General features: G+C 62.8%; 392 protein-coding genes, 4 tRNA genes, 3 rRNA genes and 2 riboswitches (2 of these 401 only partly in view). Of the genes, 141 read left to right on the forward strand and 258 right to left on the reverse strand.

Annotated features, from left to right (window positions below; genetic code table 11):
* Together KTR60_RS15025 and KTR60_RS15030 are read right to left on the reverse strand one after the other, a co-directional pair.
* On the reverse strand, positions 1-67 hold the 5' end (the start) of the coding sequence (locus KTR60_RS15025; protein ID WP_047270527.1) for a bifunctional cobalt-precorrin-7 (C(5))-methyltransferase/cobalt-precorrin-6B (C(15))-methyltransferase. Its footprint begins 1,217 nt before the window's first position; the window shows 67 of its 1,284 coding nt (coding positions 1-67); the start codon lies at positions 65-67; its stop codon lies off the left edge, out of view.
* On the reverse strand, positions 64-825 hold the full coding sequence (locus KTR60_RS15030; protein ID WP_047270525.1) for an SDR family NAD(P)-dependent oxidoreductase: 762 nt from the start codon (positions 823-825) through the stop codon (positions 64-66). The genes KTR60_RS15025 and KTR60_RS15030 overlap by 4 nt, the downstream gene beginning before the upstream one ends.
* A 30-nt stretch (positions 826-855) precedes the next feature.
* Between KTR60_RS15030 and KTR60_RS15035 the strand changes: the two genes are divergently transcribed.
* Positions 856-1,281, forward strand: a complete 426-nt coding sequence (locus KTR60_RS15035) for a PPOX class F420-dependent oxidoreductase (protein WP_007729859.1) — start codon at positions 856-858, stop codon at positions 1,279-1,281.
* Here the strand turns inward: KTR60_RS15035 and KTR60_RS15040 are convergent, their stop codons facing one another.
* Positions 1,282-2,418 (reverse strand): M24 family metallopeptidase, encoded by a 1,137-nt coding sequence (locus tag KTR60_RS15040; RefSeq protein WP_047270523.1) that lies wholly within the window; start codon positions 2,416-2,418, stop codon positions 1,282-1,284. It abuts the gene before it with no gap.
* Positions 2,419-2,455: 37 nt separating this feature from the next.
* Between KTR60_RS15040 and KTR60_RS15045 the strand changes: the two genes are divergently transcribed.
* Entirely contained in the window at positions 2,456-3,421 is a 966-nt protein-coding gene (locus tag KTR60_RS15045) for a 5'-3' exonuclease (protein WP_003944862.1), read from the forward strand.
* A 4-nt stretch (positions 3,422-3,425) separates the two neighbouring features.
* Here the strand turns inward: KTR60_RS15045 and KTR60_RS15050 are convergent, their stop codons facing one another.
* The 7 genes from KTR60_RS15050 to pafA all read right to left on the reverse strand — a co-directional run bounded on the left by KTR60_RS15050 (position 3,426) and on the right by pafA (position 12,031).
* On the reverse strand, positions 3,426-4,250 hold the full coding sequence (locus KTR60_RS15050; RefSeq protein ID WP_003944884.1) for a DUF4333 domain-containing protein: 825 nt from the start codon (positions 4,248-4,250) through the stop codon (positions 3,426-3,428).
* Between the two features lie 52 nt (positions 4,251-4,302).
* Complete coding sequence (locus KTR60_RS15055; RefSeq protein WP_228400999.1) at positions 4,303-7,014, reverse strand: DEAD/DEAH box helicase; 2,712 nt, start codon at positions 7,012-7,014, stop codon at positions 4,303-4,305.
* Positions 7,015-7,062: 48 nt separating this feature from the next.
* Positions 7,063-8,091: a twin-arginine translocase subunit TatC gene (gene tatC, locus KTR60_RS15060; RefSeq protein ID WP_003945030.1), complete on the reverse strand. Its 1,029-nt coding sequence runs from the start codon at positions 8,089-8,091 to the stop codon at positions 7,063-7,065.
* 73 nt (positions 8,092-8,164) lie between these two features.
* A complete protein-coding gene (gene tatA, locus KTR60_RS15065; RefSeq protein ID WP_003944836.1) occupies positions 8,165-8,440 on the reverse strand; it encodes a Sec-independent protein translocase subunit TatA in 276 nt (91 codons plus the stop codon).
* A 134-nt stretch (positions 8,441-8,574) separates the two neighbouring features.
* The gene (locus KTR60_RS15070; RefSeq protein ID WP_030536343.1) at positions 8,575-9,552 is read right to left on the reverse strand and encodes a helix-turn-helix transcriptional regulator; all 978 of its coding nucleotides are present in this window, start codon (positions 9,550-9,552) and stop codon (positions 8,575-8,577) included.
* Positions 9,552-10,562, reverse strand: coding sequence for a helix-turn-helix transcriptional regulator (locus tag KTR60_RS15075; RefSeq protein WP_042919732.1), 1,011 nt, complete (start codon positions 10,560-10,562; stop codon positions 9,552-9,554). Before KTR60_RS15075 ends, KTR60_RS15070 begins: the two co-directional genes overlap by 1 nt.
* A 110-nt stretch (positions 10,563-10,672) precedes the next feature.
* A complete protein-coding gene (gene pafA, locus KTR60_RS15080) occupies positions 10,673-12,031 on the reverse strand; it encodes a Pup--protein ligase (protein ID WP_007729869.1) in 1,359 nt (452 codons plus the stop codon).
* A gap of 144 nt (positions 12,032-12,175) precedes the next feature.
* Between pafA and KTR60_RS15085 the strand changes: the two genes are divergently transcribed.
* On the forward strand, positions 12,176-13,594 hold the full coding sequence (locus KTR60_RS15085; RefSeq protein WP_007729871.1) for a bifunctional phosphatase PAP2/diacylglycerol kinase family protein: 1,419 nt from the start codon (positions 12,176-12,178) through the stop codon (positions 13,592-13,594).
* Positions 13,595-13,631: 37 nt separating this feature from the next.
* Here KTR60_RS15085 and prcA read toward each other — a convergent pair whose 3' ends face one another.
* The 4 genes from prcA to dop all read right to left on the reverse strand — a co-directional run bounded on the left by prcA (position 13,632) and on the right by dop (position 17,113).
* Complete coding sequence (prcA, locus tag KTR60_RS15090; protein ID WP_003945006.1) at positions 13,632-14,399, reverse strand: proteasome subunit alpha; 768 nt, start codon at positions 14,397-14,399, stop codon at positions 13,632-13,634.
* Positions 14,396-15,274, reverse strand: coding sequence for a proteasome subunit beta (gene prcB / locus KTR60_RS15095; protein ID WP_054187394.1), 879 nt, complete (start codon positions 15,272-15,274; stop codon positions 14,396-14,398). Before prcB ends, prcA begins: the two co-directional genes overlap by 4 nt.
* Positions 15,271-15,465 carry a ubiquitin-like protein Pup gene (locus tag KTR60_RS15100; protein WP_003944925.1) on the reverse strand — a complete coding sequence of 65 codons (195 nt, stop codon included), beginning with the start codon at positions 15,463-15,465 and terminating at the stop codon, positions 15,271-15,273. Before KTR60_RS15100 ends, prcB begins: the two co-directional genes overlap by 4 nt.
* A gap of 148 nt (positions 15,466-15,613) precedes the next feature.
* Entirely contained in the window at positions 15,614-17,113 is a 1,500-nt protein-coding gene (gene dop / locus KTR60_RS15105) for a depupylase/deamidase Dop (protein WP_003944852.1), read from the reverse strand.
* 58 nt (positions 17,114-17,171) lie between these two features.
* Here dop and KTR60_RS15110 point away from each other — a divergent pair, with 58 nt between their 5' ends.
* Entirely contained in the window at positions 17,172-17,729 is a 558-nt protein-coding gene (locus tag KTR60_RS15110; protein ID WP_210377140.1) for an NUDIX hydrolase, read from the forward strand.
* Positions 17,730-17,764: 35 nt separating this feature from the next.
* Here the strand turns inward: KTR60_RS15110 and KTR60_RS15115 are convergent, their stop codons facing one another.
* Together KTR60_RS15115 and arc are read right to left on the reverse strand one after the other, a co-directional pair.
* Positions 17,765-18,442, reverse strand: coding sequence for a TIGR00266 family protein (locus tag KTR60_RS15115; protein ID WP_003944961.1), 678 nt, complete (start codon positions 18,440-18,442; stop codon positions 17,765-17,767).
* 118 nt (positions 18,443-18,560) lie between these two features.
* Positions 18,561-20,336 carry a proteasome ATPase gene (gene arc / locus KTR60_RS15120; RefSeq protein WP_003944870.1) on the reverse strand — a complete coding sequence of 592 codons (1,776 nt, stop codon included), beginning with the start codon at positions 20,334-20,336 and terminating at the stop codon, positions 18,561-18,563.
* A 195-nt stretch (positions 20,337-20,531) separates the two neighbouring features.
* Between arc and KTR60_RS15125 the strand changes: the two genes are divergently transcribed.
* Positions 20,532-21,056, forward strand: coding sequence for a hypothetical protein (locus KTR60_RS15125; RefSeq protein WP_228401000.1), 525 nt, complete (start codon positions 20,532-20,534; stop codon positions 21,054-21,056).
* Positions 21,057-21,120: 64 nt separating this feature from the next.
* Here the strand turns inward: KTR60_RS15125 and KTR60_RS15130 are convergent, their stop codons facing one another.
* The gene (locus KTR60_RS15130) at positions 21,121-22,044 is read right to left on the reverse strand and encodes a tRNA (adenine-N1)-methyltransferase (RefSeq protein WP_007729892.1); all 924 of its coding nucleotides are present in this window, start codon (positions 22,042-22,044) and stop codon (positions 21,121-21,123) included.
* A 138-nt stretch (positions 22,045-22,182) separates the two neighbouring features.
* Here KTR60_RS15130 and KTR60_RS15135 point away from each other — a divergent pair, with 138 nt between their 5' ends.
* Both KTR60_RS15135 and KTR60_RS15140 read left to right on the forward strand, forming a co-directional pair.
* Positions 22,183-23,073, forward strand: coding sequence for a PD-(D/E)XK nuclease family protein (locus KTR60_RS15135; RefSeq protein WP_370852750.1), 891 nt, complete (start codon positions 22,183-22,185; stop codon positions 23,071-23,073).
* 1 nt (position 23,074) lies between these two features.
* The gene (locus KTR60_RS15140) at positions 23,075-23,884 is read left to right on the forward strand and encodes a thioesterase family protein (protein ID WP_228401001.1); all 810 of its coding nucleotides are present in this window, start codon (positions 23,075-23,077) and stop codon (positions 23,882-23,884) included.
* A gap of 46 nt (positions 23,885-23,930) precedes the next feature.
* On the opposite strand, the gene hisG is transcribed toward KTR60_RS15140, so the two are convergent.
* The 6 genes from hisG to metH all read right to left on the reverse strand — a co-directional run bounded on the left by hisG (position 23,931) and on the right by metH (position 31,254).
* Positions 23,931-24,782: an ATP phosphoribosyltransferase gene (gene hisG / locus KTR60_RS15145; protein ID WP_003944905.1), complete on the reverse strand. Its 852-nt coding sequence runs from the start codon at positions 24,780-24,782 to the stop codon at positions 23,931-23,933.
* Positions 24,783-24,879: 97 nt separating this feature from the next.
* Positions 24,880-25,143, reverse strand: a complete 264-nt coding sequence (locus tag KTR60_RS15150; RefSeq protein ID WP_003944933.1) for a phosphoribosyl-ATP diphosphatase — start codon at positions 25,141-25,143, stop codon at positions 24,880-24,882.
* Positions 25,144-25,202: 59 nt separating this feature from the next.
* Positions 25,203-26,063, reverse strand: a complete 861-nt coding sequence (locus KTR60_RS15155; protein WP_047270562.1) for a pseudouridine synthase — start codon at positions 26,061-26,063, stop codon at positions 25,203-25,205.
* Between the two features lie 57 nt (positions 26,064-26,120).
* On the reverse strand, positions 26,121-26,981 hold the full coding sequence (locus tag KTR60_RS15160; protein ID WP_042450983.1) for a rhodanese-related sulfurtransferase: 861 nt from the start codon (positions 26,979-26,981) through the stop codon (positions 26,121-26,123).
* Between the two features lie 12 nt (positions 26,982-26,993).
* Positions 26,994-27,692 carry an HAD family hydrolase gene (locus tag KTR60_RS15165; RefSeq protein WP_007729900.1) on the reverse strand — a complete coding sequence of 233 codons (699 nt, stop codon included), beginning with the start codon at positions 27,690-27,692 and terminating at the stop codon, positions 26,994-26,996.
* Entirely contained in the window at positions 27,685-31,254 is a 3,570-nt protein-coding gene (gene metH / locus KTR60_RS15170) for a methionine synthase (protein WP_047270513.1), read from the reverse strand. The genes KTR60_RS15165 and metH overlap by 8 nt, the downstream gene beginning before the upstream one ends.
* Positions 31,255-31,422: 168 nt before the next feature.
* On the opposite strand from metH, the gene KTR60_RS15175 reads away from it, so the two are divergent.
* The 6 genes from KTR60_RS15175 (at position 31,423) to KTR60_RS15200 (ending at position 41,816) form a co-directional block, all read left to right on the forward strand.
* Entirely contained in the window at positions 31,423-32,277 is an 855-nt protein-coding gene (locus KTR60_RS15175; protein WP_223257810.1) for a PAC2 family protein, read from the forward strand.
* Positions 32,274-33,434 carry an MFS transporter gene (locus KTR60_RS15180; RefSeq protein WP_416309244.1) on the forward strand — a complete coding sequence of 387 codons (1,161 nt, stop codon included), beginning with the start codon at positions 32,274-32,276 and terminating at the stop codon, positions 33,432-33,434. Before KTR60_RS15175 ends, KTR60_RS15180 begins: the two co-directional genes overlap by 4 nt.
* A gap of 146 nt (positions 33,435-33,580) precedes the next feature.
* Positions 33,581-34,666: a hypothetical protein gene (locus KTR60_RS15185; RefSeq protein ID WP_228401002.1), complete on the forward strand. Its 1,086-nt coding sequence runs from the start codon at positions 33,581-33,583 to the stop codon at positions 34,664-34,666.
* A gap of 33 nt (positions 34,667-34,699) precedes the next feature.
* Entirely contained in the window at positions 34,700-36,205 is a 1,506-nt protein-coding gene (locus KTR60_RS15190) for a TIGR02677 family protein (RefSeq protein WP_081557900.1), read from the forward strand.
* Positions 36,202-37,644, forward strand: a complete 1,443-nt coding sequence (locus KTR60_RS15195) for a TIGR02678 family protein (protein ID WP_063316380.1) — start codon at positions 36,202-36,204, stop codon at positions 37,642-37,644. The genes KTR60_RS15190 and KTR60_RS15195 overlap by 4 nt, the downstream gene beginning before the upstream one ends.
* Positions 37,641-41,816: a TIGR02680 family protein gene (locus tag KTR60_RS15200; protein WP_228401003.1), complete on the forward strand. Its 4,176-nt coding sequence runs from the start codon at positions 37,641-37,643 to the stop codon at positions 41,814-41,816. Before KTR60_RS15195 ends, KTR60_RS15200 begins: the two co-directional genes overlap by 4 nt.
* Positions 41,817-41,873: 57 nt before the next feature.
* Here KTR60_RS15200 and mshC read toward each other — a convergent pair whose 3' ends face one another.
* Positions 41,874-43,115 (reverse strand): cysteine--1-D-myo-inosityl 2-amino-2-deoxy-alpha-D-glucopyranoside ligase, encoded by a 1,242-nt coding sequence (mshC, locus tag KTR60_RS15205; protein ID WP_003946190.1) that lies wholly within the window; start codon positions 43,113-43,115, stop codon positions 41,874-41,876.
* 10 nt (positions 43,116-43,125) lie between these two features.
* On the reverse strand, positions 43,126-45,216 hold the full coding sequence (locus KTR60_RS15210) for an MMPL family transporter (RefSeq protein ID WP_225320402.1): 2,091 nt from the start codon (positions 45,214-45,216) through the stop codon (positions 43,126-43,128).
* A gap of 127 nt (positions 45,217-45,343) precedes the next feature.
* Here KTR60_RS15210 and KTR60_RS15215 point away from each other — a divergent pair, with 127 nt between their 5' ends.
* Complete coding sequence (locus KTR60_RS15215; protein ID WP_042450996.1) at positions 45,344-45,802, forward strand: MarR family winged helix-turn-helix transcriptional regulator; 459 nt, start codon at positions 45,344-45,346, stop codon at positions 45,800-45,802.
* Here KTR60_RS15215 and KTR60_RS15220 read toward each other — a convergent pair.
* The 4 genes from KTR60_RS15220 to KTR60_RS15235 are packed head-to-tail and all read right to left on the reverse strand — an operon-like array spanning position 45,799 to position 48,864.
* The gene (locus tag KTR60_RS15220; RefSeq protein ID WP_003946172.1) at positions 45,799-46,605 is read right to left on the reverse strand and encodes an SCO1664 family protein; all 807 of its coding nucleotides are present in this window, start codon (positions 46,603-46,605) and stop codon (positions 45,799-45,801) included. The genes KTR60_RS15215 and KTR60_RS15220 overlap by 4 nt on opposite strands.
* A gap of 4 nt (positions 46,606-46,609) precedes the next feature.
* Positions 46,610-47,209 (reverse strand): DUF3090 domain-containing protein, encoded by a 600-nt coding sequence (locus tag KTR60_RS15225; protein ID WP_003946200.1) that lies wholly within the window; start codon positions 47,207-47,209, stop codon positions 46,610-46,612.
* Between the two features lie 55 nt (positions 47,210-47,264).
* Entirely contained in the window at positions 47,265-47,960 is a 696-nt protein-coding gene (locus KTR60_RS15230) for a histidine phosphatase family protein (RefSeq protein ID WP_003946173.1), read from the reverse strand.
* A gap of 58 nt (positions 47,961-48,018) precedes the next feature.
* A complete protein-coding gene (locus KTR60_RS15235; protein WP_030537531.1) occupies positions 48,019-48,864 on the reverse strand; it encodes an undecaprenyl-diphosphate phosphatase in 846 nt (281 codons plus the stop codon).
* A 228-nt stretch (positions 48,865-49,092) separates the two neighbouring features.
* Between KTR60_RS15235 and KTR60_RS15240 the strand changes: the two genes are divergently transcribed.
* From KTR60_RS15240 to KTR60_RS15260, 5 genes are all read left to right on the forward strand, one after another.
* Positions 49,093-50,028 carry an aldo/keto reductase gene (locus KTR60_RS15240; RefSeq protein ID WP_003946175.1) on the forward strand — a complete coding sequence of 312 codons (936 nt, stop codon included), beginning with the start codon at positions 49,093-49,095 and terminating at the stop codon, positions 50,026-50,028.
* Positions 50,029-50,120: 92 nt separating this feature from the next.
* Positions 50,121-50,807, forward strand: coding sequence for a heme oxygenase (biliverdin-producing) (locus KTR60_RS15245; RefSeq protein WP_003946162.1), 687 nt, complete (start codon positions 50,121-50,123; stop codon positions 50,805-50,807).
* The gene (locus KTR60_RS15250; protein WP_042450998.1) at positions 50,804-51,811 is read left to right on the forward strand and encodes a heme/hemin ABC transporter substrate-binding protein; all 1,008 of its coding nucleotides are present in this window, start codon (positions 50,804-50,806) and stop codon (positions 51,809-51,811) included. Before KTR60_RS15245 ends, KTR60_RS15250 begins: the two co-directional genes overlap by 4 nt.
* Before the next feature lie 63 nt (positions 51,812-51,874).
* The gene (locus KTR60_RS15255) at positions 51,875-52,969 is read left to right on the forward strand and encodes a FecCD family ABC transporter permease (RefSeq protein ID WP_050655282.1); all 1,095 of its coding nucleotides are present in this window, start codon (positions 51,875-51,877) and stop codon (positions 52,967-52,969) included.
* Positions 52,966-53,829 carry a heme ABC transporter ATP-binding protein gene (locus KTR60_RS15260; RefSeq protein ID WP_007733386.1) on the forward strand — a complete coding sequence of 288 codons (864 nt, stop codon included), beginning with the start codon at positions 52,966-52,968 and terminating at the stop codon, positions 53,827-53,829. Before KTR60_RS15255 ends, KTR60_RS15260 begins: the two co-directional genes overlap by 4 nt.
* Here the strand turns inward: KTR60_RS15260 and KTR60_RS15265 are convergent.
* Complete coding sequence (locus tag KTR60_RS15265; RefSeq protein WP_228401004.1) at positions 53,810-54,226, reverse strand: hypothetical protein; 417 nt, start codon at positions 54,224-54,226, stop codon at positions 53,810-53,812. The genes KTR60_RS15260 and KTR60_RS15265 overlap by 20 nt on opposite strands.
* Positions 54,227-54,409: 183 nt before the next feature.
* On the opposite strand from KTR60_RS15265, the gene KTR60_RS15270 reads away from it, so the two are divergent.
* The 3 genes from KTR60_RS15270 to KTR60_RS15280 all read left to right on the forward strand — a co-directional run bounded on the left by KTR60_RS15270 (position 54,410) and on the right by KTR60_RS15280 (position 56,829).
* Positions 54,410-55,435, forward strand: coding sequence for a hypothetical protein (locus KTR60_RS15270; protein ID WP_064444622.1), 1,026 nt, complete (start codon positions 54,410-54,412; stop codon positions 55,433-55,435).
* Positions 55,435-55,683 (forward strand): DUF5703 family protein, encoded by a 249-nt coding sequence (locus KTR60_RS15275; protein ID WP_003946171.1) that lies wholly within the window; start codon positions 55,435-55,437, stop codon positions 55,681-55,683. Before KTR60_RS15270 ends, KTR60_RS15275 begins: the two co-directional genes overlap by 1 nt.
* A gap of 75 nt (positions 55,684-55,758) precedes the next feature.
* Positions 55,759-56,829, forward strand: coding sequence for a quinone-dependent dihydroorotate dehydrogenase (locus tag KTR60_RS15280; RefSeq protein WP_003946149.1), 1,071 nt, complete (start codon positions 55,759-55,761; stop codon positions 56,827-56,829).
* Positions 56,830-56,887: 58 nt separating this feature from the next.
* Here KTR60_RS15280 and KTR60_RS15285 read toward each other — a convergent pair whose 3' ends face one another.
* Together KTR60_RS15285 and KTR60_RS15290 are read right to left on the reverse strand one after the other, a co-directional pair.
* Positions 56,888-57,424 carry a YbhB/YbcL family Raf kinase inhibitor-like protein gene (locus tag KTR60_RS15285; protein WP_054827756.1) on the reverse strand — a complete coding sequence of 179 codons (537 nt, stop codon included), beginning with the start codon at positions 57,422-57,424 and terminating at the stop codon, positions 56,888-56,890.
* Positions 57,425-57,489: 65 nt separating this feature from the next.
* Entirely contained in the window at positions 57,490-58,842 is a 1,353-nt protein-coding gene (locus tag KTR60_RS15290) for a M20/M25/M40 family metallo-hydrolase (protein WP_003946170.1), read from the reverse strand.
* A gap of 118 nt (positions 58,843-58,960) precedes the next feature.
* Between KTR60_RS15290 and KTR60_RS15295 the strand changes: the two genes are divergently transcribed.
* The 8 genes from KTR60_RS15295 to KTR60_RS15330 all read left to right on the forward strand — a co-directional run bounded on the left by KTR60_RS15295 (position 58,961) and on the right by KTR60_RS15330 (position 68,165).
* Positions 58,961-59,046: transfer RNA gene (locus tag KTR60_RS15295), tRNA-Leu, on the forward strand.
* 162 nt (positions 59,047-59,208) lie between these two features.
* Positions 59,209-59,294: transfer RNA gene (locus KTR60_RS15300), tRNA-Leu, on the forward strand.
* Between the two features lie 108 nt (positions 59,295-59,402).
* Positions 59,403-60,944 carry an SDR family NAD(P)-dependent oxidoreductase gene (locus KTR60_RS15305; RefSeq protein ID WP_030537525.1) on the forward strand — a complete coding sequence of 514 codons (1,542 nt, stop codon included), beginning with the start codon at positions 59,403-59,405 and terminating at the stop codon, positions 60,942-60,944.
* Positions 60,945-61,100: 156 nt separating this feature from the next.
* On the forward strand, positions 61,101-61,532 hold the full coding sequence (locus tag KTR60_RS15310; protein ID WP_003946198.1) for a universal stress protein: 432 nt from the start codon (positions 61,101-61,103) through the stop codon (positions 61,530-61,532).
* A 44-nt stretch (positions 61,533-61,576) separates the two neighbouring features.
* Positions 61,577-62,827 carry a saccharopine dehydrogenase family protein gene (locus KTR60_RS15315; RefSeq protein ID WP_042924714.1) on the forward strand — a complete coding sequence of 417 codons (1,251 nt, stop codon included), beginning with the start codon at positions 61,577-61,579 and terminating at the stop codon, positions 62,825-62,827.
* Positions 62,828-62,979: 152 nt separating this feature from the next.
* On the forward strand, positions 62,980-65,163 hold the full coding sequence (locus KTR60_RS15320; RefSeq protein ID WP_065455769.1) for a malate synthase G: 2,184 nt from the start codon (positions 62,980-62,982) through the stop codon (positions 65,161-65,163).
* Positions 65,164-65,322: 159 nt separating this feature from the next.
* Entirely contained in the window at positions 65,323-67,017 is a 1,695-nt protein-coding gene (locus KTR60_RS15325) for a VWA domain-containing protein (RefSeq protein ID WP_228401005.1), read from the forward strand.
* The gene (locus tag KTR60_RS15330; protein ID WP_054187381.1) at positions 67,017-68,165 is read left to right on the forward strand and encodes a metallophosphoesterase; all 1,149 of its coding nucleotides are present in this window, start codon (positions 67,017-67,019) and stop codon (positions 68,163-68,165) included. The genes KTR60_RS15325 and KTR60_RS15330 overlap by 1 nt, the downstream gene beginning before the upstream one ends.
* Positions 68,166-68,187: 22 nt before the next feature.
* Here KTR60_RS15330 and gcvP read toward each other — a convergent pair whose 3' ends face one another.
* The 11 genes from gcvP to KTR60_RS15385 form a co-directional block, all read right to left on the reverse strand.
* Positions 68,188-71,046: an aminomethyl-transferring glycine dehydrogenase gene (gene gcvP / locus KTR60_RS15335; protein ID WP_042451011.1), complete on the reverse strand. Its 2,859-nt coding sequence runs from the start codon at positions 71,044-71,046 to the stop codon at positions 68,188-68,190.
* A 53-nt stretch (positions 71,047-71,099) separates the two neighbouring features.
* Positions 71,100-71,228, reverse strand: a riboswitch (glycine riboswitch).
* A gap of 220 nt (positions 71,229-71,448) precedes the next feature.
* Complete coding sequence (locus KTR60_RS15340; RefSeq protein WP_021344354.1) at positions 71,449-72,003, reverse strand: MerR family transcriptional regulator; 555 nt, start codon at positions 72,001-72,003, stop codon at positions 71,449-71,451.
* 332 nt (positions 72,004-72,335) lie between these two features.
* The gene (locus KTR60_RS15345) at positions 72,336-72,809 is read right to left on the reverse strand and encodes a bifunctional nuclease family protein (RefSeq protein ID WP_003946194.1); all 474 of its coding nucleotides are present in this window, start codon (positions 72,807-72,809) and stop codon (positions 72,336-72,338) included.
* Between the two features lie 93 nt (positions 72,810-72,902).
* The gene (locus tag KTR60_RS15350) at positions 72,903-73,640 is read right to left on the reverse strand and encodes a MerR family transcriptional regulator (RefSeq protein ID WP_003946161.1); all 738 of its coding nucleotides are present in this window, start codon (positions 73,638-73,640) and stop codon (positions 72,903-72,905) included.
* On the reverse strand, positions 73,640-74,134 hold the full coding sequence (gene garA, locus KTR60_RS15355; RefSeq protein ID WP_003946166.1) for a glycogen accumulation regulator GarA: 495 nt from the start codon (positions 74,132-74,134) through the stop codon (positions 73,640-73,642). The genes KTR60_RS15350 and garA overlap by 1 nt, the downstream gene beginning before the upstream one ends.
* A 211-nt stretch (positions 74,135-74,345) precedes the next feature.
* Positions 74,346-74,750 carry a glycine cleavage system protein GcvH gene (gene gcvH / locus KTR60_RS15360; protein ID WP_003946160.1) on the reverse strand — a complete coding sequence of 135 codons (405 nt, stop codon included), beginning with the start codon at positions 74,748-74,750 and terminating at the stop codon, positions 74,346-74,348.
* Between the two features lie 45 nt (positions 74,751-74,795).
* On the reverse strand, positions 74,796-75,578 hold the full coding sequence (locus KTR60_RS15365; RefSeq protein ID WP_047270499.1) for a DUF881 domain-containing protein: 783 nt from the start codon (positions 75,576-75,578) through the stop codon (positions 74,796-74,798).
* A 3-nt stretch (positions 75,579-75,581) separates the two neighbouring features.
* Entirely contained in the window at positions 75,582-75,932 is a 351-nt protein-coding gene (locus KTR60_RS15370) for a small basic family protein (RefSeq protein WP_003946178.1), read from the reverse strand.
* Positions 75,933-75,945: 13 nt separating this feature from the next.
* Complete coding sequence (locus KTR60_RS15375; protein WP_003946177.1) at positions 75,946-76,812, reverse strand: DUF881 domain-containing protein; 867 nt, start codon at positions 76,810-76,812, stop codon at positions 75,946-75,948.
* The gene (locus KTR60_RS15380) at positions 76,809-77,408 is read right to left on the reverse strand and encodes a CDP-alcohol phosphatidyltransferase family protein (RefSeq protein WP_030537518.1); all 600 of its coding nucleotides are present in this window, start codon (positions 77,406-77,408) and stop codon (positions 76,809-76,811) included. The genes KTR60_RS15375 and KTR60_RS15380 overlap by 4 nt, the downstream gene beginning before the upstream one ends.
* Positions 77,409-77,517: 109 nt before the next feature.
* On the reverse strand, positions 77,518-78,132 hold the full coding sequence (locus KTR60_RS15385) for an NUDIX hydrolase (protein WP_054781509.1): 615 nt from the start codon (positions 78,130-78,132) through the stop codon (positions 77,518-77,520).
* A gap of 139 nt (positions 78,133-78,271) precedes the next feature.
* Between KTR60_RS15385 and KTR60_RS15390 the strand changes: the two genes are divergently transcribed.
* Together KTR60_RS15390 and KTR60_RS15395 are read left to right on the forward strand one after the other, a co-directional pair.
* A complete protein-coding gene (locus KTR60_RS15390) occupies positions 78,272-80,407 on the forward strand; it encodes a bifunctional lysylphosphatidylglycerol flippase/synthetase MprF (protein ID WP_166502306.1) in 2,136 nt (711 codons plus the stop codon).
* A 4-nt stretch (positions 80,408-80,411) separates the two neighbouring features.
* Positions 80,412-82,679: a DUF2254 family protein gene (locus KTR60_RS15395; protein ID WP_081557909.1), complete on the forward strand. Its 2,268-nt coding sequence runs from the start codon at positions 80,412-80,414 to the stop codon at positions 82,677-82,679.
* On the opposite strand, the gene KTR60_RS15400 is transcribed toward KTR60_RS15395, so the two are convergent.
* From KTR60_RS15400 to KTR60_RS15420, 5 genes are all read right to left on the reverse strand, one after another.
* Positions 82,641-83,930, reverse strand: coding sequence for an alpha/beta hydrolase (locus KTR60_RS15400; RefSeq protein ID WP_042451019.1), 1,290 nt, complete (start codon positions 83,928-83,930; stop codon positions 82,641-82,643). The two genes, KTR60_RS15395 and KTR60_RS15400, sit on opposite strands and share 39 nt — an antisense overlap.
* A 65-nt stretch (positions 83,931-83,995) precedes the next feature.
* A complete protein-coding gene (gene pepN / locus KTR60_RS15405) occupies positions 83,996-86,479 on the reverse strand; it encodes an aminopeptidase N (protein ID WP_030537514.1) in 2,484 nt (827 codons plus the stop codon).
* Between the two features lie 48 nt (positions 86,480-86,527).
* Entirely contained in the window at positions 86,528-87,328 is an 801-nt protein-coding gene (thiD, locus tag KTR60_RS15410; RefSeq protein ID WP_003946192.1) for a bifunctional hydroxymethylpyrimidine kinase/phosphomethylpyrimidine kinase, read from the reverse strand.
* A 93-nt stretch (positions 87,329-87,421) separates the two neighbouring features.
* Positions 87,422-88,036, reverse strand: a complete 615-nt coding sequence (locus KTR60_RS15415; protein ID WP_228401006.1) for a class F sortase — start codon at positions 88,034-88,036, stop codon at positions 87,422-87,424.
* Positions 88,033-88,761 carry a hypothetical protein gene (locus KTR60_RS15420; protein ID WP_021333507.1) on the reverse strand — a complete coding sequence of 243 codons (729 nt, stop codon included), beginning with the start codon at positions 88,759-88,761 and terminating at the stop codon, positions 88,033-88,035. Before KTR60_RS15420 ends, KTR60_RS15415 begins: the two co-directional genes overlap by 4 nt.
* Before the next feature lie 344 nt (positions 88,762-89,105).
* Here KTR60_RS15420 and KTR60_RS15425 point away from each other — a divergent pair, with 344 nt between their 5' ends.
* On the forward strand, positions 89,106-89,549 hold the full coding sequence (locus KTR60_RS15425) for a hypothetical protein (RefSeq protein WP_030537512.1): 444 nt from the start codon (positions 89,106-89,108) through the stop codon (positions 89,547-89,549).
* A 21-nt stretch (positions 89,550-89,570) separates the two neighbouring features.
* Positions 89,571-90,392, forward strand: a complete 822-nt coding sequence (locus KTR60_RS15430) for a class II glutamine amidotransferase (RefSeq protein WP_031331541.1) — start codon at positions 89,571-89,573, stop codon at positions 90,390-90,392.
* Between the two features lie 85 nt (positions 90,393-90,477).
* Here the strand turns inward: KTR60_RS15430 and KTR60_RS15435 are convergent, their stop codons facing one another.
* Positions 90,478-91,035: a QsdR family transcriptional regulator gene (locus KTR60_RS15435; RefSeq protein WP_021333511.1), complete on the reverse strand. Its 558-nt coding sequence runs from the start codon at positions 91,033-91,035 to the stop codon at positions 90,478-90,480.
* A gap of 275 nt (positions 91,036-91,310) precedes the next feature.
* Here KTR60_RS15435 and KTR60_RS15440 point away from each other — a divergent pair, with 275 nt between their 5' ends.
* From KTR60_RS15440 to KTR60_RS15475, 8 genes are all read left to right on the forward strand, one after another.
* Positions 91,311-92,222, forward strand: coding sequence for an ABC transporter ATP-binding protein (locus tag KTR60_RS15440; protein WP_230587654.1), 912 nt, complete (start codon positions 91,311-91,313; stop codon positions 92,220-92,222).
* Entirely contained in the window at positions 92,222-93,196 is a 975-nt protein-coding gene (locus KTR60_RS15445) for an oligopeptide/dipeptide ABC transporter ATP-binding protein (RefSeq protein WP_007731960.1), read from the forward strand. Before KTR60_RS15440 ends, KTR60_RS15445 begins: the two co-directional genes overlap by 1 nt.
* A gap of 130 nt (positions 93,197-93,326) precedes the next feature.
* Complete coding sequence (locus KTR60_RS15450) at positions 93,327-94,859, forward strand: ABC transporter substrate-binding protein (protein ID WP_162114854.1); 1,533 nt, start codon at positions 93,327-93,329, stop codon at positions 94,857-94,859.
* Positions 94,860-94,939: 80 nt separating this feature from the next.
* On the forward strand, positions 94,940-95,902 hold the full coding sequence (locus KTR60_RS15455; protein WP_158510646.1) for an ABC transporter permease: 963 nt from the start codon (positions 94,940-94,942) through the stop codon (positions 95,900-95,902).
* A complete protein-coding gene (locus KTR60_RS15460) occupies positions 95,899-96,759 on the forward strand; it encodes an ABC transporter permease (protein WP_020969703.1) in 861 nt (286 codons plus the stop codon). Before KTR60_RS15455 ends, KTR60_RS15460 begins: the two co-directional genes overlap by 4 nt.
* 65 nt (positions 96,760-96,824) lie before the next feature.
* Positions 96,825-97,709 (forward strand): SCO6745 family protein, encoded by an 885-nt coding sequence (locus tag KTR60_RS15465; RefSeq protein WP_030537506.1) that lies wholly within the window; start codon positions 96,825-96,827, stop codon positions 97,707-97,709.
* Between the two features lie 175 nt (positions 97,710-97,884).
* Positions 97,885-98,565, forward strand: a complete 681-nt coding sequence (locus KTR60_RS15470; RefSeq protein ID WP_063316364.1) for a hypothetical protein — start codon at positions 97,885-97,887, stop codon at positions 98,563-98,565.
* 35 nt (positions 98,566-98,600) lie between these two features.
* Complete coding sequence (locus KTR60_RS15475; RefSeq protein WP_042451032.1) at positions 98,601-98,942, forward strand: hypothetical protein; 342 nt, start codon at positions 98,601-98,603, stop codon at positions 98,940-98,942.
* Here the strand turns inward: KTR60_RS15475 and KTR60_RS15480 are convergent, their stop codons facing one another.
* Positions 98,943-99,398: a hypothetical protein gene (locus KTR60_RS15480; protein WP_228401007.1), complete on the reverse strand. Its 456-nt coding sequence runs from the start codon at positions 99,396-99,398 to the stop codon at positions 98,943-98,945.
* Between the two features lie 467 nt (positions 99,399-99,865).
* Here KTR60_RS15480 and KTR60_RS15485 point away from each other — a divergent pair, with 467 nt between their 5' ends.
* Positions 99,866-100,291 carry a hypothetical protein gene (locus KTR60_RS15485; protein ID WP_064444631.1) on the forward strand — a complete coding sequence of 142 codons (426 nt, stop codon included), beginning with the start codon at positions 99,866-99,868 and terminating at the stop codon, positions 100,289-100,291.
* 267 nt (positions 100,292-100,558) lie between these two features.
* On the opposite strand, the gene KTR60_RS15490 is transcribed toward KTR60_RS15485, so the two are convergent.
* From KTR60_RS15490 to KTR60_RS15600, 23 genes are all read right to left on the reverse strand, one after another.
* Positions 100,559-100,632 (reverse strand) — tRNA-Pro (locus KTR60_RS15490).
* Between the two features lie 102 nt (positions 100,633-100,734).
* Complete coding sequence (gene der / locus KTR60_RS15495; protein ID WP_003946199.1) at positions 100,735-102,162, reverse strand: ribosome biogenesis GTPase Der; 1,428 nt, start codon at positions 102,160-102,162, stop codon at positions 100,735-100,737.
* Positions 102,159-102,839, reverse strand: a complete 681-nt coding sequence (gene cmk / locus KTR60_RS15500) for a (d)CMP kinase (protein WP_030537500.1) — start codon at positions 102,837-102,839, stop codon at positions 102,159-102,161. The genes der and cmk overlap by 4 nt, the downstream gene beginning before the upstream one ends.
* Before the next feature lie 11 nt (positions 102,840-102,850).
* Entirely contained in the window at positions 102,851-104,272 is a 1,422-nt protein-coding gene (locus KTR60_RS29325; RefSeq protein WP_019748584.1) for a pseudouridine synthase, read from the reverse strand.
* Between the two features lie 77 nt (positions 104,273-104,349).
* Positions 104,350-105,033, reverse strand: coding sequence for an SMC-Scp complex subunit ScpB (scpB, locus tag KTR60_RS15510; RefSeq protein WP_037127047.1), 684 nt, complete (start codon positions 105,031-105,033; stop codon positions 104,350-104,352).
* 41 nt (positions 105,034-105,074) lie between these two features.
* Positions 105,075-105,896 (reverse strand): segregation and condensation protein A, encoded by an 822-nt coding sequence (locus KTR60_RS15515; RefSeq protein ID WP_046379919.1) that lies wholly within the window; start codon positions 105,894-105,896, stop codon positions 105,075-105,077.
* 50 nt (positions 105,897-105,946) lie between these two features.
* Positions 105,947-106,960, reverse strand: a complete 1,014-nt coding sequence (locus KTR60_RS15520) for a ParA family protein (protein WP_228401008.1) — start codon at positions 106,958-106,960, stop codon at positions 105,947-105,949.
* Positions 106,961-107,103: 143 nt separating this feature from the next.
* Complete coding sequence (gene xerD / locus KTR60_RS15525; protein WP_007731892.1) at positions 107,104-108,027, reverse strand: site-specific tyrosine recombinase XerD; 924 nt, start codon at positions 108,025-108,027, stop codon at positions 107,104-107,106.
* A 1-nt stretch (position 108,028) separates the two neighbouring features.
* The gene (locus KTR60_RS15530) at positions 108,029-108,661 is read right to left on the reverse strand and encodes an NUDIX domain-containing protein (RefSeq protein ID WP_007731894.1); all 633 of its coding nucleotides are present in this window, start codon (positions 108,659-108,661) and stop codon (positions 108,029-108,031) included.
* A gap of 6 nt (positions 108,662-108,667) precedes the next feature.
* Positions 108,668-110,428 (reverse strand): CTP synthase, encoded by a 1,761-nt coding sequence (locus tag KTR60_RS15535; protein WP_003946139.1) that lies wholly within the window; start codon positions 110,426-110,428, stop codon positions 108,668-108,670.
* Positions 110,429-110,584: 156 nt separating this feature from the next.
* The gene (locus tag KTR60_RS15540; RefSeq protein WP_007731900.1) at positions 110,585-111,538 is read right to left on the reverse strand and encodes a copper transporter; all 954 of its coding nucleotides are present in this window, start codon (positions 111,536-111,538) and stop codon (positions 110,585-110,587) included.
* Positions 111,535-112,719 (reverse strand): putative cytokinetic ring protein SteA, encoded by a 1,185-nt coding sequence (gene steA / locus KTR60_RS15545; RefSeq protein WP_007731902.1) that lies wholly within the window; start codon positions 112,717-112,719, stop codon positions 111,535-111,537. Before steA ends, KTR60_RS15540 begins: the two co-directional genes overlap by 4 nt.
* An 86-nt stretch (positions 112,720-112,805) precedes the next feature.
* Positions 112,806-114,584: a DNA repair protein RecN gene (gene recN / locus KTR60_RS15550; RefSeq protein WP_228401009.1), complete on the reverse strand. Its 1,779-nt coding sequence runs from the start codon at positions 114,582-114,584 to the stop codon at positions 112,806-112,808.
* Between the two features lie 2 nt (positions 114,585-114,586).
* The gene (locus KTR60_RS15555) at positions 114,587-115,534 is read right to left on the reverse strand and encodes an NAD kinase (RefSeq protein ID WP_003946132.1); all 948 of its coding nucleotides are present in this window, start codon (positions 115,532-115,534) and stop codon (positions 114,587-114,589) included.
* Positions 115,531-116,370, reverse strand: coding sequence for a TlyA family RNA methyltransferase (locus KTR60_RS15560; RefSeq protein WP_003946142.1), 840 nt, complete (start codon positions 116,368-116,370; stop codon positions 115,531-115,533). The genes KTR60_RS15555 and KTR60_RS15560 overlap by 4 nt, the downstream gene beginning before the upstream one ends.
* A 1-nt stretch (position 116,371) precedes the next feature.
* Positions 116,372-116,614 (reverse strand): hypothetical protein, encoded by a 243-nt coding sequence (locus KTR60_RS15565; protein ID WP_003946140.1) that lies wholly within the window; start codon positions 116,612-116,614, stop codon positions 116,372-116,374.
* A 76-nt stretch (positions 116,615-116,690) separates the two neighbouring features.
* On the reverse strand, positions 116,691-117,674 hold the full coding sequence (locus tag KTR60_RS15570) for an HAD-IIA family hydrolase (protein ID WP_007731903.1): 984 nt from the start codon (positions 117,672-117,674) through the stop codon (positions 116,691-116,693).
* Complete coding sequence (locus tag KTR60_RS15575; RefSeq protein ID WP_228401010.1) at positions 117,671-118,612, reverse strand: hypothetical protein; 942 nt, start codon at positions 118,610-118,612, stop codon at positions 117,671-117,673. The genes KTR60_RS15570 and KTR60_RS15575 overlap by 4 nt, the downstream gene beginning before the upstream one ends.
* 61 nt (positions 118,613-118,673) lie before the next feature.
* Positions 118,674-118,790 (reverse strand): 5S ribosomal RNA (rrf, locus tag KTR60_RS15580).
* A gap of 153 nt (positions 118,791-118,943) precedes the next feature.
* Positions 118,944-122,079, reverse strand: a 23S ribosomal RNA gene (locus KTR60_RS15585).
* Positions 122,080-122,406: 327 nt separating this feature from the next.
* Positions 122,407-123,924 (reverse strand): 16S ribosomal RNA (locus KTR60_RS15590).
* Together the 16S, 23S and 5S rRNA genes form the textbook arrangement of a ribosomal RNA operon.
* A gap of 571 nt (positions 123,925-124,495) precedes the next feature.
* Positions 124,496-125,773 (reverse strand): tyrosine--tRNA ligase, encoded by a 1,278-nt coding sequence (tyrS, locus tag KTR60_RS15595; RefSeq protein ID WP_007736194.1) that lies wholly within the window; start codon positions 125,771-125,773, stop codon positions 124,496-124,498.
* A 19-nt stretch (positions 125,774-125,792) separates the two neighbouring features.
* Positions 125,793-126,401 carry a DNA-3-methyladenine glycosylase gene (locus KTR60_RS15600; protein WP_003944023.1) on the reverse strand — a complete coding sequence of 203 codons (609 nt, stop codon included), beginning with the start codon at positions 126,399-126,401 and terminating at the stop codon, positions 125,793-125,795.
* Positions 126,402-126,487: 86 nt separating this feature from the next.
* Here KTR60_RS15600 and KTR60_RS15605 point away from each other — a divergent pair, with 86 nt between their 5' ends.
* From KTR60_RS15605 to KTR60_RS15615, 3 genes are read left to right on the forward strand one after another with little or no spacing between them, the layout of a single operon-like run.
* The gene (locus KTR60_RS15605) at positions 126,488-127,222 is read left to right on the forward strand and encodes an ABC transporter ATP-binding protein (RefSeq protein WP_007736198.1); all 735 of its coding nucleotides are present in this window, start codon (positions 126,488-126,490) and stop codon (positions 127,220-127,222) included.
* Positions 127,219-127,974, forward strand: a complete 756-nt coding sequence (locus KTR60_RS15610) for an ABC transporter permease (protein WP_003944033.1) — start codon at positions 127,219-127,221, stop codon at positions 127,972-127,974. The genes KTR60_RS15605 and KTR60_RS15610 overlap by 4 nt, the downstream gene beginning before the upstream one ends.
* Positions 127,971-128,588, forward strand: coding sequence for a TetR family transcriptional regulator (locus tag KTR60_RS15615; protein ID WP_007736202.1), 618 nt, complete (start codon positions 127,971-127,973; stop codon positions 128,586-128,588). The genes KTR60_RS15610 and KTR60_RS15615 overlap by 4 nt, the downstream gene beginning before the upstream one ends.
* On the opposite strand, the gene KTR60_RS15620 is transcribed toward KTR60_RS15615, so the two are convergent.
* The 14 genes from KTR60_RS15620 to KTR60_RS15685 all read right to left on the reverse strand — a co-directional run bounded on the left by KTR60_RS15620 (position 128,585) and on the right by KTR60_RS15685 (position 144,321).
* Complete coding sequence (locus KTR60_RS15620; RefSeq protein WP_003944045.1) at positions 128,585-128,791, reverse strand: Trm112 family protein; 207 nt, start codon at positions 128,789-128,791, stop codon at positions 128,585-128,587. The two genes, KTR60_RS15615 and KTR60_RS15620, sit on opposite strands and share 4 nt — an antisense overlap.
* Before the next feature lie 39 nt (positions 128,792-128,830).
* Positions 128,831-131,812, reverse strand: coding sequence for an acyl-CoA synthetase (locus KTR60_RS15625; protein ID WP_007736206.1), 2,982 nt, complete (start codon positions 131,810-131,812; stop codon positions 128,831-128,833).
* A gap of 170 nt (positions 131,813-131,982) precedes the next feature.
* The gene (argH, locus tag KTR60_RS15630) at positions 131,983-133,425 is read right to left on the reverse strand and encodes an argininosuccinate lyase (protein WP_042450495.1); all 1,443 of its coding nucleotides are present in this window, start codon (positions 133,423-133,425) and stop codon (positions 131,983-131,985) included.
* 3 nt (positions 133,426-133,428) lie between these two features.
* Positions 133,429-134,628, reverse strand: coding sequence for an argininosuccinate synthase (locus tag KTR60_RS15635; protein ID WP_007736221.1), 1,200 nt, complete (start codon positions 134,626-134,628; stop codon positions 133,429-133,431).
* Positions 134,629-134,675: 47 nt separating this feature from the next.
* Entirely contained in the window at positions 134,676-135,155 is a 480-nt protein-coding gene (locus tag KTR60_RS15640; protein WP_007736224.1) for an arginine repressor, read from the reverse strand.
* Positions 135,152-136,102, reverse strand: coding sequence for an ornithine carbamoyltransferase (gene argF, locus KTR60_RS15645; RefSeq protein ID WP_021334039.1), 951 nt, complete (start codon positions 136,100-136,102; stop codon positions 135,152-135,154). The genes KTR60_RS15640 and argF overlap by 4 nt, the downstream gene beginning before the upstream one ends.
* A complete protein-coding gene (locus KTR60_RS15650) occupies positions 136,099-137,298 on the reverse strand; it encodes an acetylornithine transaminase (RefSeq protein WP_007736227.1) in 1,200 nt (399 codons plus the stop codon). The genes argF and KTR60_RS15650 overlap by 4 nt, the downstream gene beginning before the upstream one ends.
* The gene (argB, locus tag KTR60_RS15655; protein WP_125051139.1) at positions 137,295-138,218 is read right to left on the reverse strand and encodes an acetylglutamate kinase; all 924 of its coding nucleotides are present in this window, start codon (positions 138,216-138,218) and stop codon (positions 137,295-137,297) included. The genes KTR60_RS15650 and argB overlap by 4 nt, the downstream gene beginning before the upstream one ends.
* On the reverse strand, positions 138,215-139,453 hold the full coding sequence (argJ, locus tag KTR60_RS15660) for a bifunctional glutamate N-acetyltransferase/amino-acid acetyltransferase ArgJ (protein WP_050656537.1): 1,239 nt from the start codon (positions 139,451-139,453) through the stop codon (positions 138,215-138,217). Before argJ ends, argB begins: the two co-directional genes overlap by 4 nt.
* A 32-nt stretch (positions 139,454-139,485) precedes the next feature.
* On the reverse strand, positions 139,486-140,556 hold the full coding sequence (gene argC / locus KTR60_RS15665; RefSeq protein ID WP_063316068.1) for an N-acetyl-gamma-glutamyl-phosphate reductase: 1,071 nt from the start codon (positions 140,554-140,556) through the stop codon (positions 139,486-139,488).
* A 38-nt stretch (positions 140,557-140,594) separates the two neighbouring features.
* Positions 140,595-141,056 carry a hypothetical protein gene (locus tag KTR60_RS15670; protein WP_058037536.1) on the reverse strand — a complete coding sequence of 154 codons (462 nt, stop codon included), beginning with the start codon at positions 141,054-141,056 and terminating at the stop codon, positions 140,595-140,597.
* A 102-nt stretch (positions 141,057-141,158) separates the two neighbouring features.
* On the reverse strand, positions 141,159-142,094 hold the full coding sequence (locus KTR60_RS15675) for an SDR family oxidoreductase (protein WP_228401011.1): 936 nt from the start codon (positions 142,092-142,094) through the stop codon (positions 141,159-141,161).
* On the reverse strand, positions 142,091-143,002 hold the full coding sequence (locus KTR60_RS15680) for a bile acid:sodium symporter family protein (RefSeq protein ID WP_228401012.1): 912 nt from the start codon (positions 143,000-143,002) through the stop codon (positions 142,091-142,093). Before KTR60_RS15680 ends, KTR60_RS15675 begins: the two co-directional genes overlap by 4 nt.
* Positions 143,002-144,321 carry a flavin-containing monooxygenase gene (locus tag KTR60_RS15685; protein WP_003944004.1) on the reverse strand — a complete coding sequence of 440 codons (1,320 nt, stop codon included), beginning with the start codon at positions 144,319-144,321 and terminating at the stop codon, positions 143,002-143,004. The genes KTR60_RS15680 and KTR60_RS15685 overlap by 1 nt, the downstream gene beginning before the upstream one ends.
* A 56-nt stretch (positions 144,322-144,377) precedes the next feature.
* Here KTR60_RS15685 and KTR60_RS15690 point away from each other — a divergent pair, with 56 nt between their 5' ends.
* Positions 144,378-145,439 (forward strand): Lrp/AsnC family transcriptional regulator, encoded by a 1,062-nt coding sequence (locus tag KTR60_RS15690; protein ID WP_228401013.1) that lies wholly within the window; start codon positions 144,378-144,380, stop codon positions 145,437-145,439.
* A gap of 57 nt (positions 145,440-145,496) precedes the next feature.
* Here KTR60_RS15690 and pheT read toward each other — a convergent pair whose 3' ends face one another.
* The 6 genes from pheT to infC all read right to left on the reverse strand — a co-directional run bounded on the left by pheT (position 145,497) and on the right by infC (position 151,538).
* The gene (gene pheT / locus KTR60_RS15695) at positions 145,497-147,983 is read right to left on the reverse strand and encodes a phenylalanine--tRNA ligase subunit beta (protein ID WP_047270468.1); all 2,487 of its coding nucleotides are present in this window, start codon (positions 147,981-147,983) and stop codon (positions 145,497-145,499) included.
* A gap of 60 nt (positions 147,984-148,043) precedes the next feature.
* Positions 148,044-149,114 (reverse strand): phenylalanine--tRNA ligase subunit alpha, encoded by a 1,071-nt coding sequence (gene pheS / locus KTR60_RS15700; RefSeq protein WP_003944109.1) that lies wholly within the window; start codon positions 149,112-149,114, stop codon positions 148,044-148,046.
* Between the two features lie 186 nt (positions 149,115-149,300).
* Positions 149,301-150,131, reverse strand: coding sequence for a TrmH family RNA methyltransferase (locus tag KTR60_RS15705; protein ID WP_007736261.1), 831 nt, complete (start codon positions 150,129-150,131; stop codon positions 149,301-149,303).
* A gap of 23 nt (positions 150,132-150,154) precedes the next feature.
* A complete protein-coding gene (rplT, locus tag KTR60_RS15710) occupies positions 150,155-150,544 on the reverse strand; it encodes a 50S ribosomal protein L20 (RefSeq protein ID WP_228401014.1) in 390 nt (129 codons plus the stop codon).
* 63 nt (positions 150,545-150,607) lie between these two features.
* Entirely contained in the window at positions 150,608-150,802 is a 195-nt protein-coding gene (rpmI, locus tag KTR60_RS15715) for a 50S ribosomal protein L35 (protein ID WP_003944043.1), read from the reverse strand.
* Positions 150,803-150,845: 43 nt separating this feature from the next.
* Positions 150,846-151,538, reverse strand: coding sequence for a translation initiation factor IF-3 (infC, locus tag KTR60_RS15720; protein ID WP_003944008.1), 693 nt, complete (start codon positions 151,536-151,538; stop codon positions 150,846-150,848).
* A 369-nt stretch (positions 151,539-151,907) separates the two neighbouring features.
* On the opposite strand from infC, the gene KTR60_RS15725 reads away from it, so the two are divergent.
* From KTR60_RS15725 to KTR60_RS15735, 3 genes are all read left to right on the forward strand, one after another.
* On the forward strand, positions 151,908-152,276 hold the full coding sequence (locus KTR60_RS15725; RefSeq protein ID WP_007736262.1) for a DUF1844 domain-containing protein: 369 nt from the start codon (positions 151,908-151,910) through the stop codon (positions 152,274-152,276).
* A 1-nt stretch (position 152,277) separates the two neighbouring features.
* Complete coding sequence (locus KTR60_RS15730; protein WP_228401015.1) at positions 152,278-152,457, forward strand: hypothetical protein; 180 nt, start codon at positions 152,278-152,280, stop codon at positions 152,455-152,457.
* Positions 152,458-152,523: 66 nt separating this feature from the next.
* Complete coding sequence (locus KTR60_RS15735; RefSeq protein ID WP_225320037.1) at positions 152,524-152,694, forward strand: DUF1801 domain-containing protein; 171 nt, start codon at positions 152,524-152,526, stop codon at positions 152,692-152,694.
* 7 nt (positions 152,695-152,701) lie between these two features.
* On the opposite strand, the gene KTR60_RS15740 is transcribed toward KTR60_RS15735, so the two are convergent.
* Positions 152,702-153,412: a helix-turn-helix transcriptional regulator gene (locus KTR60_RS15740; RefSeq protein ID WP_054827277.1), complete on the reverse strand. Its 711-nt coding sequence runs from the start codon at positions 153,410-153,412 to the stop codon at positions 152,702-152,704.
* A gap of 80 nt (positions 153,413-153,492) precedes the next feature.
* On the opposite strand from KTR60_RS15740, the gene KTR60_RS15745 reads away from it, so the two are divergent.
* Positions 153,493-154,200 carry an alpha/beta fold hydrolase gene (locus KTR60_RS15745; RefSeq protein ID WP_030536734.1) on the forward strand — a complete coding sequence of 236 codons (708 nt, stop codon included), beginning with the start codon at positions 153,493-153,495 and terminating at the stop codon, positions 154,198-154,200.
* A 71-nt stretch (positions 154,201-154,271) separates the two neighbouring features.
* Here the strand turns inward: KTR60_RS15745 and uvrA are convergent, their stop codons facing one another.
* Positions 154,272-157,232, reverse strand: a complete 2,961-nt coding sequence (gene uvrA / locus KTR60_RS15750) for an excinuclease ABC subunit UvrA (RefSeq protein WP_228402282.1) — start codon at positions 157,230-157,232, stop codon at positions 154,272-154,274.
* Between the two features lie 174 nt (positions 157,233-157,406).
* Between uvrA and KTR60_RS15755 the strand changes: the two genes are divergently transcribed.
* The gene (locus KTR60_RS15755; RefSeq protein WP_161121467.1) at positions 157,407-158,093 is read left to right on the forward strand and encodes an MBL fold metallo-hydrolase; all 687 of its coding nucleotides are present in this window, start codon (positions 157,407-157,409) and stop codon (positions 158,091-158,093) included.
* 27 nt (positions 158,094-158,120) lie between these two features.
* Here the strand turns inward: KTR60_RS15755 and KTR60_RS15760 are convergent, their stop codons facing one another.
* Positions 158,121-158,513 carry a DUF2716 domain-containing protein gene (locus KTR60_RS15760; RefSeq protein WP_228401016.1) on the reverse strand — a complete coding sequence of 131 codons (393 nt, stop codon included), beginning with the start codon at positions 158,511-158,513 and terminating at the stop codon, positions 158,121-158,123.
* Between the two features lie 217 nt (positions 158,514-158,730).
* On the opposite strand from KTR60_RS15760, the gene KTR60_RS15765 reads away from it, so the two are divergent.
* From KTR60_RS15765 to KTR60_RS15775, 3 genes are all read left to right on the forward strand, one after another.
* Complete coding sequence (locus tag KTR60_RS15765) at positions 158,731-159,663, forward strand: DoxX family protein (RefSeq protein WP_003944048.1); 933 nt, start codon at positions 158,731-158,733, stop codon at positions 159,661-159,663.
* 132 nt (positions 159,664-159,795) lie between these two features.
* A complete protein-coding gene (locus tag KTR60_RS15770) occupies positions 159,796-162,078 on the forward strand; it encodes a HelD family protein (RefSeq protein WP_054187411.1) in 2,283 nt (760 codons plus the stop codon).
* A gap of 83 nt (positions 162,079-162,161) precedes the next feature.
* Positions 162,162-162,623 carry a DUF732 domain-containing protein gene (locus KTR60_RS15775; RefSeq protein WP_073513273.1) on the forward strand — a complete coding sequence of 154 codons (462 nt, stop codon included), beginning with the start codon at positions 162,162-162,164 and terminating at the stop codon, positions 162,621-162,623.
* Between the two features lies 1 nt (position 162,624).
* Here KTR60_RS15775 and KTR60_RS15780 read toward each other — a convergent pair whose 3' ends face one another.
* From KTR60_RS15780 to uvrB, 3 genes are all read right to left on the reverse strand, one after another.
* Entirely contained in the window at positions 162,625-163,077 is a 453-nt protein-coding gene (locus tag KTR60_RS15780; protein ID WP_003944055.1) for a universal stress protein, read from the reverse strand.
* Positions 163,078-163,265: 188 nt separating this feature from the next.
* Positions 163,266-164,141, reverse strand: coding sequence for an SCO6745 family protein (locus KTR60_RS15785; protein WP_007728746.1), 876 nt, complete (start codon positions 164,139-164,141; stop codon positions 163,266-163,268).
* Between the two features lie 45 nt (positions 164,142-164,186).
* On the reverse strand, positions 164,187-166,349 hold the full coding sequence (gene uvrB / locus KTR60_RS15790; RefSeq protein WP_007728743.1) for an excinuclease ABC subunit UvrB: 2,163 nt from the start codon (positions 166,347-166,349) through the stop codon (positions 164,187-164,189).
* A gap of 86 nt (positions 166,350-166,435) precedes the next feature.
* On the opposite strand from uvrB, the gene KTR60_RS15795 reads away from it, so the two are divergent.
* Complete coding sequence (locus KTR60_RS15795) at positions 166,436-166,954, forward strand: DUF402 domain-containing protein (protein WP_054187412.1); 519 nt, start codon at positions 166,436-166,438, stop codon at positions 166,952-166,954.
* Positions 166,955-166,958: 4 nt separating this feature from the next.
* Here KTR60_RS15795 and coaE read toward each other — a convergent pair whose 3' ends face one another.
* Positions 166,959-168,173 carry a dephospho-CoA kinase gene (gene coaE, locus KTR60_RS15800; RefSeq protein ID WP_030536741.1) on the reverse strand — a complete coding sequence of 405 codons (1,215 nt, stop codon included), beginning with the start codon at positions 168,171-168,173 and terminating at the stop codon, positions 166,959-166,961.
* Positions 168,174-168,332: 159 nt separating this feature from the next.
* Here coaE and KTR60_RS15805 point away from each other — a divergent pair, with 159 nt between their 5' ends.
* Positions 168,333-168,548 carry a hypothetical protein gene (locus KTR60_RS15805; protein ID WP_003944056.1) on the forward strand — a complete coding sequence of 72 codons (216 nt, stop codon included), beginning with the start codon at positions 168,333-168,335 and terminating at the stop codon, positions 168,546-168,548.
* A gap of 179 nt (positions 168,549-168,727) precedes the next feature.
* On the opposite strand, the gene rpsA is transcribed toward KTR60_RS15805, so the two are convergent.
* Positions 168,728-170,215 carry a 30S ribosomal protein S1 gene (gene rpsA, locus KTR60_RS15810; RefSeq protein WP_003944095.1) on the reverse strand — a complete coding sequence of 496 codons (1,488 nt, stop codon included), beginning with the start codon at positions 170,213-170,215 and terminating at the stop codon, positions 168,728-168,730.
* A gap of 337 nt (positions 170,216-170,552) precedes the next feature.
* Between rpsA and KTR60_RS15815 the strand changes: the two genes are divergently transcribed.
* Positions 170,553-171,398 carry a class I SAM-dependent methyltransferase gene (locus KTR60_RS15815; protein WP_064074472.1) on the forward strand — a complete coding sequence of 282 codons (846 nt, stop codon included), beginning with the start codon at positions 170,553-170,555 and terminating at the stop codon, positions 171,396-171,398.
* Between the two features lie 3 nt (positions 171,399-171,401).
* On the opposite strand, the gene KTR60_RS15820 is transcribed toward KTR60_RS15815, so the two are convergent.
* The 4 genes from KTR60_RS15820 to KTR60_RS15835 form a co-directional block, all read right to left on the reverse strand.
* On the reverse strand, positions 171,402-172,163 hold the full coding sequence (locus tag KTR60_RS15820) for an amino acid ABC transporter ATP-binding protein (protein ID WP_019748634.1): 762 nt from the start codon (positions 172,161-172,163) through the stop codon (positions 171,402-171,404).
* Positions 172,160-173,116 carry an amino acid ABC transporter permease gene (locus tag KTR60_RS15825; RefSeq protein ID WP_019748635.1) on the reverse strand — a complete coding sequence of 319 codons (957 nt, stop codon included), beginning with the start codon at positions 173,114-173,116 and terminating at the stop codon, positions 172,160-172,162. Before KTR60_RS15825 ends, KTR60_RS15820 begins: the two co-directional genes overlap by 4 nt.
* Positions 173,116-173,988 (reverse strand): ABC transporter substrate-binding protein, encoded by an 873-nt coding sequence (locus KTR60_RS15830; protein ID WP_024487476.1) that lies wholly within the window; start codon positions 173,986-173,988, stop codon positions 173,116-173,118. The genes KTR60_RS15825 and KTR60_RS15830 overlap by 1 nt, the downstream gene beginning before the upstream one ends.
* A 206-nt stretch (positions 173,989-174,194) precedes the next feature.
* The gene (locus tag KTR60_RS15835; protein WP_228401017.1) at positions 174,195-175,292 is read right to left on the reverse strand and encodes an isocitrate/isopropylmalate dehydrogenase family protein; all 1,098 of its coding nucleotides are present in this window, start codon (positions 175,290-175,292) and stop codon (positions 174,195-174,197) included.
* On the opposite strand from KTR60_RS15835, the gene KTR60_RS15840 reads away from it, so the two are divergent.
* On the forward strand, positions 175,258-175,833 hold the full coding sequence (locus KTR60_RS15840; protein ID WP_175280088.1) for a 2'-5' RNA ligase family protein: 576 nt from the start codon (positions 175,258-175,260) through the stop codon (positions 175,831-175,833). The genes KTR60_RS15835 and KTR60_RS15840 overlap by 35 nt on opposite strands.
* On the opposite strand, the gene KTR60_RS15845 is transcribed toward KTR60_RS15840, so the two are convergent.
* Entirely contained in the window at positions 175,778-176,707 is a 930-nt protein-coding gene (locus tag KTR60_RS15845) for a DMT family transporter (protein WP_228401018.1), read from the reverse strand. The two genes, KTR60_RS15840 and KTR60_RS15845, sit on opposite strands and share 56 nt — an antisense overlap.
* A 213-nt stretch (positions 176,708-176,920) precedes the next feature.
* On the opposite strand from KTR60_RS15845, the gene KTR60_RS15850 reads away from it, so the two are divergent.
* Together KTR60_RS15850 and trxA are read left to right on the forward strand one after the other, a co-directional pair.
* The gene (locus KTR60_RS15850; RefSeq protein WP_003944097.1) at positions 176,921-177,916 is read left to right on the forward strand and encodes a helix-turn-helix domain-containing protein; all 996 of its coding nucleotides are present in this window, start codon (positions 176,921-176,923) and stop codon (positions 177,914-177,916) included.
* Positions 177,917-177,990: 74 nt separating this feature from the next.
* Positions 177,991-178,362 (forward strand): thioredoxin, encoded by a 372-nt coding sequence (gene trxA, locus KTR60_RS15855; protein WP_228401019.1) that lies wholly within the window; start codon positions 177,991-177,993, stop codon positions 178,360-178,362.
* 58 nt (positions 178,363-178,420) lie between these two features.
* Here trxA and polA read toward each other — a convergent pair whose 3' ends face one another.
* On the reverse strand, positions 178,421-181,168 hold the full coding sequence (gene polA, locus KTR60_RS15860; protein WP_007728727.1) for a DNA polymerase I: 2,748 nt from the start codon (positions 181,166-181,168) through the stop codon (positions 178,421-178,423).
* 302 nt (positions 181,169-181,470) lie between these two features.
* On the opposite strand from polA, the gene KTR60_RS15865 reads away from it, so the two are divergent.
* The 4 genes from KTR60_RS15865 to KTR60_RS15880 are packed head-to-tail and all read left to right on the forward strand — an operon-like array spanning position 181,471 to position 185,600.
* On the forward strand, positions 181,471-182,781 hold the full coding sequence (locus KTR60_RS15865) for a branched-chain amino acid ABC transporter permease (protein ID WP_223304673.1): 1,311 nt from the start codon (positions 181,471-181,473) through the stop codon (positions 182,779-182,781).
* 5 nt (positions 182,782-182,786) lie between these two features.
* Positions 182,787-183,776 (forward strand): branched-chain amino acid ABC transporter permease, encoded by a 990-nt coding sequence (locus KTR60_RS15870; RefSeq protein ID WP_116056667.1) that lies wholly within the window; start codon positions 182,787-182,789, stop codon positions 183,774-183,776.
* Positions 183,769-184,797 carry an ABC transporter ATP-binding protein gene (locus KTR60_RS15875; RefSeq protein ID WP_029255470.1) on the forward strand — a complete coding sequence of 343 codons (1,029 nt, stop codon included), beginning with the start codon at positions 183,769-183,771 and terminating at the stop codon, positions 184,795-184,797. Before KTR60_RS15870 ends, KTR60_RS15875 begins: the two co-directional genes overlap by 8 nt.
* Positions 184,794-185,600, forward strand: coding sequence for an ABC transporter ATP-binding protein (locus tag KTR60_RS15880; protein WP_007728720.1), 807 nt, complete (start codon positions 184,794-184,796; stop codon positions 185,598-185,600). Before KTR60_RS15875 ends, KTR60_RS15880 begins: the two co-directional genes overlap by 4 nt.
* A gap of 56 nt (positions 185,601-185,656) precedes the next feature.
* Here KTR60_RS15880 and KTR60_RS15885 read toward each other — a convergent pair whose 3' ends face one another.
* Together KTR60_RS15885 and KTR60_RS15890 are read right to left on the reverse strand one after the other, a co-directional pair.
* The gene (locus KTR60_RS15885) at positions 185,657-186,988 is read right to left on the reverse strand and encodes an ABC transporter substrate-binding protein (RefSeq protein WP_003944031.1); all 1,332 of its coding nucleotides are present in this window, start codon (positions 186,986-186,988) and stop codon (positions 185,657-185,659) included.
* A gap of 208 nt (positions 186,989-187,196) precedes the next feature.
* Positions 187,197-187,814, reverse strand: coding sequence for an ANTAR domain-containing response regulator (locus KTR60_RS15890; protein WP_003944029.1), 618 nt, complete (start codon positions 187,812-187,814; stop codon positions 187,197-187,199).
* Positions 187,815-187,921: 107 nt separating this feature from the next.
* Between KTR60_RS15890 and KTR60_RS15895 the strand changes: the two genes are divergently transcribed.
* Positions 187,922-187,998, forward strand: a tRNA-Leu gene (locus KTR60_RS15895).
* A gap of 75 nt (positions 187,999-188,073) precedes the next feature.
* A complete protein-coding gene (locus tag KTR60_RS15900) occupies positions 188,074-188,706 on the forward strand; it encodes a hypothetical protein (protein ID WP_065454988.1) in 633 nt (210 codons plus the stop codon).
* Between the two features lie 111 nt (positions 188,707-188,817).
* Here the strand turns inward: KTR60_RS15900 and KTR60_RS15905 are convergent, their stop codons facing one another.
* The gene (locus KTR60_RS15905; RefSeq protein WP_042923090.1) at positions 188,818-189,789 is read right to left on the reverse strand and encodes a bifunctional 5,10-methylenetetrahydrofolate dehydrogenase/5,10-methenyltetrahydrofolate cyclohydrolase; all 972 of its coding nucleotides are present in this window, start codon (positions 189,787-189,789) and stop codon (positions 188,818-188,820) included.
* A gap of 278 nt (positions 189,790-190,067) precedes the next feature.
* Here KTR60_RS15905 and KTR60_RS15910 point away from each other — a divergent pair, with 278 nt between their 5' ends.
* Entirely contained in the window at positions 190,068-190,571 is a 504-nt protein-coding gene (locus KTR60_RS15910; protein ID WP_042923025.1) for an SRPBCC domain-containing protein, read from the forward strand.
* Between the two features lie 33 nt (positions 190,572-190,604).
* Here the strand turns inward: KTR60_RS15910 and KTR60_RS15915 are convergent, their stop codons facing one another.
* The 12 genes from KTR60_RS15915 to KTR60_RS15970 all read right to left on the reverse strand — a co-directional run bounded on the left by KTR60_RS15915 (position 190,605) and on the right by KTR60_RS15970 (position 207,038).
* A complete protein-coding gene (locus KTR60_RS15915) occupies positions 190,605-191,486 on the reverse strand; it encodes an acyl-CoA thioesterase (RefSeq protein WP_003944096.1) in 882 nt (293 codons plus the stop codon).
* The gene (pyk, locus tag KTR60_RS15920; protein ID WP_003944038.1) at positions 191,487-192,905 is read right to left on the reverse strand and encodes a pyruvate kinase; all 1,419 of its coding nucleotides are present in this window, start codon (positions 192,903-192,905) and stop codon (positions 191,487-191,489) included. It lies immediately after the preceding gene.
* Between the two features lie 82 nt (positions 192,906-192,987).
* Positions 192,988-194,490, reverse strand: coding sequence for a glutamate synthase subunit beta (locus tag KTR60_RS15925; protein WP_215515934.1), 1,503 nt, complete (start codon positions 194,488-194,490; stop codon positions 192,988-192,990).
* Positions 194,483-198,982 (reverse strand): glutamate synthase large subunit, encoded by a 4,500-nt coding sequence (gene gltB / locus KTR60_RS15930; protein ID WP_228401020.1) that lies wholly within the window; start codon positions 198,980-198,982, stop codon positions 194,483-194,485. Before gltB ends, KTR60_RS15925 begins: the two co-directional genes overlap by 8 nt.
* 133 nt (positions 198,983-199,115) lie before the next feature.
* Positions 199,116-199,988, reverse strand: a complete 873-nt coding sequence (locus tag KTR60_RS15935) for a TM2 domain-containing protein (RefSeq protein ID WP_228402283.1) — start codon at positions 199,986-199,988, stop codon at positions 199,116-199,118.
* A gap of 126 nt (positions 199,989-200,114) precedes the next feature.
* Complete coding sequence (locus tag KTR60_RS15940; RefSeq protein ID WP_030536756.1) at positions 200,115-200,540, reverse strand: TM2 domain-containing protein; 426 nt, start codon at positions 200,538-200,540, stop codon at positions 200,115-200,117.
* A complete protein-coding gene (gene lgt / locus KTR60_RS15945) occupies positions 200,537-201,595 on the reverse strand; it encodes a prolipoprotein diacylglyceryl transferase (protein WP_172403549.1) in 1,059 nt (352 codons plus the stop codon). Before lgt ends, KTR60_RS15940 begins: the two co-directional genes overlap by 4 nt.
* Complete coding sequence (gene trpA / locus KTR60_RS15950; RefSeq protein ID WP_003944010.1) at positions 201,592-202,395, reverse strand: tryptophan synthase subunit alpha; 804 nt, start codon at positions 202,393-202,395, stop codon at positions 201,592-201,594. The genes lgt and trpA overlap by 4 nt, the downstream gene beginning before the upstream one ends.
* Entirely contained in the window at positions 202,392-203,741 is a 1,350-nt protein-coding gene (trpB, locus tag KTR60_RS15955; protein ID WP_058037527.1) for a tryptophan synthase subunit beta, read from the reverse strand. The genes trpA and trpB overlap by 4 nt, the downstream gene beginning before the upstream one ends.
* A gap of 74 nt (positions 203,742-203,815) precedes the next feature.
* Entirely contained in the window at positions 203,816-204,625 is an 810-nt protein-coding gene (trpC, locus tag KTR60_RS15960; protein WP_003944016.1) for an indole-3-glycerol phosphate synthase TrpC, read from the reverse strand.
* Positions 204,626-204,750: 125 nt separating this feature from the next.
* Positions 204,751-205,455: a TIGR02234 family membrane protein gene (locus KTR60_RS15965; RefSeq protein ID WP_030536757.1), complete on the reverse strand. Its 705-nt coding sequence runs from the start codon at positions 205,453-205,455 to the stop codon at positions 204,751-204,753.
* A complete protein-coding gene (locus tag KTR60_RS15970; RefSeq protein ID WP_007728697.1) occupies positions 205,452-207,038 on the reverse strand; it encodes an anthranilate synthase component I in 1,587 nt (528 codons plus the stop codon). Before KTR60_RS15970 ends, KTR60_RS15965 begins: the two co-directional genes overlap by 4 nt.
* Positions 207,039-207,095: 57 nt before the next feature.
* Between KTR60_RS15970 and KTR60_RS15975 the strand changes: the two genes are divergently transcribed.
* Positions 207,096-207,554: a peroxiredoxin gene (locus tag KTR60_RS15975; protein WP_042450468.1), complete on the forward strand. Its 459-nt coding sequence runs from the start codon at positions 207,096-207,098 to the stop codon at positions 207,552-207,554.
* Between the two features lie 40 nt (positions 207,555-207,594).
* Here KTR60_RS15975 and KTR60_RS15980 read toward each other — a convergent pair whose 3' ends face one another.
* On the reverse strand, positions 207,595-208,377 hold the full coding sequence (locus KTR60_RS15980) for a dioxygenase (protein ID WP_003944012.1): 783 nt from the start codon (positions 208,375-208,377) through the stop codon (positions 207,595-207,597).
* A 174-nt stretch (positions 208,378-208,551) separates the two neighbouring features.
* On the opposite strand from KTR60_RS15980, the gene KTR60_RS15985 reads away from it, so the two are divergent.
* The gene (locus KTR60_RS15985) at positions 208,552-209,061 is read left to right on the forward strand and encodes a MarR family winged helix-turn-helix transcriptional regulator (RefSeq protein WP_030536759.1); all 510 of its coding nucleotides are present in this window, start codon (positions 208,552-208,554) and stop codon (positions 209,059-209,061) included.
* 28 nt (positions 209,062-209,089) lie between these two features.
* On the opposite strand, the gene KTR60_RS15990 is transcribed toward KTR60_RS15985, so the two are convergent.
* Positions 209,090-210,628, reverse strand: a complete 1,539-nt coding sequence (locus KTR60_RS15990) for an FAD-binding protein (RefSeq protein ID WP_228401021.1) — start codon at positions 210,626-210,628, stop codon at positions 209,090-209,092.
* A 197-nt stretch (positions 210,629-210,825) separates the two neighbouring features.
* Between KTR60_RS15990 and KTR60_RS15995 the strand changes: the two genes are divergently transcribed.
* Positions 210,826-211,416: a TetR/AcrR family transcriptional regulator gene (locus KTR60_RS15995; protein WP_003943994.1), complete on the forward strand. Its 591-nt coding sequence runs from the start codon at positions 210,826-210,828 to the stop codon at positions 211,414-211,416.
* Here the strand turns inward: KTR60_RS15995 and KTR60_RS16000 are convergent.
* From KTR60_RS16000 to KTR60_RS16095, 20 genes are all read right to left on the reverse strand, one after another.
* Positions 211,413-211,880 carry a hypothetical protein gene (locus KTR60_RS16000; protein ID WP_228401022.1) on the reverse strand — a complete coding sequence of 156 codons (468 nt, stop codon included), beginning with the start codon at positions 211,878-211,880 and terminating at the stop codon, positions 211,413-211,415. The genes KTR60_RS15995 and KTR60_RS16000 overlap by 4 nt on opposite strands.
* On the reverse strand, positions 211,877-212,413 hold the full coding sequence (locus KTR60_RS16005) for a hypothetical protein (RefSeq protein ID WP_228232694.1): 537 nt from the start codon (positions 212,411-212,413) through the stop codon (positions 211,877-211,879). The genes KTR60_RS16000 and KTR60_RS16005 overlap by 4 nt, the downstream gene beginning before the upstream one ends.
* A complete protein-coding gene (locus KTR60_RS16010) occupies positions 212,380-213,699 on the reverse strand; it encodes an MCE family protein (RefSeq protein WP_228401023.1) in 1,320 nt (439 codons plus the stop codon). Before KTR60_RS16010 ends, KTR60_RS16005 begins: the two co-directional genes overlap by 34 nt.
* A complete protein-coding gene (locus KTR60_RS16015; RefSeq protein WP_228401024.1) occupies positions 213,696-214,829 on the reverse strand; it encodes an MCE family protein in 1,134 nt (377 codons plus the stop codon). Before KTR60_RS16015 ends, KTR60_RS16010 begins: the two co-directional genes overlap by 4 nt.
* Positions 214,826-216,088, reverse strand: coding sequence for an MCE family protein (locus KTR60_RS16020; protein ID WP_228401025.1), 1,263 nt, complete (start codon positions 216,086-216,088; stop codon positions 214,826-214,828). The genes KTR60_RS16015 and KTR60_RS16020 overlap by 4 nt, the downstream gene beginning before the upstream one ends.
* Positions 216,088-217,110, reverse strand: coding sequence for an MCE family protein (locus tag KTR60_RS16025; RefSeq protein ID WP_228401026.1), 1,023 nt, complete (start codon positions 217,108-217,110; stop codon positions 216,088-216,090). Before KTR60_RS16025 ends, KTR60_RS16020 begins: the two co-directional genes overlap by 1 nt.
* Positions 217,107-218,129, reverse strand: a complete 1,023-nt coding sequence (locus tag KTR60_RS16030; RefSeq protein ID WP_063316095.1) for an MCE family protein — start codon at positions 218,127-218,129, stop codon at positions 217,107-217,109. The genes KTR60_RS16025 and KTR60_RS16030 overlap by 4 nt, the downstream gene beginning before the upstream one ends.
* Positions 218,126-219,295, reverse strand: a complete 1,170-nt coding sequence (locus tag KTR60_RS16035) for an MCE family protein (RefSeq protein ID WP_228401027.1) — start codon at positions 219,293-219,295, stop codon at positions 218,126-218,128. The genes KTR60_RS16030 and KTR60_RS16035 overlap by 4 nt, the downstream gene beginning before the upstream one ends.
* 9 nt (positions 219,296-219,304) lie before the next feature.
* Positions 219,305-220,177 (reverse strand): MlaE family ABC transporter permease, encoded by an 873-nt coding sequence (locus KTR60_RS16040; RefSeq protein WP_003944051.1) that lies wholly within the window; start codon positions 220,175-220,177, stop codon positions 219,305-219,307.
* Positions 220,174-220,914, reverse strand: coding sequence for an MlaE family ABC transporter permease (locus tag KTR60_RS16045; RefSeq protein WP_030536769.1), 741 nt, complete (start codon positions 220,912-220,914; stop codon positions 220,174-220,176). The genes KTR60_RS16040 and KTR60_RS16045 overlap by 4 nt, the downstream gene beginning before the upstream one ends.
* A gap of 34 nt (positions 220,915-220,948) precedes the next feature.
* Positions 220,949-222,202: a cytochrome P450 gene (locus tag KTR60_RS16050; protein ID WP_030536770.1), complete on the reverse strand. Its 1,254-nt coding sequence runs from the start codon at positions 222,200-222,202 to the stop codon at positions 220,949-220,951.
* A gap of 53 nt (positions 222,203-222,255) precedes the next feature.
* On the reverse strand, positions 222,256-223,893 hold the full coding sequence (locus KTR60_RS16055; protein WP_228401028.1) for an acyl-CoA synthetase: 1,638 nt from the start codon (positions 223,891-223,893) through the stop codon (positions 222,256-222,258).
* Between the two features lie 26 nt (positions 223,894-223,919).
* Positions 223,920-225,167 carry a hypothetical protein gene (locus tag KTR60_RS16060; protein WP_087503877.1) on the reverse strand — a complete coding sequence of 416 codons (1,248 nt, stop codon included), beginning with the start codon at positions 225,165-225,167 and terminating at the stop codon, positions 223,920-223,922.
* 5 nt (positions 225,168-225,172) lie between these two features.
* A complete protein-coding gene (locus KTR60_RS16065) occupies positions 225,173-225,724 on the reverse strand; it encodes a hypothetical protein (protein WP_007728648.1) in 552 nt (183 codons plus the stop codon).
* A gap of 37 nt (positions 225,725-225,761) precedes the next feature.
* Positions 225,762-225,953 (reverse strand): ferredoxin, encoded by a 192-nt coding sequence (locus tag KTR60_RS16070; protein ID WP_020907945.1) that lies wholly within the window; start codon positions 225,951-225,953, stop codon positions 225,762-225,764.
* A 2-nt stretch (positions 225,954-225,955) separates the two neighbouring features.
* The gene (locus tag KTR60_RS16075) at positions 225,956-227,350 is read right to left on the reverse strand and encodes a cytochrome P450 (protein WP_007728646.1); all 1,395 of its coding nucleotides are present in this window, start codon (positions 227,348-227,350) and stop codon (positions 225,956-225,958) included.
* Positions 227,347-228,153, reverse strand: coding sequence for an SDR family oxidoreductase (locus tag KTR60_RS16080; protein WP_003944110.1), 807 nt, complete (start codon positions 228,151-228,153; stop codon positions 227,347-227,349). The genes KTR60_RS16075 and KTR60_RS16080 overlap by 4 nt, the downstream gene beginning before the upstream one ends.
* The gene (locus KTR60_RS16085; protein ID WP_003944019.1) at positions 228,153-229,358 is read right to left on the reverse strand and encodes a cytochrome P450; all 1,206 of its coding nucleotides are present in this window, start codon (positions 229,356-229,358) and stop codon (positions 228,153-228,155) included. The genes KTR60_RS16080 and KTR60_RS16085 overlap by 1 nt, the downstream gene beginning before the upstream one ends.
* Entirely contained in the window at positions 229,355-229,921 is a 567-nt protein-coding gene (locus tag KTR60_RS16090; RefSeq protein ID WP_024487471.1) for a TetR/AcrR family transcriptional regulator, read from the reverse strand. The genes KTR60_RS16085 and KTR60_RS16090 overlap by 4 nt, the downstream gene beginning before the upstream one ends.
* A gap of 136 nt (positions 229,922-230,057) precedes the next feature.
* The gene (locus KTR60_RS16095; RefSeq protein WP_228401029.1) at positions 230,058-230,915 is read right to left on the reverse strand and encodes a mycofactocin-coupled SDR family oxidoreductase; all 858 of its coding nucleotides are present in this window, start codon (positions 230,913-230,915) and stop codon (positions 230,058-230,060) included.
* Positions 230,916-231,132: 217 nt separating this feature from the next.
* Here KTR60_RS16095 and KTR60_RS16100 point away from each other — a divergent pair, with 217 nt between their 5' ends.
* The 5 genes from KTR60_RS16100 (at position 231,133) to KTR60_RS16120 (ending at position 236,353) form a co-directional block, all read left to right on the forward strand.
* Positions 231,133-232,599, forward strand: coding sequence for an aldehyde dehydrogenase (locus KTR60_RS16100; protein WP_064689615.1), 1,467 nt, complete (start codon positions 231,133-231,135; stop codon positions 232,597-232,599).
* 60 nt (positions 232,600-232,659) lie between these two features.
* Positions 232,660-233,409 carry an SDR family oxidoreductase gene (locus tag KTR60_RS16105; protein WP_081557940.1) on the forward strand — a complete coding sequence of 250 codons (750 nt, stop codon included), beginning with the start codon at positions 232,660-232,662 and terminating at the stop codon, positions 233,407-233,409.
* On the forward strand, positions 233,406-234,341 hold the full coding sequence (locus KTR60_RS16110) for an NAD(P)-dependent oxidoreductase (RefSeq protein WP_228401030.1): 936 nt from the start codon (positions 233,406-233,408) through the stop codon (positions 234,339-234,341). The genes KTR60_RS16105 and KTR60_RS16110 overlap by 4 nt, the downstream gene beginning before the upstream one ends.
* On the forward strand, positions 234,338-234,799 hold the full coding sequence (locus KTR60_RS16115) for a carboxymuconolactone decarboxylase family protein (protein WP_003944075.1): 462 nt from the start codon (positions 234,338-234,340) through the stop codon (positions 234,797-234,799). Before KTR60_RS16110 ends, KTR60_RS16115 begins: the two co-directional genes overlap by 4 nt.
* A gap of 87 nt (positions 234,800-234,886) precedes the next feature.
* Entirely contained in the window at positions 234,887-236,353 is a 1,467-nt protein-coding gene (locus KTR60_RS16120; RefSeq protein WP_228401031.1) for an FAD-dependent oxidoreductase, read from the forward strand.
* Positions 236,354-236,363: 10 nt separating this feature from the next.
* Here KTR60_RS16120 and KTR60_RS16125 read toward each other — a convergent pair whose 3' ends face one another.
* The 3 genes from KTR60_RS16125 to KTR60_RS16135 all read right to left on the reverse strand — a co-directional run bounded on the left by KTR60_RS16125 (position 236,364) and on the right by KTR60_RS16135 (position 265,189).
* On the reverse strand, positions 236,364-237,185 hold the full coding sequence (locus KTR60_RS16125) for a helix-turn-helix domain-containing GNAT family N-acetyltransferase (protein ID WP_003944042.1): 822 nt from the start codon (positions 237,183-237,185) through the stop codon (positions 236,364-236,366).
* Between the two features lie 102 nt (positions 237,186-237,287).
* Positions 237,288-238,310: an alpha/beta hydrolase gene (locus KTR60_RS16130; RefSeq protein ID WP_003944025.1), complete on the reverse strand. Its 1,023-nt coding sequence runs from the start codon at positions 238,308-238,310 to the stop codon at positions 237,288-237,290.
* Positions 238,311-238,396: 86 nt separating this feature from the next.
* Complete coding sequence (locus KTR60_RS16135) at positions 238,397-265,189, reverse strand: non-ribosomal peptide synthase/polyketide synthase (RefSeq protein ID WP_228401032.1); 26,793 nt, start codon at positions 265,187-265,189, stop codon at positions 238,397-238,399.
* A gap of 260 nt (positions 265,190-265,449) precedes the next feature.
* Here KTR60_RS16135 and KTR60_RS16140 point away from each other — a divergent pair, with 260 nt between their 5' ends.
* The 3 genes from KTR60_RS16140 to KTR60_RS16150 are packed head-to-tail and all read left to right on the forward strand — an operon-like array spanning position 265,450 to position 269,932.
* Complete coding sequence (locus KTR60_RS16140) at positions 265,450-266,274, forward strand: FAD binding domain-containing protein (protein WP_228401033.1); 825 nt, start codon at positions 265,450-265,452, stop codon at positions 266,272-266,274.
* Positions 266,271-268,964, forward strand: coding sequence for a molybdopterin-dependent oxidoreductase (locus KTR60_RS16145; protein ID WP_054828039.1), 2,694 nt, complete (start codon positions 266,271-266,273; stop codon positions 268,962-268,964). Before KTR60_RS16140 ends, KTR60_RS16145 begins: the two co-directional genes overlap by 4 nt.
* Entirely contained in the window at positions 268,961-269,932 is a 972-nt protein-coding gene (locus KTR60_RS16150; RefSeq protein WP_021333615.1) for an antibiotic biosynthesis monooxygenase, read from the forward strand. The genes KTR60_RS16145 and KTR60_RS16150 overlap by 4 nt, the downstream gene beginning before the upstream one ends.
* An 85-nt stretch (positions 269,933-270,017) precedes the next feature.
* Here the strand turns inward: KTR60_RS16150 and KTR60_RS16155 are convergent, their stop codons facing one another.
* Both KTR60_RS16155 and KTR60_RS16160 read right to left on the reverse strand, forming a co-directional pair.
* Positions 270,018-271,256 (reverse strand): HNH endonuclease signature motif containing protein, encoded by a 1,239-nt coding sequence (locus KTR60_RS16155; protein WP_228401034.1) that lies wholly within the window; start codon positions 271,254-271,256, stop codon positions 270,018-270,020.
* Between the two features lie 117 nt (positions 271,257-271,373).
* A complete protein-coding gene (locus tag KTR60_RS16160; RefSeq protein WP_228401035.1) occupies positions 271,374-274,526 on the reverse strand; it encodes a multicopper oxidase family protein in 3,153 nt (1,050 codons plus the stop codon).
* Between the two features lie 269 nt (positions 274,527-274,795).
* On the opposite strand from KTR60_RS16160, the gene KTR60_RS16165 reads away from it, so the two are divergent.
* A complete protein-coding gene (locus KTR60_RS16165) occupies positions 274,796-275,407 on the forward strand; it encodes a glyoxalase (RefSeq protein WP_021333651.1) in 612 nt (203 codons plus the stop codon).
* Positions 275,408-275,441: 34 nt separating this feature from the next.
* Here KTR60_RS16165 and KTR60_RS16170 read toward each other — a convergent pair whose 3' ends face one another.
* Positions 275,442-276,455, reverse strand: coding sequence for a cation diffusion facilitator family transporter (locus tag KTR60_RS16170; RefSeq protein WP_058226988.1), 1,014 nt, complete (start codon positions 276,453-276,455; stop codon positions 275,442-275,444).
* On the reverse strand, positions 276,452-276,874 hold the full coding sequence (locus KTR60_RS16175; protein ID WP_003942406.1) for an ArsR/SmtB family transcription factor: 423 nt from the start codon (positions 276,872-276,874) through the stop codon (positions 276,452-276,454). Before KTR60_RS16175 ends, KTR60_RS16170 begins: the two co-directional genes overlap by 4 nt.
* A 109-nt stretch (positions 276,875-276,983) precedes the next feature.
* Here KTR60_RS16175 and KTR60_RS16180 point away from each other — a divergent pair, with 109 nt between their 5' ends.
* Positions 276,984-277,409, forward strand: coding sequence for a nitroreductase/quinone reductase family protein (locus KTR60_RS16180; RefSeq protein WP_029255500.1), 426 nt, complete (start codon positions 276,984-276,986; stop codon positions 277,407-277,409).
* 60 nt (positions 277,410-277,469) lie between these two features.
* On the opposite strand, the gene KTR60_RS16185 is transcribed toward KTR60_RS16180, so the two are convergent.
* The 4 genes from KTR60_RS16185 to hisI form a co-directional block, all read right to left on the reverse strand.
* Entirely contained in the window at positions 277,470-277,856 is a 387-nt protein-coding gene (locus KTR60_RS16185; protein ID WP_042449546.1) for a DUF2784 domain-containing protein, read from the reverse strand.
* A gap of 73 nt (positions 277,857-277,929) precedes the next feature.
* Positions 277,930-278,190: a hypothetical protein gene (locus KTR60_RS16190; RefSeq protein WP_228401036.1), complete on the reverse strand. Its 261-nt coding sequence runs from the start codon at positions 278,188-278,190 to the stop codon at positions 277,930-277,932.
* Positions 278,191-278,252: 62 nt separating this feature from the next.
* Positions 278,253-278,546: a DUF1905 domain-containing protein gene (locus KTR60_RS16195; protein WP_042449548.1), complete on the reverse strand. Its 294-nt coding sequence runs from the start codon at positions 278,544-278,546 to the stop codon at positions 278,253-278,255.
* A gap of 6 nt (positions 278,547-278,552) precedes the next feature.
* On the reverse strand, positions 278,553-278,900 hold the full coding sequence (hisI, locus tag KTR60_RS16200) for a phosphoribosyl-AMP cyclohydrolase (RefSeq protein ID WP_003942390.1): 348 nt from the start codon (positions 278,898-278,900) through the stop codon (positions 278,553-278,555).
* 103 nt (positions 278,901-279,003) lie between these two features.
* Between hisI and KTR60_RS16205 the strand changes: the two genes are divergently transcribed.
* Positions 279,004-279,525: a universal stress protein gene (locus KTR60_RS16205; protein WP_030537062.1), complete on the forward strand. Its 522-nt coding sequence runs from the start codon at positions 279,004-279,006 to the stop codon at positions 279,523-279,525.
* A 21-nt stretch (positions 279,526-279,546) separates the two neighbouring features.
* Here KTR60_RS16205 and KTR60_RS16210 read toward each other — a convergent pair whose 3' ends face one another.
* Positions 279,547-281,028: a flavin-containing monooxygenase gene (locus tag KTR60_RS16210; RefSeq protein ID WP_030537063.1), complete on the reverse strand. Its 1,482-nt coding sequence runs from the start codon at positions 281,026-281,028 to the stop codon at positions 279,547-279,549.
* A 104-nt stretch (positions 281,029-281,132) separates the two neighbouring features.
* Here KTR60_RS16210 and KTR60_RS16215 point away from each other — a divergent pair, with 104 nt between their 5' ends.
* On the forward strand, positions 281,133-281,750 hold the full coding sequence (locus KTR60_RS16215) for a TetR/AcrR family transcriptional regulator (RefSeq protein ID WP_030537064.1): 618 nt from the start codon (positions 281,133-281,135) through the stop codon (positions 281,748-281,750).
* Here KTR60_RS16215 and hisF read toward each other — a convergent pair.
* The 11 genes from hisF to KTR60_RS16270 all read right to left on the reverse strand — a co-directional run bounded on the left by hisF (position 281,747) and on the right by KTR60_RS16270 (position 290,075).
* On the reverse strand, positions 281,747-282,520 hold the full coding sequence (gene hisF / locus KTR60_RS16220) for an imidazole glycerol phosphate synthase subunit HisF (protein ID WP_003942380.1): 774 nt from the start codon (positions 282,518-282,520) through the stop codon (positions 281,747-281,749). The genes KTR60_RS16215 and hisF overlap by 4 nt on opposite strands.
* The gene (locus tag KTR60_RS16225) at positions 282,517-283,350 is read right to left on the reverse strand and encodes an inositol monophosphatase family protein (RefSeq protein WP_003942414.1); all 834 of its coding nucleotides are present in this window, start codon (positions 283,348-283,350) and stop codon (positions 282,517-282,519) included. The genes hisF and KTR60_RS16225 overlap by 4 nt, the downstream gene beginning before the upstream one ends.
* 9 nt (positions 283,351-283,359) lie before the next feature.
* Positions 283,360-284,094 (reverse strand): bifunctional 1-(5-phosphoribosyl)-5-((5-phosphoribosylamino)methylideneamino)imidazole-4-carboxamide isomerase/phosphoribosylanthranilate isomerase PriA, encoded by a 735-nt coding sequence (priA, locus tag KTR60_RS16230; protein ID WP_003942371.1) that lies wholly within the window; start codon positions 284,092-284,094, stop codon positions 283,360-283,362.
* A gap of 19 nt (positions 284,095-284,113) precedes the next feature.
* The gene (locus KTR60_RS16235; protein ID WP_042449550.1) at positions 284,114-284,365 is read right to left on the reverse strand and encodes a hypothetical protein; all 252 of its coding nucleotides are present in this window, start codon (positions 284,363-284,365) and stop codon (positions 284,114-284,116) included.
* Positions 284,362-284,997: an imidazole glycerol phosphate synthase subunit HisH gene (gene hisH, locus KTR60_RS16240; protein WP_003942389.1), complete on the reverse strand. Its 636-nt coding sequence runs from the start codon at positions 284,995-284,997 to the stop codon at positions 284,362-284,364. Before hisH ends, KTR60_RS16235 begins: the two co-directional genes overlap by 4 nt.
* 9 nt (positions 284,998-285,006) lie before the next feature.
* Positions 285,007-286,128 carry an MFS transporter gene (locus tag KTR60_RS16245; protein ID WP_042449554.1) on the reverse strand — a complete coding sequence of 374 codons (1,122 nt, stop codon included), beginning with the start codon at positions 286,126-286,128 and terminating at the stop codon, positions 285,007-285,009.
* 92 nt (positions 286,129-286,220) lie between these two features.
* Positions 286,221-286,370 (reverse strand): hypothetical protein, encoded by a 150-nt coding sequence (locus KTR60_RS16250; RefSeq protein WP_007732248.1) that lies wholly within the window; start codon positions 286,368-286,370, stop codon positions 286,221-286,223.
* Complete coding sequence (gene hisB, locus KTR60_RS16255; RefSeq protein WP_003942383.1) at positions 286,367-286,981, reverse strand: imidazoleglycerol-phosphate dehydratase HisB; 615 nt, start codon at positions 286,979-286,981, stop codon at positions 286,367-286,369. The genes KTR60_RS16250 and hisB overlap by 4 nt, the downstream gene beginning before the upstream one ends.
* A complete protein-coding gene (locus tag KTR60_RS16260) occupies positions 286,978-288,120 on the reverse strand; it encodes a histidinol-phosphate transaminase (protein ID WP_042449556.1) in 1,143 nt (380 codons plus the stop codon). Before KTR60_RS16260 ends, hisB begins: the two co-directional genes overlap by 4 nt.
* On the reverse strand, positions 288,117-289,439 hold the full coding sequence (gene hisD, locus KTR60_RS16265) for a histidinol dehydrogenase (protein ID WP_037130144.1): 1,323 nt from the start codon (positions 289,437-289,439) through the stop codon (positions 288,117-288,119). The genes KTR60_RS16260 and hisD overlap by 4 nt, the downstream gene beginning before the upstream one ends.
* 153 nt (positions 289,440-289,592) lie before the next feature.
* Positions 289,593-290,075: a hypothetical protein gene (locus tag KTR60_RS16270; protein ID WP_228401037.1), complete on the reverse strand. Its 483-nt coding sequence runs from the start codon at positions 290,073-290,075 to the stop codon at positions 289,593-289,595.
* A 133-nt stretch (positions 290,076-290,208) separates the two neighbouring features.
* On the opposite strand from KTR60_RS16270, the gene KTR60_RS16275 reads away from it, so the two are divergent.
* The 3 genes from KTR60_RS16275 to KTR60_RS16285 all read left to right on the forward strand — a co-directional run bounded on the left by KTR60_RS16275 (position 290,209) and on the right by KTR60_RS16285 (position 295,353).
* The gene (locus KTR60_RS16275) at positions 290,209-293,463 is read left to right on the forward strand and encodes an arabinosyltransferase domain-containing protein (protein ID WP_228402284.1); all 3,255 of its coding nucleotides are present in this window, start codon (positions 290,209-290,211) and stop codon (positions 293,461-293,463) included.
* Between the two features lie 140 nt (positions 293,464-293,603).
* On the forward strand, positions 293,604-294,857 hold the full coding sequence (locus KTR60_RS16280) for a glycoside hydrolase family 1 protein (RefSeq protein ID WP_082920640.1): 1,254 nt from the start codon (positions 293,604-293,606) through the stop codon (positions 294,855-294,857).
* A 46-nt stretch (positions 294,858-294,903) separates the two neighbouring features.
* Positions 294,904-295,353 carry a hypothetical protein gene (locus KTR60_RS16285; RefSeq protein ID WP_003942394.1) on the forward strand — a complete coding sequence of 150 codons (450 nt, stop codon included), beginning with the start codon at positions 294,904-294,906 and terminating at the stop codon, positions 295,351-295,353.
* Here the strand turns inward: KTR60_RS16285 and KTR60_RS16290 are convergent.
* Positions 295,331-296,134: an AraC family transcriptional regulator gene (locus KTR60_RS16290; RefSeq protein WP_228401038.1), complete on the reverse strand. Its 804-nt coding sequence runs from the start codon at positions 296,132-296,134 to the stop codon at positions 295,331-295,333. The genes KTR60_RS16285 and KTR60_RS16290 overlap by 23 nt on opposite strands.
* Before the next feature lie 92 nt (positions 296,135-296,226).
* On the opposite strand from KTR60_RS16290, the gene KTR60_RS16295 reads away from it, so the two are divergent.
* On the forward strand, positions 296,227-297,030 hold the full coding sequence (locus KTR60_RS16295; RefSeq protein WP_228401039.1) for a sulfite exporter TauE/SafE family protein: 804 nt from the start codon (positions 296,227-296,229) through the stop codon (positions 297,028-297,030).
* Here KTR60_RS16295 and KTR60_RS16300 read toward each other — a convergent pair.
* Entirely contained in the window at positions 297,027-297,632 is a 606-nt protein-coding gene (locus KTR60_RS16300) for a dihydrofolate reductase family protein (RefSeq protein ID WP_070161666.1), read from the reverse strand. The two genes, KTR60_RS16295 and KTR60_RS16300, sit on opposite strands and share 4 nt — an antisense overlap.
* Positions 297,626-298,282 carry a nitroreductase family protein gene (locus KTR60_RS16305; protein WP_003942413.1) on the reverse strand — a complete coding sequence of 219 codons (657 nt, stop codon included), beginning with the start codon at positions 298,280-298,282 and terminating at the stop codon, positions 297,626-297,628. The genes KTR60_RS16300 and KTR60_RS16305 overlap by 7 nt, the downstream gene beginning before the upstream one ends.
* A gap of 110 nt (positions 298,283-298,392) precedes the next feature.
* On the opposite strand from KTR60_RS16305, the gene KTR60_RS16310 reads away from it, so the two are divergent.
* Complete coding sequence (locus KTR60_RS16310) at positions 298,393-299,022, forward strand: LysE family transporter (protein ID WP_007732267.1); 630 nt, start codon at positions 298,393-298,395, stop codon at positions 299,020-299,022.
* 21 nt (positions 299,023-299,043) lie between these two features.
* Here KTR60_RS16310 and KTR60_RS16315 read toward each other — a convergent pair whose 3' ends face one another.
* From KTR60_RS16315 to KTR60_RS16335, 5 genes are all read right to left on the reverse strand, one after another.
* Entirely contained in the window at positions 299,044-299,715 is a 672-nt protein-coding gene (locus KTR60_RS16315) for a DUF1345 domain-containing protein (RefSeq protein WP_030537075.1), read from the reverse strand.
* Positions 299,716-299,768: 53 nt separating this feature from the next.
* A complete protein-coding gene (locus KTR60_RS16320; protein WP_228401040.1) occupies positions 299,769-301,088 on the reverse strand; it encodes an alpha/beta fold hydrolase in 1,320 nt (439 codons plus the stop codon).
* A 20-nt stretch (positions 301,089-301,108) separates the two neighbouring features.
* The gene (locus tag KTR60_RS16325; protein WP_063316114.1) at positions 301,109-302,440 is read right to left on the reverse strand and encodes an SAM-dependent methyltransferase; all 1,332 of its coding nucleotides are present in this window, start codon (positions 302,438-302,440) and stop codon (positions 301,109-301,111) included.
* 127 nt (positions 302,441-302,567) lie between these two features.
* Positions 302,568-304,124, reverse strand: coding sequence for a pyridoxal phosphate-dependent decarboxylase family protein (locus KTR60_RS16330; protein WP_228401041.1), 1,557 nt, complete (start codon positions 304,122-304,124; stop codon positions 302,568-302,570).
* A 3-nt stretch (positions 304,125-304,127) separates the two neighbouring features.
* Positions 304,128-305,519, reverse strand: coding sequence for an MFS transporter (locus KTR60_RS16335; protein ID WP_193595237.1), 1,392 nt, complete (start codon positions 305,517-305,519; stop codon positions 304,128-304,130).
* A gap of 124 nt (positions 305,520-305,643) precedes the next feature.
* Between KTR60_RS16335 and KTR60_RS16340 the strand changes: the two genes are divergently transcribed.
* A complete protein-coding gene (locus KTR60_RS16340; protein WP_180279627.1) occupies positions 305,644-306,297 on the forward strand; it encodes a GNAT family N-acetyltransferase in 654 nt (217 codons plus the stop codon).
* 95 nt (positions 306,298-306,392) lie between these two features.
* On the forward strand, positions 306,393-306,962 hold the full coding sequence (locus KTR60_RS16345; protein ID WP_054827764.1) for a DUF5655 domain-containing protein: 570 nt from the start codon (positions 306,393-306,395) through the stop codon (positions 306,960-306,962).
* Positions 306,963-307,310: 348 nt separating this feature from the next.
* On the opposite strand, the gene KTR60_RS16350 is transcribed toward KTR60_RS16345, so the two are convergent.
* Positions 307,311-323,522 (reverse strand): non-ribosomal peptide synthetase, encoded by a 16,212-nt coding sequence (locus KTR60_RS16350; RefSeq protein WP_228401042.1) that lies wholly within the window; start codon positions 323,520-323,522, stop codon positions 307,311-307,313.
* Between the two features lie 192 nt (positions 323,523-323,714).
* On the opposite strand from KTR60_RS16350, the gene KTR60_RS16355 reads away from it, so the two are divergent.
* Both KTR60_RS16355 and KTR60_RS16360 read left to right on the forward strand, forming a co-directional pair.
* The gene (locus KTR60_RS16355) at positions 323,715-325,574 is read left to right on the forward strand and encodes a DUF4012 domain-containing protein (RefSeq protein ID WP_042449572.1); all 1,860 of its coding nucleotides are present in this window, start codon (positions 323,715-323,717) and stop codon (positions 325,572-325,574) included.
* A 182-nt stretch (positions 325,575-325,756) separates the two neighbouring features.
* The gene (locus KTR60_RS16360; protein WP_065352559.1) at positions 325,757-326,788 is read left to right on the forward strand and encodes an iron-siderophore ABC transporter substrate-binding protein; all 1,032 of its coding nucleotides are present in this window, start codon (positions 325,757-325,759) and stop codon (positions 326,786-326,788) included.
* A gap of 36 nt (positions 326,789-326,824) precedes the next feature.
* Here the strand turns inward: KTR60_RS16360 and KTR60_RS16365 are convergent, their stop codons facing one another.
* From KTR60_RS16365 to KTR60_RS16390, 6 genes are all read right to left on the reverse strand, one after another.
* Positions 326,825-327,328: a GbsR/MarR family transcriptional regulator gene (locus tag KTR60_RS16365; RefSeq protein ID WP_065352560.1), complete on the reverse strand. Its 504-nt coding sequence runs from the start codon at positions 327,326-327,328 to the stop codon at positions 326,825-326,827.
* A 61-nt stretch (positions 327,329-327,389) separates the two neighbouring features.
* Positions 327,390-328,646, reverse strand: coding sequence for a hypothetical protein (locus tag KTR60_RS16370; RefSeq protein ID WP_065352561.1), 1,257 nt, complete (start codon positions 328,644-328,646; stop codon positions 327,390-327,392).
* Positions 328,647-328,680: 34 nt separating this feature from the next.
* Positions 328,681-330,672, reverse strand: coding sequence for a glycosyltransferase family 39 protein (locus KTR60_RS16375; RefSeq protein ID WP_228401043.1), 1,992 nt, complete (start codon positions 330,670-330,672; stop codon positions 328,681-328,683).
* Between the two features lie 93 nt (positions 330,673-330,765).
* Positions 330,766-331,272 (reverse strand): GNAT family N-acetyltransferase, encoded by a 507-nt coding sequence (locus KTR60_RS16380; protein WP_228401044.1) that lies wholly within the window; start codon positions 331,270-331,272, stop codon positions 330,766-330,768.
* A 124-nt stretch (positions 331,273-331,396) separates the two neighbouring features.
* The gene (locus KTR60_RS16385; protein ID WP_228401045.1) at positions 331,397-332,701 is read right to left on the reverse strand and encodes an HNH endonuclease signature motif containing protein; all 1,305 of its coding nucleotides are present in this window, start codon (positions 332,699-332,701) and stop codon (positions 331,397-331,399) included.
* Between the two features lie 48 nt (positions 332,702-332,749).
* On the reverse strand, positions 332,750-333,643 hold the full coding sequence (locus KTR60_RS16390; protein ID WP_065352564.1) for a dihydrodipicolinate synthase family protein: 894 nt from the start codon (positions 333,641-333,643) through the stop codon (positions 332,750-332,752).
* Positions 333,644-333,714: 71 nt separating this feature from the next.
* Here KTR60_RS16390 and KTR60_RS16395 point away from each other — a divergent pair, with 71 nt between their 5' ends.
* Positions 333,715-334,623, forward strand: coding sequence for a LysR substrate-binding domain-containing protein (locus KTR60_RS16395; RefSeq protein ID WP_065352565.1), 909 nt, complete (start codon positions 333,715-333,717; stop codon positions 334,621-334,623).
* Between the two features lie 6 nt (positions 334,624-334,629).
* Here KTR60_RS16395 and nadC read toward each other — a convergent pair whose 3' ends face one another.
* From nadC to nadA, 3 genes are read right to left on the reverse strand one after another with little or no spacing between them, the layout of a single operon-like run.
* Positions 334,630-335,502 (reverse strand): carboxylating nicotinate-nucleotide diphosphorylase, encoded by an 873-nt coding sequence (gene nadC, locus KTR60_RS16400; protein ID WP_003941805.1) that lies wholly within the window; start codon positions 335,500-335,502, stop codon positions 334,630-334,632.
* Positions 335,502-337,073, reverse strand: coding sequence for an L-aspartate oxidase (locus tag KTR60_RS16405; protein ID WP_003941771.1), 1,572 nt, complete (start codon positions 337,071-337,073; stop codon positions 335,502-335,504). Before KTR60_RS16405 ends, nadC begins: the two co-directional genes overlap by 1 nt.
* Complete coding sequence (gene nadA / locus KTR60_RS16410) at positions 337,070-338,107, reverse strand: quinolinate synthase NadA (RefSeq protein WP_228401046.1); 1,038 nt, start codon at positions 338,105-338,107, stop codon at positions 337,070-337,072. The genes KTR60_RS16405 and nadA overlap by 4 nt, the downstream gene beginning before the upstream one ends.
* A 102-nt stretch (positions 338,108-338,209) precedes the next feature.
* Between nadA and KTR60_RS16415 the strand changes: the two genes are divergently transcribed.
* On the forward strand, positions 338,210-338,938 hold the full coding sequence (locus tag KTR60_RS16415) for an NUDIX hydrolase (protein ID WP_007733069.1): 729 nt from the start codon (positions 338,210-338,212) through the stop codon (positions 338,936-338,938).
* Positions 338,939-338,952: 14 nt separating this feature from the next.
* On the opposite strand, the gene KTR60_RS16420 is transcribed toward KTR60_RS16415, so the two are convergent.
* A complete protein-coding gene (locus tag KTR60_RS16420) occupies positions 338,953-339,285 on the reverse strand; it encodes a hypothetical protein (RefSeq protein WP_003941794.1) in 333 nt (110 codons plus the stop codon).
* Positions 339,286-339,394: 109 nt separating this feature from the next.
* Positions 339,395-339,997 carry a TetR/AcrR family transcriptional regulator gene (locus KTR60_RS16425; protein ID WP_228401047.1) on the reverse strand — a complete coding sequence of 201 codons (603 nt, stop codon included), beginning with the start codon at positions 339,995-339,997 and terminating at the stop codon, positions 339,395-339,397.
* 83 nt (positions 339,998-340,080) lie between these two features.
* Between KTR60_RS16425 and KTR60_RS16430 the strand changes: the two genes are divergently transcribed.
* Positions 340,081-340,911, forward strand: a complete 831-nt coding sequence (locus KTR60_RS16430; RefSeq protein WP_065352566.1) for an SDR family NAD(P)-dependent oxidoreductase — start codon at positions 340,081-340,083, stop codon at positions 340,909-340,911.
* Positions 340,912-340,922: 11 nt separating this feature from the next.
* Here KTR60_RS16430 and KTR60_RS16435 read toward each other — a convergent pair whose 3' ends face one another.
* The 3 genes from KTR60_RS16435 to bioB are packed head-to-tail and all read right to left on the reverse strand — an operon-like array spanning position 340,923 to position 342,759.
* Positions 340,923-341,513, reverse strand: coding sequence for a DUF2567 domain-containing protein (locus KTR60_RS16435; protein WP_007733080.1), 591 nt, complete (start codon positions 341,511-341,513; stop codon positions 340,923-340,925).
* Between the two features lie 11 nt (positions 341,514-341,524).
* On the reverse strand, positions 341,525-341,749 hold the full coding sequence (locus tag KTR60_RS16440) for a hypothetical protein (RefSeq protein WP_030537095.1): 225 nt from the start codon (positions 341,747-341,749) through the stop codon (positions 341,525-341,527).
* Complete coding sequence (gene bioB / locus KTR60_RS16445) at positions 341,746-342,759, reverse strand: biotin synthase BioB (protein ID WP_024487821.1); 1,014 nt, start codon at positions 342,757-342,759, stop codon at positions 341,746-341,748. Before bioB ends, KTR60_RS16440 begins: the two co-directional genes overlap by 4 nt.
* Positions 342,760-342,923: 164 nt before the next feature.
* Between bioB and KTR60_RS16450 the strand changes: the two genes are divergently transcribed.
* Positions 342,924-343,580, forward strand: a complete 657-nt coding sequence (locus tag KTR60_RS16450; protein ID WP_007733086.1) for a TetR/AcrR family transcriptional regulator C-terminal domain-containing protein — start codon at positions 342,924-342,926, stop codon at positions 343,578-343,580.
* On the opposite strand, the gene KTR60_RS16455 is transcribed toward KTR60_RS16450, so the two are convergent.
* Positions 343,566-343,886, reverse strand: a complete 321-nt coding sequence (locus KTR60_RS16455; protein ID WP_228401048.1) for an AzlD domain-containing protein — start codon at positions 343,884-343,886, stop codon at positions 343,566-343,568. The two genes, KTR60_RS16450 and KTR60_RS16455, sit on opposite strands and share 15 nt — an antisense overlap.
* A complete protein-coding gene (locus tag KTR60_RS16460; protein WP_065352953.1) occupies positions 343,883-344,596 on the reverse strand; it encodes an AzlC family ABC transporter permease in 714 nt (237 codons plus the stop codon). The genes KTR60_RS16455 and KTR60_RS16460 overlap by 4 nt, the downstream gene beginning before the upstream one ends.
* A 64-nt stretch (positions 344,597-344,660) precedes the next feature.
* Between KTR60_RS16460 and KTR60_RS16465 the strand changes: the two genes are divergently transcribed.
* From KTR60_RS16465 to KTR60_RS16475, 3 genes are all read left to right on the forward strand, one after another.
* Entirely contained in the window at positions 344,661-345,233 is a 573-nt protein-coding gene (locus KTR60_RS16465) for a helix-turn-helix domain-containing protein (protein WP_047270126.1), read from the forward strand.
* Positions 345,234-345,334: 101 nt separating this feature from the next.
* On the forward strand, positions 345,335-345,748 hold the full coding sequence (locus KTR60_RS16470) for a VOC family protein (RefSeq protein WP_003941719.1): 414 nt from the start codon (positions 345,335-345,337) through the stop codon (positions 345,746-345,748).
* 29 nt (positions 345,749-345,777) lie between these two features.
* A complete protein-coding gene (locus KTR60_RS16475) occupies positions 345,778-346,152 on the forward strand; it encodes a VOC family protein (RefSeq protein WP_030537100.1) in 375 nt (124 codons plus the stop codon).
* A gap of 5 nt (positions 346,153-346,157) precedes the next feature.
* On the opposite strand, the gene KTR60_RS16480 is transcribed toward KTR60_RS16475, so the two are convergent.
* A complete protein-coding gene (locus KTR60_RS16480; RefSeq protein WP_003941708.1) occupies positions 346,158-346,322 on the reverse strand; it encodes a hypothetical protein in 165 nt (54 codons plus the stop codon).
* A 288-nt stretch (positions 346,323-346,610) separates the two neighbouring features.
* Here KTR60_RS16480 and KTR60_RS29205 point away from each other — a divergent pair, with 288 nt between their 5' ends.
* From KTR60_RS29205 to KTR60_RS16510, 7 genes are all read left to right on the forward strand, one after another.
* Entirely contained in the window at positions 346,611-346,739 is a 129-nt protein-coding gene (locus tag KTR60_RS29205) for a hypothetical protein (protein ID WP_003941742.1), read from the forward strand.
* Positions 346,723-347,238, forward strand: a complete 516-nt coding sequence (locus tag KTR60_RS16485; RefSeq protein ID WP_030537101.1) for a tail fiber domain-containing protein — start codon at positions 346,723-346,725, stop codon at positions 347,236-347,238. The genes KTR60_RS29205 and KTR60_RS16485 overlap by 17 nt, the downstream gene beginning before the upstream one ends.
* 10 nt (positions 347,239-347,248) lie before the next feature.
* Positions 347,249-349,222 (forward strand): helix-turn-helix domain-containing protein, encoded by a 1,974-nt coding sequence (locus KTR60_RS16490; protein WP_228401049.1) that lies wholly within the window; start codon positions 347,249-347,251, stop codon positions 349,220-349,222.
* A gap of 106 nt (positions 349,223-349,328) precedes the next feature.
* Complete coding sequence (locus KTR60_RS16495; protein WP_228401050.1) at positions 349,329-350,621, forward strand: hydroxymethylglutaryl-CoA reductase, degradative; 1,293 nt, start codon at positions 349,329-349,331, stop codon at positions 350,619-350,621.
* A gap of 5 nt (positions 350,622-350,626) precedes the next feature.
* Positions 350,627-351,595, forward strand: a complete 969-nt coding sequence (locus KTR60_RS16500; protein ID WP_080712772.1) for a hydroxymethylglutaryl-CoA lyase — start codon at positions 350,627-350,629, stop codon at positions 351,593-351,595.
* 76 nt (positions 351,596-351,671) lie between these two features.
* Complete coding sequence (locus tag KTR60_RS16505; RefSeq protein ID WP_003941716.1) at positions 351,672-352,163, forward strand: hypothetical protein; 492 nt, start codon at positions 351,672-351,674, stop codon at positions 352,161-352,163.
* A complete protein-coding gene (locus KTR60_RS16510; RefSeq protein WP_047270124.1) occupies positions 352,160-353,542 on the forward strand; it encodes a tripartite tricarboxylate transporter permease in 1,383 nt (460 codons plus the stop codon). The genes KTR60_RS16505 and KTR60_RS16510 overlap by 4 nt, the downstream gene beginning before the upstream one ends.
* Before the next feature lie 61 nt (positions 353,543-353,603).
* On the opposite strand, the gene KTR60_RS16515 is transcribed toward KTR60_RS16510, so the two are convergent.
* The 3 genes from KTR60_RS16515 to KTR60_RS16525 form a co-directional block, all read right to left on the reverse strand.
* Positions 353,604-355,016, reverse strand: coding sequence for a GGDEF domain-containing protein (locus KTR60_RS16515; protein ID WP_228401051.1), 1,413 nt, complete (start codon positions 355,014-355,016; stop codon positions 353,604-353,606).
* Positions 355,017-355,203: 187 nt separating this feature from the next.
* Entirely contained in the window at positions 355,204-355,887 is a 684-nt protein-coding gene (gene bioD / locus KTR60_RS16520) for a dethiobiotin synthase (protein ID WP_007733117.1), read from the reverse strand.
* Positions 355,884-357,029: an 8-amino-7-oxononanoate synthase gene (locus KTR60_RS16525; RefSeq protein ID WP_047270122.1), complete on the reverse strand. Its 1,146-nt coding sequence runs from the start codon at positions 357,027-357,029 to the stop codon at positions 355,884-355,886. Before KTR60_RS16525 ends, bioD begins: the two co-directional genes overlap by 4 nt.
* A 38-nt stretch (positions 357,030-357,067) precedes the next feature.
* Here KTR60_RS16525 and KTR60_RS16530 point away from each other — a divergent pair, with 38 nt between their 5' ends.
* From KTR60_RS16530 to KTR60_RS16550, 5 genes are all read left to right on the forward strand, one after another.
* The gene (locus tag KTR60_RS16530; protein WP_007733120.1) at positions 357,068-358,360 is read left to right on the forward strand and encodes an adenosylmethionine--8-amino-7-oxononanoate transaminase; all 1,293 of its coding nucleotides are present in this window, start codon (positions 357,068-357,070) and stop codon (positions 358,358-358,360) included.
* 57 nt (positions 358,361-358,417) lie between these two features.
* Positions 358,418-360,757, forward strand: coding sequence for a glycogen debranching protein GlgX (glgX, locus tag KTR60_RS16535; protein WP_083058773.1), 2,340 nt, complete (start codon positions 358,418-358,420; stop codon positions 360,755-360,757).
* A gap of 13 nt (positions 360,758-360,770) precedes the next feature.
* Positions 360,771-363,137, forward strand: coding sequence for a malto-oligosyltrehalose synthase (gene treY / locus KTR60_RS16540; RefSeq protein ID WP_065456575.1), 2,367 nt, complete (start codon positions 360,771-360,773; stop codon positions 363,135-363,137).
* Between the two features lie 94 nt (positions 363,138-363,231).
* The gene (locus tag KTR60_RS16545; protein WP_007733124.1) at positions 363,232-364,044 is read left to right on the forward strand and encodes a mycofactocin-coupled SDR family oxidoreductase; all 813 of its coding nucleotides are present in this window, start codon (positions 363,232-363,234) and stop codon (positions 364,042-364,044) included.
* A gap of 66 nt (positions 364,045-364,110) precedes the next feature.
* On the forward strand, positions 364,111-365,040 hold the full coding sequence (locus tag KTR60_RS16550; protein ID WP_228401052.1) for an NADP-dependent oxidoreductase: 930 nt from the start codon (positions 364,111-364,113) through the stop codon (positions 365,038-365,040).
* Here KTR60_RS16550 and KTR60_RS16555 read toward each other — a convergent pair.
* Positions 365,030-365,476 carry a PaaI family thioesterase gene (locus KTR60_RS16555; RefSeq protein WP_223304504.1) on the reverse strand — a complete coding sequence of 149 codons (447 nt, stop codon included), beginning with the start codon at positions 365,474-365,476 and terminating at the stop codon, positions 365,030-365,032. The genes KTR60_RS16550 and KTR60_RS16555 overlap by 11 nt on opposite strands.
* A 55-nt stretch (positions 365,477-365,531) precedes the next feature.
* On the opposite strand from KTR60_RS16555, the gene KTR60_RS16560 reads away from it, so the two are divergent.
* Positions 365,532-366,125 (forward strand): TetR/AcrR family transcriptional regulator, encoded by a 594-nt coding sequence (locus tag KTR60_RS16560; protein ID WP_003941729.1) that lies wholly within the window; start codon positions 365,532-365,534, stop codon positions 366,123-366,125.
* A 34-nt stretch (positions 366,126-366,159) separates the two neighbouring features.
* On the opposite strand, the gene KTR60_RS16565 is transcribed toward KTR60_RS16560, so the two are convergent.
* Entirely contained in the window at positions 366,160-367,056 is an 897-nt protein-coding gene (locus KTR60_RS16565; protein WP_042921816.1) for an EamA family transporter, read from the reverse strand.
* 83 nt (positions 367,057-367,139) lie between these two features.
* Between KTR60_RS16565 and KTR60_RS16570 the strand changes: the two genes are divergently transcribed.
* The gene (locus tag KTR60_RS16570) at positions 367,140-368,030 is read left to right on the forward strand and encodes a LysR family transcriptional regulator (protein ID WP_228401053.1); all 891 of its coding nucleotides are present in this window, start codon (positions 367,140-367,142) and stop codon (positions 368,028-368,030) included.
* 1 nt (position 368,031) lies between these two features.
* Here KTR60_RS16570 and KTR60_RS16575 read toward each other — a convergent pair whose 3' ends face one another.
* The 3 genes from KTR60_RS16575 to KTR60_RS16585 are packed head-to-tail and all read right to left on the reverse strand — an operon-like array spanning position 368,032 to position 369,321.
* Entirely contained in the window at positions 368,032-368,388 is a 357-nt protein-coding gene (locus KTR60_RS16575; protein ID WP_003941757.1) for a PLD nuclease N-terminal domain-containing protein, read from the reverse strand.
* Positions 368,389-368,445: 57 nt separating this feature from the next.
* A complete protein-coding gene (locus tag KTR60_RS16580) occupies positions 368,446-369,069 on the reverse strand; it encodes a TetR/AcrR family transcriptional regulator (RefSeq protein WP_228401054.1) in 624 nt (207 codons plus the stop codon).
* A 57-nt stretch (positions 369,070-369,126) separates the two neighbouring features.
* Complete coding sequence (locus KTR60_RS16585; protein ID WP_003941743.1) at positions 369,127-369,321, reverse strand: DUF1918 domain-containing protein; 195 nt, start codon at positions 369,319-369,321, stop codon at positions 369,127-369,129.
* A gap of 179 nt (positions 369,322-369,500) precedes the next feature.
* Here KTR60_RS16585 and KTR60_RS16590 point away from each other — a divergent pair, with 179 nt between their 5' ends.
* Genes KTR60_RS16590 through KTR60_RS29210 form a run of 3 tightly spaced genes read left to right on the forward strand, consistent with a single transcriptional unit; the run spans position 369,501 to position 372,290 of the window.
* Positions 369,501-371,513: an MFS transporter gene (locus tag KTR60_RS16590; protein ID WP_228401055.1), complete on the forward strand. Its 2,013-nt coding sequence runs from the start codon at positions 369,501-369,503 to the stop codon at positions 371,511-371,513.
* 58 nt (positions 371,514-371,571) lie between these two features.
* On the forward strand, positions 371,572-372,162 hold the full coding sequence (locus KTR60_RS16595; RefSeq protein ID WP_228401056.1) for a TetR/AcrR family transcriptional regulator: 591 nt from the start codon (positions 371,572-371,574) through the stop codon (positions 372,160-372,162).
* Positions 372,159-372,290, forward strand: a complete 132-nt coding sequence (locus KTR60_RS29210) for a hypothetical protein (RefSeq protein WP_007733137.1) — start codon at positions 372,159-372,161, stop codon at positions 372,288-372,290. Before KTR60_RS16595 ends, KTR60_RS29210 begins: the two co-directional genes overlap by 4 nt.
* A gap of 21 nt (positions 372,291-372,311) precedes the next feature.
* On the opposite strand, the gene KTR60_RS16600 is transcribed toward KTR60_RS29210, so the two are convergent.
* The 4 genes from KTR60_RS16600 to KTR60_RS16615 all read right to left on the reverse strand — a co-directional run bounded on the left by KTR60_RS16600 (position 372,312) and on the right by KTR60_RS16615 (position 375,157).
* Positions 372,312-372,725, reverse strand: coding sequence for an arsenate reductase ArsC (locus tag KTR60_RS16600; RefSeq protein ID WP_007733138.1), 414 nt, complete (start codon positions 372,723-372,725; stop codon positions 372,312-372,314).
* Positions 372,722-373,825, reverse strand: coding sequence for an ACR3 family arsenite efflux transporter (arsB, locus tag KTR60_RS16605; protein WP_003941673.1), 1,104 nt, complete (start codon positions 373,823-373,825; stop codon positions 372,722-372,724). Before arsB ends, KTR60_RS16600 begins: the two co-directional genes overlap by 4 nt.
* On the reverse strand, positions 373,822-374,208 hold the full coding sequence (locus tag KTR60_RS16610; protein WP_030537016.1) for an ArsR/SmtB family transcription factor: 387 nt from the start codon (positions 374,206-374,208) through the stop codon (positions 373,822-373,824). Before KTR60_RS16610 ends, arsB begins: the two co-directional genes overlap by 4 nt.
* Before the next feature lie 64 nt (positions 374,209-374,272).
* Positions 374,273-375,157, reverse strand: a complete 885-nt coding sequence (locus KTR60_RS16615) for a helix-turn-helix domain-containing GNAT family N-acetyltransferase (protein ID WP_042921823.1) — start codon at positions 375,155-375,157, stop codon at positions 374,273-374,275.
* A 96-nt stretch (positions 375,158-375,253) separates the two neighbouring features.
* Between KTR60_RS16615 and KTR60_RS16620 the strand changes: the two genes are divergently transcribed.
* Complete coding sequence (locus tag KTR60_RS16620; RefSeq protein WP_166502376.1) at positions 375,254-376,615, forward strand: NAD(P)-binding domain-containing protein; 1,362 nt, start codon at positions 375,254-375,256, stop codon at positions 376,613-376,615.
* Positions 376,616-376,684: 69 nt separating this feature from the next.
* Entirely contained in the window at positions 376,685-378,406 is a 1,722-nt protein-coding gene (treZ, locus tag KTR60_RS16625; RefSeq protein ID WP_228401057.1) for a malto-oligosyltrehalose trehalohydrolase, read from the forward strand.
* A 21-nt stretch (positions 378,407-378,427) separates the two neighbouring features.
* On the opposite strand, the gene KTR60_RS16630 is transcribed toward treZ, so the two are convergent.
* A complete protein-coding gene (locus KTR60_RS16630; protein ID WP_037129764.1) occupies positions 378,428-379,972 on the reverse strand; it encodes an MFS transporter in 1,545 nt (514 codons plus the stop codon).
* A gap of 128 nt (positions 379,973-380,100) precedes the next feature.
* Between KTR60_RS16630 and KTR60_RS16635 the strand changes: the two genes are divergently transcribed.
* Positions 380,101-380,622 (forward strand): TetR/AcrR family transcriptional regulator, encoded by a 522-nt coding sequence (locus tag KTR60_RS16635; protein ID WP_007733148.1) that lies wholly within the window; start codon positions 380,101-380,103, stop codon positions 380,620-380,622.
* 14 nt (positions 380,623-380,636) lie between these two features.
* On the opposite strand, the gene ilvA is transcribed toward KTR60_RS16635, so the two are convergent.
* From ilvA to KTR60_RS16650, 3 genes are all read right to left on the reverse strand, one after another.
* Complete coding sequence (ilvA, locus tag KTR60_RS16640; RefSeq protein ID WP_007733150.1) at positions 380,637-381,992, reverse strand: threonine ammonia-lyase IlvA; 1,356 nt, start codon at positions 381,990-381,992, stop codon at positions 380,637-380,639.
* A gap of 78 nt (positions 381,993-382,070) precedes the next feature.
* The gene (locus tag KTR60_RS16645; protein ID WP_020969844.1) at positions 382,071-383,846 is read right to left on the reverse strand and encodes a pyruvate dehydrogenase; all 1,776 of its coding nucleotides are present in this window, start codon (positions 383,844-383,846) and stop codon (positions 382,071-382,073) included.
* Between the two features lie 97 nt (positions 383,847-383,943).
* On the reverse strand, positions 383,944-384,378 hold the full coding sequence (locus KTR60_RS16650) for a nitroreductase family deazaflavin-dependent oxidoreductase (protein WP_003941666.1): 435 nt from the start codon (positions 384,376-384,378) through the stop codon (positions 383,944-383,946).
* A 186-nt stretch (positions 384,379-384,564) separates the two neighbouring features.
* Between KTR60_RS16650 and KTR60_RS16655 the strand changes: the two genes are divergently transcribed.
* Positions 384,565-384,798: a hypothetical protein gene (locus KTR60_RS16655; protein WP_003941759.1), complete on the forward strand. Its 234-nt coding sequence runs from the start codon at positions 384,565-384,567 to the stop codon at positions 384,796-384,798.
* 92 nt (positions 384,799-384,890) lie between these two features.
* Here KTR60_RS16655 and dnaE read toward each other — a convergent pair whose 3' ends face one another.
* The 5 genes from dnaE to lspA form a co-directional block, all read right to left on the reverse strand.
* Positions 384,891-388,427 carry a DNA polymerase III subunit alpha gene (gene dnaE / locus KTR60_RS16660; RefSeq protein ID WP_003941755.1) on the reverse strand — a complete coding sequence of 1,179 codons (3,537 nt, stop codon included), beginning with the start codon at positions 388,425-388,427 and terminating at the stop codon, positions 384,891-384,893.
* Between the two features lie 99 nt (positions 388,428-388,526).
* Complete coding sequence (gene rarD / locus KTR60_RS16665; RefSeq protein WP_267133036.1) at positions 388,527-389,387, reverse strand: EamA family transporter RarD; 861 nt, start codon at positions 389,385-389,387, stop codon at positions 388,527-388,529.
* 104 nt (positions 389,388-389,491) lie between these two features.
* On the reverse strand, positions 389,492-390,175 hold the full coding sequence (locus KTR60_RS16670; RefSeq protein WP_165638801.1) for a hypothetical protein: 684 nt from the start codon (positions 390,173-390,175) through the stop codon (positions 389,492-389,494).
* Positions 390,172-391,098: an RluA family pseudouridine synthase gene (locus KTR60_RS16675; protein ID WP_007733161.1), complete on the reverse strand. Its 927-nt coding sequence runs from the start codon at positions 391,096-391,098 to the stop codon at positions 390,172-390,174. Before KTR60_RS16675 ends, KTR60_RS16670 begins: the two co-directional genes overlap by 4 nt.
* Positions 391,095-391,781, reverse strand: a complete 687-nt coding sequence (gene lspA / locus KTR60_RS16680) for a signal peptidase II (RefSeq protein WP_003941684.1) — start codon at positions 391,779-391,781, stop codon at positions 391,095-391,097. The genes KTR60_RS16675 and lspA overlap by 4 nt, the downstream gene beginning before the upstream one ends.
* 68 nt (positions 391,782-391,849) lie before the next feature.
* Between lspA and KTR60_RS16685 the strand changes: the two genes are divergently transcribed.
* The 3 genes from KTR60_RS16685 to KTR60_RS16695 all read left to right on the forward strand — a co-directional run bounded on the left by KTR60_RS16685 (position 391,850) and on the right by KTR60_RS16695 (position 395,074).
* Positions 391,850-392,776 carry a hypothetical protein gene (locus tag KTR60_RS16685; protein WP_003941753.1) on the forward strand — a complete coding sequence of 309 codons (927 nt, stop codon included), beginning with the start codon at positions 391,850-391,852 and terminating at the stop codon, positions 392,774-392,776.
* Positions 392,773-393,540, forward strand: a complete 768-nt coding sequence (locus KTR60_RS16690; RefSeq protein ID WP_228401058.1) for a sensor domain-containing protein — start codon at positions 392,773-392,775, stop codon at positions 393,538-393,540. The genes KTR60_RS16685 and KTR60_RS16690 overlap by 4 nt, the downstream gene beginning before the upstream one ends.
* A gap of 142 nt (positions 393,541-393,682) precedes the next feature.
* The gene (locus KTR60_RS16695; protein ID WP_042921836.1) at positions 393,683-395,074 is read left to right on the forward strand and encodes a glutamate decarboxylase; all 1,392 of its coding nucleotides are present in this window, start codon (positions 393,683-393,685) and stop codon (positions 395,072-395,074) included.
* Positions 395,075-395,157: 83 nt separating this feature from the next.
* Here KTR60_RS16695 and KTR60_RS16700 read toward each other — a convergent pair whose 3' ends face one another.
* From KTR60_RS16700 to mraZ, 23 genes are all read right to left on the reverse strand, one after another.
* Complete coding sequence (locus KTR60_RS16700; RefSeq protein WP_228401059.1) at positions 395,158-395,652, reverse strand: hypothetical protein; 495 nt, start codon at positions 395,650-395,652, stop codon at positions 395,158-395,160.
* A gap of 131 nt (positions 395,653-395,783) precedes the next feature.
* Positions 395,784-397,148, reverse strand: coding sequence for a DNA polymerase IV (locus KTR60_RS16705; RefSeq protein WP_042452844.1), 1,365 nt, complete (start codon positions 397,146-397,148; stop codon positions 395,784-395,786).
* Between the two features lie 36 nt (positions 397,149-397,184).
* On the reverse strand, positions 397,185-397,523 hold the full coding sequence (locus KTR60_RS16710; protein ID WP_003941748.1) for a TfoX/Sxy family protein: 339 nt from the start codon (positions 397,521-397,523) through the stop codon (positions 397,185-397,187).
* 68 nt (positions 397,524-397,591) lie between these two features.
* Positions 397,592-400,705, reverse strand: a complete 3,114-nt coding sequence (gene ileS, locus KTR60_RS16715; protein ID WP_228401060.1) for an isoleucine--tRNA ligase — start codon at positions 400,703-400,705, stop codon at positions 397,592-397,594.
* A 281-nt stretch (positions 400,706-400,986) separates the two neighbouring features.
* Positions 400,987-401,301, reverse strand: coding sequence for a hypothetical protein (locus KTR60_RS16720; RefSeq protein WP_007733197.1), 315 nt, complete (start codon positions 401,299-401,301; stop codon positions 400,987-400,989).
* Positions 401,302-401,350: 49 nt separating this feature from the next.
* The gene (locus KTR60_RS16725; protein WP_003941722.1) at positions 401,351-402,178 is read right to left on the reverse strand and encodes a DivIVA domain-containing protein; all 828 of its coding nucleotides are present in this window, start codon (positions 402,176-402,178) and stop codon (positions 401,351-401,353) included.
* 126 nt (positions 402,179-402,304) lie between these two features.
* On the reverse strand, positions 402,305-402,583 hold the full coding sequence (locus KTR60_RS16730) for a YggT family protein (RefSeq protein WP_003941780.1): 279 nt from the start codon (positions 402,581-402,583) through the stop codon (positions 402,305-402,307).
* A 189-nt stretch (positions 402,584-402,772) separates the two neighbouring features.
* Positions 402,773-403,423 carry a cell division protein SepF gene (locus tag KTR60_RS16735; protein ID WP_003941752.1) on the reverse strand — a complete coding sequence of 217 codons (651 nt, stop codon included), beginning with the start codon at positions 403,421-403,423 and terminating at the stop codon, positions 402,773-402,775.
* Positions 403,424-403,508: 85 nt separating this feature from the next.
* A complete protein-coding gene (locus tag KTR60_RS16740) occupies positions 403,509-404,258 on the reverse strand; it encodes a YggS family pyridoxal phosphate-dependent enzyme (RefSeq protein ID WP_007733204.1) in 750 nt (249 codons plus the stop codon).
* 6 nt (positions 404,259-404,264) lie between these two features.
* Complete coding sequence (gene pgeF, locus KTR60_RS16745) at positions 404,265-405,032, reverse strand: peptidoglycan editing factor PgeF (RefSeq protein ID WP_228401061.1); 768 nt, start codon at positions 405,030-405,032, stop codon at positions 404,265-404,267.
* 108 nt (positions 405,033-405,140) lie between these two features.
* Positions 405,141-406,328 carry a cell division protein FtsZ gene (gene ftsZ, locus KTR60_RS16750; protein WP_003941788.1) on the reverse strand — a complete coding sequence of 396 codons (1,188 nt, stop codon included), beginning with the start codon at positions 406,326-406,328 and terminating at the stop codon, positions 405,141-405,143.
* A gap of 240 nt (positions 406,329-406,568) precedes the next feature.
* Positions 406,569-407,207: a cell division protein FtsQ/DivIB gene (locus KTR60_RS16755; RefSeq protein WP_007733212.1), complete on the reverse strand. Its 639-nt coding sequence runs from the start codon at positions 407,205-407,207 to the stop codon at positions 406,569-406,571.
* 164 nt (positions 407,208-407,371) lie between these two features.
* Positions 407,372-408,880, reverse strand: a complete 1,509-nt coding sequence (murC, locus tag KTR60_RS16760; protein WP_228401062.1) for a UDP-N-acetylmuramate--L-alanine ligase — start codon at positions 408,878-408,880, stop codon at positions 407,372-407,374.
* Positions 408,877-410,046: an undecaprenyldiphospho-muramoylpentapeptide beta-N-acetylglucosaminyltransferase gene (murG, locus tag KTR60_RS16765; protein ID WP_228401063.1), complete on the reverse strand. Its 1,170-nt coding sequence runs from the start codon at positions 410,044-410,046 to the stop codon at positions 408,877-408,879. The genes murC and murG overlap by 4 nt, the downstream gene beginning before the upstream one ends.
* Complete coding sequence (gene ftsW, locus KTR60_RS16770; protein ID WP_007730088.1) at positions 410,043-411,521, reverse strand: putative lipid II flippase FtsW; 1,479 nt, start codon at positions 411,519-411,521, stop codon at positions 410,043-410,045. Before ftsW ends, murG begins: the two co-directional genes overlap by 4 nt.
* Positions 411,518-413,041, reverse strand: a complete 1,524-nt coding sequence (gene murD / locus KTR60_RS16775) for a UDP-N-acetylmuramoyl-L-alanine--D-glutamate ligase (protein WP_228401064.1) — start codon at positions 413,039-413,041, stop codon at positions 411,518-411,520. Before murD ends, ftsW begins: the two co-directional genes overlap by 4 nt.
* A gap of 5 nt (positions 413,042-413,046) precedes the next feature.
* Entirely contained in the window at positions 413,047-414,129 is a 1,083-nt protein-coding gene (gene mraY / locus KTR60_RS16780; protein ID WP_003941699.1) for a phospho-N-acetylmuramoyl-pentapeptide-transferase, read from the reverse strand.
* Positions 414,126-415,685 carry a UDP-N-acetylmuramoyl-tripeptide--D-alanyl-D-alanine ligase gene (locus KTR60_RS16785; RefSeq protein ID WP_064444147.1) on the reverse strand — a complete coding sequence of 520 codons (1,560 nt, stop codon included), beginning with the start codon at positions 415,683-415,685 and terminating at the stop codon, positions 414,126-414,128. Before KTR60_RS16785 ends, mraY begins: the two co-directional genes overlap by 4 nt.
* Positions 415,682-417,316 (reverse strand): UDP-N-acetylmuramoyl-L-alanyl-D-glutamate--2,6-diaminopimelate ligase, encoded by a 1,635-nt coding sequence (locus KTR60_RS16790; protein ID WP_042921840.1) that lies wholly within the window; start codon positions 417,314-417,316, stop codon positions 415,682-415,684. Before KTR60_RS16790 ends, KTR60_RS16785 begins: the two co-directional genes overlap by 4 nt.
* A 183-nt stretch (positions 417,317-417,499) precedes the next feature.
* Positions 417,500-419,374, reverse strand: a complete 1,875-nt coding sequence (locus tag KTR60_RS16795; protein WP_003941764.1) for a peptidoglycan D,D-transpeptidase FtsI family protein — start codon at positions 419,372-419,374, stop codon at positions 417,500-417,502.
* Positions 419,371-420,015 carry a hypothetical protein gene (locus KTR60_RS16800; RefSeq protein ID WP_003941715.1) on the reverse strand — a complete coding sequence of 215 codons (645 nt, stop codon included), beginning with the start codon at positions 420,013-420,015 and terminating at the stop codon, positions 419,371-419,373. The genes KTR60_RS16795 and KTR60_RS16800 overlap by 4 nt, the downstream gene beginning before the upstream one ends.
* The gene (rsmH, locus tag KTR60_RS16805; RefSeq protein WP_007730079.1) at positions 420,012-421,025 is read right to left on the reverse strand and encodes a 16S rRNA (cytosine(1402)-N(4))-methyltransferase RsmH; all 1,014 of its coding nucleotides are present in this window, start codon (positions 421,023-421,025) and stop codon (positions 420,012-420,014) included. The genes KTR60_RS16800 and rsmH overlap by 4 nt, the downstream gene beginning before the upstream one ends.
* A gap of 190 nt (positions 421,026-421,215) precedes the next feature.
* A complete protein-coding gene (gene mraZ / locus KTR60_RS16810) occupies positions 421,216-421,647 on the reverse strand; it encodes a division/cell wall cluster transcriptional repressor MraZ (protein WP_003941779.1) in 432 nt (143 codons plus the stop codon).
* A 403-nt stretch (positions 421,648-422,050) separates the two neighbouring features.
* On the opposite strand from mraZ, the gene KTR60_RS16815 reads away from it, so the two are divergent.
* On the forward strand, positions 422,051-422,245 hold the full coding sequence (locus KTR60_RS16815) for a hypothetical protein (RefSeq protein WP_003941749.1): 195 nt from the start codon (positions 422,051-422,053) through the stop codon (positions 422,243-422,245).
* Here KTR60_RS16815 and KTR60_RS16820 read toward each other — a convergent pair.
* Both KTR60_RS16820 and KTR60_RS16825 read right to left on the reverse strand, forming a co-directional pair.
* Entirely contained in the window at positions 422,242-422,688 is a 447-nt protein-coding gene (locus KTR60_RS16820) for a DUF3040 domain-containing protein (RefSeq protein ID WP_003941660.1), read from the reverse strand. The genes KTR60_RS16815 and KTR60_RS16820 overlap by 4 nt on opposite strands.
* A gap of 237 nt (positions 422,689-422,925) precedes the next feature.
* Complete coding sequence (locus KTR60_RS16825) at positions 422,926-423,477, reverse strand: SAV_6107 family HEPN domain-containing protein (RefSeq protein ID WP_228401065.1); 552 nt, start codon at positions 423,475-423,477, stop codon at positions 422,926-422,928.
* 147 nt (positions 423,478-423,624) lie between these two features.
* Between KTR60_RS16825 and KTR60_RS16830 the strand changes: the two genes are divergently transcribed.
* From KTR60_RS16830 to KTR60_RS16840, 3 genes are all read left to right on the forward strand, one after another.
* Complete coding sequence (locus tag KTR60_RS16830) at positions 423,625-424,230, forward strand: GNAT family N-acetyltransferase (protein WP_003941672.1); 606 nt, start codon at positions 423,625-423,627, stop codon at positions 424,228-424,230.
* The gene (locus KTR60_RS16835; RefSeq protein ID WP_042452826.1) at positions 424,227-425,825 is read left to right on the forward strand and encodes a phytoene desaturase family protein; all 1,599 of its coding nucleotides are present in this window, start codon (positions 424,227-424,229) and stop codon (positions 425,823-425,825) included. The genes KTR60_RS16830 and KTR60_RS16835 overlap by 4 nt, the downstream gene beginning before the upstream one ends.
* Positions 425,826-425,895: 70 nt before the next feature.
* The gene (locus KTR60_RS16840) at positions 425,896-426,690 is read left to right on the forward strand and encodes an LppM family (lipo)protein (protein WP_063892119.1); all 795 of its coding nucleotides are present in this window, start codon (positions 425,896-425,898) and stop codon (positions 426,688-426,690) included.
* 62 nt (positions 426,691-426,752) lie between these two features.
* On the opposite strand, the gene KTR60_RS16845 is transcribed toward KTR60_RS16840, so the two are convergent.
* The gene (locus KTR60_RS16845) at positions 426,753-427,742 is read right to left on the reverse strand and encodes a methylenetetrahydrofolate reductase (protein WP_003941803.1); all 990 of its coding nucleotides are present in this window, start codon (positions 427,740-427,742) and stop codon (positions 426,753-426,755) included.
* Between the two features lie 170 nt (positions 427,743-427,912).
* Here KTR60_RS16845 and KTR60_RS16850 point away from each other — a divergent pair, with 170 nt between their 5' ends.
* The 4 genes from KTR60_RS16850 (at position 427,913) to KTR60_RS16865 (ending at position 433,278) form a co-directional block, all read left to right on the forward strand.
* The gene (locus KTR60_RS16850) at positions 427,913-429,052 is read left to right on the forward strand and encodes a polyprenyl synthetase family protein (RefSeq protein ID WP_080712766.1); all 1,140 of its coding nucleotides are present in this window, start codon (positions 427,913-427,915) and stop codon (positions 429,050-429,052) included.
* 2 nt (positions 429,053-429,054) lie between these two features.
* Positions 429,055-430,647: a phytoene desaturase family protein gene (crtI, locus tag KTR60_RS16855; protein ID WP_030537040.1), complete on the forward strand. Its 1,593-nt coding sequence runs from the start codon at positions 429,055-429,057 to the stop codon at positions 430,645-430,647.
* 98 nt (positions 430,648-430,745) lie between these two features.
* Positions 430,746-432,323 carry an alpha-(1->6)-mannopyranosyltransferase A gene (locus KTR60_RS16860; protein ID WP_003941737.1) on the forward strand — a complete coding sequence of 526 codons (1,578 nt, stop codon included), beginning with the start codon at positions 430,746-430,748 and terminating at the stop codon, positions 432,321-432,323.
* A gap of 10 nt (positions 432,324-432,333) precedes the next feature.
* Complete coding sequence (locus KTR60_RS16865; RefSeq protein ID WP_007730072.1) at positions 432,334-433,278, forward strand: phytoene/squalene synthase family protein; 945 nt, start codon at positions 432,334-432,336, stop codon at positions 433,276-433,278.
* A 20-nt stretch (positions 433,279-433,298) separates the two neighbouring features.
* Here the strand turns inward: KTR60_RS16865 and KTR60_RS16870 are convergent, their stop codons facing one another.
* Positions 433,299-433,667 carry an Rv2175c family DNA-binding protein gene (locus KTR60_RS16870; protein WP_003941747.1) on the reverse strand — a complete coding sequence of 123 codons (369 nt, stop codon included), beginning with the start codon at positions 433,665-433,667 and terminating at the stop codon, positions 433,299-433,301.
* Positions 433,668-433,970: 303 nt separating this feature from the next.
* Here KTR60_RS16870 and pknB point away from each other — a divergent pair, with 303 nt between their 5' ends.
* Positions 433,971-436,034 (forward strand): Stk1 family PASTA domain-containing Ser/Thr kinase, encoded by a 2,064-nt coding sequence (pknB, locus tag KTR60_RS16875; protein WP_082654851.1) that lies wholly within the window; start codon positions 433,971-433,973, stop codon positions 436,032-436,034.
* 27 nt (positions 436,035-436,061) lie between these two features.
* A complete protein-coding gene (locus KTR60_RS16880; protein ID WP_003941706.1) occupies positions 436,062-436,490 on the forward strand; it encodes a protein-tyrosine phosphatase family protein in 429 nt (142 codons plus the stop codon).
* Positions 436,491-436,574: 84 nt separating this feature from the next.
* Here KTR60_RS16880 and KTR60_RS16885 read toward each other — a convergent pair whose 3' ends face one another.
* The 8 genes from KTR60_RS16885 to KTR60_RS16920 form a co-directional block, all read right to left on the reverse strand.
* Positions 436,575-437,960, reverse strand: coding sequence for a class II 3-deoxy-7-phosphoheptulonate synthase (locus tag KTR60_RS16885; RefSeq protein WP_007730070.1), 1,386 nt, complete (start codon positions 437,958-437,960; stop codon positions 436,575-436,577).
* 90 nt (positions 437,961-438,050) lie between these two features.
* Positions 438,051-438,542, reverse strand: coding sequence for a polyadenylate-specific 3'-exoribonuclease AS (locus KTR60_RS16890; RefSeq protein WP_003941683.1), 492 nt, complete (start codon positions 438,540-438,542; stop codon positions 438,051-438,053).
* A 66-nt stretch (positions 438,543-438,608) separates the two neighbouring features.
* Positions 438,609-439,415, reverse strand: a complete 807-nt coding sequence (locus tag KTR60_RS16895; RefSeq protein ID WP_003941692.1) for a lysophospholipid acyltransferase family protein — start codon at positions 439,413-439,415, stop codon at positions 438,609-438,611.
* Between the two features lie 94 nt (positions 439,416-439,509).
* Complete coding sequence (locus tag KTR60_RS16900; protein WP_020969875.1) at positions 439,510-440,550, reverse strand: ROK family protein; 1,041 nt, start codon at positions 440,548-440,550, stop codon at positions 439,510-439,512.
* Between the two features lie 124 nt (positions 440,551-440,674).
* A complete protein-coding gene (locus KTR60_RS16905; RefSeq protein ID WP_042453569.1) occupies positions 440,675-441,070 on the reverse strand; it encodes a hypothetical protein in 396 nt (131 codons plus the stop codon).
* Complete coding sequence (locus KTR60_RS16910; RefSeq protein WP_228401066.1) at positions 441,067-442,317, reverse strand: ArsA family ATPase; 1,251 nt, start codon at positions 442,315-442,317, stop codon at positions 441,067-441,069. Before KTR60_RS16910 ends, KTR60_RS16905 begins: the two co-directional genes overlap by 4 nt.
* Positions 442,318-442,755, reverse strand: a complete 438-nt coding sequence (locus KTR60_RS16915) for an SRPBCC family protein (protein ID WP_228401067.1) — start codon at positions 442,753-442,755, stop codon at positions 442,318-442,320.
* A 63-nt stretch (positions 442,756-442,818) separates the two neighbouring features.
* Entirely contained in the window at positions 442,819-443,205 is a 387-nt protein-coding gene (locus KTR60_RS16920; protein WP_003941776.1) for a hypothetical protein, read from the reverse strand.
* Positions 443,206-443,364: 159 nt separating this feature from the next.
* Here KTR60_RS16920 and KTR60_RS16925 point away from each other — a divergent pair, with 159 nt between their 5' ends.
* A complete protein-coding gene (locus KTR60_RS16925) occupies positions 443,365-445,176 on the forward strand; it encodes an AMP-dependent synthetase/ligase (protein WP_047887999.1) in 1,812 nt (603 codons plus the stop codon).
* 96 nt (positions 445,177-445,272) lie between these two features.
* Here KTR60_RS16925 and KTR60_RS16930 read toward each other — a convergent pair whose 3' ends face one another.
* From KTR60_RS16930 to KTR60_RS16945, 4 genes are all read right to left on the reverse strand, one after another.
* Positions 445,273-446,400, reverse strand: coding sequence for a glycosyltransferase family 4 protein (locus KTR60_RS16930; RefSeq protein ID WP_003941734.1), 1,128 nt, complete (start codon positions 446,398-446,400; stop codon positions 445,273-445,275).
* A 78-nt stretch (positions 446,401-446,478) separates the two neighbouring features.
* The gene (locus KTR60_RS16935; protein WP_228401068.1) at positions 446,479-447,837 is read right to left on the reverse strand and encodes a peptidase MA family metallohydrolase; all 1,359 of its coding nucleotides are present in this window, start codon (positions 447,835-447,837) and stop codon (positions 446,479-446,481) included.
* A 74-nt stretch (positions 447,838-447,911) separates the two neighbouring features.
* Positions 447,912-448,964, reverse strand: a complete 1,053-nt coding sequence (locus tag KTR60_RS16940) for a C40 family peptidase (RefSeq protein WP_003941704.1) — start codon at positions 448,962-448,964, stop codon at positions 447,912-447,914.
* Positions 448,965-449,288: 324 nt separating this feature from the next.
* Positions 449,289-449,846 (reverse strand): C40 family peptidase, encoded by a 558-nt coding sequence (locus KTR60_RS16945; protein WP_003941754.1) that lies wholly within the window; start codon positions 449,844-449,846, stop codon positions 449,289-449,291.
* A 14-nt stretch (positions 449,847-449,860) separates the two neighbouring features.
* A riboswitch (cyclic di-AMP (ydaO/yuaA leader) is annotated at positions 449,861-450,039 on the reverse strand.
* A 521-nt stretch (positions 450,040-450,560) separates the two neighbouring features.
* Here KTR60_RS16945 and KTR60_RS16950 point away from each other — a divergent pair.
* A complete protein-coding gene (locus tag KTR60_RS16950; RefSeq protein WP_221742736.1) occupies positions 450,561-452,321 on the forward strand; it encodes a DEDD exonuclease domain-containing protein in 1,761 nt (586 codons plus the stop codon).
* Between the two features lie 78 nt (positions 452,322-452,399).
* Positions 452,400-452,675, forward strand: coding sequence for an Lrp/AsnC family transcriptional regulator (locus KTR60_RS16955; protein ID WP_003941677.1), 276 nt, complete (start codon positions 452,400-452,402; stop codon positions 452,673-452,675).
* A gap of 8 nt (positions 452,676-452,683) precedes the next feature.
* Here KTR60_RS16955 and trpD read toward each other — a convergent pair whose 3' ends face one another.
* A complete protein-coding gene (gene trpD, locus KTR60_RS16960; RefSeq protein WP_003941751.1) occupies positions 452,684-453,775 on the reverse strand; it encodes an anthranilate phosphoribosyltransferase in 1,092 nt (363 codons plus the stop codon).
* Positions 453,776-453,914: 139 nt separating this feature from the next.
* Entirely contained in the window at positions 453,915-454,403 is a 489-nt protein-coding gene (locus tag KTR60_RS16965) for a hypothetical protein (RefSeq protein ID WP_054826532.1), read from the reverse strand.
* A 127-nt stretch (positions 454,404-454,530) separates the two neighbouring features.
* On the opposite strand from KTR60_RS16965, the gene KTR60_RS16970 reads away from it, so the two are divergent.
* From KTR60_RS16970 to KTR60_RS16985, 4 genes are all read left to right on the forward strand, one after another.
* Positions 454,531-455,142, forward strand: a complete 612-nt coding sequence (locus KTR60_RS16970) for a cytochrome c oxidase subunit 3 (protein ID WP_007730060.1) — start codon at positions 454,531-454,533, stop codon at positions 455,140-455,142.
* 64 nt (positions 455,143-455,206) lie between these two features.
* Positions 455,207-456,058, forward strand: a complete 852-nt coding sequence (locus KTR60_RS16975; protein WP_003941682.1) for a cytochrome c — start codon at positions 455,207-455,209, stop codon at positions 456,056-456,058.
* A complete protein-coding gene (locus tag KTR60_RS16980; RefSeq protein ID WP_007730058.1) occupies positions 456,055-457,197 on the forward strand; it encodes a ubiquinol-cytochrome c reductase iron-sulfur subunit in 1,143 nt (380 codons plus the stop codon). Before KTR60_RS16975 ends, KTR60_RS16980 begins: the two co-directional genes overlap by 4 nt.
* A gap of 59 nt (positions 457,198-457,256) precedes the next feature.
* Positions 457,257-458,861, forward strand: coding sequence for a cytochrome b (locus tag KTR60_RS16985; RefSeq protein WP_007730057.1), 1,605 nt, complete (start codon positions 457,257-457,259; stop codon positions 458,859-458,861).
* 149 nt (positions 458,862-459,010) lie between these two features.
* On the opposite strand, the gene KTR60_RS16990 is transcribed toward KTR60_RS16985, so the two are convergent.
* Positions 459,011-459,307: an antibiotic biosynthesis monooxygenase family protein gene (locus tag KTR60_RS16990; protein ID WP_020908105.1), complete on the reverse strand. Its 297-nt coding sequence runs from the start codon at positions 459,305-459,307 to the stop codon at positions 459,011-459,013.
* Between the two features lie 66 nt (positions 459,308-459,373).
* Here KTR60_RS16990 and KTR60_RS16995 point away from each other — a divergent pair, with 66 nt between their 5' ends.
* Positions 459,374-459,763: a DUF3224 domain-containing protein gene (locus KTR60_RS16995; RefSeq protein WP_047270094.1), complete on the forward strand. Its 390-nt coding sequence runs from the start codon at positions 459,374-459,376 to the stop codon at positions 459,761-459,763.
* Positions 459,764-459,872: 109 nt separating this feature from the next.
* Here the strand turns inward: KTR60_RS16995 and KTR60_RS17000 are convergent, their stop codons facing one another.
* Together KTR60_RS17000 and KTR60_RS17005 are read right to left on the reverse strand one after the other, a co-directional pair.
* Positions 459,873-460,289: a cytochrome c oxidase subunit 4 gene (locus tag KTR60_RS17000; protein ID WP_003941723.1), complete on the reverse strand. Its 417-nt coding sequence runs from the start codon at positions 460,287-460,289 to the stop codon at positions 459,873-459,875.
* Between the two features lie 39 nt (positions 460,290-460,328).
* Positions 460,329-461,373 carry the 3' portion of a cytochrome c oxidase subunit II gene (locus tag KTR60_RS17005; protein ID WP_030537048.1) on the reverse strand. The gene runs 20 nt beyond the window's last position, so 1,045 of the gene's 1,065 nt are visible here — the last part of the coding sequence; its start codon lies beyond the right edge, outside the window — the gene reads right to left on this strand; its stop codon occupies positions 460,329-460,331.

Raw genomic sequence — 461,373 nt, forward strand, 5'->3', positions numbered from 1 at the left:
CGCTCTCGGACAGCCCATCCCAGCCGTCGGCGCCGATGCCGACGATCACCACCGGGTGTGTGGTCATCGCGGCATCCGGCGCCAGATCGTCTGAGGCAGAAGCCGCATGACGAAGAACACCGGCTGCAGAATTCGCGGTACCCACACACGCGTCGCCCCGGAGTTCAGTCCCCGCACGACGGCGTCCGCGACCTGCGACGGAGTGCTCGACATAGGGGCAGGCGACATTCCCTCGGTCATCTTGCCGATGACGAACCCGGGCCGTACCAGCATCAATTGGACGCCCGAACCGTGCAGCGCGTCGCCGAGGCCGCTGGCAAAACCGTCCAAGCCGGCCTTTGCGCTCCCGTAGACGTAGTTGGCGCGGCGAACCCGGACGCCGGCGACGGACGAGAACACCACGATCTTTCCGGTTCGCTGTCGGCGCATGATCTCCGCGAGATGCGTGAGGATGCTGACCTGAGCCACGTAGTCGGTGTGCACCACCGCGACCGCGTGCGCCGAGTCGGTTTCGGCACGCGCCTGATCGCCGAGCATTCCGAAGGCCAGCACTGCAATCGAAATCCGGCCGTGCTCGGCGACTACGGCGCCCAGGAGCTCTCCGTGCGTGTCGACGGCGTCGGCGTCGAACTCGACGGTGGAGACGTCGACAGCGCCGGCGTTTTTGAGCATCTGCTCCTGCTCCGACAGCTCTCCGCTGCGTCTGGCAGCCAGAACGATGTTGCGGCCCGGCGCGAGCCTGACCGCGATCTCGAGGCCGATCTCACTTCGTCCGCCGAGGAGCAGTACCGTCTCGATGTCATTCACGTTCGCACCCGCAGTCACCGCTCCAGTGTCCTGGATTACCGTCGTGGCATGACGCTCACCCCCTCCACCACGCCATCGTCACAGCAGACTCTCACTGAAGACGGGCTGAAGTTCGTCGGTGAATACCACCTCGCGACACTCACGACGTTGCGTCCGAACGGCACCCCACACGTCGTTGCCGTCGGGTTCACCTGGGACCAGGAAGCCGGAAAAGCGCGCGTGATCACCAGCGGTGGCTCACAGAAGGCGATCAACGCAGCGCGTGGCGGATACGCCGCCGTCAGTTCGGTCGACGGTGGCCGCTGGCTCACGCTCGAGGGGCCGGCACGCGTGCTCACCGACGCGGACTCCGTGGCCGACGCCGTTCGGCGCTATGCCGAGCGGTACCGCCAGCCACGGGTCAATCCCGCGCGCGTGGTCATCGAAATCGACGTCACACGCATACTCGGGTCCGCTGCGTTCAAGAAAAGCTGATCAGGCGAGGACAGTCAGGCCGTGCGGACGGTTGTTGAACGACTCGCAACCGTCGGCGGTCACGACGACGATGTCCTCGATACGGGCACCCCAACTGCCGCGGAAGTAGATTCCCGGTTCGATGCTGAAGGCCATACCTTCGACGAGTTCGATGGTGTTGCCCTCGACGATGTACGGCTCCTCGTGCACGGACAGCCCGATACCGTGACCGGTGCGGTGAACGAATACCTCTGCAAGCCCTTGTGCGGCAAGCACTTCGCGGGCTGCAACGTCCACGGATTCTGCGGAGACTCCTGGCCGCACCGAATCGACCGCAGCCTGCTGCGCCGCCTCGAGTACCGCGAACTGTGCGGCAACCTCCGCGGAAGGCTGCCCCATGCTGTACGTGCGAGTGGAGTCCGAGTTGTATCCGGGCTCGACCGGTCCGCCGATGTCGATGACCACGATATCGCCGCTCTCGATCACCCGGTCCGAAACCTCGTGATGAGGATCGGCGCCGTGCGGGCCCGAACCGACAATCACGAACGCGGCCTCGGTATGCCCCTCTTCGAGAATCGCCACCGAAATCGCTTCGCCTACTTCAGCTTCCGTACGTCCGACGACCAAGAACTCGGCCATGCGGGCGTGAACACGGTCGATGGCCGCACCGGCTCGCCGCAATGCCTCGATCTCGGCGCCGTCCTTGACCATCCGCAATTCGCGCAAGACGCCGGTGGCGAGAATCGGCAACGCGCCCAAGGTGTCTGCGAGCGGGATCAGATGCAGCGCAGGCATCGCATCCGTCACCGCAACCTTCGCGCCGGTCGGGAGTTGCGCCGCCACAATCGCATACGGGTCGACACCGTCGACCCAGTCGAGGACGGTCAACCCGAGATCGCCCACTGCCGATTCCTTCAGCGACGCCAACTCCAACCGAGGAAGTACGACGGACGCCTTCGCCGTGTCTGCGGCGATGACCAACGCGGTCAAGCGCTCGAACGAGTCAGCCCGAGAACCTGTCAGGTACCGAAGATCCGGACCTGGAGTCACCACCAGACCGTCGAGACCTGCTGATCGAGCCAACTCCGCGGCGCGAGCGATACGTGCGCCGTACACGGCGCTGGAGAATCGGGAATCCTGTTCGGCTGGAGACGTCATGGCTTACAGGTTAGTGCCGACTGGCAGGATGGTGACCATGAGTGGGCCATTGCTTCTCCTCGACGGTGCCAGCCTGTGGTTTCGTGCGTTCTACGCGCTGCCCGAGTCATTCGTCGACCCCGACGGAAGACCTGTCAACGCGGTGCGCGGTTTCACCGACATGGTTGCTTCCCTGATCACCAAACACCAGCCGAGTCGTCTCGCCGTGTGCCTGGACTTGGACTGGCGACCGCAGTTCCGCGTCGATGCAGTCCCGACGTACAAAGCGCATCGCGTCGAGGAAGGCTCTGACGGTGCGTCCGAAGAAGTTCCGGACACGTTGACGCCTCAGGTCGACATGATCATGGACGTGCTCGCTGCAGCGGGTATCGCGACGGCGGGTGCAGTCGGACTCGAAGCCGACGACGTACTGGGAACGCTTGCCGCCACCGAGCGCGAAGATCTCACCGTCGTCGTCAGTGGTGACCGAGACCTACTGCAGGTCGTCACCGACGAGTACGTGCCCGTCCGTGTCCTGTACGTGGGCCGTGGCCTGTCCAAGGCGGAACTCTTCGGACCGGTCGAGGTTGCGGAGAAATACGGAGTCCCCGGTGACCGTGCGGGCGAGGCTTACGCCGAACTCGCGGTACTGCGCGGAGACGCCTCCGACGGTCTACCCGGCATCAAGGGTGTCGGTGAGAAGACTGCGTCGACACTGATGCTCCGTTACGGCTCGTTGGCCGGACTTCGGGCGGCCGCAGCTGATCCTGAATCGGATATGGCCAAGGGGATTCGCGCAAAACTGACCTCACCTGAGGCAATGGCTTACCTTGATGCTGCGTTGCCGGTCGTACGAGTGGTTCGCGACGCGGACGTTCAGTTCTCGAAGGACGACCGACTCCCGGCGACCCCCGTCGATCCCGCACGCCTCGAGGAAGTGGCGGCCTCGCTGAACATCGAGCGCTCGGCCGGCCGGCTTGCCGCCGCGCTCGAGGCTGCGGCGGCAGGCCGTTCCGACCAATAGGGCGTCAGCTCGGGCGGCTGACCTCGTACGTGCCGTTGTCGTCGACAAACGTCACGGTCACGTTCGACTTCACACCCGCGATCGAAAGCGTGCAGGTGAACTTGTTGCCTGACTTGACTTCCTGGTCCGCGGGGCACTGAACGTTGCTCACGTTCTTCGCCCCGTAGGACTCGGTGACGATCTTCTCGACGCCGGCCTGAGCCGCGCTCTGATCGAGTGTGTTCTTGCCGAAGACTCCGAACACCAGGGCCACCACGACAGCGGCAAGAACGACGAGAACGCCGATCGCACCGAAGATCAGGGGCTTCTTCGACTTACCCGACTGGTTTCCGGGCGCACCGGGACTCGGGAACGGCTGAGCCTGGTTCCACTGGTTCTGCTGTCCCGGAGTCTGCCCGGGGGCCGTGGCGCCCCACGCCTGCTGCGGTGCGGCAGCCGGAGGCTGACCCCACGCCTGGGTTGCGTCAGGTGACTGCTGTTGCCCGGGCTGACCCCACGGCTGTGCGGGAGGTTGTTGCTGGGGTTGTCCCCACGGCTGTTGCTGGCCGGGTTGTCCTTGTCCAGGCTGCTGCGGCTGACCGTACGCAGGCTGACCACCCGGCTGGCCGTAGGCAGGTTGTCCCCACGGCTGTTGCTGGCCGGGCTGCTGACCGGGCTGCGGTGTTTGACCAGGCTGACCCCACGGCTGTTGCTGGCCGGGCTGCTGACCAGGCTGCTGTTGTCCGCCCGGCTGCTGAGGATTCTGCCCCCACTGCTGCTCGTTCGGCTGCTGCTGATCACCAGGACCCCATTGCCGATTCGGATCGTTCGGTCCGTAAGGCCCGCTCATGTTCGCCTCCCACTCGAAATACCAGTCTGCGAATCAAACCACATAGTTGCGGTCATGCTGCGTCGACAGCAACTACCCCGCGACGAATTGCAGCTACCGCCCGCGCCGCAGTCTTCGCGACGTCGGCGTCCGTCGAAGTCAGGCGGACCTGATCGAGGAGATCGATCACCTGACGACACCAACGTACAAAGTCACCCGCAGACAGCGCACGACCCTGCACTCCAGCCGCGATCAGTGCGTCGACAAGCGAGTTTTCGCTCGCCCAGTGATAAACGGCAGTGACGAATCCGAGATCCGGTTCCCGCGTCGGCGGCAGCTTGTGGCGAATCTCGTCCGACCGCAGTTCGCTCCACAATCGTTGAGTGTCGTTGAGGGCGTGACGAAGCGCCGCTGTCGGCACCCGATCGACGGTGTCCCCGTCCCGACGTGATTCGTAGACCACCGAGGACACGACGGCCGCCAACTCAGCCGGGCTGAGTCCTGTCCACGCCCCGGTCCGCAGGCATTCGGCGACCAGAAGGTCGCTTTCCGAGTAGATGCGGCTGAGTCGTCGTCCGGATTCGGTGACTTCGGGCGCTGCTTCGGCAGTCATGTACTCACGCTCTTTGAGTAGCGCAATGATGCGGTCGAACGTCCGCGCCAACGAGTTGGTGGTGGCCGCAGCCTTTTCCCTCATCGACTGCGTTTCCCTGGCCAGCCGGTTGCAGCGCTCACCGATCCGGCTCAGATGTTCACGATCGGGCCAGCTGTGGCACGGATGCGAGCGAATAGCACGTCGCAAAGTAGCGACCTCGGCATCTTCGGATGCGCCCGCCTTGTGGCGCTTCTTTCGCCGGGGGGCACTGATCCCGGTACTACGCAACGCCGAGGCCAGATCGCGCCGGATCCGGGCGGTGTGGTGATCGACATGCTTGGGCAGTCGCATCTTTCCCAGAACGTCGGCTGCTTCCGGGAAATCACCCGAGGAGAGTCGGCCGGCCCACTGATCGGCCGTCAGAACCAGCGGACGCGGGTCCTTCGGATCGTTGTCCGGGACGAGGACCACTGCCACCCCTGAATGACGACCGATGGGAATTGCGATCACGTCACCGCGGGCGAGTGCACGGAGGGACTCCACCGCATCTCCGCGTCGGTCTTCGCGGCCCTTACGTTCGAGCGCGCGCTCGCGCGCACTGAGCCGCTCACGCAACGACGCGTATTCGAAGTACTCACCGTCCGCACCGCCGAGTTTCTCCTGCAAACCCTTCAGTGCTTCTTCGTTCCGCTCGATGCCACGCACCAGGCCGACCACCGAGCGATCCGCTTGGAACTGCGCGAAGGAACGCTCGAGCAGCTTCCGTGAATCCGCCGCGCCCATGCGTTCGACGAGATTGATCGACATGTTGTACGAGGGGCGGAACGAACTGCGGAGCGGGAACGTCCGTGTCGACGCCAAGCCGGCGACATCCGTCGGCTCGACCCCGGGCTGCCACAGGACCACAGCGTGGCCTTCGACGTCGATGCCGCGTCGGCCGGCCCGACCCGTCAGCTGCGTGTACTCCCCCGGCGTCAGTTCGGCGTGCGATTCACCGTTGTACTTGACCAGACGTTCGAGCACCACCGTGCGTGCCGGCATGTTGATGCCGAGGGCCAGCGTCTCGGTCGCGAAGACCGCCCGCACGAGCCCCTTGACGAACAGTTCCTCGACTGTCTGGCGGAATGCCGGCAGCATGCCGGCATGGTGAGATGCCAGTCCGCGTCGTAGTGCCTTGCACCAGTCCCGATATCCGAGAACTTCGAGATCCTCTTCGGGTAGTTCCCCGGTGTGTTTCTCGATGATGGTGTCGATCTCGCGGACCTGCTCCGGCGAAGTGAGATCCAGTCTGGACCGCAGGCACTGTGCAAGAGCCGCATCACAACCGGCGCGGCTGAAGATGAAAGTGATGGCCGGGAGCAGTCCGGACTGATCGAGCTGAGCGATGACGTCAGGTCGTGGCAAGGGCCGGAAATCGTTGGAGCTCTGGTAGCTGCCGCGTCGTCCGCGGCCACGCGGCTGCCAGCTCTCGACGCGTTCGAGAGCCTGACGCTGCTTGACGTGGCGAACCAGATCCTGGTCGACGAGCACGGTCTTCGGCCCGGCAGCAGGATGACTACGACTGTCGAAGAGATCGAAGATTCGCCTACCGACCATGATGTGCTGCCACAGCGGGATCGGCCGAGTCTCGTCCACGACCACAGTGGTGTCGCCGCGGACGGTTTCCATCCAGGCACCGAATTCTTCGGCATTGCTCACGGTCGCCGACAAACTCACCAGGCGTACGTCCTCGGACAGGTGCAGGATCACTTCCTCCCACACCGCCCCGCGGAACCGGTCGGCAAGGTAATGCACTTCGTCCATGACGACGTGCGAAAGCCCGCGCAGTGCCTCGGAGTTGGCGTAGAGCATGTTCCGCAGGACTTCGGTGGTCATGACGACCACCGGTGCGTCGGAGTTGATACTCGAATCACCCGTCAGCAGACCGACTTCGCCGGGGCCGTACCGCTCGACGAGTTCGGCGTACTTCTGATTGCTCAACGCCTTGATCGGCGTCGTGTAGAAACACTTGCGGCCCGCCGCGAGAGCCAGGTGGACAGCGAACTCGCCGACCACGGTCTTGCCTGCACCGGTCGGCGCGCAGACAAGGACGCCGTGGCCCGCTTCGAGCGCAACGCATGCCTTCACCTGGAATGGATCGAGTTCGAACTTCAGGCTGGACGCGAACGTGCTCAGTTCACTCTTGTTCATAACCACCTCGTCAGGGTTTCACACGCCGCCGACGTGGTGGCACGGCGCTCAGAGAGTGTCAGTGAAATCCTGGCCGGGCGCGTTGTCGCCGGCGGTGTCGGATTTCTCCGCGACCGGAGCCTTGGACTTGGACTTACGTCCGAACAATCCACTCGATTCGGCCTTGGGTTTGGTCGGATTGTCGAAAGCCTCGTTCAGATCGGACGGAGCCGAGATGGAGGAAGCTTCCTCGTCGGACAGTGCGCCCCAGTCTTCACCGGCTCGCTTGGCCTTACGTTTGTCGTTGAGGCGAGCGATCTGGACCGCGACCTCGAAGAGAAGCGTCAGAGCCAGCGCGAGCGCCAACATCGAGAACGGATCCGACCCTGGCGTGGCAACTGCAGCGAATACGAAGAGCCCGAAGATCAATCCTCGACGCCAGGCCTTCAAACGCTCGTACGTCAGAATGCCGGCAAAGTTCAACACGACGACGAGCAGTGGGATTTCGAAGCTGACGCCGAAGATGAGCAGCAGATTGATGATGAAGCCGAAGTACTCCGAACCACTGAGCGCGGTGATCTGGACGTTGTCACCGATGGTCAGGAGGAAGTGCAAAGCCTTCGCCACGACGAGGTACGCCAGGATTGCGCCGAGAATGAAGAGAGCGGCACCTGCGGTGACGAATCCGACCGCGTAGCGACGCTCTTTGGCGTATAGGCCCGGGGTGATGAATGCCCACAATTGGTAAAGCCACACCGGGCAGGCAAGAACGATGCCGGCGGTGAGCGCCACTTTGAATCGCAGCATGAACTGTTCGAACGGCCCGGTCGCCAGCAATCGGCACGCGTCGTCGGTGCTGAGGTTGGCGCGACTCTCGGACGGAAGCTCACAGTACGGTCCGCGAAGCAGATCGCCCAGACTTTCGAGACCGAGTATCGAGTGTGAATACCAGAAGAAGCCGAACGCCGTGGTGATGATCACGCCGAGGAATGCGAACAACAAACGAGTCCGCAATTCGTACAGGTGGTCGACCAACGACATGGTGCCGTCTGGGTTGACCTTCCGCTTGCGGTTACGCGGGTCTAACGGAATACGCACTGTGCATCCTGGTCTTGGTCAGCAGACAACCGGGGTGAACGAATATTTCACCCCGGCTAGAACGCAGTGTGTACTAGAGCGGCTTGACTTCGGTCGGCTGCGCAACAGGTGCTGCTGCACCGTTTGCGACCACCGCGGTGTTGGCCGTCGGCAACTGTGCTGGAGCAGGCTGTGCGACCGGCGCGCTTGCGGGCGCCGCATCGTCGTTCTGCATTTCCTTGACTTCGCTCTTGAAGATGCGGAGGGAACGACCCAGACCGCGTGCTGCATCGGGAAGCTTCTTCGACCCGAACAGAATTACGACGACAACAGCGACAATCAGCCAATGCATCGGCTGCATTGCACCCATAACGACCTCCCATGATCAGATTCCTCGATGCTACCGGACACAACCGGCGCTCGGAGGTGCCAAAGCACTTACTTCAGCTACCTTTTACCTGTTTGTTTCCTGCGAACTCACTGAACGTGAAGTTTCCCGAAGTTTTACGAACCGATTACGTCATAGGCGTCGAGCGCCGCAACGGCTCGATCATGGACTTCGGAGACCAGTTCCGGCGGATGAAGGACCCGAACGCCCTCACCGAATCCCAACACCAGCCTTGCCATCCATTCAAGTGTTCCGAAACTCATCGTCGCCTCGACCGACCCGTCGTCGTTCACGTGCTCGACGTCCAACGGGTAGTAGTCGAGCATCCACACCCACTCTTTGGTGATGAACAACCGCGCTTCCGGAAGGGAACCGTCGCCGCTGAACAATTCGAGATTCGAATCCTCCTCGAGGGCCTGCGGCGGCGGGTCGGCGGGCTCGTCGAGTTGGACGGCGGCGTCGATCCGATCGAATCTGAACAACCGCACGCCCTCGGCTTGACGGCACCACGCCTGGAGGTAGCTGTAGTTGTCGACCAACACGATACGAACGGGGTCGACGATGCGCTCGGAGACCGCGTCACGCGAGGCCGAGTAATACGTCAATCGCAGGGCGGTCTTGTCTGCGAGCGCGGCTCTGACCGTCGCGGCTATCGGGTCTTCGGCGATGTCCGGCGCAGGCGATGTGTCCCGGTCCTGACCGATGGCTCGTGCCGCGGCCGAGCCTGCTGCGTCCTCGATCTTCGCGATGGCACGCTGCGCCGAGGACGGATCGACCATGCCCGGCATTTCCACCAAGGACCGCAGGGCGATCAGCAACGCCGTCGCCTCCGTCGAGGTGAGGCGCAACGGGCGATCGATCCCGGCCGAGAACGTGACCTCGATACTTTCCTCGGAGAAGGACAGGTCGATGAGATCACCGGGACCGTAACCGGGCAGTCCGCACACCCACAGTTGATTGAGGTCGGTCATCAGTTGAGTGGTGCTGACACCGAGCTCCTCGGCGGCCTCGGCGGGACTGATGCCAGGATTCGCGATGAAGTACGGCACGAGGTTGAGCAGCCGTGCCAACCGCGACGACAGTCGATTGCTCATCAGTGGTCCCCCTGTCCATGGCCGGTGATCGGGCTCGCCGCGGCGGCGCGCAGCTTCGCGACGACCTCAGCACGCAAATCCGGTGGGTCCAGCACCAATGCGTCCAACCCGTGACCGGCGATCAACCGAGCGGTCCATTCCCAGGATCGAACGGGGATGGCCAGCACGCTGCCGTCGCGATCGGTCAACCGCCGTTCGGACGACGACGTCGCAAGCCGCCGAAGCTCATGGGCGCGGCCGTCTGCGACCCATACCGTAGCCGTCCCGGTCACGACGCCCGAACCGGTCACGCGATCGACGACCTCGCGAAGGTCGACACCTTCAGGTTTGTGAACCGAACCGGCCGGGCCGAACTCCCTGACGTCGTCACCGATCCGTGAGAGCCGGAAGGTCCTCACCGCATCACGGTCGACGTCGTGCCCGACCAGGTACCACTTGCCGTTGTGCGTGACGACGCCCCACGGCTCGACGGTGCGCTCGGTGAACGGTTCGTTCAATGCGCCGCGGTGCTGAAAATGAACTGCTCGGCCGGCGTCGACCGCTGCAAGAAGCTTGCCGAGCGCGGGCTCCGAACCGCGGGTGCGCGCGGGAATCGCGGTGACCGGGGCGGCACTGACTTCTGAGTCGACCTGGACGCCGGCCGCTCGGAGTTTGAGTAGTGCACTCTGGGCTGCCGAAATCAGTTCCGGCGACTCCCACAACTGCACCGCGACGGCGACTGCAGCAGATTCCTCGCTGGTGAGGTCCACGTCCGGAAGCTCGTAGGCATTGCGATTGATCCGATACCCCTCGACGGTCGAGAACCGTCCTGCCAGACCGGTTTCCAACGGGACACCCAGGTCACGAAGTTCGTTCTTGTCGCGCTCGAACATGCGACTGAACGCTTCGTAGTTCGCGGAATCGTTGTACCCGGCCACACTGTCACGGATTTTCTCCGCCGTGAGGAACTGTCTGGTGGACAGCAATGCGATCACCAGGTTCATCAACCGCTCGATTTTTGATGTCGCCACGCCGAAATCCTAGTGGCTATCCGATAACCGAACGCGCGCCGGACACTTTCGTGCCCGGCGCGTCGCCGCAAATCAGACCTGCCGTCTTGTACATCTCGAAATTGAGTGACCTACATCGAAGCGATCAAACGCTCGACACGCTCGTCGACGGAGCGGAACGGGTCCTTGCACAGCACCGTTCTCTGCGCCTGATCGTTGAGCTTGAGGTGAACCCAGTCGACTGTGAAGTCCCGGCCTGCTGCCTGGGCTGCGGTGATGAAGTCGCCCCGCAATTTGGCGCGCGTGGTCTGCGGCGGATTCTCGACGGCGTCGTCGATCGTTTCGTCCTCGGTGACCCGCTTGACCAAGCCCTTGCGCTGGAGAACGTCGAAGACACCCCGGCCGCGTTTGATGTCGTGGTACGCCAAGTCGAGCTGCGCGATCTTGGGATCGGACAGATCGAAACCGTGACGGTCCTGGTAGCGCTGGAACAGCTTGCGCTTGATGACCCAGTCGATCTCCGTGTCGACCTTCGCAAAATCCTGAGCTTCGACGGCGTCGAGGGTGCGACCCCAGAGATCGACAACCTGCTCCACCTGCGGGTCCGGTTCGCGGTTACGAAGATGTTCGACCGCCTTGGCGTGGTACTCGCGCTGAATATCGAGAGCACTGGCCTGACGTCCACCAGCAAGGCGAACCGGCTTTTTACCGGTCACGTCGTGACTGACCTCGCGGATGGCACGAATCGGGTTGTCCAAAGCGAAATCGCGGAACGACACCCCGGCTTCGATCATCTCGAGCACCAGTGCGGCAGAACCGACCTTGAGCATCGTCGTCGTTTCGGCCATGTTCGAATCGCCGACGATCACGTGCAGGCGGCGGTACTTCTCGGCGTCGGCATGCGGTTCGTCGCGGGTGTTGATGATCGGACGCGAGCGAGTGGTAGCCGACGAGACGCCCTCCCAGATGTGTTCCGCGCGCTGCGAGAGGCAGAACGTCGCGGCCTTCGGAGTCTGCAGTACCTTTCCGGCGCCGCAGATCAACTGGCGCGTGACGAGGAACGGCAACAAGACATCCGAAATGCGGGAGAACTCACCGGCGCGCGCGACGAGAAAGTTCTCGTGGCAGCCGTACGAGTTTCCGGCCGAGTCGGTGTTGTTCTTGAAGAGATAGATGTCGCCACCAATACCCTCCTCGGCGAGTCTCGCCTCGGCGTCGATCAGCAGTTCTTCGAGCACACGCTCACCGGCACGGTCGTGATTGACCAGCTGGATGAGGCTGTCGCACTCGGCCGTCGCGTACTCCGGGTGCGAACCCACATCCAGGTACAAGCGAGCTCCGTTACGGAGGAAGACGTTGGAGCTGCGACCCCACGACACGACACGACGGAAGAGGTAACGAGCAACCTCGTCGGGGCTCAGTCTCCTGTGCCCGTGAAAGGTGCAGGTAACGCCGAATTCCGTCTCGATACCCATGATTCGTCTCTGCACACTTCGACAGTACAACCAGAATGCGAGGTTCACCCGTGTACTTCGATCGCGTCGTAAGTCACGACTCGACAACGTCGGGCGGCAGCATAGTGTGACGGTGTGAGCCTTATTCGCCGAAAAGTTGTCCGAAGCGACGTCAAAGTCATGGAAAGCACTGGAGCACTGCGCCCTTCCGTGCTCGACCCGACCATGCGGTTTCTCTCCAGAGCCGCCGATCACGGCGTTTTGTGGATGGTTGTCGCCGCCTTGCTCGCGATGATCGGCGGGCGGCCCCGTAGGGCAGCAGCACGCGGGCTGCTCGCACTGGCCGGTTCCAGCGCGCTGGCCAACGGCATACTCAAGCCCCTCTTTCCCCGCCGACGCCCACCGGCACGCGTCTGGCTGAGCCCGAAGCGAGGCGTCGACATTCCGACGTCGTCCTCGTTCCCCTCCGGACATTCGTCTTCGGCCGCGGCATTCACCGCGGCAGTGGCCATGGAGTCCCCGGTTGCTGGAGCTGCTCTGGCACCACTGGCCGCAGCAGTGGCGTACTCACGCGTTCACAACGGAGTCCACTGGCCGTCCGACGTCTTCGCAGGCCTCGCGGTCGGCGGTGCTATCGCTGCCGGCACACGTCGTTGGTGGGCGGTGCGGGACGAAGAGCCCGCCGAACTCGGACCCGAGTGCGTGGTTCCCGCGCTCCCGCGCGGAGAAGGCTTGTTGGTCTTCACCAATCCTGGTTCAGGCTCCGAGGACGACGGGATCGTGGAATCGATTCGAGAACTACTACCGGAAGCGATCGTCTACGAGTTCGACGCGGACATCGACTTCGACATGCAGATCGATGCCAAGATCCCCGAGCTCTCGCCGAAAGCGTTGGGTGTATGCGGCGGCGACGGAACAGTGGTCACGGTCGCGACCGCGGCGACAAAGCACGAGCTACCACTTGCGGTTTTTCCCGGCGGAACATTGAACCATTTCGCCCGCGACGTCGGGGCGGTGAATGTCGAGGAGACCGCACAGGCAGTCGAGTCCGGTCAGGCGGCATTCGTCGACCACGCGGTGGTGCGCACGGATTCCGGAGTGACTGCACGGTTTCTCAACACAGCCAGCCTCGGTGGATACCCGGATGCTGTGCGCCTGAGGGAAAAATGGGAACCGCGTTTCGGTAAGTGGCCGGCCGCAGGAGCCGCGATGATCCGGGTTCTCGCAGCGGCGGAGCCGATGACGGTGACCATCGACGGGAAGCGGACCACAATCTGGATGCTGTTCGTCGGAAACGGGCGATACTCCCCCGCCGATCAGGTGCCGATGTCGCGTCCGGAGATGAACCGTGGACTACTCGACGTCCGCTATCTGCGCGCGGACAAGAAATTCTCGCGCTCACGTCTGCTGTTTGCGGCTGCCACAGGAACATTGGGCAGCTCGCGGGTCTACGTTCGCGAACTCGTCTCGTCGATGTCGGTCCGAGTCGCCGATTCACCGGTAGCCATCGCCACCGACGGTGAAGTGGTGGCAGACGCGCGCCGGTTCGATTTCGACACCGAACCGGGCGCGGTGGCCGTCTACCGAGTCACTCAGTAACTCCAGACCTGCAGTAACTCCCATACCTACGGAGTATCTACGAGGGTGCGTCGCCGTTTGCCGGCGGCGCATCCTCGACTGCTGCCGGAGCTGGAAGCATCTCTTCCAAAACCGTTCCAGCGATCCGTTTGAACGCACGGCGTGGACGATTGCTGTCGAGTACGGCAACCTCGAGTGCACTCACATCGAGAGTTCGTGGTTCCGCCTCAGTGGTTCCGGCCGGTGCCGGGCCGCCCTTTTGGAGCGCCCCGACTGCAATCCGCACTGCGGATTCGAGGTCGAGGTCTCGCTGGTACGACTCGCGCATCGCCGTCACGATCGGTTCGGTCGTGCCGCCCATGACCACGAATTCCTGCTCGTCCGCGATGGATCCGTCGTACGTGATCCGGTAGAGCTGAGCCGGCGTACTGCTTCCGAAGCGACCGATCTCGGCAACACAGATCTCGACCTCGTACGGCTTGGGCTGCTCGGTGAAGATCGTTCCCAGGGTTTGTGCGTACGCATTGGCGAGCGAACGCCCGGTGACGTCCCGACGGTCGTACGAGTACCCACGCATGTCTGCGTGGACGATGCCCGCGCGGCGCAGATTCTCGAACTCGTTGTACTTGCCCACTGCCGCGAATCCGAGACGGTCGTACAGTTCGCTGACCTTGTGCAGAGCACGCGACGGGTTCTCGGCGACAAAGAGCACTCCGTCGCGGTAGGTGAGAACGACGACGCTGCGCCCGCGGGCAATTCCCTTGCGCGCCAATTCCGAACGATCGCGCATGATCTGTTCGGCGGATGCGTAGTACGGCATCGTCATAGCGCAGACTCCCCTTCCGGACTCGCGGTCGCCGTGCGAGCCGCGACGATCTCCCGGGCGATCTCGGCAGCCCTGGTGGGCGACAACTCCACAGCGCCGGCCGAGGTGATGGTGACCGCCGTCGGATAGATCCCTCGTGTCAGATCAGGACCACCGGTAGCCGAATCGTCATCTGCCGCGTCGTAGAGCGCCTCGACGGCGAACCGAAGCGCGGTGTCCTCGTCGATTCCCGGTGAATACAGCTTCTTGAGCGCCGATTTCGCGAACAGGGAGCCGGATCCGACTGCGTGATAGCCCGCGCGCTCCTCGTATCGCCCACCGACGACGTCGTAGGAGACGATGCGACCGGCGGTGGACGGATCGACCGCGTCCAGGTCGTAACCCACGAGCAGTGGCACAACCGCCAAACCTTGCATCGCTGCTCCGAGATTTCCTCGAACCATCGACGAAAGTCGATTGGCCTTGCCGTCGAACGTGAGTGGGACGCCTTCGATCTTCTCGTAATGTTCGAGCTCGACCGCGAAGAGCCGGACCAGTTCGATTGCGATCCCGGCCGTACCGGCAATACCCGCAGCCGAGTAGTCGTCCGTGACGTACACCTTCTGCACGTCACGGCTGGCGATGAGATTGCCCATCGTCGCTCGGCGATCACCCGCGAGCAGAACACCACCCGCATAGCTGATCGCGACGATGGTGGTGCCGTGCGGAGCTACGTCTCCCCCGCCCATGACAACACCTCCTGTGTCGGCGAAGCGGTTCTGCGGAAGATGCTCCGGTGCATGCACCCGAAGGTATTCCGAGAATGACGACAGATTCGAGCCGAAGCTCAACCGTGTGTCCCCGTCTGTGATCCGGGGCGCGCGATCCACCGTCACTGGCCGCCCTTCTGGACGTAGGCACGGACGAAGTCCTCGGCGTTCTCTTCCAACACGTCGTCGATCTCGTCGAGCAGGTCGTCGGTTTCTGCAGCGAGCTTCTCGCGACGTTCCTGGCCGGCACTGCCGTCGCCACCAGTGGTTTCGTCGTCTTCGCCGCCACCGGCACGCTGCGTCTGTTCTTGAGCCATCGCCGTCGACCTCCTTGTGTGAAGGGAGCTCTCGCGAGCATCCTGTTCGGCCCAGCAGAGTCGGTAACTGATCCCGCTCGGACCTTCACCCTACCGAGCGGCACCGTCAGGTGTGGAGAGACGCGACGGCGAGCCGCATCGGCTGATTTCAGTGAGTGAGCTGATCAACCAGTTCCGCGGCGCTGTCCACGGAGTCGAGCAACGCTCCGACGTGCGCTTTGGTACCTCGAAGCGGCTCGAGGGTGGGGATACGGATCAACGATTCACCGCCGAGATCGAAGATGACCGAATCCCAGCTCGCGGCCGCGATATCGGCCCCGAATCGGCGTAGGCACTCGCCCCGGAAGTATGCGCGAGTGTCGGTGGGAGGGTTCGTGACCGCGTCGAGAACCTGCTGTTCGGTGACAAGCCGCTCCATGGAGCCGCGAGCAACCAGGCGGTTGTACAGGCCCTTGTCGAGTCGCACGTCGGAGTACTGCAGATCCACCAGATGCAATCGCGGCGCCGACCACGCGAGTCCCTCACGATTGCGGAACCCTTCGAGCAGACGCAGTTTGGCCGGCCAGTCGAGGATGTTCGCGCACTCCATGGGATCGCGCTCGAGGAGATCGAGAACCATCGCCCACTTGGCGACGATATCGTCCGCTCGCGGATCACGATCGGTCTCACGGTCGAGGAACTTCGAGACACGTTCGAGGTAAATGCGTTGCAGCGCAAGCCCTGTCAGTTCACGTCCGTCGGCCAGCGCAACGGTCTTGCGCAGAGTGGGGTCGTGACTGATGTGGTGGACGGCCGTGACCGGACGCGCCAGTTGCAGATCGGTGAGGTCGACACCTGCCTCGATCAGGTCGAGTACCAGCGCCGTTGTTCCAACCTTGAGGTACGTCGACATCTCCGCGAGGTTCGCGTCACCGATGATGACGTGCAGGCGGCGATACTTGTCCGCATCCGCGTGCGGTTCGTCGCGGGTGTTGATGATTCCGCGCTTGAGAGTGGTCTCGAGGCCTACTTCGACCTCGATGTAGTCGGATCGCTGCGAAAGCTGGAATCCGGCCTCGTCGCCGGACTGACCGAGACCCACACGACCGGAACCGCAGATCACCTGCCGGGACGCGAAAAACGGCGTCAATCCGGTCACGATCGAGGCGAACGGGGTCTCACGTGAGCAGAGGTAGTTCTCGTGCGTGCCGTACGAGGCACCCTTGCCGTCGACGTTGTTCTTGTACAGCTGCAGCCGTGGCGCACCCGGCACGCTGGATGCGTGCCGCGCAGCCGCTTCCATGACGCGTTCGCCGGCCTTGTCCCAGATCACGGCGTCGAGCGGGTCGGCGACCTCGGGCGCCGAATACTCCGGATGGGCGTGATCGACGTACAACCGTGCCCCGTTGGTGAGAATCATGTTCGCGGCGCCGATCTCGTCCGCGTCGATCACCGGCGCGGGACCGCTCATTCGCCCCAGATCGAAGCCTCGGGCATCTCGCAGCGGAGATTCGACCTCGTAATCCCAGCGTGTGCGCTTGGCCCGTGGCACGCCCGCTGCGGCGGCGTAGGCAAGCACCGCCTGGGTTGAAGTGAGAATCGGATTCGCCGACGGCTCACTGGGTGAAGATATTCCGTATTCGACCTCGACACCGATGATCCGCTGCATGACACAAGAGCCTATGTGATTGCGGCGCGGCACCCACAGGCGTGGCACAGTTGGAGGAATGCACCAACCTCTCACCGCAGACCTGAATCCCGCGGACGAGGTAGTCGCCGTGTACGACCGGACGGGTAATCCGATCGGCCGAGCACCACGTTCGGTCGTCTACTCGGGTGGGCTCTGGCACGCGAGTGCGGGCGTCCTGGTTCGTACCGGGGACGGCTCCCGCATCTACGTCCATCGCCGAACCGACACGAAAGCGGTGTTCGGGGGCTATCACGACTGTCTTGCCGGAGGTGTCGTCGATCCAGGTGAGACGCCGCAGGAAACTGCGATCCGTGAAGTCGGTGAAGAACTCGGAATCTTCGGAACGGCAGACCAGCCACTCCGACTGACGGAGATCGCTCGAAAATCCTGGGACGGCGAGTGGAACAACTCTCCGTTGCACTGTCACCTGTTTGCGTTCGAACTCAGATACGACGGGCCGATGGCACATCAGCCCAGCGAGATCGCCGAAGGTTGGTGGTGGACGCCGAAAGAACTCGGCGCCCACCTGCAGGACCCGTCGTGGCCGTTCGTTCCGGACTCACGCGCGCTGCTGGCCGACTATTGCTGGAGCTGAACACCGCTGGGACTGAACACTGGTGGGACCTGTGATCAGCCCGGGGTGATCGCCGAGAGCCACGCAGCGAACGCGCTGGGGTTGCGGGTCTGCGCGAGAACGCGACCGGGTCCGGTGAAGTCGAAGACAAATCCTTCACCGGACTTCATCGACTGAATGGTGCGCCCCTGAACGGCGCGCCGCATGTTGAAATTCATGCCGAGGTCGTAGGCGACCACGTGACCGGTATCGATCGTGACTGTCTCGCCTGGCTGCAAGTCGATGACGTCGATCGCGCCGTAGACGGCCAGCACTACTTCACCGTCGCCACTTGCCCGCAGGCCGAAGCCTCCTTCACCGCCGAAGAGGTTGGACATGCCGCCCCACTTGGACTCGACCGTCACACCGTAGGAGTTGGCCAACCAGGTTCCACGGTTGAGGAAGAACGGGCGATCAGAGGTGATGGTCAGCGGGATCAGATCTCCGGGAAGCACACCAGTCACGTCGACCCAACCACCTTGCGGCGGAGCGGTATACGTCGTGACGAAAAATGATTCGCCGCTCAGCATCGACCGCTTGAGTCCCTGCAGGACGCCGCCCTGCGCCTTCGCTTCGAGAACTACGCCGGCAGAATGCGCGAGCATCGCCCCGCTCTCCACGCGCAGCGGTTCGCCGGGCGCGAGGTAGCAGCGAGCGACTGTGGACGACGGATTGTGTCGAAGATGTATCTGCACGGCGGGACTCTAAACCAGCGCGACCGACCGGTCCAATCGCAACGAAGTCAACGGCAGCGACGCAGAGATCGGGCCGACAACTCTCGCGGAGTGGCCGGCCCGATCGATGTTCGTTTCGTTACAGGTACTGGCCCGTGTTCGACTCCGTGTCGATCGCGCGGCTCGCACTGGCGTTCTTGCCCGTGACGAGAGTGCGGATGTAGACGATCCGCTCACCCTTCTTGCCCGAAATACGTGCCCAGTCATCAGGATTGGTGGTGTTGGGCAGATCCTCGTTCTCGGCGAACTCGTCGACGATGGAATCGAAGAGGTGCTGCACACGCAAGCCCGGAGCACCGGTGTCGAGCACAGACTTGATCGCGTACTTCTTGGCGCGGTCGACGATGTTCTGGATCATCGCCCCCGAGTTGAAGTCCTTGAAGAACAGAACTTCCTTGTCGCCGTTGGCGTACGTGACCTCGAGGAAACGATTCTCTTCGCTCTCCGCGTACATGCGATCGACGACGCGAACGATCATCGCCTTCAAGCATGCAGTGCGATCTCCACCGAACTCGGCGAGGTCGTCTGCATTGATCGGCAGACCGTCCACCAGGTACTTCGAGAAGATGTCCTGAGCGGATTCCGCGTCGGGGCGCTCGATCTTGATCTTCACGTCCAGTCGGCCGGGACGCAGGATTGCCGGGTCGATCATGTCCTCACGGTTGGAAGCGCCGATGACGATGACGTTCTCGAGCCCTTCCACACCGTCGATCTCGCTGAGCAGCTGCGGAACGACCGTTGTCTCCACGTCGGAGGAGACTCCCGAACCACGGGTACGGAAGATCGAGTCCATCTCGTCGAAGAAGACGATCACCGGAGTGCCCTCGGACGCCTTCTCACGAGCACGCTGGAAGATCATCCGGATGTGACGCTCGGTTTCGCCGACGAACTTGTTCAGAAGTTCCGGGCCCTTGATGTTCAGGAAGTAGGACTTGGCGTCCTTGCTGTCCTGACCGCGGGCTTCGGCGATCTTCTTGGCCAACGAGTTGGCGACGGCCTTGGCGATGAGCGTCTTGCCGCAACCAGGCGGACCGTAGAGCAGTACACCCTTCGGCGGCCTCAGTGAGTACTCGTGGAACAGATCCTTGTGGAGGAACGGGAGTTCGACGGCATCACGGATCTGTTCGATCTGACGCCCGAGACCACCGATGTCGTCGTAGTGAACGTCCGGAACTTCTTCGAGAACCAGATCTTCGACCTCGGCCTTCGGGATGCGCTCGAAGGCGTACCCGGCCTTGGTGTCGACGAGCAACGAGTCGCCCGGACGCAGTTTCCTGGTCGGAGAATCGGCGTCGTACGCGATGATGTCGGCTTCGGGGTCGGCGAAGACGGCTGCCAACGGCGCTGCGAGCCAGACGATGCGCTCTTCGTCGGCATGGCCGACCACCAGTGCGCGCAAGCCGTCGTCGAGTACCTCACGGAGCGTGCTGATCTCACCGACCTGCTCGTAGGTGCCGGCCTCGACGATGGTGAGTGCCTCGTTGAGGCGAACCGTCTGCCCGAGGGCGAGGGTGTCCGTGTCGATGTTCGGTGAGCACGTCAACCGCATCTTGCGACCCGACGTGAACACGTCGACGGTCTTGTCCTCGTGTACCGAGAGAAGGACTCCGTAACCGCTCGGCGGTTGACCGAGTCTGTCGACTTCTTCACGAAGCGCGATGAGCTGCTGACGGGCCTCTTTGAGGGTGTCCATCAACTTGCTGTTTCGGATGGACAACGAGTCCACCTTCGACTCCAGCTCACGCACCTGCTCCGGCGATTGTGCAAGTTGTCGGCGCAATACTTGTGCTTCCACTCGTAGCGCGTGGAGTTCTTCTGCTGCCGCAACCGAATCCGGGTTCTCTGTCGAGCTCATGTGCGTCTCCTCCCAGTGCGATCCATCAACGCTACCGGCATAAGGCCCCAACTGTCGCCAGACACGGTGCGCGAGTGCGAATTCACACCTGCGCGCGGACCGTGCCGACTGGTCTCGAGCCAGAATTTGGTCATGTTAGCCTTGCCTACAAGATGGAGACAGCGCCTGTCTCTCTTTACAACGAAAGGTAACGCTGTGATCATCCGCAAGACTCTCATCAGCGCTTGTGCTGTCGCTGCCGTCCTGACCATGGGTGCATGCAGCTCGGACGACAACAAGGATTCGACGGCTGCAAGTTCGACTTCCGCCGCCGCCTCGAGCACCACAGCCAAGGCCTCGGCTTCCGCCACGACGTCGGCTGCCGCTGCCGCAGCGGCTCCGACGGCCGAGGGGCTCAACGCTTCGCTCGTCGCTCTGATCGATCCGGCCAAGCCGATCGAGGAGAAGACCGCTCTGGTGGTCGACGGAACCAAGCGTCAGGCCAACATCGAGACGATGAGTGCTGCGCTGGGCGGTAACCCTGCCTACGCGATCACGTTCAACGTGGACAACGTCAAGGTCGACGGTCAGACCGCAACCGCAGACGTCGCCGTCGTCAGCCCGCACGGCGCCGCCCCGGCCACCCCGTGGACCTGGGAGCTCGAAGACGGCTCCTGGAAGCTGTCCGACACCTCGGCTTGCGTGCTCCTGGAAATGGGCCGCGCTTCCTGCACCGCATAACTTCCAGCTACGACAAGAGCGGCGATCCGGATACCGGATCGCCGCTCTTGTTGTTTTCGTGTGACTACTTGGCCGCGGTGTTCGAGCCCTTGCCCGCACGCCGCTGCGGCTTCGGGGTGACGGTTCCTTCGGCGAGACGACGAGCGCTCACGAGGAACGCGGTGTGGCCTTGCATCCGATGTTCGGGGCGCACCGCCAAACCGACGACGTGCCAACCGCGCACGATCGATTCCCACGAGCGGGGCTCGGTCCAGCATTCCTGCTCCCGCATCGCCTCGACGACCTTCGAGAGCTGAGTAACGGTCGCGACGTAGACGATCAACACGCCGCCCGGCACGAGTGCCTTCGAGACGGCGGGCAGGACGTCCCACGGGGCCAGCATGTCGAGTACGACGCGATCGACTTTGCCTCCGTGCGCTTCCGGATCGAACTCGGCGAGATCGGCGATGGTCAGTTCCCAGTTCGGCGGACGTTCCCCGAAGAAGGTCTCGACGTTGCGAACCGCATGTTCGGCATGATCGTCGCGGACCTCGTAGGAGATGACCTTGCCCTCGGGTCCGACGGCACGCAGCAGCGAACATGTCAGTGCGCCGGAGCCGGCTCCGGCCTCGAGCACGCGTGCTCCTGGGAACACGTCGCCTTCGTGGACGATCTGAGCTGCGTCCTTCGGGTAGATGACCTGGGCACCGCGCGGCATGGACAGCACGTAGTCCACCAGCAGGGGGCGCAGTGCGAGATAGGGCGTGCCGTTGACCGACTTGACGACGCTGCCCTCGTCGGCACCGATCAGATCGTTGTGAACGATTCCGCCCTTGTGGGTGTGGTATTCGCGGTTCGCCTCGAGAACGATCGTGTAGTGGCGTCCCTTGCCGTCGGTCAGCTGTACTCGGTCGCCGACGCGGAACGGACCTGACGGCCGCTTGCCCGGCGCAGTGAGATCAGCTTCTGGAAGCTCTTGTTCGGGAATCTCGGCGACAGCGGACTGCACAACCTCATCCACTTCGGTCGTGCCTTCTTCTGGTTGCAGCTCGTTCGCCATGCGCAGATGATCCCTGTTCGCTTGTTTCCGGTGTCCTCGCCACCGGCTCCGACGGAGTTGTCGGACCAACCGCATAGCCTGCCAGGTGTGAGCTCTGTCGAATTGCCAACCCCCACTCCAACGGGTGCAACATCACACGAGCGCCCGCGTAGTCGGCCGGCGCTCTCTCCGTCTCGGGCGGGTGACTACAAACAATGCCCCCTGCTCTATCGCTTCCGAGCAGTCGACAGAATTCCGGAAACGCCAACCAGAGCCCAGGTCAGAGGCACCGTCGTACACGCGGCACTGGAAGCACTGTTTGCACTCCCGACCGGTCACCGGGTTCCCGATCGCGCAGCCGAACTCGTCCGTCCCGCGTGGGAACGTGTCAGTGCCGAGTCTCCCGAGGCCGCTGACCTTGTTCCGGAGGGCGAGCTGGATTCGTTCCTCGACGAAGTCGGCAAGCTCGTCGCGACGTACTACACGCTCGAAGATCCCACTCGATTCGATGCCGAGGCGTGCGAGGTCTACGTCGAGACCGAATTGGAGAACGGCGTTCGACTCCGCGGCTTCGTCGACCGGATAGACGTTGCACCGACGGGTGAGGTGCGGGTGGTCGACTACAAGACCGGAAAAGCGCCTCGCGAGTTCACCGAATCCAAGGCGCTCTTCCAGATGAAGTTCTACGCGCTCGTACTGCTGCGCACTCGCGGAATCGTTCCCGCACAACTGCGCCTGATCTATCTGGCCTCCGGCTCGATTCTCACGTACGCCCCGGATCACGACGAGCTCATCCGATTCGAGCGAACCCTCTCCGCCATCTGGAAAGCGATCCTCGCAGCAGGTGCGACCGGAGACTTCAGACCCAAGCCTGGCAAACTGTGCGACTGGTGCGATCACAAGTCACTGTGCCCCTCGTTCGGCGGAACACCTCCGCCCTATCCAGGTTGGCCGGACCTGCTGAGCACCGAACCTGTTGCCGCAAAGGAGAATTCATAACATGACGGACAGTTCGTACTACCGCTACCTCGGAACGACGGAGGAAGGGCACGAGCGGTTCGCGAGCACGCAGGCAACTGTCAGCATCTGGGGCCCGACACTGCAGCACGGCGCTCCCCCGTCGGCGCTATTGGTTCGAGCCCTCGAGCGGTGCGGTGCGCGCGACGAAACCCGTCTGACGCGCGTCGTCGTCGAGATTCTCGGACCGATTCCGATTGCCGACCTCGAAGTCCGGTCCTGGATCGAACGACCCGGTCGCCGAATCGAATTGATCGTCGCCGAACTGTGGGCAACCACCGCCGACGGATCTGCACGCGCGGTTGCGCGCGGTACGGCGTGGCGGATGGAGACGGTGGATACCGGCGACGTCGTCCACGTAGTCGATCCCCCGCTCGAACCCCGCGACAGCGGCACCCCGGGCGTTCTCGAGGGTCTGTGGAGCGTCGGCTATCTCAAGACCCTCGACTGGTCCTGGATTGCTCCGATCGGGTGCGTGGGAACCGGGAAGGTATGGGCGCGCCCCAAGCCAGAGCTGGTCGAGGGTGAGAAGATGTCTGCTCTCGAGCGTTTGTTCGCGGTGGCCGACATCTCAAACGGGGTCGGCGCCAAGCTCGCCCCGGAGCACTGGACGTTCCTCAACACAGATCTCACGGTGCATATCTTCCGTGTGCCCGAGGGAGAGTGGGTCGGTGTCGCCGCCGAAACCACAACGGGTCCGGACGGCGTCGGCATGTGTGCGGGCGTGCTCTACGACGAGCAGGGTGCGGTGGGCCGTATCGCCCAGACTTTGCAGATTCGCGCCCGTTCCTGATTTCCAGGAACGGGCGCGAATGCGCGTAAATCTATTCAGGCAGTGATCAGAAAGCGCGTACCGAGCGGATGTTCGACGCGAGGATGGCCTTGGCACCGAGTTCGGCCAAGGCATCCATCACCTGGTTGTGTCCCTTGATCGGGACCATCGCGCGAACCGCGACCCAGTCGGGATCGGCCAACGGCGAGAGCGTCGGCGACTCCATACCCGGAGTCATCTTGATGGCGTCGTCGAGGATGGTGCGCGGGCAGTCGTAGTCGATCATCAGATTCTGCTGCGCGAAGACAATTCCGCGTACGCGTTCGATGAGCTGGTTGCGTGCGGGATCGTCCTGCGGAGCGCCGGTGCGCTCGATCAGGACACCTTCGGAATCGCAGAGCGATTCACCGAAAGCCACGAGGTTGTGTTGGCGGAGAGTACGGCCCGACCCGACCACGTCGGCGATCGCGTCGGCGACGCCGAGCTGAATCGAGATTTCCACTGCTCCGTCGAGACGGATGACGGTGGCGTCGAGTCCGCGATCTGTGAGGTCCTTACGGACCAGGTTCGGGTACGACGTTGCAATGCGCAGGCCGGACAGATCCTCGACGGCCCAGTCCTTGCCGGCCGGTGCTGCGTAACGGAACGACGAACGGCCGAAGCCCAGTGACAGACGCTCGGATACGGGAGCACCCGAGTCGCCGGCGAGATCACGACCGGTGATGCCGAGATCCAGCTCACCGGAGCCGACGTAGATCGCAATGTCCTTGGGGCGCAAGAAGAAAAACTCGACCTGATTGGCCGGATCGAGGACTGTCAGATCACGGGAATCGGTGCGTCGACGGTAACCGGCCTCGCTGAGAATCTCGGCGGCGGACTCGGACAGTGAGCCTTTGTTGGGAACTGCTACGCGCAGCATGGTGGATGTCCTTTCGGAAGGTGTGGGTGACGTGAGACGACATGAATCGGAAGCCCTGGACGAGCGAGACGGAGTACATCTCGCTGGTCAGCTCCGATCACAGATGTCGGTACACGTCCTCGAGGGTCAGTCCGCGACCGACCATCAACACCTGCGTCCAGTACAGCAGCTGGGAAATTTCCTCGGCTAGCTGCTCATCGCTCTGGTATTCCGCAGCGATCCACACTTCACCGGCTTCCTCGATGACCTTTTTGCCCTGAGCATGCACACCGGCGTCGAGGGCGGCGACAGTGCCGGACCCCTCGGGGCGAGTAGCAGCGCGCTCGGTCAATTCGGCGAACAAGGATTCGAAGGTCTTCACGGGTAGCTATTCTTTCACGAGGACGGAAGCGGTTTTCACACGCCCACGAACAGCGGTGTTCACAGGCCTGCGTCGAGGCTGCGCGAACTCACGAACCTGCGGGTCTGCCCGGTGATCGGATCCGGGTACTCCAACGCTCGCGCCAACAATCGCAACGGAGTCGAGAAGTCACCGGGCACTGCGGGCAGATACTCCGGATAGTAGTTGTCACCGACGATCGGGACGCCCAGCGAGTTGAGGTGCAGCCGAAGCTGATGGGTCCGGCCGGTCCGTGGGAGCAACCTGTATCGCCCGAGCGTCCGGCCGGCCGAGTCGGTGATCACCTCGATCAGTTCGATCGAGGTCTCACTGTTCGGCTCGCCCGCGATTTCGGTAGCCGTCATCTCGCCGTGAACTTTGTTGATGCGGCTGCGCACCGTGCGAGGGAAAGTCAGTTCCGGATCGAAGCCCGCAATCGCCTCGTACTCCTTGACGATCCGCTGCTCGGCAAAAAGTTCCTGGTACGGCCGTCGTAGGTCCGGTGTCACGGTGAACACGATGACACCCGCCGTCATCCGGTCGAGGCGGTGAACTGGCGCAAGATCCGGAAGGTCCAGGTCACGACGCAGGCGCACGACTGCGCTTTCGACGATGTGCGCTCCCCGTGGAATGGTCGCCAGGAAGTGCGGTTTGTCGATCACGAGAATCGAGTCGTCGCGGTACAAGATCTCGATCTCGTGCGGAACCGGAATCTCGGGGGCCGGCTCGCGGTAGAAGTACACGAACCGGGTCGGCTGATAGGGCGTTCGGCTCGTGATCTTCCGCCCGTGCTCGTCGACGACGTCCCCGGCGCTGACGAGGTCCGCCCACAGGTCCCGCTCCCCGGGATGCTCGCCGACCAGGTGCTCGAGGACGGTCCGCGCCGACGACTCCGCCGGCATCCGCAGCCGGTCAGGTCCGAGACCGTTTCGGATCGGCAACGGAGCCTTGGGCACAGCTCAGTCCTGCTCGAGGTCTGGTGAACAACTCTCGCAGAGCAATTCGAGGGTTCGGCCGTCGCCGTCGATCCGGTTGCGGTACCGCGGGGTCGGAGTACCACAATCGACACACACGCCGAGTGTCTTGGCTTCGGATGAGAACTCGATGTTCATCCGCTTGTCGAACACGTACAGGGAACCGTCCCAGAGGCCGCGGTCGCCGAAAGTCTCGCCGTAACGGACGATTCCGCCGTCCAACTGATAGACCTCGTCGAAGCCACGTGAGCGCATCAGCGAAGACAACACCTCACAGCGCACTCCGCCGGTGCAGTACGTGACCACGGCTTTGCCCTTGAGATGGTCGTATTTGCCACTGTCGAGTTCGTTGACGAAATCCCGAGTGGTGGCGACGTCCGGAACTATCGCATCTCGGAAACGGCCGATCTCGGCTTCGAAGGCATTGCGCCCGTCGAAGAACACGACGTCGTCACCGCGAGTGTCGACGAGTTCGTGTAGTTCCTTGGGCACCAGGTGAACTCCTCCGCCGACCACACCGTTCTCGTCGACTTTCAGCTCGTCGGGGGCACCGAACGTCACGATCTCCGAGCGTGCCTTGACACTCAGACGAGGGAAATCGTTCCCGAGGCCGTCCGACCACTTGATGTCAGCGGTACGGAAGGGTTCGTAACCACGCGTACCACGGACATATCGCTTGACATCCTCGATGTCTCCGCCGACCGTCGCGTTGATCCCGTGCGGCGAGACGATGATCCGGCCCGTCAGGTTGTTGGACTCGGCCAGGCTGTGCTGCCACAGCTTGATCGCTTCCGGGTCCGCCAACGGCGTGAACTGGTAGAAGAGAACAATTTTCGGAATAGCCACAGCAAATCCAGCCTAACGTGCCGCGCTCGAGTGAACGTCGTGAAGATCGTGAATGGACAAGTCCAACAGGGACTCTCGAAACACGCGTCCAGGGCCGGCGGGGACGTCGACCTCACACGGAACGACGAGCACCGCGCAACCCGCAGCGCTGGCCGACGCCGTGCCGGTCGGCGAGTCCTCGATCGCGAGGCACTGCGCCGGCTCGAGTCCGAGCAGATGCGCGCCGCGCAGGTACGGATCCGCTGCCGGTTTCCCGTTGGGGACCTCGTCGCCACACACCGAATGGTCGAAGAACTCACGGCCGAGCATGCCGAGTGCCCGATCGACCAGAACTCGCTCGGTGTTGGTGACCAGTGCAGAACGCAGACCACCGTCACGCACGGTCGACAGTGCGTCGCGAGCACCCGGCCGCCAGGTCACGCCGTCCTCGAACAGATCGCCGACGCGGGTGTACATCCAGTCCTTCGCCTCGGCGATGGCATCGGGATGCTTCTCCAGGCCGAGAGCGTCGAACACCGTCGCAAGGGCGAAGGGGCTCGACGCACCGATGACGGCAACGCGTGTCGCTTCCGTCATCGGTCCGCCCAGGCGTAGGGACAGCTCACGAAGCGCGATGTCCCACAGCTTCTCCGAATCGAGCAGGGTGCCGTCCATGTCCCACAGGACACCACCGAGCGTTGATTCGGATACTTCGGTCAACAACTCAGACATTGAAATACTTTGCTTCCGGGTGGTGCAGGACAAAAGCGTCCGTGGACTGCTCGGGATGCAGCTGCAGCTCCTCGGACAATTCGACGCCGATTCGTTCGGGTTCGAGCAACGCAACCAACTTGGCTCGATCCTCGAGATCCGGGCACGCGCCGTATCCGAACGAATAACGAGCGCCGCGGTACTCAAGATCGAAGTAACCGGCAACCTCGGTGGGATCCTGCTCCGCGACGGTGTGACCCTCGGGAAGCACTAGCTCTTCACGGACGCGTCGATGCCAGTACTCGGCCAGAGACTCCGTGAGCTGGACACCGATTCCGTGAACCTCGAGGTAATCGCGGTACGAGTTCGATGCGAACAACTCGTTGGCGAAGTCCGCGATCGGCTGACCCATCGTCACCAACTGGAACGGGAGTACGTCGACCTGCCCGGTGGCCTCGGCGTCCTTGCGCGAGCGAACGAAGTCCGCGATGCACAGGAAGCGGTCGCGGTGCTGGCGCGGGTAGGTGAACCGGAACCTTTCGGGTGCATCCGGTTTCGGCTCGGTGAGCACGATGACGTCGTCGCCCTCCGAGATCGCCGGGAAGTACCCGTACACGACCGCGGCATGCGCGAGGATGCCCTCGGACGTCAACCGATCGAGCCAGTACCGAAGTCGCGGACGGCCTTCCGACTCGACCAGTTCCTCGTACGTCGGACCGTCGCCCTTGCGCTGACCGCGAAGGCCCCACTGGCCGAGGAAAAGAGCGCGCTCGTCGAGCAGCCCCGAGTACTCGGACAGCGAGATTCCCTTGACGATGCGCGAGCCCCAGAAGGGAGGTGTCGGCACCGCGATGTCGGTTGCGACATCGGAACGCTCCGGCAGGACCACGGGAACCGCTGCAGCCTTACGCTTTTCGGCGATGCGCTTGGAACGCTCGTGACGTGCCTTACGCTCGGCAGCCTTCTCGCGAGCAGCGATGGCCTCCGGGCTGTCCGGCGCCGGGCCGCCACCACGCTTGGTCGTCATGATCTGGTCCATCAAGTTCAGACCCTCGAAGGCGTCGCGGGCATAGCTGACGTCGCCCTCGTACACCTCCTGCAGGTCGTTCTCGACGTAGGAGCGCGTGAGCGCCGCACCACCGAGCAGCACCGGGAACTTCTCGGCGACTCCACGTGCGTTGAGTTCCTGGAGGTTTTCCTTCATCACGACAGTGGACTTCACGAGCAGTCCGGACATGCCGATCACGTCGGCTTTCTTGTCCAACGCGACGTCGAGGATGGTCGCGATCGGCTGCTTGATACCGATGTTGACGACCTCGTAGCCGTTGTTGCTCAAGATGATGTCGACCAGGTTCTTGCCGATGTCGTGAACGTCGCCCTTGACGGTCGCGATCACGATGCGACCCTTGCCGTCCTCGTCGCTCGCTTCCATGTGCGGTTCGAGGAATGCCACGGCAGCCTTCATGACCTCGGCCGACTGCAACACGAACGGCAACTGCATCTGTCCGGAGCCGAACAGCTCGCCGACGGTCTTCATGCCCGAGAGCAAGGTCTCGTTGATGATGGCCAGCGGAGGCTTGATCGTCATCGCCTCGGTGAGGTCGTCGTCGAGGCCGTTGCGCTCACCGTCGACGATGCGGCGTTCGAGCCGGTCGAACAACGGAAGTCCCGCCAGTTCCTGCGCACGAGACTCACGCGCCGACGCTGCCGAAACGCCCTCGAACAGAGCCATCAGCTTCTGCAGCGGGTCGTACCCCTCGCTACGACGGTCGTAGACGAGGTCGAGTGCAGTTTCACGCTGCTCGTCCGGAATTCGGGCCATCGGCAGAATCTTGGACGCATGAACGATCGCCGTGTCCAGACCTGCCTCGGTGCACTCGTGCAGAAACACCGAGTTGAGGACCTGACGAGCTGCCGGGTTCAAACCGAACGAGATGTTCGAGATACCCAGGGTGAAGTGGAGTTCCGGGTACGCAGCCTTGAGCTGACGGATCGCTTCGATGGTCTCGATGCCGTCGCGTCGTACCTCTTCCTGACCGGTCGAGATGGGGAAGGTCAAGGCGTCGACGATGATGTCGGACTCGGCGAGTCCCCAGTTTCCCTTGATGTCCTCGATCAGACGCTTGGCGATGGCGACCTTCGTCTCGGCGGTGCGAGCCTGGCCCTCTTCGTCGATGGTCAGGGCGACGACCGCCGCGCCGTGCTCCTTGACCAGAGTCATGATCTTGTGGAAACGCGATTCGGGGCCGGCGCCGTCTTCGTAGTTGACGGAGTTGACGGCGCAGCGGCCACCGAGGTGCTCGAGGCCGGCCTGCAGCACGGCAGGCTCGGTGGAGTCGAGCATGATCGGCAGCGTCGAGGACGTCGCCAGGCGGCTGGCAAGTTCCGACATGTCGGCGGCACCGTCGCGGCCCACGTAGTCGACGTTGAGGTCGAGCATGTGTGCGCCGTCGCGGGTCTGGTCCTTGGCGATGTCCAGGCACTTCTGGTAGTCCGCGGAGAGCATCGCCTCGCGGAAAGCCTTGGAGCCGTTGGAGTTCGTGCGTTCGCCGATCATCAGGATGCTGGCGTCCTGCTCGAACGGCACCGCCGAGTACAGCGAAGAGGTGCTCGGCTCGTGGATCGGCGTGCGCTGGGCCTTCTCGACCTGACGGACCGCGTCGGCGACCGCGCTGATGTGCTCGGGCGTCGTACCGCAGCAGCCACCGACGAGGCCGAGTCCGAACTCGGAGACGAAACCACTGAGGGCTTCGGCCAATTCGTCGGCAGTCAGCGGATACTCGGCACCCTTGGGGCCGAGCTGCGGCAGGCCGGCATTGGGCATGACCGACACCGGCAGCGTGGAGTACTTGGACAGATGACGGAGATGTTCACTCATCTCGGCCGGCCCGGTGGCACAGTTCAGACCGATCATGTCGATACCGAGTGGCTCGAGTGCCGTCAGCGCCGCACCGATCTCACTGCCCAGGAGCATCGTTCCGGTTGTCTCGACCGTCACGTGCGTGATGATCGGCAACCGCAGTCCGAGTTGCTCCATCGCACGCTGGCTGCCGAGGATTGCAGCTTTCACCTGAAGCAGGTCCTGGCAGGTTTCGACGAGGATGGCGTCGGCGCCACCGTCGATCATGCCGAGCGCAGCTTCGGTGTACGCGTCACGCAGGACTGCGTACGGTGCGTGTCCCAGGCTGGGGAGCTTGGTTCCCGGTCCCATCGAGCCGAGTACGAATCGGGCCATGCCGTCGCGGCCTGGTCCCATCTCGTCCGCTACTTCACGGGCGAGAGCAGTGCCTTTTTCCGCGAGTTCGCGGATCCGGTGAGAGATGTCGTAGTCGGCGAGGTTGGGCAGGTTGCAACCGAAGGTGTTGGTCTCGACGGCATCGGCACCAGCGGCGAAGTACGCACGGTGGATGTCTTTGAGCACGTCGGGACGGGTGTCGTTGAGGATCTCATTGCACCCCTCGAGGCCGAGGAAGTCGTCCAGGGTGAGGTCCGCGGCCTGCAACATGGTGCCCATCGCTCCGTCGCCGATGACAACGCGCTGTTTCAGCGCATCAAGCAGGGCAGAGTTAAATGGGGCAGACATGCCGTCCAGAGTAGTGGGCGCACCGACAAGCTCTGGCCGTAGGCTGGGTGGGTGAGTCCAAGTGAGTTCCCCGTCACTCCCGACGGCCCGGTCGATTTCGATGATTCCGCGGCCTTCGAGAGCCCTGACGGCTTTGCCGTCGACAGCAGCGACCGCCTCGAGGGCGACATCCCTGTCCTACGTGATCCCATCCTCGTTGCAGCTTTCGAGGGCTGGAACGACGCCGGTGACGCAGCCAGCGGTGCGGTCGAACATCTCGAGCTGATCTGGGATGCCCAGCCGCTCGCCGAACTCGATTCAGAGGACTACTACGACTATCAGGTCAACCGCCCCACGGTCCGGCAGGTCGACGGTGTCACTCGCGAAATCGTTTGGCCGGCAACACGTTTGTCGGTCTGTTCGCCTCCTGGCAGCGAGAGCGACATCGTCCTGCTTCGCGGGATCGAACCCAACATGCGGTGGCGCAGTTTCTGCGAGGATCTGCTCGAGCTGATCGACCAACTGAACGTCAAGACGGTCGTCATCCTCGGCGCCCTGCTCGCCGATACTCCGCACACCCGACCGGTCCCGGTGACGGGCACGGCCTACAGCAGTGAATCCGCCGCCCGATTCAACCTGGAACAGACGCGGTACGAAGGCCCGACGGGCATCACCGGGGTTCTTCAAGACGAGTGCGTTCGTGCTGGTGTACCCGCTATTTCGTTCTGGGCGGCGGTTCCGCACTACGTCTCGCAGCCACCCAACCCGAAGGCAACAGTGGCCCTCCTTCAACGAGTCGAGGATGTTCTCGACATCGAGGTCCCACTCGGGGAGCTCCCGGCTCAGTCGGAGGATTGGGAGGAAGCGGTCAACGAAATGACCGCGGACGACGAGGAAATCGGCGAATACGTGCGCACCCTGGAAGAACGGGGAGACGCCGAAACCGACATCAGCGAAGCAATCTCCAAGATCGACGGCGATGCCATCGCCGCGGAATTCGAGCGCTACCTCAGACGGCGAGGCCCCGGCAGCTTCGGACTGTGAGCAAGAACACTCCAGAAGAAGGCGAAAGTACACAGCGCCCACTGCGCCTCCGGCTTCAGCTGATCGCGCTGTACGCCGGCGGGTTCCTCGGCCCGTTCGGCGGCGGCGTGGTTGCTTCGATCCTTCCCGAGATCGGTGACGATCTAGGGGTCGGTCCGTCGGCGGCCGCCTCTTCCCTCACCGCGTACCTGCTCCCCTTCGCCGCTCTGATGTTGGTGTCGGGGACACTCGGGACGCGGTGGGGCAAGGTTCGGACGGTGCGCATCGCTTACGGCGTCTACGTCCTCGCGTCGTTGGCATGCTTCCTCGCCCCGACACTCGAGATCTTCCTTGCCGCCCGGGTACTGCAGGGCTCCGCGAACGCATTCACCACGCCGCTACTGCTTGCCTCGTTGGCGGCCGCAACACCGCAGGCACGGCTGGGTCGAGCCCTCGGAGCCTTCGGCGCTTTCCAGGCCGCAGGGCAGTCGTCGGCTCCGTTGATCGGCGGACTGGCGGCCGAATTCGACTGGCGTCTGGCCTTTCTCGTCATCGCAGTGGTCGCGGGCATTCTGGGAGCCGTCGGACTTCCGAAGTCCGAAGCACCGGCAGCGACCACTCCCGCCCGTCTCCGCGATGCATTACGCCCCGAAGTGCTCCGCATCGGTATCGCTGCATTGCTCGGCTGGGGCGCCCTCGGTGGACTGAGCTTCCTGCTCGCCTTCCGCTTCGAAGACGAGTTCGGGCTGTCCCCCACCGTCCGCGGCCTACTGCTCACCGTCTTCGGCGTGGCCGGCATCCTCTCGGCCCGGCGCATCGGAATCCTCATCGATCGCATCGGCGCACGCTCCTCCGTGATGATCGGCGCCCTGGGCGGAGCAGTTCTGGTCTCCGTCGTCGGCCTTGCCGGCTTGGTGCCGGTGATCGCGATCGCATGGTTTGTCGCAGGCGTCGCGAGCCAGTTCGTGCTGGTCGGCGTCAACGCGGCGGTCCTCGGATCCGCGGGGCCGAACCGTGGCGGCGCCGTGTCCGTCGTCCAAGCGATGCGCTTCGGCGGCGCCGCTCTTGCTCCCCTGGCCCTGACACCGATTTACGACTCTTCGCCTGCCGCGAGCTTCCTGATCCCCGCACTACTGCTCGCCGTCGTCGCTCCCCTGATCATGCCGAAGCAACGCTGATCGATCTCGGCAATTTCGAATTTGAAGTTGTGTAGGTAGTGAGTTTCTCGGCGAAAGCGACCACCGTTGTCGCGAGGCTGTCAGGGCGAACATTATTCGGAAAATCTTGTGTTTCCGTCGTCGACAGATATTGATACCATTGGAACATGAGCGAATCTGAGTCGGAACCGGAACGGCCGATCGACATTTTTCGGCGATCGGTTGCCGTCATCGAAGAAAATTTGCCTCCTACCTGGTCTTTGTCGACGCAGCGCTCCCCCGACCTGTCCGAGGCGCCACTCCGACTCGACCTCCGCTCCCCTGACGGCTCGGTGGCCAAATTCGGCGTGTACGCCGCTCACGGTGTCCTGAGCAGCGACGTTCCCGGTATCGCCGATCGCTTCCCCACCGGTCAATCGGGCTTCGTGTGCGCAAAATATCTGTCCGAGCCGGTTCGCCGGCAGCTCGATTCCCACGCGATCTCGTACGCAGACGCCACGGGCAACGTGTCGTTGACCGCTGATCGACCCGCCGTCTGGGTGCGTGGACGCGGAGCCGACGCCGATCCGTGGCGTGGGCCCGGACGTCCTTCCGGACAGTTGACGGGCGATCCGTCAGCTCGCGTTGTGCGAGCGCTTGCCGATTTCGCGGCGCCACTGGCGATCACTGCCTTGGTGCGCCTGGCCGGTGCGTCGACGGGAGCAACCTATCGGGTGGTTCAGACACTGTCGGATCGTGAACTGGTGACCAGGCTCCCCCGCGGTGGGATCGGTGACGTCCGCTGGCCGAAGATGCTTCGTGAATGGGCGGCTGAGGCCGGGGCCAAAGCGCCGACGCCTCACGGCTTTCACGCGCCGGACGGGTTGGAAGCACTCTTCGATCAACTGCGTCAGCTCAGCGGTCACATCTACGCCGGTACCGCCTCGGTGGCCGCCGCACCCTATGCTCGGTACGCGCCCACTCGACGTGCCCACTTCCATGCCGACAACGTCGATCAGTTCGCCGACGCTCTCGGACTACGGCGTGTGGAATCCGGCGGTGACGTGTGGATCACCGCTCCCCTCTCACCGTCTGCCTTCGACCGATTGCTCACCCGCGACGGCATCCGCATCGTCGCCCCCAGCCAAGCGTTCGCCGATCTGCTGGTCGGCCCGGACTCCGACGAGGCGGCGGCCGAGCACCTGCTCACATGGATGATCGAGAACGAATCGCAGTGGCGACGCGCCGCATCCCCTGCTACGGATCGCCCGTAGGAAAAAGAGGGGGCGTCTCTCGCCTACCCTGTCATGGTGGAAGAAACGAGTGCGCCCGATTACGCCGCGTACGCCGACACCAATCGACTGAAGCTGTTTTCGTTCACGATCGCGGAAAAACGGGCCGAGTACCTCTGGGTACTTCGTGCCTTCGACCATGCTCGCGCCAACTACACCGTCCTGCTGCATGCCGGAGCCGTCGCGCACATCCTCGAGAAGATCGGTGGATCGGATCCGGCGGCCGATCTGTCGGCAGCAGAGGTCACTCCCCTGTTGGATCAGCTCCACGTGTGGGAGATCCTCGAGCGCAGCTACGACGGCACCCGCGCGGCCACGCTGGCCGAGTACCGCAATCGCCACTTCGTCTACCAGTTCGGTCAGGCCGGATACCAGGTCTATCGATCAGTCGAAGACGTTCTCGCCGCACGCCTGGACTCGGCGTCGCTCTCGCGTCTCGCTCTGCCGGACCTGCTCGCAGACATGTCCGAACTCGCCGAGGCCAACCGAAGCTCCGACGGCGATCTGATCTTCCGCAAGCTCAAGCGCCTCGACTCGACACTCTCCGACATGGCTGATCGAGCCGCGCACTTCTATCTGACCCTCGGGGACCTCGTACGGACCACGGAGATCACTCCGCAGGCTTTCCTCACGCACAAGGACGCTCTGCTCACGCACATGCGGGAGTTCAGCTCCGATCTGGCGCGCTACGCCCCCAAGCTCAAGGAAGCGATCGAGCACGTCGAATCCACCGGGGTCGATCGCATGATCCGCCTCGCCGCCGCCAGTGACGAACGGGTGTTCGTCCCGATCTCCGAACGCGAGGACGACTGGGCTGCGCGTTGGCGAGGATTGACCGCCTGGTTCGTCTCCGCGGAATCGGGGATCAGCGAGTCCGAGCGTCTACGTGAGGGCACGATGAGCGCGATCGCCGCGGTTCTGGCGCTCCTTCGCCGCGTCACGGAAACCCGTCGCGGCGGCGTCAGCCGTGAGAGCCAGCTCCGGCACCTCGCCGGCTGGTTCGCCGCCACGCCGTCCGAAGACGCAGCTCATGCTCTGTTCCAGGCAGTGTTCGACCTCGGCCGTCCACGCCACCTCTCGATGGTGCATCCGGACGCCGACATCATTTCTCACTCACGCTCGTGGTGGGAGGCACCGCCGGTCGAGATCGCGCGAACACTCGCCGAAACCGGCCGCCCGCCCTCACCAGGATTGCCGAGCAAGGTCGCCCGCAACGACGGCAGCATCCGCCGTCTGCGCGAAGAGCAATTGGCGGCGCAACGTACGCGCAGCGCCGCGGCGCAATCACTCGCGTCGAACGGTGTTTATCAGCGCGAACTCAACGAGCAGGAGACCGAAGTTTTGCTGAGTCTGCTCAATGCAGCACTGACCGCGCGCGTTCCGGTGGTGGGACGCGTCAAGAGCTCCACCGGTAGCGAGAACGGGGTGAAGCTGACACTCAGTCCCTCGGACGGTTCGACCACCATCAAGACTGCTCGCGGACGAATGCATCTCGACGGCATCGAGGTCAGTGTTCGATGAGAGCTCGCGAGATCACGCCCCTTGCCCTCGACTCGTATCAACGCGCGGCGCGAGTGATCCTGTCCAACCACCTGATCACCTCGACGTACCCGGATCGAATTGCGTTGCCGCTCTTGCGCCGTTGGGCCACCGAACTGCGTGACGACCTTCTCGAACTGTTCGGCTACCGCCTCGAGGTGACGGAGACCACCGCGCGCCTGTTCACGGTGTCGGATCGGCTCAACCCGTCGGCACCGGCCAGAACTGCCTCCGAGCGAACCTTCGATCGCACGCGCTACGCGTACCTGGCGTTGTGCCTGGCCGCATTGGGCCGCGCCGGAAACCAGATCACGTTGTCAGAGTTGGCCGATCACGTGGCGGCCGACGCCGCGCAGGTCGACGGCGTCGAACTCTCCACCGATCGTGCGTCCGACCGCGACGCCTTCGTCGACGCAGTGGGCTGGCTCGGAGTCAGAGGCGCCATCGCCCTCGCCGACGGTGACGCAAACGGCTGGGCGTCCAATCCCGAAGCGGGAGAAGCGCTCTACGACATCGATCGTTCCGTCGTCGTAGCGCTGTTCCGTCCACCGCGCGCCCTGCAGCACCTTCACTCCATCCGCGGACTCCTGGCCGCCGAGACCTCGAGCGCCTCCGAGGACGACGGAATTCCCGTGGACGCGAAAGAGATCGGACGCCGAGTACGTCGGGCACTCGTCGAGCGCCCGGTCGTACTGGCCGGTGAACTCGATCAGCACGAATTGATCGCGTTGGCGCAGCCCAAGACCGCGTCGGAAGTCGAACTACTGACGGGGTTGGTGGCCGAGCGTCGCGCCGAGGGAATCGCGATGATCGATCCCACCGGCCGACTCTCCGACGTCCGCTTCCCGAGCACCGGAACGATCGCTCAGGTGGCACTTCTCCTGGCCGGCGAGATTGCCGACCGCGTACTCGACGTCGACGCTCCCGAACTGCCGATACTTCCGATCCCGCACGTGTCGGACGATCACCTGATCGAACAACTCGATGCCGCCATCCCCGAGGCCGGGATCTTCGAGGACCTCGCCGACGAGGACGACGACTTCGTGCTGCCCGCCGGCGAACCGGCCGAGCCACCCCCACCCGTCACGTACCCGAAAATCGACGACGACTGGCTCGCTGACAAGGTCACCGAGTTGGTGGACCAGTTCGGGCGAACTTTCGCGGCGCAGTGGCAGGCCGATCACAACGGGCTGCGCAAGCAGGCGCTCGGGTTGCTGCAACGTCTACGCCTGACGCATGCGGTCGACGGCGGCGTACTGGTGTTGCCCGTCCTTGCCCGGTACCGCGACGTCGTGGTCTCCGTGCGCGAACGCGATCCTCAGATCGACTTCGCGGTGGACAACTCCGCACCGGATCCGGTCGACGAATTCGGCCCCGAACCTTCCCCCAACGGCGAACTATCAGAGGTAGAGAACGTATGAGCAACGCCCGCTTCCGACCTACTCGGGCTGGAATCATCAACCTCTGGGATTACCGAGACCAAGAGTTCTCGTTCGCCGACGGTCGACTGGTTCTGCGGGGACCCAACGGATCCGGCAAGACCAAGGCCCTCGAGGTCCTGTTCCCGTTCGTCTTCGACGGCCGCATCGAACCGCGGCGCCTCAACCCGTTCGCCGGTGAAGAGCGCACGATGAAGTCCAACCTGCTCTACCGGGGCCAGGACAGCGCGCACTCCTACGTGTGGATGGAGTTCTGCCGCGGCTCCCTCGAAGATCCCGAGTCGGTGACCGTGGGAATCGGAATGCGGGCAACCCGAACCAACGACAAGGTCACCCGCTGGTACTTCGTCGCCGACGGCCGCGTCGGAGTCGACTTCTCGCTGATCGGCAACGACGATCGTCCTCTCACCAAGAAGCAGTTGGCCGAACAACTCGGCAGCGATTCCATCACCGACCGTCCCCTCGACTACCGCACAGCCATCGACGCGCGAATGTTCGGTCTCGGAGTGCAGCGCTACGACCAGCTGATCAATCTCATTCTCACGCTTCGCCGTCCCCAGCTCGCGAAGAACCTCGACCCGAAGGGCCTTTCGCAGGCACTCACCGACGGTCTCCGTCCACTCGACGATCAGTTGGTCCTCGAAGCTGCGCGTTCGTTCAGCGACATGGAGGAAGTCGGCCGCGCGCTCGAGGGGCTCGCGGCCGCCGATCAGGCAGCCCAGAGTTTCATCGGGGTCTACACCAAGTACCTGCGTCAGCAGTCTCGCGGAGAGATCGAACAGGTCAGCACCCGCCTCGCAGCGGTCACCAGAGGTGTTGCCGCCATGGACGAGTCGTCGCTCGCCCAGACCCGCAGCCGTGAGGCGCGGGCAGCAGCCGAGGAGCGCTTCAACCAGGCCGAGCAGGCACTCGAGAACGCGCGCGCCAATGTCGAAGCACTGCAACGCTCGAGCGCGTACGAAGGCAAACAGCAACTCGACGACCTCGCCCAGGCCGTCGCGACGCTCAAGCTCTCGACCGAGCAGCAGGCAGACAAGTCCCGGAAAGCGCAGGCCGCACTCGCTCAACGCGGCGACGAAGCCGACAAGGCTGCATCGTCGGTCAAGCGTGCGGCCGAAGCACTCTCGCGCGCCGAGGACGAACTTCAGGCAGCAGCCGAGGACGCCGGCATCGTCTGGACTCCCCTGCCCGACGGCTCACGCAGTGACCAGATCACGGCAGCCGTCCGTGGCCATGCCGAGGAGCGTGACGGTGACGTACGCGTCGTCCGCACCGCACTGGCGACCGTCGAGAAGGCGGCGACCGAACGAACCCGGGCCGAAAACAGCTCTCGCCGTGGACAAGAGCTGCTCGAAGCGTCCAAGGCCGCGGTACTCGAGGGCGAAGCTGCCGTGGAACTCGCACGCAGTCAGTGCGCCAGCGGGCTGCGCGCGTGGTGGACCGATCACTCCTCCCTGTTTTCGGCTGTCGGCGCCGACACGTCGCTGTTCGAAGCTCTCGACGCGGCGCTCGCCGAGGTCGGCGACGAAGACGCTCCGGCGCTGTCCGCAGTTCTCGCCGAGCACACCGTGGCCGGCACCGAGACGCTGCGCGAGCGTCGACGTGAGGCCGAAGCTGAAATATCTGCATCACACGCCTCCATCGCGGCTCTCAAATCCGAGCGCAAGGCCGTCTCCGCGGAACACGACGACGCTCCGCCTGCCTTCCACGCACGCTCCGACAACCGCAGTGAACTGGGTGGTGCACCGCTATGGCAGTTGGTGCGCTTCGCCGATTCCGTCGAACCAGACGTGGCCACGGGAATCGAATCCGCACTCCAGGCGGCAAATCTGCTCGACGGCTGGGTCTGCCCGGACGAGAAGATTCCCGAGCACGTCAGCGAGCAGTTCCTGACGGCTCTGCCCGTCAAGCAGCGTCCGAAGGGACGAACGCTGGCCGACGTCCTCGAGGTCGAAGGCAATGCCGACGTACCCGACGCTCGGGTACAGGACATTCTCGCGTCGATCAGTCTCGTCGAGGCGCCGGGCGACTCCGACGCAAGCGTCGCGATCGGCGTCGACGGCCGCTTCTGGCAGGGCGTCGCGCGTGGCCGGCACGTCAAGGCCGACGCCGAGTACATCGGCACCACAGCACGGGCGCGTCGACGCGAGGCTCGGATCACCGAGATCGACGCGGCTCTGGAAGAACTTGCCGCGGCAGTCGATACGGCCATGGCACTGGTGGCGCAGACCAACGAGCAACTGAGCCGGATCAACTCTGCGGCAAAGGAATTGCCGAAGACAGGTTCGATCCTGCGCGCACTCAAGACGGTCACCGAATCCGCCGGCGCACTCCGTACTCGTTCGGAGGCCACGGAAACGGCACAACGAGAACTCGATGCGGCGATCGCTGATCTCGCGGCGAAGGAAAAGCAACTCCGAGCGACGGCGTCGCAGCACCGGACGCCGCATATCGGCCGTGAACTCGATTCCCTCGCGGCGGCGATCCGTCATTTCGAGAAGCAGGGCGAACTGGCGCTGCGCTGCCGACGGGAGCATGCCAAGGAAGTCGAACTCGAACGCGAGTCTCGCGACCGTCTCGACGAATCACGCGCCAATGCGGAGGAATTCGCCGAGGAAGCCGCCATCGCCGAGGAGAGTCTGCTCCAGCAGGTGCAGCGTCTCGAGACGCTGCGCGACACCCTCGGTGCCAGCGCCGAGCAGATCGACCTGGACCTGGCAAAAGCCCGCGCGAAGATCGAAGAATGCAAGGTCGAACAGCGTGCGGCGCGAAAGGCATACGACGCCGCCGTCCTCCAGATCGGCACGGCGGAGGGTGCGTACAACACCGCCGTGGAGACCTTGCGTCACACCCTGACCGAAACCCGCAGTGATGCAGAGCGACTCGCACCCTACGCGCGCCCGGACCTTCTCGAGTTGTTGGGCGTCAAGGAACATCTGAGCTGGCCGGCAAGTTCAGCGGCGTGGATGAGCCCCGATCAGTTGGTCTACCGCATCCAGAACGAAGATCGCAGCGAGGACGCAGCCCACCCGCCTGTCCTCCCCGAAGACGTCGACAAGTTGTACCGAGCGCTCGAGGCTGCGACCTCGGCAGTCCGAGTCACCGACGGCGCCCGAAAGGCAACCCGCACGGCACTGACCTCGGCGCTGCAGGACTTCGACGCGCAACTCGCAGCAGCCGGACAGGACTACCGTCTGCAGTGGGATGCACCGGATGGGCTGACCGTCGTACGAGTCCAGGACGATCAGGGCTATTCGTCGATCGGCGAGTTCGCAACGCGGATCCACGACGCTCGCGGCGATCAGGAGCAGTTGCTCACCGAATCCGAGCGTCGCATTCTCGAAGATGCCCTGTTGACCGGATTGGCTCAGCAGATCCACGAGCGCACGGTCGACGCACGCGAGTTGATCACACAGATGGGCACCGAGATGCGTGAGCGTCGGATGTCCTCAGGCAATACCATCGGCGTTCACTGGGTGCTCGCCGACAACCTCGACGACAGCTCGCGGGCAATCTCCAAGCTGCTGGATCGAGACGCGTCGGCCCTCGGCGTCGATGAACTAGCTACTCTGCGAGCACATTTCGCGACGCAGATCCGTACCGCCCGCGCGGCGCACCCCGAACGCTCGTACCCGGAGATTCTGTCCTCGGCGCTCGACTACCGTCAATGGCGCGTGTTCTCGTTCACCCTCATCAGCGGTGAGGGCAAGGAAGACCGTCTTACCGTCGCGCGGCACAGCGCGCTGTCCGGTGGCGAGCAGTCCGTCTCGCTGCACCTTCCTTTGTTCGCCGCGGCGCACGTCATGTTGGACTCGGCCGACCCGCACGCCCCGCGTCTGCTGGCACTCGACGAGGCCTTCGCCGGTGTCGACGACAACGGTCGCAGCGAGCTTCTCGGCTTGAGCGTTCAGTTCGACCTGGACCTCTTCATGACCGGCTACGACCTGTGGATCACGTACGCAGACGTCCCCGGCTGTGCGCACTACGACCTCGCGCACTCCACGGCCGAACAAGCGGTCAGCGCCGCGCTGCTGGTCTGGTCGAACGGTGAGCTGCTCGCCGAGCACGACGGAACGGATCTGGCGAGGGCATTGGGCTCGCCGCTACGGCGCCGGGTGCCGACACCCGCCGAAGGTGCGTTGGACTACGCCTAGAAACTGCTGTGCGCCTTTATTAACCGCCCGCGGTTAATAAAGGCGCACAGCAGGGGTTCAGCGAAGCGAAATACCCAGTAGGGCGTCGACGGCATCGGCGAACTCGCCGGGTGCCTGCGTGTCGGATCCGCCGCCCTCGATGGCGCGGCGGGCCCAACCGTCGAGCGCGTCGAGCGCCTTCGGGGTGTCGAGATCGTCGGCCAGGTGCTGACGCAAACGCGCAACAGTGTCGGTGGCAGACGGCGCAGAACCGAGAGCTGCTGCCTCGCGCCACACCTTCAGGCGCGACTGAGCATCCGCGAGGACCTGATCGGTCCACGCGCGATCCTGGCGGTAGTGGCCGGACAGCAGTCCGAGACGGATTGCCGCTGGGTCCACCCCCTCGCCGCGCAGCTTGGAGACGAAGACCAGGTTTCCCCGACTCTTCGACATCTTTTCGCCGTCGAGACCGATCATGCCGGTGTGCACATAGTGACGCGCGAATCGGCGATCACCCGTTGCCGATTCGGCATGCGCGGCCGAGAACTCGTGGTGCGGGAAGATCAGATCGCTGCCACCGCCCTGGACGTCGAAGCCGGAGCCGATGCGGTTGAGTGCAATGGCCGCGCATTCGATGTGCCAGCCGGGGCGCCCCGGCCCGAAGGGTGAGGGCCACGAGGGCTCGCCCGGACGCTCCGCACGCCAGACAAGTGCGTCGAGAGGATTGCGCTTTCCGACGCGATCGGGATCTCCGCCGCGTTCGGCAAAGAACTTCTCCATCGTCGCGCGGTCGTAGCCCGACTCGTAGCCGAACTGCTCGGTCGCGTCGGCACGGAAGTAGACGTCGGGGAACTCCGCGTCGTCGACGATGTACGCGGCGCCGGACGCCACGAACTTCTCCACCAACTCGACTACTTCGTTCACCGATTCGACGGCGCCGATGTAGTCCTTCGGCGGAAGCACACGCAGCGCTTCCATGTCCTCGCGGAAGAGAGCCGTCTCACGCATGCCGAGGACGATCCAGTCCTCGCCGTCGCGATTGGCTCGCTCGAACAGCGGGTCGTCCACGTCGGTCACGTTCTGGACGTAGTGGACATCGTGTCCGGCGTCGCGCCAGATGCGGTTCACGAGGTCGAACGTGAGGTACGTGGCCGCGTGGCCGAGGTGGGTGGCGTCGTACGGGGTGATGCCGCAGACGTACATCGTCGCCTTCTCGCCCGGGGTGACGGGGCGAACCTGACGGTCGGCTGTGTCGTACAGCCGCAACGGCGGCCCCTGACCGGGAACGGACGGGAGTGCGGTATCGGACCAAGACTGCATGCTGCCGAGCCTAGTGGAGACTGCTCTGAGGCTGGGAAGGTGCTGGCTGATCCTGCTCTGGTTCGGGCGTCGACGCGAGCTTGCTCGGCCACCAGATCTTCTGACCGATGTCGTAGGTCAAGGCCGGGACCAGCAAGGATCGGACGATCAGAGCGTCGAGCAGGACACCGAACGCCACGATGAACGCGATCTGGGCGAGGAACAACAGCGGGATCACCGCCAACGCCGAGAAGGTTGCTGCCAGAACAACTCCGGCAGATGTGATCACCCCGCCGGTCACCGTGAGTCCCCGCAGAGCGCCCGCCCTGGTGCCGATCTTCAGCGCTTCCTCACGCACCCTCGTCATGAGGAAGATGTTGTAGTCGATTCCCAGAGCCACGAGGAACACGAACGCAAAGAGCGGGACCACCGGATCCGCGCCGGGGAAACCGAAGATGTGGTCGAACACCAGCGACGAAATGCCCAGTGTCGCAGCAAACGAGAGCACAACGGTGCCCATGAGAAGCAGCGGTGCGAGAAGCGAACGCAGCAAGAGCGAGAGAATCACGAACACCACGATGATCACCACGGGAATGATGAGTGTCCGGTCCCGTGTCGAGGTGGTCTTCGTGTCGAGGTCGGTCGCAGTGACGCCACCGACCAATGCGTCGGCGCCCTCCACTGAGTGAACTGCATCACGCAGTCGCACGATGGTGTCTTCGGCCTCGAGCGAGTCGGCAGCGTCAGTCAACGTCGCCTGCAGGGAGACTCGCCCGTCGACAACCAGAGGCGCTCCCCCGTTCTGCACGACGCTTACGTCGCTGACACCCTCCACGCGACTGGCTGCCGCAACGGCATCCACTTGGTCTGCATTCGCGATGACCACGGCCGGTGAACCCGAACCCGCGTCGAAGTGCTCGCCGAGAATCTCCTGGCCTGCAACCGAATCGACATCGAGCAAGAAGATGTCGGACGACGAGACACCGCTGGCTTTGAACTGCGGCATCATCATCGCGAAGATCACCAGCACCAGCGTCGACGCCACCCAGAAGCGGCGCGGATGCCTACCGATTCGAGCAGCGAGCCCGGCCCAGAACCGGTGATCGTTCGCCTCGTCGTGGTGCTCGCGGTCGGCATCGAACTTCGGCTTGGTCGGCCAGTACGCCGTCCTCCCGAACAGAACCAGGACAGCAGGTAGGAAGGTCATCGATGCGAGGAAGGACGCGGCGATACCGATGGCGGCCACCGGACCGAGTCCGCGGTTCGAGTTCAGGTCGGAGAGCAACAGGCACAGAACGCCCGCGATGACCGTTCCTGCAGACGCTGCGACAGGTTCGAGCGTCGCGCGCCACGCAGTGCGCATTGCTGCGTACTTGTCCTTCTCGATCCGCAATTCTTCCCGGTAGCGAGAGACCAGCAGTAGCGCGTAGTCGGTGGCGGCACCGAACACGAGGATGAACAGGATGCCCTGGCTCTGACCGTTCAGTGCGATGACGTCCGCGTCCGCGAGCAGATACACGAGCAAGCTCGACAATCCGAGTGCGAAGATCGCCGAGAAGATCACCACGAACGGCAGGATCGGGCTTCGGTAGACGATGATCAGGATCACGATCACGACGGATCCGGCTACCAACAACAGCAATCCGTCGATACCGGCGAATGCTGCCGACAGATCCGCAACCTGCCCAGCGGGGCCGGTGACCTTGACTGTCAGTCCGTCAGGGCTCGACTCCAGCGCCGCGCGCAGCGCTTTCACGCTGTCCTTGACTTCGAGGGTGCTGTCGACCGGCAGGAACATCTGGAGTGCCTGGCCGTCGGCCGACGGGATCGGCGGCGATGAGGCGTCGCCGAATCCTTCGGTACCGACGAACGAATCGACGGTCTGGGAAAGGAAGGTGGAGTCGGCGGGCTCGAGGCCACCCGGTCGTTCCGCCACGATGATGGCCGGCACGAAGCGCGTGTCCGTGAAGCTCTCTTGAAGCTTTGCCACCTCGGTCGCTTCGGCCGACGCGGGCAGGAACGACGTGTTGTCGTTCTGCTGCACCGTGCTGAGCTTTCCGGCGAACGGACCGCCGAATCCTCCGATTGCCAGCCAGCCGATCACGAGGAGAGCTGGCACAATCCATCGAAGGCGACGAACAGGACGATTTTGTACTGGTGTGCTCACTGGGTCTCCAGGGATCGGCAGCAGAGGACTTGCCGACTATTTTGTTCAGCATGCTGAGTAATTGCAAACGGAAGGCAGAAAAATGAGCAGCGACGGCCTGGACGACTGGCCCACCGGCCGGCTGTTGTCCACCGCTGCACGCCTGGTGGAGCACTCGTGGGAGAAGGTCTTGCGGTCTCAGGACATGACGCACGCGGGCCTGATCGTGCTCCACTCGATCGCCGGTGGGGCGGCGTCTCAACGCGACATCGCGAAGAACGCCCGCGTCACCGATCAGACGATGAGCCGCACGATCGACCGTCTCGAACGAGCGGGTTACGTCACTCGTGACACCGATCCGAGGGACGAGCGTCGGCGCGTGATCGCGATAACCGACGCCGGAAGACTGACGTACGAGCGACTACTGACGCTCGAGAAGGAAGATGCGGCGTTGACCGTCGGCGTCGGGGATGTCGCCGCGCTGCGCGAACAACTACTGCGATTGGTTCGCTCACCCGGATTGACGGCAACTCGCGAACAGCAGGAAACGTCTCGCGACTAGAAGGCCGGCCAGGGAATCGTTCGATGGCCGTTCGGCTCAGGCATCACAGCGGACTCGGCGAACTGCATCGCCCGCACCGCCAAGGCCACGATTTCCTCTTCGGTGATCAGTTCGGACAACTCGTCGCCGAGATCCCCGTCGAGAGTTGTCGCGAATTCGGCGACGTCGGCGATCAAAGCACCGGGTACGGGCTGCCCGGCCCACCCCCACAACACGGTCCGCAGCTTGTTCTCCGAGTGAAGACAGATTCCGTGATCAACGCCGTACACCGAGCCGTCGACGCCTTCGAGGGCGTGACCACCTTTGCGGTCGGCGTTGTTGATGAGGACGTCCAGAACGGCCATTCGCTGCAGCCGTGGATCGTCCGCATGGATCAGGGAGACTGGTTCACCCTCCGAGTCGAAGGCCTGCAGGACCTCGAACCACCCCGGCGGAACGTTGCCGGGACTGCACAGGTCCACCATCTCGAGTCCGCCAGATCCATCCGCGCGGCGATCGACGGTGTCGATCCATCGCTGCACCATGCCTGGACCGAAGGGGCCGTCCCGCAACACTGTTCGCGGAATCACTCCCCAACCCAGCGCCTCGGACACGCGGTACGACGCGACCTCACGCCCCGCCAGAGTGCCGTCCGGGAAATCCCACAGTGGGCGTTCACCCCGCACCGGCTTGTAGACCACACGGGTGGACTGCTCCCCCAGAGTCGACTCACATACCAGCGTGGCGTTGCTCGCTGTGGTGATCTGACCGATCAGAGTCAGATCACCCTCGAGCAGCACGTCCGGCACACCAGGTTCGGACACGACGTCAGACCTCGTCGTCGTCTGCGTCGTCGATCGCGAAACCGAAGGACTCGCCGCGTCGGTACCCATTGGTGCGGATGCAGACGTGCCCCTCGGGCGCCAACGGTTCACCACACAGCGGGCACGGCGCGCGTCCCGCCGCGATGACGCGTTCGGACCGCAGCGAAAACTCGCGCGCTTGCTCCGGAGTCAGGAACACACGGACTGCGTCCGGACCGTCGTCAGCGTCGTCGAGGACCACCGATTCGTCGAACTCCGTCTCGCTGACGGCAAGCAGCTCCACGACGACCGCCCCGGCATCGGCGTCCCAACCGAGCCCCATCGTGCCGACCCGGAACTCCGCGTCGAGTGGTGTGACCAGCGGGCTGAGATCGGAGACGTCGTCGGCTTGGGGCGGAACCTCGGTTCCGAAGCGTCGGTGTACCTCTTCGAGGAGTAGGCCCATGCGATCGGCGAGGACCTGAACCTGCTGCTTCTCGAGCAGCACACTCACCACCCGTGATTCGTGCACGGCCTGGAGATAGAAAGACCTGTCACCGGGTTCGCCCACCGTTCCTGCGACAAATCGGTCAGGAGTGCGAAATACGTGAATCGCGCGCGACATTGCACCTCCTCGAGTTCGAGCAGAACATCACTGAATACCCATTATCCGTCACAGGTCACGCACCGACCTCTCCGCCGGGGACGGACTCCTGCGCGGGAGCCGAACCGTTGGTCGCGGCCTTCGCTGCACCGATCGCGGCGAGTACGTCTCCGGTGTCGTTGACGCGAAGAACGAACGGCAGTGTCGCCGTGTAGCGAATCACACTGACCGAGGCGGGCTCGGCGACGATGCGCTGGAACGAATCGAGGTGCATCGCAAACGCGTCGGCGAGAACCGATTTGATGACGTCACCGTGCGTGCACGCGATCCAGACGACGTCCTTGCCGTGTTCTTCGGCCAGTCGTGCGTCGTGCTCTCGGATCGCGGCAACGGCTCGCGCCTGTACCTGGGCCAGCCCTTCACCGCCGGGAAACACTGCACCGGAAGCGTGGCGCTGCACCACTTTCCAGAGCGGTTCTTCCAAGAGTTCCTTGAGCGGGCGACCCGTCCAGTCGCCGTAATCGACCTCGATGAGGCGATCCTCGACCACCGGCGTCAGACCACGGTCGACGGCAATGGGGCCGACCGTCTGCTCACACCGCAACAGCGGCGAGCGGACGATCTCCGCGATGTCCAGACCGACCAGCCGATCGACGACGCCTTCGGCCTGTTTCCGGCCGTGGTCGTCGAGTTCCACACCCGGCGTTCGACCGGCCAGGGTATGGGCAGTGTTGGACGTCGACCGCCCGTGCCGCAGTAGGACAACTGTCATTCCACAACCCTAATGGGGCGGTGGCCGCACGGACGGGTGGTCGACGTCGAAACGGGCCCTATGTCGCGGACACGACCCCTGTGGCCAGCAACGCAAGGACGACTACGCCGAGAGCGATTCTGTATCCGACGAACCAGTACATGGAGTGATCGACAACAAATCGAAGCAGCCAGGCGATCGCTGCGTAACCGACCGCGAAGGCGATGACGGTTGCCACCAGCAACTGCGGACCGCTCGCGTTCAGACCCTCACCAGCCGGCTCGAAGGCATCCGGGAGGCTGAACAAACCGGAGGCGAGAACTGCCGGAATCGCCAACAGGAACGAGTAACGGGCTGCGGCCTCACGGGTGAGCCCGAGGAAAAGGCCGGCACTGATCGTGCCACCCGAACGTGAGACACCCGGGATGAGCGCGAGCGCCTGAGCCGAACCCATGATGATGCCGTCGCGCGCTGTGAGCGATTCGATCGGGCGCGTCTTGCGTCCGTAGTACTCGGCAGCAGCGATGACGAGCGCGAACACGATCAGCATCGTGGCAATCAGCCACAGATTGCGTGCGCCGGTACGGATCTGGTCTTTGAAGAAGAACCCGAGGATGCCGACCGGGATGGTGCCGATGATGACATACCAGCCCATCCGGTAATCGAGATCACCCCGGTGCTCGGCATTGAACACACCTCGGAACCAGGCAGTGATGATCCTCACGATGTCGCGTGCGAAGTAGATCAGGACCGCCAACTCGGTGCCGAGCTGCGTCACCGCGGTGAACGACGCGCCGGCGTCACTGCCGAAGAATATCTCCGACACGATTCGCAAATGTCCGGAAGACGAGATGGGCAGGAACTCGGTCAAGCCCTGCACGAGGCCCAGGATCACGGCCTGGAGCCAGGTCATCGCTTCGCCCATCACTCACCGATCCCGGCTGATTCGAATGGGGTTACTGCACACAGGTTTCGTGTGTCGGGTTCACGTTTCACCGGCGCCACGCTACCGGGGCCCACGGCGCCGCGCCGCGCCCGGCACGTCCGTGTCCGAATACCCCGACTCGAGGCGAGCGCCTACTAGTCTGCACGTGGTGAGATCTCTCGGGTGCCGCACTTGCGCACACGAGTCGGGCGCGAGATGCAGGCGGTTATGAAGCACAGATCTGTCGGAACGAGCGGACTTCGGGTCTCGCGACTTGGGCTCGGCACACTGACATGGGGACGCGACACGGACGGCGACGAGGCTGCTGCGCAGCTACTCGCGTTCGCCGAGGCCGGCGGAACCCTGGTCGACACCTCGCCCGCCTACGGCGCCGGTGCGGCGCAACGAATCCTCGCCGAGTTGCTCGACGACGTCGTTCCACGTGACGAACTCATCATCAGCTCGAGCGCCGGCATCGACCCCACACCGATCGGCACCGACCGCGTCGACTGCTCGCGGCGCGGATTGCTCCGCCAGCTCGACGCGACTCTTCGTGAACTCGGAACCGACTTCCTCGACATGTGGCAGGTCGCAACCTGGGATCCGCTCACGCCCGTCGACGAGGTTGCAGCAACCCTCGACTACGCCGTCTCGAGCGGCAAGGTGCGGTACGTCGGAGTGCGCGGCTACCTCGGCTGGCAGCTCGCGACGGCCGTAGGAGCCGGTGGCGCAACAACACTCGCCGCGACGCAGGCCGAGTACTCGTTGCTCGCACGCGGCGTCGAGGAAGAATTGTTCGCAGCGGCGGCCCATCACGGCGTCGGAGTGTTCGCCGCAGTGCCCCTCGCGGGCGGTGTGCTGACCGGCAAGTACCGCGACGGCATTCCCGTCGATTCCCGCGGCGCCGACGAAGCACATTCGCAGGATGTGCAGAGCTATCTGACCGATTCCTCGATCCGGGTGGTCGACGCAGTCGTTACCGCTGCCGACGGTCTGGGTACTTCCCCACTGGCGGTGGCACTGGCCTGGGCGCGCGATCGCGCCGGGGTGGCCAGCGCCGTCGTCGGCACGCGTGATCTCGCCCAGTTGACAGGAGTACTGGCAACCGAAGAATTGGAACTTCCGAAAGCGATTGCCGCGGCTCTCGACGATGTGAGCGCTTGATCTGTCCCGCTGATCGAAATACCGGAGGTATCGCGTTGGCGAGGGCAGGCTAACCTAGTAGGCAACGCTTGACTACAGCCTCAGGAGAATCAATGACCACGCTCGACGTAGACAGCCTTTCCGCAGACGCAGGCCCAGCCTTCTCCGAACGAATCAAGACCGAGACGGACGCAGCACACCGCGAGACGGAGCAGTCGCGATTCGTAGGCGCACTACTCGGCGGTGAGCTGACCACGGCTGGCTACGCCGCACTTCTGGGACAGACGTACCTCGTCTACACGAGCCTCGAAGAGGCCGGCCGCACACACGCCGACAACGAGTTGGTCGCCCCGTTCCTGTCCGAGGATCTGTTGCGCGTGGCTTCACTCGAGGCCGATCTCGAGTTCCTCGGCGGACCGAACTGGCGCGACGAACTCGTGGCACTGCCGGCAACCGAGCGCTACATCGCCCGCCTGAAGGAGGTGGCGTTCGACTGGCCTGCCGGCTTCGTCGCACATCACTACCTTCGGTACATGGGCGATCTCTCGGGCGGACAGATCATCCGCCGGATGCTCGAACGCGCCTACGGATTCGAGACCGACGGACTTCGCTTCTACATCTTCGAAGGCATCCCCAAGCCGAAGCCTTTCAAGGACGACTACCGCTCGAATCTGGATGCACTGCAGATTCCTGCCGAGGAACAGCAGCGTTTCATCGACGAGGTGAATCTGGCATACCGCCTCAACGGCGACCTGTTCGCCGACCTCGAAGGCGACATCGAGAGCTACCTCGTCAAATGATGAAGCGCTTGGCCGCGGCGGCTCTGGTCGCAGCAGCCGGTTTCGGTCTGGTGGCTTGCGGGTCCAGCGACACTTCGACGACATCTCAGGGTGCCAGGACCGCGGTACTCGAAGATTCCAGCCCGGTTCCCGTGTCCGACAACCCGACCGCGACACTGCCCGTGACGGTGAAGAGCTTCGACGGCGTCGACGTGACCATCACCGACAACAGCCGGATCGTTGCGGCCGACCGCTACGGGACGCTCGCGACGACGACGGTGGCGCTCGGCCTCGGTGACAATCTCGTCGGCCGCGACACCGCCGCCAAGTTCCCCGCAGTCGCGGACGTGCCGGTTGTCACGGTCGGCGGCCAATCGCTCAACACCGAGGCAATTCTCGACCTCAATCCCACCGTTGTTCTCACCGACACCAGTATCGGGCCCAAGAGCGTCCAGGATCAGTTGCGCGCCGCCGGTGTTCCCGTCGTCTTCTTCGATCCGACCCGAACACTCGAGGGTGTGCCAGGACAACTCCAGGCCGTCGCCGACGCGCTCGGCGTCCCCGCCCAGGGCGCGGCGCTGGTCGATCGGACCGAATCGGAAATCGCTGGAGCTCGTGACCTGGTCCCCACCGAGGGCGATCCACTGAAAATCGCATTCCTCTACATGCGCGGATCGGCCATCACCATGATCGGCGGTGAAGGGTCCGGAGCAGATTCCTTGATCGAGGCACTCGGCGCCACCGATGCAGGAACCGCCTCGGGCATCACACAACAGTTCGTGCCCATCACCAGCGAAGCGCTCATCGCCGCAGCGCCTGACGCCCTGCTGATGATGACGGACGGATTGGCATCGATCGGCGGAATCGACGGCCTCGAAAAGGTCCCTGGCATCGCGCAGACGCCGGCTGGAAAGAACAAACGAGTAGTCGACATGGCGGACGGTGTACTGCTCAGCTTCGGGCCCAACACCGGACGCGTCATGGCGGCACTCGCCGAAGCGATCTACGAGCCCGGTGGATCGTGAGCAAAGATTCGTGAGTGCTGATTCGTGAGTACAGAGACAGGTAGTTCCGAAGCAGGTAAGACTGTGTCGGCCGAGGATTCACACGACGTCGGGGGCGCCGACAAGTCGGCGTCTGCCCCCGCGTCGCGGTCGCGGGTGAGTGCGGTTCTGGTCAGCTTGACTCTCGCCCTGGTGATCGTCGCGGTGCTGTCGGCGTGCATCGGTCAAGTTCCGACGTCGCCACTCGAGGTTTTGGGCAGCATCCTGCATCGCATCGGGCTCGACCTCGGTCCGATGCCCGCCCATCCCAGCGGTGAAGTGACTTTGTGGGAGGTTCGATTCCCCCGCGTCGTGCTCGCCATCTGTGTCGGCGCGGCGCTGGGATGTTCCGGTGCGCTCCTGCAGGGTGTGTTCTCCAATCCGCTCGCAGAACCCGGAGTGATCGGAGTGTCTGCGGGCGCGGCAGTTGGCGCGAGTGCTGTCATCGTCGTCGGGGGAACGTTCGTGGCCGGCTGGGCCGTTGCTGCGGCTGCGTTCGTCGCCGGGCTGGTCACCACCGCGGCGGTCTACCTGCTGGCTCGGCACGAAGGCCGAACGGAAGTAGTGACGTTGGTGCTGACGGGCGTCGCGATCAACGCGTTCGCCGGCGGGCTCATCGCGTTCTTCACCTTCGTCGCCAGCCCGTCCGCTCGCGATCAGATCGTGTTCTGGCAACTCGGCTCACTCAACGGCGCTTCCTGGAACGCAGTCCTGATCGTGGCGCCGATGACCGTCGTCGGGATCGCCGCGACCATGATGATCGCCCCACGTCTCGACCTGCTGGCGCTCGGTGAACACGCGGCCCGTCATCTGGGCGTCAACGTCGAACGGCTTCGCCAGTTCGCGGTACTGATCGTCGCTCTCCTGGTCTCGGCGAGTGTTGCCTTCACCGGCATCATCCTCTTCGTCGGTCTGGTCGTTCCGCACCTGATGCGCATTCTCGTCGGACCTGGCCACCGCGCGCTGATTCCGGCGAGCGCCCTCGCCGGCGCACTGGTTCTGCTTGTCGCAGATCTGGGCTCGCGGTCGCTGATCGACAACGCAGACCTGCCCCTCGGAATGCTGACCGCTCTGGTGGGCGGCCCCTTCTTCTTCTGGCTTCTCCGACGCACGCGCGCGCAACAGGGCGGGTGGGCATGAGCAGCCTCGTAAGAAACTGGCGCGAACTGTTCGGCCGCGTCACCCCCGAACCGAAGAGCCCAGCCGTCGGTGATGTCACCCTCGAGGCGCGCGACATCACAGTCGAACGCGGTGGTCGGCAGATTCTGGAAGGCGTGTCCATCGAAGTCCGGGCAGGCGAGCTAGTCGTTCTCGTCGGACCGAACGGCGCCGGTAAGTCGACTCTTCTTGCGGCGTTGGCCGGTGATCAGCCCGTCATCGCTGGGCGGGTGGACGTTGACGGCACCGACCTCACTCAGTGGTCGCCGATCGACATGGCGCGCCGACGCGCGGTGCTCCCCCAGAAACACACCATCGGATTTTCGTTCAGCGCTCGCCAGGTGGTTCGTATGGGACGTGCGCCATGGACCGGAACTCGCCGAGAAGACCGCGACGGCGCTGCTATCACCGCGGCGATGAAGACCTGCGATGTCGAGGGGTTCGCCAATCGGCCGTTCGCCGTGCTGTCCGGCGGCGAGCAAGCGCGGGTCGCGCTGGCCCGGGTACTGGCACAGGAAACGTCGACCATCCTGCTGGACGAGCCGACTGCAGCTCTCGACCTCGGACACCAGGAGGCGGTGATGTCCGTGGCGCGCGCTCGCGCTGCGGACGGCGATGCCGTCGTCGTCGTTTTGCACGACCTCGCGTTGGCAGCGGCGTACGCGGATCGGATCGTCGTGCTCGAAAACGGCCGCATCGCCGCTGACGGTCCCCCGGAATCGGTGTTGCACGAAGAGCTTCTGACCCGCGTCTACGGTTATCCGGTCGAGGTGTTCCCGCATCCGACAACCGGAGCAACGCTGGTCATCCCGCGCCGAGAATTCACCGAACAGAATCGATGATCGATCCCAGCCTGTTCAGGACGGCTCTCACCGTCGGCAGGCTGCGGCCGTCGCCCTCACGAACTCCGTCACCGGGCTGTGACCAATCAGCCTCCGTGGACAGAACTGCGTCGCGGACCACACCGGCGATGCTTCGCTCGTCGGTCAGATCGATGTCGGTCACCGATCGCTCCGCGGTGGCGACAACGTCTGCAGGGGTCGGCACACTGTGCTCGCAGTATTCGCCGTATACCTCGACGAACAGCATGCTCTTTCGTACGCGGAACGCGAAAGTTCGACCGTCGGACCTGCCGAAACCGTGTGCGTGAGCGCCGACGGTGAGGTCCTCGATCTCGAAGCCCGGCCGCGCCGGTTCGGGCGACTGCGCGCCGGAATCGGTGGGTTCTGTGGGAATCACAATGATCTCCTCGGTGATTGCAGCGTCAACCGCAACCGCTGTTCGTACGGTATCGCGTCAGGGGTGTGAGCGGAATGGTCGGTAGTTCCTCGACGCGATGAACGGCGCCCGACTGCGATCAGGGATGATCGATGACAGTCGCACTGCGTGAAGAACAGATGACAAGAAAAAGAGGAACTACACATGGCTCGCCTAGGGATCCGCACCACTGCAGCAGCAATGGGGGCGGCGGTTCTGCTGGTCACAGGATGTTCTTCCGGAGATGGCGGAGACGACCTCATCACGATCGATCCCGCAACGGCAGCGGTCTCACCGGCCACCACCAGTACCCCGGACGGCGTGGTTCACCCGTATTCAGGTCTGATCGATTCCATCACATTCGACCCGATCACGCGCAGGGCTGTAGTGGTTGCCAACGACCCCCGTTCGGTGCTGGTCGTTCCTTCGGACAGTTTGGCCGGCGCCGACCCCGCCTCTGCAGGTCGTCCAACAGCCCTGGATTCCGACGTACGCGACGTTTCGATCGGCTCTGACGGTAGCGCTCTTCTGTCGATGGATCGCCAGGTAGTGAAGCTGAATCTGACTTCGGGCGAACAGACGTCCATCCCGGTAGACGGGCAGGCGAATTCAGCGGTCGAACTCAACGACGGCCGCATCGCGATCGGCACGGACAATGGTTCAGTTCACATCGTCGACCCGAAGACCGATCAGTCACAGACGGTTTCGGGATTCGCATCCGTCGACGAACTCGCGGTCACCGGCGACAACCTGAGCGCCCTCGATCACCGTCAGACCTCGCTGACGGCGATCAACCTCGGAGACGGCAAACTCGGCGTCGCTCTCCGCGCCGGTGAGGGCGCAACTCATCTGGCCACCGATCGCTTCGGACGCATTCTGGTCACCGACACCACCGGCAACGAACTGCTCGTCTTCACTGCCGATCCGCTCCTGATGCACCAGCGCTACCCCGTCGGCGAGTCGCCGTACGCCGTTGCCTACGACGAGACCGCGGATCGGGTGTGGGTGACACTGACCGCGACCAATGAAGTGGTCGGCTTCGATCTGTCGTCCGGCATCCCCGTGGAGACCGGACGGTTCAAGACGGTGCGACAGCCGAATTCGTTGGCCGTAGACTCTTCCAACGGCAATCTGATCGTCGGATCGGCAACCGGTGACGGGCTGCAGGTCATCCCGTCACGGGAGAACTGATGGAAAAGCGTACGCGCGGGATCCCCGCGCAGTGGGAGACGTCGGACGACAAGTTCGACTATGTGCCCCTTCGACTACCGCCGAACGTTTCGCGGGTCACGGCGTCGATGCGTCTGGCGATCTCCGCCGAGTTCGGCGGATGGGAACTCTCCCGAGTCCGTCTCTACCCCGACGGCAGTCGTCGCGTGCTCCTCAAGCGAAAGAAGACACCGCTGCACGTGACCGATCCGGACGGCATTCAGCACTGATCGTCCAACAGACGACCAGGGCCCGCCGCTGTCGAAACCGCTGACAAAATCACACCATCGAAGAGCTGGAGAATCGTGTACCAACTGCTGCTGAGCCTGATGTTCCGGGTCCCACCGGAACGCATCCACCACATTGCCTTCACCGCGATGAAACTGGTGACACGGTTCGCTCCCCTTCGCTGGCTGGTCGCAAAAGTCCTTGTCGTCGACGACCCGGTTCTGCGGAGTCAGGCATTCGGTCTGACGTTCCCGGCACCTCTCGGCCTGGCCGCAGGATTCGACAAGGACGCCACCGGAGTCGACGCCTGGGGCCCGTTGGGATTCGGTTTCGCTGAGGTCGGAACAGTGACGGCCCAGGCTCAGCCCGGTAACCCCGCGCCGCGTCTCTTCCGTCTTCCGGCCGACCGCGCTCTGATCAACCGGATGGGCTTCAACAACCACGGCGCTGGTCACGCGGCGAATTTCCTGCGACAGCGCCGCGTCACGGTGCCGATCGGTGCCAACATCGGCAAGACCAAGATCGTCGAAGCCGCCGACGCCGCTGCCGACTACACCGCCAGCGCGCAGCTTCTGGGTCCGCTGGCCGACTTCATGGTCGTGAATGTCAGCTCGCCGAACACACCTGGACTCCGTGATCTGCAGGCCGTCGAATCACTGCGCCCGATCCTGCAGGCCGTGCTCGACACCGTCAGCGTGCCGGTACTGGTGAAGATCGCGCCCGACCTCTCGGACGAGGACGTCGACGCGGTCGCCGATCTGGCAATCGAACTCGGACTTGCCGGAATCGTCGCGACCAACACCACGATCCGTCGCGACGGTTTGAAGACCCCGGACGCCGAGGTAGCTGCACTCGGCGCAGGCGGGCTGTCCGGTGCACCGGTCGCCGAGCGCTCACTCGAAGTACTTCGGCGCCTGTACGCCCGAGTGGGCGACAAGATGACCATCATCTCGGTCGGCGGTATCGAGACGGCCGATCAGGCGTGGGAACGGATCCTCGCCGGCGCGACGCTGGTGCAGGGATACACCGGCTTCATCTACGGCGGACCGTTCTGGGCTCGCAGCATCCACAAGGGGATAGCCAAGCGGGTCCGCGCAGCGGGTTTCTCGTCGATCGCCCAGGCTGTGGGAGCTGAGAACCCTCGCTAGAGAGTGCTGTGCGCCTTTATTAACCGCCCGCGGTTAATAAAGGCGCACAGCATAGTGACTATTCGACCTCGAACGTCCCGGTCAGGGTTGCACGCGCAATCGCGTGATGGAACACGTTGAAACCGAGGAACGCCGGCGACGAATCAGGGGTGACTCCGTCGAGCGCCTCCACGTCGAGGGCATGCACCGCAACGATGTAGCGATGCGGACCGTGCCCGGGAGGCGGGCCTGCACCGATGAAACCGAACCCACCACCGTCGTGGCGGAGGGTGACGGTTCCGGCGGGCAGGACATCGCTGTCCGCCGCGCCGGCACCGGCGGGGAGCTCGGTGACGGAAGCGGGGATGTTCGCCACGGCCCAGTGCCAGAACCCCGACGCAGTCGGTGCGTCCGGATCGAACACCGTCACGACGAAGCTCTTCGTCTCGGCCGGAAAGCCGGACCACGAGAGCTGCGGTGAGATGTCTTCGCCACCGGGGACACCGAAGGCTCCACTGGCCTGAGCAAGCTTCAGCGGCTGGCCCGCAGTGATGTCGTCACTGGTCAGCTCGAAACTCGGCAACTTCGGCAATGGTTCGTACGGATCGTGCGCCATGCGAATCCTTTCTGTGACAAGAGAGCTCGATGTGCGTCGAGCTCACGGATCTATCTACGTGCTCGTCAGGAATTGAGCAGGAAATGTTCCAGAACACGTGTCCCGAACAGTAGTGCGTCCACCGGAACTCGCTCGTCGACGCCGTGGAACAGCGCGCTGAAATCCAGCTCGGGCGGCAACTGCAACGGCGCGAAGCCGAAGCAGCGAATGCCCAGTTTCGCGAATGCCTTCGCGTCGGTTCCGCCGGAGAGCATGTACGGAACTGTGCGAGCCTCCGGATCGTGGGCGAGGATCGCCTCGTTCATGGCGTCTACGAGGTGGCCGTCGAACGTTGTTTCGTACGAATCCAGCTTGGTGATCCACTCGCGGGTCACGTCGGGACCGATCAGTTGGTCCACCGTGCGCTCGAATTCGGCCTGCCGTCCCGGCAGCACGCGGCAGTCGAAGACCGCCTCGGCAGTCTGCGGAATGACGTTCGCCTTGTATCCGGCCTTGAGCATCGTCGGGTTCGCCGTGTCACGGAACGTCGCCCCGATGATGTTGGCGATCGTCCCCAACTTCGCGAGAGTCCCGTCGATGTCGGGTGATCCCGGATCGAAGTCCAATCCGGTCTCCTCGCCGACGGCGGTCAGGAACTCCGCGACCGAATCAGAGATCACGATCGGGAACTGGTGGGCAGCAAGCCTCGAGACCGCGCCGGCGAGTGTCGCGACCGCGTTGTCGTCGTGGAGGAAGGAGCCGTGCCCGGCGCGTCCCTTGGCAGTCAGACGCATCCAACCTAGGCCCTTTTCCGCAGTCTCCACGAGGTAGAGCCGGCGGTCGGTTCCGTCAGGCCGCGGAACCGTCAGCGAGAAACCGCCGACCTCACCCACGGCCTCGGTCACTCCCTCGAACAGATCCGGGCGGTGCTCGACCAGCCACTGGCATCCGTACTTTCCGCCAGCTTCCTCGTCCGCCACGAAGGCGAACACCAGATCACGCGGCGGTACGACGCCTTCCGCCTTGAACTGTCTGGCGAGGGCCAGGATCATCCCGACCATGTCCTTCATGTCCACGGCGCCGCGCCCCCAGACGTAACCGTCCTGGACGGTGCCGGCAAAGGGATGGACGCTCCAGTCGGCGGGCTCGGCCGGAACTACGTCGAGGTGACCGTGAAGCATCAACGCACCACGACCAGACTCGGCTCCCTTCAAACGAGCAAAGACATTTCCTCGGCCGGGTGCTCCGGACTCGACGTATTCCGTCTCGTAACCGACTTCTTGAAGCTGCGCGGCAACCCACTCCGCGCACGCACGCTCGCCTTTGGTGGTTTCGAGTTCTCCCGTGTTCGAGGTGTCGAAGCGGATGAGGGAACTGACCAGTTCGACTACTTCTGCTTCGGCTCTGCTCGGATTCGGATTATTCGGGGTTGTGGTCATTCCACTTTCCTACCATCGAATCAAACGACGCGGGCGACCGGAATGCCCCGCAACCTGGCGATTTGGGGCAGCTCACCTAATCGGATACTCTTTCCCAGCACCGAGAAATCGGGGCCGAGTCCGAGTGGCGGAATGGCAGACGCGCTAGCTTGAGGTGCTAGTGTCCTATTAACGGACGTGGGGGTTCAAGTCCCCCCTCGGACACTCGAATACAGCAAAAAGACCCCAGCCTGATCAGGCTGGGGTCTTTTTGCTGTGCGCCTTTATTAACCCCCGGCGGTTAATAAAGGCGCACAGTAGTGGGGCGATTTGGGACCTGGGGATGGCATCGGATACTCTTTCCCAGCACCGAGAAATCGGGGCCGAGTCCGAGTGGCGGAATGGCAGACGCGCTAGCTTGAGGTGCTAGTGTCCTATTAACGGACGTGGGGGTTCAAGTCCCCCCTCGGACACTCTGTGTTGAGACAGACAGGAAAAGCTCCGGTTCATCGAACCGGAGCTTTTCTCGTAATTGGCGAAGTTCCCGCACCAGGGAACAGTCCGCGCGAGCGGCGATCGAGATGGAACAGAAGTTCGAAGTGGATACAGACACCAAGAAGTCGGATGCACTGCAGGCAGATTCGCTGGAAACAGCCGATTCAGAATCTGCTCGAGCCGAACTCACCGGACTCGACCCCGCGGAACTCGAAATCTGCCTGAAGGTCCTTTCCGAAGCCGCCGAACTCGACGACGAGCATCCCGATTCGATCACCATGCAGCGCGCTGTCGGCCATCTGTTCAAGCGACTCAAGAAGAAGCGTCGCCTCGCCTCGCGCGCAGCCGTCAACGAAGCCGACCGCCGAGTGGTCGCTGCGACTGCCACCGGTTCACCCGATCGCATCGACGACGAGACCGCAGGCATTCCGATCAAGTCGAACACCGCGGGCGCTTCCGCCGGCACGCTCATCAAGGCGCGGCCGTGCTACATCTGCAAGCAGCGCTACACCGCAGTCGACGCCTTCTACCACCAACTGTGCCCCGATTGCGCTGCCACCAGCCGCAGCAAACGTGATGCCAGCACTGATCTCACCGGCCGACGCGCACTTCTGACCGGCGGCCGCGCGAAGATCGGCATGTACATCGCGTTGCGCCTGCTGCGTGACGGCGCACATCTGACCATCACGACGCGATTCCCCAACGACGCGATCCGCCGATTCAAAGCGATGGAAGACAGCAACGACTGGATTCACCGTCTGCGCATCGTCGGCATCGACCTCCGCGACCCCGCCCAGGTTGTTGCACTCGCGGATTCCGTTGCCGCACAGGGTCCACTCGACATCCTCATCAACAACGCCGCGCAAACCGTCCGACGCTCCCCCGGTGCCTACGGCGCTCTGGTCGACGCCGAGTCCGGTGCGCTTCCCGCCGGTGAACTGCCTGATGTCCTGACTTTCGGCAAGACGAGCGACGCCCACCCCGCGGCTCTGGCCGGATCGCTGTCGGACGTCGCAAGCATCACCTCCGGAAATCTGTCCGCCGACGCGGTCAGTTCACTCGCCCTCGTCGCCAAGTCGGCGTCACCCGATCGCATCGAGCAGGGCATCGCCATCGACGCGGGCGGGCTGCTGCCCGACCTCGCGCACACCAACAGCTGGGTTCAGACCGTCGAAGAGGTCGATCCGATCGAGCTTCTCGAAGTCCAGCTCTGCAACTCGGTCGCGCCCTTCATCCTCGTTTCGCGCTTGCGCCCGTCGATGGCTGCGTCCGCTGCGCGACGCAAGTACGTCGTGAACGTTTCCGCCATGGAAGGCCAGTTCAGCCGCGCGTACAAGGGCCCTGGCCACCCGCACACCAACATGGCCAAGGCAGCACTGAACATGCTGACCCGCACCAGCTCCAAGGAAATGCTCGACGACGGCATCCTCATGACCGCCGTCGACACCGGCTGGATCACCGACGAACGCCCACACTTCACCAAGATGCGGTTGGCCGACGAAGGTTTTCACGCACCACTCGACCTCGTCGACGGTGCCGCCCGCGTCTACGACCCCATCGTTCAGGGTGAACTGGGCGTCGACCTGCACGGCTGCTTCCTCAAGGACTACAAACCCTCGCCGTGGTGATCGGCAGCACGCCGCATTCGTGATGGGCAGCACCCAGCCGCCCCGATGTGGCGATCTCGTCACCCCCGAACCCCCGTGTCGAGTAGCTCATTTCAGGTAGAGCACAGCATTGCAGGCGATAATGGAGCCGACACTGCTCACCGACTCGGAGGAACCATGACGATCGCCGTCGTACACAAGGACAGCCCGGAAGGCCGTGCCGCAATCGTGGCCGCTGCACGGGAATCCGTGGGTCGAAGCGAGGAACTGCTGGTTCTGCACGTCCTGGACGACGTCAACATCGGAGGCACGGTCAACCTCGGAGACACCGAGGACGATCGGGCCGCTCTTCGCGGCGAGATCCAGTCAGCGCTCGACGCCGGTGGATTCTCGGAGACGAAGTGGGATCTGCGCACCACAGAGCACGACGGCGATCCGGTTACCGCGCTCGTCGACCTGGTCCACGACGCGGGTGTCGATCTCCTGATCGTCGGAACACGCCGGATGTCCCCCATCGGCAAGTTCCTCCTCGAACGCCCGCTGCAACGCCTGTTGCTCGAAGTCGAGGCTCCGATCCTCGTCGTCAAGGAGCCCCTCCCCGCCGAGTGACCGCGGTCACATCACTTTCGACTACTCGTTTGTAGGCTGGCTCCATGACTGGAACCTCGCCCGCCCGAGAACTCGACATCATCGTCTACGGAGCGAGCGGCTTCGTCGGTAAGCTTCTCGCCGACTACCTCGTCAAACATGCTCCCGAAGGCACGAAGATCGGCCTCGGTGGCCGCTCCCTCGAAAAGTTGGCAGCCACTCGCGCCGATCTGGGTACTGCCGCTGCCGATCTCCCCTTGATCATCGCCGACGCCGACGACGCAACCGCACTGAAGGCACTCGCCCAGCGAACCCGGGTCGTCGCCACCACGGTCGGCCCGTATGCCAAGTACGGCCACGCCCTTGTTCACGAATGCGCCTCCGCCGGAACTCATTACGTCGACCTGACCGGTGAGGTGCTGTTCCACCGCGAGAGCATCGACGACAACCATGAGCTGGCGGTCTCGACCGGTGCCAAGATCGTCCATTCCTGCGGATTCGATTCCATCCCTTCCGATCTCGGAGTTCACGTCCTGCACGAGAAGGTCGCCGCCGACGGCGCCGGCGAGCTCACCGACACCACCCTGGTGGTCACGGCCCTGCGCGGCGGCGTGAGCGGTGGCACCATCGATTCGCTTCGCAACCAAATCGACGTGTCGAAAGACGATGCGCGCCTGCGGAAACTTGCTGCCTCGCCGTACTCGCTGAGCCCCGATCGTGATCGGGAGCCCGAACTCGGACGCCAGAGCGACGTGAGCGTGGTCGACGGCAAGAAGATCGATCCGTCGTTGAAGGGGTGGAAAGCGCCGTTCGTGATGGCGTCGTACAACACACGAGTCGTCCGTCGCAGCAATGCGCTCCGAGAGTGGGCGTACGGCAAGAAGTTCAAGTACAGCGAGGTGATGAGCGTCGGCTCATCGGTGGTGTCACCGGTGATTGCGGGCGGCGTGGCGGTCGGCCTCGGCGCGCTGGTCGCCGGACTCGCTCTACCTCCGACACGTTTCCTTCTCGACAAGGTATTGCCGGCTCCCGGTGAAGGTCCGAGCGAGAGCACCCAGAAGAAGGGCCACTTCACGCTCGACGTGTTCACCACGACCACGACCGGCGCCCGATACACATCACGAGTGAAGGCGAAGGGCGACCCGGGATACAGCGCGACGGCGGTAATGCTCGGCGAATCTGCGTTGTCGTTGGCGAAGGACCAAAAGGCTCTTCCCCCGGCCACCGGCGTTTTGACTCCAGCGACAGCGCTCGGCGACGTCCTGGTCGAGCGTCTACGCGCGGCTGGTTTCGAGATTTCCGCGCGCAAACTCTAGACAGAACGAATTTCACTTGATCGTTTCAGCTCTTCGCGCCCGATTATCGCAGCTCAGGGCGCGGACAGCGGTGGGAATACTCCCAGGTAACATTGATGTTGGTTCATGGCATCCATATGTGATGCTCCGCTTTCGGAAAAGTGAGGCTATTCATGACTGAGCGCGTTCAGGTCGGCAGTCTTCAGGTTGCCAAGGTTCTCTACGACTTCGTGGTCGAGGAGGCTCTTCCCGGCACCGGTGTAGACGCCGAAACGTTCTGGGCCGGCGCCGACAAGGTCATCACCGAGCTCGCACCGAAGAACCGCGACTTGCTTGCCAAGCGTGACGATCTGCAGGCTCAGATCGATCAGTGGCATCGCGATCACGCCGGCGCTCCCATCGACGCCGCCGCGTACAAGGCGTTCCTGCAGGAAATCGGCTACCTCCTGCCGACGCCTGCCGAGTTCTCGGTCACCACCGCGAACGTCGACACCGAGATCACCTCGACGGCCGGCCCGCAGTTGGTCGTGCCGATCCTCAACGCGCGCTTCGCACTCAACGCGTCCAACGCCCGCTGGGGTTCGTTGTACGACGCGCTGTACGGCACCAACGCCATCTCCGAGGAGAACGGCGCCGAGAAGGGTTCCGGCTACAACAAGGTCCGCGGCGACAAGGTCATCGCCTGGGCGCGTGAATTCCTCGATGCGGCAGCACCTCTCGCGTCGGGATCGCATGCAGATTCAACCAAGTACGTTGTCGACGGCAGTGAACTGAAGATCACGTTGGCAGACGGTACTGTCACCACGCTCGCCCAGCCGGAGAAGTTCGTCGGCTACCTCGGCGAGAAGGACGCACCGACGAGCATCCTGCTGCTCAACAACGGATTGCACGCCGAGATCCAGATCGACGCCTCGTCCCCGATCGGCAGCACCGACGCCGCCGGCGTCAAGGACGTCGTTCTCGAATCCGCCGTCACCACGATCATGGACTTCGAGGACTCGGTCGCCGCTGTCGACGCCGACGACAAGGTTGTCGGCTACCGAAACTGGTTGGGTCTCAACCGTGGTGACCTGTCCGAGGAGATCAAGAAGGGCGCCAAGTCCTTCACCCGCACGCTCAACGGCGACCGTAAGTACACCGCAGTCGACGGCAGCGAACTCAGCCTGCACGGTCGTTCGCTCCTGTTCGTCCGCAACGTCGGCCACCTCATGACCAACCCCGCGATCCTCGACGCCGACGGCAACGAGGTCCCCGAGGGCATCCTCGACGCCTTGATCACCAGTGCCTGTGCAGTGCACGGCCTCTCGATCAGTGACGCCAACGGACCGCTCGACAACAGCCGCACCGGCTCGATCTACATCGTCAAGCCCAAGCAGCACGGTCCCGAGGAGGTTGCCTTCACCACCGAACTGTTCGGCCGTGTCGAGCAGGTCCTCGGGCTTCCGGAGAACACGCTCAAGGTCGGCATCATGGACGAGGAGCGTCGTACGACGGTCAACCTCGCCGCCTGCATCAAGGAAGCCAGCGACCGCGTCGTGTTCATCAACACCGGCTTCCTCGACCGCACCGGCGACGAGATCCACACCTCCATGGAAGCCGGCGCGATGGTGCGCAAGGCCGAGATGAAGAAGCAGAAGTGGATCGGCGCCTACGAGGACTGGAACGTCGACACCGGTCTGGCCTGCGGTCTGCAGGGCAAGGCCCAGATCGGCAAGGGCATGTGGGCCATGACCGAGTTGATGGCAGACATGCTCGAGCAGAAGATCGGTCACCCCAAGGCCGGCGCCAACACTGCATGGGTACCTTCGCCGACCGGCGCAACGCTGCACGCGACGCACTACCACCGCGTCGACGTATTCGCAGTTCAGGACAGCCTGAAGGGCAAGCCTCGCGCGAGCGTCGACGACATCCTGACCATCCCGCTCGCTCCCAGCACCGACTGGACGGACGCGGAGAAGAAGGAAGAGCTCGACAACAACTGCCAGTCCATCCTCGGCTACGTGGTCCGTTGGATCGACGCGGGCGTCGGCTGCTCCAAGGTTCCCGACATCCACGATGTCGCGCTCATGGAGGATCGCGCCACGCTGCGCATCTCGAGCCAGCTGCTCGCCAACTGGCTGCGTCACGGCATCGTCAGCGAGGGCGACGTTGTCAGTGCACTCGAGCGCATGGCCCCGGTTGTCGACCGTCAGAACGAGGGCGACGCCGAGTACCGCAACATGGCACCTGATTTCGATTCCAACATCGCGTTCCAGGCTGCCAAGGAACTCATCCTCGAAGGCGCGAAGCAGCCCAGCGGATACACGGAGCCGATCCTGCATCGCCGCCGCCGCGAGTACAAGGCCGCCAACGCCTGATTTCACCTTCTTCGAACTCGAAGCTGAACCCGAACAGCCTCGGCACCGCTCCCGGTGTCGAGGCTGTTCGCGTAGGCCCCGAAGTTTCGTCACTAGACTGGCCGAGGACACAGTCCGTTCAACAGACATTCTTCGAGTGACCAAGGTAGGGCAAGGTACGTGGGCGAACATCGCGGCGGGTCAGGCGCCAGAGGTATCAGTAAGGGGCCGATTCTCGTCGTCGTGCTGATCGTCTTGATCGTGGCAGGCTTCTTCGGATGGAAGGCCCTCAGCAACCGGATCGACGATCAGGGACAGCAGGCAGCCGGTACGTGCGTCGAGGGCAACAAGACACTCGACGTCACCGCGGATCCGTCCATAGCCCCACAGGTCGAGGAACTGGCGAAGCGGTACACCCAGACCTCGCCGGTGGTGCGTGATCACTGCATCGCCGTCGTGGTGCACGGTGCGCCGTCCGCGTCGGTCTCGACGGCACTCGAAGCCGGTCCGGCGGCCCCCTGGGATGACGCAGCATTGGGACCACGTCCCTCCCTGTGGATCCCGGCGAGTTCGTTCGAACTCGCGCCACTGTCGGGCAAGGCCGTGATCAACGGTGATCCTCGCTCGCTCGCGAGTTCCCCGATCGTTCTGGCAGCCGGTCCCGAGACCGCGGCAGCATTGGCCGGCGCAGCATCGAGTTGGAAGTCTTTGCCTTCCGATCTGACGGTCGCCCTGCCGGTCGGAAGTACCGAAACCTCGATGGCTGCACAGGCGATCGCTGCCGACGTCGCCGATGCGGGTGCCGGACCGGTCACGACGGATCAGGCGAAGTCCGCTCAGGTCAACGCTGCGCTCAGTGCACGGGCGTTGCAGTTCCAATCCTTGCCGACTCCCCCCTCGTCCACCGCCGAAGCCCTCGGAGCACTGAGCGCCGGAACACCGGATTCGGTGAAAGCCGTTCCGGCCACGGAACAGTCGATAGCGCAGAGCGCGAACGCGGCGATGACGACGTACTCCCCCGCCGGCGCAACGCCAGTCGCGGACTATCCGGCGGTCATCGTCTCGGGCAGCGGGATCGACGAAACCGCGTCGCGCGCAGCGGCACAGTTTGCCGATTTCATGCGTGAGCCGAATCAGTCACAGTTGTTCGTCGGCGCCGGTTTCCGGGTCGAGGGCCAAGACCTTCCCGATCTCGGGGCGGTGTCCCCGGCCAAGATCTCGTCCACGTTGAAACCGGCTTCGGCGGAGACCGCAGCGGCGCTCGGTGACATAGTCGCCAACCCGGTCTCGCCGCGTAGTGCCACCATCCTGATGGACACGTCGGCGTCGATGGGTACCGACGACGGTGGCACTACCCGCTTGGCGAACGTTGCCTCGGCGGTGAATACCCAATTGGGTCGCAGCCCTGACGCTTCGGACATCGGCCTTCGCGAGTTCAGCACGGGCACCGACGGAAAACCGTCCGAGCGCATCCTGGTTCCGGGCGGTTCACTGTCCGAGCCGAATCGGCGTGCCACGATCACCGATTTCCTCAACGGGCTTCGGGCCGGCGGAAAGACCTCCAAGTACCCGGCGCTTGCCAGCTCCTACAAAGCCGCCGTGGACGGTTTCGACGCGGGGCGAGTCAACTCGGTGCTGCTGATCACCTCGAGTACGCCTGACGAATCCGCCACGACGCGAGCCGAACTGCTCAGCGCGATCGCCGCTACGGGCAATCCGTCGCGTCCGGTACAGGTCGACGTGATCGTCGTCGGTGCGGGCGACGACGTCTCCACACTCCAAGACGTCTCGGATCGGACGGGCGGAACATTGGTTCGGGTCGATTCGACGTCCGACCCCGCTCTCGCGGCCGCAGTGACCAAGATGCTGTCCTGATGGGGCGCGTCGCGGTTTTTGCAGTCCTTCTCGCCCTTCTGACCTGGTTCCTGCATCGCCGACTCGTTCGCGCCACCGGCATCCCGAGGCGATGGGCTCGTCTCGCCGACACTGCGCTTGTCGTCTTGGCGGTCTCGACGCTCATCGGGGTCGGCAGCGGCGAAGTCTTTCCGACATCGTGGGCGCGACCGATCGGATTTGTCGGATGGGTCTGGCTGGCTTCGTGGCTGTATCTGATTCCCGGACTGCTCGTGATCGGCCTGTTCGCCGGGATCGGTCGACTACGTGCACGCCACACGGATACCACGACCGAAGTCGACCCAGCCAAGCGTCGTACGTTGCAGTTGGCTACGGCAGCAGTCACTCTCGCGGCGATCGGCACCGCCGGCTACGGCGTCTACGAGGCGTCGGGCCCCAAGATTTCCCGCGTCCGCGTGCCGCTCGCTCGCCTACCTGAGGGCTTCAACGGATACCGGATCGCCTTGATCACCGACCTGCACGTGGGACCGGCCCGCGGGGTCGACTTCACCCGCAAGGTGGTCGATATCGTGAACTCGCAGAATGTCGATCTGATCGCGATCGGCGGCGACCTCGTGGACGGAACCGTCGCGAAAGTTGCTCCCGATCTTGCTCCGCTCGCCGATCTTCGGGCGCCCGACGGAATCTTCGGAGTCAGCGGAAACCACGAGTTCTACGCCGACGACGGCGGCAAATGGCTCGACGTGTGGGAGACATTGGGGATCACCACACTTCGCAACAGCCGCACCTCGATCCAGCATGGCGGCGATACCATCGACATCGTGGGCATCCACGACTACACGTCGCCGGCCCCGTACGAGCCGAACCTGACTGCCGCGCTCGCAGGTCGCGATCCGAATACTTTCGCCTTGCTTCTCGCGCACGAACCGCGTCAAGCGATCGAGGCATCCGAGATGGGTATCGATCTGCAACTGTCCGGGCACACTCACGGCGGTCAGATGTGGCCGCTGCGGTATCTCGTTCCGCTGCAGCAGCCTTCGGTGCAAGGCTTGGACAGGGTCGGAAACACAGTGCTGTACACGACGCGTGGCGCCGGGGCTTGGGGTCCGCCGGTACGCGTCGGCGCCCCGCCGGAGATCACTGTTCTCGAACTCGTACACGAGAGGTGATGATCTCCGGCGGGCACACGCCTTAGTTGCCTGCGAACGCTTCGATCGGCGGGCAGGAGCAGACCAGGTTGCGGTCGCCATGTGCACCGTCGATACGACGCACGGACGGCCACACCTTCGGGCGGGCCTTGCCACGCGGGAAGACGGCGATCTCACGCGAGTACGGGTGATCCCACTGCGCTGCAATGCTTCCGGCAGTGTGGGGAGCACCGCGTAGCGGGTTGTCCTCCACCGTCCACTCGCCGGCGCCGACGCGATCGATTTCGCCGCGAATGGCGATCATCGCCTCGCAGAACTCGTCGATCTCTTCGAGGTTCTCGCTCTCGGTGGGCTCGACCATCAGTGTGCCGACCACGGGGAAGCTCATGGTCGGTGCATGGAAACCGTAGTCGGCCAGACGCTTTGCGACGTCGTCGACGGTGACGCCGGTGTCCTTGGTCAACCCACGGAGGTCGAGGATGCACTCGTGCGCGACCATGCCGTTCTCGCCGGTGTAGAGAACCGGGAAGTACTCGTCGAGTCGACGCGCGATGTAGTTGGCCGACGCGATGGCGGTCAGGCTGGCGCGGCGCAGGCCCGCAGCACCCATCATCCGGATGTAGGTCCAGGTGATGGGCAGAATGGACGCACTGCCGTACGGCGCTGCCGAGATCGTTCCTCCACCACCGAGTTCGGGGGCCATCGGGTGTCCGGGCAAAAACGGCGTCAAGTGTGAGCGCACACCGATCGGGCCGACGCCGGGTCCGCCGCCGCCGTGCGGGATGCAGAAGGTCTTGTGCAGATTCAGGTGGCTGACGTCGCCGCCGAATCGGCCCGGACGGGCAAGGCCGACAAGCGCATTGAGGTTGGCGCCGTCGACGTACACCTGGCCACCGGCGTCGTGTACCGCTGCGCAGATGTCGGCGATCTCGTGCTCGTAGACACCGTGCGTTGAAGGGTAGGTGATCATGATCGCGGCGAGACGCTCGGCGTGATCGGCGATCTTCGCGCGCAGATCGTCGACGTCGACGTCACCGTTGGGACGGCAGGCGACAACCTCGACGCGCATCCCGGCCATGACGGCAGAAGCCGCGTTGGTGCCGTGAGCACTCGACGGAATGAGGCAGGTGTCGCGGTGGTCGTCGCCCCGGCTGAGGTGGTAGTTGCGGATCGCGAGCAGGCCCGCGTATTCCCCCTGGCTGCCGGCGTTGGGTTGCAGGCTGACGTTGTCGTAGCCGGTGACCGCGACCAGCCAGTCTTCGAGATCCTTGATGATCTTCAGCAGACCGGGCGCATCCGATGTCGGCGCGAACGGATGGATCGCGTTGAACGCGGGCCAGGTGATGGATTCCATCTCGGCGGTCGCATTGAGCTTCATGGTGCACGAACCCAGCGGGATCATGCTGCGATCGAGGGCGATGTCCTTGTCGGACAGCGCGCGCAGGTAGCGAAGCATTGCCGTTTCCGTACGGTAACGGGTGAAGGCTTCGTGCTGCAGGTAGTCGGAGGTGCGCTCCTGAGCAGCCGGAACCGAATTGCCCTCGGCTTCGATGGCGACAACAGCATCCTCGATCCCGAACGCGTCGAGCACGGCAAGGACGTGGTCGGCGGTCGTGGCCTCGTCGCAGGAGATACCGACATGATCGGCATCGACCAGACGCAGGTTGATCCCGGATTCCTTGGCCGCAGCGACGACGTCGGCCGCCTTGCCCGGAACCTGAGCGAGCACGGTGTCGAAGAACGAATCGTGGACGACGGTCACGCCGCCTTCGCGCAGGCCGTTTGCCAACGCGTGTGCGCGGGCAGCGACTCGCAACGCAATCGCCTTGAGTCCCTCGGCGCCGTGGTAGCTCGCGTACATCGCAGCGAGGATGGCGAGGAGCACCTGAGCGGTACAGATGTTGGACGTCGCCTTCTCGCGGCGAATGTGCTGCTCACGTGTCTGCAGCGCCAGGCGGTACGCCTTGTCTCCGTCTGCGTCGATGGAGACGCCGACCAAGCGGCCGGGCAGCTGACGCGCATGCTTGGAGTGCACGGCCAGGTAACCGGCGTGCGGTCCGCCGTATCCCATGGGAACACCGAAACGCTGGGTGGTTCCGAAGCACGCATCCGCGCCGAGCTCACCGGGTGAGGTGATGAGCGTCATCGCGAGGAGGTCTGCGCCGACGGCAACCAGTGCGCCGCGCTCGTGAGCTTCCGCGATGATCGAGGTGTAATCGACGACTCGTCCCGAGGCACCTGGGATCTGGGCGATGACGCCGAAGAAGTCACCTTCCGGAAGACCAGCGGTGAGGTCCGCAGAGACGATCTCGATTCCGAGCGGCTCGGCGCGAGTCTCGATGACGGCGAGGGTCTGCGGGTAGAGATCGGCGTCGACGACAAATCGTGGGGACTTGCTGCGGTTCGCGCGGCGCAGGAGCGTCATGGCTTCGGCAGCGGCGGTGGCCTCGTCGAGCATCGACGAGTTTGCCAGTTCCATGCCGGAGAGATCGGCGACCATGGTCTGGAAGTTGAGGAGGGCTTCGAGACGGCCCTGGCTGATCTCCGGCTGATACGGGGTGTACGCGGTGTACCAGGCCGGGTTCTCGATGATGTTGCGCAACAACACCGGCGGCGTCAACGTGTCGAAGTAGCCGAGGCCGATCATCGACGTCGCGACGGTGTTCTGGGCTGCGAGTGCAGTCAGTTCGGCAAGTGCCTCGTGCTCTCCGACCGGAAGCGGCAGAGCGTCGAGTCCGGCAGCGATGCCGTTCGGGGCAGCGTCGAGGATGACGGAGGGAACGGCCTTGGTTGCCAGTTCGTCGAGTGAATCGACCCCGACGAGTTCGAGGATGCGCGCGAGTTCCGCGGCGTTCGGACCGACATGGCGGTCGGCAAATATACGGCTTGCAGCGTCGATCACGACAACTCCCAGACAGATCGGAGGATCAGGACACACACCGAACTGCGGTGTGTTCCTCCCCCTCTGTCGCATGCTCGATTCCCGAGCGCCTGAGAGATTCGGTAGTGATCCGCCGAAGGCGGAAGCCACAGCCTTTCCCCGTCGGCGGGTGGGTTGTCCCACCGCTTTCCAGAGGCGTCGGAGCCCGTACGGTCCTTGGTGCCTGAGAGATTGACGGGGAGGTATTGCTCCTTCGGCGCCCTGATCCCGCTCACGACTGACCTTTGAGACAAAGACTGAAACAAAGACAAGTTCGGTGAATCGGTATCCGAGGCTCTCCCGTACGCCGGCGACGCAGGCCCAGTCTAGTTGACCGAAACGCCTACCTGCACCGTGGCATCCTCCAAAGAGATGTGACGTACGTTATCCGGTTTTGCGGCTGGCGCGATTCTTGCGTCGCGAAGCCAACTCGTCTTCCGGGTTGGGATCACTTTCACCGCCGTCGGCCCGCTCGGCGGGGAAGTCGGCGATCGTTCCGGTGAGTTCACGCATCGCGCCACTGACTGCGATGCCGAATACGCCCTGCCCACCCTGGAGGAGGTCGACGACCTCTTCGGGGGACGTGCATTCGTACACGGTGGTGCCGTCGGAGAACAGAGTGATGTTGGCAAGATCGCGGACGCCACGCTTACGGAGGTGATCGACGGCAACGCGGATGTTCTGCAGTGAGATGCCGGTATCGAGCAGACGCTTCACGATCTTCAGAACGAGAATGTCCTTGAAGGAGTACAGACGTTGGCTTCCGGATCCGGCAGCGCCACGGATCGACGGAACAACCAACGACGTCCGTGCCCAGTAGTCGAGTTGGCGGTACGTGATCCCGGCGATCTGGCACGCACTGGGTACTCGATATCCGACGAGGTCGTCGGGGATGGAATCGTCCGGGAACAGGCCCGGCTGCAGCTCTTCGGAAGACATTTCTGCAGTCGCGGCACTACCGGCTATGACCGTCCCGCGCTCATTCGACTGTTCTTCCACTGCCGTCTCCCTCTCGCTTCGCCATCATGTAACCAACCTGTGCTATCAGCAGTCACGAGAATCCCGTGCCGACCGAACTTTCAGATGTGAATCCAAGGCAGGTAATTCCATGAGTGGACTTACCCAGAGTACGCCTCGATCGACAAGGCGAGAAGATCTCCACCGCACGCAACGGTAAGTCCAGGAGGGTGCATGGTCAACGCAACACGCCGACCGAGACTCAACCTCTACTTGAGAGTTGAAGACTAAAGTCCGCAACCAGTCAATTCAGGCTAACCATCAGTGGCTTTGAAATCGTCCGGCGAGATGGTGTCGAGGAATTCCTTGAACTTCTCGACCTCGTCTTCGCGCTCGTCGGGAATGACCAGACCGGCCTCGGCGAGAACAGCCTCCGACGCGAAGATCGGAACGCCGATGCGCAGGGCCAATGCAATCGAGTCCGACGGACGTGCCGAGACAGTGGTCTGCTCGTCGAAGACGAGATCCGCGTAGAAAGTGCCCTCTTGCAGGTCCACGATCCGAACTTCCTTGAGGCTCCGACCGAAAGATTCGATCAAGATCTTGATCAGGTCGTGAGTCAGCGGCCGCGCCGGCTCGACTCCCTGTTGTTCGAGAACAATCGCGGTAGCTTCGGTTTGCCCGATCCAGATCGGCAGGTACCGATCGCCGTCGGACTCTCGCAGCAACAGGACCGGCTGATTCTGAGGCTGCTCGACACGAACTCCGATCACACGCATTTCGCCCATCGAGCTTGCCTCCAACCTGACGTGATCCAGCCGACCGACTCCGATGCGGTCGTACTGAAATTCTATTCGAGTGTGCCCCGCTGATCGAGGAACTCAGCGATCGAGACTTCCCCGAACTGCCGATTTGACCAGACACGTGTGCAAAGTCAGTGACAGAGCGGCCAGCTCCCGCACCATTTCCTCGGCACGATCACGTGCTCCGGCGTCACGACCCTTGGCAACCGGTCCGGCGATCTGAGTCACCAGCCCCGCTTCGCGATCAGCAGCCAACTTGAACGCCCGCAGATGGCGAACCTCCAAGCCGTACTCGGACATCGCCTTAGCGGTGCGCGCCAACGTCACGGCATCCTCGTCGAAGAATCCCGCCGCGCCGGGAACGACCAAACCGGTGCGGATCAGATCGGTCAGAAACCGATCGTCGATGTCAGCGCGCGCGAGAAGATCCTGACGACCGACTCGAACTTCGCGATCGACCCGGAACGCCTCGGGTGAGACATCGCCCGTAGCGATCGACAGGACGCGAGCACGACGAGGCGCAGGAACTTCTGCACTCACCGTCGCTGCGCCACTGTCGATCGCTTCGAGTTGTTCTTTGATCACTTTGAGCGGCAGGTACTGATCGCGTTGAGCGGTCAGCACGAAGCGAAGACGCTCGCAGTCCTCGACAGAGAATCTGCGGTATCCCGACGGTGTCCGTTGCGGGCTGATCAAGCCCTCGGACTCGAGGAAACGGATCTTCGAAATCGTCACGTCGGGAAAATCTGGACGCAACCGATCCAGCACGGAACCAATCGACATTCCGGGCTGGCTCTGCTGCCGCACTGCCGTCATTAGCTACCCGCACCTGCTGACGACTCGCCGACCTGCGAACCGCCGGCACGAGGGCCGGTGAGGAACACCAGACGGAACTTGCCGATCTGAACCTCGTCACCATTCGCGAGAACTGCCGAATCGACAGGCTCACGGTTGACGTAGGTGCCGTTGAGGCTTCCGACGTCGACGACGTGGAAATCTGCATCTTCCTGACGGAACTCGGCGTGACGACGGCTGACGGTCACGTCGTCCAGGAAGATGTCGCTGTCCGGGTGCCGACCTGCCGACGTCGTCGGCTGATCGAGCAAGAAGCGGGATCCTGCATTCGGTCCCCGCTTGACCACCAGAAGTGCGGCTCCGGCGGGAAGGCCTTCCACGCCCGAAACCGGCTGCTCGGCGGCCGGTGCTGCAGAGGAGGTGTTGTCGAGCTCATTGAGGAAGTCCGCGCGGAAAACCGAAGTGGTCTCCGCCGGCGACTCCCCATAGCCCGCGTCGTTACCGTTCTCGCTCACTGTTTCTCCTCCTGGGTCAATCATCCAGATCATGAATCACTGGACTACGCAGTGCACTTTCTTCACGAGCATCTTTCACAGTCACGTTCGATACGGCCCTGCGCCCCGACTCGGCACATGCGTACCTAACGACCGTACCCTGCGCAGACCGCCGTGTGCAGCGAGACAGGCCGCGACACAACACGAGTTGGCCGGTCCACGCGCAGGTTTTCTACTCGGACGTGAGTCCCTTGTATGCCTCCGCGTCCAGAGTTGCCGCGAGTGCGGCGTCGAGTGTGGCCTCGTCGGCAACCTCGAGTTCGACCAACCAACCCGTGTCGTACGGGTCGGTGTTGACGAGGTCGGGCTGTCCGTCCAATTCACCGTTCGCTGCAAGAACTTTCGCAGTGAACGGAGCAAAGATGTCGGAGACGCTCTTGGTCGACTCGACCTCACCGAGCGATTCACCGGCGGTCACGTCTTCGTCGACAGCGGGAAGCTGGACGAACACGACGTCACCGAGCTGCGACTGAGCAAAGTCGGTGATACCGACTCGAACTGAGGTCGGGCCGGTTCGCTTCACCCACTCGTGCTCCGCGGTGTAGCGCAGATCGGTAGGTGTATCGAGCTCACTCACAGTGGCTTCCTTTCACAGGCCGTCCGAAAGTCGGACGCAAAAAGATCAATTTCCGGGTTGAGCGTATTGGCGCGGATTCAATTGTCGCAAGACGGAGATCGTGACCTGCTGCGATTGCTCGACGGACGACGTTCCGCCATTGCGTGCGACATTGTCGAAGACGCCTCCGGGAATGTTCAACGCTGCCGCCAATGTCGGCGGATCTCCGATCGCGGTCACAGTGTACGGCTGCTCGATCCGGGTTCCGTCCAATTCGATCTCGCCGCCGCGCCCACTCACCCACGAGTTCACGCCGATACGAATGGGTTCGCCGTTCGCACCTGCGATCGAGATGGCTTCGGCACCGGCAGCACGCAGTTCCTGGATGAGATCGAGAATCACTTCCGATCCGACGCCGCCCGCCGGATCTGTCAGGGTCATCGTCACACCCGGTCCAGTGGCCGGAGCGGTCCCCACTTGAATGGAGAGTGAGGTCAGCCGCGCCCGCGCCTCGTCCAGCGCTGCTCCCGTGTTGCCACCGGCTTCCAAAGTGGCAAGCGATTCCTGAAGATTCGCGACTTCCTGCCTCAGCGCGGCTTCGCGCCGATTCAAATTGTCGAGAACCACCAGGAGGTCGGCAGGGCGCGCGGCGTCGAGTGAATCTCCGGCCACTGTGCTGCGTACCTGTGTGGCAATCGCAACGCCGAGCACGCTCAACAGCACAGCAGCGAGGATTGCGAAGACGACGTTGGTGCGGTGTTTGGACGGTGAACGCAACTCGTGACGACCTTCACCCGCAGTGGTGACGGGAGGTTCTTCTTCCGGTTCGGTCGTGGAATGTTCCGCCATGACTCACGCTCCGAACAGTCGGCGTCGCAATGCCGCTGCGTTGCCGAAGATCCGGATACCCAACACGACGACGATCGCCGTCGAGAGTTGAGTACCGACACCCAACTGATCACCGAGCCAGACGATCAACGACGCGACGAGCACGTTGAAGACGAAGGAAACCACGAACACCTTCGCGTCGAAGATTTCGTCCAGATACGCGCGTAGTCCACCGAAGACGGCGTCGAGCGCCGCAACGACAGCGATCGGAAGATAGGGCTGGATCACGTCGGGCACCTGCGGGCTGAAAACTACGCCCAGGACGATGCCGACGACCAGTGCTGCGAGTCCGTACAGGGCGGAACCGGCCTTCATCGAACTCCTTCTGTCACTTGGGTTCTGTGGGTTCTGTTGCCACTCGGACGGCGCGAGGCGCCGCAGGCGGCAGAGTCAACGAATCGTCTTCGGCCACCGCGAAACCGACTCCGTACAGTTGCGAGACGCTAGACATTCTCACGTAGGCGTCGCTGACGACGAATTTCCGCTGCAGTGCTCGCGTGTCTCCGATCGCCTCGACGAGGTACGGGGAGAAAACAGGTTGGTTGTCGACGAGCATCGCGCCGCCCGCCTGACGGATGGTCACCGTCGGCCCGATTCGCACGCCGCCGACGGCGATCGCCTCCGCTCCCCCAGCCCACAGGGCGTTTACGACGGTCTGCAGATCGCGATCGAGGACAACTGTCTTACCGCCGACACTCCGTTGCGACGCATCCGAGAGGTTCGGGCGTCCGGCCGGGTCGGTCAACGTCACCACCAGTCCCTCCCCGTGAACAGCTTCGGCTCCTGCGCCGGATTCGACCGCTCGCAGTTGGTCGAGGACGGCGCTGCCGCGTGCATCGCCTTCGAGCGCCACGCCGCGCGCGGCGTCGACGGCGCCGCCGAGTGAATCGCGGGACGCGGCCAGTGAATCGATTCGATCCTCCGCATCACGGACCTTCGCCACCAACTCGCTTCGAACCTCTTCGGTGCCGGTCACCTGCTTCGTCGCCTGAACAGCCGAGACCGTGACGATGAACCCGATCAACAGTGCGCCGAGGGCCAGCCACGGCCCCGTCTTCGAGGATCTGTTCTTGGTGTGCTCGTGCTGGCGTTCGAATGCAGTTGCCTCGTAGCCCGGGTCGAGATGTTCGGTCATGAGTGAGCGAAGCAGCGACGGTACCGGGTTACGACGGACGTCCTCCCCGGTCGACTTCATCGGGGCACGACCTCGTGGGTTCGCGCAACGTCAACGGCCTTGAGCACGTAGATCGCGGCAGTCCACACGTACAGGACGGTTCCCCAGATCAGGAAAGCGAAACCGAAGGCATGGGTGAACGGTCCGATGGCCCAGTCTCCGTGCCCGGCAAGAATCAACGGCAGAGCGAACATCAGTAGGAAGGTCGCAGCCTTGCCGAGATAAACCACCTCGGGCGGTGGCAGGCCACGCCTGCGGTAGATCGGCAGCGTCAACGCAAGCAGAAGATCACGGCCGATGAGTATCGCTGCGACCCACCAGGGAATGAAATCGCGGGCGACGAAGGTGACCAGTGTCGTCACGACGTACAGACGATCGACCAGCGGGTCGAGAAGCGCTCCCAGACGCGAGGTCTGTCCGAGCACTCTGGCCAGCTTGCCGTCGAGCCAGTCGGTGAACCCGCTGAGCATCAGCAGCGCCAATGCCCAGCCGTCCGAGTGCGTGACGAGCAGCAGGTAGGCGAACAGTGGCAGAGCGAGTAGACGCACGATACTGAGCACGTTGGGAACAGTGAGAATCCGATCCGTGGGGATCGGTTCTTGTTCGCCAGAGTTCACTGCACACACCTCGCGTCGTTCGATTGCCGTGCGGCCAGCTTTCCACAGCACGACGGACTATTCGCCGAGGCGCCGTAGCCTGAACTGTCCCGAGCGTGTCGAGCTGCCCTTATCTCCAGGCGAACACCGGCTGCTCGAGCTTGTCGATGCGCGTGTGCCGTCCGTTCAGCACTTCGCGGAACTGATAGATGACGGCTCCGGTCGGCGCATGGATCAGGCTCGTTCGGAACGGCCATTGGATCACCGGGTTCGGTGACTCCGCGATGGTGACGAAGCGCGAGTCCACGTCGAGCTCCTCCGACGTGACGGCATACACCTGGGCCACCTCGTCGGGATTGGGTACCAGTCCCCCGATGTCCTCGCCCGACCACATGACGAACGGCCGGATCACGAATCCCGAACGAGTGACGTAGTCGTCGAGCCGGCCGATGATCTTCGACTCGGGAACGTCGACACCCAGCTCCTCGGAAAGTTCCCGAACCGCTGCCTGTTCGGACGACTCGCCCGGGTCGACGCTTCCGCCCGGCAACGCGAATTGACCGGGGTGGGCGCGCATCTTGCTCGGCCGCTTCGTCACCGGGAACACTGGTGTTCCGTCCGCTGTCCGCATGACGACGATGACCACCGACGCCGAGCGCCTTCCGTCCAATTCGACCGACCGAGGTTCGAAAGCGGCAAGTGAGGCGACCACGTGGTCCCGATTCAGTAAATCTCCGTTCACCATGGCTCGACAGTAGCGCCACGAGACTGAGACCCTCAGCCAGTCTGGTCCATTTTGGCCGCTTCGCCTGATTATCGGTCTGTATTCCTGTCATGCTGAACAGGCAGAATCCACCGTGCGGCATGGCGAGAAGAGAACCTCGATGGCTGAGCAGTCCCAGACCCCCACCCCGCAGACCGACCAGAGCGCGCCGGGCGCGTCGAATCGGGCCTCTCGCTTTGCCTCCGACACGCTGAGCGTCCTGCGGCGCGTGCCGTTCACTTCGATCGTCGTCCTCACCATCACCGTCGTCGGGATCGCGACCGGCGCCCTGTGGAATCACGTCCGTACCTACTCGTGGTTCAACGACATCGCCTACGGAGTTCCTGCCTTGCAGGAAGGCAAGTGGTGGACTCTCGTCACGGGGTGGTTCTTCGGATTGACGCCGGGTCAGTATGTTTCGATCATCGTCGTTTTTGCCTTCGCGGTCGGCTGGTGCGAATGGCGCCTGGGAACCAAGAACGCGGCCATCGTCACGATCAGCGGTCAGTTGGCGGGCGAACTCGGTGCATCGCTCCTCCTCTGGGCGGGCAGCCACACCGACTGGGATTGGGCTCGCAACCTCGCCACCCACCGCGACGTCGGCGTGACCACTGCAATCATCGCCGCACTCGCCGCGACCACAGCAACACTCCGCTCGCCCTGGCGAATGCGAGTCCGCGCCATTCTGTGTGCGTACATTGCGATCGCGTTCCTCTTCGAAGGCCGCCTCGCCGACGTGCAGCACCTCATCGCGGTCGCGATATTCCTGCCGGTGGGCGAGAAGTTCTTCGGCGACGGAGAGCGCGGGTTCATCCCCCGAACGCGACGCGAGATCCGCCTGCTCGGATTCATCGGCCTGCTCCTGATCGGCGTGGTCGAGATCGCCGTCTGGCTGTTCCCCGGAAGCGGACCGTTCGGGCCGACGGAAGCCGAAACCGGTTCGGGCTGGACGGCATTGATCGACGTGGTCATCGTTGCCCTCATCGCGGACCAGTTGCGACGAGGTCGCCGCTGGGCCTGGTGGGTTGCCGTGGTGTTCGGTTCACTGACGGTCTTGGCCACCGCCCTCGTCCTCGTTTCGGTCATCTTCTTCGACTACGAGAGCGCCGGCGCCGTCACGGTCGGTACCGCGCTGCTCTGGCTTCTCGAACTCATCTTGTTGATCAAGGGCCGCCACGCTTTCCACGTAGCGATGCGGCGCAAGATTCGAGGCGGGCCGTTGTCCGGGAACGATCCGCGCGCCGCCGCTCGGGAACTGCTCAAACGGCACGGCGGCGGAACCATGTCGTGGATGACGACGTGGGACGGCAACAGTTACTACTTCGGCGAGTCGGGTGAGAGCGTCGTTGCATTCCAACGGCATGTCGGTGTCGTCGTGGTCCTGGCCGATCCGATAGCGAGCCCCGACCGACTTGCCGCAGCGGTGGACGAATTCACGACGATGTCCGAAGCCAACGGCCTCACTCCCTGCTTGTTCTCCGTGGGGAAGGAGACAGCCGATGCCGCCGCCCGGCGTGGCTGGCGCACCGTTCAGGTCGCCGAAGACACGATCGTCGACCTACCAGAACTGCAGTTCACCGGTAAATCCTGGCAGGACATCCGCTCGGCGCTCAACAAGGCCAAGAAGGACGACATCACCTTCCGGATGACAACATTGGCCGACGAGCCGTTCTCCGTATTGGCTCAGGTGCGCGCCATCTCCGAGGAATGGGTGGGCGACAAGGGGCTGCCCGAGATGGGGTTCACCCTCGGAAGCGTCGAGGAGGCGCTCGATCGCGACGTCCGTGTCGGCTTGGCCGTCGACCCGACCGGAAGCATTCACGGCGTCACCTCGTGGTTGCCGGTGTACGGCGAAGGCGGCGTGGTTCAGGGTTGGACACTCGACGTCATGCGTCGACGTCCTGACGGGTTCCGTCCGGTGGTCGAGTTCCTCATCGCATCGTCGGCCCTCGAGTTCAAAGAACAAGGTGCCCAATTCGTCTCACTGTCCGGAGCACCGCTCGCCCGCAGCGACGACGGCGCCGACGCCGCATCGATGGACCGCCTACTGGACATGCTCGGTGCCGCGATGGAACCGCTCTACGGCTTCCGGTCTCTTCACGCGTTCAAGAAGAAGTTCAAGCCGAGGTACGAACCCGTTTTCCTGTGTTTCCGCGACGAGGCCGACCTGCCTCGGATCGGAATCGCACTGACGCGTGCCTACCTGCCCGACGCAACGGCTCCTCAGCTGATCAAGCTCGCCACCAGCAAGAGTTGACGCCGTGCGGTCCTGGTTCGAGCACACGGTCGTCGACACCGGCAGGCTCCCGCTGTTCTTCCTCCTACTCGCCTTTGTCCTGACGTTCCTGTTCATCCGCTTCAGCGTCCGGATGATCCGGGCCGAGGTCTCGTGGTGGCCAGGCAATGTCACGCCCGGTGGAATGCACATCCACCACATGGTTTTCGGTTTGATGATGATGCTCGTGTCCGGCTTCGCCTTCATCGCTCTGGCCGACTATCACACCCCGATCGCCAATTGTGTTCTCGCGTCGGTGTTCGGTATCGGCAGCGCGTTGGTCCTCGACGAGTACGCGCTCGTGTTGCATCTGCGCGATGTCTACTGGGCCGAGGAAGGTCGCTCGTCCATCGACGCGGTGTTCGTGGCCATCGCGATCTCGTTCCTTTTCCTTCTCGGGGTCCACCCGATCGGGTTCGCGGGAGAGTTCGACCCGTACGAGCAGGACCGGAGCCTGGCGACGTTGATCGGCGTTGTCGTCGCGATCGTGATCCAACTCGGACTAGCCGTGATCACGTTGATGAAGGGCAAACTCTGGACCGGCTTGATCGGGCTGTTCTTCACCCCACTTCTGTTGATCGGAGCAATTCGGTTGAGTCGCCCGGGTGCGCCGTGGGCGCGCTCGCGTTACCGCGACAAGCCGGCGAAGATGAGCCGGGCAGTGGCCCGTGAACAGCGTTATCGCGAGCCGATGATCCACGCGAAGATCTACGTGCAGGAAACGGTGTCGGGAAGTTTCGGTTCCGCTCCCCCGCCCCCACCACCGCTCCCCGTCGTCGACACCACAACCCCCACGTCGAAGGTCGGATTGTCGCGGCGGCTCTCGGACAGAATTCGCTGGCGTCGAACTCGCCGACGACTACGAACAGTCCCCGTCTGGCGTCTCCCCGTGATCCTCGTCGTCCTGTCCGTCGTCACCGCGAACATCCTCGTCGGGATCGACGGAGATCTCGTCAGCGACGGCGACGTCGGTACCATTTCCGAGGGCGTGGACGCCGGGGCCACCGCGACGCTGCTCAGCGTCATCGCCGGCGGGATGATCACTCTCACCGGTCTGGTGTTCACCGCCATCACCCTCGCAATGCAGTTCGGCGCATCGCAGATTTCGGTGCGGGTGGTCCCGATGCTTGCGCAACAGCGGGTGATGCGGTGGTCGATCGGCATGTTTCTGGCCACGTTCGTCTTCTCCTTGATCATTGCGCTGGATCTGGCGCTCGATTCGGAGAATTCCTCACCGACCATCTCCACGGCGATCGCACTGCTTCTGGCATTGGCCAGTGCGATCCTGTTCATCGCGTTGGTGGCGAAGGTCGGGTCGATTCTCAATTCCAGTCGGTTGCTGCGTTGGATAGCGGCCCAGGGCCGGAGCGCGACGATTCGTGCCTATCCGCTGTACGAGGACCTGCCCTCTGGCGCACCGAAACCCAGTCAGCCGCTCCCCCTACCCCAACCGCGCGAGTCCGAGAACTCCGAGAGCGCCGACGCACTGGTGATTCGCCTGCGCCACCTCTCACCCGACGGCCGGATTCTGCTGGCGATCGATCTCGCACGACTGCAGCGGTTGGCCGGCCGCTGGGACGTCTCGGTCGAAGTCGTCCCCAGCATCGGCGAGTTCGTCGCCCAGAACGCGCCCCTCTTCGAGGTACGCGGACCCTCGCTGAAGGTACGCCCGGACACCTTGATGTCGTGCTTGATCTTCGGTGACACGCACAGCCCGGTCGTCAGCCCCGGTGCAGCGCTTCAGTCGATCGTGGACATCGCGCTCAAGGCACTGTCACCCGCCATCAACGACCCGGGCCGAGCCGTCCAGGCTCTCGACCACATCGAAGATCTTCTGGTACTTCTCGCCCCGCGGGTCCGATTCGACACATCAACCTCGGATCTCACGCTGATCCGAGGGCAGCAACGCACCTGGACCGATTACGTGTCCGTCGCCACCGACGAGATCCGGCACTTCAGTACCAATTCCGCGCAGGTCCAGCGCCGTCTACGCGCGGTATTCGCGACCTTGCTCGAAGCCTGCCCGCCGGACCAGCACCCTCCGCTACTCGAGCGCGTCGACGCACTCGATGCGCAATTGAACCGAGAATGGACCGGCGCACTCGACCTTCGGCTCGCGAGTGTGGCGGATCCGCAGGGATTGGGCTCCGAAGCCGGGGCGACCGGAAGAATTCACCCGCTGATCATCGGGTCTTCGGAACTTCCGGACGATCGTTCATCCGGGCAGGCCGAGTCGCGTTCCCAGCCAACCTAATTGACTCGCCAATCCAGCCGACCACACTTGGAAGCTGTGTCCTCCGTCGACCTCGGCGTATTGGACGTCCATCCCTGCGGCTTTTGCGGCTTCGTAGAGCGTTTGAAGACCTGGGCGGTAGTCGTTGTCCTGTTTGCCGACCACGAACACCCCGGCGCTGTCGGGGAACTTCTTCTCCCGGAGCAGATCCTGCGGATTCACTGCCACGAACGCGGCTTCATTGCCGCCGAACGCTGCATCGACCGTCTGCTTGCGATCGCCGAGTGTGGGTTCGATCTGACCGGACAGATCCAGGAACGTCGGATAGACCGCGGGGAAGTTCGTTGCCATCTGGAACGCGCAGGTGCCGCCGTAGGAAAGTCCCCCGATCGCCCACTTCCTCGGGTCGGGATCCACCTGGAGGTTCCCGCGCACCCAGTCGGGAACATCGCGCGAAAGGTACGTCGCGACGTTCCCGAGTTGGGAATCGACGCAGAGCGGATTCGCCAGTTCCGACCCGGTCCCGTCAGCAACGACGACAACGGGAGCCAAGCCCGAATGCGCAGCGGCGTAGGTGTCCATGGTCTGGACGAGACGTCCGCCCTGTAGCCAGTCCTCGGGCGCGCCTGGTTGGCCGGCTAGCAGGACCAACACGGGCAACTCCGGTCGTGGGTTGGTGAAATACGCGGGCGGTAGGTAGATCTCGGCGTCGCGGGCGCTGAATCCGGAGACCGTCCCCGCAATCGTGACCGTGCTGACCTTGCCCGCCGACGGCATGTCCGTGGGAGCCTTCCATTGCGAAACCGGTACCGCGCCGTCCTTGCCGTCGTCCAGGTCTGCGAGTGAAACCTTCTCCGCGTCCGAGAGTCCCAGCGCTGTTCCCAACGTCGGATACGACTGGAACTGCAGATTCACGTGAGCCGCGCTCGACACGACCACCAGGAGCACGGAGACCACGGTGAGCACGCGGCCGTCGATCCGCGTCGCCGCAAATACCCGCGAAACGCCCAGCAGCACGCCGAGAATGCCCAACCCGATCCACACGTAGACCGGACGGGCAATCGGATCGGGGAACGGGTGCCACACCTTCTCGATCAGCCAGTACAGCACGAGAGTGATCGCGATTGCCGCGACGATGCAGACCGGAATCGAGATCAGGACGTGACGCCTCGATCTCGAGAAGATCAGCCACAGAAGTGCCAGAATTCCGAGCACCGTCACCACGGGCGGAACCGGGCCCGTGACCAGCGACAGATCCGTGATCGTGTGCACGTCGTCTCCCGTCGCAGCCCTGTTTAGACAATATCCAAGAACAGGACATTTCGGAGCTGATGGCGTCAGATCACTGCGTTCGACGCCTGGGCACGTAGGTCTCGGGCCAGGTGATCCCGACGCTCGAGAACAAGCCTCCGCAGCGACGCGGGCGCCTCCGCATTGGCCTGGATCCAGGAATCGACAGCAGAGGTGTCTTCAGCTGCCGGGAAGAGTCCGTTCACCAACCGTCGGGCGATCTCGATGCTGCGTTCGGACCACCACTTCCCCAGGGACGAGAAGTACTCTGCCGCATATCCCTCGATCAACGACGGGTCCGTGCCCGAACGGAATCCGGCGATCGTCGCATCCAGGCGGTCGTTCGAGAGTGAGCCGTCAGTGGTCGCCGACGCCCAGGCAGCCGCCTTGGTCTCGGCATCGGGAATCGACGCCGCGGCGCGGACGTACGCCGTTCGACCCGCTGACGTGCTGTCCTTGCTCAGCTCACCATCGAAGTCGCTCACACTCGCATGGCCGGTCGCCGACAGGGCGATCCACAATGCCCACCGCAGATCAGGATCGAGAGCCAGTCCGACCGGCCCCGGGCAGGTGCCGTCGAGTATCGACCGCACCTCGTCGGCGCGAGCATCGTTGACCGCTGCAGCGGCCGACAGAGCCCGTGCCCATGCCAGCTGCCTTCCGGACTCCGGTTCGGCTTCGAACACCGCCTTCCAGGTCGTTTCCAACCAGCCTGCACTTACATTGGGCCGCAAGCTTTTCGGAACGTAGTGAAGAACCGCGTATTGGGCATCGGTCAGGATCGAGCTGAGAATCGCAAGATCTGTCTCCGCGGGAGCGAATCGTTCCACCATGTCGAGGTACCGGAACACCGAGAGCTGCGCATCACGCACCGAGTTCCACAGCGACGACCAGATCACCCCGCGCGCAAGCGGATCGCTCACGCGGTCCAGGGATGCCTCGACAGTGGACAGAGATTCCGCGTCCAATCGCACCTTGGCGTAGGTGAGGTCTTCGTCGTTGAGCAGTGTGAGTGCTCCGGGCGGAAGGTCGACCGACGTGCGTGATTCGGTGATGTCGAGTTCGACGCGTTCGGTGCGAACAAGGTCTCCGGACTCGTTGTAGTCGTAGATTCCGACTGCGAGCCGATGCGGCCTCGGGTCCGTCTGGACCAGGTCTGTTCCGTCGAGCGACAGCGTGGACACTCCGGTGGTCTGCAACCAGATTCGGGCCCATTCGCGCACATCACGTCCGGAAGTCTCCGCGAGCACGTCGAGCAGATCAACCAGCGTGGTGTTCCCGAAGGCGTGGGCCTTGAAGTACCGTCGTGCCGCTTCGAAGAACGCGTCACGGCCGACGAACGCCACAAGTTGTTTGAGGACACTGGCGCCCTTGGCGTAGGTGATTCCGTCGAAGTTAAGCTTCGCAGCTTCGAGATCGACGATGTCGGCGACGATGGGATGAGTTGTCGGCAGCTGATCTTGGAGGTACGCCCACGCTTTTCGCTTGATGGCGAATGCCACCCAGGCATCGGTGAAGCGAGTGGCTTCGGCGCTGACCAGCGATCCCATGAAATCAGCAAAAGATTCTTTGAGCCACAGGTCGTCCCACCAGACCATGGTCACGAGATCGCCGAACCACATGTGCGCCATTTCGTGCAGGATCGTGTTGGCGCGGCGCTGATGCTGCTCGTCGGTTGCGGTGCCGCGGAACACGTATGCCTCGGTGAAGGTCACCAGTCCCGGGTTCTCCATGGCGCCGAGGTTGTACTCGGGGACAAAGATCTGGTCGTACTTGCCGAACGGATACGGATAGTCGAAGTACTCGGCGTAGAAGTCCAGCCCCTGACGGGTGATGTCGAAAACGTTGTCTGCATCAAGGTGTGGAGCCAACGACGCCCGGCACAGCGCACCCAACTCGACAGTGAGTTCGCCGCGACTCCACGACGACGCCACGCGGTGATACGGCCCGGCCGCGATCGCGGTGATGTAGGTCGAGATCGGCAGCGTCGGGGCGAAAGTGACGCGTTGTGCACCGTCCACGGAGAGAGTCTGGGTCGCGGGCTGATTCGACAGGACTTCCCAGCCGTCAGGTGCTGTCACCTCGAATGTGAAGGGCGCCTTGAGGTCCGGCTGCTCGAAGCAGGCGAAAACACGCCTGGCATCGGCAGGCTCGTATTGCGTGTACAGATACGTCTGATCGTCAGCGTCGTCGACAAATCGGTGCAGCCCTTCGCCCGAACGGCTGTAGTGGCCGTGAGCTGCCACCCGAACGACGTTCGATCCGCCGAGTCCGCGCAGCCCGATCCGGGATCCGTCGTACTCCACCGGAATCGACGCACCGTCGACGTCCACGGAATCGACTGCAGCACCGATGAAATCGAGCCACGTGGACTCCACCGAGGACGTCAGATCAATTGTCGTGACCGTCGAAAAGGTCTTCACGGCGGAGTCGACCGCCGATCGCAGATCCAACTCCACCCGGTAACCGGCGACGGAGATGGCTCGAGATCGTTCGGCGACTTCGCTTCGATTCAGGTTCGCAGTACTCACGCACTCGATCCTGCCAGGCCGCGCGCGGCGATGTGAGCCGCCGTGCGCCTATCCCTTGAACGCGCCCTGCCAGACGGTGTCGAACGGCGTGTGTGCCGAGACGCGGCCTTCGATGCCCGCCGTGACGAACTTCTTGGCCAGAGCGACGGCTTCTCCCACGTCGGCGCCCTTTGCCAGTTCGGCGGTCACTGCGGCGGCCAGCGTGCAACCGGCACCCGAGACGCGCTCTTCGCCGACCTTGGGGGCGGAGAGAACCGTCACGTCGGTCCCGTCGAACAACACGTCGACGGCGTCGCCACCGGCGAGTTCGACACCGCCCTTTGCGAGCACGTACTTGGGTCCGAGGTCATGGATACGACGTGCGGCCTCGATGAGGTCGTCGACGCTTTCGATGCTGTCCATTCCGGCGAGGGTGCGTGCCTCGAACAGGTTGGGTGTGACGACGGTGGCGAGCGGGAGGATCGAATCACGAAGTGCTGTATCGGTATCGAGAGCCGCGCCGGGCTCCTGGCCCTTGCAGATCAGGACCGGGTCGAGGACGACGTGGCGCCAGGACTGCCGACGCAGGCCCTCTGCCACAACCTCGATCGTGGCGGGAGTTCCCAACATTCCGATCTTGACGACGTCCAGATCGTGAGCTGCCGTGGCAGCCTCGATCTGATCAGCGATCACGTCAGGAGCGATCGGCACGAAGCGATGACCCCAATTGTTCTTGGGATCGAACGAGACGATACATGTGGTGGTCGCTACGCCGTAGACGTCCAATGCCTGGAACGTCTTCAGGTCGACCTGCAGGCCGGCACCGCCAGTCGCTTCGGACCCAGCGATGACATAGGCGAGGTCAACCACAGCACAATCTCCTTCTTCGGACTTTCGAAACGTGCGTGGATGGCCACGAACGCGGGACCCAGTTTATCAACCGTTCCGACGTCTGGTTTTCGGCTATGCGGGCACCGGAGTTCCCCACGCGACGTCGTTGTCCTCGTATCCGAACGGCGGACCGACGAACTCGCCGCCGCAGGTGATCAGCGCGAGGGTTTCGGGTCCGTCGAGGCTGTTCAATCGCTCGACCGGCAGCTCGCCGTCCTTGCCGTAGTGATCGACCGCATCGATACGGTAGTTCCAGGTCTGTCCCCCGGCGCCCGCCACGGTCACGACCGAGCCGATTTCCAGTGTCGAGAACTTCTTTCCGAAACCGTCACCCTGATAGATGTCGTTGACGTGTCCGGTGATCACCACAGTGCCCGCGCCGGAGCCGGGAAATGCCGAATCTGCCCACCATCCGATCTCACTGACATCCTCGGGCGGAATGAGCGAGCCGTCCGTCGTCGTCTTGATCGGCAGGATGTCAGCGGTGCTGTTGCCTGTGCGCAGCGTGGTCGGGACATCCGGACCGTCGACTGCGGCGCGAACTGCCGGCGGCAAATCTTGTTGGCCGGTCGCGAGGACGCGGGTCGGCGAGTCACCGTCGTCGGAACATCCGCCGATCAAGAGCATTGTCGCCACTACTGCAGCGGCCCACGTTCGGCTGGCCGTGGATCCAGGTGCCGCTGTCACGGACGAGAAGTCGGGCCGGACGGAATCTGGGCAATTGGTACTCGGTTTCCTACGTCACGACCGGGAAGTGCGTCACCGGAATCCCCACCGTTCCCACCGGAACCGTCACCACCGCTGCCGTTTCCGCCACCGCTTCCATTCCCCCCGCCGCCGGGGCCGGGGCCGGGGCACTCACCTCCCGGATCGGTGGTGTCGCCTGCCAAGACAATCTTGACTGCCGAGAGGTTGACCGTCTGGTTCTGCGCGACTTGTCCAGGAGTTGTGACGTCGAATGCGAGCTTGGCACGTACGGGGATGACCGAACCGTCGTCAGCGTCGGTGACCGTTGACCCTGACCGGCCGAGATCTTGGGTCAACGTCATTTTGGAGATCAAATCCTGATCTCCGGTCAAGCCGGCGCCGTCGATCCGAAGGGTCCCTCGGACGGGACTTCCGTGGGCTCTGATCGTCACCGATGCGCGAAACTCGAGGATGTCTCCCGGCACTGTCCGCCACGCCTCGATCGAGTTGATTTTCGTTCCAGGCGATCCAGTCGAGATGTCGTACCAACCGTCGATCACGGCCGGATCGAGTGACATCGAATTTTCGTTGATTTCCGAGTTGCACGCGCGGGTGAGCGAAACGGGGGCAGCCGATCCCACTGCGGGGAGTGCTGTCGACACAACGGTCGCCAAGACGAAGGCCGTCGCGGTGATGCCCGCGGTACGCCTGCCGAAGATCGTCATTCTCTCGCTACCTTTTTTCCGCGGACCGTAGCTTCCGGTCAATTCAGTCAAAATACCAGTACAGCTGGACAAATAGGTCGAATTCCGTGCCGAATTCCTCTTGTTTTCTGTGAACTTCGGTTACGAGCAATTTCTCCGCACACACGTTCCGGCAAGGGGTACATCGGATCAACAGGGGTCAGAAGTTACATTTCGCCCGCACATCGGAGCAGATCGCACTGATTTCTCACCGCATTGGACAGGTATTTCCGTTTCATAGCGGTCAGCCGGTGGAACAACGATCACTACAACGAGCGTGCCGGGCACGTGTCCGGTCGCCCCCCACCGAATCAAGGGAAACCGTCATGTCGGATACAACATCAGTCAAGCAGGGTTTCGCGGTAGGAACATCGATCGGGGCAGCCGTCATCTTGGTGACGGTCGGCATCGTGCAGTTCTTCCAAGGACTCGCTGCCGTCGCCGAAAACGAAGTGTTCGTAGTCGGGATCGACTACGTCTATCAGTTCGACCTGACGACGTGGGGTTGGATCCATCTCGTGCTGGGCGCGCTCGTCGCTCTCGTCGGGCTCGCACTGTTCACCGGAGCGGCCTGGGCGCGGGTGTCGGCAGTGGTGATCTGCGCGATCTCGATCATCGCGAACTTCTTGTGGCTGCCGTACTACCCCTGGTGGTCGACTCTCATCATCGCGCTGAACATCGTCGTGATCTGGGCTGTGTCGACATGGAAGCCCACCCAGACGACGCACGCCGCTGCGCATGCACCGTCAACGCCGACTCGATCTGCTTGAGTTGAAAGTATGTGTAGGTGGATGGCGTATTCCGGAGAGCCGATACTGGCCCATGACTTGCTGTTCAGGCCACAGCACTCGCTGATCGACCAGAGCCTGCATTCTCAACTCGGGGCCACGACGACAAATGGCGACGGCTTCGGAATCGGCTGGTACGGGGAAGGCCCCCAACCGGCAGTTTTCAAGAGCATCGAACCCGCGTGGAACGACTCGAACCTGCGCGAAGTCACCTCCCAATTGCGCACCCCTCTGCTGTTCGCTCACATCCGCGCCTCGACGGGAACTGCAGTGCAGCGCAGCAACTGTCACCCGTTCCGGCACCGGCAATGGTTGTGGATGCACAACGGTTCACTACACGGATTCCACGACATGAAACGGGAATTGGTGACTGCCATTGATCCGTCGCTCTTTCCGGATCTCGAAGGATCGACGGACTCGGAAACCTTGTTCTTCCTCGCGCTGACGTTCGGCCTGACCGACGATCCGTTCGAAGGTGTCGCGAGGGCCGTCGGATTCGTCGAGCACACGGCCCGCTCGCAGGGAATCGACAATCCGGTTCAGATGACCGTCGCCACGTCGGATGGCATCTCCACCTGGATCTTTCGCTATTCCAGCGAGCACCAGTCGAGGTCGTTGTTCTTCTCCACCGAGATTTCCACGTTGCGCAAGCTCCATCCTGAGGTGGATGCCCTGCACCATCTGAGTGAGGAGACCCGAATCGTCGTCTCCGAGCCTCTACGTGACCTTCCCGGCGCCTGGAACGAGGTTCCCGAATCCGCCGCAGGCGTCATCCGGCCCGGACGGGACGAGATGCGGAGCTTTGTGCCGATCCCACCAGCCTGATTGGGTCATACAACCAGGCATAGCTATGAAATAGCTTGCATTCGAAGCGCTTTCACGAAAACTGAGAAAACGGAAACTCGGCACACTAGTCACGCGAGAGGATGAGCCGGAACGCCAAGCGAGCCTTCTCCGTATCCGGAGTGCCACCAGTGAGCAAATCGTTGTAGATGAACGACTCACCCACGCGAACCAGCAGATATGCCATGTCCTCGACGGGCAGGTCTGGCCGAATCTGCTCCGGTATTTCAGCTTCGATCAGCCTTCGCACGGATTCGACCATCGTGCCCTGAATCGGCCCCAGTCCAGTTGTGAGTATGCACAACGCCTTTTGCGGTTCCCGAGTCAAATACGTCCGGAAGAATTCGGTCTCGATTGTCGCCCGTGCATGGTAAGTGAGGACGTCGACAACCCTTGACGCTCCGCTTCCACCGCACTCCTCGAGGCCCATTCGCCACGTTCGGCGCGCCAGCGAATCGAGCACGTCACCGGTAATTGTGTCGCGATTCCCTGCACGCCGGAACAAGGTGGTCCGATCCACCCCCAACTCGGTGGCCAAAGCGTTCACATCGAGCGGTTTTCCGGCTGCGAACTGTCGTCGGGCGGCACTCAACGCTTCCGCGCGGATGTCACGTGTCTCGGCCATGGAGTGAATGTATCGCTGACGACGTGCTGGTCGGTAGCCGGAGGCGATCAGACGGCGCCATCGCCGGCAATCGTTGCAACATTCATTGACTTTGTTGCAGGTGAGTGTTTATGGTTCCCCGGTACGTGATTCCAGTCACAACAGTTCAGTTGTTTACGGAGGAATGCGATGAACGATCACACGTGGACGACCCGACGATGAGCCCACTTCTGCAAGTACGAGACCTCACGGTTGACATTGGGACAGAATCGATTTCGAACAGACTCCTCGACCGAGTGAGCTTCGAGTTGGGGTCGGGCGAAATCACCGGCCTCGTAGGAGAGAGCGGGAGCGGAAAGACACTGACCGGACTCGCTCTGCTCGGTCTCTTGCCCCGTACGGCAACAACCAGCGGAAGCATCCGTTTGGAAGGACAGGAACTTGTGGGTCTGCCCGCCGCCGAGTTGAGGAAAATACGCGGTCGCGACGTCAGTATGGTCTTCCAGGACCCGAGTTCGGCTCTCAACCCCTCCGTCAGCATCGGTCGCCAGATCGTCGATGTGTTGAAGGCCCACCGCGACATCACGAAAGTCGATGCGGAGGACGTGGCTACAGATCTTCTCCACCAGGTCGGTCTGGCCGACCCGAGCAGAACCTTGAAGTCGTTCGGGTACGAGCTTTCCGGCGGGATGTGTCAGCGGGTGATGATCGCGATGGCCCTGGCATGCGGTCCGAAGTTGCTGATCGCGGACGAACCGACAACAGCGCTCGACGTCACCATCCAAGCTCAGATTGTCGATCTCCTTCGAGAACTGGCCGAACAGCGCGATCTTGCCGTGTTGTTGATCAGTCACGACCTCGCGGTTGTCGCCGAGGTCGCGGATCGAGTCATCACCATGTTTCGCGGCGAGATCGTCGACGTCGCGCCACGAGACGTGCTGCTTCGGCGGCCCGCGCATCCCTACACGTTCAGCCTTCTCGAGGCGGCACGCTCGACATTCGAAGAAGTCTCCCCCCAATCGCCCAAGTCGCGAGGCGATTTCACCACCAAAGCCCCTGCTGACGGCGTGGGTTGCCGATACGTCGCCCGGTGCAACTACTCCGAGGAGCTCTGCATATCCGATCATCCACTTCTGATCGGATCACCGGAATCGGCAACAAGATGTCACCGCAGCGACGAACTCGAGTTGCTCGGACTGGTGAGCTGATGAGCAACACCGACGTCATCGTCGACGTTAGGAATCTGGCAGTCGAGTACGGACGCGGACGCAAAGCTCTTCGCGCGGTCGACGACGTCAGCTTCTCCGTACAGAGGGGCGAAACCCTTGCGATAATCGGTGAATCAGGATCGGGAAAATCCTCGACGGCTCACGCTCTCGCGGGTCTGGTGGCTACGGCCGCAGGCTCCATCACTATGAATCTCGACGACCCGGCGTTCGGCAAGGGTGGATCTTCCCATCTCATTTTTCAAAACCCTACGTCGGCCTTGAACAATCGGATGGCCTCATGGGCTTGCGTAGCCGAGCCGATGGCGCCAGGGCGTCTGCGCATCCCACAGTCCTTGCGGCCGAAAGCCGTCGAGCTGTTGCGTCGGGTCGGTCTCGGCGCTGAGCTTGCCGACCGCCTCCCGACCCAGCTCTCCGGTGGCCAACGCCAACGCGTGACCATCGCTCGTGCACTTGCCTCCAAGGCGCCACTGATTCTCTGCGACGAACCTGTTGCCTCCCTGGATGTTTCGCTTCAGGAAGAGGTGTTGCAACTTCTTGCCGATCTCCGAGAAGAACATGACCTCACGTACATCTTCATTTCGCACGATTTGGGTTCGGTGGCACGGATCGCCGATCGCGTCGCGGTGATGTACCTCGGCCGAATCGTCGAGATCGGACCGGTTGCCACGGTCCTGAGGACTCCATCGCACCCCTACACGCAGGCACTTCTCGCCGCGGCCCCGCACATCGAACTCGAGCGGCGCAGTCGTCGGAAAGCATTGGTGCGGGGCGAGTTACCCGACCCACGGAATCCACCCTCGGGCTGTCGATTCCGCACCCGCTGCCCGTTTGCGATGGATCGCTGTGCGTCGGAAGCGCCGTCACTTCGCGCGGCCTCGAATTCCGCACACAGCTCCGCCTGCCATCTATCGTCCCCGGCCACATCGATCGGAATCTCCAACCCGCCGCAGTAAATGCGTGCCGCGTCAGTCTCCCCCTTCCGAGAAGACCAAAGCGAAAGTCCACCATATGAATCCGCGTCTGTCTTTGCGATCCCGATATCCGATCACACGCTTCCAGAATCATGGGAAAAGTGGCCCACGTGTGCTGGTAGCTGCGTTTGCACTTTCTGCTCTCGTGCTCAGCGGCTGTTCGAGCAGCGCCACCGGTACCGCCGGCGATACCGGACCTGCCGATCCGAACGCCGAACTCAAGGTCGCGACATCGCACGTGCCCGCCTCGCTCGACCCGTGTGCGGGAAACATCGGATACGACATCGACTACTTACAGTTGATGTATGCACCACTGATCGATGCGGAACCTGCCACCCAGAAGTTGCGGCCCGGAATCGCCAGCGAGTGGGGCTTCTCCGGACCGGACAACCTGACGTTCGAGATGACGTTGCAGAACGGCTTGACCTTCCACGACGGTACAGCTGTCGATGCAGCAGCCGTCAAGGCAAGCATGGAACACTGCTTGAGTCTCGGAATCGTTTCCGTCCCGACGATCAAGAGCATCGAAGCAACGTCCCCAGATCACGTCACGATCTCGTTGAGTTCACCTACCTCCGGTTTACCAGGCTGGCTCAACGGCAGATTGGGAATGGTGGTCTCCCCCACTGCGCTGGCAGCAGCAGGGGCAGACTTCGCCAACAAGCCTGTAGGCGCAGGGCCGTACACATTCACCAGCGCAGTCCCGAACAGTTCATACACATTCAGTCGATTCGACGATTACAAACCGGCAGGTCCACCCAGCCCCCAGCTCGCCAAGATCCAGATCCAGGTGATCTCCAATCCCACAGCGCTGACAAATGCCCTGACATCGAACGCTGCGGATTTTGCATACGGGCTCACACCGTCGAGTGCTCCGATCCTCGAACGGAATCCCAACCTGAACGTCAGTCACGACCCGAGACTCGGAGTTGCGCTCGTCGTGATCAACAACAAGAACCCTGTGGTTAACGACGTCCGGGTTCGTCTGGCGATGCAGTATGCGCTCGACCGCAAGGCAATTGCGCGAGCCGCGCTGGACAGCACGGAAGGAACTGCGGCGTTCGGTCAATATCCTCCCGGTTCGCAGTTCTACGACGAGGAAACCGAAGATGCATGGCCGTACGACCCGGAGAAGGCCAAATCGCTGCTAGCGGAGGCGGGGTATCCGAATGGGGTCACCGTGCGCGGACTAGCAGGCAACCTACCGCCGTACTCGACCAACGCTGTCCTTGTCGGAGAACAATGGGAGAAAGTCGGCATCAAGGTCGACTTCGTCGAAATGAGTGGACCTCAGGCGATTACGGAGTTCGTCGCACACAACAGCGCGGACGTCTTCAGCGTGGGATGGCCCACGCGAGCATCCGCACCGCTCAATTTCGAAGCCTCTCTGGGTTCGCGATCGTACTTCCGGCAGAATTCCGTCCCCAACGAGGAGTTGGAGAAGCTGATCGCACTGCTGAACAACACGTATGACGAAACCGCTCAGCTCGACATCGTCAAACAGATCAATCAAGTCGTGATCAAGTCCGCTGAGTACGTACCGTTGTACTTCACTCCCGACGTGGTCGCCTACACGAAGAACGTCCACGGGGCCGTTCCCGCACTGAACGGCTCCCCCAATCTGACGTACCTCTCGAAGTCATGACGACGACCGTTGTATCGCAAGAGAATTCGTTGGCCCCCGAGCCTGAGAGCGTTCCGACCCGAAACCCTCACCGATCGCCGGTGAATCCTTACATACGGATGATCGGCGTCCGGTTCGCACAGATAATTCCTACCGCGATTATCGCTAGTTTCATAACCTTTGCCCTTATCCGGATAATCCCCGGTGGACCAGCCGAGGCACTTCTCGGTCCGAACGGCAGCGATGAAGCGATCGCGGCACTCAACGAGCGCCTCGGATTGAATCAACCTCTGCTGGTCCAGTACTGGAACTGGGTGGTGTCGGCTCTGCACGGAGATCTGGGAACGTCGCTACAGAACAGCGCCCCCGTCGGCCCACAGATCCTTGCGCGCCTGCCGGCGAGCGCCGAGCTCGTTGTACTCGCACTGTTACTGTCCGCCGTCGTCGCCATACCGCTCGGTGTGTGGACCGCGACGCGGCAGGGACGACGCAGCGATGGTCTGACCCGCACGGTTTCGGGGATCGGACTCGCGGTACCGGACTTCTTCCTCGCTATCGTGCTGGTCGATGTCTTCGCCCTCGGTTTGGGAGTTCTACCGGTGCTCGGCTGGGTTCCTCTCGAGAACAGTGTGATCGACAACCTGAGCCATTTGGTCCTACCAGCAACGGCGCTCGCTGCCGGCGCAGCATCGATTGCGGTTCGGCAGACCAGGGCTGCGATGATCGAGACACTGTCAAGTGACTACGTACGAACTGCGCGTGCGATGGGTATCGACGAGCGGAAGATCGTGTGGCGCTACGCGCTACGAAACATCGTTCCCACGATTGTCACTGTCTATGGATTGCTCGCCGTGGCGATGCTGGGTGCGACGGTCATTCTCGAGCAGATCTTCGTGCTGCCGGGCCTCGGGAGCGCTCTCGTCATTGCGATCGACACGCGAGATTATCCGATGCTTCAAGGCATTGTGTTGCTGTTCGTCGTGATCGTGCTTCTCGTGAACATCCTGGTCGACGTCGTCAACAACATGATCAGCCCACAATTGAGGAAGGGAACGATCTCGTGAGCCAACTCGCGCTGACCACCGCAGGCGAGACCCGCTCCAAGTGGGCTCTCCCTCGACTGCACCCCGGATTATGGCTCAGCTACTGCTTTCTCGGAACGCTGATAGCGGCGTCCGTCTTGGCCTCGTTCGTGGCTCCGCACAGTCCGACCGATCAGAACCTGACCAACACGTTCGCCGGTCCGAGTGCACAGCACCTGCTTGGCACTGACGGCTTCGGTCGTGACGTGCTCAGTCGATTGATCTGGGGAGGACGCTCCGCCTTCTTCGGCGTCGCGATCGCTGTCGCTGTCAGTCTGCTGTTGGGAATTCCGTGGGGGTTGATCGCCGGATATTGGCCACGCTGGATCGGCGCGTCACTCCTCCGGGTGGCGGACGCATTGCTGGCATTCCCAGGTTTGGTTCTCGCAGTGGCTATTACCGGTGTTCTGGGGCCGAGCCTGATCACGTCGATGTCAGCGCTCGGAGTCGTCTATGCACCCACAATTGCAAGAATTCTGGCTGCCGGGGTCAGCGAAACGAGGAACCGAGACTTCGTTCTGAGCGCGCGACTCTCAGGATGCCCGCCGCACGTAGTGCTCCTGCGTCATCTTCTTCCGCACGCAATCGGGCCGGTTGTCGTTCAGGTGACCGTGCTCACCGGCCTGACTTTTCTCGCGCAGGCGGCACTCTCATTCCTGGGGTTGGGAATACAGCCCCCCACTCCGAGTTGGGGCGGTGACCTATCCGATGCGTACCTGCACATCTTGAGTGCACCACAACAGATTCTCCCCTCCGGCATTCTGATTTCATTGGTCGTCCTGGCCGTCTACCGAGTGGGTGATGCCGTCCGGGACCGCATGTATGTCAGAGGGAGATAGCCGGCGTAGAACAACCATCCGACTCGACTGTTCGAAGACCACACCACCAGCATGAAGGACTATCGATGACCTCGATCGCACCAGAAACCGCGCGCCGCGTCTTCCGTGGAGCCGAACCAATACACGGCATGATCTACTTCACCCCTTTCGGCGCGGAAGCATATGCCGCACTGGGCTTTACACACCCTCGAATGGGCTACTTCGCTTCGCGGTCTGCGCCCATGGGCGCAGTAGCGGCTGAAGTCACCATCGCTACGTTCTTCAACTTCAACCCCGAACTGGTACACGCGGTGCTGCCGGAAGCCTGGACAATCGCCACCCCCGAACAGATCCTCACCGCTCGACTCGACGCTGTCGACCGTTCGCTGCGCAAGGCCTGGGGAGAACATGTCGACGGCACCGAAGTTCGCGAAGCTGCCGAACTCGCACGTCGAGCCGCGGAACGCGCCTGCAACAGACCACAAGGGCGACCCCTGTTCGGTGGGCACGCATCATTGCCGTGGCCTGAGGAGCCTCATCTCGTGTTGTGGCATGCCCAATCCTTGCTCCGGGAGTTTCGCGGAGATTCTCATGTCGCACTTCTTCACGCCGAGGGACTCAACGGTGTCGAAGCGTTGGTAGTCCACGCCGCAACCGGTGATGTTCCTGCTGCTGCTCTGCAAATGAGCCGGGCATGGGACAACGATCAGTGGGCGGAAGGCGTCGAAAGTGTGCGGGCGCGTGGATGGCTCGAAGACGGCCCCGAGCTTCACCTGAACGAGGTGGGTCGCGATCGCCGAAAGCGGGTTGAGCATCAGACCGATGTGCTGGGGTCGTACCCGTACGAGGCGATCGGAGAGACCGGATGCAGTCGACTGATCGAAATCTCGGAACGTCTCTCCGGTGAAGTGATCGATGCAGATCTCGGATTTCCGGCAGCACTGGCAGCACGTCGCCGATTGCGTGCGTGACAGCAGGTCGTGAGTGTCGAACGTGGCTGGTGGTGATACGACGAGGGTGTCACCACCAGCCCCTTCACACAATTATCGCCGAAGTCGGCTGCGCCCCAATCTGCACAGTGAGAAGGCATCCGGATGAGACTGCCGTTGTGCCGAATTCTCCCGCGGGATGGGTCAAGATGGCTAGATGTGGAAACAGGCACTCGGGTTTGCTTTGTTCGGTGCGACCGTTGCCATCGTCACGGCGGCGCTGACACAGGGATCGGCACAGGCGTCCGCCACGATCACCCTCTTTTCGGGTGGCACCACAATCTCGGGCTTCGCGGGTGAATCGCAATGGACCTGGCCCATCGAGGCTGCGGTGATCGGCGCCCTTCTGGGCGCGCTGACCGGGTTCGTGCTCCGCCTCGCGGGCGTGCGAATCTCCGGAGGCCAGGACAATCGAATGGTTCCAACTGTGGTGGCAGGCCTCGCAGGCGTCACGCTTGGGTTGACGCCCCTGTTGGTCCTGATCGGCATGGCATTCACCGGGTCGGTTGATATCGGATGGTCCCCGCTCCTGGTCTATGCCGTCAGCGGTCTCCTGGCGTATGGCATTTCGGTCGCCGCCGTGTTCGGAGTCCTCCGCGCTGCCGGGGATCGACTTACCGTTCGCACGACGCGAGCGGTGGCGGCGATGCTTCCGGTCGGGGCGTTGGCGGCGACGACTGTAGGTGTCGGTACTGCGTGGAGGCTGGGCTTTTCCACCACCACTCCCACCTGGATCGCGGTCGTACTGCTGGTCGTTCTCGTATTGGCCATGACGTTCGTTGCGGCCCGGGCGTGGGCTCTACGGATTCAGCCTCGTGACTTACCAGAAGTCGCATAGGCAGTGGGACGATTGATTCGGACGGGTGCGTTGAGATGAGGGGCGAACGAATCTTCGCGGGACTCGTCGTCGGCCTCCTACTGGGACTGTTCGGCTACCTGCCATTGGTACTCCTGTGGCAACACTTCGCCGATGTCCCGCAGCCGCAGCTTTATCCGAACCGTTCGTTCACGTCGTTCGGCCCCAACCCGCCACCGCTCACCTACTGGATAAGTTGGGCGGCGCCTGCCGCCGTGTTCGTCATTCTCGGACTTATGACTATTCCCAGCCGCACCGGCAGGCAATTCGCGTTGCCATTGGTGCTCGCGTTCCTTTCTGTGGCAGCAATGGTGGCGTGGTTCTGGATCTCGATGGAACTGTTCTTCAGCCCCGACTGATCACTCACTCGGCTGCGTATCGCGAACCCAACTGCGCGCACGCGCAATGGCGCCCTTGTTGCGCAATGCGATCCCCTGATGCACCGCAGCAAGTACCAATGCCAGCACTGCAGCAGGGAGGCTCCCCACCATCGACAGCAGAGAAGGCATACCAGAGCTGAAAGCGGTAAAGAAACCCAGTACTGCAGCGCAAAGCATTGTCGCCGAGACGATCCAGGAAACTAATGGTCGTGGGATCACGGCTGGAATAACGCACAGAGCCACCGGCAACGCCAGCACCAAGAAGAGCTCCCGCCCGAAATAGTCGTGAATCGAGCGGTAACAATCGGCAGAACTGAGCGGGCCGAGGCCTATTTCGCAATCGGTGATCTCGTACAGCGGCCACTGTGCCGTCGCGGATCCCAGAATCCCGGTGGCGACCGCCAATACAACCCACGCGATCCGAATCCCAATCATACGAAGAGATCATGCCAGTAGGCGAAACTGCGCTCCGGAGAAGAAAGCAATTACGACTCGAACTGCGTGGAAGGTCGATACCGTCAACGCTAATCAAAGAATGGATCAAACTATGTTGATCGCATGGGGAGCACTGGCGCTTGCCACTGGTGCCCATATCTATGGCGCTCGCCTCGCAACTCACGGCGACTACGGGCGGAGATTACCTCTCTCGGTAGGACCGACCTCCTCGCGAGCGGCACAACATGTCCGACGTGCTCAACTCACGGGCTGGGTATCGAGCTTGATCGGAGCATCTGCCATCGTCGACAACTATTGGGAGACAGCACCTCTCTTGAGTGCGGGTATCGCAGTCGCTGTACTCGGAGTAGTTAACGGCTTACCGAGTTTGATTGTCACCCTGATGCACAATCGACGGCCGCAACAGGGTTGAAGTTTTCAACTATGTTTTGTGGAAGGGTGCTTGCATGGCAACACAACCGCATGGCCAGTCCATAACCCCGGCGTGGAAAGTATTCACGGCCATCGGTTTTGCAGGTGTTGTGGGCGCTGCCGTGACGTACTTCCGAGACGGGTGCACTTTGGCGATCATTGGCGGGATGGTCATCCTCGCGATTGGTCTGCCGCTTACTGTCTGGTCCATCCTGCGAATGCTGCGTGAGAATCGAGGACATCGCCTTCATTGGCGGAGAACACCGCCGGTCAATCCGAGGAACGTCGACCTGTCTCGTGCTGTCGGCATTCCCACTACAATTTTCGGTGCACTGACCATCTGGCTGAATACAGCAGGTTCGGCGCCGTGGTGGTTGGCAGCAATCTTTACCGCCATTCTGATCGCGCTCTTCGGAGTAACCGTTGCCGTTCACAATATTCGCCTCAGTCAGCGAACCTGAGCTAGCCTTCCGCGCATGCCGGTTTCCGCGAGTGTCCGTGCGCGCCTTCGCTCCCACTTGCATCCAGATGACGAGATCCGGTACGTATTTCCAGCAGACGTTCTGATGAGCGCGAAACCGACGAAGAATATGTTGCAGTAGTGAACGCTGCCGACGCGGAGATCACGTCACCGCAGGACTTCCCGCGCGATCCGTTGCCGAACCTCTGAAGGCACAAAAAAGGCAGTTTCTCATTTCTGAGAAACTGCCTTTTTGATCTAACTTCGGTCGGGCTGACAGGATTTGAACCTGCGACCACTTGACCCCCAGTCAAGTGCGCTACCAAGCTGCGCCACAGCCCGTCCCACGCCCTTGTTTCGGGCGCTTGGAAAGATTACATCAGGGACGGGCCGAAGTACCAATCGGCTGGTCAGAGCCGTTTCAGTACCGAATTGGACGCAGAATCAGCGGCCCTTACGATCACGCTTCTCGCGCACTCGGACGGATACGCGGATCGGGCTGCCGTCGAAGTTGAACTCTTCACGCAGACGCCGCTCGATGAAGCGGCGGTAGCCGGCCTCGAGGAAGCCCGTGGTGAAGAGAACGAATGTCGGCGGGCGTGTGCTTGCCTGCGTCGCGAACATGATGCGAGGAAGGCGACCACCACGCATCGGAGGCGGCGTTGCTGCCACAACTTCCTTGAGCCAGGTGTTCAGGCGACCCGTGGGGATGCGCTTGTCCCAGGACTCCAGAGCCGTGTCGAGAGCCGGCACGAGCTTCGCCACGGCGCGACCGGTGTGGGCGGAGATGTTGACTCGCTGAGCCCACGGAACGCGGACCAGATCGCGGTCCACTTCCTTGTCCAGCATGAGTCGACGGTCCTCGTCCACGAGATCCCACTTGTTGAATGCGATCACCAATGCACGACCCGTGTCGGCCACCATGCTCAGAACACGCAGGTCCTGCTCGGTGATCGGCTCGTGTGCGTCGATCAGCAGGATCGCAACCTCAGCGGCCTCGATCGCGCTCTTCGTACGCAGCGACGCATAGAACTCGGCACCGCTGGCATGGCTGACACGCTTGCGCAGACCAGCCGTGTCGACGAAACGCCAAGGGCGCCCGCCGAGTTCGACGATGGAGTCGACGGGGTCGACGGTGGTGCCGGCAACATTGTGCACGACGGACCGCTCGTCACCGGACAGCTTGTTGAGCAAGCTGGACTTTCCGACATTCGGCTTTCCGACGAGAGCAACACGACGCGGACCGCCGCCGGGGATACCTTCACGCGGGGTTTCCGGCAGCTTCTCGAGAACCTCGTCGAGCAGGTCGCCGGTGCCGCGGCCGTGGGTCGCACTCACGGAGTACGGCTGACCGAGGCCCAACGACCACAGCGCTGCAACCTCGGACTCGGTGCGTCCGTCGTCCACCTTGTTGGCAACGAGGATGACCGGAGTCTTCGAGCGGCGAAGCACGCGAGCCACAGCTTCGTCCGTCGCCGTAGCGCCGACAACAGCGTCGACGACCAGGAGAATGGCATCAGCCGTTCCCATGGCCAACTCGGCCTGCCGGGCAACGGCCTGCTGAAGACCCTTTGCGTCGGGCTCCCATCCGCCGGTGTCCTGGACGAGGAAGCGTCGTCCGGCCCAGTTCGCCTCGTAGGAGACGCGGTCACGGGTAACGCCGGGGATGTCCTCGACTACCGCTTCACGACGGCCGATGATGCGGTTGACGAGCGTCGACTTGCCGACGTTCGGTCGACCGACAACAGCCAAGGTCGGGACGGCAATGTGCGCTTCGCCTTCGCCGTCCGCTTCGAGATCGGCGTAATCCCACTCCGATTCCTCGGACCAAGTTCCGTCACCGGCATATTCGGTTACCAGATCGTCGCTCACTGCACTGCTCCAGTTCTGTCGCTGACCACCAACAGCAACTTGGCGATCACATCTTCAATTCCCAATTCGCTCGTATCCACCAGAATGGAGTCGTCGGCAGGGCGCAACGGCGACACTGCCCGAGTCGAATCGAGATGGTCACGGCGCTGCACATCAGCCAGCACCGCTTCGTAATTGTCTTCACGGCCTTGGCCGATGTTCTGCGTATTGCGCCGTGCCGCACGGGTTTCCGCCGATGCGGTCAAGAAGATCTTGACGTCTGCATCGGGGAGTACGACGGTTCCGATGTCGCGACCTTCCACGACGATCCGGTCCGCACCCGCCGCCAACTCACGCTGAGTGGCGACCAGCAGGTCGCGAACTTCGGGTACGGCCGACACCGCGGAGACAGCCTTGGTTACCGCGTCGCCGCGGATCTCCTCGCTGACGTCCGCGCCGTCGAGATGCACCTGCTCGCTGCTCGGATCGGTACCGATGGACCATGGCAACGCCGCAACGGCGGCCGTGATCGCGGCGGAATCCGCCAGATCGATTCCCTGACGCAGCACGTGCAGGGTCGCGATCCGGTAGGTGGCTCCGGTGTCGAGGTAGCGAGCGCCCAAACGCTGCGCCAACGCGCGAGAGACGCTGGACTTGCCGGTTCCGGACGGTCCGTCCATAGCGACTACCAGCGGCATGGACGAATCGGTCACAGGCCGACCGCCTCGTACAGTCCACCGACCTCGCTACGTCCGAGGACGCGCTGCGTTCCCGGACGCTGATCGCCGAGGGCGACAACTCCGACGTTGGTGCGAACCAGACGGACAACGGGGTGACCGACGGCATCGAGGAGGCGACGCACGATGTGCTTACGACCCTCGTGCAGAACCAGCTTGACGAGCGTCTTGCCCTCGTTGATCTCGAGCACGGTGAACGCGTCCACCTTGGCCGGACCGTCGTCGAGGGTGACACCGTCGCGCAACTGCTTGCCGGTGCTGCGCTCGACAACGCCGTGAACCGTGGCGAGGTACGTCTTCGGAACCTCGAACGACGGGTGCATCAGGCGGTGAGCCAGATCGCCGTCGTTGGTGAAGAGGAGCAAGCCTTCGGTGTCGGCGTCGAGGCGGCCGACGTGGAAGAGTCGCTGACCCGACTGAACGCGCTCGGAGACGATGTCGCCGACGCACGGACGACCGAGATCGTCGGACATGGTGCACTGCCAGCCACGCGGCTTGTTCATCGCGAGGTAGACGAGGTCCTTCTGCACGACGACGCGGACGCCGTCGACACGAACCACTGCGTTCTCGGGGTCGACACGCAGACCCTGTTCGACCACGATGCGGCCGTCGACCTCGACGCGACCCTGATCGATCAGTTCTTCAGCAGCGCGGCGTGATGCGACGCCGGCCTGAGCCAGCACCTTCTGCAAGCGGACGCCGTCGCCCTTCGGCGGGCCGTCGTGCTTGGTGATCTCGGCATGCTGATGACGCGCCGGCTTGGCGTTGGAGACCAACGGGTTCTGAGAGACGACGCGCTGCGGCTTCTCGGTCTTCGGCTTGCCACGCTTGTTGGTCGCCGGCGGTGTCGGGGCTGCCGGGCGCTTGCGCGGAGGTCCGTCGAACTTGGACCCACGAGGTGCGTTCGACCATGCGCCGCCGCGAGGAGCGTCGGGGCGTGCGCCGCGCTGATCGTCACTACGACGGTCAGCGCCGCCACGCGGTGCGCGACGGGCGTCGACGTGGGGGGTACGGCGGTCATCGCTGCGGGGTCCGCGGCGGTCGTCAGTGCGCGGTCCGCGACGGTCGTCGTTGTAGCCACCACGACGGTCGTCGGTACGTGCGGGGCGACGGTCATCGCTGCGCGGCGGGCGACGGTCATCACTGCGCGGCGGGCGACGGTCATCATTGAATCCACCGCGACGGTCGTCCGTGCGGGGACGGTCGGATCCGGCGTTGCGGTCGTATCCGGAGGTACTGCGGGAAGTGTTGCTGCGTCCACCACGGGGCGCTTCGCTACGTGCGCCGCGGGGGGCGTCGCTGCGACCACCACGGGGTGCATCGCTGCGTGCGCCGCGGTTGTCGCGGGAGTTGTTACGGTCCGGTGTGCCATCTCGGCGAGCGGGATTGTTCACTTTTTTCCTGTCAGTTTTCTACTGTTTCCCGAGCGTGGTCGGGTCTTTCTCGGTGCTGACGAGCGCCGGGATTCCGGTCAGTCGTCGACTTCGGTGTCCACTACGTCAGCGGGCACGTCTGCCTTGTTCATTCTCGCAAATCGCGGATCGGATTCCAGGCTTTCGCTGATGTCGTCGATGAGATCGACATCAGGCAAGAGCGGGGCCAACTCCGGGAGCTCGCTCAGCGAGGCCAGGCCGAGCCGTTCGAGGAACAGTTCGGTCGTGGAGTACCGTGTCGCGTTGGTGTCCGGGTCAGGCCCGGCTTCCGCGATCAGTCCGCGGGCAAGGAGGGTGCGTACCACCCCGTCCACGTTGACGCCTCGTACCGCACTGATCCGCGCACGAGTCAACGGTTGACGGTATGCGACTACGGCCAAAGTTTCCAATGCCGCCCTGGTCAATTTGGTGCGTGCGCCGTCCAATAGCAGCTTTTCCACGTACGGGGCAAACTCTTGTCGCGTGTACAGACGCCATCCGTCGCCCGCGTAGCGAAGGTCCATTCCGCTGCCGCGAGCGGTCAATGCGGCCGACATCGACGTCAGGCGTTCTTCGACTCGTTCCGGCGCGGTTCCGGTGACAGATGCGAGTTGGTTCACTTCGGCCGGCGAATCCACGACAAGCAGAAGCGACTCCAGCACTGCGTCGAGTTGATCGTCGTCGAGTTCGAAATCGGGGGCGGAATCTTCGGACTCCGAGGCGTGTTCGGTAGGCTCGATCATCTCGTCTAGCTGCGAAGATTCCGATTCCGTCGGCTCGGCGTTCATCCGTAGTCCTCCTCTGTGACCGGCGCGGCCGGGTCGTCTCCGGTCCAACTCACCATCAGCGGTCCGAGTGCTTCGGGTTGCTCGAACACAATGACCTGCCTGCGATACAACTCGAGCAACGCGAGAAATCTTGCGACTATCTCGACGGTGATCTCACACTCGGCAACGAGGTCCCCGAAGGGTGTCCACTCCCCTATGCCTCGCTCGCGCAGCAACTCGAGAATTCGCTCAGCCTGCTCGGGTATCGAGATATTGGACACATGGAGGTGATCGAGGCCCACCGTCGGCACCGGACGCGGTGTGAACACCGTCGCCGCGATCTCCGCAAAACGCTGAGGATCGACGCCCAACAACACCTCGGGCAGGAGTTCGGTGAACTGATCCTCGACGGCAACCGAGCGCGGATAGCGCCGCAGCGCTGCTTCCTCCAACTCACCGAACAGCGCCGCAACTTGTTTGTACGCCCGGTACTGCAGCAGTCGCGCGAAGAGAAGGTCGCGGGCTTCGAGAAGCGCCAGATCCTCCGCGTCCTCGACCTGCCCGGCGGGCAACAGCCTTGCCGCTTTCAGGTCCAGAAGAGTGGCTGCGACGACCAGAAACTCTGTTGTCTGATCGAGGCCCATCGCACTGCCGAGTTCCTTGGTGTATGCGATGAAATCGTCAGTGACGGTGTGCAGCGCGACTTCGGTGACATCGAGCTGTCGTTGATTGATCAGGTTCAACAGCAGATCGAACGGGCCTTCGAAGTTCCGGAGAGTGACTCGGAAACCGGCAGCCTTGGCTGCGGTCTGAGCGTCGGTCGGCACGTTCGGGTCGATCGAATCCGGCTCGACTTCGACCGAATCTTCTTGCGATGCAATCAGTTCCACTAACGACCAGACCGGTGAATGACCTCGCGGGCCAATGCTCTATATGCCTCGGCCCCAGCCGATTTCGGCGCCCACGTCGTGATCGGCTCACCGGCGACGCTGGTTTCGGGGAATCGAACGGTGCGGTTGATCACCGTGTCGTAGACGACGTCGCCGAACACCTCGACGACGCGTGCCATCACCTCACGGGCGTGCAGGGTCCGAGCGTCGAACATCGTGACGACGATGCCGGCCAACTCGAGCTTCGGATTGAGACGGTCGTGCACCTTTTCGACGGTGTCGTTGAGCAGTGCCAGGCCGCGCAGGCTGAAGTACTCGCATTCCATCGGAATGATGACCGAATCGGCGCAGGCCAACGCATTCACGGTGAGCAGGCCAAGCGACGGCTGGCAGTCGATGAGCACGTAGTCGTACCGATCGAGAACCGGGTGCAACACGCGTCCCAAGGTCTGCTCACGCCCGACCTCGGTGACCAATTGGATCTCGGCGGCCGAAAGGTCGATATTGCTGGGGAGCAGGTCGAGGCCGTCGACCCGGGTTCGCATCAGCACGTCGTCGATGGACACACGTGGTTCGACCAGAAGGTTATGGACGGTCAGTTCGAGGTCGTGATGCTGAACGCCCAGTCCGGCAGACAACGCGCCTTGCGGATCGAGATCCACCAGGAGCACTCGACGACCGTATTCAGCCAACGATGCACCCAGGTTGATGGTCGACGTCGTCTTGCCGACGCCGCCCTTCTGGTTGCACATCGCGATGATCATCGCGGGTCCGTGGTGCGCCAACGGTGTCGGTTGGGGTACCTCGCGGACCGGTCGACCTGTCGGGCCGAGTTCTTCCGCGGAAACGGTGAAGGTTTCCGCAGGTGGAGAGGCTACTGGCGTCGTATCTATTTCGAACATCGCCTCTGGTTCGGAGGGTACAGCTGGTGCTGATTCGTTCACGCGCTCGAAGAGTTGGGCATTGACATGCGGCGGCGCGGACTCCGCCGCTGGTGGCTGCGATGTCGACACGGTCCGATGCTCCCCTACTCTTTCGGCGGTTGCTCTCGGCGCCGGCAAACCCCCGAAACTGCGGTGGAGGCCGCTCGCGCTCCTTGAACGCTACCGCTTACATCACCGAATGGTCTCGCAGACACGCATGAGCCAACCAACCCCTAACGGGCACGCGGGTGTGCCTGAGCCCACACTTCGCGCAACGCGGTGACGGTGACCAGTGTGTAGATCTGCGTCGTGGTTACCGAAGCGTGACCGAGAAGTTCCTGCACGACGCGTACGTCCGCGCCGCCGTCGAGCAGGTGTGTGGCAAACGAGTGCCTGAGCGTATGGGGTGAGACGTCCGCCTTGATCCCGGCGGACGCCGCCGCGTCCTGAAGAATCTGCCATGCACTCTGACGCGAGAGGCGTCCACCGCGAGCGTTGAGAAAGAGGGCAGGAACACCGCGCGTCGCCAGGCTGGGGCGCCCGCGGACGAGATACGCGTCGACGGCGGCGATCGCCGGCCTGCCGACGGGGACGATCCGCTGCTTGCCGCCCTTGCCCTTGAGCAGCACGGAACGAGTTTCGGTATCGATGTCGTCGACGTCCAGATCGATCGCCTCGGTGATTCGCGCTCCGGTCGAGTACAGGAGCTCGAGCAGAGCGCGATCCCGCAGGTCGCGGGGCCCGTCACCGGCCGCACCGCCACCCGAAGCGTCGAGCAGGGCGATCACGTCGTCGAGAGGCAGGGCCTTGGGCAGCTTGCGTCCGGGCGTCGGCGGCTTGACCGTTCGGGCCACGTCGACGCTGACCAGACCTTCGGCGGCGGAAAACTTGTGGAATCCGCGAACCGCGATCAGGGTGCGTGCTGCCGAACTGGCCGCCAATGGTACGACGCCGGAATCTTTGTCACCCAGGCGCAGATGTGTCACGAATTCGGTGACGTCGTTCTCCGTCACGCCCGCGACGTCGTCGATGCCGCGTCCGTGCAGGTACTCCGCGTACCGATTCAGGTCGCGGCGATAGGAAAGTAGAGTATTGCGCGCAGATCCTCGCTCGACCGCTAGATGGTCGAGATACGAGTCCACCTGTCGGGCAAGCACTTCAGGCTCGCGACTTGCGTTCTCCGAATGCGCGAGGACGATCGGGCCACGGTGCGTCGGCGGGGCGTAGCGGCTTTCCCGTCGCGCGTGCGGTGGCGATCGCGAGAATGCCTGATACCGCTGTGGCATTGACGATGTCGCCGCGTAGCGCCATGTCGACGGCGTCGGCGAGCGGAACCCGCGAAATCTCGAGATCGGCTTCTTCGTGTTCGGGATCGTCGCGCTCCACCTCGTGCAGCCCCTCGGCGAGGAAGACGCGAACCGCCTCGTCCGTGAACCCGGGTGAGAGAGCGACATCGACCAGCACCGACCACCGATCGGCGCCGAGTCCGGTTTCTTCGCCCAGCTCGCGCGCTGCCGCCTCGACCGGGCTCTCCCCCGCAGCGTCGAGCAGACCGGCAGGAATTTCCCACAACCGGTGCCCGAGCGGGTGACGGTACTGGTGAATCAGCACCAGATTGTCGCGCTCGTCCAGTGCCACGACGGCAACGGCGCCGTGATGCTCGACGACTTCCCGATCGGCACGCTGACCACCAGGCATCGCAACGGTGTCGACGCGCAACGCGATGATCGCGCCGGTGTAGACCGTCTTGGAGCCGAGGGTGTCGAATTCGTGCCGACCGGGATCGCTCATCTGTGGCTAGACCTTTTCCACGTTCTCGACTGCAGCGTCGAGCGCCGTCTCGGTGGCAGCGGTGTCGATCTTCTCGTCACCGTGGACGTCGACGGGCAGGCGCTCTTCGAGCTTGTACGTCAACGCTGCTTCGACGAAGGCGGCGAACAGCGGGTGCGGGCGCGTCGGGCGGCTCTTGAGCTCCGGGTGTGCCTGGGTGGCAACGAAGAACGGATGCTGCTCACGCGGGTACTCGACGAACTCGACCAGGTGGCCGTCCGGTGAGGTTCCGCTGAACTGCAAGCCGGACTTGGCAATCCGGTCGCGGTAGGTGTTGTTGACTTCGTAGCGGTGACGGTGACGCTCGGAGACGTCCTCGGTTCCGTAGGCCTGAGCGACGACGGAACCCTTGGTCAGCACGGCCGGGTAAGCACCCAGACGCATGGTGCCACCGAGGTCGGCGTCACCGGCGATGACGTCTTCCTGATCAGCCATCGTGGAGATGACCGGATGCTTGGTGTCCGGCTCGAACTCGGCCGAGTTGGCATCGTCGAGGCCGACGCTACGAGCAGCTTCGATGACGACGCACTGCAGACCCAGGCACAGACCCAGCAGCGGCAGCTTGCGCGAACGTGCGAAACGGATCGCGCCGAGCTTGCCTTCGATGCCGCGGATGCCGAAGCCACCGGGGATCAGAACACCGTCGACGTCACCGAGAGCGGCCTGCGCTCCGGCTTCGGTCTCACAGGCGTCCGACGGGACCCAGGAGATCTCGACCTTGGACCGGTTCGCGAATCCACCGGCGCGCAGTGCCTCGGTGACGGAGAGGTATGCGTCGGGCAGGTCGACGTACTTGCCGACCAACGCGACCCGCACGGTCTCACGCGGCTGGTGAACACGATCGAGGAGGTTGCCCCACACGGTCCAGTCGACGTCGCGGAACGGGAGACCGAGCTGGCGAACGACGTAAGCGTCGAGGCCCTCACGGTGCAGAACCTTCGGGATGTCGTAGATCGAGGGAGCGTCGGGCGTCGAGATGCAGGCGTCGACGTCCACGTCGCACATCAGGGCGATCTTGTTCTTGAGGCCCTGCGGAACGTCACGATCGCAACGAAGGATCAGCGCGTCGGGCTGAATGCCGATGCTGCGCAACGACGCAACCGAGTGCTGCGTGGGCTTGGTCTTGAGTTCTCCGGAGGGGCCGAGGTACGGCACGAGGGAGACGTGCAGGAAGAAGACGTTGTCGCGGCCGACGTCGTGGCGGACCTGGCGAGCGGCTTCGAGGAAGGGCTGCGATTCGATGTCGCCGACGGTGCCACCGATTTCGGTGATCACGACGTCCGGGCGGTGTCCCTGCAGATCCGGACCGCTCATCTCCAGGATGCGACGCTTGATCTCGTCGGTGATGTGCGGGATGACCTGAACGGTGTCGCCGAGGTACTCGCCGCGGCGTTCCTTGGCGATGACCGTCGAGTAAACCTGGCCGGTGGTGACGTTCGCCTGGCCGGAGAGGTCACGGTCGAGGAACCGCTCGTAGTGTCCGACGTCGAGGTCGGTCTCGGCACCGTCTTCGGTAACGAAGACCTCGCCGTGCTGGAACGGGTTCATGGTGCCCGGATCCACATTGAGATAGGGATCGAGCTTCTGCATGGTCACGCGCATTCCCCGCGCGGTCAACAACTGTCCCAGGCTCGAGGCGGTCAAACCTTTGCCGAGCGAGGAAGCTACACCTCCGCTGACGAAGATGTGCTTGGTGGCGGTACGCGTGTTAGTGCGTGACTGTGGCAAAGGGGCTCCCGTGACGACTGTGCAGGGCTTGGTCTGATGAAGCATGCTGGGGCCTGCCGACCCACGGGATTTCACGGTAACACCTATCGGGGGTCGGTGCCTACAACGCGCCGACTTTCCGCCCCCGATGTGACCGGCGTATCAATACCGGGGTGTTCAGTTGGTGGGTGCGCCGACGGTGACCGCCGCCGCTCCCGGTCCCGTGCCGTAGCGGCCGGCGCCGCCGTTCAACTGTTCCTGCAGCGCCAACGGCGTGGTGATCTTGCCCGACTCCCGATCGATGTTGTCGATGGTCGTCAAGCCCGCTGAGAGCGCCGCGTCCGCACGAGCGACGGCAACCGGACCACTGCCCTCGGCCGAGCCAGGCCGGCCCGCGAGAATCGTTCCTGCGCCGCGTCCGTCGAGAGCACCGGCGAACCGGGCGATGACGGCGCCGCGGTTACCCGTGGCTGCGTCGGATTCACTCTTGTTGTCGCCGGTGAGAACCACGGCGAGTTGAGCCGGCTTGACCGCTCCGTCGTCGTAGCTGATGAAACCGGCGCTACGCAGCGAGTCGAGCGCGAGATTCATCTCGTCCGGAGTGCTCTGCGGTTCGCTGTTCTGCCCGTTGAGAAGCAGAACCGAACCGAGCAGATCACCCGCGAGACTGCCCTGATCGACCGCACCGGTCTTGAGGGTGATCCCCGCAGGGATGACATTGGTGACGACGGTCCGCAAGCGGTCACCACCGGTGGCGTCGACAAACGAATCGGTGAGCGAGACGCGTCCGGTCACGGCACCGCCGGCGGCAGTGACGAGTCGGTTGACACCGTCGAGATCACCGGGATCGGCGTCCGGTGCCGTGATGACGACGACGGTGCGACCAGCGAGACTGTCACGCACGACGCGACCGCCGACAGCGGCATCGAAGCCGTCCGCGGAATTGAGTTGCTGCTGAAGCTGATTGGACTGTTGATTGAGGTCTTCGATCTCGTTCTGCAGGTCCGCCTTGTCGTCGCGCAGACCCGAAAGCAATCCACTGGACAGCATTCCGGAACCGAGCACCACGCCGATCGCGAGTGCCAGGAAGATTGCCGCTATGGAAATTGCATGTTGACGCATCGAAATCACTTGAAGAGCCCCTGAACCCACAGCGCGAAGCTGTTCCACGTTGCGATTGCCCAGTCGAGAACTTCACTACCGGCATTGGACACGACCAGGGCGACGATCACTGCCACCAGGGCGGCGAGCACCAGGAGCGCGATCGCGCCGCCGGACACTCGACTTCGATACAGCGTTGCCACAGCCTTGGCGTCGACCAGTTTCGGCCCAACCTTGAGCCGTGTCATGAACGCCGACGGATTGCTTTCACGACGCCCACGGTCGAAGAACTCGTCCAAGGACACCACGTTGCCGACCGTCACGATCAGTGAAGCGCCGTGGTGATCGGCGAGCAGCAACGCAAGGTCGGTCGGTGAGCAGGTCGCCGGGAACGTCATCGCCCCGATGCCGAGATCCTGGATTCGGGAAAGCCCCGCCGCATGACCGTCCTGGTCTGCGGGCAGAACAACTTCCGCGCCGGACTTGAGGGTGGAACTGGTGATCTCTTCCGGGTCGCCCACGATCAGATCGGGGCGGTATCCGGCCTTGCTCAACACGTCCGCACCTGCGCCGACACCGATCAGGATCGGCGAATACTCCTTGATGAAGGGCTTGAGGTTCTTCAGATCGGCCTCGTGTTCGGGTCCGTCGGAGACGACCACGACGTGGCGATCCTTCAAGTCGATGTCGATGTCCGGAACACCGATTCCGTCGATCAGCAAAGGACTTTCGGTGCGGATGAACTCGATGGTGTTACCCGAGAACGCTTCCAGGTGATCGACCAGGCCGGTCTTGGCCTCGATCATCCGATCGGAGATCTCGGCCTCGGTCTGCTCTTCGCCCTTGACGAGGCTCTTCTCGCCGTTGAAGATCTCGCCCTCGTGCAGGCGGATCTTGCTGCCGTCCTTGACGTTCTTGAAGACGTCACCGTCGACGGCATCGATCAGAACGATGTCGTTGGCGACGATCACTTCCGGTCCGAGGTTGGGGTACCGCCCCGAAATCGACGGCGACGCGTTGACCACGGCCATGACTCCGGCTTTCACCAGAGCATCGGCGGTCCGGCGATCGATGTCGACTTCGTCGAGGATCACGATGTCTCCAGGACCGACGCGGCGTAGAAGCTTCGCCGTGTTCCGATCGGCCCTGGCGATGCCACTGATCCCAGGCAAGGATTCGGTGTTACGTGAGAGCAATCCGGGCATCTTCATGGCTTCGATGATGAACCTGAAACCGCGTTGACCGGTGGAGGCGCGCCGACAACTACCACATCAGTCACACCAACACCACAGAACCTTCAATCTGTGACGCGGGCCGCATTCGCGATCTCGAGCAGTTCTTCGGCGTGCGCACGACCGGTCTCGGTGTCGTCCAGCCCTGCCAACATACGGGCCAATTCGACCACCCGATCCGAATCCGACAAGGTCCGCACGCCACTGCTCACCACTCCGCCTTTGTCGTCGACCTTGTCCACCACGAGGTGGGTGTCGGCAAACGCAGCAACCTGCGGAAGGTGGGTGACGACGATAACCTGATGCGTACGAGCAAGTTTCGCCAATCGGCGGCCGATCTCGACAGCAGCGCGACCACCGACCCCCGCGTCCACTTCGTCGAAAACCATCGTCGCGCCGGTGTCGCTACCAGCGAGAACAACCTCGAGCGCCAGCATGACGCGTGACAGCTCGCCACCGGAAGCGCTCTTGCTGATCGGAAGTGACGGTGCCCCGCTGTGCGCAGACAGACGAAATTCCACCTCGTCGACGCCGGCAGACCCGGCATGAAGGTCTCCTCCCCCGACGCTGAGCGGCGCCGAGTCCTGCGGGCCGGCAGGCTGCGAACGCACAGTCACCTCGAGACCCGCACGCCCCATCGCCAGACCGGCGAGTTCCGCGCTGACGGCTTTGGCGAGCTTTGCCGCTGCCTTGACTCGCGCGGCGCTCAGCTTTGTGGCGGCTTCCGCGGTGAGGCCAGCCGTCTCCTCGACCTGCTTGGCCAACAGCGACAACGCATCCGAGGACACGTCGAGTTTGGACAGACGAGCGCGAGCGGTATCTGCCCATTCGAGAACACCGTCGACATCGGCGGCGTACTTGCGAGTCAGAGTCTTCAGTTCCGATTGCCGCGACAGCAGCGAGTCCAGAGCACCCGGGTCTGCGGGCAGCCCGGACAGATAGGTGTTCAGGTCACCGGCAACATCGGTGACGACGGCAATAGCGTCGGCCAACCGGGAACCGAGGCCGTCCAGATCTGCGTCGGTGACCGACTCGATACGCGCCCGCGCTTCGGACATCAGGTCTAGCGCCGGCATGACCCCGACGTCGCCGCTTGCCATGTCGTCACTACCGGCGAGCGCAGCGTGCGCCTCTTCCGCAGCCGAGCGGAGCGAATCGAGTTCACTGAGTCGTCGAACTTCGGCAACTATCGCCGTGTCCTCGCCTGGCTCGGGTGCCACGCCGTCGATTTCGTTGAGCGCGAAGGTCAACTGATCTGCTTCTTGCGCCAGTTCACGAGCCTTCGACGTGCGTTCGATCAACTCCGAACGAGCATCGAGCCATTCACGACGGTGTTTGCGGTACCTCGTCAGCAGCGTTCCGATTGCCTTGTCCCCGAAGCGGTCCAGCGCATTGCGTTGCTGGTCGGGACGAAGCAATCGCAGCTGATCGTTCTGTCCGTGGACAGTCAGAAGTGGGTCCGTGAATTCGGAGAGAACTCCCGCCGGCACGCTTCGTCCGCCGAGATGAGCCCGTGAGCGGCCGTCGCTGCCGACTGTCCGGACGGCGATGATGGTCCCGTCCTCGTCGCGCTCGGCGCCGGACGATTCCAGGATTCGGACGATCTCACGCTCGGTGGCCGGTGAGACGTCGTCGGCGATGAATCGTCCTTCGACGACGGCTCGCGACGCGCCCAACCGCACCCGACCGGCATCGGCTCGCGCTCCGCTGAGGAGGTGCAAGCTGGTGACGACCATCGTTTTACCTGCGCCGGTTTCACCGGTCAGGACGGTCAGGCCCTCGTGGAACTGGGCGCTGGCCTCGGAGATCACACCAAGACTGTCGATACGGATCTCTGCGAGCACGATTAAGGCTTCCTTCCTCGCCATCCGGTAACCGGAAGCTCGAACTTGCGAACCATCCGATCAGCGAAGGGCGCAGAGTCCAACCGGACCCACTTGACGGGAGTGGCGCCGCGAACGATCTCGACGCGAGCGCCGGCAGGCAGTTCCAACGTACGACGCCCGTCGCAGAAGACCAGGCCGTCGTGGCTACCGGCGACGGTCTCCACCGCGATGATCGAATTCGGGCTGGTGACCAACGGCCGCGCGAACAGCGCATGCGCGTTGCTGGGTACGACGAGCAAAGCTTCGAGTTCGGGCCACACGACAGGGCCGCCTGCGGAAAATGCGTAAGCGGTCGAGCCTGTAGGAGTGGACACGAGAACACCGTCGCAACCGAAGGCAGACACCGGTCGGCCGTCGACTTCGAGGACAACTTCGAGAACTCCCAGACGCGAACGATTCTCGATACTGGCCTCGTTGAGCGCCCACCCGCGATCGATGATCTCGTCGTCCACCCGAATCACAACGTCGAGTGTCATACGGGACTCGACGCGATATTCCTTGCGAACTACCTGTGCGAGCGCCTCGTCGAGATGCTCGGCCTCGGTCTCTGCCAGAAATCCGATCCGTCCGAGGTTGATGCCCAGTACCGGAATGGACGCTTCTTGAGCGAGTTCGGCGGCGCGCAGAAATGTGCCGTCACCACCGAGAACCAGAACTAACTCGCATCCGACGGCAGCATCAGGGCCGGGATGAACAACCGTGACGTCGAGACCCGGCGCAGAGAAGCCCGCGGGTTCCGTCATTGCTTCGATGCGCGAGCTGTCTGCTTCGTCGACGAGGACTCGCAGCCCGATTCCCGCCCGTTCGAAAATCTTCCCGACTCGTTTGGCGGTTTCCGTGATGTCACGTCGACCAGGGTGTGCGACAAGAAGGATCTCGCGCGACTCGCCGTTCGTGACCGCGTTCACTGGGGCCCTTCCTCTACAGCCTTGCGAATCATGTCCTCCACCGAAGGAATTCCCTCGGTGTCCGGCTCGTGATCACCGGGCGAACCTGTCTTTCGAAGCCACAGGAAATACTCGACATTTCCCGACGGACCGGGCAATGGGCTGGCCACAACACCTAACGTCCGCAGACCTACCTTTGCAGCAGCCTCCGACACGTCGAGCACAGCCGAGATTCGCAATTCCGGATCTCGTACGACGCCACCGGCACCGACGCGGTCCTTGCCCACCTCGAACTGAGGCTTGACCATCGGAACCAGGTCCGCGCCGTCAGCAGTACAGGCGACAAACGCCCCGAGTACAAGTTTGAGAGAAATGAACGACAAGTCCGCGACAACGAGATCGACAGTTCCGCCGATGGTCTCTGCATCAATTGCACGAACATTGGTTCGGTCGATGACGTGCACCCGGTCATCGGACTGCAGGCGCCACACCAGTTGTCCGTAGCCGACGTCGACTGCGACAACTTCCTTCGCACCACGCGTCAGCAGAACATCGGTGAACCCACCGGTGGATGCGCCGGCGTCGAGGCAACGGCGACCTTCGACCGTCAATCCTTCGGCACCGAAGGCGTCGAGTGCGCCGATCAGTTTGTGAGCACCTCGCGACGCCCACGAAACTTCCTGCTCCACCTCGACGACCCGAAGTGGCGTTCCGGCTTCGATCGCCGTCGCAGGCTTGGTCGCAACGGCTCCCGAGATGAGAACTCGCCCGGCGGAAATCAGTTCTTGCGCATGATCTCGTGACCGTGCGAGTCCGCGACGGACAAGTTCGGCGTCCACCCGTGCTCTACGTGCCACGTCAAGCCCTGTCTACAGAGGCGAGTGCCTGGACGAGCACCTCGTGTGCCTGTTCCAAAATATGTGCCTTCTGCGGAATCACACCTGCTCCGTGCTGATCGTTCGGATCCTGTTCGATGCCACCGAGGCGCGCCAGCAAACCGTCGACGTCAGAACGTATGCGTTCCGGATCGACGGAAGGGCGTGGCCCGGGCAACGGAGATCCGTTACTCGTGTTTCCGGGGTGCGGTGTCGGCGTGCTCATCGGGCACAACGTTAGTGCATGACTCTCGGTTACGCATACACCCGCACCCCCGCGAGTCGAACACATTTGCGAGAGATCAGACGAGCCAGGATGCAAACAGATCCGCCACGCCGGCATCCGACGCTTCCAGGGTCCGGAACGACGGATTAGCCCATGCGACAGGCGCAACCGCGCGTAGAAGCGACATCTCGTCCCCGACAACCGGGCCGTCGACAACCAGCGCCGACCCGTTCACGGAGACAGACCACTTGGAGTCCGCACCGACCAGCGATTCGACGGCCGGCTGATTGAGCGAATCCAGAGTTGCTGCAATGTAGGTGGGGCGCTGCTCAACCGGAGCCCGCAGTACGTCACCCGGCGTGCTCACACCGGTGAGAACCAACAACGAGTCGATCGAAACAGCTTGTGCGCCTTCGATATCGGTGTCCAAACGATCACCGACCACCAGTGGACGCGAGCACCCGCTGCGAGCGAGCGCGTCCTCCATCAGCGGTGCAGCAGGCTTACCTGCCACCAACGGTTCCTGCTTGGTCGCAGCGCGTAGAGCTGCCACCATCGAGCCGTTGCCCAGCACCAAACCCCGCTCCGACGGCAGTGTTGTGTCCAGGTTTGCCGCTACCCACAGCGCACCGGCCCGGATCGCCAAGCACGCCTCGGCAAGGATCGACCAGTTGGTCTCCGTCGAATGTCCTTGAACGACAGCAACCGGAGAATCCGCGAATTCGCGCACCGGAAGCAACCCGACGCGCGTCACCTCGTCGGCCAATGCGTCGGTACCGACGACGAGCACAGCGGCACCGGGTTCGAGACGCTCCGACAGCAGACGCACTGCCGTCTGAGAACTGGTGACGACACGATCGTCTTCGGAATCGAAACCGAGTTCGGTCAGATGCGCCGACACTGCCGAAGGCGAGCGACTCGCATTGTTGGTCACGTAGTACAAGGCCTGCGTGCCCTGACCGAGAGCGGCCTGGGTGCCGGGAATCGCATGAGCTCCGGCGTACAGAGTGCCATCGAGATCGAGCAAAAGTACGTCGTACTGAGTACGAAGCACGGTCACTGATCTTCTCCGGTCAACTCGGCCACCCGTTCTTCAGCATCCGTGTCACCCTCGAGGTCAGCAGCTGCAGCGTTGAGGAACCATTTCAGTCCGTCTTCGACACGACCAGCTGCAACGAGGGCATCGGCGTAGGCGTAGAACAGCCGAGCCGCAGCTTCACCGGTACGCGCTGCGTCCAGATCCTTGGTCTGCAGTGTGACAACTGCCTGGTCGAACTGACCGAGATCCATGCGGGCGCCCGCGACGACGATCCTCAACTCAGACGCCTCGTCGCCCGAAAGCAGGGCAGCCTCGTCGCTACGGCCGAGCTCGATCGCGCGTTCGGGTCGACCCAAACCGCGTTCGCAGTCGGCCATGACAGCGATCAGACCCGGTCCGCCAGCCATTCGACGGGCAGCACGAAGCTCGGAGAGAGCTTCAGCCCATTCACCGGCGTGGTACGCGGTGATTCCGGCAGCTTCACGAACGACCGCAATTCGGCCGGCGCGCTGACGGGCAGCGCGAGCGTGGAGCAGTGCGAGTTCCGGATCTTCGTCGACGAGCTTGCCCGCCATGACGAGGTGACGCGCAACCGTGTTGGCGTTGTCCTTGTCGAGGCTGAGCAGATCCCGACGAACGGCCGGGTCCAACTCCGTGGGCTCTACGCTGTCGGGCAAATCCGGTTCGTCAGGTCGTGCTTGCTGACGGTTGCGGTCGCCATCGCGTCCACGAGGGGTGAACCCACCCTCGCCGCCGCGACGCTGTCCGCCGTTGAATCCGCCGCCGCGGTTACTGTTTCCAGCACCGCCACGGTTGTTGTCTCCGGCACCACCGCGGCGGTCTCCGCCTGCAGCGCCGCGTGATCCACGCCCGTCGTTGTCACGACGGGGGCCACCTGATCGAGGCGCTCCTCCCCCACGGAAGGACCGACGCTCGTCGCCATTCTCCGACACAGTCATTCCTCTCATACAACGCACGAAAGGGGACCCAATATGTTGGGTCCCCTTTCGGTTAACGGGTGTTCGGCGGTGTCCTACTCTCCCACACCCTGTCGAGTGCAGTACCATCGGCGCTGAAGGGCTTAGCTTCCGGGTTCGGAATGGGACCGGGCGTTTCCCCTTCGCTATGACCGCCGTAACTCTATGAAACTGTCACAGTAACCTTCTTCTGATCACCTGGTTTCACCACCCGTCAACACCAGTTTCTGGTGTTGGGGGATGGAGAAAACAGGGTTTCTCATCAGTATCTGTGTGTTGTTTCAGATACCGCACAGTGGACGCGTAGCTTCTTTGTGGTAAGTCCTCGGCCTATTAGTACCAGTCACCTGCATGCATTACTGCACTTCCAGTTCTGGCCTATCAACCCGGTGGTCTGCCGGGGGCCTTACCCCCTCGAGGGGGTGAGAAACCTCATCTTGGAACAGGCTTCCCGCTTAGATGCTTTCAGCGGTTATCCCTTCCGAACGTAGCTAACCAGCGGTGCTCCTGGCGGAACAACTGGCACACCAGAGGTTCGTCCGTCCCGGTCCTCTCGTACTAGGGACAGCCTTCCTCAAGTTTCTAACGCGCGCGGCGGATAGAGACCGAACTGTCTCACGACGTTCTAAACCCAGCTCGCGTGCCGCTTTAATGGGCGAACAGCCCAACCCTTGGGACCTACTCCAGCCCCAGGATGCGACGAGCCGACATCGAGGTGCCAAACCATCCCGTCGATATGGACTCTTGGGGAAGATCAGCCTGTTATCCCCGGGGTACCTTTTATCCGTTGAGCGACACCGCTTCCACTTGCCGGTGCCGGATCACTAGTCCCGACTTTCGTCCCTGCTCGACCTGTCAGTCTCACAGTCAAGCTCCCTTGTGCACTTGCACTCGACACCTGATTGCCAACCAGGCTGAGGGAACCTTTGGGCGCCTCCGTTACATTTTGGGAGGCAACCGCCCCAGTTAAACTACCCACCAGGCACTGTCCCTGAACCAGATCATGGTCCGAGGTTAGAGGTCCAATTCGATCAGAGTGGTATTTCAACAACGACTCCACGATAACTGGCGTCACCGCTTCACAGTCTCCCACCTATCCTACACAAACCGAACCGAACACCAATACCAAGCTGTAGTGAAGGTCCCGGGGTCTTTTCGTCCTGCCGCGCGTAACGAGCATCTTTACTCGTAATGCAATTTCGCCGAGTCTACGGTTGAGACAGCTGAGAAGTCGTTACGCCATTCGTGCAGGTCGGAACTTACCCGACAAGGAATTTCGCTACCTTAGGATGGTTATAGTTACCACCGCCGTTTACTGGGGCTTAAATTCTCAGCTTCGCTCCCGAAGGAACTAACCGGTCCTCTTAACCTTCCAGCACCGGGCAGGCGTCAGTCCGTATACATCGTCTTACGACTTCGCACGGACCTGTGTTTTTAGTAAACAGTCGCTTCTCACTGGTCTCTGCGGCCCCACCCAGCTCAGACAGTAAATGTCGTCACCAGACAGGGCCCCCCTTCTCCCGAAGTTACGGGGGCATTTTGCCGAGTTCCTTAACCATAGTTATCTCGATCGCCTTAGTATTCTCTACCTGACCACCTGTGTCGGTTTGGGGTACGGGCCGTGTGAAAGCTCGCTAGAGGCTTTTCTCGGCAGCATAGGATCACTGAATTCGCCTCAATCGGCTACGCATCACGTCTCAGGCTTGTATGCGACCCGGATTTGCCTAGGTCACGCCCTACACGCTTACACCAGTATTACCACTGACTGGCTCAGCTACCTTCCTGCGTCACCCCATCGCTTGGCTACTACCAGATCAGGTCCCATGCATCCACCAACTCGAGACCCGAAGGTCTTCTCGTGGCTTCAGGATGGTTAGTATCACTGATTCACCATGGGCGCGTTCACACGGGTACGGGAATATCAACCCGTTGTCCATCGGCTACGCCTGTCGGCCTCGTCTTAGGTCCCGACTCACCCTGGGCGGATTAACCTGGCCCAGGAACCCTTGGTCATTCGGCGGACGAGTTTCTCACTCGTCTTTCGCTACTCATGCCTGCATTCTCACTCGTGTGGCCTCCACGGCTAGGTCACCCTGCCGCTTCCATGGCCACACGACGCTCCCCTACCCATCCACACACCTGCCAGAAAATCCTTGGATCAACTGGGGGCTATTGCGTGAATGCCGCAGCTTCGGTGGTGTACTTGAGCCCCGCTACATTGTCGGCGCAGGATCACTTGACCAGTGAGCTATTACGCACTCTTTCAAGGGTGGCTGCTTCTAAGCCAACCTCCTGGTTGTCTTCGCGACCCCACATCCTTTTCCACTTAGTACACGCTTAGGGACCTTAGCTGGCGATCTGGGCTGTTTCCCTCTCGACTACGAACCTTATCGCCCGCAGTCTCACTGCCGCGCTCTCACTCACCGGCATTCGGAGTTTGGCTGATTTCGGTAAGCTTGTGGGCCCCCTAGACCATCCAGTAGCTCTACCTCCGGTGAGAAACACGCGACGCTGCACCTAAATGCATTTCGGGGAGAACCAGCTATCACGGAGTTTGATTGGCCTTTCACCCCTACCCACAACTCATCCCCTCAGTTTTCAACCTAAGTGGGTTCGGTCCTCCACGACGTCTTACCGTCGCTTCAACCTGGCCATGGGTAGATCACTCCGCTTCGGGTCTAGAGCATGCCACTACGATCGCCCTATTCGGACTCGCTTTCGCTACGGCTACCCCACACGGGTTAACCTCGCGACATGCCACTAACTCGCAGGCTCATTCTTCAAAAGGCACGCCATCACCCCCAGCAGTAAACTGCTCGAAGGCTCTGACGGATTGTAAGCGCACGGTTTCAGGTACTATTTCACTCCCCTCCCGGGGTACTTTTCACCTTTCCCTCACGGTACTAGTCCGCTATCGGTCACCAGGGAGTATTCAGGCTTATCGGGTGGTCCCGACAGATTCACACCAGATTTCACGGGCCCGGTGCTACTTGGGTTTCCATTACAACAGTCACAAAGTTTTCGTGTACGGGATTCTCACCCTCTACGACAGGCCGTTCCAGACCACTTCCACTAACCCTGTGATTTCTTACTGTTGGCCAACACGGCAGTATTGACAAAATGAACCCCACAACCCCACGAATGCAACACCTGCCGGCTATCACACACCCATGGTTTAGCCTCTTCCGCTTTCGCTCGCCACTACTCACGGAATCACGGTTGTTTTCTCTTCCTGTGGGTACTGAGATGTTTCACTTCCCCACGTTCCCTCCACACGCCCTATATATTCAGGCGCGGGTAACACGACATCACTCGTGCTGGGTTTCCCCATTCGGACATCCTCGGATCACAGCTCGGTTGACAGCTCCCCGAGGCTTATCGCAGCCTCCTACGTCCTTCATCGGCTCCTGGTGCCAAGGCATCCACCGTACGCTCTTCATTACTTACAACAAAGATGCTCGCGTCCACTGTGCAGTTCTCAAACAACACACAAACAACCACACACACGTTGACACCAACACCCACCAAAGTGGACCGGTATGACAACTGCAGTCATTTGTCGTTACTTCCTTCGAGGAAACACTCGCGTGTTCTCTCAGGACCCAACAGTATGTCGATATATTGTTCGTCGGTTTCCCACAGAGGAGAAACCGTACGACGATCAAGTTTGTCAGCGATCCACCCATGAGCAACCGCCGGACAACATCGTGTCCGAAACGGTCTCTGCCAACCAGTAATTCACCTGTGTGAACCCTGACATTGGAGAAGCTCCTTAGAAAGGAGGTGATCCAGCCGCACCTTCCGGTACGGCTACCTTGTTACGACTTCGTCCCAATCGCCGATCCCACCTTCGACGGCTCCCTCCCACAAGGGGTTAAGCCACCGGCTTCGGGTGTTACCGACTTTCATGACGTGACGGGCGGTGTGTACAAGGCCCGGGAACGTATTCACCGCAGCGTTGCTGATCTGCGATTACTAGCGACTCCGACTTCACGGGGTCGAGTTGCAGACCCCGATCCGAACTGAGACCAGCTTTAAGGGATTCGCTCCACCTCACGGTCTCGCAGCCCTCTGTACTGGCCATTGTAGCATGTGTGAAGCCCTGGATATAAGGGGCATGATGACTTGACGTCGTCCCCACCTTCCTCCGAGTTGACCCCGGCAGTCTCTTACGAGTCCCCACCATAACGTGCTGGCAACATAAGATAGGGGTTGCGCTCGTTGCGGGACTTAACCCAACATCTCACGACACGAGCTGACGACAGCCATGCACCACCTGTATACCGACCACAAGGGGGGCCACATCTCTGCAGCTTTCCGGTATATGTCAAACCCAGGTAAGGTTCTTCGCGTTGCATCGAATTAATCCACATGCTCCGCCGCTTGTGCGGGCCCCCGTCAATTCCTTTGAGTTTTAGCCTTGCGGCCGTACTCCCCAGGCGGGGCGCTTAATGCGTTAGCTACGGCACGGATTCCGTGGAAGGAACCCACACCTAGCGCCCACCGTTTACGGCGTGGACTACCAGGGTATCTAATCCTGTTCGCTACCCACGCTTTCGTTCCTCAGCGTCAGTTACTGCCCAGAGACCCGCCTTCGCCACCGGTGTTCCTCCTGATATCTGCGCATTTCACCGCTACACCAGGAATTCCAGTCTCCCCTGCAGTACTCAAGTCTGCCCGTATCGCCTGCAAGCCAGCAGTTGAGCTGCTGGTTTTCACAAACGACGCGACAAACCGCCTACGAACTCTTTACGCCCAGTAATTCCGGACAACGCTTGCACCCTACGTATTACCGCGGCTGCTGGCACGTAGTTAGCCGGTGCTTCTTCTGCAGGTACCGTCACTTGCGCTTCGTCCCTGCTGAAAGAGGTTTACAACCCGAAGGCCGTCATCCCTCACGCGGCGTCGCTGCATCAGGCTTTCGCCCATTGTGCAATATTCCCCACTGCTGCCTCCCGTAGGAGTCTGGGCCGTGTCTCAGTCCCAGTGTGGCCGGTCACCCTCTCAGGTCGGCTACCCGTCGTCGCCTTGGTAGGCCATTACCCCACCAACAAGCTGATAGGCCGCGGGCCCATCCTGCACCGATAAATCTTTCCACCACCCACCATGCGATAGGAGGTCATATCCGGTATTAGACCCAGTTTCCCAGGCTTATCCCGAAGTGCAGGGCAGATCACCCACGTGTTACTCACCCGTTCGCCGCTCGTGTACCCCGAAAGGCCTTACCGCTCGACTTGCATGTGTTAAGCACGCCGCCAGCGTTCGTCCTGAGCCAGGATCAAACTCTCCGTTGAAGACTCTAGATATCACCAACCCGAAGGCCGGCTAATCAGTCATAGACAAAAAGAGTCAAATCACTAGCAAAAAAACTCAACTAGCAAAAAATGTGTCGGCAACCATTCAGACGGAAGAATGAACAATCACCGACGAAAAATACTCACACCACACACAAATCAACCAAACCCCAAGAGGCGGTTGATCATTCGCGGATGTGAAGTACCAAAAAAATTTTGGCACTGACATTCATCGACACACTGTTGAGTTCTCAAAGAACACGCACACACCATCACTTCAACCAGGTTGAAAGCTCCGGGGCAAGGGTTACAATCTTAGCTTGTTCGCTCCAGGGAAGCAAGTTCCCGCTGAGCGTGATTGTCTCCGACTTCGTCCAACCGCGTTCCCCGGCCTGTCGGTCGGGGTTGGTGTCCGTGTCGCTCTGACTTGGACAAAGTTACGCGAATGAAAACTGAGCGTCAAACGTGCAGGTCGCAGATGTTCGACAGGTTAAATCCGCTGGTAGCCCGCCCGGAGGCGGGCCACCAGCGGCCACAGGAGCCCCGCAAGACAACTGTGACCCCACACACGTCAGTTTGGAAGGATTCTCACGCCGGCGAAGTTGCGCTTTCCGCGCCGGACGACCAACCAGCTGCCGTGAAGCAGATCGGATGCGGTGGGCTCCCAGTCGTCGGCCGACACCTTCTGGTTGTTCACCGAAGCACCGCCCTCTTTCACGGCGCGTCGAGCGGCCCCCTTGCTCTCGCACAAGCCGCTCGTCACGAGCAGATCGATGATCGTGCGCGGCTCCCCCGGCGCCAATTCGCTGACCGATGCTTCTTTCAGCGCCGCGGCTAGCGTCGACTCGTCGAGTTCCGCCAGCTCCGCCTTGCCGAACAACGCCTGACTGGCGAGCTCGACAGCACGGGTGTTGTGTTCCCCGTGAACCAAGGTCGTCATCTCCGCGGCAAGTCGCTTCTGCGCTTCTCGCGCATGCGGCCGCTCTGCCGTTGCAGTCTCCAACTCTGCGAGTTCATCCGCAGTCAGGAAGGTGAACCAGCGCAGGTACTTGATCACGTCAGCGTCGCCGGTGTTCACGAAGTACTGGTACCAGGCGTACGGGCTGGTCATCTCGGGGTCGAGCCACAAACTTCCGCCACCGGTCGACTTTCCGAACTTTTTGCCATCGGCCGAGGTCACCAGCGGAACCGTCATTGCATGAACGCTCTCACCGTCGACACGACGGTTGAGTTCGACGCCGGCAATGATGTTGCCCCACTGATCGGACCCGCCGACCTGCAGAGTGCAGCCGAGGTCGCGTCGCAAGTGCAGGTAGTCGTTGGCCTGGAGCAGCATGTAGCTGAACTCGGTGTACGACATCCCGTCCGACTCGAGACGACGCTTCACGGTGTCACGCGCAAGCATGACGTTCACGGAGAAGTGTTTGCCGACATCACGCAGGAAGTCGATGGCCGACATCTTGCCGGTCCAGTTCATGTTGTTCTCGATGACCGCGCTCGTCGGCGAATCGTCGAAATCCACGAATCGTTCGAGCTGACCACGGATGCGACCTGCCCAGTCCGCGACGGTATCGGCGGAGTTCATCGTCCGTTCCCCGACGTCACGGGGGTCTCCGATCAGGCCCGTTGCACCGCCGGCAAGAACGATCGGGCGGTTGCCGGCGCGCTGAAACCGCTTGAGCGCGAGGAGCGGAACCAGGTGACCTGCGTGCAGGCTCGGTCCTGTCGGGTCGAAGCCCGCATACAACGTGACCGGTCCGGCCTCGAGATCTTTACGCAAAGCGTCGAGATCGGTTGATTGGGCGATCAGCCCGCGCCAGGTCAGTTCGTCGAGAATATTCTCAGTCACGGACTCGATCATCCCATCTTCACGAAATGACCGGCGCTCGCGGGCTTCGGCGATACGCGGACACCGCTCGCGAGTCCGGAATCCACAGGCGCCACGGAACCTCCGCCGCGGTACTGACCCCCACCCGCGGTCCACTGACCCATTCCTTCGACTCCCCCAATTCGAGCCGAATCCGCGAGGCAGGGTTGAACACGTCTGTTCCGTTGTCCGCCAACGTGATTGCGACAGAAGCACCGAGATTACCCGGCCCTCTGGCCCATTGGTGAGATGGTCGATCCGGCGATCTCCGAGCAGACACCACATCGTGACCGGCCTCGATTTCGGCCGCTCGGAGCAGAACACCACCCGCGACACCATCCGGGCCGTACGAGATGTTCATACAAAAGTGCATTCCATAGCTGCGGTAGACGTAGAGACGCCCCGCCCGCCCGAACATCACGCTGTTCCGCGGCGTTCTCCCCCGATACGAATGTGCTGCCGGATCCGGCCATGGCCCGTCCTTCTCCCCTCCGTACGCCTCGACCTCGACGATCCTCAGCGAGATGTCGTCGACGGTCAGGGTCGAGCCGAGAATTGTCAGGCCCGCTTCCAACGGGTTCTCCACATTTTCCAAGGTCTCGATGCTCACCCTTCGATTGTGCCCACGCCGTTGACTCATCGGTCGGCCGAGTCGCATAATTCAACAAGTGATGAATTATTGAAACGAGGCGAACCGTGACCACAACGCCGGCAATAGATATCCGCGGACTACGAGTCGTTCGCGGCAAGCACGAAGTTCTTCACTCGCTTGACCTGCAGGTATCAGCAGGATCGATCACCGGACTGCTCGGCCCGTCCGGCTGCGGCAAGACAACCCTGATGCGCGCGATTGTCGGAACACAGATCGTCGAAAGTGGTGAGGTCAGAGTGCTGGGCGATCTCGCCGGTTCCGTTGCTCTTCGCCACCGGGTCGGATATGTCACCCAATCCCCCAGCGTGTACGGCGACCTGACGGTCACTCGAAACGTCCAGTACTTCGGCGCTCTTTACGGCAAGTCCGGCGCCGACGTCGCAGCAGCGGTCGACGCCGTCGGATTGAGCCGATACGCCGACCAGACCGCCGCCGATCTGTCTGGTGGTCAACGCGGGCGAGTCTCGCTGGCTTGCGCGTTGGTGGCGTCACCTGATGTGTTGATCCTCGACGAACCGACCGTCGGCCTCGATCCGGTGCTTCGCGTCGAATTGTGGGAACGATTCGCTGACCTTGCTCGCAGCGGAACCACCCTGTTGGTCTCCAGCCACGTCATGGATGAGGCCGACCACTGCGCTGAGCTGATCCTGATGCGAGACGGGCACCTCCTCGCTCAACTCACACCCGATGAATTGCGCGCCAAAACCAGATGTGAACGGCTCGAGGACGCCTTTCTCGAGCTGATTCGGACTTCACCCGTCGGAGGCGAAATATCATGAGCATCAGGATCTTCGGTGCTACGACCGTACGCATTCTGCTTCAGCTCCGCCAAGATCACCGCACGGTGGCCATGATCTTGTTGGTCCCGTCGTTACTGATGATTCTGCTCTATTTCCTCTACCAAGACGTCCCGACGCCACCCGGCCAGGTTTCGCTCTTCCAACGAGTGGCGATCACGATGTTGGGAATCTTGCCGTTTGTCGTCATGTTCCTGGTCACGTCCATCGCGATGCAACGCGAACGCAGTTCAGGCACACTCGAACGCCTGCTCACCACACCGATGGGCAAACTCGACCTTCTCGCCGGATACGGGGCGGCATTTTCGCTCTCCGCCGCCGCTCAGGCAGCCCTCGCGTGCGCGGTTGCTTTCGGATTCCTCGGACTCACCATCGCCGGCAGTCTTGCCTGGGTCATCGTCATTGCAGTTCTCGGCGCAATACTGGGCGTTGCGCTAGGCCTGTTGGCCAGCGCATTCGCGAAGACCGAGTTCCAAGCGGTGCAATTCATGCCGGTAGTTGTGGTTCCACAGCTCTTCCTCTGCGGACTCCTGGTACCGCGCGACCAATTGCCGACCTGGCTCGAATGGATCAGCAACGTCCTCCCCTTGAGCTACGCCGTCGACGCACTTCAGCAAGTGTCGATGCATGCCGACGCGACGGGTCAGATGTGGCGTGATCTCGCCGTCATGGCGGGCTTCGCCGCCGCCGCACTCTCGCTGGCCGCGGCCACACTCGATCGCCGCACTCCATGACCGACAAGGACACGAGTCCTGCACCGATTCGTTCGGGGCGACGACCGGGCAAGTCGGAGACTCGCGCGCAGATCCTCGATTCGGCGCGACGGGCGTTCTCCCAGAACGGTTTTCGACGAACAACCGTTCGATCGATAGCTGCGGCCGCTGACGTCGATCCGGCTATGATTCATCACCATTTCGGGAGCAAGGAGCAGTTGTTCACCGCTGCGATCGCGCTACCGATCGATCCAGCAAAGGTACTGGGACCGGTTCACACCTCCCCGACCGAAAACCTCGGCGAAAGCCTTCTCCGGGCGGTGATCGGGCTATGGGATTCGGAACACCAGCCGGCGATTCTGGCGGCTTTTCGATCAGCCATTTCCGGCGACGGATCGCAGTTGATCCAGAGCTTTCTGCTCGATGTCGTATTGCGCGACATCATTCCGCGGGTGGACACACCACCTGGTACCGGCTTGATCAGAGCGGAATTGGTGGCCTCTCAGATGGCCGGACTGCTTGTCACGCGATATGTGCTCGGACTCGAACCACTCGCATCATTGAGCGTTGACGCCTTGGTACCGCTGGTGGCGCCGAACCTCCAGCGGTACCTGACCGGTGAATTACCGATCTAGCCTTCAGCCCGCGCGAGCAACTTCTCGTGTTCGTCGTCCGCTACATCGCGTGCCTCGTCGATCAACAGAACGGGAATGCCGTTCTCGATCGGGTAGGCACGCCGCAGGCGCGGGTTGTAGAGCAACTCGTCCCCGACCAGCAGCAGCGGGCCTTTGTCCTGGGGGCAGGCCAAAATGCTGAGCAACGTCGAATCAATAGCCACGTGTGTCCTCTCGAACCGATCAAACAGAATGTCCTCAGGCTACCGTGCTCCGGTGCTCACCCTCGTCGGCATCAACTGCGCGGCAATTGCCTTGGTCAGCCGCTTGTACGACTGCGACTCGGAATCGAGGAACCAGGTCCGTGGCCCCGGCGCCGGCAATCCGGCCGCAGCCAAAGCAGTGGAGCTCGGACGGTACGACGAACCCACCGGGATCTCGTCAACCACGTGCACGATATCCGGACGAGCGTCGAAAGCGATGCGCGAGAGGGCCTCTGCAAGCTCGGCAGAACGGAACTGCCGCCCCGGACGCCAAGTCACGGCAGCGACCGCCAGCTGATGCGGCGCGTCACCGACTCCGTATGCGACGGCAAGATCCACCCGCGCCACACTCGACAACGCGTCGACGATCGGCTGGGTGAACACGGGACCGCGGACCGTGGAAATGACCGTGTTCTTGTGGTCGATCAGCCAGTAGTCGCCGTCGGCGTCCCGGCGGAAGAGATTTTCGGTGGGAATCCACGAATCGCCGGCTTGGAAGAGACCTCGCATGGCTCCGCCCGAGAGATCGGCGGTGAATCCCGCGCGCCCGAGCAGCAATCCGACCTCGTCTTCGGCGCACTCACGGACAAATCCGTTTCCGTTCTCGAGGAGCCGACCACTCAGCGGGTCGTATGCCGCCAACCGCACCTGCGCGCTACCCGGCAGTGGGCGCCCCTTGGAACCAACTTTGGAGCCTGCAACATTGGCAAGAATCACGTCGCCTTCGGTCGACGCATAGAACTCGAGTACCTGCGCGGGGTCGAACGCCTCCGTTGTCCGCTTCCACAGACCATGGGGCATGCCCGAACCGATGAACAGGCGGACCGGATGACTACCGTCGATGAGAAGAAGATCCTCGTCGAGTATCTCGCGCATCATCGACCACGTGTAACTCACGACCGTCACGCCGTAGCGGTGGATTTCCTCGACGAACCTCGCGGGGTTCAGTCCACGTGAGAGCGCAATGCGTGAGCCACCGGCCATGGCACCACCGATGGTCGCGAGCAGACTCGACGAATGATGGAGTGGTGCAAGGCAGTACACGGTGTCACCGCGATCGAGATCTGCCGCCGTGGCCGTGCCGAAGGCCGACAGTGCCCACCGGTAGTTGGTGATCTGCTTGGCTTCGAGCACACCGCCGGATTCCGCAAAGATGATGAAGGCGAGTTCGCGGGCGACACCGGGATCCGGTCGGTACCACCCGGGCAGATTGACCTTCGTCGGATCGATTTGTTCGAGATCGATCACGTCGTGTGACGGATCCACCTCGAGGCCACGGGCATCGCCGCCGCCGAGCACCAGTACCGGCCGACCGGTAACCACTGCAGCATCGACGTTTTCCGGATCGGTGATGATCCGATCGACCGACCCCAGCTTGACCGCCGCCGTGATGTCGGAGCCTGGCGGAAGCATGACCGCGACGGCACCAAGTCGCGACAGGGCCGCGATGGCCGCGAGTGCGCTGGGGCGGGTCTCCATCAGGACACCGACATGCGCTGCCGGACGCACTCCCACGGAGATCAATCCACGCACGACATTGTCGATACGCGCGTTGACCGCTTCATAGGTGTGCACGCGATTGTCGAAGAGGAAGCACTCGCCGTTCGGCGCCTTTCGACGCTGCTCCGCCAGCAACTGGCTCAGCGAGATTTTGGTGTGCGGCTGAATCTGGTTGAGTCGAGCCAGACGTGGCAACGCTCGTGCCGCTTCTCCCGACAATTCGAAAGTGCCGCGCAACGCACCGGCGGCAAGGTCACTGATTCCCTTGGTGACTCCTGCACCTACTTCAGCGACCGAGGCGACGGTGTGGATGATCCGATTGCTGATCGACACACCGGTCTGGTCTTCGAGGTCGGCGCCGTAGACCATGTTCGCGATACGGTCCGGGAGGGGTCCACCCGTCTCGGTCCACTGTACGAATTCACCGGTGGTCGGCCAGGTGTGATTGGCCGCGGTGGAACCGACAACCAAACCGAAATGGCCTGCACGCAAGGTAGATTCGTAGACCTTCGCCCGCGGAGCGGCTTGACTGATGCCTCGAACCGCTTGCGGCTGGCCGATGTCGTCGACCTCACCGACGAATGCCAGGATGGGGCAGGTGATCTCGGCGAGCGAGACCAATTGATCCTTGATGACGAACCCACCTGTCATCATTCGGTTGTGCACGATGAACTGCTTGAGCAGTTCGGCTACCGCGGGCCCCGACCACGCGACCCAACCCTCGGTCGCGAGGAAGCGGCGTTGCTGCTCCCGCGGAAGCAACGCCTCACGGTCGTGCAGTTGAAGCAGAAAGTCGACGCGCATCTTCAGCGTCTTCACGGGATCGAGCAACTGGAACCCGGTACGGGCCATCCACCCGGTGACCGCCAGGCGATTGAAGACGTGATCGGCGAGGAAATCTGCACCCTTGGTTGCCAATCCCGCCGGGATGCCGAAGGGTAGCGCGGCGAGTGTGTCGACCGGACTGCCGAAGGTGATGACGCTGGCGATGTTTCGACTACGCCGATACGCGGCAGCCTGATAGGCGAACATGCCACCCTGCGAATAACCGGAGATGTGAACATCTTTTCCGGTGTGACGGTGGATGTGATCGACGATGTCGCTGAGAGCGATGATGTGATCGGCGAGGTTACGATCCCAACCGCCCTCTTCGGAGTCGGGCGAACCGAAATCGACGACCCAGGGATCAAGGCCCATCTCGTGCAGAATTCCCACAGCGCCCTGGTCACGGGTCACGTCGTACACGTTCGCCGACATCATCATCGGCGGGATCAGCAAGATCGGTGCGCCGACGGTTTCCGGGTCACTGTCCGGGAAGTAGCGCCGTAGCCGATACATCGCTGCGCGTTCGACGATCTCGAACGGCGACGTGGTCGCATCCGTTTCCAGCCCACCCAACCGGACGACCTCGAGGCCGTTTTGTGCTGTCGCAACCACCCGACGAATCGGGCCCAGCACAGACTTGGAATTCAATCCCACCATTTCACTCCCAAGTTACTCACCATGTGACGTCAGTCTCATTTTTCCCGCGCGCGACAAGCCTACTGACGGCGAATACGCGTACGCGGTCAGGGAGCAAATTCTGCTACCTGACCGCGTACGACCGAAGGACTACTGCCGAAAAGAGAGCGACAACACTCGTGACCGCGAGGTCACAGGGTCCATTCCCGCAGTGACTGCGCCACTGCTTTGACTCCGTCCAGCTGCTCGGCAACCCGCACCCCCGCAGTGCCGCCTCGCGCGTTGCGCGAAGCAATGGAACCCTCGACTGTCAGCACCTCACGAACAGCGGGTGTCAGCGCGCTGTCGACGCCGGCCAGTTCCTCGTCGGTGAGATCTTCGAGTCCGACCCCTCGTGCTTCGGCGACACGCACGCACGCTCCGGCAGCCTCGTGGGCAACCCGGAACGGCACGCCCTGACGCACCATCCACTCCGCGATGTCGGTGGCCAACGTGAACCCTGCCGGAGCTAGTTCCGCCATGCGTTCGGTGTGGAACTCGAGCGTCTGCACCAGACCGGTGATGGCCGGGAGCAGCATCTCGAGCTGCGCAACCGAGTCGAAAACCGGTTCCTTGTCCTCTTGCAGATCGCGGTTGTACGCCAGCGGCTGAGCCTTGAGCGTCGCCAACAATCCGGTCAGGTTGCCGATCAAACGACCCGACTTACCGCGCGTCAGTTCCGAGACATCCGGATTCTTCTTCTGCGGCATGATCGACGATCCCGTCGACCACGCGTCGGCAAGCGTGATGTAGCCGAATTCCGGTGTGCTCCAGATGATGATCTCTTCCGCCATGCGGGAGAGGTCGACACCGATCATCGCAAGCACGAACGCTGCCTCGGCCGCAAAATCACGCGAAGCGGTTGCGTCGATCGAGTTCTCGGCCGAGCTGTCGAACTTCAATTCCGCTGCAATGGCTTCGGGGTCGAGACCGAGCGAGGAACCGGCGAGTGCACCGGAACCGTACGGGGACACCGCAGCTCGCACGTCGAAGTCGCGAAGGCGCTGCACGTCGCGCAACAACGGATGTGCGTGAGCGAGCAGGTGATGCGCCAACAGGACCGGCTGAGCCGCCTGCAGGTGCGTCTTGCCCGGCATCACGGCATCCGGATGGGCCCCGGCCTGAGTCGCCAAAGCATCGACCACGTCGAGAACGCCGGTGGAGATGCGGCGGACCGCATCCCGAAGCCACATGCGGAACAGCGTGGCCACCTGGTCGTTGCGCGAACGTCCAGCACGCAGGCGCCCACCGACCTCAGGCCCGACACGCTCGATCAGACCGCGCTCGAGTGCGCCGTGTACGTCCTCGTCCGAATCACTGGGCCCGAAGGCGCCACTGGCGACATCTGCCGCCAGACGGTCGAGACCGTCGAGCATCGTCGCGAGGTCGGCTTCGCTGAGCAGACCGGCCTTGTTCAGCACACGCGCATGCGCCTGCGACGCCCGCACGTCGTACGGAGCGAGGACCCAGTCGAAGTGAGTCGACTTGCTCAGCGCCGCCATGGCAGCGGCCGGTCCGGACTCGAACCGCCCGCCCCACAGCGCACCTTCGTTGGTGCCGTGTTTTTGAGCGTCTCCGTCACCGCGAGCCGTCATGGCTCAGAGTCCCAGATCGCGCTTCGCGGCGACCTTCGACGACAGACCGTGGATCTCGACGAAGCCCTTCGATGCGGACTGGTCGAAGCTGTCGCCCTCGTCGTACGTCGCGAGGTTGAAGTCGTAGAGCGACTCCGGGCTGCGACGACCGTTGACGGTGATGGCTCCACCGTGCAGGAAGAGACGGATGTCGCCGGTAACGCGTTCCTGCGTCTTGTTGACGAACGTGTCCAGTGCGTCCTTGAGGGGCGAGAACCAGAGGCCGTCGTAGACCAGCTCGGACCAACGCTGCTCCATCTGACGCTTGTAGCGACCGAGTTCGCGTTCGAGGGTGACGTGTTCGAGTTCCTGGTGCGCGGTGATGAGAACCATGGCGCCGGGAGCTTCGTAGATCTCACGGCTCTTGATGCCCACGAGACGGTCCTCGACGACGTCGAGACGGCCGACGCCCTGTGCGCCTGCGCGCTTGTTCAGTTCCTGAATGGCTTCGAGAACCGACACCGGGCGGCCGTCGATGGCGACCGGGCGGCCCTTGTCGAAGCTGATGATGAGCTCGTCGGGTGCGTTCCAGTTGACCGTCGGGTCCTGGGTGTAGTCGTAGACGTCCTTCGTCGGCGCGTTCCACAGATCCTCGAGGAATCCGGTCTCGACGGCGCGGCCCCAGACGTTCTGGTCGATCGAGAACGGCGACTTCTTGGAGACGTTGATCGGGATGTTGTTCTCTTCGGCGAAGGCGATGGCCTTCTCGCGGGTCCAGGCGTAGTCGCGGACCGGTGCGATGACCTGAAGGTCGGGTGCGAGGGCGCCGAATCCGACCTCGAAGCGAACCTGGTCGTTGCCCTTACCGGTGCAACCGTGCGAGACGATGGTGCCGCCGTGCGAGCGTGCAGCTTCGACGATGTGCTTGACGATCAGCGGACGGCTGATGGCCGAGACGAGCGGGTAGCGGTCCATGTACAGGGCGTTGGCCGCGATGGTCGGCAGGCAGTATTCGTCCGCGAACTCGTCGCGGGCGTCGACGACAACGGATTCGACTGCGCCGCAGTCGATCGCGCGCTGACGCACGACCTCCATGTCCTCGCCACCCTGCCCCAGATCGATGGCGACGGCGACAACTTCAGCGCCCGTCTCCTTACCGATCCAACTGATGGCAACAGAAGTGTCCAGCCCGCCCGAGTAGGCGAGTACGACGCGATCGGCCATGGTTTTTGTGCTCCTTCGGTTGAAAATCTCTATCAAAGAATAAGGGGTCAGGCGAGCGATTCGATCATGGCCGCGAGTTCCGCTCCGGAAAGCGGTTCCCGGGCCACTACGAAGATGGTGTCATCTCCGGCGATCGTGCCCACGATGTCCGGCATCGAGGACCGATCCAGTGCGCTCGCGAGGTAGTGCGCGGCTCCCGGCGGTGTCCGGAGGATCGCCATGTTGCCGCTGAAATCGGTGGAGACCAACAACTCACCCAACAGCCGTGAGAGGCGGTCGGTGCCGCCGGCCACACCGCGTACCGGGTTCCCGTCCTCCGGCACCACGTAAACACCGGCGCCGCCGTCGGCGGCACGCAGTTTCACCGCTCCCAGCTCTTCGAGGTCACGCGAGAGCGTCGCCTGCGTTGCTTCGATGCCCTCGGCACCGAGCAAGGCCGCCAGCTCCGTCTGACTTCGGACAGGGTGAGCCGCCAGAAGCGCGATGATGCGCGACTGGCGACCAGCCCGAGTGGGAGCGACGCTCACGCCGGGTCCAGTTGGGTTCGCTGTTCCAGCAGCCACACGAGCAATGCCTTCTGGGCGTGCAGACGGTTCTCCGCCTCGTCCCAGACAACACTCTGCGGCCCGTCGAGAACCTCGTCGGTGACTTCTTCGCCGCGATGCGCGGGCAGGCAGTGCAGGACGACGGCCTTCGGATCTGCCTTTGCGAGCAGCTCCTTGTTGATCTGGAACGGACGGAAAGGTCCGACCCGATCGAGTCCGTCGTTCTCCTGACCCATCGAGGTCCAGGTGTCGGTGACCAACGCGTCGGCGCCGACGACGCCGGCCTGTGGGTCCTGCGTCAGGGTGATGGTCGCGCCGGTTTCCTCGGCGCGTTTGCGTGCTGCTGCCACGACCCAGTCCGCCGGTTCGAAGCCGGCGGGGCTTGCGATGGTGACGTCTATGCCTGCGGTCACTCCGCCGAGCATCAGCGAGTGAGCCATGTTGTTGGCGCCGTCGCCCAGGTAGGTCAGCTTCAGCCCCTTGAGCTCACCCTTCTGTTCGATCAGCGTTTGCAGATCGGCCAGAACCTGACAGGGATGAAATTCGTCGGACAATGCATTGACGATGGGAATCGTTGCACCCGTTGCCATTTGCTCCAAGCGCTTCTGGCCGAACGTGCGCCACACGACGGCGTCGACATAACGGGAGAGTACGCGTCCGGTGTCCGCCAACGTCTCTTCACGACCGAGTTGAGTGCTGCGCCCGTCTACGACGACAGCGTGGCCGCCCATCTGTGCGATGCCCATCTCGAACGAGAAACGTGTACGCGTCGAGTTCTTCTCGAAGATGACACCGACTCCGCGGGGACCCTCGAGCGGACGCCGAGCGAATGGGTCCTTCTTGAGAATCGCTGCGAGTTCGAGAACTTCGGCCTGCTGCGCAGGAGTCAGATCGTCGTCCCTGAGAAAGTGTTTCACCACGGTAGTCACTTCTCCCCCGGCTGGTCAGCCGATAGTGCGCTGTCGAAGATGGCAGGTAGTGCTGCCACGAAGGTTTCGGCCTGCTCGTCCGTGAGGATGAGCGGCGGCGCCAACCGGATCACTCCGGGTTGCGCTGCATTCACAAGGTACCCGGCTTCGCGCGCTGCGTTTTCCACTGCCGGCGCGACGTCCTCGGTCAGCACGACACCCAGCAACAGTCCTGATCCCCGTACGTAGTCGACCAACGGATGGCCCAGATCTTCGATGCCCGCCGAGATCGATTTACCCAAGCTGTCGGCGCGTGAGATCAGGTCTTCCGCTGCAATGGTTTTCAGCACGGCAAGTGCCGCCGCAGCACACACCGGATTGCCACCGAACGTCGTACCGTGCTTACCAGGTCCGAACAACTCGGCCGTTGCCCCGGTCGCGATGCAGGCGCCGATCGGCATTCCTCCACCGAGCCCCTTCGCGAGAGTGATGACGTCCGGGACGATGCCGACTGCCTGATGGGCGTAGAACCAGCCGGTCCGGCCGATGCCGGTCTGCACTTCGTCGAGCACGAGAAGTGCACCGCGCTCGGCGGTGATCCGCCGAGCCTCGACGAGGTATCCCTCGGGTGGCACCACGACGCCGCCCTCACCCATGATCGGTTCGAGGAACACAGCGGCGGTGTCGGAATCGACGGCCTGCTCGAGTGCCTCGACGTCGCCGTACGGCACGAACTCGACACCGGCGGGCATCGGTTCGAACGGCGCCCGCTTGGCCGGCTGACCCGTCAGAGCGAGTGCCCCCATCGTGCGACCGTGGAAGGAGCCTTCGGCTGCGATGATCTTCTTCCGGCCGGTGGCGCGAGCGAGCTTGAAGGCAGCCTCGTTCGCCTCGGTACCGGAGTTGCAGAAGAACGCGCGCCCGGTGACGTTGCCGAGATGAGCGAGCAGCTGCTCCGCCAACTCGACGACCGGCTCGCTGGCGTACAGGTTGGACACGTGGCCGAGTGTCGACAACTGAGTAGTCACGGCTTCGACGACGGCCGGATGTCCGTGTCCGAGGATGTTGACGGCGATTCCGGCCAGGAAGTCGACGTACTGCTTGCCGTCGGCGTCGGTGAGTACGGCGCCGTCACCGCGGACGAGAGCAACCCGGGGTACGCCGTAATTGTTCATCAGCGAAGCGGACCACCGCTGCTGCAGATCGATCGTGCTCATGAGATAGCTCCCTGCTGGGGACCGGCGACCGAGGAACCCGGCACGACCATCGTGCCGATTCCTTCACCGGTGAAAAGTTCGAGTAGGACTGAATGTTCGAGCCGACCGTCGATCACGTGCGCCGACGGCACACCTCCGCGCACCGCGCGAAGGCAGGCCTCCATCTTGGGCACCATGCCGGCATCGAGACTCGGCAACAACTGAGCAAGGGCGTCGGTGTCGATCTCGGTGGCCAGCGAGGATCGGTCCGGCCAATCGGTGTACAGGCCCTCGACGTCGGTGAGGACAACGAGCTTCTCGGCACCGATCGCCTCGGCCAGTGCTGCAGCAGCGGTATCGGCGTTGATGTTGTGGACGACGCCGTCGGCGTCGGGCGCGATGGTCGAGACCACCGGAATACGTCCTGCCGCAATGAGATCGAGTACCGCGTCTGGGTTCACGGTAGTGACGTCTCCGACCAGGCCGATGTCGGTCTGCTCCCCCTCGACCGCAACAGTGCGTCGAGTAGCGGTGAACAAGTGCGCATCCTCACCGGAGATACCGACCGCGTACGGACCGTGCGCGTTGATCAGCCCGACGAGTTCACGGCCCACCTGACCGAAGAGCACCATCCGGACGACGTCCATCACCTCGGGCGTCGTGACCCGGAAACCACCGCGGAACTCACCCTTCATGCCAAGGCGTGCCAGCATCGCGTTGATCTGCGGGCCACCGCCGTGCACGACGACGGGATGGATGCCGACAGTCCTCAGGAACGCCATGTCGGCGGCAAATGCCGTTTTGAGCGTCTCGTCGATCATGGCGTTTCCGCCGTACTTGACCACGACCACCTTGTCGCGGAATCGCTGCAGCCACGGCAGCGCGTCGGCAAGGACATGCGCTTTCTGATGCTCGCTGATCACGGGATACGTCTCGGTCATGACGAATACGCCGAGTTCTCTTCGACGTAAGCATGCGAGAGGTCCGTGGTGCGAATGCTCACGGACTCGTTGCCGATTCCCAGATCGATGTCGAGTTCGATGTCGATCCCACTCAGGTCCACCTCACGCGCCCCCGGAGCACCGACGCCGTCGATGCAGACGGGACTCCCGTTGAAGGACACACTGATTCGATCGGGATCGAGCTCGATGGGAGCGATACCCACTGCGGCGAGAACGCGACCCCAATTGGGATCGGAACCGAAAAGCGCTGTCTTGACCAGGCTGTCGCGGGCGATGGTCCGGGCGCCGATCAACGCATCGGACTCGGACGCCGCGCCGCGAACCGTCACCTTGACCCGCTTGGTGACACCCTCGGCGTCTGCCATCAACTGATCCGCGAGATCATCACACACGGCCAGCACTGCGGCGTTCAGTTCGTCCTGCGTCGGCGTGACACCGCTGGCGCCGGAGGCCAACAGGAGCACTGTGTCGTTGGTGGACGTGGCGCCGTCGACGTCGAGGCGATCGAAGCTCAGGTGGGTGGCGGCGCGCAGAGCGGTATCGAGCTGATCCGCCGTTGCGACAGCATCGGTCGTGACGACGCACAGCATGGTGGCCAGCGCAGGCGCGAGCATGCCTGCGCCCTTGGCCATTCCGCCGACGTTCCATTTGTTCGCGTGGTGCAGCGACGCCTGCTTCGGCACGGTATCGGTGGTCATGATCGCGTATGCCGCGTCGGTGCCGCCGGAGATTCCGCCGGCCAGTTCGTGCACCACCTCGGTGACACCGGGGATCAGCTTGTCCATGGGCAAGCGGTCACCGATAAGTCCGGTCGAACAGACAGCGACCTCGATCGCGCCCGTCTCGGTGCCCCAATTACTCAGTGCCGAAGCAACTTCCTCGGCAGTCTTGTGTGCATCCTGGAATCCACCCGCGCCCGTGCAGGCGTTCGCGCCGCCCGAGTTGAGCACCACCGCGCGCAGCTTGCCCGTCGTCAGGACCTGCTGAGACCAGAGCACCGGAGCTGCCTTGACCTTGTTCAGGGTGAAGACGCCGGCAGCGGCCAGATCGGGTCCCTCGTTGAGCACCAATGCGAGGTCCGACTTGCCACTCTTCTTGATACCGGCAGCAATTCCGGCACCGCGGAATCCGGCAGGTGCGGTGACGCCCTGCGTGCGGAGCAGACGTCCCCCGGCGACGTGAACCACGTCTGCAACGGTCGCGTCAGGCTCGATTGCGTTGTCGATCTGCTGCGGATTGTCGGTGCTCACGGAGCTACTCCCACGGTAGAGAGACCTGCGGTCTCGGGTAGGCCAAGGGCGAGATTCATCGATTGCACCGCGCCACCGGCGGTGCCCTTGGTGAGATTGTCGATTGCCGAGATGACAACGAGCTGACCGGCGTCGGCGTCAACGGTGACCCCGATCTGCACGGCATTGGATCCGATCACGGCACCGGTCTGCGGGAAGACTCCGGCAGGCAGTACGTGGATGAACGGCTCGTCGTTGTATGCCTTGTCGTAGATTTCGCGCGCTTGCTCTTCGGTGGCCGTGGTGGCTGCCGTGCAGGTCGCGAGGATGCCGCGCGGCATGGGCGCGAGGACTGGAGTGAAGGAGACACTGATGTCCTTGCCGCCTGCGGCCGAGAGATTCTGAATGATCTCAGGGGTGTGGCGATGGACGCCGCCGACGCCGTACGCACGGACGGAGCCCATGACCTCGGAACCCAGCAGATCAGCCTTCGGTGCCCGGCCGGCGCCCGAAGTGCCACTGACCGCAACCACGTTCACGTGTGAGTCCACGATCCCCGCGGCAACGGCGGGGGCCAGCGCGAGGCTCGCTGCCGTCGGGTAGCAGCCCGGAACGGCGATGCGGGTTGCGCCTACCAATTTCTCACGGGCACCGGGCAATTCAGGAAGACCGTAGGGCCAGGTGCCGGCATGAGCGCTCTTGTAGTACTTCTCCCAGGCTGCGGGATCCTGCAGCCGGAAGTCCGCGCCGCAGTCAATGATGACCGTCGACTCGGGCAGCAACTTGGCGTACTGAGCCGAATTTCCGTGTGGGAGACCGAGGAAGACGACGTCGTGACCCGAGAGGATCTCGACAGTGGTCTCTTCGAGTACCCGCGACGAGAGTGGAAGCAAGTGCGGATGATGCTCACCGAGCGTCGAACCGGCGTTGCCACCGGCGGTCAGCGAACCGATAACCAGGCTGCCGTCGACATAGGAGGGGTGCCCGAGAAGCAGACGCAGAACCTCACCACCGGCGTACCCACTGGCGCCGGCAACGGCGACTCTGATCGGCTTGCGTGCGTTCTCGGTCGTACCACCTTCAGTCATGTCACACAGTATGCATCATTGTGCATCGGAATGCATAATTACTTACCCATGGATCGCCGGATCTCCTCGAGCTTGGCCTTTGCGGCCTTCTGGCGCTCGTCCCACTGCTCGTCGACGGACTTTCCGACAGGACTCTCGTGCGCCAGTTCGGACGAACCTATTGAAGTACCGAAGCGCCCCTCTATCTTCTCCCGAACGCGGTCGAAAGTGGGCACTCCCCCTTCGGTGTAGTCGGGTTCGGGAATTCTCGGATCGGTCGCAAGTACCACCGGGACGTCGATGATCTCGTCGACCTCCACAACGGTGTCGGGCAGTTCGACTTCTTCGGCGTCGGTGATCTCGTTCTCGTCCTCGACGCGGTTCGGCTCGAGGCTCGCGGCAGCGGTGTCCACCACGGAAAGAAGGACCGACAAACTCGGACGACGCTCGACCACTGCGCGGACGACCGCGAGGAAGTCCTTGTCGTCGAGTGCACTGGCGGCCTCGACTACCTGGTGCACGGACCCATCATGTTCGGACCCATCATTTCGTGACACTGTCAGTCCCTTCTCGAAAACGCCGACGGACAATTCCGATCCTTCCACGACCGTCCGTCGAAGGGGTCAGCGTGACGCGAGATACGCGGCAAACGCTTCCTCGCTCGAATATTCGGGGACGTATCCGAACTGTTCCTTGAGCCGCCGATTGTCGAGAACCGGTCGGTACTGGAGAAATCCGACGCGCTCCGGACCGTGTTCCGTTACACCCAATCGCCGTCCGACGCGTAGAACGCCTCGCAACAACCATGCAGGAAGCGTCACCGTGCTCTTGCCCATCCGGGAAGCCAACTCGTCGACGGTCAGCACGCCGTCGCCCGCGACATTGAAGATGCCCACTTGGTTTCCGGTCACGGCCTCCGCAAAAGCGCCCGCGACATCGGTGTGCCAGACGAAGACGAAGGGGCTGTCGCTCCCGGCAACCTTGAGCAGCTTGCGGCGATCGAACAACGCGGTGATCTGATTGTCGACGCTCTCGCCCAAGATCGTGCCGATCCGGAAGACAACTTGTTCCAACTCCGGGTGTTCGACGCGATATTCGGCGAGCATCTCCTCGACCAGGCGTTTGTGGCGACTGTATGTGAATTCGTCGTTGCCTCGGACAGGTACGTCCTCGGTGATCCACGGTGGGTTGTCGGAGTGGTAGCCGTACGCCGCTCCGGACGAAGACACGACGACCCGTCCAACCCCGTGTTCGACGCAGGCCGCGAGCACGTTTCGTGTCCCGTCGACGTCGACGCGGTACTCCTGCTCTGCTGTCGTTTTCTTGCCGGGATTCACGATGGACGCAAGGTGGATCACGACGTTCGGTCGGTACTGACCGAACACCCGCCCCAATTCTGTGGGGTCGCAGACGTCCACCCTGACGCGGCGGATGCGATCGTCCGGCGTGTCCTTGACCGTGAGGTCGACACAGACGACGGTGATGCCCTGCGCGATCAGTGCGTCGATGACAGCGGTACCCAGGAACCCGTTTCCGCCCGTGACGAGTGCGACGGTCATGCCGGTACCGCCTTTCGGGCGCGTCGCTTGGACCAGATCGTCGCCAGAGCCAACCCGGCGATGATGTCCCAGATCCCCCACCAGCCGGCCACGATGGCCATGCCACCGAGCCCGTCGAAGAACGTGAACACCAGGCCAAGCCCCAGCCCGGCATTGCGGATGCCGACCTCGAAAGAGACGGCGCGACGGCTGTATTCGTTCAACCCGGTGACGGCGCCGCAGAAGTATCCCAGTGCGAGGGCAACCGTGTCGTGCAGGAAGACCGCGAGCAGTACCACCCCGATGTGGTCGACGAAGTACGACGCATTCCCCGACACACCCGCGACGATGAAGATCAACAACGCCACCAACGAACCGTTTTTCACCCAAGGCTGCGCTTTCGCGGCGATCTCCGGGAACTTTTGTGCCGCCCAGATGCCGAGAACGAACGGCACGCCGATGATCAGGGCGATTTGCGCGACCATCTCGAGCGCATTCAGGTTCACGGACTGCAACAGAGCGTCGGTCTCCGGGCGTCGGCTCCCCCAGAACGCGAGATTGAGCGGCATGAGGAAGATCGCGAGGACGTTCGACACCGCCGTCATGGACACCGAGAGTGCGACGTCGCCGCCCGCCCGGTGAGTCAGGACATTCGAGATATTGCCCGGCGGGCAGCACGCCACCAGGATCATGCCGAGCGCTACCGAGGGAGCGGGCGAGAGAATCAGCGTCAGCAGAAAAGTCACTGCCGGCAGCAGCAGGAACTGGGCAGCGATACCCACCGCCATCGCCTTGGGTTTGGTGAGCGCACGACGAAAGTCGTCGACCGAGGTGTCGAGGGCGATCCCCAGCATGATCGCGGCCAGCACCACGTTGAGGATCATCAACGATCCCGGGTTGAAGTTGAGCACCACGTCGTCGATCGGCATCACTGTCCTCCCTTCGTCAGAGCGGCATCAAGCAGTCCGATGTGTCGCTTGATCGCCGATCGGTAGGCGTCCTTGTTCACGTAGTAGGCCATTCGTCCCAACTTCAGGTACTTGTATCCCCCGGACAGATCGGGAGGAGGACCGGCCGCCGCCGCCGAGAATTCCCGCGCCGCGGCGGGGGCTTCGGTACGTGCGGTGATCAATTTGGCCACCAACTCGGCCTGCTCGAAACGGCCCTGCCATCCGAGACCGGATGCTTCGACCATGCCGAGAACAAAGAGATTGTCGTGGCGGCGACTCGCGACGTTGAGGAACAGGTCCGGGGCAGCGCCCGACCAGTCCAAGTCCTCGCGCGCGATGAAGGGATAGTCGAGGTGATACCCCGTGGCGCAGAGAACGAGGTCGTAGTCGGCAGACGATCCGTCGACAAACCGCACCGTCCTCCCCTCGAACCGGTCGACGTCGGCGCGCACGTGCACATCACCGTGCCCGATGTGGTGCAGGATCAACGAGTTCACGACCGGATGCGATTCGTAGATCTTGTAGTCCGGTGCCGGAAATCCGAACCGCACCGGATCACCCGTGAACTGCTTGAGTACCAAGGTGTCGACGCGTTGTTTGATCCACGGCGGCAACGGCTTTCCCTGATTCAAGGTGTCCGAGGGCCGGCCGAACAGATACTTGGGGACGAAGTAGTAGCCTCGCCGAACGCTCAGGTCGACGCACTCGGCCTGGTGGACGGCATCGACGGCGATGTCGCATCCACTGTTGCCCGCCCCGATGACCAGTACCTTCTTCCCGCGGAAGATCTCGGCGCTGCGGTACTGGCTCGTGTGCATCAACGTGCCGGTGAAGTCGCCCCGGAAAGTCGGCATGTTCGGCTTCGACAGCGTTCCGTTCGCGATGATCACGCCTCGATACCGCGCGACTGTTGTCTCACCGCTGCGACTGCGCGTGGTGACCTGCCACAGCGAATCGACCGGCGAAACGTCGGCGACGGTAGTGCCGAAGGCAAAGTGCCTGCGAAGATCGTGAGTATCGGCGTAGTCGCGGAAATAATCGGCAAGTTCGACGTGGCTCGGGTAGTCGGCCACCGAATCCGCCATCGGGAACTCCGCGAATGCGGTGGTGCCCTTCGAAGAGATGAGGTGCGCCGACTCGTAGACGGTGCTGTGCGGGTTGTCGATGTCCCAGAGCCCACCGACGTCGTCGTGGCTCTCGAAGCCGTCGAACGCTATCCCGGCCCGATCGAGGTTTCGCGCGCCGGCCAATCCAGACGGGCCCGCTCCGATCAGCGCGTACTTCTCCTCTGTGATCATCCGTCGAGCGTCGCAGATAGTCCGAATCTTGCAGAAATATGCCGGATAATGACGTTATGAGCGCACCAGATACCGGCAACGGTCGCGGGATAGATGAAATCGATCTGAGGATAATCAATGCGCTCCAGCTCGCACCGCGATCGAAGTGGCTTTCGTTGGCCGGACCACTCGAACTCGACGCCGCGACTCTCGCCCGTCGTTGGAATCGACTCTCCGAATCGTCGTTGGCCTGGGTCACGGTCACTCCAGGGCCACAGGTCCTGGGCAGCATCGTCACAGCGATCATCGAAATCGATTGCTCACCTGCTCTTCTCGACACCGTCGCGGCACGGCTGACTCGCTCGGCTCACGCCGTGACCATCGAAGCATCAACGGGCAGAGCAGATCTGCTCGTCACAGCCGGTACCGCGGACCTGGCGTCGATGTCGCGCTTCATCTCGGAAGACGTCGCAACGATCGACGGTGTACTGGCGACACGAACCTCGATCATCACACGCTGGTTCACCGAAGGTGGGCGATGGAGACTCAATGCGCTGGCACCGTCCGAGAAGGGTGTGCTGACCACCAGCGAAAACCGTACTGCCGTGCGCGCTCGGCCGACCGGGATATCCGAACAGGATCGCAAGGTTCTGACGAAGCTCGCTTACGACGGGCGCACTCCCATGAAGGAACTGGCCGACGCGATCGGTGTCAGTCCCGCTGCGTGCAAACGCCAGATCGACCGGCTCACGTCTTCGGGGTTGGTGGCGCTGCGGTGTGAATTCGCGCGGCCGCTGGCCGGGCTTCCCGTGCTCGCCACTTTGTGGTGCCGCGTCGAACCCGAGCTTCTCGATACGGCGGGACGAGTGCTGAGCCGAGCGCCGGAAGTCCGAAACTGTTTCGCGGTGGTGGGCGCCGACAACCTGGTGGTTCAGTTGTGGCTGCATTCTCCTGCAGAACTCGATGCATTCGAAACTCGTCTGCGCAAGGAGATTCCGGGTCTTTGCGTCACGGAACGATCCATCGTGCTGTATCTGCGCAAACTGCTCGGCCACGTGCTCGACCAGCAAGGGCGACGGACGGACACCGTTGCGCCAGATGTGTGGCTTTCCGATTCACCTCAGTCGAAAAGCCGATAACACGACAGAGCCCACGCCACCGGCAACGGTCGTGGGCTCTGTGATCAGTTGAGGAAATCAGCCACGCATCTGCGCACCGACAGCCTTGGAAGCCGCCTCCACTGCTGCATCGCGCGCGGCACTCGCCTCGTCCTCGGTCAGCGTCCGGTCGACACCACGGAATCGCAATGCGAACGCGAGCGACTTGCGGCCTTCACCGACCTGCTCGCCCTCGAAGACGTCGAAGAGGCGAATGTCTTCGAGAAGTTCGCCGCCGCCGGAACGCAGAGCTTCCTGGACCTTCGCCGCAGGAATATCGCGATCGACAACAACCGCCACGTCCTGGAGCACTGCGGGGAAGGGCGAAATGCGCGGCGCCGGCAGGTTCTCGACCAACGGCAAAGCGTCGAGGTCGATCTCCAGTGCACAAGTGCGCGCAGGCAATCCCGCACGCTCGAGAACAGCCGGATGCAGTTCGCCCGCATGACCGACTACGTTGCCGTCAACGACAACCTCGGCGCAACGGCCGGGATGCCACGGCAGGTACTGCGCCGCACGCAGTTCCACCTCGACGCCTGCTGCAGCTGCAATGACCCGCACTGCTGCAAAAGTGTCCGAAGCCTCGGCCTGACGGCCAGGACCCCAGGGGCCGCTCGGCTCACGCAAACCACTCAACACTGCAGCGATGTGCACGGGCTGAGCCGGCAACGACGCGATCAGGTTCGCGATCTGCTCGTCCGTCGGACGACGATCCACCGGCAATGCATCCACCGGCTTGGTGTCGGGGCCCGGCAGGACGACCTGCGCGATGCCGTACAGCGACAGATCACGCTGACCGCGAGAAGCGTTGCGAGCCAGGATCTCCAGCAGACCCGGGAGCAGCGTGGTCGCCAACTCCGGACGATCGGCTTCGAGCGGGTTGAGGACCTTGCTGGTGTTGCGGCGCGGATCATCCGCGTCGAGGCCCCAGACGTCGAAGACGTTCGTCGGCAGGAAGACCGGAGGAAGGACCTCGACGTAACCGGCGTGAGCCACGGCCTTCGAGACCGTGCGCTTTCGCCGCTGCGACGGAGTCAACCCACGTCCGGCCGGAGCGGCGGGAAGCACAGACGGGATCTGCTCGAGACCTTCGAGGCGAAGAACTTCCTCGACGAGGTCCGCAGGCTGCACCAGGTCCGGACGCCACGACGGCGGCGTCGCGACCAACTGGCCGTGTCCTTCTTCGCTGACGCCGACCTCGACGTTGCAGCCAACCTGGGTGAGGCGGCGAGCTGCGGTGCCGTTGGGGTACGTGACTCCGGCGACACGGTCGGGCAGGTCGATATCCATGCGAATGGCAGCGCGAGGGGCAACATCGCCCACGTCGGTCAGGACCGGTTCGATCCGTCCGCCGGCAATCTCGACCAGCAGAGCGGCTGCGCGGTCGACGGCCGCGAGCGGAATCGCCGGATCGACGACGCGCTCGAAACGCTTGCTCGCCTCACTCGGCAGCTTGTGCCGGCGCGCCGTCTTGAAGACTGCGAGCGGATCCCAGGTAGCTCCTTCGAGGAGGATGTCCGTCGTTGCCGTTCCCACCTCGGTGGTTGCGCCGCCCATGACGGCAGCCAGCGAGATGACTCCGGAATCGTCAGCGATGACAACGTCTTCGGGATCGAGCGTGCGTTCGACGTCGTCGAGCGTCGTCAGCTTCTCCCCCGCCTTGGCGCGACGGACCACCAGGTCGCCCTGCACCGAGGTCGCATCGAACGCGTGCAGAGGCTGACCGAGTTCGAGCATCACGTAGTTGGTGACGTCGACGGCCGGCGAGATCGGGCGAACACCCGAGAGCAGAAGTCGACGCTGCAGCCACCACGGGCTCACTGCCTGCGGATCGATACCCGTGATCTTCCGCATCACGAAACGCGAAGCCTTGGACTCCGGTTCGAGGCGCACCGGCCAGGCTTCACCCTCAGCCGGGTGCGCGGGAACCGAAGCGGGATCGGCATATTCGAGATCGAAGCCGCACGCGAGCTCTCGCGTGAGACCGCGGACCGAGAAGCAGTAGCCACGGTCCGGGGTGATGTTCAGTTCGATGATCGTGTCACCGAGACCGAGCAACTCGTTGCCGTCGGCGCCGGGTTCGGCGGTGCCGGGCTCGAGCACCAAGATGCCCGAATGGTCTTTGCCGATACCGAGTTCCGAGACGGAGCAGATCATGCCGTCGGACACCTGGCCGTACGTCTTGCGAGTGGCGATTTCGAATCCGCCGGGCAGCACCGCGCCGGGCAACGCAACGACGACGAGGTCACCCTCGTTGAAATTGCGCGCGCCACAGACGATGCCGCGAGGCTCGGGTTCGCCGACCTCGACCTGGCAGAAGCGGATCGGCTTCTTGAACTCGGTCAGTTCGGTGATGGAGACGACCTTGCCGACGACCAACGGGCCGTCGATCGCCTCGAGTGTGTCGAGTTCCTCGACTTCGAGTCCCACCCGGACGAACCCGGCGTCCAGCTCTTCCGGGGTCACCTCCCAGTTGGGAGTTGCCCGCTGCAGGATCTCGGTCAGCCAGGATTGCGCTACTCGCACGTCTGCTCAGCTCTCTCGTTTGTCGATAAGTCTTTGTGAAGGTTCCGCGGACCGGATCGGTCAGCCTGCGACACCGAAGGGCAGCGTGAAACGCACGTCACCTTCGACGATGTCGCGCATGTCCGGGATACCGTTGCGGAACTGCAGGGTCCGCTCGAGGCCCATGCCGAATGCGAAACCCGAGTACTCGTCGGGATCGATACCGCTGGCGCGCAGAACGTTCGGGTTGACCATGCCGCAGCCGCCCCACTCGACCCAGCCTGCGCCGCCCTTCTTGTTCGCGAACCAGACGTCGACCTCGGCCGACGGTTCCGTGAACGGGAAGTAATTGGGGCGCATACGGGTACGCGTCTCGGGGCCGAAAAGGGCACGAGCGAACGCGTCGAGAGTCCCGCGCAGGTTGGCCATGGTCAGGCCCTTGTCGACGGCCAGGCCCTCGACCTGCGAGAAGACAGGCGTGTGCGTCGCATCGAGTTCGTCGGTGCGGAACGTGCGGCCCGGGCACACCACGTAGATCGGTACCTCACGCGAGAGCATCGTGCGGACCTGCACCGGCGAGGTGTGGGTACGCAGCACCTGGCGAGAGTTCTCGGGTGCCAGGTGGAAGGTGTCCTGCATCGTGCGGGCAGGGTGATCCGGCAAGAAGTTGAGCGCGTCGAAGTTGAAGTGCTCGGTCTCCACCTCCGGACCCTCGGCAACTTCCCAACCCATCGCGACGAATACGTCGGCGACCTGCTCGGAAATCAGGCTGATCGGGTGACGCGCCCCGACGGGGTGGCGATCGGAGGGCAGAGTGACATCGATTGCCTCGGCAACCAACACCGCGGCGTCACGCTCGGCGAGGAGGACCTCACGACGAGCGTCGTACGCGTTGTTGATCCGAGTGCGGAAGATGTTGACGCGCTTACCGGCGTCCGCCTTTTCCTTGCCCGGAAGGCTGCCGAGACCCCGGCGCGCGAGGGCGATCGGGGACTTGTCCCCCAGGTGCTCCACCTTGACGTGCGCCAGCGCATCCAGGTCAGCGGCGTCCGCCAGCGCCTTCTCGGCGTTCTCAGCCGCAGCGGTCAACGCCTCTTCGGTGAGTACACTCGCGTCGACCTCCGGCGGTGTCGCGCCCTCATTTTTGGCCACGGCTGTGACGCTCCTGTCGCTTCTCGGTTTACTTCTCGTACTGCGTGCTTCTCGTACTGCGTGCTTCTTGTACTGCTTACTTCTTGTACTGCGAGCGAGCTTTCGAACTCGCTCGAGCATTGTCTCTGCTCTTGTATTGTCTCAGGCTTCCGCAAATGGGATTCCGTGAGGTCTTCGCGTGCGTTTTCAGCCGTGATCGGTGGCGCGATTTTGCACCCGCGCGCTTGCGTACAGGCAAATTGCCGCCGCTGTCGCGAGGTTCAAGCTTTCGGCGCGGCCATGGATCGGAATCCTGACCCGATGATCAGCCTGCGCGGCGATCGCCGGATCGAGACCGTGCGCTTCGTTACCGAACAGCCAGGCCGTCGGCTTGCTCAGCAACTCGTCGGCCTCGTCGAGATCGACCTCGCCGTCAGCTGCAGTCGCGAGAATCTGAATGCCAGCTGCGCGAATCTGCTCGATCACCGACACTGTGTCTCGATCGCGGACGACTGGCAGGTGAAACAGGCTGCCCGCCGACGAACGAACGACCTTGCCGTTATGCGGATCGACGCTGTCGCCGGCGAGGATTGCCGCATCGGCACCCACTGCGTCGGCGATGCGAATGACGGTGCCCGCGTTACCTGGTTCGTTGACCTCGACCGGCACTGCGAGCAGGCGGGTCTCCTGATGGACGGCTGCGCTCAGCGGTACATCCAGTAGATCGCTGACGGCAACGAGTCCGGGCGGCGTGACGGTATCGCTGAGAGCTTTGATGGCTCGATCGGTCACAAGAGCAACACGAACTCCAGCGGTCAGCGCCCGATCGATGACGTGCTGATAGCGCTCGGCTGCGTCCTCGGTGTAGAAGAGGTCGTGCACCGGGCGGGCCTCGCCATTCGAGAGTGCACCGTTCAACAGTTCGGTGACCGAGTTCTCGCCCTCGACGAGGAAACGTCCTGCTTTGCGTCGTTCTGCTGTGCGCAGGAGCTTGACAGCAGAAACGACCCGCGGAGTCCGCTCGGTGAGCGGGTCCACGGGCCGTTGCTGTGATGCGTGAATCAGGCTGCTTCTCCGGCAGGAGCGTTCACGTCAGCCGGCAGAGCGGCCTTCGCGAGTACGACCAGGCCGGCAAAGGCCTCGGCATCGGAGACAGCGAGCTCGGCCAGGATCTTGCGGTCGACGTCGACCTCTGCCAGACGCAGGCCCTGGATGAGGCGGTTGTACGTGATGTCGTTTGCACGAGCTGCAGCGTTGATACGCGTGATCCACAGCTTGCGGAACTCGCCCTTGCGCGCACGACGGTCGCGGTACGCGTAGGTGAGCGAGTGGAGCTGCTGCTCCTTGGCCTTGGTGTACAGACGCGAACGCTGTCCACGGTAGCCGCTGGATGCAGCAAGAATTGAACGACGCTTCTTCTGGGCGTTGACCGCCCTCTTTACGCGTGCCACTTGAAAAATCCTGTCAATCTAGGGGCTGAAAGTACGGCCCCGGGTGGTCAGTAAGGGGGCGACTCAGATGCCGAGCATGCGCTTGATGCGCGGAGCGTCGTCAGGGCTGACAACAGCGACACCGTCGAGACGACGGGTAACCCTGCTGGACTTGTGCTCGAGAAGGTGGCGACGGCCGGCCTTCTGGCGCATGAGCTTTCCGCTGCCGGACACCTTGAATCGCTTCGAGGCGCCGCTGTGGCTCTTCATCTTGGGCATGGAGTCCTCAGTTCTTGTTACGTGGTGGATCTTGGGAAATCGACTAGCTGGCCGGAGCCTCGGGAGCGGCATCGCCGGTCGCCGGTGCTTCCGGAGCTGCTTCACTGGAAGCCGGTGCGGCCGGAGCCGGACGCGGAGCAGCCTGAGCCACTGGCGCCTGAGCGCTCTCCTGCGCCTTGACACGAGTCTTGGCGCCCTTGTGCGGTGCCAGGACCATCGTCATGTTTCGGCCGTCCTGCTTTGCCGAGGTTTCGACGAATCCGAGATCTGCGACGTCTGCTCCCAGACGCTGCAGAAGGCGGTAGCCGAGTTCGGGGCGTGACTGCTCACGTCCGCGGAACATGATCGTGACCTTGACCTTGGAACCGGCTTCGAGGAAGCGAACGACGTTGCGCTTCTTGGTCTCGTAGTCGTGGTCGTCGATCTTGGGTCGGAGCTTCTGCTCCTTGATGACCGTCAGCTGCTGGTTCTTACGTGACTCACGTGCCTTCTGTGCAGCCTCGTACTTGAACTTGCCGTAGTCCATGATCTTGCAGACCGGTGGACGGGCGTCAGGAGCTACCTCGACCAGGTCGAGGTCGGCCTCAAGGGCCAAGCGGAGTGCATCTTCAACACGCACGATGCCTACCTGTTCGCCGCCAGGTCCGACCAAACGAACCTCGGGAACGCGGATACGATCGTTGATGCGGGTCTCAGTGCTGATGGGGCCTCCTAGGTTGAACGGTGCGGTCTTCATGACCGCACGCAGCCCGTACCGCCCGCACCCCAACAAAAAAGCCCCGCTGTGATGATTGCTCATCCGCGGGGCCCGATGTCGACCGATCACATAGGATCCAGCTCACGCCGAAACCTATCTCCTCGACTGAGCGAGGAACCTGACGAAGAATGGTCTCCGATAACAGGTGACCGGAACCACTGAACTGCAGTTTCACCTGCCGTGCAGAGGTGGGAGTCGGACTCCACTTGCTGCCCCCGAACAAGTCGGAGGCGGTCGTTGCAACAAGAGTAACAGGTCGCCACAGATGAAAGAAATCGGTGCCGCTCCCAGTGCTGCCGGGAGAGGCCCGATTCAACACCGTCACGGCCTGATGGAATCCTTACATCCATGAGTGAGAACTTCGAGGCAGAACAGAACACCGACGGCGCGAACCCCGACGTCCGCGAACTCTCCGAAGTTCCCGCGGTCGAGGTCATCAGCCGCGCTGCAGTGATGCTGATGAGTTCGGCTGCCGAAAAACTCGGCCTCTCCGACGCCGATCCGTCTTCCAGCCCCTACCTGGACCTCGACGAAGCGCGTCGCGTCATCACGGCACTTGCCGGACTCGTGACTGCGTCGGTCGAATACCTCGGCCCTCATGCCGGACCCATCCGTGAAGGCCTCCAAGCCCTGCAGCGCGCATTCCGTGAGGCGTCCTCGCACCCGGACGAGCCAGGAAAGGGACCGGGCGAGAAGTTCACCGGTCCGGTCTACTGAGTTGGCAACCGCCAACAAGACTCAACCGACGCCCGAGGACGTCGACGCATTCATTTCACGCGTCGACGACCGCAAACGCGCCGACGCCGTGGAGCTGATCTCCCTGCTGTCGGCCGCAACCGGCGAGCCTGCTGTCATGTGGGGCTCGAGCATCATCGGATTCGGGGCACGGCACTACTGATATGCGAGTGGCCACGAAGGTTCCACCCCACTGATCGGGTTCTCCCCCAGGGCCACCGCGCTCACGTTGTACTTGTCGCTGAACTTCGACGACTACACCGACACGCTCGCTCGCCTCGGCAAGCACAAAATCGGCAAGGGCTGCCTGTACGTCAAACGGCTGAGCGACGTCGATATGACGGCCCTGACCGAACTGATCACGGATTCCGTTGCCGCAGCCCGCAACATGATCGACTGAGTCACACTCACCTACGGGGAGAAACAGGCCGAGCGTCTTCGGGCGGTTGCCCGAAGACGGTCGAATCGCGTGGTGTGAAGTGATCGTTCGTCAGCGTGGCCCGACGCATTCGATCAAGTCGAAACCACCGCACGGCGTCGCGCTCGCGACACCAGCCGATGAGAAACCACTGACCACGGTCCTGCGCCAGAATGTGCGGCTCAACTGCCCGCACCGTCTCCGCACCGTCCCCATCCACGTAGTGCAACGACACGACGCGACTCTGCTCGAGACCCTGCTCGACGGCCTGCCGGTTCGCGCGCGAATCCGTCAGAGCCCCGCCGTCACCGCGAATCCACACGCGGCCACCGAGCTCCGCGACCTTGCGACGACTCTCCTCGTCCATCACATCGAGCAGTTTCGCCAGCGCTGCTCGCCCATCCGGCGCAAACGGAGCATCACCCATCGCCGTCAAGGCCAACGCGATCGAAACTGCTTGCGGAACAGTGAAATTCACCGGCGGTAGCGTAGCGCGACCTACGAGTCGGTAACCACCCCCGGGGCCTGAGCGCGCTTCGATCGCCGCACCCGACATCATCAGCGTCTCGATATCCCTCTTGATCGTCCGGGTGGTGACACCGAATTCCTCGGACAATCGGGAGCACGTAGTCCCTCGATCGCCCTGTCGCCGAAGTTCCTCGACGAGAGCATGCAATCTCGCAGCTCGATTCACGTTCACCAGTGTCTCAGATTCCGATACCAAACGGTGACATAATTGGTGACACTCTGTTGTCACCAACCCGGGTGCACTGTGAGTACATGAAAACTCACATCGTTCTTGTTCCCGGATTCTGGCTCGGTTCATGGGCTTGGGATGCAGTACTCCCACACCTCGAACGTTCCGACACCCGCGTGACCAGCCTGACACTGCCCGGGCTCGACGCAGTAGACACAGATCGATCAGCGGTCACCTTCGACGCTCACGTCCGTGCAGTCGTCGACGCCGTATCGGACTCCGACGAGCGCACGGTCTTGGTCGTACACAGCGGCGCCGGCCCGGTGGGGTACGCCGTCACCGATCGCATCCCGGATCGCGTCGCTCGGATCGTCTACGTCGACTCGGGCCCCATGCCCGACGGCGCTGCGCTGCGACCGGATCTGGCTTCCGATGTCATCGAGATTCCGCTCCCCACGTGGGCAGAGCTCGAAGCGGACGGCAGCAGCCTCGAAGGACTCGACGAGAAAGCTCTGGAGACGTTCCGCGCCAACGCGGTACCCGAACCGGCTGGGCCCGCGCGTGAGCCGATTGTCCTGACGAACGAAAAGCGCTACCAGGTGCCGTCAACCGTCGTTTGCAGCACGTTCCCCTCCGCGGTGATCGCCCAGATGGCCGACGGAGGTCATCCGATGGCCGCCGAACTGGCGAAACTCCCCGTGACGTACGTCGACCTCCCGACCGGCCATTGGCCGATGTGGTCGCGCCCCGAAGAGGTCGCCAACGTAATTCTCGAGACCAGCACTTCCTGATCGACAAAGCAGTGATGCCGGGTCGATTCCGACCCGGCATCACTGACCGATTTCTACTTGCTCACGTTCTACTAGCTCACGGAAGCGGCTTTCTTCCGTGGCGCGGCCTTCTTTGCGGCAACTGCCTTCGTCGCACGCTTCTTGGTGATCGGCTTGGCCTTGACCGGCGCGTGCTGTGCGGTGAGAACCTCACTGAGGAACTTGCCCGTGTAGCTCTCGGGGACCGCGGCAACGTCTTCCGGCGTACCTTGCGCCACAACGGTTCCGCCGCCGGATCCACCCTCGGGTCCCATGTCGACGACCCAGTCCGACGTCTTGATCACGTCGAGATTGTGCTCGATCACGATCACGCTGTTGCCCTTGTCCACCAGACCGTTGATCACGATCAGGAGCTTGCGGATGTCCTCGAAATGCAGACCCGTGGTGGGCTCGTCGAGGATGTACACCGTGCGACCGGTGGACCGCTTCTGCAATTCGGCGGCGAGCTTGACGCGCTGCGCTTCACCACCGGACAGAGTCGGAGCCGGCTGACCCAGTCGGACATAGCCCAGGCCGACGTCGACCAGCGTCTTGAGGTACCGGTGAATTGAGGTGACCGGCTGGAAGAACTCGGCTGCTTCCTCGATAGGCATGTCGAGTACCTCGGCGATCGACTTGCCCTTGTAGTGGACCTCGAGCGTTTCGCGGTTGTACCGGGCGCCGTGGCACACCTCGCAGGGCACGTACACATCCGGCAGGAAGTTCATCTCGATCTTCAGCGTTCCGTCGCCGGAGCACGCCTCGCAGCGTCCGCCCTTGACGTTGAACGAGAATCGGCCGGGCTGGTAACCGCGGACTTTCGCTTCCGTGGTGGCCGCGAACAGGGTTCGGATCTTGTCGAACACGCCGGTGTACGTCGCCGCGTTCGATCGTGGGGTCCGGCCGATCGGAGACTGATCGACCTGCACGAGCTTGTCCAGCTGATCGAGACCGTTGATTCGTGTGTGACGCCCAGGTACCTGGCGTGCACCGTTGAGTTTGTTCGCCATAACGGTCGCGAGAATGTCGTTGACCAACGTCGACTTGCCCGAACCGGAGACACCGGTGACAGCGGTGAGAACACCCAGCGGGAAACTCACGTCGATGCCGTCGAGATTGTGCTCGCGAGCTCCGACGACCGTGACCTGGCGTTTGCGGTCCACCGGTCGACGAATGGCCGGAACCTCGATGAAGCTACGACCTGACAGGTAGGCGCCGGTCAGAGATTCTTCACACGTCAGCAGTTCTTCGTATGGCCCGCTGTGGACGACCTTGCCGCCGTGCTCGCCGGCGTACGGTCCGATGTCGACCACCCAGTCGGATGTACGGATCGTGTCTTCGTCGTGTTCGACGACGATCAGCGTGTTGCCGAGGTCGCGCAGGCGCGTCAGGGTTTCGATCAGTCGCCGGTTGTCACGCTGGTGCAGCCCGATGGACGGCTCGTCGAGCACGTACAACACACCGACGAGTCCGGATCCGATCTGCGTTGCCAAGCGAATTCGCTGGGCCTCGCCACCGGACAACGTGCCCGCGGCTCGCGAGAGGGAAAGGTATTCCAGGCCGACGTCGAGCAGGAAGCCGAGGCGCGCCTGAACTTCCTTGAGGACCTGACCCGCGATGGCCTCTTCACGCGAACCGAGAGTGAGGCTGTTCAGGAAATCCGCGCAATCGGAGATCGACAGTTCACAGACCTCGGCGATGGACTTACTGCCGAAGTCTCCCGCCGCGATAGTTACCGACAGGATTTCGGGGCGCAGGCGAGCACCACCACACGCCGGGCACGGGGTGTCGCGCATGTACCCGTCGTAGCGTTCCTTCATCTGATCGGATTCGGTCTGTTCGAGCCGGCGGTGCAAGAACGGCATCACACCTTCGAACTCCGCGTAGTAGGAACGGGTACGGCCGTACCGATTCTTGTACCGGACGTGAACCTGCTCCTCACTGCCTTCGAGGATTGCTTTGCGGGCCTTCGCCGGCAACTTGTTCCACGGCGTCTTCATGTCGAATCCGAGAATGTCGCCGAGGCCGGACAGCAACCGTCCGAAGTACTCGGAACTCTGGCCCATCGACCACGGCGCGATTGCACCCTCTTCGAGACTCAGGTCGGGATCGGGAACCACCAGATCCGGGTCGACCTCCTTGCGGATACCGAGGCCGGTGCATTCCGGGCAGGCGCCGTAGGGCGAGTTGAAGGAGAACGAGCGCGGTTCGAGATCGTCGATCGCGAGTGCGTGGCCATTCGGGCAGGCCAGCTTCTCGGAGAAACGACGCTCACGATCAGGTGCATTTTCTTCACGGTCGACGAAGTCGAGGACCACGATGCCTTCAGCCAAGCGAAGTGCGGTCTCGACCGAGTCGGTCAGGCGCTGCTTCGAACTCGCCTTGACCTGCAATCGGTCGACCACTACTTCGATGTCGTGCTTTTCCTGCTTCTTGAGCTTCGGCGGATCCGCCAGCGAATGGACGACACCGTCGACGCGCACTCGCGAGTAGCCCTGGGTATTGAGCTGATCGAAAAGGTCGACGAACTCGCCCTTACGAGTACGGACTACCGGTGCGAGGACCTGGAACTTGATGCCCTCTTCCATCTCGAGCACCTGGTCGACGATCTGCTGGGGCGTCTGACGTGCGATCTTCTCACCACACACCGGGCAGTGCGCCGAACCTGCGCGGGCATAGAGAAGTCGGAGGTAGTCGTAGACCTCGGTAATGGTGCCCACCGTCGAACGGGGGTTGCGGTTGGTCGACTTCTGGTCGATCGACACCGCAGGAGACAATCCCTCGATGAAGTCCACATCCGGCTTGTCCATCTGACCGAGGAACTGACGCGCGTATGCCGAGAGCGACTCGACGTAGCGGCGCTGACCTTCGGCGAAGATCGTGTCGAACGCGAGGCTGGACTTGCCGGAGCCGGACAACCCGGTGAAGACGATCAGGCTGTCTCGCGGGAGGTCGAGATCGACTCCTCGCAGATTGTGCTCACGCGCACCCCGCACGATCAGGCGATCCGCCACACCAATTCCCTTCATTGTCAATCGTCCGGGGCCGTCCCCCCGGAGAAGTCTCGAGTGGCCTCGCAAACGCGAGTCCTCGAGCGATCGTCATCGTAGGCCGAGCCACCGACACGTTTTTCTCACCAGGCGAGCCCATCGCTCTACCTGCCCCTATTCGAAGGTAGCCTGCGTTTCATGACGAATCAGCCCATCGTGATCGACGACTCCTACACCGGTCAGGTCTCCCCCGATTCTGCCCCTCAGCGGCGCACAGTCGAAGGCGCCGTCATCACGAAGATGTCGGTCGGCCCCATGGACAACAACACTTACCTCGTCGTCTGTTCCACGACCGGGAAATCTCTCCTGATCGACGCGGCCAACGAAGCCGAGAAGATCATCGCGCTCATCGCACAGGAAGCACCTGTTTTCGATTCCATCGTCACCACCCACCAGCACGGCGATCACTGGTTGGCCCTCGAAGACGTTCACGCCGCAACCAAGGTGCCGACCGCCGCGCACCCCCTCGACGCAGAGGTCCTTCCCGTCACCCCGGACGTGCTCCTCGAAGACGGCGACAAGATGACCGTTGGCAACTTGAGCCTCGACGTCATTCACCTGTCCGGCCACACGCCCGGCTCCATCGCGCTGGCTCTCACCGAACCGAGCGGACAGGTTCACCTCTTCACCGGCGACTCACTCTTCCCCGGCGGAGTAGGCAAGACCGCCGACCCCGAGAAGTTCACTTCTCTGCTCGACGACGTGGAAAACAAGCTGTTCGGAAGGTACGACGACGCGACCGTCGTCTACCCCGGGCATGGCAAGGACACGACGCTCGGCGCCGAGCGCCCGCACCTGGCGGAGTGGCGCGAACGCGGTTGGTGACGTTTCACCTGTTCCGTACTGGACCCGCTAACCGACTTGGCTGTCGACCTGTTCACCGTTGACTCGAAGTCGCGGAAGCCAGGTCGACAGAGTCCCTTCCGTGAAGTCGTCACGACTGAATATGTAGTAGTCGCCGTTCGGATAGACCGGGACACGCCACTCCGCAAGCTCCTTCGCAGCAGCATGTGCCTCCGTGTCGAAGGTGTAGCCCGGATGCTGCCAATCCAGAACGACGAAGTTGGGATCGTCGTTCCATTCGGTGACAAAACAGCGCAGCGCTTCGGCGTGGATCGCATCCACGCGAGCGGCCCACGCCCCTGGAGTCGCAGCTGGCGCCGCACCCGAATCGAAGACCGCGGACGGCGTCGGCTCAGCGATATCTTCGTGGCAACCACTCCATGGTGGTTGATCGGTGTGCATTGTGTGACACCTTCGAACACGCCGTATGCGGATACGCGGTAACGGATACTTCAGAACGGTGTGTCCGGATCAGTGGAGAAGTCATCGTCGCAGTACAGCGCGTTTCGGCGACCAGGAATCCGTCAACCGGGTCAGGCGTGCCGGGATCGCCGAACCGGACCAATTCCTTGTGAGATCGCTAGGGTGGAAAACGAACCTACATCGGGAGGCTTGAAACATGCTGGTACGTCGAATTGCTCGTCCACTGCTTTCCACGATCTTCATCGCCGGGGGAATCGATGCTTTGCGCAACCCTGCTCAGCGAGCAGCCAAAGCGTCACCGCTGATCGACAAATCCGTCGAGACGCTGCCAGGAGCAGTGACGCAGAAGGTGCCTGCTGATCCGGAAACACTCGTCAAGATCAACGCCGCCGTCCAGATCGGCGGCGGTGCGCTGCTGGCCACCGGCAAGGCGCCGCGGCTCGCGTCGTTGGTGCTCGCGGGGAGCCTGGTACCGACCACGCTTGCCGGTCACGACTTCTGGAACGAAACCGATCCGTCACTGCGAGCGATGCAGCGCACAAACTTCATCAAGAACGTCAGTTTGCTCGGCGGACTGATGATCGCCTCCGTCGACACCGAGGGCAAGCCGTCGCTCGGCTGGCGCGGCCGTCGCGCCGCGAAGAAGGCCCAGGCGTCTATCGCCGCAGCACTTCCTTTGGTCGCATCGCAGACCGATCACACGAGCGATCGCGTCGAGCATGCTCTGTCGGTGGCGTCCGAACGCGGTTCCGAGCTTGCCGAAACCGCGAAGGCACACGGCACGGATTGGCTCGAACTTGCGAAGGAGCGCAGCTCCGAGTTCGCGGAGATCGCGAGCAAGCGAGCCGCGGAATTCGGAGAGGTCGCCAAGGAACGCGGCCCGGACATCCTCGAAGTCGCGCAGAAGCGCGGCTCCGAACTGGCCGAGACCGCACGCGAGCGCAGCGCCGAACTGGCAGAGCTGGCGAGCAAGCGCAGCTCGGAGTTCGCCGAACTCGCCCTCGAGAAGAGCAACGAGTGGGCCGAAACGGCGTCGGAGCAGACCGAGGTGCTGGGTAAGCGTGCTCGCAAGCGCGCAGAGAAGGCGCTCGAAAAGGCTCGCGCCAAGAAGGACGAATTGACGCACTGAGTGCACCGAAAGACACGGTCAGGCCACCTTCGGGTGGCCTGACCTGTATCTATGCGGCAGTTCATCTGGGGGAACTAGACTGTCTTGGCGCTTTTGCAGCGCGTGAATTTCTCATCAAGCCTAGGAGATCCTTTGCCCGACGCGGACCCGTCACTGAACGAGCAAGAGCTCGAGCAGCAGTACGTGACGATGTTGTACTCCCGTCTCGACGATCTTCGAAAGTATGCCCAAACTCGCTTGAGCACGGTCCTCCTCGAGACCGGCGGAACCCCGCAAGCACGCAGCGAACGCGAATCCTTCAACGCCATGTACACCGAGGATCTCGCCAAGTACGACGCAGCCGAGAACGGAATGTGTTTCGGACGCATCGACTTCGACGACGAGCGACGCTACGTCGGCCGACTGGGAATCCTGGACACCGACAACGACTACGAAACGCTGCTCCTCGACTGGCGAGCTCCGATGGCACGCCCGTTCTATCTGGCGACGCCCGCGGCACCCGAGGGCGTGAAGCGGCGACGCCATATTCGCAGTCGGAGCCGCACAGTCACCGGCATCAACGACGAATACCTGGACCTCGACGCGGCCCGCGCCGCAGGCGTGGTGACCGAAGCCGGCGGCGTCGCCGGTGAGAGCGCTCTCCTGGACGCTCTGAACGCAGCGCGTACGGGTCAGATGAACGACATCGTCGAGACCATTCAGAGTGAGCAGGATGCCATCATCCGCTCCGAGCACAAGAGCGTTTTGGTCGTCCAGGGCGGTCCGGGTACCGGCAAAACCGCAGTCGCCCTTCACCGTGCCGCCTTCTTGCTCTACACCTACCGCCAGCAACTGGCCAAGGCCGGTGTTCTCATCATCGGGCCGAACGCGACGTTCCTCGACTACATCAGCCAGGTCCTTCCTTCACTCGGTGAGACCGGAGTTCTACTCTCGACGATCGGGGACCTGTACCCCGGAGTGCGTGCGACTCGTACGGATTCCCTCGCCGCCGGTGAGATCAAGGGTTCCCTCGCGATCCTCGACGTGCTCAAGAACGCCGTCCGGGATCGGCAGGAAGTTCCGTCGAAGCCGATTACCCTTCGATTCGACACGTACGACTTGAAGCTGGATCGAAAGACTGTCACGAAGGCGCGCGGGCGTGCTCGGTCGTCGCGTCGCCCACACAACCTGGCGCGCCCGATCTTCGTGGCAGCAGTCATCGAGGCGTTGGCACTGCAGATGGCCGAACTCATCGGCGGAAACCTCGTCGACGGTGGGTCACTCCTCAGTCGGGACGACATCGCCGACATTCGCGACGAGATGCGTGAGGACCCGGACATCATGTCCGCCATCGGAAAGCTGTGGCCCGAATTGTCGCCGCAGCAAATCCTCGCGGAACTGTGGACGTCGCCGGCGAGGTTGGCCAAGGCAGCGCCGCAACTCGACGACGCCCAACGCGACGAGCTTCTGCAGAGCGTCGGACCGGGTTTCAGTGCGGCCGATGCTCCCCTGCTCGACGAACTGGCCGAGATTCTCGGCGTCGACGACGCCGCCGAACGCGAACGCGCACAACGTGAATGGCGCGCGCAGATCGCCGACGCCCAGGGCGCCCTCGACATCCTCACCGGGTCTGCACCACAGGATCTCGAAGACGAGATGGATCCCGAGATCTTGATGGCGTACGACTTGATCGACGCCAGCCAACTCGCCCAACGCCACGATCAGGGCCAGCGCCAGACCACGGCAGAACGCGCTGCCGGCGACCGAACCTGGACCTACGGTCACGTGATCGTCGACGAAGCCCAAGAGCTCTCCGAAATGGCGTGGCGAATGCTGATGCGGCGCATACCGAATCGCTGGATGACGTTGGTCGGCGATACAGCTCAGACCGGTGATCCCGCGGGAACTTCGTCCTGGCAGAAGATTCTCGAGCCTTACGTCGCCAAGCGCTGGAAGCTCACCGAACTGACCGTCAACTACCGAACTCCCTCGGAGATCATGGATGTCGCGCACCGTGTGCTCGAAGAGATCGACCCGGAGCAATCCGTGCCCCGGTCGGTACGCGACAGCGGATTCGCGCCGTGGGCGCTCAAGACCACGGCCGAAGAATTGGAATCGACCGTGCGCCGTTGCATCGAGTCCGAGTCGCATCCCGGTATCACCGCAGTGATCGCCGGTTCCGAGGTTGTTGCCGATCTGGCGGGCCTAGCGAGTGACACCGTAAGCGTCCTGTCCGTCAAGGACGTCAAGGGACTCGAGTTCGACACCGTGTTGATCGTCGAACCTGCCGACATTCTCGACGAGTCACCACGCGGAATGAACGACCTCTACGTCGCATTGACCCGCGCTACCCAGAGGCTCGGCATCATTCACGTCGAGTCGCTCCCCGCGGTTCTCGACGGCGTCGAAGCAGCAGAGTTGGCCTTCGATTCGTGAGCATCACGGAGTAGGTTCGTGCGTGACACCACGAATGGTGGTGTCACTCCAATTTGTGTCGACGACTGAAGGAATGACCCCTCGTGCTTGGCCTGCCCGCAAGTTCCGCCGCACCCATCCGCAAGATCGCTCGCGTGGTGATCGGCGTCGGGATGCTTGCGGCGGTGACAGCCGGTTGCTCAGAGGATGATTCGAGTTCGACGGCTGCTGCAGGCAGCGACGACATCGCTGCTGTTGCTGCCGCACCGACCGAAAAACCGGTAGACGTGGCAGAAAGGCTGCGGGCGGCGCTCGCGTCTACCGGGGTCACGCCCGCCTTTTCCGACGACATGTTGCAGGCGCTCGGTGACGGCGTCTGCCAGCAGCTCGCGGCCGGAACGGATCGAGCGATGATCATCGCGAATCTGCGGGCGGTATCGCTGAACGGAGCAAGCGAACCAATGGTCACCTCCGGAAACGGCTCGGCCGCATCGACAACACCCCCCAGCGCCGATCAGCTGGCTGAAGTGTTCGTCGATGCGGCCGAGGCCGAGTACTGCCGGTAGTTCAGCGAACGGTGTGCACGATCAGGACATCGGACGTCGCCTTGCGAGCGGCATCGGAAGGCACCGATCCGAGTAGACGCCCGGTCAACGTGTTCAATCCGCGATTTCCGACGACCAGCAAGTCGCCCTTCACCTCGTCGAGCAAAGCGAGAAGCGATTCGACGGGAGCGCCGACGACGGCGCGCTCGACAACATCCTTTGCCCCCTGGGCATGTGCGCGCTCACGAGCGGTGCGAAGGATCTCGTAGGTCGGAGCGGAACCGGTGACCTGGTAGGCCTCGTTACCCAACGCATCAGCGGCAGCGCTCACGTCCTTGGGATCAGCCGGGTAGTACGCACACGCGATGACGAGCTGAGCGTCCGAGCCACTGGCAATGGCGGCAGCTCTGTCGACTGCCTTCAGTGACGACTCGGAGCCATCGGTTCCTACGACAACGGTCCGGTAGGCACTCATTCATTCCTCCATGGTTACGGGACGGACGGTACGGCCGGCACCGGGCGCAACGCTGTTGCGCCCGCTCGACAACCGCTGCGCTGACATTAGCGGGATTGTGCCGCGGATAGTGTTATTTGCAGTACACGCCACAAGCCCACAGTGAATGTGATTCTTCGTCACAGACACATTTGTTCGGTGGTGACCACTCAGCGAAGTTTGCCAAAGCGGGGCCCGAACAGCGCCGCCGGAAATACTTCCTGCTCGACCAGGGCGGTACGCCACGGCGTCGCCAATTCCAGCAACCGCTTGGCACCCTCCTCACCCAGCGCATCCCACGGAGCCAAAGCGAGGTCGTCCGTCAGGTCTTCGACGACGTCACGCAAGTCCTGCCCGTCCTCGGTCAGCGCACCGGACGAACGATCCAGCAGTTCGCGGTCCTTCAAACTCTCGACGGCCTCGTCCCACTGTTCCTGCGACCATCCACGGCGAGTCTGCGCGAATTTGCGCTGAAACCCGATTCCCGTCGCGGTGTGCGTGATCAACGCGTCCAGGCCGTTCAATCCCGCGGTCTGAAGGGCCGCAATGTGGCCGTCACCGCGATACTCACGCAGCAGTGTCAGCGCGTGCCAGAAACGCAGGTGCGGCTCGGCCGGCCAGTCGAGCGACGCCCAACCCGCGTACAGAGGGCGGCCGTCCACTCCAGGAATGTTCTGGGCAGCGATCGACACGAGTTCGGCGGCCTCGGCCATGTCCGCCGATCCTGTCACGTCTGCACCGAACAGGCGGACGTACGCCGCGTCGATTGCCCGATACCGCGCGGCGACAACCTCTGTGGGCCTTGCCAATTCCCAGGCACGTGGGATGACACTGGCGATCAATTCAGGATTGAAGTTGAAGAAGGTGGCCGTGACGACAGTCGCGGGTGGAGCGCCGAGCGGAGCTGATCGCCCGGCAAAGTACACCATTCGGCCAGGCTCCAACCCGACGCCGACAAGTTCCTTCTCCGTCTCCGGGACGAAGTACGCCAAGGAATGGAGAAGTTCGAGAGTCCGCGCGGTCTTGCCTGCAGTCTGTGCATCCATACCTGAAACCGTAGCGGTCGAAAGCACGAACGCACGCGAGGCGACCTACTTGAGACCCGCGGCGTCCATTCCTCGAAGCTCCTTCTTCAAATCCGAGATTTCGTCTCGCAATCGCCCAGCCAACTCGAACTGAAGGTCGCGGGCAGCGTTCATCATCTGATCGGTGAGTTCCTTGACCAGATCTGCCAATTCGGCGCGAGGCATCGATTTGGTGTCGCGCCCCTCGTACACACCCGCACTGACCGCACGACCGGCCTCACCCTGCGCACGCCGACCACGCGTCGCATTGCGACCCGAACCACCGACGTCCACGGACGCCGCGGTGTCCTCTGCCTCCTCGTACACCTGATCGAGAATGTCCGCGATCTTCTTGCGTAGAGGTTGTGGGTCGACGCCCATCTTCTCGTTGTAGGCGACCTGCTTCTCGCGTCGTCGCTCGGTTTCCTCGATGGCCTGCGCCATGGAAGCGGTGATCTTGTCCGCATACATGTGCACTTGACCGGATACATTTCGAGCCGCTCGGCCGATCGTCTGAATGAGGCTGGTGGAGCTACGTAGGAAACCTTCTTTGTCGGCATCGAGAATCGCGACCAGCGACACCTCGGGAAGGTCGAGTCCCTCACGCAGGAGGTTGATGCCGACCAGCACGTCGTACTCCCCCAGGCGGAGCTGACGGAGCAACTCGACTCGCCGGAGCGTATCGATATCCGAGTGCAGGTAGCGGACGCGAATACCGAGTTCGAGCAGGTAATCGGTCAGATCTTCCGACATCTTCTTGGTCAACGTCGTGACCAGCACACGCTCGTCACGTTCCGCTCGCTCGCGGATTTCGTGAACGAGATCGTCGATCTGTCCCTTGGTGGGTTTGACGATGACCTCGGGATCGATCAATCCGGTCGGGCGGATCACCTGCTCGACGAACTCACCGCCGGACTGACCCAACTCGTACTTACCTGGTGTCGCCGACAAGTAGACGGTCTGACCGATCCGCTGACTGAATTCTTCCCAAGTCAGAGGGCGGTTGTCTGTTGCCGACGGTAGCCGGAATCCGAACTCGACCAGGTTTCGCTTGCGCGACATATCGCCCTCGTACATGGCGCCGATCTGAGGAACCGTCACGTGCGACTCGTCGATGACCAGAAGGAAATCTTCCGGGAAGTAGTCGATCAAGGTTGCGGGGGCAGTTCCAGGGCCACGGCCGTCGATGTGGCGCGAGTAGTTCTCGATGCCGGAGCAGAATCCGACCTGTTTGATCATCTCGAGGTCGTATTGCGTACGCATGCGCAGACGCTGAGCCTCGAGGAGCTTGCCCTTGCCTTCGAGTTCGGCGAGTCGCTCTTCGAGTTCCGCCTCGATGTCCTTGGCGGCACGCTCCATGCGTTCAGGGCCGGCGACGTAGTGCGTCGCCGGGAAGATACGAACCGTGTCGACCTGGCGAACGATGTCACCAGTCAGTGGATGGAGGTAGTACAGTGCCTCGATCTCGTCACCGAAGAATTCGATGCGGACCGCCAGCTCTTCGTACGACGGAATGATCTCGACCGTGTCGCCGCGCACGCGGAACGAACCTCGCGTGAACGCCATGTCGTTGCGGTTGTACTGAACGTCGACGAGCAGACGCAGGAACGCATCCCGCGGTACCTCCACACCGACGTCCAGCTGAATCGAGCGATCGAGGTACGACTGCGGTGTACCGAGGCCGTAGATGCACGACACCGAGGCCACCACGACCACGTCCCGTCGTGACAGAAGGCTGGACGTCGCCGAGTGGCGCAGCCGCTCGACATCGTCGTTGACGGACGAATCCTTCTCGATGTAGGTGTCCGTCTGGGCGATGTACGCCTCGGGTTGGTAGTAGTCGTAGTACGAGACGAAGTACTCGACCGCGTTGTTGGGTAGCATTTCCCGAAGCTCGTTCGCGAGCTGAGCCGCCAAAGTCTTGTTCGGAGCCATCACCAGAGCTGGGCGCTGCAGCTTCTCGATCAACCACGCAGTCGTGGCCGACTTACCGGTACCGGTCGCACCGAGGAGGACTACGTCCTTCTCCCCCTCGTTGATCCGTTTCTCCAGCTCGGCGATAGCTGCCGGCTGATCGCCTGCCGGTTCGTACGGGCTGACGACCTCGAAGCGCGCGTCTGAGCGCTCGATGTCACCAACCGGCCGAAACTCGGAATGCGCGACCACGGGATGTTCGGAAGCAAACGCCATGAAACCAGGGTAAGCGCACCTACCGACACAATGCCCGCTCGTCCGCGTTCAGCCGAAAATGCAGTTCGGCGGTAGGTTCTTCGACCATGAGCGAGGAACGTCCCCACATTCACCGGCCGAAGGTCGAAACCTTCGACATCGCAGCTCGCACCAACGTCGATCCCAAGGGCTTCGTTCGCCCGGTCGAGCACTACCGCGAAGAACCGTGGGGGCTGTACATGGCGCGCCACGCCGACCATCCCCGGTTTCACTACCTGGAGTCCTGGATCATTCCCGAACTCGGAATTCGGGCGTCGATCCTGCACTTCACCCCGGAACACATCCGAGACTGGGATTTCTATGTCGACATCGGCGACTTCATCCGCGGCGACCAGGTCTGGACGTCCGAGGACCACTACCTCGACCTGATCGTGCAGACCGGACGCAGCGTCGAATTGCTCGACGTCGACGAATTGCTCGAGGCGAACACCGCCGGGATTCTCGACCCGAAGACGTCAGAGCGTGCGATGCTGAACGCGGCCCGCGCTATCGACGGCATCGCCGCCCACGGTCACGATCTCGACGCCTGGCTCACCTCGGTGGGCATGCCGGTCACGTGGCGCTGAGTGGTTAGAGGGACCAGCCTGATTTCTCGGCCCACTCCCATGCCCGGTGGAAAGCGGCGTCGAACCACGGCGTCTTGACTCCCAGGTAGGCGTCGATCGCAGCGGCGTAGTCGTCGATGCCTGCGGCACTCTCGGCTGCCTTGACCTTGAGTTCGGCATATTCGGCACGCGCCGACGCATCGGCGCGAAGCCAGTCGCGGAACAGGATCGCGAACTGCTGACCTGGCCAACCGTCCACCCGAATGTGAATGTTCGCGCGGCGCCCTGGATCGGCACTCCCGTGGATCCGCTTCGCCCACACCGCCGGATCGGTCTCGCCACCGAGGTACGACGGTTTCGGGTCGTCGGCGACGATGTGCTCGATCCGGGGGAACCCGGCAGCGGCCAGATCTTCCGCGAGGTCGTCGGCAACGCCGAGGTGCTCGACAGTGATCTGAATGTCGATCACGTCCTTGGCATCGAGACCAGGCACTGCGGTCGATCCGATGTGATCGATACGGCGCGCGCGGTCACCGGACGCCAACGACAACCGGCCGATGATTCGTTCGGCCTGCGCCGGCCACGACGGGTCGGCTGGAGTCAGCTCGGGCAGTGCGCGCACTACCGTGCCCTCGCGGAGGTTCTTCTCGAAGGGAACAAGTCGATTCGCCCACAAGTCGCGGACCACGTCGTCGAGTGAACCCGGCTCTCCGCTGTTGTCGAGCCACACGTCGGCAACAGCACGACGCTGATCGTCATTTGCCTGCGCTGCGATGCGCGCACGAGCGTCGGATTCAGGCATGCCGCGCGAGCCCACCAAGCGTCGAACTCGTTCCTCCTCGTCGACGTAAACGATGACGACCAGATTGAATGCCGGCGCCATCGAACCCTCGACCAACAGCGGAATATCTTGAACGAGCACTGCATCCGACGGCGCAGACGAAATCTGCTCCATCGTCCGCGCACCGATCAGTGGGTGGAGGATGCCGTTGAGAGTTCCGCGTGACGTGTCGTCGGCAAACGCCAACGACGCCAGCGCGGGTCGGTTGAGGCTGCCGTCCTCGGACAGAATCCCGTCGCCGAATGCATCGACCAGAGCGGCAAGTCCCGGGGTACCGGGCTCGACCACTTCTCGGGCGATTAGGTCGGCGTCGACGATGACGGCTCCCAGTTCGCTGAGGATTTTCGACACTGTCGACTTACCGGCTCCGATGCCTCCAGTGAGGCCAACTCTCAACACACTCGACAGTCTCTCATCTCCGCGCCCGAGAGATTCAGACACGCCTACTGATCGAACACGCCGGGGCGTTCGAGGCTCAAATACCACAATTTCGGTGACCGTGCGGTTATGTTCTAGCGAACGCACCTGTACCTGCACCTTCTCGAGAAAGTGGACGCCATGCGAGCAGATCGCGACCATCACGGTCAGCACCGCCTCGGAATGCCGAACGGCGTGCACTGCATAGAGTTTCCCGAAGTTGCTTTTGCCCTGGCAGAGCACCGTCGTACGTGGTTCACGATGCTCGTGAGCCAAGGCCGACACAGCTTCGCGTCGATGCGTAAGCGCACAGCCGAAGCGACCGCCACCTACTGGGTGCCTGCTCCCGCAAACTGAGTTCTCTTCACGAAGTACAAAATGACCGGCAACCCCTCGGTGCCGGTCATTTTTGTGTTCACTCACTGAATTGATTCTTCGCTCGCAAGTGACACCTGGCAGAGAAAAGAACCCCGTCCCTGCACGTGCAGGGGCGGGGTTCTTCACAGATCTCGCCTGATCAGATCAAGCGGTAATCCTTATGCGTTGCCCGACAGCTTCTCGCGAAGTGCGGCGAGCTGTGCATCGCTGGCAAGCGATCCGCCAGCGGACTCGGCCGGAGCGGAGCCGGCAGCAGCCGGAGCCTCGGCGTCGTCTGCAGCAGCCGTCTCCGAGGAGTAGCCGGCAGCAGCGGTGGCAGCCTCAGCGGCCTCGTCTGCAGCGGTCTTCTCCATCTGAGCGGTGTGCATCTTGTGGCGACGCTCAGCCTCGGCGTAGCGGTTCTCCCACTCTTCACGCTGCTTGTCGAAGCCCTCGAGCCATTCGTTGGTCTCGGGATCGAAGCCCTCGGGGAAGATGTAGTTGCCCTGCTCGTCGTACGAGTCGGCCATGCCGTACTTGGACGGATCGAACTCGGCGTTGTAATCCTCGTTGGCCTGCTTCAGCGACAGCGAGATACGACGACGCTCGAGGTCGATGTCGATGACCTTGACGAGTGCATCGTCGCCGACGCCGACAACCTGGTCCGGAACCTCGACGTGGCGCTCAGCGAGCTCCGAGATGTGAACGAGGCCTTCGATTCCCTCTTCGACGCGCACGAATGCACCGAACGGAACCAGCTTCGTGACCTTGCCGGGCACGATCTGGCCGATGGCGTGCGTGCGGGCGAACTGACGCCACGGATCTTCCTGCGTTGCCTTGAGCGACAGGGAGACGCGCTCGCGGTCCAGGTCGACGTCGAGAACCTCGACGGTGACCTCGGTGCCGACCTCGACAACCTCGGACGGGTGATCGATGTGCTTCCAAGACAGCTCGGAAACGTGAACCAGACCGTCTACGCCGCCCAGGTCCACGAATGCACCGAAGTTGACGATGGAGGACACGACGCCCTTGCGGACCTGGCCCTTCTGGAGCTGGTGCAGGAATTCGCTGCGAACCTCGGACTGAGTCTGCTCGAGCCATGCGCGGCGCGACAGGACCACGTTGTTGCGGTTCTTGTCGAGCTCGATGATCTTGGCCTCGATCTCCTTGCCGACGTACGGCTGGAGGTCGCGGACGCGACGCATTTCGACGAGCGAAGCGGGGAGGAAGCCACGAAGACCGATGTCAAGGATGAGGCCGCCCTTGACGACCTCGATGACGGTGCCCTTGACGGCCTCGTCCTTCTCCTTGAGCTCCTCGATGGTGCCCCAGGCACGCTCGTACTGAGCGCGCTTCTTCGACAGGATCAGTCGACCTTCTTTGTCCTCCTTGGTGAGGACGAGAGCCTCGACCGCATCTCCCACGGAGACGACCTCATTGGGGTCGACGTCGTGCTTGATGGAGAGCTCACGAGAAGGGATGACGCCTTCGGTCTTGTAACCGATGTCGAGCAGAACCTCGTCGCGGTCGACCTTGACGATGGTTCCTTCGACGATGTCGCCATCGTTGAAGTACTTGATCGTGGCATCGATGGCGGCGAGGAAGTCCTCGGCGGAGCCAATGTCGTTAATGGCAACCTGCGGCGAGGTGACGGTTGTGGAGGGCATATGTTGAATTGCTCCGGACGAGTTGTGGTCGGTTGATGGATTTTGTCGGACGAGATGCGCAACTGTGGCCTACAAATGTTGGAAGTACTTTGTGAAGTACTAGATCGAAGTACCCAGCTGCATCAATAACGAACAACCGAATACCGGATCACATTCCACACCGCGGAAGCGCACCGCGAGCTCCCTCGGTCCGACTGATTCCGAGACCTTGGTAAAGATCTCGTATAGACAATCGGTCGGATGACAGACACTCGCGTGAGTAAGACTACGCGTCGGCTATCTTGCCGGGCAAACCCGGGTACCCTGCGCCCGCATCACCCGTTCTACTGTGTTGTTCATGTCTGACGAGCGCCATGCCGCTGCCAATTCCATTCTCGGTACCAGCGGCGTCGGCCGAGTCCGTGTCGATTCGAGTTCCAGCGACCGCGCCAGCCGTGCGTGGTGGGACGCCGACGCCGACGATTACCACCGAACCCACGGCGAGTTTCTGGGCGTGAACAGCGCGGAAGGTGAATTCGTCTGGTGCCCCGAAGGGCTGCACGAGGGCGATCACCACTTGCTCGGCGACATAGTCGACAAAGACATATTGGAAGTGGGTTGCGGCTCGGCGCCGTGTGCCCGATGGCTCGCCGGACATGGTGCTCGGGCCGTCGGTCTCGACATCTCGATGGGGATGCTCGCCCGCGGGCAGGACGCGATGAATGCCGGCGGACCGGCAGTCCCGTTGATTCAGGCAAGTGCGGAACTCCTGCCGTTTGCCGGCGGGAGTTTCGACATCGTCTGTTCCGCGTTCGGCGCCGTCCCGTTCGTTGCCGATTCGCAGCGAGTGATGAACGAAGTCGCCCGGGTTCTGCGTCCCGGCGGATCGTGGGTCTTTGCCGTCAACCATCCGATTCGATGGATCTTCCCCGACGATCCCGGGCCGAAGGGCTTGACCGCGACCCTCCCCTACTTCGACCGCACCCCGTACGTCGAGGTCGATGACAACGGAGTCCCCACCTACGTCGAGCATCACCGCACCATCGGCGACCGGGTTCGTGAGATCGTCGCCGCCGGACTTCAGGTGCGCGACATCATCGAGCCCGAATGGCCGGAGTGGTTGGACCGCGAATGGGGACAGTGGAGTCCCCTGCGCGGCCAACTCTTTCCGGGCACTGCAATTTTCAGCGCCGTCAAACCCTGACGGCTACAGCAGCTTCGACAGGAAAGCCTTGGTCCGGTCGTGCTGAGGATTGGCCAGGAGTTCCCGCGGCTCGCCTGCCTCGACCACAACTCCCCCGTCCATGAACACCAACTGGTCGGCGACCTCGCGGGCGAATCCCATCTCGTGGGTGACGACCACCATCGTCATGCCTTCTTTGGCCAACTGCTTCATCACGGTGAGAACTTCACCGACCAGTTCGGGGTCGAGCGCGGACGTCGGCTCATCGAACAGCATGAGCTTCGGGTCCATCGCGAGTGCGCGGGCGATGGCAACTCTTTGCTGCTGACCACCCGACAACTGGGCCGGGTAGGCGTTGGCTTTGGCGCTCAACCCGACCTGATCGAGGAGGTCCTTCGCTCGTTCGACAGCCTTCTTCTTACTGACGCGCTTCACCTGCGTCGGCGCTTCGATGATGTTCTCGAGAGCGGTGCGGTGCGGGAACAGATTGAAGTGCTGAAACACCATCCCGATGTCGCGGCGTTGTTTGGCCGCTGCTCGCGGGTGAAGTTCGTACAGTTTTCCGTTCTTCTCCGAGTAGCCCACCAGGTCGCCGTCGACGTACAGTCGGCCGGCGTTGACCTGCTCGAGGTGATTGATGCAGCGCAAGAACGTCGACTTGCCTGATCCGGACGGACCGACGAGACACAGGACCTGACCGGGGTCGATTTCGAGCGAAATCCCTTTCAGCACCTCCAATGCGCCGAAGTTCTTACAAACTCGGTCTGCTTTCACCATGGGTGTCATTTGCGTTCTCCTCCGGGGGTATCCGGAAGCGTTTCCACTACCGTAGCTTTTCCTTGCGCGTCGGCCAGTGCCTGAAGTTGGCGTGTGGTCAGTGCTCGGGTTGCGCCCTTCGAATAGTGACGCTCGACGTAGTACTGCCCGATCATGAGCAGACTCGTGATTGCGAGGTACCACGTCGCCGCCACCATCAACAGGGGAATCGGCTCGAAGTTGGCGCCCGAGATATCGCGCGCTCGACCGTACAACTCGAAGCTGTAAGGGACCGCCGTCACGAGCGAGGTGGTCTTGAGCATGCTGATGACCTCGTTACCGGTCGGCGGAATGATGACGCGCATCGCCTGCGGTAGAACGGTTCGTCGCATCGTCTGACTCCACGTCATACCCAATGCAACAGATGCTTCGGTCTGGCCCTCGTTGACCGAACTCACGCCGGCGCGGACGATCTCGGCCATGTAGGCGGCCTCGTTCAATGCCAAACCGATCACGGCAAACAGAAACGCTGCCTGCAAGTCCTGGAGATTGATGTGCGCAAACTGATGTACGAAGGGAATACCGAGATCGATGCTCTTGTAAATCGACGGGAACAGGCCCCAGAAGACCAACTGCACGTAGACAGGTGTTCCTCGAAAGATCCACAGATAGCCCCAAGCCGCGGCGCGAAGCACCGGGTTGGGAGAGAGTCGCATGACTGCCAGAATCACACCGAGGACGATCGCGATCACCATTGCCAGCACCGTCAGCTGGATCGTTGTCCACGCACCAGCGGAGATGCGTTTGTCGAACAGATACTGACCGTAAGTCCCCCATGCAAAGGCTTCGTTGGTCGCCGCGCCGTAAACGAACAGTCCGAAGAGGACCACGACGACGACCGCGGCAATCCAACGACCAGGTCTGCGTAGTGGAATCGCCTTGATCGGCACCGGATCGCCGGTCTCAGTTGTTGTCATGTTCATCAGCTTTCCGCGCCGTTGATCTTGGATACTTCGATGACGCCGGCCTCGACACTCCAGGTCTGCGCGATCTGTTGATAGACACCGTTGTCGATCAGGTACTGCATTGCCTGCTGCAGGGCGGGACCGAGGGCGGAGCCCTTGACGATCGGCCAGCCGTAAGGCGCCGAATCGAAGGGTTCTCCCGCAGCTTCCATCCGGCCCTTGCTCCGTTTGATCGCATAGCCGGTCACTGGTGAATCAGCGGACAGCGCGTCGACTCGACCGAGAATGAGCGCGTTGGCCGCGTCGTCCTGGCTGTCGTACTTGATCTTGTCGATCGGGGGTTTGCCCTCGGCCACGCAGGCCTCGCTCTTGGCCGGCACCTCGTCGATGTCCTCGGTGGTCGTGGTCTGCACCGCCACCCGAAGCCCGCACGCATTGTTCGGATCGACTGGCTTGTCCGGCCGCTGGGCCCACTGGATACCCGCGCTGTAGTACGTGACAAAGTCGACCGTCTTCTCGCGCTCCTTGGAGTCGGTGAACGAAGACATGCCGAGGTCGTAGCTTCCCGACTGAATAGCGGGGATGATCTTGTCGAAGTCGGCTTGGTTGAAGACAGCTTCGACCCCGAGCACGGCGGCAACGGCATTCATCAGGTCGACGTCGAAACCGACGATGTTGCCGTCCGCGTCCTTGAATTCGTTTGGCGCGTAAGGAATGTTGACCCCGACCTGCAGTTTGCCCGAATCCGTGACCTTGGACGGCAGAAGTGCGGCGATCTCGGGCACCTTCTGGACATCAAGTGGCGGCCCTTCCGGAACGAGACCCTCGTTGTTGGTGACACATCCGCCGCACAATGCGACGATCAAGCCCACCAACAGGACTCGCACCACGTTGGCGCGGATACGCCCGCCACTGCTCGAGCCATAACTCACGCCACGTGGCCTTGGTGCCCGTGCGTTTTCATCGACCACGACTCTGCTCTCCACTCGTCGATCGCCGCACTTGCAACGTCCATCCGAAATTCAGTCGAACGGTAGGTTACGGCAGGAGTTCCACCGTCGCCGACTTCGCAAGATTCCGGCCTGTCGTACAAGAATCAGCGACGCAGAGTGTGTGCGTACACGACTTCGGAAAATTCGCTGGTCGATGCCAAACCGCCGAGGTCGGCGGTCGCGATGCCCGACGCGATGGTCGTGCGAACGGCATCTGAAATCCGGCGTGCTGCCGCAGACAACAACCGATCGCCACGCGCATCACCGAGCCAGTCGAGCATCATTGCACTCGAGAGGAACAGTGCCGTCGGGTTCGCCCGATTCTTCCCGGCGATGTCGGGTGCGGCACCGTGCGCAGCCTGAGCCATGACCTGCGTCTCGGAAGCGTTGATCGACAGCGCGGTTCCGAGTGAACCGGACAGCTCGCCCGCCAGATCCGACAAGATGTCGCCGAACATGTTTTCGGTCACCACGACATCGAAGTCGCCGCCGCGCCGAACCAGGTGCGCCGCCATCGCGTCGACGTGCTCGTCGTCGACGACTACGTGTGGGTACTCCGCAGCGACTGTTCGGCAGGCGTCACGGAACAGGCCGGTGGTCAGTGTGAGGACGTTGGCTTTGTGGACGATCGTGACGTGATTGCGCCGTCGCGACGCCAACGCGAAGGCAGTGCGTGCGATCCGTTCACACGCAGCGCGGGTGAACACACCGACGGCCAGCGCGATGTCGGGCGTCGGCATGAACTCGCCGCTGCCGACTGCCATGTTCCGATCCGCGTACAACCCCTCGGTGTTCTCGCGGACGATCACCAGATCCATGTCGGGGACCATTGCCTTGACACCGGGGAACGCCGCTGCCGGCCGAATGTTCGCGAACAGCTCGAACTTCTTCCGGATGACGCCGCCGGGTGTGAGTTGTCCGCGAAACCTCTCCGGATAGGACGCACTGTCGTGGGGTCCGAGAATCCACCCCTGCAGCTGCCCCAACGCATCGATGGTTTCGTCGGGAATCGGCGTGCCGTGAGTGTCGATGGCCGTACTCCCGAGCGGAAGCTCGACCCACTCGACGGGCGGAGCATGAACCGCTGACAACGCCGCATCCACGATCTGCCGTGTCGCCGGGACGATTTCGTGGCCGATTCCGTCGCCGTGCATGAGTCCCAGCCGCATGGCCGAAGTACCGATTGCGCTCGCACCTGTCATCAGGCAATCATTGCTCACCATGGTCCAGTCGGTGGAATTGCTCCTCGATCCGGTGAGTGAGTCGGCAGTCCGAGCACAGTGGCAGCTTCTCGCCGACGCCGGTTTACCCAGTCAGGCCTCTCATCACAGCCCGTCCAACCGTCCGCACATCACACTGTTCGTCGCCCGTGAGATCCCCGCGGAGGTCGACGGACTGTTGAAGCGGCGCTTCTCGGCCCCGGACTTCGAGGTCCGACTCGGTGGCTACATCGTGTTCGGCGGCAAGCAGATGGTCTTGGCGCGCTCGGTCATTCCTTCGCGCGCACTCCTTCACCTGCACCGAGAAATAGCCGAGGCAACCGTTGGTTCGACGGCGCTTCCCGCCCACGTCGAGCCCGGCGCGTGGACGCCTCATGTAACGCTCGCCCGACGCGTCGAACCTGCACGTCTGGGTGAAGCCATCGCCCTGCTGGGCACCGACGTGATTCAAGGGCGCTGCGGCGCGATCAGGCGCTGGGACGGCGAACAGAAGACGGAATGGTTACTGACGCCGCCGCTGTGACAGAGCGGGTTGCACGTCGGGTCACCAGGATTCCCGCGATCACCGCGAGTGCACCAACCGGCTGATTCCAGCCAACGCTTTCGTTCAAGACTATTGCGCCGAGAGCGACGCCCACCACTGGACTGAGATAAGTGACGGTGGACGCCGCAGTCGGCCCCCACCCCTGAACGACATTGGTGTTCCAGATGAATGCGAGCCCGGTCCCCAGTGCGCCCAGAGCGATCATCGACAGGACAATTGCCGGCGTCAGGTGCATCGGTGTATTCGCGATGACCGGTGAGGCCAGAACCATCACGAAAGCTCCGATACTGATCTGTAATAGCGCGACTGTGCGGGTGTCGACGCCGAGAGGAAGCATGAAACGTCTGAGGTAGACAAACGAAATCCCGTACGACGCAGTCGCTCCCAGGCAAGCGACCTGAGAACTGACACTTCCGCCGACGCCGAGATTCCACGGCGCCAATACGATCAGCACCCCACCGAATCCGAGAAGCAACCCCAGCGATTTGTATCGCGTCAGCGTCTCCCCCGGCAGAAAGGCAAGGGAGACAGCCATAGTCATCAGTGGTGTGGTGGCGTTGTAGATGCTCGCGAGTCCCGAGGACATGTTTTGCTCCGCCCAACTGAACAGCAGCCACGGCACGATGCATTGTGTCGCTGCGAGAAAAGCCATGTGTTTCCAGACGCGAAAGTCCCTCGGTAGGCCGATCCGGCTGACCGCTGACACGAGAACCAGCGCGAGCGCACCGAAGACCAAGCGCCACAGAACTACCTGCGTGAAGGACAGACCTTCGAGCCCGATCTTCATGAAGAGGAAACTAGCTCCCCACACCACCGCAGCTGCGGTGTATTGAAAGGCAAGACTTGCCCTCAAAGGGTGAAGTCTCCGTGCGGACTGACGTCGTGACGAGTGTCGGGCGTTCGGCCGGCAAGAGCTAGTACGTTCAGGACCAGTAGGACCAAGACGCTGACGACGATGATTGCCATGTGTCCAGCCTGACGGAATGTCCCACGTGGCAGTAGTGGCAGAAAAGCCAGACTTGGACGATTTTCTGCCACTTTCCTGTTTTTCTGTCACACTCGAAAGATGCTCGCGAAAGTGGTGGTCCCACTGATGCCGATGACCGAGGCGTTCGAACTCGGCGTGGCATGTGAAGTCTTCGGCTTCGACCGATCCGACGACGGCCTCCCCACGTACGACTTCTCTCTGATCGCCGCAGTTCCGGGTCCGATCCGAACGCGGTTCGGGTACAACATCGATGTTCCGTACAACCTCGATTCTCTCGACGACGCCGATCTCATCGTCGTGTCCGCCGGCGGAACCTACGACGCCGGCGACGCGTACATGTGCTCACCGAGTCCCGACTCGAGTGTCGATCCCCTGTTGGTCAAACTCAACGAGGCCGTAGCCCGGGGCGCCAAGGTGGCGAGTCTGTGCACCGGAGCGTTTGTCCTCGGGGCGGCTGGACTACTGGACGGAAGGCGATGCACGACGCATTGGCGGCATGCAGAGAGGCTTGCCCAGACGTATCCGGAAGCCAAGGTCGATCCGGACGTGTTGTACGTGGACGAAGATCCGGTGTTCACCAGCGCAGGCACCGCGGCAGGAATTGACCTGTGCCTGCACATCGTCCGAAAAGAACAGGGTTCTCGCGTTGCCAATGGCATCGCGAGAAGGATGGTGGTGCCGCCCCATCGTGACGGTGGGCAAGCCCAGTACGTTGCCACTCCCCTCGCCTCGACGCCGAGTGCAACCCTTGCCCCGCTCCTCGACTGGATGACGGAGAACCTCGCCCTCGACCTCACTGTGGGCATGGTCGCAGCCCGCGCGAACATGTCCGCGCGCACGTTCGCGCGCCGTTTCCAAGCGGAAACGGGAACAACCCCCGCCCGCTGGCTCAGCGATCAGCGAGTACTGGCCGCCCAACATCTCCTCGAGAATTCCGACCTCTCCGTCGACGTCATCGCAGAACGCGTCGGATTCGGCGGCGGTGCCGTGCTTCGCCAGCACTTCATTCGTCTGCGTTGCACCACGCCGCAGGCCTACCGCCGGACGTTTCGGGCGACCGAGAACGCAAGCTGAAATCGGCTCAGGGAAGAATCAGCGGTTCCGGGGCGTTGCACACACCAACAGCCCGCACAATGGAAAGGACCCCTGTGGCCACCCAGACACTCACCCAGCAGAACTTCGACGAAACGATCAACGGCAGCGACGTCGTCCTCGTGGACTTCTGGGCCTCCTGGTGCGGCCCGTGCCGCCAGTTCGCACCGACGTTCGAAGCCTCTTCGGAGAAGCATGCCGACGTCGTTCACGCCAAGGTCGACACCGAGGCCGAGCAGGGAATCGCAGCGGCCGCCAACATCCGCTCCATCCCCACGATCATGGCCTTCCGCGAAGGCGTACTCGTGTTCAACCAGGCCGGCGCGCTTCCCGCCGCTCAGCTCGAGGAGCTCGTCACTCAGGTCAAGGCACTCGACATGGACGAGGTCCGCAGGCAGATCGCAGAGCAGACCGCATCTGCTGAATAGCGTGAAAAGGCTGGGCCGGAATCGAAGTCGATTCCGGCCCAGCCTTTTTCGTTGCTGCCTAGTGAGCCGCGCTGTCCCAGCTTCGACCGGTTCCCACCGAAACATCCAGAGGTACCGACAGCTCGATGGCGGTGGCCATCTTGTCCTTGACCAGCGCGGTGACCTCCTCCAACTCGGAGGCAACCACTTCGAGCACCAATTCGTCGTGCACCTGCAACAGCATGCGCGACTTCAATCCGGCGTCAGCGAGAGCCTTCTGCACGTTGATCATCGCCACCTTGATGATGTCGGCCGCAGTGCCCTGGATCGGCGCATTGAGGGCAGCACGTTCGGCAACCTCACGACGCTGACGGTTGTCGCTGTTGAGGTCCGGCAGGTAGCGACGACGACCGTAGAGCGTCGAGGTGTAGCCGTCCTTACGTGCCTGCTCGACCACCGCGTGGAGGTAATCCCGCACGCCGCCGAAACGAGCGAAGTACGCATCCATCTGCTGCTTCGCTTCTTCGGTCGAAATCTTCAGCTGCGACGCCAATCCGTAGGCACTGAGCCCGTAGGCCAGACCGTAGGACATCGCCTTGACCCGGCGCCGCAGTTCTGGAGTCACCTCTTCGATCGGTACACCGAATGCGCGCGAGCCGACAAAGCTGTGCAGGTCCTCACCGGTGTTGAATGCCTCGATCAGTCCCTCGTCGCCTGATACATGCGCCATGATGCGCATTTCGATCTGGCTGTAGTCGGCAGTGAGTAGAACGTCGAACCCTTGCCCGACTACGAATCCGTCGCGAATCTCGCGCCCCGCGTCGTTTCGCACCGGGATGTTCTGCAAGTTCGGATCGGTCGACGACAGACGTCCGGTCGCGGCAACCGTCTGGTTGAACGTCGTGTGAATGCGTCCGTCTTCGGCTACGGCCTTGAGAAGACCGTCGACGGTCACCTTCATACGCGTCGCATCACGGTGCGCGAGAAGGTGTTCGAGGAACGGGTGTCCTGTCTTGTCGAACAGACCCTGCAACGCCTCGGCGTCGGTGGTGTAGCCCGTCTTCGTCTTCTTCGTCTTGGGCATGTCGAGTTCTTCGAACAAGACCACCTGCAGCTGCTTCGGCGAACCCAGGTTGATCTGCTTGTCGATCACCTCGTAGGCCGAGTTTGCGGCGTCGGCGACCTGGGAGGCGAAACGGCTCTGAAGATCGTGCAGATGCGCGCTGTCGACGGCGATGCCGGTGGCCTCGATCTGAGCGAGCTCGATCGTCAACGGCAGTTCCATGTCGGAGAGGAGCGACTTGGATTCGATCGACTCCAACTCGGTGTCCAGTGCAGCTGCCAAGTCGAGAACGGCCTGAGCGCTGAGCATCGCGGTCTCGGCCGCTTCGGCATCGAGCTGCTCGGTGTCGTCGAGCAGTGAAAGCTGTTCCTGGCCGGATGTTTCGGCGCGCAGTTCACGCTTGAGGTAGCGGAGCGAGAGGTCGTCGAGATTGAAGCTGCGCTGGCCCGGCCGGACGAGGTACGCGGCCAGAGCAGTGTCGCTGGTCAGTCCACCGAGCGTCCAACCACGCCCACGCAGAGCATGGATCGCCCACTTGGCTTCGTGCAGCGCCTTCGGCTGCGATGCGTCGGCGAGCCAATCACCGAGAGCTGCTTCGTCTTCCGGTGTTGCCGTCGACGCCGCGATGTATGCACATTCACCGTCGGAGGCCGCGATCGCGAGTGCAGTGACGTCGCCGGCGAACGGAGTTCTGGTTCCGAGCACCGTCACGCCGTGACGCTCACCGGTTCGTGCGTGGGCGTCGAGCCACGCGGCAACCGCACCCGGGGCGAGTGCGTCGCCGCTGACCTCGAACCCTTCCTCTGCTTCGGGCTCGGACGACGACAGGGTCGCGAACAGTCGATCGCGGAGAACCTTGAACTCGAGATCGTCGAACAACGCATGAATCTTCTCGCGGTCCCACGGGGCCAACACCAACTGCTCGGGCGTGTACGGCAAGGGAACGTCGCGAACCATTTCGGTGAGCTGACGATTGAGCAGGACGTTCGCGAGGTTCTCCCGCAGTGAGTCGCCCACCTTGCCGCGGACCTTGTCCACGTTGTCGACCAGTCCCTGCAGGTCGCCGTACTCACGGATCCACTTGGTGGCGGTCTTCTCGCCGACGCCGGGGATGCCGGGGAGGTTGTCACTCGGGTCGCCGCGCAGTGCAGCAAAATCGGGATACTGCGCCGGGCTGAGGCTGTACTTCTCCTCTACGGCCGTCGGCGTGAATCGGGTGAGCTCCGAGACACCCTTCTTCGGGTAGAGCACAGTGACGTTGTCGGTCACCAGTTGCAGCGAGTCACGGTCACCGGTCACGACGAGAACCCGGTATCCGAGGGCCTCCGCCTGCGTGGTCAAGGTGGCGATCACGTCGTCGGCTTCGAAACCTTCCTCGGCCATGACCGGGATGCCCAGCGCGCCGAGAACGTCCTTGGTGATGTCGATCTGGCCCTTGAATTCGTCAGGAGCCTTCGCGCGCTGCGCCTTGTATTCGGGGAACAGGTCGGCGCGAAACGTCTGACGCGACACGTCGAAGGCCGCGGCCAGGTGGGTGGGCTGCTCGTCACGAAGAAGGTTGATCAACATCGACGTGAAGCCGTACACCGCGTTGGTGGCCTGCCCACTGTGTGTCTTGAAGTTCTCTGCAGGCAGCGCGTAGAAGGCGCGAAACGCCAACGAATGCCCGTCGAGAAGCATCAGAAGAGGGCGATCGTCCGCCTTGCCGGTGGTGCCGGCTGGAGCGGTGGACGTGCTGGACCGAGTTGTGGTTGCGGGGCTCACGGTTCATCAGTCTAGGGATCGCGACCGACATCGACGCCTTCGCCGTTGTTTACGCAGGAACAGACACAAGAATCGGACAATTGATGCAGCCTTCGGCCTTCGATACGGAACCGAAACATCCCGGAAATCTCAGAACCCCATTTGAAGCGAACGGAGCCGTTAGAGTCCGGAAATCGCAGCAGCGAAACAATCCCTCTGCTGCGCGGCACTTTGTCCAGACGCGCTATTCCCGACCCGCTCGGAGGACGTACGTGGCCCCACCCGTAGTGAAACGGCAGACCCTCGCGACACTCAGCCGACTACTGGCCTTTGCATTACTGACGTTCTTCGCATTACTCAGCCTGGCCGGAACTGCTTCGGCTCAGGAACCGACCACTTCCCCTACACCGCCGACCCCGACAGCATCCGCGCCACCGACAGCACCGGTTCCCGACAACGCTGTCCCCGTCAGCGGCAATCTCAACAACGGCGGCACACGCCTCGAGGGCGTCACCGTGCGTGCACTCGATTCTTCCGGCACGGAAGTCGCCACCGGAGAATCGGCATCGAACGGCCGTTGGGAACTGGCCGTGGCACCGGGCACCTACACCTTCGAGATCGTTGCCGACACACTTCCCGACGGGGTCAGTGTGCAAGCCGCTGTCGAACGCGAGGTGGTGGCCGGCCGCGCGAACACCGTGATCTTCTCGTTCGGCGAGGTACGTACCGCCTCGAATGTCAGCTTCGGCGAGAAGCTGATCCGCACGACGGTCGACGGTCTGCGGTTCGGCCTCGTGATCGCGATCGCCGGTGTGGGTTTGAGCCTGATCTACGGCACCACTGGCCTGACCAACTTCGCTCACGGCGAGATGGTGACGTTGGGAGCCGTTGCTGCCTGGGTGATCAACACGTCCTTCGGCGTTCCGCTGATTCCCGCCACGATCCTCGCGATCTTCGTCGGCATCGGCATCGGCCTGCTGACCAACGGAATCGTCTGGAAACCACTGCGTAAGCGCAAGACCGGGTTGATCGCGCAATTGGTGGTCTCGATCGGCCTCGCGATTTCATTGCGCTACTTGATCCTGATCTTCTTCTCCGACCGCGCCGAACCGTTCGACGACTACCAGGGCCAGGTCGAGAAGAACTGGGGCCCGATCGCACTGACCGACGCCAACGCGATAGTCATGATCGTCAGTCTGGTCGTCCTGGTCGGCGTCGCACTGCTTCTGCAGAAGACTCGCATCGGAAAGGCCATGCGTGCCGTCTCCGACAATCGTGACCTCGCCGCTTCGTCCGGAATCAACGTCGAGCGCGTGATCATGTTCGTCTGGGGTCTCGGCGGCGGATTGGCCGCCCTCGGCGGTGTGCTGTTCGGCATCTCCGAACTCGGCGGACGCGTCCAGTGGGAAATGGGATTCAAACTGTTGCTGCTCATGTTCGCCGGAATCACCCTCGGTGGTCTGGGAACCGCGTACGGGGCGCTACTCGGCTGCGTCATCGTCGGACTTCTGGTCCAACTCTCGACGCTCATCATCAACCCAGACCTCAAATACATCGGCGGACTTCTCGTCTTGATCGTGATCCTCGTGGTTCGCCCCCAGGGCATCCTCGGATCCAGACAAAGGATCGGGTGACGAATATGGACATCATGGGAGCTTTCCAGGTTTCCTTCGCCCAGCTGATCGGGCCGTCGGCAATCTTCTACGCACTGTTGGCAATCGGGTTGAACCTGCACTTCGGCTACGCCGGACTGCTCAATTTCGGTCAGATCGGTTTTGCCCTTCTCGGCGGCTACGGCGTCGGCATCATCACCGTGACCTACGACCAGCCGCTCTGGCTCGGCATCCTCGTCGGACTCACCGCAGCCGGGCTCCTCGCGCTCGTGCTCGGTATCCCGACGCTGCGTCTGCGCGCCGACTATCTCGCCATCGTGACCATCGCGGCCTCGGAGATCTTGCGTCTGATCTTCCGCTCGACCGCGTCGGATTCGGTGACCGGTTCCACCAATGGCCTGTTCGGTTTCGCAGACCCGTTCACCGCACTGAGCCCCTTCGACTCGGCCAAGCAGTACTCATTTCTCGGCGTGAAGTTCTACGGAGACGACCTCTGGTCGATGGTCGTGGGGTGGACGCTGGTCTTGATCTTGTGCGGATTTGTCTACCTGTTGACGCACAGCCCGTGGGGGCGCGTCCTCAAGGCGGTACGCGAAGACGAGGACGCAGCGCGATCGTTGGGCAAGAACGTGTTCGTGTACAAGATGCAGGCGCTGGTTCTCGGCGGCGTGATCGGTGGTCTGGCCGGAGTGTTCAACGCTTTGCAGACCAAGTCCATCAACCCGGACTTCTACTCGACCGCGCAGACGTTCTTCGCGTTCGGCGCACTGATTCTGGGCGGGGCGGCAACGGTATTCGGCCCGGTGGTCGGCGCAATGTTGTTCTGGTTCCTCCTCGCCATTCCTGATGCCTTGCTGCGTCAGGCGATCTCCGGCGAGAATCCGCTGCTCTCGCTGACCGAACAACAGGTCGGAGCCACCAGGTATGTCCTGCTCGGATTGATGATTGCTCTCCTGATGGTCTTCAGACCGCAGGGAATACTGGGTAACAAGCGGGAGGTGCAACTCAATGCTTGACGCCGATACCAGAGCACAGATCTTTGCCGACGTTCCTCACCTTCCCGGATCGGCGAAACCCGATCCGGTGTTGGTCGCTGACAACGTCTCGCGGACGTTCGGCGGTCTCAAGGCCGTCGACGTCGATCACCTCGAGATTCAACGAGGGTGCATCACGGGTCTGATCGGTCCAAACGGTGCCGGAAAAACGACGCTCTTCAACCTCCTTACCGGATTCGACCGGCCGGACACCGGTACGTGGTCGATGGACGGTCAATCGCTGGGCCGCATGTATCCCCACCAGGTAGCCAGGAAAGGAGTGGTACGGACGTTCCAGTTGACCAAGGCGCTCTCCAAACTCACCGTGCTGGACAACGTACGTCTCGGTGCCACCGGCCAACGTGGTGAACGCATTTTTGCATCTCTCGTCCCGTGGATCTGGAAAGGCCAGGAACGCGAGATCACCGAACGCGCCAACGAACTCCTCGCACGATTCAAACTCGACACCAAGGCAGACGACCTCGCCGGTTCACTCTCCGGTGGGCAGCGCAAACTGCTCGAAATGGCTCGCGCACTCATGACCTCGCCCTCGGTGGTGATGCTCGACGAACCGATGGCTGGGGTCAATCCTGCTCTGACGCAAAGCCTGCTCGGACACATCAAGTCATTGCGCGACGACGGAATGACCGTCGTGTTCGTCGAGCACGACATGGACGTGATCCGAGACATCAGCGATTGGGTGGTGGTCATGGCGCAGGGCAGCGTCATCGCCGAATCCACCCCGGACGAACTCTCGTCCAACACAGCCGTCGTCGACGCATATCTGGGCAGCCACCATGACCAGGCCCTCGAGTTCGACGACAACGGAAATCCGGTGGGCGAGACGGCCGTTCTGGCCGCCGCCCTGGCTGAAGCCGAGGTCGAAACCCTCGAGTCGGGCGGGGACCTGTCGGAACCCGACGTCGACAACCTTCCGGCCGATCTCGCCGCGACGCTGGAATCGAGTCCCGAGGAACCGCGCGGAAGGCACGAGAAGCCATGAGCGAGAACCACGCACGTTCACTCACGCCTGCAGAGTTCGCCGCGACGGCCGAGGAGCATCAGCGACTGTCGGCAGGTGCCCTGCTCCGCGCCGACAGCCTCGTCGCGGGCTACATTCCCGGCGTCAACATCCTGCGTGAATGCAACTTCTTCCTGAAGGAAGGGGAAATCGTCGGGATCATCGGACCGAACGGCGCAGGCAAATCGACACTCCTGAAATCACTGTTCGGACTGATACCGGTACGCGAAGGGTCGGTCACCCTACGCGAGGACAACATCACGTCTGCGCCCGCTCACGTCCTCGTTCAGAAGGGAGTCGGGTACGTCCCTCAAACGCAGAACGTCTTTCAGACTCTGACCATCGAAGAAAACCTCGAAATGGGCATTTATCTGCGTCCCAAGGCATTCGCGGAACGATTCGCCTTCGTGAGTGAACTGTTCCCTCTTCTGAGTGAACGACGAAAGGTGAAGGCCGGCGCACTCTCGGGTGGCGAACGCCAGATGGTCGCGATGGGCCGGGCCCTGATGATGGATCCGTCGGTGCTGCTGCTCGACGAACCGTCCGCGGGCCTGTCCCCCATGTTCCAGGACGAGGTGTTCATCCGCTGCAAGAAGATCAATGCTGCCGGTGTCTCGGTCATCATGGTCGAGCAGAACGCGCGCCGCTGCCTTCAGATCTGCGACCGCGGTTACGTACTCGATCAGGGTAAGAACGCGTACACCGACACCGGCGCCAATCTGATGAACGACCCCAAAGTGATCGAGCTGTACTTGGGAACGCTTGCCGGAAGCAAAGAGAAGTAGGACAGACACGAGAATGGGCCAGGGTCGCGAGACCCTGGCCCATTCTCCTTGGCTGCTTACTTGCCCACCACCACGAATCCTTCTGTGGTCAGGGTGTTCTCAGGGCCGAACTTGAGCTTTCCGTACGAACCGATGGACGGCTCCCCCGAATCGTTGAAGTCCAACTCACCGGTGATGCCGTCGTAGTCGATGTCGGTTCCCGCCTTCACCAACGGCAGGCACTCGACGTAGGACGTGCACTTGGTGCCGCCTTCGGTGACGCTGTTGATGTTGGCTGCGATGTCGGTACCGGCCGTCGACTTCGCCTGCTCGGCAGCGAGCGCTGAGATCACCACCGCGTCGTATGACTCTCCGGCGTAGTTGAAGTCGATCAGAGAGGGGTTCACAGCCTTCAGACGATCCTGGAAGGCAGCTCCGACGTCCGTCAGGGGCGTCGTTCCCTGCATGGTGTCGAGCAACGGCTTCGCCACGGATTCGCCGAGAGCGTTGCCCATGTTGCCGTCGACGCCGTACATCGCCATTCCGTCCGACGGGCCGATGCCCACTTCGTGCATGCGCGTGATGATCTTCGCCGACTCTTCGAAGCCCACCAGTGCCACTGCATCCGGATTGAAGTTCTTGACTTGATCGACTTCGGAGTTGAACGACTGCGCGTTCGGGTCGTAGATGATCTTCTCGATCTGATCGGAGGGGACACCCGAATCGATCAGATTCTTTTCGATGTTGTCCGCCAGACCCGTCCCGTATGGGTCGTTGAGGGCCATGATCGCTACGCGCTGACCACCGTCGTCCGAAATGAGCTGTGCGACGGCCTGAGCCTGCAGTACGTCCGTCGGAGCGGTGCGGAAGTACATGCCCTTGTCGGGGTAGCAGACGAATTGGTCCGAGGTGTTGGCAGGCGAGAACATCACGACGCCTGCGCTGGCGATCTTGTCGATCACCTTGAGCGAAACCGAAGACGACGCGGCGCCGACGATGACCTGAGTGCCTGCAGCCAATTCGCGGTCGACGGTGGTGTTGGCGGTGTCCGTTGTGGTGTCACCCGAATCGCCGGGAATCAGCTGGACCGGTTGGCCGAGAACGCCTCCGGCTGCATTGACGTCGTTGACTCCCAGCTGGGTGCCCGCGACCATCGGCGGCCCGAGGAACGACAAGCTGCCTGTATCGGGAAGAAGCGTGCCGATGCGCAGCGCTTCCGTGGACGGGGTGGCGCCGGCCTTGGCCTGCTCCGGGGTGCAATCAGTCGTGACGGATGTCGTCGCGGCAGAAGCGCCGGACGTAGAGCCACTCGAAGACGAGTCATCCGACTTGTCCGAGCTACAGCCTGCAAGTGCCAGTGATGCCGCGCCGAGAACTGCAGCAGTACGCACAAGTGTTCGTCTAGCCATCCCACGCTCCTAAGATCAGCCGGTGCTCGCGCCACCCGAACTGGCGCTCGCTGTGGGATCAGACGCTAGACCTTGGAACCGTTTCGCGATCCTTCAAGAAAGCCCTGTGACCTGACTGTTATCTGAAGGTGCACAGTGTTTACACGGCTGTAGCGCTGCGCGACGTTTCGACGGTCGACGCAGCAACCGGGTAACCCGGACACTTTGCTCAAGCGTCCGGTTCACCGCCCAGAGTTTCCAGTACGACCTGTGCGACCGCCTTCATCGTGGAGCGCCGATCCATCGCGGCGCGCTGAATCCACTTGAACGCCTCAGGTTCGGTGAGCGCTTGGCGAACCATCAGAACACTCTTGGCTCGCTCGATCAGCTTGCGTGCTTCGAGCCGGTCCGAAAGATCAGCGACCTCACGCTCGAGCGCCGTCACCTCGCGGAAACGACTGACCGCCAATTCGACAGCGGGAACGAGGTCACTGATCGAGAACGGCTTGACCAAGTAAGCCATGGCGCCGGCATCGCGTGCGCGCTCGACCAACTCGCGCTGACTGAACGCTGTGAGAATGACAACAGGAGCGATGCGTTTGGCGGCAATCTCCGAAGCGGCGTCGATGCCGTCTCTCCTGGGCATTTTCACGTCCATGATGACCAGATCAGGCTTGAGCGACTCGGCCAACTCCACCGCGACCTGCCCGTCACCCGCCTCACCGACGACGTCGTAGCCCTCTTCGCGGAGCATCTCGACCAGATCCATGCGGATCAACGCCTCGTCTTCAGCGACGACAACACGACGGGGTGCGAGCTGATTGCCTTGCGGCTGCGGCGAATTCATGGCCACCATCCTCCTCCATCGAACCGCCCCGACACGAGACGCGAACGATTAGAGGGTACCGGTGTTTGACATTGAAATCGCATCTTCTAATGTAGTCATCGCAACAAGCCCTCGTATCCCAATTGGCAGAGGAAACGGATTCAAAACCCGTCCAGTGTGAGTTCGAGTCTCACCGAGGGCACCACCTGCCGCAGCTGGCCGCACTGCAAGGTTTCGGCATTCGGCTGTACCCCAGATCGACCGCCGTTAGATTCGATCCATGAACGGTCACCGGCTGATTGCTCTGCTCGGAGCCATATCGATTCTCGCGCTGCTCACCGGGTGTCAAACAGACGGCCAATCCAATACTGCCGGCGAATCCAGCGCTGCCGGCGAATCTTCCACCCAGGCCGCGCTCGATGCTGCAACACAGACCGGCACCCTTCAGGTCGGCTCTCCCCCGATCGATGCCCCATCCACCGAGATCTCCACGCTTGCTCCGCTCCCGAACGACACGGAGGTCCCTTCACCGACTCCGCGCGTCGACGTGACCGAGATCGACGTGATCGATCACGATGGTTTCACCCGCATCACCTATCGCTTCGACGGAAGCGGATCTGTGTTCTGGAAAACCGAATACGTCAGTGAAGCAATCCGAGCGGGTGACAGCACAGTCGTGGACGTCGGAAGTCGATCGATACTTCAAGTCGACCTGATGGGAGTCCAATCGGATTCGTCGCTCAACTCCGTATCTCACGAGGGCGAAAACATCACGCGCATAGACAGTGCAGCCAGGAACAGTGCGATCCTGCAGTCGTTTGTCGGCACGGTCGACATCCGTCCGGCATACACCGTATCGACATCCGATTCACCGTCCCAGTTGACGATCGACATCCCCAAGGCAGACAGCTGACTGTCGAATACCCAATTGCGCGCTCAGCTCAGCCATTCCAGCGCAGCGGTGCTCGACGCGGTAATTCGGTTATCGCGGGGCGGATGAATACTCCGTCTCGAAACCGAGGTCTCACAATCGATCCGAGGCGATTGCGGTATCCGGTTCAACACGACTGTCATGATTCTCACTGCATGCCCGAACGTCCGCTGCTCGAACTGCTGCTGCCAGTGTTTGTTCCAGCAGGACTGCCACCGTCATGGGGCCGACGCCACCCGGCACTGGTGTGATCGCACCGGCATGTGGGAGCGCAGCGGCGTACTCCACATCTCCGACGTTGCCCTCGTTGTACCCCGCATCGATCACCACTGCCCCAGGCTTGATCCACGCCCCTTTGATCAGTTCCGGAACACCGACGGCCGCGATGACGACGTCTGCCGAGGCGACGTGTGCGGCCAGGTCGACGGTGCGCGAATGGCAGTATGTCACCGTTGCGCCTCGACGCAGGAGGAGCATTCCCATCGGCAATCCGAGTATCGGGCTTCGGCCGACCACGACGGCATGCTTTCCGGTGAGTTCGACGCCTGTGGCGTCGAGGAGGCGCAGGATGCCACTCGGTGTACATGATTCGAATCCCCCACCGGTCAACGCCATTGCCGCGAACGCTGCCGAGGTAACGCCGTCAACGTCTTTGTCGGCCGAGATGGCATCGAACGCGGCCCGTTCGTCGATGTGGCCTGGCACCGGGTGTTGCAGCAGTATGCCGTCGATCGAAGGGTCCGCCGACAACGCTCTCAGCACGTCGACCAGTTCTTCGGTGGTTGTACTCACCGGGAGTTCGACCGTCCGCGACGTCATTCCGACGGCGACAGATCGTTTGGCCTTCATCTGTACATACGCCTTCGAGGCCGGGTCCGCTCCCACGATGACGGCGGCCAGGCATGGAACGTGCCCCGCCTCATCACGAAACTGCCTGGTGCGCACTGACAGGTCCGCTAGCGCAGCATCGGCAATTGCGCGTCCGTCGATTATTCGAGCGGCCACGTTCTGGCTGGGCAGATTTTCGGTAGACAGATTTTCGGTAGGCCGATTCTCGGTAGACATGGATCCCCCTTCACACAAGATGTGTGAAGCACCCAGGCGGTCGATGCCTCGCGATGTGCACTCCCCGGTGGTAATCCCCACCCGCGCCAGTCGTGCGTGGTCAGCGTACCGCGCGGTTCTTTCAGCGCCACGAAACGCATCGAGAACGCAACTCACAAAACGAGACAAATCGACATAACCTATCAATAGGTAACGATCTGACCTGCAGTTATTCCATCCTGTGCAATTAGATGGCACGATGGGGGCAACCGCACGGGCACCAAGCATTGGAGGCACCGATGGACAACGGCAAGATAAACCTGACCTATGACGGTCGGGTGTCACTGAGCTTCCAACTGGCGATTCCGCACGCACCGGACAAGGTCTGGAAAGTGATAACGGAACGCGAGTACCTCGACGCCTGGTTCCCGGCGGACGTCGATTTCGATCTCACTCCCGGCGCGGATCTACTGTTCAAGGTGACACCGGAACAAGTCGAGCGTTTCGGACTGCCCGCAGATCACGTGACGCGCGGGACGGTCATCAGCGTCCACCCGCACCGAATTCTCGAATTCCTCTGGGACGCAGATACTCTGCATTGGGAACTGGCACCGGACGGCACCGGCGGCTGTTGGCTGACTCTCACCCACACGATGGAAGACGAAGAGTCCGCGTACGCGCACGCCGCCGGTTGGCACGCGGGCTTGGAAGTTGTTGCGGCCCAACTCGATGGACGCGAAGTCGACTGGTCTCCGTGGGACCGCGCCGACGAACTCTCACCGCAATATCGCAAGTCTGCTTGATTCTGGGCCCGAGTTCAGTCTCGGGCCCGCATCTCATTCCCCTTTACGCGGGAAATGCCTGATCATTCCTTCTTGGACCACCGTCGCCAACAGCAGTCCTTCCACCGAGAAGTACCGTCCGGTTGCCAGACCGCGCGAACCTGCGGCGACCGGCGATTCGGTGGCGTACAGGACCCAGTCGGTGAACCGGAACGGGCGATGGAACCAGATCGAATGATTGACCGTCGCCGCGACGATACGATCATGACCCCAGGACAAACCATGAGTGGTCAGAATCGAATCGAGCACGGTGGTGTCGGACGAATATGCCAGCGTCGCAGCGTGAATGAGCGAATCGTCCGGCAGATCACCGTCGGGGCGCATCCACACCCGATTGTGGTTGAGTTTCTCGCCGGTGCCCTTGAGGATCCACGCCGGATCGTTGGCGTACCGCATGTCGATCGGCTTGAGCGCCGCACTGAAATGCGGCAGTTTTTCCTCGTACCCCACCAGATGATCGCCGATGGGAGGCAACGACTCCGGAAGTGGAACATCCGGGATCTCGACAGCATGGTCGAGCCCCTTGCCGGAGTCCTGGAACGCCGCGAGCATCACGAACAATTCGTTCTCACCCTGATAGGCAGTCACCTGACGGTTGGCGAACGCCCGCCCGTCGCGATGACGATCCACCCGATACTCGATGGGCGCCTTGACATCTCCGCCGCGAATGAAATGGGCATTCACCGCATGGATGGGGCGATCACCGTCGACGGTCCGCCCGGCGGCCATCAGTGCCTGAGACACCAACTGACCGCCGAACGTCCGCGAACCTACCTGTTTCGGGTGGTATCCACGGAACGCGTCTTCACCGATCTGCTCCAGATCCAACAAACCGAGGAGAGTACCGAGGTCGGTGGACGCGTTCGCGTGGGTCACTCAGTGGTCCTCTTCACCGATACGGTGGACGTGAATGAGGTTGGTGGAACCGACAGTTCCCGGAGGGGACCCGGCAACGATGACCACGAGGTCGCCCTTGACGTACCGCCCGAGGGAGAGCAACGCACTGTCCACCTGACGCACCATCTCGTCGGTGGTGGCCACCGCATCGACCAGGAACGTCTCGGTTCCCCACGTCAGCGTCAGCTGACTGCGCACCGCGGGCAGCGGTGTGAAGGCGAGCAACGGCAGCGGCGTGTGCAGACGAGCCAGTCGACGCACCGTGTCACCGGACTGAGTGAACGCAACCAAGGCCTTGGCGTCGAGACGTTCGCCGATGTCGCGTGCTGCGTACGAGATGACACCGCGCTTGGTGCGCGGGACGTGGGTCAACGGTGGGACACGGGTCGATTCGTTCTCGACGGCCTCGACGATGCGGGCCATGGTGCGAACGGTTTCCATGACGTACTTGCCCACCGAAGTCTCGCCCGAGAGCATGACTGCGTCGGCGCCGTCGAGAACGGCGTTGGCGACATCGGATGCCTCTGCGCGAGTGGGACGTGAGTTCTCGATCATCGACTCGAGCATCTGCGTCGCGACGATGACCGGCTTCGCGTTCTCACGAGCAATCTGGATTGCGCGCTTCTGAACGAGCGGGACCTGCTCGAGCGGCAACTCGACACCGAGGTCACCGCGGGCGACCATGACGGCGTCGAACGCGAGCACGATGGCTTCGAGATTGTCGATGGCCTCGGGCTTCTCGAGCTTCGCGATGACGGGAACGCGGCGCCCGACTCGATCCATGATGGCGTGAACCAATTCGACGTCCGCCGGTGAGCGAACGAAGGAGAGTGCAATGAAGTCGACACCCAGCTTGAGAGCGAACTCGAGGTCGGCGATGTCCTTGCCCGACAGGGCTGGAACGGAGACGTTCATACCGGGCAGTGAGAGGCCCTTGTTGTTGCTGACCGGACCGCCTTCGGTGACCCGACAGACGACGTCGTTGCCGTCGATGGACGTGACGACCAGGCCGACCTTTCCGTCGTCGACCAGCAGTCGATCGCCGGCCTTGGCGTCGCGCGCCAATTCCTTGTACGTGGTCCCGACGCGATCGTGCGTTCCCTCGACGTCGTCGACGGTGATACGAACCTCTTCACCGTTGGCCCAGGTGGTCCGCTCGTCCTTGAATCGGCCGAGGCGAATCTTGGGCCCCTGAAGGTCGGCGAGAACACCGACGGCCTTTCCGGTGGCGTCCGACGCGGCGCGGACGCGAATGTAGTTTTCTTCGTGATCGGCATGCTCGCCGTGGCTGAAGTTGAGGCGCGCCACGTCCATGCCGCTCTCCACGAGCTCACGGATGCGGTCGCCAGAAGCTGTCGCAGGTCCAAGTGTGCATACAATTTTTGTCCGTCGGTTCACGGCTCGAGCCTAGTCGCTACCCCACCGCACTTCTATCCGGCATTTGCGACCTGCACTTTCTGTACTTACTCGATTCAGTTGGTCAGCTCACGAACAGCGGAAATGCCTTTGGATGAACCGGAGCCGGAAGCGCCGACTCGCCTGTGAGAAACATGTCGACGGCACGTGCGGCCGACCGTCCCTCGGCAATCGCCCACACGACCAGCGATGCCCCGCGATGCGCGTCGCCGCAGACGAATACGCCGGGTGTCCGGGTCTGCCACCCGACATCACACTCGATTCTGCCGAGTGGATCGGTGCCGACATCAAGGTCGGTGAGCAGTGGGGCGGTTTCGACGCCGTCGAAACCCAGAGCGAGCAGGACCATCTCACACACGAGATCGATCGTGTCTCCAGTCTCCACCAAGGTCCGTTGTCCGTTCTTCGCTCGAGACACGGCTACCGGAACCATCCGGATTGCACGGACCGCACCCTCACCGTCGTCGAGAAATTCCTGCGCCGCCCACCGGAACCGTTTGTCACTGCCCTCCTCGTCTGCCGGCGAGGTGCGCAGGACCCGCGGCCACAACGGCCATGGGTCGCGATCTCGATCGCGGCGTGCCGGAGGTGGGACGTGGTAATCCAATTCCGTCACCGAGAGCGCGCCTTGGCGATGCACCGTGCCGAGGCAGTCGGCGGCCGTGTCGCCGCCACCGATGATCACGACGTTCTTACCTCGCGCCGAGATGCTCGACGCACCATCACCCTCGCATTCGCGGTTGGCCGCACGCAGGTACGTCATCGCACGATGGATTCCGCGAAGACTACGACCCGGTACGTCGGTGTCTCTGGCACGATCAGCCCCGACCGCCAGGACTACCGCCTCGAATTCCGTCGAGAGGTCGTGCGCGCTCACGTTCACTCCGACGGCGCAGTCGGTGACGAATCTGATCCCCTCGGCGGTCAGTTGGTCCAGCCGCCGGTTGATGAGGGCCTTGGGCAACTTGAATTCCGGAATTCCGTAGCGAAGCAGTCCCCCGATCCGATCACTCCGCTCGAACACCGTGACACGGTGTCCGGCTCGTGTCAGTTGTTGAGCCGCGGCCAGTCCCGCCGGTCCCGAACCGACAACCGCAACACGGTTTCCGCTGTGAACTACCGGAGGCCGTAGTCCCAGTGAACCCGACTCCCAGGCGTTGTCGACGATCGCCTGTTCGATGCGCTTGATGGTGACACCCCCCGACGTGTGCTCGTCGTCGAGTGCGAGAACGCACGCCGTTTCGCACGGTGCGGGGCACAGATGTCCGGTGAACTCGGGAAAATTGTTGGTGGAATGCAGATTCTCCGAGGCTTCGGACCACCGTCCACGCCGAACCAGGTCGTTCCATTCCGGAATGAGATTGCCGAGCGGACACCCTATGTCGGCCGAATGGCAGTACGGCACAGCGCAGTCCATGCAACGCGAGGCCTGTGCAGATACGTCTCGATTTCGCACGACGGGATCCAGCGACTCGTATACCGACGCCCAGTCGCCGACGCGCACGTCGGTCGGTCTGGTCGGTGCGCCGGATCGTTTCACGTTGAGGAACCCGCGTGGGTCAGGCATGAGCCGGCTCCACCAGTTGGTTCTCTTCCACGACCTTCCGGTAGTCGACAGGCAAGACTTTGGTGAATCTCGGACTCTGGCCAACCCAGTCGTCGAGAAGTTTCGCAGCCACCGGCGAGCCGGTCGCAGCCAAATGCTCGCCGAGAATGTCGACCAGCTGACGACAGTCTTCCGCCGAAGGCCGCTCCAGCACGACCATGTCGCGGTTGACCTTCTCTGCCTTCACATCGAGTACGAAGGCAATTCCGCCCGACATTCCCGCAGCAAGGTTCCTACCAGTTGGGCCGATGATGACGACGCGACCCCCGGTCATGTACTCACACGCATGGTCGCCGACGCCTTCCACCACAGCGACCGCACCCGAGTTTCGCACCGCGAATCGTTCCCCGACACGCCCCCGGGCATAGAGCGCACCGCTCGTAGCGCCGTACAGCAGCGTATTGCCGGCAATCACCTGCTCCTCGGCCACGAAGGGTGCGTCCTCACTCGGCCGAAGCGCGATTCGTCCACCCGAGAGCCCCTTTCCCACGTAATCGTTTGCATCGCCGACGACGACCAGCGAGATGCCCGGTGGCAGGAACGCACCGAGTGACTGGCCCGCCGTTCCACGGAGCACGACGTCGATGGTGCCGTCAGGTAGCCCAACGGCGCCGTAGCGTCTGGTCACCTCTGCGCCCAGCCTCGTTCCCACCGCCCGATCCGTATTGTGTACTGGCAGTTCGATATGCACGGGTCGAGCGTCCGCGAGTGAGTTCGCGGCGCACTCGATCAGGGTGCGTTCGAGTTCGCTCGAAACAGGTACACACGGCGGGTAGGCCGCGCCGGTCGGCGCGGCCGGAACGTCGAAGAGTGGTGAGAGGTCCAACGTGCGACTCTTCCAATGCGCCACCGCCGGAGACATTTCCAATACGTCTGCGTGGCCCAGAGCGTCGTCGATACTTCGAAACCCCAGTTCTGCCAACAGCCGTCGTACGTCGTCGGCGATGAAGCGGAAGAAGTTCTCGACGTACTCGGGCCGGCCGGTGAATCGCTCGCGCAGTTCGGGATTCTGCGTTGCTACTCCGACGGGGCAGGTGTCGAGGTGACATACCCGCATCATGACGCAGCCGGCCGCGATGAGTGGCGCCGTGGAAAACCCGTACTCCTGCGCCCCCAGCAACGCGGCGACGACGACGTCCCGCGCCGTGCGCAAACCCCCATCACACTGGACGACGATTCGATCGCGTAACCCGTTGAGCACCAGAGTCTGCTGAGTTTCGGCCAGCCCGACCTCCCAGGGCGTACCCGCGTGGTGGATGGACGAGAGTGCCGCAGCACCCGTCCCACCGTCGTGACCGGAGATCAGCACCACGTCGGCGTGCGCTTTGGCCACACCTGCCGCAACAGTCCCGACTCCGGCTGCGCTGACCAACTTCACGTGTATCCGCGCACGATCGTTTGCGCATCTGAGGTCGTAGATCAATTGGGCGAGATCCTCGATCGAATAGATGTCGTGGTGCGGGGGCGGAGAAATGAGCCCGACCCCAGGCGTCGAGTACCGGGTTTCCGCGATCCACGGGTACACCTTGGACCCCGGAAGCTGCCCTCCTTCACCGGGCTTGGCACCTTGGGCCATCTTGATCTGAATGTCGGTGGCATTGACCAGGTAATCGCTGGTCACCCCGAAGCGCCCACTCGCGACCTGCTTGACTGCGCTTCGACGCTTGTCGTCACGCAACCGCTCCGGCGACTCTCCGCCCTCACCGGTGTTGGAACGCCCGCCGAGAGCATTCATCGCAACCGCCATCGTCTCGTGCGCCTCCGCAGAGAGGGAGCCGTAGCTCATCGCACCGGTGTTGAATCGAGCGAGAATCATCTCGACGGGTTCGACCTGATCGAGCGGAATCGGCGGACGAACCTCACACCGAAATCGAAACAATCCCCGCGGTGTTCCGCCCTGCGCGCTCAGTCGATCGACTTCATCGCTGTAGCGGCGAAAGATTTCACTTCGCCCCGTCCGGGTCGCGTGCTGAAGGAAGAACACGGATTCGGGTGTGAACACATGCAATTCACCATCGCGGCGATACCGGTACTGTCCGCTGTCGGTCAACTGACGATTGTCGAACTGACGATGCTGCACTGCGGACGACGAGAACGCAGCCGTGTGGCGCATCAGAACTTCGCGCGCGACTTCGGTGATACCGATCCCGCCGATCCGGCTCCGTGTGTTGCAGAAGTATTCGTCGACCAACTCTCGACCCAAGCCCACGGCCTCGAATACCTGTGCGCCCGTGTAGGAGTGAACCGTAGCGATTCCCATCTTCGACATCACTTTGAGCACGCCGAAATTTGTTGCTCTCAGGTAGTTGTCCGACGCAGTCTTCGGATCTATCCCGGGAAGTTCGTCCTGCTCGCTGAGGGCTTGGACAGATTCGAGAGCAAGATACGGGTGGACAGCCGCCGCACCGTAGCCGATCAGCAGCGCGATGTGATGAACTTCGCGCGCGTCACCCGAGTCGACGACAAGGGAAACCTTGGTCCGCAGGCCATGACGAACCAGATCGTGGTGCACGGCTGATACTGCGAGCAATGATGGAATGGGAGCCTGCTCAGGGCCTGATCCACGGTCGGAGATCACCAGAATCTCGATTCCGGCTGCGGCGGCTGTTCGGGCGGACTCACGAAGCCTCTCGACGCCTTCGGTGAGACTGCCCCTCGGATCGAAACCTGCGCGAAGGACAGCGCTTCTCGAAGTTCTTGCGCCGTATAGTTCGGCGACCTTCGCCATCTTTCCCGGTCCGATCACCGGTTTGTCGAGAACAATCCTTCGGCACGACAGCGCCGACGCTTCGAACAAGTTCTGCTCAGCGCCGAGGGTGACACCAAGCGTAGTGACGACTTCCTCGCGAATCGCGTCCAAAGGCGGGTTGGTCACCTGAGCAAAGAGCTGAATAAAGTAGTCGTACAACAGCTTCGGCCGATCCGAAAGAACGGCGAGAGGCGTGTCGACACCCATCGATCCCAACGGCTCCGATCCTGAGCTTGCCATCGGGACAAGAATGTCCCGCAGGTCCTCGGCGTGGTATCCGAAGAGCAACTGCCGTTGCAACAGCGGAGCCGGATCGCCTCGAGCAGGCGCAGTCTCGGGGATGTCCTCGAGGTCGACCAATCCCCCGTCGACCCAGTCCCGGTAGGGGGCTGTGCTCGCGAGTTCGGACTTGATCTCCGCATCGGAAACGATGCGATGGCGAGCGGTGTCCACGAGAAACATGCGTCCCGGTTCGAGGCGCCCCTTCTCCAACACCTCGGACGTGGGAGCGTCGAACACGCCGCTCTCACTGGCCAACACGATACGGTCGTTCTTCATCCGCCACCATCGCCCTGGGCGAAGACCGTTGCGATCCAACACGGCCCCGACAACAATGCCGTCGCTGAACGTCACGGACGCCGGACCGTCCCACGGTTCCATCAGACAACCGTGAAATTGGTAGAAGGCCTTTATCTCGTCGGGCATCGAAGAATCGTTCTCCCAGGCACCGGGAATCATCATCGCGATGGCGTGTTGCACACTGCGGCCCCCGAGCGTCAAAAGCTCCAGTACTTCGTCGAACGACGAAGAGTCGGATCCTCCCGGGGTGCAGATCGGAAACAGGCGATCGATGTCCCCACCTAAAAGTGTGCTCCGCAGCATCGGCTCGCGAGCGCGCATCCAATTCCTGTTTCCCACAATCGTATTGATCTCGCCGTTGTGGGCGATGCAGCGATACGGCTGAGCGAGTGGCCACGACGGAAATGTGTTCGTGGAGTATCGACTGTGCACGACTGCCAACGCAGTTCGCATTCGGTCGTCGCGTAGGTCGGTGAAGTAACCGGGTAACTGCGTCGGCGTCAGCATGCCCTTGTACACGATGGTTCGGGCGGACAACGAGGGGAAATACACCGCATCATCGGCCGAATGAATTCGCTCGACTTGTCTCCTGAGCGCAAACACTCGTCTGTCCAAGGCAATTCCGCCCACACTACGATCTCGCGACTCGGCGCACGTCACAAAACACTGACTGATGTACGGAGCGCACTGCGCGGCAACGGTTCCGACGCAGTCTCGGTCGACCGGCACCTCTCGCCACCCGATAACCTGCAGTCCTTCTGCCGCTGCGTACCGGTGTATCCGAACTACCGCGCGCCAACGTGCTTCCTGATCCACCGGGAGAAAGCAGTTTCCGGCCGCGTAGGTGTTCTCACCCATCGCGTTGGGTGGTGGAAGCTCGAACTCGGTCACCGCGTCGAAGAACTCCGTCGGCAGCTGAATCAGAATGCCCGCGCCGTCTCCGCTGTTGGATTCGCGCCCAACTGCGCCGCGATGGGAGAGATTGCCCAGGACCGCGAGCGCATCGTCGACAATGGAATGCAGGTGGCGTCCAGAGGTGTCTGCTACCACGGCTACACCACACGAATCGGTTTCCTGATCGGGGTCGTACAGGGCCCTAGGTTCAGGTATTCGAGAAAACGGCACTCGGCGACCTCCACGCGGACATGCAGCCGACGTGCGCTAGTTTATCAGCCCATAACCGCAGGTCGCGAGAGCAAAACGGTGACCCCCTGATACCGAGGCATCAGGGGGTCACACTTGCCGAGGGTCGTTTCGATCAGCTACGCAAAGGGCGGTTGTACTGATCGCGCACACTGCCGGTCAACATCATGATTCCGTCGATGAGCGGCCAGATGCCACCGATTCCACACGTCAACCAAGTGACCGCGATCTGTGCGACAGCCATGCCGGGCTGGTTGAGATAAAAACGTCCTGCACCGAATCCGCCGAGCAGAATGCCCAGCAATCCGGCAGTCGTCTTCGACTTGTCCGAGTACGGTTCACCGGTCATCGGGTCACGTCCGTATGGTGCGGACGGGTCGACCAGGCCGTAGCCAGGCTGAGGATAACCCTGAGCTTGTGGGTACCCCTGAGGCTGACCGTAACCCGGCTGTGAGTATCCCGGCTGTGAGTATCCCGGCTGTGAGTATCCCGGCTGGGGGTAGCCCTGCGGCGGAGCCGCGTAGGGATTCGGAGTCTGATCTGCCGGTGCACCGTAGACGGGACCGTCCGTCGGGGTTTGGGTCGGGCTCGAGTAGTCCGGCGCCGGATAGTCGGTCGCCGGATAGTCGGTCGCCGGATAGTTCTGGGCGGCGTAACTTTCCTGCGACGTGTACGGCGCTGTCGGCTGATTCGGGGTGGAATCAGAATCGGCAGCGGGAAACGCTGTGGTCGATTCGGTTCCGGTCGGCGGCGGGTAGATGGGGTGGTTTCCCCACCCCGGACCGTTTCCGACTCCCGAATACGTGTCCCAGCCTGGACCGGTGCCGGTGGTCTCCGTCGACGGCGTCTTTTCGGTGGGTGCCGAGGTTTCCGTCAACGACGCATCCGCCGTCGCGTCGTAGTCGAACGGCGACCCGAACTGCGGTGGAACCGGCGGCTGTGATCCAGACGAGTCCCCCGACTCGGAAGGTTCCGGATTCTTGTTCAAGTTAGGCAACGTACTTTCCTTCGATTCGACGACGGTACGTAATAGCTTTTGTTATCGGACTTCGAGAAGGTTCGACCTTCTCGAGGCCAGTCCCCCACACATGTTTCCTCGGTTCGCGCTCGCGACTCATCCTCGCAATGGCCGGCGAGCACCGTCCCGCGCATTGCCCGAAAGTATCACGATGCCGTCGACGAACGCCCAGATCCAGATTCCGATCGCAAATGGAATTCCGATGAGGAACGCCGACATGAACAGCGCGAAGAACATGCCGAGCAGTTGGCACAATCCGATGCCGACACTTCCGATATAGAGGCGCCCGACTCCACAGATTCCGAAGAAGCCCAGCAAGATCTGCAACAGTCCAGCGGTGGCCTTCGACTTGTCGGAATACGGTTCCCCGGTTACCGGGTGCCGACCGTACGGGGCGTAGGGATCTCCGAACCCGTACATCGATGGAGGCGGCAATGGCTGCTGATATCCGTACGGATTGGGCGCGCCGTAGACCGGTCCCTGATCCTCGGGGAATCCCCCCTGCGAATAGGGACCTGTCACGGCTTGTCTTTCTTCGACAGCTTCACCGCGTCCGACGACTCATCCGACGCTGCCGTGGAGGCGCTTGCCTCACTGGAAGCGGATTCAGCAGCATCGGATTCAGAATCTTCAGCATCGGCCTTCGCCGAATCAGTTTCGGTAACTGGCGCCGCGACTCCTGCTTCGCCGGCAGCTACCGCAGCGACGTAGTCCTTCGACTTCAAATCAGCCGGATCCTCACGACCCTTCTTCGCCAGGAAGAAGTAGGCCAGTGCGGCGAAGAACACGATCCCCGAAGTGAATGTGTTGACGCGAATGCCGGCGATCTCATAGGCGAAATCGTCGCGCATCAGTTCGACGACGAACCGGCCCAGGCAATAGCCCGCGACGTACAGAGCAAACAGACGTCCGTGGCCGATCTTGAATCGGCGGTCGACGAGGACCAGCAGGATCACGATCAGGACGTTCCACACAGCTTCGTAGAGGAACGTCGGGTGAACGACCCGAATGACTTCTCCGTTGGAGACACCTGCCAGTTGATCGAGCTGGCCGGAAGAGTTCACACGCTCGAAGATCTCGAGGCCCCACGGGACGGTGGTCTCGCGACCGTACAACTCCTGGTTGAAGTAGTTGCCGATACGACCGATGGCCTGCGCGAGCAAGATTCCGGGCGCAATCGCATCACCGAGCGCGGACACCGGAATGCCGCGTCGACGGCAGCCGATCCACGCACCGATGCCGCCGAGGAACACTGCTCCCCAGATTCCGAGGCCTCCCTGCCACACCTTGAGTGCGTCGAGTGGCTGACCGTTCTCGCCGAAATAGGCGGGCCAGTCGGTCAAAACGTGGTAGAGCCTGCCACCGATCAGACCGAAGGGAACGGCCCAGATCGCGATGTCGAGAACGGTCCCCTTCTCGCCGCCGCGGGCGACCCAACGACGATCTCCCCACACGATCGCGACGATGATGCCGAGGATGATGAAGAGCGCGTAGGCGCGAAGCGCCACCGGTCCGACGTACCAGACGCCTTGGGGCGGGCTGGGGATATAGGCCAGCAGGTCCACAGTTGAGGTCACGACGCCACGGTAGCCGAGCGGACGCCCTCGGCGAGTTCTTCGGTGAGCGAGCGAACCGCTCCCAGGCCGTTCTCGACCGCGGAGACCAGAGCCGAGCCGACGATGACGGCATCGGCGTATGCCGCGATTTCGGCAGCCTGTGCGCCGGAGCGAACTCCCAATCCGACGCCGACGGGAATGTCGGAATGCGCGCGGATTCGTGCGGTCAGTTCCGGAGCCATCGAAGACACGGCGTCGCGAGCGCCGGTGACACCCATCGTCGAGGCCGCGTAGATGAATCCACTACTCGCATCGAGTGTCATCGCGAGTCGTTCTTCCGTCGAGGACGGAGCGACAAGGAAGATCCGGTCGAGGTGGTGCTCCTCGGATGCTTCCATCCAGGCGCCGGCTTCTTCCGGAATGAGGTTGGGGGTGATCAGTCCGAGCCCGCCGGCGGAAGCGAGGTCTCGTGCGAACTTGTCGACGCCGTACTGCAGTACCGGGTTCCAGTAGGTCATCACGACGGCCTTGCCGCCGACCGAACTGATCTGCTCGATCACGGTGAAGATGTCGCGAAGGCGAACGCCGTTGGTGAGTGCGGTTTCGGCTGCACGCTGGATGGTCGGACCGTCCATGACCGGATCGGAATACGCGACACCGACTTCGATGATGTCGCAGCCGCCGTCGACCATCGCCTTGAACACGTCGATCGATTCGGGAACGGTCGGATAACCGGCAGGCAGGTAACCGACGAGGGCGGCACGCTTGTCAGCCTTGCACGCGGCAAAGGTGGGTGCGAGGCGTGATGGTCGTTCGCTCACTTGTCCGAGCCTTCCGTGTTGTCGTTCTCGTCTGCTGCATCATCCGGAGCGGCTGCCTGACCTGAGGCGCCGTCGAAAAGACCGAACCAGCTTGCGGCGGTGTCCATGTCCTTGTCACCGCGACCGGAGAGATTGACGACGATGATCGCGCCCTCACCGAGTTCTTTGCCCAGTCGGAGTGCGCCGGCGACGGCGTGGGCCGATTCGATGGCCGGGATGATGCCCTCGCGGCGCGAGAGCAGCAGCAGCGCATCCATGGCTTCACTGTCGGTGACGGGTTCGTAGGTCGCGCGCCCGATATCGCTCAGGTAAGCGTGCTCGGGTCCGACCCCCGGGTAGTCCAGACCAGCAGAGATCGAGTGCGATTCGATGGTCTGACCGTCTTGGTCCTGGAGGAGGTAGGAGTAGGCACCCTGGAATGCGCCAGGGGTACCGCCGGCGAACGTTGCTGCATGCCTTCCGGTTTCGACACCGTCGCCGGCTGCTTCGTAGCCAACCAGCCGTACCGACAGATCGTCGATGAACGGGTGGAAGATTCCGATTGCGTTGGAGCCGCCTCCGACGCAGGCTGTGACTGCATCGGGCAGGCGGCCGGTCAGTGCCTGAACCTGGACGCGTGTTTCGAGGCCGACCACTCGCTGGAAGTCCCGAACGATGGTGGGGAACGGGTGCGGGCCTGCCGCGGTACCGAAGCAGTAATAGGTGTTGTCCGCGTGGGAAACCCAGTCGCGCAAGGCTTCGTTGATCGCGTCCTTGAGCGTGCGCGAACCGGTCTCGACCGAAACGACCTCCGCGCCGAGCAGGCGCATGCGTGCGACGTTCAGTGCTTGACGTTCGGTGTCGACAGCACCCATGTAGATGACGCACTCGAGACCGAGCAGTGCACAGGCGGTGGCCGATGCCACACCGTGCTGGCCCGCTCCGGTCTCGGCGATGATGCGGGTCTTGCCCATACGCTTTGCCAGCAGAACCTGACCGAGAACGTTGTTGATCTTGTGAGAACCGGTGTGGTTCAGATCTTCACGCTTGAGAAGGATGCGCGCACCGCCGGCGAACTCGCTCATTCGCGTTGCCTCGAAAATCGGCGACGGGCGCCCGGTGTAATCGCGCTGCAAGCGATCGAGTTCGTTCAAGAACGTGTCGTCCGCTCGAGCCTTTTCGTACTCCGCAGTGACTTCCTCGATAACCGCCATGAGGGCTTCCGGCACATGCCGTCCGCCGTAGACGCCGAAATGGCCTCCGGCGTCGGGATCGTGGGAGCGCTCGGTGAGTCCCGCGCTGGCCGGCGGCAGATTGCCGCCCTTGAATATTGCACCGGAGCCTGGTTCCTGAGTACGTGAAGTCACCCCACCAGTCTGCCCCAACGGTGTCGCTGGTCACCGCCCGGGTGCATCAAAGCACGCCGGGCGGGTGAAGCGATTTATCGAGACGGTTTGGGGCAGGACGGGTGCGCACCTGCATTGACCAGATCTGCGACGGCCTTGCGCGGGTCGCCGCTGGTCACGAGGCCTTCACCGACGAGCACTGCGTCGGCGCCCGCCCCGGCGTACGCCAACAGATCGGCAGTTCCGCGAACACCGGACTCGGCAATCTTGATCGTCTCGGTCGGAAGACCGGGAGCGATGCGACCGAAGGTGTTCTTGTCCACCTCGAGAGTCTTGAGATTGCGGGCGTTCACACCGATCACCTTGGCGCCGGCTTCGAGCGCGCGGTTGGCTTCTTCCTCCGTGTGCACCTCGACGAGGGCAGTCATTCCCAGAGATTCGGTGCGATCGATCAACGAGGCGAGCGCCTGCTGCTCGAGTGCCGCGACGATCAGCAAGATGACGTCGGCGCCGTGAGCGCGAGCCTCGTGAATCTGGTACGGCCCCACGATGAAGTCCTTGCGGAGCACCGGAATGGTGACCGCTTTACGGACTGCGTCCAGGTCGGCCAACGAGCCGTGAAAACGGCGCTCTTCGGTGAGAACACTGATGATGCGTGCGCCACCGGCTTGGTACGCCGCGGCAAGCTCAGCGGGATCGGCAATGTCGGCCAACGCACCCTTTGACGGGCTCGCTCGCTTGACCTCGGCGATGACGCCGATGCTCGATTCCAGAAGTGCTGCTGCAGCATCGAGTGCAGGCGGTGCAGCGGCCGCAGCAGCCTTGACTGCAGCGAAGTCGAGTACGGCTTCGCGGGCGGCGACGTCAGCGCGCACCCCGTCGAGAATCGAGTCGAGTACGGTCATCGTGGCCCGAATCCTTTCTGGGCAAGAGCCCGATGTGAGATACGTCATCAGGGTGGTCTCAGCCTAGTGGGACGAAATTTTGCTACTCCGTCGGGGTACCCACGCAGGTGAGGGTTCAGTCTTACTCAGTGGGACGACCCCGGTTTCGCGCCGTTGTCTCCCCCAACTCCGTCGTCCCCGTCAGTCGCTGTCGGGTCCTCTCCGGCGTCGAGCGCATCCCACAACATCCGTTGTGTCACAGGCTCGTCCGATGCAGGTTTGTCTCCCTGACCAAGCTTGGCCGCGGCCTCGCGGCGCGCGGCAGGGTTGTCGTATTTCGACGACAACCCGCCTCGCACTGGAGGTTTGCGCATCAGAAGTACTGCCGCGCCGAGCGCCGCCACCGCTCCGACCAACGCAAGCAAGGCAGGCAGTACCGAAACAGTCGTCGAGAGATCTTCCGGGTGACCGGACAACTCGGCCAACTCCACCGCTCGGTCCGCAGAGGCTCCGGACACCAACAACTGCACTGCCGGAACCGCTACCGCGACGGCGACGAGGGCAACCAACAGTCCGACTACCCGAAGTGCCCAACCTCGCACCGCAAACGACGCCGCGATCGCCGCCAGAAGCGCGAGCGCGAGCGGAGTCATCGCCGCCGCCCAGGTGCTGCCGTCGAGATCCGTCGTCCTCTCCAGCGTCTTGCCGTCGCTCGAGGTCAGATGAACCCACGTCATTCGTGAGCTGCCCCACAGAGCTGCTGCCGACAACGCCAGCAGAAGCGTTCTCGGCACGGCGGTGCCACGAGAAACGCTTGTAGGCTCCGCTGCACTCGACTCGTTCTCACTCACTGATCGTCACCTCCGATGGTGCGCAGGGTGTGCGCCGACGCAATCGCGCTCAGCACTGCCATCGCCTTGTTGCGGGCCTCGGTGTCCTCGTAGACCGGATCCGAGTCGGCGACGACACCGGCGCCAGCCTGGACGTATCCAATCCCGTCCTTGATCAATGCCGTTCGGATCGCGATCGCGGTGTCGGCGTCGCCGGCGAAGTCGAGGTAGCCGACGATGCCGCCGTAGATACCGCGCCTGGTCGGTTCCAGTTCTTCGATCAGCTGCATCGCACGGACCTTGGGCGCCCCCGAGAGGGTTCCAGCGGGGAAGCATGCGGTGACGGCGTCGAGAGCGTGCTTTCCCTCGGCCAGATGTCCGGTGACCGTCGATACGAGATGCATCACGTGGCTGTACCGCTCGATGTGCCGGTAGTCGTGCACCTTCACCGTGCCCGGGCGACAGACACGACCCAGATCGTTTCGCCCCAGATCGACGAGCATGAGGTGCTCGGAGTTTTCCTTCTCGTCGGCGAGGAGGTCCTTCTCGAGCAGGATGTCGTCCTCCTCTGTGGCACCGCGCCATCTGGTTCCAGCGATCGGGTGTGTTGTCGCGACGCCCTCGGCGACGGTTACCAGTGCCTCAGGGCTCGAACCGACGATCGAAAACGCCGTCTCTCCATCACCGTTCGGCACGTTGAGCAGATACATGTACGGGCTGGGGTTCGACGCTCGCAGCATCCGGTACACGTCGATCGGTGCTGCAGTGCAATCGATCTCGAATCGCTGCGAGAGAACTACCTGGAATGCCTCGCCCGCTTCGATGTCGCCGATCAACTTTTCGACATCGACACCGAAGCTCTCGGTGGTGCGCTGACGACGGTAGTTCGGAGTCGCTTTCGAAAATGTCGACACCGTCGATTTCGCCGGCGCCGCGAGAGCACGAGTCATCGCGTCCAACCTTGCGACTGCGTCGTCGTACGCCGTGTCGACGCGCTCGTCCGTGCCGTCCCAGTTGACGGCATTGGCGATGAGGGTGATCGCCCCTTCGTGGTGATCGACTGCGGCGATGTCGGCGGCAAGCAGCATGACCATTTCGGGGATCTGCAGGTCGTCGACCGCGGAGTCACCCAATCTCTCGAGGCGCCGCACCGCGTCGTAGCCGAGGAATCCGACCATTCCGCCGGTCAGCGGGGGCAGGTCGGGCAGCCGCTCCGAACGAAGCAGCTCGAGGGTGGCACCGAGCGCGTCGATCGGGTCGCCGCCGGCCGGAGCGCCGGCCGGAACGTTGCCGTACCAGGCCGCCTCTCCGTCCACGACGGTCAGTGCAGCCGGACTCCCGACGCCGATGAACGACCACCGCGACCACGAACGACCGTTCTCGGCCGACTCGAGCAAGAAGGTGCCGGGACGATTGCCGGCCAACTTCTCGTACGCCGAGAGCGGAGTTTCGGAGTCCGCCAACACTTTCCGAGTGACCGGAACGACCCGGTGCTCAGCTGCGAGAGCTCGGAACTGCTCCCGGGTCGTGGTGGAATCGGACGCGTCACCGACGATCGCGGTGTCGGATGACCGTGCGGACATGGAGGTGGGCTCGCCGTGCATGGCTCCATCATCCCAGGCTCCCCCATGTGGCCGTCGTGCGCGGGTAACCTCGGCCGAATGAAACCAGGCCAACTCGCTCCCGATTTCTCACTGCCCGACCAGGACGGGACTCCGCGCTCGCTGACGAGCCTGCTCGAGAACGGACCCCTGGTCCTCTTCTTCTACCCGGCAGCCTCGACGCCGGTGTGCACCGCCGAGGCGTGCCACTTCCGTGACCTCGGCAGCGAATTCGCCGCGGTGGGCGCTTCGCGAGCGGGCATCAGCACCGATACGGTCGAAGCTCAGTCCACCTTTGCCACCGCACAATCCTTCGACTACCCCCTACTCGCCGACACCGACGGCAAGGTAGCCGAACAGTTCGGCGTCAAGCGCGGACTCCTGGGCAAGATGGCTCCGGTCAAACGCTCGACCTTCGTGATCGACACCGACCGCACCGTCCTCAAAGTCATCTCGAGTGAACTACGCGCCAACACCCACGGCGACCAGGCGCTCGAGTTCCTTCGCAATCGAAGCTGACCCACCTGGGCGACCTGATTCTCTGCGCGATTTGGAATCTCTACGCGACCTGAATCGAGCGCTTCGCAAGCCCCATCCAGAATCCGTCGATCACCTGGGTGGGCACCTGTTCCGGATCGGATGACGCACCGAGCGTGACGAACAACGGGGCGAAGTGCTCGATGGTCGGATGCGCGTACGGCATCCCGGGAGCTTGAGCGCGGAAGTCGATCAAGGAATCGACGTCACCGGCAGCGAACCTCTCCCCTGCCCACGCGTCGAATTCCGCCGACCATCCCGGGGCCTGCGCCTCCGGTGACGGATCGCGCAGGAACGGTAGCCCGTGCGTGGTGAATCCGGATCCCACGATCAGTACACCTTGCTCACGGAGTGGCCGTAGGCGCTGTCCGAGATGGAGCAAACGCTCAGGATCGAGGGTGGGCAGCGAAATTTGCAGTACCGGGATGTCTGCGTCCGGGTACATCACCGTGAGCGGCACGTAGGCACCGTGATCCAGGCCTCGATTCGGCTGCTGAACCACGCGTTCGTTGTCCGGCATCAACGCCGCAACCTGGGCGGCGAGTTCCGGAGCGCCGGGAGAGTTGTACTTCGCGCGGTAGAACCTCTCGGGAAAACCACCGAAGTCGTAGATGAGCGGGGTGCCCGTGGTCGTCGATCCGATCGTCAGCGGTGCTGATTCCCAGTGCGCCGATACGACGAGGATTGCCGTCGGCCGCGGAAGATCGCCGGCCCACGCCCCCAACTGGTCGACCCACAACGCGCTGTCCACCAGCGGCGGAGCACCGTGGCTGAGATACAGCGCAGGCATGGTTGTGGTGGACATACGGACTCCTCGGGATAGACATTCGTCGTAAGTTGAAGGTTCAACCTAATATAGAACTCAACACTTGCGTCCCGCAACTATTCCCCGCAGGATTCTTCTGGACATGCGTCTGAGACGCTGTACACAAGCACGCTCCGTGCACGAAGAATGCTCGACCCGAAGGAGAAGTCACCGATGAGTGAACCGACCGCGCAGCCCGACGCGCAGTCTCAGACGAAGTGGCTCACAGCCGAGCAGCAAGAAGCATGGCTGACACTGATCGCTCTCGTGACACGGTTGCCTGCCGCACTCGACACTCAACTACAACGCGATTCGGCACTCACACACTTCGAATACTTCGTACTCGCGGCACTCTCGGACGCCCCCGACCACAAGCTCCAGTTGTCGGTACTGGCCCAGCGCGCGAACGCGTCCCTGTCCCGCCTCTCGCACGTGATCACGAAGATGGAGAAGGCCGGCTGGGTGAAACGGGAAGTCATTCGTGGCAGCCGCGGCTCCAACGCAGTGCTCACCGACGAGGGAATGGCAAAGGTGGTCGCGGCCGCACCGCCGCACGTCGCCTCAGTTCAAGGTCTCCTCTTCGAGGGCCTCGACGATCGCCAGGTCGCCCAGCTTTCGTCGTTGGGTACAGCAATGCTCACCCAACTGGACAAGGGAATCGCCGCCGGACTCGGCAAGGCCTGACCACATCCCCGAGACGAGCGACTGATGATCAAGACGGCAGCTTCGCGAGGTCGAGAGCAGCCAAGTGACTGAACAGCATGCTCGCTCCGATCGGGTTTCCACCGCCGGGGTACGTAGTCCCGCTGGCCGCTGCCATCGTGTTCCCCGCCGCGTACAACCCGGCAATCGCCGTACCGTCGGCTTTGAGCACCCTCCCGGTCGCGTCGGTCCGTAGACCACCTTTGGTCCCGAGGTCGGAGATGCTGAAAGCGGCAGCGTGAAACGGCCCTTGATCGATCGGTACGAGCGGCGAAGCCCCCTCAGAGAAGGCGCGGTCGTACGCAGTGTCTCCTCGACCGAAGTCCGTGTCGACGCCAGTCGCCGCAAACGCGTTGAATCGCTTCACGGTCTCCACCAGTTCCGCTGTGGGAACATCGATCTGGGCAGCGAGGTCTTCGAGTGTCTGTGCACTCTTCCACAACCCCGCAGCCACATACTGCTCCGTCTGGGCCATGGGTACGTTGGGTGCCTTCACCGGCGGCACTGCGCCTTCTCTGTTGTCGTAGATCATCCAGTACGGCGTGGTTACTTTCCCTGCCCGCATGCGTTCGATGACAGCGCGACCCAAGCGGTCGTACGGCGCTGATTCGTTGACGAATCGACGACCGTCGTCGTCCACGAAGATTCCGCCGGTGAACCACAGCGCAAACGCGGAGCGCCCATCTGGATGGGTGAGTCCCGGCGACCACCAGGCCTCGCCCATCAGGTCGGTGTCGGCACCCGCGGCGACCGCCGCCTGGTGCGCCTTCCCGAGGTTGCCGGGGCAGCCCATCGTGTCGAGAGCGGATCCGGGGACACCGAATTCGGCACGCATGGTCTCGTTCTGCTCGAATCCACCGGCGGCGAGGATCACTCCTCTGCGTGCCTGAATGGTTCGACGCCGACCATCTCGGTCGACGACGGCTCCGACCACCACCCCGTCCTCGACAACCAGTTCCTCGAGAGTGGTCTTCAGGTGCATGGTGGCGTTCGGGAGTTCCGCAAGAGCCAACAGGAATCGACCGATCAACGACTGGCCGCCGACGAGGTACTTCGGCAACTTCTCCCCCAGCCGTTCCGTCGCCAGCGGCGGACGAAGCGAATCACGAAGGGCACCCAGCTTGTTCGCGTTCATCGGCTTGGGAACAATGTGCCGTCCACTCGCTCGAGCCTTGGGCTCCTCACCGAAGTAGTCGGGCCACGGCAGTATCTGGAACTCGAAGTTCGAGTCCTCTTCGAGGTAGTCGATCAACCCGGCGCCACCTCGAACGTAGGCTTCCTGAACGTCGGCGGGCGTACGATCACCCACCACTGATCGGTAGTACTCCAGCGCATCCTCGATGGTGTCGACGTCCCCGCCCCGACGAAGAACGGCGTTGCACGGGAACCACATTCCGCCGCCGCCCGAGTACGCCGTTGTTCCGCCGTACTTGTCGGTTGCTTCGATCGCAATGACGTCGAGGCCTTCGCGGGCTGCCGTGTACGCGCCGGTGAGTCCACCACCTGATCCCACAGCGAGTACGTCGCACGTCTCGTCCCACTTCGTCATCGTCAGCCTCTCTGATTCTGGGCACAGTTTCCGAACATGTTCTAGAAATCGTTCTAACACATGGACTTAGCGATCGCGGGGGTTCGAAATTCTGTCCCACCGAGCGGGAGCGAGACATGACGCCGAGCGGGAGCGAGAACGAGCAGCGATAGCGCACACTTTGCTCGCACGGGTCTGATCCCGTAGTGTCTGGACACATGTCTGGTAAGACCAAGTTCGAGTCCACTCGCCGCAGACTGACCCAGCAGCAAGCCGAAACCGTCGATCGATTGACCGCGGCAGCGATCACGGTCCTGCGCGACAAAGGGTTTGCCGATCTGACCGTGCGGATGGTGGCAGCAGAAGCCGGTGTCGCCGCGGCTACGGCATACACCTATTTCTCGTCCAAGAGTCACCTTGTGGCAGAACTGTTCTGGCGTCGCCTCGACGCGGTACCCCACGAGCCCTCCCCGGAGGCGGAACGGGAAGCGCAGGTCTGTTCGGTCCTGCGCAGCGTCGCACTGCTCGTCTCCGACGAACCGGAGCTGGCGGCGGCAGTGACCACGGCGATGATGGGCAACGATCCCGACGTCGAACACCTTCGGGGACGTATCGGCAAGAACATCCGCGAGCGGCTCATCGAGGCGCTGGGGCCGTCATACGATCCCGACGTACTCGAAGCACTCGAAATCTCCTGGTCCGGAGCGCTTGTCCGAGCCGGCATGGGTTACGAGTCCTATTCGCAGATCGCAGACCGGCTCGAAGTCACTGCCAGGCTGATCATGGCGGGCCGCGACAACCTTCACTAGACGGGGGTCATGGCACTCACCAGCCATGTGCCGTCGACTCGATCGAGTGTCACCTCGACTCGGCTCGACGTCGACGCTGGTGCCGGCCGCGCGATACTCGTCGTGATCTGATCGACGAACAGGAGCAATTCCGCTCGGTCTGCAGCAGCGGAGAGCACTCCCACGTCGACTACTCGCGCCTTCGTGCTGATTCCTTGCTCCTTCGACTGGGGTGCAACGGTTTTCGATCCGAATTCAGCGAAGCGGTCCTGAAATGTTCCACTTGCGCCCTCGGCAGCATGTGCAAGATCCTCGTCCACCGTGTCGCTGTTGTAGCTCAAGAGATTCTCGACGAGCATCGGCGCCACACCGATCACCTCGACACGTGCGGTTTCAGCCTCTGCCGAACGGTGGTGACTCCAGAGCAGAGTCCCGCCGACTCCCACCAAGATCAGCGCTGCAAACGCCAAGACCGCGCGCTTCACGGGACGAACTCCACACTCGACATCAGTACCCGACCGTCGACCTCTTCGACACCGACGCGCAGACGGTAGGTTCGCGCCGAAGACTCTCCCGCTGAATTAGCGACCTGAGCCGATGCCGCGATCAGTACCACCCCCGAGGTTCCGGATTCCGATGCCAGGGCTGCGGTGTCGACACGCCCGTCGGAATCGACGGCAAATTCACGGATGGACGCGACGAACGCAGATTCGCCGGACTTCAGTTCGTCGGCAAAGGCTCCCGTACTCAGGGCCTGTAGCGTCGCGAGATTCTCGTCGACTGTGGCAGAGTGAACGTCGATCAGAGCGAGGGCTCCTGCGACCGCACCGTCGACGTACTCTTGACGCTGGGTCTCGCGCGCCCGGTCGGATTGAACTGCCAGAGCACCGAAGACCACAACGACGCTCAGAGCCGCGAGTGCGATCCATGCCAAGGCAGTGAGAACACCGCGTTTCCCTAGGACCGGCTCGAGCACCTCGCCTCTCAACGATTCGTCGGCGTCAGCAACTGTTGCCACGGCTCACCCTCCCCCGAATCGGAAGCAGCAGGAGCTAATTCCGTGTGTTGATAGTCGACACCGTCAGGCCCGGTGTACAACTCGCCGGGAGCATTGGTCCCCGACGGCACGTACGCTTCGGGGCTCCGACAGATCTCCGGGCTCGGTGCTCGTTTGCCCGGTACCTCCATACAGGGAATGTTCCGGGATCCACGAACTGCGAAGACCGAGTTCTGCGGAACTTTGCAGTACAGATCAGCCGGGGTGTCCGGCACACTCATCTGGGTCGGGTCCCGTCGCTGATCGGCCGGAAGGTAACCGGTCGAGCACGCCGCGGGGTCCTGCGATTGGAGGTGGAAGTTGACGTTCGCGGCGCCGTCCACCTGCCCGCGTTGGACAACGGTTTCCTGTGCCGCAACCAGTGGCGGCAAGATGACGAGCACCTGCTCCAACCCGGCGTTGTACGTCAAAGCCACCTGAGCGGTGCTGGTGAAATTGGCAAGCAGCACAGGCAAAGTGGGCTTGAGGCCTTGAAACAGCAGGTCGGCTTCAGTCGCGAAGCCCGGTCCGGTCTCGAGGATATTGCGCACGGACCCGTCGGCGACCGCCAACTGTCCACTGAGTTGAGCGACACTGGACGCCCACTGGCGAATCTGATCGCCCGTCACCACCTGTGTCTGCAGGAGCGGATCCAACTGCTGTACGAGCGTCGTAGCCGGCGTTGTGGCAGCAGACATCTGATCGACGAACGAAGTGGTCGAATCCAGCAGACGAGCCAGATCCTCTCCCCTGCCTCCGAAAGCTGCCGCGGACTCGTCGATCACCGATCGCAACTTGTCCTGCGGTACGGATGCGAGCATCGCCTGCGCCTGATCGAGGACCGGTCCGATCTCGGTCGGGATCGTGACAGCGTCGGGGCCGATCACGTCTCCGTCGGTCAGAAAGGGTCCGTCCGCGGTGCTCGGTTGCATGTCGACGTATTGCTCGCCGATTGCCGACACGCTTCGCACCGCTACTGTGAGCCCGCTGGAGGGAACGGGAACCGCACTCTCCAAAGATAATTCGGCGCGTACCACTCCCGGAGACAGACGCACCGACCTGACCTGACCGATGGTGTCGCCGCGATAGGTCACGTTCGCGTTCCGATACAGGCCGCCGGCGTCGGGCAGTTCGACTGTCACCGAGTAGCGCCCGATGCCGAGCATGGTCGGAACTCTCAGGTACGAGATAGCCGCTGCGCTCATGCCTATCACCGCCAGGATCGCGAAGATCGTCAATTGCCTTCGCACCAACTTCGTGAGAATCATCGTCCACCTCCCTGGGCGGGTTGCGCTGTGCCAGGTGGGCCGGGCTGCCCTGTGCCGAGTGGGGCGGTCAAGGGATCGACCAGTACTCCGTTCTCCACGGGGGTTTGCGGCGCCCCGAACGGCGTACCGAAGCCGAGACCTGACTGGAGGCGATTACTCGTGAGGTCGATCAGCGCCCACAAATTGGTGTAATCACCGCGCATTCCGTCGTCGATGGTCGTCTGGGGGAAGGGGAAGGTACTCAGATTGCCCAAATTGTTGATCAGGTCCGGTCCTGTTTCGACCACCTTCTGCAGCGTCGATTCCAAGGAGCTCAAATTGGCTTTCAGATCGTCGCGGGTCCGGTCGACCAGATCGGTCCCGACGTCCCCGAACCTGCCGACCGCATCGAGGGCGGTGGTCAGGTCGACGCGTTGGGCGCTCAGTTCCGCCAAGGCCGGATCAAGGGTCTCCAACGCCTCACCGAGAACGTCTCGCTGAGCCGTGATCTCGCCGGCGAAGACGTCGAGATTCTCCATGGTCGTGACCATCGCATCACGTTGGCGGTCGAGTGTTTCGGTCACGGTATCCATCTGACTCAGCAGGTCGCGAGCCGCGTCGGTCCGTCCGCCGAGCGCCGTGTTCAGCTCCGTGGTGATGCTGTGAATCTGAGCGAGCCCGCCGCCGTTGAGGACCAATGACAGTGCCGTCAACGCTTCCTCGGTGGTGGGATAGACACTGGCCGATGCAAGGGGAATCACGGATCCTTCCGACAACCGCCCTTCCGGCGCCACCTCGGTGGGCGGCGCGAGCGCGACGTGTTTGGATCCGAGCAGACTGGTTTGGCCGATCTTGGCAGTCGCGTTGGCGGGCAGCGACACCGAGCCGTCGAGCGCAACCGTCACCCGTGCGTGCCAGTTGTCGGTCTCGATCGCACTGATACTCCCGACTGTCACGTCGTTGACCATGACCGGAGAGTTCGGACTGATCGACGTGACGTCGGGCATCTCGATCACGACCGAGAAACTTCCCTCACCGCGGCCGGCCGCGCCTGGCAGCGACACCGAATTCAGCCCGCTCCATTGACAACCCGTCAGAACGAGCACGGCGCTCGCCGCCACACACACTGTTCCCCACCAGCGGGCAGTCATCGTGATCCTGTCGACGGCATGAGCAGTCCGGCCAGGTCAGGCGCCGGGGGCATGATCGGAAAGCCCAACGCAGCAGTCGGTTTCAGATCAGGCTCGCTGTACATCAACTGATCCGGTAACGCGCCGAGTGCCCTGGTCGGATTGAGGCTCAGATCCGGGTAGTTCGCCTTGATCGTGTTGAGCAACGGGCCGAGGTATTCGATGCACAAATCCGCGCCCTTCTTCGAGGTGTCGTTGGCCAGGCCGGCGATTCCGCCGCAGATCAAGTCGATCGGGTTGCCGACGTTCTGGAATGCGGGCACACCCACCATCGCTCCTTGGGCCGGCCGGTAGACGTTGTAGTAGTTCGACAACGCTGTCGGAGCCAGATGCAATACCTTCTCGAGGCCTGCGCGCTTGTCGACCAGTACCTGGGACACGTCGGCCAACTTCGCGATCTGCTCCGTCAAGCCGGTTCGGTTCTGTTCGACGAACCGCTGTACGTCGACGACGGCGGCGTCCAGATCGGCGAGAGCCGGAGCCAATTGCGTCCGGCTCTCGGCGAGCACACTCGAGACATTTGCCAGTCGTCCTTGGAACTGAACGATCTGTTCGTCGCTTGCGGCGAGTGCGGTCGTGAAGGTCTGCAGGCCGCGGATGGTGCCGAACAGATCGGCTCCGCCTTCGTCGAGTGTGCTCATAGCCTCCGAGAGTTCGGTCACCGAGCGCCCCAGCGCTTCCCCTTTGCCGGCCAGTGCGGATCCGGCACCGTCGAGGAAGTTGGCGGCGGGACCGCGATCGTCCCCGACGGGACCCAAAGCATCGGCAGTCCGGCCCAGCTGTTCCTTGATCTGGTCCCACTCGACCGGGACGGCCGTTCTGTCGAGTGGGATCTCCGCACCGTCATTCAGTGCGTCGGCGCCGTCCGTCACCGCCGGCGTCAACTGCACGAAGCGGGCCGAGACCAGCGACTGGGCAACGATCACCGCTTTCGCGTCCTCGGCGACGGGAACCTCGCGCGCCAATTTCAGTTCGACGCGCATTCGATCTCCCTGTGGGGCGATCGCGGTGACGCGGCCGACGTCGACTCCCACGACACGAACGTCGTCACCGACATACAGACCGGTCGTCGAGGTGAAGTAGGCCGTCACGTTGTAGTAGCGCAGATGTTGCACCGCAAGGTATCCCGACACGACGACGATCGCCGCACCGATGACGCTTCCACCAACGACGGCGATTCGACGCCAGTTCAGCGGAGTGCGAACTCGTGAAGCACCCATCATCGAACCTCCGGAATCGGTAGCGGCGCAGGTGGTAGCCCGAACATCGCGTTGATCAACGGTTGGGTGTATTGCGCCGGCACCAGGTTCTGGACGTAGGCGTAGTAGAAGGGGCCGCTGGCCACGGTGTCACCGAGCGTGCCCACGTACGTACCGAGACCGTCGATTCCCTGAGAAAGGTTGTCCTTGTTGTTCTGCAGAATGCCGACAACCGTGTCGAGTTTGCCGAGGACCGGCTGCAACTGCGCCTCGTTGTCGTGGACGAGTCCGCTCAGCTGGGTCGACAACGCCGAGATGTTCGTGATCACTTCCCCCAGCGCCGCGTGTCGCCGATCCAGTTCACCCAACAAGGCATTGCCGTCGACGAGTAGCGCGTTGACCTGTGGTCCACGCTCGGCCAACGTCCCGGCGACGTCGTTTGCATCGGACAGCAAGGTGCGCAACATGTCGTCGCGTCTATTGACGCTCTCGGAGATCCGTGCGACACCGTCCAGTGCCGGCCTCAGGTTCGGCGCACTGTCGGACATCACCTGTCCCACTGCGTCGAGCGATTCGGAGAGTTGGTCGAGATCGATGTCCTCGACCGTCGTGGTGAGGTCACCGAGTACGTCGGGCAGCGAGTACGCCGATCTTGTTCGCTCGACCGGGATCTCGCCGCCGACCGCGATCCTTCCCGGACCGTCCAGATCGAGCGATACCGCTCGCTTGCCGAGCAACGACATCGTGGTGACGGCCGCCGATGTGCTTTCTCCCAAACCGATCGACCCGTCGAGTGTGAAGTCCACGCGGGCGAGTCCGTGCTCGACCTCGATCCGGTTCACCGTTCCGATCTTCACTCCGGCGGCGTTGACTTCGTCTCCCGGCGCGAGACCGCTGGCGTCGGCGAACACCGCGCTGTACCCGACACCCGATTTCAGGAACTGCAGATTCTGATACTGGAGCGATGCCAATACGACGGCGGCCGTGACGACCAATCCCACGACCCCCACGCGTACGGCCTGGCGCTGTGCCATCTCTCTCATCGTGGTGCGCACCTTCCGGTCGTCTGATCCACCAGGTCGACAGTGAGCGGCGTACCGTCGGCACCGTCGACCTTCAGTGCGATTCCGCACAGATAGAAGTTGAAGAACGACCCGTACGAGCCGACTCGGATCAGCTGCTTGTAGTTCGAGGGCATGGACGCGAGAATCCGATCGAGCTCACTTTGTTGCTCGATCAGCGGATTCAGGCTTGCGTCCAGCTTCGACAGGTTTCCCGCGATGTCCGGGCGAACTCCGGCGAGGAGATCGGCGAAGGTGCCTGATGCGGTGTTCACACTCTCGACGGCAGTCCCGATCATCTCCCGGTCCGCCGCGAGCCCGCTGACCAGCTGTTGTAGGTGATCGAGAGTGTCACTGAACTGACCACCGCGGCTGCGCAATTCGCTGAGCACACCGTCGAGGTTGCCGATCACTCGACCGATCAGTTGGTCGCGCTCTGCGAGAGTGTTCGTAATCGATCCGGTGTGCGCCAGCACCGATGCCACAGTTCCGGACTGGCCTTGAAACACCTCGAGCAAGGACATCGACAACGCGTTGACCTGCTCCGGGTCCAGGGCTTGAAACAGCGGCTTGAAACCACCGAGTAGCGCATCGAGGTCGAGTGCCGGTGCGGTGCGATCGACGGGGATGCTCTCGCCCTCCGGTTGCGGTTCCGCGATCCCCGGATCGTCGAGCAATTCGAGGTATCGATTACCCACCAGATCCTGATATCGAACAGCGGCTCTGGTCGATACGGTCACGGTGTCACCCGTATCCACACTGAAACTCACGTGGGCACGGTGATTCCCACCGAATTCGACGGAGCCGACAGAACCGACCGGCACACCGGCGATGCGCACCTTGTCGCCGGCTCTGAGCCCGGAGGCGTTGACGAACTCCGCAGAGTACGACCTCGCCTCGCCACCTCGCATCTGGCCGAACACGAGGATCAGCCCGGCGTTGACGAGGATCATCACCAGAACAAAAATTCCGAACTTGACGGTGTACCCACGAACTTTCATCGGATCTCCGTCCCGAACAGGTAGCTCATCAGATCCGGAACCGTGTTCATCGGTTGCCCACCATTCGGCTGACGCTCGGGCGCAAACGGATTCACCCCGGTATCGGTCACCAGGTACGGCGCATTGATGTTCGGGTCGCGCAGTGGAAGGCCCATACACTGCGGGCCACCGGTTGCCGCGACCTTCGGGAGGTCGTCGGGATATCGGTACGGTTCGGTTCCGGCGATCAGACCGATCGACATCTTGATTCCTGGTTGTCCGTTGTAGGCGCCGTCGCCGATCTTCTTGCTCTCCTGAAGTCCGTGGAACATGCAGGGAATCACCGGGGAGTATTCCTCGAGCAGTGCGGTGGTCGGCCGCAGTAACGACAGAACGGTGTCGATACCGTCGGCGTTGGCTCCCAGTACATCTTCTCCGGTGCGGGCGACCCCGATCACGTCGAGCAAGAGGAGATCAAGATTCTGCTGCTCGTCGAGAACAGTGGTTCCCGTAGTCGTGAGCGAGTCGAGGGTGTCCATCAAGTCGAGAACAGCGTCGCGGTAGGTCTGCGTGACGGCTGGCAGGTCAGTCAACACATGATCGAGAGCCTCACGTGCAGTGTTGAATTCGAGCAAGGAGGAATCTGCTTGCTCGAGTGCGACCCCGAGCCGTTCGCCGCGTCCTTGCAGAGCAGTCGAGAGGGCACCCAATGTCGAATCGAGTTTGCCCGGGTCCACCGTCCGGAGCACGGTGGTGAGTTTCTCGAACACCGTGTTCAGCTCGACGGTCACCCGGGATGCGTCGATCGTCGCTCCGGCGGCAAGTCGCGCACTACTCGGCTGCTCCGGCGAGGACAGGCTGACGAACTTCGCGCCGAAGGCCGTGTTCGACGTGATCGCCACATTCACGTTTGACGGAATCGATTCGAGCGCTTCGGGATCGATCGACAACGACAGTTGTGCGGTGGCGTCGTCAGTCGGCGTGATGGACTCCACCGAGCCCACGGTCACCCCGGCCATCTTCACCCGCGCGCCCGGATCCATCACGAGCCCCGCGCGCTCCGCGATCACCGTGATCGGGACGCGAGCGACAAACACCTGGTTGAAAGACGCGACCGACAACGCGATGACCCCGACGATCGCCGCAGCCAAGCCCAGAGCAGCCAACTTGTAGCCGTATCTGTGCACGCAGTCCCCCTAACCGGACAGATTGAAGTTGCCGGAACCGCCGTAGAGCGCGAGTGAGACGAGCAGGGTCACCGCCACGACGCAGATCAGCGAGAGCCGAACCCCGCGGCCCACTGCAGTTCCCACGCCCGACGGTCCCCCGGACGCGTTGTATCCGTAGTACGTGTGGATCAGCATCACCAGTAGTGCCATCACGAGCACTTGAACGAAGGACCATGCGACGTCGACCGGATCGAGGAACGTCGTGAAGTAGTGGTCGTAAAGACCGGAGGACTGACCGAACAGCACGACCGTGGTGAATCGTCCGGCCAGAAATGATCCCACGAGCGCCAGTGAGTACAGCGGCAAGATCGCGATCATCCCTGCGGTGACGCGGGTGCTGACGACGTACGGGACCGAACTGATCGCCATCGATTCGAGGGCGTCGATTTCCTCACTGATGCGCATGGCACCGATCTGCGCGGTCGAACCTGCTCCGATCGTGGCCGACAGGCCGATTCCCGCGATGACCGGCGCGGCGATACGAACATTGATGAAGGCGGAGAAGAATCCGGTGAGCGCTTCGACTCCGATATTTCCCAGTGAGCTGAAACCTTGGATCGCTATGGTGCCGCCCGAGGCGAGAGTCAGAAATCCCACGACCGCAACCGTGCCGCCGATCACTGCCAAAGCTCCGGTGCCCATGCTGATCTCGGCTACCAGTCGCAAAACTTCCTTAGGGTGTTTGCGAATTGCCCACGGGATGTGAGCGATGGCGCGCGCGAAGAAGACAGCTTGTCGCCCGACATCGTCGATCGAGCGTGACGTTCGAGCCACCCGCGCCCGCGTGCGTCCGAACTTGCCGATTTGCGCCAGCGAATCCGACAGCGTCACCTCGATCACCCCGCCGTCAATCGGATGCCGACCGCGGTGACGATGGTGTTGACGACGAACAACGCCATGAATGCGTACACCACCGTTTCGTTGACGGCCTCCCCCACGCCTTTCGGCCCACCCCGTACCGACAGTCCGCGATAGCAGGCCACCAATCCCGCCAGCATCCCGAACAGTGCAGCTTTGACCATCGACAACGCCACCTCGGGCAGGCCGGTCAGCAACGTGATTCCCTCGACGAAGGCGCCAGGGTTCACGCCCTGGAGAAACACCGAGAAGGCGTAACCGCCGGCGATGCCGATGACGCAGACGAGTCCGTTGAGCAGCAAAGCCACCACGGTCGACGCGACCACCCGAGGAATCACCAGCCGAGTGATCGGATCGATCCCGAGCACCTCCATGGCGTCGATCTCTTCACGAATCGTTCTCGATCCCAGATCGGCGGCGATGGCAGTCGCGCCCGCACCTGCCACGATCAGCACCGTCACCACCGGACCGACCTGAGTCACGGCGCCGAGCGCGGCCCCGGCGCCGCTGAGGTCGGCGGCACCGATCTCACGGAGCAGGATGTTGAGCGTGAAACTTACCAGGACCGTGAACGGCACGGCCACCAATACGGTCGGCACGATCGACACCCGGGCGATCATCCAACTCTGCTCGAGAAACTCCTGCACCTGAAAGCGGGTGCGGAACAAGCCCACTGCGACATCGGCGCCCATCCGGTAGAACTGGCCGAGTTCGCGCATCGGGCCCGCAAGTGCAACTCTTCCGCTGTACACGTCAATGCCCCGAAGGACATGACGTGGAGTTGCCGTAGTCGACCTTGAATTCCTTGATCCCGTTGAGCCAACCGGACGAGAGCCTGCTCGGATCGCCGAGCTTGCTGATGTCGGGCATGTGATCGGCGATCTTGCCGAAGATCAGATCGACCTCCATTCTGGCCAGGTTGGCGCCGACGCAGTAGTGCGGCCCGGTTCCTCCGAACGCGAGGTGCGGGTTCGGGTCTCGGGTGATGTCGAAGACGTCGGGGTTCCCGAAGACGGTTTCGTCGAAGTTCGCCGAGCCGTAGAGCAGTACGACACGCTGCCCCTTCGCAATCGCAGTGCCGGCAATCTGTGTGTCCACCACTGCTGTTCGTTGCATCGACGTCAGTGGCGAAGCCCAGCGGATGATCTCGTCCGCGGCGGTGCGCGGACGCTCGCGCTTGTACAGTTCCCACTGATCCGGATGCTCGAGAAATGCCATCATGCCGAGTGTCGTTGCGTTTCGCGTCGTTTCGTTGCCCGCGACAGCCAACATGATGACGAAGAAACCGAACTGTTCCGGGGTGAGTTTCTGCCCGTCGATGTCGGCATGCACCAAGCGCGAGATGATGTCGTCGAGCGGTTCCTCCCGTCTCGCCTCAGCCAGTTGATAGGCGTATCCCAATATCTGCGCCGACGCCATCCGAGACTCGCCGGCGAGTGACTCGTCGTCGTATCCCGTCATCTGATTCGACCATTCGTACAGCTGACGGCGCCCGTCCTGCGGTACACCGATCAGCTCCGAGATCGCCTGCATGGGTAACTCGCTGGCGACCTGGCTGACAAAATCACCGCTACCTTCCGCCACGGCAGCCGACGCTATGTCTTCTGCCCGCGCTTCCAACCCGGCCCGCATCGCTTCCACCGACCGCGGAGTGAACAAGCGTGCCACCAACTTGCGCAGCTGTGTGTGCTCAGGGGCGTCCTTGTTGATGAGGACGTGTTTCGTCGCCTCCAACTCCTCCGCCGAGATGTTGTCTTCATGCCGCGGAATGCAGCCGTTGACGTTGCTCGAGAACTCCTCGCTGCGCAACGAGACGTCGCGGACGTCTGCGTGGCGGGAGACAACCCAACAACCACCGTCGTGAAATCCGCCGGTACCCGGTTCCTGGGCGTTCCACCAGACCGGAGCGCATCGTCGTAGTTCGGCGAACTCGGCAAGCGGGACGCGCTCGCCGTACAGATGTGGGTCGGTCACGTCGAACCCGTCGGGAAGGTCGATCTCAGGCATTGCAGATGCTCCTTTACGGATGGGTGCCGGGTGCCGGGTGTTGCGTGTGAGCGCTAGTCGATCCGGTGGACCGGGTCACTGTTCTGTGAGAACTCCTTGGCCCAGCGGTAGTCCGGCTTGCCGCTCGGCGCTCGAACGACCTCGTCGGCGATCCAGAAGGAACGCGGAATCTTGTAGCCGGAGAGGTGACTGCGGGCGTGCTTCTCGATGGATTCGAAATCCGGTTCCACACCGTCGCGGATGCGAAGCACTGCCGCCACCCGATTGCCCCACCGCTCGTCCGGAACACCGATCACTGTCGCGTCGTAGATGTCGGGATGGGCCTTCACCACTGCTTCGACTTCTTCCACGAAGACCTTCTCGCCGCCGGTGTTGACCACCATGTTTCCCCGTCCGAGGAGGGTGACCGAGCCGTCGTCCTCGATCCGCGCCCGGTCTCCGGTCACCACTGCCCGTGCGCCGTTCACCTCGCGGAATATCTCGGCCGACTTCACCGGGTCCTTGTAGTAGCCGAGTGGAACGTTTCCGAGTTTCGCCAGCCATCCTTCGGCGCCCGAGCCCGGCTCCAACACTCGGTTGTCGTCGTCGACGACGACCGTGAATCTGTTGGCGCCCACTTTGGGTCCGCCACGCTGCTCGAGCCCCTTGGTTGCGAATCCGATTCCGCCGAAGCCTGTTTCGGACGATCCAACCGAATCGGAGATCATCAGATTCGGAAAGACGTCGAAGAACGCATCTTTGACCGATCCGGAGAAGAGCGCAGCGCCGGAGGCGAGCACAGCCAGGCTCGACCCATCCGGTTGCAATTCGTGATGGGCTTCGACCAGTGGACGGCCCATGGCGTCGCCGGTGATGACCATGACCTGCGGCCGATACTCGGCGACGACTTTCCAGACCTGTGCCGCATCGAACTTCGGTTCGAAGATGACGGTGTTTCCGGAGAACAGAGCGTTGAACGTCGGCATCAGTGCCGAGGTGTGGATCAGCGGTGGAAGCATGCACCACCGCATCGGTTCGGCTGCCGCGGCGCCACCGCGCGACTGCTGGTACTCGTCGGCGATCGGCTCACCCGAATAGAAGTCGTAACCGCCGGCCAATACGCGCCAGATGTCTTCCTGCCGCCAGACGACGCCTTTCGGTCGTCCGGTTGTTCCGCCGGTGTAGAGAACGTAGACGTCATCGCCGGAACGCTCGGGAAATGCATGTTCACCTGTGCGAAGCGAGGATTGGTTGCCGAGCGCATCCTCGTACGCCACTGCCCCCGGAATCGACGGTTCGTTCCCGAGAGCGAGTTCGTCCGCCGCCTCGATCACGTACTTGACCCGCGGCGTGGCCACCAAGGCCTCGGCGACCCGCTCAGCGAAACCACGATGGAAAACCAACGCCGTGAGATCCGCGTTCTCGTACAGATAAACCAATTCGTCGCTCGTGTAGCGGTAGTTCACCGTGATGGGAACGCCGCGGATCTTGAAGGCCGCGAGGACAGCAACCATCGCCTCGATCGAGTTGTGCAGCTGAATACCGATGTGCGAACCGACACCCAACCCGACGGACTGGAAGTAATGCGCCAATCGGTTGGCCCGCTCGTCGAGCTCACGGTATGTCACCTCCTCGCCTGAAACGATCAGCGCGAGGCGATCGGGCATCGCATCGACGGAATGCTCGAACAGGTCTGCAAACGTGTACGCCATAGGTTGAGTCCTTCGGGTTCGGCCGGTCAGACGACGAAGAGAGGCAAGGGGATTCCGCGATCTTCGAATACGAATGCCGCGCCGGTACTGACCTTCGTGATGGCGACTTCGACGCATTCCGGAGCGGGAGCTTCGGTGATGTCGACGGCCAGAAGAAGCCCCGCGGCATCTTCGGCCACCACTCTCACGGTGAAGTGCGGATTCACGCCGCGGACCAAAGCTTGGAGAGGATCAAGGTGCTCGCTGCCGAGCAAGGTCGGCCAACCGCCGTCGCGGTCGACAAGAGCTTCTCGCGAGATCCGCAGCTCCAGAGCACCGCCGTCCTGTCGAATCTCGCTCTCCACATACTGCTTCGGATTCAGCAAGGGATGCACGGACAGGACCAATGCCAACGATTCCAGCGTCGAAGGAAGCCCGAGCGCATCTCGAATACGCTGTGCCGCAACTCCCGCGATTCCGGTCAATTGCTTTCGCGTGATCTCGCGAGCCTTGTCTTCGTCGGCACGGCGGCGAACCGCTGCCAGAAAGCCCAACGCCAACAGATGATGCTGCACGCAGATCTCCTCTGCGATACGAACCAAGGCTGATCGCGAGAAGTCGGAAAACCTCAGGTCGGACAACAACGGACCCGAGTAGTCCGCCCTACCGTCCCCACCGTGATCGATCGGGCTCAGCTCGACCGTCACCGCGGCGGTGCGTCCGATCTGCTCGGTGTGCGCGGTCATCACGGGAGGCGTGTGCGACGGGTCGATGGACACGGTCCAGGCGCAGTGCGGATGTCGGTCCGCGGGCCTGCGCGGTGGTCGGTGAATCGGCCGGATCTGGGCGCGCGGGTTGGTCGCGATGGCCGTTGCATCGAAAGTCGGATCCTCGATGTCGTGACACATCGAGGTCACGAACTCATCGCCCAACGGCTCGACGTCCATGAGTGCTCCGCAATGATCGAGCCAGAATTCACCGTGCAGCGGATCGTCGACCCGGTATCGAAAGTCCATGAACTGTGGCGGAGCGCCGATGTCGAGTTGTAAACCTTTGAAGATCGTCACGACGTCGTCACCCTCGTATCCGAGAGCCTTCTGCATGCGGCGGGTGTACCAGGGGCTGGCCGACTCCCACTCCTCGACGGCCACCTGTGCCATACCCTCGCGTCCGAATTCGACGATCAGATGCGCCATGCCCGATCGGTCGATCAGCTGCCCGCACAGGAGCAACTCGGGCACCAGCACGGCAAGGTCGCGCTGCGAGAGTGCCTCGAAGGAATCGCGCACCGACATCGGACTCACCACAGCGAAACCGGCGCGGTGCCCACCGGATACCAGCCCGGCAGCGGGTCGCCCGAGATCGATCGCTGGATCCGCCCCTGCATCCCCTTCGAGAGAGCATTGTTGCCGATCATCTCCATGAACAATGCCGACACGTTCCCGAAGTCGAAGAAGTCACGCTGCCAGGACCATTGGAAATCCCCGCCGTAGCGGAACCAACTACCACCGATACCGTAGACGGAGTAGTTGCTACCGTCCTCGCGCTTGGCATCGGAAATCTGCTTCCACAAGCCGATCACGTTTCCGCTACGGTCGTCGATCACAAAGTCTTGATACGGATACTCCCAGCCTTCGAGGCCCTTCATCTCGAGACCGAGCGCGACTTCGCGAATCTCCTCGCGCCCCACCGCCATGAAATCCTGCTTGGGGCCGTAGTTCCACCCGTACGTGGCGTCCTCGGTATACATGTCCGCCAACGGTTTCCAATCGCCGGCGGCTTCGGCCTTTTTGTTCGCCTCGATCCAGCGTTGGACCATCTCGTCGAGCTCTGCGCGGTCGAAACCCGTCATCTGAACTTCCTCCCTCGAGCACATGAATTCGCTGCAATCAATCGACAATTCTCAGGGCGCCGGTCGGGCAGTACCTGACCGCCATCTCGGCTTCACCGCGGAGCGACTCGGGTGGGTCCGAGTCCAGAAGACTGACCTTCCCCCGCTTCGGGACGACAAAGATCTCCGGTGCCTCCAGCTCGCATGCCGCATGGCCTTGGCACAGGTCGAGGTCGACTTCGACGTGCATGATCACCCCTCACGCCCGGGACGTGTTCGGCGCCGGTACCTCACCGCGCACGGCTGCTGCAACTGGACGACCATCTTGCTGTGGTCGTTTCGGTAGGATTCCGACGGCTGCGCCATCTCGAACTCGAAGTCCCGCAGCAGGATCGAGAAGATCGCTTTGAGCTGCATCTGGGCGAACGCAGCGCCGACGCAGCGATGCCGGCCGGCTCCGAACGGAATCCACGTCCAGCGGTTGACGATGTCCTCTTGATTCGGGTCGATGTACCTCCCGGGATCGAAGGTGTCCGGCCGGGGAAAGTCCTCGGCGATTCGATTGGAGATCGCGGGTGTCGCGGCGACAAGATGGCCCTCTCGGATCTCGAAGCCGCCCACTTCGAAATCTCCACGTGCCACCCGCAACAGGATGATCAACGGCGGATGCAGTCGAAGGGTTTCCTTGACCACAGCCTCCAGAACCGGAATCTGGCGCAGGGCATGAAAACTGATATCGGCGCCGTCGGAGTACAGATTGTCGAGTTCGTCGACGACGTCCGTCATGGTGTCGGGATGCCGCAACATCTCGATCAACGACCACGCTGCCGTGCCGGAAGTCGTGTGGTGGCCGGCGAACATCATCGAGATGAAGATTCCGGTGATCTCGTCGGCACTGAACCGGAGGTCGCCGTTCTCGTCCTTGACCGAGACCAACACGTCCAACATGTCGCGGTCATCCTTGCCCTGCGGAGGATTCGCGATGCGCCCGTTCATGATGTCCTGTACGAGAGCGACCAACGCCAACCGGGCCTCGTCGCGGCGGCGGAAACTCTCGATCGGCGCGTACGGATCCACGAAAGCCAATGCATCCGTTCCCTGTTCGAGCTCGTGATACAGCTTGGCGAAGCTATCATCCAGTTCGTCGCGGAACTTCTTGCCGATCAGGCACGCCGACGAGGTGTAGATGGTCAGCTCGGCGAAGAAGTCGAGCAGATCGATCTCGCCTTCGTCTCCCCACTGCGCGACCATCGCCTCGACTTCGCGGCCGATCGTGGCGGCGTGCCCGCGCATCTGTTCGCCGCGCAGAGCCGAGTTGTGCAGCATCTCTTTACGCCGCTCCGGGCTGGCGTCGAAGACGACGCCTTCACCGAATATCGGCTTCATGAAGGGGTAAGCCGCTTGTTGGTCGAGATCCTCGTCGGTGGAGCGGAAGAAGAACTCGTTTGCCTCGGCTCCGGACAGCAAGATCACTGTGCGGTCGGCAAGTTGAAAGGCGCCGACGTCACCACATTCCTCACGCACCCGGCGCATGAGCGCTATCGGGTCGGTTCGCAGTTCCTCGAGATGCCCGTGCGGGAGATCCCCGCCGGACACCCGCGGCGGCTCTGGCAGTGTTCGCGACGTCTCTTGCACTCCGTGCGTCATGTCGTCTCCTGTGAGTTCGCAGTGGGAAGTTTGTCCAGTGGCGCCTCGGGCTGAACTTCGACGAGCACGATGTGTGCTCCTCGCGGCGCCGACACAACGGCGACGATGGCATTGGCGATGTCCGAGGCGCGCAGAAAGTAACCATGGCGGGCGAACCCCCACTTGCTCCACGATTCCCCGACCGGTCCGATGATCTCCGGCGTCGTGTCCATCCCCATGCCGGTCAGTGTCGGCCCGGGTCGCACGATCGACGCGCGAATGCCTGTTCCCTCGAGCTCCATTCGCATCTGACGCCCCATTGCCTCGAGCCCGGCCTTCGCCGCGTCGTACGCACCCATGAGTGGACGCTGGCGCTCGGCACAATCCGAGCCGATCAGTACGAAGTCACCGCGCTGTCGTTGCCTCATACCGGGGAGAACACGATGCGCCAATCGCTGCGCACCGACGAGGTGAACTTGGATCTGCCGTAGAAACGCCTCAGGATTCATCTCGTCCGCAGCCCCGAATTCGAGGTCTCCGGCACCGGAGACAACGATTTCCGCGGGGCCGTGGACTGCCTCTGCGGCCGAGACGAACCCGTCGACCGAATCACCGTCCGTGACGTCGAGGAAGTGGGCGAACGCTTCACCACCGTTGCTGCGGATCTTCTCGGCGATGGCTTCGCATTCGGCGACTCGACGCGCACCGAGTGCAACCGGATGCCCGAGTTCGGCCAGGGCATACGCGGTGGCTGTGCCGATTCCCGACGACGCACCACTGATCAGTGCCGGCCGGCGAACAGGATTGGGTTCGAAACGAGGCATCAGCGCACCTGCACTTTCACCGGCAGGGCCGCAAAGCCCCGGACATTTGTCGAATGAACACGCTCGATTCCGGACTCGACGACTTCGTAGTCGCTGACCCGACGCCCGAACTCCGCCAGGGCGATCTTGGCTTCGAGCTTGGCAAGGTGGGCACCGAGGCAGAAGTGCACGCCACCACCGAAACTCGCGAGTTTTCCCGACGAACTCCGGCCGATCTGGAAGCTGTCGGCATCGTCGAAGACGTCGGCGTCTCGGTTGGCCGATCCGATCAGGAGCAGGACCTTCTCCCCCGCTGGAATGGTGCGCCCGTGGTATTCGAGGTCGACAACCGAAGTCCGAGCCACGATCTGACTCGACGTGTCGTAGCGAAGAGTCTCTTCCACCCATTCCGAGGCTCGTTCGGGATCGTCGAGGACCGGTGCGATCTGCTCCCGGTGGTGCGAACCCCAGTACAGAGCGTTTCCGAGAAGCTTGGTCGTGGTCTCGTTTCCGGCCACGACCATCAGAAACATGAATCCGAGGATCTCCTGGTCCGAAAGCTTGTCTCCGTCGATCTCGGCGTCGAGCAAGGCCGAGGTCAGATCGTCCGTCCGCGATCGGCGACGCTGCGCGATCATCTCCTTGTAGTAGCCCATCAAACTGATCGAAGCCTCCACCGCAGGTTGCGGCACGTCGAGAACACCCGCCTCTCGATGCACCACCAGATCCGCCTTGCGCCGCAGTTCGGCTCGGTCGGGTTCGGGGACACCCATGAGTTCGGAGATGACGTCCATCGGCAGCTTTCCCGCCACCTCCGTAATCCAGTCGAACTCCCCCGCGCCCAGCGCGGGTATCAGATGTTGCTTCGTCAGTTCGAGTATCCGGCCGTCGAGCTCCGCAACACGCCGCGGTGTGAATCCGCGAGAAACCAACTGGCGCAACCGCATATGGCGGGGATCATCCATAGCGAGAAACGACATCACGTAATGCGCGTGTGGACCGTATGCAGCGGGGTCGAGTGATACTCCGTTTGCGCTCGACAGACGCTTGTTGTCCTTGAATCCGTCGACCACGTCCGCATATCGCGACAATGCCCAAAAGCCCACGTCCGGATTGTGATACAGGGGTGATTCTTCGCGCAGACGCTTGTACGTCGGATACGGATCGTCGTGAAAGTGGTAGTCGTACGGATTGAAGACCACCGGATCGATCAAAGCTTCTGTCATGATTTCTCCAGGATCAGTAGAGCTGAGGCCTCGAGGCGTCCAGCGATTTGCGCGTAGGTTCCGTAGCCGATCCCTGCCCGCAGAAGCGCCCCGGCATAAAGCATTTCGAGCGCTTCCAACACTTCGGGTTCGCCATTCGGATCCAACGCCGAGGCGAGTCGTTGATGGATCTCGAGCCCGATCCGGCCGCGAAGATGTTCCACTTCAGGGTCGGATCCGAGCAGTGCATTGGTCACGGCGGCCGATACCTCCGGTTCGTCCGCGAGAAGCAGCGCGATATTTCGAAGTACAGACAGCACGTGCGCGGTGCGATCCAACCCTGAGCCATCAGGCGCCGACGAGTTCTGAAGTCTTCGCCAGAAAACCTCTGCGACGAGATGCTCCTTGGACGCGAAATACGTGTAGGCGGTCGCAGTTCCTACGCCCGCTTCGGCCGCAACCGAACGGACAGTCAGTCCGGAAAACTCTTGTTTGCGTAGAACTTTCACTGTTGCTTCGGCAAGCCTGGCCACAGTTTCCGCCTGTTTGCCCGTGAGGCGCCTGCGAGTGGATTCGTAGACAATCGATCCCCCGCCACTTGAATCGCCCCGTTTGCTGGACACGTGTCTGGACGTTACTACAGCGCCCTGTCCAGGGCAACGAAATGGGGAAACTTGGAAAATTCACCACGAACAGGCAGCAGCGACGCGAAAAGTTCTACTACAGACCGATCTTCATCCCGGCACCAGCGTCCACGCGCAGTTGCTGGCCGGTGACGAATCGCGACTCGCCCGAGGACAGGTACACGACTGCATGCGAGATGTCCGCGGGTTCGACCCACGGGATCGGCATCGCCTGGATGAACGGGAACGTCACAGCCGCATCCTCGGCGGTCGGATTCTCGAGGTCGGGACGGAACGTCCGGTACATCGGCATGCTCTGCAACATGTCGGTGTTCACATTGGTCGGATGAATCGCGTTGACGCGAATGGAACTCGGCCCGAGGGTCAGCGCCAACGAACTGGTGTAGGCCTGAATCAGCTTCTTGGCCAGGCCGTATCCGTCGCCACCCGGACCCTGGAGCGCCTGTTGCCCGTTGAATCCGGTCTGCGGTACCAGACCGGCAACAGAGCCGATCGCGATGATCGAACCCCCTTCGCCGAGGTATTCCATCGACGCGTGCACTGTATTGACGACACCGAGAAAGTTCACATCGAAGGCGTCGACGAAACCGGCGGTCGACACGTGTTTGCCCAGCGGACAGATACCGGCGTTCGCCACGACGACATGCAATCCGCCCAACTGCCCTACCGCCTCGGCAAGTGCTGTTTCGAGTCCGGCGCGATCACGGACGTCGACACGCGCCGTCACCACCTGCTGCCCGGCCTCTTTCACCAGGCGAGCGGTTTCCTCCAAATCGGCTGGACTGGCGAGCGGGTATTCGTTGCTGGCGATGTCTGCGCACAGATCGAAGGCGATGATGTGCGCGCCCTCCTGCGCGAGACGGACGGCGTGACTGCGCCCCTGACCTCGAGCAGCGCCGGTCACCAACACCACTTTTCCGTCAACTCTGTTCATTTCGACCTCTCTCCTGTGGATGTGAAGACGTGGTTGTGAATGTGCGGTGAACCGTAGCGGCGCCGCACCGGACACGAGGCGCTTTTCGTCGAAGCAGATCCGAGACCCTCTCGAGACCGCTGGGCTCTCGAAATCTCTTATGCCCCAAAAACCATTGCCTCAACCACAAGTGTGAACTAGAGTCCAGACACATGTCCAGAAAGAGAGGGTTTGCGCTATGACGCTTCGACCCGCAGACAGTTCTGCACTTCTCGTCGACGGAAAACTGGTTCCCGGATCCGGCGGGACCTTCGAAGTTTTCAACCCGGCGACCGAGGAACTGATCGGCCGTGCGGCCGAAGGCACCGCCGCGGACATGGACGCGGCCATCGCCGCTGCGCGCCGTGCGTTCGACGACACCGAATGGGCACGCGATCACGGGTTTCGCGCTCGCTGCCTGCGCCAACTGTGCGATGCACTCCAGTCCCACATCGAGGAGTTGCGTGAGATCACCGTCGCCGAGGTCGGCGCACCGGTCATGCTGACGAGCGGTCCGCAACTCGAAGGCCCGATCGAAGATCTTCGCTACTGGGCCGATCTGATCGAAACCTATTCGTGGGAACAAGATCTCGGGCACGCGTCACCCATGGGGATTCCGACCCATCGCCGACTGCTCAAGGAAGCCGTCGGCGTCGTCGGCGCAATCACACCGTGGAACTTTCCGCACCAGATCAATTTCGCCAAGCTCGGTCCCGCCCTCGCAGCCGGCAACACCATCGTTCTCAAACCCGCGCCGGACACGCCCTGGTGCGCCGCGCTGGTCGCCAAGGTGATTGCAGAAGAAACCGAGATCCCGGCCGGCGTAGTCAACGTCGTGACGTCGACGGATCACTCCCTAGGCGCGCAGCTGTGCAGCGATCCGCGCGTCGATCTCGTGTCCTTCACCGGTTCCACCGCCACCGGACGCACAGTGATGGCCACGGCCGCGCAAACTCTCAAGAAGGTCTTCCTCGAACTCGGGGGTAAGTCCGCATTCATCGTCCTCGACGATGCGGACATCAAAGGTGCATGCTCGGTTGCCGCGTTCTCCGTCTGCGTTCATGCCGGTCAGGGATGCGCGCTCAGTACCAGACTTCTGGTGCCGCGCGCTCGGTACGACGATGCTCTGGCCGCGGCATCTGCCGCGATGGCGGGTATCCGAGCCGGCGACCCCAGCGCGCGCGGAACGGTGTGTGGCCCGGTCATCTCGGCGCGCCAGCGCGCCAGGGTGGAGAGCTACCTCGCCCTCGCGGTCGAAGAGGGCGGCACGATCGTGACGGGTGGGGGCCGTCCCGACGATCGCGAGAGGGGATTCTTCGTCGAGCCTACTCTCATTGCGGGGCTGGACAACTCGTCTCGCGTAGCCCAGGAGGAGATTTTCGGGCCCGTTCTCGTGATCCTTCCGTACGACAGCGACGACGACGCCGTCCGAATCGCCAACGATTCCCCCTACGGCCTGTCCGGGTCGGTGTGGGGCACCGACCCCGATCGCGTCGCGCACGTCGTTGCCGGTGTCAGAACCGGAACGCTGAGCGTCAACGGCGGCGTCTGGTATTCGGCCGACGCACCGTTCGGCGGCTACAAACAATCCGGGATCGGCCGCGAAATGGGTCTCGCGGGTTTCGAGGAATACCTCGAAACCAAGCTCGTCGCTTCACCTTCCTGACATTCCACACCCTCACCCCACACCCTCACCACAGAATGATCACCACGAAAGTAGGTCGACATGGGACGTTTCGACGGTCGCACCGCGATAGTCACCGGAGCAGCGCAGGGTATCGGAGAGGCGTATGCCCGCGCTCTGGCCGCGGAGGGGGCCAACGTGGTCGTGGCGGACCTCAATCGCGAACTCGGTGAAGCTGTCGCCAAGCAGATCACGGCAGACGGTGGAAGTGCCGTGTTCAAGGACGTCGACGTCGCCGACGGGGAGTCGACTGCGGCACTCGCCGACTTCACGATCGAGCAGTTCGGCAGCATCGAGCATCTGGTGAACAACGCTGCCATCTACGGCGGAATGAAGATCGATTCCCTGTTGACGGTGGACTGGGACTACTACCGAAAGTTCATGAGCGTCAACATGGACGGCGCACTGCACGTGTGCCGGGCGGTCGTACCTCACATGCGAGCGAAGGGCGGTTCGATCGTCAACCAGTCCTCCACAGCAGCCTGGCTGTACTCGAATTACTACGGACTCGCGAAGGCCGGCGTCAACAGCCTGACACAACAACTCGCGACCGAACTCGGCTGGTCGAACATCCGGATCAACGCCATCGCTCCCGGTCCCATCGACACGGAGGCGACTCGAACCGTCACCCCCGGCAACATCGTCAAGGACATGGTGAAGCGAATCCCGTTGCAGCGCATGGGAACACCGGACGATCTCGTCGGCATGTGCCTGTTCCTCCTCTCCGACGACGCAGGCTGGGTGACCGGACAGATCTTCAACGTCGACGGAGGCCAGGTGTACCGGTCATGACGCAATCGGCGCCGAAAGCCAGCGCTTCGAAAACCAGACTGGGATACATCGGCCTAGGCAACATGGGCGCGCCGATGGCGCAGCGCCTCCTGGACTGGCCGGGCGGACTGGTGGTGTGTGATGCCCGCGCAGAAGCGCTCGAACCGTTCACCGCTGCGGGCGCGAGCGCAGCATCGACGCCCGCCGACGTTGCAGCGCAGGCGAGCATCATCTCCGTCACGGTGCTCGACGACGCGCAGGTACGCGAGGTTGTGTGCGGGCTGCACGGGATTCTGTCGACCGCACAGCCAGGCACTGTCGTCGCGATTCACTCCACTATCTCGGACACCACGGCGGTGGAACTCGCTGACATCTGTCAACAGCGTGGTGTTCTGCTGGTCGACGCGCCGATCAGTGGCGGTGCCGGCGGCGCAGCGCAGGGCAGGCTGGCAGTGATGATCGGCGGCTCCGACGAGGCGTTCGGAGCCGTCCGCGAGCCCTTCGGATCCTGGGCCGAGCTGGTGGTTCACGCCGGTGACGTCGGCGCTGGAACGCGAATGAAGCTCGCACGCAACCTTCTTCACTTCGTCTCGTTCACCGCCACGACCGAGGCCGCGCGACTCGCCGAAGCAGCAGGACTCGATCTCCGCACGCTCGGAAAGGTCGTCAGGCACACCGATGCGATCACTGGTGGCGCGGGCGCGATCATGCTCCGCGACACCACCGCACCGGTCTCGGAGGACGACCCGTGGTTCTCGATACTGCGGCATGTTCGCAATCTCGGGGAGAAGGACTTGGCCTTGGCCATCGACCTCGGTGATCGGCTGAATCTCGACCTGCCGCTCGCGCACCTTGCGCTCGCCGGACTCGGTGCCGGTCTGGGCGTCGGGAATGACAGCGAAGACAGGCCGGCCGAACCTTCAACGGCATCTACTACTCGGGAGCACGCATGACCGACACCACTCACATGACCGATGCCGGTGGAACCGACGAAAGCCGCATCTCCGAGGCCCGTGCTCGTGGCGTCGCGAAGATGAACGAGGTGTACGGCTGGGAGCTTCCCGCCGACGTTCCCGGCGACTTCTTCGCGGTCACCGCCGACCACCTCTTTGCCGACATCTGGACGCGACCGGGACTGTCGGTACGTGATCGACGACTACTCCTGATCGGTGCCATCACCGCCCAGGGGCAGAACGATGTGGCGAAGATCCAGATCAACGCTGCTCTCCACAACGAGGAGTTGACCGAGCAGCAGTTCGAAGAGGCCGCAATCTTCCTGTGCCACTACGTCGGCTGGCCGCTGGCCACCGGGCTCAACAATGCGCTGATCGCCGTGAAGGCCGACAGACGTAAAGCCGCGCGCGCCAAGGAGAAGGCCGCGGCCGATTCCGCGAAAACGGACACCGACTGACTTTCGGTCGAGATACTGCCATCAGGGCATCGATCACACCCACCGATTCCCCCACCAACCAACCAGAAGAACGAAGGATCCGAATCCATGGCCGAGGCCAGCTCAATCCGTCCGCAGTCCTCCGCAAACATCGAGCAGTGGCACTTCGAGGCTGACGTCGTCGTCGCCGGCTACGGCATTGCCGGAGTGAGTGCTTCGATCGAGGCCGCGCGAGCGGGCGCCGACGTGTTGGTGCTCGAGCGCACGAGCGGCTGGGGCGGCGCTGCGGCGCTGGCAGGCGGATTCATCTATCTGGGCGGCGGGACCCCGCTGCAGCAGGCACTCGGGTTCGAGGACTCCCCCGCCAACATGAAATCGTTCATGATGGCCGCACTCGGTCCCGGCGCCGACGAGGAGAAGATCACCGACTACTGCGAAGGCAGCGTCGAGCACTACAACTGGCTCGTCGACAACGGTGTGCCGTTCAAGGAGAGTTTCTACGGCCAACCCGGCTGGGAAACACCCTTCGACGACGGACTCATGTATTCCGGCGGCGAGAACTCGGCACCGTTCAACACGATCGCGACACCGGCCCCTCGCGGGCACGTTCCACAGATGAGCGGCAAGCGCACCGGGGAGAAGGGCGGTGGTTTCATGTTGATGAAGCCACTGATCGAGACGGCCGAAAGCCTCGGCGTACGAGCAGAATACGACATGCGAGTCCAGCGCCTGGTCGTCGACGGAGATCGAGTGGTCGGCATCATCGCCAAGCAGTACGGCAAGGAAGTGGCAGTTCGAGCACGCACGGGTGTCGTACTGGCGACGGGAAGCTTCGCCTACAACGAAGCGATGATCCAGTCGTACGCCCCACGGCTGATCGGGCGCCCCGGTGCGGCTATCGAAGAGCACGACGGCAAGGCCATCCAGATGGCGCAGGCACTCGGGGCCGACCTCGCACACATGGACGCAACCGAGGTCGCATTCTTCGGCGACCCCCAGTTGATGATCCGCGGCATTCTCGTCAACGGACGCGGCCAGCGCTACGTCAACGAAGACACGTATCCGGGAAGAATCGGCCAGGAGACGCTGCTGCGCAACGAGAATCAGGCCTACCTGATCATCGACGAAGCTTCCTACGAAGAGGGCTGCGCCGCCGACAGTTCCACACCGTTCTTCAGATTCCAGCCCAAGTGGGTGGCCGAGACCGTCGAGGAACTCGAATCCGACATGGGCCTGCCGAAAGGCACCCTTCAGTCGACGGTCGAGGTCTACAACCGGCACGCCGCCCGTGGTGAAGACCCGGTACTCGGTAAGAAGAAGGAGTGGGTCAAGCCGATCGGCTCACCCGTCGCTGCGCTCGATCTTCGCAATTTCACCGCCGGATTCACGCTCGGCGGCCTGCGCACGTCGATCAACTCGGAGGTCATCCACGTCTCCGGCGAACCGATCCCGGGTTTGTTTGCCGCTGGACGCTGCACCGCCGGCGTCTGCGCTGGAGGATACGCCTCCGGAACGTCCCTCGGAGACGGCAGCTTCTACGGGCGACGCGCCGGAGTCAGCGCTGCCAAGGGCTGAGCGTCTCTTCTCAGATGTCAGCGTCCTCGCTGCGACGTTCGAGGAACAACGTGTCACGCCACCGCCCACCCAGTTGAGCGATACGCGAGCGAGTGCCGACGACTCGGAATCCGACGGCCTGGTGCAAGGCGACGCTTGCCCGGTTCTCCGGGAAAATCGACGACTGCACTGTCCAGATCTCACTGGCGTCGGCGGCTTGCACCTGTCGGCGAAGCAGCAGCTTGCCCACGCCGCGCCCGCGAGCGCCGCTACCGATGTAGATGGAGTTCTCGGCGACCCCGCGGTAGCAATCACGCGAGGACACCGGGCTGAGGCTCGCCCAGCCTTCGACGCGGCCGTCGATCTCGGCCACCCATCGATGATCGGGTAACCATTGCGCGTCGAGCTTCTCGGCGGATGGCACCGAGGTGGTGAACGTCGCGGTTCCGGTGTCGATTCCTTCGCGGTAGATCGAGCGGACGGCATCCCAGTCGCCGGATTCCATGCGGCGCACCACCACGTCATCGGGAAGAACTCCCAGTGTGTCTTCGACCGGACCACGAGCAGCCACGACGGCGGCCGCTGCCATCAGATCGGAGTATGCCGTTCCGGCAACACTGACAACCGAAGTGCCTTCACGCACCGAAGCCTCGACAAAACCGACCTCGATCAAGGCCTCGAGGTGGGCACTCAACGCCGACGGCTCGAGTGATGCGGCGTGTGCAATCGTGTCGACGTCGATCGGACCGCCGGCAGCAAGTCGGAGCACTCGCAGCCGCGTCGGATCACCCAGGCACGCAAACCTGCGCGCAAGTACGTCGGTGTCGAGGGGAGCGAGTGTTTCTGAACTCATGAGGCGACTATAACGCCGCTGACCTGCAGTTCGGTCGGCTAGGTTCGGCAAGAGTGTCCCGGAGTGAGAAACAACTCAGCCACCGACCCCAGGGTTCGCCGGCTAACGCGCACCGATCGACGCGGCAATCATCGACCACGAGTTGTGAAGATCGTCCTGCCAGTAACCCCAAGAGTGAGTGCCAGTTGCCCGGAAATCATAGGTGGCCGGGATGCCCAAGGAGTCGAGCCGCTCGGCCAAACGCTGGGTGCACTGGTTCGTCCCGGCCTCGATGACTCCACCCACGATCACCTGGTTCGCCAGAACGCCGAGGTCGCCGTTGACCATCGGTCCGCCCAGATTCTCGTGTGGGCCGGGCAGGCCCGATCCATTGCTGATGTAGAGGTCGACCCCCCGCAATCTCTCGGCGTTGACCACAGGATCGTTGGCTACCCAGCCCGGACCGCCGGGAGGACCCCACATGTTGTCCACGTTGCCGCCGCGGAATCCGACCACGAATCTCACGTAGTCCTGACCGGGTTGAGTACTCGTCTCGGCACACCCGCTGAAAGCACCGACGGCACGGTAAACGGATGGCGCCGCCTCGGCCAGGCTCAGAACCGAGGTACCTGCCATCGACAATCCGGCAACGGCATTCGTACCCGTAGTCCCGAGCGTGGCATCGACGATCGGTGGCAACTCCTGGGTGAGAAATGTGGTCCACTTGTTCAGTCCGAGAACAGGATCGGGCTTCTCCCAGTCGGTGTAGTAGCTGTAGGCACCGCCGATCGGGTTGACGACGTTGACGTTCTTGTCGCCGAAGAAGTCGACGACGTCTGTCCGTGTCTGCCACGTCGCCGTGTCCTCGCCTCCGCCGGCGCCATTGAGTAGATAGAGGGTCGGCCGGGGCGCACTTGTGTCTGCCGGCCGAATCACCTCGAGCGGAATCACCTTGTCCATCGCAGCCGAGTAGACGTACATAGTCAGCTGACGGGCGTTGATCTCCTCGACGTGATCGAGAGCTGAACCGCCTGAAGGGGATGTCGGGGCCGGGTCAGCCGAGGCCAACGCTGCTTCGCCGAACAGTCCCGTCCACGCGACGAGGGCGACGACAAGCATTGCCCGAGTACGTCCGATTCTTCTCATTGCCGCTCCTCGTGCTCGATTGCGGTGCCCGGCAACAGCTCGGTGGCGCTCGCTTCGCGGGCGTGCGGCTTGGTGGCTTGAAGTTGTCATGCCCGTTCGGAGTATCCGGAAAACATCGAGAGCACCCGGGCGAGCACCGGTCCGATGACCGCCATGGCCGGAGGTTCGATCATCTCGTTGTGTTCGCAGCGCACGGGCACCTCCACGATCCGGCCCGTCACGAGTGGGCTCCATTCCTGCGGCGACCTGTCGCGCGGAATCGTGTCGTCGTCTCCGGATGCCAGGAAGATCAGCAGATCTCCTTCGTAGACCTGGGGAACGAACTGGTGCGTGATTCTCTGCGAAGTCTCGTACCCTCGGGCAATCCGTTCGAGGTCCCGACCGTCGACTCCCGTCTCGGGCCCGAGCCTCCGGGCCAACACGGCCGCCGCCTCGTCGAAGGTCAGATCTCGGTCGGTCTCGATCTCGAGGCCGAGTCCTCGCAGTATGTCTCGGACGTCGAGTTCGGCTGACGCAGGGGCATCGCCGTTGTCGGGGTAGCTGTCCATCATCGCCAGTGTGGCGACGTCGCGGCCTGACGATTGCAGTTCGACGGCCATGGCGTGCGCGATGACTCCGCCAAGGGACCACCCGAGTAAGTCGTACGGCCCGTCCGGCGAAACGGCCTCCACCTCTTCGACGTAGCGATGGGCTAACTGTTCGATCGACTGATAGTCACCGTCGTCGCTGAGAGCGGGGAGCTGAAGTCCGTACACGGGTCTGTCCTCGGGCAGATACCGCACCAAGCCGGCATACCCCCAGGACAGGCCGATTCCGGGGTGCACACAGAACAGCGGTCGCCCAGTCCCTTTCGTCCGCAGTGGAACAACCACGGCGAGAAGCTCTTCCATACCGGCGTCGGCAGTCGGCATGTCGAGGCGTCGAGCGATTCCAGCGGGTGTCGGGTCGAGGAACATCCACTGAAGCGGGATTCTCCGTCGGAAACGAGAGTGCAGTGCGCTGACGATTCGGGTGGCCACCAGGGAGGACCCGCCCAGGTCGAAGAAGCTGTCGGTAGTGCTCACCCGGTCGACACCCAGAACCTCGACGAACGAGTCGACCACGGCGCGCTCGGTGTCGGTGACCGGCTCGCGGAACTCGGCTGCAGCCGAACCGAATTCGGGTTCCGGTAAGGCCTTTCGGTCGAGCTTGCCCACCGGTGTCATCGGAATCCGCTCGAGAAGCACCACTGCCGACGGAACCATGTGCGAGGGTAGTCGGTCGGCTGCGTACGCCCGTATCTCGTCGGTGCCGGTGGCGTCGGCAGCTGACGCACGCACGTACGACACCAGGACCGTTTCACCCGACGGTCCCGTGTGGCCGACAGTCGCGGCGAAGTCCACCGACGGATGGCGTGAGAGAACTGCATCGATCTCCCCGAGTTCGATCCGAAAACCACGGACCTTGACCTGGAAGTCGCTGCGCCCGATGTATTCGAGCGTGTGATGCACTCCATCGCCGGAGCCAACGATTTTGGCACTGTCACCGCCGGATTCACGCCAACGCACGACATCTCCGGTGCGGTACATCCGGCGCCCCGGCGATCCGTACAAGCAAGCGACAAATCGTTCCGACGTGAGCGACGCCCGATTATGGTACCCACGTGCCATACCTGGGCCGATGATGTACAACTCCCCCGGCACGCCCACCGGGACGGGCTGCAAACGCTCGTCCAGCACCAGGAAGCCGAAACCCACTGCCGGCGAGCCGATGTTCACTCCCGCACCGGGTTTCATCGAATCGCTGACACTCGCCTGCACGGTGGTTTCAGTCGGGCCGTAGCCGTTGTGCAGCCTCCGACCCGGCGCCCATTGCGCGACGACCTCCGGCGGGCAGGCCTCGCCCACCAGATCGAGAACACGGAGCGCCTCGAAACCGTTGTCACCCAACGCCGCCAGCGCGGTCGGTGTAATGGTGGCATGAGTGACCTGCTCGCGCCGGAAAACATCGGCCAATTCGGCGCCACCGTACACAGCAGGCGGAACGATCACGACTTGCGCCGAGGCGCTGAATGCCATCGTCAACTCGAAGATGGAAGCGTCGAAACTCGGCGATGCCAACTGAGAGACATGAGAGTCGTGAGTGACCTCGAACCTCTCACGAGTTTCGGCCGTGAAGCTCGCCAAACCTCGATGAGTAATGTTCACTCCCTTGGGTTTCCCGGTAGATCCCGAGGTGTAGATCAGGTAGGCCGGATGATCGAGGTTCAGTTCACCGGTTCGATCGTCATCGGTGATCGGTTCCGGCGACAGCGCGGCTACCCGCCGGGCGAAGTGTGGGTCGTCGAGTTCCAGCCAGGGAACAACGTCGGGTAGGTGAGTTCGGCTGGTCTGAACAGTCAAACCGAGCGAGGCTCGGCAATCGGCGAGCATGTATTCGACGCGCTCGCGCGGATAGGCCGGATCGACAGGCACAAAAGCCGCTCCGGCTTTGGTCACCGACCAGATCGCCACCACCGATTCGATCGAGCGAGGCATTCCCAGTGCCACGAAGGTCTCCGGGCCCACACCGCGACCGCACAACTCCCGGGCAACACGATTCGACCACTCGTCCAGGTCGCGATAACTGAGCTGCCGGTTCTCGAGCGACAGGGCCACCGAGTCAGGATCGATCGCCACGGCGTCCGCCAACAACTCAGGCCACAATTTCGGAGGTACTTCGGGGAGCCCATGCGCCGGCGTCAACTCGCGACGTTCGGGATCGCCGAGTAGGTCGATGTCACCGATCGGTACCTGCGGATTCCGGGTCACGGCCTCGAGCACACGAACGAACATGTCGGCAAAACCGCCGACCGTACCGGGGTCGAAGAGATCAGTGGCAAAGTCGACGGCTCCGCTCATCCCTCCCGGTTCACCGCGATCGTCGTACTCCTCGGCCAGAAGGAATTCCAGGTCTACCTTCACTACCTCGAGTTCAGGGTCGATCCCGCGGACTTCCAGTCCCGGTAGCTTCAGAATCGGTCGTTTGTTGTTCTGGAATTCCAGCGACACCGAGGAAATCGGTGCATAAGCGCTCGACCGTTTCGGCCCGACCGCGTCCACTACCCGCTCGAAGGGCACGTCGGAATGAGCGAACGCGGCGAGGTCGACTTCGCGGCAATGCTCAACCAACTCGCGGAACGATCGAGCCGGATCCACCTGTGTGCGCAGTGCGAGCGTGCCGACGAACATGCCGACCAGATCATCGAGGGCACGATCTCCCCGGCCGGCGATCGGCGTGCCGATCACGATGTCGTCGGTGCTGCCCAAACGTGCCAGCAAGAGCGCGAGCGCTGCATGCACAGTCATGAATGCAGTGGACTCGTGCTGCCGCGACACGTTCAGAATACGGCGGTGAAGATCACTGCTGATCGAGAAGTGAATCCGCGAGCCGTGAAAACTCTGTTGCGTCGGCCGGTCTCGATCGAGCGGAAGTTCCAAGAGGTCGGGAGCACCTGACAGTGCACGTCGCCAGTAAGCCAACTGCTCACTGATCACCGACCCGGGGTCGTCGACTGAGCCCAGAATCTCCCGTTGCCAGAGCGCGAAGTCGGCGTACTGGACTGGAAGCGGCGTCCACTGGGGATCCCCGCCGTACGCGTGGGCCTCGTATGCAATCATCACGTCTCGGGTCAACGGAGACATCGAGAAGCCGTCAGCCGAGATGTGGTGCACCACTACGGCAAGCACGTGTTCGCGCTCATCGATGGTGAACAACGCTGCCCGCAGGGGAATTCGTGCGGCGACGTCGAAACCGGCCGAGACCATCCGGGCAAGCTCGTCACGGAGATGATGTTCGTCGGTCACCGATGTCTCGGTCAGTTGCGGCAGCTCGGCGCTCTCGGTGGGCAGGATGTGCTGGACCGGTCCGTCACCGTGGACCGGGAACATCGTTCGCAGCGATTCGTGGCGGGCGATGACATCGGACATCGCTGATCTCAAGGCCGGTTTGTCGAGTTCACCGCTCAACCGCACCACGAGCGGAATGTTGTATGCAGGAGAACTGGTGTCGAGTTGATTGACGAACCACATCCGCTGCTGAGCAAACGACAAGGGGATGTTGTCGGGTCGGGGGCGCGGTCCCAGTCGCTCCGACCCTTCGGCAACCGACTGGCCGATCACCGTAGCCAACTCGGCCACCGTCGGCGTCTCGAACAGATCCCGCACGCCTACGGTAGCTCCGAGCACCGACCGTAGCCTCGCCGCGACCGAAGTGGCGCTCAGAGAATTTCCACCGAGCTCGAAGAAACTGATGTCGGTACCGACTCGTTCGAGGCCGAGCACCTCGCCGAACACGTCCGACACTGCCTGTTCGACCGGGCCGATCGGGGGACGGAAATCCCCTGTGGTCGTCTCGATTTCGGGTCTTGGCAACGCCGAACGGTCGACTTTTCCGACAGCGGTCAACGGAATGTTCTCCAGCACCGTGAGAACGGCAGGCACCATGTGCGAAGGCAAGCGCCGGGCCACGGCGCGACTCAGGATCCTGGTGTCCAGTCGACCCGCCGTGGGCACGACGTACGACACGAGTCGGGTGTCTCCGGTGGGGGCGGAATCGGCAACCGTAACGGCAAAACCGACGTTGGGCTCCGACATGAGCACACTGTCGATCTCACCGAGTTCGACACGGAAGCCTCGAACCTTGACCTGGAAGTCGCTTCGCCCGACGTACTCGACACACATGTCCGCCGTCCATCGCACGATGTCGCCGGTGCGGTACATCCGCGTTCCTGGGTCAGCCGGGTTGGCAACAAAGCGTTCTGCCGTCAACCCCGCCCTTCGGTGATATCCCCGTGCCACGCCTGGTCCGGCCAGGTACAGCTCGCCGGGGACCCCGACGGGAACCGCTTGAAGTCGAGTGTCGAGCACCAGTTCGCTGACGCCCCTGACGGGTCCACCGATGGTGATTGGTTCTCCGGCGGTCATCGGCGGGCTGACGTTGGACATGATCGTTGCTTCGGTCGGTCCGTACGCGTTGTACAGGCGGCGGCCAGGTGCCCAGCGAGCGACGAGGTCGGGCGGGCACGCCTCGCCCCCGAATACGACTTCCGAAAGTTGTTCCAGCCCAGCCGGGTCCACCGATGCCAATGCCGCCGTGGTGACGAACGCGTGCGTGACGGCGTGCTCTGCCAGAAGTTGCGCCAGGTCCTCGCCCCCGTAGATCCCGGGTGGAGCGATAACCATCGTCGCCCCGGCTCCGAAAGCCTGCAGATATTCGAAGAGCGACCCGTCGAAACTCGGAGTGGAGAAGTGCAGCGTGCGTGATTGTGGAGTTGCGCCGTAGCGTTCGAGCTGGTCTCGGGCGAAGTTGTCGAGCCCTCGCTGCGTGACCACGACGCCCTTGGGCACGCCGGTCGACCCCGAGGTGTAGACCACGTAGGCAGCTGAATCCAACCCGATCGGACGGAGTCGGTCGTTGTCGGTCAACGGGCTCCCCGAGAATCCCTCGCACTTCTTCGTGAAATGCGGATCGTCGATAATCAGCCACTCCGCGATATCGGGCAATCGATCTCGGCCCGCGGTGGTGGTCAATCCGAAGCCGACCTTCGAATCGATCAGCATGTGATTGATCCGCTCGTCCGGATAGTCGGGATCGATCGGCACGAACGCAGCGCCTGTCTTGGCGACGGCAAGTATCGACACCACGGACGCGAGAGAACGTGGGACACCGACCGCTACATAGTCCTCGATTCCCAGGCCGTGCGAGACGAGCATGCGAGCAATGCGATTGGAAAGGATGTCCAGCTCGCCGTAGGTCATGCTGCCGTCCGCCGATTCCACGGCCGGTGCGTTCGGATCACGCTGGGCTGCCTCGTCGAAGATGTCCGGGAAGACGCGCGACGACCCGCCGGCCGTGCCACGGACTGGCACCAATTCAGCATGTTCGGAGGCTGCGAGCACCGACACCACAGCCAAGGGACGATCCGGCTGGGTACACGCTTCGAGTACGCGCCGCAGTCGTCCGGCGATCTCTTCGATGTCGGCGGCACCGAAAACCTCGGGTATGTACTCGAATTTCAGGCGGAGCCTGGTGTCGACCGATGCTACGAGGCTAAGCGGGTAGTGGGCAGCGTCCTTGGCTTCGACATCGGTGATCCGGACCCCCGCAATATCGGTATCGGACGAAAGCCCTTGACGGTCAACGGGATACGATTCGAAGACAGTCAACGTGTCGAATCCGATCTCCGGCCCCGCGCCTACGTGGATCTCGGAAAGCCCGAGACAGTGGTGATCCGACAGCTCTGCTTGCTCGGCCTGGATCCGCGCGAGGAGTGTGCCGATACCTTCACTCGGGCGCAGCGTGATTCGGACCGGAATTGTGTTGATGAACAGCCCGACCATGGTTTCGATCCCGGTCAGCTCGGGAGGTCGACCCGACACCGTCGCTCCGAACACCACATCGTCTCTCCCGGTCAGTGCAGCAAGGACGATCCCCCACGATGCCTGAACAATCGTGTTGATCGTCAGCCCGAGTTCACGCGCCATTCCGCGAAGGGAGGTTGTGAATTCCTCGTCCAGATCGAACACCCACTCGGCCGCCATGGTCGAGAGTCGACGCGATCGAACCGCTGGAGCCAACAGCGTCGGTCCTTCGACTCCGCTCAGCGTCCTCGCCCACACTGCTCGGGAAGCTTGCTGATCGCGGCGGCTCATCCAGGTCAGATAGTCGCGATACGCGCGCGCGTGAGGCAAGGCCGCCACTTGACCGTCGGCGGCATAGAGCGTCGCCAATTCCCGGATCAGCAGGGGCATGGACCAGCCGTCCAGAAGGATGTGATGATTGGTGAGCACGAGCGTGAACTTTTCGGGGGCGAGAGCGATCAGGGTGAATCGGATCAACGGCGCCCGTGCCATGTCGAACGGGCGCGCTCGGTCCTCGGCCAGCGCTCGATCAATTTCCTGATCTGGTGCACCAGTGAGGTCGATTTCCTGCCACGGCGCTGCCACGTTGCTTCGGACCACCTGGACGGCACGGCCGTCGGCGCTGTGAAGGAAGGCGGTACGCAGGTTCTCATGCCGGCCGAGCAGCGCGTCGGCGGCGCGGCGCAGGCGCTCCGAATCGACTGCGCCGGCTAGATCGAGAGCCACTTGTACGAGGTATGCGTCGACAGATCGTTCGGCCAATTCGGCGTGGAACAACAACCCCGCTTGCAGTGGAGAGAGTGGCCAGACATCGCTCAGGTCGGGACACCGACTTTCGAGGTCGTCGATCGCCTCCTGTCTAAGATCGACCAGATCGAAGTCCGAGGGTGTGAATCCGCCGCCGCCCGCCGCGAACTCTGCGAGCCCGGCCAGTGCGTCGAGCCACCACTGCCCCAGTTGCCGAACGTCGTCCGCACCCAGAATGTCCGGTGGGAACGTCCAGCCGGCAACGAGCTGCGGACCGTCCTCGGTATCGCTGTCGACCGTCATCACGTTGACCTCGAGGACGCTGGCGAGTGGAAGATCGACGGCCGCAACCGTCCGCAGGTCCTCGTCACGGATCGGTACCCATCCCGCTGTAGCGTCGGCCTCGGATCCACCGACGCGTCCGAGGTAGTTGAAACTGATCTGGGGCTCCGGAAGTTGCGAAAGTGTTGGTGCCGTTTCGCGGTTCAGATAGCGCAGCAACCCGAAGCCGATGCCGCGGTCCGGCACCGCCCGGAGTTGTTCCTTGACGGCCTTGGCAGCGACGCCCGCAGCCGGGCCGCCGGCGAAGGCGTCGCTCGGATCCACTCTGCTCAGATCGATCCGCACCGGGAAGATCGACGTGAACCATCCCACCGTGCGAGCGAGATCTGCCCCGGGAACCACCTGTTCCTCGCGTCCGTGCCCCTCGAGACTGATCAATGTCTCCGGATTGTCGATGCCGCGGTCCATGCGCCAGCGGACCATCGCAAGTGCCAAAGCCGTCAACAATCCGTCCTCGACGCTCCCGTGAATCGCCTGCGGAACTGTCGTCGACACGGCCTCGGTCAATCCCGTGGGAACTCGTACTTCGATGTCAATGGTGGCCGAGGCGGTGTCCCTCTTCGTCAGGGCGCGCACACCCAGAGTCGGATCCGGGCCCTCGAGCACCTCTCGCCAATAGTCGATTTCAGCGACCCGATCCGGCTCGCGCGCGGCGTCGACGAGGCCATGTGCCCATCGACGCATCGAGGTTCCGACCGGAGCAAGTGACGGGTCGACGCCTGACTGCACCTGCGCACAGGCAAGTGCAAGATCGGGGATCAGGATTCGCCAGGAAACGCCGTCCGTCACGAGGTGGTGCGCCACGATTAGCAACTGTTTCCGGCTCTGCCGGTCCTTTTGAATCTGTCCGTCGGTGTCGAGCAGGACTGCCTGCACCATCACACCTGCCTCCGGGTCGAGCCGCCCCAGAGCTGCGTCGAGTTCTGTCGAGACCGTCCCCGCGGCAGAACCCCCGAGGCTCCCGTGGCGTACGACGGTCTCCGCCCGCACCGTACCTACAGGCGCAACGTCCATCCGCCGAGCGGATTCAGGATGATGCGTCGCCCGGATGCCTGCGCGGAGGATGTCGTGGTGGTCCAGCACAGCCTGCATGGCCAGTGTCAGCGTGACCTCGTCGAGCGTGGCAGGAACCGAGAGCAGAACAGATTGGGAGTACCGGCGAAAATCTCCACCACGGTCAAGCATCCATTCGACGATCGGCGTCAATTCGATCTCACCGACGCCGCCGCCAGGCAATTCGTCGACGACGACACGGTTGCCAGCCGTTCCGGCCGTCTCGGACAGCGCCGCAACAGTTTTGCGTTCGAACACCTCGCGCGGTGTGATCAGAACTCCGGCAGACCTGGCGCGCGTCACCAACTGGATGGACATGATCGAGTCACCGCCTAGAGTGAAGAACGAATCGTCGACCCCCACCTCCTCGAGTCCCAGAACTTCGGCGAACAGACTCGCAAGGATGTTTTCCGTCGCGGACGCGGGGCCACGACTTACGGTTGCCTGTCGCCCGAAGTCAGGTTCAGGCAATGCATTCCGGTCGAGCTTTCCGTTCACCGTCAGCGGCAAACCCTCGAGAACCGTCACGACAGCGGGGACCATGTGGGGCGCCAACCTCTGTGAGACATACTCGAGCAACGCCGCCGGAGAGATAGTGGCACCGGACTCCGGCACCACGTAGCCCACCAACCGGTCTCTGCGGGCTACCACCGCCGACTGAGACACGCCCACTCCGGAGAGCAGTGCAGCCTCCACCTCGCCGAGTTCGATTCGGTACCCCTTCACCTGCACCTGCAGATCGTTTCGTCCGAGGTACTCCAGCTGCCCGCTGTCGTTCCAGCGCCCCAGGTCACCGGATCGATACATACGCGCACCACTGACCGCGAGGTCGGGAATGAACCGCGCGGACGTCAGACCGAACCGGCCGAGGTATCCGCGTGAAACCTGATCACCGGAGACATACAGTTCACCCACCACACCGGGCGGCACCGGGTGCAACCGCTGATCCAACACATACACACGCAATCCGGGTAACGCCCGACCAATCACCGAGGCCGATCGTTGACGCACCAGCACACGATCGAGCGGTAAATGGCTGACGTGCACAGTGGTCTCCGTGATGCCGTACATGTTGACCAGATCTGGTGACGAAGTCCCGCGACGGGCGTACCAGCGCGTCAACTGTCCGAAGTCGAGCGCTTCTCCGCCGAAGATCACGTAGCGCAATGACAGGGCCGCACCCCCGGTAAGCCGGTCGGCTTCCGCCAATTGATAGAAGGCAGTGGGAGTTTGATTGAGCACCGTGACACGTTCGTGCCGTAGCAATTCGAGGAATGCCTCTGGTGAACGGGCCGTGAAGTAGTCGACCAGTACCAGTCGGCCACCGTGTGCGAGTGCGCCCCACATTTCCCAGACCGAGAAGTCGAATGCCTCCGAATGGAACATCGTCCACACATCGCCGCTGCCGAAGCCGAAGAGCGCTCTGGTGTTTGCCAGCAACGTCACTACGCTGCGGTGAGAAACCTGCACCCCCTTCGGGCGCCCGGTGGACCCCGAGGTGTAGATCACGTACGCCACCGACTCGGGCCGGAGCGGTAGCAGCCGATCTCGGTCGGTCACCGCAAGCGGAGAAAACCTGTGCAGCGCATCGAGAATCACCGGGTCGTCTACCGCAATCACTGGAATCTCGCTGTCTGCAATTGCGTCACTGTCTCGTATGTAGGCGCCGTCGGCCCGAGTGGTCAACACACACTTCGGCCGGGCGTCACGCAGCACGAAGTCCACCCGGTTTACCGGAGAAGTCGAGTCCACCGGTACGTATCCGCAACCCGCCTTCACCACCGCCAGCAATGCCACCATCAGGTCGATCGAGCGGGCCATCGCGACTGCCACCAAGGTTTCCGGCCCCACCCCCTGCGCCACCAACAGTCGAGCAAGGCGGTTTGCTCGCTCGTCGAGTTCGCGGTACGTAACCGACAATCCGCCGCAGCGCACCGCCACGGCAGCACCGGACGTCCGCGCCGTGCGATCGAAGAGATCCGACAACGAATCCTCGTCTGTTCCGGCGCCGGAGGGCGTGGGCGCAACCAGCAACCCGCTGAGTTCGCCGGCCAGAATCATGTCGATATCACCGACGACCACCGACTGGTTCTCGGTCACGGCGCCGATCACTCTTTCGAAGCGCGCCGCGATGCGCGCCACCGACATTCGATCGAAAATATCTGTTGCATAACGGAAACCGGCGCTGATACCAGCGGGCTCACCGTGCTCGTCGACGTGCTCCATCACACTCAGTTGCAGATCGAATTTCGCAACCGCGAGATCGATGTCGAGCGAGCGAACCGTCAGTTCCGGCAAGTCGAAGCGCAGTCCCGTATCGGTCTGGAATTCGAGGAGTACCTGAAACAGAGGTGAATGCTCGGTGGAACGGTCGGGCGAGAGGTAATCCACCAACCTCTCGAAGGGGATGTCTGCATGGTCCAGAGCACCGAGATCCGTTGACCGCACCGCGGCCAACACCTCGGCAAAGGTTGCTCCGGATGAGACAGGTGTGCGAAGGACGAGCGTGTTGACGAACATCCCGACCACATCGTCGAACACCGATGCACCGCGACCTGCGACCGGAGTCCCGATCACTACGTCGTCCGCTGTAGTGAGCCGTGCCAGCAATACCGCCAGAGCCGCATGCATCACCATGAACAGAGACGAACCGTTCTGGTGTGCGAGTTCGTTCAAAGCTCGATGGATCTCGGGCGAGAAGTCCATCGAAACCACCCCGCCCTCGGCAGACCGTTTCGAGGTTCGTGGTCTATCGAGAGGGAGCGGCAAGACGTCCGGAATACCCGACAGCTTCGCTGTCCAATAATCGAATTCGGCCGAGGGCGAAGTTTCCGGACCAACGTCTGCGTCGACGATCTCACGCTGCCAGAGGGTGTAGTCGGCGTACTGAATCGGCAGCGGCACCCAGTCCGGGCTCCGACCTTGCGTGCGCGCGGTATATGCACTCATCAGGTCGCGTGCCAGTGGTGCCATCGAGAAACCGTCTGCGGCGATGTGGTGAACAACGATCGCGAGTACATGCTGCTCCGGTCCGGTTCGGAGTAACCTCACGTGCAGCGGGAACTCCTCGGACACATCGAATCCGATGTCGAAGAACGCGTGCAAATCCGCGAAAAGCCCCTCGCCGGGAATCGGCACGGGGTGGATTCGAGGAGCAGCGACCGCGGGTTCGGCGATCACCTGGTAGGGCCCGTCTGCGGACGCAGGAAAGATCGTTCGAAGGGATTCGTGCCGTTCCACCACATCACCCAGCGCGGCTTGGAGCGCATCCGAATCCAGGAACCCGTCCAGTTGTAGTGCGACGGGGATGTTGTAGAGCGGAGACGACGTGTCGAACTGGTTGACGAACCACATCCGAGATTGCGCGAATGACAGCGGAATACGTTCTGGCCGTGCCCTACTCGTGAGGGGCACACGAGTAGCTTCCTCGAGTCCAGGCTCGCCCGGCGCGGAGTCGATTGGATCTATCGAGGCCGCCAGGTCCGCGACCACGGGGGCGTCGAACAGTGCATTGACCCCCATATTGGTGTGCAATGCGGCGTTGATGCGGGCGATGACTCGAGTGGCGCTGAGGGAATCCCCGCCGAGTTCGAAGAAACTGTCGTCGGCACCCACCTGGTCGAGACCGAGAACGTCGGCAACAGCACGGGCGATTCCGATTTCGGCAGGAGTGGCAGGAATCCGATATGCAGCGCTCGCAAAATCGGTGTCCGGGAGGGCTTTACGGTCCAACTTCCCATGCACCGTCACCGGAAACTCCCCCAACACCACCACCACCGACGGCACCATGAACCCCGGAAGAGACCTCCGCACCCCCTCCAACACCACCACCTCATCGACCACCACCCCCACCTCACCCACCACAAACCCCACCAAAAAATCCCCACCCACACCCGACCGCAACACCACCACCGCACCAGCCACGCCCACCTGAGCAGCCAACACCGCCTCCACCTCACCCAACTCCACCCGCTGCCCCCGCACCTTCACCTGAAAATCCGTGCGCCCCACAAACTCCAACACCCCACCACACCCCCACCGCACCACATCACCCGTCCGATACACCCGAGCACCCACCACCCCCGACACCGGATCCGCCACAAACCGACCCACCGTCAAATCCACACGACCCTCATACCCCCGAGCCACCTGCACCCCACCCACATACAACTCCCCCACCACACCCACCGGAACCGGCCGCAACCGCGAATCCAACACCAACACCCGCGTATTCCACACCGGCCGACCAATCGGAACACCCACCCCCACAACACCCTCCACCACATGAAACGTCACATCCACCGACGCCTCCGTCGGCCCGTACAAATTCACCAACTCCGCACCACACACCCCCGCAAACCGCCCCGCCAACACCGACGACAACCCCTCACCCGACACAAACACCCGACGCAAACCCGAACACCCCACCCCCAACTCCCCCACGCTCAACTCCCCCACGAACACCTCCAACATCGACGGCACAAAATGCACCACCGACACCCCCCACCGCTCGATCACACCCACCAAATACACCGGATCACGATGCCCACCCGGATCCGCCACCACCAACCGCGCACCCACCATCAACGGCCAAAACAACTCCCACACCGACACATCGAACGACACCGGCGTCTTCTGCAACACCACATCCCCCACACCCAACGGAAACTCCCCCTGCATCCACAACAACCGATTCACCACCCCCGCATGCGACACCACCACCCCCTTCGGACGACCCGTCGACCCCGACGTGAACATCACATACACCGCATGCTCAGGCAACAACACCCCCAACCGATCCCCCACCCCCACCGGACCACCCGAAAACCCCGAAACATCAACACAACCCACATCAACAAACCCCACCCCCACCGGCAAACACCCACCATCACCAACCCGCGACAACACCACCACCGGATCCACCACCCCCACCACAAACCCCACCCGCTCCACCGGCGCACCCACATCCACCGGAACAAACACCCCACCAGCCCGCACCACCGCAAACACCGCCACCAACAACTCCACCGACCGCGACAACGCCACACACACCCGCGACTCCGGACCCACCCCCAACGAAATCAACAACCGCGCAAAACGATTCACCCGAACATCGAACTCACCCCACGACAACACCACCCCACCACACACCAACCCCCCACCACCCACACCAGCAAACCGCCCATCCAACACATCCACCAACGTCAAACCCCCCACCACAACCCCCACACCATCCCAACCACCCACCACCAACCCACGCTCACCGGCGACAAACACGTCGACCTCACCGACCGGTGTATCCGCGTTCGCTGCGAAGGCGGCAAGAATCCGCGACATTCGCTGTGCAATGGTGTCGACCGCGGCGCGGTCGAATGCCGCCGGCTGGTACCGCAGGCTGACCTGCAGCGTCGGTTCCGCGACCGACAGCACGGTGAGCGGGTAATGCGTGGCGTCGCGGGCATTCACAGCGGTGACGCGCATACCGGCAATGTCGGTGTTCCCGCCCATCCCCGAGGTATCGATCGGATACGACTCGAAGACCGACAGTGTGTCGAACAAATTGCCTGTCCCTACGACAGATTGAATCGCGCCGAGTCCGACATAGTGATGATCGAGCAGAGCTATCTGCTCGCTTTGCAGTCGAGCGAGCAGCTGCGTACACGTCTCGTCCGGATCCAGTTGCACTCGGACAGGCAACGTGTTGATCAGCAGCCCCATCATGTTTTCCACACCAGACAACTCGGGTGAGCGGCCCGAAACCGTGACGCCGAAGACTACGTCGTCACGGGAAAGCATCCGAGACAGTAGGACACCCCACGCCGCCTGGATCACCGTGTTCATCGTGATCCCGCTCCGTTGGACCAGCGCACCGAGTCCGTCGCGCACCGAATCGGGTAGATCGACGGCAACCTCTTCGGGCACCAGCTGCTCCGCGATCGGCGTCGAAGGCGCCAACAACGTCGGCTCGTCGACGCCTTCCAAGGCGTCCTCCCACGCCGCGAGCGAGGTCTCCATATCGCGGTGCATCAACCATTCCAGATAGGTGCGGTAGGAGGGAGTCTCGGGAAGATCGGCCGGGGCCCCCTCGACCGAGAGACCGTCGGCCGCGTATCGCATCAACAGTTCGCGAACCAGCAACGGCATCGACCAACCGTCGAGAACGATGTGATGGTTCGTCACCACCAACACACACCTCGTCGGCGAGGTTCGCAGCAACGTCAGCCGAAGCAGTGGCGGCGAAGCGAGGTCGAAGGGTGCACTGCGATCCTCGGCGAGGCGGCGCTCCAGATCTGCGTCGGTTGCCGATCCGCGATCACTCAGGTCGACCTCGGTCCAGGGAATCACGGCATCGTCGACAATCAACTGCACCGGTAGGCCGTTCACGTCGTAGACGAACGCTGCACACAGATTCGGGTGGTTTGCCAATAGTCCGGCAGCAGCGCCGCGCAAACGCTCGGAATCAACCGCTCCTTCGAGCTCGACGAACAACTGCGCTGTGTAGACGTCCGTCGACGTGGCCGCCAGTGAGGCATGGAACATCAGCCCGGCCTGAAGGGGCGACACCGACCAGACATCGTGCAATCCGGGGAAGTGGTTCTCCCAGCGTTCGATCTGTTGTTGGTCCACCGAGACCAGGGGAATGTCCGACGGCGTCAGACCGCCCGCATCAGGTCGCGACGCGTGCACGGTGAGTCCGTCGAGCGCACGACGCCACAGTTCCGCGAACTCCGCGACGTCAGACCTGTCGAGTACTCCGCGGGGAAAGGTGAAAGATGCTGTCAGGCAGGGCCCGTCGACATGGTCCTCAACCGCCGCGTTGATGTCGATCACGGACGCCACAGGCATGGACGGGTTCTGGGTTCCGCCGAGCCTTCGATTGCCCTCCACCGGCAGCCAGTCCTGTGTTCCGTCAGAGGAGCTGATCCGGCCCAGATAGTTGAAACTTATCTGAGGAGAACGGAATCGGCCGAGTGGGTCGCTCTCGCCAGACAGGTACCGCAACATCCCGAATCCGATTCCATGATCGGGGATCGCACGCAAGTACTCTTTGACAGCTTTGACGGCCCGCCCGGCGTCGGCGCCACCGGCCAGTGCGTCGTCGACGTCGATTGCGCCGAGGTCCACGCGCACCGGGTAGAGCGTGGTGAACCAACCAACGGTGCGAGCGAGGTCTGCGCCAGGAACCACCCCTTCCTCGCGGCCGTGTCCTTCAAGAGTGATCAGGGCGGCAGCGGTATCCATACCGCGGCGCCGTCGCCACCCGATCGAGGCCAACGCAACAGCGGTGAGGAGTCCGTCGTTCACGCCGGCGTGGAATGCCGCAGGAACCGTGGTGAGAAGGTTCCTGGTCGCCGAAGGCGAGATGTCCACTGTAACGGTGTCGACCGTGTCGTCGACGTCGATCGTGGGATCGAGTGGGCGCGAACCGATCAACGGGTCATCGCCGTCCAGGATCGTTCTCCACATGTCCAGTTCGACGCTCCGGTCGCCCACGTGCTCGACAAGCCCATGCGCCCATCGCCGGAACGACGTCCCGATCTGTGGCAGTTCGGGAGTGACACCGGCCTGGAGTTGTGCTGTCACCGACGCCAGGTCGGTGACCAGAATGCGCCACGAGACGCCGTCGACAACCAGGTGATGAATCACCACAAGTAGTCGGCCCCGCCTGGTCGACACGTCAGGTTTGTCGGCCAGGTCGAACCAGATCACGCGCACCATGTCAGCCGTGGCGGGATCCAAGCTGTCGGCCACGGCCTCGAGTTCTCCCGACGCCAAGGCCCTGAAACCTTCGTCGTCCACCGAATCGACAGCTACGCGGTGGATCAGTCCTTCGGCCGAGATCGAGCCGGGTGGTAAGACTTCCATGACCCGGTCACTCTCAACCAAGCGAGCTCGAAGCATTCCGTGGCGGTCCAGCAACACCTGGAGACCACGGACAAGGAGGTCCTGGGTGAGATCAGCGGGAGCTGTCAGCAAGAGCGCCTGGGAGAACCGTTTCACTCCGCCGCCACGCAGCCCGCCACTGCTGCGGTCGAGCATCCACTGCGCCACCGGGCTCAGTGGAACAGTTCCGACAGCGGATCCCGGTAGCTCCGCGAGTACATCAGGCCTGTCCTGCTCAAGGTGCGCCGACTCGGCAAGCGCGGCGACGGATTTGTGGTCGAAAACATCTCGGGGTGAGATGATCACACCCGCATCGCGAGCGCGGGCCACCAATTGGATGGACATGATGCTGTCGCCACCGAGCTCGAAGAACGAATCATGCACTCCTACCGCGTCGAGACCGAGAACCTGCGCGAACAGAGCGGCAAGAAGATTCTCGGTTTCCGTTCGCGGTGGCCGGTCGGGTGTGGCGGCGGACGAGAAATCGGGTGTGGGAAGCGCTGCGCGGTCGAGTTTTCCGTGAACCGTCAGCGGAAGTGCGTCGAGCACCACCACCGCCGCCGGCACCATGTACGACGGCAGGCGCTTGCCTGCATGGGCGAGGACGTCTCGCGGATCGACACTCGCTCCGCGATCGGGAACCACGTAGCCGATCAACCGATCCCTGCCGTCGCCGTTCCAGACGGCCGTCACCGCCTGGGCCACGCGCGGGTGCGTCTGCAGTGCCACCTCGACTTCCCCGAGTTCGATGCGGAACCCACGGACTTTGACTTGGGCATCGGTGCGCCCGAGATACTCCAGCCGTCGGTCGGGCGTCCACCGCACGCGATCGCCCGTGCGATAGATCCGCGTTCCCGGCGCACCGAAGGGATCTGCGACAAACTGCGTGGCGGTCAACGGGTATCGCCGGTGATAGCCGCGAGCGAGAGCCGGCCCGGCAAGATACAACTCCCCCGCGACACCTACCGGTACCGCTCGCAGACGCGAGTCCAGCACTACCTCGCTGAATCCGCGAGTAGGTGTGCCGATAGTGACCGGGTCGTTCGGAGCCAGTGCCGCACTGATGCTCGACACGACAGTTGCCTCGGTAGGACCGTAGGCGTTGAACATCTTTCTGCCCGGCGCCCAGCGGGCCACCAATTCCGGCGGACACGCTTCCCCACCTGTCACGACACAACCGACAGTGGTGAGACCGTCTGGGTCGACGGACGTTAAGGCCGCCGGAGTCACAAAACAATGGGTGACGCGCTCGCGCTCCAGTAACGCCGCCAGTTCCGACCCGCCGTAGACGGTCGGTGGCACGATCACCATCGTGGCTCCAGCACCAACGGCCATCACGAGCTCGAGAACCGACGCGTCGAAACTCGGCGAAGCGAAGTGCAGAGTTCTGGATCGGGTCGTGGCGGCGAAGGTCTCACGCTCCTGGAGCGCGAAGTCGCTCAACCCGCGATGTGTGACCGTCACGCCCTTGGGTATTCCTGTCGACCCCGACGTGTAGATCAGATAGACCGGATTGTCGATGCGAATCGGTGCCTTCCGATCCGCGTCGGTGACTTTCGATGGCGAGTACGCCCGCAGCCGTTCCTCGAAACCGGCATCTTCGAGGACCAGCCACGGCACGAGGCCGGACAATGCCGCGTTGTGAGCGCGAGACGTTATCCCCCACCCTGCACCGGAGTCGCCCAGCATGTGCTCGATACGAGCAGCAGGATGTCCCGGGTCCACGGGAAGGAATGCCGCACCTGTCTTGGCAATGGACCACACCGCCAGAACGGACTCGATGGAGCGTGGGAGACACAACGCCACCACCGATTCGGGACCCACTCCGGATTCGATCAGCATGCGGGCCAATCGGTTCGACTGCGCGTCGAGTTCGAGATAGGTCACTTCACGTTCCTCGAACACCAGCGCGACGGCGCCGGGATCCTGGGCAGTCGCCATATCTGTTGCTGCAGTCAGCAAATCCGGAAGGGTCTGAACAGCGGCGGAAATCTCACCTCGCACGGGTACCAGTTCGGCTGACTCATAGGCGTCGAGGATCTCGATATCTCCGATCCGTGATTGCGGATCCGTGATAACGCGCTCGAGAATCCGTTGCAGGCGGTCGGCGAAGCCCGCTACCGTTTCCTCGTCGAAAATATCTGTGGCATATCCGAATTCGGCGCGAAGACCGTCCGATTCGCCGGCTGCGCCGGCGTTCTGCGTCACCGTCAACTGAAGATCGAAGTTGATGGTGTCGATCTCGACGCCCACGTCGGTCACCTGCAGGTCGGGGAGTTCGAGTGCAGGCCGTTCGATGTCTTGGAACTCCAACATGACTTGAAACAGGGGCGAGTACGCCGTCGAACGTGAAGGATTCACGATCTCGACGACTCTTTCGAACGGCACGTCCGCGTGAATGAAGGCGCTCAGATCTACGTTTCGGACCTGGTCGAGGAAGTCTCCGAAAGTCGCGCCGCGGTCCACTGCAGTGCGCAAGACCAACGTGTTGACGAACATGCCCACCAGGTCGTCGAGTTCGCGCTCCCCACGCCCGGCGATGGGAGTTCCGACGGCTACGTCGTCCTCATCACTGAGCCTCGCCAGCAGCACTGCCAAGGCTGCGTGCACAACCATGAAGACCGTGGCGTTGTGTTTGCGCGACAGGGCAACCACACCGGCATGCACCTTCGGACCGAACACGAACCTGATCCGTCCGCGTCGAAGCGAACGCACATCACCGCGCGGTCGATCGGTCGGAATGTCGAGAACCTCCGGTGCGCCCGCAAGATTCTCGGCCCAATAGCCGAGCTGTTTCGAGATCAGAGACCGAGAGTCCGATTCCGAGCCCAACCAACCACGTTGCCACAACGCGTAGTCGGCATACTGGATCCCGAGCGGCGCCCACTGCGGTGCCTCACCGTTCACTCGGGAGGAGTATGCGCTCATGAGATCTCGGGCCAGCGGTACCGTCGAGAATCCGTCGGCGGCGATGTGGTGAATCACGATCACCAGGACATGCGAGTGGACCTGGTCATCTCGCCGCAACAAGGTGGCGCGCATCGGGACCTGCTGCGTGACGTCGAAACCATCCGAAGCGATCTGCCGGCTACGCTCGCGCAGCTCTTCCTCTCCCTGCACAAGTATCGGTGCAAGATCCGATACCACCTGTGAGGTGGACATGATCACTTGACGCGGGCCGTCATCGATGAGAGGAAAAACGGTGCGCAAGGACTCGTGCCGCTCGACGACGTCGACAAATGCAGCCTGAAGCGCACTCACGTTCACTGCACCTTCGAGCCTCAACGCGCACGCGACGTTGTAGGCGGCGGACTCGGGGGCGAACTGATTCGCAAACCACATTCGCTCCTGCGCCGGTGAAAGTGGGATATCTGTCGTCATAACCCGCGGCGTCAACGCCGGCTTGGCCCCCTCTCCTCCGCGACACTGCGCCAATTCGGCCAGCGCTGCAACGGTAGAAGCATCGAAAACGTCACGAATGTTGATCCGTTCGCCGAGAACAGAATTCACTCGCGCAACCAACCTGGCCGCACTGAGAGAGTTCCCACCCAGGGCAAAAAAGTCGTCGTTCACGCCCACCGTCGACGTTCCCAGCAGATCATCGAAGATTGCGGCAACCGTCTCCTCGACCGGCGTTCGTGGCGCAACATACTGCAGCGCTTGAGGTTCGAAGTTGACGTCCGGGAGGGCTTTACGGTCCAACTTCCCATGCACCGTCACCGGAAACTCCCCCAACACCACCACCACCGACGGCACCATGAACCCCGGAAGAGACCTCCGCACCCCCTCCAACACCACCACCTCATCGACCACCACCCCCACCTCACCCACCACAAACCCCACCAAAAAATCCCCACCCACACCCGACCGCAACACCACCACCGCACCAGCCACCCCCACCTGAGCAGCCAACACCGCCTCCACCTCACCCAACTCCACCCGCTGCCCCCGCACCTTCACCTGAAAATCCGTGCGCCCCACAAACTCCAACACCCCACCACACCCCCACCGCACCACATCACCCGTCCGATACACCCGAGCACCCACCACCCCCGACACCGGATCCGCCACAAACCGACCCACCGTCAAATCCACACGACCCTCATACCCCCGAGCCACCTGCACCCCACCCACATACAACTCCCCCACCACACCCACCGGAACCGGCCGCAACCGCGAATCCAACACCAACACCCGCGTATTCCACACCGGCCGACCAATCGGAACACCCACCCCCACAACACCCTCCACCACATGAAACGTCACATCCACCGACGCCTCCGTCGGCCCGTACAAATTCACCAACTCCGCACCACACACCCCCGCAAACCGCCCCGCCAACACCGACGACAACCCCTCACCCGACACAAACACCCGACGCAAACCCGAACACCCCACCCCCAACTCCCCCACGCTCAACTCCCCCACGAACACCTCCAACATCGACGGCACAAAATGCACCACCGACACCCCCCACCGCTCGATCACACCCACCAAATACACCGGATCACGATGCCCACCCGGATCCGCCACCACCAACCGCGCACCCACCATCAACGGCCAAAACAACTCCCACACCGACACATCGAACGACACCGGCGTCTTCTGCAACACCACATCCCCCACACCCAACGGAAACTCCCCCTGCATCCACAACAACCGATTCACCACCCCCGCATGCGACACCACCCCCCCCTTCGGACGACCCGTCGACCCCGACGTGAACATCACATACACCGCATGCTCAGGCAACAACACCCCCAACCGATCCCCCACCCCCACCGGACCACCCGAAAACCCCGAAACATCAACACAACCCACATCAACAAACCCCACCCCCACCGGCAAACACCCACCATCACCAACCCGCGACAACACCACCACCGGATCCACCACCCCCACCACAAACCCCACCCGCTCCACCGGCGCACCCACATCCACCGGAACAAACACCCCACCAGCCCGCACCACCGCAAACACCGCCACCAACAACTCCACCGACCGCGACAACGCCACACACACCCGCGACTCCGGACCCACCCCCAACGAAATCAACAACCGCGCAAAACGATTCACCCGAACATCGAACTCACCCCACGACAACACCACCCCACCACACACCAACCCCCCACCACCCACACCAGCAAACCGCCCATCCAACACATCCACCAACGTCAAACCCCCCACCACAACCCCCACACCATCCCAACCACCCACCACCAACCCACGCTCGGGCGCGCCCAAAATTTCCGTATCCCCTACTGGCACTGTTGGATTCGACACGACCGACCGGAGGAGGCGGACGAAACGCTCGCCGAACTCGGCGACTGTGGTGCGCTCGAAGATATCGGAGGCATAGGTGAAGGCGGCATCGAAACCCATGGGGACGCCGTCTTTGCCACGCTGCTCGGAGAGCGACAGTTGCAAGTCGAATTTGGCGACACCGACGTCGACTGGAACAACATCGACACCCAGTCCGGGTAGTTCGAGGTGGGGATCTGCGGTGTTCTGGAATTCCAACAGAACCTGGAAGAGCGGTGAGCGAGATGACGAACGCTCCGGCGCAACTGCATCGACGACTCGCTCGAACGGCACCTCGGCTTGTCCGAACGCTGCCAGATCGACTTCGCGAGTTCGTGAAAGGATCTCCTCGAAAGTCGCGGCGGTGTCAACGGTGATTCGCAGGACGACCGTGTTGACGAACATCCCGACCAGATCGTCGAGGACTTGCTCGGCGCGCCCTCCTACCGGAGTCCCGATCGCTATGTCCGGCGAGGCGCTCAGCCGTGCCAACAGAACCGCCAGCACTGCGTGCATCACCATGAACGGTGTCGTGTTGTGATTCCGAGCGAGTTCGAGGAGTTCACTGTGCACGTCTGCGGGCACCGAGAATCGGACCGATTCACCGCGCATGGATCGTTCCGCCGGTCTCGGTCGATCCAGCGGAAGGTCGATCACGTCAGGTAGACCGGCCAGGGTGGACGTCCAGTAGTCCAACTGCTTCGCCTCGAGCGTGTCCGGATCGTCGTCACTGCCGAGCAGTTCGATCTGCCATTGGCTGTAGTCGGCGTACTGCACAGGCAAAGGCGACCAGTCCGGTGCCCGTTTCGCAGCCCGCGCCGCGTAGGCGCGGGTCAGGTCGCGGGCCAGCGGCTCGAGGGATGCTCCGTCCGCCGAAATATGGTGAACCACCAGCGCAAGGACATGATCGTCCGGCGTGACCCGAAAAAGGGAGCCGCGCAGGGGCACGTTCGCGCTCACGTCGAACCCCTCGCGAGCGAGATCGGCGATGCGCCTGTCCAAGGCTTCCTCGTCCACGGATACTTCCCACGCGATCTTCGACGTCACGCGTTCCGAAGGCACTACTACCTGATGGGGGCCGTCGACCGACGCCGGGTAGACGGTACGGAGCGATTCATGCCGATCGACAACATCTCCCACCGCGCGCTGCATCGCAGCGACATCCAAGGCACCTGACAGTCGGACCACCATCGGAATGTTGTAGGCCGGGGACGACGTGTCGAACTGATTGACGAACCACAGGCGTCGTTGTGCCACAGACACCGGAATCTTGTCCCTGTACGAATGTGCCTGCAGGATTGGACGCTTCGAACGCGTGCGATCAACGCGGGATGACTTCGCATCCCGCACGTGACGGGCCAATGATTCGATAGTCGGTGCTTCGAACAAAGTCCGCACCCCGAAATCGATTTCTTCAGCGGCATTTACGCGAGCGATCAGCTTCGTGGCAATCAGTGAGTTCCCGCCCAGATCGAAGAAGTCGTCACCCGCACCCACCGTCTCGAAGCCTAGAACATCGGCAAAAATCTCGGCGAGCACTAGTTCCTCAGCGCCCTCGGGCGGTCGAAAGTCGTCCGACCGAGCATCGAGCCGAGGTGCAGGTAAGGCAGCGCGATCGACCTTTCCCGCCGGAGTTACCGGCAACTCGTCGAGTAGAACAAATGCCGCAGGAACCATGTACGACGGAACACGGCTCGCGACGTACCGCGTCAGCTCGGCCGTCGAGAGCGCACTTCCGCCGGCAGGCACGACGTACGTGGTGATCGTCGCTGTCCCGGAGGGAGCCGCACGCGCCACGGTGACTGCATTCTCGACCTGCGGACACGACCGCACGACGCTGTCGATTTCCCCGAGTTCGATACGAAATCCGCGAACTTTCACCTGGAAGTCACTACGACCGACGTACTCGAGTCCACGGCCACGGCGCCACCGCACCAAATCCCCCGTTCGATACATCCGCTGCCCGGGGAGGCCGAAGGGGTCTGCCACGAATCGTTCTGCGGTCAACGCATACTTCCGGTGATATCCACGTGCGAGCGCGTCTCCCGAGATGTACAGCTCGCCCACAACACCGTCGGGGACGGGGTGCAATCGCTGATCGAGCACGATCTCCTCGAAGCCGCGGAGCGGACCGCCCACTGTGATGTCCTCCGACGACACCATCGGCTCGCCGATGTTCGACATGACGGTGGTCTCGGTCGGCCCGTACGCATTGCACAGCCGTCGGCCGGGAGCCCACCGCTGCACGAGATCCGGCGGACAGGCCTCACCACCGACCACCACTTCGCCGAAGTCCGAAAGGCCCTCGGGCGAAACTGTTCCGAGCGCCGCAGTAGTGACAAAACCATGCGTGACACGCTGGGATTCGAGGAAGTGAGACAACTCGTCACCGCCGTAGATCGTGCTCGGCGCAATCACCATGGTCGCTCCGGCACCGAAAGCCAGAAGATACTCGAAAATCGAGGCGTCGAAACTCGGGGTCGAGAAGTGCAACGTTCGCGCATCCTGGGTCGCACCGAACCGCGAACGCTGTTCGGCAGCAAGCGCTTCCAGTCCACGATGCGAGACCGTCACCCCCTTGGGGAGTCCGGTGGACCCGGACGTGTAGATCACGTATGCGAGATTGTCGGGCCGGATCGGGCGCACCCGATCGACATCGGAGATGGAACGCACGGACAACCGTGCAAGTCGGCCACGGAACTCAGCGTCGTCGATCGCTGACCAGGGAACCGAATCCGGCAAGCGATGAAGTTCCGCGACGACCGTGAGTCCCAGTACGGCGCCGGAATCGGTCAGCATGAAGCGAACACGTTCATCCGGATAGGTCGGATCCACCGGCACGAATGCCGCGCCGGCTTTGCTCACGGCCAACATCGCGACAACCGATTCGATCGAACGCGTCAAACCCAGCGCCACACTGTTTTCCGGACCGATGCCGCGGTCGATCAATTCTCTGGCCAACTTCGACGAACGCTCGTCGAGTTCTCGATACGTCAACTCGGCATCGAGATACGACAGGGCCACGCCGTCGGGGTGTGTGCGCGCCGCACCGTCGAACAAATCGGCCAGGGTGCGATGCGAAGCGCGCGGGTCACCGCGGACAGGCCGTATCGCGGATCGCTCGTCGTCGGACAAGATATCGATGTCGCCGACCATGATTGCCGGATCCGCTGTGACGGATTCCAGGACGCACGCGAACCGCAAACCGAGGCCGCGTACCGTCTCGGCGTCGAACAGGTCGGTGGCAAACGCGAGCCTCACCGAGATTCCGGACGGCGTACCCACCTCGTCGAAAGTCTCGACCGCAGACACTCCGAGATCGAAGCGGCCGATGTCGCGAGGGTGCTCGTCAGCGCCGGCGACGGACTCGAATGTCACCTGTACAACCGGCGCATAGGCGGGTACATCCTCCACGTGCAATGGCTGAACCAACTGCTCGAGCCGTATCTCGCTGTGCGCCCGCGCATTACTGTGGACCTCGACGACGCTGTACAGGAGCGCCGTGAAAGTCGTCACCAGATCGACGCGACTCCGGATGGCGACGATGTTCGCGTCGGATCCCGCGGGCGTACCGATCACAACATCCGAAGCACCGGACAACCGGCTCACCAGGAGAGCAAAGCTCGCATGTAAGACCGCACGAGTGTCCGTCCCGAGATCACTCGCCATCGCCGTGATCCGCGCGTGGGTGTCGGCGGCGATCAGGACCTCAACCTGTGCACTGTCCAGCGATTGCGTTGCAGGCCTGGGTCGATCGAAGGGAAGTTGCAAAAGTTCGGGCGCCCCGGCGAGCTCATGTCTCCAATACTCGAGGTGCCGGACTTCGCGTTGTCGTCGCTCGCCCTCTCGGGCCGTCGGGCCGTGAATGTCTGCGAGTTCGGCACCGGAATCAGACGCGATCAACTCTTCCAGCAAGCCAACAAAGTTCCGGTGGTGCTCGCGTAAACCCGCCTCCTCGTATCGGATCGGGTTTGCCCGGAAGTCGACACGCAGCCTGTCGCCGCTCGGATACACGTTGACCAGAAGGTCTTCCACCGGCCCGGAGGTGACGATGTGATACTCCCCAACCACCTCGCCCAACTGCACCTCCTGGCGAAACAGCATGACGTTGACCATGGGCCCGGCATATGAGTCTTCGCCTTCCAGACCGCTCGTCACGCCTGCGTCCCGACGGATGTCGTCGAGGCTGCAGCGCTGGTGCCGCAATGCACCCATGAGCTCGTGTTGGACCTGGGCGAACAGTTCACCGACGGTGTCGACCGCTGCGACACGGATGAGCAGTGGCGTGACGTTCACCATCATGCCGCCCGAGTCCCGCAGCACCGCCGTAGTCCGTCCGGACATCGGAACATGAATCTGGACAGTCTCTTTCGCCGTCATCCGCGCGAGGTACAACGCGAGCGCAGCGATGACCGGTGCAGCGTGGTTCTCGGATTCGTAGAGAAGGGCACAACTTCGGTCCGACATCAGTGTGCTTTCGAGTCGGCTCTCGGTTTGCGCGGGCCCAGAAGCCTCCGCCAGGCTGGATCCGGCCATGGTGGTATTGCGCTCAGCCCAGTACTCCCGGTCGGCGGCGAATCGATCCGACATTCTGTACCGCTCGTCGATGTCGTACAGCGTGCGCAGCGTCGCGGCACGACTCGGCTGCGAGTCCTTTCTCGCCGCCGAGGCCGAGTACCGATGCGCAATGCGGTTCATCATGGTCATGGCACCGAAACCGTCGAGCGCAACATGATGGATGCGGCTGTACCACAGATAGTGCGCGTCGCCCACGCGCAGCACAGCGGTCTCGACAATTCTGTCAACTGCCAGGTCGAGCTGTGTCCGGCAATCTCGGCGCATCCACCCGAGGGCATCCTCGATCGGATCGGGGGACCCACGGAGGTCGACAAGACGGACGGTGATCTCAGATGTCTCGTCCACGTACTGCATCGGTTGACCGTCGATCTCGATCACTTTGAGCAAAGGAGATTGAAACTCGTATGCCACCGCTCGCGTTTCGCGATCCAGCAGTTCGACGTCGAGTTCGCCGCGCAGCTCCACGTAGTGCGCTATCAGAATCGGGACTTCGGGATCGAATTGCTGAGCGAACCAGGTTGCCCGTTGGGCGGCCGAGAGCGGAAAGAGCGTCTCATCAGAAGGGTCGGTCCGACTTACCTCGAAGGGTTTCACAGCGCCCCGCCCCGCATGATCTCCGCGGCCGCCGAGTGCGTAGCCGCGTCCGAATCAACAGCGCGAAAGCAAGAGGCTGATCGCGCCTCTCAAGCAGTCGTACCCAGAATCGGCAAGCGCATGCACCGCCCCACCAGTCGATGTCACGTACGTATCGCTCATGTTTCGCGTGCCCGATATGTACTAAAAGTGTGAATGTGTCTCGTCACCTCGGTAATGTCCCACTCCGAGAAGACACATCCCCCGAGGGGAGCAGGCGCATGGACATCACCACCATTACCGACGTGATACGCCGACCACCGGATCGCCCAGGGGACGTGTGGCGTCCCGGCGACGCCTGGCTCGCGGGAGGAACGTGGCTGTTCTCAGCAGAACAACCCGACACGCGTCGACTGGTCGACCTCACCGCGCTCGGTTGGACACCACTGGAGGTCGGCCCGACTCATTTCGGTGTCGGAGCTACGTGCACCGTTGCCGAACTGTATGCGTTTGTCCCGCCGGACAATTGGCGTGCGAGTCCACTTATTCGCGTCAGCTGCGAGTACTTCCTCTCGTCTTTCAAGGTGTGGACTTCGGCAACCGTAGGCGGCAACATCTGTATGTCACTTCCAGCCGGACCGATGATCACCCTGGCAGTTGCACTCGAGGCTTCGTTCACACTATGGGCTACCGACGGAACAGTGAGGACCGTCGACGCGTGCGACTTCGTGACCGGTGACCACCAGAATGTCCTGGAGCCGGGCGAAGTCCTTCGGAGCATCGAGTTCCCGGTGCACGCACTCACCAAACGGCACGCCCACCGCCGCTTCAGTCTCACGCACCTCGGCCGTTCGACGATCTTCATGATCGCGACGCAGACTCCTGGCGCCGACGACTTTCACCTCACCATCACCGCCGGCACCACCCATCCGATCCGGCTGACGTTCGACACCATGCCGGACGAGCACACTCTGCGACGAGCCGTCGACTCCATTTCGGCCGACATTTGGTTCGACGATCCCAACGGAACCCCAGACCACCGCCTCCACCTCGCCCGCCACTACGCCGACGAGCTCCGAAACGAACTCACGGGGAGCCAGTCATGAGCTACACGGTGAACGACCGGCAGTTCCACGAGGAGCCGTTCCCGGGACAGTGTCTCCGGACGTTTCTTCGGCACCTCGGACACCACGGGGTGAAAAAGGGGTGCGACGGCGGGGACTGCGGGGCGTGCACAGTGTGGCTCGACGGAACACCGATACACAGCTGCATCACGCCCGCCTTTCGCGCCGACGGTCGCGCGGTAACCACGATCGAGGGACTCGGCACGCCCGAAGATCTCCATCCGATTCAGCAGCAGTTCCGGGATGCACCCGGCTTTCAGTGTGGGTTCTGCACCGCCGGGATGATCATGACCTCGGCGGCGCTCACCGACGCGCAGAAAGAAGACTTGCCGCGAGCGCTCAAGGGAAACCTGTGCCGCTGCACCGGTTACCGATCCATCGAAGACGCGGTCAACGGTGTCGGTGCTGTCGAAGTTGCCCTCCCGGGACAGGCCGTCGGAACCAGCGTCGGGGCGCCGGCGGCCACCGACGTGGTGACCGGCCGAGCCGAATACACTATGGACACCGCGATCGACGGCATGCTGCACCTGAAAGTGCTGCACTCGCCTCACGCACATGCCCGCATCACCTCCATCGACACCACCGAGGCGCTCGCCGTCCCCGGTGTCCATCGCGTCTACACCTGGAAAGACGTGCCGCGCAAGCTCTTCACCACGGCAATACATACCGACCACCTTGTCGATCCGGACGACACCTACATTCTCGACAACGTCGTGCGGTTCGTGGGTCAGCGTGTAGTGGCCGTCCTCGCCGACTCCGTCGTCGCTGCGGAAGAAGGCCGTCGGAAGGTGAAGGTCGATTACGAGATCCTGCCTTCCGTGTTCGATCCGGAAGAGGCCATGGCCGACGGCGCTCCAGCCCTGCACGGATCCGACGATCCCTTTGTTCGAGATCCCGAGCACAACATCCTGCTCGAACTTCACGGTCATGTGGGCGACGTCGAGGCAGGGTTCGCCGAGGCCGACGTCATCCACGAAGGCACCTACTTCTCGCCGCGGGTTCAGCACGCGCACCTCGAGACGCACGGTTCGATCTCCTGGATGGAAGACGGACGCCTTCACGTTCGCACAAGTTCGCAGTCCCCCTCCATCGCCAAGGTCAAACTCGCCCATCTCTTCGACCTCCGCCCGGATCAGCTACGCGTGTTCTGCAAACGCGTGGGCGGCGGGTTCGGAGGAAAACAGGAAGTGATCAGCGAGGATCTGGTGGCGCTCGCCACCCTCGACACCGGTCGTCCCGTCTGCCTCGAGTTCACCCGAGAAGAAGAGTTCACCACCGCGTCGCCGCGTCATCCGATGAAGCTCACGATCAAGCTCGGTGCCAAGTCGGACGGAACCCTCACAGCCTTTCAGTATCGCAACGTATCGAACACCGGTGCGTACGGAAACCACGGTGGAGAGACACTCTTTGCCGGCGGCGCGGCAGTATCGCTCTACCGCTGCGCCAACAAGAAGTTCGATGCGTATTCCGTGTACACCAATAACGTCCCGAGCGGCGCTCTGCGTGGGTACGGGATGACGCAACCGGCCTTTGCCGTGGAATCGGCCATGACCGAATTGGCCGTCGCGCTGAACATGGATCCGCTCGAACTGCGTCGACGCAATATCGTCCGACCGGGCGATTCGCTGATCGCACTCGAAGACGGCCCAGACGACGTGATCTTCACCGAAGACGGACTGGGGCAATGCATCGATCTGATCGACACCGCGTTGAAGCGGCAACAGGTTCCCTCGCTCGGAGACGATTGGCTGATCGGCACCGGTACCGCCAGTTCACTACATGAGACCGCGCCACCCACCGAGCACATTTCCGAGGCTTGGCTCACCCTCGGCGAAGACTGTGTATACGAACTTGCCATCGGCACAGTCGAATTCGGTGAGGGAACTTCTACGGCCCACGTGCAGATCGCCGCAAATCAGCTGGGCACAACTCCGTCGCGTGTACGAATCATTCAGTCGGACACCGACCGAACCGGTTTCGACACAGGCGCTTTCGCCAGCGCCGGCCTGTTTGTCGCTGGGAACGCGGTACTTCGCGCGTCGAATGCGCTCCGCGATCGCCTACTTGCCTTCGCCGCGCACCACACCGGCGTGTCGATTGACCAGTGCTCGATGGACGACGACAAGATCGTCTGCGGTAGTACTCGATTAACACTGCAAGAGATACTCGAGGCCGCGCGCCCGCGCGGGATCCGATTCACCGAGGCGCGGAAGGCATACGGATCTCCGCGCAGCGTGGTGTCCAACACTCATGGCTTCCGGATTGCCGTCCATCGCATCACCGGCGAGATCCGCATTCTCTACAGCGTCCAAGCCACCGACGCTGGGGTGATCATCAATCCGGCGCAGGTGCGGGGACAGATCGAAGGTGGCGTCGCCCAGGGCATCGGCTTCGCACTCACCGAGAACTTCCACGTAGACGCAAACGGCGCGATGATGAACCCGAATCTACGTAACTACCGGATCCCGACATATGCAGATATCCCACGCACGGAGGTGATCCTCGTCGAGTCATCAGACTCCGTCGGTCCTCTCCGCTCCAAGGGCATGGCGGAGTGCTGCATCAATCCGGTTGCCCCTGCATTGGCGAACGCACTGCAGGATGCAACCGGGTCACGATTCCGGTCGCTACCGCTCACCCCGGAACGCATCTACACAGGCCTGAACCGATGACCGCGCACACGTCGGCGGACAGCGCCGCGACGGTCATCATCGGCCAGCGAGTGCGTGCCGGACTGGAGAAAGAATTCGAGGTCTGGCAGAAAGATCTCAACCGAGCCGCCGCAGATTATGCAGGCTTCCTCGGGGCAGAAATCGCTGCTCCGACGCCCACCCAACCTGATTGGGTGATCGTGTACCGCTTCGACTCCATCGCTCATGTTCAAGCGTGGATCAACAGCGCGACGAGGCAGGACTACCTCGACAGCGGTCGTCAGTTCTTCGACGGCCCGGCCACGCAGCAGGTAGTGAGCGGCGGGATCAGGCCTCCGGACCCACTGCTGACCGTCGTAGTGACGCACCGAGTAGGTGACGACAGCATCGACGAGTTCCTTGCCTGGCAGGATCGCCTTCGGGAGGTGGAGAGTGCTTTCGACGGATTCCGCGGCACCGAACTGTTTCGCCCCGTCGACGGTGTGCAGGATGAATGGACCCTGCTGTATCGCTTCGACAATGCTGCCCACCTCGATACGTGGCTGACTTCCCCTGAGCGACAACAACTCCTCGCCGAGGGCCGCAAGTTTCACGACTTCGAACTGCGAACCGTGGACAATTCGTTCGGCAGTTGGTTTGCCTTCGACGAGAACGGAAACGAGGCCCCTCCACCTTCGGAGACAAAAACCTCGATCGCGGTCTGGGTCGGTCTCTACCCGACTGTCGTCTTGCTTACTTTGGCGCTGTCACCGCTGAAGCTGCCACTCTGGCTCGGATTGTTGATCGGCAATCTGCTGTCGAGCTTCATCATGAGTTTCTTCACGATGCCGTACTACGTGAATCGACTCCTGCGCCGTTGGCTGCGTCCGCCTCCGGGGATTCCTGTCGCAAAAACCAACGCACAAGGGGTGGCAATCGTCGCCGCTGTGACCTTGTTCTGGGTTATCGTCTTCTACCTCGTGACTACTCAGTTCTGGTCGCTGCCCTGAACTCTCCGGAACACGAAAAGCCAGCGCATGTAACGGGGCATGATTCTTCCCCGGTGCATACGCTGGCATTTTCAGTTATGTCCGTTCACGCGGCCGTTGGTGGGCTGTTCCCGCCGATCGGATGCTGGAACGGATCGATCGACATCGGTGGATAGAACACCGATTTCCGATCCGGACCGATCTCCACCCGCCACTCCGTGTGATGCAGCGTCCGATGATGATGACCACACAACAAGACCAGATTATCGAGATCCGTTGGGCCACCATCACCCCAGTGAACAATATGATGGGCATCGCACCACCCCGACGGAGTCCCGCACCCCGGAAACGCACACCCACCATCACGAACCGCCAACGCCCGCCGCTGCGGCACCGTCGCCGTTCTCGCTTCCTTACCGCAGTCGAGCGGAACACCACTCTCATCCAACAAAATCCGCGTGACCGTGCAGTCGCACGCCAACATCCGCGCGGTATCGATACTGATCGGGCCCACCCAATCCGCCCACGCGAAACCCAACTCCTGAGTCGACGGCAACATATCCTTCAAGGCTTTGAGGTCTGTCATGTCTTTCGCCGACGCAGTCACCGTGATGTGCGGTTTCACCCCGCCCTCGACCGGACCCAACCCCGCCCGCTCATACCGGCGCAACAACTCGCAAAACCCATCCGCCCGCCGCAGCGCCGGAGTACGCGTGTCCTTGACGCCGTCCTTCTCCGGCGTCGGCGCAGACAGACTCGACAACAACGTGATCAGACGTGCCCCGTTCACCGCATCCAGATCACCCTTCACCGACACCCGCCCGTACAAACCCTTCGACGCGTAGAACTCGTTACGCTCCGAATCCTCACCCACCGGAACCCCGTCCTCACGCCTGCCGTACTGCTTCTCGATCCGCCGAATCGCCGCCCGCACCGCATCACAATCGGCAATGTTCTGCGACGCCAACCCCAACAGAATCCCGCGAGCCTTGTCCACATCCGCCAGGGTCATGTTCTTCGGTGGATGCTGACAAAACGACGCCACCTGACGGGCTTTCAACGCATCCACGTCACCACGGTGAAACGCATCGCCCACAACAGGCTCGAGCATCAACAACCTCGCCAACCCGACCAACAGACTGCACTCACCGATCTCCAAATTCGTCGAACCATGCAACCACTGCGCGATCGCCCGAAAACCTCTCCCGCCGAGAACCTCCCGGGAAAACATCTCCACGATCAACAACACCATCCGCGACTGCAACTCGTGCCGGACACGCACCAGATCCAGAACCTCGCCCTTGAGGCCCTCACCATCCAGCTGCCACGCTCCCCGACTGTCCATACCGAAAGTTTAATCGAACACACTTTCGATAACCAGAGACAAACCGGACAACTTCGAGAACAGGAAGGCTCGAGACACGTTGATATGAAACTACTTTCAGCAACTCTCAAAACCGGATCATCGGCCGCCGAGCGGCAGAACTCCCCCGCCGACGGGATAGGGCGGCAGCGTTCCCACAAGCGTCGGTGTCAATGTGGTCGCAGACGGATCGGCACGACCGAGAGTGAATTTCCGAACTTCGGCACCCGTTCCGTTGCTGCCGCTGACGAGGAGATCCGCGCCGGTAGTCGTGCTCGTCGTGGCCACTCCCACACCCGACTCTGGAGCGGTGAACGGGTCGAAAGCTGCAACCTCCCGAAATGCCACGTCCGTCGAATGGTGATCTGGACTCTCGAGGTACATCTCGGGTGCACCGTCGAGCCTGGATCCACTCGAGAAGACGCGGATTGATCCTTCTCCTCCGAGCATGCCTGCCACTATCGACTTTGCGCCGCCCTCGGCGCCGGCCACCCAACCCGTCGACAGAGACACCCCGTCGCGGTAGCCCTGATCGAATGCCAAGAACTGCGACGTCATTACAGGACCAGCCGTATGACCTGCGTGTTCATCGGAGCCGCCCTGCGCAGCCGCCGTCGGTTCGTACAGGTCGTAGCGGAACGTCTTGATCAACGGCTCCTCGCCCGCACCCGGTGCGGTCACGATGCTCGCTCGACCGGAGTGACTGTCAACCATTCCGGTTGCGAACGTGACTCCGCTACTCGATCCCGGGTACGGCGAGAACGAACCGAATTCTGCGGGTGCGGACCTCTTGTCCGCCGGAAGGTCGGTGGAGTAAATCTTGACCTGCGACTCCATCCCTGGGCCCGAGGCAACGATGATGTTGTCCGCCAGTGCGTTTCCGTCGATATCGACGCCGCCGATGTTCACTCCGCCACGAAAACCCACATCGAAGGGGGCAAATCTTGCCAACTCGTCGGTGAACGGCACGCCGCCGACTGCGTTGTACGCCACCACTTCCGGAGCCGAGCCTGCACCTGTTCCAGCGACCAGATCAAGCACCATGTCTCCGTTCACGTCCGCCATCGCAACACTCGGGGTGCCTTCGAACGACGGGAAGGGCGTCACAGCAGTGATCAGTTTGTCGCCGTTGGCATCGAATATCTGCACCTTGGCGGGCACGCCGGCCGAACCAGGTATCGCGACGGCATATGTCGATACCTCGGGAATCACGTTGACAGTCGCCATCAAACCGTTGTCCTCGTGATTGAGTCGGTGGCAGTGAATCACAAAGGTTCCGGTGTACTCGGTGAACTTCGTTCGCAACGTCACTGACGCAGGCTCGAGAGCATTCTCATTCTCGTCAGTCACCGGAGCGGGCACGTTCACGTTGTCGATTCCCCATGGCTGAACCCCTGTCGTGGTACCTGCGACGGGATCCACAACTTCCGTTACCTGGAAGTCGTTGACGTGAATATGCATCGGGTGTTCGTCGTTGTTGAGGTTCGTGATCTTCCATTCCTCAACGGAATTCAGTCGCGGTTGAATCAGCGGAATGTTGGGGAACGTGTTGTCGGCGAATTCGTAGGTGAAGGCCTTCGGATCACTGTTGCTGGCCTTCTCGTTTCCGAACCCACCGGACACTGTGAGGTTGCGGGTCACGTCGGGCGTCATCGCTGCGGTATCCACGAACGAGGTGTAGGTATCGAGCTTCTGTCCGAACTCGAAGGGAGTCGTCTTTCCTTCGCCCTCGTCTGGCGTCGCACGGATCAACTGCTGAGTCGGGAACGTGAAGAATCCGTCCGCGTAACTGATCACCGACGGGTCGACGGTGACGGTTCCGAGTTCGGCGGGCGGATTGTCGGTACCGTTGTTGGTGTAGAGAATGCCTGGATTGCTCACCGGCTTTGCACCTTCGAGCGGTGGCATCTCCAGCACCAGATCGCCGGACTCCGGCATCGTCACTGCGATTGCGTATCGCGAGGCCGGCGGAATCACCAGCCTGGTTCCGTCCCCGTCCACGGGTGGCCTGACCTCGTCGAACGGGTTTCCGTCCTGCCCTACGATGGCGAACTTCGGATGGGCGCCGGTTGCGGTTTCCGTCAACGTGACCGGCATGTAGGCAAAGTCGCTGATGTTGGCAAGCACCCAGATCTCGGTCTGCCCCGGCTTCAGTTTCAGCGACGGCTGGAACTGACCGTTCACGGTGTACTGCACATCGCGTTGGTTCTCCGGCAGTGAGGGATCGGCCGGTACAGTCGTCGATTCACCCACGAAGCTCTGCAGATTGCCTGGAACGAATTGATTCTGTCCACGATGATTGGCCGGGGACAACGGTCCGGTATACCAGTTGGTGAAATACTGCGCGCCCTCGGTGGTGTCCGAGAAATTCACCGGAGCAAGGCTCGGACGGTACGTCCCGTCGGCTAGTTCCGTACCGGCGGGTGGCGTCAACGTACTGACGAATTGGGGCCAGTTCGCGTCGTTGAGCTGTCGGCCCTTTCCTTTGCGGTCGAATACGAAGTTGTACTGCAGTGCCATATCGCGAATCGGAACGTCGTTTGCCGTCACGACAGGCAGATTGCCGTCCGGCCGGCCGATTTCCAGTAGCCCGGCCAGGCCCATGTACGTCTGCTGGGCGGTGAGGGTGTGCCGGTGACTGTGATACCAGTACAGACCGTTCGGCATCGTCCCCGGAATCGCGTAGTCGTACACGTTTCCCTGGCCGGCTGGAATGTTGAGCAACACGTTGTCCGCATTGCCGTCCGGACTCACGTGCACTCCGTGCGTGTGCAGATTCAGCGGAGCCGACGTCAGCGCCGGCGGATAGATCGGCACGCCCCCGCCCGCAGGTGTGAATGCCGGATCGTAGAAGTCCTGGATCGTGAGATCCTGCAAATCGTTGTCGTAATGAATGATCAATCGCTCTCCGGGATTGACGCGGAGAGTCGGCGCCGGATAGACGTCACTCGCCGAGGTCGATCCGTCCGACGCCGTACCGCGGATGACCTCGTACCCGAAGAGCAGAAAATTCGACACAGGCGCCGAAGCGGTATCGAGCGGAATCACTCCCTGATGAGCGGACAAGCGCACCTCGAGAACACCATCTCGGCTACTCAGTTTCACCGGCTCCCGATAGTCGACGGCGGTTCCGCCAGAGCCGTAATTGCCGCCCACCTCGGGCGCCGATTCACCGGAGGTACACGCGGCCAACGCCATCGTCATGGACACCACAACTGCTGCGGCTAACGACTTTCGTCGCAGTGCGATCACTGGTTTCCCCGTTCCATGGTGGCGTGAGGTACGTCCGATCAGCGCTCACCAGCCTATCGAGAAAACATCGGCTGAACAGGATATTCACGACAAATCGCCCACCTAAGGCCTGCGTGAGTGCTGCACCTTGCAAGCAGTCTCAGCAAACCGATCAGAAATCGAGAAGCACAACCACGGGACCCGCAATTACGTTGAAACACATGAACACACCACAGAAGTCCACTTCCGACCACACGTCGCCAATCCACACATCAGCAGGGAGCGCCCAGATGACCACCGCGAAATCCGTGATACTCGACGTTCCCGACCTCGCGGCAGCCGAAGCCTTCTACAACGCTCTCGGCGTCGGAGATCGAATCCAGCTACGCGAATCGAACGAACCGACAACAGGGTTTCGTGGGTACACCCTTTCGCTCGTCGTCTCCCAACCGAACATCGTCGACGCCTTCGTCGGCGCAGCACTCGCAGCCGGTGCCACCGCCTTGAAGCCTGTCAAGAAATCCCTCTGGGGATACGGCGGAGTCGTCCAGGCTCCAGACGGTTCGATCTGGAAGATCGCCACGTCGTCGAAGAAGAACGACGGGCCGGCCACCCGCACGATCGACAGCCTCGTGCTGCTGCTCGGCGCCGAAGACGTCAAGGCCAGCAAGCAGTTCTACCTCGACCGCGGACTCGAGGTGTCCAAGAGCTTCGGTCGCAAGTACGTCGAATTCACCAGTGCAGCAAACAATGTGACACTCGCACTGTATGGTCGCCGCGCTTTGGCAAAGGATGCCGGGGTTGCTCCGGAAGGCACCGGATCACACCGTCTGACCGTTGCCGGCGCGTCTGAAACCTTCACAGACCCAGACGGTTTCGCCTGGGAAGCCGCCTGCGCTTGACATCAAGCACAGATCACCGGGAAGGCGGCCGGTATCAGACTTCGGAGTTGGCCGCGTCATGCGCCGGGTACGCATGCACCAAGGCAGTAGCGAGTTTGGGCACCGCGTGAGTGAGCGAATGCTCGGCGCTGTGTGCAATCGCATGAGCTTCGGCAAGTGTTGCCCGGGGATCGATGTCGAGTTCTGCATCGGCATGCAGTCGGTGTCCGATCCACCGCATCTTCAGATCACGAACACCGAGGACTCCAGGTTCGTGCATCAATGCATGCTCTGCGTCGTCCACCAACTCAGGTTCGACGCCGTCCATCAACCTCCGGAAGACGTCTCGCGCTGCAGTCCTGAGCACCGCCACGATGGCAACGGTGATGACAAGGCCGATGATCGGATCTGCCAACGGGAAACCCAGCGCAACTCCCCCCACCCCCAGAAGGACTGCGAGCGAAGTGAATCCGTCGGTCCGAGCATGCAATCCATCGGCCACCAGGGCCGCTGAACCGATTTGCCTGCCGACCCTGATCCGATACAACGCCACCAATTCGTTTCCGATGAAACCGATCAAACCTGCCGCCGCTACCCAACCGAGGTGCTCGATCTCGACCGGGTTGATCAATCGCCTCACCGCCTCGACACCGGCGATCACTGCCGACAGTGCGATCATGGCGAGCACGAACAGTCCGGCCAAATCCTCCGCACGCCCGAAACCATAGGTATAGCGCCTGGTCGCAGCGCGCCGACCGAGCGCGAAGGCAATCCAGAGTGGGACTGCCGTGAGCGCGTCGGAGAAGTTGTGAATGGTGTCCGCCAGCAGCGCCACCGAACCCGAGATCGCCACGATCGCAACCTGAGCAACTGCGGTGACTCCGAGCGCGACAAGACTGATCTTGACCGCCCGGATGCCGATTGCGCTCGATTCCAATGCGTCGTCGACACTGTCGGCAGCGTCGTGACTGTGCGGCGAGAACACTTCGCGGACTGCCGATCGAAATCCCTTCGGCCCGTGGACATGGCGGTGGCCGTGGCCGTGGGACGTCTTGGGTTCGTGCGTCATGACGCACCTTCTTCTTGATCGGTCCGATCGACGTTCGCCGAGCGCTCCGGGTGTATCTCCCGAAGCTCACCTTCACTACGGTGATGCCCCGGCAATCCGGGTCCGGCATGCTCCGCATTGAAGACCGCATCCGTAACCAGTTGGCGCACATGGTCGTTCTCCAGGCGATAGAACACCGTCGTACCATCGCGGCGCGTTCGTACCAACCTTGCCATGCGCAATTTCGCCAGGTGCTGCGACACCGAGGGCGCCGGCTTGCCGACGCGTTCCGCCAGTTCGTTCACCGAGCACTCGCGGTCTACCAATGCCCACAAAACCTGCACACGGGTTGCGTCGGCCAGCATGCGGAACACCTCGACGACGAGGTCGACCTGATCATCGGGAAGCTTACGGCGACAAACACCACTATCTGCGTTCATACGTAGATAGTAGATCATGCTGGACGCCGAAGATGACCTCTCGTCGATTCACCAGTTGTGCAAAGCTTGGCGGCAGAGCCCTTCGCCACTCGCAGACCGGGAGACAACGATGAGTACCGACGATTGGAACGCAGGAATCATTGCGGAATTTCGGGAGAACGAGGGCAAGGTAGGTGGCCCCTTCGAAGGTGCGCCCATGGTGTTGGTCCACCACACAGGACGCAAATCCGGACGCGATTTCGTGAGTCCCATGATGTATCTGGCAGACGAGCAGGATCCGAAGACCATCTACGTTTTTGCATCCAAGGCCGGTGCCCCGACCAATCCCGACTGGTACTACAACCTCGTTGCCACCGACCAGGCAGAGGTCGAGATCGGCACCGAAACATACCCGGTCTCCGTCAGCGAAGTAACCGGCGAGAAGCGTGACCGCATCTACGACGAGCAGGCCAGTCGATACCCGGGATTTGCCGAATACGCGGAGAAGACCGCTGGGATCCGCACAATCCCGGTGGTAGCCCTGACTCGCGCGTAAATCCTGGTAGCACCTCCCAGTCGTTTCCATTCGGAAACGGCTGGGATCGTTTGTACGGAATCAGGTCGCTGAAGGGGCTTTGACCTCACCCTTCGCATGCCGTCCGAGCAGCACGTATCCGACCCAGGATCCGACAACCACTGTCGCCGCGAGCGCCTGTACAAGGCCTTCGATACTCGCCGGATAGAACACGCCGGTGATGTAGTGCGAGATGAATCCGGTGGACGGCAACTCCGCGATCCCGGCCATCCGGCGGGCCCAGTTCTCGAGATTGGTCAGCGGGCAGTCATATCCGACCGCTATCGAACCGGCTCCCCAGACGACTGCAAGTAGGTGGAAACCGATGGTACGACGCCACTTCCACGCCACGAATCCACCCAGCACCACATAGAGAACAAACCCGAAGTGAACGAACACCGTTACTACTTCGATGAGCCGATACACCATCGTCGTCTCCGCTCGTGGCGCGGAAGTCCCGCAACAACCAGACTAATCCGATGTTAGTCCTCGTAGAGGTGATCTACCCGGTGTATGCAGCGGTCGTGCGAGCAGCGGCGGCTGCAGCCGCATCCGGGTCGTCGCCCGATGCGATCGCAGCTTCGGCCCACAGTTCACTGCTTCCCGCGATGAATGCCTTGGCCTCGTCGCTCGCCGACCACTCGGGTGTCTCGAGTGGCGTCGCGATCCCCAGTTCCACGTGTCGAGCCAACCCGAGCAGTCCCATGTCCCACCCGACACCGAGGGCACCTGGACCGTACTCGGCCCACCGATCCGGCGCCACGTCCGCGGCGTGTGCGAAGTCGAACAGAATTGCACGACGGCGCTCCTTGGTTCGGGAAAACTTCAGCTCAGGCGCTGCTGTAGATGTACCGCTACCTCTTCTCCAGCGGCGCTCTTGCCGATCGCCTTGCACAGCGCCACGCGCAGCGGAAGCCAGTGCGGTCCGTCGCCGGAGGGCATCAGCGTCGCCTCGAAGGGATGCTCACCATCGAGGGTTCCGAGCACCTTCACAGCGCGTCTGGTTCCCAGAAGTTCCGCCGAGCCGGGCACGGTCAAGAACGTTGCGAACGCACCGTCTTTCTCGATGGGAGCGGTGAACGAGTAATCGAGCGGTTGTGGAGTCTTGTCAGTGGCCATCTCGCGTCACTGCTCAGCAGCGAGCAGGACGTCGGTGTCGAAACACGTGTGAGTGCCGGTGTGGCACGCGGCGCCCTCCTGATCGACGATCAGCAAGACGGAATCGCCGTCACAGTCGAGGCGCACCTCGTGCACGTACTGGGTGTGCCCGGAGGTCTCTCCCTTGACCCAGTACTGCTGCCGCGAGCGCGAATAGTACGTCCCCTTACGGGTTTCCAGTGTTCGCGCGAGCGCTTCGTCGTCCATCCACGCGACCATCAGCACATCACCGGTCGACTTCTCCTGCGCAACCGCGCTGAACAGTCCGGCGTCGTTTCGCTTCAGCTTCGCCGCGATTGCGGGATCAAGACTCATATGACGTTTATACCTTCCACCTGTGACTTCCGTGGAATTCCCCTGCACGGCCGCCCTAGAATGGAAGTTCCTTCGCTTCTCTCGCTTTGGAAGAAGATCCGACATGAACCATCAACGTCATGACGGTCCGCACCCGGAGTACATCTGCCATCTCGCGAACCTGAGTACCGATCGCGTCCGAACCCGCCACGTCGTTCTCGGCATCGGCCCAGGTGCTACCAGCAAGAATGTACTCAGCTACGCACTGACGCTTGCCGCCAAGGAGGATTCAGCCCTCCACGTCGTTCACTGCATCACGTCAGAGGACCTACCTGTCGAAACCGACTCACCAGAATTCGAAACGCGTCTGCACGACGAGATGGTGTCGCAACGCGAGCAGACAACCTCGGCACTTGCCTCGCACGCCGACACCTGGACGTACGACTGCACCTATGGAGACCCGGCCGGTGTCATTCTCGCAACCGCGGACAAATACGACGCATTTACCATCGTGATCGGATCTCCGCGAAAAGGCGCTGCCTCCGCGGTGAGCCGACTGATGCACATCTCGGTCACTTCCCGACTGAACCGGCAGAACCGTTATCCCGTGATATCGGTTCCGACCGGAGTCAGCTCGGCAAGATAGCCGAACGCGGGACAAGCCCGCCTAGATGATCGAATAGTCCTCGAGCGGAAAGCGTTTCGCTTCGACGAACGCATTCCGTGTAGACGTGGGCCGCAGAATCGCAGCCTCGCCGTGCTGATTGAAGTAATAGCTTCGTGCAGTCTGGCAACTACCGCCGTAGAAGACGGAGTCCGCCAGGTTCTCGGTCATCCGGTCGAGAAACTCGGCGTTGGCAGTTTCGGTGACCTCGAATGTTTCCGCGCCGCGCCGTTTCACCTCGCCGAACAGTCGATCCATGTGCTGCATCTGGGATTCGATCGTCGTGAAGTAGGACAACCCGCTGTACGAGTACGGACTGGCGAGCGTGAGGAAATTGGGGAAATACGGAACCGCGACCCCTTCGTAGGCCTGGAAACGGTTGTCGCGCCACCACTTACCGAGGTTTCGTCCCTCTCGACCGATAACCTCGATGGCTGGAAAATTCACATCCCAGAGGTTGAATCCCGTTGCCAGCACCAAGGTGTCGATCTCGGTCTTGCGACCGTCGGCGGTGACGATTCCGTCGGCAGCGATGTGGTCGATCGGCGTCGTTTCGAGATGCACGTTGTCCTTGGTGAACGTACGGAAGTAGCTGTTGGAAAATGTGGGACGCTTGCACCCGAAGTCGTAGTCCGGTGTGAGTTGTTTGCGAAGGCTGGCGTCGCTGACCTGGGACCGCAGAAACGCACGTGATGCGGCCGCCGCACCCTTGTTCAACAGTTTGACCTGCTTGTAGTGCAGGACCGCGCTGACCATGATCATTTCTAGGATCGACGAACTGACAGCGCGCGCGATTCGCTGGGTGAGCGGAATACGCGAGAACAGCTTCTGCACTGCATTCGGAATGGGGACGTCGATCTTGGGAACCACCCAGATCGGCGTGCGCTGGTAGACGGTCAACTCTGCGGCCTGACGCGCCACCTCGGGGATCAACTGCACAGCGGTGGCGCCGGTTCCGATGATTGCGGTCTTGGTGCCGGACAGATCGTAGGAATCGTCCCAGGCCGTGGTGTGGATGATCTTGCCGGCGAAGTCGTCGATACCGGAGATGTCGGGCCGATGCGGTTGCGAGAGGAAACCCGTCGCAGTCAGGAGATACTTGGCAGTGATGTCCGGCGCGCCTTCGACGGATACGACCCAGTGCGAGGAATCCTCGTCCCAGCGGGCTCCGTTGACCACGGCACCGAACGTCATGTGCTTCCGCAGATCGTACTTGTCCGCGACGTGATCGGCGTACTTCTTCAGTTCCGCGCCCGGTGCGAAAAGCCTGGACCAGTTCGGATTGGGCTCGAACGAATACGAGTAGGTGACCGACGCGATGTCGACAGCCAGACCGGGATAGCGGTTGACGTGCCAGGTTCCACCCAGATCGTCCTCGCGCTCGAGGATCGCCAGGTTGTTCAGGCCCAGCCGCTTGAGTTGAATGGCCGCACCCATTCCGCCGAAGCCCGCCCCCACCACAACTGCGTCGTACTGCACTGCCATCGGAGAATCCCTCTCGTGAACTGCACATCAGAAAAACTGCACATCAGAAACTGACACGTCATTCCGTTATTGAGAACGGTATCATTCCTGATGTGACGAAGGCCATGACCAGAGCGGAACGAAAAAAGGCGGAATTGCGCCGCGAGATCATCGACGCATCATTCGAGTGCTTCGCCCAGCGCGGCTATCACGCAACCGGAATTGCCGACATCGCAACAACTCTCGGAATCGGCCACGGGACCTTCTACCGGTACTTCGAGAACAAGCGCGACATCATCGATCACGTCATCGACGACCTCGTCGCAAAGATCATCAGCGCACTGGCCACCGAGAATGCTCCCGACGCCGCCAGCACACTGGACGAGTACCGCGCCCAAGTGGGACGGATCGCCGAGGCGCTCCCCCGCATCTTCTTCGACGACCCCCGCATCCCGCGGGTTCTGCTGTTCGAGACGACGGGCGTCGACGCCGATCTGACGGGCCGGATGCTCGATCTACTCGACCAGTCGGCATCGTTGACCGCGGCGTACCTGCACCACGGAGTCGAATGCGGCTATCTACGCGCCGACCTCGATGTCGACAACACTGCCCACGCCGTCAACGGCATGATGCTGGCAAGTGCGATTCAAGGATTGCGAGCCGGTTCGTCCGTCGACTGCACGGCGTTGAACCAAGCCATCAGCCGCCTCATGTTCGACGGAATCCGCGCCGAGAACGCCTAGCGAACAACGATTCCCTCGGCACGCATCGCATCCTTGACCTCCGGGATGCTCAGATCGCCGAAGTGGAAGACACTTGCTGCGAGAACTGCGTCTGCGCCCGCTTCGACTGCCGGGGCAAAGTGCTCGACCAGGCCGGCACCGCCACTGGCGATCACCGGTACGTGGACTGCCGCCCGGACAGCGCGGATCATCAGAAGGTCGAAGCCCGCTTTGGTGCCGTCGGCATCCATCGAGTTGAGCAGGATCTCCCCCACTCCCAACTCTGCACCACGCTCGGCCCACTCGACAGCGTCGATCCCGGTGCCGCGCTTGCCCCCGTGCGTCGTGACCTCCCACCCCGACGGTGTGTCCGGCTGCCCCTGGGGAACGGTGCGGGCATCGACCGAGAGGACGATGCACTGCGAGCCGAAACGCTCACTCAGTTCCTTCAGCAGTTCCGGGCGCGCAATCGCCGCGGTGTTCACGCTGACCTTGTCGGCACCGGCACGCAGCAGACGATCGACATCCGCGACCGTGCGCACTCCACCGCCGACGGTCAGAGGAATGAAAACCTGCTCGGCAGTGCGACTTACGACGTCGAGCATCGTGCCGCGATCCGACGTGGAGGCGGTCACGTCCAGGAAGGTCAGTTCGTCGGCGCCCTGAGCGTCGTACGCTGCCGCGAGTTCCACCGGATCTCCGGCGTCGCGAAGATTCTCGAAATTGACACCCTTGACCACTCGCCCGGCGTCGACGTCGAGGCACGGAATCACACGAACTGCGAGGGTCATGACTGTGGTCCTCCTGAGGACGAAGCGCGCGGATCACCGAGCGCGTTGAGGATATCGAGAATCTCACCGTGGATGCCCGGAGCGGCAGCGAGCACCGACTCCGATTCTACGGTCCACGGGCGGCCGGCCAGGTCGGTGACCACCCCGCCCGCACCGCGAACGAGCGCGACCCCGGCCGCGTTGTCCCACGCGTTGCGGCCGTAGACGATCGCACCGCCCAGGATGCCGGCCGCGGTGAAGGCCAGATCGACTCCGGTTGAACCGTGTATCCGGATCCGCGAGGACACCTTGCTGATCTCGGCGAGGAGGTCGAGACGGAAACTGCCGGGGATCCGCCCTCGACTGTTGACGTTGAGCGCACCCAAGCCGACGATCGACGACGCCAGATCGGTTGGCTCCAGCGGCGGTACGGCGATTCCATTGACCAACAACGGACCGCCGGCGCGAGTCGCGTACGTGTGACCGATCAATGGAAGCCAGGTCAATCCGAGCACCGGGACACCGTCGTCGAGAAGCGCCAACAGCGTTCCGGCAGTGGGCAATCCGGCCGAGTAGTTGAAAGTACCGTCAACGGGGTCGAGAACCCAGACGAGCCCGGAACCGACGTCGGGACCGCCGAATTCCTCGCCGTGCACCTCGATGCCGGTCTGCTCGAACAACTCCGCGGTCAACCGCTTCTCGAGCGCAAGATCGACCTCGGTGGCAAAATCACCCCAGCCCTTGCGGACCGCACTCGGGGCGCCGACACCGGAGACGAACTGATCGTGGACGCCGTCGAGAAGCCGACCCGCAATCGCGAGAAGTTCGTCGAGGTCACGCGTCGGAGTCATCTGGAAAATCTATCCGGAAACTGCTGCCAGTGCTTCGGGGAGAGTGAAGCGACCGGCATACAATGCCTTGCCCACGATCGCGCCCTCGACACCCTGATCAACCAGGCTGGAAATGGCGAGTAGATCCTCGATGGTCGACACACCACCGGAGGCGACGACGTGCGCGTCGGTGACCGCGCAGACCTGGCTGAGAAGTTCGAGATTGGGACCGGTGAGTGTGCCGTCCTTGGAGACGTCGGTGACGACGTAACGAGTGCAGCCGTCACGGTCCAGACGCGCGAGGGTCTCCCACAGATCGCCGCCGTCGGTGACCCAGCCGCGACCACGGGTGCGGTACTGACCGTCGACGAGACGAACATCGAGGCCGACAGCGATCTTGTCGCCGTACTTGGCCAATGCACGCGCACACCACTCGGGATCCTCGATAGCGGCAGTACCGAGATTCACGCGAGCACAGCCGGTGGCCAGTGCGGCTTCCAGGGAAGCGTCGTCGCGGATTCCACCGGACAGTTCCACCTTGACCGTCAGGTCGCCGATGACGCCGGCCAACAGTTCACTGTTGGACCCACGCCCGAAAGCAGCGTCGAGGTCGACAAGATGCACCCATTCGGCACCGTCGTTCTGCCACGCAAGAGCAGCGTCGCGGGGCGACCCGTAACCGGTCTCACTTCCCGCCTCTCCTTGCACGAGGCGAACAGCTTCACCGTTGACGACATCTACAGCAGGCAAAAGGACCAGGCTCACGTGCGGTAACCCTAGTAGGTCAGGACCTCGAACCGTCTTCCGGGTCACCGAACGCTTTTCGGGTCATCCGCTTGGATACGACACCCATTGCCGCAATCGCAGCGACGACCCCCACGAGACCGATCACGAGGCCGACGCCCGGCGATGGTTTGAGAACAACGATGACGACGGTTGCGACCGCCAGCGCAGCCACAGCGGCGCCGAGCGAGAACAACGCCAGACGGGCGAGGGAGAAATCGTCACCGCGGTTCGGTCCGGATCCCCCGGTCACAAACTCTGCACCCAGTTGCTCAGCAACTCGGCGCCTGCGTCACCGGATTTCTCGGGGTGGAACTGCGTTGCCGACAACGCACCGTTCTCGACGGCAGCGAGAAACTTTCCGCCGTGATCGGCCCATGTCAGCTTCGGGGGTGCAATGTGCTCGGACGGCGCGAGCTCCCAACTCTGCACACCGTAGGAGTGGACGAAGTAGAAGCGGGTATCGGCGTCTATGCCCTTGAACAGGGTGCTGGACTCCGGCGCCTCCACGGTGTTCCAGCCCATGTGCGGCAAAACCTCTGCTTGCAGCCTCTCGACGGTGCCGGGCCATTCGCCACAGCCCTCCGCCTCGACACCGAATTCGACTCCCCGGTCGAACAGAATCTGCATGCCGACGCAGATGCCCAGCACCGGTCGGCCACCGGCCAGGCGTCTGCCGATGATTCGGTCACCCTGCACTGCACGCAGACCTTCCATGCAGGCCGCGAACGCGCCGACGCCGGGCACCACGAGACCGTCGGCCGCCAGTGCAACCTTCATGTCGTTGGTCACCTCCACCTGCGCCCCGGTGCGCGCCAGTGCGCGAGTAGCCGAATGCAGGTTGCCGGAGCCGTAATCGAGTACAGCAATCGTGGAAGCGCTCATGCCCCAACTCTATCGGGCAACCCTGCTGCCGATCACTTTGCCGCCTGCGGCCAGTGCCGGGAGCAGAGCGACAACGACCGCAGAGACCGCGAAGACCCACGCATAGCCGGCAGTCGTGGCCACGAATCCCAACGCCAGTGCACCGATTCCGGTGCCGGCGTCGTAGCCGATGTTCCAGATCGCGCTGGCGGATCCGAGTTGCCTCGGGCCGGCAGCCTGAAACGCCATGACCAAGGACTCGTTCTGCACCGCCCCGAACCCCAGCCCGAAAAGGACCGCCGCGCAGAACAAGACCGGCGTCGACCCGCCGTCGACGTTGATCGCGAACAGCACCAATCCGATGGTCGACGACGCCAATGCCGGCGCGAGTGTCCGACCACTGCCGAGACGATCGGCGATCAGGCCCGCCGAGTACCGGCCGATCAACATCGATCCACTGGCGGTCGCCAACACCACTCCAGCAACGGCCGCGCGCTCCGAGATTGCGATCGGCAGTAGAGACGACAGCCCGCCGAACGACGCGGACACGCACGCCAGAGCGAGCACCGGAACCAAGACGGCGAACACACTCAGTCGAACGGATTCCCCGGTCGGCTGGGCGAAGATCTTCGGCAACCCGGCAATGGCCACCAGCGCGAGCGCCGGGATCAGCGCACCGAGGACGAACACCGGTGTCGCCGACCACCGTTCCATGATCGCAAGCCCCAGCGGAAGCCCCGCCATTTGTGACGCTGCGATCGCGATTCCCTGAGCACCGGTGGCACGGCCCAGAATTCGTTTGGGCGCCAACTCCGCCACCAGTGCACTGCCGGCCACCGTCAGCATGCCGAAACCGATGCCACGCACCGCGGAAACCGCCAGGACAGGGCCGGCGTCGGCCGAGATCAACAGCACCAACGACGGTGGGCCGAGGAGCAGACACCCGACCGCCAGCACGCGCCGGTAGCCCTGCGTCCGCAACAACCGAGGCACGAGCAGTTGCGTCAAGACCGTGGCCGCCATGAAGACACCGGTCACCGATCCGGCAAGCGCATCCGATCCGCCGGACTGCGCAACCAGCAACGGCACCACCGGCAACAGCAACGACCAGCCACCGAAAGCTGCTGCCGCCATGATCAGGACACCGATCATGCCCGGTGTGCGAAGCAACCCCGGCGATGGAGCAGGATCTTGCGTCTCAGATACAGTCACTTTTCGCGTCTCAGACACAGTCACTTTTCGCGTCACAGACGCAGTGCGCCCGCTACCGCCGCCAGAACCGCCAACGCCAGAAGGATTCCCGACGCAAGCTTGTTGACCTTGAACATCGAGTAGGCGCCGCCCACGGCAATACCCGCGCCGATGAACAGCAAGTAGGTGAAGAGGACGCTCACAGTGTGCCCTTCGTCGACGGCACGCCGCTCACGCGCGGATCCGGCTCGACCGCCTCACGCAGAGCTCGCGCAACGGCCTTGTACTCCGCCTCGGTGATGTGGTGCTGATCGCGGCCGTACAGAACCCGAACGTGCAGTGCGATACGTGCATTCAATGCGATCGACTCGAACACGTGGCGGTTGATCACCGCGTGATACGGAACGCCCGGGTACCCGCCGATGACGGAATGCACCATGTAGTCGGGCTCACCGGTGTGCACGCAGTACGGGCGACCGGAGACGTCGACCGACGCGTGCGCCAGCGTTTCGTCCATCGGGATGAAAGCGTCGCCGAAACGACGGATGCCCTTCTTGTCGCCGAGTGCCTGGCCGAGCGCCTGGCCGAAGACGATCGCGGTGTCCTCGACGGTGTGGTGAGCGTCGATCTCGACGTCACCCTTCGCCTTGACGTCGAGATCGAAGCTGGCGTGCGTACCCAACGCGTTGAGCATGTGGTCGAAGAACGGAACGCCGGTGGAGACGTCGACGATGCCGGTCCCGTCCAGATTCAGTTCGACGACGATGCTTGATTCCCGAGTTGTTCGTTCGATCCGCGCGATGCGATCGCTCATGCCGTCTCTCCTGAATTCGTGTCGACCAGCTGGGTGCCTGCGATTTCGTCACTGGCCTTGATGAACGCGTCGTTCTCGGCTTCGAGTCCCACGGTGGCCCGCAGGTATCCGGGGATGCCGATGTCGCGGATGAGAACCCCGCGGTCGAGGTATTCCTTCCACGCCTGTGCACTGTCGGTGAACTGTCCGAACAAGATGAAGTTCGCGTCACTGGGAATCACTCGGAAACCGGTGTCCGCCAGCGCCTTCGACACGCGATCGCGCTCGGCGGACAAGGCGTGCACACTGCCGAGGGTCTCGTCGGCGTGACGCAGGGCGGCACGTGCCGCCGCCTGCGTGACCACCGAGAGGTGATAAGGCAAGCGCACCAATAACAGTGCGTCGATGAACGCGGGAGCGGCGGCGAGGTAGCCGAGTCGGCCACCGGCAAACGCGAAAGCCTTGCTCATGGTGCGGGTCACAACCAGCTTGGCCGGGAACTCGTCGATCAGCGTCATCGCGCTCGGGGCAGCGGAGAACTCCGCGTACGCCTCGTCCACGATCACGATGCCCGGCGCCACGTCGAGGATGCGTCGCAGTTCTGCAATGCCGACGCTGTGTCCGGTCGGGTTGTTGGGGCTGGTCACGAACACGACGTCGGGTCGACGTTCCGCGATCACGGTGACGGCAGCATCCACGTCGAGTGCGAAGTCGTCCCGACGGAAGACCTCGACCCACTCGGTATCGGTACCGTCGGCGATGATCGGGTGCATCGAGTACGAAGGCACAAAACCCATCGCGCTACGTCCCGGACCTGCGAACGCCTGAAGAAGTTGCTGCAGAATCTCGTTCGATCCGTTTGCCGCCCACAGATTGTCGACGGTGACCGGTACACCTGTCTGCTTCGCCAGGTACGCCGCCAGATCCGTCCGCAACGCCACAGCGTCACGGTCGGGGTAGCGGTGCAGTTCCTTCGCGGCTTCGCGCACGGATTCGGCCACATCGTCGATGAGCGCCTGGGTCGGCGGATGCGGGTTCTCGTTCGTGTTGAGCTGAACCGGAACCGTCAACTGCGGTGCGCCGTACGCCGACTTTCCACGCAGGTTCTCGCGAATCGGCAGGGCGTCGACCGAAATCGACTCTCCAGGAGCACTACTCATCGCAGAGCCTCGAATCGCAGACGCACAGCCTCGCCGTGAGCCGGCAGATCCTCCGCATTGGCCAGCGTGATGACATGTCCGGCAACGTCTTTCAGTGCAGACTCGGAGTAGTCGATCACGTGGATTCCACGAAGGAACGTCTGCACACTCAGACCGGAGGAGTGGCGTGCACACCCGGCCGTCGGCAGAACGTGGTTGGAGCCGGCGCAGTAGTCGCCGAGACTGACCGGCGCCCACGGGCCGACGAACACGGCACCAGCGCTGGTGACCTGAGCTGCCACCCCGGTTGCATCCTCGGTCTGGATCTCGAGGTGCTCTGCCGCATACGCATTGACGACGCGCAGACCAGCGGAAACATCAGAAACGAGCACCGTGCCCGACTGGCTACCGGTCAGTGCCGTGGTGACGCGCTCGCGATGCTTGGTGATCTCGAGCTGCGCAGCCAGAGCCTTGTCGACCGCGTCGGCCAAGTCGACGCTGGTCGTGACAAGAACGCTGGCGGCCATCACGTCGTGCTCGGCCTGGCTGATGAGATCGGCGGCAACGTGGACCGGGTCAGCGGTGTGGTCGGCGAGGATCGCGATCTCGGTGGGACCGGCTTCCGCGTCGATGCCGACCAGTCCGCGGCACAGACGCTTGGCGGCAGTGACGTAGATGTTGCCGGGACCGGTGATGAGGTCGACCGGGACAAGCTCGGTTCCATCGGTGTCGGTTCCGCCGTAGGTAAGGAGGGCGACGCCCTGCCCGCCGCCGACGGCCCACACTTCGTCGACGCCGAGCATGGCTGCTGCGGCAAGGATGGTCGGGTGCGGCAATCCGCCGAAGTCGGCTTGGGGCGGCGAGGCGACAACAAGTGATCCGACGCCGGCCGTCTGAGCCGGCACGACGTTCATGACAACGCTGGACGGGTACACGGCATTGCCGCCGGGCACGTACAGCCCGACGCGCTCGACCGGAACCCAACGCTCGGTGACCGTGCCACCCGGAACGACCTCGGTGACGGTGTCCTTACGACGCTGGTCGGCGTGCACCGTGCGGGTGCGCTCGATCGCAACCTCGAGGGCTTCCTTGACTGCGGGGTCGAGTTCACGAAGTGCGCGCTCGAGCTCGGCCGCGGGTACACGAACCGAAGCCGGACGAACGCCGTCGAACTTCTCGCCGAACTCGAGGGCGGCTTCTGCCCCGCGATCACGGACGGCTTCGACCATCGGGCGAACCTGATGCAGTACCGCGTCCACATCCACTCCACCTCGGGGAAGCGCGGCGCGAAGTTCGGCCGTGGATGGGGTACGACCACGCAGGTCGGTGCGGGCAAGCATGAGAGTTCCTCTCGTACGCAAACGGGGTGCCTGTGCAAGCGGCAGCAAACCGGTCCGGCATCACAGGCCCTGAACAGCGCGCCTGAAACACAGAACTGATGACAATTATCCAGGATAGGCGCACCCCGTTTTTCACCGGTCCACCTGCAACGCTCACTGCAGGTCCGGCGCCCGCCGCCGGGCGAGTTCGATCAGCTCGTCCCTTCGATGTGTTGCCACCGAGATTTCACGGCCGTCATGCAGACGAAAGCGGACCCCGTCGCCGGGAGATGCGAGAACTACCCGCATACCTGGGCCGGTCATTCGATAACCGATTCCGGAGCCCATCCCGATATGTACTGCAGTGGCAGACACAACTTCGTCCCACCTAAATACCTGACGCAGCCCCGGAGACAGCGCGATCGACACTCGTTCGACGTCTGTGGTGATGATCACGCGCACCTTCCACATGTACGCGGCCAACCCGAAGGACAGGACCGCGGACAACACGGCGCCGACGTAGCCCGCCGAGTCGCGATCCACGATTGCCGCGAACCCGCAGACAATTACCAGGACAATTCCGAGGACGACGCACAATGCGACCGCCGAACGCCGCAGTAGTGGGCTCAGGGGAATGGACTCGTGAAATTCGCGCACAGCACCCCCCGCCTCGATCGCCGACAACCCCACCCCGAGGAATGACACCGGGAACACGACCATCCCATTACTCGCGCTTTTATAACAAACACGTCACGCACAGCTAGGGTCCAAAGTCGTGACAGACAGTGACGTGGCCACGACCGCACCTCCGGCCTTGCCGACCCCTCAGCGATCCAGCGGACCGACCCGAGCACGGATCGTTGCGATTGTCGCATCGATCCTCGGCATAGTTTTGTGCGGATCAGTGCCGTTCCTGCCGATCGAGCAGGACACCGCCGTCGTCAACTGGCCGCAGGCCGGGTCGACGACAAGCGTCGAGGCGCCATTGGTCTCGTACACACCGTTGCGCATGGAGGCATCGATTCCGTGCGCGTCGATCAGTGAGTTGGCCGCCACCGGCGGAACGCTCGTCTCGACTGCTCCCCCGGGTGCCGCCGATGCGCGCCGCTACGGATTTGTTGCCACTGTCTCCCCCGAATCCTCCGACGCTCCCGCTCGGGTCGACGTTGTCCTACGCGATCGAGTGTTGCTCTCGACACCCGTCGCTGATCTGCCGAGTGGATGCGCACTCACGCTCGCCGCCGAGCCGACCCGAACCACCTTCAGTGCCACCGGTTCCGAACCGCGCGTCATCGAGGGCGACAGCCGGCCACAGGTAGTCGGCGTCTTCAGCGACCTCGATTCGGCGGCAGCCGGTTTGAACGTCTCGATCGAGGCGGACTCTCGCTTCACGTCGAGCCCGTCGGTGATCAAGACTCTCGCCATGATTCTCGGGGCACTCACGGCTCTCGTGTCCCTCTTCGCGCTGCACCGCCTCGACAACCGCGACGGCCGGGGCACACGCAAATTTCTGCCCGCCCGATGGTGGAAGTTCACCGTCCTCGACGGGGTCGTCGTCGGAACTCTGGTGCTGTGGCACTTCATCGGCGCTACCACCACCGACGACGGCTACCAGTTCACGATGGCAAGAGCCTCCGAGCAATCGGGCTACATGTCCAACTACTTCCGGTGGTTCGCGGTCCCCGAAACCCCGTTCGGAACGCCGTATTACAACATCCTCGGACTCCTGGCCCACGTCAGCACCGCAAGCCCCTGGGTCCGTCTGCCTGCTCTGTTGGCAGGCATCATCACCTGGCTCGTCATCAGCCGGGAGGTTGCGCCTCGGCTGGGCGCCGCCATTCGCGGAAATCGACTCGCCCTCTGGACCGGCGCGCTTGTCTTCCTCGCTTTCTGGCTTCCGTTCAACAACGGACTGCGCCCCGAACCGATCGTTGCCCTCGGCGTGCTGCTGACCTGGTGCTCGATCGAACGCGCCGTCGCGACGAGACGACTTCTGCCGGTCGCAGTCGCGATCCTGATCGCCGGATTCACCTTGACTGCCGGCCCTTCCGGCCTCATCTGCTTTGCCGCACTCATCGCCGGAATACGCCCGATCATGCGCATCATCATCGAACGTGCGCGCACCACCGGTTACGTCGCGGCTGTCGGGCCACTGCTAGCTGCCGGACTCTCGATTCTCATCCCCGCGTTCGGCGATCAAAGTCTGGCCGCCGTCATCGAGATGCAACGCGTCCACTCGATCTCACCGAATCAGCCCTGGTTCGACGAGTACCTCCGCTATCAGTACCTCTTCAACATCTCCGTCGACGGTTCCCTGACTCGCAGATTCGGTGTGTTCGTCATGGTTCTGTGCCTTGGCGTCTGCACCGCGATGATGCTGCGCAAGGGGGGCCGGATTCCCGGTTTGGCCGCCGGCCCGTCACGCCGCGTCGTGGGGCTGACGATCGGCGCACTGCCACTGCTGATGTTCTCGCCGACCAAGTGGACGCACCACTTCGGAATCTTTGCCGGACTCACCGCCGTTCTGGCGATGATGACGGCCGTCGCCGTGGGAACAAAACTCCTGCGCTCGCCGCGCAATCGGGCCCTCTTCGCGGCGGCCGTCCTGTTCCTCCTCGCGGTGGCATTCACCGGCAGCAACAGCTACTACTACGTGTCCAGCTACAGCGTTCCGTGGTGGGACAAGCCTGTGTCCATCAGCGGACTCGGCGCGAGCACCGTCCTCCTCGGGCTGACGGTGCTGATGCTCGGCGTCGCCGCGTGGTACTTCTTCCGTGAGCCGTACACCGCGGGGAAGGAACCGTCCGCGAAGCACGCTCGACTGCTTGCCATCTCGCCACTGACGGTTGCCGCAGGTGCCATGGTCCTCTTCGAGGTGCTGTCCATGGCCAAGGGCGCGGTCACCCAGTACCCGGCCTATTCGGTGGGCCGTGCAAACGTCGACGCCGTTCTCGGCCAACATTGCGGTCTCGCCAACGACGTTCTGCTCGAGACCGATCCGAACGCCTCGATGCTGACGCCCCTCTCGGGCAGCGTCGCCACAGGACTGTCCGCCGGTGGGGCTACGGGATTCGATCCGAATGGCGTCGCTTCCGACCTTCGAGCAGACAAGGAAGCCACGGCTACCGGCGGCGCGAACACCGTCGACACCTCCGAGGACACCGCCGGCAACTCGGCCGGAACCGGCGGTGGCGCCGGACAGACCGGAGTCAACGGCAGTTCGGTCGCGTTGCCGTTCGGTCTCGACCCGGCGACAACACCCGTCATGGGTAGTTACGGTCAGCCCTCCCCCGGCACTCTGACCAGTGACTGGTACCAACTCCCCGACGTGGGCGAGAACGCCACACGTGGCGACATCATCTCGATTGCCGCGGCTGGTCGTGTTCGGTCCGTCGACAAGGACGGAATCGTCACCTACGGCCAGAACGTCGAGGTCGAGTACGGAACAGCGCGTGGCGTCGACGATGCCGAAACAGACGCTGTCGAAACACTCGGAAAGATCGCGCCCCTCGACATCGGCCCGGCGCCGTCATGGCGGAACCTGCGTGTGCCGTTGGATCAGATTCCCGTCGAAGCCAACAGCATTCGACTGGTCGTCAGCGACTACGACAGCAAGCCCGACCAATGGGTGGCCGTCACCCCGCCGCGGGTTCCGAAGACCCAGAAGCTCAACGACGTCGTCGGTTCACAGGCGCCCGTCATGCTGGATTGGGCTGTCGGACTGGCATTCCCATGCCAACGCCCCTTCGATCATCGGGTCGGTATCGCCGAGGTCCCCGAGTATCGGATCCTTCCCGACCATTCCGGTGCGCTCGTGACCAGTGCCTGGCAGGACCACTACGGTGGTGGACCGTTGGGGTGGATCGATCTGCTCCTGACCGCGCAGACCATTCCGTCGTATCTCGACAACGACTGGGCTCGCGACTGGGGTTCGATCGAGAAGTACACACCGATCGATCCGAGTGCAGTACCTGCCCAGGTCGACGAAACGACCGTTCAGCGCTCCGGGACGTGGAACCCGGGATCGATGACCATGGTTTTCTGAGCGGAATTTCTGAGCGGCTGGGTCACTGAGTGACACGGTCCAGCCGCGGGCGGATCGGACGAAACGCCTGCGACTGGACACTTGTATGACTTAGTCTCCCAGGCATGGGAGCCCTGTCACGGTCTATCGCGCCTGCGCTGATGGCACTGACGTGCCTGTTCGGGGTGCTGGCCCTTCCCGCTCACGCCTCGGCTGAGGTACCGGATGACTTCCTCTGGGGCGTTGCCACCTCCGGGTTCCAATCGGAAGGTTCGTCGCCGGACAGCAACTGGTCTCGATACTCCGATTCCGGACGAACCCACGACAAGATCGGTGACTCGGTCGACTTCCGTCATCGCTACGCCGAGGACATCGACCGGGCGGCCGATCTGGGATCGAAGGTTTTCCGATTCGGCGTCGAGTGGGCGCGAGTTCAGCCCGCCGCCGGGAGCTGGAACGAGACCGAATTCGCCTACTACGACGACGTGGTAGCTCACATCCGCGCGCGGGGCATGACTCCGATGATCACACTCGACCACTGGGTGTATCCGGGATGGGTTGTCGATCAAGGCGGCTGGACAAATCCGAAGACGGAAGCCGATTGGCTGGTCAACGCAGAGAAGGTAGTCGAGCGGTACTCCGGAATCGGGGCGCTCTGGATCACGATCAACGAGCCGACTGTGTACGTTCAGCGCGAATTGACCTACGGCGGAATCGCACTCACCCAGGCGCCGTCGATGTTCGACTCATTGGTCCGAGTCCACCGGGCGATCTACGACCGCATCCATGTTCTCGATCCCGGTGCCCGCGTAAGCAGTAATTTCTCCTTCATTCCCGGCGTGTCCGAGGCGATCGATTCGGTATTCACGGATCGAGTGCGCGACAAGCTCGACTTTCTCGGCATCGACTACTACTACGGTGTGGCCCTGAACAATCCGACTGCCGCGTACGCCGCACTCGACGAGTTCTACAACGTCACGCCGCAGCCCGAAGGCCTGTACGACGCATTGATGCGGTACTCGGGCAAGTATCCGGAACTCCCCCTCTACATCGTCGAGAACGGCATGCCCACCGACAACGGAGCGCCGCGCGCCGACGGATACACACGCGCGAATCACTTACGCGATCACATCTATTGGATGGAACGCGCCCGAGAAGACGGTGCCGACGTGATCGGCTACAACTACTGGTCCATCACCGACAACTACGAATGGGGTTCGTACCGACCTCGATTCGGCCTCTACACGGTCGATGTTCTCGGCGATCCCACTGCGGCGCGAATCCCGACCGACGGCGTCGACGCCTACCGCCGGATCATTCACGAGAACGGCGTCGGGGCCGACTACGTGCCCGTCATGGCCCCGGCTTTCTGCTCGCTCGTCGATCCTCCCCGCAGCTGTACGGCTACTCGATGACGGCCGTTTTCCGAAATTCCTCCACTCCTCGTCGTTAGGATGTCCCATGCGAACACTGCGAAATATCGCCGGAACTGCCGCTGCCACGGCTGCCCTGATCCTGGTTGCCGGAGGCGCTGCGACAGCAGCCCCCAACCCGGCCGATTCACCCCGCGAGGCGCAAGCACGCGCCTACATCGACGCCCTCGTCTCCCATGACGTCTCCGATGTTCATTTCGCCCCGGATGCGACTCGCGTCGAAGCCGGACTCAAGACGGGGTTCTCCGGACCACAGATGTCCGCCGACCTCGAAAACGGCATCCAATACCGCGTTATCCAGGGCGTCCGAGACCTCGAGATGTCGGAGGCCGGGGACATCGTCTCGACCACCTACCTGCTGGACGCGGGAATCGGCGGCACTCGCCTCATGACCGTGGAGATTCGTGAAACCTTCGAAGTCCGTGACGGTCTCATCCACGACGTCGTCGCCGACATCATCCCTGTGTCTGTGTCGTGACGCGCGCCCGATAGCTACTGGGCGGTGCACCCGAGACTCGGGTGCACATCGCTGCGAAGGCAGCCGGCGTCGAGTATCCGAGTTCAGACGCAACGGCCGTCACACTGGCCCCGGCAGAAAGTTTCGGAAGCGCGTGAAGAATGCAGGCACGCTGCATCCACGACGACGCGCTCATCCCCGTTTCCGAGATCAGCAAGCGGTGCAGTGTCCGTTCACTGACGTGGAGTCGGTCAGCCCACCGCGTGGGCGAGTCATGGATCGACGGGGCTGCGAGATACTGCGCGCACAACGCCCGCAATCCCGGGTGCCGAGGCAGCGGGAGTTCCACAGGTAGGGGCGCAAGATCGCGAAGTTCGTGCAGGATCAGCTGAAATACCGCGGCGCTGCGTCCGTGTGCGGGGAAGTCGTCCTCCACATTCAGCTCGACATCCATGTCGACTGCAGCGACAAGTAACTCACGCAGGAGCGACGATACTGCGACGACTCGGCACCTGACCGGGAACCACGGCGCTGCGGACGGTTCGATGTAGAGGCTTCGCGTGCTGACGCCGTCCATTGTCACGGCATGAGCGACACCGGCGGGAATCATGACCGCATTGGACGGCAGAACCGTCCACTCACCGTCTTCGGTTTCGACGTTCATCGCACCGTTCACAGCGAAGAGAAACTGGGCTCGTCGATGTTCGTGGGCGGCCAGCACGTGACCGGGTGGGTAGTCGGTTCCGATTGCGAGAACACCGCGGGGTGAGTGATCGACGTCGTTGATCGAGATGTTGCGCACCGGAGGAACCTACCGAGTCTGTGTCCGATTCACAATGGAACGTGGCGAACCTTCGAATGTGCGCCAACGGAGAAATCGCTAACGTTCATCAAGTGCTTCACTACTTCCTCATCCTGCTCGCTTTCGGCGCCTTGACCGGAGTCACCACCGTTCTTTTCGGATTCGGTGGCGGGTTCGTCACTGTCCCAGTCGTTTACGCTGCATCGACGCTGCGGCCGGACGTCATCGATCCGATGCATGTCGCCGTAGCATCCTCGGCGGCCGTGATGGTGGTCAATTCACTCGGTGCCACAGTCGCATTCAGGAAGTCAGGACGGCTACGGACGGAGTACATCAGACCTCTGATCGGTCCCGTCGCACTCGGAGCCGGGCTCGGAGCGGTTGCGGCGGGCCACGTAGACGACGGTGTCGTCCGGATTCTGTTTGTGCTCTACCTGCTGGTGACAATCCTGGACAGTCTTCTGCGACAAGGGTTTCTGACACCATCTGAACCTCGCGAACATCTTGACCGTCACGGCGTCCGCGCTGTCGGGATAGGCATCGGTGCCGTCGCAAGTTTCCTCGGAGTCGGCGGGAGCGTCATGACGGTTCCGATGATGCGACGCGGCGGAGTTCCGATGGCCGACGCCGCCGCGAGCGCCAACCCGTTGAGCTTGCCTGTCGCCGTCGTCGCGACGGCGGTGTATGCGGTCTCATCAGGGCACAGTTCTGCCTCGGATCTGTCGGCGGGCAGAGTCGGCGCTGTCGACCTTCTGGCCGTCTGTGCACTACTCGCCGGTTCCCTACCGGCGATCGCGCTGAGCCGACGAATCGTCGGTGCCATACCGGACCGAGTCCATGCCGCCGCCTACATCGCTCTACTCGGCGTCGTCACGGCAGTGATGGTGATTGCTTAGCGAACGGCGTATCGCAGATAGATGACGCCGCCGTCGAAGGTTTTCTCCTCGAGCAGTTGCAGATCAAGCCGGCTTTCCGGGAGAGCTCGCAATCCGCCACCGATATTGACCGGACACAGGAACAGTCTGACTTCATCGACCAAACCCGCCGCGAAAGCACTAACCGCAACCGTCGGTCCACCGATCGAGATATCTTGTACCGCTTCACTCTCGAGCAAACGGATGGAGTCTTCATCGAAGCTCGGGACAATCCTGGTACGTGCGGTCGACACCTCGTTCAGCGTCGTGGAGTACACGATCTTGTCGATTCCACGCCAGATCTGAGCGAACTCGGCGGTCGCCGCCTCGATTCCGGCAAACTCGTCCGGAGCCGAAGGTCCTCCTGCCACCGAAGAACGCTCGAGATCCTCGGATGCCATTGTTTCCCAGGGAATCATCGTCTCGTACATCCGGCGCCCGAGCAGGTACGTGCCGACTCCCCTCTCTAGCTCGTTGACGAACGCATGGACCTGCGCGTCGGGAACCGCCCAGTCGAAGTTTCCTTGCTCATCAGCCACATACCCGTCGATCGAGCAGATCGCCGAGTAGATCAGGCTCACCATCGGTCCACGTGCAGCACGTTGTCGACCGGTTCACGGGCGGCGGGTTTGAACGTCTCGCCGGTGAAGTACGCCGTCGGGATGAGCGCAGCCTGATGGAATCCGGCCGGAATGCCCAGCAGTTCCGCAACTTCCGCTTCACGCTGCAAATGCAATGTCGTCCACGCCGTACCGAGCCCACGTGCCCGCGCGGCCAGCGCGTAACTCCACGCAGCCGGGAGTAGCGAACCCCACAGGCCGGCTTGGTTCCCCTCCGGCAGCGTCTTGCCCGCCTTGATACACGGAATGAGAAGGACCGGCACCTCACCCATGTGCTCACCGAGCCACGCGACGCTGGTGCCCACGCGTTGTTGAATCGGCGCGCGATCGGGATCATCGGCGAAGAGTTTTGCCGCCGAACCGTGAGAGGCAAGGTACTCGTCGGTGACTTCCTTGTAGATCTGCCCGACTGCTGCACGCAGCGCCGGATCGGTCACCACCATCCACTGCCAGCCCTGGCGATTCGAACCGGAGGGCGCTTGCAGGGCGATCTGGAGGCATTCCTTCACCAGGTCCAACGGCACGGGACGGGTCAGATCCAGACGCTTTCGAACGGTCCGCGTTGTGGTCAGCAATTCGTCGGGTGTCAGGTCGAGTACGGGATACGACGTCATCTCCCGATCATTGCACTGTCGCGAGCAGTGAGCAGGACTGTCCGTCTACACTTTTCTGATCCCGTGCGTGCTCGTTGTCGGGAGTATTTCCCGATCAAAGGACTTTCGACATGAGTTGGCACGTCTGGTTGGCGTTCTTCGGAGCAAGTTGGGTGATCAGCCTGTCGCCGGGGGCCGGCGCCATTGCGTCGATGTCGTCGGGACTTGCCTACGGCTTGCGACGCGGATACTGGAACATCTTCGGGCTGCAGTTGGGATTGTTGCTGCAGATCGGAATTGTCGCGGCGGGGGTCGGTGCAATTCTCGCCAGTTCGACCGTGGCCTTTTCCTTGATCAAGTGGTTCGGTGTCGCATACCTCGTCTACCTGGGGATCAGGCAGTGGCGATCGACGCCCACCGAGGTGGAGACCGACGAGGCAGCCGCGAGCAGCTCCGGTCCGATGATGATGCTTCGCGGGTTTCTCGTGAACGCGAGCAATCCGAAGGCCGTCGTTTTCATGCTCGCAGTGCTCCCGCAGTTCCTGGACCCGTCGGCGCCCCTGCTGCCGCAGTATCTGATCATCGCCGCCACGATGTGCGCAGTCGACGTGATCGTGATGACCGGATACACCGGCCTGGCCGCCCGGGTGCTCACCTTGATGCGCTCCCCCAAACAGCAGCGAACCACCAATCGAGTATTCGCCGGCCTGTTCTTCGGAGCCGCCGGCTTCCTCTCGAGCATCGGGCGTGCAGCGGCTTGATCGGTCACACGGCTCGAGAGATCACAGGCCCGCAATCAAGTTGACGACGGACGCCACGATCACCGAACCGAACAGGTACGACAGCAATGCGTGGCCGAGTGCCATCGCGCGCATGTCCGACGACTTCAAGTTGGTGTCGGAAATCGCGAAGCTCATCCCGACCGTGTACGCCACGTAGGCGAAATCGCTGTACCTCGGCGGTTCTTCCTGATTGAAATCGATTCCGCCGTCGGGGCCGGAGTAGTACAGCCGTGCATATCCGAGGGCGAAGAGCGTGTGGACCGCCAGCCACGAGATCACGACGCTGCCGACTGCAACCGATGCCGCCACTACTTGGTAGTGATGTCCGTCGGGTGCCGCCAGGAGCAGGAACGCGATACCGACCAGGCTCGCGACGGCGGCACCGAGAATCAGCAGGTGCGCGACGTTTCGGGCCGGCTCTTCGCGCGTTGCGTGGCTTGCGGTGAGCGTCGCGTCGAAGGGCCAGACCAGAATCCACGTCCACACCGTGAACACCATCGCCGCCACATCCCAGCCGATCAGAAACGCGAATCGGGGGTAGCCGACCAACGCCGTGACGACACCGGCGGCCACACCGAGCAGCAGACCCGTCGACACTCTCAGCGCCGGCCCGGCACCCAGGGCGCTCCGTGGAACCGGGTTGATCGGAAGGTCGTGCGGTCGATCGTTCACGGGCTCAGTCAACCACTGTTATAAGTGAGACGGTGGTTACGTGACACGGCGACTCAGGCGTTGCACGCACCGACTATCGGCTTGCCGTTGAATCTGTCCAGCACGTACTGCAATCCGACGCCGAAATCCGCTACGGCCGGCGCGAGGTGGTTGTTGCCGCTCCCCGGATTCACCGCAGGCAGGGTGTCGGTGAACAACGTCGCCTCGGCCCCGCGCGCGCACCAGTCCTGAACCAGGCGCCGGGTTTGCTCGTACGGGATGAAATCGTCGTTGAGCGCTCCGTTGACCAGAATCGGCGAGGCCGGGGTTCGCCGCCCGATGCGTTGTTCCTCGATCACCTGTTGGATCTCCGGTACCGATTCCACCACGTCGGCGAGTGGTCGTCCGTCTGTGGTCCACGACGCCGTCGACTGCTTCCCGTACTTGGTTCGGGAATCGATGAGGCATTGCCCGGCGACGTCGGCGAGCACGGACCGGCCGTAGTCGTTGAGTCGAGATTCGATCGGCTCTCGGGCGGCGGGATAGCGGTCGAGGACGCCGTTGATCGTGTAGCCGATCGCGGCCATCAGGCCGGTACCGTCGATATGACGCAGAACGCTTGCCAGGTCTGCCGGGGGCGCGCTCGCGTAACTCCCGACCAGATTCAACGCAGGCGCGTATTCGGGTGCCAGTTCGGTTGCAGCGGCAGTGGCGCCGCCGCCCTGCGAGTGGCCCCACAGCGCTATCGGATCGTCATCTCCTGCCTGCGCGAGGGCTCGGGCAGCGCGTGCACCGTCCAACATCGCATGGGCTTCCTCGGCGCGATTGACGTAGGTATGGACGCCGGGTGTTCCGAGTCCGATGTAGTCGGTGACGAATACACGAACGCCCTGGGCGAGGAAAGCGAAAGCAAAAGCTGACTCGTAGTTGACACCGACACTGTCCACACCGGCACCGTAGTTCGACGGATTCCCGGGTTCCGCCAGGCGGAGCTGACCGGCAGTGGGAAACATCCTCGACGGCGCGCACTGATCACCTTGGCCCTGCGTACCCGGACCGATCACCACCGTCGGGCGGGGGCCCGCTCCTGACCACGGGGCAGCCGGCTCCAGGTACGAGCCCGACACAGCAACCTTGGATCCGTGGGCGTCGGTACTCGAATACAGGATCCGGGTCCCCACACCAGGCACTCCGCCGACGGCACCGGCCAGAGCCAGCGGTTCCGTCCGAATCACCGAACCCGGATCACCGACGTCGCCCGGAATCGCATCGTAGAAATCGTTCACAGGTTCGGCGTTCGACATCGGTGTGAACAGCAGCGAGGTCGGCAACAGCGCTGATACCGCAACGGCCGTAACCTTCAGTGCCGCGAGGACAACCTTCCGGGTGCTCATGGAAATCCAACGTATAGGCCTCAGTCGACGCGCGGACCGGTTTCGATCTGCGGGACTTCAATCGATCGATACCAACTGTCACGCGAGCGGGCCATGCCGCTGGCCCCCCGATCCCCTGGTTTCACGGCCAGAACCTGATGAATCGTAAGCCTGTGCGGCTCCTCGAAACCCAGGGCACTGGCAGCGAGATACAGCAACCAGGTACGCACCCGGGGAGCACCGACCTGTAAGACCGATGCGTCCCAGTTCTCGCGAAGGTTCTGCACCCATGCGCGCAGTGTCAGTGCGTAATGCTCGCGCAACGCTTCGCTGTCACGCGTCTCGAAACCCGAAAGTTCCAGCGCATCAATGGTTTTACTCAAAGGAAGGATCTCACCGTCCGGGAAGATGTACCTGTCGATGAAGCTGGGACCGTCATCGACGTTGTCCGACAACGACTTCACCGCGGCGATGGCATGATTGAGCAGACGACCCTGCGGCACGAGCAGGTCGTAGAGTTTTGCCGTGTACACCGGCAAATTGACCAGGCCCACGTGCTCGGACATGCCGATGCTCGAAATCGCGTCGTAAGGGCCGTCGTCGACGTCGCGGTAGTCCTGCACCCGAATCTCGATGCGATCGGTCAAACCCGCGTCGGAAACTCGCCCCTTGGCGTATTCGACCTGCTCGTTGCTCAGCGAGACTCCGACGACGTCGACGCCGTAGTTCTGGGCGGCGTGCAATGCCATCGATCCCCAACCGCAGCCGACGTCGAGCAGTCGCATTCCCGGCTTCAGATCGAGCTTGCGGCAAATCAAGTCCAGCTTCGCGTACTGAGCAGCTTCGAGAGATTCGACACCTTCCGGCCAGTATCCGCACGAATAGACCATGCTCGGCCCGAGGAACAGTTCGTAGAAGCGATTCCCGACGTCGTAGTGATGGGAGACAGTCGCCGAATCGCGTGATCTACTGTGCCGCTTGCCTCGCTTACTACGCATCTCGATCGCCGGGGGTGACGGTGGTGGACCCACCGCTCCCAAGCCGGCGAAAGTACCGGCGGCGCGAACAATCGAGCGCAGCGGCAACGTCGACAAACGATTCTCACCGAGCCGCGTGACCAGTTCCGGAACGTCGAGGAGCGCGAAGATATCGCCGTCTACGTCCAGATCGCCGGAAACGTACGCCCTCGCCAGCCCTAATTCGTTGGGAGAGTAGAGGACCCGCCGTAGGGCACGCCGATTCCGGAAGTGAACCTGCGCAGCGGCGTCCGGTGGCCCTGCCTCCGAACCGTCCCAACATCGCACGCGAACCGGAAGCGGAACCCCGATCACTTCCTCGAACACCGTCAAAATCTTGGCCGCGGCACCAGTCACTGATCAACCCTCCGACAAAAGATGGTTAGCCGATGACAGAAAACTTACGCCCGATTCGCGAATCTTTCGCGCCATTTGTCCGAGTTTTGGACAGTGTTCATCGCGGTTTCGGTATTCATCGCCGAGTTCAGGGTTCCACCATTCCGGCGAGGAATTCCACCAGCAGTCTCTTCGTGACCTCACGTGGCAGCGATTCCACTGCCGCGAGGACGGCCGCCATGTCCAAGGGAGAATCGGAAGAGCCCCGAGGATCCAGCCCCGCCGACGTCAACGCTGCCGCGACGGCGTCACTGGGCAACGCAAGAACATCGGCGACGGTGACATCGCCACGTTCGAATGCTCCGGCCAACTCTGCCAGGGCCGGCGGCGCCTCGGCTTCCGCCGAGCCGCGAACGTCGTCGGCACCGAGGACGAGTGCGCTGGTCAACTCGCCGAGCACAGATTCCGTCACCGGGGTGACGGTGAGGTGGGTTGTTCGAGGCAACGTCGTCCCGTCAGGTTGCGTCGACGCCGGCTGCCCTTGAAGGACGAAGCCGCGAGCACCGACAGCGCTCACCCAGCGATGCGGATCCACTCGCCGTTCGAGCGGCACGGAATCGTCGGTAGCGACCGCGAACAGTGGTCCCACCGGCGAGCCCACGACGCGAAGACCCTCGATTGCCTCGACCGTGCCGATCAGTGCACGAGTGGCCCGCTGCGCCCGGGACACCAATTCGGCGTACCCGGATTGCCCGAGGACTTGCGAAATCGCCCAAGCACCGGCAAGAGCAGCAACGGATTTGGAACCGAGAAGCGTGGGATTGACCACCGGGTACCCCGGCCAGTCCGTGAGTCCGAAATACTGCTTGCGATGCAGATCTCGCCCTCGGTGCAGCAGGACCGAAACGCCTTTGGGCGAGTATCCGTACTTGTGGAAATCGACCGACATGCTGGTGACCCCGGGCACCCGGAAATCCCAGGGTGGCAGATCACCCCACCACGGCAACGCAAGCCCACCGATGCAGGCGTCGACATGCAGTGGAATCGAATGTGCACGAGCAACTTCCGCGACATCGGCGATCGGGTCGAGCGCCGCGAACGGGTAGCTGGGCGCGGAGACGACGATCAAGACCGTGTCTTTCCGAACTGCCGTCGCAATATCTTGTGCGCCGACGCGCCCCGACGTGGGATCTACTGGTACCAGGATCAGTTCCAGTCCGAGCAGGTGAGCTGCCTTGTGGAAAGCGGCATGCGCGGTGGTCGGAAGAACCAGCGAACCCTCACCCGGCGGGAGCCCACGGAAGTCGCGAGCTGCCTTGACGGCCAACACACAACTCTCCGTTCCGCCGCTGGTGACATTGCCGACGACTACGCCTCCGGCGTCTGTATCTGAGGCTGGGTCTGAAGCTCCATGGAGGAACTCGCGTGCGAACGCAACCAACTCACGCTCCATCACCGCGGTGGACGGGAACACCGTCGGGTCGAGACCGTTGACCGGCTGAACCAATCGAGCTGCGTCCGCTGCCAACTCGTCGAGCGCTGCGAGGCCGCTGTCGTACACGTACGACAGAACCCGGCCTCCGTGCGTCGGAGCGTCCTGCTCGCGAAGCGAACGCAACCGACTCAAGATGTCGGCCGCCCTCTTCTCGAGGTTTGCGCTCTCGACGATCTTGCCCTGAAGTTCCTCGGCCCGAGTGGAACTCATCGTTCACCTTTCGTTCTCGTGAGTGGATTCTTGTTCGGTGCGGTAATTCCGCAATACGACCAGGCTGATCGCAACCAGGATCGCCGGCACGACCGAGAAGCCGAGGGCAATTCCGGTCAGCGCCGATTCCGGTTGCACGACAGCCTCGCCCGCAGTTTTCGAAACGAAGCCGGTCACCGCGAGTACACCCAAGAACACCGCGGGTCCCAGGGCAAGGCCTGCGGTTTCCGCGGCGGTCCAGATACCACTGAGCGAACCACCGCGTTGGCGCCCACCGATTCGCGCGTCGTCCTCGATGACGTCCGGAAGCATCGCCAGCGGGAACACCTGCATGCCGGCGTAGCCGACGCCGGCAAGCGCGACGGCACCGTAGATCCACGAACCCGCGTCGACAGCCGCAAGCGTCAACAACGCCGTGGCGACGACGAACAGAACCGAAGACACCACGTAACCGCGAAGCTTTCCGTACCGATGCGAGAACCGGTACCACAGCGGCATGACGACGAGAGCTGGTCCGACGAGTGCAACGAACAGACCGGTGAGCGCACCTTCGTTGCCCATCACATAGGTCGCCAGATATTGCGCACCCGCCAACATCACAGCGGTGGCAAGAGCTTGGAGCACAAAGACGATGACCAGCAATCGGAACGCGCGGGTACGTCGTATCGCGTCGAACCCGTCCCGGTACTGCGTGAGCAACGAGCCGACCGGCGCGTCCGCGTGAGTCACCGTGTGGCGCGCGGCTCCGCGAACTGCCCAGATCATTGCCCCGCACATCAGCGCCGACACCCCGATCGCCATGACCAGATAACCGCGTGCTCCGCCCCCGGCAGCGTCGCGTAGCTCGGGTCCGCCGGCGCCGATGACCAGAATTGTCAGGGCCAACACCGCAATTCGAACCGATACCAACCGGGTGCGCTCGTGGTAATCGCCGGTCAACTCGGTCGGCAACGCGATGTACGGCACCTGAAAGAGGCTGTAGGCACTCGCCGCGAGCAGGAAGAAGACGAGCACCCACATCGCCCCGACTCCGGGGCCGGCCGACACCGGGGCCGAGAACGTGAGAATGAAGAGCAACGGCAGTCCCAGAGCGCCTGCGAGCATGAGTGGCACTCGCGTACCGGTTCGATGAGAGCTTCGGTCGCTGATCGACCCGATCAGCGGATCGATCAGGACGTCGGCGATTTTCGGGACAATGACCACAAGCGACGCGAGCGCCGCGGCAACGCCGAGCGTGTCGGTCAGGTAGTACGCCAGTACCAGACCTGGCAGAACACCGAATCCACCCGTACCGACACTTCCCGCTGCGTATCCGGCCACCACACCACGCGAAAGCCTGTCGGGCGATCTACCTTCACGAAGACGTACCGGTTTGTCTGTAGTCACCGTCCACACACTAATGTCACGACTTCGTACCGCGAGGGCAAAAGAATCCCGATGACCAGAAGTCGCTCACTCGGACGGGCCTGGCATGCCAGACTGTGACCCGATTCGCACACGAAACGAAGGTCTGAAGACGATGGTTGACCCACTGCGAGAGATCTGGCCTCCGTACGGAGTCACGATCACGTGTGGGCCCATCACCTTGCTCCCTGTGCGCGACGATCATTTCCCCGAACTCACTGCGCTGGTCCGAGCCGGCATTCACCCTGCCGAACAGATGCCGTTTCTCGTCCCCTGGACGGTGGGCACTCCCGACGAAGTGTCGCGAAGATTCATCCAATACCACTGGTCGGTCCGCGGAGCGATGACCATGACCGACTGGAAATTCGAAACAGCCATTGTCGTCGACGGAGAAATCGTCGGCTGCCAGGCGTTCGCCGCGACGGACTTTCCTACCAGTCGTACCGGTGAAACCGGCTCGTGGATTGGACGCGGGTTCCAAGGCCGGGGTGTCGGCACTCTCGCCCGACAGGCAATCTGCGCATTCGCATTCGACTCTTTGGGTGCACGAAGCGTCGTGTCGTCGGCATTCACGGACAACCCCGCCTCGATCACGGTGTCCACCAAAGTCGGGTACCGCGCAGACGGCACAGTAGAGGAGTTGGCTGCCGACGGTCGCATGACCGTGCGTCGTCTCTTCACCCTCAGCCGCGAAGATTTTGTCGCACCGCCGTATCCCGTCGAAGTGACCGGCGTGCGCGCGTTCAAGACGATGCTCGGCATCGACTGAGCGAGCTCCACGTGCACAGTGACAACCGAAAGAGCAGCGACAACCGAAAGAGCAGCGACAACCGAAAGACCAGTGACAACCGGAAGACCAGACACATGGAACCCTCCGACATGATGGCCGCAGTCACCTCGTCCATGCGCGACCGTACCGGGCACACCCTCGAAGAATGGGTTGAGGCCGTACGGACGTCCGGGGTCGACCCGCTCGATCAGAACGAAGTGCGCAAGTGGCTGAAAGCAGAGCACGGTGTACCGCAGAATTCGCAGTGGGCAATTGCATTCGAGACTGCCGAACAGTCCGGATGGGTGGAGCCGACCGTCGAGCAATACATCGACCAGCAGTACAGCGGCCCGAAGGCAGCACTGCGGCCGATCTTCGATGCAGCCCGACGTCTGATCGAAGAACTCGGAACCGATGTTCGGGTCGAAGGCCGCGGAACCTACACGCCCTTCGTTCGCGCTCGCCAATTCGCCGCCATCGCAGCGGCCACCAAGGCCCGAGTCGACCTCGGACTACGTTTTGTCGAGGCCCCCGAATCCGAACTTCTTGTCCCGGCCAAAGCTCCCGGGCAGTCGACCCACAAGATCGGGCTCAGCAGCACCGCAGACGTGAACGACGAAGTCGGATTGCTGACAGCGATCGCGTATCAACAGAACGGCCGGTAGGTCGCTCACTCACCGCCACGCAAACGCACCTGCAGGCTGCACGAAAGTCCCTGTCCTCCTTGTCGGAGAACAGGGACTTTCTTCACCGCGGGGGAAGGTCGCTGCGACGTGTCAGCTCAGGCCGAAGAGCGCGCCGATGATGGTCCGAGCAGCCTCGAAGAGCGCGTCGACGGACGGAACACCGATTTCAGAGCTGATGGAAAAAAGGGAACCCAACATACGATCCTCCGGAGATAGTTTCTGAATGGCTTACTGCCACAAGGGAAATGCTACAGATTCCACTTGCGGAACTGAAGCAAGGGGACCACGGGAGTGACAATTCCGGACCAAAGTCCCGGCCCGTTAGATCTACTGCACCCCAGTATGATTGCGATCCTTCGAATCCGAATCGACACCTTCGAGATAGCCGACGAGAACTTGGGCGACCTCCGCCAACACCTCAGTGCTCGACATTTCCGAGTGGGAGCAGTCGACCAGGTACGCCCGCAACGGCCCCACCAGTTCGGACCACCTTTCGACCAGGTGACGATGTTCAGGCAGATCATGCTGCGCCACAAACAGTTCCACTGACCCGAAATAGTGCCTCGGCGTGTGGTCCCGAACGATTCGCGACAGTTTTTCCACCCGACCCACTACGGATTCGAGTACCGTATCGGAAAGGAAATCCATACCGGTCTGCCTTCGGATCTCTGTCGCAACGTCTGTGAAAGTCAGTGCTGCAGTTTCAGTTTCAACCTCGGATAGCCCGATCTGCGCGAATAGTTCGGAAGGTTTCGGAGCCGCTTGTACCGATGGCATCATCTCCGGTAACAGCGCGTCGAGCATGACAACCGAACCGACCAGATCGCCGGCCTCTTCGAGTTGGCTCGCCATCTCGAGCGCGATCGTTCCGCCGGCAGACCAACCCAGTAGATGGTATTCACCCGATGGCTGCACCGTCCGTACGGCATCGACGTACCCCGACGCCAACTCCGCCACCGTGCCTGGCAATTCACCTGCTCCCGTTGCCTGGATGCCGTACACCCGTCGACCCCGCAGCTGACCGACGAGTCCGGCGTAGCACCAGGCGATTCCGCTGACCGGATGCACACAGAACAACGGCGGCCGTTGGTCATCGGGGTCGCCGCCGAGCATGACGACCGTGTCCAGCGGATCCGAACGAAGCGAATCACCCTCGAAGACATCGGCATGAACGAGATCCATCCGAGAGGCAAGCTCCGCCACAGTTCGGTCGGTGAAAATCCATTGAACCGGGAATTCCCTGTTCAGGCTCTCACGCAAGCGCGTAGCCACTCGAACTGCACCCATCGATGTCCCGCCGAGCTCGAAGAAGTCGTCGTAGCGGCCGACCGATTTCGCGCCGGTCACGCCCTCGAATGCCTGTGCCACGTGACGTTCGGTATCCGAGATGGGTCGATCCACACTCGACCCTGGCTGCGGTGAAGGAGCAGGAAGTGCCGCTGCGTCTATCTTCCCCGAAGCGAGCAACGGTACCTCGCCCACTATCGTCACCGACGAAGGCAGCAGATGCTTCGGCAGCAGGCCGGAGACGAACCCGCGAAGCTCCGATTCCGTCGCCGAACCGTTTTCCGCCAACGTCACATACGAACGGAGCTCAGCGGATCCGTGCCCGTCGTCACAGACAACGGTTACCGAGAAGGCCACTGCTCCATGGCTTGACAGAGCCGCGTCGACCTCCGCCGGTTCCACGCGGACACCCCGCACCTTCACCTGCGCGTCGTTGCGACCCAGGTACTCGAGCGCTCGGTCGTGACGCCTACGACGCACGAGGTCACCCGTGCGATACATCCGAGTCCCCACCGCATGAGGATTGGCAACAAAGCGCTCGGAAGTCAGAGCCGGGGAAGCGACGTACCCCCGTGCCACATTCTCACCGGCGAGGAACAGTTCTCCCGCAACGCCATCCGGAACCGGTCGGAGCCTCTGATCGAGAACAAATGCTGTCGTACCAGGGACTGGAGTGCCGACAGTGACGTCCGCGTCAGTGATCCGTGCGGAAATCGATGCCGCGATCGTTGATTCGGTCGGTCCGTATCCGTTGACGATGCGATGTCGGGGTGACCACGCCGACGCAAGGCGCGCAGAGAGCGGCTCCCCCATCGATTCGACGATCAACGGTTGCACTGCATCCGGATCGACTGTCGCCAGGACCGTCGGCGTCACGATCAGATGTGTTACGTCGGCGGCTATCAGCAGATTCGTGAGTTCTTCTCCCCCGTAGACGAAGTCGGGAGTCAGAATCAGCGTTCCACACCCTGCAGCCGCGAGAAGGATCTCGATCACCGACGCGTCGAAGGTCGACGACGCCAATTGCAGGACTCGGGGGCCACGCTCGAGCTCGGCGATCTCGGCGTGTGCGGTGCAGACGTTCATGATTCCGCGGTGTGAAACCTCCACGCCCTTGGGTCTTCCCGTGGAACCCGACGTGTAGATGACGTAGGCGAGGTTGTCGGGGTGAGCCGGCGTTGCCGATACCTCGGCAGCGCCACCAGCAGTGCGGGATTCGTCCATCGCCACCCACTCGACGCACTCGGGCAAACTCTCGGATGCACCTCCCGCTGTCAAACCGACAACCGAACCGCATTCCTCGACCATCGTCTGCCGGCGCGCTGTCGGCAGCGCCGGATCGAGCGACAGCCACGCTGCGCCTGCACGCGCTACTGCCCACAACGCAACGATCCACAGATGCCCGCGCCCGAGCGCAACGGCCACCACGTCGTCGGGTCCGATTCCTCGGACCACCAACTCGCGTGTCCAGTGCGACGACTCCTCGTGCAGGTCGCGGTAAGTCCAGCGTCTGCCGTTCTCTTCCAGCGCGACGCCGTCGGGCGCCTGACGCAGAGCGCGTTCGAAAATGTCGGCAATCGTCAGAGGTTCGACGTGGCGAGGATTCGCAGCAGTCAGCGCCGAGCGTTCGAGTCCGGACAGCAGTTCGATCTCCCCGATCACAATCTCGGGTTCCGCGGTCACTGATTCGGCGATACGTCTCACCCGCTGCATGAACAGTTCCGCGGTCGACTCGCGGAACTTGTCCGTCGCATACAGCAATCGAATAGTCAGACTGTCACCGGTGTCGACCAGGTCCCACGTCAAGTCGTAACCGGTCGACGCCCCTGAATTGTCGATGTCGAAGACGGTAATGCCGTCGATCTGCGGCAACTCCAGCGCTCGCCGGTACGCCAGCATGACCGTGAACAGCGGATGCTCGTTCATCCTGCGCGGCGGATCGACCTTCGCAACGACGTCGTCGAACGAGACGTCCGCGTTCGCCATTGCTTCCAGATCGACACGGCGAACCTCGTCCAGAACAGCAGCGAAGCGATCGGTGGAGTTGATCCTCGTGCGCAATGCGACAGTACCCACCATCATTCCGGCGACGCTCAGCAGCGCCGGATCGTTCCGCAGACTCACAGCTGCTCCCACCACGACGTCGTCCGTGACGCACTCGCGAGCGAGCAGCACGGCAATCACGCTGTGGACGACCATGAATACCGTGACGCCATGCGAACGAGCCAACGCCGACAACGCGTCGTAGGTGGCGCCGTCGAGGACTTCCGTCACCATCTCCTCGGATCGTGAAGACACGGGACTCCGGGGGTTGTCGACGGGTAGAGCCAACACATCCTCGACGCCACAAAGTGCGTCCGACCAATAGTCGAGTTGCCGGTGAGCCATGCTGAGAGAATCCTCGGGGTCACCCAAGCTCTCTCTCGCCCAGAAACTGTAGTCGCCGTAGCTGATCTCCCCCGACGAGCGATCCCAGGGAAGACCTGCCGACCTGGCCTCGAAGGCTGCCACGAAATCGGTCAGGATCGGGCCCATCGACGCTCCGTCGATCGCGATGTGGTGAACAACGATGACCAGGACCGTCAGTCCTGCAGAGTCGACTCCTGCCTTTTCGGCGAACACACGCACACGGAACGGAACATCTCGTTCGAGATCGAACGGCACAGTCGCGAATGCCGAAGCGCTCGCACGGATATCGCCGACGTGTACCGCAGTGAGATCGAATGCAACAGAGTCCATTTCAAGTTGTTGCGGACCGAATTCACCCGGAACACAGACAGTTCGCAATACGGCATGGTGATCGACGACGTCGCCGAGCGCGCTGCTCAAGACCGAACGATCGATGTCGTCTGCCAGGACCGCTGCAAACGTCAGGTTGTACGCAGTCGATTCCGGCTGAAGCTGATTGATCAGCCAGAGTCGTTGTTGCGAGGGCGCCAGCGGGGCCGGCTTGCCGGGATCACGTCGAGTCAGTTCGCGGCGTTTGCCATCGGACGCGCTCGCCGACAGCCACTGAGACATCGCTCGCGGCGACGGATTGTCGAAGACGGCGCGAACAGGCACATCTCGCGCGAAGATCGAGGCGAGTCGACCTGCCACCGCTGCCGCAGCCAACGAATCACCACCTGATTCGAACAGGTTGTGCAGAGCGCCGAAACTTCCGGACACGTGTTCCGACATGACAGCGGTGACGAGTTCCTCCGAAACCGTCACTGCTGCATCGGGCGCCTGGCTCTCGAACACATGGCGCCGCAACGCATCTGCGTCCAGTTTTCCGTTCGTCGTGAGCGGGATCGACTCCAATACGACCACGCGGCCGGGCATCAGATACGCAGGCAACATCGCGGCCAACTCGATTGTCAGCTGATCCGCCTCCACACCATCGCCGACCGCGCACGCAACGGCGATGTCGTCGACGAGGACAACCGCCGCAGCCTCGACGCCCGTGCACCGACGCAGAGCTGATTCGATTTCGGCGGGCTCGACGCGGATTCCTCGCACGCTCATCTGACGGTCGGAGCGTCCGACGAATCCGAGCCTGTCATCCGTGCGGCGATGAACCAGATCACCGGTCCGATAACGGCGGTGCCCGCCGGGTGCTGCGATGAACGACGTGGCGGTGCCGGCAGGATCTCCGGCATAGCCCATCGCAAGCCCGGGCCCGCTGACGTACAACTCACCGATCCCGGCCCACGGCACCCTACGCAGTCGCGTATCGAGCACCTCTGCACCGATTCCGGCGAGCGGGACTCCGATGGTGACCCGATGATCCACCTCGGCGACAGTGGTGACCACCGTGCATTCCGTCGGTCCGTACGCATTGAGCATTCGCGCGCGGCGACTCCACGCACGCGCGGTGGAAGGTGAGAGCACATCGCCACCGACTGCCACCACCTCGAGCGAATCGAACCGCTCTGGAGCCATCGTGTCGAGTACGGCTGGAGTGGACAACATGTGAGTGACGCCGCGTTCTGCGACGAATTCTTCGAGTGCCCTTCCGCCGAAAGCCTCCCGAGGAGCGACCGCCAAGGTAGCCCCGGCGCCGATCGCCAACATCATCTCGAGGATTGCTGCATCGAACGTCGGTTTGTAACCGTGCAGCACAACCGAGTCCGAGGTCACGCCGTACTTGCGGACAGCATCGTCGGTCAGCAGGCCCAGTCCTCGGTGGGTGACTGCAACGCCTTTCGGTTCACCGGTCGACCCGGACGTGTGAACAACGTACGCGACTGAATCCGGATACTGCCGACCGGGAACAGGGCTGCGATCGGAGAGGACTGTGCGCAGCTGCTTCAGACGTGCCGGTGGCAGGTCGGGGTCGATCGGCACGAATGCCGCTCCCGTTTTCGAGATCGCCAACATTCGGACCAGGTACGCGATAGTCCGCACCGCCGGAATCTCGTACACGGCACCCGGTCCTGCTCCCCGAGCCACCAGTTCCCAGGCTTGGGCATCCGAGGCAGAGTCGAGTTCGGCATACGTCACCGTGCGGTGTCCGTCGTCGAGAGCAATGTTGTTCGGGAATCGCGCCGCGGTGGCGGCGAAGATCTCGGTCAGTGTGCGGGACGAATCGACCTCGGCAGCAGTCCAACTGGGCGCCGCGCCCACCACGAGATCCGAAACGAGTACTGGTACATCCTCGGCAATCGAGGTGAGCACTCTCGACAGCTGTCGGGTAACCGCGTCGGCGCTCGAAGGATCGAATGCGCTCGCGGCATAGATGAGCGCTCCGGTCAATGAACCGTCGTCAGCGGGTGCGAGCGAGACATGCATGGGGAACTTCGTTGTCGCGGTCTCGATTTCGCGAGCCTCGATCGTGAGGCCGGAAACCTCCACGGCAGGGATCGCGAAGTTCTGCAGACCCAGCGCAATCTGGGGAGTTCGTCCACCGAGCAGCTCACCAACCAACTCGGCAGGAGCAGAGCTGTTTTCGAACGCTGCCACATCAGCATCGAAAGCTGCACCCAACAGAAGATCGATCGGCACGTCCCCGTCGATCCGAAGGCGAAGAGGCACCGTATCCACGAACATGCCGACCACGCCGTCGAGCTGAGGCGCCCGCCGTCCGTCGACAGCTGTCGCGATCACGACATCGGGATTTCCACTCAGCTTGGCAAGCACCACCGACAACGCCGCATGAACCACCGCGAACAGCGAGACCTTCAATCGGTCGGCTCGCGCCTGCAGTGCCGAGGTGATGACGGCTGGTATCACGAAGTTCACTCGCTGCGCTATGGTATCCGGCCCGCCATCGGAGTGATCCACCGTCAGCGGAGACACAGATGTCACACCGTCCAGCGTTCGGCGCCAGAACTGCTCGACGCCAGGGGAAACGTCACGTGCTGCCTCCCACGCGGCAAAATCCCCGTACTGGATCGGCAACGGAGACCATTGCGAATCCAGTCCAGCTCGTCGCTTGCCGTACGCGGTCAGCAGGTCGCCGACCACCGTTCGCATCGACACCCCGTCGACTGCGATGTGATGAAAGCTCACTGCCAGAACGTGCCTGACCGGTGACACCTGGAGCAGCATCCAGCGCACCGGCAGGTCTGCCGCTACATCGAAACCACGCGAGCCGAACTCTCGCAGCAGCACCTCGACCTCGATGTCGGCGACCAGCCGCGTTTCCATTGTCACGGAGGTCGGAGGATCCACGACCTGAACCGGTGGAGTGCCCGGATACCGGGTTCTGAGGACATCATGACGACCGACAAGATCCGTTGCTGCCTGACGCAGCGCCGCCGCGTCGAGTTCACCGTCGATCTCGATGCAGATCGGCAGGTTGTACGCGCCGCTCGCCGTGTTCCGCTGATTCAGTACCCACATCGCACGCTGGTTTCGTGACAGGGGTGCGGGCGTGGGGTCGCGGCGCGGTTCCAGTCGGACAAGATCGGTCACCGAGTCGTTCTGCTCGAGCGAATCGAGCCGGGCTGCCAACGCCGCAACTGTTGGATGCTCGAATACGGTCCTGAGCGGAACAACCAGCCCCAGAGTACTACTCAAGAGCGAGGTAACCTCCGCGGCCGACAGCGAGTTGCCCCCGAGCGAGAAGAAGTCTGCGTCGCGGTCGTCCTCATTCCCACCGAGGACGGAACCAAAAGCTCCGGCTACAACACGTTCGGTGGCGGTGGCCGGCCCCTCTGCACGGGAAGCATCCAGTGTCGGAGACGGGAGACGGGCGAAGTCGACCTTGCCGTTCCGCATCGGAAGCTCGCCCTCGATGTCGACGATGGCATGCGGAACCATGTACGTCGGAAGGACTTCTGCGGCGGCAGCGCGAAGTTGACCAGTGTCAACTCTTTCGGCACCTGAACTTCTCACGTAGGCGACCAACAGAGGACTTCCACCTTCGGCCGACCGAACCCCGACGACACAGAAGTCGACGTTCGCGACAGACTGAATGACTGCCTCGATCTCACCCGGTTCGATCCGGACACCGTTGACCTTCACCTGCACGTCGGTTCGCCCGAGATAATGCAGGCGATACGTATTTCCCTCGGATTTGGGGCTTTCCGGCTTCCACATCACCAGGTCGCCCGTCCGGTACTTCCGGGCGCCTGAACCGGTTGCCACGAATCGTTCCGCAGTTCGGGCCGGTTGGCCGGCGTAACCGCGAGCGAGCATTCGACCTGAGAGATACAGTTCGCCGGCGACTCCCGGCGGCACCGGTTCGAGTCGATCATCGAGCACGACGGCGTCGACCCCGGCCAGTGGATACCCGATCGATCCGTCGTGAGTGTCACCCGACAGTTGTTCGATCGACAGTGGTTCGGTAGCAAGCGAATACATCGTCGACTCGGCAGGTCCGTATCCGTTGATGACTCGGCGTCCGGCTTGCCAGCGCTTCGCCAACGCGCCGCCGAGTCGCTCGCCCCCGAACATCACCGTGGAAAGGTCCGGCAGCGAAGGATCGCCGATCGAGGCGACGACAGTAGGTGTGGCGCACAGATGAGTAATTCGCTCGCGCCTCAGTGCTGATGCGAGTCCCGAGCCGAACAGTTCTTCGTTCTTCGCCAGAACGAGCGTGGCCCCGGACGCACTCGCGATGAGCACCTCGAGCAACGTCATGTCGAATCCTGGCGCTCCGCGATGGAATACGCGAGAACCTGGCCCAGCCGAGAATCGACCGGGCAGGTCTTCGGCGATCACACCGAGCCCGCCGTTGGTCACGACCACAGCCTTGGGGGTTCCGGTCGTTCCTGACGTGAAAACTACGTAGGCCGCCAGGTTCTCGGAATATTCGCGCACCGAGTCGGTGACTTTCTCACCACCAGCGTCTTCAGCACCAGCGTCTTCACCACCAGCGTTGCGGCCGCCGATCGCTCCGGTGCCCAGTGTTTCGAGGACATCGCGTACTCGCGCCTGCGGCTGTTCCGGGTCCGTCAATGCCGGAGCTGCACCGACCTTCGCGATTGCCCACAGTTGCACGATCGACGCAATCGACCGATCTGCAGTCCAAGCAGCGACCTGGTCGACTCCAACTCCCCGGGAGCGCAACTCGTCGGCTGCGACATCCGACTGGGCATCGAGTTCCCGGTAAGTCAGTGTGTTGCCCTCACCCTCGACCGCCACAGCGTCCGGGGCGGATTCGACGCCGAAGCGCAGCATGGAGGCAAGTGTCGTACCGGAAAGTCGAGATCGATCAGGCCGGTCGACCGCGCCGTGTGCGGGGACGAGAAGAGCTCGTTCCGCACTGTCCAACAGGTCGATTTGCCCTACGGCGACATTCGGGTCGACAGACACTTGATTCAGGAAGCGCTCGAACCGGCCCGCAAAGCTCGATACCGTCAGATCATCGAATAGATCAGCGTTGTAGACGAATTCGAGACCGAGTTCGCCCCCGACCCCCTCGTCCGTGACGTTGACCTGCAGATCGAAATTTGCGTGCCTGACTTCAGGAGCAATCTGTGTGATGTCCAGCCCTGGTATCGACCACGCGGCGGTCTCAGCAGTTCGGAACGAGAGCGCCACCTGGAACAACGGATGTCGCGAACGCGATCGCGGTGGGTCGATCAGATCGACCAGCGATTCGAAGGGCATCTCTGCGTGCGCGAACGCCGCTACGTCACGCTGACGAACCTGCTCGACCAACCGGCCGAACGAGTTCGACGGATCGACTTCGGTTCGAAGAACAATCGTGCCGGCAAACATGCCGACCAGCTCGTCGAGTTCAGGTGTGACGCGTCCGGACACAACAGTGCCGACAGCTACGTCATCGCTACCGTTGTACCTCGCCAACAGCGCCGCGAGAGCGGCGTGTACAACCATGAACATGGTCGCGTTGTTCGATCGTGCGAGTGTCTGAAGGCCCGTTCGTACCGAACCTGAGATCTCCACCCGACAGCTCGACGCACGGGCGAACGTCGAACGTGGACGATCGAGGGGAAGCGTCACCTGCTCGGGAAGTCCTTCGAGAGCCTGCATCCAGTAGCTGCGTACCGTCTCGGGAATCCCCGATTCCCTTTGCCATGCACTGTAATCGGAGTATTCGAGCGCGAGCGGCGACCACTGCGGAGCGTGCTGCGCCGAGCGGGCGATGTACGCCGCAGTGAAGTCGCGGACCAACAATTCGAGTGATCGAGCGTCGGCGGCAATGTGATGGACGACGACAGCCAGGATGTGCTCGACAGGTGAAACCTGGAGAAGTGCCGCACGTACGGGCGGATCAACGGTGACATCGAAGCCCGAACCCACCAGTTCTGCTACACAATTCTCGGCGTCGCCGCCGTCGAGTGCCTCGAGCTGAAAGGCCGGAAGCGCATCCTCGGCGTCGAGCACCGTCTGAACCGGGCCGCCGCCGACAACCGGGTACACGGTCCGCAGAGTGCGATGGCGATTGATCACGTCACGAATTGCCAGTTCGGCCGCAACCACGTCCAGCTCGCCTGCCAAGCGCAGCACGATCGGGATGTTGTATCCGGCGGAGTCTGTATCCAACTGATTCAGAATCCACATTCGATGCTGGGAAGCTGACAGGTGCACTTCCGTGTTGTCCGAACGAGGCCCCAAGGACACGTCAGACGCGTGCTCCGCGCCGGTTCGCCCTACACCTATCCGCGCAGCAGCGATGTCTGCGAGCTGATCGACGGATGGGTGCTCGAACACATCGCGGACGTCGAGGTTACAGCCCAGGGCGGAGTTCAGACGCGACGAAAGACGAGTGGCGATCAAGGAATTGGCGCCTTGATCGAAGAGGTTCCGGACCGGATCGACATGCGGAACTTCCATCAAATCGCTCAGAATGGCTGCGACTGTCTGCTCGAAGAAGTCTCGCGACTGCCGAGTCGGCTGCGTGAGAGACACCGGGGTCGGCAACGATGCTCGGTCGATTTTGCCGTTGATCGTGACCGGTAATGACGCGAGCGCCATCAAAGCCGACGGAACCATGTGCGCGGGCAGCAACGAACGAGCAGTCCGCAAGACGCCGTCGAGGTCGTGTCCGCTCCCCGGGGTGATGTAACCGACCAAAGTCGGCCCGCTGTCGAGTTCTCTCACCACTACCGCGGCCTGCTCCACCGACGTGTGAGCCAACAGCGCGGATTCGACCTCGCCCGGTTCGATGCGGTAACCGCGCAGTGCCATCTGACCGTCGGCGCGGCGAACATATTCGAGTCGGCCGGCTCGCCAACGGACCAGATCGCCGCTGCGGTACATCCGTGATCCATCGAATCCGGGTTCAGGCACGAATCGCGAAGACGTCATCGCGGGTCGACCCAAGTAGCCTTCGGCCACCTGCGGACCCGCAACATACAGTTCGCCGACAGATCCCGGAGGGACGGGCTTCAACGACGCGTCCAGTACGTAGCTGCGCAACCCTGGTAGTGGGGACCCGATCGGCGAGACAGTCTCGTCACCGGGGACAAGATCAAAACTGGTGACATGGACTGTGGTTTCGGTGATTCCGAACATGTTGACGCCCCGCACGTCCGGGTGCCGATCGAACCAAGCCTCCACGCGCCCGGCGTCGAGGCGATCACCGCCGAAAACAATCGTCCGGAGCGGAAGCAGCATTTCCTGCGTGACTTCCGCCAACGCATAGAAGGCGGCCGGGGTCTGATTGAGAACGGTCACTCGTTCCCGCACAATCAGATCCGCGAATCTTTCGGGTGAGCGCGCGACATCACCGTCCACGATCACGAGGGATCCGCCAGTGGTCAACGAACCCCACATCTCCCAGACCGAGAAGTCGAATGCGTACGAATGAAACATCGTCCATACATCTTCGGCGTTGAAGTCGAAGATCTCTCGGGTCGAGGCGAGCAGCGCCAACACGTTGTCCTGAGACACCACTACGCCTTTGGGAGCTCCAGTTGATCCGGAAGTGTAGATCACGTAGGCGGCGGACTCCGACTGTGCAACGGGCCAGTCGGCCGTAGCGTCAGTCGTCTCGTCCACGAAGATGACAAGTTGCTCGTACCCAACGAACCGCCCAGCAGATTCGTCCGTCGACAGAATCGCTTTCGGGCCTGCATCGGCAAGTACGTAGTGGATACGAGCGTCGGGATACTGCAAGTCGATCGGTACGTACGTCGCGCCCGCGCGAACGACAGCGATGATGGCTACGACGAGGTCGACCGATCGAGGCAGGGCGACCGCCACGCGATCACCGACTCGAATTCCTCGATCGATCAAGACAGCGGCAAGGCCCTCCGAACGAACTCGCACCTCTTCATAGGTGAAACGAGTATCGCCACTCGACACCGCGATTGCATTCGGATGCCGGGCTGCGACGGCCCCGAAGAGGTCAGGCAGCGACTGCGCGACAATCGACGGCGCCGGCACCCGAGCCGACAATTCTTCGCGTTCCGCAACACTGAGAACATCGATGTCACGCAGCATGATTGACGAGTTCTCGGTAATCGAGCCACACACTCGACGAAGCCGCTCGACCCAGCTCTGCACGGTGCCTGCATCGAACAGATCGGCGGCATATCGGAAAGTGCCGCGAACACCGCTCGCGTCGCCGTCAATCGTACGATCCTCGCGCACAGTCACTTCGAGGTCGAAGCGAGGGTGGACCGGAGGTAGCGGAGTGCCGTGCACCGTCAGAGTTCCCATCGCGATCGCGGAGTCGGGCGCTACCGGATCGACAGCGAGAACCACTCTGAGGAAGGAATTCTTCTCACCTACGCCCCCACCGACCGCACGGTCGACCACCCAGTCGAACGGAACGTCGGCATTGGACAGGGCCGCCACATCAACCTCGCGCACCTGAGTCAAGAACTCACCGAACGTGTCTCCGCCGCGAAGGAGCGTTCGCAGCGCGACGGTCCCGACGAACATACCGACGACACCGTCGAACGAAGGATGCGTTCGTCCGGAGGTCGGGGTCCCGATGACCACATCGGACGCACCGGTGATCTTGCTCAGTGCGATCGAAAGGCAGGCGTGCAACACCATGAAGGTTGTGCAGTCGTGCGCGCGAGCGATCTCGTTCAGCGCCGCATGGATGGGTGAGGGCAACTCGAACGTCACGTCCCGAGCCGACGACGGTTGGTCCGGCCGGCGGGATCTGTCCACGGGAAGCGCAAGAGTCGGATCAACACCGGCGAGTGTGTCGGACCAGAATTCCAGCTGGCGTCCTGCCAAGCTCTGTGGATCCGCGGGATCACCGAGAATGGTTCTGTGCCAAGCGGAATAGTCGCGGTAGTCGAGAGCGGGCGAAGGCCAGATCGGCGACCGTCCGTCGGCGCGAGCGTCGTACGCCGCGACGAGGTCCGAGACGATCGTCGCGAACGAAAGGCCGTCCAGGGCGATGTGATGGGCAACCACGGTCATGCGGTGGTCGGCGTCGCTGCCGGAGGCGAGGATCAAGCGAAGAGGCGCATCGGTCGCCAGGTCGAAACCCGCCGCAACCAAATCCGCTGACGCAGCCTCGTAATCCTCGGACGCAACCTCGATCAGAGTCACCGGAGTCGCGGTCGCAACCTGGATCGGCCACGCATCGTGATTCTGGTCGAACGAGAAAACAGTACGCAAGACGAGATGGCGATCGGTCAGGTCACCTACCGCCGCCCTCATCGCCTCGATATCCAGAGCACCACTGAACGCGACCTCGAACGCAATGTTGTACGCCGACGACTGGGGATCCAGACGGTTGAGTAACCACAGGCGTTGTTGCGCCGGTGCGATTTCCACGACGAGGTCGTCCGAAATGCGTTGGGGTTCCACCATCCACTCCGCCCGCCCCGCACGGATTACCCGGGCCAGGCGCGCCGGCGTCGGGGCACCGAACACGTCCCTGACACCAACCCGTCTTCCGAGAGCGGAACTCACTCGCGCGGCAACATACACGGCGTCGAGTGAACTACCGCCCCAGGCGAACAAGTCGGAGTGCGGTCCGAGAACTCCGACGCCGAGGACCTCGGCCATCACCGAGGCAATCAATTCCTCGTCGTACTCGATCGGACGGTTGACCGCCGCGCGCTGCTCGGCCGGCGCGGACGACGCCGGTTCAGGGAGCGCTGAACGGTCAGTCTTTCCATGGCTCGTGACGGGCAATGCTGCCAAAATAGTCACCGAACTCGGCAGCATGGAACGAGGAAGTCGGGTAGCCAGATGATCGAGCACCATCGTCTGGCTCAACGGATGAGCTGCACCTTCGGCCACGGTCACATACGCCGCAAGCGACCCGGATCGCTCGACCACCGCTGCTTGCGCAACGCCGGGAGTCGACAGGAGCACAGCCTCGATCTCGCCCAGTTCGACGCGTACTCCACGGATCTTGACTTGTTGATCAGAGCGACCCAAGAACTCGAGTTGACCGGCATCGTTCCATCGCACGACATCCCCGGTGCGGTACATGCGCTCGCCGGCACCAGTGGCACCAAAGGGCGCCGCTACGAAACGCTCCGAGGTCAGCGTCGCGGAAAGATACCCGCGCGCCAGTCCTGGTCCCATCACGTACAGCTCCCCCGCGGCGCCGACCGGAGTGGGCAGCAACGACGAATCCAACACCACAGCGGAAACGCCGTCGATCGGGCGCCCGATCGGAGTATCACCACCAGGCGCGAGCGGCTCGCTCATGAATGCCGCGACGGTTGCTTCACTGGGCCCGTACGAATTCACGATGTCGACGTGACTCGACCACGCATCCACTAGCGCTCCCGGCGGTCGCTCGCCGCCGACGTTCAAGACTCGAAGTTCCGGCAAAGCCCGAGGATCCATCGTCAACGGAACCGATGGCGTCGAGTTCAGGTGCGTGACACCTTCAAGTCGCAAATAGTCTTCGAGGTCCACTCCGCCGATCAATCCGGGAGGAACGATCACTGCGGTCGCGCCGCAGCCGTGTGCAAGCAGAATCTCGAGGATCGCCACGTCGAACGATGTGTTTGCAAGGAGCGCGACGCGGGAGGAACTATCGATGTTCAGACGCCGTGTGTGAGAACGCAGCAACGGCACAATGCCTCGGTGCGTGACCGCGACACCCTTCGGTCGCCCGGTAGAACCAGAGGTGTAGACCACGTAGGCGGTGTCGTCCAGAGACAGGTCGGCGATAGATGAACCCGCCCCCACGCGTCGATCCACCGGACCTTCGACGGTCTCGTCTTCCCTGGGGTTGACGACGCAGACCCAGGCCGGCACGTTCACGAGTTCGCCACCGACCACAACGGACACGTCGGCGTCGTCGAGAAGGAAAGCGACACGCTCGGAGGGTGTTTGAGGATCCACGAAGAGAAGGGCAGCACCAGCCCGCACTACTGCATGAAATGCAACTACGGAATCGGTCGAGCGCCCGGTGAGGATCCCGACGACGTCGCCTCGTCCGACTCCGTTCTCCACGAGCAAGGCGCAGAGTGCATCCGCGCGAGCGCCGAGCTGGTCGTAAGTGACGTCCACACCTTGCTCGCGGATCGCGACGGCACTCCCCTGCCCTGCGCCGCCTCTGATGACCGAATCGAGCGTCGCGAATCCGTCCGTCCGCTGACCTAGCGCAGGGACCAGATCCTTCACTTCATCCGTCGAGAGGATGGGGAGGTCACCGAGCGCACGGGTAGCCGAGTCGAGGAACCCCTCGAGTAGCCGAACGAACTGACGATGATGCATCGCCAAGTCACGTTCGCTGTAGAGGTGCGGATTGGCTTCGAAGGAAAGGCGAACGTTCTCCCCCGCGATCGACGGATAAATGCTGAAGAACAGGTCTTCGGTGGGTCCGGATGTGAGGACGTGAAATTCGCCGACGACGTCACCGAGCCGAATCGCTTCGTGAAACATCATGACGTTCACGGCCGGGCCCGCCGCCTCACGGGATCCGCCCTGACCCTCCTGGAAGCCCATGTCCTCGTAGCGGAATCGCTGGTGGCGTAGCGCACCGGTCATTTGAACCGAGATCTGACGCACCAGTTCTTGTGGCGACAGATCCCGTTCGAGTTGCGCACGAACAGGCACGATGTTGGACAGCATCCCACCTGAACGTTTCGACGTCGCCGTGGTGCGGCCGGACACCGGCAAGCTGAGGACTACGTCATCGGAATCAGTCATGCGACCGAGATAGGACGCGAATGCACCGACGAGGACCGCCACCTCGGAGGTAGTCCACTCGGTCGCGACATCCGAAAGCCGTTTTGCAAGAGTTGGATTCAGTGTCCGCACCATCATGCGCTGCGGCATGGACGTCAGGCCGGCGCCGTCGGCGAGGCGAACCGGGCGGGGCAGGCCTTCGGACATCTCCGTCCAGTACTGCTCGTCCGATCGATACCGCGACGAGGATCGGTAATCGACGTCGAGGTCATGCAGTGCACGTACCCCGAGACCACCGAAAGGAGTCAGCGTCTTGCCATGAACCAGATGCGAATAGCGCTCGGCCACCCGAGCGGTGAGTGTCATCGCCGCATGTCCGTCGAGCACGAGGTGATGGGCGTGCGAGTACCAGTAGTAGTGCTCATCTGCCAGGTGAAGCAAGGTTGCCGAGATCAGGCGGTCAGACATCACGTCAAGTGGCCGTGAGTATTCCGCTGTCATCCACTCGTTCGCGCGCCGAACCGGGTCGCGGTCGCTGCGTAAGTCGAGGTATACGAGATCGTCGACGATCGAATGATCGACGACCTGTGCCGGCTCGGCATCGGTAGCGACGAGGCGAACGAACGGCGACTCCAATTCATGACATGCCGTATTCGTTGCCTCGATCAGCGCGTCGACGTCAACCGGTCCGCGTAGTTCCACGTACTGAGCCACCACGAACGGAGTTGACGGACTCAATTGCTGCGCGAACCACAGCGCGAGCTGAGCCCGAGACAACGGAAAAGCACTCAACCCGTCACCTCACATTTCACCAGCCTTGTTTTTCACGAACGTTCGGTGGCTGATCACGTGAATCCATGGGAGCGAACACCACGAACGGCCGAACCGAACCCTACTGTCTCGTCTAAGTTTTCACCACTGGGCCAACACTGCTAGACATGTCGACGCAGCTTTCACGCACTCAAACGTCAGGAGCTTCAGCGGATGAACAACGACACGGTGGGACCAAAGTCCGACGACGATTCCGGGGCTGAACCGAGCGGCTCCAACACCATCCCACCGAGGGGCCCGGAGCGCGAAACCAAGGGGGCGGCCGCTTTTCTCCGAAGCCGTAGAACGGCAGTCGCGATCACCGCAACGACGCTGGTAGTGGGCGGTTTCGTGGCATGGCTCGGGTACACGGCATACGAAGCGAAAGACAACCTGGAGGCGGCTCGCGACCACGCACAGTCGGCGAAGAGCGCTCTCCTGGCCGGAGATACGGGAGTCGCAGAGTCTGCCGCGGCGGAAGCCGATCGCGAAGCATCGGCCGCATACGACAACACCCATTCACTCCCCTGGAACATCACCGCCGCAATTCCCGTCATCGGGTCGCCGTTCGAGTCGACGCGCCAGATGACCGAGGTCGTTCAGGGGCTTACGCGTGACGTTCTCGGCCCTGCCGTGACTACCGGAACTTCACTCGCACCAACGGAATTGGTGCAGCCCGGTGGGCGCTTGGCACTCGCACCGTTACGCGAAGCGGAACCGAAACTGGCCGAAACAGCTATCGCCGCGGAATTGCTGTCGTCGCAGGCACAGGAAGTTCCCGAATCGAAGTACCTGGGCCGAGTTAACGATGCCAGAGCAGAATTACAGTCGCAGACAAGCGAACTGGCTACCCTCCTGACGAACACCGCCACCGCGGCGCGCATCGCACCGGCGATGCTCGGCACCGACGGACCGCGCAACTACTTCATCGGTTTCCAGACCAATGCGGAAGCGCGAGGAACCGGCGGCCTGTTGGGTGGATACGGCATCGTCCGAGTCGACAACGGCGCCGCTCGGGTGGACACACTCTCCCCCAACTCCGAACTAACACTGGACAATCAACCGATAGACCTTGGTCCTGACTTCAACCAGCTGTACGGAAACAGTCGACCGACCACCGATTTTCGCAACAGCAACCTCAGCTCGCACTTTCCCTACGCAGCGCAGATCTGGCAGTCCCTGTGGTCACAGGAGTCCGGGGGTGAGCTGGTCGACGGCGCGATAGCGACCGATCCGATAGCACTGAGTTACCTCCTCGCGGCGGTGGGACCAGTAGAGATGCCGGACGGAGAGTCGGTCACCGCCGACAACGTCGTTGAGTTGACCGAGTCGACCGCGTACGCACGCTTTCCCTCCGACAACAAGGCACGAAAGCAGTATCTGCAGACAATCGCGGCCCGTGTCGTGGCGAAGATGACCGGGAACATCAAGTCGCCGAGCGCATTACTGGAGGCTCTGGGCAGAGGTGTCAGCGAGGGCAGAATCGCAGTGTGGAGCTCTCACCCCGACGAACAATCGGTTCTTGCCGACACCGTCCTCGGGCATACCATTCCCGATGATGCCGCTCCGTACGCCGGTGTGGTGATCAACAACCAAGCCGGCAACAAGCTCGACTACTACCTCACACGAGAAATCGACTACACAGCCCAGACGTGCACCGGCGACACCCGAAAGACAACGGTCACCGTTCGACTGACCAACAACGCGCCCGACGCCGACCTGACCGAATATGTCAGCGGGATCGTCGACAACCCCGGACGACTGCCCAATGGCACCAATGTGGCTGCAGTCACTCTGCTTGCGACAGCCGGCGCCAAACTCGATGCCGTCTCCGTGGGTGGACAGATTTCGTTTGCCGTCAACGGAACTGAACAGGGTCACCCGGCCTACATGACCAGGGCCGTCATTCCGCGAGGCCAGACGGTTGAGCTGAAGTTCGATCTGACCGAGCCCACAGCCGAGGGCGAAGCTCGCGTACCGGTCCAGCCGCTGGTCGACGACCCGAAGATTACCGTCGACGTGCCTACCTGCTGAGCTTGACCGGCAAACGTCGACGAGGCCCCTGGCATGTCGACGTTTGTCGGGCTCGTGAACTTTCAGCAGATTTGAAACTTTGGCGAAGGCTAGCCTATGCTTCCTGACGCGCCTGGAACCGGCCGTCGGCTGCGATCCGTCGGAGTCTCACTCCTCGGCGCATCGACAACGGAAGGTTCCCCATGCGATACGCCCGTGTGCGCTCACTTCGCCGAACTGTGGCGCTGAGTGGATTGGTCATTGCCGCCCTGGCAATCGGCGGATGCAGTAACAACGACACCGCAACCGAATCGAGCAGCAGCGACTTCGAAACCGTCACCATCGAAAGTGCGCTCGGAAACGCCGTCATCACCGAAAAGCCCGAGCGAATCGTGACTCTCGGCATGGGGTCGGCGGAGACCGTAATCGCGCTCGGCACGATCCCGGTCGGCGTCGAAAAGTACGCATGGGGCAGCGACGACACCGGGTATCTGCCGTGGGTGCACGAAGCGGTCACGAAGCAAGGTGGCGAACTGCCAGAGCAGTTCACCGGCGGAACCGATCTCAACATCGAAGCGATCATCGCTCTCGAACCCGACCTGATCCTCGCCCCCTGGTCCGGCATCACTCAGCAGCAGTTCGACTCACTCAACGCGTTCGCGCCGACCGTCGCCTACGCCGAGAGCCCCTGGACCATCACGTGGGAAGACCAGATCAGCGTCATCGGCAAAGCCATGGGCGAATCCGAGAAGGCGACAGCCGAAATCGACAAGATCAAGTCGCAGTTCGCGGAATCGACTGCAGCACATCCGAACTACGCCGACGTCAGCTTCTCTTTCATCTACAACACGGGCCCAGGAACCCTCGGCGTCTTTTTCGCCGAAGAGCAGCGTGTGGCCATGGTCCGCGCACTTGGCCTGCAGGTGGATCCCGTCGTCTACACCTTGACGGAATCTGAAGGAACAGACTCGGCCGTCATCGGCCTCGAGAACGCAAACCTCCTCGACAAGTCCGACCTGCTCTTCACCTTCTACTCGGACCCGGCCAATCGGGCCGAGATCGAAGCGCAGCCCGCTTACCAGGCAATCCCCGCTGTGGCTCGGGGAACTGTCATCGCTCCGACCGAACAGCCCTTCGTCACCGGTTCCTCGATGATCAACCCTCTGACCGTGCCCTGGTCGCTCGAGCGCTACGTGCCGATGATCGACGAGGTAATCGCGAAGCTGAACAAGTGATGTAGATCAGCATCGTGCGATCGAGAAACCCGCGTCCTATTCGGACGCGGGTTTCTTGCCGTCGCGTTCAGCTTTGAATCGCATCCACTCACTGCTCAGCATGCGATTGTCGATGATCCACCCCATGTAATCGCGCATGTTGAGCACACGAATGTACGCGGGACCGTTGGGATTTGCGTACTGCAGGGCCTCGGTCGCAAGCTTGCGTTGATTCTCGAGATACACGTGCTCTGTTTCGAGGAATCCGCCCCACACGTCGGAATCCATGACGTAGTAGTGAGTCCGATCCCGAGGCTTGCGCGTGAGCTTGACGAACCCCCGGTCGATCAACCGACGAATGTAGGTGGACACCGATCCGCGACTTGCTCCGAGTGCCTTCGCCAACTCTTCGGCGCTGACCCCTGGCGACTCGCTGATCAACAGATAGCCCGCAATACGTCCTTCGATGCGGGCCCCACCGCCGGACTGCCAGTACACGGAGAACTGATCGATGAACCAGGTGGAGAAATCGTCACCGCGAGCAGGGCTGGCATCGCCCATTCGTTGAGCCTCCGACGTCTCTGGGTACGAACAATTCGCCACTATTGTGCCAGCACCACCGTCACCGAGCCGAAATCACCAGCCCTGGAGTGGTTGCGATGAACTCGAGCTGTTCGATTGTCAAAGGCGACGCCGATGTGGAGCCAGCCGATGTCACGAACTGGGTCACCACTACTGTTTCGCCGGAGGGGTGAACAACCCGGACCGTGTCATCGCCCGAGCCATCGGGATCGACCAGGCGAGTCACGGTGGTGGAGCCTGGCAACGTCAGTGTGTCACCCGGTTCCGGCACAGCGTTACCAACTGATATTTCGACATCGCTGCTGCCGTCCGCTGTCGAGGCGACGATCCGCTCGCACACTCCTCCCTGTCCGTAATCATCTGGAACCAACGAACCGAGCGGGCGCTCCAAAGTGACGCCTGCCGCGCCGAGATCCTTCCAACGTGCATCGAGCAACTGATTCAGTCGGTCGATATCCATGCGCGACGCAGGTGGACCGGCATTCACAGAATCGGTGTAGCAGGATGCCATCGGCGGCGGCGTCGAGTCTGGAACCGGCGCAGTCACCGCAAGCCCCGGCGCGGTCGCTAACGCGATCAGTTCGTCCATCGTCAAGAGCGGGGAAGCATCCGACGAAGTTCCGGTCGACGTGTCGACGCTGGCAACAACCCGGGATCCATCACCGAGATACGCGACGACTCCGCGCTCGCCCCCGACTTCCGAACCGTCTTTGTCTTCGAAATCGGCTCTGTCCTCGAAATCGGCGATGTCGAGCACTGTTCCGTTTTCGAGATGCTCCCGCCGATCCACCAGACCCTCCAAGCACGGCGGCACCGGCTGATCCCATGCACGCACCTGAACCGAGATATCCGCAGTCCGCCCGACGCGAGTCAAGGTTCCCTTCGCCGACGTAGAACCGCTGAACTCGATCGGGTCGACCCCGTCAGGAAACGAGGCACCCCGGTAATTCTGGATCGGCGCAAACTCGAGCGATTTCGATGGACTCGCAAATGCAACGTCGACATCGGAAGGCAGCGATTCGAGTAGTGCGTCGCTCATGGCGGTGGCCTTCGGTCCCGAGAACCATGGATAGTCCGGGTCGTCATAACCGGGCTCACCGGCAAAACCGTAGTTGATACGCACCGGCGGACCCGGCGATGCCACCGAATCGCAGCCGGGAATCGACGTGCCCGTGTCCTCGTTCGTCACCGCCGCGACAACAGTTCCCAAGGCGACGATCGAGACGATCACCAGCCCGTCACGCCAGGTCCATTGCTCGCGGCGACGGTTCGACTCGTGTGCGGTGCGCCCAGACATTTCTCGATCATTGCCTACGGCAACAACTACGTCACTATCCGACATACCCAGTGAGGTCGTAAACCGTGGAATTTCCCACGGTCGTCGATGCGAAATTGGCTTCGACCCATTCCTGGATGGCACTCGACGTGCTGTCCCCGCTTTGGCCCTCTCTCTGGCTTCCGCCCTGGCTACCCGCAATGTAGTAGTGAATTTTTCCGTCTGCCACGTACTGGATGAATTGATCCAATGTCGGTGCGGGATCGGAACTCCAACCGCCGATCGCCATCACCGCGGTATTGCTGGCCAACTCGTAGGTCGCTGCGCTTTGCGAACCGTTGGTCGCGGCCGACCACGTGGTGCCCGCATTGACCAGCATTGCCGTCAACTCGGAAGCACTTTCGCTGCCGCTACTCAGTTCTTGCCCGTTCGACGCCGGATTTACAGTCGCGTCAGAAGAATTCGGCGGAGCGTCACCGTTTTGCAGCTCTGGGCCCCCACCCATACCTCCTCCCCCACCCATTCCGGAATCGGACACCGCACCGGCTGGTCCGGCTGTCGGAATGGATCCGCCGTGCGCGGCTGCGGCAGTGGCAATCGCGTAAGACGCCGAACCTGCTATCCCTGCCAACGAGCCGATGATCAATCCAGCAACAGCAAGCCTTCGGAATCGATCCTTGGCTCCCACGAGAACCAGGATCGCGCCGACGACAGTGCCCGCCAACAGAATCCACTTCAGCATCGGCAGCCAGTCGGCATTGCGGTGCAACAACACCCAACTCCAGATTCCTGCGGCCAGCATCGTCGCAGCCAAGCCGCAACGTCCGATCCAACGGGCACGGACCAACCACAGAGCGTATCCACCGGTCCCGATCATCCCCGCGACGGCGGGCGCCAGCGCAACTGTGTAATAGGGGTGGATCGTGCCGGACATGTAGCTGAAGATCAGGCCGGTAACGAGAAACCAGCCACCCCAAAGGATCAACGACGCACGGACAAGATCTGTGCGCGGTTCGCGCCCACAGGCGAGTAAGCCGAACACCAACGCAATCAAAGCCGCAGGAATAAGCCAGGAAATCTGGATACCCATCTCGCTGCCGAACAGCCGTTCGAGTCCGGCACTTCCCCCGAAGCTCGAACCTGCACTGCCACCGGCCATTCCGCCACCGCCACCGGTGCTCCCGAAAAGTCGACCCAATCCGTTGTATCCCAGTACCAAGTCCATGACGCTGTTGTTGGTCGATCCGCCGATGTACGGGCGAGAATCAGCGGGCCACAGCCACACTGCCAACACCCACCACCCAGCCGATATGACAACGGACGCAGCACCGATCACCAGGTGGACCAGGCGAATCCGCAAGCGCACCTGTCCGGCGATCAAATACGCGGCACCGAATGCAGGCAACACCATCAGCCCTTGCAGCATCTTGGTGAGAAAGGCAAACCCCAGCGCTACTCCTGCGAGCGCCACCCACATCGCGGCTCGACGACCGATCGCCGTGCCCATAGCCCGAATCACGAAGTAGCCCGCAAGAGTCATGAGCAGAACCAACAGTGCATCAGGATTGTCGAACTTGAACATCAGGGCGGCAGCGGGCGTAGCTGCCAAAACAGCTCCCGCCACCAAACCCGCAGCGGGCGACGCCACTCGTTTGACGGCCGCGTATACGAGCGCTACTGATCCGACGCCCATCAATGCCTGCGGAACTAGAAGACTGGCACTCGAGAATCCGAAGATTCGCCCGGACACACCCATGACCCACAATGAAGCGGGCGGTTTGTCGACCGTGATGAAATTCGAGGTATCGAGGGACCCGAAGAACCACGCTTTCCAATTCTGGGAGCCGGCCTGCGCCGCTGCAGCGTAGAAGGTGTTGGCGTAGCCACTCGCGGTCAGATTCCACAAATACAGGACTGCCGTTGCTGCCAACAGGATCGTCAGCGCCAATCCTGTACTGCGCGTGCGGAACCACGACGGCGAGGGCTCCGCGCGACGGGCAGTTGGTGCCGGCCGCTGACGCGGCGCCGGATGCAGAACGGCGGTCATCAGGAAGTCCCTTCACGAGTTACTGTCCTGCCAACGATCGCGTCTCCAACCCTGGCGGCACTGGGAGCCGGCTGGAAAGTTGCTGTGAATGGCTCAGGTCAGGGAGCGCTCGAACAGCACGACGCTGAACCAACCGGTGTCGGCATCGTCTCCGAAGTCACGACGCCCTACCTCGGTAAAACCGGCGTCCAAGTAGTAGCGGCGCAACCGCACGTTGGTTTCTACACAATCGAGCCGCAGGTACTGCGCGTTCTCCTGCGCGGACCGTCGATGGGCCCAGACGAGTAAGCGTTCGCCCATCGAGGTTCCCGAGAATTCTCGATCGATGACCAATCCGTGCACGTAACCAGCACGCTCGTTCGAATCGGGCCAGACCACAGGGTCCGACCAGATCAACCGCAGGGCGCCGACAATCCTCGACTGCTCCCGGTCTCGCGCAACAAAGAACTCCCCTCTCGAAATCTGCTGCTCGACCTGCTCGACAGACACTTCACGCGGGCGCCACTGGATGATTCCGCGTTCTGCCAACCAGTCTTCTGCCGCATGCCGCAGCGCCAGAATCTCCGGCCCATCGGTCTCGACCGCTTGCACAACGTCCACAACCACCTCCCCCAAATCTGCAGCCGTTCACAACAACACGGCCTCCAGGCCCCAACCCGGGTGTATCTACGAGTTGAAGCCTATCGGCGTGAAGTTATGCGTCTGAACGGGTGTCACCACTCAGTCAGGTTTTGAATGTGGTGTTGGCCGGTCGCGGATGCTGCTGCGGGTCGATCGAGGGTGGCGGGATGAACCACGGTTTGTTGTCGACACCGATGCGGATCACCCATTTCCCGACGAACCCGGATTTGCGGTGCATCAACCGATGATGTGAACGGCACAGCAGGACCAGGTTGTTCATCACCGTCGGGCCACCGTTCGCCCAGTGCCGGATATGGTGCGCATCAGTCCAGGCCGGTACACATGTGCAGCCCGGGAACGCGCAGCCCTTGTCTCGGGCGATCAACGCCACTCGTTGTTCGGCGGTGACCAACCTCTTCCCTGGTTGCGCATCCAAGGGCGCGCCGTGATCGTCGAGCAGGACGGTGGAGAGGAAGCAGTCACACCCGAGGAGTCTGGTCTGCGATACGGACAGTGGTCCGAGCCAGGGCATGTGCCCGACATCAAGATCCGATACAGCCATTCCGTCATCAGAAGTGGAGGGTGTGGCGGCGCAGTCCCTATGCTCGGCCAGATCCCGCGCGTTGATGTGCACGTTCACGTGCGGGCGTTGACCACCATCGGTTCCGGTCTTGGCGCAATCGAGATAGCGGCGGATCAGTTCGGTGAACCCGTCCGCGGTCCGTTTCGCCGCCGACCGAGCATCGGGCGTCCCATCCGGTGCCGGGGTCGGCATCGTCAAATTCGACAACGCCGACAACAACATTTCACCGGTCAGGGCGTCGAAATCACCACGCACCACCACCCGGCCATTGAGCGTCGACGCGATCCGCAACTCATTGAGATCCACATCCTCGGCGGGCGGAATCTCATCCGATTCGAACAACCGCTCCAACGTCGCGATCACGTTCCGCACTTTCGTGGTCGTCGCTTCCACACCCGACGCAGCAGCCAACAACAGATCGATGCACTTCGGTAGCGCCTCCTCCGGCATGCCTTTAGGTGGTGATTCACAGAACGCCACGATCAACACGGCATGCTCGAAGGAGCAGTCCCCGCCATCGAACCGAGCCGAGACCGCCGGAAACGGCCGCAAAGCTGCACCCAGTGCGGCGATCTTCTTCCCGTCCCGAACCTGCAGCATCGTGTTGGCCGCCAACCAGGACCCCACACCGCGGCTGGCAATCACCTGATCATCCGGGCGCAACGAGAGTTCGTCGACCACGGCCACACGCACGGCTTCGAGACGCAGAATCTCCGCACTCGCTTCGACAGCAGCAGCGCGCAACTCGGCAGCAGTCAACTGCCACAGGCGTCCGCGCAACCCCACCGCAGAACCAGACACCACATCCGACAACAAGACACTCATTGAATCCCCCGATCCCCTCCCCAAACAATACTCGAACACCCGTTCGAGTCAAGAGTGGTAAACCTCGAGCGCCCGCGCTACCGATTCGTCACCCGCAGGTAGCAACGGCAGTCGAACATTGGGAGTCGGAATCTGTCCCAACGCATGCAATACGCCCTTGATCACAGTCGGGTTCGGTTCGGAAAACAGAGCTCCGGACAGCTTCGACAAACTCCGCCCGAGGTCACGGGCGCCGTCCACATCGCCACTGTCCCAAGCTTTTACCAAGCGGACGAACTCAGCGGTCGACACATGAGCGGACGCCAAGATGCCACCGGCCGCACCCAAGGCCAGAAAAGGCGCGAGAAACAGATCATCCCCCGCCAGTACGGCGAAGTCGCCTGGAAGGTCCGCGAAGAGTTCGACGGCAGCTGCGTCGATACCGCCCGCGGCATACTTCACACCAACAACCCCGGGCAAGGTACCCACCTCCTGCAAAGTGCCGCTGTCCAGATCGCACGCAGTCCGGTACGGCACGTGATAGACGATCAGCGACACTGGGCTCGACGACTGCAGATGCGCGAAATGCGCCACCACACCGGCTTTCGACGGCCTCGTGAAGGAGGGAACCGGCACCAACGCCGCCGAGACCTCAGGCCACCGTGCCAGCCTCCCGAGCGCCTGCGCACTGCCCGCCGTGTCGTTACTGCCCGCGCCGACGATCAACGTCGCACCTCTCGCACGGCACACATTCGCACAGATATCCAGAACGGTCACTCTCTCCTGTTCGGTGAGTGTTGCGGCTTCCGCTGTAGTCCCCAGCGCAACGAGTCCGACCGCACCCTCGGAGAGGACCTGGTGCGCAAGCTGTTCGAGTGCATCGGTTGCAATACGACCGTCGCTCTCGAAGGGCGTGATCAGTGGAACATGGATTCCGGCCAGGTCAACTCGAGTCGTAGTCATAGAACTCAGCCTCACCGAACAAACCTTGTAGGTCTAGTTCGCATTTCCATCGTCGAGCGTAAGCTGAGCTGATGCTCGATGTTCGCCGACTGAAGCTCTTGCGCGAACTAGCGCTGCGCGGAACCATCGTTGCCGTTGCCGAGGCGCTGTCGTTCAGCCCCTCCGCGGTGTCACAGCAGTTGGCCGTCCTCGAACATGAAGCCGGCGTGCCGCTGCTGGAACGAACAGGCCGTCGCGTCCGACTCACACCCGCCGGTGAGAACCTCGCACGTCATGCCGAAGCCATCCTGCAACGCCTGGAGCAGGCGTCAGGTGAATTGGTCGACGCACGTCGTGGACTGGCGGGGCCGCTGCGCATCGGAACGTTCCCGACCGCGGCACGGGCGATCCTCCCGGCGGCATTGATCGCCCTGTCTCGCGAGCATCCCGGGTTGGAACCGATGGTTTCGGAGATCGACCCGGCGGACGTCGCCGACGACCTACGAGCTGGGACTCTGGACTTGGCGTTGATTCACGACTACGACTTCGTCCCTCGCCCCACCGAACCGGGCCTGACGACATTGCCGCTGTGCAGCGAAGCCGTGTACCTCGCATCGAGTGACATCGAGTCAGATCCCCACGACGCTGTCGCATCGCTGACCGACTGCGTAGAACGTCCCTGGATTACCGCAATTCCCGGAACTGCTTGTCATGCAATGACTATTCGCGCATGCCATGCAGCTGGATTCACCCCGAAAGTGCGACACCACATCGACGAGTTCGCCACCGTTCTCGCCCTCGTCGCTGCGGGACAGGGTGTTTCGCTGGTTCCTGAACTCGGAGCAATCCATCCGCCGCTAGGTGTGCGCCTGACGCCGATGCCCATTCGACGAAGGACCAAGATTGCACACCGAGCGGGCTCCGACGCTCACCCGGCGGTCGCAACCGTGACAAACGCGCTTCGCTCGGCCGTCCCGCAACTGCTGGACGCCGAGCAATAGCGACACCTACATGTCGAGCCCGAGGTCGAGGACCGTCACCGAGTGCGTCAAGGCACCGACAGCGAGGTAGTCGACGCCGGTTCGGGCGTACTCTGCGGCAACGTCGATGGTGAGACCACCGGATGACTCGAGTTTGGTTTCTGGAGCAACAGCGTCTCGGCGCTGGACCGCGATCTGCGTCTGCCACAGCGGGAAGTTGTCCAGCAGAACAAGTTCCACGTTCTCCGCCAGCACCTGATCGAGCTGAGTGAGGTTGTCGACCTCAACTTCGCACTCGATGTCCGGGGCGAGCTCACGGACCGCACGAAGTGCTGCGACCACCGAACCGGCAGCAGCAACATGGTTGTCCTTGATCAACGCCGCGTCGCCCAATCCCATACGGTGGTTGACGCCTCCGCCCACGTGGACTGCATATTTCTGCAGAGAACGCAGTCCGGGCAGCGTCTTTCGGCTGTCCCGCACTTTGGCATGAGTGCCGGCAATGGCGTCGACCCACTGTGATGTCGCCGTGGCGATTCCCGAGAGATGGCAGACGAGGTTGAGCATCGTGCGCTCTGCCGTGAGAAGTCCGCGGGTGGGCGCGACAACGGTGAGCACCGATTGACCTGGCGCAACCCGAGTTCCGTCGGCCACCCGATCAACGACCTCGTAGTTACCCGCGCCGATCACCTCGTCGAGAACAAGCAGTCCGACGTCGATGCCGGCGACAGTACCCGAGGAGCGTGAGACGACCGACGCCTTCGCGACCGCATCGGCGGGAACCGTTGCGGTAGAAGTGATGTCGGGTCCATAGCGCAGATCCTCGTCCAGAGCGAGCCTGACCAAGGTGAGCAGCTCGTCACGGTCGAGCGGCGCGGGCAGGATCTTCTGCTCGGTCATCAATGAACTCCTGTCAACAACATGTCGGGTATTTCGAGCGCTCCATCGGCACCCATCTTGATCCGAGTGCTGCGACGCTGATTCGGATCTGTTTCAGGATAGTCGGTGCGGGTATGGCAGCCACGGCTCTCGGTTCGCGCCACGGCCACGTCGACCAATGCAGTCGCGGTCAACGTGAGCGCCGCGTCTTCGAGGTCCGGAGCAGCCACCGCCACTGTCTGTTCGGCGTCGGCAAGCGCGGCTCGCGCAATCTGGAGACCGCCTCCGTCGCGAACCACCGACGCGTGTGCCGTCATGACGGACTGCACGGTCTCTCGCGGCAGGATCGGCATCGGCTTGCGCACCACGTTGACCACTTCGGCATGAACCTCGCGACGCTCGGCAGCTGCGATTCCTGCACGCTCCCCGACTACCAAACCCTCGAGAAGGCTGTTGGACGCAAGACGATTCGCGCCGTGCAATCCCGTGCGAGCCACTTCGCCTGCTGCGTAGAGACCAGGCACTCCCGTTCGTCCATGGACGTCGGTGGCGACTCCGCCGCACGAATAGTGCGCGGCCGGAGCGACCGGAATTAATTGGGTGCGTGGATCGATGCCCGCTTCGAGGCAGGACGCCGTGATGGTCGGGAATCTCGAATCGAAACCGTCGAGCTTGCGAGCGTCGAGATAGACGTGATCAGTGCCGAGATCGCGTAGGCGTGCTGCGATTGCCCTCGAGACCACGTCACGCGGGGCGAGATCACCCAGCGGATGAACACCTGCGGTGACCGAATCACCGTTGGTGTCGACAAGAATCGCGCCCTCGCCGCGGACCGCCTCACTGATCAGGGGTCGGCGGCCTACCCCGCCCGGAGTGAAGAGCACCGTCGGATGGAACTGAACGAACTCCAGGTCCGCAATCGCCGCACCGGCTTCGAGTGCCAACGCGATTCCGTCGGCAGTCGCTCCGGGCGGATTTGTGCTGCAGGCATACAGCTGACCGAGTCCGCCGGTAGCGAGCAGCACCGCGGGCGCATGGATCACTCCGAGGCCTTCCGGCGAGGAGACGATGAGTCCGCACACCCCACGCCGGTTGGTCACCACCTGGACTGCCGCTGCACCGAACAGAACGGGGAGCCCGGCAGCATTGAGAGCCCGCTGCACTTCCGCGCCAGTGGCGTCGCCGCCGGCATGGATGATCCGACGCGTGCTGTGCCCACCCTCGCGGGTGCGCGACACCTCGCCGTCTCGCCCGCGATCGAAGACCGCTCCCAACGCGGCCAGCGCAGCAACAGCGTCGTGACCAGCTTCGACGATGGAATAGACGGCTTCCTCGTCGCACAAACCGACGCCGGCCTCACACGTATCCGAAACGTGCGACTCGACGGAATCCGTATTCAGATCGTCGACGACCGCGATGCCGCCCTGCGCGTACTGAGTCGCGGTGTCCGTCGGACCGCCCTTGCTGACCGTGAGTACTTTCAGTCCCCGCAGAGAAGCGGTGCGCGCAGCGGTGAGGCCCGCGACACCGCCTCCCACGACGACCAGGTCGGCATGAGCCTCCCAGGCGAAACGCCCGGCAGGGCTGGTCACTCGCCGCCGCCCGGATTACCGATCTCGATCATGCGCTGCACCGACTTCTGTGCACGCCTGGCCATCTCGAGATCGACGTGGACCTCGTCCTTGCCATCGAGAAGGCAGCGAAGCAACGCGGCAGGCGTGATCATCTTCATGTACGGGCACGACGCGCGGTCGTTGACGGCCTGGAAATCGACGTCGGGCGCTGCCTTGCGCAACTGGTGCAGCATCCCGATCTCGGTCGCGACCAGAACCTGTTTGCTCTTGGTGACGCGGGCAGCGTCGAGCATTCCGCCGGTAGAGAGAATCTTGACCTTGTCCGCGGGGACCGCGCCTTCACCGGCTAGGTACAGAGCCGAAGTAGCGCAACCACATTCAGGGTGCACGAACAGCTCGGCGTCCGGGTGCGACTTGGACTTGGCCGTCAGCTCGTCACCGTTGATGCCGGCGTGCACGTGGCACTCACCAGCCCAGATCTGCATGTTGGTACGGCCCGTCACGCGCTTGACGTGCGCTCCCAGGAACTGGTCCGGCAGGAACAGAACCTCGCGGTCGGGATCGATCGAGTTGACCACGTCGACGGCATTGGACGAGGTGCAGCAGATGTCGGTGAGACCCTTCACCTCTGCGGTTGTGTTCACGTACGACACCACCAGCGCGTTCGGGTTGTCGGCCTTCCACTCACGAAGCTGCTCGGCATTGATCGAGTCGGCCAGAGAGCAGCCGGCTCGCTCGTCCGGGATCAGCACGGTCTTGGACGGCGACAGGATCTTCGCGGTCTCGGCCATGAAGTGCACACCGCAGAAGACAATCGTGTCCTCGGGCGCCTCGGCAGCGATTCGCGACAGCGCCAGGGAGTCACCGACATGATCAGCGACGTCCTGAATCGCAGGCAGCTGGTAGTTGTGCGCAAGAATCGTCGCGCCGCGTTCGCGAGCCAGACGTTTGATCTCGGCGGCCCACTCGGGGGTCGCTTCGACTCCGTTGTATCCGCCGGGGCCGTCGTGAATCTGCGAGGCCGATCCCTCCCATAACGTCGTGGTCGTCATGGCGTTCTCCTTCACCGTGAACCCGGGCTCGTCACCCAGTTCAAATCCGGACGGGCTGGCCCGGATTTCCGTATTCGAGGTTTTCGACTTAGGATCGAAAACGTGCCCAATAGTAACACCACCCACGAAGTGCTTGCAGCGGTGTTCCAAGTTCGCACCTTCCCCGCAAGCATCGCCGCAGGTGACGGCGATCACTGCCCGCAAGGGCGTGAAGAGTTGGCCGTGCTGCTGTGGCAGCGTGCACTCAACCCACAGAAGGGCACGTGGTCCCTGCCCGGGGGCACTTTGCGCGACGACGAGGACCTGACGACCTCCGCTCGACGACTCCTCGCCGAGAAGGTCGACCTACGAAAGGTCGCCCACCTCGAACAGCTCTCCGTCTTCAGTGATCCACAGCGCGTGCCGGGTCCGCGCCGCATCGCGTCGACCTTCCTCGGACTCGTTCCCCTCAGCGCCGACCCACAACTGCCACCGGACACGGCCTGGCACCCGGTTTCGAAGTTGCCGGAGATGTCGTTCGACCACGGAACCGTCGTACGGCACGCGCGCAATCGACTTGCCGCGAAACTCTCGTACACCAACATCGCATTCGGGCTGGCCCCGGAAGAGTTCGCGATGTCGACACTGCGCGAAATCTACTGCGCTGCCCTCGGTTACCAGGTCGATGCCACCAACTTGCAACGCGTGCTGGGGCGTCGAGGCGTTCTGACTCCCACCGGCAACACCGCACCGTCCGGCAAGTCGGGTGGACGTCCACCCGCCCTGTACCGTTTCACCGACTCCACCTTGCGGGTCACCGACGAATTCGCCGCACTACGGCCGCCAAGCTGACACCGATCGCACTGTCAGGCAACAGCTTCGAGACTTCCGCGCTGCAACCACACCGAGGTCACGGCGCCGGCCGGATCGATGACCCGGTTGATTACACCGAACCGAGTCGTCACCCGATCGAGAATCCGATCGGCCTGCCAACGATCCGTCGGATCGGCGACAATCGCAAAGAAGCGATGGGCAGGTTTTCCCGCCATGACGCGAACCAATTCGGTGACCGTCCGCGCCGTGACCGCCACGCTCCAACCAGCGTCGAGAAACTCGGCGGCCGTGCGCGCACCGTGCTCGAATCCGATGTCCGTGACAAGTACAACTCCCCTGTTGGGGGCGATCTCTGAAACACTCATTGCCGAACCTCCACTCGGAATCAAACTTCTTGACTCCTATGTAAGTCCGCAATCTTGTGCTTCCCTTGTGCTGGTTCTGTGAGAACTCTGGGGAATTGCGCGCCCCACCTCAGACAGCCCTGGAAAGGCCCGCCCAGAAGACCGTCGAGGCCGCGTTCACCACCTCACCCACCGGCACGTCGCCCAACATTCCGCCCGCAGCAAGCGTCGCGACGCCGTGGAACGTCGCAAAGGCAACCAGCGCAATGCTTTCCGGATCACCGGCGGCAATGTCACCTGCGGCCTGAGCCTCCGACACGAGCCGGACGGTCAGGTCCATCGTCGCGTGCCCCGCGTTGACGACAGTTTCGGCGGCGCCCGGCGCATGCTTGTTGCTGTACATCAGAGAGAGCAGGCCCGGATGCCCCAGCGCAAAATCCACGTAGGCATTGGCGAGCGAGGAGAACCGGGCCCTCGCGGTCGGTGGAGCATCCGCGACTGCCCGCTCGAGCGCACCGGTCATCCGATGGAATCCACTTTCGGCCAAGGCATCGAGCAAAGCCTGGCGATCACGAAAGTGCTTGCCCGGAGCCGCGTGGCTCACGCCCGCCTCACGCGCGAGTTGCCTCAGCGACAACTTGTCGACGCCATCTCGTTCGAGTGTTGCTTCGGCCGACGCCAGGAGTTCCTGTCGCAGGCTGCCGTGATGATACGGCTGTTCGTGAACGGGCATGGTGGCACCATATCAAAATGTTGTCATTGACAACTATGGTGTCAGTGCCTACATTTGGGATCACCCGAACCGAAGGAGCCACCATGGCCATCGACGTAGCCGGAACCACCGTCCTCATCACCGGAGCCAGCGCTGGGCTCGGAGTGGAATTCGCTCATCGCTTTGCCGCTCGCGGCGCAAACCTGGTTCTGGTCGCCAGGCGGGCCGACCGCCTCGAGGCACTCGCCACCGAACTCCGTGGCGCCCACGGCATCATCGTGACAGTCCTGCCCGCCGACCTGGCCGCACCCGGCGTCGGTGCATCGCTGCACCAGGAGCTGACAAACCGTGGCATCACCGTCGACTCGCTGATCAACAACGCCGGATTCGGAACACATGGGGCATTCGTGGACGAAGATCTCGAGCGCGTCACGTCCGAGATTCAGCTCAACATCGCCACGTTGGTCGAGCTGACACACACATTCCTGCCCGACCTTCTCACCGGCCGCGGAGCACTGGTCAACGTCGCCAGCACAGCGTCGTTCCAGCCGACACCGGGCATGGCCGTCTACGGCGCGTCCAAGGCGTTCGTACTCAACTTCACCGAAGCACTCTGGGCCGAAGCTCGCGGCAGCGGATTGACTGTATTGGCGGTGTGCCCCGGTCCGACGCGCACCGAGTTCTTCGACGTAGTCGGCTCCGAAGACGCGGCGGTCGGGCGAATGCAGACGGCAACTCAGGTGGTGGACACCGCTTTCCGAGCACTGGATCGACGCTACGCGCCGCCGACCGTCGTATCGGGACTGCCGAACTGGGTGTCCTCGATCAGCACTCGCTTCGCAACCCGCCGGTTGGGCGCGCTGATTTCCGGGCGACTGTTGGGTGACGTGCGAATGAAAGCCGAAACCAAGCGCTCGTCGACCTCTGCGGCGTAGCGACGCAACAGTTACGGAAGTTTCGGCTGGCTTTCGACTTCGGCCTGTTCGGTGTCGGTGGCCGGATCCCCAGATTCCGGATCCCCGGATTCCGGGTGGTCCCCCACCCCGAGGTCGTCGTACGGATTGAGCACTGCAAGAACCAATGTCACGACGCACGCCGCGAGCGGCTGAAACAGAAGCACGAGCAAAGTTCCGACGTTCGGGGCCCGCGCAATGATCTCCCCGACCGCCGGATTGTCGGCCGTGGGGAAACGCAGTTTTGTCACGCCCGAACCCACGAGTGCCATCAGTCCGGTACCTGCCACTGAACCGACTATCAACCCGCCCAGGGCATAAGGACCTCGACTCAGGCGTGCCAACCAGGCCGCCACCGCCGACAGCACACCGACGATCAGTGCCAGCCAGATGAACACGGCGCTCGCGTCGAACTGATGAAGGCTCTCACCCGTCAACGCGACGCCGCGCCCCTCGGACACCACCAACAGGTGCTCGGCCGGAGCCAAGAACGCCCACAGCACACCGACGAGCACGCTCACGCCCGCAATGGTTGCGGCGATCACGATCGCGGTGCGCAGACGAATCTGCCGAAGAGAGATCACACAGAGTGACGCTACCTGCGGGCGACGTCGATCGAGTCGACGACACCGTGTCGGGAGCATTTCGCCCACCATCCGTCAGGGCTGACCTGAACGATCATGCGGCGCCCGCACTGCTCGCAGAAGCGAGGAGGCTCGAGCCCCATCGACGCCGCAGGCGGCGTCGGATCGTCGACGCCGTCGACGATCCGACGCCCGGTGAACGGGTTGTACCGCTCCTCGGTCACCGGAGTGCTCACAGAGTGTCGTTCAGTGCTTTGATCGGCATCTGCAGATCCACCAACAAATCCAGATCCTTCTCGGCGGGACGTCCGAGGGTCGTCAGATAGTTGCCGACGATCACGGCGTTGATTCCGCCGAGGATGCCCTGCTTGGCACCCAGGTCGCCGAGAGTGATCTCGCGTCCACCCGCGAAGCGCAAGATCGTGCGAGGCAGCGCGAGACGGAATGCCGCCACGGACTTGAGCGCCTCGCTGGCGGGCAGCACGTCCAGATCACCGAACGGGGTACCCGGACGCGGGTTTAGGAAGTTGAGCGGGACCTCGTCCGGCTCCAGTTCAGCCAGGTTGGCCGCGAATTCTGCGCGCTGCTCCAGGGATTCGCCCATGCCGAGGATTCCGCCGCAGCACACTTCCATGCCTGCTTCACGAACCATCCGAAGCGTGTTCCACCGCTCTTCCCACGAGTGCGTGGTCACGACGTTCGGGAAATGCGACTTCGAAGTTTCCAAGTTGTGGTTGTACCGGTGCACACCCATGGCGGCCAGTTGGTCGACCTGCTCCTGGGTGAGCATGCCGAGCGAGCAGGCGATCTGGATGTCGACCTCGTTGCGGATCGCCTCGATGCCTGCGGCAACCTGAGCGAGCAACCGGGCGTCGGGTCCGCGGACGGCAGCCACGATGCAGAACTCGGTAGCGCCCGACTTCGCAGTCTGCTTGGCAGCTTCCACCAAGCTCGGGATGTCCAACCACGCCGCGCGAACCGGCGACTGGAAGAGTCCGGACTGCGAGCAGAAATGGCAGTCCTCAGGGCAGCCGCCCGTCTTCAGGCTGATGATGCCCTCGACCTCGACCTCCGGTCCACACCACTTCATACGCACATCGTGGGCGAGAGCCAGCAGGTCTTCGAGCCTGTCGTCGTCGAGTCGGAGTACGTCGAGCACCTGGCTTTCGGTCAGGCCAACTCCTCTTTCGAGAACTTGCTCGCGCGCCTGGTCGAGGATGTCGACCGTCGCAGGGGCCGTGCTAATCGGGGGCGGGGTCACAGACGTCTCCTTCGAAACCAGCAAAATTGAACACCGTACAAGTTGAACGGTGTTCACGTTAGAGACGTGGTGGAATACTGTCAAAGGCGGGTCCGATCGACATTCGATCGAAAGCGCTCCACAGCGGGACGAAACGAGGGGAACAACAAGTGCAGTTGCGACGCGGCGACGTGCTGGACGGCGCCATGGCGATACTCGACGAGTTCGGACTTGCCGACCTCACGATGCGCAGGCTCGCAACCTCACTGGGCGTCCAACCCGGCGCCCTGTACTGGCACTTCCCGAACAAGCAGACCTTGCTCGGCGCGGTCGTCGACAAGATCCTCGAAGACCTCGACGCCCCCGTCGACGCAGACACGTGGCAAGAAGCGTATTCCGAACTGGCACACAGACTTCGGTCTGCCCTACTGGCGCACCGCGATGGCGCCGAGTTGGTCAGCGCCACCTTCGCTTCGCGGATGACGAACAGCAAGGTGCGCGAGCATTTCGTACAAGCCGGGCAAGAATCCGGTCTCTCACGCGAGCACGCCCAACTCGCGGCGTACGCCCTGCTGTATTACGTACTCGGCCATACCGTGGACGAGCAGTCCCGAGCGCAGATGGAAGAAATGGGGGCACTGACCAGAGCACCCATTTCCCCCGACTCCCCCGAGGTGATCGGCGGCGGTTCCGACGAGGACCTCCTCGACGGCGATCCGACAGTGCGCTTCCAGTTCGGCCTGGACCTGTTCATCGACGGCATTCGCACTCGCCTGAATTCGATCCCCGATTCAACGCCCATCGAATCGGCTCTACGACACTCCTGACAGTCGGAGTACTGCAGTAGTGCCGGCCGCGACAATCACCACGACCACCAACGGCGCCTTGAACCAGGCGCAGATGCCTCCGGCCACCACGCCGAGCATCCGCGCCGGCCCCGCAACGTCATGCCCGGTGAAGACCGTCGATGTCGCAACCACTGCGAGCAGCAGCACCACGACAGCACGATCGAGGGTTTTCTCGGCAAAAACCGAAAGCTTCACCCGAGCGCGGAGCAGAACGCCACTTGCCCGCAAAGCGTAAGAACCGCAAGCGAACACGACAATACCGATCCAGACCGACGCGGTATTCATCGAACCTTCTCCCGGAACGGTATCGTCACCGCGATACTCAGCAGCGCAACGAGCGGAGCGGTACCCGACGGCAGGAACGGCGACGTGGCCACCGCGACTGCTGCACCGATCAGGGCGGCAAGCAGCGTCACCTTTTCCTTCAGCGCAGGCAGGACAAGGGCCAGAATGACAACCGGAAACGCGGCATCCAATCCCAACGCGCCGGGGTCTCGGACGACTCTGCCGAGCAGCCCGCCCAGGAGAGCTCCGATCGGCCACGACACCGCGATCCCGATCCCACAGAACCAGAAGGCCGCACGCTTCTGCTTCACCGAGCCCTGCGCCATGGCAACCGCGACGCTTTCGTCGTTGACCAGGTGCGCGCCGACCAACTTGCGCCAGCCCGAGCCCCTGCGCCAGCCTGAATCTTTGTAGCGATCCCTGCCGAGGAATGATCCTGCCGACATCCCATAGGCGAAGTTACGGGAGTTGATCAACAAGCCCGCCACAACAGCAGCGGTGGCACTGCCTCCGGCTGCGATGATTCCGATGAACAAGAACTCCGAAGACGCTCCCAGAACGAGTACAGCCAACGCCAAAAGCTGCCACAACGAGAATCCAGCCGATCCTGCCGTCACACCGTAGGACACACCGACGATGGCCACGGAGAGACAGATCAGCACGCTCACCCGAACCGTGTCTCGATCAACTGTTCGCCATAAAGAACGCATGTATTCTATGTTGAACGAAGTGACACCGTTCGTCAAGTAGAACGATCGATCGGAGAATCGAACGATGCCCAGTAATGAAACGGATACAGCGGAGACTCCTCAGAAACTGGTCGCCGTCGCACTCAAACGCGAACGTGCCCGAGCAGGCTTGAGCCTTTCGGAGGTCGCCCGGCGCGCCGATATCGCCAAGTCCACACTCTCCCAACTCGAATCCGGACTCGGAAATCCGAGCCTCGAAACACTTTGGGCACTCGGAAACGCATTGGGCGTGCCGTTCTCACAACTCGTCGACTCTCAGGCACAGACCGTTCAGTTGATTCGAGCCGGAGAAGGTCCGGCGATTGCGTCGGCAAACGCGTCGTACATCGCGACACTCTTGGCGCCGAGCCCACCGAACGCACGACGCGATCTGTATCGGATAGTCGCCGAACCGGGCGAGCCGCGTATTTCGACTCCGCATGCACGCGGCACCACCGAACACGTCGTGATCGGCACCGGACGGGCGCAGGTCGGGCCCACTGCAAATCCGATCGAACTCGGACCGGGCGACTATCTTGCTTATCCCGGCGACGAGGAGCACATCTTTCGGGCGCTCGAACCAGGGACGACAGCGATCTTGGTGTCGGAACACACCTGAGCCGCGATGAGTTTCGCCGCTGCGGGAAGTCTGTATCTGGGAGGTGATGTGGCCAGAGCCTCGATTGCCGACGACAGTAACGACCGACAGCAGGAGGACCCATGTCCGGATCCAGCATCAGCAGCATTTTGCTCTCGAGCACCGACCCCGAACGCTTGCGCGACTGGTACGCCGAGGCGTTCGCCCCGAAGGTCGACCGGACTCCCGGCGAACCCGGCTACGACGTGCTCGACTTCAACGGTTTCTACGTGATGCTCGACAGACGCGACGACGTCGGCGAGACCAACCCCCAGCCGGGTCGCATGTTCCTCAACGTCGAGACCGACGACGCCCGGTCGATCGCACAGCGCATCGATGCGCTCGGCGGAAACTGGCACGCTCCACTCGAAGACCGCGGGGGCAGTTTGTTCGCCACTGCGATCGACCCCGACGGAAACTACGTTCAGATCATCGAGTTCAGCGAGGAAGCCAGGGCCGAGATGGAATCCGGAATGACGGATTCCCAAACCACCTAGTCCGGCAACCGCTGGGAACGGAGATAGTCATGCTTACAGACACGAAAGCATTCAGCGGATTTTCGGTGACAGACATCGACTCTGCAAAGAAGTTCTACGGCGAAACACTCGGGTTGAAGGTAACCGACGGAGACATGGGACTGATTCGCCTACATCTTGCCGGCGGAACCGAGATCCTCGTTTATCCGAAGCCGAATCACGAAGCGGCGACCTACACGATTCTCAACTTCGTCGTCGACGACATCGACACAACCGTCGACCAACTGACCGCACGTGGCGTGGAGTTTCTCAAATACGACGGATTCCCCCAGGATGCGCGAGGCATCATGCGTGGCAACGGCCCCGACATCGCCTGGTTCACCGATCCCGCCGGCAATGTTCTGTCGGTGATCAAGGAGTCCTGACGCGCTTAACCGCTGAACAGCTGCGACTGCCGCTGTTCAGCGGTGTCGGTGTTGGAGCGTTCTGCTGCCGCAGTTTCACGCTCGGCAGCCAGTTGCTCGGCGCTTTTCGCGTCGACAACGGGCTCCGACGCGCTGAGGTCGGAAAACAAGCCACTGCTCGATTCGTTCACATGCCACCCTTTTGCCTGGTCATCGTTGCCGCGCGCAGATAAACCTGCGTTAGAGATCGGTCGATGGCTACTCAATTACTGCCGCCCGTACGGCGCCGACAAGACGCCGATGACTCAGCAGTTCTTCACCCAGTGTTGCACGCCTGTGTTTTCCACGAGAAATTCGGTCCAGACGGGTTGTCATCGCCCGCACGGCGGAGCAATGTGAAAGATGAGCGCGGAGCAGGTCGGCAGCACTTTCGTCGGACACCTGGCCCCTCAATTCACCGCACAATTTTTGGAGGAATCATGTTGGGAATTGCTTTGGGCCTCGGCAGCGCCGCTGTCGGAATCGGCCTCGGACTGCTCGGCGCAGGAGCGGGAATTCTGCTGAGCGACAAGACCGTCAAAACCGCACGACGTGAACTCACCGCCTGACGAGGGCGAGCGCACTGAATTTTTGGGCACTCGGGTCGGTATTCGGGTGAACGCCGCGATGCGACACCCCGCGCAGTGGGTGTTCGCACGGGCCGCGCATCGACGTGGCGTGCATACCGGCGTAGATGTTCCGACGAGCGCGCAGGACGTGCTCGACCGGTTGACGGCACTCCGAATAAGTACGTGGAGTTACGGATTCGACCACAAGTCGGTCCGTCACCTGGGTCCGATGGCGCAAGACTTTGCGGCGATTTTCGGCTTGGGATCCAACGCCCGCCGGATCTCCGCCGTCGACGCGAACGGCGTCTGCATGGCGAGCATCCAAGCGTTGAACCGCAAAATCAGTGCCCTCGAGACAGAAGTCAGTGCGCTCGAGAAGGACGTGAACAGACTGAGACGGGAAACGGGAGACACGAGCACGACTCGGAATGCATTGGAAACAAACAACAATCACATATCCACACCGCTCGACGAATTCGGTGGATCCACCGGTCTGTAGTTTGTTCGGTGTGACCGCCCCTGATTCAGACTCCGACTCAGCGCCCAACGTGATTGCCGCGCTGTTCGACGTGACGTCCGATGCAGTCGGCGACGAACATGTCGAACAGGTACTTGCCGAATTCGGCTTTGGCGCAACGGAGGTCGCGGAGACCGCGGCCCGCATCCGGGCCAGTCGGTCGGAATTTCGGCGACTTCGCCGTCGCGAGAACGAATTGGCGGTTCTCTATTCGAGTGCACGTGAGCTCGCGCAGGTTCGCGACGTGGACACACTGCTGCAGAGGCTGGTCAACCGCGCACACGACATCATGGGCACCGACGTCACGTACCTGTCCGAGTTCGACGTGATCACTCGTGACCTGAATGTTCGAAAGACGGCCGGCGCGGTCTCGCCGGAACTCCAGCATCTGCAAGTTCCTGCCGGCGCGGGACTGGTCAGCGCGATTGCCGAATCTCGAGCAGCCCAATGGGTTCAGAACTACAGCGACTACACGCAGTCGCGCCATGACGAAGTGGTCGATGCCGCGATCGTCGCCGAGGGTCTGGTGGCGATTCTCGGCGTGCCGATGCTCTCCGACGGCCAGATCCTCGGAGTCCTGTTTGCCGCCGACCGTCGGGAACGGCGTTTTACCGCAGATCAGATCGCCCTGCTCTCGGCGCTGGCTGATCACGCCTCGGTGGTCCTGCAAACCGCGCGGGCACTCGACCGCGCCGAGGAATCCGCTGCCGAGACCGGGAGAGCACTCGACGAGCTGCGCGAGCACGTGTCCGCGCGGGACAAATCGAACATCGTCCACCAGGATCTGATCCACGCCGTTCTCCGCGGCGGCGGATACGCCCAGGTTGCACGAACTCTCAGCAGCTCGCTCGAGCGCAGCACCGTCGTCGTCGACAGTGAGCTACGCCCTCTCGTGAAATCCTCTGGCGAGCAGATCACGACGGTGCCGTTGTCTCTTCCTCCCGCCGTGTCCGAGGCCATCGACCAGAGTCGCCGAAGCGGCCGATGCACGTTTGTCGCCGATGACAGTGAGACCGCGATCCAACTCGTCAGCGCCGTCACCGCCGGAGAATCTTTCCTCGGGGCCATCTTGCTGAATCGTTCGGACGCGCCGATCGGCCCCGTCGAACTCCGGACCGTGGAACGGGCAGCTCAGGTCACTGCCATCCTCGTGTTGCAACACTCGGCGGCGGCAGCAGCGGACCGGCGTGCACGTGACGAACTGGTCGCCGACTTGCTGAGCACTGCCCCCGAGCGCAGGCGCGATCTCGAACGTAGGACCCGAAACCTCGGCATCTCACTCGGCGAACTGGACACCGTCCTCGTGGTGTCGGTCGCTCCGGAACTCCGCACCGCCGCGCTCCGCGCAATCGGGCAGTCTCTGCCGGTAGCGGGGTTGGCGGCGCAGCATGCCGGATTGATCGCGGTGGTCTCGCGCTCGGGAAACCCGGCAGCCGCGGCGACGGTCATTCACCGTCAGATCACCGGTTCGGTAGGACCGCACGCAGTAGTCATTGCGCCGGCGACGGCGGAACGCCCCGAAGAGCTCCCGGCGCGCTTCACCTCGGCGCTGCGCACGGCCCGCCTACTCACGGCATTGGGCAAGACCGACGGCGCGGTCACGACGGCGTCATATCTGCCGTACACCGTTCTGTTCGGCGAAAATCCGGAATCACTTCATCAGTTCATCGACGAAGTAATCGGCCCGGTACTCGCGTACGACCGCGACAAGGACACCGATCTCACCGCGACCCTTCGTGCCCTGGTACGCAACGACGGGAGCCCGACCAAGGCTGCCCGCGCACTCAACTATCACCCCAACACCGTCGTTCAGCGTCTCGACCGCATCCGTACGCTCCTCGGTCAATCGTGGCGGGAAGACGAGAACTTTTTCCGGGTGTCCATGGCGACGAGGCTCGACGAACTTCGGGACGTGGGAACCGAAGAGGCCGGAAGCGGCATCACCGACAGCGCCGATGGTGCATGACACTACAATTTCGACCGATCGATGTGTCGTGAGCACGTGGCCTGGCAAGCATCGACCTCCCTACTGTGAAGCGGAGCACAGAACCACTTCAGGAGGACGACCCCCCGTGTCATCAACCAGCAGCCGATCAACCAACAGCCGCATCGCCGATTTCCGGTCCTACGACGTCGCCGCACGGCGCGCCGAGATCGTTCGCCAGACCGACCTGACCGAAGCAGACATCGCGGTCTACGACGCTGCCGACGGCCTCACCATCGATCAGGCCAATCGCATGGTCGAGAACGTCCTCGGCGTCATCGGCATCCCGGTCGGCGTGGCCACCAACTTCACAGTCAACGGCACGGACTACCTGATCCCGCTCGCCACCGAGGAGCCGTCGGTAGTCGCAGCCGCAAGCAACGCTGCTCGCATCGCACGCGGACTCGGCGGCTTTCACGTCTCGAGTACCCCGCCGATCATGCAGGCCCAGATACAACTCGTCGACGTCGTGGATCCGGCAGCCGCCCGTATCCGACTCCTCGAGGCACGTGAAGAAATCATTGCACTCGCCAACGAACAGGACCCGAAGCTGGTCAGTGTCGGCGGTGGCGTGAAGGACATTTCGGTACGCATCGTTTCTTCGGACAAGGCCACCTACGTCGTCCTTCACCTTCACGTCGACGTACGAGATGCCATGGGCGCCAACGCCGTCAACACGATGGCCGAGGCAATCGCGGATCGAGTGGCCGAGATCGGCGGCGGACACGTCGTCCTGCGCATCCTCACCAACAAGGCCGATCTGCGGCTGACACGCGTTCGCGCCGTGTTCGATGCCGAATTGATCGGCGGCGCAGAGGTTGTGGACAACCTGATCCATGCCGCACGCTTGGCGGAGCTGGATCCCTACCGCGCCGCGACGCACAACAAGGGCATCATGAACGGCATCAGCGCCGTGGTGCTGGCGACCGGAAATGACACGCGCGCAGTCGAAGCCGGGTGCCACTCCCATGCAGTCAACGCCGACGGAATCTACTCGTCGCTCTCGCATTTCGAGAAGAATGCCGACGGAAACATCGTCGGCACCCTCGAACTGCCCATGCCGGTCGGCCTCGTCGGCGGGGCCACCAAAGTGCACCCCGTAGCGCAGGCCGCAATCAAGATGCTCGGCGTCGAGAGCGCCGAGGAACTCGCCGGCATCATCCTGGCAGTCGGCCTGGCGCAGAACCTGGCTGCGGTCCGCGTTCTGGCCAGTGAGGGTGTCCAGCGCGGACACATGGGGCTGCACGCCCGCAACATCGCTGCCACCGCCGGAGCGCAGAAGAACGAGATCGACGCCGTGGTGGCACGCCTGATCGCGGACAAGAGCATTCGCGTCGAGCATGCCGAGAAGGTTCTCGCCGAGATCCGCGGCGGAAACTGACGACAATGACCGAAACAGTTGCAGGATCACCGGTGTGGAAGCCGGCGCCTCATCGAGTGCCGGCGCCGGGGCTGCCGACCTCGGTCCGGATCTACGAAGTCGGGCCACGCGACGGACTTCAAGCGGAAACAGCGGTGATCCCGACCGAGACGAAAGCCCAGTTCATCGAACGCCTGGTCGCGGCCGGCTCCCGCACTGTCGAATTGACGAGTTTCGTCTCACCTCGATGGATCCCGCAACTTGCGGACGCGGAAGAATTGATGGGTCGGCTGCACCTGCCGGACTCGGTACGTACGGTCGTTCTTGTCCCGAACCGCAAGGGTCTCGAGCGGGCCGTCGCCGCCGGAGCAAGCGAGGTTGCAGTATTCGTCAGCGCCACAAAAGAATTCGCGAAACGCAACCTCAATTCCACGGTGGACGGCGCGATCGCCGCGGCTGCCGAGGTCACTACGGCCGCCCGAGCCCTGGGACTTCCCGTCCGCGGCTACATCTCCATGTGCTTCGGTGACCCCTGGGAAGGCTCCGTGCCCGTCGAGCGTGTCGCCGACATCGCAAAAACCCTGATCGACAGCGGTGTCACGTCACTCTCACTCGGCGACACCATCGGCGTCGGCACACCTGGCCATGTGCTCGCTTTGCTCGGCGCCCTCCGAGAACGTGGCATCCCCACATCGCAGATCGCCATGCACTTTCACGACACCTACGGCCAGGCGCTGTCGAACGTCTATGCGTCGTTGACCGCTGGGGTATCCGAATTCGACAGTTCCGCAGGTGGTCTCGGACGGTGCCCATATGCCAAGGGCGCGACCGGAAATCTCGCCACCGAGGATCTGGTGTGGATGCTCCACGGCCTCGGGATCGACACCGGCATCGACCTGGATTCGCTCACCGATACAAGCAGCTGGATGGCCGAACAGATCGGCCACTCGAGCCCGTCCCGAGTTGTCACCGCCCTCCGCGCAGCACGCACCTGACACCCGCAACGCAAGCCCCTCATCTCGCAAGCCCCTCCCTGTACGACCCCGCCATGCATGACACTGGAGAAGACTGATGTCACCACCGCAGCCGGCAACGACGCCGACCACCACGACCGAGCCGACCGAGCAGCAGACATACCTCGAAGTCTGGGGTGACACCGTAAACGGTCGACACCTCGCGATCTCCGTTGCAGTCGGCAGTGTCGTCGGCGCCTCGGCCCTTCTCGCGGCCCAGGCACTGTTCGAACGGGTCGTCAGCGAACCGTCCTTGGCCCAGGCGTACAGCCTTCTGGTCGGCATCGCGGCCTGCCTGCTCGCCGGCGTGGTCTGCGGAATCTTCATCAAGCCGAAGCGGATAGTCGCCTTGGCCGCCGCCGACGCGGAGTCGATCGACGGTGTCATCACGACGATGAGTGAACAGCGCCAGGGTCTGGGCACTCTCGCCGACATTCCGGAGCAGAGCCGACAGGAACTTCGCGAGCTGGGTCTGTACGACCACTTCGCCGCTGCCGAGGCCGAGCACGCACGGGTCTCGAACACACCGAAGGACGGTGGGCGCGCATGAGTTCGGTTCTGACCAACGAAATTCTGATTGCCGTTCTCTTCGGCATCATCGGTGCGGTCGCGTTCACGTTCATCGGATTGATTTCCGGCACGGACGAGACCGCCACGATCGCACCGCTGACTCTGCTCGTGATTCTGCTCGGCGCTCCCCCGGCGGCGGTCTTCACGTTCTTCCTCTCCGGTGCGATCGCCAAACACATGACGCACGCGGTGCCGACGATGCTGCTGGGCATTCCCGGCGACACGATGGCGATTCCACTCTTGCCGGAAGCGCAGATGATGCGCTCACTCGGCATCCCGCACATCGCACTCCGCAAGGCGATCTCGGGAGCAGTGATCTCGGCGTTCGTCGCTGTGCCGGTTGCCGTTTTGTTCGCGACCATCCTCGCGCCGTTCGCGGACACCGTTCAGTCGATAGCACCGTGGCTGTTCCTGGTCGCCGCCATCGGCATCGCCTACGCCTCACCAGGCCGCTGGGCCGGGGTTGTCGCCCTCGTTCCCTTCGTCATCTTGATCCTCGGCGCCCGCGCGTTGACGTCGAATTACGATGTGTCGCTGAACATCAGCTACTTCCTTGCGATCGCAGTCGGGCCGCTGATCGCGGACCTCGCATTGACCTTGGGCCCGTCGAGCCGTAAGGACATGGAACGCAGTGAACCCAAAACCGTTGCATTGGCCCCGGACATCAAAGGATGGAAGGGATACTTCCCCAATCCTCTGAAGGTCCTCGATCGCAAGCAGATCGGTTACACCGCCGCCGCTTCCACGGTGTCGAGCGCAACCTTCGTCTTCAGCCCGGTCGCCATGACTGTTCTGATGGGTGAGCTGGTAGGTGCGCGGATCAAGAACGGCTATCACCGACTGACCACAATGGTCTCGGCGAAGAACGGTACGACGGAATCCACCTACATCGCGGAAACCCTCATCCCACTCGTCGCTTTCGGCCTTCCGCTCAGCCCGCTCGCGGCAGGCCCCGCAGCCCCTCTGTTCAACGCTCCACCGGTGTTCGAGACCAATCAGGAAACCGGAGTGATCAACAATCTCTCCACGTACCTGACGCAGTGGGAGTTCCTGCTCTACGGACTGCTCGCAGTGGTCACGGCAACGGTCATCGCATACCCGTTTGCCATGAACTACGCGTACCGCGCTGCGTCAGCGGTGGTCAAGCACATCAGTCACGAAGCTGTGATCGCGGTGTTCACGGGACTCGTCGTCGTCATCAGCATCTGGGAGGGCGGCGTCCTCGGGCTTCTGATCACCGTGACGGTCGGCCTGGTCGGTGGCCTTCTCGGGCGCCTGTTCAAGATTCACGGCGGAGTTCTGTTCATGGGTTACTACGTAGCGCTGTTCAGTGTTCCTGCCCTGATCAATCTGTTCTGAATCGGTCTACTCCACCACCACGTGCGGACCCGCAACAAACTGCGGGTCCGCACGTATTTCTTCAGCTACCGACCGTGAGCGCCACGGTTCGATTGCGGTCCAACTTCTTCGCTCGATACAACGCCTCGTCAGCGCAATCGACCAATTGCGTCAGGTCTGCGTCGCCGTGGGGTGAACACGCGACACCGATGCTGACCGTCGGCCCGAAGTCGCCCAATACTGCCGACGAATTCTCCGCTTGCGCGCGTCGAATCATCTCGGCTGTTTCGGTCGCACCCTCGAGATCGACGCCGGCCATCAGTACGACGAACTCCTCGCCGCCCAATCGGGCGAAGAGATGCTTGTCATCGAGGTGCCGCCGCACCTGATCGGCAAAACTCACCAACGCTGTATCGCCGGCACGATGACCGAGGTTGTCGTTCACCATCTTGAAGTGATCCAGATCCATCATCAGGACGCTGACCGGACGTCCAGAGTGGCGACGCGGATCGGTCGCACCCGTCACGCTGCCGCCTCGCCGCAAGAATTCGTCCCGGCGCAACGCACCGGTGAGATCGTCGTGGGTGACGGCCTGGGTGAGTGCCTCGAGCGCGCGGCGACGCTCGAGGATCACGCAGGCCACCGCGATCGGCGCTACCGCCAGCAGCGACAATCCGATCTGGACCGACGCGCTGACCGGCGAGACGCCCTCGCTGGACAATCCGAGATGGCCGTCGGCCGTCAGTACCAACGTCCAGGCAGTTGACACAGCGGTGAGCACCGACGTGACAAATACATTGGTGAGCAAGGCTGCAGTCACCAGCGCCGGCATGGCAAACGCGATCGCTCCGGCACCGCCTATCACCCACTCCAAGATGATGCAGACGGCCAGCAGCGCCGTCGGAACGAATGATCGACGCACAAGCGTGGCAACAGCTTTCGGTTCTCGATCCACTCGTCGAAGCGAAGGGAATGTCAGCACCAAGGGGACGATGGTCATGTAGTTGACGAACTCACTCGAGAACCAGAGCAACCAGCCGTCCCACCACTGCCCGCCGAACAGCACGCGGTTCGCGATTCCGCCCACGAGCGCCGCCATCGACGCGGCGGCGACAGTCATCGACACGAGATAGCCGACGGACTGAATACTGGTCAGTCGACGGTCCTCACTGTCGACCCAGCGAAAGGCGTAGAAGCCGCTCGCAACCCCGACGATGTTGGCCGCGTTGAGCCACACCGTGGACTCCCATGCCCCACCGGTGATCAGGTCGGCTCCGACATAACCGACTACGACGCAGATCCAGGTGAGCAGTGTGGCGGAACGCGGCGACCGAAAGAGGATCCCGAGTAGCAGCGCGTTCGCCGGCCAGAAGACTGCAAGCGTGCCCGGCAGACGGCTCAGAATTCCGACCAGGCACGAGACGAAGACGACTACGCCGATAAGCAGTGCGCGACGTACGGCCGATGACGACAACGACTTTTCGACCGTGCTCACCACCTACATTCGACTGACCTACTCACAATTCGACAACCACTGTCGGTGACCAAGGCGCCCCGGATGCAGGGTCGCCGCAAGACACCCGTCGAAATATACCGACCGGAATCGTACGCGAGAGACGTCGAAACCCAAGGCGCCCCACTGTGCCTTGGCTATCGATGCGGACAAATCGGATGTTACGTCGTCAGTTGGTCAAATGAAGTTCACCGAGCGTGATCGAAGCGGTGCGAGCAAACTCTCGGACACTCGCGCCTCCACTTCCGGCAGGCATTACCCCGAGAAGGGGAACACCGCTGACCGAAACCAGATCCTCGCGATTGCATCTCTCGGCGAGGTCCGGTTCCTGCGGCCACGAACCGATCACCAACCCGGCGCAGTCCACGCCGGATGCACGTAGGGCTTCCACGGTCAGTGCGGTGTGATTGAGCGTGCCCAGGCCGGACGCAACCACCAGCACCACTGGCACTGCCAGAGCCGCGGCAAGATCGCGAGCGGTGAACCCGTCGACGCCCAAGCGGACCAGCAAGCCGCCGGCGCCTTCGATCAGGGTCAAGTCGTGGGTGGTGTCCAGGTCGCGAGCAACTCGGACTACTTCGTCGAGCGCCAACAACGGCAGACCACTTCGACGGGCAGCAGTATCCGGCGCCAAAGGTTCGGGATACCGCGCCAACTCGACCAGCGTCACGCCGCCGCCGGTCAGACGCTCGATCTCGGCCAGATCACCCGCACCGTCCACGTCGACGCCGGTCTGGGCCGGTTTGAGCACTGCAACCGACTTTCCCGACTGCAAGGCCACCGATGCCAATGCGGCTGTCACCACTGTTTTTCCGACGTCGGTCGACGTTCCGGTCACCAGGAAAATGCTCATGCTCGGGCTCCGGCCAATACTTCGCGCAGTACGCGAGCGATCTGCTCCATCTCGGATGCGGACAGCGTCGCTCGTGCGGTCAGACGCAGCCGTGACGTTCCTTCCGGAACCGACGGCGGGCGGAAGCAACCGACATGCAACCCCTGATCCCGGCACGCCGACGCGGCATCGAACGCCCGCTGCGGATCACCGAGAACGACTGAGACGACAGCAGATTCAGGCGACGGAGCACCGGTGACGTCCGCCAACTCGGATGCCCGGGCCAGGACGTCGAGCGCTCGCGTCGGCTCACGCTGGAGTACGGCGAGTGCAGCCCTGGCCGCGCCTACGGCGGCCGGTGCGAGACCGGTGTCGAAGATGAACGTTCTTGCCGCGTCGATGAGATGCGCGCGGATCTTGTTGTCACCGAGCACAACTCCGCCCTGGCTGGCGAGCGACTTGGACAGTGTTGCCGTCACGACGACGTCGGGTTCACCGGCCAGGCCAGACTCGTGGACGAGTCCACGTCCACCGGCACCGCGCACACCGATGCCATGCGCCTCGTCGACCAACAGGATCGCCCCGTACTCGCGGCACACCTGATGCATCTGCCGCAGTGGCGCGAGGTCTCCGTCGGCACTGAAGACCGAATCTGTGACGACCAGCGCTCGCTCTTCCACTCTGCTGCGCAACGTGTCGGCGAGAAAGCCCACGTCCGAATGCGGAGCAACGGCGACCCGAGCACGTGACAGGCGGCAGGCATCCACCAGCGAGGCATGCGATCCCGCATCGGAGACGATCAACGACCCTGGACCCGAGAGCGCCGTCACCGCGCCGAGATTGGCTGTGTAACCGGAGGAGAAGACAAGTCCGGAGTCCGCCCCGACGAACTCGGCCAGTTCGACTTCGAGCAGTTCGTGTTCGGTGGTGGTGCCGGTGACCAGACGCGAGCCCGTGGCGCCCGCGCCCCAACGGCGCAGAGCCGCCGCGGCACCCTCGATCACATCGGGGTGCCGCACGAGTCCGAGGTAATCGTTCGACGCCAGGTCGATCAACGGGGAGTCGACCGTGCGAGGACGGAGTTCGCGACGCAGTCCAGCGGCCCTGCGGTCCGCTTCGACGGCCGTCAGCCAATTCAGCGAGGTGTTCACTTTTCCGACCATACTTGAACACCGTTCAACTCAATGGTTAGGGTGCATCCGTGCTCACAACCGGACTTGATCCCCATGACGTCTCCGCCATCGATGCCGATGTCCTCTGGCATCCGTACGGATCGTTTCCCGCGTCGACTCGTCCGCTGATCGTCGACTCTGCGCAGGGGGCTACCCTGACGCTCTCCGACGGCCGCCGATTGGTCGACGGGATGAGCTCGTGGTGGGCCGCCATTCACGGCTACCGCAATCCCGTGCTCGACACCGCCGCCGCACGGCAGCTCGGCAAAATGAGCCATGTCATGTTCGGCGGACTGACGCACGAACCCGCCGCTCGCCTCGGGCGACTGCTCGTCGACATCACACCACCTCACCTCGACAAGGTGTTCCTCTCCGACTCCGGTTCGGTGGCCGTCGAAGTCGCAGTGAAGATGTGCCTGCAGTACTGGCGGAGCCTCGGAAAGCCGTCGAAGAATCGTTTGATGACCTGGCGCGGCGGATACCACGGTGACACCTTCACCCCCATGAGCGTCTGCGATCCCGACGGCGGCATGCATTCTCTCTGGACCGACGTCCTGCGCCCTCAGGTCTTCGCGCAGGCTCCCCCGGCGGGCTATCTCCCCGAATACGTGCAGGAGTTGGAATCGCTCTTGGCCGAGCATCACGAGCACCTCGCAGCGGTGATCGTGGAACCAGTGGTCCAAGGTGCCGGCGGAATGCGTTTCCACGATCCCGCGTACCTGATCGACCTGCGTAACCTCTGCGACAAGTACCAAGTCCTCCTGGTCTTCGACGAAATCGCGACCGGATTCGGACGCACCGGAGAATTGTTCGCCGCCGATCACGCCGGCGTCAGTCCCGACGTCATGTGCGTCGGCAAGGCACTGACCGGCGGGTACATGAGTCTGGCGGCAACGCTGTGCACCACGGAGATCGCGGAGACCATCACTGCCGGTGAGGGCGGCGGGCTGATGCACGGCCCCACCTTCATGGGCAATCCACTCGCGTGCGCCGTCGCGGTGGCGTCGACCGAACTTCTGCTTGCGATGGACTGGCGGCGTGACGTCGCAACCCTCGAACGTGGCCTCGCTCGAGGCCTCGCCGAAGCCGTCACAATTCCCGGGGTCGTCGACGTCCGCGTCAAAGGCGGAATCGGAGTGATCGAACTCGAACAGCCGGTCGACATGCAGAGCGCGACCGATGCAGCCGTCGACGCCGGCGTCTGGCTCCGGCCGTTCCGCAACCTCGTATACGCGATGCCTCCGTACCTGTGTTCGGAGGCAGAGGTGGAACAGATCACAGCCGGAATGCTTGCAACCGCCCGCAGCCAGGCGAAACGGTGATCGGCACCGTAGACAGTCGACGAGATTCGATCGGCTGCACCCGATAGGGTCTGATTCATGGATCAACCGCCGAGCGAGACCTCAGCCACTCCCATCCCGGTATGGCCTGGCAGTGCGTACCCACTCGGTGCCACCTACGACGGCGCGGGGACCAATTTCTCGCTCTTCTCCGAGGTCGCCGAGGCCGTCGAGCTGTGCCTGATCGCCAAGGACGGAACCGAAACCCGCATTCGGATGGACGAGGTCGACGGTTACGTCTGGCATGCGTACCTTCCGTCGGTATCCCCCGGCCAGCGATACGGCTACCGCGTACACGGGCCGTACGATCCGGCTGCAGGTCTGCGATGCGATCCGAGCAAGCTCCTGCTGGACCCGTACGGAAAAGCGTTCGACGGAGACTTCGACGGAGACCGTTCGCTGTTCTCGTACGACGTCGAATCGGCGGCGGACCCCGAACCTTCAGGAGACGACGAATCTCCCGCCGTGGAGCCGCAAGAGGCTATCGACGAAACGAGTTCGGAAGCCGAATCGGACGAGGTGGGCCTCGAAGACGACTCGCCCACGGGCGATCAGGAATCGGACGAGATCCTCGAGCCCGAACCCTTCGAGCCGGAACCACTCGTCGACGAACCCGCCACCATCCCTTTCCCCCAACATGATTCGCTCGGCCATACGATGTCGACCGTCGTCATCAACCCGTTCTTCGATTGGGCGTCCGACCACTCGCCGAAGCGTCCGTATCACGAGACGGTCATCTACGAAGCGCACGTCAAGGGTATGACCGCGACGCATCCCGGAGTTCCGGAGGAATTGCGCGGCACGTACGCGGGGCTCGCTCATCCGGTGATCATCGAGCACCTCACCGATCTGGGTGTCACGGCGATCGAACTGATGCCGGTCCACCAGTTCATGCACGATCAGGTGCTTCTCGACCAAGGTCTGCGAAACTACTGGGGTTACAACACCTTCGGCTTTCTCGCTCCACACACCGACTACTCCTCGGCCACGAAACCCGATGCGGCCGTAGCGGAATTCAAAGCCATGGTGCGCAGCTTCCACCAGGCGGGTATCGAAGTGATCCTCGACGTGGTCTACAACCACACCGCCGAGGGCAATCACATGGGGCCGACCATCAGCTTCCGCGGAATCGACAATGCCGCCTACTACCGCCTGGTCGACGGCGACGAAGAGCACTACATGGACTACACCGGAACGGGCAACAGCCTCAACGCCCGTCATCCGCATACGCTGCAATTGATCATGGACTCTCTGCGGTACTGGGTCACGGAGATGCACGTCGACGGTTTCCGCTTCGACCTCGCCTCGACACTCGCCCGTGAACTGCACGACGTGGACCGCCTTTCGGCCTTCTTCGATCTCGTGCAACAGGATCCGATCGTCAGTCAGGTGAAGCTGATCGCCGAACCGTGGGACGTCGGCGAAGGCGGTTACCAGGTCGGCAACTTCCCCGGCCTGTGGACCGAATGGAACGGCAAATACCGCGACACCGTCCGCGACTACTGGCGTGGTGAGCCGGCAACGCTGGGGGAGTTCGCCTCCCGTCTCACCGGATCCTCTGATCTCTACGAGGCCACCGGACGTCGCCCTGGCGCGAGCATCAACTTCGTCATCGCTCACGACGGTTTCACCCTGCACGACCTCGTCTCGTACAACGAGAAGCACAACGAAGCCAACGGTGAGAACAACAACGACGGCGAATCGCACAACCGATCGTGGAACTGCGGAGTCGAAGGCCCCACCGACGACCCGGAAATCCTCGAACTGCGTGGCCGTCAGAGCCGGAACATACTGGCTACGCTGATGCTCAGCCAGGGCACCCCGATGCTTGCTCACGGCGACGAGATGGGCCGAACTCAGCAGGGTAACAACAACGTTTACTGCCAGGATTCGGAACTGTCATGGATGGATTGGACTCTCGCGGAAACCAACGCCGACCTCGTCGAGTTCACCAAGCGCGCAATTGCCTTGCGCGCCAAGAACCCGGTCTTCCGGCGTCGTCGATTCTTCGAGGGGCGACCTATTCGAAGCGGCGATCAGAGTCGCGACATCGCCTGGCTCACGCCGTCTGGCGAAGAGATGACTCCGGCCGACTGGGACAGCGGTTTCGGCAAGTCGTTGGCTGTCTTTCTCAACGGTGACGCGATCCCGGAACCGAACTACCGTGGCGAGCGCGTCACCGGAGATTCGTTCCTTCTCTGCTTCAACGCCCACTACGAAGATCTCGAATTCTCCACCCCCAACGCGGACTACGCCTCGGAGTGGACCGTCGTACTCGACACCTCGGTCCCCACCGGTGAGAGCGATACCGTGATCAAAGCCGGAACAACATTGGATGTAAAAGCGCGAGCATTGACGGTACTTCGCAGAACCGCTTGAGGGAGACGTGCACATGGCCCCGATAACCAGCACCTACAGACTGCAGTTGCGACCGGATGCATTCACTCTTCGTGATGCGGCCGCACAGGTGGACTACTTCGAGGCATTGGGGGTCTCACATCTCTATCTCTCCCCCATCCTCACTGCGACGTCCGGATCGACGCACGGCTACGACGTCACCGATCCGACAACCGTGTCCGAAGGACTTGGTGGCCGCGAGGCCCTGGTGGAGCTCTCGCGCGCCGTTCGATCACGTGGAATGGGCCTGATCGTCGATCTGGTCCCCAACCACGTCGGTGTCGCCAAACCTCGCGAAAATGCTTGGTGGTGGGACGTTCTCACGCACGGGCAGTCGTCGGAGTACGCGCATTTCTTCGACATCGATTGGGCCGAGGACAACGGAGCCAACGGCGCCGACGGCAAACTCTCACTCCCGGTACTGGGTAGCCCGGACGATCTCGACGCACTGACTGTCGAGAAAGATGGCGAGGAAACACTTCTCGCGTTCTACGAGCACCGCTTCCCCATCGCTGCCGGTACTGAATTCGGATCTCCACAGGAGGTGCACTCCAGGCAGTCGTACCGACTCGTACCGTGGAACGCCGGGATCGTCAACTACCGACGGTTCTTTGCCGTCAACGAACTCGCTGCGCTGCGCCAGGAGGACCCCCACGTCTTCGAACTCTGCCATCGGCAAGTGAAGTCGTGGGTCGACGAAGGACTGATCGACGGCGTTCGCATCGATCATCCGGACGGACTCGCGAATCCGGCGGAATATCTCGGGCGCCTGCGAGAACTGATCGGACCAGATCAGTGGCTCGTGATCGAAAAGATCCTCGGCCATACGGAACCACTCGATCCGATGCTCCCGATCGACGGCACCACCGGATACGACGCCCTCAATCAGCTGGGCGGCATTTTCGTCGATCCCGCCGCCGAACTCGAATTGACCGAACTCTCGGCAGATCTGACCGGCGACGACGGGGACAGTACGTGGTTGCATCACACCGAACGTCAGTTCAAACGCGACACCGGGCGCGGTGACCTGGCACCGGAGGTTCGCAGGCTCGTACGTGCAATCCGACGCGAAACCGGAAGTCGTTGCAGTGAGACCGAACTGAACGACGCAGTTGTCGTCGCGATCGCTCGGATGCCGGTGTACCGATCCGACTACAGTCCCCTCGCCGGTTTGGCCGCTCGGATCGTCGGCGACATGCACGAATTGGCTCCCGGACATGAACCATCGTTCAACGTGTTGGCGCAATCCCTGGTGAACAGCGGTGAAGCCTCAGTTCGCTTCCAGCAGGTGTGTGGCGCTGTCATGGCCAAGTCCGTCGAAGATCGACTCTTCTATCGGACGGCGCGCCTGGTCTCACGTCAGGAAGTCGGCGGCAACCCGGCATCGCTTGCCGTCTCCGTCGCCGAATTCCATCTCCACAACGCGGACCGAGCGAAGCGGTGGCCGCGCGCGATGACGAGTCTGTCCACTCACGACACCAAACGCGGCGAGGACGTGCGGGCACGGATCGGTGTTGTGTCTCAGGTGCCGACGCTGTGGGCCCGGCTGATTCGCGAGTGGGAAGACGTGTGCCCCAGCCCTGATCCGCTTACCGGATTGTTCTTGTGGCAGAACATCATCGGTGTGTGGCCGGCGGACGGCCGCTCGGCAGCCTCGGTTCCAGAGCTGCGCGAGCGTTTGCACGCCTATGCGGAGAAAGCCGTCCGCGAGTCCGGCGCCAGAACTTCCTGGAACGATCCGGACGTCGACTTCGAGTCGGCAGTGCACCGCTGGATCGACGAGGTGATCGACGGCCCGGTCGGTGATTCGGTCAGCGAATTCGTCGGCAGGATCGCGCGTCACGGCTGGTCGGACTCTCTGGGCCAAAAGCTGCTCCAACTTCTCGGGCCCGGCGTTCCCGACGTCTACCAGGGCACTGAGCTGTGGGAGGACTCGTTGGTCGATCCGGACAACCGGCGGCTTGTCGACTACGGAACGAGGCGATCACTGCTCGATTCCGGCGCCGCGCCGATCGACGCAACAGGAACCGCAAAGTTGCACCTCGTTCGCACGGCACTGACACTGCGGCGGGAGAACCCCTCGTGGTTCGATCACGGTGAGTACCGGCCGGTCTTCGCTTCAGGTTCCGGATCCGGTCATCTGGTCGGCTTCTCGCGCGGCCCGGCAGGTGATCCGCCCATGGTCGTCGCTCTGGCGACGCGACATTCGCTCAGACTCTCGTCGCACGGTTGGAGAGATACGCGAGTGGACCTGCCAGATGGCGAATGGGTCGACGCACTGAGCGGACAACCCGTCTTGTCTTCGGATGCGCGGGACATCTTCGCTGCCGGGCCATGTGCCCTGTTGACCAGGGTGCGCTGAGCGGTTTCCGCTGACTGGGCATTCACCCCCGAAAAGAACTTCGTCGCGCTAACTTCCGAAGAGCAGATCGTCACCACTAGTCGGAGGTTTGAGCATGGCCGCCAGTCGATTCACCGGAAAAGTTGCCTTCATCACCGGAGCCGCCCGTGGTCAGGGGCGCGCCGAAGCTGTCCGGCTGGCAGAAGAGGGCGCAGACATCATCGCCGTCGACGCGTGTGTTCAATTCGAATCCACCTCGTATGCCGGCGCCACCGACGACGACCTGGCCGAGACAGTCGAACTGGTCAAGGCCCTGGACCGTCGAATTGTCGCTACCAAGACCGACGTTCGCGACTTCTCTGCGCTGTCCGCGGCGCTCGCGGCCGGCATCGACGAATTGGGGCGACTTGACGTCGTCGTCGCGAACGCCGGAATCTGTTCTGCCAACATGTCCTGGGAAATCACGCCCGAGCAGTGGCAGGAAACGCTCGACGTCAACCTGACCGGCGTCTTCCACACCGCCAAGGCAGCGATCCCGCACCTGATCAAGCAAGGCACCGGTGGCTCGATCATCTTCACCAGCTCCGTCGCCGGCCTGCGCGGCCTCCCCTTCCTCGGCCATTACGTCGCGAGCAAACACGGCATCACCGGTCTGGCCAAGACGATGGCCTCGGAGTTGGGGCAGTACAACATTCGGGTCAACACCATCCACCCACACGGCGTGGAAACCGGAATGCAGATGACGGACATGCGGCCGCTCATCGACGCCAACGCCCACACACTCGGTCCGATCTTCATGCAGACCTTGCCCGACCCGGTCAGCCAGCCGGAGGACATCGCCGCCGCCGTCGCGTTCCTCGGTTCCGACGAGGCCCATCACATCACCGGCATCGCGATGCCGCTCGATCTGGGCACCCTGATCCGCTGATCGAATCTTCTCGAGTTTTTCCCGTCCTCGGGGAATATCGCTTCCCCGAGGACGGTTGCGCGAGACATGACCAAAACTGTTGTAGCGCAGACGTACGGCACGCCCGAGGTCCTGAAGCTGGTGGACGTCGATTTACCGGCACCGAAATCAGGTGAAGTCCTGGTCGACGTGAAGGCGATCGGCGTCAATCCCTTCGACTTCAAGCTCTACAGCGGCGCTTTCGGCACCGACCCCGAGAAACTTCCCATCCGCCTCGGCGGCGAGGCAGCGGGCGTCGTCTCGGCCGTCGGCGACGGCGTCACAAATGTGACAGTCGGCGACGAAGTGATCGTCAGCCCCGGCAACGGCCTCTACTCCGAACAAGTAGTCGTGCAGGTCTCCTCGGTGACCGCGAAGCCCGCAGGCATCAGCTGGGAACAGGCAGCCGGCCTCCTTCTGGTCGGCGGAACTGCAGTCGACGCCCTCGACACCGTTCGGGTCCGCTCCGGCGACACCGTTCTCATCCACGGCGCGTCTGGCGGCGTCGGCGCGATCGCTGTTCAGCTGGCAGTTGGTCGCGGAGCTACGGTGATCGGCACCGCGGGAGCCTCGAATCAGGATTACGTGCGCTCGCTCGGCGCGACGCCTGTGCTCTACGGCCACGGCCTCGAAGCGCGTGTCCGTGAACTCGCGCCGAACGGCGTCGACGCCGCCTTCGACACCGCCGGAACAGATGAAGCCGTCGATACTTCGCTGGCTTTGGTCTCCGACAAGAGCCGTATCGTCACCATCGTCGCGTTCGGACGCGCCCAGACCGACGGCTTCGCGTCCGTCGGCGGAGGCAATCCGGCAAGTGCGGAAGCGCGTTTGAAGGCTCGATCCGAACTGGTCGAACAAGCCGGTTCCGGACATCTCACCGTCAAGATCGCCAAGACCTTCCCACTAACGGACGTCGCGCTCGCTCACACCGAGTTGCAGAGCTCCCATCCCGCCGGGAAGTTCATCCTCATTCCCTGACGTTGCTTGCGGTTCCCTGTGTCTGAGGGGCGAGTGGAACCAACAGGGTGGTGCCGAACGCGACGAGCACCGATTCGCCTTCGCGTTCGGCATGTACCTCGGCAGTGACGAACACCTGCTTGCGCCCGGCCTTGACCGAGCGCGCCGTAGCGACAAATGCGGTTCCGACGCCCGGACTCACGAAATTGACCGCGCAGTTGGACGCCGCCACGACACCTACCTGGGTGAAAGCAGCAAATCCGCACGCGGTGTCGACGAGTCCCGCCACGAGCGCAGCGTGCAGGTGTCCCGAGTACTGGCCCAGATCCTCACGCCATTCGAGCCGCAGACAAACGCGACCCGGTTCGGCCTCCGTGACTTCGAATCCGGCCCACCGGTTGAAGGCCGCCGAGGCGTTGACCGCCCGCAACTGTTCGAGCATTTCAGAATTTCCCATGTAGACCAGTCTACATAGATTGTGGTGGATCGCTGGGGTGTTTAAGCTCCAACTCGTGGCGACTCCCCCGAAACACCGCGAAGCACTCGTACGAGCTGCGGCCGATCTGTTTCGCCGCCAGGGGTATGCGGCAACGGGCCTCAACGAGATCCTCAAGTCGAGCGGGGCGCCGAAAGGTTCGCTGTACCACTACTTTCCCGGCGGCAAAGAGCAGATCGGCGAAGAGGTCGTCCGCGTCGGCGGGCAGTTGGTCACCGACACCCTGACCGAACTCGCCGACAGCCAATCGGACGCCGGGTCGCTGCTGCGCGAGTACGCGCGGTTGCTCGCCGGATGGGTGAGCGATTCGGATTTCCACGAAGGCTCGCCGATCACGACGGTGTTGTTGGAACTTGCCCCCGATTCGGAGAGCGTGACAGCCGCCGGACAGGCGGTGTATCGACAGTGGACTTCGCTACTGCGCGACACACTGATCGCGTCCGGGGTCGGACGTGCGCGAGCGGAACGGCTTGCCGTCCTGGCAGTGTCCGCGCTCGAGGGCTCGCTGGTGCGGGCTCGCGTCGAACGATCCGGTCAGCCGATTCTCGATTCCCTCGGCGAGGTCGCCGACGTGTTCGACGGAGCAATCGCCGCGGCGCACTCGCACTGAGCGAACGCGACCTGAGCGAACGGCACTCTCGGTCTCATGAAGGCGCCGAAAGGTACGTTCGCTCGGAATCGGAGGGTGGCTCAGTCGGCTTCCGGGCGCCACCTCGAGCACCACCGCGGGCCGCGCCGATCCCTGCGACGACGACGCACGCGATACCTGCCACGGCCAGAACACTCGGAACCTGTTGCAGCACAACCAGACCGATAAGCTGCGCGAAAGCAGGCTCGAGACTCATCAGCGTGCCGAACGCCGCCGTGGACAGCCTTCGCAACGAGACCATCTCCAGAACGAACGGCACGACGGGCAGCAAGATCGCGAGTCCGAGGCCCACGAGAATCAGATGCGGAGTCAGCCGCCCGATAGCCGAGTGGCCTACGGCAATTGTCGCGGCCAACCCGGCTACCGCCATCGACACCGCCAGCCCGTTGATACCGGCAACCTCGTCGCCGACGCGCTGGGTGAGCAAAATGTACATCGCCCAGCAGAGCGCCGCACCGAGTGCGTACGCCACACCGACCAGATCGACTGTCCCGGCCCACGGTTCGGTGAGAAGCACGACGCCCACGCCTGCCAGAACCGGCCACAGAACGCGGCCACGCCCCCGGAGCAAAGCAACCGTCAGCGGACCCAAGAATTCCAATGCGCTTGCTGTTCCCAGCGGAAGGCGCTCCACCGCTGCCATGAACAGGAGCGTCATGCCTGCGGTGACCACACCCAGAACCACGCAAGCCAGAAACGCCTTGCGAGTGAACGCCGAAGGGCGGGGCCTGACGATGATCAGAAGAATGATGCCTGCCCAGGCGAGTCGTAGCCACGCCGCTCCGTCTGCGCCGAGCTGATCGATCAGGCCCACCGACACGGCGAGCCCGAGCTGCACGCACAACATCGCCAAAACAGCCAGGCCCACTCCGGCCCGCGCTTTCGTATCCATAGCTGAATTGAACGGGAGGCCAACCGTTCGTGTCCACGCGATTTTGACCTACATTATGTTCACGATTAGTGAATGATCGAAGGATGGAAACCCGTCGACTCCATCTCCTCCTCGAACTCTCCCGCTTGGGTTCGATGCGTGCGGTCGCCGAAGCGCACAACCTCACGACGTCGACAGTGTCCCAACAACTCGCGGCCTTGACCGCGGAGACCGGTACCGCACTGATCGAGCCCGACGGTCGCCGGGTGCGGCTGACGCCGGCCGGTCAACGACTGGCCGATCATGCCGTCACCATCCTGGCAGCCGTCGATGCAGCTCGCCTGGACCTCGATCCGGACGCGGAACCGGTGGGGACCCTGCGAGTCGGCGGATTCGCAACTGCGATCAGAACCGCGATGCTCCCCGTCGCTCGAAGCCTGCAACGCAGTCACCCGCAGGTGGACGTGATGATCTACGAATACGAACCCGTCGAGGCTTTTGCACTCCTCGAACGCGACGATCTAGACCTCGCACTGACGTACGACTACAACCTTGCCCCCGCGTCGCCGAGCCCACTACTCGAAGCAATTCCGCTCTGGTCGACGCCCTGGGGACTGTGTGCTCCCGACGACGCCAAAGCTCCCGACAAGTCCACAGAATCCGGAATCGATCTCCGCGCCTTCGCCGACACGTCATGGATAGTGAACTCACGCAACACGGCAGACGAGCGCGCTGTGCGAACCCTCGCGTCGCTGGCCGGGTTCACCCCTCGGATCACTCACCAGATCGACAGTCTCGACTTGGTCGAACTCTTGATCCTCAGTGGTTACGGCGTGGGGCTGATGCCGCTCGAACGCAAGACTCGCGAAGGCGTGCGCGTCGAACCACTCGTCGATCCGCCCGTCATCCTCACTGCCTATGCGGTGACGCGTCGCGGCCGATCGTCGTGGCCGCCGCTTCGGCTCGTGTTGGACCGACTCACGGCCTACCGATAACTCACATCCGATCAGCGTCGCCGTCGCGGCGCTGCTGCTTGGCAATTCGACGCTGCTCTTCCGCCCGCTCGCGGCACTGACGCAAGAAGGCTTCGTCCGCCGCCGGATCCTGCGCAACGGCACGTCCCGGGCGCTCGTATTCGCCGTAACCGGTTGGGCCGACGTAACCGCGGGGCGCGTTCTGTCCGCGCCCGACCACCAGCCACAGAACCGATCCCAAAGTAGGAAGGAAGATGATGATCAGAATCCAGACGACCTTGGGTAGGTACTGGATGTAGGCGTCATCTCTCGTGATGGCGTCGACGATGCAGAAAATCCACAGCAACATCGTGATGAGGCCGAACAAGGCATAGGGCACGCTGGCGATTCCTCCCGAGAATAAAAAACCCTCGCCATGCTAACGAAAACAGACCAATTAGTACATTAGATTCTGGCGAATGTTGAACTCGAGCCATCCTCGGTACGCATCGACGTCCCATCCACTGACCCGACGCAATTGCTGATGAAACTGAGGCGAGACGAAAGCGGCAAGTATGCCCGCGGCTTTCTCGAGCGAAATCTCAGGCCTCAACAAGCCATGCTCGGAGAGACCCTCGGCTATCGACATCGCATTGACGGCCGACTGATCCGACGACTCCTCGGATAGTCGACGCATGTCGGCATCCGCACCCGAGGATTCGACCGCGACCATCATCAGAGCGCCGGCACGTTCGAGCAGTCCGATGCCCTGTGCCACGATCTGGGAGACGATCCGGCGAACGTCATCGGGGTCCGAGGCCAGGTTCGGCGCGCCGAGTGGAACCTCTTCGGCATCGAGCGCCGCAGCGAGGGCCGCTTCGAAGATCTCGAGTTTCCCGCCAGGGAAGGCTGTGAACACCGTCCGATCGGCGACGCCGGCCGAGGCGGCAATCTGCTTGACGGTGGCACTGACATACCCGTCTCGAATAAACAAGGCCGTCGCCGCATCACGAATGAGTTCACGCGTTCGCTGCGCGGAAGCTTCACGCACGCGGGAGTGGTACTGGCGTCTGCCCTCCATTGCGCACACTTTAGCCGCATTCGATGCAACGACCATGCATGGAAAGAATCGTGCAGCTCAGGAGCCTTTTCCGGGGTGGTCTATCCAGCCGTCGCTACCGGGAAACACCAACGCCTCGTGGCCGTTGTCGTACCTGACCAGATAGGGAGGACCGCCGTCCTCGCCGTGCACCTCGAGAACCTCGGCAGTTACCTCCGCCTGCCCCACCACGCGCCCCTGGACGTGGAGACGGTCACCCACTTCGGCATGCATCACTCCTCCTCGCTGCCCGCTCGCGCAGGCGCAGACCAACCACTGACGTTGTTCCCGCCATGCCGACTCGGAAACCCTGGGGCGAGTTGCCGTCGTGAGAAATCGCATATTCACCGAAGGTGACACCGACGGGTGAACAGTGGTTCACTCATGGGTGAATTCCCGTTCACCATCGCCGCGTGAAGGACCGTCTCTTGGCATTGCACTCGTCTCCGACCACTCGCCGTTCAAGTCGGCTCATTACCGCAATTCTCTGTCTTTCCGGCACCGTGGTCGCGCTGCAACAAACGATGGTCATTCCGTTGTTGCCCGATTTCCCGAAGATCCTCGGCGTCAGCGCTGACGACGCCTCCTGGCTCGTCACCGTCACGCTCCTCACGAGTGCCGTCGCCACTCCGATCGTCTCCCGCCTGGCAGACATGTTCGGAAAACGACGCATGATGCTGATCTCGATGACGATGATCGTGGTCGGATCACTGGTCGCGGCGATCGGCGGCAACTTTGTCGCCCTGCTGATCGGACGTGGTCTCCAGGGCTTCGCGATCTCGATGATCCCCGTCGGAATCAGCATCATGCGCGACGAACTGCCCAAGGAGAAGGTGGCGTCGGCAACAGCGTTGATGAGTGCCACTCTCGGAATCGGCAGCGCACTCGGGCTCCCGCTGTCCGGGTTGATCTTCGAGCATCTGGGCTGGCCCGCCATCTTCTGGCTCTCGGCGATCGTGGGCGTCCTGCTGATCATCGCGGTAGCCGTCGTCGTCCCGGAATCAAGTGTTCGTACCCGCGGCAAATTCGACTTCCTGGGCGCGGTCATGCTCTCGACAGCACTCACGGCGATCCTCCTCGCCATCTCCAAGGGCGCCCGTTGGGGATGGACGAGCGAACTGACATTGCTGATGTTCGTCACCGGAATCGTGACTCTCGCATTGTGGTTCCCTTACGAACTCCGCGTCACCCAGCCGATGGTCGATCTACGAACGTCGGCCAAGCGGCCTGTTCTGCTGACCAACGTCGCCTCGATCCTCGTCGGCTTCTCGATGTACGCGAACAACCTCTCCACCACCCAACAACTTCAGATGCCGAAGATCTCCGGCTACGGCTTCGAACTGGGCGTGATGGCGGCCGGACTGTGCATGATTCCGGCAGGCCTCGCGATGGTCTTCTTCGCGCCCGTCTCCGCGAACATCACGAAGCGATTCGGAGCCAAGATCACCCTGATCGTCGGCGGCACGGTGCTCGCGCTCGCCTACATCGCGCGAGTGTTCCTGACCGGTTCGATAGCACTGATCATCATCAGCGCGGCGGTGGTCAGCATCGGAACTGCAATCGCCTACTCCGCGATGCCGATGCTGATCATGCGATCGGTTCCGATCACCGAAACCGCGTCGGCGAACGGCCTCAATTCGCTGCTCCGCTCGGTCGGTACGTCGACCTCCAGCGCGGTGGTTGCCGCCATGCTCACGTCGATGGTTATCCCGTCCGGGCCGGGCGAGGGCCTTCCGTCGATCGACGCCTTCAAGAACATCTTCTGGCTGGCCGCCCTCGCCGCCGTGGCTGCTGCCGCTGCCGCTGCGTTCATTCCTCGCCGCGGCGCAAAACCGGAAGCGGCACTTCGCCCGGTGACCCCGGAAGGGTTCGAGCTTCCCGACGCCGCCGTGTCCGAAACGGAAATTGTGGTTGCCGGTCGTGTGGTCCGGGCCGACAGCCGACCGATCCGGCAGGCCGTTGTCACCGTGATGGACATGGAGGGGCGACCGATCGACTGGAGTCGCGCCGACAACGAGGGCAACTTCTCCCTCGCACTACCCCGGCCCGGACGGTACTTGGTAGTGACGAGTGCCGACGGTTGGTCCCCTCGGTCGCAGGTGATCGCTTTCGACAGCGCGCAATCGACGCACACCGTCGAACTCGGCGACCGCCTCACCATCTCCGGCAAGGTCGGAGTCGACGGCCGAACAACCTCGGGAACCGTCGTCACACTCACGAAACCGACCGGCGAATTCGTCGCATCCACGGTCACCGACGGAACCGGGCACTACGGAATCGCACTTCCCACATCCGGCCGGTACATCCTGACCGCGCTGACCGAGAGCGGACACGGCACATTGGCTCGTCAGATAGCGGTCATCGCGCAGTCCACCGTCGTCGACTTCGACGTACCCGTCGATGCCGAGCCGTTGACGACAGTATGAACGCCAGTATGAGCAACCGAACGCATGGCGATCGGGTATCGAGGCGGAGGCGAGCGGCATGAGCAGCGGTGAAGCCAGCATCCTCACAGCAGCGAAAGCCTTGTTCGCGGAACGAGGTTACGCATCGACGACCATCAAGGACATCGCGGTCGCGGCCGGTTACTCCCCTGCCCTGGTCATGAAGATCTACGGCAGCAAAGCTCGGCTGTACTCGGCTGCGATCCCGTCCGCACCTCCGATGGACGAGGATCCGAATGCCGACGCCACCGGAGACATCAGCTGTCAACTGGTCGAGAAACTTGTCGCTCGTAGAGAATCCGATGAAACCGATCCGTGGGCAATGCTCGCAGTACACGTTCACGAGGCGCCAGATCCGGCCGCCGCTCGGGCCGAGATCAAGCAACGATACGTTCACGGGATCGCGCGCCGCATCGGCGACACGGAGCCCGGTTTGGTACGCAGCCAGATCGTCGTCTCACTGCTGCTCGGACTGGCCACCGGCATGCGGACGCTCGAACTCCTCCGTGAGGATTCACTGTCGTCGGAGGATCTGATCCGGCGCTACGGAAGGCTGATTCAAATAGCCGTCGACGAAATCGAACCGGTATCCGAGCACGAATCGTTCATCAGTGACACGGTGGAGGAATGACTACTTACCGATACCTCGACGCCGACCGGAATCTCCTCGAAGAGAAAGATTTCGAAACCGAGCAGGACGCACAGGAATACCGACTCTCCGTCCTCGGTGCCGAACACATCGAGCCCGCGGGCGAATGATCCTGTCGATTCCCCGATCGGTCAGGGAGACTTCGCTGCAGTGGTGAGTTCAGCGATCAAGGCTTGAACGCGACGCTCGATTTCGTCACGGATCGGGCGAACTGCTTCAAGGCCCTGTCCGGCCGGGTCGTCGAGAACCCAGTCTCGGTAACTCTTGCCGGGGAAGATCGGGCACGTGTCGCCGCAGCCCATGGTGATGACGACATCCGAATCCTGGACGGCGTCGACAGTGAGGATCTTCGGAGACTGCGCTGAGATGTCGATACCGCGCTCTGCCATCGCCTCGACCGCTGCCGAATTGACGGTCTCGGCGGGTGCGGATCCGGCGGAACGGACCTCGATGGCGTCGCCTGCGAGATGGCTCAGGAATCCCGCGGCCATCTGAGATCGACCGGCATTGTGGACGCAGACGAACAACACCGATGGTTTGCTCATGACCTCGCTCTTTCTCGACTGGATGAAACCTCTTCGACTGCAAAGCGTTTGCGTAGAGCAAGGGAGACATAGACCAGCCCGACGAGCACCGGTACCTCGATCAGCGGGCCGACGACACCGGCAAGAGCTTGCCCCGAGGTGGCGCCGTAGGTGGCGATGGCTACCGCGATCGCGAGTTCGAAGTTGTTGCCCGCGGCGGTGAACGCCAGGGTCGTGGTGCGTTCATAGCCCAATCCGATTGCGGCGCCGAGGATGTAGCCTCCGCCCCACATGAGCGCGAAGTACGCGAGCAGGGGCAGCGCGATCCGGACGACATCCCAAGGCTGGGAGGTGATCTGTTCGCCCTGCATCGAGAAGAGCACGACGATGGTGAACAGCAGACCGTAGAGCGCCCAGGGGCTGATCTTGGGGATGAACTTGTTGTCGTACCAGTCGCGGCCTTTGGCGCGTTCGCCGAAGAAGCGGGACAGAAAACCTGCCAGCAGCGGGATACCGAGGAAGATCAGAACGGATTTGGCGATCTGCCAGGGCGAGGTGTCGATGGTGGTCTGTTCGAGGCCGAGCCACCCGGGCAGGACCGAGAGGTAGAACCAACCGAGCACGGCGAACATGATCACCTGGAACACCGAATTGATGGCGACCAGCACCGCGGCGGCTTCGCGGTCTCCGCAGGCCAGGTCGTTCCAGATGATCACCATCGCGATGCAGCGAGCGAGACCGACGATGATCAAACCGGTTCGGTATTCCGGCAGGTCAGGCAGAAACAGCCAGGCGAGGGCGAACATCAGCGCCGGGCCGAGAACCCAGTTCAGGAACAGGGAGCCGGCGAGGAGTTTCTTGTCCCCGGTGACTGTGTCGAGGCGGTCGTAGCGGACCTTCGCCAGGACCGGGTACATCATGATCAGCAGACCGAGGGCGATCGGTAGCGAGATGCCGTCGATCTGCACCTTGTCCAGGGCAGTGTTCACACCGGGGATCCAGCGTCCAACCAGCAGGCCGACGACCATGGCCACGCCGATCCAGACCGCCAGATAGCGGTCGAGGGTGGAGAGTTTTCCGACGACTTCGGGGTGTTCGGTGGTGGCAGCGGTGTTGCTCATGCGGTGACCTCTACGCACGCGTCCGCGACACTCACGCTCGTACCTTCAACCAGTAGAACGGCGGAAAGCTGTTGCAGCGCAGCCGGAATAACCCAGTAGTACACCCAGGTCCCGCGTCGTTCACAATCGAGTAACCCGGCCTGGCGCAACACCTTGAGGTGATGCGAGATAGTCGGCTGAGACAGATCGAACGAGTCGGAGATGTCGCAGACGCAGGCTTCACCACCCTCGTGACTTGCCACCAAGCTGAGCAAGCGGAGACGAACCGGATCGCCGAGGGCCTTGAACATCCGAGACAAGTCGCCGGCCCAATCCTCGGTCAACGGTTCACGAACGAGCGGGGTGCAGCAAGCCTCGGAGTCCGGCAGCTCTTGATTCGACATTCTTCGATATTGACAGATATCGAATCAACGCGCAATCGGGCATCCGGTCAGCCGGATCCCGGACTCATCCCTCGGCGATCGCCGTTCGACGCTCGAGCAGAACAGTGTCGCGCCACACGCCGTCGAGTTCGGCGATCTTCTCGCGAAGGCCGACCGTTCGAAACCCGGCCGAATGATGCAGCGAGATGGAGGCACGGTTCTCCGGGAACATCGACGTCTGCAGAGTCCAGAGTCCGTCGGCGTCGGCGGCCATGACTTGCTTGCGCAACAACGCCTTTCCGACGCCACGACCACGCATGCCGTCCGCAACGTACACGGAGTTCTCGGCAACCCCGCGGTAGCAGTCACGCTCGGAAACCGGACTCAACGCAGCCCATCCGACAACAACACCCCCGACAGTCGCCACCCATCGATGCTGCGGCAGCCACCGTTCGTGGAGATGCTCACGCGAGGGGACCTCAGCGGCAAAGGTGGCATTTCGGGTGTCGATACCCTCGCCGTAAATACGGCGAACCGCATCCCAGTCGTCGTCGATCATGGCCCGGACAGAGACATCGTCGGGCAGATCACTCGGGCAGCACGGACGCGGAGCAAGGACTCCCATCACCACATCCGCCGCCTGCGGCAAGGCAACGCAACACGTCGGACTCATCGCGACGACCGTGCTCGTCCCTTCCTTACGCATGGTCACAAAACCCACATCGGCGAGCTTGCGCAGGTGGTGCGACACCGTCGGTTGCCCGATCCCCAACGCCTCGGCGAGCGCTCCGACGGTAATACCACCGACCGCGCTCGCTACCCGGTGAAGCAATCGGACGCGCATCGGCTCGGCAAGGCAGGCGAACCACTGCGCGTAGGTATCGGCATCGCCCTGCGCGAGGACGGAAGAACGGATCTGATCCGGGTCCGAATCGCCGACTCGCACCGTCGGAGTCTGCAGCGAAGTCATCTCTCCATTATATCGACAGCTGTCGATGGTTGCCTACATTGATGATCGTCGATACAGTTCCCCGTAGATCGATAATCGTCGATGAAAGGCACGAAAATGAACCCCCTACCCGTTGTCGTGATCGGGGCCGGCCCGATCGGCCTGGCAGCCGCAGCAGAACTGCGCGAGCGCGGACTCACACCCCTTGTATTCGAGCGCGGAACCACAGCCGGTGCTGCGATCTCCGAGTGGAATCACGTTCGACTGTTCTCCCGGTGGTCCGAACTCGTCTCCCCCGCCGCGCGGCGACTCCTCGACCAGAATGGATGGAGCTCACCCGACGGGCAGACCTATCCGACCGGCCGGCAATGGCGCGAGCTCTACCTCGAACCACTCGCCTCGGCCCTCGCCGACCTGGTCCAGTTCGACACCGAGGTGATCGGCGTCGCTCGACGCGGACGTGACCTGGTCGTCGACGCCGGACGCGACAGCGAACCCCTCTCGATTCACCTGCGGCGCCGGGACGGAACCGAGGATCGGATGTTCGCCCAGGCCATTGTGGATGCGTCCGGCACCTGGGGCACCCCGAACCCGCTCGGTGGTGAAGGTCTTCCTGCACTCGGCGAAGGCGCTGTGGGTACTGCGATCCGGTACCGGGTTCCTGATCTCGACGATCCGGCAGTGCGGGCACAGTTCGCCGGAACGCACACCGTCATCGCAGGTAGTGGCCACTCCGCGCTGACGGCGATCGTTGCGCTGTCAGGGTTGGCAGAGCAGGCTCCGAGCACCCGCATCACCTGGGCGGTCCGCCGAGGAAACATCGGCTCTGCATTCGGAGGCGGCGACGCTGACGAACTGCCCGCGCGCGGCGCCCTGGGCTTGCGTGCAAAGAAGTCCGTCGAGGATGGCCTGTTGAGAGTCGTCACCGGCTTCCGCACCGCAGAGGTGACAACTACCCCTTCGGGACAACTCATACTTGCCTCCGATGCGGGTGATCGCATCGAGAACGTGGACAACGTCATAGCGCTGACCGGCTTCCGCCCCGATCTGTCCTGGCTCTCGGAAATTCGACTCGGCCTCGACCCGGTCTTACAAGCACCGGTCGAGCTTGCTCCGCTGATCGACCCGAACGTCCACTCGTGCGGCACCGTTTACCCGCATGGCGCGAAGGAGCTTCGCCATCCGGAGCCGGGGGTGTACTTGGCAGGAATGAAAAGCTACGGCCGAGCACCCACCTTCCTGGCGATGACCGGCTACGAGCAGGTTCGCAGCATCGCAGCCGAGCTCGCCGGCGATCACGAGGCAGCGGCCCGTGTCGAGTTGATCCTTCCGGAGACCGGAGTCTGCGGCGGCGCAGGCATTTTCGACGAACCTGACACAGCAGAAACCGACACAGGGAAAGCCGAGGGCGGATGCTGCAGCGCCCCCGCTCCGAAACTGATCACGCTGTCTGCACCGTCCGGCAACACCTGCGGATAGAAACAGTCCTTGACGATGGATCCAGCCCGCCGGGCTGCCACATCCGGCCGAACAAGGCATGCTGATCGTGTGCATACATTCGAGGTCTGGGCGCCAACTCCGGAATCGGTCCGGGTCGAAGTCGACGGCATCACGCACGAGATGGACCGGACCGACGACGGGTGGTGGCGCGCCGAGGTCGACTGCGACAACCGCGCTCGCTACGGCTTTGTCGTCGACGGTGAAACACTCCCGGATCCGCGTTCACCACGCCAGCCCGAAGGCGTGCACCTTCGCTCCCAGTTGCATCAGCTCGACGAGGCGTCCTGGACCGACTCTCAGTGGACCGGACGACAACTCCCAGGATCATCGGTCTACGAACTGCACATCGGAACGTTCACCCCCGAAGGAACATTCGACGCCGCGATCGAACGTCTCGATCACCTGGTAGACCTCGGCGTCGGCTTCGTGGAAATCATGCCGGTCAACGGCTTCAACGGAACTCACAACTGGGGCTACGACGGTGTGCTCTGGTACACGGTCCACGAGATCTACGGTGGCCCGGACGGATTGCAACGCTTGGTGAATGCGGCCCACGAACGCGGACTCGGCGTGATTCTTGACGTGGTCTACAACCACCTGGGCCCGTCGGGCAACTACCTCGAAAAGTTCGGCCCCTACATTGCCGATGGAGCGAACACCTGGGGCCGAACGATCAACATCGGCGGTCCGCAGTCGGGCGAGGTTCGCGAGTACATCATCGGCAATGCCCTGCGATGGATGCGCGATTTCCACATCGACGGTCTACGCCTCGACGCCGTCCACGCGTTGGTCGATCACACCGGAACGCACATCCTCGAGGAACTCGCCGTCCGAACGGAAACACTGTCGGCCCATCTGGGTCGACCGCTCACGTTGATCGCCGAAAGCGATCTCAACGACGCCACTCTGATCACGCCACGAGCGGCCGGCGGGTTCGGCTTGGACGCGCAGTGGGACGACGACATCCACCACACCATTCACACGGCCGTGTCCGGCGAACGCCAGGGCTATTACGCCGACTTCGGATCCTTGGAATCCCTTGCAAATACATTGCGGCGCGGTTTCTTCCACGCCGGAACGTATTCCTCGTTCCGTGGACGGGTTCACGGCCGGCCGATCGACATCACGCATCAGCCCGCCAGCGCCCTGCTCGCATACACGTGCACCCACGATCAGATCGGCAACCGCGCGATCGGGGACCGCCCGAGCGCCTATCTGACGCCAGGACAATTGGCGATCAAGGCGGCGCTGGTCCTGCTCTCGCCGTACACGCCGATGCTGTTCATGGGCGAGGAATGGGGAGCGACCACTCCGTTCCAGTTCTTCACCTCGCATCCGGAACCGGAACTCGGCGAGGCCACTGCCAAAGGCCGCAAAGCGGAGTTCGCGGCGCACGGCTGGAACAGTGACGACATTCCGGATCCGCAAGACCCACAGACATTTCTGCGATCGAAACTGGACTGGGACGAGCGAGACGACGAGACACACGCTCGCGTCCTGGCCTGCTATCGCGATCTACTTGCCCTGCGCAGGAAGCGAATCGAGATCACCGACCCTTGGCTGGGGCACCTGCACGTCGACTACGACGAGGACGACCAGTGGATCACCCTGCGCCGCGGCGCATTACAGATCGTGTGCAATCTGGGAACGGACGCGGCCTCGGTCCCGGCCGGCGGAACCCCCATCCTCTGGTGGGATCCGCCGACACAGGACGAGACCGCGTCCGCAACAGTGGTGCCGGGGCACTCGTTCGTCGTACTCGAAAGCTGACTAACTCTCGAAATTCCGGTATTAACGCTTCGCGTTCTCTGGTGTACTCCGCAGCATCCTCAACACCAATGCGGCACTGACGAACAGAACCAAAGCTGTTGCACCGGCAGCAACGTGCATACCGTCGACAAACGCCGACTTCGCGGAATCGGCAAGCACCGAACCGAGTTCACCAGGTAGGTACGTTGCTTCCTGCAGGGCACCGCCGAGTGTGCCCTGTGCAGCATGCGCCTGATCTGCTTCGAGCATCGAGGTGTCGATTCCCTTGCGGAAGATCGCCATCACCACGCTGCCCAGAATCGCCACGCCGAGCGCGATGCCGAGTTCGTACGCGGTCTCCGACACAGCGGACGCAGCGCCGGCGCGTTCGGGTTCCACCGAGCTGACCACGAGATCCGATGTCAACGTCAACGCGACACCGACACCAGCACCGGCCAGACCGAAGCCGAGCACGAACATCAACGGGCCGCTGTCGACGCCGAGCGCGAGCAGCATCGCAGCACCGATACCGGCAACCGCGAGGCCCGCGCTGAGCACGTGAGACACCGACCACCGGCGAATCAACCAGGCCGCCGCAACCGCGGTGAATGCGCTGAGCAACATACCCGGGAGCATCAGCAGCCCGGCGTCGAGCGCCGAGTTACCCAGCACCAACTGCAGGTACTGCGAGCCGAAGAACAGGACACCTGCCAGCGCGAAGATCGAGAGCAGGTTGGTGATGACGGCGGTGGAGAACGACGCGTTGGCAAACAGCTTCAGATCCAACATCGGATCCTTGAGCATCCGCTGACGACGCACGAACACGTAACCCGCCGCGAGACCAACGAGGCCGATCACCAGCAACGTGATGCTGACGCCGTGCACCACGGATTCCTTGACCGCGTACACCAGCGGCAACATGGTCGCCATCGACAGACCAGCGCTGATGAGGTCGAATCGACCCGGATTGGGGTCCTTCGACTCCGGGATCAGGATCGGGCCGAGTACAACCAGCGCGATCATGACCGGAATGTTGATCAAGAAGACCGAACCCCACCAGAAGTGCTCGAGCAACCAACCACCGACCAAAGGGCCTGCCGCGGTACCGCCACCGGCCATCGCGCCCCAGACACCGATCGCCTCGGTGCGCTGACGCGGGTTGACGAAGATCGTGCGGATCAGACCGAGGGTGGCCGGCATCAGCGTTGCACCGGAAATACCCTGCAGCACGCGGGCGGCAATGAGCATCTCGGGACTGACAGCGAGAGCGGCGATGATCGAGGCGAGACCGAAGCCGACTGCGCCGATCAGGAGCAGTTTTCGCCTACCGATCCGGTCGCCGAGCGTACCCATGGTGATGAGCAGACCGGCGAGCACGAACGAATAGACGTCGATGATCCACAGCAACTGCGTGCTGCTCGGTTCGAGGTCGGCGCTGATGAACGGAAGCGCAAGATCGAGCACCGTGCCGTCGACCGCGATGAGCAACACAGCAAAGGCAAGGACTATCAAGCCCGCCCAGTCACGCTTTGTCGCCCGAACCTCGTCGGGATTGATTGCAGACGTCTGATCTGCCGACACTGACATTGCTCCCCTGCGACTTTCTCTGAGTTCTTTCGAAAAGACTTCACTGCACCGTCCAGCCGGTACAGTAGGTCTACGGTAACAGTGAACCGTCCGAGCGGTAAAGTTATTTCCGGGTAGGGTCACATCACATGGCTGCCGACACTCGCGATCGAATTCTCGACGCACTGGAGAAGCTGCTGCTGGTCAGCGGCGTCGCCCAAGTCACGCTCGAAGGCGTTGCCGCCGAAGCCGGGGTTTCCAAGGGCGGACTTCTCTATCACTTCCCCAGCAAGGAAGCACTGCTCGCGGCGATGGTCCGCAGACTCGGAGAACGCTCGGATCAGCAACTCGAAGACGCCGTAGCCGGCGGTACGACGGTCACCGAGTTCTATCTGCAGATCCCCGATGCGAACGAAAGCGAAGAACTCTCACTCTTCCGGTCGATCATCGCGGCACTGAGAACAGTCGACGGACAACACGACGAAATCCAGAAGGCCGTCACACATGTGATGCGGAGCTGGGACAAGGGCCTTCAGACCGAGATCGCCGACCCTGTGCAGGCCGAGATCATCCGACTCGTCGGCGACGGCCTGTATCTGGCGGCCATGCTCGGACTCCCCCAGCCGGATCCCGAACTGCATCGACAGGTAGTCGAGCGACTGCGGCCCTGACCGGGGGGCGTCCCTTACGTCAGATAGCGGTACGCCGGGCTTCCCGGCTCGAGCCTCTCGGACTGCATCGGTGCGCGCTCCATCCGCTCGAGTAACGCCGCCAACCCGTCGGCGGAACCGAGTTCGATACCCACCAACGCGGCACCCGTCTCGCGATTGTTTCGCTTGACGTACTCGAACAGCGCGATGTCGTCGTCCGGCCCGAGCACGTCCGAGAGGAAGCGACGGAGCGCTCCCGGTTCCTGCGGAAAGTCGACCAGGAAGTAGTGCTTGAGCCCGAGGTGAACGAGCGAACGCTCGAGGATTTCGCCGTAACGAGAGACGTCGTTGTTGCCACCGGAGATCAGGCACACGACGGTCGAACCCGGCTCGAACGTCAAATTCTGAAGTGCCGCAACGGAAAGCGCTCCCGCGGGTTCGGCGATGATGCCCTCGCTCTGATACAGCTCGAGCATCGCCGTGCAGATAGCGCCCTCGTCGATCTGATTGACGACAAACGATCCCGAACCGGACCGTGTCTGAAGTTGACGAGCCACGAGCGGCAACGACGCGTGCGACACCACGGCGGCACCCAGACGTGAGACGACCTCGTAGGGAACATCGCCGATCCTCTTGACCGCTGCTCCGTCGACAAATGGATCGACGTCGGGAAGAGTCACCGGGCCCCCGGCAACAAGAGCGGCCGTCATGGACGCCGCACCGGACGGCTCGATCCCGACGATCGACGTCTTCGGCGACCGTTCGTGCAGGTAGGTGGCGATGCCCGCAATGCAACCGCCGCCGCCGACCGGCACGACGATCGTGTCGAGAGGGGCGTCCAATTGCGTGAGAATCTCCGCTGCAATGGTTCCTTGCCCCGCAGCGGTGCGCACGTCGTCGAACGGCGGAACCATGGTTGCGCCGGTTTCGGCTACGTCCTCCGCGGCCGCAGCAGCGGCGGCGTCATAGGTCTCACCGATCATGAACAGTTCGACAAACGCTCCACCGTGCGCGCGGATGCGATCACGCTTCTGCTTGGGGGTATTGGCCGGAACGTAGATCCGACCCTTGATCTGCATCGTTCGGCACGCGAAAGCAACACCCTGCGCATGGTTACCGGCACTGGCAGTCACTACGCCGGCACCGCGTTCGGCCTCGTTGAGCTGAGCGATCAGGTTGTACGCGCCACGAATCTTGTACGAACGAACGCCCTGGAGGTCCTCACGCTTGAGATACACGTGTGCCCCGGTCAACGCCGAAAGACGATCGCTGTACTGCAGGGGCGTCGCCGCAATGACGTGCTGAATTCGCTCGATGGCCGCGTCGATCTCCTGCGCGTCGAGCGCGGGGACGGTGGACTTCGTTACTACGACATCGGGCGAGTTAGACACCCCGCCATTTTCGCACGTCGGAGATCAACCTTCCCACCACCCCGCCCCGCATGGTCTGCGAGGCAGGGTGGCGGTAGGTCAGCCGCGCGGATCCAACTGTGAGGGACGTGGCACGTTCCGCAGATTCGACTTGGCCATCTGTACTGCCTCGCCGACGCCGCCGTTCATCACCATCTTCGACATCGCCAAAGCGAAGCCCTTCATCTGACCACCGGTGATGGTGGGCGGCAACGACAATGCCAGCGGATCGGTCACCAGATCAACCAAGGCCGGACCGTCGTGATCGAGCGCGGCGCGTAGGCCCGCTTCGATATCCGCGGGATTCTCGATTCGGCGCGAAAAGATACCGAGCGCAGCAGCAACCGCCGCATAGTCGACCGCGGGCACGTCGACCCCGAAATCCGGAAGGCCGTCGACCAGCATCTCGAGCTTGACCATTCCGAGCGTCGAGTTGTTGAACACCACGATCTTGACCGGCAACTTGTACATCGCGACGGTGACCAACTCACCGAGCAGCATCGACAATCCACCGTCGCCCGACACCGAGATGACCTGACGCCCCGGACTCGACCATGCAGCACCCATCGCGTGTGGGAGCGCATTGGACATCGATCCGTGCAGCGCCGAGGAGATGAAGCGTCTCGATCCGTTCGGATTGAGATAGCGCGCCGTCCACACGTTGCACATCCCGGTGTCGGCGGTGAAGATTGCGTCGTCGGCTGCCAGATCGTCCAAGATCGAGGCCGCATACTCGGGGTGAATCGGCGTGCGCTGCTTGACCGGATCCGTGTATGCACCAACCACTTTGGTCATCAGAGTGTTGTGCTTGGCGAGCGTGTCCTCCAGGAACCCGCGGTCGGTCTTTCGATCGAGCTGCGGAATTAGTGCGCTCAAGGTGCTCGCTACGTCGCCGTGCACAGCCAGGTCCAGGCTGGTTCGACGCCCCAACCGCTCGGCCGCGATGTCGATCTGAGCGGTACGAACGTCGTCGGGCAAGAACTGATCGTAGGGAAAGTCCGTACCGATCAGGAGCAGGAGATCGGCGCCGTGGATACCGTCGTGCGCCGCACCGTAACCGAGCAATCCGGTCATCCCGACGTCGTATGGATTGTCGTACTGGATCCATTCCTTGCCACGCAGTGAATGCCCGATGGGAGCGCCGACGGTTTCGGCCAACGCCAGAACCTCCGCGCGCGCATCTCGCACGCCCGCGCCGGCGAAGATCGCAACCTTACGCGAGCCGTTGATCACATCTGCCAACGCCTTGACGTCACCGGCATCCGGAACGACTGTCGGCCTTCGGGTTTCGACGAGCGTCGGCGGGGTGCCTTCTGCCGGACAATCGGCGATGTCCCCGGGAAGCACGATCACCGAGACGCCGTTTCGAGCCACCGAATGCTGAATCGCCGACTGCACCACGCGAGGTGATTGGACTGCCGTGCTGACGAGTTCGGTGTAACTCGAACATTCGATGAAGATCCGCTCGGGATGCGTTTCCTGAAAGTAGCCCATTCCGATCTGGGCGCTGGGGATGTGCGAGGCGATCGCGAGGACCGGCGCGCCCGAACGATGAGCGTCGTACAGGCCGTTGATCAGGTGAAGGTTTCCGGGACCGCAGGATCCGGCACACACTGCGAGTTTTCCGGTGATCTGGGCATCCGCTGCGGCCGCAAAGGCGGCTGCTTCCTCATGCCGGACGTGTATCCAATCGATTCCGCCCTTCTCGGAACCACCGGTGCGACGAACCGCATCGACGATGGGATTGAGACTGTCACCGACAATGCCGTAGATCCGACTGACACCCGCGTCAACGAGCTGCTGAACCAATTGATCTGCAACGGTTTTCGGACTCATCAGACCTCCATGACACACTCACGGGAGTCGGGATCGCCGACCCCCGGGAGTGACGATTTACTTGTGATTGATGCAGCGCTTCTTGTGGAATGCGGGGTTACTTGGGTTCGAGCACGAACACCGGAATCTCACGATCGGTCTTCGTCTGATAATCGGCGTAGTCGGGGTACGCAGCGACAGCGCGCTCCCACCAGACCGCCTTCTCGTCGCCGGTGACTTCCCGAGCAACCAGGTCGAAGACCTGCGTCGCGTCACGCAGCGTGACGTGCGGGTCGGCTTTGACGTTGTAGTACCAGACCGGATTCTTCGGGGCGCCACCGAGCGAAGCCACAACGGCATACGAGCCGTCGTGCTCGACGCGCATCAGCGGCGTCTTCCTGACCTTGCCGGACTTTGCCCCGATGGTCGTGAGAACGACGACGGGCATGCCGTTCATGTCGTTTCCCTCGGTGCCACCGGAGTTCTCGATGCGTGCGACCTGATCGGCGGCCCACGACGCTGGACTGGGTTCGTACTCACCTGTGATTGGCATGTGTACCAGTGAACACCCACTCGAGCACCTTGGCCACCGAACCACGCCGACCAGGCCTGTCGCCCGCGCACTCCCCTGGTTGATCGATTAAGTGAGCTGCCGATCAATAAAGTTTGCTTGCCCGAACTCTCATCTCTGGCTACTCTGAAACCACAGCTTCGAACAGCCGTATCAGAAAGGGACGAGATGACCACCGCAGATATCTCCACTCGCGAATCACGCCCCTCCCCCGACTATTGCGTCGATCTGGCCGGAACTCGGTGGCCGCTGTACAAGATCGAAGCTCTCGTGGTCGGGTTCGTGCTGTTCGTCGTCGCCGGTGCCGTCACGCAGTCGATGCAGGTGGCCGTACTGACTGCCGCAACGGCCGCTGTAGTCACGTGGTGGGTACGGCGCGTGCACTACTCACGCACCACCTGATCACCGCACTCCCCCGAACTCCCGCGAACCACGAAGGGACCTTGCTGCATCAGCAGCAAGGTCCCTTCGTTCGGTTCAGGTCCGCTCGGCGGTCAGACCGTCAGGCAACTCGGTCCGAGCAATGCCTTCAGGTCGCCCATCAGTGCCGAGGACGGTTCGACCCGAAGGACGTCGTCGACCTTCCACAAGCTGATTTCGGTTCCGCCGATCAGTCGGACATGGACATCGGACGTCCCCGGATGCCTGGTCAACACCTGCTTGAGAGCACTGAGCTTGTCCTTGGTGCATTGCCGAAGCGGCAGCGAGACCGACAGCGGACGCGCAACCCCGATCGCCGAAATATCAGGTACCGCAAGGTCGTTGCCGATCAGTGACATCCGATCGTCTCGGATCGAAACGCGAGCCTTGACCAACACGATGGCATCCTCGGCGATGTCCATTCCGTACACGGCGTACGCCTGTGGGAAGAACAGCACCTCGATTCCACCCACGAGATCTTCGAGCTGCACGATGCACCAGGTCAGACCGTTCTTGTTGACCCGGCGGTCCACCGAGGCGATGATGCCGCCGAGAGTTACCTGGGCACCGTCCTGAACGCCGCCTTCGAGTATCGCAGCGATGGACGTGTCGGACTGCTGGCGAAGAATGTGCTCGACGCCGTTGAGCGGGTGACCGGAAACGTACAGCCCCAGCATCTCTCGTTCGAGCGCCAGGCGATGCTTGGAATCCCACTCTTCGTCAGGAATCTTGACGTCGAACACCGAGGTGATCGACTCGTCCGCCTCGGCACCGCCGAAGAGGTCGAACTGTCCGATCGCCTCTGCCTTCTTGGTGCTCATCACGGAATCGATGGCGTCGGCATGAACCAACATCAGGCCCTTGCGCGGATGACCCAACGAGTCGAAAGCACCGGCCTTGATGAGCGATTCGGTGACCTTCTTGTTGCAAGCCATCGCGTCGATCTTGCCGAGATAGTCGGAGAAATCTGTGAACTTCGACTTCTCGGTGCGCGCCTTGATGATCGAGGCGACGACGTTGGCGCCGACGTTGCGCACCGACCCCATACCGAAACGGATGTCGTCGCCGACGGTCGCGAAGTCGACGCGTGACTCGTTGACGTCCGGCGGGAGAACGGTGATGCCCAACTTGCGGCAGTCGGCGAGATAGATCGCGGACTTGTCCTTGTCGTCACCGACGGAGGTCAGCAGACCCGCCATGTACTCGGCCGGGTAGTTCGCCTTGAGGTACGCAGTCCAGTACGACACGAGTCCGTAGCCGGCGGAGTGCGACTTGTTGAACGCGTAGCCGGCGAAGGGAAGGACCGTGTCCCACAGCGCCTTGATGGCGGCTTCGCTGAAGTTGTTGTCCAACATGCCCTGCCGGAAGCCGGCGTAGGCCTTTTCCAGCTCGGACAGCTTCTTCTTACCCATCGCGCGACGCAGCAAGTCGGCCTGACCCAGGGTGTACCCGGCCACCTTCTGCGCCAGTTGCATGATCTGCTCCTGGTAGATGATCAGGCCGTAGGTCTCGGAGAGGATCTCCGCGAGCGGCTCCTCCAGTTCGGGGTGAATCGGCTTGACGTCTTCCAAGGCGTTCTTGCGCTTGGCGTACGAGATGTGGGCGTCCACACCCATCGGTCCCGGTCGATACAGCGCCAAGGCGGCGACGATGTCGCCGAATCCGGTGGGCTGCATCAGTTTCAGCAACTCGCGCATACCGCCGCCGTCGAGCTGGAACACACCGAGAGTGTCACCGCGGGCGAGCAGTTCGTATGTTGCCGCATCGTCCATCGGCAAAGTGTCGAGGTCGAGGTCGATGCCGCGGTTGGCTTTGATGTTCTCGAGCGTGTCGCCGATGACCGTGAGGTTTCGCAGACCGAGGAAGTCCATCTTGAGCAGGCCGATGGCTTCACACGAAGGGTAGTCCCACCCGGTGATGATTGCGCCGTCCTGGGCGCGCTTCCAGACCGGGATTGCGTCGGTGAGCGGTTCGGACGACATGATGACCGCGCAGGCGTGCACACCGGCGTTACGGATCAGCCCCTCCAGACCCACCGCAGTCTTGTAGATCTTCGCGACGTCCGGGCTGGAGTCGATGAGTGCTCGAACCTCGACGGCCTCCTTGTACCGCTCGTGCTTCGGATCGGTGATACCGGAGACAGAGATGTCCTTGGCCATGATGGGCGGCGGGAGTGCCTTGGTGATCTGATCGGCGATGGCGAAGCCCGGCTTGCCGAACTGGACGCGAGCCGAGTCCTTGATGGCAGCCTTGGTCTTGATGGTGCCGAAGGTGATGACCTGGGCGACCTTGTCGTTGCCCCACTTGTCCGTCGCGTAGCGAACCATCTCGCCGCGACGGCGATCATCGAAGTCGATATCGATATCGGGCATGGACACACGCTCGGGGTTGAGGAATCGCTCGAACAGCAACCCGTACGGGATGGGGTCGATGTTGGTGATACCCATCGCGTAGGCCACCAACGAACCGGCAGCCGATCCACGGCCGGGCCCGACACGGATCCCGACGTCCTTGGCGTGGTTGATCAGGTCGCCGACCACGAGGAAGTAGGCCGGGAAGCCCATTTCGTTGATGACGCCGATCTCGTAGTCGGCGCGGGCGAGGTACTCCTGCGGCGGTCCGCTCGGGAATCGGCGATCGAGTCCGCGCATCACCTCGGCGCGCAGGAAGGTCTGCTGCGTGTGTCCCTCCGGGACCGGGAAGATCGGCATGCGGTCGTGGAACGCCCACACGTCCTCGTACGACTGCACACGCTCGCCGATTGCAACGGTGTTGTCGCATGCCCCCGGTACCTCGTTGTCCCAGATGGCGCGCATCTCGGCAGCGGACTTGAGGTAGTAGCCGTCGCCGTCGAACTTGAAGCGAGTGGGGTCGGAGAGCGTCTTGCCGGTCTGAATGCAGAGCAGCGCCTCGTGATTCTCGGCGGCGTCCTTGGTGACGTAATGGCAGTCGTTGGTGGCAAGTGGCGGAATACCGAGTTGCTTGCCGATGTCGAGCAGACCCTCTCGCACACGGCGCTCGATCGAGAGACCGTGATCCATCAGTTCGAGGAAGAAGTTGTCCGGGCCCCAGATCTCCTGCCACTTCGCGGCAGCTTCGAGAGCCTCGCGATCGTGACCGAGACGAAGGCGGGTCTGGATCTCACCGGACGGGCAACCCGTGGTCGCGATGATGCCCTCGGCGTGCGCGGCGATGAGCTCCTCGTCCATCCGTGGCCATTTACCGAGCTGGCCCTCGATGGACGCGAGCGACGACAGCTTGAAGAGGTTGCGGAGTCCGGTCGCGTTCTCGGCCACCATCGTCATGTGGGTGTACGCACCGCTACCGGAGACGTCGTCGGACTTCTGGCTGCGATCGCCCCACAGAACTCGCTTGGTGTTGAAGCGAGACTCGGGTGCGATGTAGGCCTCGATGCCGATGATCGGCTTGATGCCGGCGCTCTTTGCCTCGTTGTAGAACTGGCTGGCGCCGTACATGTTTCCGTGGTCGGTCATGCCGACTGCGGTCATTTCGAGACGAGCGGCCTCCTCGAACATGGCGCCGACCTTGGCCGCACCGTCGAGCATCGAGTACTCGGTGTGATTGTGAAGATGTACGAACGAGTCAGCCACGTGCGCCTCTCTGAAGGTCTGGGAGCGAGATCGAGTGTATGCCGCGCTGCCGACACGACCGGCGACCGACGTAGCGGAGTCGCCGTGCGCCGCCTCCGGTCACGTGACCGGAACCTCGGGTTCGGCGCTCGACCTCACCGAACGCCGCGAACGTCGACCGGCGACGAAGGTGTCTGTCGTGAAGATCACCAGTGCAGCCCAGATCAGAACGAAGCCGATCCACCGTGACGCCGGCATGTCCTCGTGCATGACGGCCACACCCCACGCCATCTGGAGCGCCGGGGTGAGGTACTGCAGCATGCCCATCGTCGCCAACGGAACTCTCTGAGCGGCGACGCCGAACAGGAGCAGCGGCAGCGCGGTGACCGGGCCGGCGGCAAGCAGCAACAGGCTGTGCCCGGTACCGCTGCTGATGAATGCACCGGCCCCGGTCAGGCCGAGAAACACGAGGTAGCCGACCGCGAACGGTGCGGCAACGACTCCCTCGGCAGTCAAACTGGTTCGAGGATCGAGCGGAACCACCTTCTTGACCAACCCATAGGTGGCAAACGAGCCGGCGAGCAGCAAAGCGACGATCGGAGGTTTCCCGAAGTCGACCGTGATCACCACAACTGCCGTGGCAGCGAGAACGAGCGCGGCGATCTGGGCGGGACGCAATCGTTCGCGGAAGATCACGACGCCGAGCAGAACGGTGACCAGCGGGTTGATGAAGTACCCGAGAGCCGCCTCCACGACGCGGCCTGACACCACGGCATAGATGTACGTCCCCCAGTTCACGGCGATCGCCGCAGACGCCGCGGTCACCAGCAGCCAGGTGCGTGCGCTGATTCCGCGAAGCGATCCGAGGCGGCCGGCAAAGGCCAACACGATCAGCATCAACAGAAGGGTCCACACCACCCGGTGCGCCAGGATCTCGACCGGATCGGCGAAGTCGAGTAATCCGAAGAAGGCCGGGAACATTCCCCACAACAGGAAAGCCGCCACACCGTAGAAGATCCCCGAGGACGAACGGGACTCAGCGCGTTCGTCCTTGTTCACAGAACCGGAGTTCACAGAACCGGAGTTCACGGGACCGGACCGTCGTCGGGGCCGGGAGCAACGACGTCCACGTACTCCGGCAGCAAGGGACGGACGGCTGCCAACCACGGCGAGGCGTCGGACGGCAACGCTTCCACTGCACGGACGTTCGAGTCATGTTCGATCGCTTCGAGTCCTTCGGGAGTCGCTCGCACCAGCACGCCCACTGCGCAGGCGCACCCGGCGGACAATTGCTTCGCCGACGCGAGCGCCACCTGTTGCTGACGATCGGTGTCGCCGCCGAGCGAGACCAGTCGCGTGGCTGCAACCCCGGGCGATCTGCGCACTGATTCGTCGTTGTCGGGAACGGGCACCGACATGAGCGGCGTCTGGACGCGCTCGATCGGAACTCGGAACATGACCCTGGACACGCGAACGCCCGAGACCTCAGCGCCCGGCATCTGAACACTGCTGGTCGTCGTCATGACCTCGTCGACGGTGAGTGCCTTCGTGAACGAGACCAACGCCCACACCGGCCCGTCGACCGACGCAACAGAATCTCGCGCTCGGTCGAGGTAGTCCGGGACAGCTTCCCCACTGTCCGGACCCAGAGTGTCCGTCCGGATCGGCGGGGTCGGCACGGGATTCGCGAACCCCACGCCCACCACCGCCGCCACACCGACCACCACCGCGACGACGGCCGGCGCGGGGGTAAGCCCGCGCGGTGTCATGAGGACCGGAGAACTTCGAGTGCGTGTTCGAGATCCTTCGGGTACTTGCTCTTGATCTCGACCCAGCGACCGTCCGCCGGATGTGCGAATCCAAGAGACACGGCGTGCAGCCACTGGCGCTCGAGGCCGAGCCTTTCGGCAAGTCGAGGGTCCGCGCCGTAAGTCAGGTCGCCGCAGCACGGATGGCGCAACGCCGAAAAGTGGACACGGATCTGGTGTGTGCGACCGGTTTCGAGGTGCACGTCCAGCAGACTCGCTGCCTGGAACGCCTCGATGGTGTCGTAGTGCGTGACGCTGGGCTTGCCGTCGGCCGTGACCGTGAATCGCCAGTCGTTCCCGTGATGGCGTCCGATGGGCGCGTCGATCGTTCCGCTGCTCGGGTCGGGGTGTCCCTGCACGAGAGCGTGGTAGCGCTTGTCGATGGTCCGCTGCTTGAAAGCGCGCTTGAGCAACGTGTACGCGCGCTCGGATGTGGCAACCACCATGACACCCGACGTTCCGACGTCCAGGCGGTGGACGATGCCCTGACGCTCGTGGGCACCGGACGTCGAGATGCGGAAACCGGCCGCGGCAAGTCCGCCGATGACGGTCGGTCCCGTCCACCCGACGCTGGCGTGCGCGGCAACTCCGACGGGCTTGTCGACTGCCACGACGTCGTCGTCGGCGTAGAGGATCTCCATTCCCTCGACCGGTGTCGCTTCGATGGTCAGGGGCCGCGGCGGTTCGGGCAGGACTACCTCGAGCCACGACCCTGCGGTCAGACGATCGGACTTGCCGACGGCCACACCGTCGACGAGTACCGAGCCTTCTTCCGCGAGTGTCGCGACCACGGTGCGCGAGAGTCCGAGAAGGCGCGCGAGGCCGGCATCGACGCGCATGGCATCGAGACCGTCGGGCACGGGCATCGAACGGGATTCCCTCACTTGGTTTCTCCCTCGGCTGCAGCCTTCGATTCGGTGAGCTTCTTGTCGTCCGCCTTGTGATCACGCAGGCGTTCACCGTTGGGTTCGAAGCCGAAAAGGGTCAGGACGACGAGCAGAATCGCGCCACAGACGATCGCGGAATCCGCGATGTTGAACACCGGCCACCAGCCGACGGAGACGAAATCCACCACATGTCCGCGCATGATTCCGGGAGAGCGGAAGAATCGGTCGACGAGGTTACCCAGCGCGCCGCCGAGAACGAGGCCGAGACCGAGCGCCCACCACGGTGATCGGAGCGTGCGACCGATCTTGATCACACCGATGACCACACCGATTGCGACGAGAGTGAGGATCCACGTCATCGACGTCGCCATCGAGAACGCTGCCCCCGGATTGCGCACCATCGTGAATGTGACCACGTCACCGATGATTTCGATCGGCTGCCCCGGTTTGACCGCGGCGACTGCCCACACCTTCGTGAGAATGTCCGAGAGCAGGATGACAGCGGCGATGGCAATGAGCATGGTCAGCCGGCGGGGCTTTTCGACCGGCGCAACCGCCAGGTCACCGTCTTCCGATTTCACGGCTTCCGGTTTCACGGTTTCGGGCTCGTCGGCCTTCGAGATTTCGGTAATCGGCTGATCCTCCGCGTTGACATCTCGGTCTGGGTGGTCTGTACTCACGCAACCATCATCCCTCATGTTCACCGCACCGGGTCACGCACTCTGCAACTGCGGCTAGCCTGGAGCGCGTGCCACTGCTGTCCACGACCGGCCGACGCGTTCCGTTCGCCCTCGCTGCCCTCGCTCTCACCACCGTTCTCACCGCTTGCGGCGACTCGGATCAACCTCCGAACACCCCGACCTCCTCGCCGAGTGAGGTGACTGTTCCGGTGACCGCCGCGACGGTCGAAGTTCTCGAGGCGGGAAGCGAGCCGCGCGAGGTTTTGCGTACGAACTTGCCTGTCGGCACCACGCAGACGGCGACGCTCGTCACCCAGGCCGTCGTGAGTCAGCAGATCGATCAACAACCGGCGCAGGATTTCTCTTCGCCGGAGATCACGATCCCGCTCTCGGCAAACGTGACCGCTGACGATCCCACCGCAGTCGTTGACCTCACGCTGTCGTCGATGACCTCGCCCGATGCAACGCTGCAGGCTGCGCTGAGCGGGGCCGACGGGTCTGCGGCCGGATTGTCGGTCACGGATTCGGGCGCCATCACCGCCCTACGGTTGAAGCCCTCCGCCAACTCGGCCAATGCTGCCCGCGCTGCAATCGAACAAGCGCTGGGCCAAGCGGTCTACCGGACCGTCGCACTCCCCGACGCTCCGGTCGGTGTCGGCGCACGTTGGGTGGTTCGGCAGCAAGTCAGCAGCGAAATCCTGCTCGATCAGACAACCACCGTCACGCTCACCGCGCGCGAGGGCAATCGGCTTTCGCTCGCGGTGGACGTATCGCAGACCCCGCAGAGCCCGGTCTGGAACCTGGCCGGTGACGCCGGAACGCTGAACATCGATCAGTACGTCATGGCCGGCTCCGGAAACCTCACCGTCGACCTCTCACTCCCCTTGCCGATCGACGGACAGATGACCGTCGGCGGCGACCAGGCATACGGCGACCCGGACAGCTCCTCGGTGATCCGGCAGACCATCTCCAACAGCATTCGGTGGGAATCGTGACACGCCGGTCGCTTCTCGCACTTGGTCTGACCGCAACGGCGGCACTGTTCGTCGTGACCGGTTGCGGCTCGGACGACTCGCCTGGTGCCGACACGACTACGCAGGTTTCCGCCCCACAGGTCGGCTTGGCGCCGTTCACGGCTGCTCCGGCCGCACCGCTGAGCGGGGCGCCTCTCGACCGTGACGGCCTGCAACGAGCCGCGCTCACCCTGTCCGAGCTACCTGCGGACTTCGACATAGTTCCCGACCCGGTCGACGACCTCGGCCTCGCACCGGCGCCGGAGAGTTCGGAGGCGGACAAGTCGAGCACCGACCCCGCCGTCTGCGCCCAGGTTCTGGCGCCGATAGCCACCCAGGCTCCCGGATCGGTCGCCGACCTCTCCGACATGTTCACCGGCCCCGATTTCACGAGCATCGATCAGGACTCTGCTTCGTACGCCGACGGCACCGCGGCAGCAGCAGCTTTCGAGAAACTTCAGACCACGCTGGCCGGGTGCGCGGAATATTCAGGAACCGATGCCGACGGAACGACAATCACCTATCGCGTCGGCGGAGCGTCGGACCCGAACGTCGGCGACGCGTCTTTCGCGTTCCGAATCATCACGGAGAGTGGCGGTTTCACCTTGGTCGCCGATGCGATCGTGGCCGCAGTCGGGACCACGTTGACCCAGGTGTCCGCAACTGCGCCGAGTCCGATCGCCCCCGACGTGCTGCACTCGATGGCATCGGCCGCCGCCGATCGCCTGCGCGCACAAACGCCCTGACAACGAGCGGATTGGTCCCGTCTCGGCCTTACGCGAATGATTCGGGACCACAGACCCTTTGACAACTGCCCGTCCACACTGAACGGTGAGAGTAGGTACGAAACAGACCAACGCGACACACTGATGTGAGGAGCCAGAGTTCATGCCGGAACCCAGAAGGTCAGATCACACCGATTACGTAGCCGTCAATCCGATCTTCTCGAGGCCTGGCGAGGATTCGGTTGCATCGAAGTACACACTCGAACCCGACGGCATGCTTCCCGAGACCGCGTATCAGATCGTCCACGACGAAACGATGCTCGACGGCAATGCGCGGCTCAATCTCGCGACGTTCGTCAGCACGTGGATGGACGATCACGCCACCAAACTGTATGCCGAGTCGTTCGACAAGAACATGATCGACAAGGACGAGTATCCGCAGACCGCCGCGATCGAAACCTATTGCTGGCGCATCCTTGCCGACCTCTGGCACTCGCCCTCCCCCAAGGACGCAATCGGCACCTCGACGATCGGTTCGTCCGAAGCCTGCATGCTCGGCGGCCTGGCGATGAAACGACGCTGGCAGCACGCACGAAAAGCCGCGGGCAAGTCCACCGAAAAGCCAAATCTCATCATGAGTTCCGCGGTCCAGGTGTGCTGGGAGAAGTTCTGCAACTACTGGGACGTCGAAGCGCGTTACGTGCCGATCAGCGAGGAACACCGCACCCTCGACGGTCACGATCTGGACAAGTATGTCGACGAGAACACCATCGGCGTCGTCGCGATCATGGGCGTCACGTACACCGGGATGTACGAGCCGGTCCTGGAAATCTCGAAAGCACTCGATGCGATCCAGGCGAAGACGGGACTCGACGTCCCCATCCACGTCGACGGCGCTTCCGGTGCGATGATCGCACCGTTCCTTCAGCCCGAACTCGAATGGGATTTCCGACTACCGCGCGTCCACTCCATCAACACCTCGGCGCACAAGTACGGGCTCGTCTACCCCGGCCTCGGCTGGGTGGTCTGGCGATCGCAGGATCTACTTCCCGACGACCTCGTCTTCAAGGTGAGCTACCTCGGCGGCAGTATGCCGACCTTCGCACTGAACTTCTCGCGTCCCGGCGCTCAGGTGATCCTGCAGTTCTACTTGTTCCTGCGTCTCGGCCACGACGGCTATCGCGCGATCCAGCAGTCCTCCCAGGACGTGGCGAAATTTCTCGCCGAAGGGATCGGGAAACTCGACGCGTTCGAACTGTGGAACGACGGTTCCGACATCCCGGTCTTCGCGTGGCGCCTCGCCGAGGGGCACACGTCCAACTGGACGTTGTACGACCTCTCGGACCGGTTGCGAGGCAAGGGCTGGTTGGTGCCGGCCTACCCCATGCCGGACGATCTCGCGGATCTGACAGTGCAGCGCATCGTGGTTCGTAACGGACTGAGCATGGACCTGGCGGCCAATCTGCTGCGCATCATCGAAGAGGAAACCGCGTTCCTCGACGAACTGGACAGCCCGATGCCGCGGCCGCGCGTCACCGAGGGATTCCATCACTGACGTCGCTTACCACGTGAAGAGCGGCCGCCCACTCCACTTCGGGAGTCGGCGGCCGCTCTGGTGTTTCAGGTGTTACCGAGAGATCAAGCAGCGCAAGCCGGCGAGGTCAGACCTGCAACGCCGACGATCTGGCAAGCGGTGGTCTTCGAGAGCTTCCAGACGCCGTCTTCGTAGACGAACGACGCCTGCAGGCCCTGCTGCAGCGGCTGGCCGTTGACGACGATGTTCAGCGAAGCTGCTGCCGTCTCGCTGCCTGTGTCGGTGACCGGGTCGAGGATCTCGACCTGCGCGCCGGCAGCCTTGGCGGCAGCAGCGACCTGGTTGATGAGCTCGGGATCAGCCTCGGCGCCCTGGACGAGGTTGACCTTGTCTGCGGCCGGAACGGTTTCGTCGAGTGCCTGGGCGACCTTGGCGTTGAGCTCAGGGGCGGTCGGCAACGCGACCGGCGCATCTGTCGAGTCCGAGGCCGTCGTGGACGTCGTGGTCTTCGACGTCGTGGTGGGCGAGTCGGTCTTGTCATCCGAGCCACAAGCGGTCATCGTCAGGGCTGCTGCGATCGCCACGGCTGCAACGGTCATCTTCTGAAGCTTCAACTTCTCAGTCCTATCCATTCGGGTGTTCACATTCGAGCGTCAGTCGAACATCGTGCTTGCTCGAGGATCGTCGACAACATTACCCAACGGTAAGCGGAAAAAGTCTAAGGACATCCTCAGAGAAGGCTGTCGACCGCATCTGCTACCTCGAGCACCTCATCGGATTCGGCAAAGGTTTTGGCGATTCCCGTTCCGCTGGAACGGGTTTCGAAGCGAACGGTGACCACACCGTGCCCGGCGCCCTGCACCCAACCGTGTCCGTATTCTGGATGCTTCACGTCCAAACCGGGGTGCCAGTAGCGCTGAGGGACACGTGCTGCCACCGGAACGTCGAGTTCGGCCTCATCGAGGGCACCCGTGAGAGTCTCGACCGGATAGCCGGGAACATCCTGATCCAACTCGGGAAAAAGTGATCCTTGCCGAACGGTGGACAAACCGGCGAATCCCACACCGACCAGGCGAATCGGCCCCAATTCCTGTGGATCGATGACCTGTTTCTGCGCAGTCGCAATGAGGATTTGGCGGTCGATGGTGGCAAACGGCAGCGTCACGGATCGAGTCAAGATACTCATATCGGACTTCTTGAGCTTCAGTACGACGGTGCGAGCAGCTCTTCCGTCCTTCTCCAGCCTGGAAAATGCTGCGCGACCACTACTTTCGACGGCCGCGCGCAGTTGCGCCATGGTGACGATGTCTGCGGCGAACGTGGATTCCGCGCTGATCTGCTTGGATTCGGCACGCTCCGCGACCGGTCGATCGTCGATCCCCTGCGCAAGCCGATGCAACCCCGGACCGACCGTGGTTCCCAGTATCGACGCCACCTCCGCTATGGGAGTGCGGGCAAACCCTCCGATGGTTTCGATGCCGAGACGCTTGAGCTTTTCCTCGGCAACAGGGCCGATCCCCCAGAGCTTTCGCACCGGCAGTGGATCGAGCAACTCGTGCTGCATCCCGGGAGGAATCACTGCGACGCCGTCGGGCTTTGCCAGTCCCGACGCGATCTTGGCGACCTGCTTACCTGCGCCGGCCCCGATCGAAGCGACCAACCCGGTCTCGGCTTTGATCAACGCCCGCAGGTCCTCGCAAAACGCGCGGACCTCGTCAGCTCCGACACCGGCCAACTCCACCGGTTCCCCGAAAGCCTCGTCCACCGACAGTTGCTCGAGGATCGGCATACGAAGGCGCAACGCGTCGAACGTGCGTTTACTGAGAACCGAGTACAGGGACATCCGTGGCGGCAATACCACCGCTCCACCACCGACCATCCGGCGTGCTTGATGCATCGGCATTGCCGATCGCGCACCGAAAACTCTCGCTTCGTAACTTGCCCCGGCCACCACCCCGCGCCCGCCCAAGCCGCCGACCAGCACCGGGCGACCTCGCAGAGTGGGACGCGTCAACTGCTCGGCGGAAGCGAAAAACGCATCCATGTCGAGATGCAGCACCCACCTACGACTTCGTGTGGGATCACCTTGATTCATCGGGCGTTACGGTTCTCTCAAAAGTAGGTGCAGAATTTACGTCCGCGCCTTCTTCTTCGGCGACTTCTTCTTCGGCAGGGGCAATACGTCGGCAGTCCGTTGAATGAAGGCGTGCAGGTGATCGAGGTCCTGCAACCGTTCCTCCGTCACCCGGTAATAATCCTTCGCTCCCGGGTACGGCGGAGCCAGATCGGCCTCTGATCCGAACTCCGTACTGACCTCGGTGGGTTTGACGAACAGAACGTCTCCGCAGATCAAGCCCACGATCTTCTCGTCGCAATACAGTCCGTACTCGCCGAACATCGCCCTTGCCCGCACGTCGAGCGGTTCCAACTGCTCGAGAATGCGCGCCACGGTTTCCTTGCTCGTGCTCATGAGAGCAAACTACTCCGGCACCCCGACATACAGACATTCATCGGGGAGCCGGAGTAGATATGGCGGTATTAGACCTTCGTGATCGCGGCGCGGATACCGTCACCGAGATCGACGGCGTCGTCTCCCGCTTCACCCACCGAGAAGGAGGTGGCCAGAACCTCACCGGCGATCAATTCGCGATGACGCTCCGCCCACTCCTTGCAGTCCTGCGGAACCTCGAGCACGACGTTGATCCGGTCCGAGACGTCGAAACCGGCAGCACGGCGCGCATCCTGCAACTGACGGATACGGTCCTTGGCCCATCCCTCGGCTTCGAGTTCCTCCGTCACAGCGGAATCGAGTACGACCAGTCCCGCACCGTCCGGCAGTGCTGCCGTCGAATCCGGCTCGGCCGCAACCAGTTTCTGCGTGTACTCCTCGGGCAGCAGTTCGATGCCCGCCGCAACCACGACGCCGTCCGCGTTCTCGGTCCAGTCGCCCGCCTTGACCGCCTTGATGACAGTCTGAACGGACTTGCCCAGACGCGGTCCTGCAGCACGCGCATTGACCGCGATCTCGAAGCGCCCGTGCACGTCGACGTCATCGGTCAGATCGACCTTCTTGACGTTGACCTCGTCGGCGATCAGTCCGAGGAACGGACGCAGACGCTCGGCATCCGGCGCCGCAACCGTGACCTCGGGCAGCGGAAGACGAACACGCAGATTCTGCGCCTTGCGCAGGCTCAGCACCGTGGAGCACACGGTCCGGACGTCGTCCATCGCCGCTACCAGCTCGGGGTTCGCGGGGAGCTCCGACGCCTCGGGCCAATCAGCCAGGTGAACCGAGCGCTCCCCGGTCAGCCCGCGCCAGATCACCTCGGACACCAGCGGCAACAGCGGCGCAGCGAGACGCGTCACGACCTCGAGCACGGTGTGCAGGGTGTCGATCGCGTCGCGATCCTCGTCCCAGAACCGCGAACGCGACCGTCGCACATACCAGTTGGTGAGTGCGTCACAGAACAACCGAAGCTCGTCGCACGCGCCGGCGATGTCGTTGACCTCGAGGGCCTCGGTGATCACGTCGCGGGTGGTAGCGAGCTTGGCCAGGATGTACTGATCGAGGATGTTCTTCGAATCGGTACGCCACACACCGGATTCCGGCGCGTACAACTGCAGGAAGCTCCAGGCGTTCCACAGCGGGAGCAATGCCTGACGCACACCTTCGCGGATGCCCTGCTCGGTCACGATGAGGTTTCCGCCGCGCAAGATCGGCGAAGACATCAGGAACCATCGCATGGCATCGCTGCCGTCGCGGTTGAACACCTCCTTCACGTCCGGGTAGTTGCCCTTGGACTTGCTCATCTTGAGTCCGTCGTCGCCGAGCACGATGCCGTGCGCAGCAACGGTTTTGAACGCCGGACGATCGAAGAGTGCGGTGGCCAGCACGTGCAGCGTGTAGAACCAGCCGCGAGTCTGCCCGTTGTACTCGACGATGAAATCGCCCGGGAAATGGCCCTCGAACCATTCACGGTTCTCGAATGGGTAGTGCACCTGCGCGTACGGCATCGAACCGGATTCGAACCAGCAGTCGAGCACCTCGGGAACGCGGCGCATCATCGACTTCCCGGTCGGGTCGTCGGGGTTCGGGCGGACCAGGTCGTCGATCATCGGGCGATGCAGATCGGTCGGACGCACACCGAAGTCTGCCTCCAACTGATCGAGCGATCCGTAGACGTCCGTACGCGGGTACTGCGGATCGTCCGACACCCACACCGGGATCGGGCTGCCCCAGTAGCGGTTTCGGCTGATGTTCCAGTCGCGTGCACCTTCGAGCCACTTGCCGAACTGGCCGTCACGGATGTGCTCGGGCACCCACGTGATGTCCTTGTTCAGCTCGACCATGCGATCGCGGAACTTGGTGACCGCGACGAACCACGAGGGAACCGCCATGTAGATGAGCGGCTGCCCACTGCGCCAACTGTGCGGGTACGAGTGCTCGATCGTCTCGTGCCGCAGCAGCTTTCCAGCGGCCTTGAGGTCCTTGATGATGACCGGGTTGGCGTCGAAGACCATCAAGCCCTCGTACGGCGGAACCATCGAGGTGAACTTTCCACCCGGATCGAGCGGCTGCACGACCTCGATACCGTTGGCCGTGGCGACATCCATATCCTCCTCACCGAAAGCCGGTGCGAGGTGGACGATTCCGGTTCCGGAATCGGTTGTCACGTAGTCGGCCGAAAGCACGACGTGCGCGTTCGGATGTCCGAGGAAGAAGTCGAACGGCGGTGTGTACGACAGTCCGACCAACTCGGCGCCCTTGTGACGGGAAACGACCTCGGGGTCCTCCCCCAGCTCACGTGCGTAATGAGCAACCCGTGCTTCCGCGAGCACGTACCGCTTTCCGTCCTCGCCGAGCACCTGGACGTAGTCGACCTCGGGATGAACCGCAGTGGCCAAGTTGGACGGCAGTGTCCACGGAGTCGTGGTCCAGATGATCGCGTTTGCGCCGTCCAATGGTGAACCCGGAGCGACCAGCGGCATGTCGACCGTGACTGCAGGATCCTGACGCATCTTGTACGCGTCGTCGAGACGAGTCTCCTGATTGGACAGCGGAGTCTGCTCGTACCAGCTGTAGGGCAGCACGCGGAAGCCCTGATAGATCAGGCCCTTGTCGTGCAGCTCCTTGAAGGCCCACATGACGGACTCCATGAAGTCGACGTCCAGGGTCTTGTAGTCGTTGTCGAAGTCGACCCAACGTGCCTGGCGGGTGACGTAGTCGCGCCACTCGTCGGTGTACTTGAGCACCGAGGCCTTGCAGTACTCGTTGAACTTGGCCAGACCCATGACTTCGATCTCGGCCTTGTCCTTGATGCCGAGTTGCTTCTCCGCTTCGAGTTCTGCGGGCAGTCCGTGGCAGTCCCAGCCGAAGCGTCGCTCGACCTTGCGTCCACGCATGGTCTGGAAGCGCGGCACCAGGTCCTTGACGTACCCCGTCAGCAGGTGACCGTAATGCGGCAAACCGTTTGCGAAGGGCGGTCCGTCGTAGAAAACGAACTCTTCGCTGCCGTCCCGATTGGAAACCGACGCACGGAAGGTGTCGTCGTCGTCCCACTGTTTCAGGACTTTCTGTTCCAGTTCGGGGAACTTGACTCCGGTGTCGGCGGGGACACCGTAGTCGACTTTGGGATACCCGTTACTCGCCATGGCGATCTCCTCGTGCCAGTCGGACTCGGCACGGGGACGACGTGGCGCTTGTGCGCCGACACCGCGGTACCACCCCGTTTGCACCCCGTAGATCCGCGCTTGGATCCCGAGGTGCCACTCGATCGAGCTGTGACGGGCTCACCCGTTCGGTTCTACTGAGTTCTGGGCGCCTGAAGCGACAAGAACCGTTCTTCCGAAAGCTCCCCGGTGATTGCCGGATCACAGCCTGGTATTCGTGTTGGACAGTCTAATACTCGTCCTGGACCTTGTCGGAACTCGCCCTAGGACTTGTCGGGGCCACCCGGCGACTCGCCATGATTTCTCTGATTGTCATCGTTGGCGGTGGCTGCATCGTCGATCGACGAATTCGAGGAACTCTCGACTCGACCGTAAGGCGACGACATTCCGCTGCCCGATGCCGGGTCATCCAACGAAGGAACCGCCTTCCTGCTGGTCAGCGCACTGACCAGCAGGAGGACGGCACCTGCTACACAAATCGCGATACATGCCCACGCCCAGATCAGCGACCCTGTGGTCAGGGCGACGATCAGGAGAGCGAAACCAACTCCCGCGAGAACCAACGTCACGACCAGCACGTATCAACCTTTGTCCGGTCCGATAGCTGAGCCGACGGGGCGCTCTCGGTCAGCTGTTTCCCTTGGCGAAGGACGGGCTGTAGGAATCCTGTCCACCGTCGACCGGAACGGCCGAGCCGCGCTGTTCGAGCTCTTCGAGCTGCGATTCCAGGTAGGACTTCAGGCGCACCCGGTACTCGCGTTCGAACGTCTTGAGCTGCTCGATACGGCCCTCGAGGACCGATCGCTGCTGGTTGATGGTCGCCATGATTTCGGTGTGCTTCTTCTCGGCGTCCGCCTTGAGAGCGTCTGCCTTCTCCTGAGCCTGGCGAAGCTGGGTCTCGGAGCGAGTCTGAGCGTCGGTGAGCATCGCCTCCGACTTGTTGCGCGCATCCGCGATCATGCCGTCAGCCTTGCTGCGAGCCTCGCTCATGAGCTGCTCGGAGTTGGTGCGGGCACTGCCGAGCAGCTGCTCGGACTCGGTCTTGGCATCGTTGGTGAGGCGATCCGCCATCTCCTGAGCCAGTCCGAGGACCTTTGCGGCCTGCATGTGGGTGTCGCCACTCTGCGGCGCTGCAACGGCAGCGGCGGCGGGAACCGGCGCTGCAACAGGTGCAGGCTTGGGCGGTTCGACGACCCGAGCGGGCTCCGGCTTGGGCTGCGCTGCGACGGGTGCTGCCTGCTGAGCAGGTGCCGGCGACTTCTTGGCAGCCGCGAGCTCCTGATCCAGCTCACCTACGCGCTGGCGCAGGTCCGCGTTCTCTTCGATGAGCTGCGACAGCGCCTGCTCGACGAGGTCGAGGAATGCGTCGACCTCGTCCTCGTTGTAGCCACGCTTGCCGATAGGCGGCTTGCTGAACGCAACGTTGTGCACGTCAGCTGGAGTCAGTTGCGGCATGGAAGGATCCCTTCACGCGTCATTTGGCGGTCTAGCAAGCATTCAGTTGCAACACAGTCTACGTAGTGGCGAACCACTGGATGAGTTATGGCATCCATTCTGGCATACCACTCACTCGGACTGCGCTCAGCGAACAACCGACATCAGGATGATGACGATGAAAAGCAAGACCATGATGGATAGATCCAAGCGAACTCCACCGAGGTTGATCGGGGGGATCAACCTGCGGAGCAGTTTCACCGGAGGATCGGTGATCGTAAAAATGGTTTCGAGAATGACTGCGACCAATCCGGTCGGTCGCCAATCTCTGGCAAACGAACGAACGAACTCGACGATCACTCTGCCGATCAGCAACAGCCAGAAGACAACCAGCACCAGATAGATCACAGAGAGAAGCGCGTCCACACCCTCACTCTGCCTGACTTCTGCGGTGTGTCCAAAACAGACACACCGCAGCAATTCCGGAACCGGTCCGCATCGAGTCCGTCTTGTAACGGCCGGCGATGGGTCCGAATGCGGCGTCCGCCGAGGCGGGCCGCCGTTCGAATGTGCTCACGTCACCCCTGCTCAGGGGCCGGACTGCGGTCGAGACCATCATTTCTGGCTGTAGAAACCCGTCTCGGCGATCCGACGGCGCTCCTCGGCGGAAACGTCGATGTCGGCCGGTGAGAGAAGAAACACTTTGGTGGCTACCTTGTCGAAAGAACCACGCAATGCGAACGCCAGGCCGGCCGCGAAATCGACCAGACGCTTCGCGTCGGCGTTGCTCATGTCGACCAGATCCATGATGACGGGAGTGCCGTCCCGGAACCGCTCACCGATCGTGCGGGCCTCTGCGTAGCTCTGCGGACGCAGTGTCGTGATCTTGGCGAGCGGGCCGCCGTCGTCGACAACCGGCGCACGTCGCGCTTCGGGTCGCTCTGCGCGCGCGTCGACCGCGAGGTTGCCACGGCTTGCCGGGCGCGGCGCCATCGCCGGGCGGCTGCTGCGGCTGGGAACGGTGTCGACGCGGGGCCGGGAATCGTAGCGATCGAACTCCGCGTCCTCTTCGTCACGACGACTGGGCGCGTAGCTCGCCTTCGAGAAGGCAGGTTCGACGAACTCGCGGTCGTCGCGCTCGGCATAGCCGTCGTGACTACGACGGGGTGCGCGGCGAGCCTGATCGGGCTCCTCCACGTATTCGTCCTCGTAGTCATCGAGGGGAACCATGCCGAAGTAAGCCTTGAACTTATGCAGGTTGCTCATTGATCGACCTTCCTTGGCGCGGCGGAATCAATCCGACTGCGACCGGTCGCAGCGGTGTGGACGGGTTGGGCGATCACCTGAGCGATCACCTCGAGATTACTGGTCGTGAGCCGAGCAGTGCGGTTCCGACACGCACGCAGGTTGATCCGTGGCGCACTGCAGCCTCCAGATCGCCGGTCATACCGGCCGAGAGTTCGGTTGCCCGGGGATGCGATTCGAGGATCAAAAGATGTGCCCTGCGGAGGATTTCGAACTGCTCGTCCGGATCTGATCCAAGCGGCGGGACGGCCATCAGTCCCGCGAATTCGAGACCTTCGGCTGATTCGATCCGCTCGGCGAGAGGCGTTAGCTCGCCCGTCGGAACTCCGCCACGCGCGGGGTCTCCGTCGAGACTTACCTGGATGAGCGCCCGGAGCGGCTCCGTGCGCTCACCGTCCGACAAAGCACTCAGCGCAGCCCGATCGAGTGCATCGACCAGTCGCGCACTGTCCACCGAGTGAATTGCATAGGCCCACTTCGCTACCGACCGAGCTTTGTTGCGCTGCAACTGTCCGATCATGTGCCAGCGAACCGGATCATCGATCGCGCCCGTCTGTGCAGCGCCGTCGAAGTCCGCGACCTTCTCCACTGCTTCCTGCTCACGAGACTCACCGAATTCACGGCAACCCAGTTCGTACAGGATTCGAGCGTCGGACGCCGGAAAGAATTTGGTCACCGGCAGCAGTGCTACGTCGGAAACCTCGCGACCGGCGGCAAGGCAGGCGGCCGCCAATCGCGCCCTCACCGAGTCGAGTGCCGTAGATATTTCTGTCAGCCGCATTTCCGTCTCGCGCATTTCTGCCTAGACGGTTTCCTGCGCTGCGGGCGCTTCCATCCAGATCACTGCAGCTTGACGCCCGGTCAGAGATTCTCGGCGATGACTGAACAACGCGCGATCCTCGATCGTGCACCGCGGGTCCTCGGCGACACCGGACACACCCGCGGCGAGCAACTGCTTACGCAGTCCCGCACGCAGATCGAGCCCCGGCGTGCCCTTCTCGGTGCGAGTTGCGCTGCCCGGCAAGTGCTTTTCCACGTCCGCGCGCATCGCAGCGGGAACCTCGTACTGGCGTCCGCTCGCAGCCGGACCGAGGAAGGCGCCGATACGCGAAACGTCCGCGCCCTGACGCACCATCTCCGCGAGGACGCGCGGGACGATACCGATGCGGGCACCGATCCGTCCGGCATGAACGGCCGCGATCACACCGGCCTCCTCGTCGGAGAGCAGAACGGGAACACAATCTGCACTGAGGGTGGCTAGCGCCAGGCCGGGAACAGTGGTGACCAGAGCATCCGCCACCGGAATCACTTCGTCGGTCGGTTCCGTCACGACAGTGACGTTGCGCGAATGGATTTGTTCCATCCACACGAGATGGTCAGGCTCGACGCCTATTTCGCGTGCCAGACGTCGGCGATTCGCATCGACGGCTGCCGGATCGTCTCCGACGTGATCGCCCAGATTGAACGACTCGTACGGTGACGCGGAAACACCACCGGCTCGGCTGGTCACGACGCGGCGAATGCGGGTGCGGGTGGTCGACTTCTCGGTACTCAAGATAAGTGTGCTCACAAACGTCGAAAGTTGTCGTCCGGCTCAGACGTGACCGGACATCCAGTCAAGAACAGGGTACCCAGAAATTCCGGGCACCCTGTTCTCGAAACTGTTTGTAGCCCTACGTCAGCGACGCATGAAGACCGGCACGTCGACGTCGTCGTCGCCCTCGTCTTCCTGGACCGGCGCATGGCGGGGGCCACCGATCGGAGGCAAGCTGCCCGAACCGGTGGTCTCGCGCGCTGCGGAAATCGGCTGCTCGCCAGCAGGTTCGGCGGCCACCGGCGACCGGCCGACCTCACCCGCGCGCCCGGCGCCGATAGCTCCACGTCCCTGCGCGGTCGACTCCACGGGACGACGAGCCGGAGCTCCTCCGTCGAATCCCGCAGCGATGACCGTCACACGAACCTCGTCACCGAGTGAATCGTCGATGACCGTTCCGAAGATGATGTTGGCGTCGATGTGGGCAGCTTCCTGCACCAGCGAAGCCGCCTCGTTGATCTCGAACAGGCCCAGATCGCTACCGCCGGCGATCGACAGAAGCACGCCGCGGGCGCCTTCCATCGAAGCTTCGAGGAGCGGGGAATTGATCGCGGATTCCGCCGCCTTGATCGCGCGTCCCTCACCCCGCGAGGAACCGATTCCCATCAACGCACTACCGGCACCGGACATGACACCCTTGACGTCCGCGAAGTCGACGTTGATCAGACCCGGAGTGGTGATGAGGTCGGTGATGCCCTGGACGCCGTTGAGGAGAACCTCGTCCGCGCTGCGGAACGCGTCCATCAGGCTGACGGCCGCGTCACCCAGCTGGAGCAGGCGATCGTTGGGAATGACGATCAGCGTGTCGCAGGACTCGCGGAGCGCCTGGATTCCGGTATCCGCCTGTCCCCCACGACGCTTGCCCTCGAAGGAGAACGGCCGAGTCACGACGCCGACGGTGAGTGCGCCCAGCTTCCGGGCGATGCTTGCCACGACAGGGGCACCACCGGTTCCGGTGCCACCACCCTCGCCTGCGGTCACGAACACCATGTCGGCGCCCTTGATGACCTCTTCGATCTCGTCCTTGTGATCTTCGGCTGCCTTGCGACCCACTTCCGGGTCGGCACCGGCGCCGAGGCCACGGGTCAATTCACGACCGACGTCGAGCTTGACGTCGGCGTCACTCATCAGAAGGGCTTGCGCGTCCGTGTTGACCGCGATGAACTCGACTCCCTTGAGTCCCTGTTCGATCATGCGGTTGACTGCGTTCACGCCGCCGCCGCCGATGCCGACGACCTTGATTACGGCGAGGTAGTTGTGCGGGGGCGTCATCGGCTCTCGCCTTCCGTGTCGTGTTTCACGCTGCTTGTCAGTGCTGCTGTCTTTTTACTGCTGCTGTATTTGTCACTGCTGGTGTTCGAGATAAACCCTAAACCTCAACCATAGGGTTAGAGTTATGTCAAGTATTCGATCTGAAACGAAACGCTATGCACCGTCGTCGCGTTCCGCCATTAGGCGCGCCGAGACACACCGAAGTATTTGCTGCGCACTGACGCACGGCTGCACCGGGCGCTATCGCACCGTCGGCAGATCAGGACTGGACACGTCGTACGTCTGCCCCGGTTGGGTCAACAGCGGAAGCGTCACAGCAGCCTTACGATCCGAGTGCTCGACACCGCCCCAGTTTACGACGCGACCGTCGAGCAGAGTCAGCGTGACACTCGAAATCGACCGAGCGGCAACCTCTCCCACCTGAAATCTCAGATCCGGCGGCAACACCGACAACACCTCGAGCGCGGCAAGCGTCGGCTCGTCGTTCCACCCGGGCGTCGGTGTCACCAGACGCGGAACCCCGGGCGGCGGGACGCCCATCTCGAAGTCGACGCCCTTCTCGTCCAGCAGGTGTGCACCCTCGGGTGAGTCGACGAAGACGACCGGTACCCGTTCGGTGACGGTGACGCGGATAGTCGACGGATACATCCGCTGCACACGAGCCGAGGCCACCTTCGGAATCGTCGCCACACGTGCGGCGGCGGCGCCGGTGTCTACCCGCATCAACGGCTGACCGGTCGGTACGGCCAGGAGCGAAAGGATCTGTTCCTCACTGACGGTCGTCGCACCGAGAACTTCGGTGCCCCGGACCGAGAGCACCGGAGACAACCAAGCCGTCAACGCAATTCCCACCACCAGCACGATTGCCAGCGGTGCCACGATCAGCGGTCGCTTGAACCACCTACGAGTCGGTGTGGGTTCGGGAGCCGGCTCCGTCGACCGCGTCGAGTATCGCGATTCGGTGCGAGTACTGCGCCGACGCGTACTGGTGGCTTGTCTGGCTCGAGGATCTCGACGCCCGCGCCGACTTCGTGCGTCGGGTGTCATCGCGGCGCGGGATGCGGCGCCGAACGCAAAGCATCGAGGATCTGTTTGCCGAGCATGGTCACGTCACCCGCACCCATCGTGATGACGATGTCGCCGGGGTGAGCCAACGCCGCCACCTGCTTCGGCGCCTGTGACAGATCCGGTTGATAGTGAACAGGTTTCGTGACCGACTGAGCGACCAGCGCACCACTGACGCCCGGCATCGGCTCTTCGCGCGCGCCGTAGACATCGAGAACGACAACCTCGTCGGCCAAGTCCAGCGCCTGCGCGAACTCCTCGGCAAACGCGGCGGTGCGTGAATAGAGATGAGGTTGGAAGACCAAGATCACGCGTCCGGCCGCCGAATTGGTCGACGACGAATCGTCCTCCGGTCGAACCAGATCCGCCGCCGCGCCGAGAACCGCACGAACTTCGGTCGGATGGTGGGCGTAGTCGTCGAACACCCGGACACCACGCTCGCGGCCGGTGAACTGGAACCGGCGGTGTACGCCACCGAATCCGGCGAGCCCCTCGACGATCTCCTCCGTCTCGGCGCCGGCGTCACGGGCAGCCAGTAGAGCCGCAAGTGCGTTGAGCGCCATGTGACGACCCGGCACTGCCATCCGCACGGTTCGCGCGGCGCTCTCGCCCGCCAGGTGGAACTGCAGGACTCCCCCGACGTCGTGCGCATGGAAGCCCAGTAGTCGGACTCCGACCTCGACACCGTCGACAGGCTCGAAGGCGGTGCCCGCCTCCACTTCCTGCGCGTCTGCCGATCCGTAACCGAGTACCCGGATGTCCGAACGGCCCGAGGCCACGATTCGCTTCGCGAGATCCGCCGATCCCGGGTCGTCGAGGCAAGCAATCAAGAGCCCACCCGGACGCAACTTGTCGACAAAATCGTCGAACACCTTCACATACGCTTCGACGCTGCCGAAATAGTCGAGGTGATCGGCCTCGATGTTGGTCACGACGATCACGTTGGGGTCGTACTGCAGCAGCGACCCGTCACTCTCGTCCGCCTCGGCGACAAAGACGTCACCGCTGCCGTGATGGGCATTCGTTCCCGCTTCGTTGAGTTCGCCGCCAACGGCAAACGAAGGGTCGAAACCACAGTGCTGCAGGGCGACCACGAGCATCGAGGTCGTCGACGTCTTGCCGTGTGTACCCGAAACCAGGAACGTGCGATTGCCCTGCATCAGAGATGCAAGGACAGCCGGCCGAAGAATCACCGGGATTCCGCGGCGAGCGGCCTCGACGAGTTCCGGGTTGTCCTTCGGGATAGCCGCGTGCGTCGTCACGACGACGGTCGGACCACCCGGCAGCAGGTCGAGAGCATCGGCGTCGTGGCCGATCCGGACCTGCGCCCCGCGTGCACGAAGCGCCAGGACTCCTCGGCTCTCCTTGGCGTCCGAACCCGAGACAAGACCCCCGCGGGAAAGCAGGATTCGCGCGATGCCGGACATACCGGCGCCGCCGATTCCGACCATGTGTACTCGCTCGAGGTGGGCGGGCAGCGCGGTCATCGGTTTCCCCTTGCGTTTTCCTGGACGGCGTTTTCCTTTGCCGCGATGTCGAGCACGATCCGTGCGATCTCGGTTGCCGCGGTGCGGTGCCCGACGTTGGCAGCACCACTGCTCATCTTGTCGAGGCGCGCGCTGTCGCTCAGCATCGGGACGACGGTACCGGCGACGAACGGCGGCGTGAGCTCGTTGTCGGAGACGATGATCGCGCCGCCCGCTGCGACAACGGGTTTCGCGTTGAGTTCCTGCTCACCATTGCCGTGCGGCAACGGAACGTAGACGGCCGGAAGCCCGACCGCCGAGACCTCGGCGACCGTCATCGCGCCCGAACGACAGATAGTCGCGTCGGCTGCGGCATACGCGAGATCCATCCGCGAAAGATAAGGAACAGCCACATACGGTGCCGTCTCCGAGTACTGCGTGACCTCGAGGGAGTTCTTGGGTCCGTGTGCGTGAAGGACCGAGATCCCGGCCTTCGCCAGTTCATCCGCTGCTCCGGACACCGCGTCGTTGAGCGACTTCGCGCCTTGCGATCCGCCGAAGACGAGCAGAACGGGACCGTCCTGAGGTAGTCCGAAGTACTCGCGAGCTTGCGAGCGGAGTCCCGCTCGATCGAAATTGGCGATCGACGCGCGAACCGGGATGCCAACGATCTCGGCGTCCTGATCGCCGCGGTTCTTCACTCCGGAACCCGGAACAGCAGCAAGCACCCGCGTCGCCAGGCGAGCACCGATCTTGTTCGCGATGCCGGCACTGGCGTTCGCCTCGTGGATGACGATCGGAATCTTGCGGCGGCGCCGAAGAACACCGCCACGTGCGGCAAGATACGCCGGAAGCGCGACGTAACCACCGAAACCGACGATCACGTCGGCGTCGACGGAATCGAGTACCTCACGGGTCTTGCGCACCGAGGCGAGGATGCGTGTCGGCAGTTTGACGAGATCCATCGTGGGCTTACGAGGAAGCGGAACCGGGGGAATGAGCTCGAGCGTGTACCCGCGAGCCGGCACCAAGGTGGTTTCGAGACCACGCGCCGTCCCGAGCGCAGTGATTCTGGTGTCGGGCGCAGCGGCCTTGACCGCGTCCGCGACAGCAAGTGCGGGTTCGATGTGACCAGCCGTGCCTCCCCCTGCCACCACTACCGACAGAGCCGATTTGTTGCCGCTCACCTACGAATTCCTCGCTCTCGAACTTCTCGTGGATCTTGTGCCCTACGTGTCGGCGCCTGCCGACGCTGACCATTCTGCCCTCCCGCGGTGCGCTTCCGTGACCCAGCGGCCGCACCTCGGTTGGAATCCGAGGAAGGGCGAGCACCTTGATCTGCCCGCTTGCGTCGATCGCCCGTCTCGATCGCGCGCCGGCCGTCGCGTCCGCGTGCCGGTTCGATCTGCCGTGCGGGCTTCGGTCGACGGATCGGCCGGCCCCCTGACGGCGGGTGGTACAGCACGGGCTTCGGCAGTCTGAGCAACTTCGAGATCTTGCCGTCCTGCCCGGAGTTCAGAGCGGCAACTGCTTCGGGCTCGTGGCGCGCTGCATTGGCGATGACACCGAACATGAACAATGTGATCGCCAAGGACGAACCGCCGGCGGAGACCAAGGGCAACTGGAGTCCGGTCACCGGCAGCAGTCCGATGACGTAACCGATGTTGATCATTGCCTGGCCGACGATCCAGGTAGTTGCAGTGGCCGACAGGAGCCGCCAGAACGGATCGATGCTGCGGGCTGCGATCCGCAATCCCGTGTAGACGAATACAGCGAACAAACCGATCACCACTGCGCAGCCGACAAATCCCAACTCTTCGCCGATGATCGCGAAGATGAAGTCGTTGTGCGCGTTGGGTAGGTAGTTCCACTTGGCGACGCTCTGACCGAGTCCGCGTCCGAAAAGGCCCCCGTCGGCGAGCGAATACAAAGCCTGCTTGGCCTGATAGTTGTTGCCCTGCAGGTCGTCGCTCTTGTTGAAGAAGGCTTGAACTCGATCGGAACGATAACCGGCCGTCATCGCCAGCACGCCCGCCACGACGACGCCCGTCACCGCGATCGAGCCGAAGAGCTTCAGTGGCAGCCCACCGAACCACAGCAGGGCCCCGACGATGATTCCCAATGCGATGGTCGTACTGAGGTTCGGTTGCGCGACGACCAGCGCGAAGACCAGCATTGCTGCGGGCACGAGCGGAATCAGGATCGACTTCACGGATCGGTCGTCCGGCCGCCGCGAAGCCAACAGATGGGCGCCCCAGATCGCCAACGCGACCTTCATGATTTCCGAGGGCTGCACCGAGAACCCGCCGACGTTGAACCAGCGACGCGCGCCCTGCGCTTCTGTGCCGATTCCCGGAATCAGGACGAGTACCAGCATGATCAGCACGACGACGAACAGCGGAAACGAATACTGCCGGAGCACTCTCGCCGGGATCCGCAGCGCGACGTAGAAGAGCACAGCTCCGAGAATCGCGAAGATCAACTGCTGGGTGAACAACGAATACGCCGAGCCACCGGACACGTACTGCTCGACGCTCGACGCCGACAGAACCATCACGAGCCCCAAGACAGTCAACATCGTGGCAATCGTCACCACCAGGTGGAACGACGCCAACGGCCGCGCCAACCAGGCACCGATTCGGGTCTTGGGACCCTTGGTCATAGCAAGTTCCCGGCTTGGCCAGGCGAATCCGTGAACGGATCGGGTAATTCGGCGACGGCGGCGGCGAAGCTGTCACCACGATGTCCGTAGCTGGCGAACATGTCCAAGGACGCGGCGGCCGGGGCGAGTACAACTGCATCACCGGGGGACGCCAACTCGGCAGCTTCGACTACCACTGCGGCCATGACGGCATCCGCGTCGGCACCCGACGGCAGCCGGATGGTGAGAGTCGAGTTGCTGCTGTTTTCGCTCACCACTGCATCGTCCCCCGACATCACGTGCACCACGGGAACATCGGGCGCGTGTCGCGCGAGCGCGTCCTCGATCACACCAGCGTCACGCCCGAGAAGGACAGCGCCGGAGAGTCGAGGGCCGACTTCGCTCACCAATTGGTCGACGCTGGCTCCCTTGAGCAGACCGCCTGCAACCCAGACGACGCGATCGTGCGCGAGTATCGACGGTCGGGCTGCGTGCGGATTGGTGGCCTTGGAGTCGTCGATGTACACAACGGACCCGACACGGCCGACCAGCGCCCCTCGGTGTGGGCCGACCTTGTGTGCGGCCAGACCGCGTTCGACGACGTCTGCCTCGAATCCGAGTGCCCGCGCCAACGCGGCGGCGGCCAGCGCGTCCATGACGCCTGCCGGGCCGGCGGGATCTATCGACGCTGCTTCGGCCAAGCGGACGTGATCGCCGAATGCGTTGTCCACGAGGTGTCCCGCTTCGACACCCAGTTCTCCTTCGCCCGGTTCACCCAATCTGAACCCGGTGACAATGTCTGCAGTTGCGCGAGTTCCCAGTTCGGAAGCGATCGCGTCATCGAGGCCGACCACCGCGACCTTTCCGCTCAGCGCCCGCGACTTGGCCTCGGCGTACGCGCTCATTCCGCCGTGCCAGTCGAGGTGATCCTCGGCGACGTTGAGGACCACGCCGGCATCCGGACGCACCGAAGGCGCCCAGTGCAATTGGAAGGACGACAGTTCGACAGCGAGGTACTCCACGCGCGGCGACGTCTCGGCGAGTGCGTCGAGTATCGGCAGCCCGATGTTTCCGCAGGCTCGGCCGACAACTCCGGCGGCGTCGAGAATCGAGGCCAGCATCGACGTCGTCGTGGTCTTTCCGTTCGTCCCCGTCACGACGAGCCATTTACGGGGTGTGCCGAAGTGCCCGCTGTGGTCGACGCGCCAGGAGAACTCGACGTCTCCCCAGATGGGAATCCCGTGACCCGCGGCGGCTGCAAGGATCGGTGCATCCGGCCGAAAGCCCGGACTGGTGACTACGAGCCCGTACTCGGTGATCGAATCCGGAGCATCCTCGATCGAGGTGGTGGTCACCATGTCCGCGCCGAGCTCCGCGCAGCGCTCCGCGAAGTCCAAGGTCGAATCGGCAACCGTCACGACAGCACCGAGGGCGACGAGAGGTTCGATGGTCGCTTGACCGGACACCCGCCCACCGGCGACCAGCACTCGCGTACCGCGGAGCCAGGACAGGTCGTTCTCGGAATCCGCTGAGCTGGTCATGGTTTTCAGCCTCCGAGCGCTGCGAGGTATTCGCTGTAGAAGAGTGCCAATCCGATAGCCGACGCAATAGCCGCCAGCAACCAGAATCTGATGATGACCGTGGTTTCAGCCCACCCGGCGAGTTCGAAGTGGTGATGGAACGGCGCCATTCGGAAGACCCGCCGTCGGCTGGACCGGAACACCGCTACCTGGATCACCACCGACGCGGCCTCCGCGACGAACAGTGCACCGATGACCACCATCAACAGTTCCGTGCTGGTGGTGATCGACAATCCGGCGAGCATGCCGCCGAGGGCAAGTGAACCAGTGTCGCCCATGAAGATCTTGGCGGGTGCGGCATTCCACCAGAGGAAACCGATGCACGCGCCGGCGCCGGCCGCGCAGAGCACCGCGAGATCGAGCGGGTCTCGGACGTCGTAGCAACCCTTACCGGGATTCGTCTCGCACGAGTAGCGGAACTGCCAGAACGTGATGATGACGTAGGCGCCGAGAACGAAACTCATCGCACCGGCGGCCAATCCGTCGAGGCCGTCGGTCAGGTTGACGGCATTGGACCAGGCGCTGACCAGTAGGTAGCAGAAGGCGATGAAGACCACGGACCCGAGTGAGACGGTGGCGATGTCGCGGACGTACGACAGATGAACACTGCCCGGAGTCAGCCCGTCGTCACCGCGGAACTGAAGGGCCAAAATTCCGAAGGCAATGGCAGCGACGAACTGGCCGACCAGCTTCGCTGTCTTGTTCAGTCCCAGATTGCGCTGCTTGCGGATCTTGATGAAGTCGTCGAGGAAACCGACTCCACCGAGCGCGGTGGTCAGACCGAGAACGAGTAGGCCGGACGCCGACGGTCCCTCCGCGTTGTCCATGCCGAGACCGATGAGGTGTGAGCCGAGATAGCCGGCCCAGATTCCGGTCAGGATCGCGACGCCGCCCATCGTGGGAGTGCCGCGCTTGGCCTGGTGACTGGCTGGACCTTCGGTTCGGATCTCCTGCCCGAAACCTTGTTTCGAGAACGCCTTGATCAGGATCGGCGTGAGCATGATGGAGACCGCCAGCGCGATGCCTGCGGCGAGAAGAATCTGGATCACTGCGAATCCCCGCCGTTCTCGCCATCGGTGTTCGCGTCACCGGTGTTGTCGCTGGGCGTTGCGGCCAGTATCGCTTCGGCGACCGTCCACAGTTCCACCGACTTGGACGCCTTCACCAGGACGAGATCGCCCGGTTCGAGTTCCGCTTCGAGAATGGCGATTGCCGCAGCTGCGTCGGGCACGACGACGGACTCGTCACCCCACGACCCCTCCATCACTGCTCCTTGATGCATCGCACGCGAGGTGCGGCCCGTCCCGACGACGATCAACTTGCTGACATCGAGTCTGACGGCCAGGCGACCGATCGCGTCGTGCTCGACAACTGATTCCGGTCCGAGCTCACCCATCTCTCCGAGCACAGCCCAGCTACGGCGACCGAAGTGCCGATCCGATCGCGCCATGGACACCAACGCTTTGAGCGCAGCGCGCATGGAATCGGGATTGGCGTTGTAACTGTCGTTGACGACGGTGACGCCGTCGGCGCGCTCGGTGACTTCCATCCGCCTCGCGGACGCTGCCTTCGTGCCCTCGAGGACACGCGCGATGTCTGCAACCGCGAGGCCGTTCTCGAGTGCGACGGCCGCCGCGGCCAGGGCGTTGCTCACGTGGTGTTCGCCGTGAACGGCCAGGCGAATACGTGCAGAACCCTGTGAACAGTTCAGTGTGAAGGAAGCCCTGGCCTGGTCGTCGACAACCACGTCGGTCGCCCGAACGTCGCAGTCTTCGGACTGACCGACGAATACGATCCGGGCCTTGGTTCGACTCGCCATTGCGGCGACCATGCGGTCGTCGGCGTTGAGGACCGCAACTCCACCGTCGGCTGCCGACGGGAGTGCTTCCACCAGTTCACCTTTGGCGACCGCGATCGCTTCACGCGAACCGAACTCACCGAGATGGGCAGTGCCCACATTGAGAACTACGCCGATCTTCGGCGGCGCGATCTTCGTCAGTTCGCCGACATGACCGACCCCACGGGCCGACATCTCGAGAACGAGGAAGCGGGTCCTCTCGTCGGCGCGGAGCACTGTCCACGGCAGACCTAATTCGTTGTTGAACGACCCGGGGGGCGCAACCACCTCGCCGCACTCGCGCAGCAGCGCTGCTATCAGATCCTTGGTCGAGGTCTTGCCGGCAGAACCGGTGACACCGACAAGCGTCAGTCCACCATCGGTCGGTGCGCCGTTAGTTGCCAGTTCGTCGACGACGGCTCGGGCCAGAAGGCCGAGGGCATGCAGGACCGCGGCTCCGGACCCGTCGGTGTCGTGTTCGAGCAGCATCACTGCACTGGGACCGTCGTTCGGCACCGATGGAACGACGATTGCCGGAACTCCGACCGGCCGCGCCGCGAGCACCGCCACAGCGCCCGCTGCCACCGCCGCTTCCGCGTGATCATGACCGTCGACACGCGCTCCGGGTAGGGCGAGGAAGAGCCCACCTGGAGCTACTTTGCGCGAATCGAATTCGACGGTTCCAGTCACCTGCGTCGACGAATCGTCGACGTCGTGCAGGGTTCCTCCGACGATCTCGGCGATCCGAGAGAGCGTCATCGGGATCATTGCTTGCCTCCATGTGCTGTGTTGATCGCGAATCGGCCGATCATTTCGCCCAACACCTCGCGGTCGTCGAACGGGTGTTTGACCCCGTCGATTTCTTGACCTACTTCGTGGCCTTTGCCTGCCACCAGGACGACATCTCCTGGCTGTGCCCACCGGACTGCTTGCTCGATCGCGGCGGCCCGGTCCCCCACTTCGCGAACCTCGCCGCGTTCGGATTCGGGCACGTCCATGGCGCCTTGCATCACCGAAGCGCGAATCTTCGCCGGATCCTCGGTGCGTGGGTTGTCGTCGGTGACGATCAGCAGGTCTGCGCCTCGCGCACCCGCTTCACCCATGAGTGCCCGTTTGCCGGCGTCGCGGTCACCGCCCGCACCGACCACCACGGCCACTCGGCCGGGAACCTGGTTGCGCAGCGTGGCGATCACGGCTTCGAGCGCTGCCGGCTTGTGGGCGTAGTCGACCACGGCGAGAAAGCTCTGCCCCCGGTCGATCCGCTGAACTCGCCCCGGGACGTCCACGGTCCCGAGCGCTCGAACAGCCGCGTCCGGGTCGAGTCCCGCAGCAAAACTGACGGTCAACGCCAGCGCAGCGTTGGCCACGTTGTATCGCCCGGGGAGACGAAGTGAGACTGGCCACGACTGTCCGTCCGGCCCGACCAACTCGAAGGTCTGCGAGCCGTCCTCGGCAACCTCGACTGCGCCGACCGTCCACTCGGCCTCGGCCGTCGAGGTCGAGACCGTGGTCACCGCGTCGCTCTCGTCGGTCGCGGCCAACTCGGCCATCCGTCGACCCCACACGTCGTCGACGCAGACGACGGCATGCTCGGCTCGCACCGTCGACTCAGGATCGAACAACCGAGCCTTGGCCTGGAAGTACTCCTCGAAGTCCCGATGGAAATCCAGGTGGTCCTGCGAAAGATTGGTGAACGCGCCGATGTCGAAGCGGATGCCGTCGACGCGTCCGAGAGCAAGAGCGTGACTGGAGACCTCCATGACGACGGTATCGATCCCCTGCTCTGCCATCACGGCGAACAGAGCATGCAGTTGCGGAGCTTCCGGCGTGGTCAGAGCGCTGGGCACCCGGCGGCCGTCGATTCGAGTCTCGATGGTCCCGACCAGGCCGGGCTTGCGGCCGGCTCCGGCAATCGCAGCTTCGAGCAAGTACGACGTCGTGGTCTTGCCCGATGTACCGGTAATGCCGACGACCTGCATCTTCTCCGAGGGCCGGCCGTAGATTTCCGCGGAGATCTCACCGAGCACATCCCGCGGGTTCGGATGAACGAGAACTGGGACGGACCGGTCAGGCGCCTTGTCCGCGGCCTCGATCAGTTCGAGGCCGGCCTCGTCGGTCAAGATCGCGGTCGCACCGCGCCCCAGAGCGTCGACGGCGAACTGAGCGCCATGGGTCCGTGCACCGGGCAGAGCGGCGAAGAGGTCATCGGTCACGATTCCCTGCGCACGCAGGTCGACGCCCTTGACGACGACCTCCGAGGACTGTGATCCCGGTTGCCCCACCCATTCGAGGCGAGCCCCGGACAGTTCGGAGAGCGCCGTGATCGCGGTAGCAACCGGTTGTGTCGGACGCGTCCCGGGAGCCCCGTCCGAGTTCGACGATTGCAAACGATTCGGCACTGTCACTCGACTCCTGGCAATTGTCGTTGTTCTATCGCGGTCGTTGTCTATGGCGGTCGTTGTCTATGGCGGTCGCAACGCAAGCAAAGTTCGGCGCACTGCGATGAATGAGGTTACTGCGACGTTTGAGATTACCGTGTCCGGGATTCACCCGAAGACCGTGTCGAAACCGACACACCGCAATCAGTCCGCCTGCAACACCAACTTGCGACCGGGGTCCGGCGACATCGGGACACTGTCACGCTGGAGCATCCACGACGCGATGTTGTGGAACAACGGTGCCGCCGACTGACCGCCGCCGCCGTCCACGCCGCGAACCGGTGCGTCGAGCATGATTCCGATCACGAATCGAGGATTGTCCGCAGGCGCGATTCCCGCGAAGGTGATCCAGTAGTTGGAGTTGGAGTAGCACTTGCACGCGGGATCCACCTGCTGCGCGGTCCCGGTCTTTCCACTGACCTGGTATCCCTCGACGCCCGCGGCAACACCGGTTCCTCGTTGGTTGCCGGTGTCTTCCTGAGTGACCGACCGGAACATGTCCCGAACGGTCGCCGCTGTCTGGGCGCTGACCACCTCGACGCCCTCGGGCTGCGGCGTCTCGGTCCGCGTGCCGGAAGAATCGACAGTCGACTTCACGATCCGCGGAGGAATTCGCACGCCGTCGTTGGCAATGGCCTGGTACATCCCGGTCATCTGCAGGGTTGTCATCGAGAGACCCTGCCCGATCGGCAGGTTCGCGAAGGTTCCGCCCGACCACTGGTCGCGACTCGGAACGCTGCCCGCGCTCTCGCCGGGAAGTCCGACGTCGGTGCGTTGTCCGAGGCCGAACCTGTTCAGCATGTCTGCGTAGCGATCCTCGCCCACTCGCTGAGCGAGCATCAAGGTGCCGACGTTCGAGGACTTTCCGAACACACCGGTAGAGGTGTACGGGGCCACACCGTGATCCCACGCGTCCTTGACTGTGGCACCGGACATCGTGATGCTGCCCGGGACCTGCAGAACTTCGTCCGGAGTTGTCTTACCGTCCTCGATGGCCGCTGCTGCGGTGACGATCTTGTTCACCGATCCGGGCTCGAACGGCGTACTGACCGACGGATTGCCCATTTCGGCTGTCGGCGCGTTCTTGTCGATGCCGATTGCGGGGTTGAAGGTGCTGTCGTTGGACATGGCCAACACCTGTCCCGTCTTGGAGTCCATGACCACAACCGAAGCGTTCTTTGCGCCCGACTTGTCCTTGGCGATCTGGACCTGCTGCTGAACGTAGAACTGGAGGTCCGAATCGATGGTCAGCTCGACACCCGAACCGTTGACTGCCGGTTGCTTGTCACGCCAGCTACCGGGGATCACAGCGCCGTCGGAACCGCGGTCATACGTTTCGGATCCATCGGTTCCGGCGAGCGTGGAGTCCATCGAATCTTCGAGACCGAGCAAACCGTGCCCGTCCCAGCCGGTCGCGCCGACGAGATTCGCGGCCAGAGAGCCACCGGGGTACTCGCGGATGTCCTGACGCTCGAGGCCGACCTCCCGGAACTTGTCCGAGATCTCGGCAGCAACCGCCGGATCCACGCTGCGCGCGAGGTACGTGAAAGTCTCGTTGCTGTTCATCTTCTGAAGCAGATCTTTTTCCGGAACGGTATCGCCGAGCTTGGCGTGGATTCCGGCGGCGATCTCGGCGAGGCGATCGCTCACTTCCGGCGCCTGCTTGTCACCCTCGGCGCCCTGCTCGATGCTCTTGGCGCGCGCTTCCTCGAGTTCCTTGCGTACCCGCACCGGCTGGAAAGTCAGCGCCTTGGCTTCCATGGTGAAGGCGAGGGGGTTTCCGTTGCGATCGGTTATCGAGCCACGTACAGCCGGATCGACCTGGGTCGTGGTTCGTTGATTGGCAGATTCCGCAGCCAGACTCGGCGCGTCGATTCCCTGAATCCACAAGAGCTGCAATGCCGCAACGGCGAGCGCACCACACATGGTGATACGACCGACTCGCTGACGAAACGGAAATGAGGCGGTGGCCGAGCGGCGCGGACGCCGACCGGGGTTGTTACGGGAGTTCTGACTCACCGACGTTCCTCAGGCGGAGCAGGCACCGCCGTCGTGGTGGCGGGTGCTGTCGTCGTGGGGATCACAGGAACCAATTGTTCACTCTGCGCGAGGTTTCGCGTGTTATTCGGAACGCTCGGCGTGGCTCCGGGAGCAACCGGCGTTGTGGTGCGCGGGGGTGTCGCAGTCGGTGCGGGCACCGATGTGGGCGCATCGAGCGGAGGCATAGCTCCGGCAGTCGCGGGAGTCGGCGTTCCGACGACCTCGACCGAACCGTCCGGATGAACTACCAGTCGTGCAGGGTCCTTGGCGGGGACCATGCCGAGAGCGCTTGCCTGATTTGCCAACTCCGGAGCCGAGTTACGCGACTGGAAGTCACGTTCGAGCGCTGCTTTCTGCTCGACCAAAGACTGGTTGTATGCACGTGCATCACTGAGTTGGTACGAATCCTCGGCAGCGCGAGTGGTCAGCAGCAGAGTCACCGCGAGACCGATGGACAGAAGTCCGATGACGGAGGCGACGAACGGCACTCTCCCCTTGAGCATCGCCCGAGGAGAGATAGACGGGCCGGCAGCAGCGACAGTTCCGGTCCGGCCTGCCGCCCGTGCGGTGCGCTTGTCGTATGCACGTTGCGCTGCACCGGATTTGCCCTGACGACTCATGCCCGCCTCCTGGAAATGCGTTCTGCGGCACGCAAACGCACCGGAGCTGATCGTGGGTTCTCTTCGATTTCCTGCTCTGACGCACGTTCTGCGCCACGGGTGAGAATGCGGAACTCCGGTCCCATACCCGGCAACTCGACCGGTAGTCCTTCAGGACTGGTGGACTTCGAGCGGGGAACCAACTCCGCCTTCACAACTCGATCCTCGAGCGACTGGTAGGACATGAACACCACTCGCCCACCGACTGCCAGTGCGTCGAGCCCGGCAGGAACGGCTGCACGAAGCGAATCCAACTCGGCATTGACTTCGATCCGCAGCGCTTGGAAGGTGCGCTTGGCCGGGTGTCCCCCCGTACGCCGCGTGGCTGCCGGGATTGTTCGGTACAGCAATTCGACCAGAGCTGCACTGGTGGTGAAGGGTTCACGCTCACGCTGCCGAAGGATCTCGGACGCAATCTTTCCCGCGAACCGTTCTTCGCCGTACGTGCTCAGAATGCGAGCAAGGTCGCCGTGACTGTAGGTGTTCAGGACCTCTGCCGCGGTCAGCCCGACCGTCTGATCCATCCGCATGTCGAGAGGAGCGTCGATCGAGTACGCAAAACCTCGGTCGGCTTCGTCCAACTGCATCGACGACACACCCAGATCGAAAAGGATCGCGTGAACCGACTCCGTCGACGGCAGACCTGCCTGTTCGAGCGCGTCCTCGATCCCGTCATACGTGGTGTGCACGAACGTCGTTCGGTCCGCGAATGGCGCCAGACGCTCGGAAGCGATCCGGAGTGCGTTGGTGTCGCGATCGAGACCGATGAGGTGAAGGCCCGGGTACTTGCCCAGGAAGAATTCGGAGTGGCCACCGAGCCCCAACGTCGCATCGATCATGTATGCGCCCGCTCCACCGTCACCGACGGCGGTGATGGCAGGGCCGAGAAGATCGTCGGCGCGGTGCAGAAGTACAGGGACGTGCGCGAAGCCATCGGCATCCGAGGGTTCGTTCACCTCGTGATCCACCATGATTGCTCCGGCTCCTACTTTCATGATTTCCGATGACTTTTCGAAAAGGTGCTGACTTTCCGAGAAGGCGATGACTGTTCGAGAAGGCGAATGCTTCGAGGTCCCTGCCCGAAGGAGAACCTGGCGCTGGGGAAGTGCGTCAGGGTCTTTCCGGGCAGAGGCCTCGCGGCATTCGCCGGGGGCTCTTCGCCTAGACGATCTCGCTGAGAGATTCGCCTGTTGCCTGCGAATAGTCCTCTTCGTTGTCTCCGAGATACCTCTCCCAGGCTGCTAGATCCCAGATCTCGAGGTAATCGACGGAGCCGGTCACTACGCATTCCTTGGACAGGTTTGCGTAACGCCGATGATCAGCCGAGAGGGTGATTCGCCCCTGGGCATCGGCGTGCTGTTCATCTGTGCCGGCGGCCAGGGCACGGACATACGCCCGAGCTGCCGGATCATTGCGTGGAGCTGCCGCTGCCTTTCGAGCAAGCTTGACGAACTCGTCCCGGGGGTAGATGGCGAGGCTGTGATCCTGACTCTTGGTGATCATCAATCCTCCTGCCAGTTCGTCTCGGAACTTTGCCGGCAACGTGAGCCGACCTTTGTCGTCGAGCTTCGGCGTGAAGGTACCGAGGAACACTCGACACCTCCTGCGAGCTTGCGCTGAAACCCTCCCTATCGAGCGGATCGTGCTTCAGCTCTCCGCCCGAACCCACAGTACCCCACTTTCCCCCACAAACAAGGAGCACATGGTCCCTATTCAGCATCATTTGCTGATAAATAGCAGGTCAGCGCAGGTGGGGAGACGTGGGGGAAATTTGTAACCGTGTCCCGGCCCACACCGCCGTCAGATCGACCCTTTACGCCACGATCTGTTGCTCCCCCACACAAAATCGCAGTACAAGCGCGGTTTTCGAATAGACGTGAGCGGGACGAGGTCTGGTCGTGCGTTGCAGTTCGACCAGGGTGGAGGAAAGTGGAGGGCCGAGTGGAGCGAAGTGGAGGAAGCCCGCGGGCATGCCCTGAGGCAGCAGGAGTGGCGAGTGATTCGCTCGCACGTCACTGATTCACTCGATGGATTGCCGGCGCACACGTACAACACCCACAGCAACGGCGTGTGGCGGTCGGCAACCTTGGTTGCCGACCGCCACACGTGTGGTCGTCCGTGCCCTGAAGAGGGCGTCACGTCCGAACTGCATCACTCTCGAAGTACGCCCGAAGAAGGGCGGGAGAGCTAGTCCTGCTCGAACCTGCGTTTGAATCGATCTTCCATCCGCGACGAGAATCCGCCGCCAGACTTCCGGCCGCGTCCCCGCCCGGATCCGCCGGCACTACCCCTACCCGGCGGACCGGAGGGATGATTGCCACCTTCGGAAGCGGAGTCGGCGGCCGGCGCAGACTTACGTCCACCACCCCAGAGGAACAACACCCCTGCGCCGAACATGAACAAGAAACCGAACAGGCTGATGATCGGAAAACCGCCCGGCTTGAGCGGGAGTGCAACCCCCGCGATCAGCAGGACCAGACCCAGCACGAATAGAGCCGCTGCTTGGAACCGCCGTCTACTCGACGGCGCCCGCATACGGCCGCCCCTCACATTAGAGGCGAACTTGGGGTCTTCGGCATAGAGAGCGCTCTCGATCTGATCGAGCATGCGCTGCTCGTGCTCGGAGAGTGGCACGGTACCTCCCCCGGCACTGGAAGTTTGGCAACCACCCCACGGTGTGAGGCGGCGGGTAATCAAGTTGGACGATTACCTGTTTTCATAATACGAGCAGTTTAGGTCTCGGACCACCAACTCCGGGTACGAGTTCCGCCACAAGCGTACGTATTCGTGCCGAAGGGCCCCGATTCGGCTCCATTTGCCTGTGCGGACCAGGAAATTCCCCGGAAACAACTGCCGACACGGACCATTTGTTCACGACGCTCGCAAATGCTCGGACGCGTCCTGACCGATGAAATCTTCGACCGCCGTGAGAAAACGGCCGACCTCGGCGAAGAATGCGTCGGAATCGGAGTCCGTGATCACGATCGACACGCCGGTTTCCACGGCCGCACGCGTAGAGGACCACCCTGCGAAGAACTTCGACCACGCTCCGAACGCGGGCGCTGCGGCGTCCATCAGAACCCACGCGTTTCCGCTTCGCTTGCGCTTCGAGCCGGCACCGGCAGGAGCTGCGGCCAACACTGCCCCGGCACCACGTAGGGCCGCCAGGTAGGCACACCGGAACCGGTCGGCAGGATCGCCCGCCCCAATCGCTTCCTCGAGAAGCGCATCCGCCTTCCGGAGCAGCCCCCACGCCACACCGGACTTTCCCACTCGAGCAGTGCGGTGGCTGGCGTCCGTCGCGCCGAAGGACCGCCTCGCCGACATCGGCAATCGAGAAATTGCGGCATCCGACGGACTCGACAACTCGGCAGGAAGAGTTCGTTGGCACTTCACACGTTCAGGCTTCACACGCTCGGACATCGGGGCACCTCCTGCACCGTGAGGATCCAAGACCAGGTGGGCCGGAGATGCCCGCTTCCCTTCGGGCATCTCCGGATCACCCACATCGAACATCTGTTCGACCTATTCAATATAACTGCACCCACCGACACGCCGTCAAGAGAAGAGGTGAGACCGGTCGACCCGCAGATCGCCTGGACACCACATACGGTCGACCTCGATCGCGCAGAATTCGCGAGTCGACTCCACGAGGCACTGGCCGTGTACGTCACCGCGATGGACTATCCGCGAGGAACCGAGTTCCATCGCGCACCGATGTGGCAGGAGCACGCGAACCGGCCTGGCTGGAAGGCCGTCGGCGCATTGGCGGTTCCTCAGCAACCGTCACACGAAAATCTGCCGCTGGTGGGGATCGCTTACGGGTATCGCGGGAGCCCGGACCAGTGGTGGCATCAACAGGTACTGCACGGGCTTCGGCGCTCGGGTCGTCCCCAGAGCGAGATCGACGCGATTCTGAGCGACTACTTCGAACTCACCGAACTCCACGTGCATCCGAACGGACAAGGTCACCGGTTGGGCGAATCGCTCTTGCGTCACCTCCTCGTCGATCGACCCGAACGTAGTGTGCTGTTGTCGACACCCGAGGTGTACGACGAGGACAACCGAGCCTGGCGGCTGTACCGTCGCCTCGGCTTTCGTGACGTGCTCCGCAGATTTCGTTTTGCCGGCGACAACCGGCCGTTCGCAGTCCTCGGCCGTGGACTGCCGCTGTGAGCGCGCTTCTCGACGCCGTCGTCGTCGGCTCCGGACACAACGCGCTCGTATCGGCCGCCTACCTCGCACGCGAGGGTTGGTCGGTCGAGGTTCTGGAGAAGGACACGGTTCTCGGCGGCGCCGTCTCGACCGTCGAGCGATTTCCCGGATACAAGGTGGACCGGGGGTCGTCGGCACACCTCATGATCCGACACAGCGGCATCATCGAGGAACTCGGACTCGGCGCGCACGGACTGCGCTACATCGACTGTGACCCGTGGGCGTTCGCGCCGCCCGCCCCGGGCACCGACGGGCCGGGCATCGTGTTTCACCGCGACCTCGACGCAACCTGCTGGTCCATCGAACGAGCATGCGGGACAAAGGACGCCGACTCCTACCGGCGATTCGTCGCGGTCTGGTCGGAGCGCAGTCGACATGTCATGAAAGCGTTTTCCGCACCGCCCACCGGATCGAACCTGATCGGTGCGTTCGGAGGTCTCGCCACCGCACGCGGCAACAGCGAACTGTCTCGGCAGTTCCTCGCGCCTGGCGACGCACTGCTCGACGAGTATTTCGACAGTGAGGCACTCAAAGCAGCGCTTGCGTGGTTCGGCGCCCAGTCCGGGCCTGCGATGTCGGAACCGGGAACCGCTCCGATGGTCGGCTTCGCGGCCCTCATGCACGTCTTGCCGCCAGGGCGAGCAGTCGGTGGAAGCGGCGCACTGAGTGCTGCGTTGGCCTCCCGGATGGCTGTCGACGGCGCCACGGTCGCGCTCGGTGACGGCGTGACGTCGATCCGTCGAAACTCGAGTCACTGGACCGCCACAACCGAGAGCGGTCGAGAAGTTCACGCTCGCAAGGTAATCGCCGGGTGCCACATCCTGACCACGCTCGACCTCCTGGGCCGAGGGGGCTTCGACCGAACCACGCTCGATCACTGGCGGCGGAAAATCAGGGTCGGCCCCGGCATCGGCGCGGTACTTCGACTGGCGACATCCGCGCTTCCGTCGTACCGCGGCGACGCCACGACACGGGAAAGTACCTCGGGATTGCAATTACTCGTCTCCGATCGCGCACACTTGCGCACTGCACACGGCGCAGCACTGGCGGGGGAACTTCCTCCTCGCCCTGCGGTTCTCGGAATGAGTTTCAGCGGAATCGATCCCACGATCGCCCCGGCCGGTCGGCATCAGGTGACACTGTGGTCGCAGTGGCAACCGTATCGCCTCAGCGGACATCGCGATTGGGCATCGGTCGCCGAGGCGGAGGCCGACCGGATCGTCGGCGAGATGGAGGCTTTCGCACCCGGGTTCGCCGATTCCGTCCTCGACCGGTTCATTCAGACTCCCCGGGACATCGAGTCGGAATTGGGGATGATCGGCGGAAATGTCATGCACGTCGAGATGTCACTCGATCAGATGATGTTGTGGCGACCGCTTCCGGAACTGTCCGGCCATCGTGTTCCGGGAGCAGACGGGTTGTATCTGACCGGAGCATCGACTCATCCCGGTGGCGGTGTGTCCGGAGCCAGCGGTCGCAGTGCGGCTCGAATCGCACTGTCGGACAGCCGCCGGGGCGCGACTCGTCGTTGGATGCGTCGTTCGAGCAGGTCGTGAAGGTCACCCGCCGAACTTCACCCGCCGACACGCCCCCGCCTCGATGACTGGCTACGCCACGGCTGGCACGATGACCACTGTGCAACAGTCCACCGATCCCGCCGCCAAGCCGACCAGTCGGAAACGTTTCCTGACGGTTGCCGCGCTCGCCCTCATGCTTGTTCCCTTGCTTGCCGGGTGCATCCGCGTGCAGGTGTCGATGGGAGTGTCCGCGAACGATCGTGTGACCGGACAGGTGGTAGCTGCCGCTATTCCGGCGAACGAGGCGGACAAGGGTCCGCAGCTGACCCCACCTTCGTCGCTGGAGGACAAGATACGGGTTCAGGAGTACAAGAAGGACGGGTACGTCGGCAGCCAGGCGTTCTTCAGCGACTTGTCCTTCGGTGACGTCGCCCAACTGGGCTCCATGTACGCCGAGGGGTCCGGGTCGTTCCAGATCACCCTCAAGCGATCCGGGGACACCGTCACGCTCGACGGCAAGGCAGACCTGAAGACGGTTCCAACTCAGGGCGCCGACGTCCAGGTCAGCATCGCCTTCCCGGCACGGGTCGGCACGACCAACGGAACACGAGACGGCGATTCCCGGGTGTCGTGGACCTTGCCCGCCGGCGAGGTGTCGACAATGCGCGCCGAGGTCAACTACGCGGACCCAAGCACCCGAAGCTTCGCCGGGTGGGCAGGAATCATGGCCGGGCTGGCGCTCGGTGTCGCGATTGTCGTCGGTGCGATGGCCTGGATGGCGCGCAATCGAGCACCGATCAAGCGCGCGCCCGCCGCGAAAGCACCGGTCATGAAGACGCCTGTCACGAAATCACCTGCCAGCAAGCAAGCTGACAACAGGAATCCGAAAAACACCACGAAGTAGCGCCTGGCGATTGCCCCACTCGATTGCCCCACTCGATTGTCGTCGAGCGGGGCAACCGGAGATCAGACGGCTTGTGCTGTCCCGACCGAAGTGTCGGGAGTGAGACCGAGTCGCTCGAGGACCTCACTGGTGGCGCGCGCAAAGTTCAACGTGATGAAGTGCAGGCACGGAGCGCCTTCGGCGATCAACCGCTCACCCATCTCGGTGGCCAGATCGATGCCGAGTTCGCGGACCGCTGCACGGTTCTCGTCCGGACCGCTTCCGGCCGCGGCGTCGAATCGACGCTCGAGAGCGGGGGGCAACGACGAGCCCGAGAGCTCGAGCATGCGCCGCACCGAGCGCAGCGACGTCACCGGCATGATCTCCGGGATGATCGGCTTGGCGCCCTGTTCTGCGTCGTACGCACTCACCCGGTCACGAAGACGCAGGTAGTCCTCCACGTCGAAGAACATCTGTGTGATCGAGTACTCGGCGCCGGCACGCAACTTCGACACCAGGTACTTCGTGTCGTATGCCAAGTCCGGAGCGCGGTAGTGCCCCTCGGGGAACGACGCGACGCCGACGTGGAAGTCGCCCAGGTCACGGACCATCCGCACGAGTTCCTCGGCGTACTCGACGCCTTCGGGATGCTTCTTCCATTCGCCGAGCGGATCGCCGGGCGGATCGCCGCGCAATACGAGGATGTTGCTGATCCCACGATCGGCGTAGGCACCGACCATGGCGCGAAGCTCTTCGGTGCTGTGTGAGACAGCAGTCAGGTGAGCAACCGGCAGCAGGGTCGTCTCTTCGGCAAGTTCGCCGGTGACACGCACCGTACGATCGCGCGTCGAGCCACCTGCGCCGTAGGTCATCGAGACGAACGCCGGTCCGAGCCGCTCGAAGGTACGCACCGCACGCCACAGGCGCGCTTCGGCGTCCGCGTCACGCGGCGGCGAAAACTCGACCGAGAACGGAATACGGCTACCTGTCGAGGAAGCGATCCGATCGACGATCGACGGTGTTCGGGTGGCCCACCCCTCGCTGGAGCGGCCCCTGACTGGATCGAATGTCACCGGTCAAGCATATGTTTTCCAGCTGCAAACAAGCTCATCGCCCAGTACTGCGTATCCCGAATGTCAGGATCGCGCAGTTCACGGCCCGACCCGCCGTTGATTCCAACCCCTACTAAGCTGGGCCCCAAGCTCGCTTCCGTGTAACCATCCGGCGCGAGAACATACCGATCTTGGAGGCCACCCTGTCCGCAGGAACCGCGCGCGTTGGACAGAGTTCGACCAACACCGCACCGCATCCGACCTCACTCGAACTGCCAGGTCTGTTCGAAGCAGCGCTCCGCGACTTCTTCGCTTCACGCCGCGAACTCGTCTCGAACATCGGCGGTGGATACGAGGAGGCCGTCAGCACCCTCGAGGCCTTCGTCCTGCGCGGAGGAAAGCGCGTCCGACCGTCGTTCGCCTGGACGGGATGGCTCGGCGCCGGAGGCGACCCGAACGGTAAGGACGCAGACGCGGTGATTCGTGCGTGCGCCGCCCTCGAACTGGTGCAGGCCTGCGCGCTCGTCCACGACGACATCATCGACGCATCCACGACCAGGCGCGGCTTCCCGACCGTTCACGTCGAATTCGAGGACCAGCACCGAGACGAGGAGTGGAGCGGCGATTCCGCGCACTTCGGCGAGGCCGTCGCCATTCTTCTCGGCGACCTGGCCTTGGCCTGGGCGGACGACATGATCCGAGAATCCGGGATCAGCCCCGAGGCGGCCGCACGTGTCAGCCCGGTCTGGTCGGCAATGCGCACCGAGGTGCTCGGTGGCCAATTCCTCGACATCAGCAATGAAGCCCGAGGCGACGAGACCGTCGAGGCAGCCATGCGGGTCAACCGCTACAAGACCGCCGCGTACACGATCGAACGCCCACTGCACCTCGGCGCCGCGCTGTTCGGTGCGGACGCCGAGTTGGTCGATGCCTACCGGACCTTCGGCACGGACATCGGTATCGCCTTCCAACTTCGCGACGACCTGCTCGGTGTCTTCGGAGATCCGTCCGTCACGGGCAAACCGTCGGGCGACGATCTCATCGCCGGTAAGCGAACTGTCCTGTTCGCGATGGCGCTTGCCCGCGCCGACGCCGCAGATCCGGCGGCAGCAGAACTGCTCCGCAACGGAATCGGCACGCAGCTGACCGACACCGAGGTCGACACTCTGCGCCAGGTGATCACCGATCTGGGCGCCGTCACCGACGTCGAAACGCAGATCGACACCCTCGTCGAGGCAGCTGCGAACGCCCTCGACTCGAGCACGGCAACGGCAGAGTCCAAGGCTCGCCTGACCGACATGGCGATCGCGGCCACGAAGCGAAGCTACTGACCGTGGCACACGTGCACCGCACTCGAACCGTCAGCTCGCCGACCGATCGAGTCGTGATCGTCGGCGCGGGACTTGCCGGACTGTCTGCGGGGTTGTATCTGCGTGGCGCCGGCCGCGACGTCACGATTCTCGAGAGCAACAGCTCGGTCGGTGGGCGAGTCGGTGTCTACCAGGGCAATGACTACAGCATCGACAACGGCGCAACGGTGCTCACGATGCCCGAACTCGTCGAAGACGCCCTTGCGGCCGTCGGCGCCGACCCAGCCTCGACAAACCCCAAATTCGTTGTGCACAAGCTCGATCCGACGTACCACGCGCGATTCGCAGACGGCACCGCTCTCGATGTCCACGCCGACCCAGAAGACATGGCTGCCGAAGTCTCCCGTGTCTGCGGGCCGGAAGAAGCGCAGCGATACCGTGCGTTGCGGCGATGGCTGAACCGGATCTTCGACGCGGAATTCGACCGCTTCATGGACGCCGACTTCGATTCTCCCCTCGGACTGGTCAATTCGCGTGACGCAGTCAAAGATCTGAGCCGGCTCGTCGCACTGGGAGGATTCGGGAAACTGGGCGGGCAGGTGGATCGCAAGATCCGCGACCCTCGCCTCCGGCGGATCTTCACCTTCCAAGCGCTGTATGCGGGCGTTGCTCCGTCTCGGGCCCTCGCGGTGTACGGGGCGATCGCTCACATGGACACCTCACTCGGCGTCTACTTCCCCGAGGGCGGGATGCGCACGATCGCCGAGTCGATGGCCGACGCCTTCACCGAGGCCGGCGGAATTCTGCATCTCGGCCGCACTGTCGAACGCCTCGAGGTGAGCGATCGGCGCGTGCACACCGTTCACACACGCGACGGCGAGCGCTTCGACTGTGACGCCGCCGTCCTCACTCCCGACATGGCCGTCACGGACTCGCTGTTGCGCCCGCATACGCGATTGCGTCCGCGCCCGGTGCGTACATCGCCGTCCGCTGTCGTGATTCACGGCACTGTTTCCTCCGCGGTCGCCGACGAATGGCCCGCGCAGCGACACCACATGATCGACTTCGGCGAGGCGTGGAAGCGTACCTTCGCCGAGATCACGGCACGCCGCGGCCGCGGGCGACTGATGAGTGATCCGTCACTGCTCGTCACCCGACCGGCACAGACCGATCCGAGCCTGGCCTTCTCGCGAGACGGCCGAATCCGTGAACCGCTGTCAGTCCTCGCGCCGTGTCCGAATCTGGACAGTGCAAGTCTCGACTGGTCGACTCTCGGCCCGCCCTACGTGCGCGAAATCATCCTCACGCTGCAAGAACGTGGCTACACGGGACTGGTCGAAGGGTTCGAGATCGATCACGTCGACACCCCGCAGACCTGGCTCGAGAAGGGCATGGCCGCGGGTAGCCCGTTCGCAGCGGCACACACCTTCACCCAGACGGGGCCGTTCCGACGCAAGAACCTCGCCCGCGGCTTCGACAACGTCGTTCTCGCCGGATCGGGAACCGTTCCGGGGGTGGGAGTACCGACCGTTCTGCTGTCCGGACGGCTCGCCGCCGAACGTATTACCGGTACACGCGAGCGAGCCAGCGCGGTGGGCACTCGTGCGAGCAACTAAACTGGCCCCTCGTAACCGACCATTCATCCACGATTCACCGACTCGGGCGCTGCACGCGCCGATCGACACCGATCTCCTCGGGGGAGGAACCTGCACCGATGACGTCCTCTGCCGCAGCCACTGAAAGACCGTGGCACCTAAGGGCCGCCAATTTCCTTCGGACTCCCGAAGGTCACAGTGCACTGCTCGGTTTCTTCGGCGCAGTCATGATCACTTTCGGCGGATTCGGTGCCGGTAGCGTCCGGCGCCAAGATCCGCTGCTCGAGTCGATGCATCTGTCCTGGCTCCGTTTCGGCCACGGATCGATTCTGTCGGCGGCCATCGTCTGGATCGGTGTCCTGTGCATGATCGCCGCCTGGGTTCGACTGGGCCGCTCGACTCTGCGCGGTGACGTCTCGTTGCGCGGCCTGCGCTACGTCGTCCCGGTCTGGACGTTTCCGCTGCTGTTCGCGGTGCCCATGTTCAGCCGTGACGCCTACTCCTACCTGGCGCAAGGCGCGTTGTTGCGCAACGGCTTCGACCCGTATGCCGTCGGCCCCGTCGTCAATCCGGGAATCCTGCTCGACAACGTCTCCAACGTGTGGACGACGACAACTACCCCGTACGGTCCGGTTCACCTTCTCCTTGCCGACGCCATCGTTCGGCTGACCGGCGAGAACGTCATCGCCGGCACGATGCTGTTGCGGATCACGATGCTGCCCGGACTCGCCCTGATGATGTGGGCCGTTCCCCATCTCGCGACGAAGCTCGGCGGAAACACCTCGATCGCCCTGTGGCTCGCAGTACTCAATCCCCTCGTCCTGATCCACCTGATCGGCGGCGTTCACAACGAGATGCTCATGGTCGGCCTCATGGCCGCAGGCATTGCGCTCGCTCTCGAACGCAAGCACCTCTTCGGGATCGGGCTGATCGCGCTCGCCGTCGCGATCAAGGCAACCGCAGGCGTCGCACTTCCCTTCATAGTCTGGATCTGGATGATCCACGAGCGGGAGGACGCCGCAGCGGCCGGGCGAGAACCGGCGTCACCGATCCGATCGTTCGTCAAGACAGCCGGCGCAGGTTTCGCGGTGTTCGTGGCGGTACTCGGATCCACCTCACTGATCGCCGGAGTCGGCCTCGGCTGGACGACGGCACTCTCCGGTTCGGCAAAGATCATCAACTGGCTCTCGCTGCCCACGATCGTGGCGCACATCGGAACCATGGCAACCTCCTGGTTCGCCGGCGACCATTTCAACGACATCCTCGAAGTCTCCCGGACCATCTCGGCGGTTGTGTTGATCGCGATCATCGCCGTCGTGTGGTGGCGCTACCGCAAGACCGAACGCGACGCCGTCATGGGCATCGTGATCGTGATGGTCGCCATCGTCGTTCTGTCCCCCGCAGCACTCCCCTGGTACTACTCCTGGCCGCTGGCAGTAGCGGCCGGTTTCGCAATGTCGCCGACGACTCTCGCCGTACTGACCGGGCTGTCCACCTGGCTGATGCTGGTGTTCCAGCCGGACGGATCGATCGGCCTGTACACCTTCCCGCACGTGGCTCTGGCCATCGTCGCTGCCGTGATCGCGGCGATGTCCTTGCAGACGGAAGACCCACTGCGACTTCGTGGACGCAAACACGAGAAACCGATCGAAATGACGTCAGCCGCCTCGGCGCCCTCGACGTCAGGATCTGCGTGATCCGCGTGTCATGAACGCACTGCCTGCGTCCTATGAATTCTGCGAGGACGTGACGAGGGAACACGGCCGAACGTACTTTCTGGCCACCCGGTTGTTGCCCGTACCTCGACGCCGCGCAGTTCACGCGCTCTACGCATTTGCTCGCGTCGTCGACGACATCGTGGACGAACCCTCGGGTCCGCATGAACGAGGCACGGTGCTCGCCGACGTCGAACGTGCAGCCGTCAACGCACTCGACAACCCCACTGCGACAGGTGGCTTCCCGTCGACGGTTCCCCTCGACCTGACACGCGTACTCCCGGCCTTCGCGGATGCTGTGAAGACGTTCGACATCCCGCGCGCATATTTCGACGCCTTCTTCGAGTCCATGCGGATGGACGCCCCCGACACGGCGAAGTTTCGACCCGTTTACAACACGATGGACGAACTCAGCGAGTACATGTACGGCTCTGCCGTCGTCATCGGTTTGCAGATGCTCCCGATTCTCGGAGTGAGCGTTCCGCAGCAGGAAGCGGTAGTGCCCGCGTCGAATCTCGGTGAGGCGTTTCAGCTGACCAACTTCATCCGCGACGTCGGTGAAGACCTCGACCGGGGACGTCTGTATCTACCGGCGGGCGAGTTCGCCGCATTCGGGGTCGACATCGAGATGCTCGAGCACGGGCGCAGAACCGGAACGGTGGACGTTCGGGTCAAGCGCGCGCTGGCACACTTCATTGCCGTGACGCGGGGGCGGTATCGGTCTGCCGAATCTGGCATCCCGATGCTCGATCGGCGGGTCCAGCCGTCGATCCGCACGGCTTTCGTGTTGTACGGAGCAATTCTCGACCAGGTCGAGCGCGCCGACTTCCGGATACTGCATCGACGTGTGTCCGTTCCAGGACGCACGCGACTTCGAGTCGCTGCGCCGGGTCTGGTCCGGTCGGCAACCTACGCGGCGAAAAACCGCATGCGGTGAGTTGTCAGAAGGCCGGCAGCTCAGAAAGCCATGGCCTGTGCGCGGCGGATGACCTCACGCGCGAGATCACCATGCAGTGCGTCCACCGGGCGCCCCGGCAGGGAATCGTCGGCCAGGAACAACCAGCGGAGGATTTCGACATCGGTGTAGCCGCCGTCGTGCAGCACCGCCAGCAGACCGGGCAGCCACTTGACGATCTGGCCGTCCTCGCCGAAGAACACTTCGGGGACACCGAGAACGCCATGCCGCTTGACTGCGATGATCTTGTGATCGCGAAGCAACTGGTGAACCTTGCTCACCGGCAACCCGACGTTCTTCGCCACATCCACCAGCTGGAACAGGGAAACCGAAGAATCCAGGACATCATCACAATAAGGAATCGCGCTCACCGCGAGAAGTTTATCCGGTCCGGCGAGCCCGCTGTGTACCGCCCGGTGCAGTGCTCGAAACTGCCGCTCCGCTCAGGTCACAGCGCTCTGTGACGTTCTCGAGACTTCCGCGTCGGTATCGCTGGCTACGATGGACGGGATGCGGCGTATCAGTAACCGGGATTTCGCGGTGGATGTAAATGGGTGCCCTCACTGCGGGAGCCAGTACGCGGTAAACAACCACCCACATGCCGACAGCTACCACCTAGACCGCAAGCAGACAGATCGCAAGCACGGAGGAACAGTCATTACGGAGGTCGAGGGTTGATCGGCGAAATGCTCGAGCGCCGCTATCGAGTGGACGCACCGATCGCGCGCGGCGGTATGTCGACCGTGTATCGAGGCCTCGATACACGGTTGGATCGACCTGTCGCGATCAAGGTGATGGACCCGCAATTCGCCGGCGATCCAGCGTTCCTGACTCGTTTCGAGTTCGAGGCCCGGGCCGTGGCCCGACTCAAGCATCCGGCCCTTGTGGCCGTCTACGACCAAGGCAGCGATCGCAATCACGTGTTCCTCGTGATGGAACTCGTCGACGGCGGAACCTTGCGTGAACTCCTTCGTGAGCGCGGACCGATGCCGCCACACGCAGTCGCTGCAGTCGTGGCACCTGTCCTGGACGCGTTGGCGGTGGCGCATCGAGCGGGACTGGTGCACCGTGACGTCAAACCCGAGAACATCTTGATCTCGGACACCGGCGAAGTGAAGATCGCCGACTTCGGATTGGTGCGTGCAGCTGCGGCAGCAACCACCACCTCCAACAGCGTGATCCTCGGCACCGCGGCCTATCTGTCGCCGGAACAGGTGACGTCAGGGATTGCCGACACTCGAAGCGACGTCTATTCCACCGGCGTGTTGATGTTCGAACTTCTCACCGGTACAACACCGTTCACCGGCGATACGTCACTCTCCATCGCCTACCAACGCATCCACGACGATGTCCCGCGCCCAGGTTCACGTATCCCCGGTGTACCGGCGCAGTTCGATCGTCTGGTCGCCGAAGCCACTCACCGCGAGCCCGCACATCGTTTCGCCGACGCCGGTGAGATGGCAGCTGCACTTCGCAGTGTGAGCGAGCAACTGGAACTTCCGTCATACCGCGTTCCCGCTCCGCGTCGAAGCGCCCAGCACCAGAGCGCGCAAGTTGCCCCGGCCCGGCCACAACCGGCGCCTGCGCCTCCCACGGAGGTACATCCGAACTCTGCTGCGCGACCGAACCCCGCTGCCACGACGGTATTGGCATCCGGCGTGGCCCCGGCTGTGGCAGCCACCACGGCGCTCGGCACGGGCTCTCCTCCCCCTGGCGGTATCCAGCACACTCGCGCGGTCACCACACAAACTGCTCGTCCGGCGACGGTCGACGGTGACTCGGATTTCGACGACGGTTCCGATTTCGGCGACGACCACCCGGGGCACGACGATCCGCATGCTCATTTTGTCGAGGCACGTCGTAAATCGCGACGAGCCACCCTGATCTGGCTGCTCGTCATCGCGGTCCTCGCGCTCGCGTTGGGCTTCGGCGGATGGTGGATGGGCTCGGGCCGCTATACAGCCGTTCCCTCGATCGACGGGCTGACCAAGGACACTGCGGTCACCGCTCTGCAGGACGCCGGGCTCTCCCCCGACGTCCAGGGTCAGTACTCCGACGCCCAACCCATCGACACGGTGATCGGGACAGACCCGGCCTCCGGCTCGAGGGTTACCAAAGGCTCGACCGTCGCGCTGCTGACTTCGCTCGGGCGTCCGACTGTCCCGCCCATTCCGGCCGGCGGCGACGTCTCGGCCCTGGGCGCACAACTCGCCGACCGCACTCTCGTCGCGGTCGACGGCGGGGACACATTCAGCTCCAAGATCCCGATCGGCGGCGTGGCCGCGCTCGACCCGGCACCGGGAACCGAAGTTGCCGTGGGCTCCTCGGTCAAGGTCATCACATCCAAAGGGTCACCGCCCGTGGACATTCCCGATGTGAAGGGCATGTCCGAGAACGCTGCGCGCGCCGCCCTCGACAAGGTAGGCATCTCAGTCAGCACCACCAGAACAACGTTCGACGACGCCGTCGAGGGCGGTAGCGTGATCGGCACCGATCCCGCAGTCGGGTCCTCCGTCAACGCCGGCACCTCCGTGGTTCTGCTCATCTCCGATTCCGTCAAGGTTCCCTCGCTGATCGGCCGCTCCGTCTCTTCAGCACGCGAAGAACTCGGCCGCCTCGGCCTCGAGATCACCGTGCGTCAGCTCACCCAGAACGACAGCTCGGTCATCATCAGCCAGAGCGTCAAGAACGACCTCGTTGCCAAGGGCACCGACATCAGCGTCGTCGCAATTCCCTGACAGTCCCCTTCGGCCTAATCTGAATTCATGGCCACGTGGGAACCCGAGAGCATTGGGATACTCGACTTGCCGTCGGGGAGATCGATTCGGGGTCGAGGACTCCGCAATCCACTTCCTTCCGGACCTCTCCCCACCTTCGGCGTCTATCTGACCGGCAAAGAACCTCCCGACACCGAGTGGGAGTCGGAGTGGGTCCGCTGGCGAGATTTCTGGTTGCCGAGCGATCCCGATGCGCTGCGCAGGGCCTTGCACGAAGTGTGGGTGCGCTCGGAAACCGAAAGAGTCGAGATCGCGTGCGGTGGTGGATACGGCCGCACCGGAACAGCGTTGGCCGCTCTTGCCGTCATGGACGGAGTGCCCAGTAAGGACGCCACCGCGTACGTTCGCGCACGTTACTCACCTCGCGCCGTCGAAATGCCCTGGCAGCGCCGATTCGTCACACGATTCACGCAATAGCGAACGCCCCCACCTGCGCGAGCGGGTGAGGGCGTTTGCCGGAAATCGATGCCGGGCGCGAATCAGCTTCGGCGAAGCAAGGTTTCAGCCTCGCAGCATCTCGGCCACGAGGAACGCGAGCTCCAACGACTGTTGGGTGTTCAATCGGGGGTCGCACGCCGTCTCGTAGCGACCGCCGAGATCGAGGTCGGAGATGTCCTGCGCGCCGCCGAGGCACTCGGTGACGTTCTCACCGGTCAGCTCGACGTGGATGCCACCCGGATGCGTGCCGAGACCGTTGTGGACCTCGAAGAATCCCTGAACCTCGTCGACGATGCGGTCGAAGTGGCGCGTCTTGTACCCTGTGGAGGCTTCGTGGGTGTTGCCGTGCATCGGATCGCACTGCCAGATGACCTGGTGACCGGTGGCTTGGACCTTCTCGATGATCGCCGGCAGCAGGTCGCGGACCTTGCCGTTGCCCATGCGCGAGATCAGAGTCAGACGACCTGGCTTGTTGGTGGGGTCGAGACGCTCGACGTATTCCACCGCCATTTCCGGCGTCGTGCTCGGGCCGATCTTGAGGCCGATCGGGTTGGACACCAACTCGGCGAAGGCGATGTGCGCGCCGTCGAGCTGACGAGTGCGGTCACCGATCCAGAGGAAGTGAGCCGACAGGTCGTAGAGCTTGGGGTGATCGCTGTCGTTGTCGAGACGCAGCATCGCGCGCTCGTAGTCGAGAACCAGGGCCTCGTGGCTGGCAAAGATCTGTGCCTGGTGCAGGCTCGGATCGGTGACGCCACACGCGTTCATGAACTGCAGGCCGCGGTCGATCTCGGCTGCCAGTTGCTCGTAGCGTGCGCCCGCGGGAGACGCTGCGACGAATTCGCGGTTCCAATCGTGCACCTTGTGCAGGTCGGCCATGCCGGCGCCGGTGAGTGCGCGAACCAGGTTCATCGCGGCGCTGGCGTTGGCGTATGCACGCACCAGTCGCGAAGGATCGTGGGCGCGGACTGCCTCGTCGGCGACGAGCGAGTTGATCATGTCGCCGCGGTAGGACTTCAGACCCAACGAGTCGATGTCGGCCGAGCGCGGTTTGGCGTACTGGCCGGCGATGCGAGCGACCTTGACGACCGGCATCGAGGAACCGTAGGTGAGCACGACGGCCATCTGCAGCAACGTGCGGATGTTTCCCTTGATGTGCGGCTCGGTGTTGTCCGCGAAGGTCTCGGCGCAGTCACCGCCCTGGAGCAGAAATGCCTCACCACGCGCGACCTGCGCGAGACGCTCTTGCAGCGCCTCGACTTCGCTGGCCACCGTGATGGGAGGCACGCTCTCGAGCACAGTCCGCATGGCGGCCGCCTGGTCAGCGGGCCACGAGGGCTGCTGAGCAGCGGGCTTCGCGAGCGCCTCGTCGAGCTGCTTACGCAGTCCGGCAGGCAGCGGCGGGAGTTCGGGCAAGCGGTCGATCGGCACGTCGACAGTCCAGTTCACCTCTACAGGATATTCGCTCGCTCGTCGGCGCGTCACACAGGCTCTCGATCGCAGCCCAATCGGAACACTTCCCGCGCACCGAAACCTGGGTCAGCGAAGTGACCGTGCAGCCGAAATGGCGTCGAACTTCACGAGGTTGTGCCTGGCGTCGGCAAGTGCGTCGTGTGCGTCGGCGGGCGCCGACGGGAGGGCAGGACTGCCGTTGTCTTCCCAGAACTGTCGGAGTTCGCGGGTGTACCGCGGCATCGACTGCGGTAGTTCCGTCATGTCGCCCCACAACTGGCACAGCGCGACGTGGTCGTAGGCGGCGACCCACGCCCAGAGCTCCGGAACCACCATCGGCCGCGGAACGAAGAATTTCAGAAGATCGTCGCGGATCTTCTCGCGTGATTTCCACAGCGGCGACGAAGGCTGCGGCAACTTCGGCAGCACGTTCTTGCGCACCCAACTACCGGCACGGGCGGGATCGAACTCCGTCGAGACAGCGTAATACTCTCGGCCGTCCTCACAGACAACGCCGATGGACACGAGATCGATGGTTCGACCGTCTTCGATGAATTCACAGTCGTAGAAGTAGCGCACGTCCGAAAACTATGCCGCACGCGCAGGCTCTGGAGCCAATGCGCGTGCGGCCGGTGTGGGAAATCTCTAGCTGGCTTGTGCGTCCGGGAGCGAATCCTTGTCGGACTTCGCGGATTCCTTCGACTCGGCCGAGGCCACGAGATCGACAACCGACTCGCCGCCTTCCGCCGGAACGTCGACGGCAGCTTCGGGTTTCGTGGGCGCCTGGTTCTTGAGGCTTGCCGCGTAGATGTCCACGTACTCCTGGCCGGAGAGTTTCATCAACTTGTACATCACCTCGTCGGTCACAGCGCGCTCGACGAAGCGGTTTCCGCCCATGCCTTCGAAGCGGGAGAAATCGATGGGTTCGCCGACAATCACGGTGACCTTGGCGGGACGCCACATCCGTGAGCCGATCGGATTCATCTTGTCGGTGCCGACCATCGCTACCGGGATCACCTTGACGCCCGATTCAAGTGCGAGGCGCGCCATTCCGGTCTTGCCCTTGTAGAGGCGACCGTCAGGCGAGCGCGTCCCCTCGGGGTAGATACCCAGCAGGCTGCCCGAACCGAGGACCTTGAGACCGGCGTTGAGTGCATCCTGCGCCGCGTCTGCACCGGTTCGGTCGATGGGGACCTGACCGACCGCGGTGAAGAACCACTTCTGGAAAGCGCCCTTCAGACCGGAACCGGTGAAGTACTCACTCTTGGCAAGGAACGTGATGCGGCGGTTGACGCGAAGCGGAAGGTAGAACGAGTCCAGAACCGCCTGGTGATTGCTGGCCAGAATGGCCGCCCCGTCAGTCGGAATGTTCTCGTGACCCTTGACCGTCGGACGCCCGAGCAGCCAGAGAATCGGCCCCAGCAACACATACTTGAAGAGCCAATACCACACGGCGTCCCTCCCATTCACAGCTGAATTTCGCTGAGTACGACCTTACTGCCGACCGGTAACCCCCGCTACACACGCCCCTGCAGGATCGACCCGATCACAGTCCGGCAGACGTGGTTCCAGCGCCGTCGACCCCACCGAGATCCTGAGGCACTACCGATCGGGCCAATGCGGCGGCGCCGACCATGCCCGCAGCTTCGCCCAGCTGAGCGGAACGGATGCGGGCCAGTGGGCGGTGCTTCGCCCCGGTCAACAATGTCGCGTATTGCTCGCGGGCGTCGTCGAGAAACAGTGGGGCAGAACTCGCGACGCCGCCGGCGATCACGACCAGATCGGGATCGTAGACGTCACCGACCATGGCCAGACCCACGGCCAGCCAACGGGTGAACTCGGCGATCGTTGCCAGCGCGAGTGGGTCACCGTCCTGCGCGGCGTTGGCGATCCGGCGACCGGTGAGCGAACCAGGATCCACCGCTACCTCGCGCGCCAGGACCGTCGACGCGGCCGGGTCGGCGGCAAGCAGTTCGATTGCCGTGTCGACGAGCGCCGTTCCGCTGCAATAGCGCTCCCAACACCCACGTTTGCCACACGCGCACTGACGCCCGCCCGGAACGACCTGGATGTGGCCCAGTTCGGGGGCGACGCCGTGACTCCCCCGGTACAGCTCACCGTTGATCAGCAGCGCTCCACCGATTCCGGTCCCGATTGCCACCATCACGACATTGCGGCCACCTGCGGCCGCGCCGAATCGGTGCTCCGCGAACGCCGCTGCATTGGCGTCGTGTTCGAGAACGACCGGCAAGCCGAGCCGCTTGCTCAAGTCACTTCCGACCGGCGCGTCCACCCACGGCAAGTGCGGAGCGAACCGAACCGAGCTTCGATCGGAGGTGATGAAGCCGGCGACCGCCAACCCCACGGCCGATACCTCGTGCCTGGTGACCAATTCGCGCACGACGCGATCGAGACCGTCTTCGAGTGCCCTGGCCGACTGCGGGGTCGGGGCTTGAATCATCTCGAGCACTTGTCCGTCGACGTCCACGACGGAGGCCCTGATACTCGTCCCGCCGACGTCGATGCCGACCGTCAAGATGTCGTCCATGGTGGAGTCGGAGACCGCTTTCAAGCGGCGCGCGCTCATCGCGACGATTCCCGCGCGAGCGGCGTCCGCTGGAGTGCGCACCCTGAATCGGTGCCTCGTGCGTCGGTGACCATTGTGTCGATTGTGCTCATCTCGGGCCGTTCGCTCTACCCGGGGTACTGAGTCAGTCCTTGACCGTCACGTTGATCGGGACAAATGCCGCCGTGCGAGTTCGCTCCGCACCTGGCGTCGTCGGACCGCCGTCCGGTCCACGATCGGGACCTGACGGCCCCCCGAGAAACTCGTCGAGAATCTCACGAAGCAACGCAAGGAATGCTGCTGCTTGACCCGCGAGGAATGCCAACAATTCGTGGTGCTCACCGCGAACCAGTGCGGCGAGGGCGCACACCGGGCACCAGCTGCAGCCGGTGAACACCGGCTGCGTGTCCGTGGACGCCGAGTCACTCGCAACGTCTGCCGTCGCTGCTGCGGCCTTCTGCAGCACCGGTTCCAGGCGCGTCAGAACGGTTTCCGCCAGCGCGCGAAACTCCGCGACGAGGCGCTCGTGCTCTTCGCTCATACCGGCCACACCGCGGGATCCGGGCTGAACCGGATAATCAGGTAACTGCCGTCCAACTCCGCCCCGTTCACGACACAACGACGCAGCACCGACGCCAAACGAACTCTGCGTCGTACGCCGTCTGCTCCCACCAGCACATCGTCCTCCACCCGGCCCAACGACAACGACGACGGATCCACGAGCGGAAGGTACATCCGCATCACGTACACCGAATCGACTCCGGTCCCGGACTCCAACGACACCACGATGTTGTCCGCGGTACCGACGGTGCCCGAATCCGTGCCCGCTCCACCCTCGAACATGGCCGCGATCTCGCCCAGAGCGGCCAACCCTACCGGTTCGGCGCAAGCGCGTTCGACCGTTGTGACGGACATTCCATCGGTTGATCCACGCAGTTCGTCCACGACGAGTGCCTGAGCCGCCCGGATCGACGCGAGCCACTGCGCCGCCGGTGAATCGTCGACACCCTTCCCGGCGGACGAGTTGAACTGCGGGACAAGGTTGTTGACCACAATCCCGTCAACTCGCAACCCGGCCAGAGCCAGCCCGGACAACGTCCGACGAGTCGCCGCGACCGACACGCCGTCGGCCGACGTCACCACACGCACGCCGGTGTTCTCCCGATCCGAGAGGTGAACCGCGATCCGATCCACCGACGCGAGCACGCGTTCGATGACGGACACGAGCAGGAGCAGCCGCATGTCCGTACCTGTCACAGCGACCATCCGCCTGTGCCGCGGCCACAATCGCTCGAGATACTCCGACACCATCGACGGCGAGCCGAGTATCCGCAGCGCTTCGGCTGCGGCCGGACAGTCCACGATCACGACGTCGTAGTCGCCGCTGTCCGAGAGGTCGACGATCTCGGCGAGCCCGAGCATGTCTTGGATGCCCAGGGATCCCGTCAACTCTTCCGGTTCCAAGCCCTCGAACGACGAACCGTGTTCGTGATCTCCCGCTCCGAAAGTTCCTGCAGCGTCGATCAACCCCGACAATCCTCGGAACTTGTCCTCGAGGAGCGCTGACGTGTCGAGTTGCCGGACGTCGAGACGCTCGGTGAGAGATGTGGTCGTTCGCGGATTCGGCACGCCCAGGACGTCTGCAAGAGAACCTGCCTGATCGATCGACACGAGCAGCACTCTCGCCCCATCGGTCGCAGCCGACACAGCAGTCGCTGCGGCAAGCGTCGTCGTGCCTACTCCGCCTTTACCGACGAACAGTTGGACGCGCGATCGTTGCTCCGGCACTCAGCCCTCGACTCGCTTCTTCAGTTCCTTCAGAGCTGTGTCGGTGATGATCTTCTCGGCCTTGCGCTTGAACAGTCCGATCATCGGAATCGTCAGGTCGACCGTCAACTCGTAGGTGACCGACGTGGTGCCGTTCGGGCCGGGCTCGAGTGTGTACGAACCGAATTGGGACTTCTGAATCTCGCCCGAGATCAGCTCCCAACTCACCGCCATACCGTCCGGTGCCCACGAATACTGCAGTTCGTAGGTGTCCTTCACCATCCCCGCGTCGAGGACGAAAAGTACTCGGTCCGCGCGGCCGCCCTGTCCCGGCGCCGTCACCTCGACGGACTTCGCCGCGGCCACCCACTCGGGGTACCGCTCGAAATCGGCGATGACGTCCATCACGGCGTCGGCAGGAGCGTCGATGCTGATCAACCCCTTGGTCTTCTCGGCCATACGACTGCGCTACCTTCCTTCGTCAAAAGTCCAGAACCTGCACAACGTGCAGTGCTTCGATTATCAGTCCGGTGCTACTCCGGCGGCACGTCCCGCTTCGAGTTCGCGTTTGAGCTGGAACGACATGACCTTGCCGTCGACCCGACGCTTGCGGTTCATCCCGGCGAGGTCGAGGGTCGCCAGATCGGACGGCGATACGCCGACCGGCTCACAGTGCAGGAAGTAGTGCGCGATCGTCCCGTCCATGACCGGTTCGAGCCACACCTCCATGGTGCCGACCAGCTGACCGGACACTCCCCAACGGAATCCTGCGGGACCGCGATCTTCCCGGACTTCGAGCTCGAGATCACTGAACCAGCGACGCCACTGCGCGCGCGAGGACAACAGTTCGGCGACCCGCTCGGGCGGGGCGGCGATGAAAGTCTGGTCTGCGACCTGAATGCTGCTCACCGAAGTAGCTTCACATATCGCGTCCGCGAAGCGTCGAGGGGTGTCGCAACACTACATACCGGACAGACTGTAAGCCTGGCCACAACTGCGTCGGACATGCGACTACAGTAGGAGACGAAAACCCTACTCGTCAGTATTTCGCAGTGTCGGAGGTATTTCGTGCCTGAGTTCAGCGCACCCCAGACGTTCACCATTCCCGAGGATGCCTCCGCGGTCGACTCGGTCTTCGCCTTCGCGAAGACGAAGCCGGCGGCGGTTGTCTACAAGCGCAAAGTCGGAAATGCATGGGTCGATGTCACTGCAGGCGATTTCGCCGCTCAGGTGACTGCCGTCGCCAAGGGCCTCATCGCGATCGGCGTCAAGCAGGGCGACCGCGTCGGCCTCATGTCGGCGACGCGTTTCGAATGGCCGCTCGTCGACTACGCCATCTGGGCAGCCGGTGGCGTGACGGTTCCGATCTACGAAACCTCCGCAGCCGAGCAGGTTCGTTGGATTCTCGAGGACTCCGAAGCAATCGACCTCATCGTCGAGAACGACACTCACGCCGCGACCGTGAAGGACGTCGCTGCAGCCGCCCCCGCGCTGCGCACGGTCTACCAGATCGATGCCGCGGCGGGCGGTAAGGGTGTCGTCGAGGAATTGACCGCACTGGGCGCCGACATCTCCGACGAGGACGTCCACGCCCGCGTCGCGGCACTGAAGGCATCCGATCCCGCGACCCTGATCTACACGTCGGGCACCACGGGCCGACCCAAGGGCTGCCAGCTGACGCACTCCAACCTGATTGCCGAGTCGAAGGGCATCCTCGACTCCAACCTCGGCACGCTGCTCAAGACTCCTGGCGTCCGCACGCTGATGTTCTTGCCGCTCGCGCACGTTCTCGCTCGCGCAGTCAGCATCGCGTCGTTCGACGCCGGTGCAGCGCTGGGGCACACGAGTGACATCCCGAACCTCGTTCCGACGTTCGGCGAGTTCAAGCCCGACTTCATCCTCTCGGTGCCGCGCGTGTTCGAGAAGGTCTACAACAGCGCACGCGCCAAGGCGCACGGCGACGGCAAGGGAAAGATCTTCGACGCGGCCGCAGACACCGCCGTCGCGTGGAGCGAGGCGCAGGACAAGGGCGGCGCCGGCATCGTTCTCAAGGCCAAGCACGCTCTCTTCGACAAGCTCGTGTACTCGAAGCTGCGCGCAGCGCTCGGCGGGCAGTGCCAGCTGGCCATTTCCGGTGGTGCACCTCTGGGCGCTCGACTCGGCCACTTCTTCCGCGGTATCGGCGTCACGATCTACGAGGGCTACGGACTGACCGAGACCACCGCGGCCTTCGCCGTCAACACCATCGGCGCACAGAAGGTCGGTTCTGTCGGAAAGCCGTTGGCCGGCAACTCCGTTCGTATCGCAGAAGACGGCGAAATCCTCCTCTCGGGACCGGTGGTCTTCACCGGCTACTGGCGCAACGAGAAGGCCACCGCCGAGTCGATCGAGAACGGCTGGTTCCACACCGGCGACCTCGGCACCGTCGACAAGGACGGCTACATCACCATCACCGGCCGCAAGAAGGAAATCATCGTCACGGCAGGCGGCAAGAACGTCTCCCCCGCTCAGCTCGAAGATTCCCTTCGCGCGCACCCGCTGATCAGCCAGGCCATCGTGGTCGGCGACCAGAAGCCTTTCATCGGCGCCCTCATCACCATCGACGCCGAAGCTCTTCCCGCCTGGAACGAGCGCAACAACAAGGCCGCAGGAACCACAGCGGCCGACCTGGTTTCGGACGGCGAACTGGTCGGCGAAATCCAGGACGCCATCGACGAGGCCAACAAGCTCGTCTCACACGCCGAGGCGATCAAGAAGTTCCGCATTCTTCCGGTCGACTTCTCCGAGGACACAGGCGAACTCACGCCCACGATGAAGCTCAAGCGCAACGTCGTGCACGAGAGCTTTGCCGCCGACATCGAAAAGATCTACGCCAAGTAGTCTTTCGCCGATCAGTCCTCTGCCGACACGAACGTGCCGACATGAACGGCCCGCACCGAATTCGGTGCGGGCCGTTCGCGTTCGAGTCCCGGTAGCTCAGCCGAGGAGATTACGCAGCTTCGAAGCGAGCGTGTCCCACTTCCAGTCTTCGGCAACCCATGCCCGGCCGGCTGCTCCCATCGCGGCCGCGCGATCACGATCGGACAGCACCTCGATCACGGATTCGGCGACGTCGCGAACAGAGGTGCCGTCGACCACGAGCCCGGTCTTGTTCTGCTGCACCGTTTCCGGAGCGCCACCACTGCGCCCGGCGATGACCGGCACACCGGTAGCCGAGGCCTCGAGGTAGACGATTCCCAGTCCTTCGACGTCCAATCCGGCGCCTCGGGTACGGCACGGCATGGCGAACACGTCGGCGATCGTGTGGTGCGCCGCCAACTCTGCGGCGGGCACCGTGCCCGTGAAGACGACGTGATCGTCCATCCCGGTCTTACGCGCCAATTGGCGGAGATGGTCCTCGTACGGCCCACCTCCGACGATCACCAGTACCGCCCCGTCAATGCTCTTGCGTACGGTCGGCAGCGCCTTGATGAGCATGTCCTGCCCCTTGCGTGGCACGAGCCGCGACAGGCACAGGATCGTGGGCCGCTCGCCCAGCCCGTATCGCTTACGCAGTTCCGCGCGGGCGACCGAGTCCGGGTGGAACACTGACGTGTCCACTCCGGAAGGAAGGTGCTCGAGCGCCGCTTGCGGGCCGAAGGCCGCCGAGAACCGCCCACGGGTGTATTTGCTGACGAACGTCACCGCATCGGTGTGGTCACCGATCACACGCAACGACTGCCGCGCACCGGGAATCATCGACCATCCGACCTCGTGGCCGTGAGTACTCGCGATCACTCGGCTCGCTCCGGCGCGTCGAACAACCGGTGCCAACAACGCCAACGGTGCTGCCGCACCGAACCAGACCGATTCGCAGTCGTGCTTCTTGACCAACTTCGCGGCTCGACGAGCGACAAAAGGCGACGGCAGCATCAGCGTCGTCGGGTGCCGAACGACCTCGAAAGGCTGTGCCGCATCGAACTTCTTGTGCGAGTCGCCCCGCCACCGCGGTGCGTACACCACCAACTTGTCCGGCGGCAGATGCCCGGCGAACGTGTGGAGATACGACTGGATACCTCCGGGGCGAGGAGGAAAATCGTTGGTCACCAAGAGGGTCCGGCGCATCCGTCCACCGTAGGGCACTCGGTGCTTCAAACGTGCGAAGGGCACCTCGCCGCTGCAATCGACCCAGCCGCGAACTACTCAGCCCAGATGGCTGTTGGTCCAGTCGATCCATCCGGTTCGCAGTTCCTCGGTTCCGACGCCAACGACCGCTCGGATCCGCGAATCGAGGTCTTCGGCCGTCATCTTTCCGGAGGCGAGAGCGCGAAAGAGGTCGGTCAGCTTTGCTTCTCCGAATCGATCGGCGATATACGCGTTGATCGACCACGCCGATTCGTACGCGAGTGAACTCACGACCGGTACACCGCTGAACTGCGTGTCGTCCGGAAACTCGGTCGGAGTATCGCCGGAGCGTACCGCTGCTGCCAGAGTCGGCGCGATCTCACCCCAGGCCCGCGAGGATCCACGGTTTCCCGCGTATTCGGCAAACCCTTCCAATACCCACATCGGCGACCCGTCACGGGTTTTCGATCGGGCGGCTATGTGCATCAGTTCGTGGCGCAACACCGTTCGCCTGGTGATGTCGGTCAACCTCGAAGCCGCGGCAGGCGAGAAGACCACTCGCTGGCCGCTCACGTCGGATGACCCGTCCGCCGTCGCATCCGCGACCGACACTGCGGCAATCGAAGCGCCGTCGTGATGGGAGCCGACCAGTGCGGTGAATTCCTCAGCGGACCCCGCCACCATGAGCACCGCGCGCTCGGACCACCACGGCCCCCACAGCTGCGTCGTGTTCTCGATGGCTGAGTCCACATCGGCAGCCAAAGCGTCGACGAACGCCTGCTGACCCGGGTGGCCGATCACCAGCGCGTTACCCGCAGAATTCTCGGCGACGGCAAGCGGGCCGAAGTCCCAGGGGCCGTTCCAGGATTCGCCCGCCGTTCGGGCGCCGTCCAGTCCGACGATCGACCCGTCCGCAAGAACCGACCACTGATCGCCGCGTTTCGCGAGCGTCATGGACACTGCCTTGCGCGTGGGCAATGCGTCGACGCCGTCGAGGGCGTACCGCAACAGAACTTGCGCATTCCATACTTCGACGTCTCCGTCCGGTGCACCGGTTCGCGGCGCCGGAGTCAGGCCGCCGCTGGGAATCTCGTATCCCCAGTCGGAGAATTCGAGCGCTCCCGCTGCAGTGGCTCGTCGAACTTCCGCCTCGAGCACACCGGGTGCGGCGGCACTGTCGACGAACTTCGCCAGCCCCGACGGATCGTCGGACATCTGAGCCGCGGCCCATGCATCGAGAAAGCTCTGGACTTGAGCGCTGCGTTCCGCGTCCTGTTCGGCGGCGGCATTTTCGTCGGAATCGGACCTGTTCGTCAGGAAGATCGTCAGGCCCAGAACGAGCACCATGGCTACACCGAGCGCCACGAGGGCCGGATACTCCCAACGGCGTGGTCGATCTGCGCCGACGTCGGGCGTCGTCATCGGTTCAGTCGGCACGGTGCCGAGTGTAGGAGAACTCGACTCGACGCTTCACGGCGGCTGGCCACACGCCGCTCGGGCGCAGCAAGCCGTCAGTAACGACGCGCAGTGGAGAACTCCATGCCTGCCATCGACTGGACCTTCACCGGTACGCCGAACGTCGACGCATGCAGAATGTTTCCGTCGCCGGCGTAGATGCCGACATGCGAGTTGTCGCTGTAGAAGGTCACGACGTCGCCGGGCTGTAGTTGGTCCCTCGACACCGGTACACCGCCCTGCGCCTGCGCTTGGCTCGATCGCGGCAGAGTCTTTCCGATCTGCTTGTAGGCCCATACCACCAGACCTGAGCAGTCGAACTCGTTCGGGCCGGTCGCGCCCCAGACGTACGGGTCACCGATCCGCGTGAGGCCTGCCTGCAGAGCAGCAGCACCCGAGCCAGGGGTCAAGTTAGCCAGAATTTTGCTGAGATCGACGTCCGGCGGGAAAGGCGTACCGCTCAGTTGGTTACGTTCGTCGTCGGTGAGATTCTGGAAGGCTTTGGTCACGTCGGCGATCTGCGTCTGCAGTTCACTCTGCTTGCGCTGCAAATCGTCACTGAGCGCGCGGGCTTGATCGGCGGCGGTTCGCGCTTCTTCGGCCGATCGCTTCGACGCTTCCGAGGCGGCACGCGCATCGGCAGTGGCTTGGTTGAACTGAGAGACCTGTACTGCCGCGTCGTTGGAAATCACGTCGAGCGCAGACATCTGGTCGAGCAACTGCTGCGGCGAGTCGCTCACCATCAACGCAAAGAGGCGATTGGTTCGCGCACCCTGGTAATTCGCTGTGGCAATACGGTTTACCGCCGGAGCGAACTCGGCGACGCGCGCCGAAGCCGCGTCGAGAAGACCCTGATCGGCTGCCGATCGCACGTCCGCATCATTCGCGACTGCCAGCTTCGCGTCGAGGTCGATCTGCGCGTTGTGCAGCGCTTCGTTGGTCTGCTCGGAAACCCGGGAGAGTTCACCGAGCTTGTCGAGCGCCTCAGTGGGGTTGGTGATGACGGGGTCGGCACCGGCCTGCATCGAAGGCCCTGCAACGAGTCCGAACGCCAGCACTCCCACTGTCAATGCGGCCCGTACTCGACTGTTGTTTTTCGATGAAACCACGGAATGCAACTCTCCGTCTCGGTGAAGCGACGCCGACCGGGACCGGTCGACGATCTGTTAGCTGGCTGTCAACTATCCACAGTACCTGTCTCGGCCGCGCAATGTCTCGATAAGGTTACGGAACGGCATACGTTTGTGTCTACTCGCCGGTAGGCGTGTCGGGGTGAAGTACCGGGCGAATTGTCGCGAAACGAAAATGTGGGCCCCGAATCGAAGATTCGAGGCCCACATTCGAAGATCCGGAGCTCCCCCGAGCTCCGCCGCATCACAGCGGCGGATCGTTCCGACTGCCTACCGGAGACAGCCGTCGAGCGTGTTCAGAAATCAGTAACGGCGAGCGCCGTCGTACGGCATCGAGGACACCGGAGCGAGCTTCACGGGCTGACCAGCGGTCGACGCGTGGATGACATTGCCGTTACCGGCGTAGATGCCCGAATGCGATCCGCCGTAGAAGGAGATCACATCGCCGACCTGAAGATCGGACTGTGCGACGGCAACGCCGGCTGCAGCCTGGTCGTAGCTCGTGCGAGGCAGGTTGAGACCGGCCTGCTTGTATGCCCACTGAACGAGACCGGAGCAGTCGAATGCGTCCGGGCCGGCTGCGCCGTACACGTACGGGGAGCCCAGCTTGCTCTCTGCGGCGCGAACTGCCTGCTCACCAACACTGGAGATGGGAGCGGCCGGTGCAGCCGGTGCGATGTCGGTGATGCCCGGAATGACCGGCAACTGAGGAATAGAAACGCCCGGAACCTCGAACGTGCCGACGCCGGGGATGGTGATGGGGTCTGCCGAGGCAGGTGCAGCGGTTGCAGCGAATGCTCCGACTGCGAGCGCGCCGGCTACTGCCAACTGCGCTGAACGCTTGAAACTCTGTGACGCCACTTAAGGGGTGCTCCATTTCTTCCATTCATCCGCCGACCGAGTTAGCTGACGGGTTCGGGCTGGGAAGATCAGCCCTACCCGCGTGGTCTGCAGCGATCCTGCGTGCTGCACCCCAGGCGGGATTCACCCCAGTGGAAACTTGGGTTCCCGGTTCGGGTTCCTCGCGGAGATCCCGATTAGGCGGTTCCTGACGATGCCGGTCCTGTTTGGTCCGGCAAGACTTCGTTAGGTCTCAGGAAGGTTACGAAATGATCGCGACGATGTCGACCGCTTCGTGACAATCGCGCCCGATTCGCCGGAAATCGTGGTGCCGCGCCCGCGATACGCCCGGCGGGTCACGGGGAGATAACAACAGGTCGGTTCGGCGACCCACTCCTGGACGTCAAACCCGCGCCCGCTACCCACTGCCAAGGCTCACCAAACCCGACAATCCGATCTTCCATGCAGTTCAACGATGATTACTTGAAACTAGAACCTGTTCCGATCACGGACGCGGTTTCAGCCGTCGACAGACGCACCGAAGACCCCTCGACTCGCCCTACTCACAAGTAGGCGCGCGTCCACATTCGCGAGTTCCCACCGCAAGTGTGATCCTCGTCTCTCCTACTTTTGTCGGGCGTTCATCCACCGATTTCGCAATGGAAGTCCGTGCGGGTCGGATTCCGTGTCTGCACTCTCGAATTCGTGTCGGGGGGTACTTCTACTGTCTGCGGTGTGAGTCCCGCCTCGGCCCGAGAATTTCCGTCTCCGCCCCCGTTCTCCGACGGGGAGAAGTTCGACGTCGGGCGGCAACTGAGCTTCGACGAACTGGACTCACCGCTGAGCGAGACAACATTTGTCGTCGTCGACCTCGAGACCACAGGGGGCAGCGCCGACCAGGACTCCATCACCGAGATCGGCGCCGTCAAGATCCGCGGCGGCGAGGTACTGGGCGAAATGGCAACACTCGTCGACCCCGGCCGGTCGATTCCGCCGTACATAGTCGAACTGACCGGAATCACCACAGCCATGCTGATCGGTGCACCTCCCATCGAACGTGTCCTGCCTGCTTTTCTCGAGTTCGCCGAGGGCGCAGTGCTGGTGGCACACAACGCGCCGTTCGACATCGGCTTCCTCAAAGCAGCGGCGTCACGCAGCGCGCGCCCGTGGCCTGCGTTCCGTGTCCTGTGCACCGTCAAACTCGCCCGGCGCGTACTCACACGCGACGAAGCACCTTCGGTGAAGCTCTCCGCACTCGCCCATCTCTTCCAAGTGACCACCCAGCCGACGCACCGGGCTCTCGACGACGCGCGTGCGACCGTCGACGTCCTCCACGGACTGATCGACAGGGTCGGAAACCAGGGTGTCCACAGTTACAGCGAACTAGTCGACTACCTGCCCAACATTTCCTCGCATCAACGGGCCAAACGGTCCTTCGCCGCAAACCTGCCGCGAAGCCCCGGTGTCTACCTTTTCCGCGGTCCTTCCGACGAAGCCCTCTACATAGGAACTGCTACCGACCTTCGACGCCGCGTCCGCAACTACTTCACCGGTTCGGAGACCCGCGGCCGGATGAAGGAAATGGTCGCGCTGGCCACCCGCGTGGACCATGTCGAGTGCGCGCACGCTCTCGAGGCCGGGGTGCGTGAACTACGACTGCTGAGCGCGCATGCGCCGCCGTACAACCGTCGCTCCAAGTTTCCCAAGCGAGGTTGGTGGATCACCCTCACCGACGAGGCGTTTCCGAGACTGTCCGTGGTTCGCACGCCCACGGCCGATTCGATCGGCCCGTTCACCTCTCGCGGCGACGCAGTCGACGTCGCCGACACCGTCGCAGAGTTCAGTCGTCTGCGCACGTGTACCAAGCGTCTCGGACGCGGCGCCGTTCACGGCCCTGACTGCCCCGCTCGCGAACTGGGGGCGTGTCCAGCCTCCTGGACCCCGGAAATCAACGCAGAGGACTACGCGGCCGCCCCTGAGGCCGTGCGTGGATTCTTCCGAGGAACCAACGACGCTCCCCTCCAACAGATGCAGGCCCGGATCGACGAGCTGTCCGCACACGCGTTGTTCGAGAATGCTGCTCGTCTGCGTGACCGAACGGTCGCAGTCGCCACCGCAGTGCGGCGCACTCAGCGACTCGCTGCAGTCGCGGCGATCGAACAACTCGTTCTCGCCCGCCCCACCGGAGACGGCGGCTGGGAGCTGTCGGTGATCCGGTCCGGGCGTCTCGCGTCCGCCGGGCTCGCCAGACGTGGGACTCACCCGATGCCCGTCGTCGACGCCATCACCGCGGCGGCCGAAACCGTCCTACCGGACGACGCCCCGTTCCGCGGCGCGTCACCCGAAGAACTGGGACTGATCGCAAGGTGGCTCTCGTCGGACGGTGTCCGAATCGTGTCGGCGACATCCGGATACGTCGAACCTGTGAGCGGCGCCGGCAAGTGGGAAGCCTGGTGCCGACTCGCCCGAGCCGGAACCGAATCCGAACATCGATGACGTAACGGCGGGGCGGCACCCCTAAGCTCGATCGAAACCACCGGGTCATCACAACCCGCAGGGAAATCGAGGAGAGAAATGATCAACGCCATCGTCATGATTCACGCCGAGTCCGCTCGGATCCCGGAAACCGCGCAGGCCGTCGCCGACCTGTCCGGAGTGACCGAGGTCTACTCGTGCGCAGGTGACGTCGATTTGATCGCCATCGTGAAAGTGCGTGACCACGCCCAGATCGCCGACGTGGTCACCGGAGGAATCAACAAGGTGCCCGGCGTTCTCCGAACCGCCACACACATTGCGTTCCAGTCATTCTCCAGCGCAGACGTCGAGGCCGGTTTCTCGCTGGGTGAATAGCCCCTCGATCAGGCTTGGTCGGCCAGCTCGGCGGTCAGCGCCGCCCACTTGTGAAGCAGTTCAGCGCCCGCGCCGCTGTCGATCGCGGCAGCGGCTGCAGTCATCCCGGCAGAGATCGCACTCTCGAGATCGTCGCCGACACCGTTGAATGCCGCGATGGCTGCTCCCGCGTTCAGCAGGACCGCGTCCCGGACCGGCCCCTTCTGCCCGGAAAGCAGCGTTCTGGCGACGGTGGCGTTGATTTCGGCGTCGCCTCCACGCAACTCTTCGAGAGGAACGCGGTCGATTCCGAGGTCACGCGGATCCAGCGTGACAGTTCGCACACTTCCACCCCCGACGATGTGAACTGTCGACGTCGTCGATGTGGTCAGTTCGTCCAGTCCGTCGTCTCCCCGTACCACCAACGCCGAATTGCCGCGCTGCGCAAGGACTCCCGCGACGACCGAGATCAGTTTCGGAAATGCGCACCCGATCAGCCCGGCACGCGGACGAGCCGGATTGGTCAGTGGACCGAGCACGTTGAATGCCGTCGGAATGCCGATTTCCTTGCGAGGCACCGCCGCAAAGCGCAGTGCGGGATGGAAGACCGGCGCGAAACAAAAGCCGATGCCGACCTCTTCGACGCACCTCGCAACCTGCTCCGGCCCGAGGTTGATGCGAACGCCGAGCGCCTCGAGCACGTCGGCGCCACCGCTCTTGGACGAAGCAGCGCGGTTGCCGTGCTTGACAACTCGCACACCGGACGCGGCAACCACGATCGAGGCCATCGTCGAGATGTTCACCGTGTTGGAGCGGTCACCACCCGTGCCGACGATGTCGACGACGTCGGAATCGACCGGCACGCGCCTGGAGTGTTCGAGCATCGCGGCGGCGAGCCCTTCCAACTCCGCGGGGGTTTCTCCCTTCATCTTCAGACCGACCCCGAAAGCAGCGATCTGAGCGGAGGTGGCGTTGTCCGACATGATCTCGCCCATAGCCCAGCGACTGTCGGCTTCCGACAAGTCACTGCCGTCCGTGAGCAAACCGAGAATCATCGGCCAGGACCGCACCACTGCACTCGAATCGACGTTCACGGCGTTGGATGCGTCGGTGCCGGCCATAGTGCCTTGGTCCCCTGTCGTTCAAGTGGGCTGGATTTCGAGCTGTCGTTTCGAGCTGTCGTTTCGCGCTGCCATTTTGTGCTGCCGATGACCCTCGCAGCCTAGTCAGTGAGGTAACGAGGAAACCGAATAGGGCCGCTCAGGACTTTCTGCGACCGCGTTTGGGCGGCGCCTCCGCAAGTATCGGGGGCTGGAGCGCGTCCCACCCGGCGACCGAACCACCGAGTCGCTGCGCCAGACCAGCCATTCGTGACCGCTCCTGGGAGCAATGCAGGGCGTCAAGCACCTGGACACGCTCGAAGACGACGCGAACCGAATTCTCGACCACCGGAGTCACGTCCTCGGGCCGACTCGAGCCTCGCACATATCCGTCCTGGGCGACGATGCTCTCGGCATCGGCTACCGAGCCCTCCGGGAGGTCGAGATGATGCCGCAGAACCACTTCGGACTCCGCCCTGAACTCCGGCTCGGTGGAGGCGGCACGTTCGAGAGCCGTCGAGCTCGCCTCGGCGTCGTCGAAGCCTTCGGCAACGACGACCAGATCCGACCGCCCTGCATCGAGCGGTGTCGGAATCTTCGTGCCGAAAATTCTCAGGAACCACGGTCTACTCTTGTGTGTAGCTGCCATCGCGCCAGCATATTCCGACCACGCCACCAGCGCGTTCGCCGCCCGATCCCGCGAACTCGAGCCGAGCGACGCGCCGATGGTGGACCCGAGTGGTCGTCTCTTACGACGAAGCGTCATACTTCTGTCTGTGACGAGCGCAGTAGGGACTTCAGGATCGGCAATCACCCAACGCGTGCACTCGCTGAACCGGCCGAATATGGTCAGCGTTGGCACCATCGTGTGGTTGTCAAGTGAGCTCATGTTCTTCGCAGGGCTCTTTGCCATGTACTTCGTGGCACGAGCTCAGGCGAACGGAAATTGGCCGCCGGAGCCAACCGAATTGAACCTTTATCTGGCCGTGCCGGTGACCTTGGTGCTTATCGCATCTTCGTTCACCTGCCAGATGGGTGTCTTCGCGGCTGAGCGTGGCGACGTCTTCGGACTTCGTCGCTGGTACACCATCACCTTGGTCATGGGGGCGTTCTTCGTCGCCGGCCAGGGTTACGAGTACTACCACCTCGTGCACGAGGGCACCACGATTTCGAGCAGCGTGTACGGCTCGGTGTTCTACATGACCACCGGCTTCCACGGTCTGCACGTCATCGGCGGTCTCATCGCCTTCGTCTTCTTGATCGCACGTACCCGGGTCAGCAAGTTCACGCCCGCCCAGGCCACCGCCGCGATCGTTGTTTCGTACTACTGGCACTTTGTCGACATCGTGTGGATCGCGCTGTTTGCCACGATTTATTTCATCCGTTAATCAGCTGTACGCCCCAGGCAGCCCCTGACGTCCAGTTCCGTCCCGACATACCAAAGGGATACAGATGAGTTCATCCCCCCCTCCCGCATCCGATAACTCAGCGAATGCCGCGAAGTCGCGTCGCCAGCGGAAAATCCGCCGGCGCGTCACTGGCGCGCTCGTATTGATGATGGGATTGATCAGCGCAGGTTTCCTCGCTTCGGCGTTGACACCAGCTCCGCAGGTTGCGACCGCCAGTGACGATTCAGCAGCCCTGATTCGTGAAGGCAAGCAGCTGTACGACACGTCATGCATCACGTGCCACGGCGCGAACTTGCAGGGCGTGCAGGACCGCGGTCCCAGCCTCATCGGCGTCGGCGAAGCAGCCGTGTACTTCCAGGTCTCCTCTGGTCGTATGCCGGCAGCTCGCAACGAGGCCCAGGCTGCACGCAAGGACCCCAAGTTCGATGCTGCGCAGACCGACGCCCTCGGCGCTTTCATCCAGGCCAACGGCGGCGGCCCGACGCTCATCCGCGACGAGAACGGCGAAATCGCCCAGTCCTCGCTGCGCGGTGGCGACGTCGGACGCGGCAGTGAGCTCTTCCGGCTCAACTGCGCGTCGTGCCACAACTTCACCGGCCGCGGTGGCGCACTGTCCTCGGGCAAGTACGCCCCGGTCCTGGATCCGGCCAGCGAGCAGCAGATCTACGCTGCCATGGTTACCGGTCCCCAGAACATGCCGAAGTTCTCGGATCGTCAGCTGACGATCGAGGAGAAGAAGGACATCATCGCCTACGTCAAGTCGTCGGGCGAGTCGAAGGACCCCGGTGGGTACGGGCTCGGTGGCCTCGGTCCGGCCTCTGAGGGTCTCGCCATGTGGGCCGTCGGAATCATCGCTGTCGTCGGTGCAGCATTGTGGATCGGAGCAAGGTCATGAGCGACGCTGGCCAGCATGGCGGCGATACGCCTAAGAAGTACACAGATGAAGAGCTCGACGCGATGTCACGCGACGACCTGGTCAAGCTGGGTACCAATCTCGATGGCGTCGATGTCGTCTACCGCCGTGATCGTTGGTCGGTAAAGGGCACCAGGGCGGAAAAGCGCGCCGAGCGCAACGTCGCCTTCTGGTTCGGCCTCGCCGGCGTTTCGGCGATCGCGTTCATCGCGATCTACCTGTTCTGGCCCTGGGAGTACGCAGGCGCCGGTGACGAGAACTACGGCAAGTACAGCCTGTACACCCCGCTGATCGGCTTGACCATGGGTCTGGCGATCCTCGGCGTCGGCATCGGTGCCGTTCAGTTCACGAAGAAGTTCATCCCCGAAGAGGTCTCGATCCAGGACCGCCACGACGGTGGTTCCACCGAGGTCGATCGTCGCACGATCGTCGCCGAGCTCGGCGACACCCTCGAGACGTCCACCCTCCCCCGCCGCAAGGCCATCAAGCGCAGCTTGATGTTCGGCGGCGGCGCACTCGGCGTCATGATGGTCATGCCCCTCGGCGGACTCATCAAGAACCCGTGGGCCAAGGGCGACGACTCACCTCTGTGGGTGTCCGGCTGGACCCCGAACTACCCGGGCGAGACCATCTACCTGCGTCGTGACACCGGCCGTCCCGAGGACATCGTCCTCGTTCGCCCGGAAGATCTCGATGCCGGTTCGATGGAAACGGTCTTCCCGTTCCGCGAGTCCGACCGTGGCGACGAGCACGCTCTGCTCGCAGCACTGCGCGGCATTCGTAACTCGGTGATGCTCATCCGCCTCCGCACGGAAGACACCGCGCGTGTCACCAAGCGTAAGGGCCAGGAAAGCTTCAACTACGGCGATTACTTCGCCTACTCGAAGATCTGCACCCACCTGGGTTGCCCCACCTCGCTCTACGAACAGCAGAGCAACCGTATTCTGTGCCCCTGCCACCAGTCGCAGTTCGACGCACTGACCTACGGCAAGCCGATCTTCGGTCCCGCTGCTCGCGCACTTCCGCAGTTGCCTATTACAGTGAACGAAGAGGGCTTCCTGGTCGCCGACGGTGACTTCATCGAAGCACTCGGCCCGGCATTTTGGGAGCGTCGACCGTGACCACAACAACAACCAAACCGTCCAAGATCAGCGCGGCAGCGGCTGGACAAGCGGAGGCTATGGACTCCCGCTACCACCTCGCCGCAGGCATGCGCCGGCAGATCAACAAGGTCTTCCCGACGCACTGGTCCTTCATGCTCGGCGAGATCGCGCTCTACAGCTTCGTGATCCTGCTGATCTCCGGTGTGTTCCTGACGCTGTTCTTCGATCCGTCGATGGCACACGTCGTCTACCAGGGCGCATACCAGCCGCTTCGCGGTGTCACGATGTCTCGCGCCTACGAGACGACCCTGAACATCTCCTTCGAGGTGCGCGGCGGTCTCTTCGTTCGCCAGATTCACCACTGGGCTGCACTGATGTTCGCGGCGTCGATCATCGTTCACCTCGCTCGCATCTTCTTCACCGGCGCCTTCCGTCGCCCACGTGAAGCGAACTGGGTCATCGGCTGCCTGCTGCTCATCCTGGCGATGTTCGAAGGCTTCTTCGGTTACACCATCCCCGACGACCTGCTCTCGGGCACCGGCCTCCGCGCCGCCTTCGGTGGTATCACGATGAGTATCCCGATCGTCGGTACCTGGATGCACTGGCTGATCTTCGACGGCGACTTCCCCGGCGACCTCATCATCCCGCGTCTCTACGTCGCTCACGTGCTGCTGTTCCCGGGCATCATCCTGGCTCTGATCGCCGGCCACCTCGCGTTGGTCTGGTACCAGAAGCACACGCAGTTCCCCGGCCCCGGCCGTACGGAACAGAACGTCGTCGGCGTCCGCATCCTCCCGGTCTTCGCGATGAAGGGTGGCGCGTTCTTCGCCATGACCTTCGGCGTGCTCGCACTGCTCGGTGGTCTGTTCCAGATCAACCCCGTGTGGAACATCGGTCCGTACAACCCGTCACAGGTCTCGGCAGGTTCCCAGCCCGATATCTACATGATGTGGACGGACGGCCTTGCTCGACTGTGGCCGGCGTGGGAGATCTACCTGTTCAACCGGTACACGATCCCTGCAGTGTTCGCCGTCGCCCTGATCATGGGCCTCGTCTTCGCACTGTTGATCGCGTACCCGTGGATCGAGAAGCGTCTCACCGGAGACGACGCTCACCACAACATCCTGCAGCGCCCGCGCGACGTGCCGGTCCGTACCGCTATCGGTGCGATGTCCATCGCGTTCTACCTGGTGCTCACGATCTCCTGCATCAACGACATCATCGCGTACCACCTGCACATCTCGCTGAACGCAATGACGTGGATCGGCCGTATCGGCATGGTCATCCTTCCGCCCATCGCGTACTTCGTGACGTACCGGTTCTGCATCGGCCTGCAGCGCAGTGACCGTGCAGTCCTCGAACACGGCATCGAGACCGGCATCATCAAGCGGATGCCGAACGGCCAGTACATCGAGATCCACCAGCCGCTCGGCCCCGTCGACGAGCACGGACACCCGATCCCGCTCGAGTACCAGGGTGCTGCTGTCCCGAAGAAGATGAACAAGCTCGGCCTCGCCGGCAAGCCCGGTAGCGGTAGCCTGATCACCGCTGACCCAGTCGAGGAGAGCGAGGCTCTCGAAGCCGCTCATCACGAAGCTGAGCACGAGCAGCTTCAGATCCTTCTGGACTACCAGAACCGAACCAACGGCAAGTCCGATGGTTCAAGTGGAGAACTCCACTAAGAACGTCAGTTGACCAGTGAGGCCCCGAACCGGATTCCGGTTCGGGGCCTCACTCGTTCTCTGAGCGATTCAATATGGACAACCTCCAAGTGGGCACCACTCCCCCGGTTCGTCGTCTGAGCGCCGACAACAGCAGGCACTACGCTTTGCTAGACCTCGAGCACAGTCGAATAGTGCTCCACCGTCGGGAACGGCTCGTAGAAGTGATGGAGAAGTTCTCGCCACTTCTCGTATCCCGTGGACTGACGGAAGCCGATGGTGTGTGACTCCACGTCTTCCCACTCGACCAGCAGGAGATATCGCTCCGGTGATTCCAGGCAGTGCGAGAGCCGCAGCCTGATGAATCCGGGAACCTCGGAGATGATGGTTCGGGCCACGTCGAATGCGGCCTCGAAACGCGCTGACTGCGACGGATCGACCTGCAGGACGGCATGTTCGAGAATCATCTACGGAGTGTTGCACGTTCTCGGGAGTCCCCTCGAGGCGTTGTCGCCTGGTGAGATACTCGGACCATGACATCCCATGCACGCGGCACCTTCGAGATCGATCTTCGCCCCGCCGATCCTGAGCTCTCCGGACGCGTCGGACGCTTCGAGTTCGACAAGACGTTCATCGGCGGCGTCGAAGGAACGTCGTCCGGCCTGATGCTGTCTGCGGGCAATCCGACAGCCGGTGCAGCGGGCTATGTCGCTTTGGAGTTTGTCACGGGGCAGGTCGACGAAGCTGTGGGATCGTTCGCCCTGCAGCAGTTCGGTCAGATGATCGACGGAACGCAGAAGCTTCTGTACGAGATCGTGCCGGGGTCCGGAACCGGCGAGTTGAAGGGCATCGCAGGCACTCTCGAGCTGGAGGTCGTCGACGGTCTGCACCGCTACGACCTCGAATACTCGCTCCACGATTGACAGAGAGCGGTTGTTGACAGGCACCCTCCTACCACCGAAACTCACATAAACGACAACAGAGGCGCCGTACCCGGGTGGGTGCGGCGCCTCTGTTCGAGTGCGGGTGAAACTAGTGCTTCTCGGGTCCGGTGTAGTACTCGAACACCAGGCCTGCGGCTGCGGCGAGCACACAGACAACTGCGACTGCGATGAGCCACGGCTGGAAGTACGCCAGCGACACTGCCGCGAGTGCAGCAGCAGCGGCAAGCAGGATCGGCCAGAAGCTACCCGGGCTGAAGAAGCCCAGTTCTCCTGCACCATCCGAGATTTCAGCGTCGTCGTAGTCCTCGGGACGGGTGTCCAGACGACGGGCGACGAAGCGGAAGTAGGTACCCACGATGAGCGTCAGACCTGCAGACAGGACGATGGCCGTCAGTCCGGCCCACTCGATACCTGTGCGTGACAGAGCGGTGAACACTCCGTAGATGATCGCGACGAGAATGAAGAACATCGTCAGGATCTCGAAGAGCTTGGCTTCGATCTTCATATCAGCACTTGTCCTTGTTCAGTGAAGAGGCTGGCCGGCTCAGTTGCCTGCAGTGGCGACGGTTGCCTGACGGTACTCGCGGTCGGTGTTGAACGGCGTGGTCGACGTAGCCACCGGCGACTGACCGATTGCCTGCAGAGCCTCGGCGGTCGTCAGACCACCCTTGCCCTCCGCGTCACCCTTGCGCAGTTCGATGTACTTGGCGAAGTCCTCGGGCGAAACCGCACGAACCTCGAAGTTCATCATCGCGTGGAACGTGCCACACATTTCTGCACAACGCCCGACGAACGCGCCTTCCTTCTCGATCTCACTGATCTGGAAGATGTTGTCCGAGTGGTTCTCCTTGGGGTTCGGGAGAACGTCGCGCTTGAACAGGAACTCAGGCACCCAGAAAGCGTGGATGACGTCCGAGGAAGCAAGTTCGAACTGGATCCGCTTGCCGGTGGGCAGAACGAGGATCGGGATCTCCTGGCTGGAACCGACGGTCTCGATCTTGTCGTAGTGCAGGTAGCTCAGGTCCTCGGTGCTGTTGCCGTGGATCGGGCCGGGAACTTCTTCCCCGTGTTCGTTCACGGTGGAACCCTCGGTCTTTGCAGCCTCTTCGGCCTCGACGTCGATTCCGTTGTACTTGGCGGAGCCGTCACCGAACTCGATGGAGCGGTAGCCGAACTTCCAGTTCCACTGGAAGGCCGTGACGTCTACGACGACGTCAGGATTGTCCGTCTTGTCCAGAACATGGTTCTGAACAATGACGGTGAAGTAGAAGAGAACCGCGATGATGACGAAGGGAACTGCCGTGTAACCGAGTTCGAGCGGCACGTTGTATGCCGTCTGACGCGGGAATTCCGGCGAGTCCTTCTTCTTACGGTGGAAGATGACGGCCCAGAAGACCAACCCCCACACCAGCACACCCATGACGAGGGCGGCTACAACCGACCACGTCCACAGCTCACGCATGCGCGTCGCCTCCGGGGTGATGCCCGAAGGCCACCCGAAACGAAGCACTTCGTTGTCGATGGAGCAACCCGACAGCAGCAAGGCAGCAATGCCCAGAGATACTGCCAGCCCCGCTCGCCGAAGGATC

This window comes from Rhodococcus sp. C1 (genome assembly GCF_020809065.1).
Classification (GTDB): Bacteria; Actinomycetota; Actinomycetes; order Mycobacteriales; family Mycobacteriaceae; genus Rhodococcus_F; species Rhodococcus_F qingshengii.

What these genes read in the sequence shown, in the direction of transcription:
- KTR60_RS15785 (WP_007728746.1), bottom strand. Translation starts at nt 164,141, where the DNA reads ATGGATGCACAGACTGCAGGCAAGACCGCGCGGACTCTCGAACTTCTC.
- KTR60_RS16725 (WP_003941722.1), bottom strand. Translation starts at nt 402,178, where the DNA reads ATGCCGCAACTGACTCCAGCTGACGTGCACAACGTTGCGTTCAGCAAG.
- KTR60_RS15685 (WP_003944004.1), bottom strand. Translation starts at nt 144,321, where the DNA reads ATGATCACAGAGGAGAAGTACGCGCTGATCGGAGCGGGCCCGTCTGGA.
- mshC (WP_003946190.1), bottom strand. Translation starts at nt 43,115, where the DNA reads ATGCAGTCTTGGTCCGATACCGCACTCCCGTCCGTTCCCGGTCAGGGG.
- KTR60_RS15050 (WP_003944884.1), bottom strand. Translation starts at nt 4,250, where the DNA reads ATGAGCGGGCCTTACGGACCGAACGATCCGAATCGGCAATGGGGTCCT.
- KTR60_RS15040 (WP_047270523.1), bottom strand. Translation starts at nt 2,418, where the DNA reads ATGACGTCTCCAGCCGAACAGGATTCCCGATTCTCCAGCGCCGTGTAC.
- ileS (WP_228401060.1), bottom strand. Translation starts at nt 400,705, where the DNA reads ATGGCGAGTAACGGGTATCCCAAAGTCGACTACGGTGTCCCCGCCGAC.
- ftsZ (WP_003941788.1), bottom strand. Translation starts at nt 406,328, where the DNA reads ATGACGCCCCCGCACAACTACCTCGCCGTAATCAAGGTCGTCGGCATC.
- KTR60_RS16930 (WP_003941734.1), bottom strand. Translation starts at nt 446,400, where the DNA reads ATGCGCCGGACCCTCTTGGTGACCAACGATTTTCCTCCTCGCCCCGGA.
- nadA (WP_228401046.1), bottom strand. Translation starts at nt 338,107, where the DNA reads ATGACGACCACGACGTTATGGGAGGGATCGGCCTCGCAGATTCACGAC.
- KTR60_RS15820 (WP_019748634.1), bottom strand. Translation starts at nt 172,163, where the DNA reads ATGACACCCATGGTGAAAGCAGACCGAGTTTGTAAGAACTTCGGCGCA.
- KTR60_RS16420 (WP_003941794.1), bottom strand. Translation starts at nt 339,285, where the DNA reads ATGAGTGTTTCAGAGATCGCCCCCAACAGGGGAGTTGTACTTGTCACG.
- KTR60_RS16110 (WP_228401030.1), top strand. Translation starts at nt 233,406, where the DNA reads ATGACGCAATCGGCGCCGAAAGCCAGCGCTTCGAAAACCAGACTGGGA.
- KTR60_RS15330 (WP_054187381.1), top strand. Translation starts at nt 67,017, where the DNA reads ATGGGGCGCGTCGCGGTTTTTGCAGTCCTTCTCGCCCTTCTGACCTGG.
- KTR60_RS16695 (WP_042921836.1), top strand. Translation starts at nt 393,683, where the DNA reads ATGCCGGAACCCAGAAGGTCAGATCACACCGATTACGTAGCCGTCAAT.
- KTR60_RS16425 (WP_228401047.1), bottom strand. Translation starts at nt 339,997, where the DNA reads ATGCCCGTTCACGAACAGCCGTATCATCACGGCAGCCTGCGACAGGAA.
- KTR60_RS15610 (WP_003944033.1), top strand. Translation starts at nt 127,219, where the DNA reads ATGAGCATCAGGATCTTCGGTGCTACGACCGTACGCATTCTGCTTCAG.
- KTR60_RS16120 (WP_228401031.1), top strand. Translation starts at nt 234,887, where the DNA reads ATGGCCGAGGCCAGCTCAATCCGTCCGCAGTCCTCCGCAAACATCGAG.
- KTR60_RS16985 (WP_007730057.1), top strand. Translation starts at nt 457,257, where the DNA reads ATGGACTCCCGCTACCACCTCGCCGCAGGCATGCGCCGGCAGATCAAC.
- KTR60_RS16225 (WP_003942414.1), bottom strand. Translation starts at nt 283,350, where the DNA reads ATGACTCCGACGCGTGACCTCGACGAACTTCTCGCGATTGCGGGTCGG.
- KTR60_RS16395 (WP_065352565.1), top strand. Translation starts at nt 333,715, where the DNA reads ATGCTCGATGTTCGCCGACTGAAGCTCTTGCGCGAACTAGCGCTGCGC.
- KTR60_RS16375 (WP_228401043.1), bottom strand. Translation starts at nt 330,672, where the DNA reads ATGACCGCCGTTCTGCATCCGGCGCCGCGTCAGCGGCCGGCACCAACT.
- KTR60_RS15420 (WP_021333507.1), bottom strand. Translation starts at nt 88,761, where the DNA reads ATGACGATCTTCGGCAGGCGTACCGCGGGCATCACCGCGACGGCCTTC.
- KTR60_RS16210 (WP_030537063.1), bottom strand. Translation starts at nt 281,028, where the DNA reads ATGGCAGTGCAGTACGACGCAGTTGTGGTGGGGGCGGGCTTCGGCGGA.
- KTR60_RS16340 (WP_180279627.1), top strand. Translation starts at nt 305,644, where the DNA reads ATGGTTGACCCACTGCGAGAGATCTGGCCTCCGTACGGAGTCACGATC.
- KTR60_RS16075 (WP_007728646.1), bottom strand. Translation starts at nt 227,350, where the DNA reads ATGACGCACGGAGTGCAAGAGACGTCGCGAACACTGCCAGAGCCGCCG.
- KTR60_RS15165 (WP_007729900.1), bottom strand. Translation starts at nt 27,692, where the DNA reads ATGTCTGAGTTGTTGACCGAAGTATCCGAATCAACGCTCGGTGGTGTC.
- KTR60_RS15045 (WP_003944862.1), top strand. Translation starts at nt 2,456, where the DNA reads ATGAGTGGGCCATTGCTTCTCCTCGACGGTGCCAGCCTGTGGTTTCGT.
- KTR60_RS15260 (WP_007733386.1), top strand. Translation starts at nt 52,966, where the DNA reads ATGAGCAGCCTCGTAAGAAACTGGCGCGAACTGTTCGGCCGCGTCACC.
- uvrB (WP_007728743.1), bottom strand. Translation starts at nt 166,349, where the DNA reads ATGGCGTTTGCTTCCGAACATCCCGTGGTCGCGCATTCCGAGTTTCGG.
- cmk (WP_030537500.1), bottom strand. Translation starts at nt 102,839, where the DNA reads ATGCCGCTGGTAGTCGCTATGGACGGACCGTCCGGAACCGGCAAGTCC.
- KTR60_RS15825 (WP_019748635.1), bottom strand. Translation starts at nt 173,116, where the DNA reads ATGAACATGACAACAACTGAGACCGGCGATCCGGTGCCGATCAAGGCG.
- KTR60_RS15875 (WP_029255470.1), top strand. Translation starts at nt 183,769, where the DNA reads ATGCTTGACGCCGATACCAGAGCACAGATCTTTGCCGACGTTCCTCAC.
- KTR60_RS16085 (WP_003944019.1), bottom strand. Translation starts at nt 229,358, where the DNA reads ATGACAGAAGCTTTGATCGATCCGGTGGTCTTCAATCCGTACGACTAC.
- KTR60_RS15480 (WP_228401007.1), bottom strand. Translation starts at nt 99,398, where the DNA reads ATGATTGGGATTCGGATCGCGTGGGTTGTATTGGCGGTCGCCACCGGG.
- rsmH (WP_007730079.1), bottom strand. Translation starts at nt 421,025, where the DNA reads ATGGTGGATCACGAGGTGAACGAACCCTCGGATGCCGATGGCTTCGCG.
- KTR60_RS16650 (WP_003941666.1), bottom strand. Translation starts at nt 384,378, where the DNA reads ATGCCAATCACAGGTGAGTACGAACCCAGTCCAGCGTCGTGGGCCGCC.
- trpC (WP_003944016.1), bottom strand. Translation starts at nt 204,625, where the DNA reads ATGACCGTACTCGACTCGATTCTCGACGGGGTGCGCGCTGACGTCGCC.
- KTR60_RS15890 (WP_003944029.1), bottom strand. Translation starts at nt 187,814, where the DNA reads ATGAATTCGCCGCAGCCGCAAGGCAATCAGCTCGCACCCCGTCGTGTT.
- KTR60_RS16740 (WP_007733204.1), bottom strand. Translation starts at nt 404,258, where the DNA reads ATGCGCGAGACGGAAATGCGGCTGACAGAAATATCTACGGCACTCGAC.
- KTR60_RS15980 (WP_003944012.1), bottom strand. Translation starts at nt 208,377, where the DNA reads ATGTCCACCACAACCATGCCTGCGCTGTATCTCAGCCACGGTGCTCCG.
- KTR60_RS15970 (WP_007728697.1), bottom strand. Translation starts at nt 207,038, where the DNA reads ATGCACGGCGAGCCCACCTCCATGTCCGCACGGTCATCCGACACCGCG.
- KTR60_RS16330 (WP_228401041.1), bottom strand. Translation starts at nt 304,124, where the DNA reads ATGAGTTCCACTCGGGCCGAGGAACTTCAGGGCAAGATCGTCGAGAGC.
- KTR60_RS16595 (WP_228401056.1), top strand. Translation starts at nt 371,572, where the DNA reads ATGAGCAGCGGTGAAGCCAGCATCCTCACAGCAGCGAAAGCCTTGTTC.
- KTR60_RS16565 (WP_042921816.1), bottom strand. Translation starts at nt 367,056, where the DNA reads ATGGATACGAAAGCGCGGGCCGGAGTGGGCCTGGCTGTTTTGGCGATG.
- prcA (WP_003945006.1), bottom strand. Translation starts at nt 14,399, where the DNA reads ATGACGATGCCGTACTACGCATCCGCCGAACAGATCATGCGCGATCGT.
- KTR60_RS16320 (WP_228401040.1), bottom strand. Translation starts at nt 301,088, where the DNA reads ATGAGCACCCGGAAGGTTGTCCTCGCGGCACTGAAGGTTACGGCCGTT.
- KTR60_RS15290 (WP_003946170.1), bottom strand. Translation starts at nt 58,842, where the DNA reads ATGACCACAACCCCGAATAATCCGAATCCGAGCAGAGCCGAAGCAGAA.
- treY (WP_065456575.1), top strand. Translation starts at nt 360,771, where the DNA reads ATGGCCCCGATAACCAGCACCTACAGACTGCAGTTGCGACCGGATGCA.
- KTR60_RS15385 (WP_054781509.1), bottom strand. Translation starts at nt 78,132, where the DNA reads ATGGTGAACGGAGATTTACTGAATCGGGACCACGTGGTCGCCTCACTT.
- scpB (WP_037127047.1), bottom strand. Translation starts at nt 105,033, where the DNA reads ATGATCGAGCCTACCGAACACGCCTCGGAGTCCGAAGATTCCGCCCCC.
- KTR60_RS15350 (WP_003946161.1), bottom strand. Translation starts at nt 73,640, where the DNA reads ATGACGGCAGTGCGGCAGCAGAGCCAGCCCGGAATGTCGATTGGTTCC.
- KTR60_RS29205 (WP_003941742.1), top strand. Translation starts at nt 346,611, where the DNA reads ATGTTGGGAATTGCTTTGGGCCTCGGCAGCGCCGCTGTCGGAATCGGC.
- KTR60_RS15110 (WP_210377140.1), top strand. Translation starts at nt 17,172, where the DNA reads ATGCACCAACCTCTCACCGCAGACCTGAATCCCGCGGACGAGGTAGTC.
- hisD (WP_037130144.1), bottom strand. Translation starts at nt 289,439, where the DNA reads ATGCTTGCCCGCACCGACCTGCGTGGTCGTACCCCATCCACGGCCGAA.
- KTR60_RS16455 (WP_228401048.1), bottom strand. Translation starts at nt 343,886, where the DNA reads ATGAATACCGCGTCGGTCTGGATCGGTATTGTCGTGTTCGCTTGCGGT.
- KTR60_RS16055 (WP_228401028.1), bottom strand. Translation starts at nt 223,893, where the DNA reads ATGGCGTACACGTTTGCAGACCTGTTCGAGCATTCCGTCGATGCGATG.
- KTR60_RS15985 (WP_030536759.1), top strand. Translation starts at nt 208,552, where the DNA reads ATGAGTGAACCGACCGCGCAGCCCGACGCGCAGTCTCAGACGAAGTGG.
- KTR60_RS15215 (WP_042450996.1), top strand. Translation starts at nt 45,344, where the DNA reads ATGAGCAGCGACGGCCTGGACGACTGGCCCACCGGCCGGCTGTTGTCC.
- KTR60_RS16630 (WP_037129764.1), bottom strand. Translation starts at nt 379,972, where the DNA reads ATGTCAGTGTCGGCAGATCAGACGTCTGCAATCAATCCCGACGAGGTT.
- KTR60_RS15430 (WP_031331541.1), top strand. Translation starts at nt 89,571, where the DNA reads ATGGCGTATTCCGGAGAGCCGATACTGGCCCATGACTTGCTGTTCAGG.
- KTR60_RS16125 (WP_003944042.1), bottom strand. Translation starts at nt 237,185, where the DNA reads ATGAGTTCAGAAACACTCGCTCCCCTCGACACCGACGTACTTGCGCGC.
- KTR60_RS16585 (WP_003941743.1), bottom strand. Translation starts at nt 369,321, where the DNA reads ATGCATGCCGAAGTGGGTGACCGTCTCCACGTCCAGGGGCGCGTGGTG.
- KTR60_RS15815 (WP_064074472.1), top strand. Translation starts at nt 170,553, where the DNA reads ATGTCTGACGAGCGCCATGCCGCTGCCAATTCCATTCTCGGTACCAGC.
- KTR60_RS15240 (WP_003946175.1), top strand. Translation starts at nt 49,093, where the DNA reads ATGAAGCACAGATCTGTCGGAACGAGCGGACTTCGGGTCTCGCGACTT.
- dop (WP_003944852.1), bottom strand. Translation starts at nt 17,113, where the DNA reads ATGCAGCGGATCATCGGTGTCGAGGTCGAATACGGAATATCTTCACCC.
- KTR60_RS16045 (WP_030536769.1), bottom strand. Translation starts at nt 220,914, where the DNA reads ATGCGCGAACTCGGCCAGTTCTACCGGATGGGCGCCGATGTCGCAGTG.
- KTR60_RS16065 (WP_007728648.1), bottom strand. Translation starts at nt 225,724, where the DNA reads ATGACGGGTTTCGACCGCGCAGAGCTCGACGAGATGGTCCAACGCTGG.
- KTR60_RS16865 (WP_007730072.1), top strand. Translation starts at nt 432,334, where the DNA reads ATGAACGCACTGCCTGCGTCCTATGAATTCTGCGAGGACGTGACGAGG.
- KTR60_RS15625 (WP_007736206.1), bottom strand. Translation starts at nt 131,812, where the DNA reads ATGGTGGGATTGAATTCCAAGTCTGTGCTGGGCCCGATTCGTCGGGTG.
- KTR60_RS15085 (WP_007729871.1), top strand. Translation starts at nt 12,176, where the DNA reads ATGGAAAGCACTGGAGCACTGCGCCCTTCCGTGCTCGACCCGACCATG.
- KTR60_RS16105 (WP_081557940.1), top strand. Translation starts at nt 232,660, where the DNA reads ATGGGACGTTTCGACGGTCGCACCGCGATAGTCACCGGAGCAGCGCAG.
- KTR60_RS15650 (WP_007736227.1), bottom strand. Translation starts at nt 137,298, where the DNA reads ATGAGCACGATCGATCTGCAGCAGCGGTGGTCCGCTTCGCTGATGAAC.
- KTR60_RS15230 (WP_003946173.1), bottom strand. Translation starts at nt 47,960, where the DNA reads ATGACAGTTGTCCTACTGCGGCACGGGCGGTCGACGTCCAACACTGCC.
- KTR60_RS16915 (WP_228401067.1), bottom strand. Translation starts at nt 442,755, where the DNA reads ATGGCCGAGAAGACCAAGGGGTTGATCAGCATCGACGCTCCTGCCGAC.
- KTR60_RS15870 (WP_116056667.1), top strand. Translation starts at nt 182,787, where the DNA reads ATGGACATCATGGGAGCTTTCCAGGTTTCCTTCGCCCAGCTGATCGGG.
- KTR60_RS16205 (WP_030537062.1), top strand. Translation starts at nt 279,004, where the DNA reads ATGAACCATCAACGTCATGACGGTCCGCACCCGGAGTACATCTGCCAT.
- KTR60_RS16115 (WP_003944075.1), top strand. Translation starts at nt 234,338, where the DNA reads ATGACCGACACCACTCACATGACCGATGCCGGTGGAACCGACGAAAGC.
- KTR60_RS16150 (WP_021333615.1), top strand. Translation starts at nt 268,961, where the DNA reads ATGACCGCGCACACGTCGGCGGACAGCGCCGCGACGGTCATCATCGGC.
- KTR60_RS16175 (WP_003942406.1), bottom strand. Translation starts at nt 276,874, where the DNA reads ATGAACGCAGATAGTGGTGTTTGTCGCCGTAAGCTTCCCGATGATCAG.
- KTR60_RS16615 (WP_042921823.1), bottom strand. Translation starts at nt 375,157, where the DNA reads ATGACTTCGCTGCAGACTCCGACGGTGCGAGTCGGCGATTCGGACCCG.
- KTR60_RS16525 (WP_047270122.1), bottom strand. Translation starts at nt 357,029, where the DNA reads ATGGTCGGAAAAGTGAACACCTCGCTGAATTGGCTGACGGCCGTCGAA.
- KTR60_RS15675 (WP_228401011.1), bottom strand. Translation starts at nt 142,094, where the DNA reads ATGACCGTCGCACTCGTCACGGGCGGAAACGGGTTCCTGGGTACCGCT.
- KTR60_RS15470 (WP_063316364.1), top strand. Translation starts at nt 97,885, where the DNA reads ATGTGGAAACAGGCACTCGGGTTTGCTTTGTTCGGTGCGACCGTTGCC.
- KTR60_RS16555 (WP_223304504.1), bottom strand. Translation starts at nt 365,476, where the DNA reads ATGGGAAATTCTGAAATGCTCGAACAGTTGCGGGCGGTCAACGCCTCG.
- KTR60_RS15615 (WP_007736202.1), top strand. Translation starts at nt 127,971, where the DNA reads ATGACCGACAAGGACACGAGTCCTGCACCGATTCGTTCGGGGCGACGA.
- infC (WP_003944008.1), bottom strand. Translation starts at nt 151,538, where the DNA reads ATGAAGACCGCACCGTTCAACCTAGGAGGCCCCATCAGCACTGAGACC.
- KTR60_RS15910 (WP_042923025.1), top strand. Translation starts at nt 190,068, where the DNA reads ATGGACAACGGCAAGATAAACCTGACCTATGACGGTCGGGTGTCACTG.
- hisG (WP_003944905.1), bottom strand. Translation starts at nt 24,782, where the DNA reads ATGCTGCGCGTAGCAGTTCCCAACAAAGGCTCACTGTCCGAGTCCGCC.
- steA (WP_007731902.1), bottom strand. Translation starts at nt 112,719, where the DNA reads ATGAAGATGCCCGGATTGCTCTCACGTAACACCGAATCCTTGCCTGGG.
- KTR60_RS16060 (WP_087503877.1), bottom strand. Translation starts at nt 225,167, where the DNA reads ATGTCGGTGCGCGATTCCTTCGAGGCACTCTCGCAGCGCGACCTTGCC.
- hisI (WP_003942390.1), bottom strand. Translation starts at nt 278,900, where the DNA reads ATGAGTCTTGATCCCGCAATCGCGGCGAAGCTGAAGCGAAACGACGCC.
- KTR60_RS16550 (WP_228401052.1), top strand. Translation starts at nt 364,111, where the DNA reads ATGACCAAAACTGTTGTAGCGCAGACGTACGGCACGCCCGAGGTCCTG.
- KTR60_RS16215 (WP_030537064.1), top strand. Translation starts at nt 281,133, where the DNA reads ATGACCAGAGCGGAACGAAAAAAGGCGGAATTGCGCCGCGAGATCATC.
- KTR60_RS16095 (WP_228401029.1), bottom strand. Translation starts at nt 230,915, where the DNA reads ATGAACAGAGTTGACGGAAAAGTGGTGTTGGTGACCGGCGCTGCTCGA.
- KTR60_RS15465 (WP_030537506.1), top strand. Translation starts at nt 96,825, where the DNA reads ATGACCTCGATCGCACCAGAAACCGCGCGCCGCGTCTTCCGTGGAGCC.
- KTR60_RS16840 (WP_063892119.1), top strand. Translation starts at nt 425,896, where the DNA reads ATGACCACTGTGCAACAGTCCACCGATCCCGCCGCCAAGCCGACCAGT.
- KTR60_RS15635 (WP_007736221.1), bottom strand. Translation starts at nt 134,628, where the DNA reads ATGGCCGATCGCGTCGTACTCGCCTACTCGGGCGGGCTGGACACTTCT.
- KTR60_RS15275 (WP_003946171.1), top strand. Translation starts at nt 55,435, where the DNA reads ATGGAAAAGCGTACGCGCGGGATCCCCGCGCAGTGGGAGACGTCGGAC.
- KTR60_RS15370 (WP_003946178.1), bottom strand. Translation starts at nt 75,932, where the DNA reads ATGAAGGCCGGTTCCGCCCTGTACGGACTCGCAGCACTGGTCGTCGGC.
- KTR60_RS15755 (WP_161121467.1), top strand. Translation starts at nt 157,407, where the DNA reads ATGACGAATCAGCCCATCGTGATCGACGACTCCTACACCGGTCAGGTC.
- KTR60_RS16500 (WP_080712772.1), top strand. Translation starts at nt 350,627, where the DNA reads ATGACCGAAACAGTTGCAGGATCACCGGTGTGGAAGCCGGCGCCTCAT.
- KTR60_RS16975 (WP_003941682.1), top strand. Translation starts at nt 455,207, where the DNA reads ATGAGTTCATCCCCCCCTCCCGCATCCGATAACTCAGCGAATGCCGCG.
- KTR60_RS15200 (WP_228401003.1), top strand. Translation starts at nt 37,641, where the DNA reads ATGAGCAACGCCCGCTTCCGACCTACTCGGGCTGGAATCATCAACCTC.
- KTR60_RS15565 (WP_003946140.1), bottom strand. Translation starts at nt 116,614, where the DNA reads ATGAGCACGCCGACACCGCACCCCGGAAACACGAGTAACGGATCTCCG.
- KTR60_RS15345 (WP_003946194.1), bottom strand. Translation starts at nt 72,809, where the DNA reads ATGGGCGAAATGCGTGTGATCGGAGTTCGTGTCGAGCAGCCTCAGAAT.
- KTR60_RS15485 (WP_064444631.1), top strand. Translation starts at nt 99,866, where the DNA reads ATGGCAACACAACCGCATGGCCAGTCCATAACCCCGGCGTGGAAAGTA.
- KTR60_RS16370 (WP_065352561.1), bottom strand. Translation starts at nt 328,646, where the DNA reads ATGTCTGGGCGCACCGCACACGAGTCGAACCGTCGCCGCGAGCAATGG.
- KTR60_RS15035 (WP_007729859.1), top strand. Translation starts at nt 856, where the DNA reads ATGACGCTCACCCCCTCCACCACGCCATCGTCACAGCAGACTCTCACT.
- KTR60_RS16465 (WP_047270126.1), top strand. Translation starts at nt 344,661, where the DNA reads ATGCCCAGTAATGAAACGGATACAGCGGAGACTCCTCAGAAACTGGTC.
- argB (WP_125051139.1), bottom strand. Translation starts at nt 138,218, where the DNA reads ATGACCGAGACGTATCCCGTGATCAGCGAGCATCAGAAAGCGCATGTC.
- tatA (WP_003944836.1), bottom strand. Translation starts at nt 8,440, where the DNA reads ATGGGTGCAATGCAGCCGATGCATTGGCTGATTGTCGCTGTTGTCGTC.
- KTR60_RS15835 (WP_228401017.1), bottom strand. Translation starts at nt 175,292, where the DNA reads ATGACAGGTGCGAGCGCAATCGGTACTTCGGCCATGCGGCTGGGACTC.
- KTR60_RS16260 (WP_042449556.1), bottom strand. Translation starts at nt 288,120, where the DNA reads ATGAGTAGTGCTCCTGGAGAGTCGATTTCGGTCGACGCCCTGCCGATT.
- rpsA (WP_003944095.1), bottom strand. Translation starts at nt 170,215, where the DNA reads ATGCCCTCCACAACCGTCACCTCGCCGCAGGTTGCCATTAACGACATT.
- KTR60_RS15880 (WP_007728720.1), top strand. Translation starts at nt 184,794, where the DNA reads ATGAGCGAGAACCACGCACGTTCACTCACGCCTGCAGAGTTCGCCGCG.
- KTR60_RS16655 (WP_003941759.1), top strand. Translation starts at nt 384,565, where the DNA reads ATGACCACCGCAGATATCTCCACTCGCGAATCACGCCCCTCCCCCGAC.
- KTR60_RS16610 (WP_030537016.1), bottom strand. Translation starts at nt 374,208, where the DNA reads ATGTCGAATCAAGAGCTGCCGGACTCCGAGGCTTGCTGCACCCCGCTC.
- bioD (WP_007733117.1), bottom strand. Translation starts at nt 355,887, where the DNA reads ATGAGCATTTTCCTGGTGACCGGAACGTCGACCGACGTCGGAAAAACA.
- KTR60_RS16030 (WP_063316095.1), bottom strand. Translation starts at nt 218,129, where the DNA reads ATGAAAGTTCGTGGGTACACCGTCAAGTTCGGAATTTTTGTTCTGGTG.
- KTR60_RS16570 (WP_228401053.1), top strand. Translation starts at nt 367,140, where the DNA reads ATGGAAACCCGTCGACTCCATCTCCTCCTCGAACTCTCCCGCTTGGGT.
- KTR60_RS16130 (WP_003944025.1), bottom strand. Translation starts at nt 238,310, where the DNA reads ATGAGAAGAATCGGACGTACTCGGGCAATGCTTGTCGTCGCCCTCGTC.
- KTR60_RS15305 (WP_030537525.1), top strand. Translation starts at nt 59,403, where the DNA reads ATGGAACAGAAGTTCGAAGTGGATACAGACACCAAGAAGTCGGATGCA.
- KTR60_RS16310 (WP_007732267.1), top strand. Translation starts at nt 298,393, where the DNA reads ATGAGTTGGCACGTCTGGTTGGCGTTCTTCGGAGCAAGTTGGGTGATC.
- KTR60_RS16965 (WP_054826532.1), bottom strand. Translation starts at nt 454,403, where the DNA reads ATGGCAGCTACACACAAGAGTAGACCGTGGTTCCTGAGAATTTTCGGC.
- KTR60_RS16165 (WP_021333651.1), top strand. Translation starts at nt 274,796, where the DNA reads ATGACCACCGCGAAATCCGTGATACTCGACGTTCCCGACCTCGCGGCA.
- KTR60_RS16305 (WP_003942413.1), bottom strand. Translation starts at nt 298,282, where the DNA reads ATGACGTCGTATCCCGTACTCGACCTGACACCCGACGAATTGCTGACC.
- KTR60_RS15100 (WP_003944925.1), bottom strand. Translation starts at nt 15,465, where the DNA reads ATGGCTCAAGAACAGACGCAGCGTGCCGGTGGCGGCGAAGACGACGAA.
- KTR60_RS15780 (WP_003944055.1), bottom strand. Translation starts at nt 163,077, where the DNA reads ATGAGTGCCTACCGGACCGTTGTCGTAGGAACCGATGGCTCCGAGTCG.
- KTR60_RS15805 (WP_003944056.1), top strand. Translation starts at nt 168,333, where the DNA reads ATGCGAGCAGATCGCGACCATCACGGTCAGCACCGCCTCGGAATGCCG.
- KTR60_RS15140 (WP_228401001.1), top strand. Translation starts at nt 23,075, where the DNA reads ATGACGGACAGTTCGTACTACCGCTACCTCGGAACGACGGAGGAAGGG.
- nadC (WP_003941805.1), bottom strand. Translation starts at nt 335,502, where the DNA reads ATGACCGAGCAGAAGATCCTGCCCGCGCCGCTCGACCGTGACGAGCTG.
- KTR60_RS15795 (WP_054187412.1), top strand. Translation starts at nt 166,436, where the DNA reads ATGAGCGAGGAACGTCCCCACATTCACCGGCCGAAGGTCGAAACCTTC.
- KTR60_RS16880 (WP_003941706.1), top strand. Translation starts at nt 436,062, where the DNA reads ATGGCCACGTGGGAACCCGAGAGCATTGGGATACTCGACTTGCCGTCG.
- KTR60_RS16345 (WP_054827764.1), top strand. Translation starts at nt 306,393, where the DNA reads ATGGAACCCTCCGACATGATGGCCGCAGTCACCTCGTCCATGCGCGAC.
- KTR60_RS15315 (WP_042924714.1), top strand. Translation starts at nt 61,577, where the DNA reads ATGACTGGAACCTCGCCCGCCCGAGAACTCGACATCATCGTCTACGGA.
- KTR60_RS16510 (WP_047270124.1), top strand. Translation starts at nt 352,160, where the DNA reads ATGAGTTCGGTTCTGACCAACGAAATTCTGATTGCCGTTCTCTTCGGC.
- KTR60_RS16635 (WP_007733148.1), top strand. Translation starts at nt 380,101, where the DNA reads ATGGCTGCCGACACTCGCGATCGAATTCTCGACGCACTGGAGAAGCTG.
- hisB (WP_003942383.1), bottom strand. Translation starts at nt 286,981, where the DNA reads ATGAGCGATCGCATCGCGCGGATCGAACGAACAACTCGGGAATCAAGC.
- KTR60_RS16245 (WP_042449554.1), bottom strand. Translation starts at nt 286,128, where the DNA reads ATGATCGGTGTCCTGATCATGGCGGCAGCAGCTTTCGGTGGCTGGTCG.
- argC (WP_063316068.1), bottom strand. Translation starts at nt 140,556, where the DNA reads ATGACTGAAGGTGGTACGACCGAGAACGCACGCAAGCCGATCAGAGTC.
- KTR60_RS15190 (WP_081557900.1), top strand. Translation starts at nt 34,700, where the DNA reads ATGGTGGAAGAAACGAGTGCGCCCGATTACGCCGCGTACGCCGACACC.
- KTR60_RS16785 (WP_064444147.1), bottom strand. Translation starts at nt 415,685, where the DNA reads ATGATCCCGATGACGCTCTCTCGGATCGCCGAGATCGTCGGAGGAACC.
- KTR60_RS15900 (WP_065454988.1), top strand. Translation starts at nt 188,074, where the DNA reads ATGAACGGTCACCGGCTGATTGCTCTGCTCGGAGCCATATCGATTCTC.
- KTR60_RS15925 (WP_215515934.1), bottom strand. Translation starts at nt 194,490, where the DNA reads ATGCCTGACCCACGCGGGTTCCTCAACGTGAAACGATCCGGCGCACCG.
- KTR60_RS16285 (WP_003942394.1), top strand. Translation starts at nt 294,904, where the DNA reads ATGCGAACACTGCGAAATATCGCCGGAACTGCCGCTGCCACGGCTGCC.
- ftsW (WP_007730088.1), bottom strand. Translation starts at nt 411,521, where the DNA reads ATGACCAAGGGTCCCAAGACCCGAATCGGTGCCTGGTTGGCGCGGCCG.
- KTR60_RS15340 (WP_021344354.1), bottom strand. Translation starts at nt 72,003, where the DNA reads ATGTCTTCCGAAGAGCTGCAGCCGGGCCTGTTCCCGGACGATTCCATC.
- glgX (WP_083058773.1), top strand. Translation starts at nt 358,418, where the DNA reads ATGGATCAACCGCCGAGCGAGACCTCAGCCACTCCCATCCCGGTATGG.
- KTR60_RS16825 (WP_228401065.1), bottom strand. Translation starts at nt 423,477, where the DNA reads ATGTCCGAGCGTGTGAAGCCTGAACGTGTGAAGTGCCAACGAACTCTT.
- KTR60_RS15690 (WP_228401013.1), top strand. Translation starts at nt 144,378, where the DNA reads ATGAGCGCACCAGATACCGGCAACGGTCGCGGGATAGATGAAATCGAT.
- KTR60_RS15250 (WP_042450998.1), top strand. Translation starts at nt 50,804, where the DNA reads ATGATGAAGCGCTTGGCCGCGGCGGCTCTGGTCGCAGCAGCCGGTTTC.
- KTR60_RS16100 (WP_064689615.1), top strand. Translation starts at nt 231,133, where the DNA reads ATGACGCTTCGACCCGCAGACAGTTCTGCACTTCTCGTCGACGGAAAA.
- KTR60_RS15425 (WP_030537512.1), top strand. Translation starts at nt 89,106, where the DNA reads ATGTCGGATACAACATCAGTCAAGCAGGGTTTCGCGGTAGGAACATCG.
- hisF (WP_003942380.1), bottom strand. Translation starts at nt 282,520, where the DNA reads ATGACCCTCGCAGTTCGTGTGATTCCGTGCCTCGACGTCGACGCCGGG.
- KTR60_RS16460 (WP_065352953.1), bottom strand. Translation starts at nt 344,596, where the DNA reads ATGCGTTCTTTATGGCGAACAGTTGATCGAGACACGGTTCGGGTGAGC.
- arsB (WP_003941673.1), bottom strand. Translation starts at nt 373,825, where the DNA reads ATGAGCAACACCGCTGCCACCACCGAACACCCCGAAGTCGTCGGAAAA.
- KTR60_RS16735 (WP_003941752.1), bottom strand. Translation starts at nt 403,423, where the DNA reads ATGAGCAACCTGCATAAGTTCAAGGCTTACTTCGGCATGGTTCCCCTC.
- KTR60_RS15760 (WP_228401016.1), bottom strand. Translation starts at nt 158,513, where the DNA reads ATGCACACCGATCAACCACCATGGAGTGGTTGCCACGAAGATATCGCT.
- KTR60_RS16430 (WP_065352566.1), top strand. Translation starts at nt 340,081, where the DNA reads ATGGCCATCGACGTAGCCGGAACCACCGTCCTCATCACCGGAGCCAGC.
- argH (WP_042450495.1), bottom strand. Translation starts at nt 133,425, where the DNA reads ATGACGGCTCGCGGTGACGGAGACGCTCAAAAACACGGCACCAACGAA.
- KTR60_RS15070 (WP_030536343.1), bottom strand. Translation starts at nt 9,552, where the DNA reads ATGAGCAATCGACTGTCGTCGCGGTTGGCACGGCTGCTCAACCTCGTG.
- KTR60_RS15680 (WP_228401012.1), bottom strand. Translation starts at nt 143,002, where the DNA reads ATGCCGATCGACGACGTGGTGCTCAACTTCAACCCGGGATCGTTGATG.
- KTR60_RS16860 (WP_003941737.1), top strand. Translation starts at nt 430,746, where the DNA reads ATGACGTCCTCTGCCGCAGCCACTGAAAGACCGTGGCACCTAAGGGCC.
- KTR60_RS15975 (WP_042450468.1), top strand. Translation starts at nt 207,096, where the DNA reads ATGAAACCAGGCCAACTCGCTCCCGATTTCTCACTGCCCGACCAGGAC.
- KTR60_RS16155 (WP_228401034.1), bottom strand. Translation starts at nt 271,256, where the DNA reads ATGGACAGTCGGGGAGCGTGGCAGCTGGATGGTGAGGGCCTCAAGGGC.
- KTR60_RS16180 (WP_029255500.1), top strand. Translation starts at nt 276,984, where the DNA reads ATGAGTACCGACGATTGGAACGCAGGAATCATTGCGGAATTTCGGGAG.
- KTR60_RS15840 (WP_175280088.1), top strand. Translation starts at nt 175,258, where the DNA reads ATGGCCGAAGTACCGATTGCGCTCGCACCTGTCATCAGGCAATCATTG.
- KTR60_RS16670 (WP_165638801.1), bottom strand. Translation starts at nt 390,175, where the DNA reads ATGACACCGCGCGGGCTTACCCCCGCGCCGGCCGTCGTCGCGGTGGTG.
- KTR60_RS15745 (WP_030536734.1), top strand. Translation starts at nt 153,493, where the DNA reads ATGAAAACTCACATCGTTCTTGTTCCCGGATTCTGGCTCGGTTCATGG.
- KTR60_RS15185 (WP_228401002.1), top strand. Translation starts at nt 33,581, where the DNA reads ATGAGCGAATCTGAGTCGGAACCGGAACGGCCGATCGACATTTTTCGG.
- KTR60_RS15235 (WP_030537531.1), bottom strand. Translation starts at nt 48,864, where the DNA reads ATGGGCGAAGCGATGACCTGGCTCCAGGCCGTGATCCTGGGCCTCGTG.
- KTR60_RS15195 (WP_063316380.1), top strand. Translation starts at nt 36,202, where the DNA reads ATGAGAGCTCGCGAGATCACGCCCCTTGCCCTCGACTCGTATCAACGC.
- KTR60_RS15155 (WP_047270562.1), bottom strand. Translation starts at nt 26,063, where the DNA reads ATGCCGGCGGAGTCGTCGGCGCGGACCGTCCTCGAGCACCTGGTCGGC.
- KTR60_RS15365 (WP_047270499.1), bottom strand. Translation starts at nt 75,578, where the DNA reads ATGGCGGAACATTCCACGACCGAACCGGAAGAAGAACCTCCCGTCACC.
- KTR60_RS15725 (WP_007736262.1), top strand. Translation starts at nt 151,908, where the DNA reads ATGAGTGAGAACTTCGAGGCAGAACAGAACACCGACGGCGCGAACCCC.
- KTR60_RS16195 (WP_042449548.1), bottom strand. Translation starts at nt 278,546, where the DNA reads ATGGCCACTGACAAGACTCCACAACCGCTCGATTACTCGTTCACCGCT.
- KTR60_RS16900 (WP_020969875.1), bottom strand. Translation starts at nt 440,550, where the DNA reads ATGAGCGCGCGCCGCTTGAAAGCGGTCTCCGACTCCACCATGGACGAC.
- hisH (WP_003942389.1), bottom strand. Translation starts at nt 284,997, where the DNA reads ATGAGCGCTTCCACGATTGCTGTACTCGATTACGGCTCCGGCAACCTG.
- KTR60_RS16800 (WP_003941715.1), bottom strand. Translation starts at nt 420,015, where the DNA reads ATGAGTCGTCAGGGCAAATCCGGTGCAGCGCAACGTGCATACGACAAG.
- rpmI (WP_003944043.1), bottom strand. Translation starts at nt 150,802, where the DNA reads ATGCCCAAGATGAAGAGCCACAGCGGCGCCTCGAAGCGATTCAAGGTG.
- KTR60_RS15375 (WP_003946177.1), bottom strand. Translation starts at nt 76,812, where the DNA reads ATGAAGTCGACCGGGGAGGACGTCCGTCGTAACCCGGTACCGTCGCTG.
- KTR60_RS15285 (WP_054827756.1), bottom strand. Translation starts at nt 57,424, where the DNA reads ATGGCGCACGATCCGTACGAACCATTGCCGAAGTTGCCGAGTTTCGAG.
- KTR60_RS16280 (WP_082920640.1), top strand. Translation starts at nt 293,604, where the DNA reads ATGGCACTGACGTGCCTGTTCGGGGTGCTGGCCCTTCCCGCTCACGCC.
- KTR60_RS16980 (WP_007730058.1), top strand. Translation starts at nt 456,055, where the DNA reads ATGAGCGACGCTGGCCAGCATGGCGGCGATACGCCTAAGAAGTACACA.
- KTR60_RS16505 (WP_003941716.1), top strand. Translation starts at nt 351,672, where the DNA reads ATGTCACCACCGCAGCCGGCAACGACGCCGACCACCACGACCGAGCCG.
- KTR60_RS16995 (WP_047270094.1), top strand. Translation starts at nt 459,374, where the DNA reads ATGACATCCCATGCACGCGGCACCTTCGAGATCGATCTTCGCCCCGCC.
- KTR60_RS16620 (WP_166502376.1), top strand. Translation starts at nt 375,254, where the DNA reads ATGAACCCCCTACCCGTTGTCGTGATCGGGGCCGGCCCGATCGGCCTG.
- KTR60_RS15995 (WP_003943994.1), top strand. Translation starts at nt 210,826, where the DNA reads ATGTCTGGTAAGACCAAGTTCGAGTCCACTCGCCGCAGACTGACCCAG.
- KTR60_RS15990 (WP_228401021.1), bottom strand. Translation starts at nt 210,628, where the DNA reads ATGACGAAGTGGGACGAGACGTGCGACGTACTCGCTGTGGGATCAGGT.
- KTR60_RS16170 (WP_058226988.1), bottom strand. Translation starts at nt 276,455, where the DNA reads ATGACGCACGAACCCAAGACGTCCCACGGCCACGGCCACCGCCATGTC.
- KTR60_RS15390 (WP_166502306.1), top strand. Translation starts at nt 78,272, where the DNA reads ATGGCTGAGCAGTCCCAGACCCCCACCCCGCAGACCGACCAGAGCGCG.
- KTR60_RS16990 (WP_020908105.1), bottom strand. Translation starts at nt 459,307, where the DNA reads ATGATTCTCGAACATGCCGTCCTGCAGGTCGATCCGTCGCAGTCAGCG.
- KTR60_RS16020 (WP_228401025.1), bottom strand. Translation starts at nt 216,088, where the DNA reads ATGGGTGCTTCACGAGTTCGCACTCCGCTGAACTGGCGTCGAATCGCC.
- KTR60_RS16705 (WP_042452844.1), bottom strand. Translation starts at nt 397,148, where the DNA reads ATGAATCAAGGTGATCCCACACGAAGTCGTAGGTGGGTGCTGCATCTC.
- KTR60_RS16545 (WP_007733124.1), top strand. Translation starts at nt 363,232, where the DNA reads ATGGCCGCCAGTCGATTCACCGGAAAAGTTGCCTTCATCACCGGAGCC.
- KTR60_RS16955 (WP_003941677.1), top strand. Translation starts at nt 452,400, where the DNA reads ATGATCAACGCCATCGTCATGATTCACGCCGAGTCCGCTCGGATCCCG.
- KTR60_RS15225 (WP_003946200.1), bottom strand. Translation starts at nt 47,209, where the DNA reads ATGTCGCGCGCGATTCACGTATTTCGCACTCCTGACCGATTTGTCGCA.
- KTR60_RS15530 (WP_007731894.1), bottom strand. Translation starts at nt 108,661, where the DNA reads ATGAGCGATCCCGGTCGGCACGAATTCGACACCCTCGGCTCCAAGACG.
- arc (WP_003944870.1), bottom strand. Translation starts at nt 20,336, where the DNA reads ATGAGCTCGACAGAGAACCCGGATTCGGTTGCGGCAGCAGAAGAACTC.
- KTR60_RS15475 (WP_042451032.1), top strand. Translation starts at nt 98,601, where the DNA reads ATGAGGGGCGAACGAATCTTCGCGGGACTCGTCGTCGGCCTCCTACTG.
- KTR60_RS16070 (WP_020907945.1), bottom strand. Translation starts at nt 225,953, where the DNA reads ATGCACGTCGAAGTCGACCTCGACCTGTGCCAAGGCCATGCGGCATGC.
- KTR60_RS15445 (WP_007731960.1), top strand. Translation starts at nt 92,222, where the DNA reads ATGAGCAACACCGACGTCATCGTCGACGTTAGGAATCTGGCAGTCGAG.
- KTR60_RS16185 (WP_042449546.1), bottom strand. Translation starts at nt 277,856, where the DNA reads ATGGTGTATCGGCTCATCGAAGTAGTAACGGTGTTCGTTCACTTCGGG.
- KTR60_RS16600 (WP_007733138.1), bottom strand. Translation starts at nt 372,725, where the DNA reads ATGAGCAAACCATCGGTGTTGTTCGTCTGCGTCCACAATGCCGGTCGA.
- KTR60_RS15765 (WP_003944048.1), top strand. Translation starts at nt 158,731, where the DNA reads ATGCTGGTACGTCGAATTGCTCGTCCACTGCTTTCCACGATCTTCATC.
- KTR60_RS15435 (WP_021333511.1), bottom strand. Translation starts at nt 91,035, where the DNA reads ATGGCCGAGACACGTGACATCCGCGCGGAAGCGTTGAGTGCCGCCCGA.
- metH (WP_047270513.1), bottom strand. Translation starts at nt 31,254, where the DNA reads ATGTCTGCCCCATTTAACTCTGCCCTGCTTGATGCGCTGAAACAGCGC.
- KTR60_RS15270 (WP_064444622.1), top strand. Translation starts at nt 54,410, where the DNA reads ATGGCTCGCCTAGGGATCCGCACCACTGCAGCAGCAATGGGGGCGGCG.
- KTR60_RS16360 (WP_065352559.1), top strand. Translation starts at nt 325,757, where the DNA reads ATGCGATACGCCCGTGTGCGCTCACTTCGCCGAACTGTGGCGCTGAGT.
- KTR60_RS16355 (WP_042449572.1), top strand. Translation starts at nt 323,715, where the DNA reads ATGAACAACGACACGGTGGGACCAAAGTCCGACGACGATTCCGGGGCT.
- KTR60_RS15055 (WP_228400999.1), bottom strand. Translation starts at nt 7,014, where the DNA reads ATGAACAAGAGTGAACTGAGCACGTTCGCGTCCAGCCTGAAGTTCGAA.
- KTR60_RS16300 (WP_070161666.1), bottom strand. Translation starts at nt 297,632, where the DNA reads ATGGTGAGCCTGATCTACTCGGCGATCTGCTCGATCGACGGGTATGTG.
- KTR60_RS15905 (WP_042923090.1), bottom strand. Translation starts at nt 189,789, where the DNA reads ATGTCTACCGAGAATCGGCCTACCGAAAATCTGTCTACCGAAAATCTG.
- KTR60_RS16580 (WP_228401054.1), bottom strand. Translation starts at nt 369,069, where the DNA reads ATGGAGGGCAGACGCCAGTACCACTCCCGCGTGCGTGAAGCTTCCGCG.
- KTR60_RS16390 (WP_065352564.1), bottom strand. Translation starts at nt 333,643, where the DNA reads ATGACTACGACTCGAGTTGACCTGGCCGGAATCCATGTTCCACTGATC.
- KTR60_RS15575 (WP_228401010.1), bottom strand. Translation starts at nt 118,612, where the DNA reads ATGACTGTGTCGGAGAATGGCGACGAGCGTCGGTCCTTCCGTGGGGGA.
- KTR60_RS16710 (WP_003941748.1), bottom strand. Translation starts at nt 397,523, where the DNA reads ATGAGCACGAGCAAGGAAACCGTGGCGCGCATTCTCGAGCAGTTGGAA.
- KTR60_RS15310 (WP_003946198.1), top strand. Translation starts at nt 61,101, where the DNA reads ATGACGATCGCCGTCGTACACAAGGACAGCCCGGAAGGCCGTGCCGCA.
- KTR60_RS16700 (WP_228401059.1), bottom strand. Translation starts at nt 395,652, where the DNA reads ATGACCGTTGCAGCCGTGGCGATCGCAGCAGCCCTGACGATGACCGCT.
- KTR60_RS16365 (WP_065352560.1), bottom strand. Translation starts at nt 327,328, where the DNA reads ATGGGCGATGCCAGCCCTGCTCGCGGTGACGATTTCTCCACCTGGTTC.
- KTR60_RS15850 (WP_003944097.1), top strand. Translation starts at nt 176,921, where the DNA reads ATGCTCGCGAAAGTGGTGGTCCCACTGATGCCGATGACCGAGGCGTTC.
- KTR60_RS16645 (WP_020969844.1), bottom strand. Translation starts at nt 383,846, where the DNA reads ATGAGTCCGAAAACCGTTGCAGATCAATTGGTTCAGCAGCTCGTTGAC.
- KTR60_RS16015 (WP_228401024.1), bottom strand. Translation starts at nt 214,829, where the DNA reads ATGACTGCCCGCTGGTGGGGAACAGTGTGTGTGGCGGCGAGCGCCGTG.
- KTR60_RS16470 (WP_003941719.1), top strand. Translation starts at nt 345,335, where the DNA reads ATGTCCGGATCCAGCATCAGCAGCATTTTGCTCTCGAGCACCGACCCC.
- KTR60_RS16475 (WP_030537100.1), top strand. Translation starts at nt 345,778, where the DNA reads ATGCTTACAGACACGAAAGCATTCAGCGGATTTTCGGTGACAGACATC.
- KTR60_RS29210 (WP_007733137.1), top strand. Translation starts at nt 372,159, where the DNA reads ATGACTACTTACCGATACCTCGACGCCGACCGGAATCTCCTCGAAGAG.
- KTR60_RS16050 (WP_030536770.1), bottom strand. Translation starts at nt 222,202, where the DNA reads ATGCCTGAGATCGACCTTCCCGACGGGTTCGACGTGACCGACCCACAT.
- KTR60_RS16010 (WP_228401023.1), bottom strand. Translation starts at nt 213,699, where the DNA reads ATGATTCTCACGAAGTTGGTGCGAAGGCAATTGACGATCTTCGCGATC.
- trpD (WP_003941751.1), bottom strand. Translation starts at nt 453,775, where the DNA reads ATGGCCGGCACCGACGCATCCAACGCCGTGAACGTCGATTCGAGTGCA.
- rarD (WP_267133036.1), bottom strand. Translation starts at nt 389,387, where the DNA reads ATGTTCCCGGCCTTCTTCGGATTACTCGACTTCGCCGATCCGGTCGAG.
- KTR60_RS17000 (WP_003941723.1), bottom strand. Translation starts at nt 460,289, where the DNA reads ATGAAGATCGAAGCCAAGCTCTTCGAGATCCTGACGATGTTCTTCATT.
- KTR60_RS16905 (WP_042453569.1), bottom strand. Translation starts at nt 441,070, where the DNA reads ATGAGCGAAGAGCACGAGCGCCTCGTCGCGGAGTTTCGCGCGCTGGCG.
- KTR60_RS16145 (WP_054828039.1), top strand. Translation starts at nt 266,271, where the DNA reads ATGAGCTACACGGTGAACGACCGGCAGTTCCACGAGGAGCCGTTCCCG.
- KTR60_RS15245 (WP_003946162.1), top strand. Translation starts at nt 50,121, where the DNA reads ATGACCACGCTCGACGTAGACAGCCTTTCCGCAGACGCAGGCCCAGCC.
- KTR60_RS16140 (WP_228401033.1), top strand. Translation starts at nt 265,450, where the DNA reads ATGGACATCACCACCATTACCGACGTGATACGCCGACCACCGGATCGC.
- KTR60_RS15320 (WP_065455769.1), top strand. Translation starts at nt 62,980, where the DNA reads ATGACTGAGCGCGTTCAGGTCGGCAGTCTTCAGGTTGCCAAGGTTCTC.
- KTR60_RS16025 (WP_228401026.1), bottom strand. Translation starts at nt 217,110, where the DNA reads ATGAGAGAGATGGCACAGCGCCAGGCCGTACGCGTGGGGGTCGTGGGA.
- KTR60_RS15885 (WP_003944031.1), bottom strand. Translation starts at nt 186,988, where the DNA reads ATGGCTAGACGAACACTTGTGCGTACTGCTGCAGTTCTCGGCGCGGCA.
- murD (WP_228401064.1), bottom strand. Translation starts at nt 413,041, where the DNA reads ATGACCAGCTCAGCGGATTCCGAGAACGACCTGTCCTGGCTCCGCGGT.
- murC (WP_228401062.1), bottom strand. Translation starts at nt 408,880, where the DNA reads ATGACCGCGCTGCCCGCCCACCTCGAGCGAGTACACATGGTCGGAATC.
- KTR60_RS16385 (WP_228401045.1), bottom strand. Translation starts at nt 332,701, where the DNA reads ATGAGTGTCTTGTTGTCGGATGTGGTGTCTGGTTCTGCGGTGGGGTTG.
- KTR60_RS16080 (WP_003944110.1), bottom strand. Translation starts at nt 228,153, where the DNA reads ATGCCTCGTTTCGAACCCAATCCTGTTCGCCGGCCGGCACTGATCAGT.